435 protein-coding genes, 8 tRNA genes, 2 pseudogenes and 1 riboswitch are annotated in these 447,833 nt (G+C 62.4%); of the genes and pseudogenes, 261 read left to right on the top strand and 184 right to left on the bottom strand.

Annotated elements, in window-relative coordinates; genetic code table 11:
* Window positions 1-225 precede the first annotated feature (225 nt).
* From AC1DYW_RS21240 to AC1DYW_RS21230, 3 genes are all read left to right on the top strand, one after another.
* The gene (locus AC1DYW_RS21240; RefSeq protein WP_477227527.1) at window positions 226-2,133 is read left to right on the top strand and encodes a phospholipase D-like domain-containing protein; all 1,908 of its coding nucleotides are present in this window, start codon (window positions 226-228) and stop codon (window positions 2,131-2,133) included.
* Between the two features lie 183 nt (window positions 2,134-2,316).
* Window positions 2,317-3,498, top strand: a complete 1,182-nt coding sequence (locus tag AC1DYW_RS21235; RefSeq protein ID WP_477227552.1) for an MFS transporter — start codon at window positions 2,317-2,319, stop codon at window positions 3,496-3,498.
* The gene (locus AC1DYW_RS21230) at window positions 3,495-4,658 is read left to right on the top strand and encodes an MFS transporter (RefSeq protein WP_477227526.1); all 1,164 of its coding nucleotides are present in this window, start codon (window positions 3,495-3,497) and stop codon (window positions 4,656-4,658) included. The genes AC1DYW_RS21235 and AC1DYW_RS21230 overlap by 4 nt, the downstream gene beginning before the upstream one ends.
* Here AC1DYW_RS21230 and AC1DYW_RS21225 read toward each other — a convergent pair.
* On the bottom strand, window positions 4,650-5,219 hold the full coding sequence (locus tag AC1DYW_RS21225) for a hypothetical protein (RefSeq protein ID WP_477227525.1): 570 nt from the start codon (window positions 5,217-5,219) through the stop codon (window positions 4,650-4,652). The two genes, AC1DYW_RS21230 and AC1DYW_RS21225, sit on opposite strands and share 9 nt — an antisense overlap.
* Before the next feature lie 149 nt (window positions 5,220-5,368).
* On the opposite strand from AC1DYW_RS21225, the gene AC1DYW_RS21220 reads away from it, so the two are divergent.
* The 4 genes from AC1DYW_RS21220 to AC1DYW_RS21205 all read left to right on the top strand — a co-directional run bounded on the left by AC1DYW_RS21220 (window position 5,369) and on the right by AC1DYW_RS21205 (window position 10,407).
* Window positions 5,369-7,444, top strand: a complete 2,076-nt coding sequence (locus AC1DYW_RS21220; RefSeq protein WP_477227524.1) for a prolyl oligopeptidase family serine peptidase — start codon at window positions 5,369-5,371, stop codon at window positions 7,442-7,444.
* 346 nt (window positions 7,445-7,790) lie between these two features.
* Entirely contained in the window at window positions 7,791-9,170 is a 1,380-nt protein-coding gene (locus AC1DYW_RS21215; RefSeq protein WP_477227523.1) for an aspartate aminotransferase family protein, read from the top strand.
* Between the two features lie 136 nt (window positions 9,171-9,306).
* Window positions 9,307-9,672, top strand: a complete 366-nt coding sequence (locus AC1DYW_RS21210) for a hypothetical protein (protein WP_477227522.1) — start codon at window positions 9,307-9,309, stop codon at window positions 9,670-9,672.
* 90 nt (window positions 9,673-9,762) lie between these two features.
* Window positions 9,763-10,407, top strand: coding sequence for a cytochrome c oxidase assembly factor Coa1 family protein (locus tag AC1DYW_RS21205; RefSeq protein ID WP_477227521.1), 645 nt, complete (start codon window positions 9,763-9,765; stop codon window positions 10,405-10,407).
* A 282-nt stretch (window positions 10,408-10,689) separates the two neighbouring features.
* On the opposite strand, the gene mmsB is transcribed toward AC1DYW_RS21205, so the two are convergent.
* Entirely contained in the window at window positions 10,690-11,574 is an 885-nt protein-coding gene (mmsB, locus tag AC1DYW_RS21200) for a 3-hydroxyisobutyrate dehydrogenase (protein WP_477227520.1), read from the bottom strand.
* Window positions 11,575-11,600: 26 nt separating this feature from the next.
* The gene (locus tag AC1DYW_RS21195) at window positions 11,601-12,767 is read right to left on the bottom strand and encodes an isobutyryl-CoA dehydrogenase (RefSeq protein ID WP_477227519.1); all 1,167 of its coding nucleotides are present in this window, start codon (window positions 12,765-12,767) and stop codon (window positions 11,601-11,603) included.
* Window positions 12,768-13,056: 289 nt separating this feature from the next.
* Between AC1DYW_RS21195 and AC1DYW_RS21190 the strand changes: the two genes are divergently transcribed.
* Together AC1DYW_RS21190 and AC1DYW_RS21185 are read left to right on the top strand one after the other, a co-directional pair.
* Window positions 13,057-13,671 (top strand): dimethylsulfonioproprionate lyase family protein, encoded by a 615-nt coding sequence (locus AC1DYW_RS21190; protein ID WP_457152100.1) that lies wholly within the window; start codon window positions 13,057-13,059, stop codon window positions 13,669-13,671.
* Entirely contained in the window at window positions 13,671-15,146 is a 1,476-nt protein-coding gene (locus tag AC1DYW_RS21185; protein ID WP_477227518.1) for a cobyric acid synthase, read from the top strand. Before AC1DYW_RS21190 ends, AC1DYW_RS21185 begins: the two co-directional genes overlap by 1 nt.
* A 7-nt stretch (window positions 15,147-15,153) precedes the next feature.
* Here the strand turns inward: AC1DYW_RS21185 and AC1DYW_RS21180 are convergent, their stop codons facing one another.
* From AC1DYW_RS21180 to AC1DYW_RS21165, 4 genes are all read right to left on the bottom strand, one after another.
* On the bottom strand, window positions 15,154-15,573 hold the full coding sequence (locus tag AC1DYW_RS21180) for a VOC family protein (RefSeq protein WP_477227517.1): 420 nt from the start codon (window positions 15,571-15,573) through the stop codon (window positions 15,154-15,156).
* A gap of 120 nt (window positions 15,574-15,693) precedes the next feature.
* A complete protein-coding gene (locus AC1DYW_RS21175) occupies window positions 15,694-16,521 on the bottom strand; it encodes a helix-turn-helix domain-containing protein (protein ID WP_477227516.1) in 828 nt (275 codons plus the stop codon).
* 102 nt (window positions 16,522-16,623) lie between these two features.
* Window positions 16,624-16,794, bottom strand: a complete 171-nt coding sequence (locus AC1DYW_RS21170; RefSeq protein ID WP_095088023.1) for a hypothetical protein — start codon at window positions 16,792-16,794, stop codon at window positions 16,624-16,626.
* Between the two features lie 53 nt (window positions 16,795-16,847).
* Window positions 16,848-17,633: a TSUP family transporter gene (locus AC1DYW_RS21165; RefSeq protein ID WP_477227515.1), complete on the bottom strand. Its 786-nt coding sequence runs from the start codon at window positions 17,631-17,633 to the stop codon at window positions 16,848-16,850.
* Between the two features lie 151 nt (window positions 17,634-17,784).
* Between AC1DYW_RS21165 and AC1DYW_RS21160 the strand changes: the two genes are divergently transcribed.
* Both AC1DYW_RS21160 and AC1DYW_RS21155 read left to right on the top strand, forming a co-directional pair.
* Window positions 17,785-18,216, top strand: coding sequence for a TerB family tellurite resistance protein (locus AC1DYW_RS21160; protein WP_095087434.1), 432 nt, complete (start codon window positions 17,785-17,787; stop codon window positions 18,214-18,216).
* A gap of 44 nt (window positions 18,217-18,260) precedes the next feature.
* On the top strand, window positions 18,261-18,746 hold the full coding sequence (locus AC1DYW_RS21155; RefSeq protein WP_095087436.1) for an NUDIX domain-containing protein: 486 nt from the start codon (window positions 18,261-18,263) through the stop codon (window positions 18,744-18,746).
* Between the two features lie 4 nt (window positions 18,747-18,750).
* On the opposite strand, the gene AC1DYW_RS21150 is transcribed toward AC1DYW_RS21155, so the two are convergent.
* The 5 genes from AC1DYW_RS21150 to AC1DYW_RS21130 form a co-directional block, all read right to left on the bottom strand.
* Window positions 18,751-20,373 (bottom strand): ABC transporter ATP-binding protein, encoded by a 1,623-nt coding sequence (locus AC1DYW_RS21150; RefSeq protein WP_477227514.1) that lies wholly within the window; start codon window positions 20,371-20,373, stop codon window positions 18,751-18,753.
* A complete protein-coding gene (locus AC1DYW_RS21145; protein WP_477227513.1) occupies window positions 20,370-21,239 on the bottom strand; it encodes an ABC transporter permease in 870 nt (289 codons plus the stop codon). The genes AC1DYW_RS21150 and AC1DYW_RS21145 overlap by 4 nt, the downstream gene beginning before the upstream one ends.
* Window positions 21,236-22,183, bottom strand: coding sequence for an ABC transporter permease (locus tag AC1DYW_RS21140; RefSeq protein WP_477227512.1), 948 nt, complete (start codon window positions 22,181-22,183; stop codon window positions 21,236-21,238). Before AC1DYW_RS21140 ends, AC1DYW_RS21145 begins: the two co-directional genes overlap by 4 nt.
* 247 nt (window positions 22,184-22,430) lie before the next feature.
* A complete protein-coding gene (locus AC1DYW_RS21135; protein WP_477227511.1) occupies window positions 22,431-23,909 on the bottom strand; it encodes an ABC transporter substrate-binding protein in 1,479 nt (492 codons plus the stop codon).
* 161 nt (window positions 23,910-24,070) lie between these two features.
* A complete protein-coding gene (locus tag AC1DYW_RS21130) occupies window positions 24,071-25,351 on the bottom strand; it encodes an acetylornithine deacetylase/succinyl-diaminopimelate desuccinylase family protein (RefSeq protein ID WP_477227510.1) in 1,281 nt (426 codons plus the stop codon).
* On the opposite strand from AC1DYW_RS21130, the gene AC1DYW_RS21125 reads away from it, so the two are divergent.
* The 4 genes from AC1DYW_RS21125 (at window position 25,350) to AC1DYW_RS21110 (ending at window position 28,952) form a co-directional block, all read left to right on the top strand.
* A complete protein-coding gene (locus AC1DYW_RS21125; RefSeq protein WP_143748794.1) occupies window positions 25,350-25,547 on the top strand; it encodes a hypothetical protein in 198 nt (65 codons plus the stop codon). The two genes, AC1DYW_RS21130 and AC1DYW_RS21125, sit on opposite strands and share 2 nt — an antisense overlap.
* 25 nt (window positions 25,548-25,572) lie before the next feature.
* Window positions 25,573-26,001, top strand: coding sequence for a L,D-transpeptidase (locus AC1DYW_RS21120; RefSeq protein ID WP_477227509.1), 429 nt, complete (start codon window positions 25,573-25,575; stop codon window positions 25,999-26,001).
* 364 nt (window positions 26,002-26,365) lie between these two features.
* Window positions 26,366-27,574: a carboxylate--amine ligase gene (locus AC1DYW_RS21115; RefSeq protein ID WP_477227508.1), complete on the top strand. Its 1,209-nt coding sequence runs from the start codon at window positions 26,366-26,368 to the stop codon at window positions 27,572-27,574.
* A gap of 157 nt (window positions 27,575-27,731) precedes the next feature.
* On the top strand, window positions 27,732-28,952 hold the full coding sequence (locus AC1DYW_RS21110) for an NAD(P)-binding domain-containing protein (protein ID WP_477227507.1): 1,221 nt from the start codon (window positions 27,732-27,734) through the stop codon (window positions 28,950-28,952).
* Here the strand turns inward: AC1DYW_RS21110 and AC1DYW_RS21105 are convergent.
* The 9 genes from AC1DYW_RS21105 to AC1DYW_RS21065 all read right to left on the bottom strand — a co-directional run bounded on the left by AC1DYW_RS21105 (window position 28,931) and on the right by AC1DYW_RS21065 (window position 36,611).
* The gene (locus tag AC1DYW_RS21105; protein ID WP_477227506.1) at window positions 28,931-29,866 is read right to left on the bottom strand and encodes a class I SAM-dependent methyltransferase; all 936 of its coding nucleotides are present in this window, start codon (window positions 29,864-29,866) and stop codon (window positions 28,931-28,933) included. The two genes, AC1DYW_RS21110 and AC1DYW_RS21105, sit on opposite strands and share 22 nt — an antisense overlap.
* A 5-nt stretch (window positions 29,867-29,871) precedes the next feature.
* Window positions 29,872-30,858 (bottom strand): lipid A biosynthesis lauroyl acyltransferase, encoded by a 987-nt coding sequence (locus tag AC1DYW_RS21100; protein WP_477227551.1) that lies wholly within the window; start codon window positions 30,856-30,858, stop codon window positions 29,872-29,874.
* A gap of 12 nt (window positions 30,859-30,870) precedes the next feature.
* Complete coding sequence (locus AC1DYW_RS21095) at window positions 30,871-31,899, bottom strand: zinc-binding dehydrogenase (RefSeq protein ID WP_477227505.1); 1,029 nt, start codon at window positions 31,897-31,899, stop codon at window positions 30,871-30,873.
* A 36-nt stretch (window positions 31,900-31,935) separates the two neighbouring features.
* A complete protein-coding gene (locus AC1DYW_RS21090) occupies window positions 31,936-33,207 on the bottom strand; it encodes a beta-ketoacyl-ACP synthase (RefSeq protein WP_477227504.1) in 1,272 nt (423 codons plus the stop codon).
* A gap of 54 nt (window positions 33,208-33,261) precedes the next feature.
* On the bottom strand, window positions 33,262-34,452 hold the full coding sequence (locus AC1DYW_RS21085; RefSeq protein ID WP_477227503.1) for a beta-ketoacyl-ACP synthase: 1,191 nt from the start codon (window positions 34,450-34,452) through the stop codon (window positions 33,262-33,264).
* Window positions 34,453-34,508: 56 nt separating this feature from the next.
* The gene (locus tag AC1DYW_RS21080) at window positions 34,509-34,790 is read right to left on the bottom strand and encodes an acyl carrier protein (protein WP_010909964.1); all 282 of its coding nucleotides are present in this window, start codon (window positions 34,788-34,790) and stop codon (window positions 34,509-34,511) included.
* Window positions 34,791-34,967: 177 nt separating this feature from the next.
* On the bottom strand, window positions 34,968-36,110 hold the full coding sequence (locus tag AC1DYW_RS21075; protein WP_477227502.1) for a slipin family protein: 1,143 nt from the start codon (window positions 36,108-36,110) through the stop codon (window positions 34,968-34,970).
* Window positions 36,111-36,466: 356 nt separating this feature from the next.
* Window positions 36,467-36,535: transfer RNA gene (locus AC1DYW_RS21070), tRNA-Leu, on the bottom strand.
* A 2-nt stretch (window positions 36,536-36,537) separates the two neighbouring features.
* A tRNA-OTHER gene (locus AC1DYW_RS21065) sits at window positions 36,538-36,611 on the bottom strand.
* A 248-nt stretch (window positions 36,612-36,859) separates the two neighbouring features.
* Here AC1DYW_RS21065 and AC1DYW_RS21060 point away from each other — a divergent pair.
* Window positions 36,860-37,120: a hypothetical protein gene (locus AC1DYW_RS21060; protein ID WP_477227501.1), complete on the top strand. Its 261-nt coding sequence runs from the start codon at window positions 36,860-36,862 to the stop codon at window positions 37,118-37,120.
* Window positions 37,117-37,491 carry a hypothetical protein gene (locus AC1DYW_RS21055; protein WP_477227500.1) on the top strand — a complete coding sequence of 125 codons (375 nt, stop codon included), beginning with the start codon at window positions 37,117-37,119 and terminating at the stop codon, window positions 37,489-37,491. The genes AC1DYW_RS21060 and AC1DYW_RS21055 overlap by 4 nt, the downstream gene beginning before the upstream one ends.
* A gap of 91 nt (window positions 37,492-37,582) precedes the next feature.
* Here AC1DYW_RS21055 and AC1DYW_RS21050 read toward each other — a convergent pair whose 3' ends face one another.
* Together AC1DYW_RS21050 and AC1DYW_RS21045 are read right to left on the bottom strand one after the other, a co-directional pair.
* Window positions 37,583-38,131 carry a histidine phosphatase family protein gene (locus tag AC1DYW_RS21050; RefSeq protein WP_477227499.1) on the bottom strand — a complete coding sequence of 183 codons (549 nt, stop codon included), beginning with the start codon at window positions 38,129-38,131 and terminating at the stop codon, window positions 37,583-37,585.
* Between the two features lie 96 nt (window positions 38,132-38,227).
* On the bottom strand, window positions 38,228-41,248 hold the full coding sequence (locus AC1DYW_RS21045; RefSeq protein ID WP_477227498.1) for a caspase family protein: 3,021 nt from the start codon (window positions 41,246-41,248) through the stop codon (window positions 38,228-38,230).
* A gap of 112 nt (window positions 41,249-41,360) precedes the next feature.
* Between AC1DYW_RS21045 and AC1DYW_RS21040 the strand changes: the two genes are divergently transcribed.
* The 3 genes from AC1DYW_RS21040 to AC1DYW_RS21030 all read left to right on the top strand — a co-directional run bounded on the left by AC1DYW_RS21040 (window position 41,361) and on the right by AC1DYW_RS21030 (window position 45,108).
* Window positions 41,361-42,308 carry an AEC family transporter gene (locus AC1DYW_RS21040; RefSeq protein ID WP_477227497.1) on the top strand — a complete coding sequence of 316 codons (948 nt, stop codon included), beginning with the start codon at window positions 41,361-41,363 and terminating at the stop codon, window positions 42,306-42,308.
* A 227-nt stretch (window positions 42,309-42,535) separates the two neighbouring features.
* Window positions 42,536-43,993 (top strand): NAD-dependent succinate-semialdehyde dehydrogenase, encoded by a 1,458-nt coding sequence (locus AC1DYW_RS21035; RefSeq protein ID WP_095087470.1) that lies wholly within the window; start codon window positions 42,536-42,538, stop codon window positions 43,991-43,993.
* Window positions 43,994-44,091: 98 nt separating this feature from the next.
* Window positions 44,092-45,108 (top strand): aldose epimerase family protein, encoded by a 1,017-nt coding sequence (locus AC1DYW_RS21030; RefSeq protein WP_477227496.1) that lies wholly within the window; start codon window positions 44,092-44,094, stop codon window positions 45,106-45,108.
* Between the two features lie 140 nt (window positions 45,109-45,248).
* On the opposite strand, the gene AC1DYW_RS21025 is transcribed toward AC1DYW_RS21030, so the two are convergent.
* Window positions 45,249-46,169, bottom strand: a complete 921-nt coding sequence (locus AC1DYW_RS21025) for a sugar kinase (protein ID WP_477227495.1) — start codon at window positions 46,167-46,169, stop codon at window positions 45,249-45,251.
* Window positions 46,170-46,320: 151 nt separating this feature from the next.
* Here AC1DYW_RS21025 and AC1DYW_RS21020 point away from each other — a divergent pair, with 151 nt between their 5' ends.
* Both AC1DYW_RS21020 and AC1DYW_RS21015 read left to right on the top strand, forming a co-directional pair.
* Window positions 46,321-46,770, top strand: coding sequence for a FixH family protein (locus tag AC1DYW_RS21020; protein WP_477227550.1), 450 nt, complete (start codon window positions 46,321-46,323; stop codon window positions 46,768-46,770).
* A gap of 7 nt (window positions 46,771-46,777) precedes the next feature.
* Complete coding sequence (locus tag AC1DYW_RS21015; RefSeq protein ID WP_477227494.1) at window positions 46,778-47,977, top strand: cytochrome-c peroxidase; 1,200 nt, start codon at window positions 46,778-46,780, stop codon at window positions 47,975-47,977.
* A gap of 1 nt (window position 47,978) precedes the next feature.
* On the opposite strand, the gene AC1DYW_RS21010 is transcribed toward AC1DYW_RS21015, so the two are convergent.
* Entirely contained in the window at window positions 47,979-48,431 is a 453-nt protein-coding gene (locus AC1DYW_RS21010) for an Lrp/AsnC family transcriptional regulator (protein WP_027029407.1), read from the bottom strand.
* A 162-nt stretch (window positions 48,432-48,593) separates the two neighbouring features.
* Between AC1DYW_RS21010 and putA the strand changes: the two genes are divergently transcribed.
* Complete coding sequence (putA, locus tag AC1DYW_RS21005; protein WP_477227493.1) at window positions 48,594-52,202, top strand: bifunctional proline dehydrogenase/L-glutamate gamma-semialdehyde dehydrogenase PutA; 3,609 nt, start codon at window positions 48,594-48,596, stop codon at window positions 52,200-52,202.
* Between the two features lie 12 nt (window positions 52,203-52,214).
* Here the strand turns inward: putA and AC1DYW_RS21000 are convergent.
* From AC1DYW_RS21000 to AC1DYW_RS20980, 5 genes and pseudogenes are all read right to left on the bottom strand, one after another.
* A pseudogene (locus AC1DYW_RS21000) lies at window positions 52,215-52,585 on the bottom strand (bleomycin resistance protein).
* 1 nt (window position 52,586) lies between these two features.
* Entirely contained in the window at window positions 52,587-52,901 is a 315-nt protein-coding gene (hmuQ, locus tag AC1DYW_RS20995) for a heme-degrading protein HmuQ (protein WP_477227492.1), read from the bottom strand.
* Window positions 52,902-52,947: 46 nt separating this feature from the next.
* Entirely contained in the window at window positions 52,948-53,721 is a 774-nt protein-coding gene (locus AC1DYW_RS20990; RefSeq protein ID WP_477227491.1) for an energy transducer TonB family protein, read from the bottom strand.
* A gap of 319 nt (window positions 53,722-54,040) precedes the next feature.
* Window positions 54,041-54,484, bottom strand: coding sequence for a hypothetical protein (locus AC1DYW_RS20985; protein ID WP_457150910.1), 444 nt, complete (start codon window positions 54,482-54,484; stop codon window positions 54,041-54,043).
* A gap of 5 nt (window positions 54,485-54,489) precedes the next feature.
* Window positions 54,490-56,694, bottom strand: a complete 2,205-nt coding sequence (locus AC1DYW_RS20980; RefSeq protein ID WP_477227490.1) for a TonB-dependent hemoglobin/transferrin/lactoferrin family receptor — start codon at window positions 56,692-56,694, stop codon at window positions 54,490-54,492.
* A gap of 200 nt (window positions 56,695-56,894) precedes the next feature.
* Here AC1DYW_RS20980 and hemP point away from each other — a divergent pair, with 200 nt between their 5' ends.
* From hemP to AC1DYW_RS20955, 5 genes are read left to right on the top strand one after another with little or no spacing between them, the layout of a single operon-like run.
* Complete coding sequence (gene hemP, locus AC1DYW_RS20975; RefSeq protein WP_457155520.1) at window positions 56,895-57,101, top strand: hemin uptake protein HemP; 207 nt, start codon at window positions 56,895-56,897, stop codon at window positions 57,099-57,101.
* Window positions 57,102-57,123: 22 nt separating this feature from the next.
* A complete protein-coding gene (locus AC1DYW_RS20970; RefSeq protein WP_477227489.1) occupies window positions 57,124-58,185 on the top strand; it encodes a hemin-degrading factor in 1,062 nt (353 codons plus the stop codon).
* Window positions 58,186-58,196: 11 nt separating this feature from the next.
* Window positions 58,197-59,105, top strand: coding sequence for a heme/hemin ABC transporter substrate-binding protein (locus AC1DYW_RS20965; RefSeq protein ID WP_457154134.1), 909 nt, complete (start codon window positions 58,197-58,199; stop codon window positions 59,103-59,105).
* An 11-nt stretch (window positions 59,106-59,116) separates the two neighbouring features.
* On the top strand, window positions 59,117-60,220 hold the full coding sequence (locus AC1DYW_RS20960) for a FecCD family ABC transporter permease (protein ID WP_477227488.1): 1,104 nt from the start codon (window positions 59,117-59,119) through the stop codon (window positions 60,218-60,220).
* 22 nt (window positions 60,221-60,242) lie between these two features.
* Window positions 60,243-61,034 (top strand): heme ABC transporter ATP-binding protein, encoded by a 792-nt coding sequence (locus AC1DYW_RS20955; protein WP_477227487.1) that lies wholly within the window; start codon window positions 60,243-60,245, stop codon window positions 61,032-61,034.
* 134 nt (window positions 61,035-61,168) lie between these two features.
* Here the strand turns inward: AC1DYW_RS20955 and rirA are convergent, their stop codons facing one another.
* Window positions 61,169-61,633 carry an iron-responsive transcriptional regulator RirA gene (rirA, locus tag AC1DYW_RS20950; protein ID WP_095087491.1) on the bottom strand — a complete coding sequence of 155 codons (465 nt, stop codon included), beginning with the start codon at window positions 61,631-61,633 and terminating at the stop codon, window positions 61,169-61,171.
* A 276-nt stretch (window positions 61,634-61,909) separates the two neighbouring features.
* Between rirA and AC1DYW_RS20945 the strand changes: the two genes are divergently transcribed.
* The 3 genes from AC1DYW_RS20945 (at window position 61,910) to AC1DYW_RS20935 (ending at window position 64,435) form a co-directional block, all read left to right on the top strand.
* Window positions 61,910-63,205 (top strand): DUF445 domain-containing protein, encoded by a 1,296-nt coding sequence (locus AC1DYW_RS20945; protein ID WP_477227486.1) that lies wholly within the window; start codon window positions 61,910-61,912, stop codon window positions 63,203-63,205.
* Between the two features lie 110 nt (window positions 63,206-63,315).
* A complete protein-coding gene (locus AC1DYW_RS20940; RefSeq protein WP_095087495.1) occupies window positions 63,316-63,744 on the top strand; it encodes a phasin family protein in 429 nt (142 codons plus the stop codon).
* Window positions 63,745-63,937: 193 nt separating this feature from the next.
* Window positions 63,938-64,435, top strand: a complete 498-nt coding sequence (locus tag AC1DYW_RS20935; RefSeq protein WP_095087497.1) for a MaoC family dehydratase — start codon at window positions 63,938-63,940, stop codon at window positions 64,433-64,435.
* Window positions 64,436-64,438: 3 nt separating this feature from the next.
* On the opposite strand, the gene AC1DYW_RS20930 is transcribed toward AC1DYW_RS20935, so the two are convergent.
* Window positions 64,439-65,878 carry an MFS transporter gene (locus AC1DYW_RS20930; protein ID WP_477227485.1) on the bottom strand — a complete coding sequence of 480 codons (1,440 nt, stop codon included), beginning with the start codon at window positions 65,876-65,878 and terminating at the stop codon, window positions 64,439-64,441.
* A gap of 131 nt (window positions 65,879-66,009) precedes the next feature.
* On the opposite strand from AC1DYW_RS20930, the gene AC1DYW_RS20925 reads away from it, so the two are divergent.
* Complete coding sequence (locus AC1DYW_RS20925) at window positions 66,010-66,903, top strand: LysR family transcriptional regulator (protein WP_477227484.1); 894 nt, start codon at window positions 66,010-66,012, stop codon at window positions 66,901-66,903.
* A gap of 7 nt (window positions 66,904-66,910) precedes the next feature.
* On the opposite strand, the gene AC1DYW_RS20920 is transcribed toward AC1DYW_RS20925, so the two are convergent.
* On the bottom strand, window positions 66,911-68,335 hold the full coding sequence (locus tag AC1DYW_RS20920; RefSeq protein ID WP_477227483.1) for an aminotransferase-like domain-containing protein: 1,425 nt from the start codon (window positions 68,333-68,335) through the stop codon (window positions 66,911-66,913).
* 86 nt (window positions 68,336-68,421) lie between these two features.
* On the opposite strand from AC1DYW_RS20920, the gene AC1DYW_RS20915 reads away from it, so the two are divergent.
* Window positions 68,422-69,285 carry a DMT family transporter gene (locus AC1DYW_RS20915; RefSeq protein WP_477227482.1) on the top strand — a complete coding sequence of 288 codons (864 nt, stop codon included), beginning with the start codon at window positions 68,422-68,424 and terminating at the stop codon, window positions 69,283-69,285.
* A 23-nt stretch (window positions 69,286-69,308) separates the two neighbouring features.
* On the opposite strand, the gene AC1DYW_RS20910 is transcribed toward AC1DYW_RS20915, so the two are convergent.
* The 3 genes from AC1DYW_RS20910 to AC1DYW_RS20900 all read right to left on the bottom strand — a co-directional run bounded on the left by AC1DYW_RS20910 (window position 69,309) and on the right by AC1DYW_RS20900 (window position 71,828).
* Entirely contained in the window at window positions 69,309-70,349 is a 1,041-nt protein-coding gene (locus AC1DYW_RS20910) for a zinc-dependent alcohol dehydrogenase family protein (RefSeq protein ID WP_477227481.1), read from the bottom strand.
* 128 nt (window positions 70,350-70,477) lie between these two features.
* Window positions 70,478-71,128, bottom strand: a complete 651-nt coding sequence (maiA, locus tag AC1DYW_RS20905; RefSeq protein WP_477227480.1) for a maleylacetoacetate isomerase — start codon at window positions 71,126-71,128, stop codon at window positions 70,478-70,480.
* A gap of 4 nt (window positions 71,129-71,132) precedes the next feature.
* Window positions 71,133-71,828 carry a fumarylacetoacetate hydrolase family protein gene (locus AC1DYW_RS20900; protein WP_477227479.1) on the bottom strand — a complete coding sequence of 232 codons (696 nt, stop codon included), beginning with the start codon at window positions 71,826-71,828 and terminating at the stop codon, window positions 71,133-71,135.
* 276 nt (window positions 71,829-72,104) lie between these two features.
* On the opposite strand from AC1DYW_RS20900, the gene AC1DYW_RS20895 reads away from it, so the two are divergent.
* Window positions 72,105-72,788: a response regulator gene (locus AC1DYW_RS20895; protein WP_477227478.1), complete on the top strand. Its 684-nt coding sequence runs from the start codon at window positions 72,105-72,107 to the stop codon at window positions 72,786-72,788.
* Window positions 72,789-72,991: 203 nt separating this feature from the next.
* On the opposite strand, the gene AC1DYW_RS20890 is transcribed toward AC1DYW_RS20895, so the two are convergent.
* Complete coding sequence (locus AC1DYW_RS20890; protein WP_477227477.1) at window positions 72,992-74,332, bottom strand: hybrid sensor histidine kinase/response regulator; 1,341 nt, start codon at window positions 74,330-74,332, stop codon at window positions 72,992-72,994.
* Between the two features lies 1 nt (window position 74,333).
* On the bottom strand, window positions 74,334-75,518 hold the full coding sequence (locus AC1DYW_RS20885) for an FIST N-terminal domain-containing protein (protein WP_457154870.1): 1,185 nt from the start codon (window positions 75,516-75,518) through the stop codon (window positions 74,334-74,336).
* A 247-nt stretch (window positions 75,519-75,765) separates the two neighbouring features.
* Here AC1DYW_RS20885 and AC1DYW_RS20880 point away from each other — a divergent pair, with 247 nt between their 5' ends.
* The 4 genes from AC1DYW_RS20880 (at window position 75,766) to AC1DYW_RS20865 (ending at window position 80,853) form a co-directional block, all read left to right on the top strand.
* Entirely contained in the window at window positions 75,766-76,266 is a 501-nt protein-coding gene (locus AC1DYW_RS20880; protein WP_095088065.1) for a (2Fe-2S)-binding protein, read from the top strand.
* A gap of 123 nt (window positions 76,267-76,389) precedes the next feature.
* The gene (locus AC1DYW_RS20875) at window positions 76,390-78,741 is read left to right on the top strand and encodes a xanthine dehydrogenase family protein molybdopterin-binding subunit (RefSeq protein ID WP_477227476.1); all 2,352 of its coding nucleotides are present in this window, start codon (window positions 76,390-76,392) and stop codon (window positions 78,739-78,741) included.
* A gap of 12 nt (window positions 78,742-78,753) precedes the next feature.
* A complete protein-coding gene (locus tag AC1DYW_RS20870; RefSeq protein WP_457153142.1) occupies window positions 78,754-79,551 on the top strand; it encodes an FAD binding domain-containing protein in 798 nt (265 codons plus the stop codon).
* A gap of 279 nt (window positions 79,552-79,830) precedes the next feature.
* A complete protein-coding gene (locus tag AC1DYW_RS20865; RefSeq protein WP_477227475.1) occupies window positions 79,831-80,853 on the top strand; it encodes an acyltransferase family protein in 1,023 nt (340 codons plus the stop codon).
* Between the two features lie 19 nt (window positions 80,854-80,872).
* On the opposite strand, the gene AC1DYW_RS20860 is transcribed toward AC1DYW_RS20865, so the two are convergent.
* From AC1DYW_RS20860 to AC1DYW_RS20850, 3 genes are all read right to left on the bottom strand, one after another.
* Window positions 80,873-81,358 carry an SRPBCC family protein gene (locus tag AC1DYW_RS20860; protein WP_095087526.1) on the bottom strand — a complete coding sequence of 162 codons (486 nt, stop codon included), beginning with the start codon at window positions 81,356-81,358 and terminating at the stop codon, window positions 80,873-80,875.
* Between the two features lie 141 nt (window positions 81,359-81,499).
* Window positions 81,500-81,997 carry a GNAT family N-acetyltransferase gene (locus tag AC1DYW_RS20855; RefSeq protein WP_477227474.1) on the bottom strand — a complete coding sequence of 166 codons (498 nt, stop codon included), beginning with the start codon at window positions 81,995-81,997 and terminating at the stop codon, window positions 81,500-81,502.
* Entirely contained in the window at window positions 81,994-82,752 is a 759-nt protein-coding gene (locus AC1DYW_RS20850; RefSeq protein ID WP_477227473.1) for a copper homeostasis protein CutC, read from the bottom strand. The genes AC1DYW_RS20855 and AC1DYW_RS20850 overlap by 4 nt, the downstream gene beginning before the upstream one ends.
* A 249-nt stretch (window positions 82,753-83,001) precedes the next feature.
* Here AC1DYW_RS20850 and AC1DYW_RS20845 point away from each other — a divergent pair, with 249 nt between their 5' ends.
* Window positions 83,002-83,457 carry a carboxymuconolactone decarboxylase family protein gene (locus AC1DYW_RS20845; protein WP_477227472.1) on the top strand — a complete coding sequence of 152 codons (456 nt, stop codon included), beginning with the start codon at window positions 83,002-83,004 and terminating at the stop codon, window positions 83,455-83,457.
* A gap of 31 nt (window positions 83,458-83,488) precedes the next feature.
* On the opposite strand, the gene AC1DYW_RS20840 is transcribed toward AC1DYW_RS20845, so the two are convergent.
* The gene (locus tag AC1DYW_RS20840; RefSeq protein ID WP_477227471.1) at window positions 83,489-83,920 is read right to left on the bottom strand and encodes a cupin domain-containing protein; all 432 of its coding nucleotides are present in this window, start codon (window positions 83,918-83,920) and stop codon (window positions 83,489-83,491) included.
* A 77-nt stretch (window positions 83,921-83,997) separates the two neighbouring features.
* Window positions 83,998-84,831 (bottom strand): PA3715 family protein, encoded by an 834-nt coding sequence (locus tag AC1DYW_RS20835; protein ID WP_477227470.1) that lies wholly within the window; start codon window positions 84,829-84,831, stop codon window positions 83,998-84,000.
* 276 nt (window positions 84,832-85,107) lie between these two features.
* Here AC1DYW_RS20835 and AC1DYW_RS20830 point away from each other — a divergent pair, with 276 nt between their 5' ends.
* On the top strand, window positions 85,108-85,485 hold the full coding sequence (locus AC1DYW_RS20830) for a hypothetical protein (RefSeq protein WP_477227469.1): 378 nt from the start codon (window positions 85,108-85,110) through the stop codon (window positions 85,483-85,485).
* Between the two features lie 106 nt (window positions 85,486-85,591).
* Here the strand turns inward: AC1DYW_RS20830 and AC1DYW_RS20825 are convergent, their stop codons facing one another.
* From AC1DYW_RS20825 to AC1DYW_RS20800, 6 genes are all read right to left on the bottom strand, one after another.
* On the bottom strand, window positions 85,592-86,341 hold the full coding sequence (locus AC1DYW_RS20825; RefSeq protein ID WP_477227468.1) for a ribonuclease activity regulator RraA: 750 nt from the start codon (window positions 86,339-86,341) through the stop codon (window positions 85,592-85,594).
* Between the two features lie 21 nt (window positions 86,342-86,362).
* A complete protein-coding gene (locus AC1DYW_RS20820) occupies window positions 86,363-87,526 on the bottom strand; it encodes a mandelate racemase/muconate lactonizing enzyme family protein (RefSeq protein WP_477227467.1) in 1,164 nt (387 codons plus the stop codon).
* Between the two features lie 33 nt (window positions 87,527-87,559).
* Window positions 87,560-88,657 carry an ABC transporter ATP-binding protein gene (locus AC1DYW_RS20815; protein WP_477227466.1) on the bottom strand — a complete coding sequence of 366 codons (1,098 nt, stop codon included), beginning with the start codon at window positions 88,655-88,657 and terminating at the stop codon, window positions 87,560-87,562.
* A gap of 10 nt (window positions 88,658-88,667) precedes the next feature.
* Window positions 88,668-89,558, bottom strand: coding sequence for a carbohydrate ABC transporter permease (locus tag AC1DYW_RS20810; protein WP_095087545.1), 891 nt, complete (start codon window positions 89,556-89,558; stop codon window positions 88,668-88,670).
* Window positions 89,555-90,514 (bottom strand): carbohydrate ABC transporter permease, encoded by a 960-nt coding sequence (locus AC1DYW_RS20805; protein WP_477227465.1) that lies wholly within the window; start codon window positions 90,512-90,514, stop codon window positions 89,555-89,557. Before AC1DYW_RS20805 ends, AC1DYW_RS20810 begins: the two co-directional genes overlap by 4 nt.
* An 80-nt stretch (window positions 90,515-90,594) precedes the next feature.
* Window positions 90,595-92,073, bottom strand: a complete 1,479-nt coding sequence (locus tag AC1DYW_RS20800) for an ABC transporter substrate-binding protein (RefSeq protein WP_095087549.1) — start codon at window positions 92,071-92,073, stop codon at window positions 90,595-90,597.
* 214 nt (window positions 92,074-92,287) lie between these two features.
* Here AC1DYW_RS20800 and AC1DYW_RS20795 point away from each other — a divergent pair, with 214 nt between their 5' ends.
* The 4 genes from AC1DYW_RS20795 to AC1DYW_RS20780 all read left to right on the top strand — a co-directional run bounded on the left by AC1DYW_RS20795 (window position 92,288) and on the right by AC1DYW_RS20780 (window position 96,877).
* Entirely contained in the window at window positions 92,288-92,998 is a 711-nt protein-coding gene (locus tag AC1DYW_RS20795; RefSeq protein ID WP_477227464.1) for a GntR family transcriptional regulator, read from the top strand.
* A 54-nt stretch (window positions 92,999-93,052) separates the two neighbouring features.
* A complete protein-coding gene (locus AC1DYW_RS20790) occupies window positions 93,053-94,219 on the top strand; it encodes a mandelate racemase/muconate lactonizing enzyme family protein (protein ID WP_477227463.1) in 1,167 nt (388 codons plus the stop codon).
* A 64-nt stretch (window positions 94,220-94,283) separates the two neighbouring features.
* Window positions 94,284-95,642 carry a mandelate racemase/muconate lactonizing enzyme family protein gene (locus tag AC1DYW_RS20785; RefSeq protein WP_477227462.1) on the top strand — a complete coding sequence of 453 codons (1,359 nt, stop codon included), beginning with the start codon at window positions 94,284-94,286 and terminating at the stop codon, window positions 95,640-95,642.
* A gap of 38 nt (window positions 95,643-95,680) precedes the next feature.
* Entirely contained in the window at window positions 95,681-96,877 is a 1,197-nt protein-coding gene (locus AC1DYW_RS20780; RefSeq protein WP_477227461.1) for a mandelate racemase/muconate lactonizing enzyme family protein, read from the top strand.
* 341 nt (window positions 96,878-97,218) lie between these two features.
* On the opposite strand, the gene AC1DYW_RS20775 is transcribed toward AC1DYW_RS20780, so the two are convergent.
* Window positions 97,219-98,112 (bottom strand): mandelate racemase/muconate lactonizing enzyme family protein, encoded by an 894-nt coding sequence (locus AC1DYW_RS20775; protein WP_477227549.1) that lies wholly within the window; start codon window positions 98,110-98,112, stop codon window positions 97,219-97,221.
* An 83-nt stretch (window positions 98,113-98,195) separates the two neighbouring features.
* Here AC1DYW_RS20775 and AC1DYW_RS20770 point away from each other — a divergent pair, with 83 nt between their 5' ends.
* Window positions 98,196-98,417, top strand: a complete 222-nt coding sequence (locus AC1DYW_RS20770; RefSeq protein WP_477227460.1) for a hypothetical protein — start codon at window positions 98,196-98,198, stop codon at window positions 98,415-98,417.
* A 5-nt stretch (window positions 98,418-98,422) separates the two neighbouring features.
* Window positions 98,423-99,124, top strand: a complete 702-nt coding sequence (locus tag AC1DYW_RS20765; protein WP_477227459.1) for a GntR family transcriptional regulator — start codon at window positions 98,423-98,425, stop codon at window positions 99,122-99,124.
* Between the two features lie 18 nt (window positions 99,125-99,142).
* Here AC1DYW_RS20765 and AC1DYW_RS20760 read toward each other — a convergent pair whose 3' ends face one another.
* A complete protein-coding gene (locus tag AC1DYW_RS20760; RefSeq protein ID WP_477227458.1) occupies window positions 99,143-99,958 on the bottom strand; it encodes a helix-turn-helix domain-containing protein in 816 nt (271 codons plus the stop codon).
* Window positions 99,959-100,070: 112 nt separating this feature from the next.
* Between AC1DYW_RS20760 and AC1DYW_RS20755 the strand changes: the two genes are divergently transcribed.
* Entirely contained in the window at window positions 100,071-100,961 is an 891-nt protein-coding gene (locus AC1DYW_RS20755) for an NAD-dependent epimerase/dehydratase family protein (RefSeq protein WP_477227457.1), read from the top strand.
* Between the two features lie 36 nt (window positions 100,962-100,997).
* On the opposite strand, the gene AC1DYW_RS20750 is transcribed toward AC1DYW_RS20755, so the two are convergent.
* The 3 genes from AC1DYW_RS20750 to AC1DYW_RS20740 are packed head-to-tail and all read right to left on the bottom strand — an operon-like array spanning window position 100,998 to window position 104,554.
* The gene (locus AC1DYW_RS20750) at window positions 100,998-101,813 is read right to left on the bottom strand and encodes an alpha/beta hydrolase (RefSeq protein WP_477227456.1); all 816 of its coding nucleotides are present in this window, start codon (window positions 101,811-101,813) and stop codon (window positions 100,998-101,000) included.
* 9 nt (window positions 101,814-101,822) lie between these two features.
* The gene (locus AC1DYW_RS20745; protein ID WP_477227455.1) at window positions 101,823-103,310 is read right to left on the bottom strand and encodes an NAD-dependent succinate-semialdehyde dehydrogenase; all 1,488 of its coding nucleotides are present in this window, start codon (window positions 103,308-103,310) and stop codon (window positions 101,823-101,825) included.
* Window positions 103,307-104,554, bottom strand: coding sequence for an iron-containing alcohol dehydrogenase (locus tag AC1DYW_RS20740; protein WP_477227454.1), 1,248 nt, complete (start codon window positions 104,552-104,554; stop codon window positions 103,307-103,309). The genes AC1DYW_RS20745 and AC1DYW_RS20740 overlap by 4 nt, the downstream gene beginning before the upstream one ends.
* Before the next feature lie 257 nt (window positions 104,555-104,811).
* Between AC1DYW_RS20740 and AC1DYW_RS20735 the strand changes: the two genes are divergently transcribed.
* From AC1DYW_RS20735 to AC1DYW_RS20715, 5 genes are all read left to right on the top strand, one after another.
* Window positions 104,812-105,510 (top strand): GntR family transcriptional regulator, encoded by a 699-nt coding sequence (locus tag AC1DYW_RS20735; RefSeq protein WP_095087567.1) that lies wholly within the window; start codon window positions 104,812-104,814, stop codon window positions 105,508-105,510.
* A gap of 20 nt (window positions 105,511-105,530) precedes the next feature.
* Complete coding sequence (locus tag AC1DYW_RS20730) at window positions 105,531-107,096, top strand: sugar ABC transporter ATP-binding protein (RefSeq protein ID WP_477227453.1); 1,566 nt, start codon at window positions 105,531-105,533, stop codon at window positions 107,094-107,096.
* On the top strand, window positions 107,093-108,085 hold the full coding sequence (locus AC1DYW_RS20725) for an ABC transporter permease (RefSeq protein ID WP_477227452.1): 993 nt from the start codon (window positions 107,093-107,095) through the stop codon (window positions 108,083-108,085). The genes AC1DYW_RS20730 and AC1DYW_RS20725 overlap by 4 nt, the downstream gene beginning before the upstream one ends.
* A 61-nt stretch (window positions 108,086-108,146) precedes the next feature.
* Window positions 108,147-109,097 carry a substrate-binding domain-containing protein gene (locus tag AC1DYW_RS20720; protein WP_477227451.1) on the top strand — a complete coding sequence of 317 codons (951 nt, stop codon included), beginning with the start codon at window positions 108,147-108,149 and terminating at the stop codon, window positions 109,095-109,097.
* A gap of 72 nt (window positions 109,098-109,169) precedes the next feature.
* Window positions 109,170-109,763, top strand: coding sequence for a DJ-1/PfpI family protein (locus AC1DYW_RS20715; RefSeq protein ID WP_457154763.1), 594 nt, complete (start codon window positions 109,170-109,172; stop codon window positions 109,761-109,763).
* Window positions 109,764-109,826: 63 nt separating this feature from the next.
* Here the strand turns inward: AC1DYW_RS20715 and AC1DYW_RS20710 are convergent, their stop codons facing one another.
* Window positions 109,827-110,723: an NAD-dependent epimerase/dehydratase family protein gene (locus tag AC1DYW_RS20710; protein WP_477227450.1), complete on the bottom strand. Its 897-nt coding sequence runs from the start codon at window positions 110,721-110,723 to the stop codon at window positions 109,827-109,829.
* An 88-nt stretch (window positions 110,724-110,811) separates the two neighbouring features.
* Window positions 110,812-111,969, bottom strand: a complete 1,158-nt coding sequence (locus AC1DYW_RS20705; RefSeq protein ID WP_477227449.1) for a mandelate racemase/muconate lactonizing enzyme family protein — start codon at window positions 111,967-111,969, stop codon at window positions 110,812-110,814.
* Window positions 111,970-112,283: 314 nt separating this feature from the next.
* Between AC1DYW_RS20705 and AC1DYW_RS20700 the strand changes: the two genes are divergently transcribed.
* Window positions 112,284-113,270 (top strand): aldo/keto reductase, encoded by a 987-nt coding sequence (locus AC1DYW_RS20700; protein WP_477227448.1) that lies wholly within the window; start codon window positions 112,284-112,286, stop codon window positions 113,268-113,270.
* A 166-nt stretch (window positions 113,271-113,436) separates the two neighbouring features.
* Here AC1DYW_RS20700 and AC1DYW_RS20695 read toward each other — a convergent pair whose 3' ends face one another.
* Window positions 113,437-114,138, bottom strand: coding sequence for a FadR/GntR family transcriptional regulator (locus AC1DYW_RS20695; protein WP_457155238.1), 702 nt, complete (start codon window positions 114,136-114,138; stop codon window positions 113,437-113,439).
* A gap of 492 nt (window positions 114,139-114,630) precedes the next feature.
* On the opposite strand from AC1DYW_RS20695, the gene AC1DYW_RS20690 reads away from it, so the two are divergent.
* From AC1DYW_RS20690 to AC1DYW_RS20670, 5 genes are all read left to right on the top strand, one after another.
* The gene (locus AC1DYW_RS20690; protein WP_457153698.1) at window positions 114,631-115,911 is read left to right on the top strand and encodes an ABC transporter substrate-binding protein; all 1,281 of its coding nucleotides are present in this window, start codon (window positions 114,631-114,633) and stop codon (window positions 115,909-115,911) included.
* Between the two features lie 2 nt (window positions 115,912-115,913).
* Window positions 115,914-116,837: a carbohydrate ABC transporter permease gene (locus AC1DYW_RS20685; RefSeq protein ID WP_477227447.1), complete on the top strand. Its 924-nt coding sequence runs from the start codon at window positions 115,914-115,916 to the stop codon at window positions 116,835-116,837.
* Window positions 116,837-117,712: a carbohydrate ABC transporter permease gene (locus AC1DYW_RS20680; protein WP_477227446.1), complete on the top strand. Its 876-nt coding sequence runs from the start codon at window positions 116,837-116,839 to the stop codon at window positions 117,710-117,712. The genes AC1DYW_RS20685 and AC1DYW_RS20680 overlap by 1 nt, the downstream gene beginning before the upstream one ends.
* Window positions 117,713-117,834: 122 nt before the next feature.
* Window positions 117,835-118,575 carry an RraA family protein gene (locus AC1DYW_RS20675; protein ID WP_457153699.1) on the top strand — a complete coding sequence of 247 codons (741 nt, stop codon included), beginning with the start codon at window positions 117,835-117,837 and terminating at the stop codon, window positions 118,573-118,575.
* 26 nt (window positions 118,576-118,601) lie between these two features.
* Window positions 118,602-119,657, top strand: a complete 1,056-nt coding sequence (locus tag AC1DYW_RS20670; RefSeq protein ID WP_457153695.1) for an ABC transporter ATP-binding protein — start codon at window positions 118,602-118,604, stop codon at window positions 119,655-119,657.
* Here the strand turns inward: AC1DYW_RS20670 and AC1DYW_RS20665 are convergent.
* Window positions 119,654-120,595: a GntR family transcriptional regulator gene (locus tag AC1DYW_RS20665; RefSeq protein ID WP_477227548.1), complete on the bottom strand. Its 942-nt coding sequence runs from the start codon at window positions 120,593-120,595 to the stop codon at window positions 119,654-119,656. The genes AC1DYW_RS20670 and AC1DYW_RS20665 overlap by 4 nt on opposite strands.
* Window positions 120,596-120,760: 165 nt before the next feature.
* On the opposite strand from AC1DYW_RS20665, the gene AC1DYW_RS20660 reads away from it, so the two are divergent.
* The 4 genes from AC1DYW_RS20660 to AC1DYW_RS20645 all read left to right on the top strand — a co-directional run bounded on the left by AC1DYW_RS20660 (window position 120,761) and on the right by AC1DYW_RS20645 (window position 124,731).
* A complete protein-coding gene (locus tag AC1DYW_RS20660; RefSeq protein ID WP_457154371.1) occupies window positions 120,761-121,813 on the top strand; it encodes an ABC transporter permease in 1,053 nt (350 codons plus the stop codon).
* Entirely contained in the window at window positions 121,810-122,595 is a 786-nt protein-coding gene (locus tag AC1DYW_RS20655; protein WP_477227445.1) for an ATP-binding cassette domain-containing protein, read from the top strand. Before AC1DYW_RS20660 ends, AC1DYW_RS20655 begins: the two co-directional genes overlap by 4 nt.
* A gap of 93 nt (window positions 122,596-122,688) precedes the next feature.
* On the top strand, window positions 122,689-123,603 hold the full coding sequence (locus AC1DYW_RS20650; protein WP_457154369.1) for a sugar ABC transporter substrate-binding protein: 915 nt from the start codon (window positions 122,689-122,691) through the stop codon (window positions 123,601-123,603).
* A 105-nt stretch (window positions 123,604-123,708) separates the two neighbouring features.
* The gene (locus AC1DYW_RS20645; protein ID WP_457154372.1) at window positions 123,709-124,731 is read left to right on the top strand and encodes a zinc-binding alcohol dehydrogenase family protein; all 1,023 of its coding nucleotides are present in this window, start codon (window positions 123,709-123,711) and stop codon (window positions 124,729-124,731) included.
* 102 nt (window positions 124,732-124,833) lie between these two features.
* Here AC1DYW_RS20645 and AC1DYW_RS20640 read toward each other — a convergent pair whose 3' ends face one another.
* From AC1DYW_RS20640 to AC1DYW_RS20630, 3 genes are all read right to left on the bottom strand, one after another.
* Window positions 124,834-125,127 carry a hypothetical protein gene (locus AC1DYW_RS20640; protein WP_477227444.1) on the bottom strand — a complete coding sequence of 98 codons (294 nt, stop codon included), beginning with the start codon at window positions 125,125-125,127 and terminating at the stop codon, window positions 124,834-124,836.
* Between the two features lie 63 nt (window positions 125,128-125,190).
* The gene (locus AC1DYW_RS20635; protein WP_280952820.1) at window positions 125,191-125,325 is read right to left on the bottom strand and encodes a ribbon-helix-helix protein, CopG family; all 135 of its coding nucleotides are present in this window, start codon (window positions 125,323-125,325) and stop codon (window positions 125,191-125,193) included.
* Between the two features lie 205 nt (window positions 125,326-125,530).
* Window positions 125,531-125,605: transfer RNA gene (locus AC1DYW_RS20630), tRNA-Gly, on the bottom strand.
* A 401-nt stretch (window positions 125,606-126,006) separates the two neighbouring features.
* Between AC1DYW_RS20630 and AC1DYW_RS20625 the strand changes: the two genes are divergently transcribed.
* A complete protein-coding gene (locus AC1DYW_RS20625; RefSeq protein ID WP_477227443.1) occupies window positions 126,007-126,129 on the top strand; it encodes a hypothetical protein in 123 nt (40 codons plus the stop codon).
* Window positions 126,130-126,156: 27 nt separating this feature from the next.
* On the opposite strand, the gene AC1DYW_RS20620 is transcribed toward AC1DYW_RS20625, so the two are convergent.
* Window positions 126,157-126,330 (bottom strand): hypothetical protein, encoded by a 174-nt coding sequence (locus AC1DYW_RS20620; protein WP_477227442.1) that lies wholly within the window; start codon window positions 126,328-126,330, stop codon window positions 126,157-126,159.
* A gap of 263 nt (window positions 126,331-126,593) precedes the next feature.
* Between AC1DYW_RS20620 and AC1DYW_RS20615 the strand changes: the two genes are divergently transcribed.
* On the top strand, window positions 126,594-126,818 hold the full coding sequence (locus AC1DYW_RS20615) for a hypothetical protein (RefSeq protein ID WP_457155838.1): 225 nt from the start codon (window positions 126,594-126,596) through the stop codon (window positions 126,816-126,818).
* Between the two features lie 1,871 nt (window positions 126,819-128,689).
* Window positions 128,690-129,139: a hypothetical protein gene (locus AC1DYW_RS20610; RefSeq protein WP_477227441.1), complete on the top strand. Its 450-nt coding sequence runs from the start codon at window positions 128,690-128,692 to the stop codon at window positions 129,137-129,139.
* A gap of 259 nt (window positions 129,140-129,398) precedes the next feature.
* Here the strand turns inward: AC1DYW_RS20610 and AC1DYW_RS20605 are convergent, their stop codons facing one another.
* Complete coding sequence (locus AC1DYW_RS20605) at window positions 129,399-129,623, bottom strand: hypothetical protein (protein WP_457154833.1); 225 nt, start codon at window positions 129,621-129,623, stop codon at window positions 129,399-129,401.
* A 596-nt stretch (window positions 129,624-130,219) separates the two neighbouring features.
* Between AC1DYW_RS20605 and AC1DYW_RS20600 the strand changes: the two genes are divergently transcribed.
* Both AC1DYW_RS20600 and AC1DYW_RS20595 read left to right on the top strand, forming a co-directional pair.
* Window positions 130,220-130,432, top strand: a complete 213-nt coding sequence (locus AC1DYW_RS20600) for a hypothetical protein (protein ID WP_477227440.1) — start codon at window positions 130,220-130,222, stop codon at window positions 130,430-130,432.
* Window positions 130,433-130,464: 32 nt separating this feature from the next.
* Window positions 130,465-130,893, top strand: coding sequence for a hypothetical protein (locus AC1DYW_RS20595; RefSeq protein WP_477227439.1), 429 nt, complete (start codon window positions 130,465-130,467; stop codon window positions 130,891-130,893).
* Between the two features lie 348 nt (window positions 130,894-131,241).
* Here AC1DYW_RS20595 and AC1DYW_RS20590 read toward each other — a convergent pair whose 3' ends face one another.
* From AC1DYW_RS20590 to AC1DYW_RS20580, 3 genes are all read right to left on the bottom strand, one after another.
* On the bottom strand, window positions 131,242-131,502 hold the full coding sequence (locus AC1DYW_RS20590; RefSeq protein WP_457155873.1) for a hypothetical protein: 261 nt from the start codon (window positions 131,500-131,502) through the stop codon (window positions 131,242-131,244).
* Between the two features lie 95 nt (window positions 131,503-131,597).
* Window positions 131,598-133,160 carry a class I adenylate-forming enzyme family protein gene (locus AC1DYW_RS20585; RefSeq protein WP_477227438.1) on the bottom strand — a complete coding sequence of 521 codons (1,563 nt, stop codon included), beginning with the start codon at window positions 133,158-133,160 and terminating at the stop codon, window positions 131,598-131,600.
* A gap of 282 nt (window positions 133,161-133,442) precedes the next feature.
* Window positions 133,443-133,643 (bottom strand): hypothetical protein, encoded by a 201-nt coding sequence (locus tag AC1DYW_RS20580; protein WP_457154886.1) that lies wholly within the window; start codon window positions 133,641-133,643, stop codon window positions 133,443-133,445.
* 50 nt (window positions 133,644-133,693) lie between these two features.
* On the opposite strand from AC1DYW_RS20580, the gene AC1DYW_RS20575 reads away from it, so the two are divergent.
* The gene (locus tag AC1DYW_RS20575) at window positions 133,694-133,885 is read left to right on the top strand and encodes a hypothetical protein (RefSeq protein WP_477227437.1); all 192 of its coding nucleotides are present in this window, start codon (window positions 133,694-133,696) and stop codon (window positions 133,883-133,885) included.
* A gap of 464 nt (window positions 133,886-134,349) precedes the next feature.
* Here AC1DYW_RS20575 and AC1DYW_RS20570 read toward each other — a convergent pair whose 3' ends face one another.
* From AC1DYW_RS20570 to AC1DYW_RS20555, 4 genes are all read right to left on the bottom strand, one after another.
* Window positions 134,350-134,562, bottom strand: coding sequence for a Flp family type IVb pilin (locus tag AC1DYW_RS20570; RefSeq protein ID WP_457154884.1), 213 nt, complete (start codon window positions 134,560-134,562; stop codon window positions 134,350-134,352).
* A 460-nt stretch (window positions 134,563-135,022) separates the two neighbouring features.
* Window positions 135,023-136,531: a TadE/TadG family type IV pilus assembly protein gene (locus tag AC1DYW_RS20565; protein ID WP_477227436.1), complete on the bottom strand. Its 1,509-nt coding sequence runs from the start codon at window positions 136,529-136,531 to the stop codon at window positions 135,023-135,025.
* A 1,053-nt stretch (window positions 136,532-137,584) separates the two neighbouring features.
* Entirely contained in the window at window positions 137,585-138,121 is a 537-nt protein-coding gene (locus AC1DYW_RS20560) for a DnaJ domain-containing protein (RefSeq protein ID WP_477227435.1), read from the bottom strand.
* Window positions 138,122-138,370: 249 nt separating this feature from the next.
* The gene (locus AC1DYW_RS20555; protein WP_477227434.1) at window positions 138,371-139,465 is read right to left on the bottom strand and encodes a hypothetical protein; all 1,095 of its coding nucleotides are present in this window, start codon (window positions 139,463-139,465) and stop codon (window positions 138,371-138,373) included.
* Between the two features lie 625 nt (window positions 139,466-140,090).
* Here AC1DYW_RS20555 and AC1DYW_RS20550 point away from each other — a divergent pair.
* Window positions 140,091-140,321: a hypothetical protein gene (locus AC1DYW_RS20550; protein WP_095087610.1), complete on the top strand. Its 231-nt coding sequence runs from the start codon at window positions 140,091-140,093 to the stop codon at window positions 140,319-140,321.
* A 127-nt stretch (window positions 140,322-140,448) separates the two neighbouring features.
* Window positions 140,449-140,670 carry a hypothetical protein gene (locus tag AC1DYW_RS20545; protein WP_477227433.1) on the top strand — a complete coding sequence of 74 codons (222 nt, stop codon included), beginning with the start codon at window positions 140,449-140,451 and terminating at the stop codon, window positions 140,668-140,670.
* 158 nt (window positions 140,671-140,828) lie between these two features.
* Here the strand turns inward: AC1DYW_RS20545 and AC1DYW_RS20540 are convergent, their stop codons facing one another.
* Window positions 140,829-141,362: a DUF2867 domain-containing protein gene (locus AC1DYW_RS20540; RefSeq protein ID WP_457155318.1), complete on the bottom strand. Its 534-nt coding sequence runs from the start codon at window positions 141,360-141,362 to the stop codon at window positions 140,829-140,831.
* Here AC1DYW_RS20540 and AC1DYW_RS20535 point away from each other — a divergent pair.
* Window positions 141,355-141,906, top strand: coding sequence for a hypothetical protein (locus AC1DYW_RS20535; protein ID WP_477227432.1), 552 nt, complete (start codon window positions 141,355-141,357; stop codon window positions 141,904-141,906). The genes AC1DYW_RS20540 and AC1DYW_RS20535 overlap by 8 nt on opposite strands.
* A gap of 321 nt (window positions 141,907-142,227) precedes the next feature.
* The gene (locus AC1DYW_RS20530) at window positions 142,228-142,392 is read left to right on the top strand and encodes a hypothetical protein (RefSeq protein WP_477227431.1); all 165 of its coding nucleotides are present in this window, start codon (window positions 142,228-142,230) and stop codon (window positions 142,390-142,392) included.
* 126 nt (window positions 142,393-142,518) lie between these two features.
* Here the strand turns inward: AC1DYW_RS20530 and AC1DYW_RS20525 are convergent, their stop codons facing one another.
* Complete coding sequence (locus AC1DYW_RS20525; protein ID WP_457154481.1) at window positions 142,519-142,812, bottom strand: hypothetical protein; 294 nt, start codon at window positions 142,810-142,812, stop codon at window positions 142,519-142,521.
* Between the two features lie 9 nt (window positions 142,813-142,821).
* Between AC1DYW_RS20525 and AC1DYW_RS20520 the strand changes: the two genes are divergently transcribed.
* Both AC1DYW_RS20520 and AC1DYW_RS20515 read left to right on the top strand, forming a co-directional pair.
* Complete coding sequence (locus AC1DYW_RS20520; RefSeq protein ID WP_477227430.1) at window positions 142,822-143,049, top strand: hypothetical protein; 228 nt, start codon at window positions 142,822-142,824, stop codon at window positions 143,047-143,049.
* A 151-nt stretch (window positions 143,050-143,200) separates the two neighbouring features.
* The gene (locus AC1DYW_RS20515; RefSeq protein WP_457154479.1) at window positions 143,201-143,476 is read left to right on the top strand and encodes a hypothetical protein; all 276 of its coding nucleotides are present in this window, start codon (window positions 143,201-143,203) and stop codon (window positions 143,474-143,476) included.
* A 343-nt stretch (window positions 143,477-143,819) separates the two neighbouring features.
* Here AC1DYW_RS20515 and AC1DYW_RS20510 read toward each other — a convergent pair whose 3' ends face one another.
* The 3 genes from AC1DYW_RS20510 to AC1DYW_RS20500 all read right to left on the bottom strand — a co-directional run bounded on the left by AC1DYW_RS20510 (window position 143,820) and on the right by AC1DYW_RS20500 (window position 144,516).
* Window positions 143,820-144,113: a hypothetical protein gene (locus AC1DYW_RS20510; RefSeq protein ID WP_477227429.1), complete on the bottom strand. Its 294-nt coding sequence runs from the start codon at window positions 144,111-144,113 to the stop codon at window positions 143,820-143,822.
* Between the two features lie 62 nt (window positions 144,114-144,175).
* Window positions 144,176-144,337, bottom strand: a complete 162-nt coding sequence (locus AC1DYW_RS20505) for a hypothetical protein (protein ID WP_457154477.1) — start codon at window positions 144,335-144,337, stop codon at window positions 144,176-144,178.
* A gap of 104 nt (window positions 144,338-144,441) precedes the next feature.
* Window positions 144,442-144,516, bottom strand: a tRNA-Asn gene (locus tag AC1DYW_RS20500).
* 224 nt (window positions 144,517-144,740) lie between these two features.
* Here AC1DYW_RS20500 and AC1DYW_RS20495 point away from each other — a divergent pair.
* Window positions 144,741-144,998 (top strand): hypothetical protein, encoded by a 258-nt coding sequence (locus tag AC1DYW_RS20495; RefSeq protein WP_457154476.1) that lies wholly within the window; start codon window positions 144,741-144,743, stop codon window positions 144,996-144,998.
* Window positions 144,999-145,016: 18 nt separating this feature from the next.
* Here the strand turns inward: AC1DYW_RS20495 and AC1DYW_RS20490 are convergent, their stop codons facing one another.
* Window positions 145,017-145,235: a hypothetical protein gene (locus AC1DYW_RS20490; protein ID WP_457154475.1), complete on the bottom strand. Its 219-nt coding sequence runs from the start codon at window positions 145,233-145,235 to the stop codon at window positions 145,017-145,019.
* Between the two features lie 225 nt (window positions 145,236-145,460).
* On the opposite strand from AC1DYW_RS20490, the gene AC1DYW_RS20485 reads away from it, so the two are divergent.
* The 4 genes from AC1DYW_RS20485 (at window position 145,461) to AC1DYW_RS20470 (ending at window position 148,934) form a co-directional block, all read left to right on the top strand.
* Window positions 145,461-145,534, top strand: a tRNA-Cys gene (locus AC1DYW_RS20485).
* A 90-nt stretch (window positions 145,535-145,624) separates the two neighbouring features.
* Complete coding sequence (locus AC1DYW_RS20480; RefSeq protein WP_477227428.1) at window positions 145,625-146,293, top strand: protein-L-isoaspartate O-methyltransferase family protein; 669 nt, start codon at window positions 145,625-145,627, stop codon at window positions 146,291-146,293.
* A gap of 180 nt (window positions 146,294-146,473) precedes the next feature.
* Window positions 146,474-147,865: a TolC family outer membrane protein gene (locus tag AC1DYW_RS20475; protein WP_477227427.1), complete on the top strand. Its 1,392-nt coding sequence runs from the start codon at window positions 146,474-146,476 to the stop codon at window positions 147,863-147,865.
* Between the two features lie 217 nt (window positions 147,866-148,082).
* Complete coding sequence (locus tag AC1DYW_RS20470; RefSeq protein ID WP_477227426.1) at window positions 148,083-148,934, top strand: PopZ family protein; 852 nt, start codon at window positions 148,083-148,085, stop codon at window positions 148,932-148,934.
* A 58-nt stretch (window positions 148,935-148,992) separates the two neighbouring features.
* On the opposite strand, the gene AC1DYW_RS20465 is transcribed toward AC1DYW_RS20470, so the two are convergent.
* On the bottom strand, window positions 148,993-149,625 hold the full coding sequence (locus tag AC1DYW_RS20465; RefSeq protein ID WP_477227425.1) for a bleomycin resistance protein: 633 nt from the start codon (window positions 149,623-149,625) through the stop codon (window positions 148,993-148,995).
* Window positions 149,626-149,827: 202 nt separating this feature from the next.
* On the opposite strand from AC1DYW_RS20465, the gene AC1DYW_RS20460 reads away from it, so the two are divergent.
* From AC1DYW_RS20460 to AC1DYW_RS20440, 5 genes are all read left to right on the top strand, one after another.
* Window positions 149,828-150,109 (top strand): hypothetical protein, encoded by a 282-nt coding sequence (locus AC1DYW_RS20460; protein ID WP_477227424.1) that lies wholly within the window; start codon window positions 149,828-149,830, stop codon window positions 150,107-150,109.
* 117 nt (window positions 150,110-150,226) lie between these two features.
* On the top strand, window positions 150,227-153,010 hold the full coding sequence (locus tag AC1DYW_RS20455) for a valine--tRNA ligase (protein ID WP_477227423.1): 2,784 nt from the start codon (window positions 150,227-150,229) through the stop codon (window positions 153,008-153,010).
* A gap of 358 nt (window positions 153,011-153,368) precedes the next feature.
* Window positions 153,369-154,646 (top strand): OmpP1/FadL family transporter, encoded by a 1,278-nt coding sequence (locus tag AC1DYW_RS20450; protein ID WP_477227422.1) that lies wholly within the window; start codon window positions 153,369-153,371, stop codon window positions 154,644-154,646.
* Between the two features lie 290 nt (window positions 154,647-154,936).
* Window positions 154,937-156,661 carry a dihydroxy-acid dehydratase gene (ilvD, locus tag AC1DYW_RS20445; RefSeq protein WP_477227421.1) on the top strand — a complete coding sequence of 575 codons (1,725 nt, stop codon included), beginning with the start codon at window positions 154,937-154,939 and terminating at the stop codon, window positions 156,659-156,661.
* Window positions 156,648-157,487 carry a tetratricopeptide repeat protein gene (locus tag AC1DYW_RS20440; RefSeq protein ID WP_095087686.1) on the top strand — a complete coding sequence of 280 codons (840 nt, stop codon included), beginning with the start codon at window positions 156,648-156,650 and terminating at the stop codon, window positions 157,485-157,487. The genes ilvD and AC1DYW_RS20440 overlap by 14 nt, the downstream gene beginning before the upstream one ends.
* Window positions 157,488-157,530: 43 nt before the next feature.
* Here AC1DYW_RS20440 and AC1DYW_RS20435 read toward each other — a convergent pair whose 3' ends face one another.
* The 4 genes from AC1DYW_RS20435 to erpA form a co-directional block, all read right to left on the bottom strand.
* Window positions 157,531-157,848, bottom strand: a complete 318-nt coding sequence (locus AC1DYW_RS20435) for a hypothetical protein (protein ID WP_457150636.1) — start codon at window positions 157,846-157,848, stop codon at window positions 157,531-157,533.
* A gap of 88 nt (window positions 157,849-157,936) precedes the next feature.
* Window positions 157,937-158,731, bottom strand: coding sequence for an exodeoxyribonuclease III (gene xth, locus AC1DYW_RS20430; protein WP_457150637.1), 795 nt, complete (start codon window positions 158,729-158,731; stop codon window positions 157,937-157,939).
* Window positions 158,732-158,748: 17 nt separating this feature from the next.
* Window positions 158,749-159,144, bottom strand: coding sequence for a VOC family protein (locus AC1DYW_RS20425; RefSeq protein WP_457150638.1), 396 nt, complete (start codon window positions 159,142-159,144; stop codon window positions 158,749-158,751).
* A 2-nt stretch (window positions 159,145-159,146) separates the two neighbouring features.
* Entirely contained in the window at window positions 159,147-159,494 is a 348-nt protein-coding gene (erpA, locus tag AC1DYW_RS20420) for an iron-sulfur cluster insertion protein ErpA (RefSeq protein WP_457150639.1), read from the bottom strand.
* An 86-nt stretch (window positions 159,495-159,580) separates the two neighbouring features.
* On the opposite strand from erpA, the gene AC1DYW_RS20415 reads away from it, so the two are divergent.
* The 13 genes from AC1DYW_RS20415 to AC1DYW_RS20355 all read left to right on the top strand — a co-directional run bounded on the left by AC1DYW_RS20415 (window position 159,581) and on the right by AC1DYW_RS20355 (window position 175,892).
* Window positions 159,581-160,795, top strand: a complete 1,215-nt coding sequence (locus AC1DYW_RS20415; protein ID WP_477227420.1) for a deoxyguanosinetriphosphate triphosphohydrolase — start codon at window positions 159,581-159,583, stop codon at window positions 160,793-160,795.
* Window positions 160,796-160,858: 63 nt separating this feature from the next.
* Complete coding sequence (argS, locus tag AC1DYW_RS20410; RefSeq protein ID WP_477227419.1) at window positions 160,859-162,616, top strand: arginine--tRNA ligase; 1,758 nt, start codon at window positions 160,859-160,861, stop codon at window positions 162,614-162,616.
* Between the two features lie 103 nt (window positions 162,617-162,719).
* Window positions 162,720-166,121 carry an SPOR domain-containing protein gene (locus AC1DYW_RS20405; RefSeq protein ID WP_477227418.1) on the top strand — a complete coding sequence of 1,134 codons (3,402 nt, stop codon included), beginning with the start codon at window positions 162,720-162,722 and terminating at the stop codon, window positions 166,119-166,121.
* Window positions 166,122-166,254: 133 nt separating this feature from the next.
* Window positions 166,255-167,274: a beta-N-acetylhexosaminidase gene (gene nagZ, locus AC1DYW_RS20400; protein ID WP_184873745.1), complete on the top strand. Its 1,020-nt coding sequence runs from the start codon at window positions 166,255-166,257 to the stop codon at window positions 167,272-167,274.
* Between the two features lie 60 nt (window positions 167,275-167,334).
* Window positions 167,335-168,135 (top strand): segregation and condensation protein A, encoded by an 801-nt coding sequence (locus AC1DYW_RS20395; RefSeq protein ID WP_095088090.1) that lies wholly within the window; start codon window positions 167,335-167,337, stop codon window positions 168,133-168,135.
* Complete coding sequence (gene scpB, locus AC1DYW_RS20390) at window positions 168,132-168,896, top strand: SMC-Scp complex subunit ScpB (RefSeq protein ID WP_477227417.1); 765 nt, start codon at window positions 168,132-168,134, stop codon at window positions 168,894-168,896. Before AC1DYW_RS20395 ends, scpB begins: the two co-directional genes overlap by 4 nt.
* Before the next feature lie 169 nt (window positions 168,897-169,065).
* The gene (locus AC1DYW_RS20385) at window positions 169,066-169,287 is read left to right on the top strand and encodes a twin-arginine translocase TatA/TatE family subunit (RefSeq protein WP_095087696.1); all 222 of its coding nucleotides are present in this window, start codon (window positions 169,066-169,068) and stop codon (window positions 169,285-169,287) included.
* Between the two features lie 30 nt (window positions 169,288-169,317).
* Window positions 169,318-170,136: a Sec-independent protein translocase protein TatB gene (tatB, locus tag AC1DYW_RS20380; RefSeq protein WP_457150644.1), complete on the top strand. Its 819-nt coding sequence runs from the start codon at window positions 169,318-169,320 to the stop codon at window positions 170,134-170,136.
* On the top strand, window positions 170,133-170,984 hold the full coding sequence (tatC, locus tag AC1DYW_RS20375) for a twin-arginine translocase subunit TatC (RefSeq protein WP_184873748.1): 852 nt from the start codon (window positions 170,133-170,135) through the stop codon (window positions 170,982-170,984). The genes tatB and tatC overlap by 4 nt, the downstream gene beginning before the upstream one ends.
* Window positions 170,985-171,324: 340 nt before the next feature.
* Entirely contained in the window at window positions 171,325-172,731 is a 1,407-nt protein-coding gene (serS, locus tag AC1DYW_RS20370) for a serine--tRNA ligase (RefSeq protein ID WP_477227416.1), read from the top strand.
* The gene (gene surE, locus AC1DYW_RS20365; protein ID WP_095087702.1) at window positions 172,731-173,489 is read left to right on the top strand and encodes a 5'/3'-nucleotidase SurE; all 759 of its coding nucleotides are present in this window, start codon (window positions 172,731-172,733) and stop codon (window positions 173,487-173,489) included. The genes serS and surE overlap by 1 nt, the downstream gene beginning before the upstream one ends.
* Entirely contained in the window at window positions 173,486-174,145 is a 660-nt protein-coding gene (locus AC1DYW_RS20360) for a protein-L-isoaspartate(D-aspartate) O-methyltransferase (protein WP_477227415.1), read from the top strand. Before surE ends, AC1DYW_RS20360 begins: the two co-directional genes overlap by 4 nt.
* A 229-nt stretch (window positions 174,146-174,374) precedes the next feature.
* Window positions 174,375-175,892 (top strand): peptidoglycan DD-metalloendopeptidase family protein, encoded by a 1,518-nt coding sequence (locus AC1DYW_RS20355; protein ID WP_477227414.1) that lies wholly within the window; start codon window positions 174,375-174,377, stop codon window positions 175,890-175,892.
* A gap of 118 nt (window positions 175,893-176,010) precedes the next feature.
* Here the strand turns inward: AC1DYW_RS20355 and AC1DYW_RS20350 are convergent, their stop codons facing one another.
* On the bottom strand, window positions 176,011-176,886 hold the full coding sequence (locus AC1DYW_RS20350; protein WP_477227413.1) for an ATP-binding protein: 876 nt from the start codon (window positions 176,884-176,886) through the stop codon (window positions 176,011-176,013).
* Between AC1DYW_RS20350 and AC1DYW_RS20345 the strand changes: the two genes are divergently transcribed.
* The 8 genes from AC1DYW_RS20345 to AC1DYW_RS20310 all read left to right on the top strand — a co-directional run bounded on the left by AC1DYW_RS20345 (window position 176,870) and on the right by AC1DYW_RS20310 (window position 185,092).
* Window positions 176,870-177,019 carry a hypothetical protein gene (locus AC1DYW_RS20345; RefSeq protein ID WP_477227412.1) on the top strand — a complete coding sequence of 50 codons (150 nt, stop codon included), beginning with the start codon at window positions 176,870-176,872 and terminating at the stop codon, window positions 177,017-177,019. The two genes, AC1DYW_RS20350 and AC1DYW_RS20345, sit on opposite strands and share 17 nt — an antisense overlap.
* 150 nt (window positions 177,020-177,169) lie before the next feature.
* Window positions 177,170-177,508 carry a preprotein translocase subunit YajC gene (gene yajC / locus AC1DYW_RS20340; protein ID WP_477227411.1) on the top strand — a complete coding sequence of 113 codons (339 nt, stop codon included), beginning with the start codon at window positions 177,170-177,172 and terminating at the stop codon, window positions 177,506-177,508.
* 51 nt (window positions 177,509-177,559) lie between these two features.
* Window positions 177,560-180,109 (top strand): protein translocase subunit SecDF, encoded by a 2,550-nt coding sequence (secDF, locus tag AC1DYW_RS20335; RefSeq protein ID WP_477227410.1) that lies wholly within the window; start codon window positions 177,560-177,562, stop codon window positions 180,107-180,109.
* Between the two features lie 28 nt (window positions 180,110-180,137).
* Entirely contained in the window at window positions 180,138-180,530 is a 393-nt protein-coding gene (locus tag AC1DYW_RS20330) for an Mth938-like domain-containing protein (protein WP_477227409.1), read from the top strand.
* A gap of 1 nt (window position 180,531) precedes the next feature.
* Complete coding sequence (locus AC1DYW_RS20325; RefSeq protein WP_477227408.1) at window positions 180,532-181,377, top strand: phytoene/squalene synthase family protein; 846 nt, start codon at window positions 180,532-180,534, stop codon at window positions 181,375-181,377.
* Between the two features lie 83 nt (window positions 181,378-181,460).
* Complete coding sequence (locus AC1DYW_RS20320) at window positions 181,461-181,895, top strand: hypothetical protein (protein ID WP_477227407.1); 435 nt, start codon at window positions 181,461-181,463, stop codon at window positions 181,893-181,895.
* Entirely contained in the window at window positions 181,895-182,845 is a 951-nt protein-coding gene (locus tag AC1DYW_RS20315; RefSeq protein ID WP_477227406.1) for a sterol desaturase family protein, read from the top strand. The genes AC1DYW_RS20320 and AC1DYW_RS20315 overlap by 1 nt, the downstream gene beginning before the upstream one ends.
* Window positions 182,846-182,977: 132 nt before the next feature.
* Entirely contained in the window at window positions 182,978-185,092 is a 2,115-nt protein-coding gene (locus AC1DYW_RS20310) for an SGNH/GDSL hydrolase family protein (RefSeq protein WP_477227405.1), read from the top strand.
* Window positions 185,093-185,106: 14 nt separating this feature from the next.
* Here the strand turns inward: AC1DYW_RS20310 and trmFO are convergent, their stop codons facing one another.
* The 3 genes from trmFO to AC1DYW_RS20295 form a co-directional block, all read right to left on the bottom strand.
* Window positions 185,107-186,516: a methylenetetrahydrofolate--tRNA-(uracil(54)-C(5))-methyltransferase (FADH(2)-oxidizing) TrmFO gene (trmFO, locus tag AC1DYW_RS20305; protein ID WP_477227404.1), complete on the bottom strand. Its 1,410-nt coding sequence runs from the start codon at window positions 186,514-186,516 to the stop codon at window positions 185,107-185,109.
* A 391-nt stretch (window positions 186,517-186,907) separates the two neighbouring features.
* Complete coding sequence (locus tag AC1DYW_RS20300; RefSeq protein WP_013895120.1) at window positions 186,908-187,048, bottom strand: DUF1127 domain-containing protein; 141 nt, start codon at window positions 187,046-187,048, stop codon at window positions 186,908-186,910.
* Between the two features lie 49 nt (window positions 187,049-187,097).
* Window positions 187,098-187,238: a DUF1127 domain-containing protein gene (locus AC1DYW_RS20295; protein ID WP_013531315.1), complete on the bottom strand. Its 141-nt coding sequence runs from the start codon at window positions 187,236-187,238 to the stop codon at window positions 187,098-187,100.
* A gap of 238 nt (window positions 187,239-187,476) precedes the next feature.
* Here AC1DYW_RS20295 and AC1DYW_RS20290 point away from each other — a divergent pair, with 238 nt between their 5' ends.
* From AC1DYW_RS20290 to AC1DYW_RS20280, 3 genes are all read left to right on the top strand, one after another.
* Window positions 187,477-188,595, top strand: coding sequence for a DUF2157 domain-containing protein (locus AC1DYW_RS20290; RefSeq protein WP_477227403.1), 1,119 nt, complete (start codon window positions 187,477-187,479; stop codon window positions 188,593-188,595).
* On the top strand, window positions 188,592-189,176 hold the full coding sequence (locus AC1DYW_RS20285; protein WP_477227402.1) for a GDYXXLXY domain-containing protein: 585 nt from the start codon (window positions 188,592-188,594) through the stop codon (window positions 189,174-189,176). Before AC1DYW_RS20290 ends, AC1DYW_RS20285 begins: the two co-directional genes overlap by 4 nt.
* A 67-nt stretch (window positions 189,177-189,243) precedes the next feature.
* Window positions 189,244-190,692 (top strand): aromatic amino acid lyase, encoded by a 1,449-nt coding sequence (locus AC1DYW_RS20280; protein ID WP_477227401.1) that lies wholly within the window; start codon window positions 189,244-189,246, stop codon window positions 190,690-190,692.
* Between the two features lie 57 nt (window positions 190,693-190,749).
* Here the strand turns inward: AC1DYW_RS20280 and AC1DYW_RS20275 are convergent.
* Window positions 190,750-190,834, bottom strand: a tRNA-Leu gene (locus AC1DYW_RS20275).
* Window positions 190,835-191,210: 376 nt separating this feature from the next.
* Between AC1DYW_RS20275 and tig the strand changes: the two genes are divergently transcribed.
* The 6 genes from tig to AC1DYW_RS20245 all read left to right on the top strand — a co-directional run bounded on the left by tig (window position 191,211) and on the right by AC1DYW_RS20245 (window position 196,527).
* On the top strand, window positions 191,211-192,686 hold the full coding sequence (tig, locus tag AC1DYW_RS20270) for a trigger factor (RefSeq protein WP_477227400.1): 1,476 nt from the start codon (window positions 191,211-191,213) through the stop codon (window positions 192,684-192,686).
* Window positions 192,687-192,847: 161 nt separating this feature from the next.
* Window positions 192,848-193,372, top strand: a complete 525-nt coding sequence (locus AC1DYW_RS20265) for a hypothetical protein (RefSeq protein ID WP_477227399.1) — start codon at window positions 192,848-192,850, stop codon at window positions 193,370-193,372.
* Window positions 193,373-193,565: 193 nt separating this feature from the next.
* Window positions 193,566-193,946 carry a c-type cytochrome gene (locus tag AC1DYW_RS20260; RefSeq protein WP_477227398.1) on the top strand — a complete coding sequence of 127 codons (381 nt, stop codon included), beginning with the start codon at window positions 193,566-193,568 and terminating at the stop codon, window positions 193,944-193,946.
* Between the two features lie 33 nt (window positions 193,947-193,979).
* Window positions 193,980-194,915, top strand: a complete 936-nt coding sequence (locus tag AC1DYW_RS20255; RefSeq protein WP_477227397.1) for a heme o synthase — start codon at window positions 193,980-193,982, stop codon at window positions 194,913-194,915.
* 344 nt (window positions 194,916-195,259) lie between these two features.
* A complete protein-coding gene (locus AC1DYW_RS20250) occupies window positions 195,260-195,490 on the top strand; it encodes a GDCCVxC domain-containing (seleno)protein (protein WP_477227396.1) in 231 nt (76 codons plus the stop codon).
* A gap of 224 nt (window positions 195,491-195,714) precedes the next feature.
* Complete coding sequence (locus AC1DYW_RS20245; RefSeq protein WP_095088101.1) at window positions 195,715-196,527, top strand: DUF2189 domain-containing protein; 813 nt, start codon at window positions 195,715-195,717, stop codon at window positions 196,525-196,527.
* A 55-nt stretch (window positions 196,528-196,582) separates the two neighbouring features.
* Here the strand turns inward: AC1DYW_RS20245 and AC1DYW_RS20240 are convergent, their stop codons facing one another.
* From AC1DYW_RS20240 to AC1DYW_RS20210, 7 genes are all read right to left on the bottom strand, one after another.
* Complete coding sequence (locus tag AC1DYW_RS20240; RefSeq protein ID WP_477227395.1) at window positions 196,583-197,056, bottom strand: aminoacyl-tRNA deacylase; 474 nt, start codon at window positions 197,054-197,056, stop codon at window positions 196,583-196,585.
* A 42-nt stretch (window positions 197,057-197,098) separates the two neighbouring features.
* Window positions 197,099-197,500, bottom strand: a complete 402-nt coding sequence (locus AC1DYW_RS20235) for a cytochrome C oxidase subunit IV family protein (protein ID WP_477227394.1) — start codon at window positions 197,498-197,500, stop codon at window positions 197,099-197,101.
* A 9-nt stretch (window positions 197,501-197,509) separates the two neighbouring features.
* Window positions 197,510-198,229 (bottom strand): heme-copper oxidase subunit III family protein, encoded by a 720-nt coding sequence (locus AC1DYW_RS20230; RefSeq protein ID WP_111547360.1) that lies wholly within the window; start codon window positions 198,227-198,229, stop codon window positions 197,510-197,512.
* A gap of 13 nt (window positions 198,230-198,242) precedes the next feature.
* A complete protein-coding gene (locus AC1DYW_RS20225; RefSeq protein WP_477227393.1) occupies window positions 198,243-198,947 on the bottom strand; it encodes a cytochrome c oxidase subunit 3 in 705 nt (234 codons plus the stop codon).
* Window positions 198,944-200,713, bottom strand: a complete 1,770-nt coding sequence (gene ctaD / locus AC1DYW_RS20220; protein ID WP_477227392.1) for a cytochrome c oxidase subunit I — start codon at window positions 200,711-200,713, stop codon at window positions 198,944-198,946. The genes AC1DYW_RS20225 and ctaD overlap by 4 nt, the downstream gene beginning before the upstream one ends.
* A 21-nt stretch (window positions 200,714-200,734) precedes the next feature.
* The gene (locus AC1DYW_RS20215) at window positions 200,735-201,619 is read right to left on the bottom strand and encodes a cytochrome c oxidase subunit II (RefSeq protein WP_477227391.1); all 885 of its coding nucleotides are present in this window, start codon (window positions 201,617-201,619) and stop codon (window positions 200,735-200,737) included.
* Window positions 201,620-201,922: 303 nt separating this feature from the next.
* Window positions 201,923-202,825 carry a LysR family transcriptional regulator gene (locus AC1DYW_RS20210; RefSeq protein ID WP_477227390.1) on the bottom strand — a complete coding sequence of 301 codons (903 nt, stop codon included), beginning with the start codon at window positions 202,823-202,825 and terminating at the stop codon, window positions 201,923-201,925.
* Between the two features lie 190 nt (window positions 202,826-203,015).
* Between AC1DYW_RS20210 and AC1DYW_RS20205 the strand changes: the two genes are divergently transcribed.
* Window positions 203,016-204,302: a serine hydrolase domain-containing protein gene (locus AC1DYW_RS20205; protein ID WP_477227389.1), complete on the top strand. Its 1,287-nt coding sequence runs from the start codon at window positions 203,016-203,018 to the stop codon at window positions 204,300-204,302.
* A gap of 38 nt (window positions 204,303-204,340) precedes the next feature.
* Window positions 204,341-205,201 carry an NmrA family NAD(P)-binding protein gene (locus AC1DYW_RS20200; RefSeq protein WP_477227388.1) on the top strand — a complete coding sequence of 287 codons (861 nt, stop codon included), beginning with the start codon at window positions 204,341-204,343 and terminating at the stop codon, window positions 205,199-205,201.
* An 80-nt stretch (window positions 205,202-205,281) separates the two neighbouring features.
* On the opposite strand, the gene AC1DYW_RS20195 is transcribed toward AC1DYW_RS20200, so the two are convergent.
* The 3 genes from AC1DYW_RS20195 to map all read right to left on the bottom strand — a co-directional run bounded on the left by AC1DYW_RS20195 (window position 205,282) and on the right by map (window position 208,064).
* Window positions 205,282-206,043 (bottom strand): hypothetical protein, encoded by a 762-nt coding sequence (locus AC1DYW_RS20195; RefSeq protein ID WP_477227387.1) that lies wholly within the window; start codon window positions 206,041-206,043, stop codon window positions 205,282-205,284.
* A gap of 378 nt (window positions 206,044-206,421) precedes the next feature.
* Window positions 206,422-207,189, bottom strand: coding sequence for a RadC family protein (radC, locus tag AC1DYW_RS20190; protein ID WP_477227386.1), 768 nt, complete (start codon window positions 207,187-207,189; stop codon window positions 206,422-206,424).
* A 47-nt stretch (window positions 207,190-207,236) separates the two neighbouring features.
* A complete protein-coding gene (map, locus tag AC1DYW_RS20185) occupies window positions 207,237-208,064 on the bottom strand; it encodes a type I methionyl aminopeptidase (protein ID WP_477227547.1) in 828 nt (275 codons plus the stop codon).
* A 244-nt stretch (window positions 208,065-208,308) separates the two neighbouring features.
* Here map and AC1DYW_RS20180 point away from each other — a divergent pair, with 244 nt between their 5' ends.
* From AC1DYW_RS20180 to AC1DYW_RS20140, 9 genes are all read left to right on the top strand, one after another.
* Window positions 208,309-208,686, top strand: coding sequence for a hypothetical protein (locus AC1DYW_RS20180; RefSeq protein ID WP_477227385.1), 378 nt, complete (start codon window positions 208,309-208,311; stop codon window positions 208,684-208,686).
* A gap of 112 nt (window positions 208,687-208,798) precedes the next feature.
* Window positions 208,799-209,038: a hypothetical protein gene (locus AC1DYW_RS20175; protein WP_477227384.1), complete on the top strand. Its 240-nt coding sequence runs from the start codon at window positions 208,799-208,801 to the stop codon at window positions 209,036-209,038.
* A gap of 133 nt (window positions 209,039-209,171) precedes the next feature.
* Window positions 209,172-209,468 (top strand): DUF982 domain-containing protein, encoded by a 297-nt coding sequence (locus AC1DYW_RS20170; protein ID WP_457155586.1) that lies wholly within the window; start codon window positions 209,172-209,174, stop codon window positions 209,466-209,468.
* A gap of 66 nt (window positions 209,469-209,534) precedes the next feature.
* A complete protein-coding gene (locus tag AC1DYW_RS20165) occupies window positions 209,535-209,921 on the top strand; it encodes a DUF6074 family protein (RefSeq protein ID WP_477227383.1) in 387 nt (128 codons plus the stop codon).
* A gap of 225 nt (window positions 209,922-210,146) precedes the next feature.
* Entirely contained in the window at window positions 210,147-211,376 is a 1,230-nt protein-coding gene (locus tag AC1DYW_RS20160) for a pilus assembly protein TadG-related protein (RefSeq protein ID WP_477227382.1), read from the top strand.
* 5 nt (window positions 211,377-211,381) lie between these two features.
* The gene (locus AC1DYW_RS20155) at window positions 211,382-211,822 is read left to right on the top strand and encodes a TadE/TadG family type IV pilus assembly protein (RefSeq protein ID WP_477227381.1); all 441 of its coding nucleotides are present in this window, start codon (window positions 211,382-211,384) and stop codon (window positions 211,820-211,822) included.
* A complete protein-coding gene (locus AC1DYW_RS20150; protein WP_095087747.1) occupies window positions 211,812-212,216 on the top strand; it encodes a TadE/TadG family type IV pilus assembly protein in 405 nt (134 codons plus the stop codon). Before AC1DYW_RS20155 ends, AC1DYW_RS20150 begins: the two co-directional genes overlap by 11 nt.
* Window positions 212,217-212,248: 32 nt before the next feature.
* The gene (locus tag AC1DYW_RS20145; RefSeq protein ID WP_477227380.1) at window positions 212,249-212,407 is read left to right on the top strand and encodes a hypothetical protein; all 159 of its coding nucleotides are present in this window, start codon (window positions 212,249-212,251) and stop codon (window positions 212,405-212,407) included.
* 77 nt (window positions 212,408-212,484) lie between these two features.
* Window positions 212,485-212,769: a hypothetical protein gene (locus tag AC1DYW_RS20140; protein ID WP_477227379.1), complete on the top strand. Its 285-nt coding sequence runs from the start codon at window positions 212,485-212,487 to the stop codon at window positions 212,767-212,769.
* A gap of 136 nt (window positions 212,770-212,905) precedes the next feature.
* Here the strand turns inward: AC1DYW_RS20140 and AC1DYW_RS20135 are convergent, their stop codons facing one another.
* The 4 genes from AC1DYW_RS20135 to phaC all read right to left on the bottom strand — a co-directional run bounded on the left by AC1DYW_RS20135 (window position 212,906) and on the right by phaC (window position 217,233).
* Complete coding sequence (locus tag AC1DYW_RS20135; protein ID WP_477227378.1) at window positions 212,906-213,289, bottom strand: pyridoxamine 5'-phosphate oxidase family protein; 384 nt, start codon at window positions 213,287-213,289, stop codon at window positions 212,906-212,908.
* A gap of 274 nt (window positions 213,290-213,563) precedes the next feature.
* Window positions 213,564-213,638, bottom strand: a tRNA-Glu gene (locus AC1DYW_RS20130).
* Window positions 213,639-213,933: 295 nt separating this feature from the next.
* Entirely contained in the window at window positions 213,934-215,184 is a 1,251-nt protein-coding gene (locus AC1DYW_RS20125; RefSeq protein WP_477227377.1) for a YcbK family protein, read from the bottom strand.
* Window positions 215,185-215,397: 213 nt separating this feature from the next.
* The gene (gene phaC / locus AC1DYW_RS20120) at window positions 215,398-217,233 is read right to left on the bottom strand and encodes a class I poly(R)-hydroxyalkanoic acid synthase (protein WP_095087830.1); all 1,836 of its coding nucleotides are present in this window, start codon (window positions 217,231-217,233) and stop codon (window positions 215,398-215,400) included.
* 98 nt (window positions 217,234-217,331) lie between these two features.
* Here phaC and AC1DYW_RS20115 point away from each other — a divergent pair, with 98 nt between their 5' ends.
* The 8 genes from AC1DYW_RS20115 (at window position 217,332) to recJ (ending at window position 224,525) form a co-directional block, all read left to right on the top strand.
* Entirely contained in the window at window positions 217,332-217,709 is a 378-nt protein-coding gene (locus AC1DYW_RS20115) for a hypothetical protein (protein ID WP_095087832.1), read from the top strand.
* 59 nt (window positions 217,710-217,768) lie between these two features.
* The gene (locus tag AC1DYW_RS20110) at window positions 217,769-218,986 is read left to right on the top strand and encodes an LL-diaminopimelate aminotransferase (protein ID WP_095087834.1); all 1,218 of its coding nucleotides are present in this window, start codon (window positions 217,769-217,771) and stop codon (window positions 218,984-218,986) included.
* Between the two features lie 46 nt (window positions 218,987-219,032).
* A complete protein-coding gene (locus tag AC1DYW_RS20105) occupies window positions 219,033-220,346 on the top strand; it encodes a homoserine dehydrogenase (RefSeq protein WP_477227376.1) in 1,314 nt (437 codons plus the stop codon).
* A 137-nt stretch (window positions 220,347-220,483) separates the two neighbouring features.
* Window positions 220,484-220,840, top strand: a complete 357-nt coding sequence (locus tag AC1DYW_RS20100; protein WP_477227375.1) for a hypothetical protein — start codon at window positions 220,484-220,486, stop codon at window positions 220,838-220,840.
* Window positions 220,841-220,911: 71 nt separating this feature from the next.
* Window positions 220,912-221,079 carry a Thivi_2564 family membrane protein gene (locus tag AC1DYW_RS20095; protein WP_095087838.1) on the top strand — a complete coding sequence of 56 codons (168 nt, stop codon included), beginning with the start codon at window positions 220,912-220,914 and terminating at the stop codon, window positions 221,077-221,079.
* Window positions 221,080-221,282: 203 nt separating this feature from the next.
* The gene (gene glpX, locus AC1DYW_RS20090) at window positions 221,283-222,266 is read left to right on the top strand and encodes a class II fructose-bisphosphatase (RefSeq protein ID WP_095087840.1); all 984 of its coding nucleotides are present in this window, start codon (window positions 221,283-221,285) and stop codon (window positions 222,264-222,266) included.
* A gap of 96 nt (window positions 222,267-222,362) precedes the next feature.
* Window positions 222,363-222,587: a DUF6434 domain-containing protein gene (locus AC1DYW_RS20085; RefSeq protein ID WP_095087842.1), complete on the top strand. Its 225-nt coding sequence runs from the start codon at window positions 222,363-222,365 to the stop codon at window positions 222,585-222,587.
* 153 nt (window positions 222,588-222,740) lie between these two features.
* The gene (gene recJ, locus AC1DYW_RS20080) at window positions 222,741-224,525 is read left to right on the top strand and encodes a single-stranded-DNA-specific exonuclease RecJ (protein ID WP_477227374.1); all 1,785 of its coding nucleotides are present in this window, start codon (window positions 222,741-222,743) and stop codon (window positions 224,523-224,525) included.
* Window positions 224,526-224,639: 114 nt separating this feature from the next.
* On the opposite strand, the gene AC1DYW_RS20075 is transcribed toward recJ, so the two are convergent.
* The 3 genes from AC1DYW_RS20075 to folE all read right to left on the bottom strand — a co-directional run bounded on the left by AC1DYW_RS20075 (window position 224,640) and on the right by folE (window position 226,827).
* The gene (locus AC1DYW_RS20075; RefSeq protein WP_477227373.1) at window positions 224,640-225,614 is read right to left on the bottom strand and encodes a patatin family protein; all 975 of its coding nucleotides are present in this window, start codon (window positions 225,612-225,614) and stop codon (window positions 224,640-224,642) included.
* Window positions 225,615-225,695: 81 nt separating this feature from the next.
* On the bottom strand, window positions 225,696-226,157 hold the full coding sequence (hisI, locus tag AC1DYW_RS20070; protein WP_477227372.1) for a phosphoribosyl-AMP cyclohydrolase: 462 nt from the start codon (window positions 226,155-226,157) through the stop codon (window positions 225,696-225,698).
* Between the two features lie 34 nt (window positions 226,158-226,191).
* Window positions 226,192-226,827, bottom strand: a complete 636-nt coding sequence (gene folE / locus AC1DYW_RS20065) for a GTP cyclohydrolase I FolE (protein WP_477227371.1) — start codon at window positions 226,825-226,827, stop codon at window positions 226,192-226,194.
* Between the two features lie 238 nt (window positions 226,828-227,065).
* Here folE and AC1DYW_RS20060 point away from each other — a divergent pair, with 238 nt between their 5' ends.
* The gene (locus tag AC1DYW_RS20060) at window positions 227,066-227,512 is read left to right on the top strand and encodes an iron-sulfur cluster assembly scaffold protein (protein ID WP_095087848.1); all 447 of its coding nucleotides are present in this window, start codon (window positions 227,066-227,068) and stop codon (window positions 227,510-227,512) included.
* A 6-nt stretch (window positions 227,513-227,518) separates the two neighbouring features.
* Here the strand turns inward: AC1DYW_RS20060 and AC1DYW_RS20055 are convergent, their stop codons facing one another.
* Window positions 227,519-228,415, bottom strand: a complete 897-nt coding sequence (locus AC1DYW_RS20055; protein WP_477227370.1) for a LysR substrate-binding domain-containing protein — start codon at window positions 228,413-228,415, stop codon at window positions 227,519-227,521.
* Between the two features lie 415 nt (window positions 228,416-228,830).
* Here AC1DYW_RS20055 and yidD point away from each other — a divergent pair, with 415 nt between their 5' ends.
* Window positions 228,831-229,199, top strand: a complete 369-nt coding sequence (yidD, locus tag AC1DYW_RS20050; RefSeq protein ID WP_477227369.1) for a membrane protein insertion efficiency factor YidD — start codon at window positions 228,831-228,833, stop codon at window positions 229,197-229,199.
* Between the two features lie 133 nt (window positions 229,200-229,332).
* A pseudogene (locus AC1DYW_RS20045) lies at window positions 229,333-229,554 on the top strand (class D beta-lactamase); the annotation flags it as partial.
* Here the strand turns inward: AC1DYW_RS20045 and AC1DYW_RS20040 are convergent.
* Entirely contained in the window at window positions 229,529-230,377 is an 849-nt protein-coding gene (locus tag AC1DYW_RS20040; protein ID WP_477227368.1) for an SAM-dependent methyltransferase, read from the bottom strand. The pseudogene AC1DYW_RS20045 and the gene AC1DYW_RS20040 sit on opposite strands and share 26 nt — an antisense overlap.
* 249 nt (window positions 230,378-230,626) lie before the next feature.
* On the opposite strand from AC1DYW_RS20040, the gene thrS reads away from it, so the two are divergent.
* Together thrS and AC1DYW_RS20030 are read left to right on the top strand one after the other, a co-directional pair.
* The gene (gene thrS / locus AC1DYW_RS20035) at window positions 230,627-232,603 is read left to right on the top strand and encodes a threonine--tRNA ligase (RefSeq protein WP_477227367.1); all 1,977 of its coding nucleotides are present in this window, start codon (window positions 230,627-230,629) and stop codon (window positions 232,601-232,603) included.
* An 84-nt stretch (window positions 232,604-232,687) separates the two neighbouring features.
* Complete coding sequence (locus tag AC1DYW_RS20030; RefSeq protein WP_095087860.1) at window positions 232,688-233,626, top strand: lysophospholipid acyltransferase family protein; 939 nt, start codon at window positions 232,688-232,690, stop codon at window positions 233,624-233,626.
* 24 nt (window positions 233,627-233,650) lie between these two features.
* Here the strand turns inward: AC1DYW_RS20030 and AC1DYW_RS20025 are convergent, their stop codons facing one another.
* The gene (locus AC1DYW_RS20025) at window positions 233,651-234,616 is read right to left on the bottom strand and encodes a hypothetical protein (RefSeq protein WP_457151898.1); all 966 of its coding nucleotides are present in this window, start codon (window positions 234,614-234,616) and stop codon (window positions 233,651-233,653) included.
* 158 nt (window positions 234,617-234,774) lie between these two features.
* Here AC1DYW_RS20025 and AC1DYW_RS20020 point away from each other — a divergent pair, with 158 nt between their 5' ends.
* Both AC1DYW_RS20020 and AC1DYW_RS20015 read left to right on the top strand, forming a co-directional pair.
* Window positions 234,775-235,359, top strand: coding sequence for a nitroreductase family protein (locus AC1DYW_RS20020; RefSeq protein ID WP_477227366.1), 585 nt, complete (start codon window positions 234,775-234,777; stop codon window positions 235,357-235,359).
* A 1-nt stretch (window position 235,360) separates the two neighbouring features.
* Entirely contained in the window at window positions 235,361-235,969 is a 609-nt protein-coding gene (locus AC1DYW_RS20015) for a flavin reductase family protein (RefSeq protein WP_477227365.1), read from the top strand.
* Here AC1DYW_RS20015 and AC1DYW_RS20010 read toward each other — a convergent pair.
* Together AC1DYW_RS20010 and AC1DYW_RS20005 are read right to left on the bottom strand one after the other, a co-directional pair.
* Window positions 235,966-236,847, bottom strand: coding sequence for an HpcH/HpaI aldolase/citrate lyase family protein (locus AC1DYW_RS20010; protein ID WP_477227364.1), 882 nt, complete (start codon window positions 236,845-236,847; stop codon window positions 235,966-235,968). The two genes, AC1DYW_RS20015 and AC1DYW_RS20010, sit on opposite strands and share 4 nt — an antisense overlap.
* Complete coding sequence (locus AC1DYW_RS20005; RefSeq protein ID WP_477227363.1) at window positions 236,847-237,299, bottom strand: MaoC family dehydratase; 453 nt, start codon at window positions 237,297-237,299, stop codon at window positions 236,847-236,849. The genes AC1DYW_RS20010 and AC1DYW_RS20005 overlap by 1 nt, the downstream gene beginning before the upstream one ends.
* A 152-nt stretch (window positions 237,300-237,451) precedes the next feature.
* Between AC1DYW_RS20005 and AC1DYW_RS20000 the strand changes: the two genes are divergently transcribed.
* Complete coding sequence (locus AC1DYW_RS20000; RefSeq protein ID WP_477227362.1) at window positions 237,452-238,573, top strand: DUF2336 domain-containing protein; 1,122 nt, start codon at window positions 237,452-237,454, stop codon at window positions 238,571-238,573.
* On the opposite strand, the gene AC1DYW_RS19995 is transcribed toward AC1DYW_RS20000, so the two are convergent.
* Window positions 238,570-240,636, bottom strand: coding sequence for an FUSC family protein (locus AC1DYW_RS19995; protein WP_477227361.1), 2,067 nt, complete (start codon window positions 240,634-240,636; stop codon window positions 238,570-238,572). The genes AC1DYW_RS20000 and AC1DYW_RS19995 overlap by 4 nt on opposite strands.
* 44 nt (window positions 240,637-240,680) lie before the next feature.
* Complete coding sequence (parE, locus tag AC1DYW_RS19990; RefSeq protein WP_477227360.1) at window positions 240,681-242,735, bottom strand: DNA topoisomerase IV subunit B; 2,055 nt, start codon at window positions 242,733-242,735, stop codon at window positions 240,681-240,683.
* A gap of 237 nt (window positions 242,736-242,972) precedes the next feature.
* Here parE and cpaB point away from each other — a divergent pair, with 237 nt between their 5' ends.
* The 9 genes from cpaB (at window position 242,973) to AC1DYW_RS19945 (ending at window position 252,379) form a co-directional block, all read left to right on the top strand.
* Window positions 242,973-243,899 (top strand): Flp pilus assembly protein CpaB, encoded by a 927-nt coding sequence (gene cpaB, locus AC1DYW_RS19985; protein WP_245331172.1) that lies wholly within the window; start codon window positions 242,973-242,975, stop codon window positions 243,897-243,899.
* Window positions 243,900-243,931: 32 nt separating this feature from the next.
* A complete protein-coding gene (locus AC1DYW_RS19980) occupies window positions 243,932-245,377 on the top strand; it encodes a type II and III secretion system protein family protein (RefSeq protein ID WP_477227359.1) in 1,446 nt (481 codons plus the stop codon).
* Window positions 245,378-245,381: 4 nt separating this feature from the next.
* Complete coding sequence (locus AC1DYW_RS19975) at window positions 245,382-245,651, top strand: hypothetical protein (RefSeq protein WP_477227358.1); 270 nt, start codon at window positions 245,382-245,384, stop codon at window positions 245,649-245,651.
* A gap of 32 nt (window positions 245,652-245,683) precedes the next feature.
* Window positions 245,684-246,898 carry a CpaE/TadZ family protein gene (locus AC1DYW_RS19970; protein WP_457151890.1) on the top strand — a complete coding sequence of 405 codons (1,215 nt, stop codon included), beginning with the start codon at window positions 245,684-245,686 and terminating at the stop codon, window positions 246,896-246,898.
* Entirely contained in the window at window positions 246,895-248,316 is a 1,422-nt protein-coding gene (locus tag AC1DYW_RS19965) for a CpaF family protein (RefSeq protein WP_477227357.1), read from the top strand. Before AC1DYW_RS19970 ends, AC1DYW_RS19965 begins: the two co-directional genes overlap by 4 nt.
* A gap of 4 nt (window positions 248,317-248,320) precedes the next feature.
* On the top strand, window positions 248,321-249,286 hold the full coding sequence (locus tag AC1DYW_RS19960; protein ID WP_477227356.1) for a type II secretion system F family protein: 966 nt from the start codon (window positions 248,321-248,323) through the stop codon (window positions 249,284-249,286).
* A gap of 1 nt (window position 249,287) precedes the next feature.
* Complete coding sequence (locus AC1DYW_RS19955; protein WP_095087885.1) at window positions 249,288-250,253, top strand: type II secretion system F family protein; 966 nt, start codon at window positions 249,288-249,290, stop codon at window positions 250,251-250,253.
* Window positions 250,254-250,453: 200 nt separating this feature from the next.
* Complete coding sequence (locus tag AC1DYW_RS19950) at window positions 250,454-250,924, top strand: tetratricopeptide repeat protein (protein WP_095087887.1); 471 nt, start codon at window positions 250,454-250,456, stop codon at window positions 250,922-250,924.
* Between the two features lie 279 nt (window positions 250,925-251,203).
* Window positions 251,204-252,379, top strand: coding sequence for a GGDEF domain-containing protein (locus tag AC1DYW_RS19945; RefSeq protein ID WP_477227355.1), 1,176 nt, complete (start codon window positions 251,204-251,206; stop codon window positions 252,377-252,379).
* On the opposite strand, the gene gcvP is transcribed toward AC1DYW_RS19945, so the two are convergent.
* The 3 genes from gcvP to gcvT are packed head-to-tail and all read right to left on the bottom strand — an operon-like array spanning window position 252,380 to window position 256,682.
* Window positions 252,380-255,190, bottom strand: a complete 2,811-nt coding sequence (gcvP, locus tag AC1DYW_RS19940; protein WP_477227354.1) for an aminomethyl-transferring glycine dehydrogenase — start codon at window positions 255,188-255,190, stop codon at window positions 252,380-252,382.
* Window positions 255,191-255,207: 17 nt separating this feature from the next.
* Window positions 255,208-255,576: a glycine cleavage system protein GcvH gene (gcvH, locus tag AC1DYW_RS19935; RefSeq protein ID WP_095088133.1), complete on the bottom strand. Its 369-nt coding sequence runs from the start codon at window positions 255,574-255,576 to the stop codon at window positions 255,208-255,210.
* Between the two features lie 5 nt (window positions 255,577-255,581).
* A complete protein-coding gene (gene gcvT / locus AC1DYW_RS19930) occupies window positions 255,582-256,682 on the bottom strand; it encodes a glycine cleavage system aminomethyltransferase GcvT (RefSeq protein WP_457151448.1) in 1,101 nt (366 codons plus the stop codon).
* A 149-nt stretch (window positions 256,683-256,831) separates the two neighbouring features.
* Window positions 256,832-256,918: riboswitch (glycine riboswitch) on the bottom strand.
* A 221-nt stretch (window positions 256,919-257,139) separates the two neighbouring features.
* On the opposite strand from gcvT, the gene AC1DYW_RS19925 reads away from it, so the two are divergent.
* The gene (locus tag AC1DYW_RS19925) at window positions 257,140-258,141 is read left to right on the top strand and encodes a hypothetical protein (RefSeq protein ID WP_477227353.1); all 1,002 of its coding nucleotides are present in this window, start codon (window positions 257,140-257,142) and stop codon (window positions 258,139-258,141) included.
* A 57-nt stretch (window positions 258,142-258,198) separates the two neighbouring features.
* Here the strand turns inward: AC1DYW_RS19925 and AC1DYW_RS19920 are convergent, their stop codons facing one another.
* The 6 genes from AC1DYW_RS19920 to AC1DYW_RS19895 all read right to left on the bottom strand — a co-directional run bounded on the left by AC1DYW_RS19920 (window position 258,199) and on the right by AC1DYW_RS19895 (window position 262,974).
* The gene (locus AC1DYW_RS19920; protein WP_095087897.1) at window positions 258,199-258,990 is read right to left on the bottom strand and encodes a molybdopterin-binding protein; all 792 of its coding nucleotides are present in this window, start codon (window positions 258,988-258,990) and stop codon (window positions 258,199-258,201) included.
* A gap of 1 nt (window position 258,991) precedes the next feature.
* On the bottom strand, window positions 258,992-259,873 hold the full coding sequence (locus AC1DYW_RS19915; RefSeq protein WP_457151450.1) for a cytochrome b/b6 domain-containing protein: 882 nt from the start codon (window positions 259,871-259,873) through the stop codon (window positions 258,992-258,994).
* A 97-nt stretch (window positions 259,874-259,970) separates the two neighbouring features.
* Entirely contained in the window at window positions 259,971-260,648 is a 678-nt protein-coding gene (locus tag AC1DYW_RS19910; RefSeq protein ID WP_095087901.1) for a DUF1345 domain-containing protein, read from the bottom strand.
* A 26-nt stretch (window positions 260,649-260,674) separates the two neighbouring features.
* Window positions 260,675-261,142, bottom strand: coding sequence for a YaiI/YqxD family protein (locus AC1DYW_RS19905; RefSeq protein ID WP_095087903.1), 468 nt, complete (start codon window positions 261,140-261,142; stop codon window positions 260,675-260,677).
* 67 nt (window positions 261,143-261,209) lie between these two features.
* Window positions 261,210-261,779, bottom strand: a complete 570-nt coding sequence (gene gfa, locus AC1DYW_RS19900) for an S-(hydroxymethyl)glutathione synthase (RefSeq protein WP_457151451.1) — start codon at window positions 261,777-261,779, stop codon at window positions 261,210-261,212.
* Window positions 261,780-261,846: 67 nt separating this feature from the next.
* Window positions 261,847-262,974, bottom strand: a complete 1,128-nt coding sequence (locus AC1DYW_RS19895; protein ID WP_477227352.1) for an S-(hydroxymethyl)glutathione dehydrogenase/class III alcohol dehydrogenase — start codon at window positions 262,972-262,974, stop codon at window positions 261,847-261,849.
* A 196-nt stretch (window positions 262,975-263,170) separates the two neighbouring features.
* Between AC1DYW_RS19895 and AC1DYW_RS19890 the strand changes: the two genes are divergently transcribed.
* From AC1DYW_RS19890 to AC1DYW_RS19880, 3 genes are all read left to right on the top strand, one after another.
* Window positions 263,171-265,183, top strand: coding sequence for an acetyl-CoA carboxylase biotin carboxylase subunit (locus AC1DYW_RS19890; protein ID WP_477227351.1), 2,013 nt, complete (start codon window positions 263,171-263,173; stop codon window positions 265,181-265,183).
* A gap of 172 nt (window positions 265,184-265,355) precedes the next feature.
* Entirely contained in the window at window positions 265,356-268,850 is a 3,495-nt protein-coding gene (gene dnaE, locus AC1DYW_RS19885) for a DNA polymerase III subunit alpha (protein WP_477227546.1), read from the top strand.
* A 52-nt stretch (window positions 268,851-268,902) separates the two neighbouring features.
* Window positions 268,903-269,691 carry a potassium channel family protein gene (locus tag AC1DYW_RS19880; protein ID WP_477227350.1) on the top strand — a complete coding sequence of 263 codons (789 nt, stop codon included), beginning with the start codon at window positions 268,903-268,905 and terminating at the stop codon, window positions 269,689-269,691.
* Between the two features lie 43 nt (window positions 269,692-269,734).
* On the opposite strand, the gene AC1DYW_RS19875 is transcribed toward AC1DYW_RS19880, so the two are convergent.
* On the bottom strand, window positions 269,735-270,193 hold the full coding sequence (locus AC1DYW_RS19875; RefSeq protein WP_457153417.1) for a hypothetical protein: 459 nt from the start codon (window positions 270,191-270,193) through the stop codon (window positions 269,735-269,737).
* Between the two features lie 140 nt (window positions 270,194-270,333).
* The gene (locus AC1DYW_RS19870) at window positions 270,334-271,215 is read right to left on the bottom strand and encodes a DMT family transporter (protein ID WP_095088135.1); all 882 of its coding nucleotides are present in this window, start codon (window positions 271,213-271,215) and stop codon (window positions 270,334-270,336) included.
* Window positions 271,216-271,415: 200 nt separating this feature from the next.
* On the opposite strand from AC1DYW_RS19870, the gene AC1DYW_RS19865 reads away from it, so the two are divergent.
* Window positions 271,416-271,922: a hypothetical protein gene (locus AC1DYW_RS19865; RefSeq protein ID WP_477227349.1), complete on the top strand. Its 507-nt coding sequence runs from the start codon at window positions 271,416-271,418 to the stop codon at window positions 271,920-271,922.
* A 154-nt stretch (window positions 271,923-272,076) separates the two neighbouring features.
* On the opposite strand, the gene AC1DYW_RS19860 is transcribed toward AC1DYW_RS19865, so the two are convergent.
* Window positions 272,077-273,405, bottom strand: a complete 1,329-nt coding sequence (locus AC1DYW_RS19860) for a DNA polymerase IV (RefSeq protein WP_477227348.1) — start codon at window positions 273,403-273,405, stop codon at window positions 272,077-272,079.
* 65 nt (window positions 273,406-273,470) lie between these two features.
* On the opposite strand from AC1DYW_RS19860, the gene AC1DYW_RS19855 reads away from it, so the two are divergent.
* Complete coding sequence (locus tag AC1DYW_RS19855) at window positions 273,471-274,046, top strand: GNAT family N-acetyltransferase (protein ID WP_477227347.1); 576 nt, start codon at window positions 273,471-273,473, stop codon at window positions 274,044-274,046.
* Between the two features lie 201 nt (window positions 274,047-274,247).
* Entirely contained in the window at window positions 274,248-275,774 is a 1,527-nt protein-coding gene (locus tag AC1DYW_RS19850) for a hypothetical protein (RefSeq protein ID WP_477227346.1), read from the top strand.
* A gap of 64 nt (window positions 275,775-275,838) precedes the next feature.
* Here the strand turns inward: AC1DYW_RS19850 and AC1DYW_RS19845 are convergent, their stop codons facing one another.
* Window positions 275,839-276,492 (bottom strand): hypothetical protein, encoded by a 654-nt coding sequence (locus AC1DYW_RS19845; protein ID WP_477227345.1) that lies wholly within the window; start codon window positions 276,490-276,492, stop codon window positions 275,839-275,841.
* The gene (locus AC1DYW_RS19840; protein WP_477227344.1) at window positions 276,489-276,788 is read right to left on the bottom strand and encodes a DUF3572 domain-containing protein; all 300 of its coding nucleotides are present in this window, start codon (window positions 276,786-276,788) and stop codon (window positions 276,489-276,491) included. Before AC1DYW_RS19840 ends, AC1DYW_RS19845 begins: the two co-directional genes overlap by 4 nt.
* 225 nt (window positions 276,789-277,013) lie before the next feature.
* Here AC1DYW_RS19840 and AC1DYW_RS19835 point away from each other — a divergent pair, with 225 nt between their 5' ends.
* The 10 genes from AC1DYW_RS19835 (at window position 277,014) to AC1DYW_RS19790 (ending at window position 287,957) form a co-directional block, all read left to right on the top strand.
* Window positions 277,014-277,385: a response regulator gene (locus AC1DYW_RS19835; protein WP_095088146.1), complete on the top strand. Its 372-nt coding sequence runs from the start codon at window positions 277,014-277,016 to the stop codon at window positions 277,383-277,385.
* A 33-nt stretch (window positions 277,386-277,418) separates the two neighbouring features.
* Window positions 277,419-278,792, top strand: a complete 1,374-nt coding sequence (locus AC1DYW_RS19830) for a PleD family two-component system response regulator (RefSeq protein WP_477227343.1) — start codon at window positions 277,419-277,421, stop codon at window positions 278,790-278,792.
* A 562-nt stretch (window positions 278,793-279,354) separates the two neighbouring features.
* Window positions 279,355-280,833, top strand: coding sequence for an FAD-dependent monooxygenase (locus tag AC1DYW_RS19825; RefSeq protein ID WP_477227545.1), 1,479 nt, complete (start codon window positions 279,355-279,357; stop codon window positions 280,831-280,833).
* A 137-nt stretch (window positions 280,834-280,970) separates the two neighbouring features.
* Window positions 280,971-281,705, top strand: a complete 735-nt coding sequence (locus AC1DYW_RS19820) for a FadR/GntR family transcriptional regulator (RefSeq protein WP_457153576.1) — start codon at window positions 280,971-280,973, stop codon at window positions 281,703-281,705.
* Window positions 281,702-282,889, top strand: a complete 1,188-nt coding sequence (locus AC1DYW_RS19815; protein ID WP_477227342.1) for a PLP-dependent transferase — start codon at window positions 281,702-281,704, stop codon at window positions 282,887-282,889. The genes AC1DYW_RS19820 and AC1DYW_RS19815 overlap by 4 nt, the downstream gene beginning before the upstream one ends.
* Before the next feature lie 29 nt (window positions 282,890-282,918).
* Window positions 282,919-284,196: an ABC transporter substrate-binding protein gene (locus AC1DYW_RS19810; protein WP_477227341.1), complete on the top strand. Its 1,278-nt coding sequence runs from the start codon at window positions 282,919-282,921 to the stop codon at window positions 284,194-284,196.
* Between the two features lie 180 nt (window positions 284,197-284,376).
* Window positions 284,377-285,300, top strand: coding sequence for a carbohydrate ABC transporter permease (locus AC1DYW_RS19805; protein WP_095085143.1), 924 nt, complete (start codon window positions 284,377-284,379; stop codon window positions 285,298-285,300).
* Window positions 285,300-286,148, top strand: coding sequence for a carbohydrate ABC transporter permease (locus tag AC1DYW_RS19800; protein WP_095085142.1), 849 nt, complete (start codon window positions 285,300-285,302; stop codon window positions 286,146-286,148). The genes AC1DYW_RS19805 and AC1DYW_RS19800 overlap by 1 nt, the downstream gene beginning before the upstream one ends.
* Before the next feature lie 4 nt (window positions 286,149-286,152).
* Window positions 286,153-287,220 (top strand): ABC transporter ATP-binding protein, encoded by a 1,068-nt coding sequence (locus tag AC1DYW_RS19795; RefSeq protein WP_477227340.1) that lies wholly within the window; start codon window positions 286,153-286,155, stop codon window positions 287,218-287,220.
* A gap of 53 nt (window positions 287,221-287,273) precedes the next feature.
* On the top strand, window positions 287,274-287,957 hold the full coding sequence (locus AC1DYW_RS19790; RefSeq protein ID WP_457155240.1) for a DJ-1/PfpI family protein: 684 nt from the start codon (window positions 287,274-287,276) through the stop codon (window positions 287,955-287,957).
* A gap of 85 nt (window positions 287,958-288,042) precedes the next feature.
* Here the strand turns inward: AC1DYW_RS19790 and rpmG are convergent, their stop codons facing one another.
* From rpmG to AC1DYW_RS19750, 8 genes are all read right to left on the bottom strand, one after another.
* Window positions 288,043-288,210, bottom strand: a complete 168-nt coding sequence (gene rpmG / locus AC1DYW_RS19785) for a 50S ribosomal protein L33 (RefSeq protein ID WP_006201775.1) — start codon at window positions 288,208-288,210, stop codon at window positions 288,043-288,045.
* Window positions 288,211-288,364: 154 nt separating this feature from the next.
* On the bottom strand, window positions 288,365-288,823 hold the full coding sequence (locus AC1DYW_RS19780; protein ID WP_457152723.1) for a YqfO family protein: 459 nt from the start codon (window positions 288,821-288,823) through the stop codon (window positions 288,365-288,367).
* A 118-nt stretch (window positions 288,824-288,941) separates the two neighbouring features.
* Window positions 288,942-290,120 (bottom strand): MFS transporter, encoded by a 1,179-nt coding sequence (locus AC1DYW_RS19775; RefSeq protein WP_457152722.1) that lies wholly within the window; start codon window positions 290,118-290,120, stop codon window positions 288,942-288,944.
* A 23-nt stretch (window positions 290,121-290,143) separates the two neighbouring features.
* Complete coding sequence (locus AC1DYW_RS19770) at window positions 290,144-290,884, bottom strand: NUDIX hydrolase (RefSeq protein WP_457152721.1); 741 nt, start codon at window positions 290,882-290,884, stop codon at window positions 290,144-290,146.
* 86 nt (window positions 290,885-290,970) lie between these two features.
* Window positions 290,971-291,417, bottom strand: a complete 447-nt coding sequence (locus tag AC1DYW_RS19765) for a DUF983 domain-containing protein (RefSeq protein WP_457152720.1) — start codon at window positions 291,415-291,417, stop codon at window positions 290,971-290,973.
* On the bottom strand, window positions 291,417-293,723 hold the full coding sequence (gene rnr / locus AC1DYW_RS19760) for a ribonuclease R (RefSeq protein ID WP_477227339.1): 2,307 nt from the start codon (window positions 293,721-293,723) through the stop codon (window positions 291,417-291,419). The genes AC1DYW_RS19765 and rnr overlap by 1 nt, the downstream gene beginning before the upstream one ends.
* Before the next feature lie 6 nt (window positions 293,724-293,729).
* The gene (gene topA / locus AC1DYW_RS19755) at window positions 293,730-296,366 is read right to left on the bottom strand and encodes a type I DNA topoisomerase (protein WP_477227338.1); all 2,637 of its coding nucleotides are present in this window, start codon (window positions 296,364-296,366) and stop codon (window positions 293,730-293,732) included.
* Between the two features lie 364 nt (window positions 296,367-296,730).
* A complete protein-coding gene (locus AC1DYW_RS19750) occupies window positions 296,731-297,108 on the bottom strand; it encodes a COG4315 family predicted lipoprotein (protein WP_477227337.1) in 378 nt (125 codons plus the stop codon).
* Window positions 297,109-297,288: 180 nt separating this feature from the next.
* Here AC1DYW_RS19750 and AC1DYW_RS19745 point away from each other — a divergent pair, with 180 nt between their 5' ends.
* Both AC1DYW_RS19745 and glmU read left to right on the top strand, forming a co-directional pair.
* Window positions 297,289-298,035, top strand: a complete 747-nt coding sequence (locus AC1DYW_RS19745) for a cytochrome c biogenesis CcdA family protein (RefSeq protein WP_184873922.1) — start codon at window positions 297,289-297,291, stop codon at window positions 298,033-298,035.
* A gap of 153 nt (window positions 298,036-298,188) precedes the next feature.
* Window positions 298,189-299,565, top strand: a complete 1,377-nt coding sequence (gene glmU / locus AC1DYW_RS19740) for a bifunctional UDP-N-acetylglucosamine diphosphorylase/glucosamine-1-phosphate N-acetyltransferase GlmU (protein ID WP_477227336.1) — start codon at window positions 298,189-298,191, stop codon at window positions 299,563-299,565.
* Here glmU and AC1DYW_RS19735 read toward each other — a convergent pair whose 3' ends face one another.
* Window positions 299,566-299,934, bottom strand: a complete 369-nt coding sequence (locus AC1DYW_RS19735; protein ID WP_477227335.1) for an ADP-ribosylation/crystallin J1 — start codon at window positions 299,932-299,934, stop codon at window positions 299,566-299,568.
* 209 nt (window positions 299,935-300,143) lie between these two features.
* On the opposite strand from AC1DYW_RS19735, the gene glmS reads away from it, so the two are divergent.
* Window positions 300,144-301,967: a glutamine--fructose-6-phosphate transaminase (isomerizing) gene (gene glmS, locus AC1DYW_RS19730; protein ID WP_477227334.1), complete on the top strand. Its 1,824-nt coding sequence runs from the start codon at window positions 300,144-300,146 to the stop codon at window positions 301,965-301,967.
* Window positions 301,968-302,146: 179 nt separating this feature from the next.
* Window positions 302,147-302,899, top strand: a complete 753-nt coding sequence (locus AC1DYW_RS19725; RefSeq protein ID WP_095085130.1) for a DUF502 domain-containing protein — start codon at window positions 302,147-302,149, stop codon at window positions 302,897-302,899.
* Here the strand turns inward: AC1DYW_RS19725 and recG are convergent.
* Entirely contained in the window at window positions 302,851-304,959 is a 2,109-nt protein-coding gene (gene recG, locus AC1DYW_RS19720) for an ATP-dependent DNA helicase RecG (protein ID WP_477227333.1), read from the bottom strand. The genes AC1DYW_RS19725 and recG overlap by 49 nt on opposite strands.
* A gap of 92 nt (window positions 304,960-305,051) precedes the next feature.
* Between recG and AC1DYW_RS19715 the strand changes: the two genes are divergently transcribed.
* From AC1DYW_RS19715 to AC1DYW_RS19705, 3 genes are all read left to right on the top strand, one after another.
* On the top strand, window positions 305,052-305,339 hold the full coding sequence (locus AC1DYW_RS19715) for a succinate dehydrogenase assembly factor 2 (RefSeq protein ID WP_457153368.1): 288 nt from the start codon (window positions 305,052-305,054) through the stop codon (window positions 305,337-305,339).
* A gap of 71 nt (window positions 305,340-305,410) precedes the next feature.
* Complete coding sequence (mfd, locus tag AC1DYW_RS19710) at window positions 305,411-308,902, top strand: transcription-repair coupling factor (protein WP_477227332.1); 3,492 nt, start codon at window positions 305,411-305,413, stop codon at window positions 308,900-308,902.
* Between the two features lie 216 nt (window positions 308,903-309,118).
* Window positions 309,119-310,492, top strand: coding sequence for a class II 3-deoxy-7-phosphoheptulonate synthase (locus AC1DYW_RS19705; RefSeq protein WP_095085126.1), 1,374 nt, complete (start codon window positions 309,119-309,121; stop codon window positions 310,490-310,492).
* A gap of 119 nt (window positions 310,493-310,611) precedes the next feature.
* Here AC1DYW_RS19705 and AC1DYW_RS19700 read toward each other — a convergent pair whose 3' ends face one another.
* Window positions 310,612-311,682 carry a GGDEF domain-containing protein gene (locus tag AC1DYW_RS19700; protein WP_477227331.1) on the bottom strand — a complete coding sequence of 357 codons (1,071 nt, stop codon included), beginning with the start codon at window positions 311,680-311,682 and terminating at the stop codon, window positions 310,612-310,614.
* A 422-nt stretch (window positions 311,683-312,104) separates the two neighbouring features.
* Here AC1DYW_RS19700 and AC1DYW_RS19695 point away from each other — a divergent pair, with 422 nt between their 5' ends.
* The 3 genes from AC1DYW_RS19695 to AC1DYW_RS19685 all read left to right on the top strand — a co-directional run bounded on the left by AC1DYW_RS19695 (window position 312,105) and on the right by AC1DYW_RS19685 (window position 313,521).
* The gene (locus tag AC1DYW_RS19695) at window positions 312,105-312,521 is read left to right on the top strand and encodes a GFA family protein (protein WP_457154423.1); all 417 of its coding nucleotides are present in this window, start codon (window positions 312,105-312,107) and stop codon (window positions 312,519-312,521) included.
* Between the two features lie 81 nt (window positions 312,522-312,602).
* Window positions 312,603-312,962: a diacylglycerol kinase gene (locus AC1DYW_RS19690; protein ID WP_095085124.1), complete on the top strand. Its 360-nt coding sequence runs from the start codon at window positions 312,603-312,605 to the stop codon at window positions 312,960-312,962.
* Window positions 312,963-313,002: 40 nt separating this feature from the next.
* Window positions 313,003-313,521, top strand: coding sequence for a hemerythrin domain-containing protein (locus AC1DYW_RS19685; RefSeq protein WP_477227330.1), 519 nt, complete (start codon window positions 313,003-313,005; stop codon window positions 313,519-313,521).
* 61 nt (window positions 313,522-313,582) lie between these two features.
* Here the strand turns inward: AC1DYW_RS19685 and AC1DYW_RS19680 are convergent, their stop codons facing one another.
* A complete protein-coding gene (locus tag AC1DYW_RS19680; RefSeq protein WP_477227329.1) occupies window positions 313,583-314,170 on the bottom strand; it encodes a DedA family protein in 588 nt (195 codons plus the stop codon).
* Window positions 314,167-314,730, bottom strand: a complete 564-nt coding sequence (locus tag AC1DYW_RS19675; protein ID WP_457154852.1) for a DUF1003 domain-containing protein — start codon at window positions 314,728-314,730, stop codon at window positions 314,167-314,169. The genes AC1DYW_RS19680 and AC1DYW_RS19675 overlap by 4 nt, the downstream gene beginning before the upstream one ends.
* A gap of 193 nt (window positions 314,731-314,923) precedes the next feature.
* Here AC1DYW_RS19675 and AC1DYW_RS19670 point away from each other — a divergent pair, with 193 nt between their 5' ends.
* The 6 genes from AC1DYW_RS19670 (at window position 314,924) to gltX (ending at window position 323,080) form a co-directional block, all read left to right on the top strand.
* Complete coding sequence (locus AC1DYW_RS19670) at window positions 314,924-315,640, top strand: DNA-3-methyladenine glycosylase I (protein WP_477227328.1); 717 nt, start codon at window positions 314,924-314,926, stop codon at window positions 315,638-315,640.
* A 122-nt stretch (window positions 315,641-315,762) separates the two neighbouring features.
* Window positions 315,763-317,439: an NAD+ synthase gene (locus tag AC1DYW_RS19665; protein ID WP_477227327.1), complete on the top strand. Its 1,677-nt coding sequence runs from the start codon at window positions 315,763-315,765 to the stop codon at window positions 317,437-317,439.
* A gap of 52 nt (window positions 317,440-317,491) precedes the next feature.
* A complete protein-coding gene (locus AC1DYW_RS19660; protein WP_477227544.1) occupies window positions 317,492-317,902 on the top strand; it encodes a GNAT family N-acetyltransferase in 411 nt (136 codons plus the stop codon).
* Window positions 317,903-318,293: 391 nt separating this feature from the next.
* Window positions 318,294-320,099 (top strand): ABC transporter ATP-binding protein, encoded by a 1,806-nt coding sequence (locus AC1DYW_RS19655; RefSeq protein ID WP_457153635.1) that lies wholly within the window; start codon window positions 318,294-318,296, stop codon window positions 320,097-320,099.
* Between the two features lie 263 nt (window positions 320,100-320,362).
* Window positions 320,363-321,544 (top strand): hypothetical protein, encoded by a 1,182-nt coding sequence (locus AC1DYW_RS19650; protein ID WP_477227326.1) that lies wholly within the window; start codon window positions 320,363-320,365, stop codon window positions 321,542-321,544.
* Between the two features lie 162 nt (window positions 321,545-321,706).
* Complete coding sequence (gltX, locus tag AC1DYW_RS19645) at window positions 321,707-323,080, top strand: glutamate--tRNA ligase (protein WP_477227325.1); 1,374 nt, start codon at window positions 321,707-321,709, stop codon at window positions 323,078-323,080.
* On the opposite strand, the gene AC1DYW_RS19640 is transcribed toward gltX, so the two are convergent.
* Window positions 322,998-324,203 (bottom strand): DUF2865 domain-containing protein, encoded by a 1,206-nt coding sequence (locus AC1DYW_RS19640; RefSeq protein WP_477227324.1) that lies wholly within the window; start codon window positions 324,201-324,203, stop codon window positions 322,998-323,000. The two genes, gltX and AC1DYW_RS19640, sit on opposite strands and share 83 nt — an antisense overlap.
* A 276-nt stretch (window positions 324,204-324,479) precedes the next feature.
* Here AC1DYW_RS19640 and AC1DYW_RS19635 point away from each other — a divergent pair, with 276 nt between their 5' ends.
* A complete protein-coding gene (locus AC1DYW_RS19635; protein WP_477227323.1) occupies window positions 324,480-325,034 on the top strand; it encodes a DUF1287 domain-containing protein in 555 nt (184 codons plus the stop codon).
* Here the strand turns inward: AC1DYW_RS19635 and AC1DYW_RS19630 are convergent, their stop codons facing one another.
* Both AC1DYW_RS19630 and AC1DYW_RS19625 read right to left on the bottom strand, forming a co-directional pair.
* Window positions 325,035-327,359 (bottom strand): NADP-dependent malic enzyme, encoded by a 2,325-nt coding sequence (locus AC1DYW_RS19630; protein WP_095085105.1) that lies wholly within the window; start codon window positions 327,357-327,359, stop codon window positions 325,035-325,037.
* A 175-nt stretch (window positions 327,360-327,534) separates the two neighbouring features.
* A complete protein-coding gene (locus tag AC1DYW_RS19625; RefSeq protein WP_457151848.1) occupies window positions 327,535-328,314 on the bottom strand; it encodes an SDR family oxidoreductase in 780 nt (259 codons plus the stop codon).
* A gap of 120 nt (window positions 328,315-328,434) precedes the next feature.
* Here AC1DYW_RS19625 and AC1DYW_RS19620 point away from each other — a divergent pair, with 120 nt between their 5' ends.
* Both AC1DYW_RS19620 and AC1DYW_RS19615 read left to right on the top strand, forming a co-directional pair.
* Entirely contained in the window at window positions 328,435-329,250 is an 816-nt protein-coding gene (locus AC1DYW_RS19620) for a UDP-2,3-diacylglucosamine diphosphatase (RefSeq protein WP_477227322.1), read from the top strand.
* Between the two features lie 105 nt (window positions 329,251-329,355).
* The gene (locus AC1DYW_RS19615; protein WP_457151846.1) at window positions 329,356-330,570 is read left to right on the top strand and encodes an MFS transporter; all 1,215 of its coding nucleotides are present in this window, start codon (window positions 329,356-329,358) and stop codon (window positions 330,568-330,570) included.
* Here the strand turns inward: AC1DYW_RS19615 and dgcA are convergent.
* Complete coding sequence (gene dgcA / locus AC1DYW_RS19610; protein WP_457151845.1) at window positions 330,541-331,524, bottom strand: N-acetyl-D-Glu racemase DgcA; 984 nt, start codon at window positions 331,522-331,524, stop codon at window positions 330,541-330,543. The two genes, AC1DYW_RS19615 and dgcA, sit on opposite strands and share 30 nt — an antisense overlap.
* Before the next feature lie 78 nt (window positions 331,525-331,602).
* On the opposite strand from dgcA, the gene AC1DYW_RS19605 reads away from it, so the two are divergent.
* From AC1DYW_RS19605 to AC1DYW_RS19590, 4 genes are all read left to right on the top strand, one after another.
* Window positions 331,603-332,790 carry an MlaE family ABC transporter permease gene (locus AC1DYW_RS19605; RefSeq protein ID WP_457151844.1) on the top strand — a complete coding sequence of 396 codons (1,188 nt, stop codon included), beginning with the start codon at window positions 331,603-331,605 and terminating at the stop codon, window positions 332,788-332,790.
* A gap of 1 nt (window position 332,791) precedes the next feature.
* On the top strand, window positions 332,792-333,613 hold the full coding sequence (locus AC1DYW_RS19600; protein WP_457151843.1) for an ABC transporter ATP-binding protein: 822 nt from the start codon (window positions 332,792-332,794) through the stop codon (window positions 333,611-333,613).
* A gap of 14 nt (window positions 333,614-333,627) precedes the next feature.
* On the top strand, window positions 333,628-335,001 hold the full coding sequence (locus AC1DYW_RS19595; RefSeq protein ID WP_477227321.1) for an MlaD family protein: 1,374 nt from the start codon (window positions 333,628-333,630) through the stop codon (window positions 334,999-335,001).
* 79 nt (window positions 335,002-335,080) lie between these two features.
* Window positions 335,081-335,689: an ABC-type transport auxiliary lipoprotein family protein gene (locus AC1DYW_RS19590; RefSeq protein WP_477227320.1), complete on the top strand. Its 609-nt coding sequence runs from the start codon at window positions 335,081-335,083 to the stop codon at window positions 335,687-335,689.
* Between the two features lie 38 nt (window positions 335,690-335,727).
* On the opposite strand, the gene AC1DYW_RS19585 is transcribed toward AC1DYW_RS19590, so the two are convergent.
* The gene (locus AC1DYW_RS19585) at window positions 335,728-336,183 is read right to left on the bottom strand and encodes a macro domain-containing protein (protein ID WP_477227319.1); all 456 of its coding nucleotides are present in this window, start codon (window positions 336,181-336,183) and stop codon (window positions 335,728-335,730) included.
* 137 nt (window positions 336,184-336,320) lie between these two features.
* Window positions 336,321-342,803, bottom strand: a complete 6,483-nt coding sequence (locus AC1DYW_RS19580; protein ID WP_477227318.1) for a kinesin — start codon at window positions 342,801-342,803, stop codon at window positions 336,321-336,323.
* Window positions 342,804-343,074: 271 nt separating this feature from the next.
* Between AC1DYW_RS19580 and AC1DYW_RS19575 the strand changes: the two genes are divergently transcribed.
* The 3 genes from AC1DYW_RS19575 to AC1DYW_RS19565 all read left to right on the top strand — a co-directional run bounded on the left by AC1DYW_RS19575 (window position 343,075) and on the right by AC1DYW_RS19565 (window position 344,975).
* Window positions 343,075-343,443 (top strand): Hpt domain-containing protein, encoded by a 369-nt coding sequence (locus AC1DYW_RS19575; protein ID WP_457150771.1) that lies wholly within the window; start codon window positions 343,075-343,077, stop codon window positions 343,441-343,443.
* A gap of 99 nt (window positions 343,444-343,542) precedes the next feature.
* Window positions 343,543-343,863: a 2Fe-2S iron-sulfur cluster-binding protein gene (locus AC1DYW_RS19570; protein WP_095085095.1), complete on the top strand. Its 321-nt coding sequence runs from the start codon at window positions 343,543-343,545 to the stop codon at window positions 343,861-343,863.
* Window positions 343,864-343,946: 83 nt separating this feature from the next.
* Window positions 343,947-344,975 (top strand): NAD(P)/FAD-dependent oxidoreductase, encoded by a 1,029-nt coding sequence (locus AC1DYW_RS19565; RefSeq protein WP_184873987.1) that lies wholly within the window; start codon window positions 343,947-343,949, stop codon window positions 344,973-344,975.
* A gap of 33 nt (window positions 344,976-345,008) precedes the next feature.
* On the opposite strand, the gene AC1DYW_RS19560 is transcribed toward AC1DYW_RS19565, so the two are convergent.
* A complete protein-coding gene (locus tag AC1DYW_RS19560; protein ID WP_457150769.1) occupies window positions 345,009-346,487 on the bottom strand; it encodes an MDR family MFS transporter in 1,479 nt (492 codons plus the stop codon).
* Window positions 346,488-346,704: 217 nt separating this feature from the next.
* Complete coding sequence (locus AC1DYW_RS19555; protein ID WP_457150768.1) at window positions 346,705-347,343, bottom strand: DUF922 domain-containing Zn-dependent protease; 639 nt, start codon at window positions 347,341-347,343, stop codon at window positions 346,705-346,707.
* A 119-nt stretch (window positions 347,344-347,462) separates the two neighbouring features.
* On the opposite strand from AC1DYW_RS19555, the gene folP reads away from it, so the two are divergent.
* From folP to folK, 3 genes are read left to right on the top strand one after another with little or no spacing between them, the layout of a single operon-like run.
* Window positions 347,463-348,314: a dihydropteroate synthase gene (folP, locus tag AC1DYW_RS19550; RefSeq protein ID WP_457150774.1), complete on the top strand. Its 852-nt coding sequence runs from the start codon at window positions 347,463-347,465 to the stop codon at window positions 348,312-348,314.
* A 3-nt stretch (window positions 348,315-348,317) separates the two neighbouring features.
* Window positions 348,318-348,677, top strand: a complete 360-nt coding sequence (gene folB / locus AC1DYW_RS19545; RefSeq protein WP_095085091.1) for a dihydroneopterin aldolase — start codon at window positions 348,318-348,320, stop codon at window positions 348,675-348,677.
* Window positions 348,661-349,173 carry a 2-amino-4-hydroxy-6-hydroxymethyldihydropteridine diphosphokinase gene (gene folK / locus AC1DYW_RS19540; protein ID WP_457150767.1) on the top strand — a complete coding sequence of 171 codons (513 nt, stop codon included), beginning with the start codon at window positions 348,661-348,663 and terminating at the stop codon, window positions 349,171-349,173. Before folB ends, folK begins: the two co-directional genes overlap by 17 nt.
* 28 nt (window positions 349,174-349,201) lie before the next feature.
* Here the strand turns inward: folK and AC1DYW_RS19535 are convergent, their stop codons facing one another.
* Window positions 349,202-349,747, bottom strand: coding sequence for a DUF924 family protein (locus AC1DYW_RS19535; RefSeq protein WP_477227317.1), 546 nt, complete (start codon window positions 349,745-349,747; stop codon window positions 349,202-349,204).
* A 14-nt stretch (window positions 349,748-349,761) separates the two neighbouring features.
* Complete coding sequence (locus AC1DYW_RS19530) at window positions 349,762-351,597, bottom strand: monovalent cation:proton antiporter-2 (CPA2) family protein (RefSeq protein ID WP_457150765.1); 1,836 nt, start codon at window positions 351,595-351,597, stop codon at window positions 349,762-349,764.
* Window positions 351,598-351,844: 247 nt separating this feature from the next.
* On the opposite strand from AC1DYW_RS19530, the gene AC1DYW_RS19525 reads away from it, so the two are divergent.
* Complete coding sequence (locus AC1DYW_RS19525) at window positions 351,845-352,111, top strand: hypothetical protein (RefSeq protein WP_095085087.1); 267 nt, start codon at window positions 351,845-351,847, stop codon at window positions 352,109-352,111.
* Between the two features lie 77 nt (window positions 352,112-352,188).
* Here the strand turns inward: AC1DYW_RS19525 and AC1DYW_RS19520 are convergent, their stop codons facing one another.
* From AC1DYW_RS19520 to AC1DYW_RS19505, 4 genes are all read right to left on the bottom strand, one after another.
* Window positions 352,189-352,743 carry a hypothetical protein gene (locus tag AC1DYW_RS19520; RefSeq protein ID WP_457150764.1) on the bottom strand — a complete coding sequence of 185 codons (555 nt, stop codon included), beginning with the start codon at window positions 352,741-352,743 and terminating at the stop codon, window positions 352,189-352,191.
* Window positions 352,744-352,878: 135 nt separating this feature from the next.
* Complete coding sequence (locus AC1DYW_RS19515) at window positions 352,879-353,976, bottom strand: YcjF family protein (RefSeq protein ID WP_457150763.1); 1,098 nt, start codon at window positions 353,974-353,976, stop codon at window positions 352,879-352,881.
* Window positions 353,973-355,451, bottom strand: coding sequence for a YcjX family GTP-binding protein (locus tag AC1DYW_RS19510; RefSeq protein WP_477227316.1), 1,479 nt, complete (start codon window positions 355,449-355,451; stop codon window positions 353,973-353,975). Before AC1DYW_RS19510 ends, AC1DYW_RS19515 begins: the two co-directional genes overlap by 4 nt.
* Before the next feature lie 63 nt (window positions 355,452-355,514).
* A complete protein-coding gene (locus AC1DYW_RS19505) occupies window positions 355,515-356,018 on the bottom strand; it encodes a SixA phosphatase family protein (protein ID WP_095085083.1) in 504 nt (167 codons plus the stop codon).
* A gap of 340 nt (window positions 356,019-356,358) precedes the next feature.
* On the opposite strand from AC1DYW_RS19505, the gene dksA reads away from it, so the two are divergent.
* Window positions 356,359-356,775: an RNA polymerase-binding protein DksA gene (dksA, locus tag AC1DYW_RS19500; RefSeq protein WP_095085082.1), complete on the top strand. Its 417-nt coding sequence runs from the start codon at window positions 356,359-356,361 to the stop codon at window positions 356,773-356,775.
* Between the two features lie 132 nt (window positions 356,776-356,907).
* Here dksA and AC1DYW_RS19495 read toward each other — a convergent pair whose 3' ends face one another.
* Window positions 356,908-357,660 carry a hypothetical protein gene (locus AC1DYW_RS19495; protein ID WP_477227315.1) on the bottom strand — a complete coding sequence of 251 codons (753 nt, stop codon included), beginning with the start codon at window positions 357,658-357,660 and terminating at the stop codon, window positions 356,908-356,910.
* A 222-nt stretch (window positions 357,661-357,882) separates the two neighbouring features.
* Between AC1DYW_RS19495 and cckA the strand changes: the two genes are divergently transcribed.
* Window positions 357,883-360,456 (top strand): cell cycle histidine kinase CckA, encoded by a 2,574-nt coding sequence (cckA, locus tag AC1DYW_RS19490; RefSeq protein WP_457150760.1) that lies wholly within the window; start codon window positions 357,883-357,885, stop codon window positions 360,454-360,456.
* A gap of 88 nt (window positions 360,457-360,544) precedes the next feature.
* The gene (locus AC1DYW_RS19485) at window positions 360,545-361,255 is read left to right on the top strand and encodes a purine-nucleoside phosphorylase (RefSeq protein WP_457150759.1); all 711 of its coding nucleotides are present in this window, start codon (window positions 360,545-360,547) and stop codon (window positions 361,253-361,255) included.
* Here AC1DYW_RS19485 and AC1DYW_RS19480 read toward each other — a convergent pair.
* The gene (locus AC1DYW_RS19480) at window positions 361,252-361,557 is read right to left on the bottom strand and encodes a ribbon-helix-helix domain-containing protein (protein WP_457150773.1); all 306 of its coding nucleotides are present in this window, start codon (window positions 361,555-361,557) and stop codon (window positions 361,252-361,254) included. The two genes, AC1DYW_RS19485 and AC1DYW_RS19480, sit on opposite strands and share 4 nt — an antisense overlap.
* Before the next feature lie 230 nt (window positions 361,558-361,787).
* On the opposite strand from AC1DYW_RS19480, the gene AC1DYW_RS19475 reads away from it, so the two are divergent.
* The 3 genes from AC1DYW_RS19475 to AC1DYW_RS19465 all read left to right on the top strand — a co-directional run bounded on the left by AC1DYW_RS19475 (window position 361,788) and on the right by AC1DYW_RS19465 (window position 364,500).
* On the top strand, window positions 361,788-362,183 hold the full coding sequence (locus AC1DYW_RS19475; protein WP_095085077.1) for a VOC family protein: 396 nt from the start codon (window positions 361,788-361,790) through the stop codon (window positions 362,181-362,183).
* A 169-nt stretch (window positions 362,184-362,352) separates the two neighbouring features.
* Complete coding sequence (locus AC1DYW_RS19470; RefSeq protein WP_095085076.1) at window positions 362,353-362,883, top strand: Twin-arginine translocation pathway signal; 531 nt, start codon at window positions 362,353-362,355, stop codon at window positions 362,881-362,883.
* A gap of 45 nt (window positions 362,884-362,928) precedes the next feature.
* Window positions 362,929-364,500, top strand: coding sequence for a GMC family oxidoreductase (locus AC1DYW_RS19465; protein WP_457150758.1), 1,572 nt, complete (start codon window positions 362,929-362,931; stop codon window positions 364,498-364,500).
* Window positions 364,501-364,609: 109 nt separating this feature from the next.
* Here AC1DYW_RS19465 and AC1DYW_RS19460 read toward each other — a convergent pair whose 3' ends face one another.
* Both AC1DYW_RS19460 and AC1DYW_RS19455 read right to left on the bottom strand, forming a co-directional pair.
* Window positions 364,610-366,520 (bottom strand): PhoX family protein, encoded by a 1,911-nt coding sequence (locus AC1DYW_RS19460; RefSeq protein WP_477227314.1) that lies wholly within the window; start codon window positions 366,518-366,520, stop codon window positions 364,610-364,612.
* A 121-nt stretch (window positions 366,521-366,641) separates the two neighbouring features.
* Complete coding sequence (locus AC1DYW_RS19455) at window positions 366,642-367,049, bottom strand: hypothetical protein (RefSeq protein ID WP_095085151.1); 408 nt, start codon at window positions 367,047-367,049, stop codon at window positions 366,642-366,644.
* Window positions 367,050-367,349: 300 nt separating this feature from the next.
* Between AC1DYW_RS19455 and urtA the strand changes: the two genes are divergently transcribed.
* The 6 genes from urtA to AC1DYW_RS19425 all read left to right on the top strand — a co-directional run bounded on the left by urtA (window position 367,350) and on the right by AC1DYW_RS19425 (window position 373,694).
* Window positions 367,350-368,660, top strand: coding sequence for an urea ABC transporter substrate-binding protein (urtA, locus tag AC1DYW_RS19450; RefSeq protein ID WP_184874024.1), 1,311 nt, complete (start codon window positions 367,350-367,352; stop codon window positions 368,658-368,660).
* Window positions 368,661-368,777: 117 nt separating this feature from the next.
* Complete coding sequence (urtB, locus tag AC1DYW_RS19445) at window positions 368,778-370,394, top strand: urea ABC transporter permease subunit UrtB (protein ID WP_457154076.1); 1,617 nt, start codon at window positions 368,778-368,780, stop codon at window positions 370,392-370,394.
* Window positions 370,391-371,623: an urea ABC transporter permease subunit UrtC gene (gene urtC / locus AC1DYW_RS19440; protein ID WP_457154077.1), complete on the top strand. Its 1,233-nt coding sequence runs from the start codon at window positions 370,391-370,393 to the stop codon at window positions 371,621-371,623. Before urtB ends, urtC begins: the two co-directional genes overlap by 4 nt.
* A 6-nt stretch (window positions 371,624-371,629) precedes the next feature.
* A complete protein-coding gene (gene urtD / locus AC1DYW_RS19435) occupies window positions 371,630-372,376 on the top strand; it encodes an urea ABC transporter ATP-binding protein UrtD (RefSeq protein WP_457154078.1) in 747 nt (248 codons plus the stop codon).
* 69 nt (window positions 372,377-372,445) lie between these two features.
* The gene (gene urtE, locus AC1DYW_RS19430; RefSeq protein WP_095085070.1) at window positions 372,446-373,141 is read left to right on the top strand and encodes an urea ABC transporter ATP-binding subunit UrtE; all 696 of its coding nucleotides are present in this window, start codon (window positions 372,446-372,448) and stop codon (window positions 373,139-373,141) included.
* Between the two features lie 376 nt (window positions 373,142-373,517).
* Window positions 373,518-373,694 (top strand): hypothetical protein, encoded by a 177-nt coding sequence (locus AC1DYW_RS19425; protein WP_111546440.1) that lies wholly within the window; start codon window positions 373,518-373,520, stop codon window positions 373,692-373,694.
* Window positions 373,695-373,772: 78 nt separating this feature from the next.
* Here the strand turns inward: AC1DYW_RS19425 and AC1DYW_RS19420 are convergent, their stop codons facing one another.
* The 9 genes from AC1DYW_RS19420 to AC1DYW_RS19380 form a co-directional block, all read right to left on the bottom strand.
* Window positions 373,773-374,921: a GGDEF domain-containing protein gene (locus AC1DYW_RS19420; RefSeq protein ID WP_477227313.1), complete on the bottom strand. Its 1,149-nt coding sequence runs from the start codon at window positions 374,919-374,921 to the stop codon at window positions 373,773-373,775.
* A gap of 176 nt (window positions 374,922-375,097) precedes the next feature.
* On the bottom strand, window positions 375,098-375,904 hold the full coding sequence (locus tag AC1DYW_RS19415) for a DUF72 domain-containing protein (RefSeq protein WP_477227312.1): 807 nt from the start codon (window positions 375,902-375,904) through the stop codon (window positions 375,098-375,100).
* Between the two features lie 25 nt (window positions 375,905-375,929).
* Window positions 375,930-376,400: a GNAT family N-acetyltransferase gene (locus tag AC1DYW_RS19410; protein WP_477227311.1), complete on the bottom strand. Its 471-nt coding sequence runs from the start codon at window positions 376,398-376,400 to the stop codon at window positions 375,930-375,932.
* 33 nt (window positions 376,401-376,433) lie between these two features.
* Window positions 376,434-379,355, bottom strand: a complete 2,922-nt coding sequence (uvrA, locus tag AC1DYW_RS19405; protein ID WP_477227310.1) for an excinuclease ABC subunit UvrA — start codon at window positions 379,353-379,355, stop codon at window positions 376,434-376,436.
* A gap of 694 nt (window positions 379,356-380,049) precedes the next feature.
* Window positions 380,050-380,352, bottom strand: a complete 303-nt coding sequence (locus tag AC1DYW_RS19400) for a hypothetical protein (RefSeq protein ID WP_477227543.1) — start codon at window positions 380,350-380,352, stop codon at window positions 380,050-380,052.
* Between the two features lie 80 nt (window positions 380,353-380,432).
* Window positions 380,433-381,038: an ATP-dependent Clp protease proteolytic subunit gene (locus AC1DYW_RS19395; RefSeq protein ID WP_095085064.1), complete on the bottom strand. Its 606-nt coding sequence runs from the start codon at window positions 381,036-381,038 to the stop codon at window positions 380,433-380,435.
* Window positions 381,039-381,064: 26 nt separating this feature from the next.
* On the bottom strand, window positions 381,065-381,565 hold the full coding sequence (locus AC1DYW_RS19390; protein ID WP_477227309.1) for an SRPBCC family protein: 501 nt from the start codon (window positions 381,563-381,565) through the stop codon (window positions 381,065-381,067).
* Window positions 381,566-381,579: 14 nt separating this feature from the next.
* Window positions 381,580-381,894 (bottom strand): ArsR/SmtB family transcription factor, encoded by a 315-nt coding sequence (locus AC1DYW_RS19385; RefSeq protein ID WP_095085062.1) that lies wholly within the window; start codon window positions 381,892-381,894, stop codon window positions 381,580-381,582.
* Between the two features lie 45 nt (window positions 381,895-381,939).
* Window positions 381,940-382,359, bottom strand: a complete 420-nt coding sequence (locus AC1DYW_RS19380; RefSeq protein WP_477227308.1) for a cupin domain-containing protein — start codon at window positions 382,357-382,359, stop codon at window positions 381,940-381,942.
* A 181-nt stretch (window positions 382,360-382,540) separates the two neighbouring features.
* Between AC1DYW_RS19380 and AC1DYW_RS19375 the strand changes: the two genes are divergently transcribed.
* The 3 genes from AC1DYW_RS19375 to AC1DYW_RS19365 are packed head-to-tail and all read left to right on the top strand — an operon-like array spanning window position 382,541 to window position 383,974.
* The gene (locus tag AC1DYW_RS19375) at window positions 382,541-383,059 is read left to right on the top strand and encodes a single-stranded DNA-binding protein (protein ID WP_095085060.1); all 519 of its coding nucleotides are present in this window, start codon (window positions 382,541-382,543) and stop codon (window positions 383,057-383,059) included.
* A gap of 27 nt (window positions 383,060-383,086) precedes the next feature.
* Entirely contained in the window at window positions 383,087-383,500 is a 414-nt protein-coding gene (locus AC1DYW_RS19370) for a DUF2306 domain-containing protein (protein ID WP_477227307.1), read from the top strand.
* Between the two features lie 48 nt (window positions 383,501-383,548).
* Entirely contained in the window at window positions 383,549-383,974 is a 426-nt protein-coding gene (locus AC1DYW_RS19365) for an OsmC family protein (protein WP_477227306.1), read from the top strand.
* 26 nt (window positions 383,975-384,000) lie between these two features.
* On the opposite strand, the gene AC1DYW_RS19360 is transcribed toward AC1DYW_RS19365, so the two are convergent.
* The 3 genes from AC1DYW_RS19360 to AC1DYW_RS19350 form a co-directional block, all read right to left on the bottom strand.
* Complete coding sequence (locus tag AC1DYW_RS19360) at window positions 384,001-384,630, bottom strand: MarC family protein (protein ID WP_023736559.1); 630 nt, start codon at window positions 384,628-384,630, stop codon at window positions 384,001-384,003.
* A 164-nt stretch (window positions 384,631-384,794) separates the two neighbouring features.
* A complete protein-coding gene (locus AC1DYW_RS19355; protein WP_457152552.1) occupies window positions 384,795-385,172 on the bottom strand; it encodes a VOC family protein in 378 nt (125 codons plus the stop codon).
* Window positions 385,173-385,204: 32 nt separating this feature from the next.
* Window positions 385,205-385,741, bottom strand: coding sequence for a hypothetical protein (locus AC1DYW_RS19350; protein WP_457152551.1), 537 nt, complete (start codon window positions 385,739-385,741; stop codon window positions 385,205-385,207).
* A gap of 85 nt (window positions 385,742-385,826) precedes the next feature.
* Here AC1DYW_RS19350 and AC1DYW_RS19345 point away from each other — a divergent pair, with 85 nt between their 5' ends.
* The gene (locus tag AC1DYW_RS19345) at window positions 385,827-386,726 is read left to right on the top strand and encodes a helix-turn-helix transcriptional regulator (protein WP_477227305.1); all 900 of its coding nucleotides are present in this window, start codon (window positions 385,827-385,829) and stop codon (window positions 386,724-386,726) included.
* Here the strand turns inward: AC1DYW_RS19345 and AC1DYW_RS19340 are convergent.
* Both AC1DYW_RS19340 and AC1DYW_RS19335 read right to left on the bottom strand, forming a co-directional pair.
* Window positions 386,690-387,310 carry a ParB-like protein gene (locus AC1DYW_RS19340; protein WP_457152549.1) on the bottom strand — a complete coding sequence of 207 codons (621 nt, stop codon included), beginning with the start codon at window positions 387,308-387,310 and terminating at the stop codon, window positions 386,690-386,692. The genes AC1DYW_RS19345 and AC1DYW_RS19340 overlap by 37 nt on opposite strands.
* Complete coding sequence (locus tag AC1DYW_RS19335; RefSeq protein ID WP_477227304.1) at window positions 387,307-389,007, bottom strand: SulP family inorganic anion transporter; 1,701 nt, start codon at window positions 389,005-389,007, stop codon at window positions 387,307-387,309. Before AC1DYW_RS19335 ends, AC1DYW_RS19340 begins: the two co-directional genes overlap by 4 nt.
* Before the next feature lie 210 nt (window positions 389,008-389,217).
* Here AC1DYW_RS19335 and gyrA point away from each other — a divergent pair, with 210 nt between their 5' ends.
* Window positions 389,218-392,016: a DNA gyrase subunit A gene (gene gyrA / locus AC1DYW_RS19330; RefSeq protein WP_095085055.1), complete on the top strand. Its 2,799-nt coding sequence runs from the start codon at window positions 389,218-389,220 to the stop codon at window positions 392,014-392,016.
* Between the two features lie 69 nt (window positions 392,017-392,085).
* Here the strand turns inward: gyrA and AC1DYW_RS19325 are convergent, their stop codons facing one another.
* A complete protein-coding gene (locus tag AC1DYW_RS19325) occupies window positions 392,086-392,238 on the bottom strand; it encodes a hypothetical protein (RefSeq protein WP_095085054.1) in 153 nt (50 codons plus the stop codon).
* A gap of 194 nt (window positions 392,239-392,432) precedes the next feature.
* On the opposite strand from AC1DYW_RS19325, the gene coaD reads away from it, so the two are divergent.
* From coaD to AC1DYW_RS19285, 8 genes are all read left to right on the top strand, one after another.
* Window positions 392,433-392,933: a pantetheine-phosphate adenylyltransferase gene (coaD, locus tag AC1DYW_RS19320; RefSeq protein WP_457152547.1), complete on the top strand. Its 501-nt coding sequence runs from the start codon at window positions 392,433-392,435 to the stop codon at window positions 392,931-392,933.
* A gap of 16 nt (window positions 392,934-392,949) precedes the next feature.
* The gene (locus AC1DYW_RS19315; RefSeq protein ID WP_095085052.1) at window positions 392,950-393,537 is read left to right on the top strand and encodes a peptidylprolyl isomerase; all 588 of its coding nucleotides are present in this window, start codon (window positions 392,950-392,952) and stop codon (window positions 393,535-393,537) included.
* A 40-nt stretch (window positions 393,538-393,577) separates the two neighbouring features.
* Window positions 393,578-394,090 (top strand): peptidylprolyl isomerase, encoded by a 513-nt coding sequence (locus tag AC1DYW_RS19310; RefSeq protein ID WP_095085051.1) that lies wholly within the window; start codon window positions 393,578-393,580, stop codon window positions 394,088-394,090.
* Window positions 394,091-394,102: 12 nt separating this feature from the next.
* On the top strand, window positions 394,103-394,552 hold the full coding sequence (locus AC1DYW_RS19305) for a DMT family transporter (RefSeq protein ID WP_457154553.1): 450 nt from the start codon (window positions 394,103-394,105) through the stop codon (window positions 394,550-394,552).
* Window positions 394,552-395,640: a tRNA preQ1(34) S-adenosylmethionine ribosyltransferase-isomerase QueA gene (gene queA / locus AC1DYW_RS19300; RefSeq protein WP_477227303.1), complete on the top strand. Its 1,089-nt coding sequence runs from the start codon at window positions 394,552-394,554 to the stop codon at window positions 395,638-395,640. Before AC1DYW_RS19305 ends, queA begins: the two co-directional genes overlap by 1 nt.
* The gene (locus tag AC1DYW_RS19295) at window positions 395,630-395,899 is read left to right on the top strand and encodes a hypothetical protein (protein WP_477227302.1); all 270 of its coding nucleotides are present in this window, start codon (window positions 395,630-395,632) and stop codon (window positions 395,897-395,899) included. The genes queA and AC1DYW_RS19295 overlap by 11 nt, the downstream gene beginning before the upstream one ends.
* Window positions 395,892-397,022, top strand: coding sequence for a tRNA guanosine(34) transglycosylase Tgt (tgt, locus tag AC1DYW_RS19290; RefSeq protein WP_477227301.1), 1,131 nt, complete (start codon window positions 395,892-395,894; stop codon window positions 397,020-397,022). The genes AC1DYW_RS19295 and tgt overlap by 8 nt, the downstream gene beginning before the upstream one ends.
* A gap of 65 nt (window positions 397,023-397,087) precedes the next feature.
* Window positions 397,088-397,813: an SDR family NAD(P)-dependent oxidoreductase gene (locus AC1DYW_RS19285; protein ID WP_477227300.1), complete on the top strand. Its 726-nt coding sequence runs from the start codon at window positions 397,088-397,090 to the stop codon at window positions 397,811-397,813.
* A gap of 11 nt (window positions 397,814-397,824) precedes the next feature.
* Here AC1DYW_RS19285 and AC1DYW_RS19280 read toward each other — a convergent pair whose 3' ends face one another.
* Window positions 397,825-398,244: a DUF4864 domain-containing protein gene (locus tag AC1DYW_RS19280; protein ID WP_477227299.1), complete on the bottom strand. Its 420-nt coding sequence runs from the start codon at window positions 398,242-398,244 to the stop codon at window positions 397,825-397,827.
* 241 nt (window positions 398,245-398,485) lie between these two features.
* Here AC1DYW_RS19280 and AC1DYW_RS19275 point away from each other — a divergent pair, with 241 nt between their 5' ends.
* The 15 genes from AC1DYW_RS19275 to glpK all read left to right on the top strand — a co-directional run bounded on the left by AC1DYW_RS19275 (window position 398,486) and on the right by glpK (window position 414,823).
* Window positions 398,486-398,722, top strand: coding sequence for an Lrp/AsnC family transcriptional regulator (locus AC1DYW_RS19275; RefSeq protein ID WP_095085044.1), 237 nt, complete (start codon window positions 398,486-398,488; stop codon window positions 398,720-398,722).
* A gap of 261 nt (window positions 398,723-398,983) precedes the next feature.
* Window positions 398,984-400,396, top strand: a complete 1,413-nt coding sequence (locus AC1DYW_RS19270) for a circularly permuted type 2 ATP-grasp protein (protein ID WP_167392123.1) — start codon at window positions 398,984-398,986, stop codon at window positions 400,394-400,396.
* 21 nt (window positions 400,397-400,417) lie between these two features.
* On the top strand, window positions 400,418-401,359 hold the full coding sequence (locus AC1DYW_RS19265) for an alpha-E domain-containing protein (protein WP_477227298.1): 942 nt from the start codon (window positions 400,418-400,420) through the stop codon (window positions 401,357-401,359).
* Window positions 401,360-401,411: 52 nt separating this feature from the next.
* Complete coding sequence (locus AC1DYW_RS19260) at window positions 401,412-402,206, top strand: transglutaminase family protein (protein ID WP_477227297.1); 795 nt, start codon at window positions 401,412-401,414, stop codon at window positions 402,204-402,206.
* A 156-nt stretch (window positions 402,207-402,362) separates the two neighbouring features.
* Window positions 402,363-403,094, top strand: a complete 732-nt coding sequence (locus AC1DYW_RS19255) for a proteasome-type protease (RefSeq protein WP_477227296.1) — start codon at window positions 402,363-402,365, stop codon at window positions 403,092-403,094.
* 109 nt (window positions 403,095-403,203) lie between these two features.
* Window positions 403,204-404,616 (top strand): pyridoxal phosphate-dependent decarboxylase family protein, encoded by a 1,413-nt coding sequence (locus tag AC1DYW_RS19250; RefSeq protein WP_477227295.1) that lies wholly within the window; start codon window positions 403,204-403,206, stop codon window positions 404,614-404,616.
* 126 nt (window positions 404,617-404,742) lie between these two features.
* Window positions 404,743-405,510 (top strand): DeoR/GlpR family DNA-binding transcription regulator, encoded by a 768-nt coding sequence (locus tag AC1DYW_RS19245; protein WP_095085039.1) that lies wholly within the window; start codon window positions 404,743-404,745, stop codon window positions 405,508-405,510.
* Window positions 405,511-405,636: 126 nt separating this feature from the next.
* Window positions 405,637-407,157, top strand: a complete 1,521-nt coding sequence (gene glpD, locus AC1DYW_RS19240; protein ID WP_477227294.1) for a glycerol-3-phosphate dehydrogenase — start codon at window positions 405,637-405,639, stop codon at window positions 407,155-407,157.
* A 42-nt stretch (window positions 407,158-407,199) separates the two neighbouring features.
* Window positions 407,200-408,279 carry an ABC transporter ATP-binding protein gene (locus tag AC1DYW_RS19235; protein ID WP_095085037.1) on the top strand — a complete coding sequence of 360 codons (1,080 nt, stop codon included), beginning with the start codon at window positions 407,200-407,202 and terminating at the stop codon, window positions 408,277-408,279.
* A gap of 9 nt (window positions 408,280-408,288) precedes the next feature.
* Window positions 408,289-409,356, top strand: coding sequence for an ABC transporter ATP-binding protein (locus AC1DYW_RS19230; protein ID WP_095085036.1), 1,068 nt, complete (start codon window positions 408,289-408,291; stop codon window positions 409,354-409,356).
* Window positions 409,357-410,223, top strand: coding sequence for a carbohydrate ABC transporter permease (locus tag AC1DYW_RS19225; protein WP_477227293.1), 867 nt, complete (start codon window positions 409,357-409,359; stop codon window positions 410,221-410,223).
* Between the two features lies 1 nt (window position 410,224).
* On the top strand, window positions 410,225-411,139 hold the full coding sequence (locus AC1DYW_RS19220) for a carbohydrate ABC transporter permease (RefSeq protein WP_477227292.1): 915 nt from the start codon (window positions 410,225-410,227) through the stop codon (window positions 411,137-411,139).
* A gap of 2 nt (window positions 411,140-411,141) precedes the next feature.
* Entirely contained in the window at window positions 411,142-411,429 is a 288-nt protein-coding gene (locus AC1DYW_RS19215; RefSeq protein ID WP_477227291.1) for a DUF2160 domain-containing protein, read from the top strand.
* A gap of 79 nt (window positions 411,430-411,508) precedes the next feature.
* The gene (locus AC1DYW_RS19210) at window positions 411,509-413,236 is read left to right on the top strand and encodes an ABC transporter substrate-binding protein (RefSeq protein ID WP_477227290.1); all 1,728 of its coding nucleotides are present in this window, start codon (window positions 411,509-411,511) and stop codon (window positions 413,234-413,236) included.
* A 93-nt stretch (window positions 413,237-413,329) separates the two neighbouring features.
* Window positions 413,330-414,823 carry a glycerol kinase GlpK gene (gene glpK, locus AC1DYW_RS19205; RefSeq protein WP_477227289.1) on the top strand — a complete coding sequence of 498 codons (1,494 nt, stop codon included), beginning with the start codon at window positions 413,330-413,332 and terminating at the stop codon, window positions 414,821-414,823.
* A gap of 109 nt (window positions 414,824-414,932) precedes the next feature.
* On the opposite strand, the gene AC1DYW_RS19200 is transcribed toward glpK, so the two are convergent.
* Window positions 414,933-415,436 (bottom strand): BA14K family protein, encoded by a 504-nt coding sequence (locus AC1DYW_RS19200; RefSeq protein WP_477227288.1) that lies wholly within the window; start codon window positions 415,434-415,436, stop codon window positions 414,933-414,935.
* Between the two features lie 301 nt (window positions 415,437-415,737).
* Between AC1DYW_RS19200 and AC1DYW_RS19195 the strand changes: the two genes are divergently transcribed.
* Window positions 415,738-415,813: transfer RNA gene (locus tag AC1DYW_RS19195), tRNA-Lys, on the top strand.
* Window positions 415,814-415,854: 41 nt separating this feature from the next.
* Here AC1DYW_RS19195 and AC1DYW_RS19190 read toward each other — a convergent pair.
* Complete coding sequence (locus tag AC1DYW_RS19190; RefSeq protein WP_477227287.1) at window positions 415,855-416,664, bottom strand: hypothetical protein; 810 nt, start codon at window positions 416,662-416,664, stop codon at window positions 415,855-415,857.
* Window positions 416,665-416,843: 179 nt separating this feature from the next.
* Between AC1DYW_RS19190 and AC1DYW_RS19185 the strand changes: the two genes are divergently transcribed.
* Window positions 416,844-418,349 (top strand): glycosyltransferase, encoded by a 1,506-nt coding sequence (locus AC1DYW_RS19185; RefSeq protein ID WP_477227286.1) that lies wholly within the window; start codon window positions 416,844-416,846, stop codon window positions 418,347-418,349.
* A 2-nt stretch (window positions 418,350-418,351) separates the two neighbouring features.
* Complete coding sequence (locus tag AC1DYW_RS19180; protein ID WP_477227285.1) at window positions 418,352-419,050, top strand: Stf0 family sulfotransferase; 699 nt, start codon at window positions 418,352-418,354, stop codon at window positions 419,048-419,050.
* Window positions 419,051-419,104: 54 nt separating this feature from the next.
* On the opposite strand, the gene dprA is transcribed toward AC1DYW_RS19180, so the two are convergent.
* From dprA to AC1DYW_RS19160, 4 genes are read right to left on the bottom strand one after another with little or no spacing between them, the layout of a single operon-like run.
* Window positions 419,105-420,238: a DNA-processing protein DprA gene (gene dprA / locus AC1DYW_RS19175; RefSeq protein WP_477227284.1), complete on the bottom strand. Its 1,134-nt coding sequence runs from the start codon at window positions 420,236-420,238 to the stop codon at window positions 419,105-419,107.
* Entirely contained in the window at window positions 420,235-420,822 is a 588-nt protein-coding gene (gene plsY, locus AC1DYW_RS19170) for a glycerol-3-phosphate 1-O-acyltransferase PlsY (protein ID WP_477227283.1), read from the bottom strand. The genes dprA and plsY overlap by 4 nt, the downstream gene beginning before the upstream one ends.
* Window positions 420,823-420,880: 58 nt before the next feature.
* Complete coding sequence (locus tag AC1DYW_RS19165) at window positions 420,881-422,167, bottom strand: dihydroorotase (protein ID WP_457150864.1); 1,287 nt, start codon at window positions 422,165-422,167, stop codon at window positions 420,881-420,883.
* Entirely contained in the window at window positions 422,164-423,144 is a 981-nt protein-coding gene (locus tag AC1DYW_RS19160) for an aspartate carbamoyltransferase catalytic subunit (RefSeq protein WP_095091837.1), read from the bottom strand. Before AC1DYW_RS19160 ends, AC1DYW_RS19165 begins: the two co-directional genes overlap by 4 nt.
* Before the next feature lie 178 nt (window positions 423,145-423,322).
* Between AC1DYW_RS19160 and AC1DYW_RS19155 the strand changes: the two genes are divergently transcribed.
* The 3 genes from AC1DYW_RS19155 to AC1DYW_RS19145 all read left to right on the top strand — a co-directional run bounded on the left by AC1DYW_RS19155 (window position 423,323) and on the right by AC1DYW_RS19145 (window position 426,043).
* Window positions 423,323-424,951 (top strand): DNA alkylation response protein, encoded by a 1,629-nt coding sequence (locus AC1DYW_RS19155; protein WP_477227282.1) that lies wholly within the window; start codon window positions 423,323-423,325, stop codon window positions 424,949-424,951.
* Window positions 424,952-425,147: 196 nt separating this feature from the next.
* Complete coding sequence (locus tag AC1DYW_RS19150) at window positions 425,148-425,702, top strand: hypothetical protein (protein WP_477227281.1); 555 nt, start codon at window positions 425,148-425,150, stop codon at window positions 425,700-425,702.
* Window positions 425,702-426,043: a DUF6105 family protein gene (locus AC1DYW_RS19145; protein WP_457150867.1), complete on the top strand. Its 342-nt coding sequence runs from the start codon at window positions 425,702-425,704 to the stop codon at window positions 426,041-426,043. The genes AC1DYW_RS19150 and AC1DYW_RS19145 overlap by 1 nt, the downstream gene beginning before the upstream one ends.
* On the opposite strand, the gene ruvX is transcribed toward AC1DYW_RS19145, so the two are convergent.
* Window positions 425,961-426,467, bottom strand: coding sequence for a Holliday junction resolvase RuvX (ruvX, locus tag AC1DYW_RS19140; protein WP_457150868.1), 507 nt, complete (start codon window positions 426,465-426,467; stop codon window positions 425,961-425,963). The two genes, AC1DYW_RS19145 and ruvX, sit on opposite strands and share 83 nt — an antisense overlap.
* Before the next feature lie 123 nt (window positions 426,468-426,590).
* Between ruvX and AC1DYW_RS19135 the strand changes: the two genes are divergently transcribed.
* The 6 genes from AC1DYW_RS19135 to AC1DYW_RS19110 all read left to right on the top strand — a co-directional run bounded on the left by AC1DYW_RS19135 (window position 426,591) and on the right by AC1DYW_RS19110 (window position 431,007).
* Entirely contained in the window at window positions 426,591-427,298 is a 708-nt protein-coding gene (locus tag AC1DYW_RS19135; protein WP_095091835.1) for a metal-dependent hydrolase, read from the top strand.
* A gap of 24 nt (window positions 427,299-427,322) precedes the next feature.
* Entirely contained in the window at window positions 427,323-427,739 is a 417-nt protein-coding gene (locus tag AC1DYW_RS19130) for a hypothetical protein (protein WP_457150869.1), read from the top strand.
* Between the two features lie 125 nt (window positions 427,740-427,864).
* On the top strand, window positions 427,865-428,152 hold the full coding sequence (gatC, locus tag AC1DYW_RS19125) for an Asp-tRNA(Asn)/Glu-tRNA(Gln) amidotransferase subunit GatC (protein WP_095091833.1): 288 nt from the start codon (window positions 427,865-427,867) through the stop codon (window positions 428,150-428,152).
* 7 nt (window positions 428,153-428,159) lie between these two features.
* Window positions 428,160-428,615 (top strand): GNAT family N-acetyltransferase, encoded by a 456-nt coding sequence (locus AC1DYW_RS19120; protein ID WP_457150870.1) that lies wholly within the window; start codon window positions 428,160-428,162, stop codon window positions 428,613-428,615.
* Complete coding sequence (locus tag AC1DYW_RS19115) at window positions 428,615-430,180, top strand: amidase (protein ID WP_477227280.1); 1,566 nt, start codon at window positions 428,615-428,617, stop codon at window positions 430,178-430,180. The genes AC1DYW_RS19120 and AC1DYW_RS19115 overlap by 1 nt, the downstream gene beginning before the upstream one ends.
* Window positions 430,181-430,209: 29 nt before the next feature.
* The gene (locus AC1DYW_RS19110; protein WP_477227279.1) at window positions 430,210-431,007 is read left to right on the top strand and encodes a YdcF family protein; all 798 of its coding nucleotides are present in this window, start codon (window positions 430,210-430,212) and stop codon (window positions 431,005-431,007) included.
* On the opposite strand, the gene AC1DYW_RS19105 is transcribed toward AC1DYW_RS19110, so the two are convergent.
* Window positions 430,980-431,699 (bottom strand): DUF599 domain-containing protein, encoded by a 720-nt coding sequence (locus AC1DYW_RS19105; RefSeq protein ID WP_477227278.1) that lies wholly within the window; start codon window positions 431,697-431,699, stop codon window positions 430,980-430,982. The two genes, AC1DYW_RS19110 and AC1DYW_RS19105, sit on opposite strands and share 28 nt — an antisense overlap.
* A gap of 179 nt (window positions 431,700-431,878) precedes the next feature.
* Here AC1DYW_RS19105 and AC1DYW_RS19100 point away from each other — a divergent pair, with 179 nt between their 5' ends.
* From AC1DYW_RS19100 to AC1DYW_RS19085, 4 genes are all read left to right on the top strand, one after another.
* Window positions 431,879-433,282 carry an L-serine ammonia-lyase gene (locus AC1DYW_RS19100; protein ID WP_095091828.1) on the top strand — a complete coding sequence of 468 codons (1,404 nt, stop codon included), beginning with the start codon at window positions 431,879-431,881 and terminating at the stop codon, window positions 433,280-433,282.
* A gap of 234 nt (window positions 433,283-433,516) precedes the next feature.
* Window positions 433,517-433,954, top strand: coding sequence for a DUF1489 family protein (locus AC1DYW_RS19095; protein ID WP_477227277.1), 438 nt, complete (start codon window positions 433,517-433,519; stop codon window positions 433,952-433,954).
* Between the two features lie 111 nt (window positions 433,955-434,065).
* Entirely contained in the window at window positions 434,066-434,797 is a 732-nt protein-coding gene (locus AC1DYW_RS19090) for a vWA domain-containing protein (protein WP_477227276.1), read from the top strand.
* On the top strand, window positions 434,797-435,495 hold the full coding sequence (locus AC1DYW_RS19085; RefSeq protein WP_457150876.1) for a DnaJ domain-containing protein: 699 nt from the start codon (window positions 434,797-434,799) through the stop codon (window positions 435,493-435,495). The genes AC1DYW_RS19090 and AC1DYW_RS19085 overlap by 1 nt, the downstream gene beginning before the upstream one ends.
* A 47-nt stretch (window positions 435,496-435,542) precedes the next feature.
* On the opposite strand, the gene AC1DYW_RS19080 is transcribed toward AC1DYW_RS19085, so the two are convergent.
* Window positions 435,543-436,997 (bottom strand): SPOR domain-containing protein, encoded by a 1,455-nt coding sequence (locus tag AC1DYW_RS19080; protein WP_477227275.1) that lies wholly within the window; start codon window positions 436,995-436,997, stop codon window positions 435,543-435,545.
* A 285-nt stretch (window positions 436,998-437,282) separates the two neighbouring features.
* Here AC1DYW_RS19080 and AC1DYW_RS19075 point away from each other — a divergent pair, with 285 nt between their 5' ends.
* The 4 genes from AC1DYW_RS19075 (at window position 437,283) to AC1DYW_RS19060 (ending at window position 441,384) form a co-directional block, all read left to right on the top strand.
* A complete protein-coding gene (locus AC1DYW_RS19075; protein WP_184874143.1) occupies window positions 437,283-437,612 on the top strand; it encodes a phasin family protein in 330 nt (109 codons plus the stop codon).
* A 277-nt stretch (window positions 437,613-437,889) separates the two neighbouring features.
* On the top strand, window positions 437,890-438,219 hold the full coding sequence (gene clpS, locus AC1DYW_RS19070; protein ID WP_010909565.1) for an ATP-dependent Clp protease adapter ClpS: 330 nt from the start codon (window positions 437,890-437,892) through the stop codon (window positions 438,217-438,219).
* 6 nt (window positions 438,220-438,225) lie between these two features.
* Complete coding sequence (gene clpA / locus AC1DYW_RS19065; protein ID WP_095091822.1) at window positions 438,226-440,694, top strand: ATP-dependent Clp protease ATP-binding subunit ClpA; 2,469 nt, start codon at window positions 438,226-438,228, stop codon at window positions 440,692-440,694.
* A 63-nt stretch (window positions 440,695-440,757) separates the two neighbouring features.
* Window positions 440,758-441,384: a chloramphenicol phosphotransferase CPT family protein gene (locus AC1DYW_RS19060; RefSeq protein ID WP_477227274.1), complete on the top strand. Its 627-nt coding sequence runs from the start codon at window positions 440,758-440,760 to the stop codon at window positions 441,382-441,384.
* A 30-nt stretch (window positions 441,385-441,414) separates the two neighbouring features.
* Here the strand turns inward: AC1DYW_RS19060 and AC1DYW_RS19055 are convergent, their stop codons facing one another.
* The 4 genes from AC1DYW_RS19055 to AC1DYW_RS19040 all read right to left on the bottom strand — a co-directional run bounded on the left by AC1DYW_RS19055 (window position 441,415) and on the right by AC1DYW_RS19040 (window position 444,422).
* On the bottom strand, window positions 441,415-441,846 hold the full coding sequence (locus AC1DYW_RS19055) for an HIT family protein (RefSeq protein ID WP_477227273.1): 432 nt from the start codon (window positions 441,844-441,846) through the stop codon (window positions 441,415-441,417).
* Window positions 441,847-441,944: 98 nt separating this feature from the next.
* The gene (locus AC1DYW_RS19050; RefSeq protein WP_477227272.1) at window positions 441,945-443,159 is read right to left on the bottom strand and encodes a GNAT family N-acetyltransferase; all 1,215 of its coding nucleotides are present in this window, start codon (window positions 443,157-443,159) and stop codon (window positions 441,945-441,947) included.
* 55 nt (window positions 443,160-443,214) lie between these two features.
* Window positions 443,215-443,943: a glycerophosphodiester phosphodiesterase gene (locus AC1DYW_RS19045; RefSeq protein ID WP_477227271.1), complete on the bottom strand. Its 729-nt coding sequence runs from the start codon at window positions 443,941-443,943 to the stop codon at window positions 443,215-443,217.
* A 14-nt stretch (window positions 443,944-443,957) separates the two neighbouring features.
* Complete coding sequence (locus AC1DYW_RS19040; protein WP_477227270.1) at window positions 443,958-444,422, bottom strand: RidA family protein; 465 nt, start codon at window positions 444,420-444,422, stop codon at window positions 443,958-443,960.
* A 139-nt stretch (window positions 444,423-444,561) separates the two neighbouring features.
* Here AC1DYW_RS19040 and AC1DYW_RS19035 point away from each other — a divergent pair, with 139 nt between their 5' ends.
* The 4 genes from AC1DYW_RS19035 to AC1DYW_RS19020 all read left to right on the top strand — a co-directional run bounded on the left by AC1DYW_RS19035 (window position 444,562) and on the right by AC1DYW_RS19020 (window position 447,776).
* A complete protein-coding gene (locus AC1DYW_RS19035) occupies window positions 444,562-445,389 on the top strand; it encodes a cell envelope integrity EipB family protein (RefSeq protein ID WP_477227269.1) in 828 nt (275 codons plus the stop codon).
* A gap of 117 nt (window positions 445,390-445,506) precedes the next feature.
* Window positions 445,507-446,805, top strand: coding sequence for a lysophospholipid acyltransferase family protein (locus tag AC1DYW_RS19030; protein ID WP_477227268.1), 1,299 nt, complete (start codon window positions 445,507-445,509; stop codon window positions 446,803-446,805).
* A gap of 84 nt (window positions 446,806-446,889) precedes the next feature.
* The gene (locus tag AC1DYW_RS19025) at window positions 446,890-447,168 is read left to right on the top strand and encodes a DUF4031 domain-containing protein (protein ID WP_095081470.1); all 279 of its coding nucleotides are present in this window, start codon (window positions 446,890-446,892) and stop codon (window positions 447,166-447,168) included.
* Window positions 447,165-447,776 (top strand): LysE family translocator, encoded by a 612-nt coding sequence (locus AC1DYW_RS19020; protein ID WP_457152197.1) that lies wholly within the window; start codon window positions 447,165-447,167, stop codon window positions 447,774-447,776. Before AC1DYW_RS19025 ends, AC1DYW_RS19020 begins: the two co-directional genes overlap by 4 nt.
* Window positions 447,777-447,833: the final 57 nt, after the last annotated feature.

Genomic DNA, 447,833 nt, shown 5'->3' with positions numbered 1-447,833 from the left:
GCGGCATAATGGACCGGCGACCCGCCGGTCGTTGCGGAGGCGGCGACCACTAGGGCGAGGGAAGCGACATGCCGGAACGGCAGTTGCACGGCAAGAATATCGCCCCGATCGCGGCGATGCGCTGGCCTGGGACCAGCGGCCGGATCGACGCTAAGTGAAACGCGTTACACATCCGTCTTTTACTTCTGCTATATTGGCGCGCCGAACGTCTCTGGAGGGAAAGCCATGCCTGACGTCGTCAAAGTGCGCGCCGCGACAAACAACGAAGTCGCGTTCCTTTCCTGGGATATAGACGGCATGATCCCTGGCTGCCTCGGGTTCGAGATCGTGCGCATCTATCCCGACACTGGCGAGGAACGCTGCCTCGCCTCCTGGGTGCCTTTCAAGGGCCAACGCAATCCACGATGGATTCCCCAGGATACCGGCGTCTGGCCGGTGCAGAAGACTTTCTGGCGCGATCTCACCGTGCGGCGGCGGCGCGACAGCATCGACGTCAGGCCAGAGGGTGAAATGATAGCCTACCGGGTGCGGCCGGTCGGCGACATGAAGCCGGGTCTCGACCCGGTGCCGGTGCGACCCGATCAGATCGTCGATGGCAAACCCGCCTATACCGGGCCGGCGCGCCCGCTCGGTTATCTCGGCCAGGGTGCAGTCAGCCCACCGATCTTTCTCGGGCAGATGTTCGGCAAGGCGCGGGTTGCCTTCACCAATGGAGTGCTGTCGACGCAATGGATGTCGCATGCGCTGCAAGAGGCCGGCATCAAGGTCGGGCAGCGCGACAAGATCAGGGCGGTGCTGCAGGATCCGACCAGCAAGATACGCGCCTATCTGCATGGCGATGTGCCTGACGTGCTGACCAGCCTGCTGAAACGGGCCAAGACCGAAGGCGGAACCGTCAGGCTGGCGCTCTACGAGCTTGGCGACGACGAGCTTTGCGACGCGATCGTCGCCGCCAAGGATGTCGTCGAGGTCATTCTTGCCAATTCGGGCAGGGACGACCAGACCAAGGCCTGGGACGCCGGCAACGCGCCGTACAGGAAGCGCTTGCACGACGCGGGCGTCGTGGTGAGCGACCGCCTGTTCAACAACAACCATATCGGCCACAACAAGTTTGCCGTCTACCGCGATGCCCAGGGCAAGCCGCAAGCGGTGATGACCGGCAGCACCAACTGGACGTCGACGGGCATTTGCGGACAGTCCAACAACGCCTTCATCCGCGACGATCCGGCGATGGCCGAGATATTCGACGCCTATTGGCAGCGCATGAAGGCCGATGTGTTCCCGCCGCCAGCCTCGGAAAGCGCTGCCGGCCACGTCGTGCAGACGCAAGGCGTGCCGTTTCGTAGGGAAAACCACCTGCCCAATCCGCTGAACGGCGCCACGGCAACGCTGGACGGCATGACGGTCTGGTTCTCTCCCAACGATCCCGACCGCAACAAGAAGGACATCTCGGTGCGGCCGGTCGATCTCGAGGATGTCTTCGCCCGCATCAAGGCGGCGAAGCGCGCGGTGCTGTTCCTGGTGTTCAATCCGTCGCTGCTCGGCGAAAACTCGATCGTCGACCAGGCGGTCGCGGCAGCCAAGGCCGATCCGAATCTGATAGTGCAAGGCGCGATCAGCGACGAAACCGCGATGCCCAATTATGTCGCGCCGACCAAGGATCCGGTCACCCATAAGTCCAACAAGGACGGCAAGTCGCCCTTCGTCTTTCCGGAGAAGGTCTGGGAGATGCCAAACGTTTCCATCGTGCGGGCGGCAAACCTGACCGGCGCCACGATCGCCCGCGACTTCCAGGCAGAAGTACTGACCGTCGGCCATGCGATCGTGCACGACAAGATCGTCATCATCGACCCGATGGAGGACAACGCCACCGTCATCACCGGTAGCCATAATCTCGGTTACAAGGCTTCCTACGAGAATGACGAGAACATGGTAATCGTGGAGGGCGACAAGACCTTCGCCGCCGCCTATGCGGTGCATATGCTCGACGTGTTCGACCACTACAAGTTCCGCGCCTGGCGCAGGACGATCGGCAAGGGACCTTCCGACGATGACGGGATTTCCATCGACGACAAGTGGCTGAAGCCTTACGCCGACGGCAAGAAGGGGGCTATCGCCCGGTATTTTCCGTAGCCTCCACCAGGTTCAGCACCTGCCTCCATTCGATGAGCGACCGATCGGCTTCAGCCGACAGGACGGGTCCGGTGGCGCAAGCGGATTTCGCCGTCCGGCCCTTCCTTTCCCCAAATCGAACCAGTAGCTAGTCGGGCTTGCCGGCGGGATGGCCTGCACTTTCACATGGATGACAGTGTCAGCATGGTCGCGACCGGCTCGAGCGAAGGCGAAGCGGGAACGCAGTGGGCAGCGCTTGCCGGCGTCACCGCAGCACTTGCCATGTTCGGCGCCGCGCAAGGGCTGAGCTCGCCGCTGTTCACGCTGCTGATGCAGAAGCAGGGAATGTCGCCCGCGCTGATCGGCTTGTCGGCGGCGATGATGCCGCTCGGCCTGATCCTTTCGGCTTCCTTCGTGCCGGCGGCGGTGCGGCTGGTCGGCGCACGCACGCTGGCGGTCGGCTGCTCGCTGATCGGCGCTCTCTGCTTGCTGGGCATCGGCTATCTGCAGGACTGGGTGGCCTGGTACGTCATCCGCTTCATCATCGGCGTGGTCATCAATCCGCTCTACATACTTGGCGAGGTCTGGGCGCTGTCGCTGGCGCCGCCATCGCGGCGGGGCCGGGTCATGGGCGTCTTCAACACGATGCTGGGCGCCGGCTATGCGGCCGGGCCATTCGCACTGACCCTGCTGGGCACGTCGGGCTGGGCCCCCTTCTTGGTCGGTGTCGCCGGCTTCACGCTCTGCGCGGTGATCCTGCACGCCGTCTCTTCGAAGCTCACCGGTTTCGAGGATGACGGCCAACCTGCCAGCGGCCTAGTCGGCTTTGCCAAGGTGGCGCCGGCACTGCTGTTTGCCGTCCTGGTTTCGGCCGCGGTCCAGCAAAGCACCTATGCGCTGCTGCCGGTGTTCGGCGCCAGCTACGGCCTGGCGGAGGCCGTGCTTGCCTCACTGGTGATGGCGCTTTCGCTGGGCAACATCCTGCTGCAGATCCCACTCGGCCTGCTGGCGGAACGTTTTGGCGGTCGTACCATGATCATCGTCTGTGCGCTGGCAACCGCGACTTGCGCGCTTTTGCTGCCGCTGCTGGTCATGACGCCGCTGATCTGGGTCGTGCTGCTGGTGATGGGCGCCGTCGGCTACGGCGTCTACACGATGGCGCTGGTCGAACTGGGCAGCCGCTTCAAGGGCTCGGTCCTGGTCGCCGGCAACGCCGCCTTCGCGCTGATGTGGGGCGTCGGCGGTATTGTCGGCCCGCCGGGTGCCGGGCTGCTCATGCAAGGCATCGGCCCGCTCGGCCTGCCGGTCGTGATCGCCGGTCTCGACGCGTTGCTGGTGATGTTCGCGCTGTATCGCTCGTCCGTGCGCCGGAGCGGCAAGGCATGATCGCGAACGGCTCGAGCGACAGTGAGACGGCGATGCAGTGGGCGGCGATCACCGGCGTGATCGCGACCGTCTCGGTGTTCGCCATCGCGCAAGGCCTGTCCTATCCGCTGCTGAGCTTCATCCTGCAGCGCCAGGGCGTCTCACCGGCGATGATCGGCCTGTCGGCGGCAATGACACCGATCGGTTTCATCGTCTCGTCACCACTGATCCCGGCGCTGGCGCGCCGGTTCGGGGCAGGGCGTACGGCACTCTCCTGCGCGGCGCTTTCGGCGATCGTGCTGGCGCTGATCGGCTGGACGCAGGATGTCTATCTGTGGTTTCCCCTGCGCTTCCTGATCGGCGTCGTCACCAACCCGCTTTACGTGCTGAGCGAGATCTGGGTGATCGCGCTGGCGCCGCCGGCCCGGCGTGGCCGCGTCATGGGCGTCTATTCGACGATCATCTCGGCCGGTTTCGCGGCCGGGCCGCTATGCCTGCTTGCCGTCGGCACGGAGGGCTGGCCGCCCTTCCTCGTCGGCATTTTCGCCTTCGTGCTGTGCGGCATCTGCCTGGCCTCGGTGCTGCCGCGTCTGCCCAAGGTCGACGAGGCCGGGCATCAGGTTTCCGTCCTGGGCTTCGTGCCGTTGGCGTGGCTGCTTTTGTTTGCCGTTATCGTTGCCGCCGGCTTCGAGCAGGGCGCGCTGGCCTTGCTACCCGTCTATGGCACCCATCACGGCATCACTGAGACCCGCATGTCGGCGCTGCTTTCGGTGATGATCGCCGGCAACATCGCCATGCAGGTGCCACTTGGCCTGCTGGCCGAAAGGCTCTCCGCGCGTCTGGTGCGGCTTGCTTGTGTCGCGATCACGGTGCTCGGCTGCCTGCTCCTGCCGTTTCTCATCGAGACGCCACTGATCTGGCCGATGATCTTTGTCTGGGGTGCGGTTTCCTACGGCATCTACACGATGTCGATCATCGAGCTCGGTGAGCGCTTCACCGGCTCGACACTGGTTGCCGGCAACGCCGCCTTCTCCCTGATGTGGGGTGTCGGCGGCATCGCCGTGCCGCCGCTGGCTGGTACAGCGATGGATATTCTGGGTGCAAGAGGCCTGCCGATTATTCTTGGTCTGATGTGTCTGACGCTGGCGGTTGCGAGCATCGTAGGTCGAAGGTCAGCCTGACGCTATTGTGGGATGCCGCAGCTCGTCATCGCCTCGCCATCTCGAAATTGCCCATATGTTACAATGGGCGTGACGTTCCTCAGGGTGCATCCGGCGCAGCATATCCTGAATTTCAACGGCACGATCAAAGTCGGGTATCAGGCCAAACTGAGACAACTCCGAATTCGCAAACACGTCGGGAAATCCACCGCAGTTGGTCAACGCGCTTATGGAACCTTCTTGATCCAACAAATCGTAGCCCAGGAAGATGAAACCGCCCCAATCAATCGAATGCACGTCCGTCGACGGCTTTCGAATTACGCTTAAAATATTCAGTTCGTTCGTATCTGCCAGTTGCGAAAGCAGAAACTCCAGGTCCACAAAGAAATCGAGCATCCAGTCCTCGTTGACAATGTGGGGCCAGTAGCTGTCCTTTGTCTCGCCAAGCGCGACCGGGCCAAGCATTCCATCGAGGGTGACGACTTCGGTCAGTTGGGTGAGGCCCGACCACTCGATGTATTTCGTCCATTCTGTGCCCCTGGACGGATCAAATCTCTCTTTCGCAATGTAGAGAAATTGCATGAGGCTTCCTCGTAGCGACACATGGCCGGATAAGGTTTCGCACTTGATGCGGTATGGCGGGTCGCTTCTTTCGCGCGTTCCAATTGAATTTCGGTAGTGGCATGACGATGTGTGCGACACCGAGCCTTGATGAGTTTACCGGAGACCCTATGACCAAGTCGACCACACAGACCCTGCCAAATTCCACCCCTTCGACCGAAGATCCCTTTCTCTGGCTGGAGGACAGGACAGCCAAGCAGTCGCTCGAGTGGGTGCATGGTCAGAACGAGGTAACGGTCGGTGAATTGCAGGGCGATCCGTCCTATCAGGCGTCGTTCCAGACCGCGCTCGACCTGATGACGGCCGAGGACAATATCGCGGTCGGTGCCGCGATTGCCGGCCATGTCTACAATTTCTGGCAGGACAAGACCAATGTGCTCGGGCTGTGGCGCCGCACGACGGTCGCTTCCTACAAGACCGAGAAGCCCGACTGGGAAACGATCGTCGACTTCGACCAGCTAGCGGCCAAGGACGGAATCAAGTGGGTGTTCAGCGGTGCCAGCCGGCTCTTTCCGGACTTCAACCTCTGCCTTGTCTCGATGTCGCCGGATGGCGGTGACGCCAGCGAGATGCGCGAATTCGACATCGCGACCAAATCCTTTGTCGAGGACGGATTTCGCGCACCCGCTTCCAAGTCGGGCTTCGGCTGGCTGGACAAGGACACCGTCATCGTCTCGGCGGCTTTCGAGGAGGAGGACAAGACGCAATCCGGTTATCCGCGCGTGGTCAAGCTGTGGAAGCGCGGCACCAAACTGGAAGACGCGACACCGATCTTCGAGGGGCGGAAGGAGGATCTCGCGGTTGGCGCTGGCGTCGAGTTCGACGGCGACAGACGTTATCTGATCCTGGCCCAGACACTCGATTTCTTCGCCTCGCATATCTTCCTGCGGTTGGCTTCCGGCGAGAACAAACGTCTGCCGCTGCCTGACGACGTGACCGATACGGCGATCTTCAGGGACCAGCTCGTCTTCGGCGTGCGCAGCCCGTGGACGGCGCCGGATGGCACCTCGTGCAAGCCTGACGGCCTCTATTCGCTGGATCTGGCACACTGGGTAGAAACCGGCACGCTCGGCCCGGTGGAGACCTTGCTGGAGCCGGCGTATCGCGTGTCGATCGCCGGCATTGCCCGCACGCAGGACCGCCTGTTCATCAATCTGATGGACAATGTGCGCGGCAAGGTCGTCGTCTGCGAGCGCAAGGAGGGCGGCTGGTCGCAGAAACCCGTGGCACTGCCCGAGAACGGCAATGTCGGCATCAGCCACGCCGAGCATTTCGGCTCCAGCGTTTCCTTCTCCTTCACCGACTTCCTGACGCCGAGTTCGATCATCTGGTCGGACGACGATGGCGAGACGCTCGCCACCGTGAAGTCGCAGCCGGCCCGCTTCGATGCGGCGCCGCTGATCTCGGAGCAGTTCGAGGCGCGCTCGAAGGACGGCACAATGATCCCGTACTTCGTCGTCCGGCGGCGCGACCACAAGGGTCCGGTGCCGACGCTGCTTTATGGCTATGGTGGTTTCGAAGTCCCGCTTCTGCCAAGTTATGCCGGCGTGCGCGGCAGGCTGTGGCTGGAGAGGGGCAATGCCTATGTCCAAGCCTGCATTCGCGGCGGCGGCGAGTTCGGCCCGGCCTGGCATCAGGCGGCGCTCAAGGGCAACCGCCAGAACGCCTTCGACGATTTCGCCGCGGTCGCGCAGGACGTCGTCAAGCGCGGGATTGCCACGGCGGCTTCGCTCGGCATCCAGGGCGGTTCGAACGGCGGCTTGCTGACCGGCGTTTCCATGACGCAGCATCCCGAGTTTTTCGGTGCCGTCATCATCGAGGTGCCGCTGCTCGACATGCTGCGCTACACCGAATTGCCGCCCGGTGCTTCCTGGATGGCCGAATATGGCGATCCCTCGAAACCGGAAGATGCGAAGTGGCTTTCGGCCTATTCGCCCTACCAGCATGTCGCGGCAGATGCCGCCTATCCTCCGGTGCTGCTGACCACCTCGACCGCTGACGACCGCGTCCATCCCGGTCATGCGCGCAAGATGGCGGCCCGCCTGCAGGAAGCCGGCCACGCCCGAACGCTGTTCTTCGAGGAGACCGAGGGCGGACATGGTGGACGCGGCGACCGCCGGCCGCAGGCGGCGCAGACGGCGATGAAATATGTGTTCCTGCAAAGGGCGCTCAGCGGCAACGCATGAGCCGGAGTCTCGGCGCTGCAAACGCAAAGGGTGGCTCACCTCGACCGCCCTTTGCTCACTCTTTGTTTGATGCAATTTCCTGGGGAAAGCGTTACGCGCTTTTCCCGGGAAAACCGCTTCACTCTTTTCCTGGAATTGCTCTAAGGTGTCGTCCATGGCTCTCGTCAGGACATTGGCTCCCTTATTTGGGGCTCGCGCATTCCGTGTCGCGGTGACACCGTCACCGCGCACGCTGCGCGCCGAGCTTTTGCGGCTGTGCGCCCGCATCGGTTATTCACCACCTGCTTGCCTCTGACGCATTCGCTCCCGGCACGGCCGGATAGAATCCAGAGGAAAGATCAGATCAATGACCTATCAGAATTATTCGCTGAAGCAGCTTCAGCAGATCGACGCCGCGCACCATCTCCACCCGTTCACCGACCATAAGGAATTGCGCGAAGCCGGCTCGCGCATCATCACCCATGCCAACGGGCCGTTCATCTACGATTCCGAGGGGACTGAGATCCTCGACGGCATGGCCGGGCTGTGGTGCGTCAACATCGGCTATGGCCGCGACGAACTGGCCGAGGCCGCCTACGCGCAGATGAAGGAGCTGCCCTACTACAACTCCTTCTTCAAGTGTTCGACGCCGACACCGGTGCTGTTGTCCAAGAAACTGGCGGAGATCGCGCCGAAGCACGTCAACCAGGTGTTCTACGGCTCATCTGGGTCGGAAGCCAACGACACGGCGCTGCGCCTCGTCCGCCACTACTGGGTGCTGGAAGGCAAGCCGGAGAAGAACCGCATCATCTCGCGCAAGATGGCCTATCACGGCTCGACCGTTGCCGGCACATCGCTCGGCGGCATGGATGCCATGCACAAGCAGCTCGGCGGTGCGGTGCCCAACATCGTCCATGTGATGATGCCTTATGCCTATGAACTCGCACTGCCTGGCGAGAGCGATCATGACTTCGGCCTGCGGGCGGCCAAGGCCGTCGAGGATGCGATCCTCGAAGCCGGTGCCGACAAAGTTGCGGCCTTCATCGGCGAGCCGGTGATGGGGGCAGGCGGCGTGAAGATACCGCCGGTCAGCTACTGGCCGGAAGTGCAGCGCATCTGCCGCAAATACGATGTCCTGCTGATGCTGGACGAGGTCATTACCGGCTACGGCCGCACCGGTGAATGGTTCGCATCACAAACGCTCGGCATCGAGCCGGACACCATCACCACGGCCAAGGCACTGACCTCGGGCTACCAGCCGCTGTCGGCATTGCTGGTCGGCGATCGCATCGCCGCGACCCTGGTCGGGAAGGGCGGCGAGTTCAATCACGGCTATACCTATTCCGGTCATCCGGTGGCCTGTGCCGTGGCGCTGAAGAACCTTGAGATCATCGAGCGGGAAGGGCTGGTCGATCGGGTCAGGAACGATACCGGGCCGTATTTCGCCAAGGCGTTGCAGGAGCGCATTGCCGGGCATGATCTGGTCGGCGAGGTGCGCTCGATCGGGCTGATGGGCGCGATCGAAATCGTCAAGGACAAGGCCACCAAGGAGCGGTTCCTGCCGTCGGGAAGTGCGGCGGTGACCGTGCGCGACCATGCGATCGCGCATGGCATGATGCTGCGCGCCACCGGCGATACAATGATCCTGTCACCGCCGCTGATCTGGACCCGTGACACAATCGACATGGCTTGCGAGCGCATCTCAAAGGCGCTGGACCTGGCGCAGGCGGATTTGCGCAAGCGATAGGGATCGGTACCTCGACCGGGCGTTCTCGATGGGAATGCCCGGCTTCGAGAAACATTTCGTTGGGGAACGAATTTCACCCTCAGCGCTTAGTGTGCGGGTCAGCAGCCGACGTGGCTGCGACAAGGGGACTGTTTCCATGAAAAAGACCGGCAAGAGCCGACGGCTGCAAGATGCAGCCAGCATCGGCGGTGACCTGATGCTGGCGCCGATGGTGGCGCTGATGCGGCTGCCGTTGATGGCGCTGGATGCCGGGAGCGGGAAGCCATGGGGCACGGAGACGGCGCGCGCGGTGAACGAGAAGACCGTGGCGATGGCCGAAGGGGCGTTTGCGGCGCAAATGTCCTTCCTGCATTCGGCATCGCGGTTCTGGCCGGAAATCCTTGCCGGCCGCACGCCGTCGTTGTTCAACGGCGTCGCTGCGGAACGGTCGATCAGCGCCGCGCTGAAGCCGGCAAGCCGTACGGTGAAGGCGAATTTTCGCCGGCTTTCCAACAAAGCCTGACAAAGAAAGGCCGCTCGGGAAAAACCGATTCCCGTTTTTCGAGGTCATACGCTAGAACCCATCAAGCACATCTGCCGATGGGGGAACATCATGGCCGGACAGCCGCTCAACCAGCCCGCCGAAATTCCGGCCGAACTTGACCGCTGGAACTGGGGCGCCTTCTTCCTCAACTGGATCTGGGGTATCGGCAACAGCACCTTCATCGCGCTGCTGGCACTGATCCCTGTCGTCAACATCGTCATGATCATCGTACTGGGTGCGCGCGGCAGCCGCTGGGCCTGGCAGAACCGCGCCTGGCGCGACGCGGAACAGTTCCGCAAGACGCAACGCAACTGGGCGATCGCCGGCCTTGTCATCTGGGTGGTCAGCATCGGCGGCTGTGCGGCGATGGTCGGCGGCATTCCTTACGTGCTGAAAGGCAGCGATGCCTATCACATGACCATGGACAAGCTTCGCGCCGACGACCGCGTCAAGGCCGCCCTCGGTGATGACCTGACCGAGAGTTTCTGGGTCGGTGGCCATCTCAATGTCAATGCGAATGGGGCTGGCGATGCCCAGTTCAGCATTCCGGTCCATGGCGCCAAGGGCAAGGGCACCGCCTTCTCGACCGCTGTCCGGACAGCAGGTACGTGGAGCCTGCGCCTGCTGGTCGTCAGGGTCGAGGGAGCCGATGCACCGATCGTGCTGGTCAATGAAGATCATGTCGCGATCCCGAATGCGGCAATCGGTATATAAAACAGGCTGCACTGATGAAACCGGGCGGAAATGCAAAAACCGCGCTCCAACGGGAACGCGGCTTTGCCAGATACGCATGGCGTTTCGCTACGCAAAAACTTGGCGAAACTTACGGGCTCCGGTACGCGAGACCTGATCCGGAGCGCCGGGCGGATGCGATATGTCCGCCTCGCATTCCGTTTTACAGAAACATCGTTACCGGGGGGTTATCGAGAGCTTAAGCAAACCTAAATTTGACCGGTTTCTCTCAAGATAAGCAAAAAACCCAGTTATATTAGGAGCTTATGGATTGGCTCCGCGCAAAAAATTAATGATTCCGGAAAAATCGGCGCCTGCATGCCCCTGGGCGTTGAACAGCGCATAGAGCTGAGCTGCCTCAGCACCAAGCGGGGTCACCGCGCCGGAACCTTGCGCTGCCTCCTGCGCCAGCTTCAGGTCCTTCAGCATCAGAGCGGCGGCAAAGCCCGGCTTGTAGTCGCGGTTGGCGGGCGAGGTCGGCACAGGGCCGGGCACCGGGCAGTAGGTGGTCAGCGACCAGCACTGGCCGGACGATGTCGAGGCGACGTCGAACAGCGCCTGGTGCGAGAGGCCGAGCTTTTCCGCCAGCACGAAGGCTTCGGCGACGCCGATCATCGAAATGCCGAGGATCATGTTGTTGCAGATCTTGGCGGCCTGTCCTGCGCCGTCGCCGCCGCAATGGACGACACGCCCGGCCATCGGCTTCAGGATCGGCTCGGCGGCGGTGAAGGCATTGTCGGAGCCACCGGCCATGAAGGTCAGCGTGCCGGCCGCCGCACCGCCGGTGCCGCCTGAGACCGGTGCGTCGATTGACAGCAGGCCGTGCTTGGTTGCGACGGCATGCGCCTTGCGGGCCGATTCGACATCGATGGTCGAGGAATCAATGAACAGCGCTCCCTTTTTGACCTTGGGAGCAATGTCTTCATAGACCGACAGCACATGCTTGCCGGCCGGCAGCATGGTGATCACCACATCGGCGTCCTTCACCGCGGCCGGTGCATTGGCCATGATGATGACGCCATGCTCGCGGGCGACCGTCAGATTCTCCGGCATCAAGTCGAAGCCATGCACGGCATGCCCGGCCTTGACCAGATTGGCCGCCATTGGATTGCCCATGTTGCCGAGGCCGATGAAGGCGATCGTCGTCATTGTCTGTCTCCCAGGTTCTTCTGGCGTCAGCGGCCGATCAGGGCTCGCGCGATGATGACGCGCATGATCTCGTTGGTGCCTTCGAGGATCTGGTGGACGCGCAGGTCCCGCACCAGCTTCTCGATGCCGTAATCGTGCAGGTAGCCGTAGCCGCCGAGCAGCTGCAGCGCGTCGTTGGCCACGGTGAAGCCGGTGTCGGTGACGAAGCGCTTGGCCATCGCCGACCATTTGCTGGCGTCCGGCGCCTTGCGGTCGAGCTTTGAGGCGGCGGCGTAGAGGAAGATGCGCGCCGCCTGCAGTTCGGTCTCCATATCGGCCAGCCTGAACTGCAGCGCCTGGAACTGGTTGATCCTGGAGCCGAACGCCTTGCGCTCGGCGGCGTAGGACAGCGCCTTGTCGAGCGCCGATTGCGCGCCGCCTAGCGAACAGGCGGCGATGTTCAGCCGGCCGCCGTCGAGCCCGGCCATGGCGATGCCGAAGCCGGCGCCTTCGCCCGACAAAAGGTTTTCCGCCGGCACCTTGCAGTCCTCGAAGATGACCTGGCGGGTCGACTGCATATGCCAGCCCATCTTGTGCTCGTTGGCGCCGAAGGATAGGCCGGGCGCGTCCTTGGGGACGACGATGGTGGAAATGCCTTTCGGCCCATCGGCGCCGGTGCGCACCATGACGGCGTAGATATCGCTGTCGCCGGCGCCCGAAATGAACTGCTTGGTGCCGTTGAGGACATAGTTGCCGCCGCTTTTCACCGCGCGCGTCTTCAGCGCCGCGGCATCCGACCCGGAGCCCGGTTCGGTCAGGCAGTAGCTCGCCAGCCATTCCATCGTAGTGAGCTTCGGCAGGAAGCGCTGGCGTTGCTCCTCATTGCCGAAACGGTCGATCATCGAGGCGACCATGTTGTGGATCGAGATGAAGGACGAAAAGGCCGGATCGGCGTGCGAGAGCGCCTCGAAGATCAGCACAGCGTCGAGCCGGCCGAGCGCGGAGCCGCCGACATCGTCTCGGACATAGATGCCGCCGAGGCCGAGCGGCCCGGTCTCGCGGATCACGTCGGCGGGGAAGTGTTTCCTGCGGTCCCAATCGAGTGCGTTCGGCGCGACGCGGTCGGCGGCGAAGGCCTGCGCCATCTCCTGGATGGCGCGCTGTTCCTCGTTGAGTTCGAACTGGCTGGTGCTCGCATCGACCGCGGCGTCCATGGCGTGCTCCCTATGTGCTGGCCAGCTAAGTTATGTTGATACTCAGGTGATGCCGGCCTGCAAACGTCGGTTTCTTGCACTTCCGGTGCTCACGTACCTTAAGTACGCTCCGCTCCGGTTCTCGAAAACCGCCGTTTTCGGCCAGGACTGACCTGAATCTCAACACATCTTAAGCTCGCTGGCCTGTTGTTTTTGGCTTTGCGCGCGCACCAATCTAGACCAATGATGCCGCCGCGCAACCCGACCTCCTGCGGAGCGGCTGTGCACCAATGCATGTTCGGAGCGAGACGTGGCGACAAAATTCGATGAACTGCTGGAACAGTTCCACGCCTATCTCGCTTCCGTGGACGACGCCCTGGTGCGCGACGCCGTGGCGGGGATCGCCTGGGACATGCCAGCCCGCGCGCTGGAGCCGCATCCGCTTGGCTGCCTGCGCCACCTCGATCGCGCCGCCGAACTGGCGCCGCCCGATGCCAAGCCGCTGGTGCGATTGCTTGCGGAACGTCGGAATGATCTCCGCTGGGGGCAGACCTATAGCAAGGCGGATTTCGGTGAAGCATTCATCGACAATTACGGCTGGCTCGAAGTGTTCGGCACACGCGGCCACTTCGCCAATGACGAGGTCGCCGCCGGCCTGCTCATTCTTGGTCCCGATATCGTCTATCCCGACCATCATCATGTTGCCGAGGAGATCTACATTCCGCTGACCGGCGGCACCGAGTGGCGGATGGGTGAGAGCGGGTTTCGCCGCCGCGCGGCTGGCGAGGTCGTCCACCATGCTTCCAACGTCAACCACGCCATGCGCACCGGCCTGGAGCCATTGCTGGCGCTCTATATCTGGCGCGGCGGGCCACTGGCTGCAAAATCCACGATCACCGGAACCGTGGCGCAGGGCAGGGGCTGATGGCCAAGGCGATCATGCTGCAAGGCACGGGTTCGGATGTAGGCAAGACGGTGCTGGTCGCCGGCCTTTGCCGCGCAGCAAAAAAGCGTGGGCTGAAGGTGCGGCCGTTCAAGCCGCAGAACATGTCGAACAACGCTGCGGTCGCCGACATTCCCGGCGACAACAAGGCCGGCGGCGGCGAGATCGGCCGCGCGCAATGGCTGCAGGCGATCGCTTGCGGTGTGGCGCCGTCGGTCCACATGAACCCGGTGCTGCTCAAGCCGCAGACCGATGTCGGTGCGCAGGTCATCGTGCAGGGCAAGGTGTTTGGCGAAGCGCGGGCGCGCGACTATCAAGCACTGAAGGGCCAACTGATGGACGCCGTGCTGGACTCCTGGAACAAGGTCGGTGAGGGCGCCGACCTGGTCATCGTGGAGGGCGCCGGTTCGCCGGCCGAGATCAACCTGCGCAACCGCGACATTGCCAATATGGGCTTTGCGACGCGGGCCAACGTGCCGGTGGTGCTGGTCGGCGATATCGATCGCGGCGGCGTCATCGCCTCGGTGGCCGGCACACATCTGATCCTGCCGGAAGAGGACCGGCGCATGATCGTCGGCTACCTCATCAACAAGTTTCGCGGCGACGTCTCGCTGTTCGACGATGGCATAAGGTCGATCGAGAAATTTACCGGCTGGCGGTGTTTTGGCGTGGTGCCGTGGCTGAAGGCGGCAGCGCGGCTGCCTTCGGAGGATTCGGTGGTGCTGGAACGGCTGGCGTCCGGCGAGGCGCGCGCGCTGAAGGTGGCCGTGCCGATGCTTGGCCGCATCGCCAATTTCGACGATCTCGATCCGCTCAAGGCCGAGCCGCAGGTCGAGGTGGTGTTCGTGCCGCCCGGCAAGCCGCTGCCGACCGACGCCGGGCTGGTGGTCATTCCCGGCTCCAAGTCGACAATCGGCGATCTCCTGAAATTCCGCGAGAACGGCTGGGACCGGGACCTTCTTGCCCATCGCAAGCGGGGCGGCCATGTCGTCGGCATTTGTGGCGGTTTCCAGATGCTTGGCCGCACTGTGCGCGACCCCGACGGTATCGAAGGCAGCGTCACCGAAGCCGACGGGCTTGGCCTGCTCGACGTCGAAACGGTGATGGAACCGGAGAAGACGGTGCGCAATGTCAGCGCTCGCTCGGTACAATTCGATCTGCCGCTCGAGGGCTACGAGATTCACCTTGGCCACACCACGGGTTCGGACACAATGCGACCGTCGGCGATCATCAATGGTGTCGAAGATGGCGCTGTCTCCGCCGACGGCAAGGTGATCGGCACCTATATGCATGGCCTGTTCGGCGCCGACGGCTTTCGCGGGAAATTCCTCGAAAGCCTAGGCATCAAGGGTGGTGGCATCGATTATCGGGCCGAAGTCGAGCGGGCGCTGGACGAGGTCGCAGCCGAGCTGGAAACCCATCTCGACTGCGACGCGATTTTCGCGCTGGCGCGCTAGACCTTGCCTATGCCTTGTCGCCAGCCTTCGGCCAGTAGGTGCCGAACGACCAGATATTGCCTTCGGGATCGCGGCAGATGAATTCGCGGCTGCCATAGTCGCGGTTGGTCAATTCCTGGATGATCGTGGCACCGGCCTTCCTGGCTTTGGCATAGGCGGCATCGGCATCGTCGACGGCAATGTAGATCGACTTGCCGCCGCCTAGGCCGGGCTCGCCGACCATCTTGCCGTAGTCGTCGTCGCGCACCGTGCCCAGCATGATCATCGACGAGCCGAAAACCAGTTCGGCATGGTGCACGACATCGCCTTCCCCATAGCGGGCACGGACGCCGAAGCCGAAGGCTTCGCACAGCCAGTCGATCATTTTTGCCGCGTTCTTGTAGCGCAGGGCGGGGTAGAGACGCGGCGCTTCCGTGGTGGTGGGCATGGGAACTCCTTCACATGGGTTGGTCGATGAACCTTGATTGTGCATGCCCAAAACCGCTGCGCACTTCTGGGCGACATGCATCACTCTGGTCGAAGGCCGTTCCAGCGTCTTGAAGAAATGTTACCTGGCAAGTGCGGTCGGCGTCTCGCCGGCAAGGTCGCGGAATTCGCGTACCAGATGCGCCTGGTCGGCATAGCCGCAATCGGCGGCGATATCCGCCCAGTCGACGGTCTGCTGCCTTGACAGGCCGAGCGCCCGGTTGAAGCGCACGATGCGCGACAGCGTCTTGGGGCCGATACCGATCGCATCGGAAAAGCCGCTGGCGAGATGCTTGCGGCTCCGGCCCAGCTTTTCGGCAAGCACCGAAATGCGGGTCCGGCCGCCAGAGGTGATGATGCGGTCATAGGCCCAGGCGATTTCGAGCGGGGTTTCGGCGGCATTCTTGAGACGGGCCGCGACGAAGGCTTCGGCGATGTCGAAACGCGCCGCCCAGTCCGGCGCGTTGCCAAGCCGCTCGCGCAGCGCCATGCCTTCGGCGCCAAGCACGTCGTCGAGCACGACCATGCTGTCGGTCAGTTCGCTCATCGGCTGCTTGAAAAACCGGCGTGCGCCGAGCGGCGTGAAGTTGACCTGGACGCAGCAGGCGCCGCCGAAGGATTCGATCACCACCGGTCCGGCAAAAAGGCCGGCGGCGAAACTGGCGAAGCGGTCATTGTCGCCCGGCGTCTTGCCGAGGCCGATGGCGAAGGGCTCGGCAAAGCTGATCACCAGCGGCACGGTCAGCGATGCATATTCGACATTGTGGAAATGGCCTGGCGCCGTTTCGCGATAGCCGCAGATGTCGGTGACGATGCCTTCAAGTGCAGGACTGGGCAGGCGCCGGCGCATCTCGAACCGCCCGGCAATGGAGCGGTCCTGTTCCTTCCGGTGCTGCATCTCGACTGGCATCGGCCATCCTTCCGCCCAGGCAAATCTAGCAGACCCCAGGCCAGAATCAAAAGCGCCCGGCTTTTGGCCGGGCGCTCCAGGTCCCACTTCAAGGGAAACTGGTCAGGCGCCGCGCATCAAGCAGCCGCCGGCAAGCACGATGAAGGCAATAAGAACAATCCACACCGATGCGAGTGGAATGAACGCAAGAACGCCAAGGGCGGCGAGAACACCGATGATGGCGATAACAACTGCAATGATGAAAACAATTTGGGTCGGTGCGCTAAGATTCATGTCTGGCTCCTCGCAACATGATTCGAACAGCGGCATTCTATCAGGGCGGGTGTTCACACACCAATCATGACACGCAGCGGGTTCGCCGGGTCGGCCAAGAGCTTCACGGCCAGCGCAAGGCAGACGACCACCAGCAGCGGCTTGATCAGTCTTGCACCGATGCGCATGGCCAGGCTGGCGCCGGCGCGAGCGCCGAGGAATTGGGCAACGCCCATCATCAAACCGATCTTCCAGTAGACGACGCCGACCGCGGCGAAGACGATGAAGCCGCCGATGTTGGAGGCGAAATTGAGCAGCTTGGTATGCGCGGTCGCCTTGAGCACGCCGTAACCGGCGAGTGCTACGAAGGCCAGCATGTAGAAAGAGCCGGCGCCTGGTCCAAACAGGCCATCATAGAAGCCGATCGCAGGCGCGACAGTCAGCCCGAACAGGAACGGTGACAGCCGCTCGGCACGGTCGACATCACCCATGTTGGGTTTTATGGCGAAATAAAATGCGATGGCTATCAGCAGAAGCGGCAGCGAGGCGCGTAGAATATCGCCCGGCACAATCGTTGCCAGCAAGGCACCGGCAGTGCCGCCGGCAAGCGCCAGCAAGGCTGACGGCAGCTGTCGTCGCAGGTCGACATGGCCATTCGCGGCATAATGGATTGTGGCCGAGCCAGAGCCGAACATGCCCTGCAGCTTGTTGGTTCCAAGCGTTTCGATCGGTGAGAAACCGGCGAGAAGCAGTGCGGGAATGGTGATCAATCCGCCGCCGCCGGCGATCGAGTCGACAAAGCCCGCGGCAAAGCCGGCGAACGCCAGCATGGCGACGGTCTGGGTGGTGAGGTCGATCATCTGAAGTGTGGAAATGTCCGGTGGGCTGAGATATCGGGCGTTCGACCACGACGGCCCTGTTTGCGCAAGGCCGATTCCGCGCTACCTCTATCCAAGCGCGTCGCGCTTGGGTGGAATCATGCGACGCATCTGAATCGGAAAGGGGCTCCTGATGGCATTCGCATTGCTGGACCAGATACGCTCGATCTTCGACGGCGACCCGGGCGTGCGCAAGGTGGCGGACGATCCGGTCCTGTCGGCGGAACTCTTGATGCTGTTCCGCATGATCCTGGCCGACGGGTCGGTCAGCGAGAGCGAGATGGTTGCCTTCCGACGCATCTGCAAGGACGCCTTCGGCATTGCCGAAACCAGCATCGACAGCGTCATCGAATATCTCAACGAGTTCGGCTACGAGACCAACGGCTCGCAGGCCATCGCGCTGTTCCGCGATCTAGACCTCGAGCGGCGCAAGCAACTGGCCCGCCATATGGCCGAGATCGCCAAGGCGGATTCGCAACTGGCCGAGAGCGAGGTGCGGCTGCTCCGGCGCACGCTCGACCTGCTCGACATCAGTCCGGTCGACGTGGTCAAGCCGGAAGGCTGAGGCGCTGCTCGCGCAACGGTTTCGCTAACGCAGGGGGCGTTTGAATGGCCTTTGCCGACAGCTATCTGGGACAATTGCGGGCGCTGATCGGGGATCGTCTGGTGCTCATGCCGGGCGCTCGCATCGTCATCGAACGCGCCGACGGCAGCATCCTGTTGCAGAAACGAACCGATTTTGGCCTGTGGGGCCTGCCTGGCGGCAATGCCGAGGAAGGCGAGGGCCTGGAGACCCTCGTGGTCCGGGAGGTACTCGAGGAAACCGGGTTGATCGTCAGCGATGTCGAGCCGTTCGGGTTCGGCTGTGACCCGCACTATGAAACCTTCCAGTTTCCGAATGGCGATCGCGCCCAGTTTTTCGCGCTGATGTTCTACACGCGCTCCTTTGAAGGCGAGCCGGCCGTTACCGATGACGAGAGCAGTGCCGTCGGCTGGTTCGCGCCCGACGACTTGCCCGAAATGCTGCCCAATATGGCGCGCAGCATCGAGGCCTATCTCCGGTTCAAGACCACCGGAATATTCCAGATGATCTGATGGGCTAACCCTGTTCCTGCATCCGCCGAGCGATTGCCCGCTGCAGGTTCGGGGCAGCAGTGACCAGCGCCTTGGCTGCCTCGGATTGCGGATGATCCAGCACCTCGTTCGTCTTGCCGCGCTCGACGATCTTGCCGTCATGCATGACCAGCACCTCGTCCGTGATGGCGCGGGCGACGGTCAGGTCGTGGGTGATGAAGAGATAGGCGATGCCGAGTTTTTGGTTCAGCTCTGCGAACAAATCGAGGATCTGGGCGCGGATCGAGACGTCGAGCGCCGAGACCGGCTCGTCGGCGACGACCAGCTTGGGGCGGGTGATGATGGCGCGGGCGATCGAAAGGCGCTGGCGCTGGCCGCCGGAAAACTCATGCGGATATTTGTCCATGTCGCGCTGGTGGAGGCCGACTTCATGCAGCGCATGCGCCACCATTTCGTGGCGTTCGGCGCGCGTCGGCTTCTTGTCCAGAACATGCAGGGGTTCGGCGACCAGTTTTTCAACCTTCTGGCGCGGGTCGAAGGAGCCGTAAGGATCCTGGAAGACAACCTGCATGTCACGCCGGGCCGGCTTCAGTTCCGCTTCGCTCTTGCCGGTGATGGACTCGCCGCGAAACCGGATCGTGCCCGAGCTTGGTCGGTCGAGCGCCAGGATCATTCGGGCGAGTGTTGACTTGCCGCAGCCGGAGCGACCAACCAGCGCCACCGATTGGCCCGGCGCCATCGACAGGGATACATCGTCCACGGCACGGATATCAGGCACACGCCTGAACAGCGAGGTGCGCCGGCCGGGATAGTCGCGCGTCACGCCCTCGACCTGGAGCAAGAGTTGGCTCGATCCGACGCCATGCGGCCTCGCCCGCGCCGGCACATGCATCGAGGCCTGCGCCAGTTGGCGCGTGTAGGGGTGGAGCTGTTCGGACAGCGTGCGCGCCGTGTCGCCGGCTTCCATCACCTCGCCGTGGCGCAGGATGGTGATGCGGTCGGCCATCTCGGTCACCACCGCAAGATCGTGCGAGATCAACAGCAGGCCCATGCGGCTCTCCGCGACGAGGTCGCGAAGGAGGTCGAGGATCTGGGCCTGCAGCACAACGTCGAGCGCCGTCGTCGGCTCATCGGCAATCAGCAGCTTCGGTTTCAACGCACAGGCGATGGCGATGACGACGCGCTGGCGCTGGCCGCCGGACAGTTCGTGTGGATAGCGCGAGAGTGGGAATTTTGCCGAGGGCAGGCCGACGCGGTCGAGCATTTTTCGCGCACGCTCCTCGGCCTCGGCGCGGCTTGCCCTGGTGTGCCAGCGTATGCCCTCGGCGACCTGTTCGCCGATCGTCTTGACCGGATTGAGCGCCGTCATCGGCTCCTGGAACACCATGCCGATGTCGTCACCGCGCAGCGCGCACATCTGGTCCTCGGCTGCCGCGAGGATGTCGATGCCGTCGAACGAGACGCGCCCGGTGGCGCGCGCGGCATGAGGCAGAAGCTGCATCACCGCCAGCGCCGTCATCGACTTGCCCGAACCGGATTCACCGACCAGTCCCATGACCTCGCCGGGCGCAACGGAAAGCTCCATGCCTCTGAGGATCGGCGTGTCGCCTATGGTCAGCGACAGGTTCTCGACCTCGAGCAGGCTCATCGCTGCCGCCGCGATTTCGGGTCGAGGATGTCGGCGATGCCATCGCCCAGAAGGTTGAGCCCAAGCACGGTGACGACGATCGCCATGCCGGGAAAGATTGCCATCCACGGCGCCACCACCATGCGGGTCTGCGCGTCGAACAGCATGCGGCCCCAGCTCGGCATCGGCGGTTGGGCGCCCAGGCCCAGATAGGAAAGCCCGGCTTCGGCCAGGATGCCCAACGCGAACTGGATGGTGCCTTGCACCAGAAGCAGCGTGGCGATGTTGGGCAGCACATGTTCGATGCTGATCTGCGTGCTGCTCTTGCCGGCGGCGCGCGCGGCAAGGATGAACTCGCGCGGCCAGATCGCCAGCGCGCCGGCCCTGGCGACACGGGCAAACACCGGAATGTTGAAGATGCCGATGGCGATGATGGCGTTGACGGCGCCCGGTCCGAAGATGGCGGTGATCATGATGGCCGACAGCAAGGCGGGGAAGGCGAAGACGAGATCGTTCAGCCGCATCAGCGCCTCGTCGACGAGGCCGCCGCGCGCCGCGGCAAAGGCGCCGAGCGGCACGCCGACACCCATGCCGATGCCGACCGCGACCAACGCCACGGCAATCGAATTGCGGGCGCCGACCATGACCATCGACAGGATGTCGCGGCCGAAATGGTCGGTGCCGAACCAGTGCGCCAGGGAGGGGGCTTGCGTCTTGTCTGATATCACCAGTTTCGTCACATCATAGGGTGTCCAGACGTAGGAGACGATCGCCATCGTCAGGATCAGCAGGGTGATGACGAAGCCGGCAACGAAAGCGGTGTTCCTGAACGCCTTGGCCAGGATGCTGCCGAACGTCTCCTCGGGGATGTCGATGTGCAGCGTCATTGCCTGCTCCTCAGGCGCGGATCGACGACTGCATAAGAAAGATCGACAAGGAGGTTGACGGCAATGACGGCGGCGACCAGCAACATGACGACGCTTTCGACGACGATCAGGTCGCGCTGGGTGATCGCCTGGAACACCAGCCGGCCGAGGCCGGGCAGATAAAAGACATTCTCGATGATGATGGTGCCGGCAAGCAGGAAAGCGAACTGCAGGCCAAGAATGGTCAGTACCGGGATCATGGCGTTGCGCAGCGCGTGCCGCCACAGCACAGCGCGAAAAGGCAGGCCCTTAGCGCGGGCAGTGCGGATATAGTCCTCGTTCAGCACCTCGATCAGCGCCGAGCGGGTGACGCGCGCCAGGATGGCGGCTTGCGGCAAGGCAAGCGCCACTGCCGGCAGCAGCAGCGATTTCAGCGCCGGCCAGAGGCCGGCGCCCCAGCCGGGAAAGCCGCCGGCCGGGACCAGCCGCAGCCAGACGGCGAAGGCATAGATCAGCATCAGCGCGAACCAGAAATTGGGGACAGCGACGCCAAGCTGAGCGGCGCCCATCGCCACCGTATCGCCGGCCCGTCCGCGCCGGCTGGCCGAAAACAGGCCGACCGGAATGGCGATGATGGTGGAGAGCGCCAGCGCAATCAGCGCCAGCGGCAGGGAGACAGCCAGCCGCTCGCGCACGAGATCGATGACCGGCACCGAATAGGTGTAGGAACGACCGAAATCGAGACTGAGCAGGCCGCCGGCCCAATGCAGGTAGCGCCAAGGCAGCGGCGCGTTGAGCCCCATCTGATTGCGCAACAGCTCAACCTGGTCGGCGCTGGCGTTCATGCCCAGCATCAGCCGCGCCGGATCGCCGGGCAGGATCTCCAGCACGGCGAACACCACGATGGAGGCCAGCACCAGCGTGGCGACGGCGATGGCGAGGCGCTTGAGGAGATAGGCGGTCATGAGGCCGCTGCGTTGCCGATGGCAGACAACAGGTGACGATAGCGTTCTGCGACGCCCCCCTCTGTCCTGCCGGACATCTCCCCCTCAAGGGGGGAGATCGGCAATTTCAGCGCAGGCGCTACAAAGGCTTCATCGATGGATAGCGAAAGCCGTGACAAGGGCGAAATCTCCCCCCTTGAGGGGGAGATGCCCGGCAGGGCAGAGGGGGGCGCGAAGGGGCGCAAGCCGCGCCTTTTGGCCAACGGCCTCACTCGCTCCACTTCACCTTGGTCAGGTCATTGGCCTGGATCGGCGCGTTTTCCCACAGTCCTTGCAGCTTGGCATCCCAGACGCCGACCTTGGGCAGTTCGAACAGGAAGCCGACCACGGCATCATCGGCCAGGATCTTCTGCGCCTGTCCGAGCAGTTCCTTGCGCTTGGCCTCGTCGGAGGTGAGGTTGAGGTCGGCAATCACCTTGTCGAAGGCGGGGTTGTCGTAGTTGAAGTAATAGTCCTTGCGCGAATAGATATCGATGTCGTTGGGCTCGGTGTGCGAGACGATGGTCAGGTCGTAATCCTTCTTGGTGAACACCTGATCCAGCCATTGCGCCCATTCCACAGGGATGATCTCGAGATCGATACCGACGTCGCGAAGTTCCGAGGCGATGATCTCGCCGCCTAGCCGCGCGTAGGAGGGCGGCGGCAACTTCAGCGTCGCCTTGAAGCCGTTCTCCAGTCCCGCTTCCTTCAGCAGTTCCTTGGCCTTGGCGACATCATGCGGATAACGGCCGGTGAGGTCGACATAGTCCTTGTTGGCCGGCGACATGTGCGAGCCGATCGGCTGACCGAGGCCGGCCGAGGCGCCGTCGATGATCGCCTTGCGGTCGAGCGCATAGGAGATCGCTTGTCTCACCTGCAACTTGTCGAAAGGCGGCTTCTTGTTGTTGATCGACAGGAGGGTTTCGCCTTCGGTCGCGCCGATCACCACTTTGAAGCGCGGGTCGTCCTTGACCTGCGCGACGCTGTCGGCATCAAAGAACGGGAAAGCCTGGATGTCGCCAGACAGCAGCGCCGGTACGTAGGCCGCCGCATCCGGCACGATGCGGAACTCGGCCTTGTCGAGAGACACCGGCGTGCCCCAGTAATTGTCCGACTTGACCAGCGTGATCGACGATCCCTTGGCCCAGCTCTGGAATTTGAACGGGCCGGTGCCGATCGGCTTCTCCTTGTTGGTGTCGGCCGATTCAGGCGCCACGATCACCGCGTCGCCCCAGCCCATATTGTAGAGGAAGGACCCTTGCGGGTTCTTCAATGTCACCTTGACCGTTGCCGGGTCGACGACATCGACCTTGTCGATCGCTGCGAACAGACCCTTCTGCGCATTGACCGAATTGTCGGCGCGGGCGCGGTCGAGCGAGAACTTAACATCACTGGCGTCGAAATCGGTGCCGTCGTGGAATTTGACGCCGGTGTGCAGCTTGAAGGTGTAGACCTTGCCGTCATCGGAAATGGTCCAGCTTTCGGCCAGGTCCGGCAGCACCTCGCCATTCGGCCCGATACGGGTCAGGCCCTCGAACACATTGGCGTAGAGAACCTCGTCGATGGCCGCGGCAGCACCGGCGGTCGGATCGAGGTGCGGCGGTTCGAGCGGGATGCCGATGACGAGATCGGTTCGCGCGGCGAATGCCGACGTGCCAGTGGCCAGCGACAGCACCGCTGCGGCCAGGATGGTTTTCCACAATCTCATCGTGCAACTCCCCATGCGTTTTCAGACACGTGCTCAAACCCGGGCGATAGAAGCGTGATTTGGCCACGGAGTAAATTGCGTTTCGTTCTGCCCGGCAGGATGGCTGGGAATGTTTTTGCCGTGACAGCCCTGTCGGCTGGTCGAAGCTTGTTGCGATGCGACTATCCCGTGGCTGTGCCGCGCAGCAGCACGTTGAGCCCGATCGCCATCACCTTGGCCGCTTCCACCATGTCCGATATCCCGACCCATTCGTCCGGCCGGTGGGCGAGGTCTAGAATGCCCGGACCGTAGGCGATGCAATCATAGATATGGCCGATGCGGGCAATGTGCTTCTGGTCGTAGGTGCCGGGCGAGATGACATAGTCCGGTTCGCGGTCGAAGATCGCCATGATGCCTTGCGCCACCGCCTTGACCACTGGCGCGTCGCGCTCCGTCATCAGCGGCAGCACTTCCATCAAGTCGCGGATCTCATAGTCGAATTTTTTCCGCTCGCGCTTCAGCCGGTCGAGAATGCCAGTCACTTCACCTTTGACCGTGTCGAGGTCCTCCTCGAGCAGGAAGCGGCGGTCGATGGTCAGCCGGCAGGAATCGGGCACATTGGGCGAAGGCAGGCCGGGCCGGAAATCCTCGGTCTGGCCACCGTGGATGGAGTTGATGTTCATGGTCGAGCGCTTGGCGCCTTCGGGCACGACCGGCATGCGCGTCGTCTTGCGGTCGAGCGCGGGGAACAGTTCATCCTCGAAGGCCTGCAGGACGGCGCCCATATGGCGCACCGCATTGTCGCCCAGAAACGGCATCGAGCCGTGCGCGATCTCGCCCTTGGTCTCGATCTCCGCCCACCAGACGCCGCGATGACCAAGGCAGATGCGGTCCTTGTTCAGTGGCTCGGGGATGATGACGTGGTCGACCCTGGGTTTCGAGAAGTAGCCGAGCCTGGCCAGATGGGCGACGCCGCCGAAGCCACCGGATTCCTCGTCGACAGTGCCCGATATTTCGATGGCGCCTGGAAAGTCGGGAAACACCTCCATGAAGGCTTCCGCTGCAATGACCGAGGCGGCAAGGCCACCCTTCATGTCGCAGGCACCACGGCCGTAGACCTTGCCGTCGCGGACGACGCCGGCAAAGGGATCGATGCTCCATCCGTCGCCGGCTTCGACAACGTCGATATGCGAATTGAAGTGGACGCAGGCACCGGGCGACCGTCCGTCGAACCGTGCAACGACATTGACACGCGGGTAGCGATCGGTGTCGCCGGGCGTGCCTTCAGCACGGATGAATTCGGTCTCGAAACCACTCTTCTTCAGTCGCGCACCGAGATATTCGGCGCATGGCCGGTAGGCCTCGCCGGGTGGGTTGATGGTCGGAAATCGGATCAGGTCGGCGGTCAGCGCGACGACATCGTCGCGCCGGTCATCGATCGCCTTGAGGAGTCGCTCGTTCATGCGACGAGTTGAGCAGCGATATCAGCGGTTTTGCAAGCCCGACGGTGAACAGACCGGTGCGGCGTGTCGTTGCGGCAACTATCGCGCGAAATCGTTCAAATTCGCTGCTTTGGATTGGCGAATTGGTCAAGGAGTGTGTGCTATCGCATCACTTGCCATTAAAAAGATGAAAAACAACGTGATGGCAGGCAAGTAAGGGGCAATCAAAGGGGTTTGATCGCATGAAAAAGACTGTTCTCATGGCAGCCGTGTTTGTCGCGATGCTGTTCGGTGCCACGGGGCAAGGCTGGGCGGCCAGCCTCGTTGCAAACATAGACGTGTCGTCGCAGACGATGACGGTCAGATACGGATTTTCGGTTTACCGGTGGAGCGTGTCCACCGCGCGATCCGGCTATTTCACGCCGCGCGGCACCTATCGGCCGCAACGCACGGCACGGATGTGGTATTCCCGCAAATACCATATGTCGCCAATGCCTTATTCCGTGTTCTTCCATGGCGGCTATGCCATCCATGGAACCGGAGCCGTCAGGCAACTCGGCAGGCCGGCATCGCATGGCTGCGTGCGGCTGCACACGGCCAACGCCGCGACCTTCTATTCAATGGTGCGGGAAGTGGGTTTCGGCAACACGCGGATCGTCGTGACGAACTAGGGCCGTCGGTCGGGCATCGTCTGCGGCGCAGTCTTGTCTTATGTTAGCCGGTTCAACGTCGGTGGATTGCTGAACCGGTCCAACCGTTTGTTGGCACTTTCTTGTGAATTGCTTTGGCTGTCGACGCCAGTGGCAAGTCGGAACGCATAACAATCCTGGCATGGTCACTGCCGACTGCCGGGGCCTCTTTCTAAAGCGGCGCCAATTTTCATTACCATGTGGAAAGCATTGGTATGAGACGTTCCGCCGGTGGTGGCGGCACCTGGGCGACCAGCTTCTATATGAGATGTCTCTTACTTTTTGCAGGCCGGTCAATCGGTAACCAGGAGTCTCGCCACTGCGCACCGATTGTCGGATTTGACGGATGCTCTCCCAGCCAGAAATGGACGATCGTGTTTCCAGTCGGCCCGCCGGGGTGGTTATTCTTGGTGGGGCGCACGGGACGCTGGCGCTGGCCAGGAGCCTTGGCGCGCAGAAAGTGCCGGTCTGGCTGATAAGCGCCGACACGCCTTTGCCCCGCTTTTCGCGTTACGCTCATCGGCAGATGACGTGGCCCGGCCCGGAGGATGACGGCGCCGTTGCCTTCCTGCTCGACCTGGCTGCGACCCAGGGATTGGGCGGCTTTCTTCTGGTTCCCGGCGGCGACCCTGAAGTTCGCCTGGTGTCGCAAGCCATCGAGCAACTGTCCGATGTATTCGACGTGGTGCTGCCACCATGGCAGCAGCTGAAATGGGTTTGTGAGAAGCCGCTTCTGTATCGCCGTGCCCGCGAACTGGCGCTCGCCATTCCGCTGACCTACGAGTTGACTTCGGTTGAGCAGGCAGGGGCGGCCGCGCTTCGCTTTCCCGTCATCCTGAAGCCGAACATGGGCGGGCGCAGCCGTTTCGCCCGTGCAAAGGCCATTCTCGCCAACGACCAGGCGTCGTTCCTGACAGCCTACAAATGGGCCTCCGAAGAGATCGGTTTCGAGAATGTCGTCGTCCAGGAAATGATACCGGGAGGAGGAGAAAACCAGTTTTCCTACGCAGCGCTTTGGAACCGGGGCGCGCCGGTGGCCGAGTTCACTGCCCGCCGCAGCCGGCAATATCCGGTCGATTTCGGCTATACCAGCACGTTCGTGGAGGTCGTCGACGAGCCGCAACTGATCGACGCCGCGCGCAGGCTTCTTGGATCGATCGGCCACCACGGACTGGTGGAGGTCGAATTCAAGCGCGACCCCCGCGATGGCTCGTTGAAGATACTCGATGTCAATCCGCGACCCTGGACATGGTTTGGGCTTGCCGCTGCCGCGGGCGTCGATCTTGGCGCCATGCTTTGGGCGATCAGATCGGGCCGCGAGGTCGGGGCGGTCTCGGCGCGGCCGAATACATCCTGGATGTACCTGGTTCGGGATATAGTGGCCGTCAGCAAGTTGATTTCAAGTGGCCGGCTGACAAGGCGGGCCTATTTGCGCTCGTTCGGTTCGGTGCGGGCATGGGCAACATTCACGGCAAGCGACCCGATGCCGGGCCTGATCGACATACCCTTGACCATGTGGAGAGTGCTGACGAGGCGAATACTTCGTAGGCGGTGAAACCATTAACCGACAATGCCAGGTCATCTGCCGGACAGGCGGTAGGATGCGCTTCATTTCCGCATTCTTAACCTGGGAATGTTTAGGACGACGGGGTGTCCGACCGGGTTTCAGTCGGGACCAGGCGTCGAGAAAACGGAACCACGAGACCAGTGACATGATCGCTCCCATGCCCAGGACCGATTGCGAGGTGGCTGTGATCGGTGCCGGACCGTTTGGGCTGGCCGTTGCTTCCGCCCTCAAGGCGGCGGGCATTGAAACGCTTGCACTCGGCGGCGCGATGTCTTTCTGGCGCGACCACATGCCAAGAGGCATGAGGCTGCGCTCACCCTGGCACGCGACCTATATCGGCCACACCAAAGGTCCGCTCTCGCTCGATTCCTACGCAGCGGTCCTTGGAATCTCGCCGCGCGAACCGCTGCTCCTCGAAAACTTCGTCGACTATGGACTGTGGATACAAGCCCAAACGGTTCCCGATCTGGATACGCGCATGGTTGGCCGCGTCGAGACGGCGAGGGGAGGGTTTCGCCTCGCCCTTGCTGATGGTGATGCCGTCCATGCGCGGCGTGTCGTCGTTGCCACCGGGCTGATGAACCAGCAGATGATCCCTGCCGTCTTCAATGGAATGCCCGGCGAACTGGTCAGTCATGCCAGCGAACATGCCGGCTACGAGGCCTTCCGCGGCAAACGTGTCGCGGTCATCGGGCGCGGGCAGAGCGCCTGCGAATCCGCGGTACTTCTCAAGCGAAGCGGGGCGGATGTCGAACTTGTCTGCCGTGGCGACATCCATTGGCTCGGATATCGAACGCTGTCGGGAAACAAAAGCTGGAGTTTGCGCGACTTCGCTTCGGAGCGTCTTGCGTCTCCCTCCAGGGTCGGCCCCTTCCCACTGTCCTGGCTGGTCGAAGTTCCAGGCTTCGTGCACCGGTTTCCGGAGGCAGCCAGAGACGGGCTCAACACGCGCAGCCTTGGGGCCGGCGCGTCAGGCTGGCTGAAGCCGGACTTCGATGGAATAAAGGTCAATGCTGGCAGCAGGATTGTCGGTGCTGCCGCCAAGGACCACGCCATCGAACTGCGGTTCGAGAAGGATGCCGCCACCTACGACCACGTCCTGCTGGGAACGGGCTACCGGATCGATATCGCCAGGCTCGGGCTGTTCGCGCCCGATGTGCTTGCCGCGATTTCGCGCCGGGAAGGGGCTCCGGTGCTCTCCGCGGGGTTCGAGTCGAGCATTCCAGGCCTGCATTTCGTCGGTGCGAGCGCCGTCGGCAGTTTTGGCCCGCTGATGCGTTTCACTGCCGGCACGCCATACGCCGCGCGCAACGTTGCCCGTTTCGTCAAGGCCAGAGGCAAGGGCTACGCCGCGGCGCGAAACTGAAAGACCGCGTAGTCTATGGTTCGGATCGCATCGAGGAAGCCGGGCATCGGCGGCGCGGGAAGTTCGATGAAAACGCCGGCCTCGCGGATTGCCGGCCTTGCCCAATCGATGGCGCGATGGCTTGAGCTTCCGTAGACGATGAAGCAGTCACGCTTGTTTCGTTCGAGCGACGACACGAGATTTTTCAGAACGATGTCGAAAACGTCCTTGGAAAAAGGATTGTAGAAATAAACCACCAGCGGCGCATCGGGAAATTCGTAAGCCGCCGCGTCCGCCTCGACGACACTGAGCGCGCGGCATTCCTGCGACGGATTCCTGAAGCGCCTTATGTTGCTCCTGGCGATTTCGACCAGCTCGCGAGCGAACTCCACCCCGATGATCTCTGCAAACGGATAGCGCGACGCCAGCAACAGCGTCCGCGATTTTCCAGAGCCGATGTCGATGAATGTGCGGCCCTGGAGGTCCTGGGGCAGCGACTTCATGATGAAATCAAAGGTTTTCGGCGAGGTGCATACCGCTTCGTTGCCCTTGCTGCGATGCGGGCCGACGACATCGAGCGCAGCGAGCTGGATCGAACCGGCCGTATCGACATCGTGCCGGCGATCCCATTTTCGCGCGAGGCGGTCGGCGACGATATAGCGGACGTTCCGCAGGACAAAGCCAACGCTCGCGCCGATCCCATGCTGACGAACGAGCCTGACCGGCTCCAACAAGCCTCGCTGGCGGATAAAGGACCAGGCCCTGCCAAAACGGCCAAACGAGCGGTCTTCGAGCCTATCCCGGTCGGCGCGACGCGTGTCGAGACTAACCATGCAACGGTCCCAGCCGATGAACATCCCTGGGATATCTGCGCCCCGGCCGTTTAAGATTCCCTGACCAACAAAGCTACGAATGTCAGGACCGGTGGCAATCAACGGGCTTAGGCGCCAGCGACTGGCGCTCCCGCCTGCAGGGGCCGCTTTCTGCGCCGGCCGCCGATCTCCCACCTTTTGTGGAACCACATCCACTGACCAGGGTCTTCGCGCACCCAGCGCTCGACCACGTCGTTGAGAAGCTGGGTGGTGGCACGGACGTCGACGATGCCCTCGGCGGTGCGCGGCAAGGTCAGCTTGTCCTCGATCTCGAGCCGGAAGCGGTTGCCCGGAAGCCTGACGCAGCGCGCCGGATAGACGTCGCAGTCGTAGTGACGGGCAAGGGTTCCCAGGACGCGATTGCTCTGGCAGGGGCGGCCGAAGAACGTCGTCTCCAGGCCGTTGGTGAATTTCTGGTCGACCAAGACACCGATGTTGCCGCCATTCTCCAAGACCCCGGCCAACGCAAACGAGGCGCCGGCCATCGATGGCAGCAGTGATCCCATCGTCGAGCGGCGCGTCGAGAGGATGTAGTCGGCGAGATAGGGATTGTTGGGCGGGCGAAACAGCGCCGTGATGTTCATGCCGAAGGTTGCGGCGGCCACCGGCAGCAATTCGAAATTGCCGAGATGGCCGGTGAAGACGATGTGCGGCTGCTTTTCGGCCGCGATCTCGATGAAGTGTCCTATCCCCTTGACCTCGACGCGTCCCGGACTGGTGGCGGCGGGATCGTAGTCGAACAGGGCGTCGAGAAAGATGTATTCGGCGGCCAGGCGGGCCATGTTGCCCCACATGTCGGAGGCGATGGCCTGGATCTCGGCTTCGCTCTTTTCAGGATAGGCCCTGTGCAGATTGTCGACGGCGACCTGATGGCGCCCGACCCGAGGGCCGACACGGCGTGCGACGCGGTCGGCGAAATTCAGCGCGCTGTCGGCCGGTAGCAGGCGCAGCACCGAGATGATCATCATCGCCGCACGCGCCACCAGCCAGTAGTTCAACTGGCGCAACTGCCTGCCATAGCGAAATTTGAGATCCCGGCGAAACTTCTTGAGCACTGAGGTCAAGCTCTAGTCGACGCGCAGGATGATCTTGCCGAACACGTCGCGGCCTTCCATGCGCTTCAGCGCGGCATCGATATCGTCGAAGCCGACTTCGGTGTCGATGACCGGGGCGACCTGTCCCGCCGCCATTTTCTGCATGGCGTTGGCCATGTTCTCCATGCGGCAGCCGAAGGAGCCGAGCAGTTTCAACTGCTGCTGGAACAGCTGCATCAGGTTGATCTGCGTCGAGACGCCCGAGGTCGAGCCGCAGGTCACCAGGCGACCGCCGCGCTTCAGGCACAGCATCGAGGCGGCAAAAGTGTCGGCGCCGACATGTTCGAAAACGACGTCGACGCCCTTCTTTTTGGTCAGCTTGCGCACGACGCCTTCGAAACGGTCGTCGCGATAGTTGATGACATGGTCGGCGCCGAGCGCCCTGGCCTTGTCGATCTTGTCGTTCGAGCCGACCGTGGTGATGATCGTGCAGCCCATCCGCTTCGCCAGCTGGATGGCCGCCGAACCGATGCCGGAGCCACCTGCATGGACAAGGATGGTCTCGCCTGGCTGCAAGCGGGCATTGTCGAACAGCATGTGCTCGACGGTACCGAAAGTGACGGGCGCCACCGCGGCACCGATATCTGTCACGCCGGGCGGGGCGGGGACCAGAAGGCGCGCCGGCAGGTTGATCTTTTCCTGCGCGAAGCCGTCGAGATGGAAGCCGTGAACCCCCGAAACATGCTCGCAGAGATTGTCGCGGCCTTCGCGGCAGGCACGGCAAAGGCCGCAGGTGCGCGCGCCGTAGATCGAAACCAACTGTCCGGGCAAGAGACTGGAAACGCCGGGACCGACCGCCTCGACCTCGCCGGAGGCTTCCGCGCCGACGACCAACGGTAGCTTGCGCTTGGCGAAGGCCATGCCGCGCCAACCCCAGACGTCGATGTGGTTCAGCGCCACCGCCTTGATGCGCAGCGTGACTTCGCCGAGTGCCGGCGGCGGGGGAGGCGGCAGGTCCACCGTTTCAAGACGGCGGTCCTCGATAAGTTGCAGTGCGCGCATGGAGCCTGTCGGTTCTGTTGAGCGGAAAAAGGTCGCTTAGACCGGTTCCCGCGCCATGACAAGGCAGGTGTTCTGGCCGCCGAAGCCGAAGGAGTTCGACAGAACGGTGCGAACCTCGGCATTGCGCTTCTTGTTCGGCACCACGTCAAGCACGATCGCCGGGTCGGGATTGTCGTAGTTGATGGTCGGCGGAATGACGCTTTCGCGCATCGTCATCAGCGAGAACGCCGCCTCGACCGCGCCAGCCGCTGACAGTGTATGGCCGATCATCGACTTGTTAGAAGAGATAGGCATCGAGCCGATCCGCTCGCCGAACACCGTCGACAGCGACAGATGCTCCATCTTGTCGTTTTCCGGCGTCGAGGTGCCATGGGCGTTGACGTAGTCGATCTCGTCTTCGCCCAGGCCGGCATCGGCAAGGGCGGCACGAACCGCCGCGATTGCCGGCGAACCGTCGGGCTTCGAGCGGGTGCGATGGAAATCGTCGGCTTTTTCGCCGCAGCCGCGCAGGATGCCGAGAACAGTGGCGCCGCGCGCGAGCGCGGCCTCCAGCGATTCCAGCACGAGCGCACCGGAACCCTCGGCCAGCACGAAGCCGTCGCGATCCTTGGAGAAGGGTTTTGAGGCTTTTTCCGGGATGTCGTTGTGGGTCGAAAGCGCCGACAGCAGCGAGAAGCGGATCAGTGCCTCGGCTGTCGCCGAACCGTCGGCGCCGATCGACAGCGCCCGGTCGCATTCGCCGCGGCGGATCGCCTCGACACCGAGCTGGATGGCGGTGGCGCCGGAGGCACAAGCGGTCGACAGCGTGATCGGCAGGCCGCGTGTGCCGAAACGGTCGGCGAGACGGTCGGCGATCGAGCCGAACTGTGTGGTCTCGAAAATGTCTGTTTCCTTCAGCCCGCGCGCGACCCGCAGCAGCCTTTCGGCGCCGGCATCCTGTTTGTCGGAATTGTAGAGCGAGAAGCGTTCGCGCCAGTCGAGTTCTACCGGTGGCGAAGCCAGGAAAAGCGGACCGCCGAAATCACTGGAATTGAGACCGGCTTCGGCCACGGCCTCGTGCGCGGCGGTTTCGGCCAGTTCGTAGGTGAGGGGACTGGCGCCCTTCGAACTCGACGCCAGGAAGTCGACAGTGCCGGAGATGCGGGTGTTGAGATGGTCGACCGGAAAGCGGGTGATCGGGTGGATGCCCGACTTGCCCGAGGTCAGCGCCGCCCAATTGTCGGCCTTGCCGACGCCAAGCGAGGTCACCACGCCGATGCCGGTGACGGCGACGATCGGCCTGCCCATGTGATCGTTCAGATTGGCCATCCGGGAGCCCTCGACCTTTTTGTATCGTTGCAGCATGGATCGCAGGGCACCGCTTCAGGCGGCGTTGACCAGCGCCATGCCCTCGAATTGGTGATAGCCGATCGCCGTTGCAAGGACGGTTGCGGGAACACCTTCGAATGGCGTCTCGGCAGCGGCGTCAAAAACAGGGTAGGCGGCCTTGCGGTCAACGGCGAGTGCGGCCAGCGCCACGGCGAACGGAAACTGCGCTTCCTTCATATGTCCGGTCAGCGTCGAGAAGCCGCGAGAAGCGATCGCCGGATTGGCATCGAGCGCTGCCTTCTCGGCGTCGGTTGCCGCATGAGCGCCCGACGCGCCCGACAGGGCAAGCAGCTTGCCGTTCGGCAGCGCCGCCTGGCTGAGCAGCGCGGCGATCTCGGCGTCGAGTTCTCCGCGCCGCCGCCTGGCGCGGCCGGAGACGACCGGCCCGAGTTCGGCATAGATCTTGCGCCCACGGCTTGTCGCGTGTTCGCGCTGCTCCAGTACCAGGAAGGCGCCACCGGAGCCCGACACCACGCCGCCACCTTCAGAGCCCTGTCTTTGCCAGACCGGCTTCCACGGGCCGCGATGCAGGTAGCCGGCAAGTTCGTAGCCGAGCAGCATGTCGGAATGTTCGGTCTGGAAGGCGCCGCCGACCAGGATGTGGGTCGACTGGCCGGAGCGGATGCGCGCGGCAGCCGTTTCGACGGCGGCGACGCCCGCACCTTCCTCACCCATGAAGGTTCTGGACGAGCCGGTCACCTTGTGGACGATGGAGATGTTGCCGGCGAGCAGATTGGAAAGCTGGGCCAGGAACAGGGTCGGCCGCAGTTCTGTGGTCAGCTTCTCGTTCAGCAGCACGTCGCGGTCGTTGCGGCTTTCGGAAGCGGCGAGAATGGCGGCATCGACCGCTTCGTCACGTTCGCCGCCACCGGCGGCCACAACCATGTCCATGGTCGTGCAGAGTTCGTCATTGCCCTTGATGCCGGCGTCGTCCAACGCCAGGCCGGCGGCATAGGTGCCGAGCCTCTGCCAGGTCTCCATCTGACGCTGGTCGCCGCGCTTGGCGATCTGCAGGTTCCAGTCGATCTCCGGCAGGGGGTGGACGGTGTAGGGCGCGAAACGCGCGGCCTCGAGCACCGGCTGCAGGCCGGGCTGGGCGAGCTTCTGCCAGTGGGCGTCCGGACCCTCTCCCAGCGAGGAGACAAGGCCGATACCAGTGATGACGACGTCGCGGGGGCTGCTCATGGGCGGCTTTGTGGGTCAGGCGGCAGAGCGCGTCAAGATCGCGCGCTCAACTGACGTCAAGCAGTCTTGGCGGCGACCAGCGCGTCGATCTTAGCGCACAGGTTCTTCATGACGAAGTAATCGTCGGTCGAAGCCTTGCCGTCATTGACCTCCTGGGTCCACTTTTCCAGCGGCACCTTGATGCCGAATTCCTTGTCGATAGCGAAGACGATGTCGAGGAAATCGAGGCTGTCGATGCCGAGATCGTCGATCGTGTGGCTCTCGGGCGTGATGGTGTCGATATCGATCTCGCTGGTGTCGGCAATGATCTTGGCGACTTTGTCGAACGTGGTGGACAAGAGGCTTTTCCTTCGGTTGCGGGCGGAATCTGTCCGCATGTGTTTGGGCGCTGTCTAATCGGTTTTTCCCGGCAGGAAAAGGCCTGATACGCGGGGCGCAGATGGGTAGGGCGCTCAAGAAACGCAAGAAGGGCCACCGGTCGACCCGGTGGCCCCTCCCATTGACGTAACGTAAGCTCAGCTGTCGCGGAGCTTGACCAGGTCGTTGAGCAGCCCGCCCGTTCCGTTGTGGACGGTCAGCCGCTCGACCTTGCCGGCGATGGTTTCCAGAGCCTCGAGCTCCTTCAACCGCAGCATCACCGGGTTCTCCGCCATCACCTTGGCCGTGTTGAGCAGCGAACGCGTGGCGTTCGTCTCCTCACGGCGACGGATGATGTTGGCCTCGGCCTGCTTCTCGGCCGAAACCACCTGGTTGAGGATCTCGCGCATCTCGCCCGGCAGGATGACATCCTTCAGGGCGATATCGCTGACCTCCACACCGATCTCCGCCATGTCGACGCGAACCTTGGCCGCCGCTTCCTCGTCGACCGTCACCTTCTTCTCTAGGATCTGGTCGAGCGTCAGCGCGCCAAGCGTCTTGCGGAAGGCGTACTGCAGGGCGCGGTAGAGGGCTTCGGAGAAGTCCTTCACAGCGCTCACCGCCTTGACCGGATCGACGACCCGGTATTCGGCGGCGATGTTGACGCGGATCGTGACGCGGTCCTTAGTCAGCACTTCCTGCCCGGCAACGTCGAGCGACTGGCGCTTGAGGTCGACGACCTTGATCTGCACCATGCGTCCGACGTTCCAGAAAGCATGCACGCCCGCCGACAGCGTCCGCACGAGGACACCGTCGATGAACAGCAGTCCGGCCTGGCCGTCGACGACCGGATGGACGGACATCAGTTCCGCCTTCCGGGCCTGGCCGAGCCGGCGCATGACCGCCGCATCGATGGCCAGATCGGCCAACGTGTCGATCAGCGTCACCTTCCACGGACCGGCATCCGTCCACAGCACGAGCTTGCGATCCGGCGCCAGCACGGCATGCAGGTTGCCGTCACGCTCGATGACGGCGACGTCCGTGCGCCCGGTGCGAACGACGGTGAAGTGACGCGCGGCCACATCCGGGAGCTTGTCGAACAACGCCTTCTCGTATGCCGAAACGAATTCCGGGTTCTTCAGATCGTGCCGCGACACCTCGAGGCTTCCGCGCCGGTTGGCGAGCCAATGTTCGCCCGGCAGCAGGACAGCCTTGATCTCACCCTTGTACAGGGTGAGGGCACGTTCGCTTTCCCTTACGAGGACGCGCTCGCGTCCAAGAACCTTGTCGAGAATGGTCATTGTCTTACTCCTGTCGGGCATGGCCCCATGCGAGGCGTCAAGTCATGCGTCGATCTTCCCTTCGTTTCTCGTTGCGTCATGGTCCGGGCACGAATGATCCGGGGACTGGTGGCATCAATCCGTGGCGGACCTGCGGGAGCGGATCGCGAGGCAGCGAAGCGGGCGCCGGAGGCCTTGGCCTCCCTTGCCGGCGACGCTGCGCCTTGACCATCACCGCGGGCCTGGCCGCGAGCCGATGGCGTCAGACTTTCAGGATGACCCACGCCCTAAGGCTTGGGCCGTCCGTCAGATCTTCAGCATTCCAGTCCCCGGACCGTTTTTCAGATAACACCGCGGCAGGGTGCTGGCTTATCAGGCCAATGGAGAAGGATTCGAACCTTCGACAATCAGAACCTAAATCTGATGCTCTACCAAACTGAGCTATCCGTGGTGCAGACAGCAGGAATCGAACCTGCGACCTCCGGACCCAAATCCGGCGCTCTCCCGCTGAGCTATATCCGCGATCCCAATCCCCAAAGCGGCGCCGTATACAGGGCGGCAAAGCCGCCTGTACGGGCGGAGACGAAAGCTCCAACCGTTGTGCTCACTTCGGTTTTCGTGACCGGGTGCGCGCCTATAGCCCCTGCGACGGGTTGTCGCAAGCGGCATTGTCGTGGTCAATTTGCGGCTTCTTTCAGTGGTGGCATTTCGGCAACACAAACGGCAGTGGCCGGCGAGCGCTTGCGTGTACCAATGTACCATGGTACAAAATGGCTATGGATATAGAGCGCGTGCAGACAGGGGTTCGCCTGGAAAAGCGACTGGTGAAGGTCCTCAAGGCCTTGGCCGAACACCGCGACATGAGCCTCGGCGATCTCATCGAGGGCATCGTGCTGCATGCTTTCGAAGGGCAGACGCCGTTTTCGCCGGCGACGCTCGAAACAATCGGCCAATTGAAGCGCATCTATGGGCTGGAGCTTGGCGCCGCGGACAGCCACCGTCTGACCGAACGGAAGGGCGAAGGCGGATGACGAGCCATCTTGAGCGTTGCCACAGCATCGTCCTTTCCGGTCCGGTCGATCGCGTCTTTCCGCTGTTCTCGCCGATCGGCGAGACCTTGTGGGTGGAGGGCTGGGATCCGGAGTTTCTGCATCCGCAGGACGGCGAAACGCAGCAAGGCATGGTCTTCCGGACCGCCCATGGTGATGAGACGACTCTCTGGGCCTGCGCTGACTGGGATCCTGTCGGGCATCGTGTCCGCTATGTCAGGGTCACGCCGGATTCACGTTTCGGATTTGTCGAGGTGGCCTGCCATCCGGCGGCTGACGGCGGCACCGAGGCATCGATCGCCTACACGTTCACCGCCCTGAACGCGTCAGGCAGGTCGTATCTATCGCGCTGACGGAGGACGCGTTCGCGCGCATGATCCAGGCGTGGCAAGTCCGCATCGATGCGTGGCTGCTCACCGACGCGTCAGTCGGTCATCGCCACGACTAGAACGTGACCCGACCGAGCACGCGCAGCCCATCGCCCTGCGGCTCGACGACCACGGCCTCGCCTTCACGTGGCGAGACGCCGGTCAGCGCCACGATGTCTTCCAGATGGGTGACCATGACCAGATTGTCGGAGCCGGAATAGGCGCGGATTTCCTTCATGATTGCCGCGATCTGCGCCGCCTTCTGCGTCTCATCCCCCTTCAGGAGATCGAGCGGCGCAAACAGCTCCGGCTCGGCCTCGAAGGCGATGCGCGCGGTGTCGAAGCAGCGGCAATAGCGGCTGGACAGCACACGCTCGATGGGTGCCGCCCGCGCCGCAAACAAGGCGCCGATCTTGCTCGCCTGCTGCTTGCCGCGCGCCGACAGGTTGACCTGGGTGGCACAGCTGTCGATGTCGAAATTGGCCGGATCGGTGGTACCGGTGACCATGGCATGGCGAAGCAGCACGACATGGCCGCCGTCGCGTAACAGCGCCCAGCCGGCGTCCGTTGCATGGGCCGCGGCCGGGATGGCGATGAGAAGCAAAGCCAACAAAAATCGAATCATAGGCTATCCTTCTCCGGTTCCCGGCATGGGCTCCGGTGACTCGACATATAGGGACGGTAAAGCCAGCCGAAAGACAAGGCGCGGTCGGGCAGAGCCCTACTTCTTCGCCAGTTGTTTCTTCACCAGATCGATCTTCTGGTCGGTCAACGGGATGGGCAAAGTGTAGCCGGCTTCGGTAAAGCCCTGCTTGGCGTTCTCGAAGAATTCGATCGCCTTTCGATATTCGGCCTTGCCGCCGCCATAGCTGGCGCGGTTCCAGTGGATGTCGCCGAGATTGTTCTGTTCGAAGGCCCACTGCATCGGCTGGCTTTCGCGGGTGAACACCTTCAACGTTACCGTGAAGGCGGCCTCGGCATCGCCGAGATATTTGTCGGTCCGCTGGAGATTGCCGAGGTTGAGAAGGCTCATGCCGATGCCGTTCTGGGCATTGGCCCAGTCGACGGGTGCGACTTCGACGGTCAACACTTCAAGTGCCGCCCGCCGTGCGGCGATGGACTCGAGCAGGGTCTTCGGGTCGGCGTTGCTCATGCTCAGCCAGTGCAGCGTCGAGCCAAGGCCGGCCTGGGCCAGCGCCCATTGCCGCGGGTTCGTCTCGCGCTTGTATTCGCGCAACGCATCGCGGTAGGCGGCGATCGCTTCGCCATAGTGTTCCGGCTTGTCGGTCACGCCTCCAAGCAGCTGCAGCGTGTTGCCGAGATTGTAGTGGCTCATTGCCCAGTCGAGCGGGAATTTCCGTCTGACATAGACCTGTCGGGCGGCGTGGAACGCCGCCGCCGACTGTTCTAGCTTGGCCGCGTCGCGGGTGCGCTGGCCAAGCGTCTGGTAGATCGAACCGAGGTTGTTCTGCGCCGACGCCCAGTCCATCGGAAAACGCTGCCGGGTAAACACCGTCAGCGCATCGTCATAGGCCGCCGCGGCCTCCTCAAGTGCACTGGTGCCCAAGTCGAAGCGGGCGACGCCGCTTAGGGCGTTGCCGAGGTTGAGCCGGCTGGTGGCCCAAGAGACCGGGAAGGTTTCACGGGTTCGCACCTCGAGAGCGGCGCGGAAGGCGTCGGCCGCCGCGTTGATCTTTGCCTTGTCGTTGAGCTGGATGCCAAGCGACACAAGCGTATTGCCGAGATTGTTCTCGACCATCGCCCATTCCACAGGCGCCTTTTCGCGCGTGTATTCCTCAAGCGCCAGCCGGTAGGCCGCCTCCGCTTGCGTCAGATGCTCGCCGGCGGCCTCGCGCTCGGAAAGCGCATAGAGCGCCAGGCCGAGGTTGTTCTGCGAAGCTGCCCAGTCGAGCGGCACCTTGTCGCGCGGGCGCTTCTCGAGTGTGGCACGCATTGCCGCCACCGCTTCATTCATGCGCTTCGGGTCGCTCTCGCGTTCGCCGATCTTCAGGAGCACATTGGCCAGGTTGTTCTGCGCGGCGGCCCAGTTGAGGTCGTCCTTCTCGCGCTCGAACAGGACAAGCGAAGCGCGAAAGATCTGCGCGGCCTCTTCGAGGCGCGCGGTTTCGGTTTCGCGCTCGCCGATGGTCTGCAGCACCACCGCCATGTTGTTGCGGGTGATCGCCCAGTCGCGATTCTGTTCGCCATTGGGGATGAAGTTCAGGATGATGCGATAGGCCTCGATGGAGCGCTGCAGCGCATCCAGATCGCCGGAGGCATAGCCGAAAGCATTCAACGCCTCGGCTTCCTGGTTCTTGTAGTTCCAGCGCAGCTTGTCGTCCCATTTTTCGGCCAGCGAAAACGCCTTGGCGTAGTCGCCGGCAGCGGACTTGTAATCGAAGACCAGCGCCGAGGCATCCGCGCGCCTGGCGTAGATCGCGGCATCGGCAAGGCGCTTCTGCTTGACGAGATCTTCGGCCTCATCGACCGCATCGCCTGCCTGCTCGACCCGGCCGACCGCGTCATCGAGGAATTTGCGCGCCGTCACGATTGCGCCCTGGCCGATGGCCTCGTCGGCGGAAGCAACGAGGCGCTTGATCTCGGGATCGTCGGTGCGCAACGCCGCGCGCTCGGACATCATCTTCTTCAGGCGCTCGGCCTGGGCGTCGAGCACCTTTTGCAGATCCGTCGGATCCTCGGGGATTTTATCCGTGCCGAGCGCCTTCAGCACGCCATAGAGCGCGTCGAGCGGGACGCCTTCCTGCAGCGAGGCCAGTTCCACCTGGGCCCGCTTCGGGTCGGGCAGGTCGGAAATGGTCAACAGCAGCTGCCGCCGCTCGCCGGTGATCAACCCGTCGTCGCCGGTCGGCTCCGGTGGCGCAATGCCGAAATAGAGCAGGCGGCGCAGGCTCTCATTGACCCAGGGGCGCTGCTTGGCTTTGGTGTCGAGGTAGACCTCCTCGGTCACCATGCGCATGACCGAGCCGAACTCGGTGCCTTTCATCGCGGCGAGGTGGCGCAGCAGAGCGGCCGCGTAAGGGCTGTTTTCGCCAACCGCGCCATCGAGTGCCGGGCGACCGGGTTCGGCGGCAAAGCCGACCACGGTGCCCAGGCTCGCGTCTGTCGCCGCCGCGTTGCCGAGGGCCTTGGCACCACGCACCGGTTCCAGGCCGCCGGCGCCAATCGGCGAGGCGGAGGCGGTCGGGGCGCGCCGCACCACTGCGTCCGCCGGAAACGGATTTGTGCGGCATGCATCGAGCAGCACGATGGTCACCGGCACGGTCGTCTTCAAGGCACCCATGACGGCGGAAATCGGCACCAGGGCCGCGTCGGCATCCTTCAGGGACGATATGTCGGCATCGACCGGTACCAGATAGTTCTCGCCGCCGGCCTCGATGCCATGACCGGAATAGTAAATGAAGGCGACATCGGCGCCTTCGGCATCCTCGGTGAATCGCTCCAGGTCGCGCTTCAGCTTGGCGGCGTCGCGGTCGGTGACGTTACGGGCGTCGAAGCCGAGGTCGGTCAGCATCTTGGCCATGTCGCGGGCGTCGTTGGCCGGGTTGGGGAGGGCGGCGATATGTTCGTATTTCGACTGGCCGATGATCAGCGCCACACCCTTCAGGCTTTTCGCTTCGCCGGCCTGCAGAGCAGTTGCGGCAAGGCAAAACAGGGCAGTGGCGAAAGCTGTCAGCCACGCCTGCCGGAAAAGATTACGCTTCGAAGTTTCGACAAAGGCCATTTGTCGTTCGCGCCCGCCCCGATGATCCAAACCCTCTATAACGCTGCCAGCCGACCATGATCAAATTCAGGCGCGATTGCGCCACGACCGTGGCTCGCCTATCACGGGAAAAATGTCTCCGCTCACCGAAACCGTGCTCTTCGTCTTCAGCCTTGTCGCGCTCGGCTATCTCGCCGGGGTCACAGGCTATCTCAGACCGGCGAGCGGCGAGGGGATATCCGATTTCGCGGTCAGCGTGGCGATGCCGCTGCTGTTGTTCCAGACCATGGTGAACGCCGATTTCCACGGCGTCGCGCCATGGTCCCTGTGGGGCGCCTATTTCGCGGCGGTAGCGATCACCTGGGCCGCCGGCCATCTCGTCACCACGCGGATCTTCGGACGGGATGCACGTGCCGGGGTCGTCGGCGGTGTGTCGTCGGCCTACTCCAATGTCGTGCTGCTCGGTGCCCCCTTCATTCTCGGCATATTCGGGCCGAGCGGCTTCGAAGTGCTGTCGCTGCTCGTCTCCGTGCATCTGCCGGTCATGATGATGGCGTCGATCGTCCTGTTCGAGATGTTCGGCCGGACTGGCAGCGAGCCTATGCACCCCTTGCGCATCATCCGCAGTTTCCTGCGGCGGCTGTTCATCAATCCACTGATCATCGGCATTCTTGCGGGACTGGCGTGGCGCCTCAGCGGCGTGCCGCTGCCCGACCTTGCCATGCGACTGGTCGATGCGCTGGCCGATACGGCCGGGCCGGTGGCGCTGTTTGCCATGGGGCTCAGCCTGCGCCGCTTCGGCATTTCGGGGAATGTCCGTCCGGCGCTGGCGCTTTCGGTGCTGAAGCTGTTCCTGATGCCGGCGCTGGTTCTCGCCTTCGTCTGGCTGCTCGGCCTGCCGCCCTTGACGGCGAAGGTGGCGGTCGTGATCGCAGCGCTGCCATCCGGCATCAATTCCTATCTCATCGCCGTGCAGTTCAACACCGGCCAGGCGCTGGCATCGAACCAGATGACCATCGCCACGGCCTGCGCCGCCGTGACGACTGCTTTCTGGCTGACGGTGGTGCTCCACGTTTTCTGACAGGTTATGCTGATATTCAGACAATGCCGGCCTGCGATCTTCATGCCATATGTCGGCCTGCTCTCGCCTCGGGCTGGCCCAACCCCTATATGCCATGTAGCGATTGCTTGCGGGCCTTGCCCTAGGTAAAGAGCAGTGGCTCCGGCGTGCCGGCTTCAGTTCCATGGCGCACGCTCACCGAAGACTTCACAGACCGGCCCGTCAGTGCGCCGAACGGAGGATAGACCATGCTTCAGAAAACCAGCCATTTCATGCGGCAGGCCAATCTCATCAACGGCGAATGGGTGCAGGCCGACAGCGGCCAGACGGTCGACGTCAACAACCCGGCCACCGGTCTCAAGATCGGCACTGTGCCGAAGTCGGGCAAGGCCGAGACCCGCCGTGCGATCGAGGCCGCCGAAGCTGCCTTCAAGTCGTGGCGCAAGACGACCGCGCTCGAGCGCTCGAAGCTGCTGCGCAAGCTGCACGACGCGATGATGGACAATCAGGACGTGTTGGCCGAATTGCTCACCATCGAGCAGGGCAAGTCCCTGTTCGAGTCCAAGGGCGAGATCGGCTCGGCCGCTTCCTACATCCTGTGGTTCGCCGAGGAAGGCCGCCGCACCTATGGCGACGTGGTGCCTTCGCCATGGGCGGACCGCCGCATCCTGGTGACCAAGGAACCGGTCGGCGTCATCGCCGCCATCACGCCGTGGAATTTCCCGTCCTCGATGCTTGCCCGCAAGCTCGGCCCGGCGCTTGCCGCCGGCTGCACCGCGGTCGTAAAGCCAGCCTCGCAGACCCCGTACTCGGGTCTGGCCTGGGGCGCGCTCGCCGAGGAAGTCGGTTTCCCCAAGGGCGTCATCAACATCCTGACCGGTTCGGCCAGCGAGATCGGCGACGAGATCTGCGCCAATCCGCTGGTGTCGAAGATCACCTTCACCGGGTCGACGGAGGTCGGCAAGCTTCTCATCCAGAAGTCCTCGGTCACCGTCAAGAAGGTGTCGATGGAGCTTGGCGGCAACGCGCCGTTCATCGTCTTCGACGACGCCGATCTCGAGCGTGCCGTCGCCGGCGCGATCACCGCCAAATACCGCAATTCAGGCCAGACCTGCGTCTGCACCAACCGCTTCCTGGTTCAGGCCGGCGTCTATGACAAGTTCGTCGAAAAGCTCGCTGCCGCGAGCAACGGGTTGAAGGTCGGTTCCGGCCTCGAGGACGGCGTGCAGCAGGGACCGCTGATCGACGAAAAGGCTGTCGAGAAGGTCGAGGAGCTGATTGCCGACGCGACTGCCAAGGGCGGCAAGATCGTCGCCGGGGGCAAGCGTCATGCGCTCGGCGGTTCGTTCTTCCAGCCGACCGTCATCGCCAATGCGACGCCCAAGATGCGCTTCATGAAGGAAGAAATCTTTGGCCCGGTCGCACCGGTGTTCAAGTTCGAGACCGAAGAGGAAGCCATCGCGCTCGCCAACGACACCGAATTCGGCCTCGCCTGCTATTTCTACACCGGCGATCTCGGCCGCGCCTTCCGCGTCATGGAAGGGCTGAAATACGGCATGGTCGGCGTCAATGAAGGCCTCATCACCACGCCCGAGGCGCCGTTCGGCGGCGTCAAGGAATCCGGCCTCGGCAAGGAAGGCGGACATCAGGGCATCGAGGACTACCTCGACACCAAATATGTCTGCATCGGTGGCCTCGGCCTCTGATAGGCTAGCTCCAAGCGGGCAGGTCTGTGACCTGCCCGCTTGAGTCGAGAAAACCAGCCGAAATTCTCTGAATCAACTGGCGTTTGCGAGCATGGCGAATGAAGGACGGTGAGGTTTTCGGTACGACGCAGGCAGGCGAGCCGGTGCGTCGCTTCGCGATCAGGGGTGGCGGTCTTACCGCCAACATCATCGGGCTCGGCGCAATCATCCAGGATTTGCGCCTCACCGGACACGATGCGCCGCTGGTGCTCGGCTACAACAATTTGGCAGCCTATGAGACCGACACCGCCTTCTTCGGTGCGGTCGTCGGCCGCTACGCCAATCGCATCCGGGACGGCCGCTTCACCATCGCCGGCCAGCGCTACCAGACCGAACGCAACTTCCTCGACAAGCACACGCTGCATGGCGGCTCGCAAGGCTTTTTCCACCGGCCGTGGACGGTTTCGCTGCATGGCAGGGATTTCGTCACGCTGACGCTGCATGATCCCGACGGCACGATGGGCTTTCCCGGCGCGCTCGACGTCACCTGCACCTACCGGCTGAAGATCCCCGGCACGCTCAGCGTAGAACTCACCGCGACCTGCGAGGAGCCGACGCTGTGCAACCTCACCCAGCATTCCTATTTCAACCTGGATGATGGTGGCGCCGGCGACATTCTCGACCACAGGATGATGCTGAATGCCGGCGCCTATCTGCCCGTCGATGGCGACATGATCCCGACCGGCGTGGTCAAGCCGGTCGACGGCACGCCCTTCGATTTCCGCCAGGCGCGGCCGCTGCGCATGGAGACCGAGGGCGAACAGCTGCCCTATGACCAGAATTTCTGCCTCGCCCCGACGCGTGGGCCGCTCAAACAGGCGGCTTGGACGCAAGGGGCGAGTTCCGGTGTCGAGATGGAGGTGTGGACCACGGAGCCCGGCGTCCAGCTCTACACCGGCCAGTACGTGACGCCGCGCAAGGGGTTGGAAGGGCGAGACTACAAGGCCTTCTGCGGGTTCTGCCTGGAGCCGCAGGTCTGGCCGGATGCGCCGAACCGGCCGTATTTCCCGCAGGCGACGCTGTGGCCCGGCGCGATCTACCATCATGTGACGGAATATCGGTTCCGGCTGCCCTAAGGTCTGTTGATATTCAGGTCAGGCCGGCCTGCAAATGGCTAATACCTGTGGTTCCGGTGCTCGCGTACCCAAACGTACGCTCCGCACCGGTTGTCGGAACCCGTCATTTTCGACTCGGCCCGACCTGAATCTCAACGGACCTAGCCGTCGAAAGCGGTTCGTAGAACCTCGAACGGGGCCAAGGCGCCGCGCACCTGCACCACGGCGGCGGCGACACGGTGCGCGCGCAATACGGCATCCACCGGGGCGTGACCGGCGAGGCGTGCAGCCAGATAGGCGCCATTGAAGGAATCGCCCGCGCCGGTTGTGTCGACGGGGGCGGCGACATGGATCGCCGGCACGTCGTGCGATGTTCCGTTGCCGGCAATCAGTGCCAGCGCCTCGCCGTTCTTGACGACAACTTCGCTGACCACTTGCCCAAGCCGGGCGGCGGTCGCTTGCGGCGTTGCATCGCCGAACAGCATCTGCTCATCAGGAAAGGTCGGCAAGGCGATGTCGGTGACGGCAAGCGCTTCGGCAATCGCTGCCTGCGCATCCTCGCGCCGGCGCCAGAGCCGCGGCCGGTAGTTGGGGTCGAAGGCAACAGTCGAGCCTGCCGCCCGCGCCCTGGCCACGGCCGCCAACAGCGCAGCCCGCGGGGCATCGTCCAGAATTGCCAAAGTGATTCCGCTGAAGTAGACAAGCGCCTGATTTTCCAGGTTTTTCGACAATGCAGGCGGATCGGAGGCGAGCTGCCGGGCGGCGGCGTCGCCGCGCCAGTAGGTGAAGGAACGCTCGGCGCCGGTCAAAGTGATCGCATAGAGGCCGGGCCGCGCCCCGGCTATGACCGGGCTGGAACCGATGCCGATGCCGTTTTCAGCGAAGAAAGCGATCTGGCCTTGCGAGAAGGGATCGTCGCCAAACGCCGAGACATAGGTTGCTGGCCGCTCACTGCTCAACGCGTGCAGCGCCCACAGCGTGTTGAACGTGTCGCCGGCAAAACCCATGCGCCAGTTCGGGCCTGTCTGGCCAGAGAGTTCGAGCATGCATTCGCCGATCGAGGCGACGCCGTTTCCCGCCATCTACAATCCTCCAGTGATCCCGGTGCTGTAGCTTTTTGCCACGGGCAGCGCCATGCTTGGCAAGCAGGCTTTTTTCCGCCACAGCGTTTTCCCACAGGCTGGCGGGATGCGATCCGCCCGGCAAAACGTTGTCTGCAGAAGAGGAACCGGTTTGGCATCGTTATGGCGTTATCTTCTGGCGGGTCTTGGTCTGGCTGCCTTGCTGGTCGGCATTCTCGCGGTCGTCTATCTGACGGCGCCGCGATCGGTGCAGCCTGCCGGTCCGGATGTCTCGCGGACGAAGAACACCGACAACGGGCTTTTCGTGGCAAGTTTTTTGCCGGAGCGGGGCGTCGTGCGGCAAGGCGAACTGGAATCCTGGCTGCTGACCCTGAAGACAAAGGCCGGCGCGCCGGTGGAGGGGGCCGCGATCGCGATTTCCGGCGGCATGCCGCAGCACAATCACGGCCTGCCGACCAGCCCGCAAGCGACCGACTATCTCGGCGACGGGCGCTACCGGATCGAAGGTGTGAAATTCACGATGAGTGGCTGGTGGCAACTGCACTTCGCCATCTCAGCCACGGCCGGCTCCGACACGGTGCTGTTCAACGTGGTGCTGTGAGCGACCGATGAGGCACTTTCCGCGTTTTCTGGCGCTGTTGGCGGCCATCGTCCTCGCCGGTTGCGGCAAGCCGGATTTCTCCGACGCCGAGAAGAAGACCGTCGCCTCGCTGGCACTGTCAACGCTGCCGTCGCTGAAGCCCGACACCACCAACCGCTTTGCCGATGTGCCGGCGGCCGCCGCACTCGGCTCGACGCTGTTCTTCGATCAGGGGATGAGCCGCGACGGCACGGTCTCCTGCTCGACCTGCCACAAGATCGACCGCCAGTTCCAGGACGACCTGCCGCAAGCGGTCGGCGTCGGCCACACCAACCGGCGGACCATGCCGCTGGCGGGCGTGGCGCGCGATCCCTGGTTCTTTTGGGATGGCCGCCGCGACAGCCTGTGGGCGCAGGCGCTGACGCCGCTCGAAAATCCGCTGGAGCAGGCGGGAAACCGTACCGCCTACGCGCATTACATGAAGGCGCGATTCGGCGAACGTTATGAGCGCATCTTTGGACCGCTGCCCGATTTTTCCGGCATGCCGTTGAATGCAAGCCCACTCGGAACCGATGCCGAGAAGGCCGCCTGGAACGCGATGAGTGATACGCAGCGCAACGCGATCAACGGCGTCTTTACCAATATAGGCAAGGCGATCGCCGCCTTCGAACGGTCGATCGAGCCGGCGCCGACGCGCTTCGACCGCTTTGCGCTGGATCTCGCCACCGGCGCCGAGGCCAAAGGCGATGCCGCCTTTTCCCAGGAGGAAATCCTCGGGCTGAAACTGTTCATCGGCAAGGCCAATTGCGTGACATGCCACAATGGGCCGCGCTTCACCGACAACAGTTTTCACAACACCGGCGTGCCACCGGTAGCGGATCTGCCGCCCGACCGCGGCCGCATCGATGCGGTACGCCAAGTCGAGGCCGACCCGTTCAACTGCCTGGGCGCCTACCGTGATGGCGACGCCAGTGCCTGCGGCGAGCTGCGCTTCATGGTCAAGGATGGGCCGCAGCTGATCCGGGCCTACAAGACGCCGTCGCTGCGCGGTGCCGCCACGCGTCCACCCTATATGCATGCCGGGCAGTTTTCGTCGCTCGACGAGGTGATCGCGCACTACGCAAAGGCTGCGCCCAGCGTTGAAGGGACATCCGAAATCCATCCGCTGGAACTGTCGGATCGCGAACGTGCGGCGCTGGTGGCCTTCCTGAAGACGCTGGCCGAGTGATCTACCGATCCTTGACCGTCTCCATCGCCACGAAGGTCGAGGTCTGGGCGACATGGGGCAGGGCCGAGATGCGTTCGCCAAGCACGCGGCGATAGGCGGCGATATCCCGGGTGCGGACCTTCAGCAGATAGTCGAAGCTGGACGCCATCATGTGGCATTGCTCGATCTCCGGTACCGCCTGAACGGACCGGTTGAAGGCATCGAGTGCTGCGGATCGGGTGTCGGACAGTTTCACCTGGACGAAGGCGACATGACCTTCGCCCATGCGCTCGCGGTCGATGATCGCCTGGTAGCCCCTGATGTAGCCGTCCTTCTCCAGCCGCTTGACCCGCGCCTGCACCGGCGTCTTCGACAGGCCGACCTTTGCCGCCAGTTCGGACATCGAAAGCCGGCCGTCACTTGCCAGCGCTGACAGGATATTCCGGTCGATGCGGTCCAATTGGTCTTCTGTCATCGAAAACACAGTCCATATGCCAAATCTCGACCGCAATGTTAGATCGAATGACCTAAAATGTCGATTTCTTCGGACCGACTGAAATTCGCACTTGTGCTAGCTTGCGCCATTCGGTCCGGTGACCGCCGGCCCGATCCCCTTTGCTCGATCCACGGGACCGCCATGCCGCTAGATACCATCCGCCAGCAGATCCGCGCCAACTATCTGCCCGACGAAGACGAGGCGGTGCAGCGACTGGCCGAGGCGACGGGGCATTCCGCGAAAGGCCGCAAGGCGATCTCGGCCCGCGCCGCCGATCTGGTGCGGGCGGTGCGCGGCTCGTCGGACCCCCGGCTGATGGAAGTCTTCCTTTCCGCCTACGGCCTTTCCACCAAGGAAGGCGTGGCGCTGATGTGCCTGGCCGAGGCGCTGCTGCGCGTGCCCGACACCGAGACGATGGACGATCTCATCGCCGATAAGATCGCGCCGCACGACTGGTCGGCGCATTCGGGCGGTTCGAGCTCCATCTTCGTCAACGCCTCGACCTGGGCGCTGATGCTGACCGGCCGCGTCCTCGATGAAGGCGAGGGCGGCATCGAAGGCACACTGCGCTCCATGGTGCGCCGGCTGGGCGAGCCGGTCATCCGCAAGGCGGTGGCGGCAGCCATGCGCGAGATGGGTGAGCAGTTCGTGCTCGGCCGCACCATCACCGAGGCCGTCAAGCGCGGCCGGCCGATGACGCAGAAGGGCTATCTCTATTCCTTCGACATGCTGGGCGAAGCCGCACGCACCGAGGCCGACGCGTTGCGTTATCATAAGGCCTATGCAGACGCGATTTCCTCGCTCGATTCCGGTTCCAACGGCCCGGACATCCGCCAGAATCACGGCATCTCGGTCAAGCTCTCGGCGCTGCATCCGCGCTACGAGGTGGCGCAGAAGGACGAGATGCTGCCTGTCATGGCCGAGCGGCTGTTGTCGCTGGCGCTGGCCGCGCGGCATTCGCGCATGGGTCTCAACATCGATGCCGAGGAGGCCGATCGCCTCGATCTGTCGCTCGACGTCATCGACCGGGTGCTGGCCGAGCCGGAGCTTGCCGGCTGGAACGGCTTTGGCGTCGTCGTCCAGGCCTATGGCCCGCGTGCCGCCTTTGCCATCGACTGGCTCTACGCGCTGGCGAAGAAATACGACCGCACCATCATGGTGCGGCTGGTCAAGGGCGCCTATTGGGACACCGAGATCAAGCGGGCGCAGACGCTCGGGCTTACCGGTTATCCCGTCTTCACCCGCAAGGCCAACACCGACGTTTCCTACATGGCTTGTGCCAAAAAGCTGCTGTCGATGACCGACCGCATCTATCCGCAATTCGCCACCCACAACGCCCACACCGTCGCCGCCATTTTGTCGATGGCCGGGGACCGCGATTCCTTCGAGTTCCAGCGTCTGCACGGCATGGGCGAGGCCCTGCATGAGACGGTGCGCAAGGCCGAAGGCACGCGCTGCCGCATTTATGCGCCGGTCGGCGCGCATTCCGATCTGCTTGCCTATCTGGTTCGGCGGCTGCTGGAGAACGGCGCCAATTCCTCCTTCGTGCATCAGCTAACTGACGAGGAGGTCGAGCCCGAGGACATCGCCCGCGATCCGCTCGAAACGGTCGAGAGCCAGGGCCCCGCCGCCAATCCGGCGATTGCCCGCCCTTCCCAGATATTCGGCGCTAGTCGCCGCAATTCGAAGGGTTTTGATATCACCGACACGGTGACGCTGGCGGCGATCGACAAGGCCAAGGCTGCGTTCGCCGGCCCCGATCGCTGGCATGCCAAGCCGATCACGCGGGCCGCCGGTTATGGCAAGCAACGGCCGATCGTCAATCCGGCCAAACCCGCGGAAGTCGTCGGCACGGTCAGCGAAGCCGCCGCCAAGCAGGTGGCGACCGCCGTGCGCATCGCCGTGGAGGCGCAGCCAGCCTGGGCAAAGCGTCCTGTGGCCGAGCGCGCCGCCATCCTCAATCGCGCCGCCGATCTCTATGAGGCCAACGCCGTCGAGTTCTTCGCACTGGCCACCCGGGAAGCCGGCAAATCGCTGGCCGACGGTGTGGCCGAGGTGCGCGAGGCCGTCGACTTCCTGCGCTACTACGCTGCCGAGGCGGCCAACGCCGAACCGGGCACGCAGGCGCGCGGCGCCATCGTCTGCATTTCACCGTGGAATTTCCCGCTCGCCATTTTCACCGGCCAGATCGCGGCGGCACTCGTCACCGGCAATTCGGTGATCGCCAAGCCGGCCGAGCAGACGCCGCTGATCGCCTTCCGTGCCGTCGAAATGCTACGCGAGGCCGGTGTACCGGAAGACGTCATCCAGCTTCTGCCCGGCGACGGGCCCTCGGTCGGCGGCCCGCTGACTGCTGATCCGCGCATCGCCGGTGTCTGCTTCACCGGCTCGACCGAAGTCGCCAAGCTGATCGAAAAGCAACTGGCCGAGACCGCCGCGCCCGACGCCATGCTAATCGCCGAGACCGGCGGCTTGAATGCGATGATCGTCGATTCCACCGCGCTGCCCGAACAAGCGGTGCGCGACATCCTGGCCTCGGCCTTCCAGAGCGCCGGCCAGCGCTGCTCGGCGCTGCGCGTGCTCTATGTGCAGAAGGACGTCGAGAAGAAGATGCTTGAGATGCTGAAAGGCGCCATGGAGGCGCTCAGCATCGGCGATCCCTGGCGGATTTCGACCGATGTCGGCCCGGTCATCGACGACGAGGCGCAGACTTCGATCCGCGATTACTGCACGAAGATGGGCCTGCAGGGCCGGCTGATCGCCAAGCTCGAAGCGCCGAAGGATGGCCGCTTTGTCGCGCCGCATGTCTTCCGGGTCAAAGGCATCGAGGACATGGAGCGCGAGGTGTTCGGGCCAGTGCTGCATGTCGCCACGTTCGACGCCGACGAGATCGACGCGGTCATCGCCGCCATCAACCGCAAGGGCTATGGCCTGACCTTCGGCCTGCACACGCGCATCGAGGGCCGCGTGCAGCATTTCGTCGACGGCATCCACGCCGGCAACATCTACGTCAACCGCAACCAGATTGGCGCCGTCGTCGGTTCGCAACCGTTTGGCGGCGAGGGGCTGTCGGGCACCGGGCCGAAGGCCGGCGGCCCGCACTATCTCCGTCGCTTCCGCAAGGGGCCGGAGGCCGGCACGCACATTGCCGAAGGCCACAAGGTCACGGCGACCGAACTTGCCGACAATCTGCCCGATCCGGCGTTGGGTGGCTGGTCGACGCGGCCCGACCGGATTGCCATCCTGAGGAAGCATCTGCGCGGCAAGGGTGCCGCGGCCATTGGCGCCGCCGCCGGCATCGACTTCGGCCAGGTCGACCTGCCCGGCCCGACCGGCGAGGCCAACACGCTGTCGCTGTCGCCGCGCGGACGAGTTCTGTGCCTCGGTCCCGATCAAGACACGCTGCTTGCCCAGGTGATCCAGGCACTCGCCGCCGGCAATGCGGTGCTGGCCGTTGCACCGGGCGCACCGGCGGCGCTGTCTGCGCTGACCGGCAAGGGCCTGCCGCTGGCCGCCATCGACGGCCGTCCGGATCCGGTCGAAGCGCGCTCGCTGCACGTCGATGTCGTCGCCTTCTCGGGCACTCAGGAGGCCGCGCGCATTGTTCGCAAGGTCATCGCCGACCGCTCAGGGCCGATCGTGCCGCTGGTCAGCGAGGTGCTCAACCCGGCGGCCTATGCGCATGAACGCGCCGTCTGTGTCGACACCACCGCGGCGGGGGGCAATGCCAGCCTGCTGGCCGGCTCCTGAAGGACCGGCTGGTCACACCTCTTCGGGTGCGCAGCCGAACTTCAGCAGATTGCCGTGCGGGTCCCGGATATGGAATTCCTTCATGTTCCACGGCCGCACGGTGAACGGACTGAGTTGCCTGACACCGCGCGCTGAAAATTCGGCATGCAGCGCCGGCACCTCGCCGCCCCTGATATAGCAGGACGAAACTTCGGGGAGTTTGCGGTCGTCGCTCTTCCAGAAATGGATTTCGATGTCGCCCGGCGCACGATCAGATAGTCGTCCATCTCCGGCTCGACGACACCAAAGCCGAGCTCATCGCGGTAGAAATCGCGCGTTGCCTCGATGTCGGGCGAGGGCAGGATCGGAATGCTGCGCGCAGGATCTTGGGCAGGCGTTGCCATCTCAGGCCCCTTCCACGACGGAAAAACCCTCGAATTGCGGATGGCCGAGATAGTGGACTTTCGTGGTGCCGACATTTCTGTGGGCGGCACGGAAATTCTCGGACTTGGTCCAGGCGACGAAATCATCGTGGCTCGCCCACACCGTGTGCGAGGCAAACAGCGTGTAGCCTTCAGTCTCGTTGACCGGGCCACGCAGCAGATGGAACTCCCGGAAACCTTTCAACTGGGCAAGGCTTGAATCGCGGTTCTTCCAGACGGCTTCGAAATCGGCTTCCGAGCCGGTCTGCACCTTGAAGCGGTTCATGGCGATGTACATGGAGGTTCCTTTCATTCGGGTGTTGATGGTTGACGCCGCGACAGTTTCAAAATGGGCCGATTTCGGCCTCGAACGCCAAACTCTTGCTCACGGCCTGTGGTGGAATTGGAGGAAAAGGAGCTGCCTTGCGCACGATGCCGAGCGCGACCTTGTCGAAATTCGGCGATCCAGAGCTTTGCACAATGCGCAGGTCATCAATGCCGCCGCGGCTGCCGATGATGAATGTCACAACGGCATTGTTGCGAGCAGCCAACTGTACCGAACGCGGGACGCCGCGATTGACACGGCTGAGCTTTCGGAAGACGTCGCCGCGGTAATTGTCTTCCGCCGCGCTGCCTGCCTCCTTCTGTTTCTTGCCCTTGCTGGCCGCCTGCGCCAATCGGTCCTGGCCATTCGCCGTGCCACGCTTCTCATCCGCTTGGCTGGTGCTGGGCGGGGCGGCTGCCGGAGTTGGCCTGGCGCTGGGAATCGCTTGCTGCTCCGGGACGACGGCAGGCTCGGCCTGAACGGTCGGCTGTGCAAGGGTTTCAGTCTTTGCAACGATGCTCTTGTCATCGGTGCGCGGGGCTGTCGCCACCAGAATGTCCGGCGTGACGGAAGGCTGTTTGACAGGCGCTGACAAAGGCTCGACCGGCTGTTTGGCGGTTTCTTGAACAGGTTGAGACGGCTCTGTTGGTGTCGTCGGCCTGGCCGCCTTTGAAGGCTCTGATTTGGTCGGCCGTGGATTGGGCACCAGCTTGACATTTACAGCCGCCGGATCCTGGTCCAGTGCGCTGCCGACYACCTTGTCTCCGGACTGATCGCTGCCCTCCGACCGCATGGCATCCTGGGAATCGAATGTCCCCGAGGGCGAAATCAGAAAACCCGCCGCCACCGCCGCATGGAGCAGGCAGGAGACGATGATCGCCGCCGTCCATCTGCGGTTCCAGGCCGATGGCCGCGGCGGCGCAAGCGGCTCGGTTGGCACGATCGCCAGTTCGGCGCCGGGTTCGGGGAGGGGACTGATGTCACGCATGTCGCGGGACGAGACCTGCAGCGACCCGTGCGGACTTGTCAAATCAAGATCGCTTGGTCCAAACGACAAGCCGGCCAGGGGCCGTGCCACCGTGCTTTGCAGGAATGCGGGATGCAGTCCCATCTCAGACGCCGAAGGCGATACCGGTCTTGGTGTCGGTCTTCAGCTTGCGCATGCAGGCGTTCGGATCGACGGCTGTGCCGGCGCATTCCGTCGCGCTGTTGATCAGCACACGGCTGACCTTGGCGCAGTCGGTGCCGGCCAGATCGAAGCGTGTCACCTTGGTCTTGCCCGCAGGCAATTCCTTGAAGTCGAGCACGGTCAGCCGGTCGACGATGCCTGCCTCGTTGAACAGGGCGATCTCGAACGCCGCCTTGGAGAGGTCGGCGCCGAGGTTGTTGCTGACCACGAAGGTCAGGCGGCAGCCCTTGTCGGAGGCTTGCGCGCCGTTGAGTTCGAGGGCCAGCGCGGGAACCGGCGCGGACTGCTCAGGCCATGCCGGAACCATCGCAAGCGACATCGCCAACGTCGAGGTCAGCAGACGAAGGGATGTCCTCAAGCTCGCCATTGCCGTCAGCCTCCAAATCGCATCGTTGCCGCCAGCTTCAGGGTTATGCCCGGTTCGTAGACAGCAACCGTCGTGCTGCCGTTCAACGGGTTGGCGTATTTGACATCGAACAGATTGTCGGCGCGGAAATCGACCTTCAGATTGTCGGTCGCCTGATAGCTGGCGAAGGCGTTGACCAGCGTATAGTTCTTGGCCACTGCATTGCCTTTCGGCTTGCCATTGTACTGCACTTCGCCACCGACGGTCAGCTTGTCCTCGAGGAAGCGCAGGCCGAGTTGAGCCGTGACCTGAGAGGACGGGATGGTGGCAAGGTCTGCCCGGTCGCCTTCATAGGATATGGTGTGACCATTGATGATGGAGGCGGAAAGTCCGGCGTAGCCCCATGCCGCATCGTAAACCCCCTCCATCTCGAAGCCGTCGATCTTGGCCTTGGCAAAATTCTGGTACTGGAAGCAGATCGGGATGCCTGGGCCGAACGGGCAGCCGCTGGTCGGGTCGAACGGCGACAGCGTCACGCCGTCGATATAGTCATCGACATTGTTGTTGAAATAGGCCGCCTTGATGCGAAGCGCGTCGCCGGCCTCCAGGATGTCATTTTGCTTGTAGTTGACGCCGAATTCCGTCGTCTTGCCGGTTTCAGGCCGCAGATTGGGATTGGGCAGGAACGGGAAGGAAACACCGGCCGGATGGTTGCCGCTGATCAGCGTCTCCGTCAGCGAGGGAGAACGGTAGCCTTCCGCATAGGTGCCATAGAATTGCAGGCCGGCAAGGCCAGCGCTTTCGAAGGGCGAGACGCCGACAGTGATGCGCGGCGACACTCTATCGCCGGAAGTCTCGTGGGTATCATCCTTCAAGCTGTAGTTGTCGTAACGCAGGCCGGCGATGACTTCGAGCCACTCCCAGGTGAGCTTGTCCTGGACATAGGCGCCGGAAACGTTGCGCTTGCCGGAAGGCGTGTAGAAGCTGTCACCACCGGCCGTGCCGCCGGTCTCGACGTTGTCGCCCGCCCAGTCACCGCCGTAGGTCAGTTCGTGCGCGACGCCGGCGGTCTCGAACCTGGACGTGTTCCAGATGTCGATGCTGGTCGTGCCGACATTGAAGGTCGAGGTCGAACCTGTCGGCAGCACCACAGGCAGGCCGGTGACCGGATCAAAGCGTTTTAGCGGGACGAGGCTCTTCAGGTCGAGGTTGGTCTTGTTGTAGGAGGTGTTGATGTGGAGATCGAGCCAGCTCTTGTCTTCGTCGGTGATGTTGTAGCGGGCTGTGAAGGTGTTCGACTTCAGGTCCACATCATTCACCGGCGCGCCACCGCTGATCTCGTTCCAGCCATCGCTTGAGCCGACCCAGCCGAGCTTCAGCTCACTGTTGTCGGTCGTTCGGATGGTGGTCTTGAGCAGGCCGCTGAGCACGTCGAAGCCAGTGCCCTTGGCGGTATCGCCATCGCCATCCTTGTAGTCGTTATAGTTGCGGTAGACGATGTTGCCGAGCGCATCCCAGTTCTCGTTGAAGCGATAGGCGCCGGATGCGCTGGTGGTCCAGCCCTTGCCATTGCTCTCATAGCGCCCGGTGACGGAGCCAGCCCATGTCTCGTTCGGCTTGAGGAAATCCTCGGCATCCTTGGTGTCGAAGAAGACCACGCCGCCGATGGCGCCCGAGCCATAGGTGTTGGCGACAGGACCGCGGATCACGTCGACGGAGTTGACGAGCTCAGGATCGATGTAGAAGGTCGACTGCGTGCCGTGGTCGGAACGCTGGAAATTCTGGCGGGCGCCGTCGACGATAACCGCGACGCGACCGAAATCCTGCAGGCCACGGATGTTGATGCTGGTGCTGACACGCCTGGCGTCGGCCTGCGCCGCGACACCGGGCACACCAAGCAGCATCTCGTTCGGCGTCGTCGCCATGCGGCGGTCGAGCTGTTCCTGGTCGATATGGCTGGCCGAAGCCAGCGATTCGATCGCTGTCTCGCCGGTGCGGCTCAGCACCAGGATCTTGTCGAGCAGTGTTACGCCCGCCGGGGCGGGCTTTGCCTCTTCCGCCTTCGGCGATTCCGCCGCTTGCTGGGCGCTGGCTGGTGGCGCCAGCAAAGCGACTGCCGCGACGCTTGCCAGCAAGGCTGCCATTGCTCTTGCCGTGGATCGCCCGCCAAGACCCTCATCAAACGGGCCAGTGTCAAACCGGCCGCGCCATTCCCAATTCATCAACCCCATGCCCCAACTCCAAAGTCCAGGTTCGGTGCTGGCTGGCCTGGGGCTCGCTGGCGTTTTTTGATCGTGTCCGGCGTCTTAAATGTTGACTCATTTACTCCGGTATTGCACTGACTAGTAAACATGATTATTCAAGTCAAGAAATGAATCGGCATTTATGCAGGCCTAGCCAGGCGCCCGGCACAGGAAAGGGATCGATCCAGATGAACACGCACAATCCCAATGACTTTCGCTATCGCGTCCGTCGTTCCGACGACACCTCCACCCGTTTCGACCGGGTTCCGCTGGCGGTGCGAACGCTGTCCAGCAACACCCTGTTCCAGGGCGAGCACGAGATCGGCATCGAGCATCATGGCGCGCTCTACCGGCTGAAGATCACCCGCCAGGGCAAGCTCATTCTCAACAAGTAAGGCAAGGCAGTAGGGACGAAACATGGACCAGCGCGTAAAACCCGCCCCGCATGAAATCCGGCGGGCACGGACAGAGAATCCGAAGACGCGCGAGCGTGATCTGGCTGCCCAGCTCGGCATTTCGGAGGCCGAGCTCATCGCCGCGCATTGCGGCGACGGGGTTGTCCGCATCGAGCCGCGCGTCAACGATCTCCTGACCGGCCTCGAAGCCGTCGGCGAAGTCATGGCCTTGACCCGCAACGAAAGTGCGGTGCACGAGAAGATCGGCGTCTACGACAAGATCGTCACCGGCAACCACAATGCCATGGTGCTCGGCGAAAACATCGATCTGCGCATCTTCCCGAAAGTCTGGGCGCACGGCTTTGCCGTGGAAAAGCGCGATGGCGACGACATTCGCCGCAGCCTGCAGTTCTTCGACGCGGCGGGCGAGGCGGTGCACAAGGTGCATCTGCGGCCTGCCTCCAGTCTCTATGCCTACCAAAAGCTGGTCGCCGCGCTCGAATCGTCGAACCAGGAGCCGACGATCGACATTTCTGGACACGTCCCCGACGACGAGGTCCATGGCGGGGAAACCACCGCCAATCTTGACGATTTGCGCGACCGCTGGAGCCGGCTGACCGACGTGCACCAGTTCTTCGGCATGCTGAAGACGCTGAAGCTCAGCCGCCGGCAGGCGGTGCGTATGGTCGGCCAGGACTATGCCTGGCGGCTCGACAATGACGCCGTCCGCGCCATGTTCCATCATGCCGCCGAGGGCGAGATGCCGATCATGTGCTTTGTCGGCAATCGCGGCTGTATCCAGATCCATTCCGGTTCGGTCAAATCCATCAAGCCGATGGGGCCATGGATCAACGTACTGGACGAGACCTTCCACCTGCACTTGCGAACCGACCACCTCCATGAGGTCTGGGCGGTGCGCAAGCCGACCAAGGACGGTCACGTCACCTCGCTCGAAGTCTATGATGCCGACGGCAAGATGATCATCCAGTTCTTCGGCAAACGCCACGAAGGCGAGAGCGAGCGCGACGACTGGCGATTCCTGGCGGAACACCTGCCGCGCATCCCTAGCCCGACCGCAGCCTGAGGATGATACCTATGGTTTCCTTTTCCAGACTGGCGCCTGTTCTCAGGCTGGCGCTTGGACCGGCAATCGGTCTCTCCCTGGCTTTTGTCGCCTTGCAACCCGGCAACGCCGCCGAGGGTGCGACCGTCTTTGCCGATCGCTCGAAGATAGTTGCCATTGGCGGCTCCATCACCGAGATCGTCTACGCGCTCGGCGAGGAGAAGCATCTGGTGGCTCGCGATTCCACCAGCCGGTATCCGAAGGCCGCACTTGATCTGCCTGATGTCGGCTACATGCGCCAGCTGTCGCCGGAAGGTGTGCTGTCGGTCAACCCGACCGGCATCCTTGCGCTGCACGGCAGCGGTCCCAGGGAAGCCGTCGATGTGCTGAAGAAGGCGAGTGTCCCGTTCATCGAAGTGCCCGAACACTATAGCCACGAAGGCATCCTGGAGAAGATCCGCATCGTCGGCAAGGCACTCGGCGTCGACGCCAAGGCCGAGGTGCTGGCCAGGGAGCTTGATGCCAAGCTCACCGCGGCCGAAAAGCAGACGGCCTCGATCAAGCAGCGCAAGCGCATCCTGTTCGTGCTGTCGATACAGGGCGGCAAGATCCTGGCCGCCGGCAGCGAGACCGCCGCCGATGGCATGGTCAAGCTGGCGGGCGGGGGCAATGCCGTGGAAGGCTTTTCCGGCTACAAGCAAATGTCCGACGAGGCGATCATCACCGCCAGGCCGGACGTGATCCTGATGATGAGCAATGCCGGGCCTCCGGTATCGGACGACGAATTGTTCGCCAATCCGTCCATCGCCTCGACGCCGGCGGGTGCCGCACGCAAGCTGATCCGCATCGACGGCGCCTATCTGCTCGGCTTCGGGCCGCGCACGGCCGATGCTATCCACGATCTCGCCGTCTCGCTTTATGGCGGGCAGGTCACGGATTGAGCGGGCAGATCATGGTCGATCAATCAATGGCCGGCCCGGTGAAGGTGATGGCGGGTGCATCCGAAGGCGACCGCTCGGGTCGCGCCCGCATCGTCATTCTTCTGCTGTGCCTGGGGCTCGTCATCGCCGTGCTTTTGTCGCTGACGTCCGGAGCATCGGACGCATCGGCCGCCAACGTCATCAGCGACTGGCTGTTCGGCACCGTGCCCCGCGACACCGCGTTGAGCGCCCGCGACAGCCTGATCATCTACGACATCCGCGTGCCGCGCATCATCCTCGGCATGCTGGTCGGCGCAGCACTTGCCGTCTCCGGCGCTGTCATGCAGGGGCTGTTCCGCAATCCGCTCGCCGATCCCGGCCTGATCGGCGTTTCGGCCGGGTCCAGCCTCGGCGCGGTTGCCGTCATCGTGCTCGGCGCCACGGTGCTGGCGCCGGTGACGGCCATGCTCGGCACGCTTGCGCTGCCGCTGGCGGCATTTTGCGGGGGGCTCGCCACGACGCTGGTGCTCTACCAGGTTGCCACGCGACGGGGACAAACGTCGGTCGCCACCATGCTGCTCGCCGGCATCGCGCTGGCAGCGCTTGCCATGGCGCTGACCGGCATCCTGATCCTCATTGCCGACGACCGCCAGTTGCGCGACCTGACCTTCTGGCAACTCGGATCGCTCGGTGGCGCGACCTGGGCGAAGATCGCTTCGGTCGGACCGATCATCGTGCTGGCGCTGGCGGCGATGCCGTTCCTGGCGCGCGGTCTCAACGCACTGGCGCTGGGTGAGGCGACTGCCGGCCATCTCGGCATTCCGGTGCAGCGGCTTAAGTACACGGCCATCATCGGCGTCTCGGCGGCGGTCGGCGCATCCGTCGCCGTCAGCGGCGGCATCGGTTTCGTCGGCATCGTCGTCCCGCATCTGCTGCGGCTGCTGATCGGTCCCGACAATCGCTACCTGCTGCCGGCGTCGGCGCTGCTCGGCGCCTCGCTGCTGCTGTTGGCCGACGCCGTCGCGCGCACCATCGTGGCGCCGGCTGAATTGCCGATCGGCATCGTCACCGCGATGGCCGGTGCGCCGTTCTTCCTGTGGATACTGCTGCGCAAGCGCGGCGTCGTTGATTTGTGATTTGGGAACCTGTGAGGCTCGGATGATCGAGGCAAGGGACGTTTCCGTGGCAATCGCCGGCAAGCGCATCGTTGCCGGTGTCGATTTCGCCGCACACCCCGCCGAGGTGACGGCAATCGTCGGCCCCAATGGGTCCGGCAAGACGACCTTCCTCAAGGCGCTGTCCGGCGAACTTGCCTACACCGGACATGTCGTCCTCAACGGCGGCGATCTCTCGGCGATGAAGCCGGTCGAGATCGCCGTCCATCGGGCCGTGCTGCCGCAGGCGACGACGCTGTCGTTTCCGTTCACGGTGCGGGAGGTGGTCAAGCTTGGCCTTGTCGGCGGCCGCTCCGGCGTCTTGCCGGGTGAGGACGCGCGGCTGCCTGAACGGGCGCTGGCGCGCGTCGACCTCGACGGTTTTGCCGGGCGTTTCTACCAGGAGCTTTCGGGCGGCGAGCAGCAGCGTGTCCAGCTTGCGCGCGTGCTGTGCCAGGTCTGGGCGCCGGTGCTCGACGGCAAGCCGCGCTATCTGTTCCTCGATGAGCCGGTTTCCAGCCTCGATATAAAGCACCAGCTGATCATCATGAACATCGCCCGCGACTTCGCCAGAAGGGGTGGCGGCGTGGTCGCCATCCTGCACGACCTCAATCTGACGGCCATGTTTGCCGACCGGATTTTTGTCATGCATCGCGGCAGGCTTGCTGCCACCGGCTCGCCACGGGCCGTGCTGAGCGACGACCTGATCGAAAAAGTGTTCGACTGCCGGCTCAGGGTCGGCGTGCTGCCTGCCGGCGACATGCCATTCGTATTGCCGCAGTCGACGGTCTGTTGATACTCAGGTGAGGCGGCCTGCGAATGGCGGTTTCCTGCGCTTCCGGTACTCACGTACCCGAAAGTACGCTCCGTTCGTTCTCGACTCAGCGTGACCTGAATCTCAACGGACCTACTCAGACTCGGGAGACTTGCTCAGGCGGCAGGTGCGCGGCGCTCAACCAGCATGTCGATACCGAGCAGGTTGCGCACATTCGGCCGCGCCGCCACGAGATCGGCGATCGTGTAGCGCTCCAGAACCGCGAAGAACGCGTTCAGCGCCTCACGCAATGCCGAGTTCAGCGCACAGCTGTCGACCAGCGGGCATTCGGCGGCATCGTTCTCGAAGCATTCGGCCATGGCGAAGCTCTCTTCGGTCACGCGCACGACATCGAACAGGCTGATGGACTCGGCGGCACGGCCAAGTCTGACGCCGCCATTCCTGCCGCGCACGGTTTCGACCAGGCCGTGCTCGACCAGCGGCTGCAGGATCTTGAACAGGAACAGCTCCGACACCGAATAGGCGGCCGCGATCTCGGGGATGCGGCTCAATCGATCATTGTTGGCGGCACAATACATCAGGATGCGCATGGCATAGTTGGTCTGGCGCGTAAGCCGCATTTTGTCCTCACAACGCGCTGGAGCGGTAGAACCACGCCAGATTTCAAAACTTTACTGATGCGGCTCTGACCCCGAAATTTCGGATTCGCCACATTGGCCTGGGCGGAATATGGCCTATACCTTGGAACAATTCCAGACTAGCCGGGCACAATAGATGAACATTCTCGTCAACTTTGTGTGTGCATCCGAGCAAGGTGCGAGCGAAACCGGCTGTAACGGGCATTTCGCCTGATGAAACACTAAATAGGCCCGAGATTGACGAGGAGCAGCTCATCCATGTCACAATCGGTCCAGTCGCTGGCGCCTGTCCGTTTCGATGCCGACGCGGAGGCCAAGCTTTCCGCCTTGCGGTGGACAAAGTTTATCGCGGCGGCGGCGCTGGCGCTTTGCGTGCTGGTGTTTGCGCTCGCCAAATCGTTCGAGCACATCTATCCGTGGCTCGGATTTGTTGCTGCCTTTGCCGAGGCCGCGACCATCGGCGGGCTGGCCGACTGGTACGCGGTGGTGGCGCTGTTCAGGCGGCCGCTGGGATTGCCGATCCCGCACACCGCCATCATCCCCGAGAACCAGAGCCGCATCGCCGACAATCTCGGCCGCTTCATCGAGGTCAATTTCCTGGCGCCCGAACCAGTGCGTGAAAAGCTTGCCGAGGTCGATTTCTCGGCGCTGGTCGCCGACTGGCTCGCCGATGCCGAACGTGCGGCAGGCCTGTCGCGCTTTGTCGTGCGGCTGGTCCCTCAGACGCTCGCCGCCGTCGAGCAATCCGGCCTGCGTGGCTTCGTCACCAGCCGCATGCTCGAGCAGATCGAAAAGGTGCCGCTGGCGCCGCTGGCGGCCGAGCTGTTGTCGGCGCTCACCGACGACCGTCGCCACCAGAAACTGTTCGACGAATTCACCAAGGTGATCGGCCGGTTCCTCAACGACGAGCAGGCGCTGGCGACGATGCGCGAGAAGATCCGCGAGGAGTTGCCGTCGCTGTTCAACCTGTTCCGCGCCGACGCTTACCTGCTGAAGAAGATCGTCGCCTCGGCCGGTTCGCTGCTCGACGAGGTGCGGGCCGATCCCGACCATCCAATGCGCGCCGAATTCGACCGTTTCGCTCAAGCCTTCATCGAAAGGCTCAGGACATCGAAGCAGTATGCCAAGCGCGCCGAGAAGCTGAAACGCGATTTCCTCGCCCGGCCGGAGGTCAAGGGATTGGCCGGCGACATGTGGGCAAGCCTCAGCCAGTTCATCGAGCAGGACGCCAAGGCGCCCGAGTCGATCATCCGTACGCATCTCGCCAATATGTTCGTCGAGGTCGGTCGCCATCTTGCCGGCGATGCACAGATCCGGGCCGACATGAACCAGGGGTTCGTGGTGGCGCTCGCTTCGTTCGTGGAGAGCCAGAAGAGCGGCGTGTCGAAATTCATCGCCGACCAGGTCAAGCGCTGGGACCTGGCGCAGCTGACACGGCTGATCGAGATGAACATCGGCAGGGACCTGCAATACATCCGCTTCAACGGCATGATCATTGGCGGGCTTGCCGGTGTCGTTCTCTATGTCGCCGAGCGGCTGTTCCTCGTCGGCTGACGCCCATTCGGCCCTGGACCGATTCCACTGCGTCCGAATGGACACGCGGCACATCGGTGCTATTCTCCCGTCCGGGAGCCCAATCGGCGGCGACAGGGGAGAAGACCATCATGGCCAAGCAACCGGAATCCGATTCCTTCATGGACATGTTCGGCAAGTTCGGCCGCGACCTGAAAGTGCCCAACGTCGATGTCGAGGCAATTCTTGCGCATCATCGCAAGAACCTCGAAGCGCTGGAAAAATCGGCCCGCGCCAGTGCCGCCGGCGCGACCTCGCTGTTGTCCAGGCAGCGCGAAATGCTGCAGGACACGCTGCGCGAAGTCACCGAGATGGCGCAAAGCTACCGGGCGCCGGGCAATCCGCAGGAACTGATGGCCAAACAGACGGAATTCGCGCGCAAATCCTTCGAGGCTGCGTTGAAGAACGCCGGCGAAGTGGCTGAACTGGTCAAGAAATCCGGCACCGAATCGGTCGACATCCTGCGCACGCGCATCAAGGAGGCGATGGAAGAAATCCGCGCCGGCTACGACAGGAAGTAGCGGTCTCCGGCCAAGGTGGCATTGTTGCCGCCGGCAGCCCGAAAGCCAAAGAAATCCCGATTTACCCTGCCGTTGCGGTGGTCGGCATGGCATGATCGCGGCCGATGTCGGCGGAACGGATTCGCGCAGGGCGAATTGACAGGGGCCGCCAGTTCGTGGTCCGGAGGCGTTGGAAGCTATCGGGAAACCAGGAATGACTGAAATACGGCCCAAGACGCCGCCGACCTACGAGCAATTGAGGACGATGGCCGGGCAGGAGCTTGGCGTGTCTGAGTGGACCACGGTCGACCAGAATCGTATCAACCAGTTCGCCGAATGTACCGGCGACCATCAATGGATCCATGTCGACCCCGTGAGGGCGCGACGGCAAAGCCCGTTCCGCACGACGATCGCGCACGGCTACCTGACGCTGTCGATCATCGGCGCACTGGCGCTCGGCATGGGTATCGTGCCCGAAAACACCCAGGCTGCCTTCAACTACGGCTTCGACAAGGTGCGTTTCCTGGCGCCGGTCAAGGTCGGCGCGCGCATCAGGCTGCGCACCACGCTGCTGTCCATGGAGGACAGAGGCCCTGGCCAGTATCTGATGAAGGCGGCCAATACGGTCGAGATCGAAGGCGAGGAAAAGCCGGCGCTCACCGCTGAAACGCTGGTCATGCTCTACGAGCGCCGCAAACGGGCAGGGGCCTGAGCCTTACGAAACGCTGGGCTGCGCGCGGCCAACGGTGCGGGCCGAGAGCAGCGCAAGGAATAGCGCGACCAGCGCCAGTGCCGTTGCCGTCTGAAAGGTGACCTGCATTCCCCGGGCGGCGGCCAAGGAACTCAGAATGTCTTGTTCCCCAGCCGATGCGACGGCGAAGACGGCGCCCATCAACGATGCGCCGGTGATGAGGCCGAGATTGCGCGACAGATTGAGCAGGCCAGAGACGACACCGCGCTCGCCGGCGCCAACACCGGTCATGATCGCTGCATTGTTGGACGTCTGGAACAGCGCGTAGCCGATGCAGGTGATGGTGATCGGCACGACATAGCTGGCAATGCCGAGTTTCGTCATGGCGAGCGACAGCAGGAAGGTGCCGGTGGCGAGGCTGGCCAAGCCGGCAACCATCATCCTGTGGGCCCCGAAGCGGTCGGTCAGGCGTCCGGCCAGCAGCGCCGACAGGGCCGAGACGAGCGGGCCGGTCGACAGCACGAGGCCGACCATAGCGGCATCTAGCCCGAGCCCGCGCGACAGGTAGAACGGGGCAACCACCAGGGTCGCCATCATCACCGTTGCGACGACGAGGCTCATCGCCAGGCTGGCGCTCAGCTGGAGGTCACGGAAGCCGGCAAGCTTGATCAATGGGTTCTTCACTTTCGCCTGCGCGGCGGCGAACAGAACGACGCCGATGCCGGCAGCTATCAGCAGACCGATGTTGAGTGCGCCGAAATTGCCTCTGCCAAGAGTCATGGCCAGCGCATATGCGGCCAACGTCAGGGCCAGGAGGGCGGTGCCTACGGCGTCGAACTTGCCTCGATCGGTGTGGGCTGCCTTGCCGTTGGCCGGCAAGGCACGATAGGCGAGAGCGAAGGACAGCACGCCCAGCGGCACGTTGACGAGGAATATCGCCCGCCAGCCGAAGCCCGCGATCAGAAGGCCGCCGAGCGAGGGCCCAAGCGTCGTGCCGATCGCGGACATGGCGCCGAGCAGGCCCATGGCGCTGCCGGTTTTGGCCTTGCTCACCGTTTCGGCGACAAAAGCCAGCGTCAGCGCCATCATCAGCGCGGCGCCAAGCCCTTGCACGGTCCGCGCGGCGATCAGCAGCCAGAGTGTCGGCGCCAGGCCGCAGAGTATGGATGCCAGCGTGAACAGCGCGATGCCGCCAAGCAGCAACGGCCGGCGCCCGAACATGTCGGCCAGCCGTCCGGCGCTGACAATCAATGTGGTGATGGCGAGCAGATAGGCCAGAACAACCCACTGCACCGACTGGAACGAAGCGCCGAACGCCTGCATCAGCGACGGCAGGCCGACGCTGGCAATGCTGGTTCCCAGCGACGACAGTAGGGTGGCGAGCGAAAGGCTCGCCAGCGCCCGTCGGGAGGATTGGACCTGGGGCGGCGCCGATACGCGCTCATTTTGCTCTGCGATTGCCAAGGCGATCTCCTTTCCATCGGCTCCAGAACCGGAGCTGTCGGAGATCTAGTCTCTTGGATGATATGGCGGAAGGCGCAGCGTTTGCATGCTATTCGTGCACCAAACGCCATATCATGTGCTATGATCCGCCGATGGCATCGCCCGATCTCAATTTGCTCGTCGCTCTCGACGTTCTGCTGACCGAAGGCAGTGTGGCGCGCGCCGCCAATCGTCTTGGTCTCAGCCCCTCGGCGATGAGCCGGACGCTGGCGCGGCTGCGCGAGGCGACGGGCGATCCGCTGCTGGTTCGCGCCGGCCGTGGCCTGGTTCCGACACCGCGTGCGCAGGAGTTGCGGCAGCAGGCTGGTCGCGTCGTCCAGGATGCGGAAGCATTGCTGCGCCCTGCCAGGCTCCTCGACCTTTCGGACCTCGCCAGGACTTTCACACTGCGCACCAATGAAAGCTTCGTGGAAGAGTTCGCGCCGCGCCTTGTTGCTCGCATCGAAGCGGAGGCGCCATGCGTGCGACTGCGTTTCGCGCCGAAGTCCGACAAGGATGTCGCGCCGCTGCGCGAGGCGGCGGTTGACCTGGAAATCGGCGTCGCCAGTGAAACCGGACCCGAGATGCGTATTCAGGCCCTGTTTCGCGACCGCTTCGTCGGTGCGGTGCGCGCTGGCCATCCCTTGAGCGAGGGCGTCGTGACGCCCGAGCGCTACGCGGCAGGCCGCCACATCAGTGTTTCGCGGCGTGGTCGCGAGAAAGGGCCGATCGATGAAGCCCTTGAGCGGCTCGGACTCCAGCGGACTGTCGTGTGCATGGTTTCCGGCTTTTCGGCCACGCTTGCCCTGGCGCGTGCATCGGACCTGATCGCCAGCGTGCCCGAGCGGCACACGGAAGGCGCGCGCGCCGGCATGCACAGCTTTCCGCTGCCGGTCGCCACCATGGAGGTCACCATCTCCATGCTCTGGCATCCGCGTCTCGATGCCGATCCGGCACAACGCTGGTTGCGCGACTGCGTGCGGGAGGTCTGTGCAGCATCTCGCTGACCGGCAATCAACGCGCCATCGCCGCCTCGACCACCTTGAAAATCCGCTGGTCCGCGCACTGGGCAACGTTGAAGCGCAGGAAGCGGCTGGCTGTCTGGGACAGGCTGAACGCATTTCCGGGCGCCAGCACGATGTTGTCGGCGAGAGCGCGGCGGGCGACTTCGGCCGCATCGACGCCATCCGGCAGGCTGCACCACAGGAACAGCCCGGCCGGCTGGTCGATCCAGGGCGTGATGCCGATTGCCTTCAGGCGGGTGCTCGTCTCGCCCATGGCGCGCGAAAGCCGCGCCCGCAGCAGGTCCATGTGCTTGCGGTAGCTGCCGTCCTTCAGCAGCGTCAGCACCAGTTCGGCCGCAAGCCGCCCGCCGCCGAAGGTGGTGGCGATCTTGAGATCGGTCAGGCGCTCGATCCAGTCGCGGGGCGCTGCGATGAAGCCGCAGCGAACCGACGCCGACAGCGTCTTGGAGAAACTGCCGATCTGGACGACCCGGCTCAGACCATCGAATGCCGCCAGCCTGGGGGCGGGCGCATGTTCGAAATCGGCAAAGATGTCGTCCTCGACGATGGTCAGGTCGGATTGATCGGCGAGCTTGAGCAAGCGGTGGGCGGTGACTGGCGACAGGATCGCGCCGGTCGGGTTGTGGATGGCCGAATTGGTGATGTAGAGGCGAGGCCGGTGCTCGGCCAACGCCTGCGCGAACAGGTCGATGTCCGGCCCGGACGGTGTGTAGGGAACGCTGACAACCTTGGCGCGGTGGGCGCGCAGCAGAGCGTGGAAATTGAAATAGCAGGGATCGTCGACCAGTACCGTGTCACCGGGCTCGATCAGGAACCGGCACAAGAGATCGATGGCCTGCGTGCCCGATTCCGTCAGCATGATCTGTTCGGGAGAGGCTTCTATGCCATGCTCGGCCATGCGCCGCGCCAGCAGGTTTCGCAGGGGCGGCAGGCCGAGCGGCGTGCCGTAGTCGGCGAGCGCGGCATCATCGGCGCGCGCCACGGTGCGCAGCGCGCGGCGCAACCCTGCCTGGGGCATCCACGCGGCCGGCAGCCAGCCGCAGCCGGGTTTCAGACTGTCATCGCCTGCCTCCAGCGACTGGCGCGAGATCCAGAGCGGATCGACCGCGCGGTCGAGCCGGGGACCGATCTCGGCCAGAGACAGCGGCGCCAGCGAGCCGGCGGCATAGAAGCCTGAACCCGGCCGGGAACGGATCGCGCCTTCTGCGGCGAGCCGCTCATAGGCTTCGACCACGGTGGATTTGGAAACCTGCATGGATCTGGCGAAGGCGCGGATCGACGGCAATCGCGCTCCCGGCGTCAGGCTGCGCGCGGCAATCCGCTGGCGAACAGTCGCCATCACGCTCTCGACCAAAGTGACCGTGTCTTCAATCTCAAGCGCTGTTACCGTCATCTGTACTGCCTTGTTGGCCATTACAGTTTTGTGAAATTGTACCCCATTGTCTCTGGCGACACCATAGGCGCAGGCCCGATAGAGGGCGAAACAAAACGGAGCCTGTGATGGACAAGATGGCGAGCGGCTGGGTGAACGGATTCGTCGGCGTGCTGATTTTCAGCGGCTCGCTTCCGGCAACGCGCGTCGCCGTGATGGATTTCGATCCAACCTTCGTGACATCGGCCCGCGCGGCGATTGCCGGACTGCTTGGTCTCGCCCTGCTGCTGGTGTTCCGCCAAAAGCGCCCGGAGCGAGGGGATCTGCTGTCGCTGGTCATCGTCGCGCTCGGCGTGGTGGTGGGTTTTCCCCTGCTGACGGCACTGGCGCTCAAGCACGTCACCTCGGCCCACTCCATCATCTTCGTCGGCCTGCTGCCGCTGGCGACGGCGATTTTCGGCGTGCTGCGCGGCGGTGAACGTCCTCGCCCGGCGTTCTGGCTGTTCTCGTGCGTGGGCAGCGGGCTGGTCGCGGGCTTTGCCCTGATGCAGGGCGTGACAGCCTCGCCGGTCGGCGATGGTCTGATGCTGGCCGCCATCGTCGTCTGCGGCCTGGGTTATGCCGAGGGTGCAGCGCTGTCGCGCAAGCTCGGCGGCTGGCAAGTGATCTGCTGGGCGCTGGTGCTGTCGCTGCCGATCATGCTGGTGCTGACTTTCGCGACGCTGCCGCCATCCTTTGCCAGCGTCGGCTCCAACGCCTGGATCGGGCTCGCCTATGTCTCGCTGTTCAGCATGCTGATCGGCTTCGTGTTCTGGTACCGCGGCCTTGCGCAAGGTGGCATCGCTGCGGTGGGGCAGTTACAGCTTTTGCAGCCGTTCTTTGGCCTGGCACTGGCGGCGACGCTGCTGCATGAGCAGGTCAGTCCGCAAATGGTGGTCGTGACGCTCGGTGTGGTGCTATGCGTGTTCGGCGCGAAGAAATTTGCCAGGTAGTTCCGGGAGGGTGGCTCCTGTCCCTAGAACTTCGTCACCACCCCGATGCCGATGCCCTCGAAGCCGCCCATGGCCATCAAAGCCGCGGGCGCTTCTTCGAGGCTGATCTTCTTGCCGACCAGAAGTTCGGGCTTGAGCTTGCCGTTGCGGATCATCTCCATCATCGCCTGGTAGCGATAGGCCTGCATGCCGTGGCTGCCGAGGATCTCGAGTTCGAAGGCGATCACCTTGTCCATAGGCACCTGCGGGCGGGCGTGCTCGCCCAGCATCAGGCCGACCTGCACATGGCGGCCGCGCCGGCGCAGGTTGGCGATCGAATTGAACGAAGTGGTGGGATGGCCGAGCGCGTCCATCGATATGTGCGCGCCGCCATTGGTGATCTGCTTGACGGCCTTGACCACATTCGGCGTTTTCGACGCGTTGATGGTGGCGACGGCGCCGATCTTCGTGGCGAAATCGAGCTTCTCGTCGGTGAGGTCAATGGCGATGACATTGGCGCCCATCGCGCTGGCGATCATGATCGCCGACAGGCCGACGCCGCCGCAACCATGAACGGCCACCCATTCGCCCGGCGTCACCCGGCCCTGGTCGACGATGGCGCGAAACGAGGTGACGAAGCGGCAGCCGAGGCTGGCGGCGGTGGCGAATTCCATCTCGTCGGGCAAGCGTACGAGATTGGTGTCGGCGTGTTCGATGGCGACATATTCGGCGAACGAGCCCCAGCCGGTGAAGCCGGGCTGCGTCTGATGTTCACAGACCTGGTGGTTGCCCGAGCTGCATTCGAAGCAGTGGCCGCAGCCGACGGCGAACGGCACGGTGACGCGTTCGCCGGCCTTCCAGCGTGTGACATGCTTGCCGGCGGCCACCACGACACCGGCCAGCTCATGGCCCGGTACATGCGGCAGGCGGATGCCGTCGTCATGACCCATCCAGCCATGCCAGTCGCTGCGGCACAGCCCGGTCGCCTCGACCTTGATGACGACGCCATCGGCAGCCGGTTTCGGATCGGGAACGGTCTGGATCGTCGGCGCTTCACCGAATTTCTCGAAGACGACGGCTTTCATTGGCAACTCCCAACCTTCAAACGGCCTGTGGGAAACGATAGCCGATTCCCCGTGCGGTCAAGCGGAAATCGATTCCGCCAGACGGGCTGACCGGGTCGCGCCGGTACCGGCGCTACGCGTCGGCGGCCTTACTCGGCATCGATCTGGTTCTGTGGCGCCGCTTTCTGAAAGGCGGGCAATGCCATGCAGGCGGCGTTGATGCGCGCTATCGTCGGGTAGGGCGTCATGTCGAGGCCGAAGCGGGCATTGCTGGTGACCTGCGCAGCCAGGCAGATGTCGGCCAGGCCCGGCATGTCGCCATGGCAGAATGTTCCTGTCTCGGCCGAGGCAGCCAGGATCTTTTCCAGCGGCTGAAAGCCTTCGTTCACCCAGTGGCGGAACCAGTTGGTGATGTCCTGGTCGCCGGCGCCGAACAAGGTGCGCAGCGAGGTCAGCACGCGCAGATTGTTCACCGGATGGATATCGCAGGCGATCATCTGCGCCAGCATCCGGACCCGCGCCCGGCCAGCCGCGTCCTTCGGCAGCAGCGGTGGTTCGGGACGGGTCTCGTCGAGGAATTCGATGATCGCCAGCGATTGCGTCAAGAGCGTTCCGTCGTCGAGGATCAGCGCCGGCACCAGCCCTTGCGGATTGACCGCGAGATAGGCTGGCTCCAGATGCTCGCCATGGCGCAAATGATGCGGGACATAATCATAGCTCAGCCCCTTCATCTCCAGCGCAATCCTCACCCGATAGGAGGTGGAGGAGCGATAGTAGTTGTGCAGGACGATGTCGCTCATGCGCTCACCTCGGCTGGCCGACGGTGATTTCGATCGTGCCGATGCCGTCGACGCCGCCAGTCATCGTGTCGCCTGGGCCTACCGCGCCGACACCGGCCGGCGTGCCGGTGAAGATCAGGTCGCCGGGTTCCAGTTCCACCGCCTCGCTGCAGATCGATACGATATCGGCGATCGGCCAGATCAGTTCGGCGAGGTCGGCATCCTGCCTGACCTTGCCATTGACGGCGAGCCAGATGCGGCCCTTTTGCGGGTGGCCGGCTTTCGCCGCGGGGACCAGCGGGCCGCAAGGCGCGGAGCGGTCGAACGCCTTCGACCAGTCCCAGGGCCGCGCCGTCTTCTTGGCTTCATCCTGCAGATCGCGGCGGGTGAGGTCGATGCCGACGCCATAACCCCAGACATGATCTAGAGCCCGCTCGCGCGTGATGCGGAAGCCTGGCTTGCCGATCGCAGCGACCAGTTCGATCTCGTGGTGCAGATTGCCGGTCAAGGGCGGGTAGGGGATGGTGGTGCCGGAATCGACCACCGCATCGGCCGGCTTGGTGAAGAAGAAGGGCGGATCGCGCTCGTCATTGCCGAATTCGCGGGCATGCGCCGCGTAGTTGCGGCCGACGCAGAAGATGCGGCGCACCGCAAAGCGCGCGGGCGAGCCGGCAACGGCCACCGATGATGCTGCCGGCGAGGGTAGGACGAAGGCTGTCATGTGGGGTCTCTGCTTGGTTACCGGAACATTCGGCCGATTTGGGCCGCCGGGCAAGGCGAATGGGTCGAGAAAGCGCGGCCGCGCTTTCCGACGGAGATGGCGATGTACTATTTGGCAATAATCTGGCCATGGTCGCGAGGCTATTCTAAAGCGCGTCGCGTTTGAACGGATTTGAGGCGACGCGCTTTAGGTCTTTGTCTCATGCATGTCGTTCACCCAAACCGGGGCCACTTTTGGGCGACATGCATCAATCGCCCCTGAACCGAAATGAACCCCATGACCGCAATCCACGATCGCGCCCGGTTCCTGATCATCGACGACCATCCGCTGTTTCGCGAGGCGCTGCACAGCGCGGTGCAGATGGCCTATCCGGAAGTCGACACGGTGGAGGCGCGCTCGATCACCGAGGCGCTCGATCTTCTGGCCGGCGCCAAGCCGTTCGATTTGGCGCTGCTCGACCTCAGCATGCCCGACGTGCACGGCTTCGAGGGACTGCTGCAACTCCGAACCCGCTATCCGCGCCTGCCGGTGGTCATCGTCTCCGGCTATGAGGAGCCGAAAATCATTTCCGAGGCACTGTCCTATGGGGCGGCCGGCTTCATCCCGAAATCGGCGCGCAAGAGCGACCTCGCCGCCGCCATACGCTCGGTGATGGAAGGTGCGATCTATGTGCCGGAAACCTATGAAGCCCGCACGCCCGACGCCGACAGCGTCGACCGCGCCGACATGGTGCAGCGCCTGTCGACGCTGACGCCGCAACAATTGCGCGTGCTGCAGATGCTGCGCCAGGGCCTGCTCAACAAGCAAATCGCCTATGAGCTGCAGGTCGGCGAAACCACGGTCAAGGCTCATGTGTCCGAAATCCTGCGCAAGCTCAATGTCTACAGCCGCACGCAAGCGGTGATCGAGGTGTCGAAACTGGACAATGCCGAGTTGTTTCGCGATCAGGCGGGGTTTTGAGTTTGTCCACAGCGATGGTCAGGCGAACATGGCAAAAAGTGCACTGTCACCGCGATTCATCCGAATTTGAACCGCTCCTTGGCCGCACTAAATACCAACTTAGTGTCCGTGTCCGACCCTGCATCTCCATTACAAAAAGGCGTGCGACCTTGGAGTAGCGACGCCGGATTTCCTAGATATTCAAGAATCCCATTGATCATTCTCTAAGCCAGCAGATGCGCCAGCAGCGCCCTCAATTGCGCCGGCTTCAGCGGCTTGCGCATCAGTTCGATGCCGCCCGCGCGGGCGGCTTTTGCGACGGCTTCGGAACTGTCGGCGGTGACGATCAGGGCCGGCACGGCGCGGCCGAGATAGTCGCGGACCTCGGCGATGGTGGCGGTGCCGAGATCGCCGCCGTCGAGATGCTGGTCGGCAATGACGATGTCGGGCACCCAGTCTGTATCGCCCAGCATGTCGAGGGCGTCGTCGGTCGAGGTCGCGGCCCGCACCAAGCATTGCCAGCGCTCTAGCAGGAAGGTCATGGCCTGCAGAACCTCGACATCGTTCTCGATCAGCAGCACCTTGGTGCCGAACAGGCCGTAGCCGCGCGGCCGTTCCATGTCGGCGCTGCTGGCGATGGCGTCGGCCGGGGCGCCGATCCCGACCGGAACGTCGATGTGGAATATCGTGCCGCGCCCGACCTTGGATGAAAATGTCACGGGATGGCCGAGCGCGCTGGCCATGCGGCGCACGATGGCAAGCCCGAGCCCGAGACCGCCGCCGTCCAGCTCCGCATTGGCCGACGAGGTGCCGCGATGGAATTCCTCGAACACCGCCTCGCGCTGGTCTTCGGGAATGCCGCAGCCGGTATCGGCGACGTCGATGCGGATGGTATCGCCGCGATGCCTGGTGCCGACCAGCACACCGCCGGAGCGTGTGTAGCCCAGCGCATTGGAGAGAATGTTCTGCAGGATGCGGCGCAACAGCGTGCGGTCGGAGCGGACCACGGCGTTGACCGGCCGGAATTTCAGCGACAGCCCCTTCAGTTCCGCCACCGGCAGGAAATCCGAGCGCAGCGATGAGAACAGCGCCTCCAGGCTGACGTCGCCGGTGTCGGGTTGCACCACGCCGGCGTCGAGCTTGGAGATGTCGAGCAGCGTGCGCAGCAGGTCCTCCATCGTCTCCAGCGAGCGCTCGACCTGCCGCACCAGCTTCCTGCCCTCGTCGCTGGTCTGCACTTCGGCCAGCGCCGAAACCGAGAGGTGGGCCGCGTTCAGCGGCTGCAGCACGTCATGGCTGGCGGCGGCGAGGAAGCGGGTCTTGGACAGGTTCGCCAGTTCGGCGTTTTCCTTGGCGGCGCTGAGGTCGATGTTCGACTGCTCCAGCCGGCGCAAGGTCGAATGCAGCTCCTCGGTGCGCGTGCGCACGCGATTTTCCAGCGAAATCGCGGTCTGGAACAGCGAGAAGGCATTGCCTTGCTGGTCCATCGACCGCTCGACGCGGCTGACCAGTGCGGCGTTGATCTTCTTCAGCTTTTCGAGATCGTTGATGTCCCTGAGCGGCATCTTATTCCGCCGCCTGTCGTTCGCCAAAGGCGATGCCGGTGAAGGTCTGGTTCAAATGCATCGACCGGTACTGTTCGCCATAGGTGCCGAAGCCGATGACATTGTTGACCCGGTAGAGCTCCGAGATGTCGCGAAAAACCTGGCGGTTGCGCGCGTCCAGACGGCGCAGCACGCAGTCGAAGCCGAGGATCATGTCGATGCCGCCAAGCCGCTCCTCGACATCCCTGAGCGCCGCGCGCGTCGATTCGACCATGTCCTTGGGTTGGGCGATCGACAGCACGACCCCGTCGTCTATGGCGCAGAAGAACGACAGCGAGCCATCGGGATGCATCTTCTGGATCGACCGGCAGTAATATTCGCCGCCCACTTTCACCACCACCGGATGCGAGGCAAAACTCAGCGGCGTCAGCGTCTGCGCAACGATGCCGACGGACGCGGCGTATTCCTCCGCCGCGTTGGTGGCATTGAACTCGCGCACGATGCGGTGATCGGGATCGGCCGCCGTCACCACCAGCTTCTCGTCGGTGGGAACGAAATTGTCGGTCTTGAAGACGTGGAAAGGGATTTCGGTGGCGATCAGCACGATGATGGCGCTGTCGGAGGTGACGTTGCCGTTCGAGATGAGGCGCGTCGTCTCGAACTTCAGGTCGTCGCCGGCCGAGCCGCCGAGCAGCGGTATGTCGTCGAGGCCCCAATGGATGGCCGAACTCACCGCTTCCTCGGCATAGGAGAGCCCATCGATGAAGCAGAGCGCGAAGGTGCCTTTGGTGCGGTCGCAACCCAGGCGCGCGCGCAGCGACCGCCGCAAGGCCTCGACCTCGCTGGTGATCCTGTCCATGCCCGACGAGGACAGATCGTCGACCATCACGCTGACGGCGGTGAACGCGGCGGACGGAAGCAGCATGGCGAGCACGTGGCCATCCTCGAGGCCTTGCGGCGTGATCTCGCCGGCGGTCGAGCAGCCCGCGTGATGAAGCGCCGGCGCGTGGCTCATGAGCGCCCGGGAAAGGGTGTCGGCCTCGACCAGGCTCTGGGAAAAAAACAGGAGCGCGAAGCCGGCGTCGATTGCCGCAGCCTCCAACGCGATCGCCTTGGCGAATGCGTCCATGTCGGGCTCATCCGTGGTGAGCGCCGACAGGCCGCATGCATAGCGCGTCCGTGAACTGGCCAGCGGTGTTCTCCGCATTTCCTCCGACGCTGTTTTATGCGCGTCGGGCGCGCGGGCGTCTGATAACATTGTTGCCCTCAAACCCTGTTTTGGCAATGGGCGACCGGGGCCGCGCGTTTGGGCTCAGCCCATGACCGAAAGTACAATGTAACGAGTTTGCGACGTGCTGTTTTTTGTCCATTGTGCAGTGTACGAATAACCATGGCCGAAGCGGCAACACCGCGTCGGCAGCGTGATGACCAAGGTTGATACCCAGGGAGGAAGCATGTCGGACGTTTCGTTGATGGTGAACGGAAAACGGGTCAGTGGCGCTGCCGAGGACCGAACGCTTCTGGTTCACTTCCTGCGCGAAAATCTCGGCCTTACCGGAACGCACGTCGGTTGCGACACGTCGCAATGCGGTGCCTGCGTCGTCCATGTCGACGGCAAGGCGGTCAAATCCTGCTCGATGCTCGCGGTACAGGCCTCCGGGTCGACCGTGGTGACGATCGAGGGCCTGGCCAATGGCGCCGATCTGCATCCGGTGCAGGCCGCCTTCAAGGAACATCACGGGCTGCAGTGCGGCTTCTGCACGCCGGGCATGATCATGACGGCGACCGACATGATCAACCGCCACCCCGAAGGCCTCGACGAAGCGACGGTGCGCACAGAGCTCGAGGGCAACATCTGCCGCTGCACCGGCTACCACAACATCGTGAAGGCGATCCTTGCCGCATCGAAGACGATGTCCAAGGGGTCGAAGGGCAAAGCCAGGCAAGCGGCGTGAGAAGGAAGTGGGTAGCGAATAGGGAGTAGCGAATAGTCAGCAGTCTGACAAAACGCCAACTCACCACAATTCGCCATTCACTACTCACTATTCGCTATTTCAGCATTTCGGGAGGAATTTCTGATGGGCATTGAAGGTGTTGGCGCTCGGGTCGCGCGCAAGGAAGACAAACGATTCATCACCGGCGCCGGCCGCTATGTCGACGACATGGTGGTTCCCGGCATGAAGCACGCAGCCTTCGTGCGCAGCCCGCACGCGCACGCGCAGATCAAGAAGATCGACGTCAAAAAGGCTCAAGCCATGCCCGGCGTCATCGGCGTGCTGACCGGCAAGGAGCTCAAGGCCGACGGCATCGGCAACCTCATCTGCGGCTGGATGATCCACTCCAAGGATGGTTCGCCGATGAAGATGGGGGCGTGGTCGCCGCTTGCTTTCGACCGGGTCCGCTATGTCGGCGATGCCGTCGTCATCGTCGTGGCCGAGACCAAAGGGCAGGCGCGTGATGCCGCCGAGGCGGTCGAGATCACCTACAAGGAACTGAAGGCCGTCGTCGATGCCTCGAAGGCCATGGACAAGGGCGCGCCGCAGATCCACCCCGAGGCCGACAACAACCTGATCTTCGACTGGGACATCGGCAATGCCGACGAGACGGCCGCGGCGTTCAGGAAGGCGGCCCATGTCGTCAAGATGGATATCATCAACAATCGCCTCGTGCCCAACGCCATGGAGCCGCGCGCGGCTCTTGGCCACTACGACAAGGCCGAGGACCACTACACCTGCTGGACGACCTCACAAAACCCGCATGTGGCGCGGCTGGTGATGAGCGCCTTCTACAATGTCGCCCCGGAAAACAAGCTGCGCGTCATAGCGCCCGATGTCGGCGGCGGCTTCGGCTCGAAGATCTACATCTATCCCGAAGAGATCGTCTGCCTGTGGGCGTCGAAGAAGACCGGGGTGCCGGTCAAATGGGTGGCCGACCGCACCGAGAGTTTTCTGACCGACGCACATGGCCGCGACCATCACACTCATGCTGAAATGGCCTTCGACAGCGATCACAAGATCCTCGGCCTGAAGGTCGAGACCAAGGCCAATCTTGGCGCCTACATGTCGCTGTTCTCGTCGGCGACGCCGACATACCTCTACGCTACGCTGTTGTCGGGCCAGTACAACATCCCCGCCATCCACGCCAATGTGAAGGCGATCTACACCAACACCGCACCCGTCGATGCCTATCGCGGGGCAGGGCGGCCGGAAGCAACCTTCGTCATGGAACGCATGATGGAGACGGCCGCGCGCCAGTTCGGCGTCTCACCCGCCGAGTTACGCCGCAAGAACTTCATTACCTCGTTCCCGCACCAGACGCCGGTCATCATGTGCTACGACGCTGGCGACTATGCCGCTTCGCTCGACGCGGCGATGAAGGCGTCGGACTATGCCGGCTTTGCCAAGCGCAAGGCTGCCGCAGCCAAGAAGGGGCTGCTGCGCGGCATCGGCATGAGCTGCTACATCGAGGCCTGCGGCATCGCGCCGTCGGCGGCGGTCGGCAGTCTTGGCGCCGGCGTCGGTCTGTGGGAATCGGCGGAAGTGCGGGTCAATGCAGTCGGCACGATCGAGGTGCTGACCGGCTCGCACAGCCATGGCCAGGGCCATGAGACGACCTTCGCGCAACTGGTCAACGAACGCTTCGGCGTGCCGCTCGATTCGGTCTCGATCGTCCATGGCGACACCGACAAGGTGCAGATGGGCATGGGCACCTATGGCTCGCGCTCGGGTGCTGTCGGCATGTCGGCCATCGTCAAGGCACTCGACAAGGTCGAGGCCAAGGCCAAGAAGATCGCCGCTCATCTGCTCGAGGCTGACGAGGGCGACATCATCATCGAGAACGGCGCGCTGAAGGTCGCAGGCACCGACAAAAACGTGCCATGGTTCCAGATGGCGCTCGCCGCCTACACCGCCCACAATCTGCCGGGCGGCATGGAGCCCGGGCTGAAGGAAACGGCGTTTTATGATCCGTCGAACTTCACCTTCCCGGCGGGCTGCTACATCTGCGAGGTCGAGGTCGATCCGGAAACCGGCATGACCGAGATCATCCAGTTCGTCGCCGCCGATGATTTCGGAAACATCATCAATCCGATGATCGTCGAGGGCCAGGTGCATGGCGGACTGGCGCAAGGCATCGGCCAGGCGCTGCTCGAAGGCGCCCACTACGACAATGGCGGCCAACTGCTGACCGCGAGCTACATGGACTACACCATGCCGCGCGCCGGCGACCTGCCGTCGTTCAAGGTCTCGACCTCGAACACGCCATGCCCGGGAAATCCGCTGGGCATCAAGGGCTGCGGCGAAGCCGGCGCCATCGGCTCGCCGCCGGCGGTGATCAACGCCATCACCGACGCCATCGGCAGCAACGATCTTGCCATGCCGGCATCGCCGTCCACCGTGTGGGCAGCGATCCGCGCGACGACGAAACACTGAGGAGGAACGAGCATGTATTCGGTCAACTATCACCGCGCCGCCTCGGTCGCCGACGCCGCCAAACTGGTCAAGGCGGGCGATGCGAAGCTGCTTTCGGGCGGCATGACGCTGATCCCGGCGATGAAGACACGGCTTGCCGCGCCCTCCGACCTTGTCGACCTGTCGAAGATCAAGGAGTTGCAGGGGGTCAAGGTGTCGGGCAAGACGGTGACCATCGGCGCCGCGACCACGCATTACGACGTTGCCAATGACGAGAAGCTGAAGAAGGCCTGCCCGGCGCTTGCCCATCTGGCGTCGCTGATCGGCGATCCGGCGGTGCGCCACCGGGGGACGATCGGCGGCTCGATCGCCAACAACGATCCGGCGGCCGACTATCCGGCGGCGCTGCTGGCGCTGGGCGCCACCATCGTCACCAACAAGCGCCAGATCGCCGCCGACAAATTCTTCAAGGGCCTGTTCGAGACGTCGCTGAAGGAAGGCGAGATTGTTACCGCCGTCACTTTCACGGCGCCGGCTAAGGCGGCCTATGAAAAATTCCGCAACCCAGCATCGCGCTATGCGATCGTCGGTGTGTTCGTGGCCAAGGGCAAGGATGGCGTCAGCGTCGCCGTCACCGGCGCCGGCGACGACGGCGTTTTCCGTTCGAAGGAGATCGAGGCAGCCCTGGCCAAGAATTTCGCGGCCTCGGCGCTCGAAGGCGTGAAGGTATCGGCGAAGAATTTGATGACCGACATCCACGCCTCGGCCGACTACCGCGCCAATCTGATCGCGGTGATGGCCAAGCGCGCTGTGGCTGCCGCCACCGCCTGACACCATCAGCCGCGCACAAGGAAAGGGGCCCCTGCGGCCCCTTTTTCGCGTGCGGTGACCTGCAACTGTCCGGTTCCGATGGGATCGCCTCAGCGCGCCAACCGTTTGCTTGAAGCAATTCCCGTCCATACTTCGCCAGGAACTGCGTCAGCGACAATCTCGCACTTGCACAAAGCGATATTGCACTGCACTATGCCAGTGACCAAACGCGAGCCGGGTTGTTAGTGTCGATCACGGCCTGCGACCCTTTCAGCATCTTTCAATGCGAAGGGAGCCGGCATGACCGACATCTCCGCGACGCATGTCGTTGCGTCCCGACCCGTCGCCGACAGAGCGGCCAGAACAAGACTGGCCTATCTCGATGGCTGGCGCGGCCTGTCGATTGCCCTGGTGCTGATCGGCCATTTCTTTCCTGTTCCCGGGATCAATCTGGGTGTGCTGGGCGTCGAATTCTTCTTCGTGCTCAGCGGCCGGCTGATGAGCGAGATCCTGTTCATCGAGCGCTACCCGCTGAAGAAATTCTTCAAGCGGCGTTTTTCCCGCATCTATCCGGCACTTCTGGTCTTCGTGGTCGTCGCCATGATTGCGCTCTCCGGCACATTCATTGCCTTCAAATGGAAGGCGGCGCTGACCGCGCTGACATTCACCTACAATTATGCCGGCATTCTCGTCACGCGGGCGGGCGCACTCGACCATATCTGGTCGCTCTGCATCGAGGAGCACGCCTATATCATCCTGGCGCTGATCAGCGTCGTCGTCTTAAGCCGCTCTCGCGTAGTCGTGCTGCTCCTGGCGCTGGCCTTGCTTGCCATGGCCAATGGAGCGGTTTCGTACTGGGTGTTCGGGATGGACTACGAAACCACCTACTGGCGCACCGATGTGCATATCGCCTCGATCCTGCTGTCGGCCTCGATCTGCCTGCTTAAGGCCGATGGCAGGCTGCCGGCGATCTTCAGAGGCAGGCAAGTGGCTCTGGCGGCATCGGTCTTCGCCGTTCTTCTGTTCCTCGATCCAGTGCCGACGCCGATCCACTATCTCTTCGCGGTGCCGCTGCTGGGGCTGGCCGTCAACGCACTCGATTTCAGCCCGCGCTATCTGACCGGATTGCTGTCCTCCTGGCCGATGGCGACGCTGGGGCTGTGGTCGTACTCGCTCTATCTGTGGCAGCAGCCGTTCTACAAATTTGTCTACGAGCAAGGCAGCGCTCCGATCCCGATGCTGGCCGGGGTCTTTGTCTGCGCGCTTTGCAGCTACTACATCGTCGAGCGACCGGCACGCGAATGGCTCAACCGCAACTGGTAATGCCGCAGCGCTGTCGGCCCTAAGCCGACCGGCGCTTCTTGTCCGTCAGATACCGCTTGAGGCCGGCTTCGCCGCGCGGCGTCGTCCAGCGATGGTTCCAGGCGAAGGCCTGCCGCAGCAGCGGTGCCAGGAATTTGAGGATCGGCCGCAGCACCGTGACCTGCCAGGTCAATTGCACATGGGTGCCGGTGCCGGACGGCGACAATTCCGCCCGCCACAGCCCGTCGAAATCGCCAAGGGTTTTCACCACCACCAGCCTGCCGGGTTCGAGTTCGGCGGCCTCGATGATGAAGTTCAGCTCGTAGGGCAGGGCGCCGCGAGCCCGTGCCCTTGCGCGCGAACCGATGGTCGCCTTGCCCTTCCTGTCGAGCGGAACCACCTCCTTGTAGACATCGCCCCACCAGATCGGCAGCAGTTCGGCATCCGAGAGCACCTCCCACACTTCCTGCGGTGTGCCCTCGGGGATGTGCCAGCTTTCGTCGAAGCGAAAGACGTTGCTCGGCATCGCGTTTCCTCCGGTTGGCGGAAACATTCATATTAGCTGCGGCTTCTTTGTGTTGCCAGCGCCAGCGGGATCAGCCGGAGATTCGCCTGAGGTATCAGGCGGTGATCTGCCTGATGTGTCAGGCTAGATTCGCCTGATGTATCAGTCGGAAATCCGTCTGATGTAGTAGCGCACCGCCTTCTTGCCGCCGTGGATGACGGCGTCGCCGGCTTCGGCGAAGCCAAGCGCGGCGTGGAAGGCATCCGAGGCGGGGTTCGGCGGGTCGGTGTTGACCTCGCAGGTGACCAGCGTGTGGCCGGCGCGCTCAACTTGGCCGAACAGATCCTGATAGAGCCGGCGCGCATGGCCGCGGCCACGCGCTTGCGCCGCCACGACGACACGGTCGACATAGACGAAGCGGGGGTAGCGTTCGCGGAACCAGACGAAATTCGGGCTGTCGTAACGGGCGTCCTGGTCGAAGGTCATGATGAAGGCTTCGAGATCGCCGATGCGCCGCGTGTAAAACGCTTCGCCGAGTAGGAAAGACAGCCGTTGGGGCTCCAGCCACGACAGTTCGGCTGCGTGCTCGTTGTTGAGCGCGAGGATCGCCGCTTCGTCTGCGGCGGATACAAGGCTGATCGGGGCAGGGGTCGCGCTCATGCCTTCGCAGCCGCAATGGTGGCCGCCACGAGATCCGTGTCGGTCAAGGTGTTGCGGTACTCGCGGTCGAGGTCGGAGCCGCCCATGCCGACATGCGGGTTGCGGTAATCCATGGCGCTCGGCACATCCTTGAGGGCGGCGAAATGCATTTCTGACAACGCGGTCCTTCTGCGCACTTCGGCGATGTTGCCGAGGTCAAGCCCGCCACAGCCGAGGATGACAATGCGGGCGCCGGCCTGTCGAACCAGATCCGCCAACAGCGACATGCCCTCGACCGCCGTGTCGCGCTGGCCGCTGGTGAGCACGCGGCCAACCTTGCTGCGGATCAGCGCTTCGAGCGCCTCGGCGGGGTCGCGGGTCATGTCGAAGGCACGGTGGCAGGTGACATTCAAGGAGCCGGCGGCTTGCGTCAATTCACTCATGCGCGCCTCGTCGATGGTGCCATTGGCGTTCAGGCAGCCAAACACCACGCCGGGCACGCCGAGCTCGCGCAGCGCCATGACATCGGCGAGCATCGAGGCGTACTCGGATTCGCTGTAGAGAAAATCGCCGCCGCGCGGCCGCACCATGACGTGGAAAGGCACGGTCGCCTGGTCGAGGGCAGCGCGCACCGTGCCGAGGCTCGGCGTGATGCCGCCTTCAATGAGGCTGGCGCACAGTTCCACCCGGTCGGCGCCGGCCGCCTGCGCGGCCAGCAAGCCATCAATGCCTTCGACACAGATTTCGATCAGCGGCAGGCGAGTTTCTTCGGTCAAGGGGCAATCCAATCGATGATGTCGCCGCAAGCCCTAGCATCGGGCCGTTTGGCGCGAAAGCGTGAACAGCGCGTGGCCATTTGGGCCAGACGGCAAACTCCGCGCTTGACAGTCAAATAACCGTTGAGTTATGGAATAATCATAACCGGATGGTTATTTATCTCACTATCCGACCTCAGAAAGCCTGGATGCGCGGCATCCGGGCCCGACGAGACACGTCCTGACGAAACGCTTCAATAGGAGAAGACCATGCAAGCAAGGATCAAGAATCCGGTGGTGCTCATTCCCGGATCTCTGCAGGCGCTGCTGGCGCTGGACAAGTCGACCGAAGCGGCCGAATTGCCCTATGTGACGCGCAAGCTCATCCATCTGCGCGCCAGCCAGATCAACGCCTGCAGCCTCTGCGTCGACCTGCATGCGCGCGAGTTGAAGAAGGCCGGCGAAAAAGACGAGCGCATCTTTGCCCTCGCGGCTTGGCGGGAGACGCCGTACTTCACCGATGCCGAACGCGCAGCCCTGGCGCTGGCAGAGGCCGGCACACGGCTTGCCGACCGGCCCGACGCGGTGCCGGACGATGTCTGGGACGAAGCCGCCCGGCATTACGATGAAAAGGCGCTCGCCGCCCTGGTCATCCAGATCGCGCTGATCAACGCCTTCAACCGGCTCAACGCTACGACACGGCAGGTGGTCGGCGCCTGGGGCTAGCCCTGCAGCAAAGGTGCATCGGCCTTGGCCGCTACTGGCGCAACTCCGTGTTCTTGGCGCCTTCCTCGACCTGGTCGATCACCAGCAGCTTGACCGGACCATCGCCGATGTTGGTGGCCTGGTGCCATTGGCCGATCATCTCGATGATGAAATCTCCGGTCTTGTAGGTGTTGCTGTTGCCGGTCTCGACATTGGTGACCTTCAGCGTCCCGGCATGGACATAGGCGTAGCGCGGGAAGGGGTGTCTATGGACCGGCAAGGTCGCACCCGGCGCGATGTCATAAGTCGACACCAGAACCTGCACGTTCTTCTGCGGCAGCGTGATCGGCTGGCCGGAAGCTGTCGTCGTGCGTGATGCCAGCGGCGTCACGACGACGGGCGTGCCGCTGCTGTCCAGCGCCAGGGCGGGGTGTGCAAATGACGCGACCGCCAGCAGCAATGCCGATGCCAAGATTTTCCGCATGAATCCTCCAAAGCAACACATCTATCGCGCGGCGGGCCCCCGCGTGCAAGCAGGCCTTGTCGACGCGAGCGGCGTTCTCACGGCTCCATTGCCTTGAGCGCCGCAGGAACCGGATAGCGATTGCCGTCGTAGCGCAGCCGGTAGGTCCGCTTTACGGACTTGCCGGGATGAGACTGGCACTCGCTGTCCTTGTCGGGCAAGGGTTCGTCGGTATCCGCCTGCTCGATCGCTGTGATGTCGTGATAGCCGTGGTGGCTCGCCGCGCTCATCGCCAGGCTGACCTGGCTGGAATGAAAGGATCCGGCGCAACTGGCGTCGCCTTCGCCGCCATGGCTGGCCACGGCTAGGCCGCCGAGCACCAAGCGCAAGGCATCGCCGGCGACGGCATAGAGCCGCAGGCCGGTTTCGTTGAATGGATTGGCCTGCGAATGGGTTGCCAGTTCGATGCGCAGGCCAAAGGCGGAGACATCGGGTGCCAACCGATAGCGACCGGTATCGAATTCGACCTTGCGGATGGCGATGGCGTCATCGGTCATCAGGCCGGGCTGGAGCAGGCGCTGGCGCACGCCCAGGCTCTTCCTGTCGACGACCAGAAGCTCGATATCGCCAACATGCCCGTCATCGCTGGATACGGTGCTGTCGATCAGCGGCACTGCGACCAGCAGCAGGTCATCATGGGCAGGCCAGATCTTGCAGACCAGGCCAACTGGGTTTTCGTAGTCCGGGAGCGTCAGGGGGATGCTGATATGGGGTTCGAGGGTCAGCGAGGTGGCGTCGACGCTCCTCTTGGCCTTGGGATAGGCCTGCTGCACCAGGGCGACAACATCCCCGCAATCGCCGGCCGAGGCCCTGGCGGGAGACAGACTGGCCACGGCGAGGCCGAGGAAGAGGGTGCGCAACACTGTTCGCATGGGATTCTCACGTTGCAGGGCCGAGTTCGCCTGGCGATCCGCGTGTACCACGGTTGTTGCGTTTGGACGGGCCCGGATTTTGCAACGTTACCTTCATCAACAAGATCAGTCGCCACTCCGCGCTCGCGGCTCGATGAAGCTTCTTATATTAGCCAGCAACGATATATTAACGGCTGTGGTGCAGCCTTTCCGTGGGGACGGGGAATACCCTCCCCATCGACGTTCCAACGCGCGTCCTTGGAGCAGCGGGACGCTCGACCAATGCTGGGAAAACGCATGAGTGTCGGAACAGCTCTCGAACAATTGCTGCGATTGATCCATCGCAGGGCCATGAAATTGGCCGCGTTGCCGGAGGATGAGAGAGATTTACACTACGATCTCATTCGCCGCACATGTTGCGAAGCCGCCGAGCACGTTGGGCAAAGCCCCGACAAGGCAGCCATCACGGCAAACGATATGGTTGAGTTTGTTCGCGCACTGGTCGGAATCATTGAAGTGGGTCGTGAACCAGACCAAGGGCGAAGCGCCGATCGCCCGCTGCCAGCACGCCATTTTGGCAGCCGGGAGAATGTTACTACGCCTGGCGTCGGCGCTTCATTGGTGTCGCCAATTTGGCGTGACATTCGGCGTACTTCGGGGGCTGGATCTCGCTAGTCCAGGCTGCCAGATCGAAAGCGACGCCTACGGCGAAATTCCACTCCCAGTTGTTGCGTAGACGCCGGCGTTGCCGCCAGAATGTCCGCTGCCCGCAAGGGAAGCGCTAACTTGGGTTCTCCAGGCGGTTGGCTTTTCGCCACGCCTCGTACTCACCGCGGGCATCGTCATGAAGCGGATAATAGCGTTGCAAGGACCCGCCCGCCATGAGCTTCGCTCGCGAGAACTCCTCCCAATCGTGATGCTTCTGCGATTCATCGATCACTTTTGCGGCCATTGCCACGGGAAGCACCACCACCCCGTCGTCGTCGGCGACGATGATGTCGCCGGGGATCACCGTGACACCGCCACAGGCAATCGGAACGTTGACGGCATTGGGATAGATGCTGGTCTGCACATGATAATTTGGCGTCCAGCCGCGCAGCCATAGCGGCAGATCGAGCTTTTCGACATTGGGCCGATCGCGCATGCAGCCATCGATGACGATGCCCGCGCCGCCTCTGCCCTTGAAATACGTTGACATCATATCGCCGAAGACGCCCGAGCTCATGTCGCCACGCGCGTCGACCACAACCACGTCGCCCTCCTGCGCGTGATAGAGCACGTGCCGGTGCAGTTGCGTCTCCGGATCGGCATATTCTCCCTCGTTGAAGAGGTCCGGCCGCTGCGGCAGGAATTGGAGCGTCAGCGCCGGCCCGACGATCGACTTCCCGTGGTTTTGCGGCACGGGACCAACCATGTGCGGATTGCGGAAGCCCATGTGGCCAAGCGTGCCGGCAACCGTCGCGGCGCCGATTTCCCTTAGCGCGTCGATCAGGTCTTTAGGCGGTCGCGTAATGTCGGGGGTATGCGTCATTTTAGACTCCGGTGGATGGAACTACCAGTTGGTAACAGAACCGTCGCGGCGCTTAAGGTGAGGCGCTTCCCAAAAACGAAAGCTCTCCGCCTGGACTGCCTCTTCGTTGACCTCGACGCCGAGCCCCGGCAGGTCGCTGACTGGATAGTCGGGGCCGTCGAGCTGTGGTTGCACAGGGAAGAAGTCGGAATTGTTGAAGCCCAGCTTTCTTTCGGGCGCCCTAGTCTCAAGCCACGCGAAGTTGGGTACCGCGGCGGCGAGATGCATGGTCGCGGCCGTGCACACTGGGCCAAGGGGATTGTGCGGCATCAGGTCCACATAGTGCGCTTCGCTCCAGCCAGCGACTTTCATCGCCTCGGTGAACCCGCCGACATTGCAGATATCGAGCCGGTTGAACTGATGGATGCCGCGCTCGATGTAGGGGAGGAACTGCCACTTGCTGGCAAATTCCTCGCCGATGGCAAAGGGGATGTCGGTCATGGTCCGCAAGGATTCGTAGGCCTCCGGTGTCTCGTCGCGTATCGGCTCCTCGAGGAAATCAAGCACGCCACGGCCAAGCTTGTTGCAGAAGCTCGCCGCCTCGGCCACCGACAGCCGATGGTGATAGTCGATGCCGAGGACGACGTCGTCGCCCAGCGCCTCGCGCGCCTTGTTCAGCATGGTCGCGGTAACGCCGATCGATTCGCGAGGCTCGAAGATGTCCCTGCTGCTTTGCCCCACGGGGAAGAAGCGGATCGCCTGCCACCCCTGTGCGCGCAGTTCGCGGGCTCGTTCGATGGCAACATCGCCCTCGGCCTCGTCTCCGGTCGAGGCGAAGGTGGGGATGCGGTCGCGCTGCTTGCCGCCGAGCAGTTCGTACACCGGCACTCCAAGCGCCTTGCCCTTGATGTCGTGAAGGGCGATGTCGATGGCGGAAATCGCCGCCTGCAGAACGCGTCCGCCTTCGAAGTACTGGCTGCGATAGACTTCCTGCCAGATCCGCCCGATCTGCATGGGATCGCGGCCGATGAGAAACTCGCGATAGTGCTCGACCGCGCCGGCCACGGCCCTCTCGCGACCGCTCAAGCCGCTCTCGCCCCAGCCGAAAATGCCATGATCGGTCTCGACCTTGACGAGCATCTGGTTGCGCGTTCCCACCCACACCGGATAGGGCTTGATCGCAGTGATCTTAAGCTTCGTAGTCATCCAAGCCCACGTCCCACAGGCATCCGCCTGGTCTCAATCGGCCTTGAGGGCCATTTCAGTTTCGCCGTCGAACAGATGCATGCGCTCCTGGTCGAACTCGAGCCAGATCTGCTCGTCGGGCGCGACGGCAATGGTCGGCGGCACGCTGACATTGACTATGGCACCGGACAGGAACGCCTGAACGAAGGTGACGTCTCCGGTCGGCTCCACCGTGTAGGCCTTTGCCGGGACGCTGCCTGGCACTGCACTCCTGTGGAGCTTGATCGTCGAGTGACGTGCGCCGAGCACGACTTTCTTGGTCGCTGCCCCCGCGACTTTGCGGGCGTTGCGCGGCGAGAGCTCAAGGCTCCAGCCCTCTGCGCTGGTCAACACGGCATTGCCGTTCGCTGTCGATGCCTGCAGCGGAATAAGGCTCATCGCCGGGCTGCCGATGAAGCTTGCGACGAACATGTTCATCGGATGGGCAAAGACCTGCGCCGGTGAATCGTATTGCTGCAGGAAGCCGCCGTTCATCACCGCCATCTTGTCGGCCATGGTCACCGCTTCGAGCTGGTCGTGCGTTACATAGATGATCGTCGCCTTGAGGTCCTGGTGGAAGCGCTTGATCTCCGACCGCATCTGCACGCGCAGCTTGGCATCGAGGTTGGAGAGCGGCTCGTCCATGAGGAACACGGCCGGGTCGCGGACGAGGGCACGGCCCAGGGCTACACGCTGCTGCTGCCCGCCGGAAAGTTCGCGCGGCTTGCGCTCGAGCAGGTGCGTCATGTCGAGCACTCGCGCCGCGTCCTTCACCTTCTTGTCGATCTCGTCCCTGGGCAGTTTTCGCATCTGCAGCGGGAACGCCAGGTTCTTATAGACCGATTTCTGCGGATAGAGCGCGTAGTTCTGGAACACCATTGCGATGTCCCGGTCCTTGGGGTCGAGGTCGTTGACCACCCGGTCGCCGATGACGATGTCGCCCGACGTGATCGGGATCAGCCCGGCGACGAGATTGAGCGTGGTTGTCTTGCCGCAGCCTGAAGGACCGACGAGCGCGACGAACTCGCCATCGTTGACCGTCAGCGAAACGTTGTTGACAGCTTTGAAGCCGCCATAGGTCTTGACGAGATCTTTGAGGACCACGTGGGCCATCGGCAACTCCCTAGTGTTTGACCGCGCCTTCTGTAAGGGCGCGTACGAAGTATCGCTGCAGGACGAGGAACAACACGACGACGGGCACGCTCATCATAAAGCTGGCCGCCATCAGGCCCGGAAAGTCCGTCGTGTTCTCCGAGAAGAAGCGCTGGATGCCGACCGGCAAGGTCAGCTGCTCGTTCTTGGAAAGGAAAGTGTAGGCGTAGATGTACTCGTTCCACGCACCGATGAAGGAATAGATCGCGGTGGCGATGATCCCGGGCGTCGAAAGCGGCATCACGATCAGGATGAAGGCCTGGAACCGCGTTGCCCCGTCGATGCGCGCCGCCTGCTCGAGCTGCACCGGGATGTTGTCGTAGAAGCCCTTGAGCAGCCAGATCGCCAGCGGCAGGCCGAAAGTGAGATAGGTGAGGATCAGCGAGCCATGCGTGTTCACCAGCCCGAGCATGCGCATCAGTATAAACAGCGGCACGAGAAAGATCACAGCCGGGAACATGTTGCGCAGCAGCACGGCGAAGAACAGGAAGTTGCGGCCGGGGAAACGGAAGCGCGAAAACGCGTAGGCCGCCGGGACAGCCACGATCACCGAAAGGATTGTCGTGGCAGTCGAGACGAAAAGGCTGTTCCAGAAGAAGCGGAGGAAGTCCTGGCCGACGCTGTTCTGCGGATCGAGCAGCTTCTGGTAGCTGGCTAGGGTAGGCTCGTCTGGCCACCATTGCGGCGGAAATTGCATCGCCGCGAAGCCGGACTTGATCGAAGTGAGCAGCATCCAGATCATCGGCAACGCGGTGTAAAGCAGCATGAACACAAGGAAGATGCGCCCGCCCCACCGCCATCCGTCGACGCGCATACGGCGACGGGTCTGACCCCGAGGGGCTGTCTCGGCAATCGTGCTCATGCGCTCCCCTCTTTGCGTTCGTTGCCGCTTAGCGCACGGACATAGAAGTAGCCCAGCGTCATCAGGATGAGGAACAGGAGCACCGAATAGGCCGATGCCACGCCCCAGAGCTGTCGTCCGAAGGCGAGCTCATAAATATGGGTGATCCAGATATGCGATGCGTTGGACGGCCCGCCGCCGGTCATGATCCAGGGGATGATGAAGGAATTGAAGTTGGCCACTGCGAGCAGCAGGATGGTCACCGTCGAGACGCTGCTCAGATGCGGGAAGGTGACGTGCCAGAAGCGCTGCCACGCACTGGCCCCGTCGACTTTTGCAGCGCTCAGCAGCTGTTCGGGGACGGTCTGCAGGCCAGCCATCATCATGATCATGGCAAACGGAAACTCGCGCCAGATATTGACGACGATCAGGGAGGGCAGCACCGTGCTGACGTTGTCGATGAAATTCGGCGGCCGGTCGGCCAATCCGAGACCGACCAGCACCGCACCGATGACCCCGAAGTCCGAATGGTAGATCCACTTCCAGATGTAGGAGGCGGCGACCGCACTGATAACCCAGGGAATGATCAGGATAGCGCGCAGGACGCCGCGGCCGATAAAGTCGCGGTGGAGCGCCAGCGCGGAGCCAAACCCCAGGACGAAGGAGATGAAAGTCGATGCCAGTGTCCAGATCATAGTGTTCCAGGTGACTTTCCAGAACACCGGACTGGTGAGGATGTTCGTGTAGTTGTCGAAACCGACGTAGATCTTGTCGCGCAGCTGTAGGCCAGGCGGCGTCTTAAAGAATGACAACTCGATTGTGTAATAGATCGGATAGGCGATGACGATGAGCATCACGGCGATCGCCGGGAGCACGTAGGCGTAGTCGGCGCGATGCTCCCATACCCTCCGCAGCACGCCGGACCTGGCGGATTGCAATCTTCGGCGAGCCTCGGCCTTACCGGTCACGATCGTCACTGTGGCGCGCCCTTATTTTCCTTGGAACGAACCGGCTGCACCGTCGGTGCAGGCCGGTCGAATCGTAAGCCAGGTTCAAACTAGAGTTTGCCTTCCACCAGGCTCTTCACCTTTTCGGCCGCGTCGTCCGCTGCCTGGTCGACGGTCATCGCTCCGGTCAGGGCATTCTGCAGCATGTCCGGGACGATGATGTTCATGATCTCGGGAGACTGCGGCAGCGCTGGAAACGGGATGCCGTATGGCAGCATCGACGTCGTGACATCGAGGAACTTGATGCTGTCCAGACGTTCCTTCATCCATTTGGTCTTGAAGCCGTTGAGGTTGCCCGGGTTCGAGCCGGCGTAGGCCATCTTCAGCGACCATTCAGGGCTCGTCCACATGCAGATGATGGCCTTTGCAGCCGGCTCGTCCACCTTGCCGCCCTCGACATATTCGGGCTTCAGGATGTGAATGTTCGAGCCGCCGAATACAACGGCGCGCTTGCCGTCTGGACCAGTCGGAATCAGCCCGTAGCGCATGTTGTCGATGACGGTCTGCGCCTTGTCCTTGTCGGTGCCCGTTGCCTTTTTCTGCAGGTCTAGCATGACGTTGTAGTCGGACGGGTGCGAGACCATCATGCCGAGTTGGCCGGCGAGGAACAGCGGCTGGTTATCGGCCTGCTGGTTGGTGAGTGCCGACACCGGAACCGACTTGTCGCGAACATACATATCGTACGAGGCTTGCAGCGCCGCCTTGCTCTGGGGACTATTGAGTTCGACCTCCTTGTAGGTCGGGTTTGCGGTGGCTTCGTCGAAGACGCCGCCGCCGTAGGCCCACAGTTGCGGCATGAACCGGTACGGCGTGTTGCCGGCATTCTTGCGAGCCACGAGGCCGTAACCGGAAATGCCGAGCTTGTCGTGGATCTGCTTGGAATATTTGACCACGTCGTCCCAGGTCGCCGGAGCCTTGTCCGGATCGAGGCCGGCACGCTTGAAGACGTCGGCGTTCCAGATGAACGCCATCGTCTCGTTGTTGGTTGGAATGCCGTAGGTCACCCCGTCCCAGGTCACCGCCTTCATGGCGCCGGGCCAGAAATCCTCGGTCGAATACCCCACATCCTCGGGCTTGAGCGGCTGCAGATAGCCCTTTGCGGCGAACTCGGTACCACCCAGGATTTGCAGGCGGACCGCCATCGGCGCGGCATTGCCCAGGAGCGCCGTGCGGAATTTGTCAAGAAGGTCGTTGTAGGTGAGGGCCTGTTCCTCGAGCTGAATGTTTGGATAGGTCTTGCGGAAGGTCTCGAAGAATTCCTTGTAGTACTGGCGCAGGAGGTCGGGATCGCCCTCGAACACGCCCTGATACCAGAAAGTCAGTCGCCCCTTGTAGTCGAGCGGGGTGACTTTGCCGCAATCGGCCGCCGTATCAAAATCCTGCGTGCCCGCAATGGAACGCACATATTCCGGCGACCACTTGCTCAAGTCGACCGGCGGCGCACCCAGCGCCGACGCGGACAGCGATACCACTAAAGCAGTGGAGACAGTGCCGCGCAGGACGGCACCGCCGAGTGTAATCCTCGTCATAGGTATCCTCCAGGTTCTCTCCCATGCCGCTTTGCTTCGGGGCAAGCGGTCCATGCTCGTTCGATCGCGGAACGTCTTCCTGTTCTGTGTATCCCTTCGAGCGCTTTGTACGTTTTCAGATCATGGATTGTCTGTCAACGCGATAAATCGTACATTGTTTATGGAAACCGTGCGTGATATCGATCAAAGTGTGTATTGAATTGGGGAGCCGGCCTTGGCCGAAACAAGCGATTTCAAAGCAGAGCCACCCGCGGGGATTGATCCCATCGGGGCCTCCAGCGAGGGCGCCTCGCTTTATGAACTGATCAGGGAAGACATCATCGAGGGGCGGCTCGCCGCCAACGAGCGGCTTGTGGTGACCGATCTCGCCCGGCGCCACGGCACCTCGACCAACCCCGTGCGCGAGGCTCTGCAGCTGTTGCGCGGGGAGGGCTTTGTCACCTTTGTCGCCAACCGCGGGGCGCGTGTCCGGCCCATAGATCAGGATTTTGTCCGCGATATCTACGAGATCGGAGTCCTGATCGAGCCAGCCCTGACGCGATGGTTTGTGAATATGGCGACCGTCGAAGACATTGCCGAACTCGAACGTATCCAAGGCCTGATTGAAGAGAACAACTTTGCCGACACGTTCAGGCACAGTGAACTCGATACCGCCTTTCACACCGTGATGTACCAGCGGCACTATAACCGCCATGCCGCCGAGCTTTGGTGGAAGCATCGCGAGGTGCTGCGGGCCGTGAGCCGGCGATTCAATTTCACGCTCGCACGGCGCGCCGCAATCCTTCGCGAGCATCGCGAACTCATCGCACTCGTGAAGGCGGGAGAGGCGGACAAGGCCGCCGACCTCATTTCCCGCCATGTCGAGGGTTCCGGCCGGCATGTTCTCGAACAGATGCGTGCGCGCAACGCCGCTCGGGCCGGATAGACTCTCCGATCTGGAACATCGTTAGCCTGACAATCAGATAGAGGTAGTTGAGAGATGAAAATCACGAGCGTTCGGCCGTGGCTGATCAAGTCCGATGCTTCATATTGGGGAGAGTACCTGTTCGTCGAAGTGACGACCGATGAGGGGGCGAGCGGCTGGGGAGAGATCACAACCACCACCAGGCTCGCCAACCGCGCTCTCTGCACGATCCTTCGGCAGATCGGCATCGCCGTGACCGGCGAGGATCCCGCGCGGATCGAGCACCTCTGGCACAAGATTTTCCGCAGCTTCACCTATATGGGCAGCCGCGGCGCCGCCGTCGAATGCGTGAGCGCCATCGACATAGCCCTCTGGGACATCCGGGGCAAAGTCCTTGGTAAGCCGATTTACGAACTGCTGGGTGGACCGGTACGCGATGAAATCGCGCTCTACACCCATCCCAACCAGGCCAAATTTACCAGCAAGGAGGCCGTGGTCCGCGAAATTCGAGACATCGTCGAGTCCGGACACACCGGGCTCAAGTTCGACCCTTTCCCCCATCAGGGTCGCACCGCGGACGGCCTGTCGCGCGAACAGCGGGACGGCTACCTGGACGGCAGCATGACCCGCAAGGACGAGCGCGAAGCGGCCGAACTGACGGCGCTGATCCGCGAGACGGCAGGCCCCGATGTCGACATCCTGATCGATGCGCATGGCCGCTTCGACGTTCCCACCGCCATTCGCCTGTGCCGGAGCCTTGAGGAAGCCGGCCAGATCGACTGGTTCGAGGAGCCTTGCCCGCCAGAGAGCCTCAACGCCCTCAAGCAGGTGCGTGAGAAGGTCAGTGCCGCTATCTCGTGGGGCGAGCGCGGCCACACGAAGTGGGATTTCGTGCCGGTGCTCGAGAACAAGCTCGCTGACTACATCATGCCGGACGTTACCTGGACCGGCGGCATTACCGAACTGAAGAAGATTTCCGCCCTGTGCGAAGCCTATTACATCCCGGTCTCGCCGCACGACGCCGCGGGGCCGATCAACGTGGTTGCGGGAGCGCAGGTGATGATGACGGTGCCTAACTTCTACAAACTCGAAACGTCGGAGTGGAACCTGGGCAAATACGATCACCTGATCGACAGACCGCTCGACGTTTCGAACGGCAGTCTCAAGCTGACGTCGAAGCCTGGTCTCGGCGTTGAGATGAACCGCGACTACCTGCAGGCCAACGAAATCGAGCTGGGCTAAGCAACGCTCCATGCCGCCCCGGCGTGCCTTCGACAAACCCTGCCGACCAGAATGAGGATAAGTCATGCCAAAGACAGGTGGAGCCGACGGGGCGCTCAATCGGGTGAACACGAATTCCAGGCCCAGCGACCTGCGCATCACCGACCTGCGCGTCGCCGAAATCGTCGGCGCGCCGTTCACCTCAGCGCTTATCAAGATCTACACCAACCAGGGCATCGTCGGCCTTGGCGAGGTGCGCGACGGCGCCAGCGCGACCTATGCGCTGATGCTGAAAAGTAGGTTGCTTGGCGAGAACCCTTGCGACATCGACCGACTGTTCCGCCGCATCAAGCAATTTGGCGGTCATGGGCGGCAGGGTGGTGGTGTCTCGGCAATCGAGATCGCTCTCTGGGACCTCGCCGGCAAGGCCTATGGCGTGCCGATCTACCAGATGCTTGGAGGACGGTTCCGAGACAAGGTGCGAGTCTATTGCGACACCGACGCGGACAAGCCCAGCGGCACCGAGACCGGAAAGCGGCTCAAGGCGCGGATGGACCTCGGTTTCACCTTCCTCAAGATGGACCTCGGGCTGGCGCAGATCTCCCACATCCCAGGCGCGGTCGTCGCGCCGGCCGGCGTGCTCGACGGTTTCCGCACGCATGCCGGCCGCGGGCGAGCAGGCACGCTGGACGAGCGCCGGGCGCGTAATGCCGCTTACGACGCGCAGAACGTCCCGCATCCCTTCACCGGCCTCCACTTCACCGAAAAGGGCATTGACCTGCTCGATCAATATATCCACGAGGTCCGCGAGGTGATCGGCTACGAGATCCCGCTCGCTATCGATCATGTCGGGCACGTCTCGCTGCAGGACGGCATCCGTCTCGCCCGGCGGATAGAGAAATACGCGCCAGCCTGGCTCGAGGACGTGATCCCCTGGCAGTACACCGAGCAGTATCGGCGGTTGCAGGAGGCAACGTCCGTGCCGATCTGCACGGGTGAGGACATCTACCTCAAGGAAGGCTTCGAGCCGCTGCTCAACTCAGGGATTTCGGTCATCCATCCGGACTTGCTTACCACCGGCGGCATCCTCGAAACCAAGAAGATCGGCGATGCGGCGCAGGACCATGGCGTTGCCATGGCCATTCACATGGCGGAAAGCCCGATCGCGGCAATGGCCGCTGCGCATGTCGCGGTGGCCACGGAAAACTTCATGGCGCTCGAGTATCATAGCGTGGAAGTGGACTGGTGGGACGACATCGTCACCGGCTTGCCCAAGCCGCTGGTCAAGGACGGGTTCATTACAGTGCCCGACAAGCCGGGCCTGGGCATCGACGACGTGGTCGATGAAGTCATCAGCCAACACCTGCAGGACGGTGTCAAAGGCATCTGGCAGCCGACCGACCACTGGGACGACGAATATTCCTGGGACCGGACCTGGAGCTGACCGCCTCACGTTTTGAGGCAGTGTAGGAAAGGGAAAGTATGAAGATCACCGATCTCAGGTGCGCCGTCATCGGCAAGCACCCCATCGTCCGCATCGTCACCGATGAAGGTCTTTATGGCCTTGGCGAGGTTGAGTACACCAAGCCTTATCTCAAGCCCTGGGTGCTGCATTTTCGCGACGCGCTGATCGGCGAGGACCCGACCGACGTAGAGCGCTGCATGCTGAAGATCCGCCAGCGCGGCTCGTTCAAGCCCTATGGCGCCGCTGTCTCTGCAATCGAGCATGCCTTGTGGGACATCGCCGGCAAGGCGGCAGGCGTTCCGGTCTACAAATTGCTCGGCGGCAAGGTCCGCGACAAGGTGCGGGTCTATAACGGCTCCATCCGCAAAAAAAGGACCGGCGACAGGCCCGAGGACTGTGCGGCGGATGTCAAATGGATGATGGAGCAGCCGCAGAACTTCTTCATGGTGAAGCAGGGGATCAGCTTCCACTCCAACATGAAGACGAGCGTACCCGACTTCCATTACGGTGTCCGGCAGCCGCCGACCTATCACGGCGCGATGGACCAGGGGCAGATCAGCGAGCGCGGCATGGCGCATATGATCGACTGCGTCATCGCCATGAAGGAAGTGCTCGGCGACAAGGTTTCGCTCGCGTTGGATTGCGGCCCCGGCTGGTTCCTGCCCGACGCCATCCGCTTCGCGCAGGCGGTGGAAAAATACAATCTGATGTGGCTCGAGGACATGCTGACGGGCGACTATGTGCCGTGGGTCAATCCGCAGGCCTACCGCGAACTCACCACATCCACCTCCACGCCCATCCACACGGGAGAGCAGATCTACCTGCGCCACAACTTCAAGGAACTGATCGAGACGCAGGCAGTACGCGTCATCGGTCCGGACCCCGCCGATATCGGAGGCATCGCCGAGCTCAAATGGGTCGCCGAGCACGCCTATATGCACTCGATCCTGATGGCGCCGCACGGCACCGCGAATGGCCTCCTCGGTCTCGGCGCGCTGATCAACGTTTGCGCCACCTTGCCCGCCAACTACATCGCCTTCGAATACCCGAGCGCCTCCGACCCATGGTGGAACGACATCGTCATCGGCCTGCCCAAGCAGATTGTGAAGGATTCGATGATTGATCTGCTCGAAGCCCCCGGGCTTGGTCTCGACATCGACGCCAAGGCCGCCAAGAAGCATCTGCTGGAAGAGGACGCCGGGTTCTTCGACTGAAGCGAGACCGAGCCTTACGTGGCCGCCATGCCTTCCGAAGCCGCTGACATACTCGTCATAGTCCCTTGATCAGGACATCAACTATCGCTGCCGCACGAGGCTTACCATTTGCGTCGTCAGTACCGTCAATCAATGTGCCATCGAGCCGGGGAAAATCGTCCTGACGCCCGGTGTCCTTTTTGGGCCCAATCTGGTCAGCTGTGGACGCATAGGAATCTACGTCGGTTTTTGTAACGTCCGCCGACCTCCTATCTGAGATATTAATCACATAATATGAAATATCACAACAGCGTTAACGCCATCTACTCGACAGGTCAGGCTATTCGGAACAGGCGTTATGGTTACAGCGCGGTTCGCGCGTCGACAGGCGGCCTGTCGAGTTGATCGTGCGGCAGCACGTCTGGCTGCGCCCATTGCCTGCGGGCCGCTTCGGAGAGGACAAGGCCATGGCCCGGGCGCTCGGGGGCCTGAATCCACCCATCGACGATTGCCATAGGCTCTTCGACAAGGTGGTTCAGATTCTGGAAGGAATATTCGAGCCACTCGACTTCGGGCAGGGCGCAGGCCATGTGCACCCCGATCTCAAGAAACGTATTGCCAAGGGTCACCGGGATGCCGAGTTCAGCCGCCAGCCAGCCGATGCGCATCACGTCGGTCACCTGCCCATGAACATTCAGCATGTCGGTCGCCCCGGCCTGCATCAACAGGCGCTTGCCGGCGGCATCGAGATATTCGCCTGAATTGATCATGGTTTGGGGGGTTGCCCCCTTGAGCATCCGAAGGCCTTCGAAGTCATGGCGCAGAATCGGATCCTCAACCCATAGGAGTTCGTAGCCAAGGTTATGAATTTTATGGAGTTTTACCGATGCTTCCTTTGCGCCCCAAGCCTCGTTTGCATCGATCATGATCGATGCGCCCGGCCGCACCGTCTTTCTCAACAGCTCCAGCCGGGACAGGTCGCGGTCGAAATCGGGGTGCCCCACCTTGATCTTGAACGCGCGGTACCCGAGGGCGTCGGCATGGGCAAAAAACGCTTGGAACTCATCGTCGCCAAGGTGGAAATCGAGACCTGAGGCATAGGCTCTCACGCGCTTGCGGCGGCTTCCCAGCAGGCTGTGCAACGGTAGGCCGGCCTGCTTGGCGCTCAGATCCCACAAGGCAACCTGAAGGGCTTCTTCGAAAGGCAAGCCGAAGAGGCGCCGGTTGCCGCCGCGGGGCCGCTGGACCCGGTGCACGAGCGCCAAAGGCGGCTGTCCGACAAGACCGGACCAGACCTCTTCCTCAAAACGCGGACGATCTCGGCCTGGGCGGGTAAAGGGTGAAACAAGCTCTGCACAAAGCCCAGTCCGGTTTGGCCGTCCTCGCCAACGAGCTCGAGCGCGGCTACATGAACCGCATCGATGCGCACCTGACTGTCACCTATGATACGGTCACGAGCGAATTGATAACGAGTGATGCGGTATTCTGCGATGCGCATATTAAAGTCTCTATATCTGATATGCCAGAATGTTTTTTAGATATTTCAGATTCAGAGAGGTGAAGCAAGTGGCTGAGCGCGAAAGGAAGCCCGACGGAAACGACGGAGCGGCAGCGGGCCAACGCCTTGGCGATCGTGCCTACACGCGAATTCTCGAAACGCTGTTTGACAGAAAGATCCCCGCAGGGGCTTTTCTGTCGCAGGGCGATCTCGTCAAAATGCTCCAGATCCCGGTTGCGCCGCTGCGCGATGCACTCAAGCTGCTCGAGGCGGAGGGGATCGTCATCATCCACTCGCGGTCGGGCATCCAGTTCGTGAAGCCCGGATTCGAATTGACCAGATCGACCTATCAGTTTCGCAGCATTCTGGAACGGGCGGCGACAGGTGTTTACGCGCAAACGGCCGAAGAGGCGGAATTAGCGGAACTGGAACGACGACATCTGGCGACCATCGAAGAGATCGAGCGCACCGGGCTCACCGACCATGTCAGAGCCGACCTCGAGGAACTCGAGACCTTGCTGCATCACTCCATCATTGCCAGCCTGAACAATCCATTGATCGAGAGTTCTTACAAGCGGCTGCACAACTACGTTCGGCTGATCCGGCTGGACAGAAAAGTCACCGTGCCACTCGTGCTGCAATCCCTGCGCGAGCACATGCAGGTCATCCTGGCATGCAAGGCACGTGACCCGGAGGCGGCAGCAGCGGCGATGCAGGCGCATCTGGCGTCGGCCCTGCAGCGGGGCCTGGGGCTTTACTACGGTTACTAGGCTCAGGACCCTGACGCGTCAGGCAACGGAGCGCGACCGCTTGATGCCGCGAGGCGTTTCGCCGATCTCGCGCCGCATCCAATGGGAAAGGTGCGATTGGTGAGCGAAGCCCGTCAGATGCGCCACCTCGCTGATGCTCAAGTCGCTTGCCAACAGCAACAAACGCGCCCTTTCGACCCGGCGACGAAGCACATAGCGATGAACGGTCAGTCCCGTCGCAGCTTTGAACCAGGTTCTCAGGTGTGAATTGCTGACCCCAGCGACCCTGCTCAATGTTTCCAGGGACAGCGGGGTTTGGATTTGGGCTTCGATGAAATCGACTACACGCTTGAGTTGGATCTCGGACAGACGGCTCGCTCGCTCGGTCTCCTTTTCATCAAGACCCAGCAGGCGAACCGCCAGCGCAACGCCGATGCTGTCCGCGAACAGCGATCCGCTAGGTGTGCCTGAGCGGAAATCGTTCTCGAGCGCGCGAGCGAGATGCTCAATCCGTTCGTCACGGAGAAGGTGACGCGTCTCAAGCCGTCGAAGGCTCCCCGAACCCAGTTCCGCTGCGACGTTCTCCATCAAGGCTGGTGAGAGGCTGAGTTCAATGGTGTTGAACCGCGTCTCGGCTTCAAATCCTCCTTCCTCTCCCGCGGGCACGAGATCGATATCGCCGGCGCGCCGTACGAAATACCTCCCAACCTGGCTGCAATAGGAACGCGTCGCGGCGCTTGCGTGGACGAAGACGCGGTGCCGATGGGCTTGGGGCAATTGGAAGCTGCCGGCCTCAACCTGCAATGCCGCGACGGTAACGGCGTTGGCCGCAGACGAAGCAAACTGCGGATGCATGGGCGGCCTCAACGATTGGCGAAACATGCTGAACATTTGGCGAATGCCGCGCGATTTTCAATGCGTTGCCTCGCTAACGTTGACGCTATCGCAATGTTCGAAGGGATTTGACATGAGTACCTATGTTGTTGTGGGCGCCGGTCCGGTGGGGCTCGAAACCGCTCGCCTGCTTGGAGAAGACGGACATGACGTTGTTCTCACAAGCCGCGGTGTCGGCTCCGTTGATCTGAGGCACGTGCGCTCGGTCCAGGCAGATGCCACGGACGCCGACGCGCTTGCGCGGCTTGGCCGGGGCGCGGACGCCATTTTCATGTGTGCCATGGCCGCCTATGACCGTTGGCCAACTGATTTTTTCCCGATCATGGATGGGGTCACGCGCGCGGCCGAGATGGTCAGCGCAAAACTGATCGTTCTGGGAAATCTCTATGGATACGGCGCAAATGCCAAGGGCCAGCTTCGCCCCGATCTGCCGCTTGATCCCACCTCGCGCAAGGGCACCGTTCGAACCATAATGTGGCAGCGAGCCCTTGGCGCCGGTGTTCCCACCATTGAGGTTCGTTCCAGCGATTACCTTGGGTACGGCGCAGTCACCTACTTCTCGATGTTGGCATTGCCTTCTCTGTTGGAGGCGAAACCCGTTACCTTCCTGGGCAATCTTGATGCGGATCATGCCTGGACCTTCACGAAGGACGTGGCCAGAACACTTGTGGCTGCCTCATCCTATGCTGGAGAATGGGGGCGTGCATTTCACGTTCCGTCCCAGCATGCTTCGCCCCGGGTCGTCATGGAGAAGACCTCGGCGATGCTGGGAAAAAAACTTCCCGAAGTCAGCACCTACACGCATGCCCAGATGGACGCGTTGGGGATGCACGAACTCGTGGAAATGAGCTACCTCTTCGAAAGTCCGCTGCTGGTCGATTCCTCCGATTCCGAGGCGATCCTCGGAGTGTCGGCACAGAGTGTTGATGTCATGATCGCCGACACGCTTCGCGAACATATCTAGTTGCATGCCGGGCATGGCCGGCATGGCTGACCGGTTTCAGGCTGCCACGAGGCGGGCCAGCAGTGACGCGGCATCGGTGCCGGCCAAGCCAAGGTCGCGGACGCTGCTCATGTGGTTGGCCGCTGCAAGGGTCGTGCGCGAAACATCCAGTCCTTGTTGCTCCAGGTGGTCCGCATAGATTGCGGCCTGGCCGTGGAAGGGGGGCGTTTCGTCGGCTCCGACCGAGATCTCGACAGCCACTGATGGATCAAAGGTTTCGCTGATCGGCGAGAACAGGCGGACCTCCTCGTCTGTGATCGCAATTTCGCTGGCAAGGAATGAGGTCTGCAATGGTTTCAGGTCATAGAGGCCGCCAAGCAGCAGTGCGGCTCTAATGCCGGATGGCCGGCTATCGTCGTCAAAAAGCATTGTTGCCAGATGCGCTCCGGCTGAATGACCGCTAACGGTCAGCCGGCCGGGATCGCCCCCATAGTCCGCGATGTGGTCGGCTACCCACTGTCTGGCGCGGCGTACCTGGTCCACGATCGCCGCCATTCTAACGGCGGGCATGAGGGCGAAGTCGACAATGACCGCGATCGCACCTGCAGAGGTGACGGTCTCGGCGACATAGGAATAGTCGCGTTTGGAGAACATCCTCCAGTAGCCACCGTGGATGAACATGTGCACCGGCAGGCGCTCGCGTTTGCCTTTCGGGAAGAACAGATCAACGGTTTCAGTTGCATCAGGTCCGTAGGCTACGTCGGCGACCATGGGTATGTTCGCCCTGCTTTGTGTGCTGCGGCGAACAATCTCGGCGACGATGGCGTCGAACTCGGCCACGTGATCGCGAATGCGGAACGGATCTTTTTGCATCGTATCTGCTCAGATGGTCACGGCGATGTACTTCGCCTCCATGAACTCGGCAACGCCGTGCTTCTGCCCACCTTCGCGGCCCAGTCCGCTCTGCTTGACCCCGCCAAAGGGCGCCGCAGGATCCGACATCAGGCCGCGGTTCAGGGCGATCATGCCCGACTCGATCTTCGATGCCACACGCATCCCCCTGCCCAGGTCGCGCGTATAGATGTAGGCGGCGAGGCCGTATTCGGTGTCGTTGGCCTTTGCGATCACTTCCGCCTCGCTGTCGAAGCGCAGAAGCGGAGCCACCGGACCGAATATCTCCTCATGGGCCATGACGGCGTCAGGGGGCACGTCGCGAAGCACTGTCGGCGGGTAGAAGTAGCCCTTGCCTTCGGTGACCGTCCCTCCGCACAGAACCTTGGCGCCACGGGCAACTGCGTCCTGGACGAGCCGATCGATCTTGTCCACGGCCTTCCTGGTGATCATCGGGCCGCACTCGGTTTCCGAGTCTGTGCCAGGGCCTACTTGGAGGGCTGCCATGCGTTTGCGCAATCCATCGGCGAAGGCATCATGGATGCCGGCCTGGACGTAAAGCCGGTTGGCGGCGGTGCAGGCTTCGCCGGCATTGCGCATCTTGGCAACCATCGCACCGTCGAGCGCTGCCTCCAGGTCGGCGTCGTCGAACACAACGAACGGTGCGTTGCCGCCAAGTTCCATCGAACAGGAGATGACGTGTTTTGCGGCTTCGGCCAGGAGCACGCGGCCGATGCCTGTCGAGCCGGTGAATGACAGTTTTCTCACTCTTGGGTCGGCAAGCATGGCGGCCGTCACCGAACCGGGGCTTGAGGTCGTCAGGACGTTGACGACGCCAGGCGGCACGCCTGCTTCCTCATAGATGGCTGCAAGCGCGTAGGCCGTCAGCGGCGTCTCGCTGGCGGGCTTCAAGATCACGGTGCAGCCTGCCGCGAGCGCCGGCGCGATTTTGCGTGTCGCCATGGCGGCGGGGAAATTCCATGGCGTGATAAGCACGCAAATGCCGATGGGCTGATAGTCGACGACGATCCGGTTCGCGCCCGAGGGGGCGAGACCGAACTCGCCGCTGATGCGAACAGCCTCCTCGGCGTTCCAGCGAAAAAATTCCGCCGCGTAGGCAACTTCGCCGCGCGCATCGCGCAGTGCCTTGCCGTTTTCCAGCGAGATCAGCGCAGCCAACGTGTCCGCCCGTTCGGTCATCAGTTCGAAGCAACGCCGCAGGATTTCCGAACGCCTGCGTGGCGGGGTTTCACGCCAACCGGCCGCTGCCTTCGCAGCCGCGTCGACGGCGAGGGCAGCATCGGCGAGCGTGGCGTCGGGAACCGCCGCGATCACCGCCTCGGTCGATGGATCGATCACTTCAATCACACGGCCATCCGACGACGGCTGCCAGCGGCCACCAATGTAGAGACCGTGCGAAAACGTGGCGTAGTCGGACATACTTTCATCCTCGTCGAATATGTCTGCGGAAATGTTCATTGGACCAGCTCCTGTCGCATCGTGGCTGCAGACATATCGCCGTCGTAAGCGGCTCTGATCAGTTGTCGCATCGCGGTGAGGTCGAAGGGGCGGGGATTGTTCTTGATCAGCCGGTCGATGCCGAACGCCTGCTCGGCCGTCCAGTCGATCCTGTCCTCGGGAAGACCAAGTTCAGCCAATGTCGGCGTGATGCCGATGGCACCGAACAGCCGGCTTACCTCGCTTATGGTGGCAAGCGCCAGCGCATCAGGTCCGCTGCTGCTCCGATCGGACAGGCCGAGGGCGGTGCCGACTTCACCAATCTCCGTAGACGCTGCCGCAAGATTGTATGACATCACATAAGGCATCATGGTGGCGACGCCGAGCCCATGCGGCGTGTGAGTGAGAGCGCCGACGGGATACTGCACCGCATGAGCGGCAGCTGTTCCAGCCGTGCCGAATGCGCAGCCTGCGGCCAGCGCCCCCATCATGACGTCGGCGCGTGCATTTTCGTCAGATCCGTCGCGATATGCCTTTTCCAGGCTGCGGCCCAGCAATCTGATGGCCAGAAGTGCGAAATGGTCGGTCAGGGCGCTCTTGCCGACGAAGACATGTCGTTGCGGCAAATTTGGATCAGTGCCGCGCTTGGCCGCTGTGAAGGCTTCGATTGCATGCGTCAGCGCGTCGGCACCGGCGATCGCCGTCAGGGAAGGTGGACATGTGGCCGTGAGATCCGGATCGCAGAGTGCCACCGCGGCAATGAGATGAGGGCTCGAGATGCCGACTTTCAGCGTTCGCTCCGGATCGGATATCACGGCGACGGGGGTCACCTCCGAGCCGGTGCCAGCCGTCGTCGGCACAGCGATCACGGGAAGGGTAGGGCCCGGCACCTTGAACTCCCCATAGTAGTCTTGAAGCCTGCCGCCATGGCTGAGCAAAAGCGCGGCGCATTTTGCCATGTCGAGGCAGCTGCCGCCGCCGATCCCGATGACCATGTCCGGCTTGTAGTCCATCGCCTCCGCAACGCAGGCGGCGACGCTATCGCGGGGCACATCCGGCAGCGTTCGATCGTAGACCAGCGTCTCCACCGCGGCTTCGCGCAGGCCGGCAAGAATCACGGCGAACTCAGCTGTCGTGGCGAAACGCTCATCAGTGCAGACGAACGCACGCCGTCCATACTTGGCGGCAACGGCGGGCAGCACATGGCGCTGGCCTTTGCCGAACAGGATCTCGCGCGGCAGGCGCACGGCTGCGAACAACGTCATGGACAGAATCCTTCGAAGAGAGGTTGAAAACTGAGTGAATTGGGGCAGAGACCGGCCCCGATCTCGAAGTCGTCGTTCAAAGCGCGAGCGCGCCTGCCGGACGCCCCGAAACCGGGGACGATGCCTGGAAGCGCGAGATCTGCTCTCGCGGCGCCTTGAGTTGGTTTCACGGATATCCCCTATAAAATCGTATAGGATATAGTATTGAATTGGCCGGAGCATCATGTTAGTGGGTGCTCCTGTCAAGAGGTAAAACCATGCAGAACCCCGACCTGACGGTTGACAATGAAGCCCGCCTGAGCGGCCGCATTCAGCGTGCCAACAGCCTGGCTGGCGACGTGTACGAGGCGATCTTCGGGCAATTGATGTCACTGCGGATTGCTCCGGGATCGCGCATCACCGTCGATAATCTCGTCAAGGAATTCAACGTCTCGCATACTCCCATTCGCGAAGCGCTTGGCCGGCTGGAAGGCGAGGGGCTGGTGGTCAAGACCCACCTGATCGGCTTTCGGGCCGCACCGCAGATCACCCGCCGCCGCTTTGACGAGCTCTATGAGCTGCGTCTTCTGCTCGAGCCCGCTGCGGCAGCCAAAGCCACCGCAACGCTCGATGATGAGCGTCTAGCCGTGCTGCAGGAGGCCGCAGGCGTCATGGCCCGGCGAGTGGGGAAGGACGAACGCCTGCGCTATTCGAACTTCGCCCGCCAGGATGCGATCTTCCATGACAAGATCGTGGAGTTCGCTCAGAACGAGCTCATTCGCGAGACCCTGAATCACCAGCATACCCACTTCCACATCTTCCGCCTGATGTACCACTCGCGAGTGACCGAAGAGGCGCTCGACGAACACGAGGCAATTCTCGCCGCCTTTTCCGCGGGTGACCCGGACGCCGCCGAAAAAGCGATGCGTGTGCACATCGAGAATTCCCGGGACCGGCTCCTGCCCGCGTTCGAGTAGCCGTTGCGATGTCCCTTGCCATGCGATTTGAGACAGATACCGGCACCTTGCCGGCGCGGCCTGAACGGCAAGCTGAGCCCGTGCTGCGCGCCGAGGGCCTTTCAAGGAAATACGGCCCGGTCACAGTACTCTCGGATGTGACGCTGGATATCTTGCCAGGCGAGATCCATGCGATCATCGGGGAGAACGGCGCGGGCAAGTCGACCTTCATGCGACTGCTGTCCGGCTACATCGAGCCGACCCAAGGCATGTTGTCCATGGCCGGAAATCGGGTGCGATTCACCAAGCCTGATCAGGCTCAGGCAGCCGGCATTGCGCTCGTTCACCAGGAAATCCTGTTGGCCGAAGCACTCACCGTTGCCGACAACCTTTTCCTCGGCCGAGAACTTACGAGGGGCGGCCTTGTCGACGACAAGGGCATGCGTCGTATCGCAGTGGCGAAACTGGCTGAGATCGGCTGCGCGGTGTCGCCAACCGCATTGGTGCGAGACATCTCACTGGCCGACCGCCAGCTCGTCCAGATCGCCCGTGCTTTGCTCGACGAGCATCGCCTCGTCATCTTTGACGAGCCGACAGCGGTGCTGACCGGGGAGGAAGTCGAGCGCCTGCTCGCCATCATCTTTGGCCTCAAGTCGCGCGGCATTGCCGTCCTCTATATCAGTCACCGCCTCGACGAGGTTCAGCGGCTGGCAGACAAGGTGACTGTCTTGCGTGACGGCAAGATGGTGGGCACCTACCCGGGGCATTCATTGAGCCAGTTCGACATGGCGCGGCTCATGGTGGGGCGTGAGCTCGCCGCGCTCTATCCGCAGAAGCGCGCAGTGCGGACGAACCAGCCAATGCTGAGCGTGCGGAACGCAAGGGTGCCCGGCTACGTCCAGGACGTGTCCTTCACCGTTCACAAGGGCGAGATCCTCGGCTTTGCCGGGATGATCGGGGCAGGGCGGACCGAGCTCTTCGAAGGCATCCTGGGTTTGCGGCCGGCGAATGCGGCCATCGAGCTGAACGGTTCCCCAGTGCATATTCGTTCGCAGCGGGAAGCCATGGATGCCGGCATCGGCTACCTGACGGAGGACCGCAAGGGCAAGGGTCTGCTCCTGCAGGAAGAGTTGGCGCCGAACCTCACTCTATCCGCGCTTGCCCGCTTTCATCCCGGTCTCATGGTTCGACGGCGCTCCGAGGCGCAGGCGCTGGCGCAAGCCGTTTCCAGCTACGACATCCGGGTGAAGAGCCTGAATGTCAAAGCCGGACAGCTTTCAGGCGGCAATCAGCAGAAGCTGCTTCTGGCCAAGGTCCTGCTGACCGAACCTTCAGTCGTCGTCATCGATGAGCCGACGCGCGGCATCGATATCGCCAACAAGGCCCAGATCTACGCCTTCATCCAGGAATTGGTCGACCAGGGCAAAGCCTGCGTCGTCATCTCCTCGGAGATGCAGGAGTTGGTCGGCATCTGCGATCGCATCCTGGTGATGCGGGAGGGCAGGATCAGCGGCGAGGTATCGGGTGAGGCGATGACCGAGAGCAACATCGCGCTGCTTGCGACCAGCGAGAGGGGTCACGACGTTGCCCCCGGAGGAAAACCGTGACCGCACTGACAAGTTCCACGCCAGCCCGCACCGAACGACAATACCATGTTTCGTGGGCCGATGCCGGACCCTTCCTCGCGCTCGTCGCGCTGCTGGTCATCGGCTTTCTGGTCAATCCGGATTTCCTCTCGGCGACCAATCTCGGCAACGTCGTCACGCGCAGCGCCTACGTCGCGATCATCGCCGTTGGCGCGACGTTCGTGATTTCCTCCGGCGGCCTCGACCTCTCCGTCGGTTCGATGGTCGCCTTCATCGCGGGCATTACGATCATGTTCATGAACATGATGGCGCCGAGCCTCGGTCTGTGGGCAATCCCCGCGGGTGTGGCGATGGCGGTCGCCGCAGGTCTGCTATGCGGACTGGCCAACGGTCTGATCGTCACCGTCGGGAGGATCGAGCCGTTCATTGCCACGCTCGGCACGATGGGCATTTTTCGGGCACTGATCACCTATATGACGAATGGCGGCACGATCCCTATCGATCGATCGCTGCGGGAGGCCTACAGGCCGGTCTATTTCGGTACCCTCGCCGGCATTCCGGTTCCGATCCTGATTTCGGCCGTTGTGGCATCGATCGGCGCCTTCGTACTCTACAAGACCAAATACGGCCGCAAATGCGCGGCTGTCGGCGCCAATGAGGACGTCGCCCGCTATTCGGGCATCTCGGTCATCAAGACGCGAACCATCGCCTTCGTCATCCAGGGCGTGTGCGTCGCCGTCGCCGCCATCTGTTACGTGCCAAGGCTTGGAGCGGCGACCCCGACCACCGGAGTGCTGTGGGAGCTGCAGGTGATAACCGCCGTGGTCATCGGCGGGACCGCCCTTCGCGGCGGCAAGGGCCACATTTGGGGAACGGTCGCAGGTGCGGTGATCCTCGAGCTCATCGCCAACCTGATGGTGCTGTCCGATTTCGTCTCCGAATACCTGGTCGCCGCGGTGCAGGGCGTCATCATCATTATCGCCATGCTCGTGCAGCGGTTTTCGAAATAACCCGTCCTCGGACCCGACGGGTGCCTTGTGTTGTCTGGTCCATATCTCTGGGAGGTAGTTGATGTTTAGTAGAAAATGGGTCGCGGCCGCGGCTGCTGGCGCGCTGTTGTTGGCCGGCCAGGCGCTTGCAGCCGACAAGAAGGTGGTGGCGGTCTCGATCCCAGCGGCGGATCATGGCTGGACGGCTGGAATCGTCTACCACGCACAGGCTGCCGCCAAGGAAATCAACGCGGCGTTTCCCGATGTCGAGGTGGTCGTCAAGACCTCGCCATCGGCGGCAGAGCAGGTGAGCGCGCTGGAGGATTTGTCCGCCAGCCGCAAGCTCGATGCCCTGGTCATCCTGCCGTACACGTCCGAGGAACTGACGCAGCCGGTCAAGGCCATCAAGGACATGGGGACGTTCATCACCGTCGTCGATCGGGGCCTGACCGATGCCTCGATCCAGGACCTCTACCTCGCCGGCGACAATATCGCGGTGGGCACCAACACAGCGAAGTTCATGATCGACAAGCTGGGTGGCAAGGGTGACCTCGTCGTGCTGCGCGGCATTCCGACCGTCATCGACGACGAGCGCATCAAGGGCTTCGAGGATACGATCAAGGGCACCGGCCTGAAGGTACTCGACATTCAGTATGCCCACTGGAACAGCGACGAAGCCTTCAAGCTCATGCAGGACTACCTGGCCAAGTATCCGCATATCGACGCGGTCTGGGCCAACGATGACGACATGCTGCTCGGCGTGCTGGAGGCCGTGAAGCAGTCGGGCCGGACGGACATCAAGCTGGCGCTCGGCGGCAACGGCATGAAGGATATCGTCAAGAAAGTGATCGACGGCGATGCAATGACGCCGGTCGAGACGCCATACCCGCCGTCGATGATCAAGACGGCAATCTATATGACCGTCGCCAATCTGATTGGCCAGGCGCCGGTCCGCGGCACGGTCAAGCTTGACGCACCGCTGATCACCCAGGCCAACGCCAAGGAATACTACTTCCCCGACTCCCCGTTCTGATCCCGACTTCGACCCCTTAGGGGCAAGACGCGGGTGCGCCTTGCCCATCACAAACACCGAGAGGAAAGAGCCATGCCAGGCAAAAAAATCCTGATGCTGACAGGTGAGTTCACCGAGGAATATGAAATCTTCGTCTACCAGCAGGCGATGGAGGCCGTCGGCCACACTGTTCATGTCGTCTGCCCCGACAAAAACGCCGGCGACTTGATCAAGACCTCGCTGCACGACTTCGAAGGCGACCAGACCTACACGGAAAAACCCGGTCACAACGCACTGATCAACAAGACTTTTTCCGAGGCCGAGAAGCAGCTTGACCAATATCATGCGGTCTACTGCGCCGGCGGGCGCGGACCGGAATACATCCGCACCGACAAGCGCGTGCAGGCGATGGTCCGCCACTTCCACGAGGCGAAGAAGCCGATATTTACGATCTGCCACGGCGTCCAGATCCTGGTTGCCGTGGACGGCGTCGTCCGCGGCAAGAAGGTCGGCGCGCTAGGGGCTTGCGAGCCGGAGGTGACGCTTGCTGGCGGCACCTACATCGATCTCTCTCCGACCGATGCCTATGTGGATGGGACGATGGTTTCGGCCAAAGGTTGGACGGCGCTTGCAGCCTTCATCCGCGAATGCCTGAAGGTGCTGGGAACGGAAATACGCCACACGTGAGCCTGGCCCGACGCATTCCTCAGGGGATGCGTCGGTTCCCTCGATGGGCCACGTCGTGGGCCGTCATGAACCCGCCGGGCGCGTTCGCCAATCATGTTCCTGTCTGAACCCCAGGACCTCGCGCAGCTTTCGATTTGAGATTGGCCCCTCGAACACGCCCATGGAGCGAGTAATCGGCGTGTCGGGCGCGTGCTTCTTGAGAAACTCTGCCGTTGGTGTGTCCGAGACGATGTTGTCGTTGACGGCGTTGAATACCTGGAACCCCAAACCGTCCTTCTCGATGCACAAATGCACGATCTGGCCCAGGTCGCGCGCGTCCATATAGGTCCAGCCGTCGCGCCGCCGCTTTGAGGGTTCGGCCAGGAACTCCGGAAACCGGGCGTAGTCCTGCGGTTCGACAACGCCGCCGATCCTCAGAGCGTAGATATCGCTCCCTGTGCGGGTAGCGAAGGAGCGCGCGATCTTCTCGCCGAGGACTTTTGAAAGGCCATAGCTGTCGGTCGGATCGGTGTCGTAGTCCTCTTCCACCGGAAACGATGTGAAGTCGCGTTCGCCTTCGGCAAAGCACACGCCATAGACCGTTTCGCTGGAAGCTGTGACGATCTTGCGGATGCCGAGTTTGGTGGCGGCCTCGATCACATTGTAGGTCGACTGCACATTGGCGGCGAACATGGCGTTGTCCGGCCGCAGGAATATCCGCGGGATCGCTGCGAAATGGACCACGGCGTCGACCGGGCCGCGGCCCTTTCCGCCGAAATATTCCTTGAAGCCGAAATGCAGCGTCAGCGCATTATAGGTCTCGCCGGCATCCGCAAGGTTGGTGATCACAGTCTCCACCCCAGGCACATCGAGAGGTGTGAGGTCGAGGTTCAGAACCTGATGCCCACGTTCGAGCAGATAGGGTATGACGTGGCGGCCGATCTTGCCGCTGCCACCGGTGAAAACGATCCGCTTGCCCATGGTTTCCTCCCAACGGACCTTATGCGTCGAGCGGCAGAAACTCGGCCAGAAGGCATTTCCGCCCGGTCACACATTATCCGGTCAGCGCCTATTCAAAGATGCCATAACCAGGCACGGCGTATTTGTGCACGCCGTCCATGTTGAGCTCGACACCGATGCCGGGCGTGTCGGGTATGACGATGTGGCCATCCTCGACGATCGACCTGGCGCCATCCGGCAGGCGCACATAGCTATCCCACGCTTCCCGCTCCTCGAGGGCATGCCACTCCAGCACGAGGAAGTTCGGCACGCTCGCGCACACATGGCATGTCGCCATCGTGCCAAGCGGTGTCGACACAAGATGCGGTGCGAATGGCACATAATACATTTCAGCGAGGTTCGCGATCTTGCGGCTTTCGGCAAGGCCGCCGCATTTCGGCACGTCGGGCATGATGATGTCGGCGCCATAATTCTGGAACAGCTCGCGGAAACCCCAGCGCAGGTAGAGATTTTCGCCGACGCAGATTGGCGTCTTGGTTCGCATGCGGACCTGTTTCAGGGCCTCGACGTTCTCAGCCGGAATTGGCTCTTCCAGCCACAAAAGGTTGAACCGCTCCATCTCCGACGCTATGCGGCTGGCGCTGAGTACGTCGTAGCGCGCGTGCAGGTCGATGCAGAGATCGACGTCAGGACCGATCGCGTCGCGCACCGCCGCAACGCGCTCCACCATTGAGCGGAGCTCGGCGCCGTTGATGGTGTGGTTCACCGCATCGAACTTTGCCGGATGGCGCACGTTGTCGATGTCGAATTTCACCGCCGTGAAGCCCTCGGCCACTATGCGGCGGGCGCGCGTTGCGCACCCCTGCGGCGATCCCGCTTCGTCATCACCGTGGCCGCAATCGGCATAAAGCCTTATCCGGTCGCGGAACTTGCCGCCGAACATGCGATAGAGCGGCTGCCCCGCCGCCTTCGCCGCCACGTCCCACAGCGCCATTTCAAGCCCGGTCAGCGCGATGAGAAAGACGCCGGCCTGCGCACCGGAAAAGACATGGTCGCGACGGATCTTGTCCCAGCAATATTCGACGTTGCGGGGATCCTGGCCAATGAGTTCCGACTTCAATTCCGAAATAAGTCCGACGATCGCGGCCGCGCCCGCGTCGGGATTTGCCTCGCCATAGCCGGAGATACCGGCGTCGGTATCGATACGGATCAGGGTCGCCTTGCCGTGATAGGCGACGACCGCCGTCTTGATGTCCACGATCTTCATCGAAGCTCCTCCCGAGGGTGACTCACCCATACCTGTGCACTCACCTTGCGGGTAAGGCCTCAACTTGTCCGATGAGCATATAAGAAGAGAAGATGAAACGTAAACCCCTTTTTCCGACCGTTTTGCCGAATGTGTTTTTGGCTGTTGCGCCGGCGCAGGACGGTTTAACGGCCCGGATGGTGGAAATTTCTATCTCCGATCAAAAATAAGCGGCAGGTCACGATTTACTTGTCAGACGAGCATATAAGTCTATAAATGTCGAGGCAAACTGGGCGACGTGCCAAGACGGGCATGCCGCCGATCAGGAGGAGCAAATGCAACAGCGACAGTTAGGATCGTCGTCGGTCAAGGTATCCAAGATTGGCCTGGGTACCTGGGGTATGTCGGGCGCGTTCTGGGGCGCGGCCAATGACAAGGAATCGATACGGGTGATTCAACGCGCCATGGAACTCGGCATTACCTTGATCGACACGGCCGAAGCCTATGGGCATGGCCATGCCGAGCAGGTTGTCGGCAAGGCGCTCGCCGGCAACCGGGAAAAAGCGGTGATCGCGACCAAGGTTGCCCCGAACCATCTCGAACCCGCGGCGCTCGAGGCGGCGCTCGACGGCTCGCTGAGACGGATGCAGACGGACTATGTGGACATCTATTTCGTCCACTGGCCGAACGCGGACTTCCCGATTGGCCCGACCATGGAAATGATGGAACAGCTGCGGTCATCCGGGCGGATCAAGGCGGTCGGCGTTTCCAATTTCAGCACTGCTGAAATGAACAGCGCACGCCAGTATGGCGTCATCGACGTGCTCCAGCCTCCCTACAACATGCTGTGGCGCGAGGTTGAGGCGGAAACTCTGCCCTATTGCCGCAAGCACAATATCGGCGTCATGCCCTACAGTGGTCTTGCCCAGGGGCTGCTTACCGGCCTGCTCTCGCCGGATACCAAGTTCGTCGAGGGAGACGAGCGGCGCACCACCGTGCTGTTCCAGCCGGGCACCTACGAGCGAGCCGTCGCCGCTGTCGACGCCCTCAAGCCGATTGCGGCCAACTACGGCAAGACGGTGCCACAGCTTGCGATCCAGTGGCTTACCAGCAGGCCAGGCGTGAGTTCGCCGCTGGTCGGCGCACGTACTGTCAGGGAACTTGAGGAAAACATCGAGAGCGTAGGCTGGACGATTTCCGACGCGGACGTCGCCGCCATCGACAAGCATACCACGCCTATCTGGGCGGAAATCAAGGACAAGGGCGATATGTTTGGTTTTCGCGCCCGGCAGCGCCAGGAGCGGGAAGCGAAAAGGGCTTAAAGCGCGCCGCGTTGAAAGAATTCAGGCGATGCGCTTTTGCATGTCGTTGCCCCAAGACCGGGCCCAGTTCTGGGCGACATGCATTGAATCCGGCCGTGTCCTCCCAACACGCCACGGCGCGGCCAGTGCGTTTGCTGGCCGCGCCGCACCAGGGATGGTCAAACGGCTAATCCTTATACGGTAACCCGACGGCGGTGGTTGCCTTCAGGTGCCGGCGCATTGCTTCTTCCGCACGTTTTGCGTCGCGCGCAACGAGTGCCTCATAGATTGCCCTGTGATCTTCCGTCGCGAAGGACAGGGCATGAGGCATCAGATTGCTGACGCGCCGGCTCGCCGCCTGCCACCATCGCGACGAGTACATGAAGCGGTCGAGGATCCTGTTTTGGGTAGACCGGCAAATCTCCATGTGGAAGTCGAGGTCTAGCTTCAGATAGGCATCCGGATTGTCCTCGGTCGCGGACATGGCTGCCAGCAGTATGCCAAGACGCTCAAGGTTTTCCTTCGTCATATGCTTGGCAGCGATGGCGGCAATGGCAGGTTCGATGATAATTCGCGTCGCGTGTGCTTCCGCCAGCAGTTGCCGGATCTGCTCGGGCGGCAGCCAGTCGATGAGCAATGGACTGAGATAGTCCCATTCCTCGGCCGGACGCAGCACCACGCGCCGTCCCTGTGCGATCTCGATCATGTCGAGGGAAGCCAGAATCTTCAACGCTTCGCGCGCCACGGCGCGCGATACCCCGAATTCTTGCAGGATCTGTTGCTCCGACGGTCCTTGGCCCCCGGAAACACCGTCGGTGGCGATGCGACGCGCGAGCACGCCTGCCACCTGCTTGGGCAAAGTTTGAAGCTTGACCTCCATGGCATCCATCATTAACATCCACTTGTCTGATAAGCTTATAGGCAGATGGCTAGATATGCAGTCAACTATCTCATAAAAATGCTCACTAGCCTATAACTCGTGCCGCGGGAAGGGAGGATTGGACGTTGGAGATTTCCAACCCCGGCGTTCGCCACCCGAGATGAGGATCGATATACTGTCGCTGAACGCGGCGGTCATCGTTGCTCAATCGTCCAGCGGGCTCGCAAGGGTCGCCTGGTTTCCGTGAGGAGAAATGTATGCGCGTAGCAAAGCGCGCCGGAACAAACGGAACACCGGAAGACCGACAAGAGAATGACAGAATCTCCGCCAGAAGCCGGCGAGGGCCATAGGCCCACTGCAGGGCAAAGGTGGTGTCTGCACGGGAGTGATCCAGACAGTCTCCTGGCGGGAGGAGCAAGCCGCCGCGGACTTTGACGGGAATGCTGAACGTCGTCGCTCGACCCAAAGGGCCGACCAATCATGATCAAGGAGGAAATTGTGATGTCCGGAAACTTATCGAGACGCAAATTCCTGGTGGCTGGCGCCACGGTGGCGGCAGGATCGCTCGCCGCGCCATGGATCGCCAGGGCGCAGGCCAACGAGATTACGGCGCTGCTGATCACGGGCGGCCCGCTCTATCCCAAATATTGGGAGAAGATTGTCCAGGATTTCACGGCGAAGACCGGCGTCAAGGTCCGCTATGATCTGCTGGAATTCACGCCGCTGACATCGAAGGTCGTCACGTTGAGCGCCGCGCGATCGAGCCAATATGACGTCTACAGCACCCACACGGCGCAGATTGACTCCTACTTCAGCCATTTTGCGCCGCTGAACAGCTATTTCAGCGAGTCCGAATTGGCGGATTTCTATCCCGTCGCGGTCAAATATCTGCGCGATCCCAAAAACGGCAATCTGGCGGCTATTCCGCGCAACATGGATGCGCGCGTTCAATATTACCGCAGCGACATCTACCAGGAGAAAGGCCTGAAGCCGGCCGAGACCTGGGAAGAACTCGTCGACGTCGGCCTGAAACTCACCGGCAATGGCCATTACGGGTTGGTTGTCCCGGGGCAGGGCGATCCGGCCCAGCGTACCTTCAGCGATCTGCTGTGGCAGGCCGGCGGGGATTGGGTCGATCAGGCCAACAAACCTGCCTTCAATTCCGAAGCCGGGATCAAGGCCCTCACATTCTACCGTGACCTCGTCCAGAAACACAAAATCGTCCCCCCGGATGCCGTCGGCTATCAGTGGAACGAAAATTCGACTGAATTCTCGTCTGGAACGGTCTACGCCAATTTTGACTGGCCGGGCGCTTTCGCCACTCTCTCCAATCCGGACACCTCCCGCGTTGTCGGCAAGTGGTCGAGCGCGCCCTATGTACGGGACAAAGCGGCAATTTCCTGCGCCATCTCGCACGCCATGGCCCTCAACGGCCAGTCGGGGCGCAAGGATCCCGCGGTCGAGTTCATCAAGTATACGGTCGGCCCTGAGGCGCAGCGCCTGCAGTTCGACGAGTTCACCAACTTCCCCAGCAGTCAGGCGATCGCCAAGGAGGTGATCGCGGCGGCGAAAGGCCCGCAGGCCGCATGGCTGCAGCAGCTAGAGACGACGATCGCGAACGGCAAGGAATGGCCCAAGCTGCCTGGCTTCTCAAAAGTCTGCACCTTGATGTTCTCGGCCATCGAACAGGCGCTCACCGACCAGGTTTCGCCAAGCGATTCGCTCAATCAGGCGGCCGTGGAAGCGGAAGACGCTATGCGTCGGGCCGGAGCCTACGACTGAGGATGTCGCCCATCCCGCAGGGCCGGGTGTCGGGGCGTCGGCGGCGTTCGCCGCTGCCCTACACCTGGCAGAAGGGGTACCTTCTGGCCGGCCCGGCTTTCGTCGTTATGCTCGCCATCTTCGTCTATCCCCTGGGGTACTCGTTTCTCATGAGTTTCTTCCGGTGGGATCTGAGCGGCTCCGCGCCGTTCATCGGGACAGGAAACTACACGGACGAGCTGTTTGGCCGGCAGTTCAACCAGGCCCTTCGAAACCAGATCATCTTCAGCGTCGTCTCGATTACGGTCGAGGTGGTGGCTGGAATGGCGATCGCGGTGCTGGTCAACGGAGAATTGCGGGGCATGCGGCTCGCCCGCACATTGCTGTTGGTGCCACCGATGATCGCTCCCGCCGTCGTCGGTCTCAATTTTCGGTGGCTTTTCAATACGCAATACGGTCTTGTTGATGCATTGCTGCGCATGTTCAACCTGCCCAGCATTCCCTGGCTCAGTGACCCGACCTGGGCCCTGGTCTCGGTCATTATCGCTGATGTCTGGCAGAACACGCCGCTGATGGTGCTGCTGTTCCTGGCCGGCCTGCAATCCTTGCCCCAGGAGCCGCTCGAAGCCGCGACGGTGGACGGCGCCGGGCCGTGGCAGCGCTTCTGGCACATTGTTCTGCCGTTGATGCGTCCGGTCATCATGATCGCGTTGATGCTGCGTATCATAGACACGTTCCGAACCTTCGACGTCGTCTGGCTGATGACGCAGGGCGGGCCGGGGGGCGCTTCCAACCTGCTTACCGTCTACGCCTACCTGCTGGCATTCCAGGCCGTGGATTTCGGGCACGCGGCGGCGGTTTCCTACATTGCTCTGGGGATGTCCCTGGTCGTGCTCGGCCTGCTCTACGGAGTGCCGTGGCTGATCGCAAAGCGGAGGGCCATCTGATGGACACTGCGGCCGTGAGCACGCATCGCAAGCCAACACGCCGCCGCCGCCGGTTCACAGCCGGCGTTGCCGGACGCTACCTCGCTCTCATCCTGACCATCGCCTTTACCATTTTTCCGTTGGTGTGGCTGTTCCTGACGTCGATCCGCAGCTCGGCCGACATCTTCTCCGTGCCGGTCCACATCATTCCCGTGACCGCGACGTTGACGCAATACGTGTCGGTTTTCCGCGAATATGACACCATGGATTATGTCTGGAACACGGTCATCGTATCGTTCGTGACCGTCATTTTGGTCCATTTGCTGGCCATCCCCTGCGCCTATGCCCTGTCGCGCTTCAGGATGCCGGGCGTCATGCTGATCTTCGGCCTGCTCTTGATCATGCGGATGATCCCGGTCATCGCGCTCGCCATCCCGCTCTTCGCCGTGTTCGCGGCAATCGGCCTCCTGGATTCGGTCTGGGCGCTGATCCTCGCCCATACGGCTGCCAAACTGCCTGTCGCCATCTGGCTTCTGCTGGGCTTCATCCAGGATGTCCCGAGAGAGATCGAGGAAGCTGCCCAGTCAGACGGCGCCGGCACGATGCGCACGCTGGTCCAGATTGTCACGCCGCTGATCGCGCCTGGCATCGGGGCCAGTGCGGTGATCACCTTCCTTTTCACCTGGAACGATTTACTGCTCGCACTGACCCTGACGTCGAGCAAGTCCGCGCAGACCCTGCCGGTCGGGCTCACCAATTTCGTTTCGCAGTTCGGCATCAACTGGGGCGCCATGTCAGCTGCCGGCGTTCTCATGGTCATCCCGACTTTGGTGTTTGTCTGGTTTGCCCAAGGGCTGTTGGTCAAAGGCCTGACCACCGGTGCGGTCCGTGGCTGAGCGGCGGGCAAGGGAGCAATGCGCTCGATGCTTTCGATGACAGTTGGTTAGGCGAGTGAGACCGGCGCGGTGGATAAAAGTGGTGCTGCGCTAAGGGAGGACGACGAGTGGAAGCGGACCAAATACCGGCGATATCAGACATTTCCCGGCCACCGAGGCAATTGGTCGATGCGCTTGCAGCGATCGGTTCGGCGACACTGGCCAGTGAGCTCTATCATAAGATGGGAATTCGTGATCCGCACATCCGGGGCCCGCGGCCGTTGAGGCCCGGCCGCACGGCGGCAGGCCCGGCTCTCACGCTCCAATGCATGCCGAAGCGCGAAGATCTCTATAACGAAACAGAGTATGAGGACCCGGAGCGACAGCTCCACCGTCACGTTCTCTACCCCACGCAGCCGGGCGACATGGTTGTCGTCGATGCGCGCGGCGATCTGGGCAGCGGCATCTTCGGCGAGATGATGCTCACCTATTTCGCAGGTCGCGGCGGGGCCGGGGTGGTCGTCGACGGCTGCATCCGCGATTCTGCCCAGGCCGCGGCCCTGGATATCGGTATCTGGGTGAGGGGGGCGACGCCGAATTTCCACGCCCAGACCAACATTGTCCCCTTCGCCGTCAACGTCCCCATCGCCTGCTCGAATGTGCTCGTCATACCCGGCGACATCATAGTGGCTGACGACGACGGCGTGGTCGTCGTGCCGATCGCACTTGCGCCCAAGCTGGTCGCGCTTGCCGGCGAGCATATCGAGTGGGAAGAATTTACCCGCGCGCGCTTGGCCGAAGGAGGGGATTTGCGGAAATACTACCCGTTGAGCCCGGAGGGCGAGACCGAATACCGCGCATGGCGGCACGCTCAGCGAAAATGAGCAGGGCCTGCACGGGAGGAAAATAGATGTCCGCAATCCAGATAGAGCAGCTCGGCAAGAGCTTCGGCGCCGTGGAAGTTCTTCGCGACGTGAACATTGAAATCGCCAGCGGCGAGTTCGTGGTCCTTGTCGGTCCCTCGGGCTGCGGCAAGTCAACTCTGCTGCGGATGATCGCCGGCCTGGAAGAACAGACGACGGGCGAGATCCGCATAGGCGGGCGCGTCGTCGACGAGATGCCCGCCAAGTCGCGCGACATCGCGATGGTCTTCCAGAGCTACGCGCTCTATCCGCATATGAGCGTGGCCGACAATATGAGCTTCGCCCTTCGACTGGCCAAGGTCCCAAGGGAAGAGATCGTCTCGAGGGTGAAGGCAGCCGCCGAAATCCTCGGCTTGCAGGATCTGCTGCGTCGTATGCCGCGCCAGCTGTCTGGCGGCCAGCGCCAGCGTGTCGCCATGGGCCGCGCGATCGTGCGCGACCCGGCAGCCTTCCTGTTTGACGAGCCGCTCAGCAATCTCGATGCAAAGTTGCGCGTCAAGATGCGTGCCGAGATCAAGAAGCTGCACCAACGGCTCGGGCGCACCAGCATCTACGTCACGCACGACCAGACCGAGGCGATGACGCTTGCCGACCGGATAGTGGTGCTGAACCGAGGCCAGGTTGAGCAGATCGGTACCCCTTCCGAGCTCTACGAGAACCCTGCCAACCTTTTCGTTGCGAGCTTTATCGGCTCACCGGAAATGAACCTGATCAAGGGCCGAATTGACAATGGCGCATTCGCCGCCGAGCAGGGCCTGCGCTTGCCCTTGGCCGATGGCGCTCGGATCAGTGACAGGGAAGGGGTGGTATACGGGATTCGCCCACAGCACATCACGGTCGGCGGCACCCACGCAAAGGCAACGGTTCAGGTGGTGGAACCGACCGGCGAGGCCCAGGAACTTACCTTAAATGCGAATGGCGTCGATCTTATTGCCGAAATCCGGGAACAGCCACTGTTCAAACCTGATCAAGAGGTGAAGTTGGAGATAATGGTGCATAAGGTGCACCTGTTCGACGCCCAGAGCGGCACCAGGATAAACTAGAGCGCTTGTGCGATCGGAACGTCTTGCCAGGCGTTGGTGTCCATCCCATCGAATACAATCAGCGAACGCATCAATGTTTCCCTTGCCGAAGCCAGATGGGCTCGGCAGACCCGCTCAATCCGCTCGGAATCGCGGCTTTCGAGCGCATCGATATAGGCGAGATGCTCCAGGATCGCCGCCTGGTTACGCTGTTTTTCGTCATGCTTGTTCCACTGATAGTGGTAGTGGAAAATGAAGCTGATGATATCGTAGAAATCGTCGATGAAGCGGTTCGGCGAAGCCTCGTTTATGAGCCGGTGGAACCGGTTGTCGAGACTGGAGAAGTCGTGAAAGCGGCTTTCAATCTGCTTCAGCAGTTCGGTATGCGAGCTTTTGAGCACGCCCAGCTTCTCCCACAGCGGAGACGTGTCGGGCTGTCGTGAAAACAGATGCGCCGAGCGTAGCTCGAACATCACCCGGATCTCGAACAGCTCAAGTGCGAAATCTTCCGTAAAGCCCTTGAAAAGCCAGCCCGTATTCGGCCTCTTCTCGAGCAGTCCAAACCGGCTGAAGCGTATCAGGAACTCACGAATTCCGTTGGTCGCCACGCCGAACTGACGCGCAAGCTCCAGTTCGTTGATGCTGGTACCAGGTCTGGTGTCACCCCGCAGCATCCATTCCATGAACTGCTGTTCCACATGCTTGGCCCGCGAGGTGGTTTCGGCGTCGGGATAGTAATCGCTATCCTCGACCGCACGGCCTGCCGTCCTGACACCGCTGCGCTCGGCGATGAGGTCGCGGTGGGCAAGTTCTCCCAAGACCTTTCGGACAGTCGTGCGGCTGACTCCCATTTTCCGTCGAAGCTCATTTTCGGAAGGGAGCTCTCCGGTCAGTTGTCCGTCGCGCAGCATACTGGCGACGCGATTGAAAGCCTTCTTGTAGACAGTGTCGGTTCGCATCGGATCTTCCTCTGAGCAAGACCTTGTCCTTTCTACCATGAACTTTATCCATAAAAAACAACTTGACCAAGTCATGCAGGTTGTTTTTTATCGATAAGAGGGAACTAAAATACAGCATGAGTTTTTGACGGCGCGGCTTGCACAGGCCGCGGCGGGGAGGGAACTTTGCCTGAAACGCGAAACACCGGCACCACTGTCGGCGACGCGGCATTGCCAGCACCCAAGAAGCAAGAAGCCGTCCCCGGCCTCGCGCTTGGCCTGGCCCTGCTGAGCGCCGGTCCGGTCGTCATCCTGGTGTTGCTGATCGTCGTTCTCAGTTTTCTGTCCCCCTATTTCCTGACTGGACGCAACCTTAGCAACATCCTCGCCCAGACCGCCGTCATCTCGGTGGTGGCGATGGGCCAGCATCTGGTCATTCTGACACGAGGGATCGACCTCTCCGTCGGCTCGAACCTGGCACTGGCTTCCGTCGTCGGCGCGCTCAGCTTTCATGCCGGCGCTCCCGCCTTCGTCGTGATCGCGGTGATGGTTGGCTGCGGGGCGGCGGTCGGCACCATCAACGGGCTCTTCTACGTCTTCGGCCGGTTGCCGCATCCTTTCATCATCACGCTGGCGACATTAAGCATCGCCAAGGGGCTGGCGCTCCAGCTGGCCGAAGGGCGCGCCATCCCTGGAATGCCGGATGCCATCGATGCGCTTGGCCGCGAGGCGGTCTGGGGCCTGCCTGGATCGGTTTTTGTGGTTGCGGGCGTTGCCGCGGTGCTTTTCGTCATGGCCAAAACGATGGTCTGGGGGCGCTGGATTTATGCCGTCGGCGGCCGGCCCGACGCTGCCGTGCGCATGGGCATTCCGGTGTCCTGGGTCCTGGTTTCGGTCTATGTGATCTCGGGTCTGTGCGCCGGCATCGGTGCGGTCATCCTTGCCGGCCGCACCGATGCCGGTTCGCCCTTGTTCGGCAATCTGCTGGAACTGGATACGATCGCGGCGGTGATCATAGGCGGTGCCAGTTTTCTCGGCGGCCGCGGACATCTTGGCCATGCCTTGATTGGCGCCATCATGATCGGCGTCATCCGCAACGCGCTCAACCTGCTCAACGTCAACGTCTTCTTCCAGCTCATCGTCATCGGCGTGGTCATCGTCATCGCGGTCGAGGCCGACGTGCTGCGCAACTATCTCGAAGGCCGCGTGCGGGTCATGCAGGCCGGGAGGCAGTCATGAGCGCCGTTGCGGCCAGCGTCGATCCTTCAGCCTCCGCGGATCATCCCGTCCTGGCGGTGCGCGGCGCTACCAAGCGTTTCGGCTCAGTCGTGGCGCTGGACGATGTCAGCATCGAGGTCCGACGCGGCGAGATCCTCGGGCTTCTCGGCGACAACGGCGCTGGCAAGTCGACGTTGACCAAATGCATCAGCGGGGTGCACCAACTCGATGCCGGCGCGATCCTTCTGGACGGTGCGCCAACGCAGATACGCTCCCCTGCGGACGCGCGCTTCGCCGGCATCGAGACCGTCTATCAGGATCTGGCGCTTTTCGACAATCTGACGCCGGGACAGAACTTCTTTGCCGGCCGCGAGTTGGCCGGGCCGCGATGGCTTCCTCGCGGCATGCGATTTCTCCAACAGCGCAGGATGGATGCCGAAACGCGCATTCTGCTCGCCAATCTGAAGGTCACGTTGCCAAGGCTGGACGCCGTCGTCGCCATGATGTCGGGCGGTCAAAGGCAAGCCATCGCCGTGGCCCGGTCGACCGTGTTTGCCCGCAAGGTTGTGATCCTGGACGAACCGACCGCCGCACTTGGCCTGCGTGAATCGCGGCAAGTGTTGAACCTGGTCGCGACGCTGCGTGACCAGGGCAACGCCGTCATCCTGATCACCCACAACATGGAACACGTCACTGAGCTTGCCGACCGCGCCGTGGTGCTTCGCCAGGGCCGCAAGGTCGGCGAACTGGTGCCGACCAAGGACAACAAGCAGGAGCTGGTCTCCATGATCGTTGGGGCCTGACTCGCTCGAAATTTGGGGACTGTTCCGGTCCGCAAATGCCTGAAGCGACTTCCGCCGGAAGACGCCTCAATCCAAGGGAGGAATGGAATGCCAATGAACCGAAAACTGTTCACCGGGCTGGCGATCGCCGTTGCGTTTGCGATGCCGGCTTCGGCCGCCGACAAGATCAAGATCGGCCTGATTACGAAATTCCCGGTGCCGTTCTACTCGACCATGGAGGATGCAGCCAAGAAATACGCCGCCGCCCATCCCGAGATCGAGCTGGTCACCGGCCAGGGCCAGGCGGCGACCGACATCGAAGGGCAGATCGCCCTGATCGAGTCCATGATCACGCAAGGCGTCAAGGGTCTGGCGATCACTCCGGTCGATCCGACCGTTGCGCCGGCGCTCGACAAGGCGGTCGCCGCCGGCATCAAGGTGGTTCTCGTCGACAACAGCATCCCGGACTGGAAAGGCCAGACAGCGCTGGTCTCGACCAACAATCTCAACGGCGGCAAGATCGCCGGAGAGTACCTCAAGACCGTGCTCAAGAGCGGCGACAAGGTCGGCATCCTGCAAGGTGTTCCCGGAGTGCCAGCACTCGACGACCGGGTGACCGGCATGATGGAGGGCCTCGGCGACGTCAAGATCGATGTCGTCGGCAAGGGTGCAACCAATTGCACGCTCGAACTTGGCACGTCGGTGACCGAAGACATCCTGACCGCCAATCCCGATCTCAAGGCGATCTACTCGGCCTGCGGCCCGCCAATCCCGGGCGCCGTCAAATCGATCAGCAATGCGGGCATCGCCAACGACAAGATCATCCTGGTCGGCTTCGACGCCTGCTGCGGTGAGATCGAAGCGATCAAGTCGGGCGCGGAAGATGCCAGCGTTGCGCAATTTCCAGCAAAAATGGGTGAGCTTGGCATAGACACGGTCGTCAAGGCGATCCGCGGGGAAGCCGTCGAGGCCAATGTGGACACCGGCGCCGGTCTCGTGACGCTGCAGAACGTCAAGGACTTCGAGTGATCCACCAGTGGTCCGGTGGATTGCACCGCCGGACCACTTCCTGTTTCCGCACTCCAGGAATTATGCCGTTAGCGAAGGGGTGGAATTACACTTATGGACGCCACCATCAAGATCGTCCGATGCGCCGAGCCCGGCAGGCTGGCGTTCGAGGAACAGGCAGCGCCAGGCGCTCCGCCGGAAGGCTGGGTGCTGGTCAACGTCGCCCACGTCGGCATCTGCGGAACCGATTACCACATCTTCCAGGGCAAGCATCCGTACCTCGCCTACCCACGCGTCATGGGTCATGAGGTTTCGGGAACAATTGGGGCAATCAACGGGCCCGTGGACATGGCGGTCGGGCAACATGTCGTCGTCAACCCCTATCTTGCCTGCGGCAATTGTCCCGCCTGCCGCCAGGGCAAGCCGAACTGCTGCCTCGCGATCGAGGTGCTCGGCGTGCACCGTGACGGTGCCATGAGCGAGCAGATTCTCGTACCGGCGCAGAACCTCATTCCAGCGACCGGTCTGTCATTGGTCGAGGCGGCTACGGTCGAGTTCCTGGCCATCGGTGCGCACGCGGTTCGCAGGTCCATGGCCGGGCCGGGCAGCCGCACCTTGGTTATCGGCGCAGGGCCAATCGGCCTCGGTACCGCGCTTTTTGCCCGCATAGCGCGGCAGTGCGTGACCGTCATGGATGTCGATGCCGAGCGGCTGGCTTTTGCCGTAAGGCAAGGTTTTCTGGTGATCGACGGGTCGAAGGGTTCGATTGTCGAGACGATAGCAGAGCGAACCGCCAGGACAGGTTTCGATGTGGTCTTCGACGCAACGGGAAACAGCCGTTCGATGCGGTCTGCCTTCGCCTATGTTGCCCATGGCGGCGTCATGGTGATGGTCAGCGTCGTGCAGGACGACATAACCTTCTCCGACCCAGAGTTCCACAAGCGGGAAATGATGCTGATCGGCAGTCGCAACGCGACGCGCGCCGACTTTCTGCACGTCATGGCATCGATCCGCGCTGGAAAAATACCAATCGACGAACTCGTCACGCATCGTACGACCCTGCGTGACAGCCCACGCGATATTGCGATCTGGGCACAGCAGAAGTCCGGTCTGATCAAGGCTGTCATCGATGTGGCGGGATCTGGCTGATTTTGCCAAACGCCGTCGTGAGAAAAAGTCTCTCCCGAGCGTGTGAGATATCTGCGAGGAGAGAGGACCAGCCTGACTGGGCAGGACACCCTGGTAAGGGTCCTAGGGGCTCAGGAGGTCGCCATAGACGACGACGTGATGCTCAACGAATTCCGGCTTGTTGATCAGGTACTGATCGTCCTTGGGATAGTAGTGGGCCCGCTCGGGTTGCTCGCCCGCATAGGCCTTTACCGCTTCCATATCGGTCCACCAGCTCAGAGCGCATATCTCCGTAACGCTATCGCTGAGGTCGCGCAGCGTGATCTGGTGACCGAGATTGCCTTTGGTGGCGGCAAGCTCGTCGCCACCGGTCCCTGCCACGTAGCGCGAGTATTCGGCGGCCATCTGCGTGCGCACCGTCCCGCACCATCTGACTTGACCCCGGCTGCTGCGAGGGCACGCGGGAAGTCGTCCAGGGTTTCACTCGGCCTTCAGTACTTGGTATCTGATCGACCAGTCACGAATGATCAGTCGGACGGCCTCAGGTCGCGAAACATCATGCTCGGCAGCAAATTGATCGACGCCCGCGAGCATGTCCGGTTGAAGGCGGACCATGATTGGCACGCCCTTTCCAGTCGGGGCCGGTCCCCGCCGTTTCTTTGATGCCACGGTTTCCTGCTTTGCCATAAAACCGTGATATCAGAATTCTTGCTCTTACGGAAGCACTAGAGCCTGACACTAAATCGAATTGGCGAAGATCCGATGTCGAACACCATTGTTCGCAAGGCACTCGGCCCGCTGCCCCATCAGCGGCGGGTGGTGGTGCACTCGGCAGGGCTCGAACCTGCATCTGCCCGGGAAGGTCCCGCTCTGTCCTAGATTGAGCTACGAGCGCCAATTTTGGCACGCTAGTAGAACGGGCTCATTCGATCAAATTAGCGATTGGGATAGCCGGCACATGCATTGGAAGTAGGTCGAGGTGGGAGGCCGAGCTACCCTCTGTATCGCCCTTTCTCGCACCAATATCGAACAACGACACCGGGTTGCGCCCGAAACAGACTGGCCGCAAGTTGACAATTCTCTCTGTTGTACGCCTCCGCCTCGGTCGCATCGAACGTGGCCACATGGATACGCATTTCGGCGGCAGCGGAGCTTCGGTACAGCGTATAGGTTTTGGAGTCATCAGCCTGGGGCGCGCAGCCAGCCAAGGCCGAAACCACCCCCAGAGCAAGGAACAACCTCATTTTAGCATCATAGGTGTGGCAAGAAGACGATCTAAGGAATGGAAAGGTCACGTTGCGCGGCGAACCTTTCGATCGCCAACGTGAAAGTGACATGATCTACGCCGGCTATGTGGAGGTGCTCGTTGCATCAGGCCCCGACGCACCGAAAGGCAGCGATGCTTTGGCCGGCGAGTGAAACTTACGGGGGGCATCCTCGCACCGTTCAGCGCTTCGCGAGGTCGTCAAATGTGATCCCGGTGCCATAACCGCTTGGTAGATCGGCGGTTGCCTCCCGGAAACTGCGTTCAACGGCAGCCGTGTACCGGCCGTCATTCGCCAGCCTATCCCAAATGACGAAGGCGACAGCCAAGGCGATGACGACGAGCACCATTCGCATCGGAACCTCCCTCAAAGAGTTCCAGCAGGCATAATACAGCCTGTTGCTAATATGCGCCAGCGTGGACGATGGCGAGGCTCGCGTCGGCCTATGTCCAACCTCGCGGTCAGCGACGTCAATCAGCGCTAGCTAATATAGATGAGCCCGCGTCATCCAATCGAGGGATGGCGCGACTTACCCCGCTGCTCCACTTGATGGCAAGGCAAAGGGCGGCAATCCGGTTTTGCTGCCCAAGGGGCCTGCTAGCTCTAGGGGGGCTAAATATGAGCAATACGACTCTGATTGCTATCGCTATCCTCGCGATCAGCATCGGCCATGCCGATGCCAAGGGCCGCAAGGTGGAGCTGCCGGTTTGCACCGCGTCAAACCACCTCTTCGAAGTCCTGGGTGACAAATGTTTTCTCGTCAAAGGTTCGATGATCTATGGCGACATCGCCGGTCTTTCCCAGATAGTCACCTGGGCTGGGGGTGGATCTGGCGGTCTGTGAGGTGCGCCCTTAGGTGCCATCGACGGGGACAGGGTACAAAAAAGGCCTATGCCGCAATGGCCGGTGCGCTCACAACCTAAGCACCCTCGCACCGGCCATTTCTTTTTGCCTCCAGCGCTACAGTCGCGTGAATTCGGCAAGTCCTAAGCGTAGCCGCTGGCCGGTGCGGCCAGCCCGGCGCCCTGTTTTTTACACTGAACAAACCAAAAAGGGCGCCGAGCCTTCACCGGCGGCGCTTTGAGGGAAGCGACGCCGAGAAGTGAGCATAGCGCTCTCGCTAGAGTTGTCGGAATACAACCTTTAGGATGATGGCCGCTGCTGCCCTACATTCTGATCGAAACATACGACAACAGGTAAACGATCGCGATGGTCGCCGTAGCGAGTACGACCCATACGCCCAAGCTGCTCATGCTTCCTCACTTTCCGCCGGCGCACCGTTGGGCAGGATGTTGGGATGGAGGACGCCGGCCCAGGCGGAAAAGGTACTACAAGCACAAGCTAATATAATCGAGATGCATACGCCTATGGTGTGATCGCGGAAGCCTTGGCGTAAGCGCCCCCGTCGGTGTCGCTTTCCTCATCAATCCCGAGCACCTTCCTAAGCCCTTGATGATGGTGCATCGTATCGCCGTCCTGATAGCAGCCTAATCCTCTAAGAACGCCCGCCACTTGCCGCAGGCTCTGAGCAACCGCGACTGGAAACTCTCGCTTAGCTCATTACGATTTGGGTCTTTAGGGCCGGCAAGCCAAGGACTTCAGTCTCAATTGCGTGATTGCTAATGTAATATAGACTTATCACCAGCGGGGGCTTTCTCGCGATGGCCGGTGCTCGCTTACAACCCCTCGTCGTCTGCACCGGCCATTCCTTCGCGAGGCGACTAGCGGCCCAGCGGCCAAGGGCGGGGGGCTGGGGTTTGACCACCGGGCCTAACCGGCGCGGGGTTGGGGCTCGCCGGCTGGCGAATTATACGCCGTTCCCGCTTGGTCGACCATGTCTCACAGTGACTTCTTGTGTGTCGGAGAGCTCCGCCTTACGTGGCGGGCTTTTCCCTGGTTCACTCTGAGCCGGTGCTAAGTACGGTGTACGACGACGTTGTCACCGAGCCGGAACCGTTACCACGCGTGACGCGCACTGTAGCAGGTCGGCTCTTTGCAGGGGCAGGGGTTGCGGTCGAGACCACTGTCCGGATTACGTCCGCTGCGCTGGCGTAGAATAGCTCGCCATTCGGCGAGACGCCCCATCTCGCGATATCATTCTCATCTCTGATCACCTGGCAACGCCCAACCGTTTTTTGACCAGCGTGCGGAACTCTCGATATGTGCTCAGCCAACGCTTCTTCGCATTGGGATGTGGTCGAAAAGATCATGGGCTTTGCGGCCGGCGCTCGGCATAGCATCAAATCGGGGCTGCACGACAACAGCACCATAATGGCAGACGTTACCGTATCCATCGCCCTTCGCCTCCGCCACGCAATATAGCCTCAATGCTGAGACTGCGGAATGGGTTCAAACGATCGAGCCCGCTGTCTTACGGTGGCGGGCCAGGACCAAACTTCACAAAGCAGCTTGCAGAGGCTGAAATCGAGCGCTTTCCGGTGGAGGCGGAACGGCAGCACGGGAGCATCGTCCAGCCGCTTCTATCGCCTGGCAGCGACCATTGCCGGGCGCTCCAGCGCACCACGAAGCGCTATTGAAGACGGTCGAGGACATCACCGGCAAGGATGCGCCGTTCATTCAATGGTTTGGGACCGGACCGGCGCGGTCTCCTATGGCAGGGTAGCACGAGGTTGGGACTTCAGTCTCAGTTGAGCTATCGCTAATATGCCTATAGCTTAGGCAGTGCGGGGACAACCCGAAAACCTAATCCCGCAATGGCCGGTGCGGCTCGCTTACAACCCCAAGCACCCCGCCGGCCATTTCTTTTGCGTCTGGATGGCGCGGACTGCCAAAGCTGGATCGCGCGGGGACATATGCGCAGGTCAGTCAAGATTCTCGTGCCGGTCTTGGCCGTCGTTTCGACTGAGGCCATGGCTCACGAATGGTATACGGGGAAGAAGGACCCCGTCACTGGCTTCGACTGCTGCGCAGGCTCAGAGTGCGCACCGATCCCGGAATCTCAAGTCAGAGAAATGCCGGGCGGCTATATCTATCTCCCCACTGGCGAGTTCATCCCGCTTCGCCGCGTGCAACATAGCCATGATCGGCAGTATCACCGCTGCATCTATCACTCGGAATTTCTCAACCTGGATCAGGGACGTTTCAGGAAGGGCGACACACACTGTTTCTTTGCGCCGCATATCGAGATCGGCGCTGCGTATTAAAGCGGCCCGGCATCCGGCAGCAGCGGGAGGCCAGGCACAGTGCGGGGCCTGACCTGCGCGGGAAAAAGTTCTGGGTCTGCTGTGGATCGCCCGCAACATGGCAGAGCAATTGGCCGGTAATGCTGCGGCTTGCCATCAAAAGGTGATGGCGGAGGCTAAACGCTTATACCGACAGGAAGAGGCAGATACCGCCGCCTGATCATTTCGCGAGCGAAACGATGGCCCGCTCCCCAAGTGGCGGGCTCTTTTGTCGGAAGGCTTATTTCTTGGCCCTTAATCGCTGCACCATCACGGTGGAGACTTGCCCCACCAGGATTCCGATGCCTCCTGCGATGGGCATGTAGATGTGTCTATTCCAGCCTTCTGCCTTGCAGAACTTTACAAGCAAGATAGCCAAGGGAAGACCCACCAGAAGAATGCCAAGAGCCTGCCAACGTCTCTTTTTGAGGCGCTCAATATGCGCGGACGTTTCGTCGCTCGCCACCCTCAACCCCTCCCATGTCGCACGGACCTGCCGATAGTTGCAGGAATGACCCGGCACCGCAATTGGCACCGGGCGGGTGGGGCAGGGAGGGTAGGAAGTCAGGCCGCGGCTGCCTAGCGTAGCCGGGCGTCTTCACTTCTTGGTTGCGTTAGGCCCGCCCAATTTGCTTCCTTGGTGACGCGGGTAGCATCCATCTTTCCCAGCGTCTCCGAGGCAGCCGCAGTGGTCTTGTTGAGAGTGGCCGATGGGCTTCAGTGTGTTTTCGGTCGGTTGCTCATGTAATCCACGGCCACGACCGCGACGAACGCCAAAACGACGATGGCTGTTCCAACTACCCAGATGACAGACATTTCGATCCCCCACGCGCGACTATCCTACGGCCGAGAAGCCATGGTCGCAACGGTGGGTCTTTAGGGCCAGTAAACGAGGGACTTCAGTCTTAATTGCGAGACTTCTGAAACAATATAGATTTATCATCGCGGGGGCCTTTCCCGCTATCGCGATGGCCGGTGCGGCTTCGCTTCCCCAAGCATCCCCTGCGCCGGCCATTCCTTCGCGAGGCACCAGCGGCCCAGCGGGAGGGTGCCATGCGAGATTTGCCCATCGACGTCGATGCAGATGCCGTGATTGCAGTCGGCCGGTATCTTGATGATCACGCGAAGACCACCGCAGTTTCGATATCTGAAGCGCTCCGTGTAATCAGGCGTGGCGTCAACAAATCGCGCGTCGGCGATATGTGGCTGGAGGAACTGATTGTCGAAAGCGCCGCAGCCAGAAAGCTTGCCATCTTGTTGGACAACCACAACTAAGGCGCGATCCGGCTTGCTTTCGTACACAGTGCGTGCGCTACATTTTAGCGGTGCCTGATAAGCCTGTAACAACCTATGTGGTCAGCGTGTTCGAGAAGCTGCACTGGCGCACGGTGCTAACCACCAAGGACAAAGACAAGGCCTTGGCCATGGCGAAGGAGATCGGCGACAAGGCACGGATCGAGGAGATCACGCCGCTGACCGCGACAAAATTAGCCGTGCAAACGATAGATTATGAAGCGCGAAGATCCGCAATGCGTGATCGGGAACTACGCCTGACTAGATGCGTTGCATGGAAATGCCTGCTCTTCCTGCGGGCGAGAGCGGGAGATTTGTATGGATCGGCGATCCTTGTTGACGGCAATGTTTGGCATTGCAGGGGCAGCGGCATTTGCAAGCGCAGTTCGGCCTATCGACGCAGTGGCCGGCGTTCCAGGCGCCAGAAGCGGCATTCTCGATGAACTCGAGGCGCCAGAGGCCGAGACCTTCGACAACGACGGTACCCCGGCAGAAGTGGATCGGGTCCACTACCGCTACCCCCGCCGAGGTTGGAGAAGGGTCTGCCGTAGCTATTGGCGACATGGTCGTTGGCGCGTTCGATGCTACCGCAGGAGTGCTTGGGGTTATTATCCCCGTGGATACTAGAGAGTGGGCTCCGCCCGAATTAGTCCCGGATTGAAAAGCCCGCCACGGGAGCGACCTGTGGTGGGGCTTTCGGAGTGGCTACAGAAGCGCTGAGCGGATTTTCACTAGGGCGGCGCCAGCGAGTATCGAGGCGGTGATCGCGGCGATGTAGATCGGAACCACGCCTACATCTTGGTCTTCAGGCTGGGCGCGCTCGGCTTCATGTTGTCCCGCATCATGTCCACGAAGGCGCAAGCTCCCTTGGTGAACTGCGAATCCACGCCCACGCCGAGATTCATATCTTCCTTTGTCATCGCGAACACCACATCGAGTAGTTGATCGTTCAAGACACCACGGTGCGTTAAGATAAGAAAAAGCGATCGGATAAGAGCTGTGTTAGCAATTAATATTTCTGGCGTTGTGTACTCGCGAGATTTTGAGATCATTTTGCCCCTCCACTTTCCCCAAGGCCAACATCGCGCCAGTCGAGCCCAAACGCAAGCAGGCTCCCCGAAGGGAGTAGCGAGCTCCCCTCTGATGCCTACCCTGTTGATGCTTCCGATTTCAGAAGGCGCTCCGCCAACTTCTTCAACACCACCCGATCAACCTTATCCGTGGCGCTGAGGGGCATCTCATCCAGCAAAAAAACGCTCTCGGGTGCCTTATAGCCAACGCTGGCACGAGCGAAATGGATAAGCTCCTGCGGGGCTGGCTGCACGGCGCCTGGCTTGAAAGTTACGAACGCGTGGACATTTTCGCCATGGACGGTGTCAGGGACCCCGACAACTCCGGCGATTGCCACAGCGGGATGCCGCATAAGGGCTTCCTCGACGTCCTGCGGGCTGATGTTCGAGCCATCGTGTACGATGATCTGTTTTCGCCGCCCGCAGAACCAAAGGTATCCGTCCTCGTCTATCTTCATCACATCGCCGGTGTCCAGCCAGCCATCCCTGATGGTGGCACGCGTTGCATCTGCATCACCCCAATAGCCGACCATGTTGCAAGGTGAATTGATCCAAAGGCGCCCCTGAGCGCCGGGAGGCAGTTCATTGCCGTTATCGTCGCGGATGGATATCTGGTAGCCGACAATCTGACGCCCGATCGAACCCGCTTTGTTGAGCCCGTCAGGAGGGTTGATCGTGGCAACTCCAATTTCAGACATGCCGTACAGCTCATTGACGGACAAGCCGCTGAGCGCAGTAACTTCGAGCGCCAGCTCGAGCGGCACCTTATCGCCGCCGGCACAGAGCAGTCTGAATGACGAAAAGTCTTCGCGCCTGGCATTCTTCGCCCGAACCAACCCGAAGAGGACCGAGGGCAAAGCGATGAGTATGGTTGGGCGATGCTCGCGCAGCATCAACAGGAGCCTGGGTCCATCGAAGCTTGGCGGGACGACGACACGAGCGCCGGCTGCGAGTCCCATGAGAGCGTCCAGGAGCGCTCCGATGTGCGACATGGATCCGCTCAGCAGAACGATGTCGTCTGCCGCAGTTTGGCAGCCCTGTGCGAAGCTGGCAATCATACTGCCCAGACTTTCGAAACTATGGGCTACGCCCTTTGCCGGGCCGGTACTGCCCGAAGTGAAAAAGATAACCGCAGGATCAGTAGGCGCAGGCATAGGCAAATTTTCGGGCGCGATCGGGCTCTCCAAGAGCGTCGCGAAGTTTGAATGGCGATCGTGCTCGGAGCCGTAGTTGATGACCCCAAGTGGCAAGTCCCGCGCGATACTGGAAGCGATGTCTTCCTGACGGTCAACATGGGCCAATAGCGCCCGAGCGCCGCTCGTCTTGAGTCCATGATCAATCTCGGGATGCGTGTATCGGTAGTTCAAGGGTACTGCCACGATCCCCGATTTGAAGCAGCCGAGGTAGTGAATCATCAGCGCAGCGCTATTGGGCATGAGCGACGCAATTCTGTCGCCCGGCTTCAGCCCATAGGCCAGCAAGCCAGCGGAATAGCGTTTGCTGGCGCGTTCGAGTTCTTGCCAACTCAAGCTGCCCTCGGGGCTAACAAGTGCCAGATCATCTGGCTTGCGTCTTAGCCCAACGTCGAGCAGACGTGGTACCCAGATTGGCTCGTCGTGCTTGGCTCGTGACTGAGGCACTTCGTTCCCGCCGCTGGATTGACGGCCGTCGATGGTCCTGACTTGCTGAATTTGGATCGTGCACGGCCTAAGTTGTAGCCATATTATTAGCAGTCGCTCATTTAATATTGAAGGTCTGGTTCACTCGACCTAACCGGAAAACGGATGTGGCCCCCCGGGTGGCCATCAGCAGGCAGGCGGCCATGCCGATCATATCGCGCTGCCGGTAGCGCCAGACGGCGCCAGCGAGCATCGAGGCGGTTATGGCGGCGATGTAGAGGGGAAACGCTCAACCGGGTCGGACTAGGGCAAAGAAGCAACGGCGGCCCACGCCTGAACCACAGTTGCCGCGACGCCGATGCTAGCAATTAAAAGACCGGCAATTGCAAGACCGCGCTCAAAACCTGCGAACCGCGCTCGTTCCATCTCGGTATGTCGAACCCGTACGGTCAGGTTGCCGCATTGCCGTTCGGCTTCGACAACAAGAGAATCGGCGTCGATCACTTCCTGAAGAAACGTGGCAACCTCTCGCTTGAGGGACCTGGGGGAACCGAGTGGCCGTCGGAAGTCATAGAAAAACCACCAGCGCAACGTCTGCCGTTGAGATCGACAGCAGCCCCGGTGCCCCTTTGAATGGCTACTACAAGAGCGGCGTCAGCGAAGCAGCGATAGTGAACGTCTCCAGCTATTCGTCAGGCGGCGGCAACGTCAGTTATGGCCTCGCGAAGATCGAATCGTTGGTCTGAGATAGACACGGCCGTCACGCCGCGGCAAAAAAGCATAGGCTGAAGGTTACGGCTGACTTGAGAACTGCTACGCCCTACGCCATGTCCGATAATCCGCAGGCTTCGGTAAGTTCGGCTGTGAAGTGGTGGCGTCCTCGATGACGATAGATTCCGCTTTTGGCTGGAGCCACAATCGTACCTCGACCATGGTGGTGGTAGCGATTGCACCGGCCACAGCCGCCAGAAGAAACAGTCCCCAAAAACGGTCCTGCAGACTTCTTCGCGGGGCGGTCAGAATATGCTCAAGGTCGTCTAGCAGATTGTCCATACCCCTATTTTACATCGAAAACCTTTAGACACTGCTAATGAACAGCGTTCTCATCGAACGCCAAGGCCAACCTATCTGGCTATCTGGCGATTCGCTCGCACCGACCCAAGTTGGAGTGCGCCGCTCGGGTTCAATCGGACGGCGGCGCGCGTAGTCACTACGGCGTGCAATCGCCGCCAGCACCGCCACCAGCAGTGACGCCCTTGGTGTTGAGGTTAGCGCAGAGACCGGTGAACTGATCACCAACCCACCCGCCGATGGCAAGGATCGCGAGCAGCGACACTGCAGAGATGATACCGACGAGAATGGAATATTCAACCATCGCGGCGCCGGACTCTTCATCGCGGAACTGCTGAATGAACTTACGCATGTTCCTTCCCCCTTGTTGACTTTCAACCCCGGAGCCGACCTAAGCTCAAAGCTCCGTCGAGGGTTATTTAGCTACCGCTGAAGAAGTGCTGGAGTCAAAGGGATTTTAACGCATCATTAACTGGAATGACCTCCGAAAGCGCTTGGATGATCGAGCTAACCAGATGATTTTGCGTGGAATTTTGGCGACTTAACTATAGAAATAGCCCTTTGGTGGAAGATATATCCCGTTATTTGCACAACTTGCGACGACTGTGTTTTTGACGACGTTCAAAAGCGCTGCCTGGTAAGCCACAGCAAGGCGCCAGGTTAGAGCTGGGCTTTAAGGAAGGAACGAAGCGGTAGACCCGACACTCAGCCGGCCAGTGGGTGCCCTATAGCAATGCCGATACCGATGGCGAGGCCACCAGCGAGCTTTGCGGCAAAGTCTAGGGCGAAGGCGCGGATGGAGCCCGTCCCGCCTATCTGTAGAGCTGCGCCTCGTTTCGGAATGCTTTGTCTACAAGGGTGTTATTGGCAAACCCTCCATCGACGTCGACAATCTCTAGGCTGATTGGCTTCTCGCCGGCCGAAGAATCTTCATCGTCCTTGCTGTTATCCTGCTTCTGGATGGGGCTGTTTATGAAGACGCTGGTATAGCCATCAGGCTTGAGCTGGGTATGGCCATTGATCTTGGCCTGGTTGGCGATGCAGTTGACGATCGCCATGTTGAGCAACCGGCGATCGGGATCCAGGGTTGGCGTCGCTCCTTTGAAGCAGGCTGGAACGCCGGTCTCCTTTGTCGGCGCCTTGGACTTGTCCCCGACAAGCCCGTTCGCGATCTCGTATTTATAGACGTCATATCTGGAAGCCGGTACAGCGGCGCCGGTCGGGTTGGTGGTGCTCGGGACGTTGGGGTATGCCGTACCGTGATTGATCAGCCAATAATTGCTGCGATCCCAGGTCGAATTCGTCATCCCTGTGGCGGAATCGAAGCTATTGCCTGGCGGTAGCGCCATTGCCGTCCCGTCTGTGTTTGCCTTGTATTTGTTGCAGTTGGCGGTCTTGTCAACTCCCTTGCGCACATTGGTCGCCGGCCGATATCGCCAGTCCTTGTCATTCTTCTTCAGCGAGGAACTGTAGATGTCGAAGCGGACGTTGAGCCCAGCGTTGACCTGACCCAAAGTGACGCCGGTTTTCGTGGTGAGCTTATCGCGTTGATAGCAAGTGCCTGCGGTGCCCATTGCGAGGGCATCTCGCAGCGAGGTCAAATTGTTGTCGATTAGTCCGAAGTTGCCGGGACCAGGGTTCGAGTCAACCTTGAGGATGCGGTATTCGCGGCTATAGGTGAGGCCGGCGGCGAAGGCTTGCTGGATGGTTTTGCTGGTCGCGGGCGTCGTCGTTTCGAACGGGTTGCACATGAAAATTGGCACGGTTTCGCAGATAGACTGGACGAACCCGGCCACGGCCTGGGGCTGAATATCGATCTTGTCGGCGCTGCCGATGAAGCTTGCAGGGAAGATCGTCTCGAAGGCACCGGCACCATCCGCCAGACCAGAGGCATTCACCGTCACTTCGGCGAATTGTACCGCCTTAGGGTCAGTGCTTGCCCAGTTGACGCCGTTGCCGTCGACGCCATCGGCGGTCAACGGGATGTCATCGCTGGCAGGTATTCCGGTCAGGTAAGTGATTTTCACGTCTGCAAGAGTGAGCGTGTGATTGTCTGCCGTAGAAAACTTGGTGTTGTTGGTGACGAGAGTTGCGGCCGCCAGATTGCCTCTGGTGATCGAATCCGCCCGGCCGTCAAGTTCCGCCGCAATGGCAATGGCCATCGCGTCGATGCCCTTCTGCAGATCGTTTTGGAGCCCGTTGACACGAGCCACATCGATCGCCAATACGGAAAAACCGATCAGAACCGGAAACATAATGGCGACGAAGATCATCGCGATACCGCGTTGATCATTCCAGAATTCGCGCAAAAAATGAAACATCGCAGCGCCCCCAACCCTGCCGCAAATATTTCCCCGTGGGAAGACAATAGACCTCATTTTTCTCCGCGGTCAAGTGACCGTTATTCATCTGGGTTGCCGTATATTTTTGGCATACCCCGCTATATAAATCTTCTCTTCGCATTTTTCTGATACCTAAGTTCATTCCATGCATGGGAGATGTTGATCGATCCTCGTATAGTTTTAGCGGAATTCGATAGGGGGACATCTTTATGCAGATCGAACACGCCTAAAAACTGATCCTGCGGAGTATGTATATATCCTGATTGACTGAAGTAACCGAACTGCCGATGGGTGTTGGTAGAACTTAAGCAGTTGACCCAGACCTTTGCGTCTGTCATGCAAGACTTTAGTCCTGCCCTCTGCCAGCCTCTTCATCTGCTCAAATGCAGGGGGGCGAGCCGCGACCGGGCATCCCAAGGGGCCTCCAGAGGGAGCGGAACCGCGACTGGAAGCCGACATCCGGGACGACTAGAGCCCAATTGATCCGCCTGACTGGCGCGGTCGGCGGCTCGTCGCGCGTTAGCCAATATAGATGAGCCCGCTTCATCCAATCGACGGATGGCGCGACTTACCCGCCGCTCCGAGGAGGTCTCGGCCGTGCTATTCAGGGTATATTACTTCGCCTACCAGCGCGGCTATGAATGCCAAGAGAAGATATGCGTGGCGAGTTCATCGTCACGGCCGACACGATGGTGGCGATGGCGAACGCGACAGGAGCACGGGATGCCTCGCGTCGGCTACTTGGGGAATAGCGCTCGCCGATGAATTGATCAAAATCTCTGCCGAGAACATTGGCCCGCTGCCTCTGGTGGCGGTCTATTTCTTTTGGCCGATAATATCCCCCAGAACGTCAGGGGAGTAATTTCGCACCTGTCGCTGCTTGTTGACGCGAGGCATATCTACAGGCAAGAGGCAGAGCGGGTTTGGTTGCGGTGGCATGCGACCACAGGTGGGCGCCAGGACGCGCGGTGTGGTTCGGGGGTCTAGGACAGCGGCCGGCGGGAAACGCAACTGGCGAGGCTGTGCAGGGTTTCAGCCTGCGAAGTCCAGGAGTCTGGTGGCAGGCTCACGACGAAGTTCGGTATGGGTGCGGTCGATGCCTTCCACGGTGATCGCAAACGTCCCGTTTTCGATCCTTCCTATCCAGCCTTTGGCTTTCAGATACCAAAGATGAAACTCCAGATGTTCACGCGGGCAGTCTGCCATGCGTTCGAGTTCTGTATCGCCAACACCAGCATTGTTCACGTCTTGTCGGCGTTTGACATAGAGGAGCGAGAGCACTTTGGCCTGAATGACGGCATCCCGTTCTATGCCTTTGGTGTTGCTGGCTTCCTCGCTCAACCCGCGGCGAATGTTCAAATGCTCTTTATACTCGATGTCGTACTGCGCGCGCTTGAGCGGATCCTTGAGCGTATTGTGGGCATCTATGATTTCACTAAAGCGGGATTCGTCCCCGGTATCCCGGTTGTCGGGATGGTAGCGCATGGCAAAATAACGAAATATCCGTTCTATCGTTTCCGAGTTGGCGTTCGGACTGATTTCCAAAAGTTCATAGTAATCAACGAACAAAGTGATCCTCCCTCGACATCGAGGCAGAGTGTTACGACGCCTCTTCGTCGCCGGCGAGGACCATGCAATAGTGGTGCCAGACGCATTGACCCATTGCGGGACATCATCTGCGCGCGTCGCTTAAGCCGGTGGCACGCTAACCGCCAGTCTGCGCTCCCAGTGTGCGCGACTGCGAGCTTGTCGAGAGCCGTGGTCGGGCTGGACGCGCAGCGCTTAGGATCGCGATCGGCACGCTGGTGAGGTTCGGGGTCAGTGCCGACTTGAAGGGGGTTGCCTACGAAAGCTGACCAAGGCACGCATGAAGCCTACCACTTTATCCACCAATGGCGGATGAGCTATTCTATCAGCTTTTTCTCGGGCAAGTCGCTCCTGTTCCAAGGCATTTCGTCGAGCCTCTAGCCCATCATCATACAGATTCTGGGCGTAGCGCTTCCTTGAATGCTCTGACGCCGAAAGCGAATTGGCCTCCAGCCATGCTTTGAACAGGTCGGGTCTGATGCGCACGTTGTAGCGGGCAAACCCAGGCTGCTTCGCTATATGCGATACTTCTAAATTTGCGCGCCACTCTTCCCAAGTCGCAGGCATATCGTCGGCGCCAGGAAGCTCCCGGATAAGAGGATAGTCTTTGGGCATATAAACCGGAACTGCCTCTCCCGCGGTAGCCAAAGCGCGCCTCGGATCGAGCTCTTCGCGATTTCTGGCACGAAAATCCGCCAGTGCTGTTTCTGTTTCCTCTTTCGACCTGCCGGCAATGATTTGAAATGGCGGTTCGGGCGCCGTTAGGATAGCGCCGTTGTCAGATATCATTAGAAAGAGCTCGGACTGATCTTCTAGTCGAAACAGAAAGCAATAACCTTCAGGCTCCTTGAGCCCCATACTCGGGTGGGTGAACCTTGCGTGAAAATTAATCGGTTTCGGCTTCGATATTTCTCGAAGCATCTCGGCTCCAACGGTCCCGGCGTACTCTGCGTACCCGATATGCTCCATACTCCGCTCCCACTCGATTGGAATGCATGCATTAGCAGTCTTCAGGAAAGCAAATCTACCTTTTGGTGTGGATATGTCGATGTCTTCGAATGGCGCATGAACCATACCCTCAGACATCTTGACTGCTCGCAACCGACCAATCGCTGTTTCAAGGCAATAGCTCTTCACCTTATTGCCTCGCATGTTGAGCAAAGCTTCAGCTTCCCTAATTTCTGTGATTAATGGTCGTTCCGGCAGTGCATTGCAGAAGCTCTGTAAGAATGGTGTCGGATCGTTAGGATCGCTGATCTTAAAGATCGTGGAAAGCAGCCATTCGTCGTCCCTTTTAATGGCTTCCTTTTTGTTGAATGCGCGCAAGTTCCCCTCCCTTTTCACCAAGGGTCAGCATCGCGCAGCGCGCAGTCGACTGCAAGGCGAGCCTGCCAGCTATCGGGATCAGGAATAGCCTCCGTTGCGGAGGCTCGTTGGCTGATCGTCGTGCAAAGGCTGCAGGCCCAGACCGCCGGCCGGTGTTTTTCACTGTGGTTCCTGACTACGAAGGAATCAATGCGAAGCGCAACCGCGACTGGAAATCTACGTTCGATCGACGCTAGACGGCTGGGCTGGGACTTCAGTCTTAGTCCAGCCAATAGGCTTAATTGCTCGGTTGCTATTGTGCCCATAGTTTAGGCAGCGCGGGGGACGTCCAAACCAAAAACCCGCATTGGCCGGTGTGGTCCGCCACCCCAAAAGAGCCCAACCGCACCGGCCATTTCCCTAACAAGACGCGGCCGGGCGCCGACACCCTCAGACGCCTATGGTTTGATCGCGGAACCTCCGGGCTTACGCGCTCGTTTGCCCTATGCTGGCTTGATCCCCAGCACTCCATAAGACCCTGGCCCGCTGCCGAAAGGTGGCGGGCTCTTTTGCCTGCAAGTTTGGTGGCAGCGTCCCAACCGCCCTGCTATGTTCCCGCCTGGTGGGTTAGTTGGGGGTTCCGATCATGGACACGGAAGAGATGCAGGCGATAGGCGACACCCTCATGCGGATCGTCACGCCAGAAATGACACCGAAGCAATTGGTCAAAGCGGCTCGGAAAGAGCACCCAAAAGCCTCGAAGAAGGATATCGCCAGGGCCGCATTCTTCTCGATCATTGCCCATGCAGACGAGGACCACGGCAAGGCAAAGAACCTACAGGCGTTCGCCATTGCCGAGCGTATTAACGGCAGCTAGAGAGCTAAAAAGAAAGCCCGGTTTGAAGCCGGGCCTTGGGAGGATCGATTGGGAACCCCGAAGGGGGGAGGGATCGATCGAACCCCCTTCAGCGCTTACTAATCTGCATCGCTATTGTGACGCCCGCGTGAAGCAAACCAAGCGCCGTGCTAGACGCCACCGACAGGTAGGCTATATTTTAGCGATGCCTGATAAGCCCGTAACAACCTACGTTGTGAGCGTCTTCGAGAAACCGCATTGGCGCACGGTGCTGACAACCAAGGACAAAGCCAAACCTTTGGCCATGGCGAAGGAGATCGGCGACAAGGTCAGGATCGAAGAGATAACGCCGAAGGTGAAACAGCGGTAGGCTTTGTTGAGTGAAGATGGTGAGAAGTCTAGCCCTTACCACCACCGTCATTGCAACTATAGCTGCCGCTATCGTGCTGACATTTATGGCAGCTAAGAGATTTGAGCTACGGCGCCCAAATCCGATCGAGGCTCATATCGAGAGGAACATCTGAGGCGCTACGCCAGGGGCGCGGACTTCCTCAGTGCGCAGCGTGCCAGGTTGGCCCTGACCACGAGGTGATGAAAAGGCCTGATCGCGTTGAGATAGGTGAAGCCCAAGGCATTGTGGGTATGCACAACGGTTGTTGCGATGAGCAACGTGCCTATTGGAGAATGGCGTCGGAGCAGAGATAGCCGGAAGTCCAGGTGTCGGTCATCCGTTCCGAGCACAATTTCGTCCTTGCCCTCCCAGTGCACCGGGAAGAAGTCCACCCGTTGATGGCTGTCCCGGGACGTCCTGACCGTACCGGAGGTTTTGATGCCAAAGGGCGTAACCATGGCGTCGCGCAGCGCGATCAATGCCTTTTGCCACGCCGGTGGATTGACGAGTGTCCGCGTCGCCAGCTCGCGCATGCTCGACTGTTCCGATGCACTCATGTCAATGCTGTAGCTATCGAGTAAGCTGGCGTTCTCGTACCAGCCCGCAACGACACTTTCCGACGGCGGCGTCGTCCGGCGTACCTGCGGTTGGCGGTCTAAACCCATGCTCATGATCGTGTCACCTATTCAAGGGGCCATCAACTACGGGGGTGAAGACGAGGCTTATTCAAACTCAAACCACGAAGAGGCGCTAGGGTCTACGGCGCTTAGAAATGGCCTGCAACAGATCTTTTCGACCATCGATGACATAGAACGCATGCGTCCTTTGGCGAGGCCAAAGGCAGAGGGCTTTTCATATCGGTTGGTCAAGTCTACACCATCGGTCGGGCGAAAACGCTGGTGGGGCGCCATGAAGCCGATCGCGATTGCAATTCCGTTACTCTTCCTCGTGGTGCAGGCTCAAGCGCAAGAGCGCAGGGATATCGCCGGCCTGAGTTGCGCCGAAGTTCAGGCACTACTGAAGCAGGACGGCACCACCGTCATTCGCTACCGCTCCATATTCAACCTCAGCCTGACGCGCTACGACCTCTATGTCAGCGGGCAGAAGCAATGCGGTCCTGGCGAGGTGGCTACTGGCGCAGGCGTGCCGACGACCGACACAGATTATTGCCCGGTCCATAAATGCATTGCGAGCAATCTCTTCGTGGCAAGGTAGCCGGCCAGGTCGAGAAGCTGAAATATCGACCGGCTCGTGATCGCCGGCCGGTATTTTTCACTGTGATTCCTGATTACGAAGGGATCAATGCGAAGCGCAGCCGCGACTGGAAATCTACGTTCGATCGACGCTAGACGGCTGGGCTGGGACTTCAGTCTTAGTCCAGCCAATAGGCTTAATTGCTCAGTTGCTATTGTGCCCATAGTTTGGGCAGCGCGGGGGACGTCCAAACCAAAAAAGCCCGCAGTGGCCGGTGTGGTTTGATGCCCCCAAGAAGCCCCAACTTCACCGGCCATTACTCTAAGGATGGTGCCGTTTAAGATGACAGATAAGCCGGTGACGACCTACATCGTCAGCGTGTTCGAGAAACCGCACTGGTGCACTGTTCTAACGACCAAGGACAAGGAAAAGGCGTTCGCGCTAGCCAAGGAGATCGGGGACAAGGTTAGGGTTGAGGAGATCACGCCCAAGCCGAAAAAGCGCTAGAGCCTTCAGTGTGGTTTCGGTCGGTTGCTCATGTAATCCATGGCCACGACCGCGACGAACGCCAAAACGACGATGGCTGTTCCACCTGCCCAAATAACAGACATTTTGCCTCTCCCCAGGGCGATCCTACGCCCAGTGAGGTAGCGCCGCAATCACGACAGGCAATGGTGGTAAAATGCGAGAAGCGCGGGAACAAAATTTCGCATCTCTCGTTGAAAATGCCGGCCGGATGCCTGTCCAAAGTCCATGTCCGGCTTGTGTCAAAGGCCCGTTGCCGTGCCCTGGCAGCGGGCCGCTGGCACTGGCAAGGTTGTCAAAAATCGCGTCCATCCGAAGATTCTTGATCGGACCGGTTTCGTAGTGAATCCCCTGTTTGTTCACGGCACAAGCCATGACGATTGCGAGGCCGAGAATGAGCATGGAGGCGACGTGCTGGACGAACCGCACGACGGCTGGGACGATGACGAGTATGAACCTGGCTGGACGGAACATGTCGACCAGCGCAAGGCAGTCATCGTCGATCAGAACACCTGGAACCACCCCGAAAGCGAGCCGCTGCTCGGCTGGTGCGAGAATCACGGCAAAGGCGTCATGCTTTGCGAACCGGCAGACGATCGCGAAGGCGACGATGAGCGGGAGCAGCCCGACTTCTACTGAAACCGAAACCAAGTTTCGAATTGGCCCGCTGCTTCGGTGGCGGGCTCTTTTTACTGGCACTGTTCGCCGTCGTTGCCGACAAAAGGTGATTTGACGTTACGTTAACTGGGCGCAATCATATCGGATTGTACAAGGGTTGAAGGGCGTTTCAATGAAACTCATTGTCTTTGGCGTAGCAATGGTATTGGCCGCCACCGGAGCAGCTGTTGCGAAAGAGAAGAAAAAAGTGGCCACAGCTCATCAGGCTGCAACCTCGTGTTCTACACCTCATATGAAGGCTGGCAGCAAGCCGACCCCGAAACTGGATTGTAAATCGACAGGCACCGTGGTTGCGCGACAGCCAAATGGGGCAAACTTCCTGGATCATTATAATCCGCGCTTAGGGTATGATGACACCAGTCCGTGGTTTCAAACTGGCTATAATTGACTGCGGCTTCGGCTTCCGGGCCTTTCTTTATCCAGCGACGCGGCCAGCCCGCTGCCTTAAGGTGGCGGGCTTTTTATTATTGGCTCCGCCGACTTACTGCGAGTGTTTTGGGTGGTCCCCACATACCGCCTGTAAAACTGTCAGAACCGGCGATCTGCAAGACGTTCACCTCTCTTTGATATTTTTTTCCGAACCAACCTTCATATTCGATCTGAATCGGAAACTCGGCCTGCGCGATCCAAAAGCTTTGACGCAGATCTCTATGGGTTAGACCAAAAGAAAAGGACGTCCGAGCACCGTTGTCGAGGAGACGGATCACCCTGGAAGGCTCGAAACAAGCCAACTAAAGGCCCTTGTTCTCGTCGTTGGCTCCGGCACCAAGCGCCGCCTCAAGCGCTTTCTGATCGCTAATGAAGAGCTTGATGTTCTTTGCCGGGATCGATCCGGAGTTAAGGATTACCAGGTCGTACGCGATAGCCTCGTTGCCGCCGTGGTGCGTCTCAACCATCGCCGTGATGATTGGGCGAAACTGACGTCGCCAGAAATGCAGCGACAGTCCAAGGGCCATCACCGTCGCGAATACGCCGGCGACGTTGAGCCAGTCCACGCTGACCAACCAGTAGATGAGAGATTTCACTGCCCCACCCCCTTTTGTCGCGCGGGCCTGCCGATAGTTGCAGGAAAGGTTTGGCACCGCAATCAGCCGGCGAGGGCGCGACCGACTGCTATCCCGACGCCGATCGCCACGCCGATCGTCACGTTTCCTGCCAAGCGAAACGCCCAGGCCATCGCAGTTGGGCGCCAATTCCATGTCGGCTGGGCTCGCAGCAGGCCAATCAGTTCATCAAAAACATAGTCCATGGACGTTCTCTCCTTCAGCGCCTAGCGAAGTCGAGTTGCGTACCTATACCGTACCTATCGCCAAAAATGGCGATTTTGCAGATTCGGTAAGTGCTTGGAAAAGTTGGCTCCCCGGGCCGGATTCGAACCAGCGACCAACCGGTTAACAGCCGGTTGCTCTACCACTGAGCTACCGGGGAACAGAGGCTCTCATGTGAGTGGCGCAGCCTATAGCAAACCCTTTTCCGCTTTGCAAAGAAGCATTTCGCATTTTTCCGAGGCTTTTTCGCTCAGGCGTTTCTCGCAATCGTTCGCGGATGCCCTCATATTAGCCGTCTTGCTGGGGATATGGAACCGAAAGCGCGGTTGCGGCTTAGATTCAACGGTGCTCCTGAACGGTCAAAAGGGTTAATCTTTCGAGACGATGACAGCACAAGACAACCAGATGCCGGCGCGGAAAATCTCGGTTTTCGGGCGTGAGTTCAAAATGCCGCGCTCGCGCGGGCTCAGAATCACCATGGGCATCGTGCTGACCATCGGCGGCATTCTGGGTTTCCTGCCGATCCTCGGCTTCTGGATGGTGCCGCTTGGATTGCTGGTGCTGTCCTATGAATTCGCCATGGTCCGCCGCCACCGGCGCCGCTTCGTTGTCTGGTGGGAACGGCGCCGCCGGCCGGATTGAGGCCGACAGCGCCCGGTCTCAGCGCCCGGCGTGCTCTTCCAGCGCTTCGCGGATCTGCTTGAGAATCGCAGCCGCCGAGGCGAGCTTTGCCCGGTCACGCGGCAACAGGCTGCTCGCGCTCCCGATGCACAGGCGGTCGATGGCGTAGCGCAAAAGCTCTTCGCACTGCGGCAGCGACAGGCCGGACGCCGCATTCATGTCGTCTGCCTTGCCTTTTGCTGCCGTTGTCCGACGCATGGCATGTCTCCCGCCATGTTCAACGTATGGGCTGCTGAATGAGTTTCTTCCGGCGTCGAGCCATGCTTAACAAGCAGCTAACGTATCGTCGTCAGGCCCGGGCCTGGGATTTGACGGGACGCTGCCCAAACCGGCGAGAGGAAACCGCTCGGAATGCACGGGTGGCCGCTTGACGGCATTTTCGCCGCAACCTATTGGAACCGGGTGGAACGCCGGGAGCAATGAGGCCTCGTGGCGGAGTGGTTACGCAGAGGACTGCAAATCCTTGCACCCCGGTTCGATTCCGGGCGAGGCCTCCAATGCCCGGGCCCCCGCGCACCAGCGCTGGGGCCTGAAGTTCCGATCGTAATGAACCGCGGTTCTGGCGCGGCAAGCGGATTGGTTGGAACATGAGCGCTGATTTCTCCGAGCTTCGCGTCAAGATGGTCGACGGCCAGGTTCGCACCACCGATGTGACCAGCGCGCCTTTGCTCGAAGCGATGCTTGTCGTGCCAAGAGAAATCTTTGTCGGCGCCGAACAGCGCGATCTCGCCTATATCGACGAGGACATCCGCATTGCCGCCGGCGCGGACGGCGCGCGCTATCTCATGGAAGCCTCGCCGCTGGCCAAGCTCATGCAACTGGCCGAGATCAGCCCGGCCGATTCGGCGCTCGATGTCGGCTGCGGCACCGGCTATGCCTCGGCCGTCCTGTCTCGGCTGGCGAAGTCCGTTGTGGCGATCGAAAGCGATGCGGCGCTGGCTGAGACCGCCAGATCGACGCTTTCATCGCTCGGCTGCGGCAATGTGACCGTAGTCCAGGGGGCGTTGCCGCAAGGACATGCGGCCAAGGCGCCCTATGACGTCATCTTCATCGGCGGCAGCGTCGCGGACGTGCCGGCACCGCTGCTCGACCAGCTTGCCGAAGGCGGCCGACTCGTTGCCGTCGAAGGCCAGGGCAATTCCGGCGTGGCCCGGCTTTTTTTTAAAGCGGGGGGGGTTGTAACCGGAAGACGCGCATTTAATGCGGCAATTAAGCCACTACCGGGATTCGAACGTATTCGCGCCTTCGAATTCTGAATGATTTTGCCTTGCAGGATAGGCGTTGTCATGGTCGCTTGTGTTTGAAATCGTTGCTGATCCGCAAAACTGGGGGCACTTTGGGGCTGAGCAGCAGGGAACATTGAACACGCGGCGCCGGCTGCTCAAGAAGGAGAAGCCGGCGTGGCGTGGTTCCCATGGACAACGAATGAGGGATACATGGTCCTGCCTATACGCAAGAGTCTTTTCGCCGCCGTCCTCGTTTCCGCGACCGCGCTTTCTCCATTCTCGGCCTCGGCGGAATCTATCCTCGGCGCGCTGGCAAAGGCCTATCAGTACAATTCTTCGCTGAATTCGGCCCGGGCCGGCGTCCGCGTCACCGACGAGAGCGTTGCCATCGCCAAGTCGGGATGGCGCCCGACCATCAACGGGTCGGCGGACATCGACTACTCAAGCAGCCATCTCAACGGCACGAACTCAAGCGTGCGGCTGACCACCGGCAATTTTGGCGTCCAGATCAATCAGACGCTGTTCGACGGTTTTCAGACCAGGAACAATGTCGCCGCCGCCGAAGCGCAGGTCCGCGCTTCTGTCGAAACGCTGCGTAACACCGAAGAGAACACCCTGTTCAGCGCGGCGCAGGCGTATATGAACGTGATTCGCGACCGCCAGATCGCCGTGTTGACCGAGCAGAACCTGCAATTCCTGACCGAGACGGCGCGCGCGGCGCGTTCGCGTTTTGAGGTTGGTGAAGGCACGCGTACCGACGTCGCGCAGGCCGACGCTTCGCGGGCCGCCGCCGTGGCATCGTTGAGCGCCGCCCGTGCGCAAGCGTTGTCCAGTGCCGCAAGCTATCGCCAGATCGTCGGCGACGAACCGGGCAAGCTCAAAGCCGCTTCCCCGGTGGCAAAACTGTTGCCGTCGAGCCTCGCAGCTGCCGTCGAGGTGGCCGCGAACGAGCACCCGGCCATCCTTGCCACCCAGCATCTGGTCGACGCGGCCGCGTTTTCGGTGAAGTCGGCCGAAGGCGCGCTGCTGCCGCAGCTGACTGCAAGCGCGGGTGTTTCGAGCGATTATCGCAACACTGTACCGGGCGCCTTCGCGTCGCAGGACGGCACCACCAATTCGGCCAACATCGGGGCCACGCTGAGCATCCCGATCTATTCCGGCGGCCGTAAATCGGCGATTGTGCGCCAGGACAAGGAATCGCTCAGCCAGGCGCGCATCGAGGTCGACGTCAGTCGCGACCAGGTGCGCCAGGCCGTCACCGCCGCCTGGACCGAGTACACTGCCGCGCAGCAACAGCTCACGGCCAACAAGCAGGTGATCGAGGCCGCGAAGCTAGCACTGAGCGGCGTCATCGAAGAACGCAATGTCGGCCAGCGCACCACGCTCGATGTCCTCAACGCACAGGCAACGGTCATCACCGCGGAGATCAACCAGGCTGGCTTTGAACATGATGTGGTGGTGGCGAGCTATGCCATCCTGCAGGCGACCGGTCGCCTGTCCGTCGACCGCCTTGGCTTGCAGGTGACGAAGTACAGACCTGAAGAGCACTACAACGCGGTCAAGGACAAATGGTTCGGCCTGCGTACGCCGGACGGCCGCTGAGAGGTTCGGCTCGGACTTTTCGGTCCCTCCTGCCTGAGCCAGCTCTTTGGCTCCACTCCCCGTTGGTTCGGTATCTGGTCTAATCTGTTGAAATCCCACAAGTCCCCAGATTGGGGATTCTCGTGCGGCGATCCGTCGGTTACGCTGGCGTCATGATTCGATCCGGCTTTGCCGGAGCGGAAATCTGCAACGGGTCACTAGGGCGGCGGATGTGACGATGGCGACGGCAAGCAGCGCACAGCGCGAACCTTCCATGGAAGAGATACTGGCTTCCATCAGGAGGATCATCGAGGACAGTGACGGCGGCCGCAAGCAGCCGGGCGACACCGATGAGCTGCGCCAGGATCTGGAGCCGGCGGCGAGCGCCGGTGCAGTTGCCGACGTCGAGGCATTCCGAGCCGACCTGCAGGCCCCAGAGATCAGGAAGCCGGTGACGCTGGCGGAAGTCCAGGCACAATTGCCGGCAGTCGAGCCGGTGATTACGCGGATGGAAACGCCGGTGCGCCCCGAGCCCGTCCCGGCAAAGCCATCGATGACACTTGCAGAAGTCAGCGCCCGGGTCGCCGCCGAGCCGACCCCGCCGGTCATGGCCGACGCGCCGGAAGCGCGTCCTATTGCCGACTCGCTGGCAGTGCGCCCTGTCGCCGACGCCCCCGTAGCCGATTGGCGGCGCGAGATCCCCGCTGTCGGCGAGCAAGCCAAAGCGGTGCCGGACAAAGGCGAGGCCCTTAAGCCGGTTGTCCAGCCGCCGGTGGAGGCTCCGAGGGACGAGCCGACTGCCGAAGCAGCCACCGAGCCGTCTCATCCGGGCGCAAGCGTGGTGCGACCGGCGGTGGCCAGCGATGCGCCGCGTCCGGCCATCGTTTCCGAGCACACGGGCCGGCAGGTTGCCGCCGCCTTTGGTGAGCTCTCCGATGCGTTTGCCAGCCGCAGCAAGAAGACATTCGACGAGATGGCCGAAGAGATGCTGCGGCCGATGCTGCAGGATTGGCTGGACAACAATCTGCCGACACTGGTCGAGCGGCTGGTGCGCGAGGAGATCGAGCGCGTGGCGCGCGGGGCGCAGTAGTCTCAATTGCCATCACCCTCGAAACGCCGCCCGCGAGGCGGCGTTTTTTGTCGATGGGTCAGCCCGCGCTGGTCGCGAAGCAGATGAGGTTGCCGTCGGGATCCCTGACGATGAACGTGCGGGCGCCCCACGGTTCGGTTCGCAATGTCTGGTGGAAGGGAGCCTCGGCTGCCTGAAACTCCAGGAACAGCGCCTTGATGTTGTCGAGTATGATCGTCGCCGCCAGCAGGTCATCGGTCGAATTGGCGGCCAATGGCGGCTTGTCGACATGGCGCAGGTTGAGCCTTGCGCCATCGCGGATGATCTGGGCGTAGAAGGGTGGCTCGCCATAGGTGAAGCGCGTCTCGAAGCCGAGCCTTTGCCGGTAGAAATCACAGGCCGCTACGATGTCGCAGACAAAGAGCTGTGGCTCGGCAAAGGCGAGATGCGGTTTTGCTGCGTCTGGTGCTGCACGATCGGTCACGGTTTGAGGGCCTTCCTTCAGCGCCTGCCAGCTCTCGAAACCTGACTTCCTGGCGACGAGTTCCTGGGCATCGGCAAGCTTGAAGCCGTGATCGAGGATCTGGCTGTCGCTGAGATCGCGAAAACGCGGCAAGAGCCATCCAATCACAGCGGCGACGGGATAGTACCGCTCGCGATGCCATTTGAGATAGAGCTTGGCCTGTTTCTTGTGGTGTTCGAGGGTCGGCATGGGCGCACTGCGGGGTTGAGGTGGCGTAGGCGGGCAATGCCCCTCCGGCCGGAAGCCGATGCGCCCTACAGCAGCGTTGGCAGCGTAGGATGGCTGAGATCAGTCGTCAAGGATCCGCCCTTTCAAAGCCATGTGCAGCTGTTATTCTTGCGCGATGGATAGAAGGCTGACTTACAGTTATCGATTGCGGGCAGAGGTTCCAATGCTCACGGACGAGGAATATCTGAAGATCGTCGACGACCCGATAGTCCTTTACTTGCAGGTTAAGCAGTTCGTTTCCAAGAATGGTCTCCAGAAAGAAATGAAGCATCCGGCTGCCGATCGCTATCGCGAGTGCAGTGGAGTTGCACTCGCCCATACATTTTGGCTCCTGCATGTGCGCCGTTCCGACTACGGCCCTGACTGCCCGGCCTGCGGAAAGCCTTACCGCACGCAAATGGCGAAGTTTTGTGCCGAGTGTGGACACGGCCTTCCGTTGAAATGAACACGGCCACACCTATTTGCCTGTAGTGATCCAAGGCAGCCCCTGCGGTTGACTTGGCCAAAACCTTCCGATTTACACCGGACCAGCAAAACTCCCGACAGCGCGGACCATTTTCCCATGCTTGAAAAGACCTACGACGCAAAAACCGTCGAGCCGAAGATCGCCAAAGTCTGGGAAGAGGCCGACGCGTTCCGCGCCGGCGCCGGGGCCGAGGAGGGGGCGGAAGCCTTCACCATCGTCATCCCGCCGCCGAACGTGACCGGCTCGCTGCATATGGGCCACGCGCTCAACAACACGCTGCAGGACATATTGGTGCGCTTCGAGCGCATGCGCGGCAAGAACGTGCTGTGGCAGCCGGGCATGGACCATGCCGGCATCGCCACGCAGATGGTGGTCGAGCGCCAGCTGATGGAAAAGCAGATCCACCGCCGCGACCTGACGCGCGAGCAGTTCATCGAAAAAGTCTGGGAGTGGAAGGACGAATCGGGCGGGGCGATCTTCAACCAGCTGAAGCGCCTCGGCGCCTCGGCCGACTGGTCGCGCGAACGCTTCACCATGGACGAGGGCCTGTCCAAGGCGGTGCTGGAAGTGTTCGTCACGCTCTACAAGGAAGGGCTGATCTACAAGGACAAGCGCCTTGTGAACTGGGATCCCAAGCTGCTCACCGCGATCTCCGATCTCGAGGTCGAGCAGCACGAGGTCAACGGTAATCTGTGGCACTTCCGCTATCCCATCGAGGGCGAGGTCTTCGATCCGGAAAATCCGAAAACCTTCATCACCGTGGCGACGACGCGCCCCGAGACGATGCTGGGCGACACCGCCGTTGCCGTGCACCCCGACGACGAGCGTTTCCGGCATCTGGTCGGCAAGAACATCGTCCTGCCGATCGTCGGCCGCAAGATCCCGGTGGTGGCTGATGAGTACTCCGATCCGGAGAAAGGTTCTGGTGCGGTCAAGATCACGCCCGCACATGACTTCAACGATTTCGAGGTTGGCAAGCGCCACAAGCTGCCGGCGATCAACATCCTCACCGTCGCGGCGGCGATAAGCCTCAAGGACAATGAGGATTTCCTCGCCGGTCTCGAGGTGACGCCGGAGCGGCAAGCGGTCTGGGATGAACTCAACGGCCTCGACCGCTTCGTCGCGCGCAAGAAGGTCGTCGAGCTGATGGAAGATGGCGGCTTCCTGGAAAAGGTCGAACCGCATCGTCACGCGGTGCCGCATGGCGACCGCGGCGGCGTGCCGATCGAGCCGTTCCTGACCGAGCAGTGGTATGCCAACGCGGCGGAACTGGCCAAGCCGGCGATTGCCTCGGTGCGCGAGGGGCGTACCAACTTCGTGCCGAAGAACTGGGAAAAGACCTATTTCGACTGGATGGAAAACATCCAGCCCTGGTGCATCTCGCGCCAGCTGTGGTGGGGTCACCAGATTCCGGCCTGGTATGGGCCGGACGGGCGCGTCTTCGTCGAGAAGACCGAAGAAGAGGCGCTGAGTGCGGCGATCGAATATTATCTGGCGCTGGAAGGGCCATGGAAGGCCTGGGTCGAAGACAAGCTCGAGAACTTCAAGCCGGGCGAGATCCTGATCCGCGACGAGGACGTGCTCGACACGTGGTTTTCGTCGGCGCTGTGGCCGTTCTCGACGTTGGGCTGGCCGGACGAGACGCCCGAGCTGAAGACCTACTACCAGACCGACGTGCTGGTCACCGGCTTCGACATCATCTTCTTCTGGGTCGCCCGCATGATGATGATGGGCCTGCATTTCATGGACGAGGAGCCGTTCCACACCGTCTACGTCCATGCGCTGGTGCGCGACAAGAACGGGCAGAAGATGTCGAAGTCGAAAGGCAACGTCATCGATCCGCTCGACCTCATCGACGAATACGGCGCCGACGCGTTGCGTTTCACCCTGACGGTGATGGCGGCGCAAGGCCGTGACGTGAAGCTCGATCCGGCGCGCATCGCCGGCTATCGCAATTTCGGCACCAAGCTGTGGAACGCGACGCGCTTTGCCGAGATGAACGAAGTCGCGCGCAACGACGATTTCTGGCTGAACGATGCCAAGCTTGCGGTCAACCGCTGGATCCTCACCGAACTGACACGGGCGGCGCGCGAGATCACGGACGGCATCACCTCATACCGCTTCAACGAGGCGGCTGGGTCGGCCTACCGGTTCGTCTGGAACCTGTTCTGCGACTGGTACCTGGAACTCCTGAAGCCGGTGTTCATGGGCACGGATGAGGCGGCCAAGGCCGAAAGCCGCGCCTGCGTCGCCTTCGTGCTCGACGAGATCTACAAGCTCTTGCATCCGATGATGCCGTTCATGACCGAGGAACTGTGGGCGCAGACCGCTGGCGAAGGCAAGGAACGCGCCTCGCTGCTGTGCCATGCGGCGTGGCCGTCGCCGGACTTCGAGGACGCAGAGGCTGCCGCCGACATCAACTGGCTAGTCGATCTCGTCTCGGGCATCCGCTCGGTGCGCTCGGAGATGAACGTGCCGCCGGCGGCGATCGCGCCGCTGGTCGTGGTCGGCGCCAACGAGGTGACCCGCGAACGGCTTGTTCGCGAAGACTCGGCGATCAAGCGGCTGGCGCGGGTCGGCGACATCTCGCTGGCCGATGTCGCCCCAAAAGGCTCGGCGCAGATCGTGCTCAACGAGGCGACGATCTGCCTGCCGCTTGGCAGCCTGATCGATCTCGCCGCCGAAGCGGCACGGCTGCAGAAGGAACTGGCCAAGGTGACCGAGGAAATCGCGCGCCTGCACAAGAAGCTGTCGAACGAGAGATTCGTCGCCAGCGCGCCGGCCGAGATCGTCGATGCTGAGCGCGAAAAACTCGCTGAGTACCGCGACGCGCAGGACAAGCTTTCGGTGGCGTTGACGAGGGTTCGCGACGCTGGTTGAGGGCAGATTCGTGGCGCCTCGGCGGCTTCGAAATCAGGACCTTCTTGCCTCGAAAATAGGCATTCCGCTGCGTTAATGTTGACGTAAACGGAAAGTTTTGGCCCCATTGTTGCCATAATGTAACAATAGGGCCGTGAATCCCCAAAAACATATATTTTTGAGCCTTTTGGGCGGATTTTTCTCGCGTTTTGAGGGCGGCACACACTCCGGAGGCGGTTTTTTGGCCTAACGGCAGTGGCTTGTTTTGTGTCGAAAATGCGCTTGGCGAACATGTACATGTACGCCCCAGGAATTCGTTATTGCACCGTTAACCTGAATTGGTTCTAGCTTGCCGCACTCGAATTCGGGGAGGACATTCATGACTATTTTGCGACATAAAGCACTGCTGGGGGCGGGGTGCTTTTCGCTGGCTTTGATCGGGACGGCGTTGAACTCGGCGCATGCTGGCGGCCTGGAGCGCGGCGGCTACGACATCGACTTGCTGTTCGATCCGGCGCAGGTCACAGGCGAGCTTTCCGGCACCTATGTGATGCCGCAACGAGACCTGAAGAATGCAACGGATACGGATCCAACTGACGGCAATCTCAATGCGCTGGGCAAATCCAGCACGGCGCGCGATACCGAAAGCTATTGGGTGCCCTACGGCGGCATCAAGATCGGCATGGGACCGGTCGATTGCCTGGGCGACTACTCCCAGCCAATCGGTGCATTCAGCAATCCTGGTGCGAACTGGGCGGGTGCACAAAGCAATGTCGAGACGAAGGTAGAGAGCAAAGCCTTCAGCGCGACCTGTTCTTACAAAATGGACCTCAGCAAAGGTCAGTTTCGCTTCATCGGCGGCGTGTTCCATGAGGACGTTTCGGGTTTCAAGGAACAGTTGGTTGCTCCCATTCCCGCCTTTCTCGGCACAGGCATTGGCCGCCTTGATCTCCAAGGAGATGGATGGGGATGGCGTGCCGGTGTCGCCTATGAGATCCCGGACATCGCCTTGCGCGCCAGCCTGGTCTACAATTCGTCGGTCAAGCTCGACAATTTGAGTGGAACGCTTGATTTGACCCAGGTGCCTGGGCTTATCAATCCCGCAAATCCGCTTCTCGGCAACGTCACCGACGTCTATGGTTCCTCGCAGGTTCCGGACTCTGTTGAACTCAAGCTTCAGTCAGGCATCGCTCCCGGCTGGTTGGCTTTTGGATCCATCAAATGGGTGAATTGGAGCGATCTGCAGAGCATTCCGTTCTGCCCGACCTCGACCCAGGGGCTCATTGCCTGCACGACGACCAGCCCTGTGCGCGCCACCTCGCTTGACTTGCTCTACCGCGATGGTTGGACGGTTTCCGGTGGCATCGGCCATAAATTCAACGATCAGTGGAGTGGGGCGGCGGTTCTCACCTGGGATCGTGGTACGACCACCGGCCTGAGCGCACAGACCGACACCTGGACGGTGAGCGGCGGCGTGGCCTACACGCCGACCCAGAACATCGAAGTTCGTCTCGGTGGCGCGCTGGGCGTGCTTACCAGCGGATCGATCCATTCGGTCGTCGGCAGTGACGGCGTTACCTACGGTACCGAATACACCGCAGACTTTGGCAATGATCTTGTTTCGGCGATCTCCACTTCCTTGAAGGTCAAGTGGTAACCATCTGAAGTGAAAAGAAAAAAGGCCGGGCATTGCCCGGCTTTTTTTGTTTGGGCCGGCGCCGTTTGCGCCCTGGCATCCAAGCTGCGTTGCAGATAAGCCGCAGCGCTTTCGCCTCGTGCGATTGTGACGTTTTGGCAACACTTTCTGAACAACCCCTGCGCTAAGACTCAGGCCAAGGAAATTGCCCATTTCCCGCCATAAACCCGGCGCACCTCGATCTTGTCTCGGGACACGCGCCAAAAGGCTCGGCGATGGGGCAGGCCGCACCGCCCGCGGCAAGGAAGAGTATGGACGCCAAAGTTATTTCCAAGGCCAAGCTCCCGAGCCGCCATGTGACCGTCGGTCCGGCGCGTGCGCCGCACCGTTCCTATCTCTATGCGATGGGATTGTCGGCGGCCGAGATTGCGCAGCCGCTGGTCGGCGTCGCGTCCTGCTGGAACGAGGCAGCGCCCTGCAACATTTCGCTGATGCGCCAGGCGCAAGTGGTCAAGAAGGGCGTCGCGGCCGCCAACGGCACGCCGCGGGAATTCTGCACCATCACCGTCACCGACGGCATCGCCATGGGCCACCAGGGTATGAAGTCGTCGCTGGTGTCGCGCGAGGTCATCGCCGATTCAGTCGAACTCACCATGCGCGGCCACTGCTACGATGCGCTGGTTGGGCTGGCCGGCTGCGACAAGTCGCTGCCCGGCATGATGATGGCCATGGTGCGTCTCAACGTGCCGTCGATCTTCATCTATGGCGGCTCGATCCTGCCCGGCAGCTATCGCGGCCGCCAGATCACCGTGCAGGACGTGTTCGAGGCGGTCGGCCAGCACTCGGTCGGCACGATCAGTGACACCGAGCTGCTCGAAATCGAGCAGGCCGCCTGTCCGTCGGCCGGCTCCTGCGGCGCCCAGTTCACCGCCAACACCATGGCCACCGTTGCCGAGGCGATCGGCCTGGCGCTGCCCTATTCCTGCGGCGCGCCGGCGCCTTACGAGATGCGCGACCGTTTCAATTTCGCCTCGGGCGAAAAGATCATGGAGCTGATCGCCAAGAATATCCGGCCGCGCGACATCGTCACGCTGAAGGCGCTGGAGAATGCGGCGACCGTGGTTTCGGCCACCGGCGGCTCGACCAACGCTGCACTTCACCTGCCGGCGATCGCCCACGAGGCCGGCATCAAGTTCGACCTGTTCGACGTGGCGAAAATCTTCGAGAAGACGCCCTACATCGCCGACCTCAAGCCAGGCGGCAAATATGTCGCCAAGGACATGTTCGAGGCCGGCGGCATTCCGCTCCTGATGAAGACGCTGCTCGACCACGGCTATTTGCATGGCGACTGCATGACGGTGACCGGCCGTACTTTGGCCGAAAATATGGAGCACGTTGCCTGGAATGAACATCAGGATGTGGTCCGCCCGGCCAACACACCCATTACCCAAACCGGCGGTGTCGTGGGGTTGAAGGGAAACCTCGCCCCCGAAGGCGCGATCGTGAAGGTTGCAGGCATGTCGGAGCTGAAGTTCTCCGGCCCGGCGCGCTGCTTCGATTCGGAAGAGGAATGTTTCGAAGCGGTGACGCAGCGAAATTACAGGGAAGGCGAGGTGCTCGTCATCCGTTACGAGGGGCCGCGCGGCGGCCCAGGCATGCGCGAGATGCTGTCGACGACGGCAGCCCTCTACGGCCAGGGCATGGGCGGCAAGGTGGCGCTGATCACCGACGGGCGCTTTTCGGGCGCGACGCGCGGTTTCTGCATCGGCCATGTTGGGCCCGAGGCAGCGGTGGGCGGCCCGATCGGGCTGCTTAGGGATGGTGACGTAATCTCGATCGACGCGGTGAACGGCACGATCGACGTGGCGTTGTCCGATAGCGAACTGGCGGCGAGGGCAAAGACCTGGAAGGCGCGCACGACCGACTATCAATCGGGCGCGATATGGAAATATGCACAGACGGTTGGGTCGGCGCGCGATGGCGCGGTCACCCATCCGGGCGGTGCGAAAGAAACACATTGTTATGCGGACATCTGAGTTGTTGAGGTCGTCTGTCTTTTCGGCACTGGTCGTGTTCGCCACTTTTGGCGCGACCTTTGGCGCCGTGGGCCAGGCCATGGCCTTTGACGACAAGGTGTTCGACGACAAGACCGGCGTGAAGCCGCAATCCAGCCCATGGGCGGTGTTCCAATTCGGCTTTTCCGCCTACAAGAACGGCCACAAGGAACAGGCCGCCGAGGCCTATAAATACGCCGCCGAGAACGGCCAGATCGGCGCCACCTGGAAGCTTGCCCGCATGTATGCCGAGGGCGACGGCGTGGCGCGCGATGACTATGAGGCGTTCAAGTTCTTCTCGGAGATCGTCGACCAGGATGTCGAGCCCGGCTCGCCCGAGGAAAGCTATGTCTCGGACGCGCTGGTGGCGCTTGGCGATTATCTGCGCAAGGGCATTCCCGGCAGCCCGGTCACCGAGAACGAGGTGGCGGCCCAGGAATATTACATGCGCGCCGCCGCCAACTACCGCAATCCGAACGCACAGTTCGAGATGGGTCAGATGTTCCTGAAGGGCGAGGGCGGGGTGAAGGCCAGCGTCAAGCAGGCCGGGCGCTGGTTCCAGCTTGCCGCCGAGAAGGGCCATGCCGGCGCCCAGGCGACGCTCGGCCATTTGTTGTTCCAGAGCGGCAAGATCGTTCGCGGCCTGGCGATGATGACGGCTGCGCTTGAACGCGCTTCGCCGGCCGACCAGCCGTGGATCCGCGGCATGCAGGAAGAGGCATTTGCCACCGCCGGCGAAGCCGACCGCCGCACCGCGATCTCGCTGGCCGATGACATCCTCACCAAGGGCGGCAGCGCGGACCAGTAGTCTCGCGGCCTGCGCTGGCCTTACCAGAGGTGCTCGATTTTGATCAATTCTCGGTCGGTTCCGTCGGCACCATGCTGGGGGCCGGCGTTGAGATCGGCGTCACATGGAGATGCGGCGCCATCGTGTTTTCAGGACAGCTGTCCCCGACCTTGGTCCACGACGTGTTGTTGAGCACCATGTCGCAGCGGGCAAGATGGCTCTGGTCGGCGACCGTCAGGCAGGCGACCTGACCAACCGAATACGATTTTCCATTGGCAAGACATTCGGGGGCGGCGAAAGCCGGCACGACCGCGGCCATGGCAAATGCCAAGCCGATCGGACAAAGAACAATTCGAATGCTCATGGGAACCCCGGCCGCCATGATGATCCCCCATCATGCGCCGGAATGTGACCATATGAGGTCAAATGCCTGCGTGTCCGGCGTCAGGGCCTGCTGGACAGGGTCTCCGTCAGGCCGGCTGCAGCGCGAGGTCGATCGCCACCGGCACGTGGTCGGACGGCTTTTCCCAGGCGCGCACATGCTTTTCGATCGAGGCCGCGGAAAAGCGGTTGGCGGCTTCCGGCGACAGCAGCAGATGGTCGATGCGGATGCCGTTGTTCTTCTGCCAGGCGCCGGCCTGATAGTCCCAGAACGTGTAGGTGTCGGGCCTGTCGGTGACCGCGCGGACCGCCTCGGTGAAACCAAGATTGAGCAACCGTCGGAAAGCCTGCCGCGTCTGCGGCTGGAACAGCGCATCGCCCAGCCAGTTCTCCGGAAACCTGGCGTCGATCGGCTCGGGAATGACGTTGTAGTCGCCGGCCAGAACCAGGGCCTCTTCCAGCCTCAGCCGCTCCTGTGCCCAGCGCTCCAGGCGCTCCATCCAGGATAGTTTGTAGGGGAACTTCTTATCGTCATCGATCGGATTGCCGTTCGGCAGATAGAGCGAGGCGATGCGCAACGCGCCCTTGTCGGTCGAGAAAACGCCTTCGATGAAACGCGCCTGCTCGTCGGCATCGTCGCCGGGCAGACCACGATTGACCTCGTCGAAGCGCAGTTTCGACAGGATGGCGACACCGTTGAAGCCCTTCTGGCCGTGGGTCTCGACATTGTAGCCAAGCGCCTCGATCTCGGCGCGCGGGAACTGGTCGTCGAGCGTCTTGATCTCCTGCAGGCAGACGATGTCGGGCGCGCTCTCGGTCAGCCAGTGGGTCAGGTTGCCGATGCGGGCGCGCACGCCGTTGATGTTCCAGGTGACGATTTTCATGACGGTCTCGATGCTGTTCAGTGGGGTTCTTGCGGCGGATGGCGTTCGACCAGGCCGATCGTATTGCCTGCCGGGTCCTTTAGAAAGGCCATCCATTCGCTTTCCCCTGCCGGACCGAACTGGCCTTCGGTGTCGTTATGGACGAGCGTCGGCGGCGCGGTGAAGGGGACGCCCGCGGCTTTTGCCTCGGCATGGAAATGGTCGAGGCCCGACATGTCGAGATAGACGGTTCCCGCCGGTACGCCGTCGGTGAACAGCAAGCGCACATCGCCGGCCATGATGAAGGCAATGCCCGGCGGATCGAAGCGGGCATGCACGGCCATACCGAGCACTTCGCGCCAGAACGCCAGCGTTACGTCGAGGTCACGTCCGGCCGACAGCGCGATCTGGCGGACCGCACCGATCGCGGACATTTCTATATGGAAAAGCTCGTGCCGCAGCCGCAGGAGGCGACGGCGTTCGGGTTCCGGATCTGGAACGACTGGCCCATCAGGTCGTCGACGAAGTCGATCACCGAGCCGCCCATATAGACCAGCGACAGATCATCGATCAGCACCGTGGCGCCATCCCTTTCGATGGCGACGTCGTCGTCGTTGCGCGTGTCGACCAGGTCGAACTTGTAGGAAAAGCCGGAACAACCACCGCCTTCGACCGAAACGCGCAGCGCCGTCTTGCCAGCTTCGCCAGAGACAATCTTGGCGATCCGCCTGGCGGCGGCCTCGGTCATGTCGACTTTCATGGCAGTCTTGGCATCCGCGCCCATGGGCGTCACCTTGCTTTCGGTTTCACATGATAGGTATGAAGCGCGAGCGGCCAAGTCAACTAGACCAATCAATTGCGGCATCGATCATGACCAACGAGTTGGGCGACATCGGATTCGGCTATCGGCCACGCGCCGCCTATGCCTGCGATCCGGCAAAGTCGCGCGGGCGGCTTTTCGATGAGGTCGAAAGCCCGACCCGCACGCTGTTCCAGCGCGATCGCGACCGCATCATTCATTCGACGGCGTTCCGGCGGCTGAAACACAAGACACAGGTCTTCATCGCGCATGAAGGCGACCACTATCGCACACGTCTGACCCATTCGATCGAAGTGGCGCAGATCGCGCGGGCGCTGGCGCGGGCGCTGCGCGGCGACGAGGATCTCGCCGAAGCCGTCGCGCTGGTGCATGATTTCGGCCACACGCCCTTCGGCCACACCGGCGAGGACGCGCTGAACGAGAAGATGGTTGCCTGGGGCGGGTTCGACCACAATGCGCAATCGCTGCGCATCGTGACGAGGCTGGAGGCGCGCTACGCCGAATTCGACGGGCTCAACTTGACCTGGGAAACGCTGGAAGGCCTGGTCAAGCACAATGGACCGCTGACCGATGGCAATGGCCAGGGCCTGAAAGGGCCGGTGCCGCAGGCGATCCGCGATTATTCGGAGCTGCACGATCTCGAGCTGGACCGGTTTGCCGGCATCGAGGCGCAATGCGCGGCGATCGCCGACGATATCGCCTACAACACGCATGACATCGACGATGGTTTGCGGGCAGGGGTGCTGACGCTGGACATGCTGGAGACGGTCTCGCTGCCAGGAACGATCCTCAAGGGCGTGCGCGCCCGCTATCCGGCGCTCGATGACGTGCGCACCGGCCACGAACTGATGCGGCGCCAGATCACCGCCATGGTCGAAGATGTCATTGTTTCGACCACTGCCAATCTGGACCGGATCAAGCCGCAGAGCGCGGACGCGGTGAGGGCAGCCGGGGAGACGATGGTGACCTTTTCGACCGAAATGGCTGCGTTCGAGAAAGAACTGAAGGCCTTCCTCTACAAGCACCTCTACCGGCACGCGGAGGTGATGCGGGTGCGCGCCGACGCCGAGCAGATCGTCAGGGACCTGTTCGACGTCTATTTCGCCGACCCGCGCGCCATGCCTGACGGCTGGCGAGAGGGGCTCGATCGGGCCGACGATCGCATCAAGGCGCGCAGCGTGGCCGACTTCCTGGCCGGCATGACCGACACCTACGCGCTCAAGGAACATCGGCGTTTGTTTGACCGAACCCCGGATTTGAGCTAGGGCGGGCTCGATTTTGCCGGCCAACGAGCCGGATTCGCCACAAAGCCGCCAGAGCCAGTCCAAATGAACATCTTCGCCGATTTCACCGCGCGAATCATAAAAGCCGTCGAAGCGCTTGATCTTAAAGACAATGATGGCGTTTCGCCGGACCTGTCGCGCATTGCCGTCGAGCCGCCGCGCGACGCCAGCCATGGCGACCTGGCGACCAATGCGGCGATGGTGCTGGCCAAGCCGACCGGCCAGAATCCGCGCGCGCTGGCCGAAAGACTGGCGCAGGCGCTGCGTGGGGACAAGGACGTTGCCGCCGCCGAGGTCGCGGGGCCCGGCTTCGTCAATCTCAGGCTTCGGGACGGTTTCTGGCAGGCGCATCTGACGACGCTGCTTGGCGAAGGCCGCAACTATGGCCGCTCGACGGTTGGTGGTGGCAGGAAAACCAATGTCGAATATGTCTCGGCCAATCCGACGGGCCCGATGCATGTCGGCCATTGCCGGGGCGCGGTGGTTGGCGATGCGCTCGCCAACCTGATGGCCTTCGCCGGCTACGACGTGACCAAGGAATACGTCATCAACGATGCCGGCTCGCAGATCGACGTGCTCGGCCGTTCGGCTATGCTGCGCTATCGCGAGGCGCTCGGCGACGATGTCGGCGAGATTCCGGCAGGACTTTATCCCGGCGATTACCTGGTTCCTGTCGGCGAGGCGCTGGCCAGGGAGTTTGGCCGCTCGTTGCTGGAGATGCCGGATGACGAGGCGCTGGCCATCGTCAAGGACCGCACCATCGATGCGATGATGGCGATGATCCGCGAGGATCTGGCTGTGCTCAACGTGCATCACGACGTGTTCTTCTCCGAACGTACACTGCACGCCGACAACGCCAAGAAGATCCGCTCGGCGATCAGCGACCTGACGTTGAAGGGGCACATCTACAAGGGCAAGCTGCCGCCGCCCAAGGGCGAGAAGCCCGACGATTGGGAGGATCGCGAGCAGACGCTGTTCCGTTCGACCGCCGTCGGCGACGACATGGATCGGGCGCTGGTCAAGTCCGATGGCTCGTTCACCTATTTCGCCGCCGACGTCGCCTATCTCAAGGACAAGATCGACCGCGGCTTCGTCGACCTGATTTATGTGCTCGGCGCCGACCATGGTGGTTATGTCAAGCGGCTGGAGGCCTTGGCGCGCGCGATTGCCGGCGACAGGGTGAAGCTTACCGTGCTGCTTTGCCAATTGGTGAAGCTGTTTCGCGAGGGCGAGCCTGTGCGCATGTCGAAGCGGTCGGGTGATTTCGTGACGCTGCGCGAAGTGGTGGAGGAGGTCGGCCGCGACGCGATCCGCTTCATGATGCTCTACCGCAAGAACGATGCGCCGCTCGATTTCGACTTCGCCAAGGTGACCGAGCAGTCCAAGGACAATCCGGTGTTCTATGTGCAGTACGCCTCGGCGCGCTGCCATTCGGTGTTCCGGCAGGCGAGCGAGCAACTGGGCGAGGCCAATTTCGATCGCAACAGCCTGGCGTCCGCCGTAACTATGCTGACCGACGAGGGCGAGATCGGCCTGATCCGCAAGCTTGCAGAATATCCGCGTTTGATCGAGTCGGCGGCACTTGCGCTGGAGCCCCACAGGCTGGCATTTTACCTTTATGATCTGGCTTCTAGTTTCCACGGACACTGGAACCGTGGCACAGAAAATCCAGACTTACGTTTTGTTAAGGTTAACGACCGACAATTGACGCATGCCAGACTAGGGCTGGTGCAGGCTGTCTCGGACGTTCTGACGTCCGGCCTGACGTTGATCGGAGCCGCCGCGCCCACCGAAATGCGTTAGGTTTGACTAAAAAACCTGTCACCTTTTGCCCACATTGCGCTGGTAAGGGCCAACCCTACGCGACGTCCATGGCGTCCGAATGAGTGCGAGTTCGGGAACAATAATGGCAGACAGAACCCAGCTGAGAGTAGCCGACAACAACGACATCGTTGAAGATGATCCGTTCGCGGAACTGACCAGGATCATGGGATTCGACCCGCGCCAGCCGGTCAAGCCGCAAGCGCCCGTCCAGCCGAAAGCGCCCGTCGCCGGTCAGCCGGCGCAAGAGGACGATTTCGAAATCGATCTCGAGAAGGAACTGATGGGCGAGTTCGGCGCTGACGACAGCGACGCCGCTCCAGTCGCCGAGGCGCATGAGTCGACAGCCGAGGCCAGCGCGATGGCCGACGATCTTGCGATGTCGCTCGACGACGATTTCCATCTGGACATGGCGGATCTCGACGACCACGCACCGGTCGCCAGCCATGCGGATGTCGCCAGCCATGCGGATTTTCACGCTGCCGAAACCGCGCCTGCCATAGAGCCGGCTTTCGATTCTGATCTCGACAATGCCGTCGCCAGTTCCCTCGAAGACGTTTCGCCCTTCGAGGACGACCAGCCGATCGAGGACGAGCTTGCCGCGTCGCTCGATCATGACTTCCGGATTGACGACGAAGCCGACGAAGTCCGGTACGCCGCGGCCATTGCCGACGCGCCTGCTGCAGTCGAGCCTGCTGCTGTTGGGCCGGCCTCCGATCCTGAATTCGACGATGCGATCTCGCTCGAAGACGAGCTGGTGCTCGACAACCGTTGGGCAGTGGAGCAGTCCGATGCGGCTGCTGAACCGGCGGCTTCGGAACCTGTCGAGTACGCCATGCCGGCGCAAGCGCCTGCGCGTGACGCCCAGGCAATATCGAGCGAGGATTTTGCCGGTCATTTCGACGACGCCATGGCTGATGTCGATATGGATTTCGACAGTCGTGATGAGCCGGTCGCCTTCCAGGAGCCGGAAGCGCATGATGTGCTTGCCGATACCGCGGACGCGAAGGGCGAGATTTCCGACCCAGAAGGCTCGCTGGACGATGGGTTCGACCTGAACCTGGACGACTCGTTTGCCGAAACGGACGAAGAGCCGGTCGCCGTGGTTGCCGCCGCTGCGGTCCAGCCGCTGGCGCCAGCCGCCGTTGCGGCCGAGCCGTTGGATTCGCCGATCGCGGACGAACGAAGCCTGGAAGACGAGTTGAATGCACTGCTGGGTGCAATGACCGCGCGCCCGGTGCCGGCGGCCAGGGAGCCCGTCGCGGCTCGGCCGGTCGTCGTCGCCGCTCAACCGCCCGTCGCCGCAGTTGCAGAGACCACTGAGGAGCCGGCCGATCTCGCCGACCTCGAATGGGATATCGACGGACACGCGCCTGAGGAGCAGCACCGCCTTGAAGCTGTCCAGGCCGCAGATTCGGATCTCGACGTTCTACAGCTCGATGACCTGCAGGAGCAGGATCAGCGCTCGCATGTCACCGCGCACGGCGATGTCGATTTCGACGATGATGCGTTCGACGCGGCTTTGGCGAACAGCCTGGATTCGCGCGACGCAGCCGCTTCTCGGCACGATCAGGACGATCCTCATGATTGGCTGGCGGAACGCTCCGAGCCGACGGAGCCGACCCGTTCGTGGAGCCGCGTGACGCCGGTTCCGCAGCAGCCGGCATTTAGCGCTCAGCCGACCGCTTCGATAACACCCTGGGCCGCGGCACCGGCAGTCGCCGCAGTGCCATCCTACCGTTCGAGCGAGCCGGTCGAGACCGTCGCCCCTGCAGCCCCTGTATCCGTGCCGCAACCGCGACAGTCCTCGCACTACGAAGACATGCCCGATGTCGAGACGATCGACGTGCCCGAGCGTGTCGTGGCGTTGGCGGACGATCTCGACATCCCGGAACTGCACTTCGAGGAAGACAAGCCGGCGACGCCTGCCTATGACGATCTCGACGCGGAATTCTCCAGCCTTCTCACCGAGATGAATTCGGTGGAGGTCGCTCCTGCTCCCGCAAGCAGTGCCGCTTATAGCGATGAACCCCACAATGCCGGCTATGAGGAACCCAAGTCGGCCTATGACGGCGCCAAGCCGGGCTATGACGGGGCCAAGCCGGGCTATGACGGGGCCAAGCCGGCCTACCAGCCGGAAGCGCGGACGTATGCCGCGAGGCCGGCCGAAATGCCTGCCCGTGCGACAGCGTCGGCAGGCTATGCGGATGCCGCTGGCTTCGACCTCAACAATCTGCCCGGCAGCCAGCCGGTTTCACAGGCGGACGATTTCACCGTCGACGAACTCGACTACGATCCCGAACTGGATGAGGCTATGGCTGTTCCGGGTCTCGGCGAGCGGGAGGCCGCGAGGCCCTCGCGCCGACGTGGCCTGTTCGTTGCAGCTGTTGTCGGCGCGGTGGCGGTTGCTGGCGGCCTCGGCGCCTTTGCGCTGTCTTTCGGCGGCAAGGGCGGCAGCGATGCACCGGTGATCGTCAAGGCCGACAACGCGCCGATCAAGGTCAAGCCGGAAAATCCGGGCGGCACAGTGGTGCCGAACCAGGATAACAAGGTTTACGACGCGGTGGTCAAGGGGACCAAGCCCGCCGAGCCTGTCCAGGATAAACTGGTCACCAACGTCGAAGAGCCGGTGGATGTGCAGGCCAAGGATCCCGCCCGCGCGATCGATCTTTCCGCCGACCAGAACGCCGCGGCAACTGGAGCGGATGACGGCAACGCCGCGCCGGTCGCCAATGCCGCGCCGGCCGCCAGCGCGGCGCCGGCCGATAACGCGGCGCCGGCACCGAAATCCGAAGATCGCATCGCGCAGGTGCTGCAGGAGGCCGACAAGGGCACCAACGCCGATGTCGTCGCGGTTGCGCCGCGCAAGGTGAGGACCATGGTGGTCAAGTCAGACGGTTCGCTGGTGCCGCGTGATGATCCGGCGCCCGCGGCACCGCAAGTGGCAGCCGCTGAGCCGGCCGACCCGGCGCCGCAGCAAGTTACCCCGTCGTCCCAGGCCGATGCGGACCAAACTGGCACCGTGACGCCCGCCACCGCCCAGGCAGACGACGAGCCGGCCCTCAAGCCGGCAGCGAAACCGGCGGCGGCGCCCAAGGCCGAGGCCAAGGCCCAATCGGCAAACACACCTGCCAAGGTTCCGGTCGCGCCGCAGCGCCCGTCCGACCAGCCGGTTGATGTCGTCGGCGAGGTCAAGCCCGACCAGGTTGCATCCATCGATCCGGGATCAACCGCGACCGGCGGTGGTTCGTGGTCGATGCAGATCGCTTCGCAGCCGACGGTCGAAAGCGCCCAGTCCAGCTACCAGGATCTGCAGCGCCGCTACGGCAGCGTGCTTTCCGGCCGCACCGCCAACATCGTCAAGGCGGAGATTGCCGGCAAGGGCACGTTCTACCGTGTGCGCGTTCCGGCGAAGTCGCGCAACGACGCGATCAACCTGTGCACCAGCTACAAGGCTGCCGGCGGCAATTGCTTCGTCTCGCGCTAGCAACTGAAGTCAACCAATCAAAGCCGGCGCGGTCTCAGACCGCGCCGGCTTTTTCATGTGGATGAGATCTGTCTTCAAGCGCATGCGGCGGGGGACGATTCCCTTTGATCGCGCGAAGCCCTAAACTCCCGTCATGACCGAATCAAAATCCATGATCCTCGGCTGTGCCGGGAAATCGCTTACTCGCGAAGAAATCAATTTCTATCGCAACGAATGCCCGTGGGCCTTCATCCTGTTTGCGCGCAACATCGGCGAGACCGAGCAGATCCGCGATCTGGTCGCCGAGATGCGCGACTGTATCGGGCGTCCGGACGCGCTGGTGTTCATCGACCAGGAAGGCGGCCGGGTGCAACGCCTGCGGCCGCCACTGGCGCCGAATTATCCTGCCGGTGGCGCACTCGGCGCGCTGTGGCGCGACGATCACGATGCCGGCGCCCGCGCGGCCTGGCTGATGGCGCGGCTGCATGCGTTCGACCTGCTGCGCTACGGCATCACGGCGGATTGCCTGCCGGTGCTCGACGTGCCGATCGAAGGCGCCAGCGACGTCATCGGCGCGCGTGCCTATGGCAAGGAGCCGCGACCGGTGATCGAACTCGGCCGTGCTGCCGCAGAAGGGCTGATGTCGGGCGGCGTGCTGCCTGTGATGAAGCATATTCCCGGCCATGGGCGCGCCCTTGCCGACACGCATTTCGAATTGCCGACGGTGAATGCGTCGCTCAGCGATCTGCAACGGCATGATTTCGCCCCGTTCCGGGAGCTCAACCATCTGCCCATGGCGATGACGGCGCATGTCGTCTACAGCGCCATCGACCCGAAGAACCCGGCGACGACATCCGGTAAGGTCATCGACGAGATCATCCGTCGTGAAATCGGCTTCGACGGACTGCTGATGAGCGACGACACCTCGATGAAGGCACTTTCTGGGGATTTCCCGACAAAGGCGGCCTCGATCCTTGCGGCGGGCTGCGATCTGGTCCTTCACTGCAACGGTGTTTTCGAGGAAATGGCCGGCATCGCGTCGCGCACCACGGGGCTTGAGGGCAAGTCACTGGAGCGCGCAAAACGGGCGCTGACCTATATTAGGAAACACGACGCGGCTGAAGAAACCGAGATACGCGCAGAATTCGCCACCTATTTCGATGCGGTGGCCTGACAAAGGAAGCGAGAGAAAGTGGCGGAAACATTGGAAAGCAAGGCCGCGAAGGCCGCACCGATGGACCGTCTGTGGGCCGAGAACGACGATTCCCGCGTCACCGGCGATCCGTCGCTGGTCGTCGACGTGGCCGGCTTCGAAGGTCCTCTCGATCTGCTGCTGCATCTTGCCCGCACCCAGAAGGTCGATCTGGCGCGGATCTCGATCCTGGCGCTGGTCGAGCAATATCTGACCTTTGTCGAGACCGCGAGGGCGCTCAGGCTCGAGCTTGCCGCCGACTATCTGGTGATGGCGGCGTGGCTGGCCTTCCTCAAGTCGAAGCTGCTCATCCCCAAGCAGCCTGGCGACGAGGGCGAAAGCGGCGAGGAACTGGCGGCGGTGCTGCAGTTCCGGCTGAAGCGGCTGGAGGCGATGCGCGACGCCTCGGCGCGTCTGGTCAACCGCAACCGACTCGGCCGCGACGTGTTCGCGCGCGGCATGCCGGAAATGGTCATCGTCGAAAAGCGCAACGCCTATTCGGCCTCGCTCTACGATCTCCTGACCGCCTACGCCCAGCAGCGGCAGAAGCAGGCGATTAACAATGTGACGATCGCCAGGCGCGGTGTCTGGTCGCTCAAGGACGCGCGCGACATCCTGACCCGGCTGGTCGGCGCGGTGCGCGACTGGACGGCGCTGGAGAGTTTTCTGATCGAATACATGACCAGCCCCGAGGAGCGGCGCACGGCGATCGCCAGCTCGTTCGCGGCCACGCTGGAACTGGTGCGCGAGGGCAAGATGGACATGCGGCAGGACGACGTGTTCGCGCCGATCTACCTGCGCGGCCGCGCACAGGCAATCAAGGCAGTCGAGGTGGCATCATGAGCGAGCGCGCCAACGCTTCGGTTATCCCGTTCAAGGTCGATGACGAAACGGAAGGGGAGTTGTTTCCCCAGGAACCAGCCGAGCAGGTCCAGAACCCGGCCGAGCGCCTCTATATGGCGGAAGCCGTGCGCATGGCCGAGGCGATCGTGTTCGCCAGCACTGAACCTGTCAGCGAAAAGCAGCTGGCGGCGCGCCTTCCAGATGGCATCAACATCGCCCTGGCGATGGCCGACCTGCAGCAAATCTATGCGCGGCGCGGCGTCAATCTGGTGCGCGTCGGCGACGCCTGGGCGTTCCGCACCGCCGGTGACCTGGCCTTCCTGATGAGCCGCGACACGGTGCAGCAGCGCAAGCTGTCGCGCGCCGCGCTCGAAGTGCTGGCGATCATCGCCTACCACCAGCCGGTGACGCGCGCCGAGATCGAGGACATCAGGGGTGTCGAAACCTCGAAAGGTACGCTCGACACGCTGCTGGAAACGGAATGGGTGCGCATGCGCGGCCGACGCAAAACGCCGGGACGCCCTGTCACCTATGGCACGACCGAGACCTTCCTCGACCATTTCGCGCTGGAGGAAATCCGCGACCTTCCCGGCATGGAGGAACTGAAAGGGGCAGGGCTGCTTTCGGGCCGCATGCCGTCGAATTTCTCCATTCCACAGCCGCCGGCCGATCCCGATGCGCTGGCCGACGACGAGGATGCGCTGACCGACATCGACCTCGAGGAACTCGGCCTGCTGACGCCGCGCGTCACGGAAGATTGACTGGCAATCGCGGCCAATCTGTCGAGGATGCGCGGATTCGTAGCGGGCCATCACGCCGAAAATGCGTGACATCCGCCACCCTTTCATAAACTCTGTCGCAGTTGTGTTTGAATCCCAACGCGAAAACGCATAGATCATCGCCAGGGAAAACATTCGAGAGAGATTTGCTATGGGTTCATTTTCGATTTGGCACTGGATGATCGTGCTCGTGATCGTGCTGCTGGTGTTCGGCCGCGGCAAGATCCCTGAGCTGATGGGTGACATGGCCAAGGGCATCAAGAGCTTCAAGAAGGGCATGGCGGACGACGACGTTGCCGAAGACAAGCGCACCGTCGAACACCGCGCCGACGAGACCGTTTCGGCCGCGAAGGAAAAAGCCAGCAAGAGCTGAGCCAAAAGGTTCTAGTCGGAACAGAGTGCCATGTTTGAAGTCGGCTGGACCGAAATGCTGGTCATCGCGATCGTCATGATCGTGGTCGTCGGGCCCAAGGATTTGCCCAATATGCTGCGCACCTTCGGCCGCACGACGGCCAAGCTGCGTGCCATGGCGGCCGACTTCCAGAAGCAGTTCAACGAGGCGCTGAAGGAAGCCGAGCTCGACGACGTCAAGAAGTCGGTCGACGAGCTCAGGGGCCTCAGCCCGATGTCCGAGATCAGGAAGCAGCTCAATCCGTTCGAGCAGGCGGCGGCCGATGTGCGCTCCGGCGTCGACGCGGTGATGAAACCCAAGCCGGCAGACGATCCGACAGCGCCAGCCGCTTCGACGCCGCAGGCGGCCGAGCCGTTGAAGAACGGCGCGACGACCATGCCTGGCGTCAGCGGGCCGGAAGCCGCACCAGCAGCGCCGATTTTCCCGGCAATGACCGATGAATCGGTGGTGACGGTGTCAGTGCCAGCCGAACCGGTTGTCGCGGCGAAGGCGTCGGCGGTGAAGAAAGTGGCCAAGGCTGTTCCGGCAAAAGCGCCGGCTAAAGCGCCTGCCAAGGCGTCGGCAAATGGCACGATGGCTTCCGCGCCGGCAAAGGCGGCGACCGCCAAGGCCGCACCTGTGTCCAAGGCGGCGGTAAAGCCTGAAAAGGCTGCGAAGCCCACTGCGGCCAAGACGGTCGCGACCAAGCCGATCGTTACCAAGCAAATCGCTACCAAGACAATCGTTACCAAGACTGGGACGAAAGCTGAACCGAAGCCTGCCGCGGCGAAGAAGCCGGCGGCCAAGAAGACGGCTGGAGCCGCCAAGTGAGCGTTTCGGACAAGGAAAGAGACGAGATCGAGAAATCGTCGGCGCCGCTGATGGAGCATCTGATCGAGCTGCGCCGGCGGCTGATCTGGTCGCTCGGCGGCTTCTTCGTCGCCTTCCTGGTCTGCTTCTTCTTCGCCAAGAGGCTTTTCAACCTTCTGGTCGTCCCGTTCAAATGGGCGACGAAGTGGGCCGGGCTCGATCCGCACAAGGTCGAGCTGATCTACACCGCGCCGCAGGAATTCTTCTTCACCCAGGTCAAGCTCGCCATGTTCGGCGGCATGGTCATCGCCTTTCCGCTGATCGCCACGCAGATCTACAAGTTCATCGCGCCCGGCCTCTACAAGAACGAACGCAACGCCTTCCTGCCGTTCCTGATCGCATCGCCGGTGCTGTTCCTGATGGGCGCATCGCTGGTCTATTTCTTCTTCACGCCGATGGTGATGTGGTTCTTCCTCGCCATGCAGCAGGCCGGCACCGACGATCAGGTGCAGATCTCGCTGCTGCCGAAAGTGTCGGAATATCTCAGCCTGATCATGACGCTGATCTTCTCCTTCGGCCTGGTGTTCCAGCTGCCGGTGGTGACCAGCCTGATGACGCGCGTCGGCATGCTGTCGTCGAAGGCGCTGGCCGAAAAGCGCAAATGGGCGATCGTCATTGCCTTCGTCGTCGCGGCGGTGCTGACGCCGCCCGACCCGATGAGCCAGATCGGCTTGGCCATTCCGACGATCCTGCTCTACGAGGTCTCCATCTGGGCGGCGCGGCTGATCGAGCGCGATCAGGAAAAGCAACGGGTGGCGCGCGAGAAGCAGGACGCGGCGGAAGAGGTGGCCGAAAAGTCCTCTACATAGGCTATGGCGCGGCGCCCGCCGGGGGGCGGCGGGCTTGGCATCGATTGCCTTGTGACGGCAATTATGCTATAGATTTGGGCATGGTGCTGATTTGCGCCAACGACCCGCCGCAAGGCGGGTTTTTTTATTTTTTCCGGCTCTCGCGCCATCCCCGGTAAAGCGCGCTAAAGCGAGATCGAAGCCCTGGCTTGATCACGCCTGATCTTGCATCGATCAACGATGCGGTTTACGCCCTCTGGCTGAAACGCATCGCCATCGTGGCGATGCGTTTCAGTTTTGTTTGAAGCATGTCAACCGCTGCGCACTTTTGGGCGACATGCTACCCAGGAGCGTTCAAACCATGCTTGACATCAAATGGATTCGCGACAACCCGAAGGCCCTTGTCGAGGCGCTGGTGAAGCGCTCGTGGTCGGCCGGCGAGGCGCAGTCCACAGTCGACGGGCTGATCGCCTCGGACGAGGCGCGGCGCGAACACGTCACCGAGCTGCAGACCAAGCAGGAGCGCCGCAATGCCGCCTCGAAGGAGATCGGCAACGCCATGCGCTCGGGCGATGCGGCGCTTGCCGAAAGGCTGAAAGCCGAAGTCGGCGAGATCAAGACCTTCATCCAGAATGGCGAGGCGCGTGAACGCGAGCTCGACAAGACGCTGAACGACGCTCTGGCGGTGTTGCCCAACGTGCCGTTCGACGATGTGCCGGTCGGCAAGGACGAGCACGACAATGTCGTCAAGCATATCGTCGGCAAGCTGCCGACGCGTCCGAATTGGGTGAAGGAGCATTTCGAGATCGGCGAAGCGCTCGGCATGATGGATTTCGAGCGGGCGGCGAGACTGTCTGGCTCACGCTTCACCGTGCTGAAAAGCGGGCTGGCGCGGATGGAGCGCGCGCTCGGCCAGTTCATGCTCGACCTGCACACGACCGAGCATGGCTATACTGAGGTGCAGGTGCCGCTGATGGTGCGTGACGACGCGATGTTCGGCACCGGACAGTTGCCGAAATTTGAGAACGACCTGTTTAAGACCGAGAAATCTCGCCGAAAAGAGGACGTTGGTCAGAAAACACTCGACTTGTTGGAGAGCGCTACGGGCAAAAAGGGTGACGAATTTAATGCGGTGCTTGCCGAGGCGCGCCGTGAGATTGAATTGTACCTCATCCCCACCGCTGAAGTGCCTCTCACCAATCTCGTGCGCGAAGAAATCACCGCGCATGAAAAGCTGCCGCTGCGCTATACCGCACTGACGCCATGCTTCCGGTCGGAAGCAGGCTCGGCCGGGCGCGACACGCGCGGCATGCTGCGCCAGCACCAGTTCTACAAGGTCGAGCTGGTTTCGATCACCGATCAGGAATCGTCGCTCGCCGAGCACGAGCGGATGACGCAATGCGCCGAGGAAGTGCTGAAGCGGCTCGGGCTGCCGTTCCGCACCATGACGCTGTGCACCGGCGACATGGGCTTTGGCGCGCGCAAGACCTATGACATTGAGGTCTGGCTGCCCGGCCAGAATGCCTATCGCGAGATTTCGTCCTGTTCGGTGTGCGGCGATTTCCAGGCGCGCCGCATGGACGCCCGCTACAAGGACAAGGACGGCAAGGGCAACCGCTTCGTCCATACGCTCAACGGCTCGGGCACCGCGGTCGGGCGCGCGCTCATAGCTGTCATCGAAAACTACCAGAATGAGGATGGCAGCGTAACCATTCCTGAAGTGCTGCGGCCTTACATGGGCGGCCGGGAAAAGATCGAATCGAAATAATGCGCATCCTGCTGACCAATGACGACGGCATTCATGCCGAGGGCCTAGCGTCGCTCGAACGGGTTGCGCGCACGCTGTCCGACGATGTCTGGGTGGTGGCGCCGGAGCAGGACCAGTCCGGCTATGCGCACTCGCTGTCGATCTCGGAGCCGCTGCGGTTGCGCAAGATCGGCGAGAAACATTTTGCCGTGCGCGGCACGCCGACCGATTGCGTCATCATGGGCGTCAAGAAGATCCTGCCCGGCGCCCCCGACCTGATCCTGTCCGGCATCAATTCCGGCGCCAACATCGCCGACGACGTCACCTATTCGGGAACCGTCGCCGGCGCCATGGAAGGCGCGCTGCTCGGTATCCGCTCGATCGCGCTCAGCCAGGGCTACAGCTATGTCGGCGAGGATCGCGTCGTCCCTTACGAGACGACCGAAGCGCTGGCGCCTGCACTGCTGCAGAAACTGGTGGCGACGCCGCTGCCGGACGGCGTGCTGCTCAACGTCAATTTTCCGAACTGCCTTCCTGAAGAAGTCGCAGGTACTGTGGTGACCTCGCAGGGCAAGCTCGTGCACAGTCTGTGGGTCGACGAGCGCCGCGACGGGCGCGGGCTGCCTTACTACTGGCTGCGTTTCGGCCGCGAGCCGGTCGAAGGCAAGCGAGGCACCGACCTCCATGCCTTGCGCAACAGGCTGGTGTCGGTGACGCCATTGCAGCTCGACCTCACCGCGCATGAAATCCGTGACCAACTGAGCAAGGCGCTTGCATGAACCAGGGCCTCACAACCGACGACCGCGAAGGTTTTGCTGCCTTTCTGCTGCGTTTGCGCGGCAGGGGGACGGTGCCGAAGGCGCTGATCGCGGCCTTCGAGGCGACACCGCGGCGCGGTTTCCTTGGCGCCCAGTTCCATCCGATCGCCTGGTCGGACCGCATGCTGCCGATCGAATGCGGCGAGGCGATCGAAGGTGCCGACCTGCAGGCGGCGGTGATCTCAGCCCTCGCCATCGAGCAGGGCAACCGCGTGCTCGAGATCGGCACCGGCTCGGGCTACACGGCGGCGGTGATGTCGCGGCTGGCGGCGCGGGTCGTCACCACCGACCGCTACAAGACGCTTGTCGAGCAGGCCAGGCAGCGCTTCGAGGCGCTCGGCATCGGCAATGTCATCGTGCGCCAGGCGGACGGATCCGGCGGTCTGCCGAACGAAGGGCCGTTCGATCGCATCGTCGCCTGGGCAGCCTTCGACAGCCTGCCGCGCTTCCTGCTCGACCAACTGTCGAGCGGCGGCATCGTCATCGCCCCGATCGGACCCGAAGAGGGCGAACAGGTGCTGGCCAAGCTGACCAAGGTCGGCAGCCGGTTCGAACGCGAAGACATCGGCCTCGTGCGCCTGCAGCCGATCCTGCGCAGCGTCGCCGCCGTCATCTAGAGTAATCTTTTATGCGGTGCCGGCCTGCGAATTGTGAGGCCGCAAACCGCTGCATCCGGTTACGGCGAGTCGACTTAGCCAGCCCGGCCTGAGCATAGCTTCGGCACTCTGCAAGCGATCTCAAATATTTTAAGAAAATTCGCATCGGATTCTATGGGGTTAACCGACGAGTAACATTAACGCGCTTTAATCATGCCTAGTTTGTACCGGGTATGTGCGGGTTAGTGCGATGCAACTCAGTGTTTTGAAGACAAACGGACGCAACCTGATGCGTGGTTGTGCCGTACTCATGGTCGCAGGCGCTGCGGCAGGGTGCAGTTCCCAGGCCTCGCGCTTCAACAGCGTCGATGACGTCTTTACCTCGTCGACCAACAATCAGCGCGCCATCATCAACAAGCAGGACGCCGTGCAGGCCTATCCGGGCGATGTCGAGGCCGCTCCGGTCGACGGCAGCCATACGCAGTCGGTCAGCCGCTCCAGTCTCGAACCGGTCTCGACGCGGCCGCTGCCTCCGCCCGTTGCGCAGGCACAGCCGGCTCCGGCACTCGCGCCTGCCGCAAAGCCGGTCCGCACCGCATTGGCCCCGGCGCCGCATGTCGACCGGACCACGACCGGCACCGTCGCTCCGGCGGCATCGCCGTTCAAGGTCGCGCAGCCCGACGCACCGCGCGCCGCCGCGGCCGGCACGCCGCATGCAACCGAGATCGTCGTCAGGGATGGCGAAACGATTTCCGGCCTGGCGCAGCACTACAAGGTGCCGGCCGACGTGATCATGAAGGTCAACGGGTTGAGCCCGACCAAGGGGCTGAAGACCGGCCAGAAGCTGGTCATCCCGGCCTATGCCTACTCCAGCAAATCGGAAGCGAAAGTCGCCGACGCCAAGCCGGCGAAAAACGGCAAGCACGACCTGCCGGCCACCGCGCCGGCCAAGGTCGCCGTCCTGCCGCAGCAGCCCAAGCTTAAGGAGGGCAAGTCCGCCGCTCAGGTCGATACTTCGGCCGCCGCAAGCCAGCCCAAGGAGCCCAAGCCGCAGATGGCCGCGGCCAAAGCGACCGGCGCTGCCGGCACCTACACGGTCCAGTCGGGCGACACGCTTTCTTCGATCGCCAGGAAGACCGGTGTCGGCACCGTTGCGCTCAAGCAGGCCAACGGCATGAAGGACGGCTTGCTCAAGATCGGCCAGACCTTGAAGGTGCCGGCGGGCGGAACCGCGACCGTCGCCAGCGCCAAGCCGGCGAAGATCGATCCGGTGACAACGGCGACCACGCAGCCCGCGGCAAAGACGACGCCGTCGGAAACGCTGGCGTCCTACACGCCGCCGAAGAAAGATTCCAGGGTCATCCAGCAGGCCGAGGACGACGACGCGGTTGCACCGGATGCAACCGGCATCGGCAAGATGCGCTGGCCGGTGCGCGGCCGCGTGATCTCCGGTTTCGGCTCGGGCAAGGACGGTGTCGACATCGCCGTGCCGACGGGAACGCCGGTCAAGGCGGCCGAGAACGGCGTCGTCATCTATGCCGGCGATGGCCTCAAGGAATTCGGCAACACGGTGCTGGTGCGCCACGAGAACGGCCTGGTCACCGTCTACGGCCATGCCAGCTCGATCGAGGTGCAGCGCGGCCAGAAGGTCAAGCGCGGCCAGGAAATCGCGCTGTCGGGCATGAGCGGCACGACGGACTCGCCGAAGCTGCACTTCGAAGTGCGCAAGAACTCCGCCCCGGTCGACCCCTCTGGCTATCTCGAATAGTCGGGCTGTCTCGAATAGAACAAGAAAGCGATTTTGCGGGCCGTCTGACCTCCAGTCCGGCCCGCCGGCTCAGCCCGCCCCGCAAGGAGCGGGCTTTTTCAGTGGCTTTTCTCCGACCCTAATCCTTGAGCGGCTTGCCAAGCCGTCCAGCCAGGTCCTGGGTGAACTGCCAGGCGACACGGCCCGAGCGGCTGCCACGCGTCGTCGCCCATTCCAGCGCCTCGGCGCGCAACGTCTCGGGATCGACGGAAAGATCGTGATGGCGGACGTAGCCGTCGATCATGTCGAGATATTCGTCCTGCGAACATTTGTGGAAGCCGAGCCATAGGCCGAACCGGTCTGAGAGCGAGACCTTCTCCTCGACCGCTTCGGACGGGTTGATGGCGGTCGAGCGCTCGTTGTCGATCATGTCGCGCGGCAAGAGATGACGGCGGTTCGAGGTGGCGTAGAAGATGACGTTGGCCGGGCGGCCCTCGACGCCGCCTTCGAGCGCTGCCTTCAGCGACTTGTAGGAGGTGTCGTCGTGGTCGAAGGAGAGGTCGTCGCAAAACAGGATGAAGCGGAAGGGGGCTGACTTCAGCAGTCCCATCAGCTTCGGCAGCGTGTCGATGTCCTCGCGGTGGATTTCGATCAGCTTCAGCGGCAGGTCGGACTTGGCCCTGGCGTTGATCTCCGCATGCACGGCCTTGACCAGCGACGATTTGCCCATGCCGCGCGCGCCCCACAACAGCACGTTGTTGGCTGCGTAGCCGGCAGCGAAGCGTTCGGTGTTGTCGACAAGGATATCGCGCACGCGGTCGACGCCACGGATCAGGCCGATGTCGACGCGGTTAACCCTCCGCACCGGCTCCAGATAGCCGGGATCGGCCTGCCAGACGAAGCAGTCGGCCCCGCCGATGTCCGTTTCAGGCACCGGCGGCGGGGCGAGGCGGCTAACCGCCTCGATCAGGCTGTCGAGCTTCTTGTTGAGGGCGTCAATGCTGCTGTCGGTCATGTCGGTCTTTTGTTTTTCGCGTTTTGAAGTGGGGAGCGTGCCGATTCCGCCGGGTTCGAAACCGGTTGCAACCTTTTGTTCGAGCGTGATCTTTTCCGAAAACCGGCTCGTGCTGTTCGCGATCATGCTCTAACACGGCTCAACAGGCCGGAAAAGCAGCCGATTTGGCGGGCCACGCAGTTGCATTGGCAACTTTACCGACTATATTCCGGCCAAATTTCAAGGGGCCGCCAAACTCCACAAGGACGGGTGGCGGCTGTTTTCAAAATTCAGGAGTACCTCGATGTTCGTGACACCGGCATACGCCCAAGGCGTTGGGGCTTCTCCCGACATGTTCATCAGCATTTTGCCGTTTGTCCTGATTTTCGTGATCATGTATTTTCTGATCATCCGGCCGCAGCGCACGCAGCTGAAGAAGCGCGGCGAGATGCTGGCCGCGGTTCGTCGCGGCGACACGGTCGTCACTGGCGGCGGCTTCGTCGGCAAGGTGACCAAGGTGATCGACGAAAACGAACTCGAGATCGACCTCGGCGGTGGCACCAAGGTGACCGCGCTGCGTTCGACGATCGCCGATGTGCGCGTCAAGGGCGAGCCTGTGGCGAACCAGAACGCCAAGAAGTAACCGAATTTCAGGCGGAGCGATCCGCGGATACGCTCTGACGGACGACGCCATATGCTTTATTTTTCGCGCTTCAAGATGATCCTGATCTGGGTGGCCGTGGCCATCACAGTGATCCTCGCCGCGCCCAATCTGTTCTCCGCCAGCACTCTGGCCCAACTTCCCAGCTGGGTGCCGAAGCGCCAGATGACGCTCGGCCTCGATCTGCAGGGCGGCTCGCACATCCTGCTGGAGATGAATCAGAACGACCTGATCAAGGACCGGCTGGAGACGACGCGCGACGAAATCCGGACGCTGCTGCGTGACGCCAAGATCGGCTATACCGGGCTTGCCGGCACGGGTCGGACCTTGCAGGTCCGCATCACCGATCCCGCCCAGCTCGATGCCGCCAAGAAAGCGCTGAAGTCGCTGACCGATCCGGTCGCTGCCGGCCTGTTCACTGGCGGCTCCATCCAGGAAATGACGCTCGACGATTCCGAGCCCGGCCTGCTCAAGTTCAACGTCACCGATGCCGGCATCAAATACCGCACGTCGACCGCCTTGACGCAGTCGATCGAAGTGGTCGAGCGCCGCGTCAACGAACTTGGCACGACCGAGCCGATTGTGCAGCGGCAGGGCGACGACCGTATCCTTGTCCAGGTGCCGGGCCTTCAGGACCCGCAAAGGCTGAAGGAAATCCTCGGCCAGACCGCCAAGCTGACCTTCCAGATGGTCGACCAGTCGATGCCGGTGCAGGACGCGCTGAATGGCCGCCCGCCTGCCGGCTCTTCCGTGCTGTATTCGCAGGACGATCCGCCGGTTCCCTACCTGATCGAAAACCGCGTCATCGTTTCGGGCGAAAATCTCGTCGATGCGCAGGCGACATACAATTCGCAGAACAACGAGCCGGTGGTTTCGTTCCGCTTCGATTCGAAAGGTGCGGCGCGCTTCGGCCAGGCCACGGCACAGAATGTCGGCAAGCTGTTTGCCATCATCCTCGACAATCAAGTGATTTCCGCGCCGCAGATCCGCGAGCCGATCCTCGGCGGCACCGGCCAGATTTCGGGCAATTTCACCGCCCAGAGCGCCAACGATCTTGCCGTGCTGCTACGCGCCGGCGCGTTGCCGGCGACGCTGACGGTGATCGAAGAGCGGACCGTCGGACCAGGGCTCGGCCAGGACTCCATCCATGCCGGCAAGGTCGCCGGCATCATCGGCTCGGTCCTCGTCGTGGCCTTCATGTTCGTTGCCTACGGCTTCCTCGGCTTCCTCGCCAACATCGCGTTGGCGGTGCACGTTGCGATGATCGTCGGGCTGTTGTCGCTGCTTGGCGCAACGCTGACCTTGCCGGGTATCGCCGGTATCGTGCTGACCATCGGCATGGCGGTCGATTCCAACGTGCTGATCTACGAACGTATCCGCGAGGAGCGACGAAACGGCCGCTCCGTGATCCAGGCGATCGACACCGGTTTCTCGAAGGCTCTGGCGACAATCGTCGATTCCAACGTCACCTCGCTGATCGCTACGGTGGTGCTGTTCTATCTCGGCACCGGGCCGGTGAAGGGCTTTGCCATCACCTACGCCATCGGCATCCTGACCACTGTCTTCACCGCCTTCACCTTCACCCGCCTGCTGGTCTCGATCTGGCTGCGCCGGGCACGTCCGAAGGAGTTGCCGAGGGCGCCGGTGACCTTCATTCCTCCCGGCACCAAGATCCCCTTCATGGGCATCCGCCGTTGGACGTTCGCACTGTCCAGCTTGCTGTCGGTCCTGTCGGTCGTGCTGTTCATGACCGTCGACATCAATTACGGCATCGATTTCAAGGGCGGTTCGCTGATCGAGGTGAAGGCCAAGAGCGGCAACGCCGATATTGCCGACATCAGAGGCAGGCTCTCGGAACTCAACATCGGCGAAGTGCAGGTGCAGCAGTTCGGCGACCCGAACGACGTGCTGATCCGTGTCGGCACCCAGGATGGCGGCGAGAACGCCGAGCAGACGGTCATCGACAAGGTTCGCGGCGAACTGCAGGACAATTATGATTTCCGCCGCGTCGAAGTGGTTGGACCGACAGTTTCCGGGGAATTGGCCAAGCAAGGTACCATTGCCATGCTGGTCGCGCTGCTCGGCATCCTGATCTACGTCTGGTTCCGCTTCGAATGGCAGTTCGCGGTCGGCGCCATCATCGCGACGGTGCACGATGTGGTCATGACCATCGGCTTCTTCGTCATCACCGGGCTTGAATTCAACCAGTCGTCGCTGGCGGCGATCCTGACCATCATCGGCTATTCGCTGAACGATACGATCGTGGTCTATGACCGCGTTCGCGAGGATCTGCGAAAATACAAGCGCATGCCGCTGCCGCAACTCCTGAACAACGCCATCAACGAGACGCTGTCGAGAACGACGCTGACCTCGGTGACGACGATCCTGGCGCTGCTGGCGCTGGTGCTGTTCGGCGGCGAGGTGATCCGGTCGTTCACCATGGCCATGCTGTTCGGCGTCGTGTTCGGCACCTATTCGTCGATCTTCATCGCGGCACCGCTGCTGATCCTGTTCAAGCTGCGGCCACAGGCTGAAAGCGACGAGCAAAAGCCGGTCGGCGGCAGCAAGGCGGTCGCGACCTGACGCGCGGCCCCGAAGGGGTGACAGAACGGTGACCGGCAAAGGCATCGTCATCCGCGAGGCGCATTTCCCCGGCCGCGCGCCGATCGAGGCCTATGGCAATGGCGGGTTCCGCTTCGCCGATATGTCGCATCGCGGGTCGCTACTCTGCCTGCCATCCGGCATCCATGGCTGGGAGCCGGCGGATCCTCTGGCGCTGACGGCAGCGGATTTCGACAGGCTGCTGGCCGAAGCCGACAAGGTCGAGATCCTGCTGGTCGGCATGGGCAGGGAACTCAGGCCATTGCCGGCAGCATTACGGGCCGCGCTGAAGGCGGCAGGCATTGCGTCCGATCCGATGTCGACCGGTGCCGCGGTGCGGACCTACAATGTGCTGCTGGCGGAAGACCGGGCTGTGGCCGCCGCGCTCATCGCCGTCGATTGACATGTCTCAGAATGCCAAAATCGTCATGGATGCGGTGCGCGCCGCCGACCACGACCGCTATCTCACCGCACTCTACGCGCCGGCCGACAAGCGCGATGCGCTGCTTTCGCTCTACGCCTTCAATGCCGAGATCGCCGGCATTCGCGATCGCATCCACGAAGCACTGCCTGGCGAGGTGCGGCTGCAATGGTGGCGCGATGTCATTGCCGCTGAAGATGACGGCGCAAGCATCGGCCACCCCGTTGCCGACGCACTGAAGGCGACGATTTCCGCTTACCGCCTGCCGAAACCGGCCTTCGACAACATGCTCGAAGCGCGCATTTTCGACCTCTACGACGATCCGATGCCGTCGCGCACCGATCTGGAAGGTTATTGCGGCGAGACGGCAGCCGCACTTATCCAGCTTGCGGCGATGGTGCTCGATCCCGTCGCGGCGCCACGGTTTGCCGAGCTGGCGGGCAGGGCAGGCTGTGCGCAGGCGATGACCGGCCTGCTGCTTTTGCTGCCGCTGCACCGCAAACGCGGGCAATGTTTTGTCCCGGCCGATATCCTGGCCGCGGCTGGATCTTCGCCGGAAGAGTTTGTTGCCGGCGATGGTGGCCCTGGCGCCAAACGCGCGGTGGCAGCGATGATGGCGCTGGCGCGCGACCATCTTTCCGCTTTCGAACAGGGCGCATCGGCTCTGCCGGTGTCGTTGCATCAGGCATTTCTGCCGCTGGCCCTGTCGCGTGCCTATCTCAGGAAAATGGAGAATGGCTCGCCGCTCGATGGCGTGGCGCGACTGTCGGCTTTGCGCCGGCATTGGCTGCTGCTGCGGCGCGCGGGCAAGGGTTGGCCGGCACTTTGACGTAAACGTCAATCATGTTAAGGAGTCTCCCGGCCAAAACTGTTGCCAAAGACGACAGACCGGCCGGAGGAGATACTGCATCCATGAGCTTGCCTTTGCTGGTCGCGATCGTCGCCCTTGGCATTGCGCTGTCGGTCGCCGCCGTACACTTCACCGGCGGCAGCAAGACGGCCACGCTTGCCGGCACGGATCAGGCGATGAGCCGTTTCGCCGAAGATTTTCCCGACGAGGTGGCCGCAACAGTTCGCCTGACAGCGGATGCCGGGACGGCGTTCCTCGATCTCGGGCGAGGGCGCACCGGCATCGTTCACAGCGTTGGCGACTGTTTTTTGACCCGCATCGTCACATCTCGGGACGTCACGGGTTTGACTGCCGGCGACGCAAACACGGTCTCGTTTCGGCTTGCCGACTTCACCTGGAAGGGCGGCCGCTTCCGCTTTGCCAGCGCAACAGATGCGCAAGGCTTGCTGAAGGCGCTTGATCCGCAACATTCCAATTCCGCCGGGGAGGCGGCGTGATGGACAGCTACAACTTTCCGCCGGTCACCCAACTGGCCATCCCGTTCTTCGTTGCCGCCATCCTGATCGAGCTCTGGCTGGTGCGCAGCGGCCGCGCCAAGGGCTCGTTCGAGACGCGCGACACGCTGACCAGCCTGATGATGGGCACCGGCAATGTCGTCGCCGGGCTGCTGCTCGGCGTGGTGTCCTACTGGGCGCTGCTGTGGCTGTGGCAGTTCCGCATCTTCAACCTTGGCCTGTCGGTCTGGGTGTTCCTGACAGCCTTCCTGCTCGATGACCTGCGCTACTATGTCTACCACCGCATCGCGCATAGGGTGCGCTGGGTGTGGGCCGAGCACGTCAACCACCACTCAAGCCAGCACTACAATCTGTCGACGGCGCTGAGACAAAGCTGGACCAGCCTGTTCACCTTCATGTTCGTGCTGCAGGCGCCACTGGTGCTGCTTGGCTTCCATCCGGCGGTGATTGCCTTCACCTTCGGATTCAACCTGGTCTGGCAGTTCTGGATCCACACCGAGACGATCGGCAAGATGTGGGGCTGGTTCGAATTGGTCTTCAACACGCCGTCGCACCACCGCGTCCACCACGCCACCAATCCGCGTTATCTCGACGCCAATTATGCCGGCACGCTGATTATTTGGGACCGTCTGTTCGGCACCTTCGTCGAAGAGCTGGAAGAGGACCAGCCGCGCTACGGCATCGTCAAGAATCTCGGCACCTTCAATCCGCTGAAAGTGGCGTTCCACGAATGGATCGGGATGTTCACAGATGCCTTTGCACCGGGGCTGAGCTTGAGCGATCGGCTGAACTACCTGATCAAGCCGCCGGGCTGGAGCCATGACGGCTCGCGCGAAACCTCGGAGAGCCTGAAAGCCGCCTATGTCAGGCGGAATCCGGGCGAAGCCGGCAAGCCGGGCTTGCCGGAGGCGAGTGCTGCGCCGGCCGAATAGTGAAGTAAACTACGACCTGGTGGCAATTTGACAGCATGATGGCTTGATACTATTTTTGGCGTCCTAGTACTTTTGGGGGTGGTGATCATGCTTCGTCTTGTATCCACTTGCTTTTTTCTGTTAGCCACAACATTGACTTACGCTGCGCCAGCCATCGACTGGCGGGTCAAGCATCCTTTCCGGTATTTCACCGAAACCACCGATTTCGATATGCAGCGGGAAGCCATGGCCGAGGTCATGGCAACCCATGGCGGCGCCTTAACGGCTACGGCGGTTTCTGATCTCGAACGGCTGCTCAACGATCCGCGCTGGCTGCGAGAGTGGTACAAACAGGACGCCACGCTCTATCCGAATCCCAAGGGCGCGGGCCGGCCCGAACGCGGCTGGGCGAACCCTGTCAATCGTCGCCGCTCCACCTGCTGGGACGCCCGAGAACAGTGGCATTCGTCCTGCGCCAGCGACAGTTTCGGAACCGCGCTTCGTACCGACTACGTGCGCCCGCAAGGGCACACCGTTGTCTTCAGCTTGACGGATGCGCCGTCCGGCATCTGCCGGTGGCAAGCCGCGCGGCCGATTTTCATTGCCGGCCGTGGCCGGCTTTCGGCGACGGCGGAACAGCCCTGCGCCGCGCTCTTTGAAGCGCGCATTCCCTTTGAACCAGATATCCCGGAAGCTGCGCGCGGCGTCGATGTGTCTGTGACCCTGCCGAACGGCACGGTGCTTTCGCAACCTGCCATCTGGGTTCGTGACCGGCTCATCGCCGGTATCGGTGACAGTTTTTCGTCGGGCGAAGGCAATCCCGATACACCGGTCGAGATCGATCCGCTGTCAAGACGGAGACTTCTCAACATCTCCTTCGTCTACGACCCCGACACCCAGGCGATCAAATCGGTACCAGCCTATTCGTTGCCGGTCCGCTATCAGAATGCGCCGGCTGGCTGGCTCGACCGCAAATGCCATCGTTCGGCCTATAGCTATCATCTGCGCACCGCCTTGCAGGTCGCTCTTGCCGATCCCAAGCACAGTGCGGTGACGTTTCTCGGCTTTGCCTGCTCGGGAGCCGAAGTGACGGAAGGGCTGCTTTTTCCCTATGCCGGGGTTGAGGCAGTCAACAGTTCCTATTTTTCGTCGGGCGGCAAACTGCGTCGCGACTTGCCGCAGATCGATCGGCTGATGATCGAACTGTGCCGGGACGATCTTCTGCGCACGCATGCAACCCGTACAGTGACTTTCGACGCGCCGCTCACCGACGAGCGAGGCCGCGCATTGCGCAGCGCCAAACTCCTCGACTGCAAGCCGGGGCGGTTCCTGCGGACGATCGACATGCTGATCGTGTCCATCGGTGGAAACGACGTCGGCTTCACACCGCTCATCGTGGAAGCGCTGACCAAGACAAGGCCTCCATACGCAAACGTCAACAGCAGCTTGCGCGCCGACGCCCTCGGCGCGTCAGTCATTCGAACTGTCGCGCGGATCGCCAAGGCGCATGATGTCGCCACGGCGCGAATCCGCGCAAAGGAGTTGCCGGCGCGCTTTGCCGCCTTGCGAAAGGCGCTGGCGCCGCTGCCCATCGCCAGCAATGGTGGAATGCCCAACATTGTGCTGACCGCGTTTCCCAAGATCGAATTCAACCAGGATGGAAGGCTCTGCGGCGAAGCCACACCGCGTGAAAGGCTTGAAGGCTTCAATGTCGGCGGGGTGCTGTCGATCGACGTGCCTACGCTGCGTCCCATCAGCGATTTCGCCAACAATGTGCTTTACCCGGCGACGCGCGAGGCCGCCCACGCGGGAAACTGGCATTTCGTCGATGCCCAGCGTGCCGCGTTCGCCAAGCATGGGATCTGTGCGCAAAAGAGCTTGTCGAGCGGCGTCACGGCCGCCGAGAGCCTGATGTTGCCCTACTACCATGCGGACGGGCCGCGACCGGACAAATGGTCGGAATTCGAGCCATTTTCCGCTTATCGCGATGCCGATTTCAAGGCGTCTCGCGACACGCGTGCCTACGCGCCGCGCGAGCGCTGGTTCCGCACCATCAACGACATCTGCCTTTTCGTGCAGTCCAAGGCGAGCGGCACGCCACCGCCGCCGCAGGATTGGGCGTTGCTCGATCTGGTTGAGGTTTGCCTGGGCGGTCCGTTCCATCCGACCGCGGAAGGCCATGCCCACATCGCGGACGCGGTGTTCGCGGCAGCAACCACGATGCTCAACTTGCCACGGCCAACGGTCGCGGATGTGCGACCGCACTGAAGGGAGGAGCAGGGCTACTCGGCTGCTTCCGCTTGGGATGCCAGCCCCAGCCACTGCCGGCAATCGGCGCGCGCCCGTGCGGTTATCCCCTGCCGCTTGGCGACGGTCTTGTCCTTGCCGCGCAGGCGCTTGCCTTCTGACTTCGGTGCTTCCATCGGCGGGAACAGGCCGAAATTGACGTTCATCGGCTGGAAGGAGCGTTTTCCCGGTTCGTCTTCGGAGACGATGTGGCCGCCGGTGATGTGGTTGAGCAAGGCACCGAAGGCCGTGGTGAGCGGTGGCAGGGACGGTGCCTGGCCGAGCCTTTCGGCGGCGGCGAAGCGTCCGGCGAGCAGGCCGATCGCGGCACTTTCGACATAGCCCTCGCAGCCGGTGATCTGGCCGGCGAAGCGCAGGCCGGGGCGCGACTTCAGCTGCAGCGAAGCGTCGAGCAAGGTCGGCGAGTTGATGTAGGTGTTGCGGTGCAGGCCGCCTAGGCGGGCGAAATCGGCGTTTTCCAGGCCCGGTATGGTGCGAAACACCCGCACCTGCTCGGCATGCTTCAGCTTGGTCTGAAAACCGACCATGTTGTAGAGCGTGCCCAGCGCATTGTCCTGCCGCAACTGGACGACGGCATAGGCCTTGACCGTTGGATTGTGCGCGTTGGTCAGCCCCATCGGCTTCATCGGCCCATAACGCAGCGTCTCGACGCCGCGTTCGGCCATGATCTCGATCGGCAGGCAGCCGTCGAAATAGGGCGTGCCTTCCCATTGCTTAAATTCGGTCTTCTGGCCGTCGACCAGCGCTTGGACGAAGGCAAGGTATTGCTCCTTGTCCATCGGGCAATTGATGTAGTCCTTGCCGGTGCCGCCCGGCCCGACCTTGTCGTAGCGCGACTGGAACCAGCAAATGTCCATGTCGATCGTGTCGAAGTGGACGATCGGCGCGATGGCGTCGAAGAAAGCCAGCGCATCGGCGCCGGTCGCCTCCGCGATCGATTGGGCAAGCGAAGGCGCGGTCAACGGACCGGTGGCGATGATCGCCTGGTCCCAGTCCGCCGGCGGCAAGCCCGGCACTTCCTCGCGCTGGATGGTGATCAGCGGATGGCCTTCGAGCTTTTTCGTCACGGCGTCGGAGAAACCGTCGCGGTCGACGGCAAGCGCACCGCCGGCCGGCACCTGGTTGGCGTCGCCGGCGCTCATGATCAGCGAGCCGGCCAGCCGCATTTCGGCATGCAGCAGGCCGACGGCGTTGTTTTCGGCGTCGTCGGAGCGGAAGGAATTGGAGCAGACCAGCTCGGCCAGGCCATCGGTCTTGTGCGCATCGGTGCCGCGAACGGGCCGCATTTCGTGCAGGATGACGGGCACGCCAGCCTCGGCTGCCTGCCAGGCGGCTTCAGAACCGGCGAGGCCGCCGCCGATGATGTGGATGGGATTTTTGCTCATGAGCGCCGGAATAATCGCTTGGAGCGGTGATTGCAATTGCCGCGCGTGGCGCAGGGCAAGTGGCTGCGGTGCAACCAACCCCTGAAAACAACAACACCCGCCGGGGGAGGAGGTCCGGCGGGTGTCGTTTTTGGGGTCGACCCTCGGGAGGAGGTGAAGGCCGACCGTATTCGTCATCGCCGGGGAGGAGGTCGGCTTTGACGAAATCTCTTTCGCCATTTTTGAAAGGGGCGAAACCTCTGGGGCAAAATTCGTTTTGCCCCGGGGGAACAACGCCCGCCGCGGGAGGAGGTGCGGCGGGCGCCGTTTTGTTGGTCAACCCTCGGGAGGAGGTGAAGGTTGACCGGATCCGTCAGGGTCGGGGAGGAGGTCGACCCTGGCGAAATTCTGGTTAGATCGCCCGGCGGGCTACGATCTTGATTTCGTCGCGGACGATACCAAGATCATGCAGCTGACGGTTCGAAAGGCGACCCAGCTCGGTAACCGTCTCGCGATAGACGCGCCAGTTACGATAGTTGCGGATCAGGTTCATTGTCTTTCTCTTTTCAAAACTTGTTCGGACCATTTGCGGTCCGAAGAAATTAGACCGCCTTGCGAGCGACGTAAGGAATGTCGCTGCGGCTGATGCCGAGGTCGGTCAGTTCACGGTTGCTCAGGCGGCTCAGCTCGGACACGGTGTCCCTGTAGCGGCGCCAGTTGCGGTAGTTGCGGATCAGGTTCATGGTATTTCTCGTTTCGTCTTTCTTTCGGATCATTCCGTCTTTGTGTACGAAGCATAGATAGGCGGGCCTATATCGATTTAAAAGCGCTATGGCTGCATGGCAGCAATGCAAATTGTGCAATGCAGCATTAACGCGCGTTCACGGACCTGACACAAAGAAGCCCGAATCGGAAAATGCCGTTGCGTCAACGGTTTGACCGGGTCGGTTGAAAAAAAGACCAAGCTGGGGGAGAAGCGGCATGGCGGGCTATTCGTCACGAGTGAGGTCGGATATCGCGCGCTGGCGGCAGGCCGGCCTGATCGACGCCGCGACCGCCGATTCCCTGACGCGCGATGTCGAGGCAAACGAGCGCAAATCGCTCAGCTTCGGCTCGATCCTGGCGATGATGGCCGCCTTGCTGTTCGGCGCCGCCATCCTGATTTTCGTCGCCGCCAACTGGGATGCGATCCCAAGGCTGGCGCGGGTCGCGGCACTTTTTGCCATCATCCTTGGCGGCTATGTCGGCGGCGCGCTGTTGAAGACGCGCGACCATGCGGCGATCGGCGAGGCATTGTGGATCGTGGCCGCGGCGGCCTTCGGCGGTTCAATCGCGCTGATCGGCCAGATGTATCATCTCTCCGGCGACATGACGTCGGCCTTGGTCACCTGGGGCGCGGGCACGGCACTGGCGGCGGTCGCGCTTCGTTCGAACCCGCTGACTGTCGCTGCGGTCGGCATCGCCGATGCCTGGCTGTTCCTGAAAGGCTTCGACTATTACAGCCGCAGCGATTTTCCGCATCTCTTCGTGGTCATGGCGATCGTGCTGTTTGCTGTCTCGTTCTGGACCCGCAGCCAGCCGGCGCGGCACCTGATCATCCTGTCGCTGCTGTTCTACCTCGTCCTGTTTGGCATGGACCACGCCACGTTGCAGGTGGCGAACCCCCTGGTCATCGTCTCGGCGCTGCTGTTCGCGGCATCAGTCTTCGCGCCGGAGCCGGTCGACAGCATCGTCCAACTCGGCGGCCGCTTGCCGTTGCACGCGCTGCTCGGCTTCCTCACCGGCCTGGCTATGGTCCAGTTCGAACTGGCTGATGAAAGCACCTACAACAGCGGATTCGCCATCGCTTCGGTGATTGCGTTGGCCGGCATCGTCGCTGCAATCGTGCTGGCGGGGCGGGAAAGCCGCGGGTTGCGCTGGCTTGCCTATGCCGGCTTCGCCTTTGAAATCGCCATCATCTATGTGGTGATGCTGCAATCGATGCTCGATACGGCCGGCTTCTTCCTGGCCGCTGCGGTGCTGCTCGGCATCCTCGCGCTCGTCATCATCCGCATCGAAAAACGCATGAAGGGCCCAGCCGCCAAGGGAGCCACCGCATGATGACCGGAAAGAGGCTGATCATCTCGGCGCTGGTGCTGGCGCTCGTCCAGATCGGATTTTTGAGCTGGATCATCGCCGGCAGGGCGGCGATCCTGCGCAACGGCAAGGAAGTGCTGCTGAAGATCGAACCCGTCGATCCGCGCGATCTTCTGCGCGGCGACTACATTATCCTTGGCTATCCGATTTCGCGCATACCGGTGAAAATGATCGCCAACATCCCGGCCGACAAATTTTCGAGTGACGACACGCCGATCGTCGTCCGCCTGAAGAAGGGTGCCGACGGCTATTGGCAGCCCACCACTGCCTGGTTCGGCAAGGCGCCGACGCCGGCCGCTGCCGACGAGGCCGACATATCAGGCCACGTCGCGGAGGGCTGGGATCTTCGCAGCGAAGGCATGACCATCGCCCCGGATTACGGCATCGAGCGCTTCTATCTGCCGGAAGGCGAGGGGACGGCGATCCAGAACGACATGCGGGTGCGCCCGTTCGGCATCCGCCTCGCTCTCGCGGGCGACGGCACCGCGCAGATCAAGGCGCTGGTGGATGGCGACAAGATACTGTTCGAGGAGCCGCTCTACTAAACCAATGATGTCGATCGGGACGGTCGACGGACTCCCTCGGCGGTCTCCCACCTGGACGGTAAGAAGCATGCCAATCACCCTGTCGACGCGTGAAGACATCAACCTCGACACGGTTTTTCGTGTCGCCTGGAAGAAAGAGACGGTAGAGATCGGCGAGAAGGCGTTGCAGCGCATCGCCGCATGCCGAGCCTCGTTCCTCAGGCTTATCGAATCCGATCCGCCACCGGTCATCTACGGCGTAACCACAGCCATGGGGGAGTTGGCGAGCCGCAAGCTCGAACTTGACGAGCGGGATCGCCATGCGCGCATCAAGGCGTTCGCCGCCGCCACCTCGTTCGGCGATCCCTTGCCCGATCGGGTGGTCCGGGCGATCGCGCTTGCCCGGCTGACCAACTTCATCGAGGGCAACGCAGCCACCACCCCACGCATCGCGCTCGCCGTTGCCGCGATGCTCGACGGTGGCCCGATGCCAACGGTACCGGCCTCCGGCCAGGGCGGCGCCGGCGAGATCCTGGCGCTCTACCCGCTGTTTGCCGAGCTTTCGGCGCGCTTCGACCTCGAGGTCAAGGAGCGGGGCTCGCTGATCAACGGCTCGCCCTGCGCCGCCGCGCTGGTGGCCGACGCGGCGCTCGCGGCTCGCCGCCGCATCCGCATGGCGCACAAGGTGTTCGCACTGTCGATCGAAGCGTTTCGCGCCCCGCTCGAGCACTACGACGCTGCGCTCGATACGCTCTGGGGTGACGACCATGAAGCCGCGGCCCTCCAGGGGTTGCGGGTATTTCTGGTCGGCGCTGGAGACGGGCGGCGCAATTACCAGGCGCCGGTCAGCTATCGGATCGTGCCGCGCGTTCTCGGCCAGGCGCATCGTGCACTATCGTCTGCCGAGCGGGCGGCTACCGTATCGCTGGCCGCGATATCCGACAATCCGGTCTACATCCCGTCCGACGACGCACATCCGCTCGGCCGCTGCATCAGCACCGGCGGCTATCACAACGCCATGGCGACACCGGCGCTGGACGATCTGGCGGCGATATGGGCCGACATCTGCCTGCTCTGTGACCGTCATGCCTCCAAGCTTTTGAACGGCAAGGTGTCGCTGCTGCCCGATCTTCTGATGACCGGGCGGCATTGGGCCGACAGCGATGGCCACGGCAGTGTCGGCTATGTGCCGATGGCGATCACCGGCTATCTCGAGCAGGCCAAGCTCGCCGCGCAACGCACCTTCATTCCGGGAACGGAATCGGCCGGTGCCGGACAGGACGACGTCGCCACCACGGCGTTCTTCGCATGGACCAAGGAGGCGACCGCGGGCCGCTGCGTCGATGCGGCAATGGCGATGCTTGCGATGATGGCCTCGCAGGCGCTGCACGTCACCGAACGCGCCGCGCCGCCGGCGCTGCAGCCATTCGTCGATGACATCAGAGCTATCGTGCCGCCTGTCGGCGACGATCGCGTGCTGGGGCCTGATCTGGCGAACCTGGCCGCGTGGTTCACAGGGAGGGCGTTCGAGGCGTAGGAGGACACTCTTTCATCTAGCGAGCTTCAACTGGCCCGCCACGCAAAGCGCGAAGAGTGGTGCGGATGAAGGGACTCGAACCCCCACGCCTTTCGGCACTGGAACCTAAATCCAGGGCGTCTACCAGTTCCGCCACATCCGCATGGACCGGCAATCCCATGTAGCCATCATTCTGTCAATGTCGGGAACAAGTGTTGGGTCAGGACCAAGGGTTGGGTCAGGGCCAAAAATGTTGGTTGTTCGCCGAAATGCGAAGATGGTTGAAAATTAGCCTCGCCTGTGACAAAAGGCGTGTCGAATGTGACGGGACGCGACGATCCGCTTCTGCAAAATGTGATAAGAAGTAGGAAAAACAAGAACTTATTCACATTTTGGAACGCAGTTTGGGAGAGTTTGAGCCGTATTTTCGGTCAAATCGCCAGGTTCCGTACCAAAAGCCATTCCCGGCAAGATTATACCGGCAGGCTGTGAGCGGCAGAGGCCGTGGCAGTCTCATTGGTGAAAACAAAGGTTTTACGATGCAGGTCACCGAAACACTCAACTCCGGTCTCAAGCGCGAGATCAAGGTCACCGTGCCGGCCGGTGACATGGAAGCCAAGCTGATGGCGCGGCTTTCGGACGCCAGGAACAAGGTCCGCATCAACGGCTTCCGCCCCGGCAAGGTGCCGGTGCAGCACCTGCGCAAGGTCTACGGCAAGTCGTTCATGGCCGAAGTGGTCAACGAAATCCTCAATGATTCGACCCGCACGATCATTACCGGGCGTGGCGAAAAGGCTGCCATGCAGCCCGAAGTGATCATGACCGAGGACGAGAAGGAGGCCGAGAAGATCCTGGCCGGCGGCGCCGACTTCGAGTTCCGCCTCAACTACGAGATCATTCCGGCGATCGAGATCAAGGATTTCTCCGACATCAAGGTGACGCGTCAGGTGTTCGACGTGCCGGAGACCGAGATCGACGAGCAGGTCCAGCGCGTTGCCGAATCGGCACGCAGCTACGAGCCGAAGACCGGCAAGGCCGCCAATGGCGACCGCGTCACCATCGACTATGTCGGCAAGATCGACGGCGAGGCCTTCAATGGCGGTGCCGGCACCGATCAGCCGCTGGTGCTGGGCTCGAAGGAGTTCATCCCGGGCTTCGAGGATCAGCTGGTCGGCGCCAAGGCCGGTGACGAAAAGCAGATCACCGTAACCTTCCCGGAAAACTACCAGGCGGCGCATCTTGCCGGCAAGGAAGCGACCTTCGACGTCACCGTCAAGGAAGTGTCCCAGCCCGGCGAACTGGAAATCAACGACGAGACCGCCAAGAACCTTGGCCTGGAATCACTGGAGCGCCTGCGCGACGTCGTGCGTGGCCAGATCGAAAACCAGTTCGGCGCCATGACGCGCCAGAAGGTCAAGCGCCAGCTGCTCGACCAGCTCGACGCGTCCTATTCGTTCGAGGCGCCGTCGAAGCTCGTCGACGCCGAGTTCAACAACATCTGGGCCCAGGTCAATCGCGACCTGGAAGCGGCCGGCCGCACCTTCGCCGACGAAGAGACGACGGAAGACGAGGCACGCGCCGAATATCTGCGTCTTGCCGAGCGCCGCGTGCGTCTTGGCCTGGTGCTGGCTGAAATCGGCGAGAAGGCCGGCGTCACGGTGTCGGACGAGGAGCTGCAGCGCGGCCTGTTCGAGCAGGTCCGACGCTATCCGGCCAACCAGCAGCAGGAAGTCTTCGAGTTCTACCGCAGCAACCCGGAAGCGTTGAACACGCTGCGGGCGCCGATGTTCGAGGAGAAGGTGGTCGACCATCTGCTCGGCCAGATCTCGGTCACCGATGTCAAGGTCAGCAAGGAAGAGCTGATGGCCGACGACGAGGAGACCGACACCGCCGTCAAGGCGAAGCCGGCGAAGAAGGCCGCCGCCAAGAAGGCTGACGACAAGAAGGCCGACGACGCGGAAGAGCCCAAGAAGAAGGCCGCGCCGAAGAAGAAGGCCGCCAAGGACGCCGAATAAGCCCGGCGCTCCGTAGAACCGACGAAGGCCGCCCTTTGAGGCGGCCTTTTTCGTTGCTAAACTGCAACAGCCGGAACGCTTCGCGGGTGGTGGCCAGTGGTGATACGAAGCTTTGATGATTATCCTCTATCGCAAGCCGCTTGGGTCGTCGGAGACGCGCGTTGAGACTGTTCGTCGAAGTGGGACACGCCTCGGCAATGGCGCTGGTCCTCGTTTCGGTCTGCGGCATCGCCCGCGCCGATGCGGTGCTTGACAATTGGCGGTTCGAAACGGCCGAGGACGGTCTCGTCACGGCGTCGCTCTATGCCACCAACAAGCTGATCACAGGCGGCGGCGCGTTGAGCTACAGCCCGATCCTGACCATTGGTTGCCGGGCAGACAGCGAACCGCGCTGGACCGAATGGCTGCAACTGAACGACACCGTCTCGGCCAGCCGGAAGATCACCGTGTCGGTCACGCTCGACCAGGGCGGCAAGTTCGATGAAAGCTGGTCGGTCGGGCCGCGCGGCCGCAGGCTGATGCGCGACGGCGCCGACGGCATCAAACGGCTCGGCGCCGCAAACCGGCTCCAGCTTTCCTGGCGGTTCGGGTTGCTGTCGGGGCGAGGGGAGGCCGATTTCGACCTCGCGGGGTTCGATGAAGCCGTCAGCCAGGTTGCCGGCAGCTGCAACACGAATGTGCCCTGAGCTGCTGCAGACGACCTAAACCTTTGCGCGCCCGACCTCTTCTACCCGCCGGCCAGAATCCGTGGTACATAGGTGCCGAAATTCCATTTGGGGGAGAATCCGATAATCTGTTCTGCCGTGCAAGGCGCGTTGCTGGTGGCCCCGGTATGCGCAGATTATCTTAGGCACATTTGACGATCAGGGAGGAAAAGTCATGCGTTTGGTCGCGTTTTTCACCGTCGTGTCTGTTGCAACCTTCGTTGCCAATCCATCGCAGGCTCAGGATGCTGCGGCTGGCGAGAAGGTCTTCACCAAATGCAAGGTCTGCCACGTCGCAGACGAGGACAAGAACAAGATCGGTCCCTCGCTGCATGGCGTCATCGGCCGCGTCGCCGGCACGCATCCGGATTTCAAATATTCCGATGCCATGATCGCGGCCGGCAAATCCGGCGTCAAATGGGACGAACCAACACTGACCACCTATCTTCACGATCCCAAGGCCATGGTCAAAGGGACCAAGATGGCGTTTCCCGGCCTCAAGAACGATGCAGACGTGGCCAACGTCATTGCCTATCTGAAAACGTTCTCGAAGTGACCTGGCTCGCCCGCGCGCTTCCATCGGTCTGAGATGTCGACTAGGGAAAACCGCCTCAAGGATACCGGCATCCGTCTCTCGGAAGCGACGGCGGGTGATTTCTTCGCGCTTTTGAAGCCCCGGGTCATGGCGCTTGCCGTATTCACCGCCTTCGTTGGCCTGATGGCGGCGCCTGGCGCGATGAATCCGGTCATCGCCGTGATTGCAATCGGTGCGATCGCGATCGGAGCAGGAGCGGCCGGGGCCCTCAACATGTGGTACGACGCGGACATCGACGCGCTGATGTCGCGCACGTCAAAGCGGCCTGTTCCGTCGGGCCGCGTCACGCCGGGTGAAGCTCTCGGCTTCGGCCTTGTGCTTTCCGCGCTTTCGGTGATGACGCTCGGCGTGCTGGTGGACTGGCTTGCCGCATCGCTGCTGGCCTTCACCATCTTCTTCTACGTCGTCATCTATACGATGTGGCTGAAGCGCTCGACGCCGCAGAACATCGTCATCGGCGGCGCGGCGGGTGCTCTTCCTCCTGTCATTGGCTGGGCGGCCGCAACCGGCGCCGTCAGCGCTGAAAGCGTCATCCTGTTTCTGATCATCTTTCTGTGGACGCCGCCGCATTTCTGGGCGCTCGCGCTGTTCAAGGTCGGCGACTACGCCGCTGCCGGCATCCCGATGATGCCGAACGTGGCCGGTCAGGCCTCGACCAGAAAACAGATGTTCGCCTATTCACTGCTGCTGGCGCCAATCGGCGTGCTGCCCTGGGCGTTCGGATTCGCGAGCGGGTTTTATGGAATTGCCTCGGCCGCATTGGGTGCGGGGTTCATCTGGCACGCCTGGAAGGTTCTGGTGGTTCCCGACAAGGAGATGAAGCCTGCAAAGGCGCTGTTTGCCTTCTCGATTTTTTATCTTTTCGCGATCTTTGCCATACTGCTTGCCGACACCATCGCAATGCGAGCGTTCATGTCAGCCGGAGGTTGACGGCATAACGGAAACCCGCCGGATCGAGATGGCCGAACTGTAATTGCTACATTGAAGACGTTGCAGAGCAGGGCCTGCTCGAACGTCACGACGGTATTGCGCAGAATCCCAGGATCAGCAGGGCGACTATGCCAAGGCCGAGTATGAGAAGCGTCCTTCCGTCCATGACCTTCAACCTTTGCGCGGCCAAAAAGGGCGCGCGGCGCTGTATCAGAATAGCGAAGAAGGCCCAACAGAGCTAGCCAGACCGCTCGAGGGTAGTGGCTCAGTTTGAAATTTGACGCTGCGTTTGTCGCATCAGATCCTGACCTCCACTATGCTTGGTGCAATGCATGGGAGTGGCAATGAAGCTTGAGAGCACCCTTACTTGCCCAGAGTGCGGCCATCAGTCTGTGGAAACGATGCCGGCCGACGCTTGCGTTCACTTCTACGAATGCAAGAACTGCGGCGTACTCTTGAAGCCCTTAGCGGGTGATTGCTGCGTTTTCTGCTCTTATGCCGATCTGCCATGCCCGCCGCTTCAGGGCGATAGCCAAGCCAAGCGCACCAAGAGCCAGAAGCGTCCGCCGATGTGATCTGGCAACGTCGTCCGCGTTATGCGCATTGCCGCCGGCGAGGAGGTCCGACGACATCAAACTGAGACGCTACCCGCCGGAGCTCTTCTGACAAAGGGCGACAAGTCCCTGGCAAGGGAGTATGTTGATTCCGGTGCAGGTCGCGGTTTTGCGTGGCCAGTCTCGCAGAACGACGGCACCGCAAAACCGCGACCTTACCGGACCTGGTCTGGAGGGAAATGGTCATGGCAAGCTTTCATGTGATCGCAGGCGCCAGCGAGACGCTGGAACATACCAAGATTCGAAAAATCGGTGTTTCCGACCTTTTCGACGCGCTCAAACGAGGCGTCGACGATTTCATGGTCAAACCATCGCACATCGTATTTCTCTGCCTGATCTATCCGCTCGTGGGTGTCGTGCTCGCCGCCTGGACTTCGGGCGCCAATGCGTTGCCGTTGCTTTTTCCGCTGGTCTCCGGGTTTGCGCTGATTGGCCCGTTCGCGGCGATCGGCCTCTATGAAATCAGCCGCAGACGGGAGGCCGGTCTCGACACCTCCTGGAGGCACGCTTTCGAGGTCAGGAATTCTCCGGCGCTGCCGGCCATCGCGGCGGTTGGAATCATGCTGTTTGCGATCTTCATCGCCTGGCTTTTGACCGCGCAGATGTTCTACGAATATCTTTTCGGCCCGGCGCCGCCAGAATCGATATCCGGCTTCATCAATGAAATATTTGCCACCGGCCGCGGCTGGACGCTGATCATCCTTGGGCACGTCATCGGCTTCGTCTTCGCCGTGGTGGTGTTGTGCACAACGGTCGTCGCCTTCCCATTGTTGCTCGACCGCGACGTCGGCGCCTACGAAGCCATCCACACTTCGGTGCGTGCGGTGCTGGCGAACCCGATCACCATGGCTGTCTGGGGACTGATCGTCGCCGTTGCCCTGATCATCGGCTCGCTGCCGGTGTTCGCCGGACTGGCCGTCGTATTGCCGATCCTCGGTCACGCCACCTGGCATGTCTACCGCAAGGTCGTGGAGTCGCCCGCCAGACCGGCGAGTTGAGGAAGGTTCTGCCGGACTGCACCGGCGAAGGGCCGGTGCAGTCCGATCGAAACCGTCAGTAAGCCGGGTGACTGAAGCTGGCCTGGTATGCGCCCATGGTCAGGCTGCGGAAATCCTTGCCGCTGACATGCACCAGCGTTCTGTGGTCGCCGCCTTCGAAGTAGATATCGGCGGCATCGCCAAGGCTTTCATCGACAATCACCGGCACATCATAGGCTGCGCCGATCGGCGGGATGGCGCCGGTGTCACAATCGCCGAAGAGCGAAATCACCTCGTCTTCGGAAGCGAGTCCGAGACGCTTGTCCATGACGTCCTGCAACCTGCCAAGTTCGATCCTGTGGGTGCTTGGAACCACGGCCAGCGTATAGCCAAGCTCGTGGTGAACGACCACGGATTTCGCCATGATGCTGCCGGGGACATGCGCGGCAATGGCCGACTGCCGGCTTGTTGACGTGCGATGATGAGCGACGGTGTCGTAGGAAATGCCCTTGCCGTCGATGAAGTCCTTCAGCCTGTTTGCGATCGTCATCTTGGCCTCCTTGCCGGAGTTCGCGACGCACGGGTTTGCGCGTCAGTGCCCGGATCCGAAAAACGCCAGCCTGGTGAAAAGGGTGTAGTCGGCTTCGAAGACCATCATTGTCGTGAACACCAGCACCAGTATCGGCGGCAGGATGATCGCATAGGCCAGCGCCAGCCGCTCCCAGGCCATGTGCATGAAGACGGCGACGATCAGCCCTGCCTTGAGGATCATGAAGATCAAGATCAGCGACCATCTGAGATAGCCTTGCAGGCCGAAATAATCGACCAGGTAGGAGCAGGTGCTGAGGATGAACAGCCAAGCCCAGACCACCAGATAGAGCTTGATAGGATGTTCCTGATGCTCGTCGGCGTGGGCGACGGCCGCCGGCGCCTCATGTGCATGACCAGCATGTAGCGCGTGTTGTCCGAGGCCGTTTGCGGTTGCTTCTGCCATGTCTGCCTCTCACCAAAGATAGAAGAATGCGAAGATGAACACCCAGACCAGGTCGACGAAGTGCCAGTACAGCCCCATGATCTCGACGTTCTCATAGCGGCCCGTGCGGCTGGTGAAGAAACCGCGCCGTCCGGTGTCGAAATCGCCGCGCCAGACCTTTCGCGCCACGATGATCAAGAAGATCACCCCAATCGTCACATGAGTGCCGTGGAAACCGGTGATCATGAAGAAAGACGAACCGAATTGTGCAGCGCCCCAGGGATTGCCCCAGGGCCGCACCCCTTCAGTGATCAGCTTGGTCCATTCGAAGGCCTGCATGCCGACAAAGGTCGCGCCGAGTGCCGCGGTCAGAAGCATGAGGATTGCCGTCTTGCGGCGGTCGCGGCGATAGCCGAAATTGACCGCCATGGCCATCGTTCCGCTGCTTGAGATCAGCACGAAGGTCATGATGGCAATCAGGATCAGCGGGATATCCGAGCCGCCGATGCGAAGCGCAAAGACTTCGCTTGGATTGGGCCACGGCACGCGTGTCGACATACGCGCAGTCATGTAGGAGAGCAGGAAGCAGCCGAAGATGAAGGTGTCGCTGAGCAGGAAGATCCACATCATGGCCTTGCCCCAGGACACGTTCTTGAACGCACGCTGATCCGAGGACCAGTCGGCGGCAATGCCTTGCCAGCCTGAGGGCCGTGGCTCCGTCTTGCCGATATGCGTCAGTGTCTCTGCCATCCGCTTGATCCCTTCAGGTCAGCAACTGTCGGCAAATGTCGATGAACGTAGCGGCCCAGCCGGCCAGCAGGGCAAAGATGGCGAGCCAGACGAAGAGCAGGAAATGCCAGTACATGGCGCACAGTTCGACGCCGAGGCGAAGCCGCTCGGGTCTCGCTCCGTTCCATGCGCCGACAGTTGTTCTGCCCAGGCCCACCAGCCCGCCCAGTATGTGCAGGCCATGCATGCCGGTGATCAGGTAGAAAAAGCTGTTGGCCGGATTCGAGCTCAGCAGATAGCCGTCGTCGGTCATCTGCCGCCATGCCATGAGCTGTCCGATCAGGAAGGCAAGCGCCGTGAGCCCGGCCGTCGCAAGGCCGAGCCTGACCATGTCGATCTGACCGTTGCGTGCCGCCACCACGGCGCATTGCAGCGCGATGCTGCTCAGGACCAGCACGCCCGTGTTCAGCCAGAGCAGGCGCGGCAGCGGCAGAGGCCGCCAGTCCGACAGGCCCATGCGCATGAAGTAGGCGCTGGTGAACAGCGAAAACAGGCAGCCGACGACGGCGAGGAAGACGCCGAGGCCGATCTTGGCGGTGGGCAGCGCCGACCGGTCGAGGCCGACAAAATCGCCGGCCAGACCTTGTTCGAGCCATGGCTTGGTCGTCAGCCTCTGGTGCGAAAGCCACCATCCGGCAAACCCGGCAATGACGAGCAGGAAGACCAGGATGACGCTCATGCCGGCTCCCTCGAGGGGCCGAAGGAGCCCGGCATGTTCTGCGGGATGAAATCCTCCTTGGCGCCCGGTACGCTGTAGTCATAGGGCCAGCGATAGACGATCGGCAGGTCCTTGCCGAAATTGCCGTGCGTCGGCGGTGTATGCGGCGTCTGCCATTCGAGGGTCGTGGCCCGCCACGGATTGCCGCCGGCCTCGCGGCCATGGCGGATGCTCCAGATCAGATTGAACAGGAACACCATTTGGGCAAAGCCGACGATGAAGGCCATGATGCTGATGAACGAGTTCAGGTGGTGGGCCGACTCCGTCATGATGGTCATGTCGGTCAGTTCAGCGTAGCGCCGCGGCACGCCCATCAGGCCGAGGTAGTGCATGGGGAAGAAAATCAGGTAGGCGCCGAGGAAGGTGACCCAGAAATGGAACCGGCCCAACGTCTCGTCGAGCATCCGGCCGGTGACCTTCGGGTACCAATGGTAGATCGCGCCAAAAACCACGAGGATCGGAGCGACACCCATGACCATATGGAAATGGGCGACGACGAACATCGTGTCGGACAGCGGAACATCGACGACGACGTTGCCAAGAAACAACCCGGTCAGCCCGCCGTTTACAAAGGTGACGATGAACGCCAGGGCAAAGAGCATGGGTATGGTGAGATGGATGTCGCCCCTCCATAGGGTCAGCACCCAATTGTAGACCTTGATGGCGGTCGGAACGGCGATGATCAGCGTCGTGGTGGCGAAGAAGAAGCCAAAATAGGGGTCCATGCCGCTGACGTACATGTGGTGCGCCCAGACCACGAAGCTCAGCGCGCCAATGCCGACGATGGCCCAGACCATCATCCGGTAGCCGAAGATGTTCTTGCGAGCATGGGTGCTGATCAGGTCGGATACGATGCCGAACGCCGGCAGCGCCACGATGTAGACCTCGGGATGGCCGAAGAACCAGAACAGGTGCTGGAACAGGATCGGGCTGCCGCCATTGTGCTGCAGTTGCTCGCCCATCTCGGAGATCGCCGGCATGAAGAAGCTGGTGCCGAGGGCGCGGTCGAGCAGCATCATCACGCAGGCGACGAACAGCGCCGGAAAGGCGAGCAGGGCCATGACGGTCGCGGTGAAGATGCCCCAGACGGTCAGCGGCAGGCGCATCATTGTCATGCCGCGCGTACGGCCCTGCAGCACAGTCACCACATAGTTCAGGCCGCCCATCGTGAAGCCGATGATGAACAGGATCAGCGAGGACAGCATCAGGATGATGCCCCAGTCCTGGCCGCCTGGTGTGCCGCTCATGATGGCCTGCGGCGGATAGAGGGTCCAGCCGGCCCCTGTCGGTCCGCCTGGCGCAAAGAAGCTCGACACCAGAACCAGCACGGCGAGCAGGTAGATCCAGTAGCTCAGCATGTTGACATAGGGAAAGACCATGTCACGCGCGCCGACCATCAATGGGATCAGATAGTTGCCAAAGCCGCCGAGGAAGAGGGCGGTGAGCAGGTAGATCACCATGATCATGCCGTGCATGGTGATGAACTGGTAGTAGGCTTCCGGAGTGATGAAGTCGAACGTACCTGGGAAGCCGAGCTGCAGCCGCATCAGCCAGGACAGCACCAGGGCGACCAGGCCTATCCCCGTCGCTGTCGCCGAATACTGGATGGCGATGACCTTGGCGTCCTGCGAGAAGACGTATTTCGTCCACCAACTGTGCGGATGGTAGAGTTCCACCTCCGCGACTTCGGCCGGCGGGATGCCATCTGCAGGCGTGATGTCGACCATAGGAACACCTCCGTGTCCTTTTCAGCGAGACCCGACCGTTTCGAGCTTTGCTGCAATTTTCAAACCTGACGCCGTCGTCTTGCCCGGCGCCTGGTCTGCCGAGCCCGTTTGCTGGGGTGCCGACAACTGGGCGAAAGTCTGCTGCTGGCCAAGCCAGGCCAGATAGTCTTGCTGGGTGTCGACCATGACCACACCATGCATCAAAGGATGGCCTTGGCCGCAAAGTTCGGCGCACAAGACCTGAAAGGTTCCGGTCTTGGTCGGGGTGAACCAGAAATAGGTGACCGAGCCCGGGATCATGTCCATCTTGGCGCGGAATTCCGGCACGTAGAAATCGTGCAGCACATCGATCGAGCGGAGCAGCATCTTGACCGGCTTGCCGACCGGCAAATGCAGATCAGCCGCCTCGACCACGACATCGTCCTGACCATTGGGATCGCTGGCGATCACGCCCAGCGGATTGTCGGCGGTGACGTCACGGGTGTCGGATGTGCCAAGCTTGCCGTCCTTGCCCGGCAGGCGGAAACTCCACTGCCACTGCTGGCCGACGACTTCGACGTCGGTTGCGTCGCTCGGGACGTTGACAAACCGGCTCCAGACGAACAGGCCGGGAACCAGCAACGCCGTGACCCCAACCGCCGTGACGATCGTCAGCCACGATTCGAGCCGTTTGTTCTCCGGTTCGTAGGCAGCCCGGTTTCCGTCCCGATGACGGAAGCGGAAGACGCAATAGGCCATGAACAGAACCACCGCGGAGAAGACGACGCCGGTGATCCAGAAGGTGATGATGATGGTGTTGTCGATATAGCTCCAGTTCGAGGCAATCGGCGTCCACCACCATGGGCTCAGGAGGTGAAACAACACCGAGCCCACGACGACCAAAACGAGTACAAGCGCTACGGCCATGTCCCGTCCTCCCGGCATTCGAGGGCGCGCGAAGCTGTCCCGGCGAATGCCAAGGTCATCATGCTTGATTTGCGATCGAAATTCCAGAGCCGACTATCTTGACGGGAAAAATGCGCCCTTTTTGCCGCCGCGACCTTTCGAAAAGGCCGTTTCCTGGCCCTCATGCTGGATTGGCCTTTCCGCCTGATGGTTGCCGGCAGTTGCAACACCGATTCGCCCCGGATCCGCAGCGCTCGCGTGAATGGCGCTCAAATCCTTTGCAGTGCCGGCAGCCAAAAGCTTCCGCGAAACCGTGCGGATCGACTACGCGCCGACAGCAATCTCCTGGATGAAGTCCAGAAGCGCCCGGACCTTCGCCGGCGGGAGGTGGCGCGAGGGATGATAGGCATAGAGCGGATAGAGTTCCTCCGACCATTCCGGCAGGATCTGAACAAGCTCACCTCGCGACAGTAGAGGCGCCAAGCCGATCGCGAGGCTCTGGAAAATGCCTTGACCGGCCAGGCATGCGGCGATCGCGACCGAAGGGTCATCCATCACCAGACGACTGGAGACCTTGACCTCCTTGACCTCCCCGCCGCGCCGGAACTCCCAGGGAAAGGGCAGGCCGGTCTGGGGATCGCGGAAGAGAAGCGCTTCGTGTTGGACGAGATCATCGGGTGATCGCGGCTCGCCGTGCTTTTCGAGATAGGCCGGAGCGGCGACCGTCAGGATGCGGGTCTCCAGCAGCCTGCGCACGATGAGGGATGACTCATCGGGAGGCCCGAAGCGCACCGCCACGTCGACGCCAGTCATCATCTCCTGGCGATAGTTGCTGGTCAGGAAATCGATCGACAGCAGGGGATAGCGAACCAGAAACGCCTGCAGCTTCGATGCAAGCACCATACGCGCGAACCACGGGTCGACCGAGACGCGCAGCCGGCCGCGCACGACCGCCGCCGCGCCCGCGGCCTCGGCGGCCGCCTCATCCAGGCCAGCCAGAAGCGGCATCACCTGCGTGTGGAAGCGGCGGCCTTCCTCGGTAAGGCTGACCTCGCGTGGATTGCGATCGAAAAGCCGAACACCCACCCGCGCTTCCAGGCGCGCGACGGCCCGGCTCACCGCCGACGGCGTCAGGCCGAGCATCTCCGCGGCGCGGGCGAAATTCCCTGCCTCCGTTACCGCTGCCAGGACACCGACACCGGTCAGAAGCCTTGTATCGAAAACCATTCGATCTTCCTTCGCCCTGCACGTCTCCGCAGGAGCCTAACGCGATGAGCAGTGAATCTGAGTCACTTTAACACTGATCCTTATGCGCGTGAATCACGTCATGGCACGATGTACAAGGGTGACGTCCTGGCAACGCCGGGGCGAACGGCCGAGCAGATCGGATTTCCTTCGATCCGGAAAGGAGTTAGCCATGGACCACCTCACACGCAGGACGATGCTTCAGCGCGGCGGAATGCTGGGAGCCATTCTGGCTCTCGACACGGTCAGCCCCGCTTTGGCCGGAACAACGGCGGCCGGTTCGTCCGTGCGGTTCAAGGCGATTGACGCCGCCTTGCGGGAAGGCGTCTCAAAGAACGACGTGGCCGGCGTCATCGCCGTCGCGGCGACACCGAAAGGCATTGTCTACGAGGGTGCCTTCGGCAAGGCGAACGTCGCAACGGGCGCACCGATGACGCTCGACACGGTGTTCTGGATGCTGTCGATGACCAAGGCCTTCACGGCGGCGGCCTGCATGCAGCTGATCGAGCAGGGCCGCCTGCATCTGGATGACGACGCGGCGAAATATCTGCCTGAACTGGCCGCGCCACAGGTTCTCGACGGTTTCGCCGAGGACGGAACGCCGCGACTGCGGCCGGCCAGGCGTGCGATCAAGGTGCGCCATCTGCTGACGCATACCTCCGGCTACACCTACTCGATCTGGAGCGAGGCTCTGACCCGCTACGAGAAGGTGACGGGCACGCCCGACATCGCGACCTGCAAAAATGCTGCCCTCGCGGCTCCGCTCGAATTCGAGCCTGGCGAGCGGTGGGAATACGGCATCAGCATGGACTGGGTCGGCAAGCTGGTCGAGGCGGTGTCGGATCAGTCGCTCGAGATCTACTTTCGCGAGAATATCTTCGCGCCGCTCGGCATGAAGGATTCTGGCTTTCTGATCGGGGCCGGGCAGAAGCGGCGCGTCGCTACCTTCCACAATCGCCGCGCCGACGGCGGGCTGGAGCCGGCGCCCTTCGAGATGCCGCAGCGGCCAGAGTTCTTCATGGGCGGTGGCGGTGCTTTCTCGACGCCGCGAGACTACATGGCGTTCCTGCAGGCGCTGCTGAACGGAGGCGCGCTGCATGGCGTCCGAATCCTGCGTCAGGAGACGGTCGCCATGATGATGCAGAACCAGATCGGCGAGCTGAACGTCCAGCAGATGCGCTCGGCGCAGCCGTCCTATTCCCGCAGCTTCGACCAGTTCCCGGAACAGCCGCATAAATGGGGCCTGTCTTTCGACATCAACACGCAGCCGGGGCCGAACGGGCGCTCCGCCGGCAGCATCGCCTGGGCAGGCCTGCTCAACTGCTACTTCTGGCTCGACCCGGTGAAGCACATCACCGGCGCGCTATTCACCCAGGTCCTGCCCTTTTTCGACGAGCGGATCGTCGCGCTCTACGGCGAGTTCGAGCGCGGTCTCTACCGCGGGCTCGATCTCGCCTGATCCACTACCCCAGACAAACGAGAGATTGGAAAACGACGATGTATGCCATCACCGGAATCACTGGAAAAGTCGGCGGAGCGCTCGGCCGCGCCCTGCTGGAACAGGGCCGGCCTGTCCGCGCCGTGGTCAGGGACGCCAACAAAGGTGAAGAATGGGCGGCACGCGGCTGCGAGGTCGTACTTGCCGGACTTGAGGACGCCGAGGCGCTGACAGCTGCGTTCACTGGCGCCGAGGGGGTCTTCATCCTGCCCCCATCGGAGTTCGACCCCGAGCCCGGCTACCCCGAGGCTCGCAAGGTCATCGACGCCATCGTCGAAGCGCTGAGGGCCGCGCTGCCGGACAGAGTGCTTTGCCTGTCGACGATTGGAGCCGATGCAGCGCAGGACAATCTCTTGTCGCAGCGCACGATGCTGGAAGAGGCGCTCTCGGCGCTGCCGTTGCCGGTGACCTTCCTGAGACCGGGTTGGTTCCTCGAAAACGCAATGTGGGATGTCGCCTCCGCACGCGACACAGGTGTGATCTCGAGCTTCCTGATGCCTGCCGACAAGCCGTTCGCGATGGTCGCGACGAGCGATGTGGGGCGGATTGCGGCGGACCTGATCCAGGAGCATTGGACGGGCAGGCGCGTGGTCGAACTCGAAGGCCCGCGCCGTGTCTCGCCCAACGACCTGGCGATCGCCTTCACCAAGGCGTTGGGGCGGCCGGTGCGGGTCGAAACGGTGCCCCGGGACACTTGGGAGGGCCTGTTCCTCTCCCAAGGCATGAAAAATCCGGGCCCACGCATGCGCATGCTGGACGGCTTCAACGAGGGCTGGATCGACTTCGCCAATCAAGGCGCAAGTGCTGTCAAGGGACGCATTGGCCCTGAGGAAATTATCGCGACGCTTTGTTCAACGTGAAAGTCGAGACCAGGAAACAGCAACGCCGCCAGGCGAGGCCCGGCGGCGTCTTCCTAGACTGCTGTTTTGGGTCGCGATACCTACGGTGTCCCCGCCTTCTGGAGCGCGTCGGCCATTTGGTCGATCTTGCCGGCAAGGACGCCCTCGGCCCAATCCGTGACATCGGCGTCGACCGGCTTGTTGGCCATGTCCGCCAGCGCCGCGTCGAGCGATGCCTGATCGGTGCCGACCGTTGCAGCGTCAGCCGCCGCCTGGGCCTGGGCGGCCGTCGCGTTGTCGGCGGCGACAACGGCCTGCTGTGCAGTGATCTGATCGTTCAGGTCCTGGATTTGTGCAGGCGTGGCGGACGGGTCCGCCTGCAGCGTGGTCATCTGCGCATTCAGGGCATTCAGCTTATCCTGGGCGTCGTCCGCCGCCGCGGCCGCCTCGTCAGCCGCGATCTGGGCGTTCTTGGCTATAGCGGACTGCGTCACGAAGGCCTGAATGCCGGCGAACTTCTTGCTCTTGGAGTTCATGTAGGCGTTGATGTTGCGCTGCAGCGAGTTCAGCCTGCCAAGCTTGGCATGGATGTTCTTGTCCTTGTGCACGGACTTCGTATTGACCGTGGTGTCGGCCGTTGTGTCCGTTACCGTCTTGGCCGCCCGCCCCGGGGCCGACGCAGACTTGCCATGCGAAGCCCCGCTCTTGCCGTTGCCGCCAGCGTGGCCGTGCCCGTTGCCGTTGCCTCCACCATTGCCGCCAGCATTGCCACCGCCGTTGCCGTGCCCGTTTCCGGCGAGCGCCGGAGACGCCAGAAGCGCCAATGCGGCGAGCGCCGCGAACAGAGTTTTTCGGTTTGTCATGATATCTCCTCCTTGAGGAACCTCCGCCCAACCGCTAGAGCAGCGTCATATGAGGATTCACTAATCGTGCGCAATAAACTTTAGACAAATGCGGTTTCAATGCGCGAGCCCGACAACCAACGACCTCCATAACCATTTGATATTCCAATATAAATCAACGCCATGAGACCGTCTCGGCACTGAAGTCCCATACCGGCCGGACCATGGTCCTAGTCTGCCCACCAGCGGCACGGTAACAGTCTTCGCGTGGTTGTTGGAAAGGCGTTGAAACAAGGGAAGTCGGTGGGTGCGATCCAGTGCGGCGCCACCGATATGTCACGCGCGAATGCCTGGCTTCTCCCGGCAAGCACGACTTCGCCAGCGTATAGCCTCATCGCATTAGATCAGCAGCAGGCCCTTCATGCTGGAATAGCCTTTGCGCCCGATGATGATGTGGTCATGCACGGCGATGCCCAGCCGCTTGGCCGCGTCGACGATCTCCTTCGTCATTTCGATGTCGGCGCGCGACGGCGTCGGATCGCCTGACGGATGGTTGTGCACCAGAATGATCGCGGTCGCCGAGAGGTCGAGCGCGCGCTTGATCACCTCGCGCGGGTAGACAGGGGTGTGGTCGACGGTGCCGACCTGTTGCACCTCGTCGGCGATCAGCGCGTTCTTCTTGTCAAGGAACAGGATGCGGAACTGCTCGCGCTCCTCGAAGGCCATTGCCGAGCGGCAATAGTCGAGAAGCTGCGTCCATGAGGAGAGCACCTCGCGGCCATGGACCTCGCCGCGCGCCATGCGCTGCGCGGTCGCCGCGACGACCTTCAGGTCGAGCGCCACCGCGGGGCCGATGCCTTTGACCTCCTGCAGCAATGCAAGCGATGCGCCAAGCACTTCGGCCAGCGTGCCGAAGCGCGCCAGCAGCGCCTTGGCCATCGGTTTGGTGTCGGCGCGGGGGATCAGGCGAAAGAGCACAAGTTCCAGCAATTCGTAGTCGGGCAGGGCGTCCGGGCCGGCCGTGGCAAAGCGCTCGCGCAGGCGGTCGCGATGGCCGAGATAGCCGAGATAGTGCGGCTTGTCGTTGAGCGCCTTTGCTTTCGCCGCCGGCCGGACCGGCACTTCGGAGAAGAAGCCTCGCTCGTCGTCGTCGCTTCCGGTCCCCACGAGCTGCTCCGCATTTTCCTGGGCCGGAAAGAACCGGCAAAACAAGGCTAGGCCGGCAGGCCGGGGCGGTCGAGCTTGTTGGGCGACAGGGTGAAAATCTCGCAGCCGGTGTCGGTGACGCCGATCGTGTGCTCGTACTGCGCCGACAGCGAGCGGTCGCGTGTCACCGCGGTCCAGCCATCCGACAGCACCTTCACATGCGGCCGACCAAGATTGATCATCGGCTCGACGGTGAAGATCATGCCGGGCCGCATCTCGACGCCTTCATTGGCGCTGCCATAGTGCAGGATGTTGGGCGCGTCATGGAAGAGCTGGCCGACGCCGTGGCCGCAGAAGTCGCGCACCACCGAGCAGCGCTCCGCCTCGGCATAGGTCTGGATGGCGGCGCCGATGGCGCCGGTGCGGGCGCCGGGCCTGATCGCCGCAATGCCGCGCATCAGGCATTCATGGGTGACCTCGAGCAGGCGCTCGGCGGCGCGCTTGATGGTGCCGACCGGGTACATGCGCGAAGAATCGCCGTGCCAGCCGTCGAGGATGTAGGTGACGTCGATGTTGACGATGTCGCCATCCTTGAGCGGCTTGTTGTCGGGAATGCCATGGCAGACGACATGGTTGATCGAGGTGCAGGACGATTTCGTGTAGCCGCGATAGTTGAGCGTTGCCGGCAGCGCGCCGTGGTCCATGCCGAATTCGAAGACGAAGCGGTCGATGGCTTCTGTGGTGACGCCGGGCGCGACCATCGGCACCAGTTCGTCGAGGCAGCGCGCGGTGAGATCGCATGCCTTGCGCATGCCGGCAAAGCCTTCCTCGCCATAGAGGCGGATCTGGCCGGTGTTTCTGAGTGGTGCCGTGGCGGCGTCGAGATAGGTGACCATTTTGTCCGTGTAGCCGGGTGGGCCCTGCAAGAGGCCGACGTGAAAATCTCCCCAGATTTGGCACTTGGAGGCAAAAGGTTCAAGGACGAACTGCTTGATGCAGCCGCGCACCTCGGGATATTCGCCCTGTATCAGGTGATGTCTTGCCGGTTTCGCCCAGCCTGCTTTCCTTTCCGGCCATCGTGCGTTAGGTCGGGTGATGTTTTCGAAACCGGGTCCCTTCACGGCGGCCAGGCGCACCAGATTGCTCCAAGCGCCGCTGACGACAGCCTGCTCATACCTGATGGGCATGGTGCTGTTGGCGATGCTGTGCCTCGGCCGCCCGGATGTGCCAGCCTTCGCGGATGCTGCATCGGGCGGCGCCAGCATCGGCCTGGAACGGTTTGGAGAGGCGGCAGCGCTTCTGCGTGTCACCGGCAAGGCGCAAGCGCTGGAGGTTCGAGCCGGGCGGCCGGCCCTGGCCAAGTTCGCCAGCGGCCATCCCGCTTTGCCGGTTCTCGACGCTGTCTTTCCTTGGCTTGAACGGATTTCGCCAAAAACGGCTGTTTCAGGATACGAAGCGCCCTCGGGGCCTCGGGCAAATGCCCATCAGCCGCGCGCGCCGCCGACCATCGCGGCCTGAGCGGTCCAGGACCGCAGCTTCACCCCAGATCTATCCCTGTTCGCGTCGTGACCGTGCGGCGGCTGTCGGCCGTGCACCGGTCGCGCGGCGCGTCGTTTCCGGAACCATTTCAATGCAACAACGCATCAAGACATTCAAAACTCTGTCGCGCGCCGCCTCGGCTGCCGCGTTTCTCTCCGTCCAGGCGCTCATCTGCATCGGAACCGTCCATTGGGCGGTTGCCGAGACGCTCGGCCTGTCGGAAATGGCGGCACTTGTCCTCGGGGGCCTCTTCGCCGTGCCGACCGTGTTTGTGCTGATCGCCGCCACCCGCATGGCTGTCGACGCTGAGACAGATCCGGCGAACCAGTAAGCCTGGCGCCCTTGGCGCGGTCGCGATCACAAAGGGGTCGCGACCGCAGTGACGACACATTTCTGGGCCAAAGGCGATCGAAGCAACTTTTGACGACGAACGGCGTTGGGACGCCCGTTCGGGAGATAGGGACATGGACAGACTGCAATTCGAGGTTCCGGTGCGCATAGCACCCGCGCCCGGCCTGCCAGTCGAGGAGATCTACAGCGTCGAACAGGCGCTCGATATTCTTCAGGGCTGGCCTGTGCGCCGTCAGGGCCCGATCTATCAGAAGGCGTTCAACGCCTGCTTTGGCGCCACGGTGGACGTGGTCAAGACCGAAGACGCCTGCCGGGCGTTCATGGCGTTTTGTCGTGCAAGCGGACTGATGGCCAAGGACATGATGATGCCGCGCAAGCGTGGCGGCGAGGCGAGAACGCTGCAGGCTTGAGGGCCGTCCACCGTTTTCACCTGCCCCGATTGAAATGCCGACGATCGCGTTTGAACGGACACGGCGATGCCGTGGGCGGATCTGGACGCGTCAATGCCAGCGCCGTTAAGCTTCCGTTTCCACATTCGCGGCTACGCCATTGCTTGTTCAGCAATGGTTGATTCGTTGCGTCAGTTCATGGTTCGGAAGATGTCCCCAGAAAACGTCCGCGCATTCCCGATTGATCGTCAAACAGTGTTGGTGAGGGAAGTCGCCGCCAAACTCGACAACCTGCATGGCGATACCGCCACTTCGTTCTGGAGGGCCAAGGCGTCGGAGTTGCTCGATCTCGTGGTCGGATCCGGCAGAGACAAAATAGCGGCTAGCGATGAAGTGCGCAGATTCTTCCTTGCGGTACAGAGGGAGATGTCGGCCAGAGCGGCCGCCGGGTCGACACCAATTCTTTCCGCTTGAAGTCCGGGGCATCCGGCAAGCAGGGGCACGGGTAACTCGCTGCGCAGTTGCCCTGTTAGCAAATGGTAAACTATCTCCGGGCGCGAGCTTTTTGCTCACCGAGCTGTCCTGTGCGCGTTGATTAGCCAACAAACAGCTTGTTTTGGAAGCCAATAGATCACTGCTCAAAAATGAACCGAACTTTTTAGCCCTTCGTTCATACATGCATGTTTTCTAATCTATTTCATGACCCTCAGTTGCTTTACCCGAATTCGGCTTAGAGCGAACGGCTTTTGCCGGGGTACGAACGCAAACGTCGCCACCATCTTCGCCCTGACCTTGCCGATCGTCGTCGGTGCTGCAGGCTTAGGGGTGGAAACCTCCTACTGGTACTACAACAGCCTGAGGCTGCAGGCGACCGCCGATGCCGCTGCCTATGCCGGCGCGCTCGAACAGATCTCAGGTTCCGACAAGCCGACGATCGTCGCGGCCGCAACCCAGTCGGCCGCATCAAATGGGCTGGGCTCCGGTACGATCGTCGTCAATACGCCGCCAGCATCCGGGCCGAACACGGCGAAGAAGGCGGTCGAGGTCATCGTCGGCCAGAACCTCGACCGGATGTTCACCTCGCTCTTCACGCAGGGCCAGGTTCCCGAACAGGCGAGGGCGGTGGCCCTCATCACCAATGCATCGAAGGCATGCGTGCTCGCGCTCGATCCGTCGGCTTCGCAGGCGGCATTGTTTTCCGGCAACACCAGCGTCAAGCTCATCGGCTGCTCGGTCATGTCCAACTCGATCGCGTCTGACGCCATCAAGCTTCAGGGCTCGGCGGGGCTCCAGGCCGATTGCCTGATAACGGCGGGCGGCGTCTCTCTCAGCAATCCCGTCACGACCGTCTGCGCGGCCCCGATCACCCAGGCATTGCCTGCCGCCGATCCATTTTCCGACCTGCCGGCCCCCGCGGCCTCGAACCCTTGCCAGAACGCCAACAAGTCGACGCTGAAACCCGGCACCTATTGCAGCGGGCTCAGCCTCAGCGGCACCGTGACGCTGCAGCCCGGCGTCTATGTCATCCAGAGTGGCGATTTCAAAGTGAATGCGAACGCCAATGTCTCTGGTGACGGCGTCACCATTTACCTCGCTGGCTCCTCGCGCGTGTCGATGAACGGCAACGCCACCGTTTCTTTGAGTGCCCCGACATCAGGCACTTATTCCGGCGTGCTGATGTATGGTGACAGGACGAGCACAGGCGGACAGAGCACTTTCAACGGCACGGCGGCTTCGCTGCTGACGGGCGCGCTTTATTTCCCCAAGCAGCAGGTGAACTATCTCGGCAACTTCTCCGGCCAGAACGGATGCACACAGGTCGTTGCGGACATGATCCAATGGTCCGGCAACTCAACCATCAGCCAGGATTGCACGAGCCTCGGAATGCGCGACATTCCGGCCACGCAGTCTGTGGCACTGGTCGAGTAGCCGCCATGAAACGCCGACCGATGCCGATGCTGCGCGATGATGCGGGGGTTGCCGCCGTCGAGTTCGCGATGGTCCTGCCCTTCCTGTGTGTGGCACTGCTCGGCATCGCCGATGGTTGGTCCTATATGACGAACTCGATGTCGATGCGCGCCGGCGTGAAGACCGCCGCGAACCTGGTCATGGGAGGATCGACCAATGATACGGCGACCCAGGCCGTTGCCATTTCGAGCTGGGAGAAGCGGCCCTCGGATGGCCAGGTCACGCTAAGCCGGATTTACATGTGCGGGACGACCGTGGTCGACGCTTCGGCCTTGTGCAGTGGGCCGAAGGTGCCATCGGTCTATGTTCAGATCCAGGCATCGGCCACCTGGGTGCCGCCCTTCACCTTCGGCGTTTTTTCCGGCTCCAGCGTCATCGGCCACTCGGAGGTTATCCGTGTCCGCTAGGGCAGGCGCATTCAGACGGGATCGATCGGGTGGCGCCGGGTTGGAATTCGCGCTGATCGCGCCTTTTCTCATCATGCTCCTGTTCGGCATCTTCGCCTTCGGCTGGGCTATGAACTCGGTGTCCAGCGTTCGCTATACGCTGGAGACATCATCACGCTCGCTGCAGCTTCAGAACACGCTGACCCAGGCCGACATCCAATCCATCGCCACACAGAAATTGCAGGCCCTGGGTTTGAAGGATGTGAACGTCACGATCGCCATCGATCCGGCGAGCGGTGGCTTCCGCATGGCGCATCTGACCGCAACCTATGCCTTCGCCATCAACTTCCCCTACTTCAGCGATTTTCCGATCAACTACGCGACCACGGTTACAGTGCCGCTGGTCGGCAGTTAGGCGAGTGGTCTGCCTGGCTATGGGCTTTTGGCGTGACGCAAGACGGGTACGATTCTCAGGGCTATTGCGTCAAGGCGCACGCGATTGATTGGTGTCACAGCGGCGAGCAGCACGATACCGACTTCAACGAGCAGCAGACGACAAACATACGCCTTGCGCAGCAGATCGTTCAAACGCTGCGGGTGATCTGATCAAAATTCCCGATGAGAATAGTGAAGCCCGCTGCCTCTGGTGGCGGGCCTTCCGCATGGTAAGTCTCGCAACAGCCATGGCAGATACCATCATGTCCTCACCAAAGGAGGGAGCTATGGTTTCGGCTATTGCAAGTCAGCATCGGCAGGTACCTGACACTCAACTGAAAGCGACAAAGCCAGAAACAGTCGAAGGATTCGCGCCAGGCAAGAGCGCCGACAGCGTAGGACATCGCGCCAAGGCAATGGTTGCCGAAACAGGCGACACAGATCCTAACGCGCAGGGTGGCGCTGCATCGAGAATCGCCAGAATGGACATCACCGTGTTGACACCGCCGCCCGAAGAAACGCTTGCGGAGTAAAACTAGGCTGGGGGCGGCCCACCATCATGCCGGTTGCCTGCCTCACTGTGGCGGGCTTTCTGACTGGGGCCGGATCATTCCCCAAACCTACAAGTCGCCGCCGGTAAGCTCAAACACGATTGGTTCGCCCCGGAAATCAGAGTAGCGGATCCAGCGGGGCAGAATTGTGAATAGTTTGTGCCCCCTGCTTCAGAAACTCTGCTTCAAGCGGACAGTTCGCTATGTGAACATCCCTTAACCGCTGTTCTTCGTCAGCCTTGGCAGGCCGGGCCCGGCCCTCAATTTGAACGGTGACGTTTTCGTCCCAACCGATCACCATGGCGATCCGGCTGTCTCGTTCGATATTTGCCAGCTTCCGACTTCCAGGAAAACTGTCGAACACGATGTTGAGATCCTCGCCCAACGTCACCTGTATGACGGCTGCCTCTGGAGACCCGTCCGGATTTACAGTGCTGATAGCCCCGAGTTTATGCCTAGCCAGAAAATCGCGAACAAGTTGCCATCGATCGTCCCTGTCCATTTTGACACGTCCTCCGCGCGAATGGCCGCGACCCTATCATCGGCACCCAAGCCATAATAGCTGCGCGCCCGCTGCCTCACGGTGGCCGGCTTTGGCTTTACAGTTTGAGAGCGACCCTGGCCTGCTCTTCACGTCACGTCCATGTCGCCCGGACCTACCGGTAGTCGCAGGAACGTCGGCGGAATCAACCAGGTGCCGTCCACGCAAATTCGCGGAGGTTTATTCGGCGGATATTCGACGGACGAGGGGGGAGCCACTAAGTGCTTGAAAAGTCTGGTACGCCCAAGGGGAATCGAACCCCTGTTACCGCCGTGAAAGGGCGGTGTCCTAACCGCTAGACGATGGGCGCGCTCAGACGAAGCGGCTTATACTGGCGTTGTGCCCAACCGGCAACCCGTCAGGTGCCGCCTTGGACAACTTTTTTCCAGCCTGCCAAAACAGGGATGTTGTCGCGTCCGGCAAGGCGCCGGTGTGCTGCCAATCATGCCGAGTGGCGGCCCTGCCAAAGTGGGCAAGGGTAAGGGAGGGAAGACTTTGGTCTGGGCAGGGCGCATGCCTTGGCGATCGGCGGAGACGCGCCTATCGCTTCGTTATCCACGGGCGGAGCAAGGAGCGAAGCGACGCGGCGCCGCTGCACGGCGCGACTAGCCGTCGTCGCCACCGCTGCGCCTGCGGCAGCGCCAGTTCCAGTCGCGCTCGGGGCCGACGTCGACGTGGACGGATTCGGTGTGGCAGTAGGTGCCGACGCCGCCGCGGCCGGGCATGGTTCTGATGTAGTTCGCCAGCTCCCATTTCGAAACGCCGGGGACCTGGATGTCGGCGGCGGCGCAGTACATGTGCAGCGAATTCTTGGCGCCGTTGGCACGGCGGTTGCGGGCCGGATCGCGATAGCCTGATGTCACCATCATCTTGCGGCCATAGTGGCCTTCGATCGTCTTCAGCACGCGGACCAGCGACGGCTTCAGGCAAGCCACATCGACGCTCTCGTTCTGCTTGAGCAAGCCGTTGGGTGCCAACCGCGCCATGCCGGCGGCGGACGCGACCTGATAGGAGCCGCCGATCGGACCCTCGTCCTCGTTGAGATCGACGTCGCTCTCGTCATCGAGGCCGGATTTGCGCTTGATTTCGAACAGGGCTGTCTGACGCACGCCGGGCAGCGCATCGCTACCCGTGATGTGGCCGCTCTCGCCGCCGGTCGAGGCCAGTTGCAGCGGCTTTGCCGTGGAATCGGCCGAGGCCAGCGTGATGATCGGTTTTGCCGCTGCCGGTGCCGGCTTGGCCTGCGCCGCGGGCAGGTCGCCCGACCTCGTGTTGATGAGCGGGGAAGGCGCGGCCGAGGCGGGCGTGGCGCCAAACATCGAGGCCAGGAAGCCTTTTTTCTTCGGCGCGTCGGCCTGCGGCATCTCGCCTGCCGTCACGTAGACCGCATTGTCCAACACTGGCGCGGCAGCTGGCTTCGGCGCGTTCACGCCGGCATCGGCGGCGGCAATCTGCTGGGCAACCGCGTCGTTCTGCTGCGCCGTCTGCGCCGGCTGCTGCAGGGACTGCGGGGTTTGTCCCGCGATCGTTTCGGTGCCAGCCGGCGCGGTCAGCGGAAAGGCGGCCTGCGGCTTGGCCACCGGCACATAGGCGACTTTTTCAGGGAGGGCCGTATCGCTTGCCGTCATCACGGTCGTCTGCTCGGTCGTGGTCTGCGTCGAATCGACGACGGTGGTCGACTTGCCATTCGAGGCAGCGCTTATGTCCGATGCAGTGGCATTATAGCCGGGCATTCCAACCGACATCGTCGGGTCGCCAGCCGAGGTGCAGGAGGCCAGAAGCAGGGAGCAGAGCGCTGCCACGACGGCGCGGCGTTCTCCCTTTGCGAGGCTCCATCCTGCTGATTTCAAAGTCAAATTCCCCCTCGATGTCCGGTCGGTATATCCTTGGCGCGGCCCTGATATCGGTGCCAAGTGACCGTTGTCTCCGATCCGGAAACGAGACCTGTGTCAAATCCGCAAGCCTGGAAGTATTTTTGCAGCTATCGCCGAATTACGGCCGCGCGGTGGTTGACGACACCATTTCGCCCGCTTTTGCCGGTCCGTCAACTCACCAGACATTACAGTCCGTTACACACGCACCTTCACATAGGTGCCGGGGGCATCGCCCAAGGTTTTCATATGCTTGCCGGGTTTGCGGGCTGGAACGCGGGTGTTGTCCTTGGCCTCTATCCAGCTTTGCCAGTGCGGCCACCACGATCCGGGATGGTCGGTGGCCTTGGCTATCCACTCACCGAAATCGCCCGTCGGCGTCCCTCCGGTCCAGTACTGGTATTTGTTGGATGCCGGCGGATTGACGACCCCGGCGATATGGCCCGATCCCGCCATGACGTATTCGACCTTGCCGCCGAAATATTTCGAGCCGAGGAACACCGAAAGCGCCGGCGCGATGTGATCTTCCTTGGAGGCGAGGTTGTAGATCGGGATGGTGATATCGCCGAGCGAGACCGTGTGGCCCGCCAGTTCCATCATGCCTTGCGAGAGGTTGTTCTCCAGGTAGCAGTTGCGCAGGTAGAACGAATGATTGGCCGCGCCCATGCGGGTGGAATCGGCATTCCAGTAAAGCAGGTCGAAGGGCAGGGGATCCTTGCCGCGCATGTAGTTGTTGACGACATAGGGCCAGATCAGGTCGCCCGAACGCAGCATGTTGAAAGCGGTCGCCATCTTGGTGCCGTCGAGGTAGCCCTTTTCGCTCATCGACTTTTCCACGGCCGCGACCTGCTCTTCGTCGACGAACACTTTCAGGTCGCCGGCATAGGTGAAGTCGACCTGCGTGGTGAAGAACGTGGCCGACTTGATGCGGTCGTCGCCTTCCCGCGCCATCAGCGCCAGTGCCGCCGCCAAAAGCGTGCCGCCGACGCAATAGCCGATCGCGTTGACGTCCCGCTCGCCGGTGGCCTTCTCGACCATGTCGAGGCCGTATTGCAGGCCCTCGCGGATATAGGCTTCCCAGCCCTTGGCGCCGTGGCGCTCGTCCGGATTGATCCAGGAGATGACGAACACGGTGTGGCCTTGTTCGATCGCCCAGCGGATGAAGGATTTCTGCGGGTTGAGATCAAGGATGTAGAACTTGTTGATCCATGGCGGGCAGATCAGCAGTGGCCGCTTGAGCACCGTCTCGGTCGCCGGATCGTACTGGATGATCTCGGCGACATCGCTGCGGCCAACCACTTTGCCGGGGGTGGTGGCGATGTTCCTGCCGATCTCGAAGGGCGAGTAGTCGGCCTGGCGCAGCTTCAGGTCGCCCTTGCCGGCGGCGATGTCCTCGGCCAGCATCTTCATGCCGCGCACCAGATTCTCACCGTTCGAGGCGACGGTTTCGCGAAACAGTTCCGGGTTGGTCAGGATGAAATTCGATGGCGAGATGGCATTGGCCACTTGCTTGACGTAGAAGCCGGCCTTGTGACGGGTGTGCTCGTCCAGACCGTCGGCGTGCTCGACCAGATCGGCCGCCCAGCGCGAGGTGACGAGATAGGCCTGCTTGAGGAAATCGAAGAAGGCGTTGCGGCCCCACTCGGGATCGAGGAAGCGCTTGTCGCCACGTTCTGGCTTCACGGCATCTTCGGTGGCTTCCGCGGCATTGCTGGTGCGCTGAATGGCGTTGGCCCAGACGGTCATGTAGCCGGAGAACAGCCGCGTCTGCGCCTCCAGCGCGCGCTGCGGATCGGACAGCCAGTATTCGCTGAGCTTGGAGAAGGTCTTCACCATGTCGACGACAGGCTCGGCGACGTGATCGCGCACATCGCCTTTTTCGCGCGGCTCAGCCCATGCGGAGGCCGCTTTGCCGGCTTGCTCGATCATGCGCGCCATGTTCAGGGCGAAGCGTTCCGGGTCCTTCACCAGATATTGCTCGACGGTCGAAGGCTCGTCATCTTCCGCTTTGCCCGAATCGGGTGTCTTGGACATGGTTCGCGGGGTTCCTCCCGAAGCGTTTTCTTGACATATTAACATGGGACATCCGACGGGGTCCAATCTCGCTCTACCGCGGCTGCCAAGGAAACAATATGACGATTAACATTGGCGAGACTGTTTTTTTCGGTGCCGGACGTTTTTGCCGCATTGGGGCGGCAATCGTCCTCATTGGGATTGCCGGCTGCTCCAGCACCGGCGGCCCGGCGCCTGTGACGGGGGCGAAGGATACCGGCACCTTTCCGAACCTGAACATCAAGCCGCAGGTGGCGGCGCCGCAGTTCACCGACGCCGAGAAGAACGCCAAGCTCGCGCAATTGAAGGCCGATGAGAGCGCGCAGGCGGCAAAGAACGGCAAGCCCGACGTGGCCGACCAGGCGGCGCTCACGGATCTTGCCAAGAAGCATGGCGACGAAACGCTGAAGCAGATCGAAGGCAAATGCGATCCCGCCCTCGACCCTACCTGCAAATAAGTATATAGCGCGCGCCCAAAGCCCTTAGATATCTGGCCCCTTTGCTGTCTGGAACTGCCATGGAAGAATTTCACAAGGTTCGCCGGCTTCCGCCTTACGTCTTCGAGCAGGTCAACCGGCTCAAGGCGAGCGCCCGTTCGCGCGGCGCCGACATCATCGACCTCGGCATGGGCAATCCCGATCTGCCGACACCCAAGGCCATCGTCGACAAACTGTGCGAGGTCGTGCGCGATCCGCGTACGCATCGTTATTCCTCGTCGCGCGGCATTCCGGGCCTGCGCCGCGCCCAGGCCGCGTACTATGCCAGGCGCTTCGGCGTGAAGCTCAACCCCGACACGCAGGTGGTGGCGACGCTCGGCTCGAAAGAGGGCTTCGCCAACATGGCACAGGCGATCACCGCGCCTGGCGACGTGATCCTGTGCCCCAACCCGACCTATCCGATCCACGCCTTCGGCTTCATCATGTCGGGCGGCGTCATCCGCTCGCTGCAGGTCGAGCCGGACGACGGCTTCATCCCGGCGCTCGAGCGCGGCGTCCGCCACTCGATCCCGAAGCCGCTGGCGCTGATCCTCAACTATCCGTCGAACCCGACGGCACTGGTCGCTTCGCTCGATTTCTACAAGGACGTCGTCGCCTTCGCCAAGAAGAACGACATCATCATCCTGTCCGACCTTGCCTATTCGGAGATCTATTTCGACGGCAATCCGCCGCCCTCGGTGCTGCAGGTGCCGGGCGCGATCGACGTCTGCGTCGAGTTCACCTCGATGTCGAAAACCTTCTCCATGCCCGGTTGGCGCATGGGCTTTGCGGTCGGCAACGAACGGCTGATCTCGGCGCTGACCCGGGTGAAGTCCTATCTCGACTACGGCGCCTTCACGCCGATCCAGGTGGCGGCGGCACACGCGCTCAACGGCGACGGCGCCGACATTGCCGAGGTGCGCGACATCTACCACAAGCGCCGCGACGTGATGGTCGATGCCTTCGGACGCGCCGGCTGGACCATTCCGGCCCCCGCGGCATCGATGTTTGCCTGGGCGCCGATCCCGGAGCCGTTCCGTCATCTCGGCTCGCTCGAATTCTCCAAGCTGCTCATCGAACACGCCGACGTGGCGGTGGCGCCCGGTGTCGGCTTCGGCGAACATGGCGACGATTTCGTGCGCGTGGCGCTGGTCGAGAATGAGCACCGGATCCGGCAGGCGGCGCGCAACATCAAGCGCTTCCTGTCGGCCAGCGCCAAGCAACCCAACAATGTGGTGCCGCTTTCCGCTCACCGGTAAGTTTGCCGCAGACATTTTCGATCTGACTTGAGGGACGTCGCCGGCCATGGCTGAAGCATTGCGTGTTGGAATTGCCGGTCTTGGCACGGTTGGCGCGTCCGTGGCGCGCGTGCTGCGCGACAAGGCGGCGGAACTGACCCGGCAATGCGGGCGCGACATCGTCGTCACCGCGGTTTCGGCGCGTGACCAGAAACGCGATCGCGGCGTCGATGTCAGTTCGGCAAAGTGGTTCGACGATCCGGTCAAGATGGCGCAGACAGCCGATATCGACGTGTTCGTCGAACTGATCGGCGGTGATGAGGGGCCGGCGCGGTCGTCGGTGAAGGCGGCACTCGAAGCCAGCCGTCATGTCGTCACCGCCAACAAGGCGCTGCTGGCCAAGCATGGCGTGGCGCTGGCCGAGATCGCCGAGAAGCGCGGCGTGCTGCTCAACTACGAGGCGGCGGTGGCGGGCGGCATTCCCGTCATCAAGACCATGCGCGAGGCGATGGCCGGCAATTCGGTCAACCGCGTGTTCGGCATCCTCAACGGCACCTGCAACTACATCCTGACCCGCATGGAGGCCGAGGGCATCTCGTTCGACACCTGCCTGAAGGACGCGCAGCGGCTCGGCTATGCCGAGGCCGATCCGACTTTCGACATCGAGGGCCACGACACCGCGCACAAGCTGTCGATCCTGACCAGCCTTGCGTTCGGCACAAAGATCGCTGCCAACGACATCTACATGGAAGGTATTTCCAACATCACCCAGGCCGACATCCGCGCGGCCGGCGATCTCGGCTACCGGATCAAGCTGCTGGGCGTTGCCCAGCGCACCGACAGCGGCATCGAGCAGCGTGTGCACCCGACCATGGTACCGACCGCCTCGGTCATCGCGCAGGTGCACGGCGTCACCAATGCGGTGGCGATCGAGACCGACATATTGGGTGAATTGCTGCTTTCCGGCCCCGGCGCCGGCGGCAACGCCACCGCCTCGGCGGTCATCGGCGACATCGCCGACATCGCCAAGAGCCGGCCCGGCTTCCAGCACGGTCCGGTCTTCGGCCGGCCGGCGAAGGAGCTGAAACCCTACAAGAAGGCGCAGATGCGCAGCCATGCCGGCGGCTATTTCATCCGGCTGACCGTGCATGACCGCATCGGCGTGTTTGCGGCAATCGCCAAGCGCATGGCCGATAACGATATTTCGCTGGAATCGATCGTCCAGCACGCGGTCAACGGTGAGGCGGAGGCACAGAAGACGGTGATCCTCGTCACCCATGAGACGACCGAGGCCGCCGTTCGCAAAGCCGTTGATGGCATCACCAAGGATGGCCATCTGACCGACAAGCCGCAGGTCATCCGCATTGAGCGGGCAGGGTAGCTTCCCTCTTGAGGTCGCCGCGCGGGACAGGAATCCCGCCGGTATTGCGCGTCGGTCTGGTGGCTAGCCGCCACGACCGACCGGAACGAATTCGCGTGGGCGCCGTTTCCTTGGTCAGCAACCAAAGGAACCGCTTCATGGCCGATACCAACAAGTCCGACAGCCCTCACATCGACGACATCCAGAAGACGCTGGAAAAGCAGATCGCCGAACTGCGCAAGGAGATCACCAAGATCAACAAGAGCATTTCAGCGCGGAGCGCGGAAATGCTCGACGACGCCAGCGAGCAGGCTTCGGATTTGTACGATACAGCCGCGGCCCGCGCGTCGCGAACCGCACAGCAGTTGCGCAGCCAGGCGCAGGCGGTGTCGGATGTCGCGCGCGAAAATCCCGGTACGACGACGGCTGTGATCGGCGTGATCGGCCTGCTCGGCTTTCTGGCCGGCCTCGCCATTGGCCAGTCGATGAACGACAACTCGCGCCGCTGGTATTGACCGCGGAGTGATGGAGCCGGCCTTGCCAGCTCATTTCTCTGTTTTCAGCATATCATTGCCAGGAGGGCACCATGGCTTCATCGATGTTGATCAGCATCCTGATCACGTTCCTCGTCATCATCCTCGTTCTCTATCTGGTTCAGCGCCTGCCGCTGGACGCCCGGATGAGACAGATCGCCCAGATCATCGTCATCATCATCGGCATCATTTCACTGCTCAAATACCTTGCGGTTTTCTAGGCCGCAGCGGCTCGATTTTCCACTTTACAAGCCGGCCCGGTTCTTTACGACCGGGCCGGCCTCGTTTCAAGAATGCGGATTAATCGATTGATATTGCTGGCTATTCGATAAAACTCCCGAGAGGTCTTGCCGTTGTCATGCTCGTTTGACAAAAGAGACGCGCCTCCGGCGGGAGGCCGCATATCAACGAGGAAAATTGCCAGATGAACGTGGCCCAGAACATTGTCGCCGGCCTTGACCGGATACTCACCATGGAGCTGGTGCGCGTCACGGAACGCGCCGCCGTCGCGGCCGCCAGGCTGCGCGGGCGTGGCGACGAAAAGGCGGCCGACCAGGTCGCCGTCGATGCCATGCGCCAGGAGCTCAACCGGCTTGCCATCAGGGGCACGGTGGTGATCGGCGAGGGCGAGCGGGACGAGGCGCCGATGCTCTATATCGGCGAGGAAGTCGGCTCGGGCAAAGGCCCGGCGGTCGATATTGCGCTCGATCCGCTCGAAGGCACGACGATCTGCGCCAAGAACCTGCCCAATGCGCTCGCCGTCATCGCGATCGCCGAGAAGGGCAGCCTGCTGTTTGCGCCCGACGTCTACATGGACAAGATCGCCATCGGTCCGGGCTATGCCGACGGCGTCATCGATATCGATGCCTCGCCGGCCGACAACATCGCCAGCCTCGCCCGCGCCAAGGGCGTCGCGGTGTCGGACATCACCGCCTGTATCCTCGACCGGCCACGCCACACCAAGCTGATCGACGCCGTACGGGCCACGGGTGCCGCGATCCGGCTGATCGGCGATGGCGACGTCGCCGGCGTCATCCACACCACCGATCCCGATGAAACCGGCATCGACATCTATCTCGGCACCGGTGGCGCACCGGAGGGCGTGCTGGCAGCGGCGGCGTTGCGCTGCACCGGCGGGCAGATGCAGGGCCGGCTGATCCTCGACACGCCGGAAAAGGTGGCACGCGCCGCGAAGATGGGTATTTCCGATCCGAAGCGGGTCTATCGGACGGAAGACATGGCGCGCGGCGACGTGCTGTTTGCGGCCACCGGTGTCACTGACGGCAACATGCTTGCCGGCGTCAAGTTCGGCCGCAACACCATCACCACCCACACGATCGTGCTGCGCTCGTCGTCGCGGACGGTGCGCGAGATCAAGGCCAGGCACCAGGATCTGGATAAGTTCTAGCTTTCTTCCCGTTGTTGGCTTGGGCGCTTGCGGACCAGCATCGCAGTTGTTAGCCCTGTGGCTGCGTCGGATGACGCTGGCCGCAAGGATTTGAGGATGAAACCGTTCGACTGGCATGCGGATGCGATTTCGCGTGCCACCGCTGTCACGAAGTCCTATCGCAACACACAGAACGTGCGCCGCTTTTTCACCCGCGAATGTGGCGATGCGTTCAGGTTCGACCGGCCGTTCATGGCCTGGCTCAAGGACGGTGTGGACAAGACCATGGGCGATGCGGCCGACGAATGGCTTCGGCGCCAGGCTGAAAAGCGGAAAGCGTAGTTTTCTTGGCATCTCCCGCGACGGCGCATCACCGCGAACCGCTTGGCTTTGCCTGCTTTAGGCTGTTGCCTGTGCATGTCGTTGTCCCAAAACCGCTGCGCACTTTTAGGCGACATGCACTATCCTGCGGCCAACCATGAGTTGGCAAACCGCATGACCGGCGACAAACGCCTCTTCCTCGATGTCAGGCAATCGGCTACCGGGGTTTCCTGGGAGCACCGGCTGACCGAGCGGCAGGACATGGTCGCGCTCGCCATCGCGCAAGGCCACGGCGTGCCCGACATCGTCGCGCGGGTGCTTGCCGGTCGCGGCGTCACCGCCGAGCAGACCGAGCGGTTTCTCGATCCGACGATCCGTGACCTGTTGCCGGATCCGGCGTCGCTGACCGACATGGACAAGGCGGCGGCCCGCATCGCGGCTGCGGTGATGGCCAGGGAAAAGGTGGCGATCTTCGGCGACTACGATGTCGACGGCGCTGCCTCGTCGGCCTTGCTGAAACGGTTCCTGGCGCATTTCTCGGTACCGTCGGAAATCTACATCCCTGACCGTATTTTCGAGGGTTATGGTCCCAATCCGGATGCGATGCGCGAACTGGTTTCGCGTGGCGCGACGCTGATCGTCACTGTCGATTGCGGCACCAACAGCGCCGTTTCCATCGGCGCCGCCAATGCAGCCGGCGCCGATGTCGTCGTGCTCGACCACCATCAGGTCGGCGGTGCCTTGCCGGCGGCAGTTGCCGTCGTCAATCCCAACCGCGATGACGACCTTTCCGGACAGGGCCATCTCTGCGCCGCCGGCGTGGTCTTCCTCGCCCTTGTGCAGACGGCCAAGATCCTGCGCGGGCGGACAGTAGATGCCACGCCGCCGGACCTGCTTTCCCTGCTCGATCTCACCGCACTTGCCACCGTCTGTGACGTGGTGCCGCTGACCGGCGTCAACCGTGCTTTCGTGGTCAAGGGACTGCAGATGGCGCGCCAGCAGAAGAACGAAGGGCTGGCTGCACTTGCACGGGTGTCGCGCATCGGCGAGCCGATTAGCACCTTCCATCTCGCCTATCTGATCGGCCCGCGCATCAATGCCGGCGGGCGCATCGGCGATGCCGCGCTTGGCAGTCGCCTGCTTGCCACCGACGATCCGGTCGAGGCCCGCACCATTGCTGAGACGCTCGACCGGCTAAACCAGGAACGGCAGATGATGGAGCAGGAGATGCTGGCGGCAGCCCGCACCGAGGCCGATGCCGAACTTGCCGGCGGCAACGGCCCGGCCATTGTCGTCACCGCCAGCAACAACTGGCACCCGGGCATTGTTGGCCTGCTCGCTTCACGGCTGAAGGATCATGCGCGCCGGCCTGCCTTCGCCATCGCCTTCAATGCCAGCGGCACAGGTACCGGCTCGGGCCGCTCCGTATCGGGCTTCGACCTCGGCCGGCTGGTGCGCGAGGCGGCCGATGCCGGGCTGATTATCAAAGGCGGCGGCCACGGCATGGCGGCCGGCATCACGGTGGAGCGGGCGAAGCTTGGCGAGCTCAGGGCGTTTTTCGAAGAGCGAGCGGCGGCCGACGTGTTCCGCCTGCAAGGCGAGGAAAGCCTGGCGATCGATGGGGCGCTCGCCGCCGAAGGCGCGACGCTCGGCCTTCTCGACGCGCTGGAGAAAGCCGGCCCATTCGGCGCCGGGCATGCAGCGCCGGTCTTCGTGCTGCCGCGTCACCGGCTTGCTGATGCGCGGCCGGTTGGCACCAACCACATACGCGTCGAGCTGCAGTCGGAAAGCGGCGGCCGTATCCAGGCGATCGCCTTTCGCGCCGTCGATACCGCACTTGGAGAATTCCTGTTCAAGAACCGGGGCAAGACCGTGCATGTCGCCGGCTCGCTGTCGGGCAATTACTGGAACGGCAACCGCACGGTGCAGTTTCGCATCATCGACGCGGCGCGTGCGTAAGGTCACCGTGGGGCGGCCTAGCTAGGATCGAATTTGCTTCCGAAATTCGCCTGGCGCCATTCGTGTTGGTCGGCGCGCGTCAAGAGCCTGTTTCCTTGCCTTGGAAGACATGAATCAGGCGAGAACGGACTGCAGCCGTGTCAGTTCGCCGATCTGCGCCATCGTCGCTTGATAGCCGAGGCTGATCGCCTCGTCGGCGCGGTGGAATTCGGTCAGGCCGATATGGCTGAGCTTCGGCTGCAGCGACATGTCGGGCGGATCGCCGGCGAGCCTGGCGCGCGAGATGCGGTCCTGGATGATGTTGAAGGCCTCGACCATGACGCCGGTGATGCCGAGCCGCGTCTGATGCGACTGGTGGTCGGCATCGACCCGGCCCGGCCGCGGCGCATCCTTTTCGATGACCAGCTCGCCGGCGCTGTGCTTGATGACGGCGGCGCGTCCGAACAGGTCGTAGTGAAGATTGACCGCCACCACGAGCGGCTGCTCATAGGCGCGGCAGACCGAAACCGGCACCGGGTTGACCAGCGCACCGTCGACCAGCACGCGGCCGTTGCAATTCACCGGCTCGAACACGCCGGGCAGCGCATAGGAGGCGCGCATCGCGGTGATCAATGAGCCGCTCGACAGCCAGATTTCGTGGCCGGTGCGAATTTCGGAGGTGACTGCGACGAACGGTTTGGCCAGGTCCTCGAAACGAATGCCAGCCATGTGCTCGCGCAGCCGGGCGTCGAGCTTCATGCCGCCGAACAGACCACTGCCGCGCAGGTTGAGATCGAGCAGGCCAAAAATGCGTCGTTTGGTCAGGCTGCGGGCGAATTCTTCCAGTTCGTCCAGTTTGCCTGAGAGATAGCAGCCGCCGACCAGGGCACCGATCGAGGTGCCGGCGATCATCGACACTTCGATGCCGGCTTCATCGAGCGCGCGCAGCACGCCGATATGCGCCCAGCCTCTTGCGCAGCCGCCGCCCAAAGCGAGCGAAATACCGGTTTTCCTTGGTGGTTTTGTTTCGGACGCGCCGCCGGACGAGGACAGGCCATTGGCCTCCCTGACATCTGGTTTGTTACGCAATGACGCCCACTCGAGCATCATGATCTCCCTTGTCCCACGGCTAATATAAGGGCGGGCCGTATCGAAATGGTGAATCTATGTGACTTGGATCGGGCAGAAGGTTCAAGCTGATGGTTTCCGATACGTGTTTTCCGCATCGAACAGCGGCTTGCTGCCGTCGTCAACAAGCGTCCCCTTGCCGTCGACCAGCCCCACCGTCCGGTAAAAGCATGAACGTCGGCCGGTGTGACAGGTTGCGTCGTGGCCCAACACTTTGACGCGCAGCCACAATGCATCCTGATCGCAATCGGTGCGCATCTCGACGACATGCTGAAAATTGCCTGACGTTTCGCCCTTCTTCCACAGCGCGTTGCGCGAACGCGACCAGTAGTGGGCGATGCCTGTCTCCAGCGTTAGCGCCAGTGCTTGCGCATTCATGTGCGCAACCATCAGCAGCATGCCGTCTTCGGCGTCGGTGACGACCACCGTGACGAGACCGGTTGCGTCGAAGCGCGGTGAAAACACCGAGCCTTCCTCCAACGCTTTCTTGTCCGAGGGAGCTTTCGGAAATTCCAGTGCCGACATCGCCGGTCCTTATCTAGCGATATTGGCTAGGGGTTTACACCCCGCCACCGCGCACCATTGTGACGAAACGAACCTGCTCTTCGGGCGTGTCCTTGAAGACGCCGGTGAAGGTCGAGGTGAGGGTGGTTGAGCCCTGCTTGCGGATGCCGCGCATGGCCATGCACATGTGCTCGGCCTCGATCATGACGGCGACGCCGCGCGGATTGAGCACATCCTGGATGACGCCGGCGATCTGCGCCGTCAGCGCCTCCTGGGTCTGCAGGCGATGGGCAAAGATATCGACCACACGCGCGATCTTGGACAGGCCGACGACCTTGCCGTCCGGCAGGTAGCCGACATGCGCCTTGCCGATGATCGGCACCATGTGGTGTTCGCAATGCGAGTGGAACTGGATATCCTTGACGATGACCAGGTCGTCATAGCCGGCGACCTCTTCGAAGGTGCGACCGAGCTCTTCCGACGGGCACATGTCGTAGCCGCCGAACATTTCGCGGAAGGCCTTGGCCACCCGCTTCGGCGTGTCGACCAGCCCTTCGCGGTCCGGATTGTCGCCGGTCCAGCGCAAAAGCGTGTGCACGGCGGCCTCGACTTCGGCTTCGCTCGGCCGGTCGGTGACCGGCTTTTCCATATAGGCTGACTGGGGCATGAGCTTCTTGATGACGGCATCCATAAAGGCGTCTCCCGTAGTCCCTCTCGGTGGAGGAACGAGTTGAACGGACCACGACCTTTCGGTGTCGGAAACTTGCCCGGTTTCCAGCCCGTAAGTGGCGTGAACTTCCCGGCAAGGACACTGGCTTTCGTTGTCTTGTCGATACCGGACTGCCAGCATTATATAAGGTCATGACGCACGAAAGGAAGACACGACAGCGGCAATCGCTGTTCGCTTGGCGGCGACGGATTGGAAAATAATGATCAACGATGTCTACAATGCGAAAATTCTCGGTTTTGCCGGAAACATCGCCCGCATCGGCCGCCTCGACCATCCTGACGCGACCGCAAAGGCGCATTCCAAGCTGTGCGGCTCGACAGTCACCGTCGACCTCACGATGGAGGACGGCGTCGTCACCGACTTCGCCCACGACGTGAAGGCCTGCGCGCTGGGGCAGGCGTCATCCTCGATCATGGCGCAGCATGTCGTCGGCGCGAGTGCCGAGGAATTGCGTGCGGTGCGCGACACTATGCTGAAGATGCTGAAGGAAAATGGCGCCCCGCCTGACGGCCGCTTTGCGGACCTGAAATATCTCGAACCGGTGCGCGACTACAAGGCGCGGCATGCCTCGACCATGCTGACCTTCGACGCCGTGGTCGACGCGATCGGCCAGATCGAGAAGAAGCGCGCCGAAGAAGCGGCCTAGATTTCGCTATCCCTCGGTCCCGCGGAGCTCTTCGACAAGCCAGTCCGCAAATATCTCCGCCTGTCGGCTGAGGCGCTGGAAATCAGGCGCGACAAGCCAATACGCGCCATAAGGGATTTCCATCTCAAATGGACGAACCAAGAGACCGGCCCGAAGGTCGGCGCCGTTCAGGATGCGGTCGCCCAAAGCGACGCCGTGCCCGAGTTTCGCGGCCTGCATGGCAAGCGCTGCGTCGGTATAAAGTGGTCCTCTCTGCTGGGCGAGATCTGGAAGGCCCAATGCCTGAAACCATGTCGCCCAGCCATCGCGATTGTAGTCATGGAGCAAGGTATAGTGCCGCAGGTCGGCCGGCGATGTCAGAGGGACTCCCGACGAGAGCAACTCCTTTGCCAGGACCGGGGTGACCAAAACGTCGACCAGATGCCGCGCTTGTGTGCGCGGCCAAGACCGGGCATTGGCTCCGTATCGAATCGCGATTTCTGCTTCGTGTCCGCGAAACTCTATGAGCCGAGAGTCCGCGTCGACTGAAATGTCGATCTCCGGGTGGAGCTGCTGAAACGAATTCAGTCGCTGTATAAGAAATTCGCCAGCAAAGGACGGTTCGACGCTGACCCGCAACGGGCTCTGGGCCGGCTTGCTGAGGACCTGTGATAGCTGGCGATCGATGTCGTCAAAGCTGGTGGTTAACTGAGTTAGGAGAGTTTGCCCTGTTTCCGTCAGATCAACCCTGCGATGAAGCCGCTCGAACAACGGCCTGCCGATCAGAACCTCTAGTTCTCTTATCTGCCGGCTGATCGCCGCCTGCGAGACGAAAAGCTCCTCGGCGGCCTTGCTGAAGCTCAGATGCCGGCCCGCCGCCTCGAAGCTCCTCAGTGCCGTCAGCGGCAGGCGTCCGCGCTTCATTCGCATAACCTTAGATTATCCGAAGTGGAAATTATACTCGTTTGAAGGCGAAGGCCAGCGGCGGTCTAATCCGTGTCAAAGGAGACACGGTCATGATCCAGATCCTGAGCATCTTCGGCGATGTCATGCGGATCGTAACGTTTCAATGGCGTGACGACAGACGGCATGCAAAGCGCTGCGAGGAGCCGGTCAGTCCTGATCGGTGGGCGCCTTCGGCCGGCCGGCAGCCGTTTCGCCGTTCCCGACCCTGATGGCATGGCGAGTGGGCAGAAGGGATTGCGTTCTCCAGCCGAAGCCCACATCTATCGCGTGGGAAACACGATTGTATTGAGCATGGTCCCTGGACAAACGGTTTCCGTTTGTCCGAGGAAACCGGTTCCCACTTTCGGGACCATGCTCTGGAGCGGAGACTGCGGTGGGGCACCAGCATGGGCATATTGCCGGAGCGCCAAAGCGCGGTCGCAACTGGCCCGGTCCGTGGCGCAAGACGCCCGGCCGGGTCTTGGGAACGTCGCTCGTGCGCCTGTACCAGCTGACGCTGTCGGGCTTCGTCGGCAATTCCTGCCGGCACCTGCCGACCTGTTCCGAATATGCGCATGAGGCGATCGCCCGCCATGGCCTGTGGGCCGGCGGCTGGATGGGATTTTTCCGGGTGCTGCGCTGTGGGCCCTTCGGGACGCATGGCATCGACCTTGTGCCGGAGGTGCTGGCGGATCGCTACGTCTGGTTCACGCCGTGGCGGTATTGGCGGATCGGCAATAAGCGCGGCCAGGCGCAGGGCTGATGGAGCTGCCAAGGTTTCTGTTTACGATCCGGTAGGGTTAACGCGAAGCTGCACAAACACTGCGCATTTGAGACAAAATCGAGACAAGAGACCTCGCTAAGCCGCTTTCGGACCCCCTTCTGGAGAGCATCAAATGCGTAATATCGACCGTCTTCCCTTCATCTTTGCCGCGATCCTGTTCCTGCTCGCCTGGCTGCTGGGATTTCCGTTGCGCGCGCAATCGGCGCCGCTTGGGGATGTGCAGTGTACGCTGATCCTCGACGCCGCGAGCGGCAAGACGCTTCACCATGATGGTGTGTGCGACCAGAGGTTCAGCCCGGCTTCGACGTTCAGGGGGCCGCTGTCGCCGATCGGCGCGCGCGGATGATGTGGCCGCCGGAGTTGGTTGGCGCTCGCCTTGGTGCCCTGGAAAAACGGGCGGCGATATCGCTGCTTTCGAGATCTTCGATTTCATCGAATCCAAGGTCGAGGAGTGACTTCGTCAGTTCGCCAGGGACGAAAAAGCTGATCCACGGCTCGCCGACAGAAGCGACGCGTGCCGCGTAGAAAGCCAGGGCGGCCTGTCCGGCCGCATCGCGATTCTCATACGGTTCGCTGTAGTCGAACACCACCTCCGAACCCGGGGTGGTGGCGATGTAGGACAGCGTGCTGAAGATCGCGCCTTTCGTCAGGTATGGCACGACCCCCAGCCAAATGAAGAAGCTTGGCTCGGTCGACTTCAAGCCGGCCAATGCCAGTTCCTCGGACAGACGCTGCCGCTCGAAATTGACCGGCACGAATGTGGTGGTGGGCGGTTCGGCAAGACCGGCATCGGCGATGCACCTGCGTTTCCAGGCTTGGGTTGCCGGATGATCGACCTCGAACACCAAGAGATCCGGGTACGGATTGCGCAGCGAAAACGTGTCGAGGCCGGCACCGAGCACGACGAGCTGGCGGATGCCACGACGCACCGCCGCCGCCAGCCAATCCTCGGCAATGCGGGCGCGCGCCACCACGAACAGGCGTATACGCTGGCTGTGGGCATCCTCTTGCGCAAGCTGTTGCTCGACGGGAGCACCTTCACCGAGAATCGCAATCGCGTATGGGTCGCGAAACAGCGCCGCCTCTGGTGAAACCTGATGGAGAGCCCTCAAGCGTGCGACGCGCAGGGCGGTTCGGCTGGGGGATGCGTCTTCCATGTCGGGGATTCCAAGCCATGCCGGCGATGTTCGCAAGCCTTGACGACCGGCCTTCGACATCTCTGGCGACATTTCCTGACGGCCAGGTCAATCAGCGCTCTTTACCTGGCGCGGCGCTGCCTCTAAAACCCGCCCGCCGCCGGACGCATCCGGCTTTACCCCCATGCATGTCGCCCAAAGCGTTGCACACTCTGAACGACTTGCAGTTGACCACCCGCGCTCGTTTGCGGGACTGGATAGGAGAACCCCATGCTGAATTCCGTTTCCCTGACATTTCCTGATGGCTCCGTCCGCGAATACGACGCGGCGATGACCGGTGCCGGGCTTGCCGAATCGATCTCGAAATCGCTGGCCAAGAAGGCGGTCGCCTACAGTATCGACGGCGTCGTGCGCGACCTCAGTGATCCGCTGGGCAAGTCCGGCAAGGTCGAGATCGTCACCCGCGACGATCCGCGCGCACTGGAGCTCATCCGCCATGACACCGCACATGTGCTGGCGGAAGCCGTGCAGGAATTGTGGCCGGGGACGCAGGTGACCATCGGCCCGGTGATCGAGAACGGCTTCTATTATGATTTCGCCCGCAACGAGCCTTTCACGCCCGACGATTTCCCGGTGATCGAGAAGAAGATGCGCGAGATCATTGCGCGCAACAAGCCGTTCACCAAGGAAGTCTGGTCGCGCGACAAGGCGAAAAAAGTGTTTGCCGACAAGGGCGAGCGCTACAAGCTGGAACTGATCGACGCCATTCCCGAGGACCAGGATCTCAAGATCTATGCGCAAGGCGATTGGTTCGACCTCTGCCGTGGGCCGCACATGGCCTCGACGGGGCAGATCGGCAATGCCTTCAAGCTGATGAAGGTGGCCGGCGCCTATTGGCGCGGAGACAGCAACAACCCGATGCTGACGCGCATCTACGGCACGGCCTGGGCCGACCAGGCGCAGCTCGAGGCCTACCAGACGATGCTGGAGGAGGCGGAGAAGCGCGACCACCGGAAACTCGGCCGCGAGATGGACCTGTTCCATTTCCAGGAAGAGGGGCCGGGCGTCGTCTTCTGGCACGCCAAGGGCTGGAAGATGTTCCAGAACCTGGTCAACTACATGCGGCGCCGGCTCGACGAACAGGGCTATCAGGAGGTCAACGCGCCGCAGGTGCTCGACAAGAGCCTGTGGGAGACCTCTGGCCACTGGGGCTGGTACCGCGACGCCATGTTCAAGGTCACGGTTGCCGGTGACGATACCGACGACGACCGCGTCTTCGCACTGAAGCCGATGAACTGTCCGGGCCATGTGCAGATTTTCAAGCATGGGTTGAAGTCTTATCGCGATCTGCCCGTAAAACTTGCGGAATTCGGCAATGTGCATCGCTACGAGCCATCCGGCGCGCTGCATGGGCTGATGCGCGTGCGCGGCTTCACGCAGGACGATGCGCATATCTTCTGCACCGAGGAACAGCTGGCGTCGGAGTGCCTGCGCATCAACGATCTGATCCTGTCGACCTATGCCGATTTCGGTTTCGACGAGATCAGCGTCAAGCTGTCGACGCGGCCCGACAAGCGCGTCGGCACCGACGAGGCGTGGGACCACGCCGAGGCGATCATGGGCAGCGTGCTGGAGACGATCAGGACGCAGTCCGGCAATCGCATCAAGACCTCGATCAACCCGGGCGAGGGCGCCTTCTACGGGCCGAAATTCGAGTATGTGCTTAAGGATGCCATCGGCCGCGAATGGCAGTGCGGCACGACGCAGGTCGACTTCAACCTGCCGGAGCGTTTTGGCGCCTTCTACATCGGCTCGGATTCGGAGAAGAAGCAACCTGTCATGGTGCATCGCGCCATCTGCGGTTCGATGGAGCGGTTTCTCGGCATCCTGATCGAGAACTATTCCGGTCATTTCCCGCTGTGGTTCGCGCCGCTGCAGGTGGTGGTGGCGACGATCACGTCGGACGCCGACCATTATGCGACCGAGGTGGTGGCAAAGCTCAAGGCCGCCGGATTGTTGGCGGAAGCGGATCTGCGCAACGAGAAGATCAACTACAAGGTCCGCGAACACTCGCTGGCCAAGGTTCCGGTGATCCTCGTCTGCGGCAAGCGCGAGGCGGAGGAGCAGACGGTCAACATGCGCCGGTTGGGCTCGCGCGACCAGGAATCGCTCGGCCTTGCCCAGGCGATCGCGCAATTGACCGAAGAAGCGATCACGCCGGACCGCAGGCGCAAGCGCGCTGCCTGATCTGCATGGTCCGGACGACATGGCGGTGGAGCGATCCACCGCCATTTTCATATCCCTGTCACGCCAACCTTGTAACGAGCCCTTATGCTCAAGCTGAAATTGCGCGAACGGTCCTTTCCCGAGCTTTCCTATGCCAATCCGCGCCAGCCGGCGCTGACGCGCTGGTTCATTCATTCGGTCGAAGGCCTGTCGGGCCGCGACCGCTACACCGCGCTTTATGATTTCTGGCGCCGCCAGGTCGTGCCGACCGGCGAGCGCGTTTTCAGCCGCATGCTCGACCTGATCGACGTCCGGGTGCGGACAGCGGATCAATGGCCGCCGGCGCAATTGCCGGATACACCGCTGGTGATCGTCGCCAACCATCCGTTCGGCATCGGCGACGGCATCGCCGTGCTGTCGCTGGCAGAGCAGCTGGGGCGGCCGTTCCGGGTGATGATCCACAAGGATCTGCTCAAGATCCGCGAGATGGAGCCCTATTCGCTGCCGATCGACTTTTCAGAGACCAAGGACGCGCTGAAGAACAACATGGCCGTGCGCCACGAGGCGGTGCGGCTTTTGAAAGAGGGCGTCACCATCGTGGTGTTTCCGGCCGGCGGCGTCGCCACCGCGCCGAAGGGCTTTGGCCGGGCGCGCGACCTGCCGTGGAAGATGTTTCCGGCCCGTCTCGTCCAGGACGCCAAGGCGTCTGTGATTCCCATGCATTTTTCCGGGCAGAACGGCCGGCTGTTCCATCTGGTCAGCGGCCCGATGAACATGGCCGAGAGCGATGGCCGCCTGGCGAAATTTGTCGGCAAGGCGTCGCTGACGCTGCGCACCTCGCTGCTCATCCGCGAATTCGCGCGATTGTCCGGCAAGGCGATCGAGGTGCGCGTCGGTGATGTGCTGAGCTGGAGCGAGCTGGAGCCACTGCGCGACCGCAAGGCATTGCTCGACCGCCTTTATCGCGGCGTGTTCGACCTGGCGCCAATCGTGGCGCGTCGCCGGCTTCCGTTCCTGCCGGCACGGACCAAGCTGGCGGCCTGAAGTCGGCAAGCCCGCGGGGGAAGGTTAATCAGCACCTTCTTCAGGATCAATCGCCGCAGCTTCGGTGGCTAGAACCTCGATTTCCTGGTTCTGTCCGGCAACGACGGTAAAATCCTTCTGGTAGATGCGGTCGCGGTTCTTGGCGATGATGGTGTAGTCGCCCTCGGCGAGCACCATAGAGGCGAAGGCTCCGACGGATTCCTTGATCGGATCGCCGGATTCGTTGAGCAGCGACCAGGACGTGTCGGCGATCGCCTCGCCACCGGTTTCGCGCACCAGCTTCATCGTGATCTCGGCGGCATGATGCTCGACGGTGGCTTCGGTCAGTTTGCCGGCCTCGACGCGGATGTCGGAACGGATGACCGCGTTGACCGCGCCATAGGTCGAGACGACATGGTAGGTGCCGGCGTTGAGCCGCACGACACTGTTGGGTTCGACATCGGGTATGATCAGCGCGCGCTCGCCATTCGGCGCGGCGGTGCCTTCGTAGATCGAGAAGCGCAGGTTCTTCGGTGGAATGCGCACCCCACCGGACAGAACCGCGTCGAGCTTGAGGCCGCCGGCGTCGAGCACGAGGCTTTCGCGCTTGGCGTCCTTGCCGACAACGGTGATGCGTTTGGTGGCGCCGGCCCGGCCATAGGAGGCATGAACCAGGTAACTGCCGGGTTCGAGCTGGAAGACGGCCGTGCCGCCATGCGCGGAGGCGACCATCGGCAATTTGCCGTTGACGGCCTCGGGCTTGAAGACGCGCCAGACGATGCCGCGGGTGATGTCGGCGCCCTTGTCTGTCAACTGGGCGGACAGGGTAATGGCGCCGCCGCTGCCGAGCGCCAGCGACCTCTCGCCTTTCGGCGTCGCGTAGCTCGAAATTCCGGGAAGCTTGAGATTGCTAACGCCATCCGCGGTCTGTGCCATGGCGAGCGAAACCGGCGCCATGAACAGCAAGGCGACCAACCAGACCAGGAAAAGACGCAGTGTCCCCTCAAACATGCCTTGCGTTGAAACCCATGGCGGTGGCAATTTCAAGGCTTAAGAGTCCAACCGATACGACTCTTCCGTCCGGCGCGCCCCGCGCTATTGCCCGAGCCGCCCGAATTCCCGATGGTGCGCTCCAGCTCAAAACAGAATGTTTTAGGAGACTTGCGCCCATGGCGTCGCCGATCATCGACTTCCTGCTGACCCGAAACTCTGCACCGATCCCCGATTTGAAGGAGCCGGCGCCGAGCGATGCGGAGATCGCGACGATGATCACTGCTGCCTCGCGGGTACCCGACCATGGCAGGCTGGAACCCTGGCGCTTCATCCTCTATCGCGGTGACGCCCGCGTCGAGATCGGCAGGCAACTGGCAGCACTTGCCGAGCAGCGGGAGGGGCCGTTGCCGGAAGGCCGCCGCAACCAGGAACTGGCGCGGTTCTCGCGTGCGCCTTTGGTAATCGGCGTGGTGTCGATCCCCAGGGAGAATCCAAAGATCCCGCAATGGGAGATGTTCCTGTCGGGCGGCATGGCGGCGATGAACCTGATGATGTCAGCCAATGCTTTGGGCTATGGTACCAATATGATCAGCAACTGGTATTCGGATGTGCCCGAGGGTAGGGCGCTGCTGGGGCTGGCGCCGCAGGAGCGTGTCATTGGCTTCGTCCATATCGGCTCCTATTCCGGCCCGGCGCCGGAGCGGCCCCGGCCCGATCCGGCGAAGCTCTATGCCGATTATTCGGGGCCGTGGGCGGGCTGAAATGTTCTACGAACCTTCAAAGGGCCACGGGCTGCCGCACGATCCTTCCAAGGCGATCGTGGCGCCGCGTCCGATCGGCTGGATATCGACGCTGAACGGGGCCGGCGAGATCAATCTCGCGCCATACTCGTTCTTCAATGCCGTTTCGACGCGGCCCTTCATCGTCTGGTTTTCCTCCGAAGGTGAAAAGGACAGCGCCACCTTCGCCCAGGAAACCGGCGAGTTTGTCGCCAATCTGGTCAGCCGCGATCTCGCCGAGAAGATGAACCGCACGTCCGTCGACGCGCCGCGCGGCGTCAATGAGTTCGCCTATGCAGAGCTTGCCATGGCGCCGTCACGCCTCGTCGCGCCGCCGCGCGTGGCGGCAGCACCGGCCGCGCTCGAATGCCGGGTGACGGAAGTCTTTCGCCCAAAGGCGCTGGACGGATCGGCGACGAGCGCTGTCGTCGTCGCCGGCGAAGTGGTCGGCGTGTACATCGACGATGCCTTCCTGACGGATGGCCTGTTCGATATCACCAGGGCCGGCAATGTCGCTCGTCTCGGCTACATGGACTATGCCAGCGTCAACGAGGTGTTTCCGATGCGTCGGCCGCGCTGGAACAAGGACTAGGCTGAAATCCCGGCCGCCTTGGCCCGCGCCAGAAGCCTTTCGGCCAGTCGCAGATGCGGGCGGTCGACCATCTTGCCGTCGATGCCGACGACGCCGGGATTTCCCGCAGCCGCGAAAGCCGCGACGATTGCCGCCGATTGTCTCACGACCTCGGCCGAAGGCGTGAAAGCGGCGTTTATGACGGGCACCTGGTCGGGATGGATCGCCATCTTGCCGGTGAAGCCGTCGCGTTCGGCCTCGGCGCATTCCGCTTCGAAGGCCGCCATGTCCCGAAAATTCGGGAAGACGGTGTCGATCGCCGCAACCTCCGCCGCACCCGCGGCAAGGATGGTCATGGTGCGGGCCAGGCGGAACACGTCGGTGTAGCCGCCGCGCTCGTCGCGGGCCGTGCGCGCGCCGATCGCCGCCGACAGATCCTCGGCGCCCCAGGTGAGACCGGCAAGCCGTGCGCTTGTCCCGGCATAGGTGGCCGCCGCCAGCACGCCTGCCGGGGTTTCGGTAATGATCGGAAGGATTTTGATCGCGCCGTCGGCAAGGCCACTTTCGGCCTCGTGAACCCTGAGCTTTGCCGAGAGATGCTGCACATCCAGGCCGCTGTTCGATTTTGGCAGCATGATGCCGTCGGGCCCGGCCGAAACAACAGCAGCCAGATCGTCATCCGTCATGCCGGTCGACAGATCGTTGACGCGCACATAGATCACTGAGCCGGTTTGCGCCCTGCGTTCGGCGATGAAGCGCGCCGCGATTTCGCGCGCCAGCGCTTTGTTGTGCGGCGCCACGGAATCCTCAAGATCGGCGATGACCACGTCGGCGCCGGCGCCAAAACCCTTTTCCAGCTTCCGCTCGGAATCACCGGGGACGAACAGCAGCGAACGCATCAGCCCGCCTTCTTCAGCATCATCGCTTGCCTCGTACATTTGGCGACGAGATCGCCGTTCTGATTGTAGGCCCGATGCTCGAATTCAACGATGCCGCGGTCGGGCTTCGACTTGGATTCGCGCACCGAAATCACCGTCGTTTCGACACGGATGGTATCGCCATGGAAGACCGGGTGCGGAAACAACGTTTCCTTCATGCCGAGATTGGCGACCGTGGTGCCGACGGTGATGTCGTTGACCGAGATGCCGATCATCAGGCCGAGCGTGAACAGCGAGTTGACGAGCGGCTTGCCCCATTCGCTCCTGGCGGCAAAATCGAAGTCGATATGCAGCGGCTGTGGGTTCAGCGTCATCACCGAAAACAGCATGTTGTCGCTCTCGGTGACGGTCTTGCGCAGCGTGTGCTGGAAGACATGGCCGACGACGAACTCTTCCAAATAAAGCCCGGCCATATCCCGCTCCTCTACTGCCTGTGGGGTTGATAGGCGCTGCATTCAGGGCTCGCAAGCCAGTTAATGAACATGGTGAACCGTTCGTAAACCTTTTCTGCCTACCGTCTGCATGGGGCCAGGAGCGTTCTGGCAAGGGGCGTAAGCAGGCGGCAATGGTTGTTTCGCATTTTTTGAGATGGATTTGCACCGCCAGGGTCTCGGAGCGCGCCGCCGCGGCCAATGCGCTGGCTCGGGCCTACGTTAATTCCGACCTGCCTTTCGAGGACCGCTGCGCCGCCGAGGCGGCGCTGACGCTGTTGCTTGACGACGCTTCGTCGAAAGTGCGGCTGGCGATGGCCGAAGCGCTGTCGATGAGCCAGCACGCGCCGTTGCAGATCATCAGCGCGCTGGCCTGCGACCAGCCGGAAGTCGCCGGCGTGGTGCTGGCACGTTCGCCGCTGCTTACCGACGCCGATCTGATCAACCGAGTGGCCAGCAGTCCGAAGGTGACGCAAAAGTTGATCGCCGACCGGCCGTTCGTCTCGATGGCGCTGTCGGCGGCCATCGCCGAGATCGGCGAGGCGGAAGCCTGCGCCGTGTTGCTCGCCAACAGCGGCGCCGACATCGCCTCGCTCAGTTTCCGCCGCATGGCCGAACGCCACGGCCATCTGCCCCTGGTGCGCGAAGCCCTGATATCGGATGCCCGCCTGCCTGCCGACTGCCGGCACATGCTGCTCGTCAAACTCGGCGAGATGCTGAAAACGTCGCCGCTGGTCATGGCCTTGATGGGCGCGGCGCGAGCCGATCGCGTCATGCGCGACGCCTGCGTCAAGGCTTCGGTGACGCTGATCGAAGGCACGCGCCAGGAAGAACATCCGGCGCTGATCGAGCATCTCAGGCTGCGCGGCGATCTCACTGCGAGCTTCCTCATCCGCACCATCACGCATGGCAAGGTCGATTTCTTCGGCTCGGCGCTGGTCGCGCTCAGCCAGCAATCCGAACAAAGGGTGAGGGCGCTGCTGGCCGGCGGGCACGATGTGGCCTTGCAGGCGCTGTTTCGCAGCGCCGGCCTTGCCGCCGTCACGCATGCCATCATCCTGCGCGCACTGAAAATCTGGCGCGAGGTGGCCAACGGCAAGCGTGTCGCCGGCGTTCAGGAGGTCAGCTGGCTGATGCTGAAGGAATTGGGCGGACAGTCAGCGCAAAGCGATCTCGCCACACTGGTCAAGTCGATCCATCTCGATGCGCTGCGTGAGAATGCGCGTGGTCACGCGCTGGCGATCGCCGCGGCCTAGCCTTTATCCCCCGCGAAGAAATCGGGAAAATCTTCCATCGCCGCGGCAATGATGCGCAGCGATGCCGCGATCTGCAGCATCTCGCTGGTGGCGTTGCGCTGCGCGATGCTCGTCGCATATTGCCGGGCGACGGCGATGGTCGACGTTTGCGGATCGCCGGGTGCGTGGAAGAGCAGTTCCCGCGCCAGCCCCCTCAGAAAGTTGGCGATCGAAAGCGCGGTCTCGGATGGGATGGCATGGCCCTGGCTTGCGTCGCGCAGCCGCAGGACTTCCAAGCCGACGGTGACGGCGGCGACGCCGCCGCCCAGAACCGCATCGCCTTTCCTGCCGGCATTCCGCACCAGGGGCATCAACTGGTTGATGCGGTCATAGGCGAGGCTCTCGAAGGCTGAACGCCTCGGCACGCGCTCATGTAGGCAAAGTCGCGCCAGATCTTCGCGCATGGCGCGCACGATGCGGTTGGCCGCAAGCCACGGATCGGCGGGCAGCACGAGGATGAAGACACCGATAGCCAGCAGGATGCCGACCAGGACCGACGCCGAACCTGCGAAGAACGGTGCGGGATCGTAGGCCATCGCCTGGTGCGGACTGAGGAAGGCGAGGAAGTTGATGGCGAAGGCCGTCGCCACGCCGACATGGCGCGGATTGGCCATGGCGAGCGCCGTCGGCACCAGGATCGGCACGACAAGCAGCATGAACCAGCCGAAGCCGGGCAAAGCGGGCAACGCGACCTGACCGACGAGAAAGGCAAAGGGAAGCGCCAGCAGCGTTCCCTTGAAGAAGCCCCAGGACACTTGCACGGGGTCGGGGCGAGCGGCAAACAGGCTCGACACGACGGCAACGAGAATGACCGTGCCTGCGGTTTCCGACCATTTCGTCGTTAGCCAGAAGGCCGTGACCAGCAAGGTGGCAAGAGCAGCGCGCACCGCATTGCGCGATGCGCCGGCGTAGTCACGGTGCACCACCAGCGCGGGTTGCCTGCTGCCCCGGACAGGACGGGTAACAGGCGCGCGCAAGGCGTCGAGGCCGCGCAGCACCTGCTTGAGCGCCTCGGCGAAATCGGCGGCGATGGTGAGGCGGGTGATGGTGCCGACCCTGTCGTCGCCCTGATCGGTCGAGGCATCGGGCATTTGCCGGGCCTTGACCGAGATCGCGTCGAGCCGGGCCACCCAGGGTGCGGTGTCGTCCAGCGCGCCGGGTTTGGCGGCCAGTTCGCTGACAAGGGCCTGCAACTCCGAGCGCACCGGAATGAGCGCTTCGTTCTTCGGGGCGGCGTGCGAATGCAGCGCGCGCGCCGCCGACAGGGCCGAGAGCAGCTGCCCAATAGTGCGCCGGACCGGATGGGCGCGCGGCGCGAAGCTCGCCGTTTCGAGCCTGGCGTAGGCGCGCATCTCGCCAAGCGTCTGGGTGTCGGCGACCAGCTTTCGGTGCATGCCCGACAGGATCGCCGGATCGCCGCCGGAGAATGCGCCGCCGGCATAGGTGGCAAGATCGAGGATGCAGCGTTTCAACCGCGAGATGATGGCGTCGCTGGCCAGTTTCGGCAGGATCAGCCGGCTGGTCAGGCCGGCGCAGACAATGCCGAGCACGATTTCGGCACAGCGCGCGACCGCGAGGTCGACGACGACGTGCGGCTGTCCGAAGGCAGGCAGGCCGATGATCATCGCGGTGTAGCCGGCAAGGGCGGCACCATAGGCTTCGGGATTGCGCAGCAGCGACGAGACGAAGGTGCAAATGCCGATCCAGACGGCAAGCACCGTCACCAGCACCCAGGGGCTGGTGCCGAAGATCGTGGTGATGCCGATCGCCGCTATGCCGCCGGCAAGCGTGCCGAGCAGCCGGTAGAAGCCTTTCGCCAGCACCATGCCAGCGACGGGCTGGGCGACGATGAACACCGTCATCATGGCCCACTGCGGGTGGTCGAGCTCAAGGGCGTAGGCGACCAGAAGCGCGATCAGGCCGGCCGAAACCGTGCGCAGCGAGAAAATCCAGTCCGAACGCGTCGGTTGCGTCAGCCCGGCCAAACTGGTTTCGAAATAGCCTTTCAGCCGCGCCCAGGTCACATGCCGGTCTCCGCAAGTCGAGCCTGTTATGGACCGGCTGGCGGCTAGATATCCAGCACTTCCGTCTCGGCGAATTCGGCGCGTTCCTGGATGAAGCGGAAGCGGGCTTCAGGCTTGGTGCCCATCAGCGCGTCGACCGCGTCCTTGGTCGCGGCCTCGGCGTCGATGACATCGATGCGAAGCAGCGTGCGCTTTTTCGGATCCATGGTGGTTTCCTTGAGCTGCGCGGCCATCATCTCGCCCAGACCCTTGAAGCGCCCAAGTTCGACCTTGCCGCGCCCGGTGAACTCGGTGCGCAGAAGCTCGTCCTTGTGTGCGTCGTCGCGGGCATAGGCGACCTTGCCGCCTTGCCGGATCGAGTATAGCGGCGGCACCGCCAGAAAGAGATGGCCGCCCCGCACCAGCGCCGGCATCTCCTGGTAGAAGAAGGTGATCAGCAGCGAAGCGATGTGGGCGCCGTCGACGTCGGCGTCGGTCATGATGATGACGCGGTCGTAGCGCAAATCCTCGTCGCGGTATTTCGACCGCGTGCCGCAGCCGAGCGCCTGGATCAGGTCTGAAATCTGCTGGTTGCCGGCAAGCTTGTCATTGCCGGCGCTGGCGACGTTGAGGATCTTTCCGCGCAGCGGCAACACGGCCTGGCTGGCACGGTCGCGTGCCTGCTTGGCCGAGCCGCCGGCCGAGTCGCCTTCGACGATGAACAGTTCGGCGCCGGCCGCGGCATTCTGCGTGCAGTCGGCGAGCTTGCCCGGCAGCCGCAATTTGCGCACCGCGCTCTTGCGCGACACCTCTTTTTCCTGTCGCCGGCGCACCCGCTCGTCGGCGCGCGCGATCACCCATTCGAGCAGCTTAGAGGCTTCCTGCGGATTGTCGGCCAGCCAATGGTCGAACGGATCGCGGATCGCGGTCTCGACAATGCGGATTGCCTCGATCGTCGCCAGCCTGTCCTTGGTCTGGCCAACGAATTCGGGCTCGCGGATGAACACCGACAGCATGCCCGCCGCCGAGATCATGACGTCTTCCGAGGTGACAATCGAGGCGCGCTTGTTGCCGACGAGATCGGCATAGGCGCGCAGGCCGCGCGTCAACACGTTGCGGAAGCCGGCCTCGTGGGTGCCGCCTTCGCCGGTCGGGATGGTGTTGCAGTAGGAATTGATGAAGCCGTCGCCGCCGAACCAGGTCACCGCCCATTCGAGCGAGCCATGGCCGCCTTGCCTGTCGCTCTTGCCGGCGAAGATTTCGCGCGTCACCTGGAATTCGTCGCCGAGCGATGCCTTGAGATAATCCTTGAGGCCGCCGGGAAAATGGAACTCGGCCTTGGCCGGCGTCTGGTCCTTTTCCTTGATCAGCGACGGGTCGCAGGTCCAGCGGATTTCGACGCCGCCGAACAGATAGGCTTTCGACCGCGTCATGCGGTAGAGCCGCGCCGGCTCGAACGCAGCGCCCTTGCCGAAAATCTGCTCGTCGGGGTGGAAGCGGATTTTTGTGCCGCGCCGGTTGTGAACCTCGCCCAACTGTTCCAGGCCAGTTACCGGGACGCCGCGCGAAAAGCGCTGGCGATAAAGCTGGCGGCCGCGCGCGACCTCGACCTCAAGATGGTCCGACAGCGCGTTGACCACCGAGACGCCGACGCCATGCAGGCCGCCTGATGTCTCGTAGACCTTCGAGTCGAACTTGCCGCCCGAATGCAGCGTCGTCATGATCACTTCGAGCGCCGGCTTCTTGAATTTCGGATGCGGATCGACCGGAATGCCGCGGCCGTTGTCGGTAACGGCGAGATAGCCGTCGGCAGAGAGCTCGACATCGATGAAGGTGGCATGGCCGGCAACCGCCTCGTCCATCGAATTGTCGATGACCTCGGCGAACAGGTGGTGCATCGCCTTGTCGTCGGTGCCGCCGATATACATGCCTGGCCGGCGCCGCACCGGCTCCAGCCCTTCCAGAACCTCGATGTCGGCGGCGCTATAGCCCTCACTGCCATCCTTGGTCGCGGCGGGACGCCTGGTCGCCTGCACCAGCGGATCCGCCGGGCGCGCCGGTGTGCGGACCGGTTGCGGCTGCTTGTCCAGATTGCCGAAAAGATCGTTGTTGTCGTCCATGCCTGCCATAGAGTCCAATGCTGCGAATCACCTCGCGATACTGGCACGCTTTTCAGCGCCAAGCGACCGAGGTTCCTGTTCCGTTCGGGGAATTGCCCGTCCTAGCCGAGAACCATTCGATAACCAATCCGGCGGAAATAGGTCAAATGCCACCGCGTTGGATTCCTGATTCTTTAACAATGCCGCCTAGCATGAGCCCAACAAAACAAGAAACTGCGGGCATCAGGGGTTTCGGGCGTGAGGGGCAAGGCCATATCGATGATCGGCATCGCCGCCGTTTTTGGCGCGATATCGATCTTTGCCGCGGATTTCTGGGTCAAGAGCCAGGCCAGGGCAGATAGCGAAGCGAAGACGGCGTCGATCCCCGCGCCAGTTGCACCCAAGATCGAGTTCAAGACCATCGTGGTGGCCAATGCTCCGTTGCGCTATGGCATGGAGCTCGACCGCACGAAGCTCAGCGAAATTCCCTGGCCGCAGGATTCCCTGCCGCAGGGTGCCTTCCCGACCATCGATGGATTGCTTGGCGACGGCAATCGCGTGGTGCTGACGCCGATCGAGGTCAACGAGCCGGTGCTGCTCACCAAGCTGTCGGGGCCAAATGGCCGCGCGACGCTCTCGAACATGCTGACGCCCGGAATGCGAGCGGTGACCATCCGAACCGACGAGATTGCCGGTGTCGGCGGCTTCGTCACGCCGGGCGACCGGGTTGACGTCGTGCTGACCCGCGATGCCGGCGAAATCCAGGAGGTGGCCAAGAACGCGCAAGGTGCCGCCGGTTCGACCATCACCTCCGAAATCGTCGTCTCCGACGCCAAGGTGCTGAGCGTCGGGCAGGGCGCCGACGAGCGCCAGACCACGCCGCAGATTGCCAATTCCGTGACCATCGAGGTGACCACCGAAGGCGCGAAGAAAGTGGCACTTGCCCGCACCGTCGGCTCGCTGTCGCTGTCGCTCCGCTCCGCCAGCGAAGGCGATGACGGCAAGAACGGCGTCACCACCATCTCTTCGTTCGGCGGATCGGTCGCCTCCAACGTGCAGGCCGCGGCCAGTTCGTTGTTCAATGCCGTGGCGAAAGAGCCGGAGAAACCGAAATTCAAGACGGTCATCGTGACGCGCGGCACGAAGGCAGAGGAATACCAGGTTCCTTCGCCGGACCAGCAATAGAAACCAGTGGGGACTGGGTGAGGGACGGGACAATGTTCGGGCTGATTGCATATCGGGTCATGGGACGGTTGCGCGTGTTGCGCACCGTGGCTGTGGCGGCTTCACTGGCTGCCGCAGGGATGCTGGCCTTCGGCGCCTCGGCAAGGGCCGACAACGACATCGTCTATGTGTCGACGACCAAGAATGCGTCGATCAAGGTGGCCAAGGGCAAGCCGAAGACGATCATGACCAGCGCCGCCTTCTACCAGATTGTCATCGGCGATCCGGAGATCGCCAACGTCAATCCGCTGACCGACAAATCCTTCTACGTGCTCGGCAACAACCTCGGCACCACCGGCATTGCGCTGTTCGATGAGAAGAAGCAGCTTGTAGGCACCGTCGATATCGAGGTGACGCTCGACACCGACCAACTGGCCAGCACCATCCGCGCCAGCGTGCCGGACGCCAGGATCAAGGTCGGCTCGGCCAATGGCCGTGTCGTGCTGTCGGGCGAGGCCGATGACGCGGTCGCCGCCGAAAAGGCAAACAAGATCGCGACGCGTTTTTCCGGCGCCGAGGAGGTGATCAACTCGGTCAACATCTCGTCGTCGCAGCAAGTCCAGCTCAACGTCCGCTTTGTCGAGATCAACCGCCAGGCGGGTCAGGATCTCGGCGCCAAATACAGCGCAAATTTCGCCTACGGCCTCGGCGGGCGCGACGTCACCATCGATCCGGGTGCCTTGCCGGGGGCCGGGACCGGCGAGATCATCGGCCGTTTGCTGTCGGACGGTGTGTCGATCGATATCGCCATCAAGGCGCTGGAAGAGCGCGGCCTGGCCCGCCGGTTGGCCGAACCGAACCTGATCGCCCGTTCCGGCCAAACGGCAAGCTTTCTCGCCGGCGGCGAATTTCCGATCCCGGTCTCCGAGGACAACGGCAAGATCTCGGTCAGCTACAAGAAATATGGCGTCAGCCTGGATTTCACGCCGACGGTGCTGAAGGACGGGTTGGTCAGCCTGGACATCGCGCCGGAAGTCTCTTCGATCGACGCGTCGGCCTCCTACAATATCGGCAACATATCGGTGCCCGGCTTCATCGTGCGCCGCGCCAGGACGTCGGTCGACCTGAAGAACGGCCAGAGTTTCATGATCGCCGGATTGCTGCAGTCGCAAAACGACATCACCACGTCGCGCATTCCCGGCCTTGGCAAAATGCCGGTGCTTGGGGCGCTGTTTTCGTCGAAATCCTATCAGCGGCGCGAGACCGACCTGGTCATGATCGTGACCCCCTATCTGGTCAAGCCGGTCGATCCGTCGAAGAAACTCATCGTGCCGACCGACGGTACGCAGGCGGCCAGCAACGCCGACTACTTTCTCAACAACACCGACGAAGTGAAGACGTCCGACGCCAATCGCGCGCTGGCGATGGCCGGCGGCACTGTCGCGCAGCCGGCTACCGTTACCACGGTCGGGCATTTCCTCGACCTGCCGAAGGACTGAAACCATGCGTCTGGTCTTGAGATCGAGCATCGCCTTGCTGCTGGCCGGCTTCGCCGCCGGCTGCACCAGCGACGACTATGTGCGCACCGAAGGGGTGACGCCGGCCGCTGGCAATGCGCAAGCCGCCGACACCGTCATGCAGATGGTCGATCCCTGGAAATACGGTGTCCAGAACACAAAACTTCTCGTCCCAGCCCAGCGCGGCGACGCGGTGGCCATCACTCCCGATCAGGCGGCCGGCGCGAAAGCGTCGCAATCCACGACAGGCAACTGATCCAACAGGCGGCGACCGGACAGGCTGACAGAATGGCAAACGGCATCAAGACCAGGAAGATCCTGCTCGTATCGACCGACAGGACCTTTGTGCAGGACACGCGGACCGCATTCGCCGCCTCCGAGGTCATCCAGCTGTCGACAGTGGAAAAGAATGTCGCGGAGCTGCGCGGCGAGATCCAAGAGGCCGATTTCGGCGCCATCATCGTCGACATGGATGCGGCAAGGCTGGAGGAGGTCGAGTCGCTGCAGCGGATCATGCGCCGGCTGGAGGACAAGGTGCCGGTCGTCGTCGTTACCCAGGAGTTCAATGCCGCCGCGGTGCGCATCCTGGTACAGCTCAAGGTCGCGGATTTCCTCGTCAAGCCGATCACCACCGCCGACCTGGTACGCTCCGTGGTGCGGGCTCTGCAAGGGCCCGGTCGCGAGGAAAACACCGAGTCGCAAATCTACACCTTCATGCCGGCCGCGGGCGGCGTCGGCACCACGACGCTGGCACTGCAGACCGCCTTCCAGTTGCATCACTCGGTGACGCGCGGCGCGTCGACTTGCGTGGTCGACCTCAATTTCCAGCAGGGCGCCTGTGCCGAATATCTCGACCTCGAACCGCGTTTCGACATCACCGAGATCGAGAACCAGCCCGAACGCCTCGACCGGCAACTGCTCGACGTGATGCTGTCGAAGCATGCCAGCGGACTTTGCGTGCTGGCGGCGCCGACGCATCCGGCGGAAATGCGCTCGTTCAAGACCGATGTCGTGGTGCGCATGCTGGACCTCGTTTCGGCCTATTTCGACAATGTCGTCATCGACATGCCGCGCACCTGGTTTCCGTGGACGGAAACGGTGCTGCTCGGTTCCAACAAACTCTACATCGTCGCCGAAATGACGGTCCCGTGCCTGCGCCACACACAGCGTCTGATCCAGGCGGTCTACGAGACCGCCGGCAAGGAAGTGAAGCCGAACGTCATCGTCAATCGTTTCGAGCAGAAGATGTTCGACAACGGCATCAAGCAGGCGGACGTCCAGGAAATCCTCGGCGAGCATTTCGTTGGCGGCATTGCCAACAACTACCGGCTGGTGCGCGAGGCGGTCGATCGGGGCGTGCCGCTGCACGAGATCGACCCGAACGCCAATGTCGTCAACGATCTGAAGAAGATCATCCTGCCGGAGGAAGCAGTCCAACCCCGGGCGAAATCGCGCTCGCTGTTTGGCATGGGCCGGGGATTGCTTAAGAGGAAGGCCGGATGACCAGCCGCTTTTCCACCCTGCAGAACCGCGATGCGCGTCCGCAGCGCGCCGCCGAGCCGGTGCCGGTCGCGCATCATGCCGTCGTCATTCCGACGAACCGAAAGGCTTTGACGGCAAAGCCGGAAGCCGCACCGGCAAAGAATGCCAACAAGGTGCTCGATGCGCGCGTGCGTATCCACCGGCTGCTGCTCGAGGAGATCAACCTTGTCGCGCTCGAGCGTTTGCCCAAGGATGAGATGCGCCGGCAAGTATTTGATTTCGTGTCGGAAAAGACCAAGCAAGAGCGGATGGCGATCAACACCGTCGAGCTTGACGCGCTGGTCGACGACATCGTCGACGAGATGGTCGGCCTCGGTCCGCTGGAGCCGTTGCTCAAGGATCCCGACATCAACGACATCCTGATCAACGGCCACCAGAACTGCTTTGTCGAAAAGAAGGGCAAGCTGCAGCCGGTCCATATTCCGTTCAAGGACGAGGCGCATCTGCTGCGCATCGTCAACAAGATCGTTGCCGCGGTCGGCCGCCGCGTCGACGAATCACAGCCGATGGTTGACGCACGCATGCTGGACGGCTCGCGTTTCAATGCGGCCATCCGCCCGGTTGCGGTCGACGGGCCGCTGGTGTCGATCCGCAAATTCTCCAAGAACAAGCTCGGCCTGCACAAGCTGGTCGAATTCGGCGCCATCACGCAGAACATGGCCGAAGTGCTGGCGGCGGCCGTGCATGCCCGCAAGACGACGATCATTTCGGGCGGCACCGGCACCGGCAAGACGACCATGCTCAACGCGCTGTCGGCATTCATCCCGGAAGATGAGCGTTTGATCACCATCGAGGACGCGGCCGAGCTGCAGCTGCAGCAGCCGCATGTGGCGCGCATGGAGACGCGTCCCGCCAACATCGAAGGCCATGGCGAACTGAAGCAGCGCGATCTGGTCAAGAACGCGCTGCGCATGCGCCCCGACCGCGTCATCCTCGGCGAATGCCGCGGCGAGGAGGCCTTCGACATGCTGCAGGCGATGAACACCGGCCACGAAGGATCGATGGCGACCATCCATGCCAACACGCCGCGCGACGCCATTTCGCGCCTCGAGCAGATGCTTGGCATGACCGGCATGCCAATGACGGTGCAGTCCATCCGCAGCCAGATCGCCAGCGCGCTCGACCTTATCGTGCAACTGACGCGCCTGTCCGACGGCAAGCGCAAGGTGACCAGCGTCGCCGAAGTGACCGGTATGGAAGGCGACGTCATCCAGATGCAGGAGATCTTCCGCTTCGTGCGCACCGGCATGGACGCCGACGGCAAGATCCTCGGCCACTATGAGGCGACCGGCATCCGGCCGCGTTTTCTCGAGGATTTGCGCGCCATGGGCATCGAGTTCCCCGGGCGATACTTCGAACCCGGCCGGCCGCAGGAGTAGTCAGGTGTTCGACGGGCTCAGCGCGATCTATGTCGTCTATGCCGCGGCGGCACTTACCGGCATCCTGATCGCCGAGGCCTGCTACCTGCTCTATGCCGGCCGCAGCGACAAGCGCACCGCCATCAACCGGCGCATGAAACTGCAGGAAAACACGATCAGCCAGGAGCAGGTGTTGGTGCAACTGCGCAAGGAGCGCGGCCTTGACGCGGGTACGTCGCTGTTCTCGCCGGAACGGTTCCGCGCCTTGCGAACCCAGTCTGGCATGGTCATGCCGCTGCCGAAATTCCTGATGACCACCTGCGGCGCGGCATTCGCCGCGGCTCTGGCCGCCATGTGGTACGGCTTGCCGCCGCTACTCGGGCTCGTCTTGTTTGTCATGCTTGTGCCGATCCTGCCGGTGATGACGCTGCGCTTCAAACGCGGCCGCCGGCTGAAGCGGTTCGGCACGCAACTGCCGGAGGCACTGGAACTGATCACGCGCGGCCTGAAGGCCGGCCATCCGGTGCCGGTGGCGGTCGCCATGGTGGCGCGCGAGATGCCCGACCCGATCGGCAGTGAATTCGGCGTCATCGCCGACGAGGTGACCTATGGATCGGACCTGGTTTCGGCCTTGAACTCGCTGTTCGACCGGGTCGGCCATGAGGACCTGCCGCTGTTCGTCACCGCCGTCTCGATCCAGAGCAGCTCGGGCGGCAATCTGCGCGAGATCCTCGACGGCCTGGCGTTGACGATCCGCGAGCGTGGCAAGCTGCGCCGCAAGGTGCGGGCCATTTCGACCGAAGGCCGCATGTCGGCCTACATTCTGACGGCGATACCAGCACTGCTGTTTGCCGCCATCATGGCGCTGATGCCAGCCTTCTACCGCAACGTCTGGGGTGAGCCGCTGACCTGGTACCTGATTGGCGGCTCTGTCGCCTGGCTAATGCTGGGCAATCTGATGATGTTCAAGATGTCGAATTTCAGGTTCTGACATGCAAGCCTTCATCGAATTCCTCGCCTCGCTTGCGCCGACCTCGTTGATGCCCGTAGCCATCCTGTTGCTGGCCGTGGGCGCCGTCGCGGTGGCCTGGCCGATGGTGGCGGCGAAGGGCGACCGCAACGACGTCATGCGCCGGCTCAAGGTGGATCACGGTGCGGTGGCCGCGAAGCCCGAGCCGGTGCCGAAGAAGAATACCAGCATTGTGCGCGAGAAGGCGGTGAAGAGGGCGCAGGAATTCTATGCCAAGAGCGATCCGGAAAATGTCGCCCGGCTGCGCATGACGCTCATCCAGGCGGGCTACATGGAGCCGCGCGCCGTCGGCATGTTTTTCCTCGTCCGGTTCATTGCGATGATCGGCACGGCCATCGGTGTCTTTGTGCTCAACCAATGGATGGCCAGTCCAGACGCGACGATGGCCAGCCGGTGGACGTTCGTGATCCTTTCGGGAGCGGCCGGCTACTTCCTGCCTGGGCTGGTGCTGAGCCAGAAGGTGCGGGAAAAGCGGCGCGAATACCGCAACGGCTTTCCCGATTTCATGGACCTGATGATCGTCTGCTCGGATGCCGGCATGAGCATGGAGGCCGGCATCGAGCGCGTTTCCAAGGAACTCGCCAAGACCTATCCCGCGCTCAGCCAGAACCTGCAGCTTGTGTCGCTGGAGCTGAGGGCAGGGCGCAGCCTCGACGATGCGCTGAAGGCGCTTGCCGACCGCCTCAGCCTGGACGAGGTGCGTTCCTTCGCCACGCTTCTACAGCAGTCGAAGGAACTCGGCACCAGCCTGTCGGGCGCGCTGCGCGTCTTTTCCGATGAAATGCGCCACAAGCGCATGTCGCTGGCCGAGGAAAAGGCGCACGCCCTGCCGGCCAAGATGTCGGTGCCGGTAACGGTGTGCATCCTGCCGGTGGTGCTGATGATCGCCATCATCCCGATCATCGTCAAAATGATGACGGAGCGCTAGGAAGCGCGTCCCTCGAACGCCCAGTCCAAGCCGTGTCTTGCACGCGGCCCGGTCAAGATCCTCTGGCCTGCACCGGGTGGTTAATGGCTGGTGTGCCCAAAGCTTAATTTTGAGCGTGTTTCGGCACCGAAGTTTAATCGCCTTTCCTGTAATGTGTTTCCTGAAGAACGACCCGGCAAATCGGGCGATGAGGCAGGGGCATGCGTCACAGTAATTTCACGGCAATGGCTGCGGTGGCGGCCGTCTTAATGATGTCTGGTTGTACGACGAGTGGCGTCGACACCACCAAGACCACGGCCATCCAACCGGTGGCAAAGGACATCGATACTTCCGATCTGGCGCAAGGCAAGGCGCAGTTTCGCGACGCCAATTACGGCCTCGCCGAACAGCACTTCCGCAAGGCCGTCGAGTTGAAGGCCGACAATGCCGAAGCCTGGATGGGGCTCGCCGCTTCCTATGACGAACTTGGCCGCTTCGACTTCGCCGACCGAGCCTACGACCAGCTTCTGAAAGTCGCCGGCCGCAAGCCGCAGATCGTCAACAACATGGGGTATTCGCAACTGTTGCGTGGCAATCGCAAGAAGGCCAAGGCGCTGCTGCTCGAAGCGAGGGCCGGCATGGCCGATCCGACGGTCGTCAACGCCAATCTCGCCCTCTTGAACAAGGGTTGATCTGGTCGTCGCGTCCTGGAGCCGGATGATTTCAGGTCGAATCGACCTGACACCTGAATCCGCGTCTAAATCAAAGGGATAGAGCAAGATGTCGTCCGAAAATCGCTCACACTTTTCGGCATCATGCTCCAGGGTGCTGTTTCGGGACACAGGGCATGGACGCTTTGTAAACCCTATGCGCAGGTTGCGTCGGAAGACCGGCTGAAAACCCGTATCCGAGGGCTGCCGCTGACCTAGAATGCAGTGCAACCGCCGACTCTCGAGAGGCCCTCGCCCAACATGTTGGACTTCAGTTCGCTCCTGCTCGCGGCCGCGCTGTCGGGCACATGCCTCAGCGCTACCATGTTTGCGATCTGGTTCACCGCGCCCAAGGCACGCTTTGTGCTGACTGTGGCGTGCGGCATTCTGGTGCTCGTCGCGCATGTGATCCTGTTCTGGCGATACACCAAGGAGCCCGATCCGGTGCTCTGCCAGATCGTGCTTGCGCTGCTCAGCCTGGGGTTCCTGATCCTCTGCCTGTCGGCCATGCAGTATCTCGGCGTGCCCAGCCACAGACGTGCCGTTGCACCGACGCTCGCCGCCATGACTATTTGCGCGGCCGTGACCTCCATCGGCCTCGACGGTGTCGGCTTCATCATCACCTACGCGACGGTGACAGCGCTGCTCTCGGCGATCGGCGCCATGTTCTGGATCAACGGCAGCCATGATCGCCGGATCCTGCTGGTGGTTTCGTTTCTGAGCGGCACCTGTGCGGTGTCGTTTGCGCTCTGTGGCATGGTTTTGCTGGGCAGGGGGCAGTGGGCGCTCGCGATCGCGCCCGACAATTGGGCCGAAAGGCTGAACTCCGTCGTGGCGGTGGCCTGCATGACAGGGCTCGGCGCCTTGACGCTCTCCCTCCACCATCTGCAAGCACAGATCGAACTGAAGGCCGAGACCATGACCGACCCGCTGACCGGGTTGATGAACCGCCGGGGATTAATGTCGCTCTATGGCGAGCGGAGTTTCGGTCCATTCATGTCCGTCGTCATGTTCGACCTCGACCACTTCAAGCGGACGAACGACGTCTACGGTCACCCGGTCGGCGACCAGGTGCTGTGCCGCTTCGCCGCCGTCATCAAGAAATATGCCCGGACCGGCGTCGACGCCTTTCGCCTGGGCGGCGAGGAATTTGCCGTCGTCATGTCGCGGATGACGGAGGAAAGGGCCTACGACCTCGCCAGCAAGATCGGCGTTGCCTTCGGCACCGAAATCGTTGCCACCCCGCTCGGCCCGTTGCGCAGCACGGTCAGCGGCGGCATCGGCTTTGGCGAGGCCGATGGCCGCAGCCTCGACGAGGTGCTGGCCGAGGCGGACATAGCGCTCTATGCCGCCAAGCGCGCCGGGCGAAATTGCGTCATCAGCCGCAAAGGCATGAGCAAGGCCGAACCGGGCAAGCCGGCCTTGCGCTCAGCGTAGTTACTCGGCCGCACCCAGATAATCCGACAGAGGCGGGCAGGAGCAGACCAGGTTGCGGTCGCCTGCAACATTGTCGATGCGCGACACCGGAGGCCAGTATTTTGCTGCCGTGTCGGCGTCACCGGCGGGATACGCCGCCTCCAGACGCGAATAGGGATGGGTCCACTGGCCGGCCAGCGCCTCGGCGGCGGTGTGCGGTGCGTTGACCAGCGGATTGTCGGCCAAAGGCCAGTCGCCCCTGGCGACTTTCGCTGCCTCTCCGGCGATGGCGATCATCGCCTCGCAGAAGCGGTCGAGTTCCCGCTTGGGCTCGGACTCGGTCGGCTCGACCATCAGTGTGCCGGCGACCGGGAACGACATGGTCGGCGCATGGAAACCATAGTCGATCAGGCGTTTGGCGACATCGTCGACACTGATGCCTGCGCTCTCCTTGAGCACGCGTGTGTCCAGGATGCACTCGTGGGCAATGCGATCGTGCCTGCCCTTGTAGAGGAGCGGGAAGTGCGGTGCGAGCCGCGTCGCCACGTAGTTTGCCGAGACGATCGCCGTCTCGGTCGCCTGCTTCAGGCCGGAAGCGCCCATCATGCGGATGTACATCCAGGTAATCGGCAGGATGGAAGCACTGCCGAAGGGTGCGGCCGACACGGCATGCGCCGAGCCTTCTGTGACATGACCCGGCAGATAGGGTCTTAGGTGCGCCCGTACGCCGATCGGGCCGACACCTGGGCCGCCGCCGCCATGCGGAATGCAGAAGGTCTTGTGCAGGTTCATGTGGCAGACATCGGCGCCGATGTCGCCGGGGCGAGCGAGGCCGACGAGGGCGTTGAGGTTGGCGCCGTCGAAATAGACCTGTCCACCATGCTCATGGATGAGGGCGCAGAGATGGCGCGCGCCTTCCTCATACACGCCATGCGTCGAGGGATAGGTGAACATCAGCGCCGCGAGATTCTTGGAATGCTCATTGGCCTTGGCCCTCATATCGTCCATGTCGATATTGCCATCCTCCAGGCAGCGCACGACGACGACGCTCATGCCGGCCATCGCCGCGCTCGCAGGATTGGTGCCATGTGCGGAAGATGGGATAAGGCAGATGGTGCGATGGCCTTCGCCGCGCGAGCGGTGATAGGCGCGGATGGCAAGCAATCCGGCATACTCGCCCTGGCTGCCGGCATTGGGCTGCAGGCTGACCGCGTCGAAACCGGTGATCTCAGACAGCCAGCCTTCCAGTTCGCCGGCCATGGCGCGGTAGCCGGCCGAATGGCTGGCCGGCGCGAACGGATGCAGGTTGGCGACGCTTGGCCAACTCACCGGCATCATCTCGGCGGCGGCGTTGAGCTTCATGGTGCAGGAGCCCAGCGGGATCATGGTGCGGTCGAGCGCCAGATCCTTGTCGGCCAGCCGGCGCAGGAAGCGCATCATCTCGGTTTCCGACTTGTTCTCGTGGAACACAGGTTGCGTCAGAAACTCCTTGCCGCGCGGCTTTCCCGGCACCGTGCTGTCGGCCGAGGGACCAGCCTTGGCGCCGAACAATGCCGCGATTGCGTCGAGATCGGCGTCGGTCGAGGTCTCGTCGAAGCTGATGCCGATATGGTCGGCATCGACGACGCGCAGCAGCCGGCCGGTCTTTTCGGCCGCAGCGGCTATCTGCGCCGCCTTGCCCTTCGCCTCCACCGTCACCGTATCGAAGCGGCTGGCGCCGATCACCGCCACGCCTGCCGCCTCGAGGCCGCCTGCCAGGCGGTTGGCCAGCGCGTGGATGCGCCCGGCAATCGCCTGCAGCCCGGCGGGGCCGTGCCAGATGGCATAGGCGGTCGCCATGTTGGCGAGCAACGCCTGCGCGGTGCAGATGTTGGAGGTCGCCTTGTCGCGGCGGATATGCTGTTCGCGTGTCTGCAAGGCAAGCCGGTAGCCTGGCCGGCCCTTGCTGTCAGTCGACTGGCCGACCAGGCGGCCGGGCATCAAGCGCGTCAGTCTGTCGGCGACGGCGCAATAGGCGGCGTGCGGGCCACCAAAGCCCATCGGCACGCCAAAACGCTGCATCGGGCCGACGGCGATGTCGGCGCCGAGCTTTGCCGGCGCGTCGGTCAGCGTCAGGCCGAGCGGGTCGGCGATGAACACGACCAGTGCGCCGGTGGCGCGCGCCTTGTCGATCGCTGCCTTGTGGTCGCCATAGACGCCGAACGTGTCTGGCCAGGAGACAAGCAGGGCGGCGGTGTTGTCGTCGATCGCCTCGCCGTCGATCTCGATGCCGAGCGGTTCGGCGCGGGTGCGCACCACGTCCAGCGTCTGCGGATGTGGCGTACCGGCTAGCGCCACCTTGGTGCGCTTGTCGCGGTGATGCCGCAAGGCGATGCCAACCGCTTCGGCGACCGCCGTTGCTTCATCGAGCAGCGAGGCCGACGCCACCGGCAGGCCAGTCAATTCGGCGACCAGCGTTTGAAAATTGAACAGCATTTCGAGCCGGCCCTGGCTGATCTCCGCCTGGTAGGGCGTGTAGGCCGTGTACCAGGCTGGGTTCTCGAACAGGTTGCGCTGGATGACCGGCGGCACATGGACGCCGTGGTAGCCGGCGCCGATGAAGCTCTTCAGCACCGTATTTTTCGCCATGATCGCCGACAGTTCGGCGAGCGCCTCCGCTTCGCTGGCCGGAGCAGGCAAGGCGAGCGGCTGGTCGAGGCGGATCGATCTCGGCACGGCCTGGCTGATCAGCGTCTCGATCGAGGGAACGCCGATGACGGCGAGCATTGCTCTGGTGTCGTTGACGCCCGGGCCGATGTGGCGGGCCATGAAGGGGTAGGGTGCTGCGGTCATGTGTCTAGGTCCTGATGTCAACCGATATGGGCTTTATAGGCGGCCTCATCCATGAGGCCGGCGAGTTGGCTTTCGTCGGCGAGCTTCATCTTCCACAGCCAGCCGGCGCCGGTCGCCGCCGAATTCACCAGCGACGGGTCCGACGACAGCGTCCCGTTGGCCTCGGTGATCTCGCCGTCGACGGGCGCATAGACGTCGGAGGCCGCCTTGACGGATTCGACCACCACGGCCGTATCGCCCTTGGCCAGCTTCTTTCCCGTCTCGGGCAGTTCGACGAAGACGAGATCGCCAAGCTGCTCCTGGGCGTAGTCGGTGATGCCGACGGTGGCGATGCCGCCCTCGACACGGAGCCATTCGTGATCTTCGGTGAAATAGGTTGTTGCCATCGGATTTATCCTTTGCGGTAGCGATGCGGTGTGAAGGGCAGGGAACTGATATCGACTGGGATCTTCGTGCCGCGCACATCGGCGAAAACCCGTGTGCCGGGCTTTGCCAGTGGCGTTGCGACATATCCCATGGCGACCGGATGACCGGCCGAGGGGCCGAAGCCGCCCGATGTGACATGGCCGGCAGGATTGCTGTCGGCATCAAACAGCGCGGCGCCGGCGCGCACCGGCTGGCGCCCGTCGGGCTTCAGCCCGACCCGCTTTTGCGCCGGTCCCCGCTCCACGGCGGCGCGCAGGGCGTCGGCGCCGATGAAAGCGCCGGTAGCGCGGATTTCTTTCGGGATCGCCCACATCAATCCGGCGCTGGCCGGGTCGGTCTCCGGCGTGATGTCCTGGCCGTGCAGGCAGAGCCCGGCCTCCAGCCGCAGGCTGTCGCGCGCGGCAAGGCCGATCCACAGTACGCGTTCATCGCCGAGCAATTTTGCGACGAGGTCGCGCGCATCGGCCTCCGGCAGGCCGATCTCGAAACCGTCCTCGCCGGTATAGCCGGAGCGGCTCATGAACCAGTTCTGCCGCGGTTCGACACCATGCATGAACAGCAGCGAGCCGGTCTCGATGCCGGCGCGGGAAAGGGCGGCCCAGGCTTCAGGGCCCTGGATGGCCAGGAAGACACGGTCGAGCGGCTCGACCTTGACGTCAAAATCCGCGGCAAGCGCACGCAAATGCTTTTCGTCGGCCACGGCGTTACCGGCGTTGGCGACCACCATGAACCTGGTATCGCCCAGCCTGGTGACGATCAGGTCGTCCAGGATGCCGCCTGACTCATTGAGGAAGAAGGACAGTTTGGACTGCGAGATTTCGAGTGCGGCGGCATCCAGGGGACAAGCGCGGTTGAGCAGCGCAACCGCCTCCGGCCCACTGACCTCGAACAGCTTCATATGCGAGATGTCGAAGAGGCCGGCATGCTCGCGGGTGTGAAGATGCTCCTTCATGACGCCGGCCGGATAGGTCAACGGCATCGACCAGCCGGCAAAGGCGCCAAAGCGCGCACCAGCGGCCACATGGATATCTTCGAGGGGAAGGTGTTTGGTGTCGTCGCCCGTCATGTCATCTCCAGAGTCGCACGCAATCGGTCGCGAATGGCGACCAGTCCGTGCCCCTCTGTCTGAAGCCTGAGAGACTCGCGCAACCGGAACTCTGTCAGCGGCGCTTACACCTTCGGCGCGGGGGCAAGCCCCGACTTTCCAGAGTGTCTTTCCCGTCTACGGTTCTTTTGCCTGAGAGATTTCGGGCGATTTCCCCTTCGGCGACAGCTTTCGCTGTTCTCTCCCGCAAACAGGTAGGACTCGCAAGAGCCCTCGACTCGTCATCCATAGCCTGTCGACGACACATTGTCACCTGTCAGCGACGTCTTTGATGCATGTCGTTTTCCCAGGGTGACATGCATTGGCTGACAAGTCTTCGCTAACCACGCCGTTTGCCGGTTTTTCAAGACACTGCTGATATCGTGGCGGCGGTGAGGCTTTTGGGCAGGCGCTTGCCGGCAGCGGACGGGGACGACAAATGGGCGAATTGATCATGAGCGCGCCGGTGGCGGGGCTGGCCTCGAAAAGCCGCATCACCAGGGAAGACGTGGCCATGTTGCGCCATGAAGTGTTCGGCGACGGCGTGGTGACGCGCGGCGAGGCCGAGGCGCTGTTCGCGCTGGACGCCACGGCCAAGGACAAGTGCCAGGAATGGCCTCCGTTCTTTGTCGAGGCCGTCACCGACTACATCGTCCACCAGGAGAAGCCGTCCGGCTACATCTCGCAGGACAATGCCGACTGGCTGATCCGCACGATCTCGCGTGACGGCATGGTCGACAGCCGAACCGAACTCGAGCTGCTGGTCCATGTGCTGGAAGAAGCAAGATCGTCGCCGAGCCAGCTTTGCGTCTATGCGCTGGAGCAGGTCGCCCACGCCGTCATCGACGGCAAGGGGCCGTTGATGCTCGGTGGTGCGTTGGTTCCCGGACTGATCGCCAAGGCGGAGGTCGAGCTTCTGCGCCGGATCCTCCACGCCCATGGCGGCGAAGGCAACATCGCCATCACCCGCGCAGAGGCCGAGGTGCTGTTCAAGATCAACGAGCGCACTGCTCAAGGACAAAACGATCCGCCCTGGAACGATCTGTTCGTCAAGGCGATCGCCAATTTCGTCATGTGCTCGGCCGGCTATGAGGCGCCGACACGCGATGTGGCGCTGCGCCGTGATGCCTTCCTCGAGCACGCCGATCCGGAAATCGGCGGTTTCTTCAGCCGCATGGTCTCCGGTGGCCTCGCCGGCATGATGGAGGCCTATCGCTCCCCCAGCGACATCGAAGCCGAGTGGGAAGCCAAGAACAGGGCGGCCGAGGCCCTGGCCCGCCGCGCCGAGACGATCGATGCCGGCGAAGCCGGCTGGCTGATCGAGCACATCGGGGTAGGCAGGCCTTTGTACGAGAACGAACGTGCGCTGCTGACGCTGATCAAGCACGCGTCACCGGAGATTCACCCGGCGCTTAAGCCGCTGCTCGACAAGGTTGCCTGAACCGGCGGGCAGCGCTCGCTACTCCCCCGGGCCGATCATTATTTTGCGGTGTGCGAATCAGATTCCACCGTACCAGTCGTAGCCATTGTCTTCCCAATAGCCGCCCCTGCCGCCGCCGACATTGGCGAAGCCGTCGACCAGCTCGATCTTGTAGAGATATTTCGGCATCTTGTAGCCGAGCTGACGCTCGACGCGGGCCCGCAGCGGCGCACCGTTCTCGACCGGCAGCGGCTTGCCGTTCAGGCCATAGGCAAGGATCGTCTGCGGGTGGCGGGCATCGATCAGGTCGATAGTGCCGTAATATTTGATGTCGCCCGACAGGCTGCGGTCGATCGTGTCGAGGCAATGGAACATGACGTAGCGCGCCTGCGGCTTGACCACTGCCTGGTCGAGCACCAGCGACAGCGGCGTGCCGGTCCATTTGGCGATGCAGCTCCAGCCTTCGACGCAGTCATGACGGGTAATCTGGGTGCGGCTCGGCATGTTCATCAACTGCTCGCGGCTGAGCGACAGCGGCTTTTCGACAAGGCCCGAAACCTCCAGCCGCCAGTCGGCGAAATTGTTGGCGAGCAAGCCCTTGTAGACGTCGTCATCGGGAGCCGTGACGCCGTTCGGCCGCTGCGGCTGGCGGATGTCGGCCTCGGTGAACTCCGGCGCCAGCGCGTCGCGTCCGGCGAGCAGGCGTTGCGCCCGGTATGTCAGGCCGTTGGCGTTTTCGAGGAAGCTGCGCAGGCCGCTGCCAATGCTCAGCTGGCTGTCGAAGGCGTCGCAGCCCGACAGCATGATGCCGGAGGCGCCAAGGCTGGCGCCCGTCAGGAATTTCCGGCGGCTGATCTCGAACTTCGCCATGTCAAGCACTCCTCTCGGTGGAATTGTCGTCGCGTGCAGGAGGATCGGTGCGGTACCAGCCGGTGATGATCGAGCGCAGTTCGTTGATCGGGCCGGCAGCCAGGATCATCAGGATGTGGACGATGAAGAAAGCGACCAGCAGCACCATGACGGTGAAATGGATGGTGCGCGCCGTCTGCCGGCCACCGAGCAGATCGTTGAGGAACGGCAGCACCGAGTCCATGCTCGGCGACATCGCGAGGCCGGTGATGATCATCAGCGGCAGCAGCACGAACAGCACGCCGCCATAGGCCATCTTCTGCAGCGTGTTGTATTCCCGCGTGTGGTGAAATTTGAGCTTGGCGTGGTCGACGATGTCTTGCGGCAGTCGCTTGAGATCGTTGAGGCGCGGCGCGAGATCGCGGCGCAGATGGCCGTTCACGGTGCTGGCGACCAGCCAGACAATCAAGGTCGTGGTCAGTATCCAGGCAAAGAAGAAATGGATGACGCGAGCGGTGCCCAGATCATAGTAGGACGGGATGGTCGCCCAGGATGGGAAGCCGCGCGCCGTTTCCTGGCCTGCCGGACCCGACCAGCCGAGCACGCCCGTCGTGTCGAAACGATGTCCGAAGACTTCGGTGTAGCCACGTGCACCAGCGTTGGTGTTCTCGGCGCCAATGGCGAAGATGGTGTTGTTGTAGTCGAAGCCCGACTGCTTGCCGATGTAGAGCTGCGGGCGGGCGTTGAAGATCTGCAGGCCGGAAAGCAGCATGAAGAACAGAGAGATGGCCCAGATCCAATGCGTCAGCCGCGTCCAGCGCGACTGGCGATAGATCAGCGTCTCATCCTTCGACGCGGCAGGGTCCGCTCCGGCGGTGGGTTGGCTTCTGGCAACCGATTCCATCTTGTCTCGTCTCCCGGCCTCGCGGCGTGACCTGCACGCTCATTGTCCTCCTGATACGTCGCTAACCAAACCGATGTTTCATCCGATCACGGAATTATTACGGGCTGCCCAGACTGACGGCGAGATTGACGGCTGCGGCGACGATGACCGTGTTGAAGAAAAACGACAGGATCGAATGGACGAGCACGACACAACGCATATGCGTTGTCGAGATGTTGGTGTCGGCAGTCTGCGCGGTCATGCCAATGACAGCCGAGAAGTAGAGGAAATCCCAGCCTTCCGGCCGCTTGTCGCCCGGGAACAGCAGCCCGCCGACAGGGATCTTCTTCTTGGTCTCAGCGTCGACCGCATCGCCGTCCATCCAGTAGACATGGGCATAGTGGAGCGCTGCCATGGCATGCATGGTGAACCAGCCGAGCGGGATCGACAACAGCGCGAAGCCAAGCTCGACAGGATGGCCCCTGTCCTTCTGATTGATCAGCAGGAACAGTGAAACAATGGCAACGACGACCACGACCAGCGTTACAGCGAAGATAACCAGCACCGGCTGGTCGGTGGCGCGCGCGTTCTTGCTGAGGTAGCGACCGGTAAGCCTTGGCATCTGGGCGACGACCAAAATGACATAGACGGCGAAGAACGCATTGGTGCCGATCGAATAAGGGAGTGGCGCGCGCAACAGCAGCGCAGCCGCCAGTGCGACGGCCCCTGTGCCGGCCGCCACGACGAATTGCTTGTGCCGATGCATTGGTGAATTGATCGAGGTGTCGGTGACCATGGCCCAGCTTTCGAAAAGCGCCCGGATCAGTCCGGTGTGGCGGATTTGAGCGCCCGCCGCAAGATGCGGTCAAGTTCACCGAGAAACCGCGAACGGTCCTGCGGCGCGAAGCTGGCATTGTAGCCCTTGCTTTCGCCGGTCTCGCGCAGATGCTGCTTGAGATCGCGCATCGCCACTGCCATGCCGATCGTTTCGGGTGTGAACGGGCGCCCGGTGGGCCCGAGCACATGGGCGCCGAGCGCCACCGCGCGGGCAGCCAGCGGAATGTCCGATGTGATCACGATGTCGTTGGTCCGCGCATTATCGACGATCCAGTCATCGGCGGCGTCGGCGCCCTTGGACACCACGACGTTGCGGATCATCGGATCGCGCGATGGCCGCAGGCCACCATTGGAGACGTAGGTAACGACGACGCCATGGCGCTCGGCGACCTTTTCCACCTCGGCCTTGACTGGGCAGGCATCGGCGTCGACGAGGATGGCGGGTGCAGGCATTTATTGTTCCAAAAGACATGGGGCCGGGCGATTTCGGCCGGCCCCATGGAGATAATCTGATCGGTTGTTACGCCGGCAAGGCCCCGGACTTCTTCGCAGTCCAGGTCGCCATATAATCCATCAGGCCGGGATTGAGGCAGTCATAGGGTTCCAGCCCGATTGACCTCAGCTGCGCGCGGATGCCGTCCATTCGCTTCGGGTCGACACCGGATTCGATGATCGACGAGACGAAGGCAGTGAAGCCCGGCGGCGACCAGCCGTCTTCCTGGAAGCGCTCGGGGTGGATGAACGACAGGCCCTTGAACGGGTGGTCGCGCTCGACCGGCCCGTGCATGTGGACGCCGCAGCCGGTGCAGGCATGGCGTTGGATCAGCGCACTGGGATCGACCACTTTGAGCTTGTCGCCGTTCTCGGTGACGGTCACATCGGCGGTGCCGGCCACGGCAACGACCGAGAACAGCGCGCCCTCCGGCTTCCAGCATTTGGTGCAACCACAAGCATGGTTGTGGGCGATCTGGCCCTTGACCTTCACCTTGACCGGCTTGCTGGTGCAGGCGCAAACCAGCGTGCCGCCGGCAAAGCTTGCACTCTCCTTGGGCAAGCCATTGTCGATTTTCGGATGCAGTTTTTCCGGCATTCTTTTCTCCTCCCAGTTGTGAACCACAAAGGTCGCAGGCCGGTTGGTCGGCGGCTTGTGGTCTTCTTCAGTAAACGACGACGCTTCGGATCGACTTGCCCTCATGCATGAGGTCGAACCCCTTGTTGATGTCCTCGAGCTTCAGCAAGTGGGTGATCATCGGGTCGATCTGGATTTTCTTTTCCATGTACCAGTCGACGATCCTGGGCACGTCGGTGCGGCCGCGCGCGCCGCCGAAGGCGGTGCCCATCCAGGTGCGCCCGGTCACCAGCTGGAACGGCCGCGTCGAGATTTCCTGGCCGGCACCGGCGACGCCGATGACGACCGACTTGCCCCAGCCGCGATGCGAGGCTTCCAGCGCCTGGCGCATCACCTTGGTGCTGCCGGTGCAGTCGAAGGTGTAGTCGGCGCCACCGATCTGGTCGGCGCCGCGCTTGGTCATGTTGACGAGGTGAGGCACGACATCGCCGTCGATCTCCTTCGGATTGACGAAATGCGTCATGCCGAACTTCTCGCCCCAGGCCTTCTTGTCGTTGTTCAAATCAACGCCAATGATCATGTCGGCGCCGGCAAGTTTCAGGCCCTGGATGACGTTGAGGCCGATGCCGCCGAGGCCGAAGACGACGGCAGTCGCGCCTTGCTCGACCTTGGCGGTGTTTATGACCGCACCGATGCCGGTGGTGACGCCGCAGCCGATGTAGCAGATCTTGTCGAAGGGGGCGTCGGGATTGACCTTGGCCACCGCGATCTCGGGCAACACGGTGAAGTTGGAGAAGGTCGAGCAGCCCATATAGTGAAAGATCTTGTCCTTGCCGATCGAGAAGCGCGATGAGCCGTCGGGCATCAGGCCTTGCCCCTGCGTGGCGCGGATGGCGGTGCAGAGGTTGGTCTTGCGCGACAGGCAGGACGGGCACTGGCGGCATTCGGGCGTATAGAGCGGGATGACGTGGTCGCCCTTCTTGACCGAGGTGACGCCCTTGCCGACGTCGACGACGACGCCGGCGCCCTCATGGCCGAGGATGGCCGGAAAAAGCCCTTCGGGATCGGCGCCCGACAGCGTGAACTCGTCGGTGTGGCAGATGCCGGTCGCCTTGATCTCAACCAGCACCTCGCCGTCGCGCGGGCCATCGAGGTCGACCTCCATGATCTCCAGCGGCTTTCCGGCGGCGACAGCGACAGCGGCGCGCGTTTTCATCAGGCAATTCCTCCATAGGCGATTTTTGCCCAAGCTTTCAGGTTTTAATGATGCGATCAACTGGAAGCTGGTTCCAGGCTTGGGCCAGTGCGGAGAATTTTATCCCAAATCGATTGAAAGACCGCGATTGACCCGGCCGGCTTGACCACGCCGACACAGGCCATAAAAGGAACGGCCGACCCGAGGGATATTTCGCATGTTCACCAAGATCCTCATCGCCAACCGCGGCGAGATTGCCTGCCGTGTGATCAGGACGGCGCGCAAGATGGGCATCGCCACCGTCGCGGTCTATTCCGATGCCGATCGTGATGCCGTGCATGTCGAGATGGCCGATGAGGCGGTGCATATCGGGCCTTCGCCGGCCGCGCAGAGCTACCTCGTACCGGAGAAGATCATCGCCGCCTGCAAGGAGACGGGAGCGCAGGCCGTGCATCCTGGTTACGGCTTCCTGTCCGAGCGGGCGGCGTTTTGCGAGGCGCTCGAAGCGGAAGGCATCATCTTCATCGGCCCGAAGCCCAAGGCGATCAAGGCGATGGGCGACAAGATCGAATCGAAGAAATTCGCCAACGCCGCCAAGGTTTCCACCGTGCCCGGCTGGCTCGGTGTCATCGAGAATGCCGACCATGCCGAAAAGATCGCCGGCGAGATCGGATATCCCGTGATGATCAAGGCCTCGGCCGGCGGCGGCGGCAAGGGCATGCGCATCGCCTGGAGCCAGGCGGAAGTGCGCGACGGCTTCGACCGGGCGCGCTCGGAAGCCAAGAGCTCGTTCGGCGACGACCGCGTCTTCATCGAGAAATTCGTCGTCGATCCGCGGCATATCGAAATCCAGGTGCTGGCCGACGCGCATGGCAATGCACTCTATCTCGGCGAGCGCGAATGCTCGATCCAGCGCCGCAACCAGAAGGTCGCCGAAGAGGCGCCATCGTCGTTCCTCGACGCCAAGACACGCAAGGCCATGGGCGAGCAGTCGGTTGCGCTGGCGAGGGCCGTCGACTATCAGAGCGCCGGCACGGTGGAGTTCATCGTCGACAAGGACAAGAACTTCTATTTCCTTGAAATGAATACACGATTGCAAGTCGAGCACCCGGTGACGGAGCTCGTCACCGGCATCGACCTGGTCGAACAGATGATCCGCGTTGCCGCCGGCGAAAAGCTCGCCTTGAAGCAAAGCGATATCCAGCTGAACGGCTGGGCCGTGGAAAGCCGGCTCTATGCCGAGGACCCATACCGCAATTTCCTGCCCTCGATCGGCCGGCTGACGCGCTACCGGCCGCCGGAGGAAGGGCAATTCGGCGATATCGTCATCCGCAACGACACCGGCGTCACCGAAGGCTCCGAGATTTCGATGTTCTATGATCCGATGCTCGCCAAGCTGTGCACCTGGGCACCGACGCGCATCGAGGCCATCGATGCCATGTCGGAAGCGCTCGACAGCTTTGTCGTCGACGGCATCGAGCACAACATTCCGTTCCTCGCCGCCCTGATGCAGCATCCGCGCTGGCGGGAAGGGCTGATATCGACCGGTTTCATCGCGGAGGAATATCCCGACGGCTTTGCGCCAATCGTGCCGAACAACGATGAGAAAGCCGTGCTGGCGTCGATTGCGACCGCGGTGGAACTGCTGCGCCGCGACCGGCTCGACCGGCTCGGCGGGCGCCTGGCGCCGCATTCGGGAGCGCTGAAGCGCGACTGGGTGGTGAAGATTGGTGAAGACTATCTGTCGGCGTCCATCCTCGAAGGCATGATCTCTATTCCGATGGAAATCGATCTGTCGATCGAGGGCGGCAAGGCGCTGACCGTCGCCTCAGACTGGCGTCCGGGCGACCTGATCTGGCGCGGCGCGGTCGGCACGCACAAGATCGTCGCTCAGATCAGGCCGGTTGCCAATGGCTTGCGCATCGCCTGGAAAGGCATGTCGGTGACCGCGCGGACCATGTTGCCACGCATCGCCGAACTGGAAAGGCTGATGCCGGAGAAGGTGGGGCCGGATACGTCGAAACTGCTGCTTTGCCCAATGCCCGGCCTTGTCGTGTCGATTGCCGTTGCCGAAGGCCAGGAGGTCAAGGCCGGCGAGACGCTGGCCGTCGTCGAAGCGATGAAGATGGAAAACGTGCTGCGCGCCGAACGCGATCTTGTCGTTGCGAAACTCAACGCCAAGCCAGGCGACAGCTTGGCCGTCGATGCGGTGATCATGGAATTTGCCTGAGATTGTTTGGAAACCTTAAGGCGAGCCGGGCAGGCAGCTGCAAGCCTGTGGTCAGCGGCGGTTTGTGCTGGACTGGTATCGCCCGGTCCCGGACAATACATCTCCATCGACTCAAGTCCTTCGGGCAGCGCGAAAAACCATGGCAGATGACAGACTTCCCCGTGATCCCCTGATGCGCGAAGCCGCGATAGCGGCTGCGCGGCCGGAGGCGCCTGCGCGGCCGTTCGTCCATCTGCGCGTGCATTCGGCCTATTCGCTGCTGGAAGGCGCCTTGCAGATCGGCAAGGTGGTGGCCCATGCGGTCAAGGACGAGGCCCCGGCGATTGCCGTCACCGACACCAACAATCTGTTCGGCGCGCTCGAATTCGCGCAGAAGGCGGTGAAGGACGGGATCCAGCCGATCATCGGCTGCCAGATCGCGGTCGCCTTTTCCGGCGAGAACAGCGATGGCCAGCGCGACCGCAGGCGGCAAGGTCCGGATATGCGGCCGGTCGTCCTGATCGCGGCGACTGAGGTCGGCTACGCCAATCTGGTGAGGTTGGTCAGCCGCGTCTATCTCGAGACGCCGCCAGGCGAGGCGGTGCACCTGACCACCGACATGATGGAGGGCTATTGCGACGGGCTGATCTGCCTCAGCGGCGGGCCGCGCGGCCCGGTCGGCTTTGCGCTCAAGGAAGATCGCCGCGACCTTGCCGAGGCACGGCTCCTGACCCTCAAGGCGATGTTCGGCGACCGGCTCTATGTCGAGCTGGACCGGGTTTCCGGTTATGATCGCGTGATCGAGAAATCTTCGATCGATCTCGCCTATGCCCATGAATTGCCGCTGGTCGCCACCAACGAGGCCTTCTTCTCCGCGCGCGACGACTATGACGCGCATGACGCGCTGATCGCCATCGCCGAGGGCTCGGTCGTCGCCGCAGACAATCGCCGGCGGCTGTCGCCGGACAATTTCCTGCGCAGCCAGGCAGACATGGCCAGGCTGTTCGCCGACCTGCCGGAGGCGATCGACAACACGGTCGAGATCGCGCTACGCTGTTCCTACTATCCCAAGAACCGCAACCCGATCCTGCCGCGCTTCACGGGCGGCGATGTCGCCGACAATGACGCAGCCGTGCAGGCGGAAGCCGACGAACTGGCCCGCCAGGCGCATGAGGGGCTCGACGCGCGGCTGGCCGCGCACGGGCCGACACCAGGCTACACGGTCGAACAATATCGCGAGCGGTTGAATTTCGAGCTTGGCATCATCACCAAGATGAAGTTCCCCGGCTACTTCCTGATCGTCGCCGACTTCATCAAGTGGGCCAAGGCGCAAGGCATCCCGGTCGGGCCGGGCCGCGGATCGGGAGCCGGGTCGCTGGTCGCCTATTCGACGACCATCACCGACATCGATCCCCTGCGCTTCTCCCTGCTGTTCGAGCGCTTCCTCAACCCCGACCGCGTATCGATGCCCGACTTCGACATCGACTTCTGCCAGGATCGCCGCGAGGAGGTGATCCGCTATGTCCAGCAGAAATACGGTCGCGACCAGGTCGGCCAGATCATCACCTTCGGTACGCTGCAGGCGCGCGCCGTGCTGCGCGACGTCGGCCGCGTGCTGCAGATGCCCTACGGCCAGGTCGACAAGCTTTCCAAGATGGTGCCTCAGAACCCGGCCAATCCGGTCAAGCTAGCCGACGCCATCGCCAACGAGCCGCGCTTTGCCGAAGAGGCCGAGCGGGAGCCGATCGTCCAGACGCTGCTCGACATGGCGCAAAAGCTGGAGGGCCTCTACCGCCACGCCTCGACGCACGCCGCCGGCATCGTCATCGGCGACCGGCCGCTGTCGGAACTGGTGCCGATGTACCGCGATCCGCGCTCGGACATGCCGGTCACCCAGTTCAACATGAAATATGTCGAGCAGGCCGGGCTGGTGAAGTTCGACTTCCTCGGCCTCAAGACGCTGACGGTGCTCGAAACGGCAGTCAAGCTGATCCGCCGGCGCGGCATCGAGATCGACCTGGCCACGATCCCGCTCGACGATCCCGAGACCTATGCCATGCTGTCGCGCGGCGAGGTGGTCGGCGTGTTCCAGGTGGAAAGTGCCGGCATGCGCAAGGCGCTGATCGGCATGCGGCCGGACTGCATCGAGGACATCATCGCCCTGGTCGCGCTGTATCGGCCGGGACCGATGGAGAACATCCCGACCTACAACGCCAGAAAGCATGGCGAGGAGGAGATGGCGTCGATCCATCCCAAGATCGACCACCTGGTGAAGGAGACGCAGGGCGTCATCGTCTACCAGGAACAGGTGATGCAGATCGCGCAGGAGCTTGCCGGCTATTCGCTCGGCGAAGCCGATCTGCTGCGCCGCGCCATGGGCAAGAAGATCCGCGCCGAGATGGACAAGCAGCGCGAGCGCTTCGTCTCGGGCGCGGTCGAACGCGGCGTCGGCAAGCCGCAAGCCGACTTCATTTTCGACCTGCTGGCCAAGTTCGCCGACTATGGTTTCAACAAGTCGCACGCCGCCGCCTACGCGGTGGTTTCGTACCAGACTGCCTATCTCAAGGCGCACTATCCGGTCGAGTTCCTCGCGGCATCGATGACGCTCGACATGGGCAACACCGACAAGCTCGCCGATTTCCGCCAGGACGCGCTGCGCCTTGGCATCGAGGTATTGGCTCCGTCGGTGATATCAAGCTTCCGCGCTTTCGAGGTCGGCGAGAACCGTATCTACTATTCGCTGGCCGCGCTGAAAGGTGTCGGCGACGCGGCGGTCGAGCATATCGTTGCCCAGCGCGGCGAAAAGCCATTCAAGAACCTCGCCGATTTCTGCGAAAGGGTCGATCCCAAGATTGTCGGCAAGCGCGTCTTCGAAAGCCTGATCATGGCCGGCGCGCTCGATTGCTTCGGCCACGACCGTGCTGCGATGATGGCGGGCGTCGAACGCATGATGGGGCTGGCATCGCTGGCGCAGCAGAACGCGGTCTCCGGCCAGCACGATATCTTCGGCGCCTCGCTCGGCGCACAGTCGCAGGCGCTCAATCTGCCGGCGACCGATCCATGGCTTGCGGCCGATCGGTTGCACCGCGAATTCCAGGTGGTCGGCTTCTATCTCTCCGCCCATCCGCTCGACGAGTACAAGGCGGCCTTGCAGAAGATGCGGGTGCAAAACTGGGCCGAGTTTTCGGCGGCCGTCAAGCGCGGGGCGGCCGCCGGACGGCTGGCCGGCACGGTCACCTCCAAGCAGGAGCGCAAGACGCGCACCGGCAACAAGATGGGCGTCGTCGCCTTTTCCGATACGTCCGGCCAGTATGAGGCCGTGCTGTTTTCCGAAGGACTGGCGCAGTATCGCGACCTGCTCGAGCCCGGCCGCTCCGTCGTCATCACCGTTGCGGCCGAAGACAGGCCGGAAGGCGTCAATTTGCGCATCAACTCGGTGCAATCGCTGGAGGACGAGGCAAGCCGCATCCAGAAGGCGTTGCGCATTTTCGTACGCAATGCGGCGCCGATCGGCACGCTGGCCGGCCAGCTTTCAGTGAGGGGCGAAGGCCAGGTCAGCTTCGTGCTGATCAAGGAAGATGGCGAGGGGGAGATCGAGATCGAGCTGCCCAATCGCTACCGGATCTCGCCGCAGATCGCCTCGGCGATGCGCGCCGTGCCCGGCGTGGTCGAAGTGGAACTGGTGTGACCTCCGCTCTTGAGGGCCGGCGGCAGGTGTCGCGAACGCCGCCGCGATCGTCATGAAAGCGGGGGAAGACAGCTCAACAATCGCGCAGCTGCGCGACAGGCTGCGCAGGCTCTATCACGGACGCACCCCGGCGGCTTTCCGCTTCCAGGTGGTGGCTGTCGTCATCGACCTCGCCATCATTGCCTTCTTCATCGCGACCCCGGTTCTTCAGGACAAGCCGTCATTCCTCTGGCTCGACTATGCGGTGGCCGCGCTGGTTGCTGCCGACATGGCCGCCCGCCTACTGGCGTCCAACGACATGTTTCGGCTGATGAAGCAGCCGACATCGTGGGTCGATGGCTTCATCCTCTTGACGCTGCTGATGCCGACGGCGCTCGCCAATCTCGGCTTCCTGCGCATTCTGCGGTTGTGGTCACTGTCGCGCAACGGGTCGTTGTGGCGGCATTTCGAGATGCGCGGACTGCGGCCCTGGCGCGAGGCGAGCCAGGCGGTCATCAACCTACTGACCTTCCTGTTCGTCATCACCGGCTTCGTCTACACGTTCTTCTTCCGCACCGGGACGGGGCTCGAAAACTATATCGATGCCCTTTATTTCACTGTCGCCACAGTGACGACCACAGGCTTCGGCGACATCGTCCTGCCGGGCATGGCCGGCAAGTTGACCGCGATCGCCACCATGATCATCGGCATTTCGCTGTTCGTGAGGTTGGCGCAGGCGCTGTTCCGTCCCAGCAAGGTCTTCTTTCCCTGTCCGCAGTGCGGGCTGCAGCGGCACGAGCCCGACGCCGTCCACTGCAAGGCCTGCGGTCATCTCCTCAACATACCCGACGACGGCAATTGACGGGCTGGAGGACCCATCCCGCTGGAGTAAGGATGCTATCCGCTCAGAACTGCGGGCCACCTATCTGGCTGTAGTTGACGCCGCCGAAGCTGATGCCGGTCAGGCCGGGAGCCGCCATCTTGCGCTTGTGACCATCGCGGCAGTCGAACACGGGCCACTCCGTCTGTTTGCAAGGTATCTCGCGGCACATTCGGCTCAGGCAATCGCCCTCGGTGAGCAAGAACAGGCTGTTGCCCAGACGCCGAACCGTGCTTCCGTCGTCGGAACGCCAAGTCCAGGGAATGCGCAGCGAGGAAACGAAATCGCCGACAAGGCCACCGGTCCCGGAATGCGCGCGCAGGCTTGTTCGATAATGCGCCATGGACGCGGAATAGTCGGCCACGATCGTCGGGCCATAGGAGGAAGCCATAGGGCCACCCGACTCGAGAAGGTGCGTTCCCGCTTCGGCTTCCGCCTTGCCGGTGGCTACCAGTGTCGACATCAGTAAAACAGCGACGATCACAAGAGGCATCGTTGCACCATCTCACGCTTGCTCTCTGTTTCCAGGAGCGTCTCATCCCGCCGCCCCAGCTACAAGGCGGCAACGTCGGATCAGGGCACGAAATTCTCGTAGACTCAATCTCCCCCGGACTGGATCAGGGTCTAGGACGCGGCGATCTTCACCGGTTGTGGCGCTTTTCGCTGCAGATTGAGCAGATTGCCCATCAGAATCAGCAGTGCGCCACCGGCGGTGAAGGCGTCGATCTGCTCCTGATAGAGCAGCCAGCCGATCAGCGCCGATAGCGGCACGCGCAGGAAATCCATCGGCGAAATGACGGTGGCGTCGGCATAGGCAAGCGCACGGGCCATGCAGAAATGCGATGACATGCCAGTGAAGGCGATCAGCAGGATCCAGGGCCACAGCTCCAGCGGCGGGTTGCGCCATTCATAGAGCGCCGGCACGAGGCCGAGTGCCGACTGAATGATCAGCATCCAGAAGATGATGCGCACGACGCTATCCGTGCGCGTCAGCGACTTGACCAGCACCAGCGATATGCCGAAACAGACGGCGGCACCGAGCACGACAAGATGACCGGGATCGACGGCGCCGACGCCGGGGCGGACGATGATCACCACGCCGATCAGCCCCAGCACAATCGCTGCAAGTCTGGGTCGGGAGAGCCTTTCGCCAAGAAAAGTCACCGCCAGGATTGCCGTCCAGATCGGTGTGGTGAATTCGATCGAGATCAACACCGCCAGCGGGATCAGCGTCAGCGCGTAGAGCCAGGCCGCCTGGCCGGTATAATGGATGACGTTGCGGGCGATATGGGCGACGGGGCGCTGCGTGCGCATGGCTGCAAAGCCGCCGCTCATCATCACCAGTGGCAGAAGGATGAAAAAGCCGATCACCGAGCGCAGTTCCAACACCTGGAAGACGTTGAGCTCGGCTGTCGTGGCGCGGCCGGCGACCGACATCGCCAGGAACGAGGCGATCGACAGCGCCATCCAGAATGCGGCCTTGGGGATGGAGGGGGTAGGGACCATGCCCGCTATCTCGCAGGCCGGGGCTTTTGCCGCAATCGCTAGAAGCTGCATTCTTCTGGGCCAGTCGCAATGGCTGGATGTTGCAAATCAGTCATGCTGCGGGCGGAACCTGATAACGGCAAGGGGCGTTGAGTCTCGATATTGCCGTGCCTTGCCTTGCGAGCCGTCCTGCCTTTTCGAAATCGATAGGGAGAGCTTCGATGAGATCATTCGCGCAATTCGCGCTTGCTGGCTGTCTGTTGGCTGCGGCTGGCGCGGCACATGCCGACGAAGGGAAATTTCTTCAGTCGTTCCAGGGCAATTTCGCCGGCAAGGGCATCGTCAAGGTCACCACCGAGGCACCGACGGTGAACGTGTCCTGCACGTTCAAGTCCAACGCCACGTCGACCTCGCTGTCGCTGGACGGCAATTGCCGCGGGCTGGTTATGGTGACGCGCGCCATCAGCGCGGACCTGACATCCAGCGGTGCGAAGTACAGCGGCACCTATGTCGGCTCTCGCACAGGGCCGGCAAAGCTCAACGGCAGCCGCTCGGGCAACGCGATCAATCTCGGCATCCGCTGGGCCAAGGCGGTCAACGGTGATCGAAAGGCCCAGATGAAGGTCGAGAAGCGAGGCGAGAACGGCATGCGGTTGACCGTCACCGACACCGACCCGAAAACCGGCAGGAGCGTGGTGACGAGCAGGATCGATCTGCAGCGCACGTGACGAGCGTGCCGATGTTCAGGTGAGGCCGGCCTTCCAACGGTGATATCCTGCGCTTGCGGCGCTCAGGTGCTTTAAGTACGCACCGCTCCGGTTCCCGGCAGCCACCATTCTCGGCGCGGCCTGATGTGAATCTCAACAAACCCAACAAGCAAGGTCAGTCCTCGAGCGGCTCCGGCGGATGGGCGTCGCGGCCCTTGCCGAATGTATAGCCGGTCTCCACCGCTCTGCGGCCGAACTTGTCGCGCAGGGCATCGATGGCGCTTTCAGCCATGGCGCGTTTGCGCGACTGGACGTCTACCAGGTCGGGCGGGTCGGCCTTGTCATCGTCCGAGAGGTCGCTGACGCCGATACCGAGCAGCCGATATTTCGTGCCGTCGGTTTCTTTGCGCAGGAGTTCCACCCCGGTCTGGAAGATGCGATCGGCGAGCCGGGTCGGGTCGCCGAGCTGGCGGTTGCGCGTGCGCAGCTTGAAATCCTGTGTCTTGAGCTTCAGCACCACGGTGCGCCCAGCGATGCCGGATTTCTTCAGCCGTGCCGAGACCTTTTCCGAAAGCCCCCTCAGCACCGCGACAAGCTCTTCGAGCGAAGCAATGTCGGTGTCGAAGGTGGTTTCGGCCGATACGCTCTTGGCATCCTGGTCGGGATCGACGCGGCGGACGTCCTCTCCGCGCGAAAGGCGGTAGAGCCGGTCGCCCATCGTGCCGTAGCGGCGCATCAGGTCGCCACGATCCATCTGCTGCAGCTGGCCGATGGTGCGGATGCCATCGCGTTCCAGCGTGGCGTTGAACGCCTTGCCGACACCCCAGATCATCGTCACCGGCTGGGCTGCCAGGAAGCCGACCGCCTCGGCCTCGCCGATGACCGAGAATCCGCGCGGCTTGCGGAAATCGGACGCTATCTTGGCGAGGAACTTGCAGTAGGACAGGCCGGCTGAAACGGTGATGCCGATCTCCTTCTCGACCGCAAGCGCGAAGCGCGCCAGCACTACTGCCGGAGGCAGGCCGTGGAGACGTTCGGTGCCGGCGAGGTCGAGAAATGCCTCGTCGATCGAGAGCGGCTCGACCAGCGGTGTCAGCGCCTGCATCATGGCGCGCACCTCGCGGCCGACGTGCACGTATTTTTCCATGTTGGGGCTGATGACGACCGCCTCGGGACAGGCTTCGAGCGCCTTGAACATCGGCATTGCCGAGCGCACGCCCTGGATGCGGGCGATGTAGCAGGCGGTGGAGACGACGCCGCGCTTGCCGCCGCCGATGATCAGCGGTTTGTCCTTGAGTGCTGGATTGTCGCGCTTTTCGATCGCCGCGTAGAAGGCGTCGCAATCGATATGGGCCAGATGCAGCCGGTAAAGCTCCGGATGGCGCGCCAGCCGGGGGCTGCCGCAGCGTTCGCAGCGGCGCGTCAGGCTGCGCTGAAACGTCAGGCAGTCGCGGCAAAAACCGTGATCGGGATTGTTGACAGGGGCCGCCATCGCTGCGAACATAAAGAGAACAGAAGCAATGGTACGACAGTGCAAGGCCTGCGACAAGGCTGGCCTGGGGAGAACGCATGAGCACGACCATAGCGCCGCTGGTGCCCGAACTCTGGGCGGATTTCGAGGACCTCTTCGGCAAGCAGGGCGCCTGTTATGGCTGCTGGTGCACGCATTTCCGGCTGGCGCCGGCGATACGGCGTGAGAGCAGCCGGGAACGCAACAAGGACCACATCAAGGCGCGCATCGAAGCCGGTCCGCCGCCAGGCCTGCTGGCATTCGAAGACGGCAAGGCGGTCGGCTGGATGCAGATCGGGCCACGCGCCGACGTGCCCGAATGGAACAATCAGGGCAGGGGGTCGGCACCAGTCGATGCCGCCGACGCCATGGATCCGGCCGTATGGGCGATCTCGTGCTTCTTCATCCGCACCAAGGCGCGCGGCAGAGGCATCACGCATCGCTTGGTCGAAGGCGGTATCGATTTCGCCCGCAGCAACGGAGCCCGGTTGGTCGAGGCCTGCCCGATAGACCTGTCCCGGGATTCGCGTTCGATCGGCCTGTTCGTCGGCTCGTCGCGGGTGTTCGAGAAGGCCGGTTTCGAGCGGCTCGTAGAGCGCAAGGCCGGCCGGCCGCTGATGCGGCTTGTGCTATAATCAGTTTTGCACCTTGGCGGCGTTGTATCTCACCTTGCGGTTGTGGCGGTAATTTCATACCAGACGAACGAGGCGTTCCTTCCAAGACGCGTTGCACGGAAACGGATTCAGTCGACGCGCTTTGGGCTTTTGTTTTATGCATGTCGTTGTCCCAAACCGCTGTGCGCTTTTGGGCACTATTAGGTCAAACGGAGAATTCGTGTGAACCGTGCCCTGCCATTCGTTTTTCTTCTTGCGTTGAGCGCGCCTGCTTTCGGCCAGACCGTCGACAGTCTGGGTGCGAAGCAATTGTCCGAAGACCTGGCCCGCTATGTCGGCAAACAGGCGCTCGACAAAGGCATTCTGAAGGTGTCGCTGGAAGGCGATGCCTACAAGATCTTGTTTGATTTCAAGGCGCTTGCCGGATCACTGCCCGATCAAAAGCTGCTGAAAGTCGACGTTGCGCCCTATGCCTTGATGGTCAAACCGCGCAGCGACGGATCCTGGGATGTCTCGATGGATTTTTCGCAGAGCGCCTCTTTCGAGTTCAACGGGCCCGAGGGTCTGCAAAGCACGCAGTTTTCGATCAAGGACGGCAAGGGTTCCGGCGTCTACGACCCCAATCTTGCGGCCTTCACCAGCGGCAGCAGCTCGATGGCCGGTATGACGATGGCATCGAAGGATGCCAAACAGCATATGGAAGCGAGCACCGGCGCCGGCACAGCAACGATCACCGCGACCAAGTCCGCGACCGGGGGTGTCGATTTCACAACATCGCAAAAGGTGTCTGATTTCGTCGAAACGATCAATTTCGACGATCCTGAAAGCGGACTGAAATTCCCCGTCAACGTCAAATCGCCGGAGCTGTCGGTCGAGGCCAGCGGCAAGGGAGTGCGGACAAAGCCGCTGCTCGATCTCCTGGCGTTTGCCGTGGCCAATGAAGACGAGACGACGCTGAAGGCAAACCAGGCGCAACTCAAATCGCTTCTGCTCGCCGCCTTGCCGGTTTGGGAGCATGTCGAGGGAACCTATGGCTTCAAGGATTTCACGGTGGAAAGCCCGGTCGGCAATTTCGGCGCGACGCAGCTCAGCACTGCGTTCGGGTCCGACGGCGTCGCCCAGAACGGCAAGATTACCTATGCCATCAAGGCGTCGGGGCTGACCGTGCCGCAACAGCTTCTGCCGAGCTGGAGCGTTGCGCTGTTGCCCACCGATGTCGACCTGAACTTCGGCGGCGCCAATATCGATCTCGACAGCATGGCGAAGAAGGCGATCGAAGCCTTTGATCTCAATCAGAATCCGCCGCTGCCGGCTGATTTGGGCGATCAGCTCAAAGCCGACTTCATGGCCAAGACGCCGAAGGTCGTTATCGGCCACAGCACCGTGAAGAACAAGGATACCGAGATCGCCCTGGAAGGCGAAATGACCTTCCCCGACGAGAAGCCGGAGGCAAGCTTGACAGTCGACGTCACCGGCTTCGACAAGCTCGTCGAGGGCCTGCAGACGGCGGCAAAGTCGGAGCCGGAGGTGGCGCAGTACGTACCCGCCGCTCTCATGGTGAAGGGTTTTGGCAAAACGCTGCCAGATGGACGCATCGAATGGGTCGTCAACGCCAAGGCCGACGGTTCAGTCATGGTCAACGGCGTCATGGTCAAGCCGGCCGATCCGGCCGTGGACGACAGTGTCGATGACAGCGGCGACGACAGTGGGGACGACAGCGGCGGGGCAGGGGCGAAACTGAACCCCTGAGGGCCACGCCTTTAAAGACGCACTTCCGGACGGAAAGCCGTTTCACACTTTTCCTGGAATTGCGTTAGAACCCCAGCGCGTTCGCAATCTTCGGCGCGGCTTCGTGCCAGTCCTGGACGACGATGATGTCGTCCGGCACCGGCGGCAGGAATGCGCGCAGCGAATTGTCGGCCATCAGATGGAACAGGCCGGCATCGGCGACGGATGCCCGCACCGATGCCAGATTGTGCGGCTGATCGTCGACGAAAACCACCGGCCGGCCGGTCTTGCCGCGAAGCCTGGCCACTGCCGGTCCCTTGGCCATTTCAGTGGTCAGGAGCGGGTAGCTCAGCCCGAGTGCATCGAGATGGGCGCGACGCGCGGCGCGGTGCTTGTGCGGCATGGCCGTCAGCAGAATGATCTCGGCGCGATCGCCCAATCCCGTCAGGGCATCCGCGGCACCGTCGGTGATCCTCTGCCAGTCGGCTTGGGCGTCAAAGAAATCGCCCAGAAGTGCTGTGACTTCTGGCTGTTCGATCAGGCGGCCGCTCGCCGTCTCGGCGATGTTGCCGGTCAGCCGGAACGAGGCCAGCGTCAGGCCGAAACCACGCGCCTTGAGGAAATGCGGGAAAGGGCGGATGAATTCGAGCACCACGTCGTCGACATCGAGCACCAGCAGCGGGCGGCTGTCCGCCGCCAGTTCCTCGATCTGGCGCGCTGTTTCGGGATCATCGCTCATATGGAATGCTCATGGTTGTCGTCGCCCAGCGGCAGCGCCCGCAAGGCCTTGCCGACAGCTGCCGGCGGCGTGCCGGTTTCCTGGGCAAAGCGCATCAGCGTCGGCTCGTGGGCGAGAATGAACTGCAGGACGCCAGCCAGGAATCCTGGTTCGCCGGCAGCCTTGCGGATCGAATGCGCCTCGATGCCGGTGATTGCCAGAAAGCGCGGCAACAGCTCCGGATCGGAGGCGACGAAGCCCAGAGCCTTCACTGCAATCGATTCCGCTTCCTCGCGCATTGACGCTGCGTTTGCCATCACTACCTTCGGTGTGTGGAATGAGTCTCTCCCGCAGTAATGGCAAGAGATGCTTGCGGCAAGCCATTAGAGCGGCGCCCGAGGTGGAATCCAGACAGCTTTTTGCGCCACGGATTTCCGTTTCGTCAATGATATTGCCGTAGAGTGACGCAGGGTTTGGTGCGTCTTTCAGATGGACGCATGACGGCTGCCTTCGAGCGGAAGGACGGCCGGGACGGGATATCGATGCCGAAGAAGGTCATGATCGTCGAGGACAATGAGCTCAATATGAAGCTCTTTCGGGACCTCATCGAAGCAAGCGGTTACGAGACCGTGCGCACCCGCAACGGCCTGGAAGCGCTCGATCTGGCGCGCAAGCACCGGCCGGATCTCATCCTGATGGACATCCAGTTGCCTGAAGTGTCGGGGCTGGAGGTGACCAAATGGCTGAAGGAGGATGACGAGTTGCACGTCATCCCGGTCATCGCGGTGACCGCCTTCGCGATGAAAGGCGACGAGGAACGCATCCGCCAGGGTGGCTGCGAAGCCTATATCTCCAAGCCGATCTCGGTGCCGCGTTTCATCGAAACCATCAAATCCTATCTGGGCGATGCGTGATGCGCCCTTCCAGCCAAGCCGGAGCCTTGTGACATGACTGCACGGATCCTCGTCGTCGACGACATCCCTGCCAATGTGCGGCTGCTGGAGGTCCGGCTGCTGGCCGAATATTTCGAGGTGTTGACCGCCACCAACGGGCCGGACGCCATCGAGACCTGCGAGAATGGCAAGGTCGATGTCGTGCTGCTCGACGTGATGATGCCCGACATGGACGGGTTCGAAGTCTGCCGACGGCTGAAGAGCGACCCGGCGACGTCGCACATTCCGGTGGTGATGATCACCGCGCTCGACCAGGTTTCCGACCGCGTGCGCGGGCTCGAAGCTGGCGCCGATGATTTCCTGACCAAACCGGTCAACGACCTGCAACTGATGACGCGCGTCAAGAGCCTGGTCCGGCTGAAGTCGCTGACCGACGAGTTGCGGCTGCGCGCCTCGACGACGCGCAACATTGGTATCGAAGAATTGCTGAGCCGCAATTTCGCCTCCGAGGACACGACGCCGAAAGTGCTTTTGATCGACGAGCGCAAATCCTCGGTCGAGCGCATCCAGAAGATGCTGCGCGATCGTGCCGACCTCGACGTCACCAGCGATCCGCATGCCGGCTTCTTCCAGGCCGCCGAGACGCCCTACGAATGCGTGATGATCTCAACGGCCTTTGCGGATTTCGATCCGCTCCGGCTCTGTTCGCAGTTGCGCTCGCTCGACCGCACCCGTTTCGTTCCGATCATCCTACTGGCGGAGGCGGGCGAGGACGAGCGCATCATTCGTGGCCTGGAGCTCGGCATCAACGACTATCTGATACGGCCGATCGACCAGCAAGAACTGACAGCGCGGCTGCGCACCCAGGTGCGCCGCAAGCGCTACAACGACCAGCTGCGCGCCAGCGTCACCCAAACCATCGAAATGGCGGTGACCGACGGGCTGACCGGACTGCACAACCGCCGCTACCTCGACAGCCATCTGCAGACGCTGTTCGATCGCGCCGTGGCGCGGCGGCGGCCGCTGTCGGTGATGATCACCGACCTCGATCGTTTCAAGTCGATCAACGACGCGCACGGCCATGACGGCGGCGACGATGTGTTGCGGGAATTCGCGCGACGGCTGCGCAAGAATGTCCGGGGCATCGACCTTGCCTGCCGCTTTGGTGGCGAGGAGTTCGTCGTGGTCATGCCGGACACTGACGGCACGGTGGCCGAAAGGGTGGCCGAACGCATTCGCGCCGAAATTGCCCAGGCGCCTTTTGCCATCGGCCCGGACGGCAAGACGACCGAAGTCACCGTCAGTGTCGGCGTGTCGTCGGTGCTGAAGGGGGTGGACACGGTGGCGGCGCTGATGAAACGTGCCGACCTCGCTCTCTACGAAGCCAAGAGCGGCGGCCGCAACCGTGTCGTCGCCAAGGCGGCGTAACCCGCAAAGGCCCGATTTTCCAGTCAAGCCGATAGGGTTACCCGTTTACCTTAATCCAAGCGATTCGCGAGCCTTGGTTAAGAAATGGTTGATTTTCATAAGCTCTTGCGCAAGTGTGCAGGCCAAGACGAAGCCGGCACGAGGGTAGACAGCCGGCTCGATCCCTAGAAATACCCCATGATGCTCAGGTCCGCCGCATCTCCTGGGTCCGTGGGGTCGGCCGGCCGGCGCTGGCGCATAGTGGCCTCCTCGTACCGCTGCCAAACGCCGACCGGCCCCCTTCTCCAAACAGAACATCGGAGCTCCGTGCCAAGGCATGGATGACTCTGCTTTTTGCGTGTGAAAAATCCGGATCCCGTTCTCTTGGGTCAGCGGTGATAGCCATATGGCGCGCACTGTCATTGCGCGAGAGGCTGTGTTCGTGGCCGGCATCTGAAGGGAGGAGTACCCTCTCCAATTCATACATATGGCGCACAAGGGGCTTGCGGCAAGACCCGACTCCTCCCGTAAAACCGTCGGCCTAACCCAAGGGTACGGAACGGAGAGTGCGATAATGGCTGTAATGACCGATCATGCGGTGGTGATCGCCGGAGGCGGCCCGACAGGATTGATGCTGGCAGCTGAACTCGCGCTGGCGGGTGTCGACGTTGCCATTGTCGAGCGGCGTCCCAACCAGGAGCTTGTTGGCTTGCGTGCGGGCGGCCTGCATGCACGCACGATCGAGGTTCTGGATCAGCGTGGGATCGCCGACCGGTTTTTGTCGCAAGGACAACGCTTTCAGGTCGTGGGCTTCCACATGATCCGGCTGGACATCAGCGACTTTCCAACGCGGCACAACTGCCTGCTCGGGCTGCGTCAAAACCACATTGAACGCATATTGGCCGGTTGGGTCGACGAGTTGAAAGTGCCGATCTATAGCGGGCAGGAGGTCACGGCGTTGGCGCAAGACGACAGCGGGGTCATCATCGAGTTGGCCGATGGCCAACGTATGAAGACACATTATCTGGTGGGCTGTGACGGAGGGCGAAGCCTCATCCGAAAAGCAGCCGGCATCGAATTCGCCGGATGGGATCCGACGATGAGCTGGATGATCGCCGAAGTCGAGATGTCTGAGGAGCCGCCATTGGGCTTCCGGAACACGGACTCCGGTATCCACGCTTTGGGCAAAACCGGAGAGGGTGGGACAGTCGGCGTCGTGCTGACAGAACCGCGACTGGAGACTGGTGGAGAACCCACGCTTCGCGATCTCAGCGAGGCGCTGGTTGCCATCTATGGGACCGACTATGGAGTCCACAGTCCGACTTGGCTCTCACGATTTACCGACATGACGCGGCAAGCCGCGACCTATCGTGACAGACGCGTCCTGCTGGCGGGCGATGCCGCGCACATCCATCCCCCGATGGGCGGGCAGGGTCTCAACATCGGCGTGCAGGATGCAGTCAACCTCGGCTGGAAGCTGGCGCTGGTGGTCAAGCGGATCTCACCTGAGAGCCTCCTCGATACCTACCAGGCTGAGCGCCACCCGGTCGCCGCCCGTGTCTTGCAGAACACGATGGCTCAGGTTGCGCTTCGGCGTATGGACGACCGCGGCAAGGCGATGGGCGACATCGTTGCCGAACTGCTCGGGATGGACGAACCGCGCAGACGAATGGCCGGCGAGATGTCCGGTCTGGGCGTTCACTACAATCTCGGCGAGGGCCATCCTCTTCTCGGCCGGCGGATGCCCGACCTCGACCTGCTCACTGCCAACGGCCAGCTAAGAGTCTTTGCCCTGCTGCACCATGCCCGGCCGGTCATGCTGAACTTCGGTCAGCCAGGCGGCTTCGACATCACACCGTGGGGGGAACGGGTCCAGCAGATCGACGCCACATATTCCGGTCCGTGGGAGCTTCCGATGCTTGGTCCCGTTGCCGCTCCGACCGCGGTGTTGATCCGGCCCGACGGCTATGTGGCCTGGGTAGGGGACGGAACCCGTCTTGGGCTTGCCGAGGCGCTGACAGCCTGGTTCGGACCGCCTGCCGTGGCGCCCCAGCCACAATAAAGTAGGCGCCACCTCCCGAAATACCTCCTGAATTCATCGCGTCGCCGCTTGTGGCGGCGCGGACTGCTGACAACCGATTGACAGGAGCTTCTATCCATGCAGAAATTGGTTGGACCATTGGACCACTTGGAGAGAGCGTGGACCAGAACAGCCTGCCACCCATTCAGACGACGGCGCGCGATGACGCCGTGCTGAAGGCGTTGGTTGGGTTTGTTCGCGCCGAAGCCTTGCAGCCCGGCGAGCGACTTCCGACAGAGCGTATTCTGGCCGAACGGCTGAAGGTCAGCCGCAACACGGTGCGTGAGGCGCTGACGCGCTGGGAAGGGCTCGGTCTGGTCGAGCGCCGGCAGGGCAGCGGAACCTACCTCAAGGCGGCCGTTTCACCCGGCATGCTGCATATGCCGCTGACGCTGGCGGGGGGCAACGATTTCACCAGCCTGATGCAGACGCTGGAAATCCGCCGCGCGCTGGAAGCGGAGGCCGCCGCACTCTGTGCCGAGCGTGCAAGCCAGACCGACATTGCCGAGATCGCGCGCAAGCTCGACATCATGGAGCAGGCGTTTCGCACGCGCGACGGCATGTCGTCGGAAGAGGACTGGGAGTTCCACCAGGCGATCTACCGGGTCTCCGGCAATCCGCTGTTCGAGCAGATCATCGCCGCCATGCACGAGTTGTTCCATCGCTTTTGGGAGCATCCGCTCGGCGTGCGCGACTTCGGCCATGCCAGCTTTCCCTATCACCGCACCATCTACGAATGCATCGCCGCGCGTGACCCGCAAGGCGCCCGCGCCGAGGCGCTCAAGCTGATCGCCACCGTCGAGGACGATCTGAAGCGCGGTGCGGCCAAACTCAAACTTTCGAGCCAGACATGAACGAGCAGCCATCCGGTTTCGACCACGATTATCTCGCCGAGGCGGCAACGCTGTTGGCGCATGACGAGCCGTTCCCCGGCGGCGCGGTGGTGCCGCCGATCTATCAGACCTCGCTGTTCACGTTCGCCAACTATGCCGAGATGGCCGACACCTTCGCCGGCAAACGAAAGCAGCCGATCTACTCACGCGGCGACAATCCGACGGTGATGGAGTTCGAGGCGCGTGTGGCCGCGCTCGAGGGTGCTGAGGCCGCGCGCGGCTTTTCCAGCGGCATGGCCGCGATCAGCGCCACCGTGCTTGCCTTTGTTGGCGCAGGCGAGCGCATCGTGGCGGTGCGCAATTGCTACGGCGATGCCTACCGGCTGTTCGAGCGGCTCTTGCCGCGTCTCAACATCAAGGTCGACTACGTCGATGGCTCCGACCCTGACGCGGTCGCCGCGGCACTTCCCGGCGCCAAGCTGCTCTACCTGGAAAGCCCGACCTCGATGATGTTCGAGCTCCAGGACGTCGCGCATCTGACGCGGTTGGCCAAGGAGCAGGGCATCATCACCAGCATCGACAATTCCTGGGCCACGCCGGTGTTCCAGAAGCCGATCACGCACGGCGTCGACCTGGTGCTGCACTCGGCCTCGAAATATCTCGGTGGCCACAGCGACACCGTGGCCGGCGTCGTGGCCGGATCTGCCGCCCATATCAAGCATATCAACGAGCAGACCTACTCCTATCTCGGGGGCAAGCTGTCGCCGTTCGAGGCCTGGCTGCTCCTGCGCGGCTTGCGCACGCTGCCGCTGCGCCTGCCGCACCACATGAAAAGCGGTCTGACCCTCGCCGAGCGGCTGAAGGCGCATGCCAATGTCGAGCGCGTCAACCATCCTGCCTATTCGAACCATCCCGGCAAGGCGACGCTGGCCGGCTATGCCGGGCTGTTCTCCTTCGAGGTGACGGACGATATCGACATCCCCGTCTTCGTCGACGCGCTCAACTATTTCCGCATCGGCGTCAGCTGGGGCGGGCATGAGAGCCTGGTCGTGCCTGCCAAGGCGTCGCTCGAGCAGACGCCGGGCCTGAATTCGATGGCGCGCTTCGGCGTCAGCCCCCGAACCATCCGCTTCAATGTCGGATTGGAGAGTGTCGAAGACCTGTGGGCGGATGTCGCCCAAGCCTTCGAAAAAGCCAGAAAATAACAAGCGGGTTCAAAATGGGAGTCTTGAACATGAAGAAACTGACCGTCATGCTTGCCACCGTTGCGGGGCTGGCGATTTCCGCCGGAAGTGCTGTGGCCGATTCGACCCTCAAGATGGTCGAAGTCATCACCAGCCCGCCGCGCACCGAATTCCTGAAGAAACAGATCGCCGAATTCGAAACCGCCAATCCTGGCGTCAAGGTCGAGCTGATCTCGCTGCCCTGGGGCCAGGCCTTCGAAAAATTCCTGACCATGGTGCAGGCCGGCGATACGCCCGATGTGGTCGAGATGCCGGAACGCTGGATGGGCCTCTATGCCAACAATGCCCAGCTCGAGGATCTCGGCCCCTACATGGCCAAGTGGGACGACGCCAAGACGCTCGGCGAGCGCGCCAAGCAGTTCGGCTCGACCGTCAACAACACGCAGTTCATGATCCCGTACGGCTACTACGTGAACGCGCTGTTCTGGAACAAGAAGCTGTTCAAGGAAGCCGGCCTAGACGGCCCGCCGGCGACGCTCGACGATTTCATCGCCGACTCCAAGAAGATCTCGGCAATACCGGGCAAATATGGCTACTGCCTGCGCGGCGGTCCGGGCGCCTTCAACGGCATGCACATGTTCATGAATATCGCAGCTGGCAAGGGCGGCTATTTCAACGAGGATGGCACCTCGACCATCAACGACGAAGGCTCGGTCAAGGGTCTGCAGATGCTGGCCGACATGTATAAGAACGGCTTGGCGCCGAAGGATGCGGTGAGCTGGGGCTTCAACGAGACGGTCACCGGCTTCTATTCCGGTACCTGCGCCATGCTCAACCAGGATCCGGACGCACTGCTCGGCATCGCCGACAAGATGAGTGCCGACGACTTCGCGGTGGCGCCATTGCCGGTCGGGCCGAGCGGCAAGTCTTATCCGACGCTCGGCTATGCCGGCTGGGCGATGTTCGCCAACTCGCAGCACAAGGATGACGCCTGGAAGCTGATGGCGACGCTGCTGTCGCCCAAGGACAATCTGGAATGGGCCAAGGAGGTTGGCGTCGTCCCGATCCACAACGGGGCCGACCAGGATCCCCATTTCAAGACCGAGCAGTTCAAGGGCTGGTTCACGGAGCTGAGCGACACCTCCAAGTATGAAATGGTGACGCCGCCGACGCATCTGGAGAACCTTGGCAATTTCGTCGACCAGGTGGCGATCAAGAATTTCCAGGAAGTGCTGCTTGGCCAGAAGACGGCCAAGGACGTCGCCGACCAATGGGCTGCCTTCCTGACCAAGGAACAGCAGGACTGGCTGGCGAAGAACAAGAAGTAGTTTTGTTCCCTTCTCCCCGTTCACGGGGAGAAGGTGTCACGAAGTGACGGATTAGGGGCGGCGCCATCGTTTGAAGGTTTGCGCAGCCCCTCATCTGCCTGCCGGCATCTTCTCCCCGTGAAACGGGGAGAAGGACGCTGTCGCCGACGCCGGCATCCACCTTTCACCATAGAGCCCCCAATGACCTATGCCGTGTCCGAAATACGATCCGCCGGCAAGCCGCGTCGCAAGTGGCGATCGCACGCCGCCATCGAGCCCTGGCTCTATCTCTGCCCGGCGATCATCCTTCTGGTCGTGGTGCTTCTGGTGCCGCTGGTCATCGGCATCAGCTACTCCTTCCGCAAATTCTCGGCTTTCAAGTCGGAATATGTCGGGCTCGCACAGTATCGGGCGATGCTGTCGGACCCGGTGCTGGGGCAGGCGCTCGTCAACACGCTGTGGTGGACCGTCGCCAGCCTGTTCTTCCAGTTCTTCCTCGGTCTTGGCCTGGCGCTGCTGCTCGACAAGCCATTCCCGGGCCGCAAGGTGGTGCAGGCCCTGGTGTTCCTGCCCTGGGCGGTGCCGTCCTTCCTGTCAGGCCTGACCTGGGCCTGGCTGTTCAATCCGATCATCGGCCCATTGCCGCACTGGCTGTATGCATTGGGGCTGAAGGCCGAACCGACCAATGTTCTGTCCGATCCCTCGACCGCCATGTGGGGGCCGATCGTCGCCAATATCTGGTTCGGCATTCCATTCTTCGCCATCACGCTTCTGGCGGCGCTGAAATCCATTCCATCGGAATTGCATGAGGCGGCGGCGATCGACGGCGCTTCGCCCTGGCAGCGCTTCACCAAGGTGACGCTGCCGTTCCTGGCGCCGACGATTGCCATCACGGTCATGCTGCGCACCATCTGGATCGCCACCTTCGCCGACCTGATCTTCGTCATGACCGAGGGCGGACCGGCCGGCTCGACCAACACGGTGCCGGTCTACATCTATGTCAGCGCCTTCAAGTCGCTGGACAAGGGCTACGCCTCGGCGGTGGCCGTGCTGCTGCTCGTCCTGCTCATTGCCTATGCGATCGCACTGATAGGCATCCGCCGCTCCCTGGTGAGGCACGTCTGATGATCGCAGGACGCTCAGCCTCGCAGCGCTTCTTCGGCGGCATCGGCCTCTACGCCGCCGTCGCGGCTTACGTGATCTTTGCGCTGTTCCCGATCTACTGGACGCTGAAGATCTCGGTCACGCCGGAGCGGCTTCTCTATTCCGAAGGCATCACCTTCTGGCCCTCGCAGATGACATTGCAGAATTTCGTCACCGTGCTCGAGGCCACCGATTTTCCACGCTATTTCCTCAACAGCGTCATCGTCTCGGTGTCGACGGCGGCACTGGTGACGGTCGTCGCCACGCTCGCCGGCTACGCCATGTCGCGCTTCACGTTTCGCGGCAAGGCAGCACTGGCTCTGATGCTGCTTTTGACCCAGACTTTCCCGCTGGTGATGGTCATTCCGCCGATCTACCGCGTCATGGGGCAGATCGGGCTGATCAACAGCCTGACCGGGCTGATCATCATCTACACCGCCTTCAACACCGCCTTTGCCACCTTCCTGATGCAATCCTTCTTCGACGGCATCCCGAAGGACCTGGAAGAAGCGGCGATGATCGACGGCTGCACACGCGCGCAGGCGATGCGCAAGGTGATCGTGCCGCTGACGCTGCCGGGCATGGGCGCGACGCTCGGCTTCGTCTTCACCGCGGCCTGGAGTGAGCTTCTGTTCGCGCTGATGCTGATTTCCAGCGACGACCAGAAGACCTTCGCGGTCGGCCTGCTCACCTTCATCGGCAAATTTGCCGTCGACTGGGGACAGATGATGGCGGCGTCGATCCTGGCGCTGATCCCGGTCTGCATCTTCTTCGCTTTCCTGCAACGCTATCTCGTCACCGGCCTGACCGCCGGCGCCGTCAAAGGATAGATCGATGGCCTCTGTTACGCTCGATAAGGTCCGCAAGGATTATGGCACTGTCCGTGTCCTGCACGCGGTCGACCTTGAAATCGCCGATGGCGAGTTCGTCGTCCTGGTCGGTCCGTCAGGCTGTGGCAAGTCCACGCTTTTGCGCATGATCGCCGGGTTGGAGGAGGCTTCCGGCGGCGAGATCCGCATCGGCGAGCGGCTGGTCAACGACGTCGCACCGAAGGACCGCGACATCGCCATGGTGTTCCAGTCCTACGCGCTCTACCCGCATATGGATGTATCGAAGAACATGGGTTTCAGCCTGATGCTGCGCAAGGCCGAGAAGCCGGCGATCGACGCGCGGGTGGACGGTGCGGCCAAGCGGCTCGGGCTCGACACTTTCCTGCAGCGCCTGCCGCGGCAGTTGTCCGGCGGCCAGCGCCAGCGCGTCGCCATGGGCCGCGCCATCGTGCGCGATCCCAAGGTGTTTCTGTTCGATGAGCCGCTGTCGAACCTCGACGCCAAGCTGCGCGTCCATATGCGTGCCGAGATCAAGGCGCTGCACCAGCAGTTGAAGACCACTTCGGTCTACGTCACCCACGACCAGATCGAGGCCATGACCATGGCCGACAGGATCGTCGTCATGCATGACGGGCTGATCCAGCAAGTCGGCGCGCCGCTGGATCTCTATGACCGGCCGGCCAACATGTTCGTCGCCGGCTTCATCGGCTCACCTGGTATGAATTTCCTGCCTGCGACCGTTCGCAAGGGCGGTACCTCGGAGGCCGTGCTGGCCGATGGCCAGGCGTTGCGCCTGCCGGATGGCCTGCCGCTGAAGGACGGTGACGTAATCACCGTCGGTCTGCGGCCCGAGCACATCAGGCTGGCCGATGACGGCGAATTGCAGGGCGAGGTGGGGGTGGTGGAGCCGCTCGGGCTTTCGACGCAGTTCTACGTCAAGCTGGCTGGCCAGCAGCTTTGTGTCTTCGCCATGGGCCGCGCCGGCGTGAAGCCCGGCGACGTGGTACGGCTGTCGGCCGACCCGGCGTCGCTGCATCTGTTCGATCCGAAAAGCGGCGATCGCGTTGGCTAAACCGGGGCCTGCTGCTGCATAGTGATTTGCGGAAGCAGGAAGAGGGGGAGGCCATGAAACTCGGAATTCCGGTCTATGACGGCGTGGACTTGCTCGACGTGACCGGGCCTTACGAGATGTTCAAATGGGTCGACCCGGCGAAGGGGCTCGATTGCCAGATCCTCTCCGCCGATGGTGGCCCGGTCACGACCGTGAACGGGTTGCGTTTCGAAGCCCATGCCAGCTTTGCCGAAACGCCAACGCTCGATGTCCTCTGGGTCCCGGGCGGTGCGCCGGAAGCGTTGAGCGCAATCATGTCGAATGCCAATTCGCCTTTTCTCGCCTACCTCCGACAGGTAGCGGCGGATGCGCTCTGGGTTTGCTCCGTATGCGAGGGGGCGCTGTTGCTCGCACGCGCCGGGCTGCTCGAGGGTCACAAAGCCACGACCCATTGGGCGTTCGTCAAATGCCTGCAGAGTTTCCCCAAGATCGAGGTCGATACGACGCATGCCCGCTTCGTCAGATCCGGCAACCGACTGACCGGTGGAGGCATTTCATCAGGCCTCGACGAGGCCTTGAAACTGATCGAGCTGCTGTTCGATGAGGCGACAGCCGAGGCGGTTCAGGTCACCACGCAGTATTTTCCGCGTCCGCCGGTGGCTGGCAAAATTCCAGCCACGCCGGCCTGCCCGGTGAAATGGCGATCCAGGCGGCCGCACCATCACGGCAACTCTGCAGAAATTCCGGGAAGAGCGTAACGCCGCAATGGACTGCCGTCCGATGGTCCTGCAAACGAAAACGCCGCCCATTGGGCGGCGTTTCGGCATTTTTGGAGAAACCAGATTACTTGATCTTGGTTTCCTTGAACTCGACGTGCTTCTTGGCGACCGGGTCGTACTTGCGGAACGACAGCTTGTCGGTCTTGGTGCGGCTGTTCTTGCTGGTCACGTAGAAGAAACCGGTGTCGGCGGTCGACAGAAGCTTGATCTTGATGTTTGCGGCTTTGGCCATGATTTCAGTCCGTTATGTTCGTGGGGTTTTGGCCGCTGGAGCACGGGGAAACACCCGGACGCGGGAAACTTGGCGCGACACATAAAGAACGTGCCTGGAAAGTCAAGCCCGGCGAAGCTTGTACCACCCGCCGGAGCAGGCCAGTAGCCTCAAATCATGCGCTTTCTCTCGCGGGCGCCCCAACCTTCTTCCAGTCTCCGGTGGTGTTCCACCAGCGATTCGGATTGGCGCGGTCGTCCAGCCCCTTGGAGCGGCTGGCCAGGATCGGCTGGATGCGGATCACCGGCTCCTGGTAGGAGTGCGCCTGGAAAATCGCCTCGACGACGCGCGCGGCCAGCACCTGGTCGTCGGGCAGTTCGAACGAAACCTCGACTGTGCCGGGGCGACGCCGCAACTCGGTCTCGGCGCCGGCGGCCGCCCCGTCGAGCGGCCTGTAGCGTTCGATGCCATGTGCCGACTGGTAGGCGTTGCGGTCATATTTGCCCATCGCCAGCGGCGCTATCGCCACCACCGCATCCATGATGCGGTCGACATCGGCGGCCGGCGCCTGAAAGGTCACCAGCAGGAGCAGTGTCATTCGCAACGAAGTGGTTTCAAAGCCGCTGTCGATCATGGGAGGATCCTCAACTTCAGATATTTTGAGGGAGCCTTATAACCGGAGGCTGCTGACACGGTTCTGTCAGCAGCCTGTCGTGTCGCCGCGTGAAATGCAGGCCGGAAGCAGCGTGGCGCTACAGCAGGATCTTGCGGACCAGCCTGACGCTGACCAGGCCGATGTAGGCGGCGAAGAACAGGCCGAGCGACCACCCGAAGCCGGATGGACCGAACGCATCCATGCCGATGCCGATCGCTTGCGGACCGAGCACCATGCCAACGCCGTAGCAGAGCACGAAGGCGGCGTTGGCCGACGCCAGCTCGTGGCCGGAGAGCTGCGAGCCGAGATGGGCAAGGCCGATTGTGTACATGGCTGCAACGACGCCGCCCCAGACGAACAGAAGGGCCGCCATCAGGTGCCAGTTCTGCGCAAAGAAGGGCATGAAGACCGTGCCGGCAAGGCCGACAGTGGCGCAGGCAATCAGCAGATAGCGGCGGTCGCTGACGCGGTCGCTGATCATGCCGATCGGGATCTGCAGCAGCACATTGCCGAGGCCGATCATGGTCAGGAGAAGGGCTGCGTCGGCCTCGGAGTAGCCGATGCGGTTGCCATAGACCGGGAACAACGCAAAGCCGCCGGTTTCGACGGCGCCGAACACCAGCACGGCAGCGGTTGCTGACGGCACCAGCCAGATGTAGCGCAGGAAATTGCTGGTTTCGCCATCAGAAGCGATGGTCGGGCTCTCATTGCGCGCCGCCAGCACCGGAATGGCGGCCAGCGTCACCAATGCGATGATGACGCCGAATGGCCTGAAGCCCGAACTGCCGAGATGGGCAAACAGCCACGGTCCCGCAGCAAAGCCGAGCGACAGGACAGTGGCGTAGATGCCGAGCACAAGGCCACGTCGATGCGGCGGCGCCGAGGTGCTGATCCAGAACTCGGACAGGATGAACAGCACCGTCAGCGCGATGTGCAGCACGATACGAAGCGGAAACCACATCCAGAAATCCGGCGCGAAGTGGAAGCCGACGAAGGCCAGGGCGCCGGTGGCAATCATGGCAATCATCGTCCAGGCCACGCCGAAGCGCATGGCGAGTGGCGTCGCCAGCGGGGCACCGGCGATCGAGGCTAGGCCGGCGACGGCCGTGTTGAGGCCGATCATCGACGCCGAATGGCCGCGCGTTTCGAGAATGACGCTGAGCAGCGGCATACCGAGGCCGATGGCGATGCCGACGACGCTGATCGACGAGATCGCCGCCACCATCGGCAGCCAGTGTACGCGTTCGTCGCCCTGTGGTTGGGTATCGACCGTCATGGGATGTCTGAATACTCGATGTTCTACAGAATTTCGCGGGTGAAGCGGTTGCGGACTAGCCGGTAGAAGGGCACAGGACCGCCCGGACGCAACTGCGGATCATGGGCGAGGCGCTTTTCGAGCTCGTCCAGGATCGTTCGGGTGATGTCGGGTATGTCGGCTTCCCTGGCCTTGGCCAGCGGCAGCCAGACCAGTTCTTCGAGTTCATTGGTCGGGCCGCCACCCGGCAGTTCGACGGCGACGTCATCGCGCCAGGCGCTGAAGAAACGTGTGTCGAAGCGGCGCACCCGGTTGGGTGGCGTGATGGCGCGCGCGACGAAGCGCAGCATGTCGAGAGAGGGTTGCACGCCGTGTTCGGCAAAGCCCTGCCAATCGGGTCTGGCGGTGATGAAAGCACCTTTGCGGCCAATCAGCAGCCCGGCTTCCTCATAGGTCTCGCGAATCGCCGACAAGGCAATGGCGCGGGCCCGCGCAGCACTTGTGCGGCCCGGCCCGGCGAGCAACTTTGCCTCCTGCTCCGGATGCAATACAGCGGCGACCGCGATGCGGCTGTCGGCCGGATCGGTGCGGCCGCCGGGAAACACGAACTTGCCTGGCATGAAGGCGTGGCCGGCATGACGACGGCCCATCAGGACCAGCACCTCGTCGCCCTCGCGGTCGAGCAGGATCAGGGTCGCCGCGTCGCGCGGACGAATTGGCTGGTCGCTATGAGCGATCATGCTCCGCTCGATCCTGTCGACTTCCGCCTTGGTCATACCGTCCATGCGCAGGACCTAGCGGAAACTTCTGGCAAGCGAAAGTGGCCTTTCACGGTCGGTGTGTTGCACCAGCGAGCGCAGCCAACTTTGACCTAGACCCCGGGATGGGGGTCGATCCCGTCATGCTCGCCGCCGAATCCGTGCATATAGAAGGCCCATTGCAGTCCGATGACGGCACCCTTGACCGGCTGTAGCAGCCCCACCGCCAGAATGATGGTCAGCGGTACCCAGATGGCGATGTGTTGCCAGGTGGACAGTGTCGATGTCGCCTCGACAGCCATGAAGGCGCCAAGCACGATGTGGCCGACGATGACGATGACGAGATAGGCTGGAAGGTCGTCGGCGCGGTGGTGGTACAATTCCTCGCCGCAGACGCTGCATTTATCGACGGTCTTGGTGAAGGCGCGAAACAACTTGCCTTCGCCGCAATGCGGGCAGCGGCCGAGCATGCCGCGTTTCATCGCCGTCCACAGCGGGCGGGCGGCCCGACCCGAGTGATGTTCGCCGCCGAAAACCTGGTCTTCCATGGCTGTTGCCATCATCTTCTCCTGCCGCGCGAACCCGGTCGCGATTGCGACGCGCGGGCGCGGCCCTTGGCCTTGTGAAACGACCGCTTGGAACCTGGCAAAGGCTTCGGGTCGGTCAACATCTCGAAGCGCATCGCGCCGGCCATTGGTGCCACCTCGACGAGCCGGACCTCAACGCGATCCGCGAGTTGGTAGCCTTTGCCCGAACGTTCTCCGAACAGGGAGCGGGCGGCTTCGTCGTATATATAGTAATCGCCATTCAAAGTTGACACCGGGATGAAACCATCTGCGCCATACTGCGGCAATTGGACAAATAGTCCCGATTTGGTGACGCCGGAGATGCGGGCGTCGAACCGGTCGTCGATTCGCTCGGCGAGATAGGCGGCGATCAGCCGGTCGACTGTGTCGCGCTCAGCCGCCATTGCGCGCCGTTCCGTGGCTGAGATCAGCACGCCAATGTCTTCGAGCCGTGCCTCCTCGTCCTGCGTCAGCCCGCCCGGACCGAGGCCGAGTGCGGCGATAAGTCCGCGGTGCACGATGAGGTCGGCGTAGCGGCGGATCGGCGAGGTGAAATGCGCGTAGCGCCTGAGGTTGAGGCCGAAATGGCCGATGTTCTTGGGCGAATATTCGGCCTGGCTCTGCGAGCGCAGCACCACCTCGTTGACCAGGCCTTCATTGTCGGCGCCGCGCACGCCCTCCAGAATGCCGTTGAACTGGCTTGGCCGCATCTGCGCGCCGCGCGCCAGAGACAGGCCAAGCGTCTGCAGGAATTCGCGCAGCGATTCCTGCTTGGCCAGCGAAGGCGCGTCATGGACGCGGTAGACCAGCGCCTGCTTCTTCGCCTCCAGCGTCTCTGCCGCGGCGACATTGGCCTGGATCATGAATTCTTCGATCAGCTTGTGTGCATCAAGCCGTTCCGGCACGATGACGCGATCGACGGTGCCATCCGGCTTGAGCAGGATCTTGCGCTCCGGCAAGTCGAGTTCGAGCGGCTGGCGGCCGTCGCGGCCTCGCTTCAGGATCGCATAGGCGTCCCACAGCGGCTTCAGCACGGTGTCGAGGATCGGACCGGTCTTGTCGTCCGGCACGCCGTCGATCGCCGCCTGGGCTTGTTGGTAGGCAAGTTTTGCCGCCGACTTCATCATCACGCGATGGAAGGAGTGCCTCAGCTTGCGGCCGTCGGCCGAAAAAACCATGCGCACCGCCAGCGCTGGGCGGTCCTGACCTTCGCGCAGCGAGCAGAGATCGTTGGAGATGCGCTCGGGCAGCATCGGCACGACGCGATCCGGGAAATAGACCGAATTGCCGCGTTTCAGCGCTTCGCGGTCGAGTGCCGTGCCATAGCGGATGTAGGCGGCGACATCAGCGATCGCCACTGTGGCGACCACGCCGCCAGGGTTCTTCTCGTCGAGATCCGATGTGGCGAAGACGGCGTCGTCATGGTCCTTGGCGTCGGCCGGATCGATGGTGACCAGCGGCAGGTCGCGCCAGTCCTCGCGGTGATCCATCGTTGCGGGCTTGACCGCTTCGGACTCGGCGATGACGTCGGCAGGAAAAATATGCGGAATGTCATGCGCGTGGATGGCGATCATCGAGACCGCCTTTTCGCTGGTCAGCGAACCCAGCACGTTGAGCACCTTGGCTCTAGGCAGCCCATAGCGGGAGGCGCGCGCCGGCTCGACCTCGACGAGGTCGCCGTTCCTGGCGCCGTTCTGGAATTCCTTGTCGACGATCAGTTCGGGCTGGCGCCGCTCGACCGGCTCGATGCGGAAGGTGCCGTCCTGCAAGATGCGAAAGACACCGAGAACCGCATCGCTGCGCTTCTCGAAGATCTTCATCACCCGCCCGGTATAGGCTGGGCCTGTCGCTTCGTTGGTCGGAAAGGTCTTGGCCAGCACGCGGTCGCCGATGCCGGGTGCCGGGCCGTTGCCGCTGCGCGAGATCCGGATGGAGACAACGGGTGGCTCACCAGTGCCGACGGCTTCCGCTGGATGCGCCAGCAAAATGCCGTCGCCGTCACGGCCAAAGATATCGAGCACGGCGACGTGGGGCAGGGAGCCAACGCGGGCGAGTTTTTTGCGCTCCTTGGTCAGGACGCCTTCGTCCTGCAGGTCGCGCAAAATATCCTTCAGCCAGATGCGGTCGTCGCCGCGCAACGCGAACGCCTTGGCGATGTCGCGTTTGCCGGCGCGATCGGGATTTTCGGCGATGTAGCGCAGGATTTCGTCACGCGAGGGCCGATAGTCGTCCTTGACCTTGGCCCTCGTGTCGGCGGTGCGCGGATCGCCGTGGCTTCTACCGGTGATCCTGCGCGCCACGCCGTCCTACCCTTTTTTCTTCGCGGCCGGCTTCTTGGCCGCCGTTTTCTTGGCCGTCGTCTTTCCGGTTGCCGGCGCCTTGGCCGCTGCCGCCTTGCGGAACGGCTTCTTGCCGCCGCCGCCCTTGGCTTCCTTCTCAGCTATCAGCGCCAGCGCCTCCTCAACCGTCACCGATTGCGGATCCTTGCCCTTGGGCAGGGTGGCATTGACCTTGCCAAAATTCACGTAAGGCCCGTATTTGCCGTCACGCACGACGATCTTGCCGCCGCCATCGGGATGGTCGCCAAGCTCCTTCAGGGCGGCGGCCGTGCCGCCATTGCGACCGCCCTTGCCCTTCAGCTGCTTCTCGGCGATCACCGACACGGCGCGATTGAGGCCGATCGAGAACACATCCTCGATGCTGTCGAGATTGGCGTAGGTGCCGTCATGCAGCACGAACGGACCATAGCGGCCGAGCCCGGCCGAGATCATCTTGCCGGATTCCGGATGCTGGCCGACATCGCGCGGCAGCGACAGCAGGGCGAGCGCCTTCTCGTGGTCGATGGTTTCAGTCGTCCAGCCCTTGGGCAGGCTGGATCGCTTGGCCTCCTTGCCGTCGCCGCGCTGCAGATAGGGGCCGAAGCGGCCGCTGCGCAGCGTGATTTCCTCTGACGTATAGGGGTCCTTGCCGATGACCTTGGTGCCGTCCTCGCCATTGCCGTTCTCGCCATTAGGGTTGGCGGCATCGCCGAGCTGGCGGGTGAAGGAGCATTCGGGGTAGTTCGAGCAGCCGACAAAGGCGCCGAATTTGCCAAGCTTCAGTGACAGATTGCCGGTGCCGCATTTCGGGCAGATGCGGGGGTTCGAACCGTCTTCGCGCGTCGGAAATACCAGCGGGGCCAGTTCTTCGTTGAGTGCGTCGAGCACGTCGGTGACGCGCAATTCCTTGATGTCGGAGACGGCGCCTGAAAAATCCTTCCAGAAATCGCGAAGCACGTCCTTCCAGGCGAGCTTGCCGTCGGAGATCTCGTCGAGCTTCTCCTCGAGCGAGGCGGTGAAGTCGTATTCGACATAGCGTTCGAAGAAGCTTTCGAGAAAGGCCGACAGCAACCGGCCCTTGGCCTGCGGCACCAGCCGGCGTTTGTCGATGGTGACGTAGTCGCGGTCCTCGAGCGTCTTCAGGATCGCCGTGTAGGTCGACGGCCTGCCGATACCGAGCTCTTCCAGCTTCTTGATCAGCGAGGCTTCGGAGTAACGCGGCGGCGGCTCGGTGGTGTGCTGGGTGGCGTTGATCGCCTGACGGGCAAGCTGCTCGCCGGCGCGGATTTCCGGCAGGCGGCGATTTTCCTCGTCTTCCGTATCGTCGTCCTTCTGGTCGGTGTAGGCAGCGATGAAGCCGTCGAAGCGAACGACCGAACCGATGGCGCGAAGCTCGGCGGTGCGGGGGCCGTTGACGGCCTCGATCTCGGCCGTGGTGCGTTCGATCTCGGCCGGCTGCATCTGGCTGGCGATGGCGCGCTTCCAGATCAACTCATAAAGCCGCATCTGGTCGGAATCGAGATATTGCCTGACTGAAGCTGGGGTGCGCATGAAGTCCGTCGGGCGGATCGCTTCGTGCGCTTCCTGGGCGTTCTTGGCCTTGGTGGTATAAAGGCGCGGCTTTTCCGGAAGGTATTTGGGCCCGAATTCCTTGGCGATGGCGTCGCGGGCGGCCGAGATCGCCTCCGGCGCCATCTGCACGCCGTCGGTTCGCATATAGGTGATCAGGCCGGTCGTCTCGCCGCCGATTTCCATGCCTTCATAGAGGCGCTGCGCCACCTGCATGGTGCGGCTGGCCGAGAAGCCGAGGCCCGATGAGGCGGCCTGCTGCAGCGTCGAGGTGGTGAAGGGCGGGCCGGGATTGCGCTTGGTCGGCTTGGCTTCGACCGTCACCGCCTTGAAGGTCGCGCCTTCGAGCATCGACTTGATGTCATCTGCCTGCGCCTTGTTCGAAATGTCGAGCTTTTGCAGCTTCTTGCGATCGAAGGCGGTCAGCCGGGCTTCGAAGTTCTCGTTGCGCGGCGTGCCGAGGAGGGCAGCGATTTGCCAGTATTCCTCGCGGATGAAGCGTTCGATCTCGGATTCGCGGTCGCAGACCAGGCGCAATGCGACAGACTGGACGCGGCCGGCGGAACGGGCGCCCGGCAGTTTGCGCCACAGAACCGGCGACAGCGTGAAGCCGACGAGATAGTCGAGAGCCCGGCGCGCCAGATACGCATCGACCAGCGGCGCATCGATCTGGCGCGGATTGGCCATCGCTTCCAGCACCGACGACTTGGTAATGGCGTTGAAAACGACGCGGCTGACCGGCTTGTCCTTCAGCGCACGCTTCTGCTTCAGCACTTCCAGCACGTGCCAGGAAATGGCTTCACCCTCGCGATCAGGGTCGGTCGCGAGGATCAGGCCATCGGCATCCTTGACCGCCTTGGCTATGTCGGCAAGCCGCTTGCCCGAGGCGGTGTCGACCGCCCAGGACATAGCGAAATCCTCGTCCGGACGCACCGAGCCATCCTTGGCCGGCAAATCGCGGACATGGCCGAACGAGGCCAGAACCTTGTAGTTCTTGCCGAGGTATTTGTTGATTGTCTTTGCCTTGGCCGGCGATTCGACGACGACGACGTCCATGAGGTCTCATATCAGCTGTGATGCGGCAGAAGAATTCCGCTGCGCGCGACGAAATCTCGTTCTATTTGCCGCTCACATGGCCGCGCTTTTGCATCTGGTCAAGGGGAAGTGCCCAAATTGCAGGGCTGTCCGCAGCAATACACTCTTAGAGTGTATGGAGAAAATCACAGTATTCCGGGAAAGGGAGATGGCAGTCCGAGTCAGCGGAAACGAGCCGATTCATTTTACTGCCGAGTCGAGGAAAGCCGGCCGGGTATCGCAGGGGTAGACGCTATGAGAGCTTGTTTGGTGCCAGCCGCCGGGTTTGGAGGGATACCCGGCAGCCAGCCGAAGTCCCGCCAGCGGCAGGACCCGGATTGAGAACTCAGTCGGCCTTGACGATGTGCCAGACCTCGCCGACACCGTCGCCGGTCACATCGCCGGCCTTCTTGTCCTTGATGAAGGTATAGACCGGCTTGCCATCATAGGCCCACATCTTGGTGCCGTCGGTGCGGTCGACGACGCTCCATTCGTCATCCGCCTTGGCGCCGGCCTCGGCCTTCAGCGGCGGCCAGTTGGTGGCGCACTTGTCGTAGCAATTGGTCTTGCCCTTCTCATCCTTGTCATAGGTATAAAGCGTCATGCCGTTGGCGTCGGTGTAGATCTTGGTGCCATTGACCTCAGCTTCCTTCCACGCCTCGGCGGCGAAGGATGCGGCGGTGCTCAGCACAAGCGCGGCCAGCCCTACGGTTATGGTTTTCATGGAAATCTCCCTGGCTGATATCTGGAGGCGCGCGGGAAATCGCGGCCTCGCTGTATCAACGCTTGCGAGCCGGCGTTTCTTCCCCGACCTGCACATGCCGCGACGACTTGCCACAAAATGGTGATTGGTGGAGAAGCAAGGTCGAGCCTATATCGGCGCCGGAACGGTCGGAGCTTTGGAATGGCATTGGACATCGGCTATGTCAGCGCGGTCGGGGCGGGAGCGATCTCGTTCCTGTCACCCTGCGTGCTGCCGCTGGTGCCGCCCTATCTCTGCTATATGGCCGGCGTCTCGGTCGACGATTTTCGTGGCAATGCGGGCGTGACGGCTCGTGAGGGCGCGCGCGGCGCGCTGCTCTATGCCTCGATCGCCTTCGTGCTCGGCTTCTCGACCGTGTTCGTCGCGCTCGGCGCCGGCGCCTCGACCATCGGCCACTGGCTGAGGGTCTGGCAGGAGCCGCTGGCGATGGCCGCTGGCGTGCTGATCATCCTGATGGGCCTGAATTTCCTCGGCATCTTGCGCATTCCGCTTTTGTCGCGCGAGGCGCGCTTCCAGTCGCAGGGCAAGCCGGCAAGTGCGATCGCCGCCTATGTCATGGGACTGGCTTTCGCGTTCGGCTGGACGCCCTGCATCGGCCCGGTGCTGGGGCCGATCCTGACGCTGGCCGGCGGCCGCGAGACGGTGGGCGAGGGCGCGCTGCTGCTCGCCGCCTATTCGCTTGGCCTCGGCATCCCGTTCCTCATCGCGGCGCTGTTTTCCGGCGCCTTCATGCGCTTCCTCGGCAAATTCCGCGTCCATCTCGGCCGCGTCGAGAAAGCCATTGGCGCGCTGCTGGTCGTCGCCGGGGTGTTTTTCCTCACTGGCGGCGTACAGACCGTATCCTACTGGCTGCTCGAGAATTTCCCGGTGCTCGGACGACTGGGGTGATCCCCTTGCCTAAGATGCGAAAGGCGCGGAGTGGGCTCGCTGATTAAGAGTTAGCTGCTCTACCATCTCACCGGAATTTAACCGCATTGGTGCAGCAAGGCGCCACTGCTATCCTGTCTTGATTCCCAACCCTTTTCATATGGTTGTTCACCCATGAGCCAGAGATCCTGCCTGTCCGTCATCCTCGCCGCCGGCGAAGGCACGCGCATGAAGAGCACGCTGCCGAAGGTGCTGCACCAGATCGCCGGGCTGCCGATGGTCGCCCATGTGGTGAAGGCGGCCGAGGCCGCCGGTGCTGGGAGCCAGGCGCTGGTGATCGGTCATGGCGCCGACGAGATGCGCAAGGCAGCCGCGAAATTCGCGCCGAAGGCCGAGACCTTCGTGCAGGAAAAGCGCCTGGGCACCGCGCATGCGGTGCTTGCCGCGCGTGAAGCGATATCAAAGGGTTACAACGATATCCTGGTGATGTTCGGCGACACACCGTTGATCGACGCCGACGCGCTCACCGTGGCGCGGCTGAAACTGGCGGAAGGTGCTGCCGTCGTGGTCATCGGTTTCCGCCCGCTCAATCCGACCGGCTATGGCAGGCTGATCGAAAAAGGCGGCAAGCTGATTGCCGTCCGCGAGGAGAAGGACTGCAGCGCGGAGGAAAGGAAGATCGGCTTTTGCAATGCCGGCATGATGGCGGTGGCCGGCAGCCAGGCGCTGACGCTGCTCGATGCGGTCGGCAACAAGAACGCCAAGGGCGAGTACTATCTCACTGACATCGTCGAGATTGCCACCGCGAAAGGCCTCGATGTCGTGGCCACCGAGACCAGCTTCGAAAGCGCGCTCGGCATCAACAACCGCGCCGAACTGGCGCAGGCCGAAGGTATCTGGCAGGCGCGCCGCCGCCACGAGGCGATGCTGTCGGGCGTGACGCTGATCGCGCCGGAGACCGTGTATTTCTCGCATGATACCGAAATCGGCGCCGACACGATCGTCGAGCCCAATGTCTGGTTCGGTCCGGGTGTGAAGATCGCCACCGGCGCCAAGATCCATGCCTTCAGCCATTTCGAGGGTGCCACCATCGCCTCGAATTGCGAAGTTGGGCCATTCGCTCGGCTGCGACCGGGAGCCGATCTCAGGAACAAGGCCAAGGTCGGCAATTTCTGCGAAGTCAAGCAGGCGACCATCGAGGACGGCGCCAAGGTCAATCACCTGACCTATATCGGCGATGCCCGCGTCGGCGCGGGCGCCAACATCGGGGCCGGCGCCATCACCTGCAATTACGACGGCTACTCGAAATTCTTCACCGACATCGGCGAGGGCGCCTTTATCGGATCGAACTCCTCTCTGGTGGCGCCTGTCACCATCGGCAGGCGCGGCTACATCGCGTCGGGCAGCGTCATCACCGAAAGCGTGCCGGACGATGCGCTGGCCTTCGGTCGCGCCCGCCAGAAGACAATCCCCGGCAAAGCCAAGGAATTGCGCGAGCGGTTTGCTTCGGCCGCGGCCGCGAAGAAAAAGGCTGCCGGCGCCGACCACTAGCTAGCCGGTCATGTCCTTGTCGAAGGTGGCGGTTACCTCGATCTTGCCGACGATGGCTTTGTTGAAATCATCGAGGTCCTCGGCGGGTATCCAGTATTCGAGATGCGCCTTGCTGCCGGCGTGCTCGACCCGGTAGCGGTCGAGAAAGCTTTTCAGCACGTCAAACCGCGTCACGAAGCCTGCTCCGCTTGCCGGCACGTTCCAGTCGCGCGCGATCTGCACGGCATAGGCTTCCGACAGGACCGGATAGAAGATCGGCTGTTCGGGCAGGCGCGGCGGAAACGCCCGCATGTCCGAAGCCTCGATGAGTTTCAGCTCGTCAGGTCCGACCGGGCGCCAGAGTGTAATGGTTGATATGGTTTCGTTCATGGTAGGAGCTTAGCCAAACATTTCCCGACCGGGAACCGAATGGCTGAAAAACCGAATGATTGCAGTAACCGGATTGCAAGAGCGGTCTGTCATGGTGCATGCGTACAGAAGCGTTCCGTTACACGGGGCGAAATGCAATGTGACTTTCGCGGCAGGCCGGCCATCCCTAAATAGTGCTGGTTTTCCATGGGGAATTGGGGGCTGTCTGCATGTGCGGTATCGTTGGAATCGTCGGCCACTCGCAGGTTGCGCCGCTCATCGTCGACGCGCTGAAACGGCTCGAATATCGCGGCTATGACTCGGCCGGCGTCGCCACCATCGAACATGGTCAGCTTGCACGCAGGCGCGCCGAAGGCAAGCTGATCAACCTCGAACGTCGGCTCAAGGACGATCCGCTCGATGGCACGATCGGTATCGGCCACACGCGCTGGGCAACGCACGGTGTGCCCAACGAGACCAATGCGCATCCGCATTTTTCCGACGGCGTCGCCATCGTCCACAACGGCATCATCGAGAACTTCGCGGAATTGCGCGACGAGTTGAAGCGTGACGGCTACAGCTTTTCTTCGCAGACCGACACCGAGGTCGTCGCCCATCTGGTGGCGCGCGAACTGGCCAGGGGGCTGAAGCCGGTCGAGGCCGCGCACCAGGCGCTGAAGCGGCTGGAAGGCGCCTTCGCGCTGGCCATCATGTTCAAAGGCGACGAGGACCTGATCGTCGGCGCCCGTAATGGCCCGCCGCTGGCTGTCGGCCATGGCGACGGCGAGATGTTCCTGGGTTCCGACGCCATCGCGCTCGCCCCGTTCACCAATTCGATCACCTATCTCGAAGATGGCGATTGGGCGGTGGTGCGCCGCGACGGCGTCACGATCTTCGACATCGACGGCAACAAGGTCGACCGCAAGCGGCAGCAGTCGCTCTCGACCAGCTTCATGGTCGACAAGGGCAACCGGCGCCATTTCATGGAGAAGGAAATCCATGAACAGCCCGAAGTGATTTCGCACACGCTGGCGAATTATCTCGACTTCGTTGGTGGCGTGTCCAAGCCGCTCGACCTGCCGTTCGATTTTGCCAAGATCGACCGGCTGGCGATTTCGGCCTGCGGCACCGCATATCTCGCCGGCCTGATCGGCAAGTACTGGTTCGAGCGTTACGCGCGGCTCCCGGTCGATATCGATGTCGCCTCCGAATTCCGCTATCGCGAAATGCCGCTGTCCGCGAACGATGCCGCCTTCTTCATCTCGCAATCGGGCGAGACCGCCGACACGCTGGCCTCGCTGCGCTATTGTCGCAAGGCGGGGATGAAGATCGGCGCGCTCGTCAATGTCCGTGAATCGACTATGGCGCGCGAATCCGACGTCGTGCTGCCGACGCTCGCCGGCCCGGAGATCGGCGTTGCCTCGACCAAGGCGTTCACGTGCCAGCTTTCGGTGCTGGCATCGCTTGCCGTGCGCGCCGGCGTGGCGCGCGGCACGATCTCGCGTGAGCAGGAAAAGACCTTTGTGCGCGAGTTGTCGGAGGCGCCGCGTTACGCCAACCAGGTGCTGAAGCTCGACCATCAGATCGAAAAGATCGCGCGCGACCTCGCACACTACAAGAACGTGCTCTATCTCGGCCGCGACACCAATTTTCCGCTGGCCATGGAAGGCGCGCTAAAACTCAAGGAAATCTCCTATATCCACGCCGAGGGCTATGCCGCGGGCGAGCTGAAGCATGGGCCGATCGCGCTGATCGACGAGAACATGCCCGTCATCGTCATCGCGCCGCACGACCGGATTTTCGAGAAGACCGTGTCCAACATGCAGGAAGTGGCGGCGCGCGGCGGCAAGATCATCCTGATCACCGACAGCAAGGGTGCGGCACTTACCAGCGTCAAGACAATGGAGACGATCGTGCTGCCGGACGTGCCGGAAATCATCTCGCCGATCATTTACGCGCTGCCGATCCAGATGCTCGCCTATTTCACCGCCGTATTCATGGGCACCGATGTCGACCAGCCGCGCAATCTGGCGAAATCGGTGACTGTGGAGTAGGCGCAGCCTTCCAAAAACTTCGCAGTCCAAAGCGCCTTCCGGTTCACAGAGCCGCTGTGATGGTATTTGCATCACAGCGGCTCTTTTTCTTTTTTTGCATGATCTTTTTCCGAAAACCGGTTCCCACTTTTCGGGATCATGCTCTAATGTTGCGCTGCAACCCGTGTCCCCGGTGACCCATGTCCGATGCGCCCAAGACCTCTGGCATGACCCGGCTGAGGAACTATTTCCTCACGGGCTTCGTCGTCTGCGCGCCGCTGGCGATTACCGCCTATATCGCCTGGTCGTTCATCGGCTGGGTCGATTCCTGGGTAAAGCCCTATATCCCGGCACGCTATAGCCCCGACAGCTACCTGCCGTTTCCGGTCCCGGGGTTTGGACTGATCGTCGCGCTGATCCTGATCACGCTGATCGGTTTCCTGACGGCCAACATTGTCGGCCGCGCCATCGTCAATTTCGGCGAGCGCCTGCTTGGCCGCATGCCGCTGGTGCGCGGCATCTATGGCTCGCTGAAGCAGATTTTCGAGACCGTGCTGTCGAACAAGGGCGACATGTTCCGCCAGGTCGGGTTGGTCGAATATCCGCGCAAGGGCGTCTGGTCGCTGGTGTTCGTCGCCAGCGAGAAGGAAACCGAGATCAACCAGAAACTCGACCAGGAAGGCGATCCGCTGATCGCCGTGTTCATGCCTTGCACGCCGAACCCGACCACCGGGTTTCTGATGTATGTGCCGAAGTCCGACATCGTGCTGCTCGACATGACGATCGAGGACGGCGCCAAGCTGATCGTCTCCGCCGGGCTGGTGGCGCCCGAAGTCAAGCCGATGGTCGTCGTGAACGGCGAGCCGATCGATGTGCTTGCCAACCCATCGGTTGCCGCCTTGGCTCAGCCGGCGCGCAGGAGCCGGACGGCTTCGTCGCGGCCGAACAAGTAAAGCAACAGGCGCAACGCCTCGCCACGCTCGGATTGCAGCTCCGGGTCACGTGACAGGACCAGCCTGGCGTCGTCACGAGCGGCCTCCAATAGATCGGCATGCGCCTCGATGCGTGCCACCTGGAAACCAGGCGTGCCGGACTGGCGGGTGCCCAGAAGCTCGCCTTCGCCGCGCAGCTTCAGATCTTCTTCGGCGATCAGGAACCCGTCCTCGGTCTCGCGCATCACCGACAGCCGGCGTTTTGCGGTCTCGCCGAGCGGGTCCTTGTAGAGCAGCACGCAGGATGACTTGATGTCACCGCGCCCGACCCGACCGCGCAACTGGTGCAACTGGGCAAGGCCAAAGCGCTCGGCATGTTCGATGACCATGACGGTGGCGTCCGGCACGTCGACGCCGACCTCGATGACCGTGGTGGCGATCAGGATGCGTGTCTCGCCCTGCTTGAAGGCGCGCATCGCTTCGTCCTTGTCGGCACCCTTCATGCGGCCGTGGACGAGGCCGATGCGATCGCCGAAGAGCGGTCTCAGGGACGCAAAACGGTCCTCGGCCGACATCAGCTTGATCTCTTCGGATTCCTCGACCAGCGGACAGATCCAATAGATCTTCTGGCCGCCGGCGACGGCTTCGACCATGCGGCCGACCAACTCGTCGAGCCGCTCGAGCGGCAGCGTGACGGTGCGGATCGGCTGGCGGCCGGCCGGCTTCTCCGTCAGCTTCGACACGTCCATGTCGCCGAAGGCCGTCAGCACCAGCGTGCGCGGGATGGGCGTGGCCGTCATCACCAGCATGTCGGGCGCGTCGCCCTTGGCGGTGATGGCAAGCCGCTGGTGGACGCCGAAGCGATGCTGCTCGTCGATGACCGCGAAGACCAGGTCATGGAAGGTGACCGTCTCCTGGAACAGCGCGTGGGTGCCGACGACGATGTCGATCTCGCCGCTCGCCAGGCCGGCCAGTGTGTCGGTGCGCTCGCGGCCTTTCTCGCGGCCGGTGAGGATAGCGATACGCAAACCGACCTTGGCGGCAAGCGGCGCGATCGTGGCCAGATGCTGGCGCGCCAGGATTTCGGTCGGCGCCATCAGTGCAGCTTGGCCGCCGGCCTCGACCGCACGGGCCATGGCCAGCAGCGCAACGACCGTCTTGCCGGAGCCGACATCGCCCTGCAGGAGCCGCAGCATGCGTTCGGGATCGGCGAGGTCGGCATTGATTTCGGCGAGCGCGAATTCCTGGCTCGCGGTCAGCGAGTAGGGGAGTGCAGCGCGCAGTTTCTCGACGATGCTGCCGTCGCCGACCAGAGGACGGCCGGACAGGCGGCGGATTTTTGCCCGGACCAGTGCCAGCGAAACCTGGCCCGCCAGCAGCTCGTCATAGGCTAGGCGCCGCCACGCGGCACCATCGATGGAGACATCGATCGGGTCGGCCGGATTGTGGATGCGGGCGAGCGCATCGCCAAAGGTGGGAAAGGTGTGCCGGCGCATGAAGGCGCCGTCCTGCCATTCGGCGAAAGTGGGCAAGCGCGCCAGCGCCTGGCCGATCGCCCGGCGCAGCACCTTGCCCGAGAGCCCGGCGGTGAGCGGATAGACCGGCTCGACCAGCGGCAGGTTTTCCGCTTCGCTGGCCAGCGCGATGTGGTCGGGGTGGACCATGGTCGGGCGGCCGTTGAACCATTCCATGCGACCCGAGACCACGACATGCTCGCCCTCGGGCATCGCCTTTTCGAGATAGGAGGCATGGGCATGGAAGAAAGTCAGCGCGATCTCGCCGGTATCGTCATGGGCGTAGACCCGGTAGGGCACCGACCTGTTGCCGCGCGGCGGCGGTTGGTGGCGGTCGATGCGCACCTCAAGCGTGACGATCGAGCCTTCGGCGGCGAGTGCGATGCCCGGGCGGTTGCGGCGGTCGATGACGGTGTGCGGCAACACGAACAGAAGGTCGCCGGCGCGCGCGGCGCGATCACCGAGATCGGCCGTGACGACTTTCTCGATCAGCGCGCCAACCTTCGGTCCGACGCCGGCAAGCGAGGTGATCGGGACGAACAACGGATCGAGGATGGAAGGACGCATGATGTCAGCTTATGTCGCGAGGGCCGCAGCGCAAGGCTGACAGCCCCTTCTATCCACGCTATATGCGCCGCAGCAAGTGAGGATGCGGGACAATGACCGGGACGACGAGATCAAGCGTGGGGCTGGACGCCCGCCGCCGCAAGCTTCTGTTTCGCTCCTGGCATCGCGGCATGCGCGAGATGGACCTGATCCTCGGCACCTTCGCCGACGCCGAGATCGGCGCCTTGACCGGCGAGGAAATCGACCAATATGAGAGGCTCCTCGACATTCCCGACACCGAATTCCTGCCCATGGTCACCGGCGAACGCCCGGTTCCCCGGGACATAGACTGTGCCGTCCTGCAGAAGATCCTGGCTTTCCGCCATTCCATGACATTCTGAACACAAGCAATTCCAGGAAAAGTGCGAAGCGGTTTTCCGCCCGGAGTTGCGACAAACAAGACCGTGATTTCATGAGCCTCATTCCCACCATCGGTCTGCCGAAAGGCCGCGCCGGCCAGTTCATCGTCGATGGCGTCGCCGACGGCTATGAAGCCTTTGCGCTGGTGCAGGCGGCACTGGAGATCGCGCCGGACAAGCCGGTTCTGTTCGTGGCGCGCGACGGCCAGAGGCTGCCGGCGATCATCGAGGCGCTGTCCTTCGCGGCGCCCGGCCTTCCTGTGCTGGAACTGCCGGCTTGGGATTGCCTGCCCTATGACCGGGTCTCGCCCGGCTCGGACGCCGCCGCCAAGCGGCTCGATGCGTTGACCGCCATGATCGCGCTGGCGAAGAAGCCGCACCGCGCCGTCATACTGACCACCGCCAATGCGTTGCTGCAGCGCATCCCGCCGGCCGACCTGGTCGAGGCACAAACCTTCCATGCCAGGCCCGGCAACCAGATCGACATGAATGCGCTGGTGTCGCGGCTGGAGACGTCCGGGTTCGAACGCGTACCGACCGTGCGCGGCATCGGTGAATTCGCCGTGCGCGGCGGCATTCTCGACCTGTTCGCGCCCGGCTGGACCGAGGCGCTCAGGCTCGATTTCTTCGGCGACACGCTGGAATCGATCCGCGTGTTCGACGCCGCCACGCAACGCACCACCGGCCAACGCAAGTCGATGGCGCTACAGGCGATGAGCGAAGTGGCGCTGACGCCGGAAACCATCAGCCGTTTCCGCCGCTCCTATATCGAAGCCTTTGGCGCGCCCCAGCGCGACGACGGGCTCTATGCGGCGGTCAGCGAAGGGCGACGCTTCGCCGGCATTGAGCACTGGCTGCCGTTCTTCTACGAACGGCTGGAGACCGTGTTCGATTATCTGCCGGACACGCCTGTTGTGTTCGACCATCTGGCGCATGAGGCGCTGGCCGAGCGTCACACGCTGATCCTCGACCACTACGAGGCGCGCAAGAAGCAGGCCGACGGCGCATTGAAGGATGCGGTGCCCTACAAGCCGGTGCCGCCGGACCTGCTCTACCTCTCGCCGGAAAACCTGATTGCTTCGCTCGGGCCGCGCGAAGCGATCGATTTTACGCCCTTCGACGCGCCCGATGCCGGCGCCAAGAAAGTGTTCCATGCCGGCTCGCGCCATGGCCGCAGTTTTGCTGGGGAGCGCGCCGACCCCAGCATCAATGTCTTCGATATCGTCGTCAGGCATATCGCCGACGAGCGTGCTGCGCGCCGCCGTATCGTCATTGCCGGCTGGACAGAAGGCTCGCTCGACCGGCTTGGCCAGATCCTCAGCGAGCACCATCTCGGCAATCTCAAGCAGGTCGCCACGCTGGCGGAAGCGGAGCAACTCGAGCCGGGGCAGGCGGCATTGGCCGTGCTGCCGCTGGAATCCGGTTTCGAGACCGAAAGACTGGTCGTCGTCGCCGAACAGGACATTCTCGGCGACCGGCTGATCCGGCGCTCGAAGCGCAAGAAGCGCGCCTCGGACTTCATCGCCGAAGCCTCGGCGCTGTCGGCCGGCGACATCGTCGTCCATGCCGACCACGGCATCGGCCGCTTCATTGGCCTGCGCACCATCGAAGCGGTTGGCGCCCCGCATGACTGCCTGGAAATCCACTATGCCGGCGACGACCGGCTGTTCCTGCCGGTCGAGAACATCGAGCTTCTGTCGCGCTACGGTTCGGATTCGGCCGAGGCGACCTTGGACAAACTCGGCGGCGGCGCCTGGCAGTCGCGCAAGGCGCGGCTGAAGAAACGCCTGCTCGACATGGCCGGGCAACTGATCCGCATCGCCGCCGAACGGCAGATGCGCGCCGCACCGGCATTGGTTCCGGCCGAGGGCCTCTATGGCGAGTTCGCTGCCCGCTTCCCCTATGAGGAGACCGACGACCAGCAGACGGCGATCGACTCGGTTCGGGACGATCTGGGCGCCGGCAAGCCGATGGACCGGCTGATCTGCGGCGATGTCGGTTTCGGCAAGACGGAAGTGGCGCTGCGCGCCGCCTTCATCGCGGCGATGGAAGGATTCCAGGTCGCCGTCGTGGTGCCGACGACGCTGTTGTCGCGCCAGCATTTTAAGACGTTTTCGCAGCGCTTTTCCGGCCTGCCGATTCGCGTCGCCCAGGCGTCGCGGCTGGTCGGCGCCAAGGAGCTGGCCGAGACCAAGAAAGGCATCGCCGAGGGCCAGGTCGACATCGTCATCGGCACCCACGCGCTGCTCGGGTCCGCGATCTCGTTCAAGAACCTTGGCCTGTTGATCATCGACGAGGAGCAGCACTTTGGCGTCAAGCACAAGGAGCGGCTGAAGGACCTGAAGACCGATGTGCATGTGCTGACGCTGTCGGCGACACCGATTCCGCGCACGCTGCAATTGGCGCTGACGGGTGTACGCGAGCTGTCGCTGATCGCCACGCCTCCGGTCGACCGCATGGCGGTGCGCACCTTCATCTCGCCTTTCGATCCGCTGGTCATCCGCGAGACGCTACTTCGGGAGCGCTATCGCGGCGGCCACTCCTTCTATGTCGTTCCGCGTATTAGCGATTTGGCGGAGATCCATGATTTCCTGAGAGAATCCGTTCCGGAGCTGAAGGTGGCGGTGGCCCACGGCCAGATGCCGCCGGGCGAACTCGACGACATCATGAATGCCTTCTACGACGGCCAGTACGATGTGCTGTTGTCGACGACCATCGTCGAATCCGGTCTCGACATCCCGACCGCCAACACGCTGATCATCCATCGCGCCGACATGTTCGGCCTGTCGCAGCTCTATCAGCTGCGCGGCCGCGTCGGCCGCTCGAAGGTGCGCGCCTATGCGCTGTTCACGCTGCCGGCCAACCGCAAGCTGACCGACACGGCCGAGCGCCGGCTGAAGGTGCTGCAGTCGCTCGACACGCTGGGCGCCGGCTTCCAACTGGCCAGCCACGATCTCGATATCAGAGGCGCCGGCAATCTTCTCGGCGAAGAGCAGTCCGGCCACATCAAGGAGGTCGGCTTCGAGCTCTACCAGCAGATGCTGGAGGAGGCCGTCGCCGAGGTGAAGGATTCCGGCGAAGTGCAGGATGGCGGCTGGTCGCCGCAGATCGCAGTCGGTACGGCGGTGATGATCCCGGAAAGCTATGTGCCGGACCTGCAGCTCAGGCTGGCGCTCTACCGCCGCCTCGGCGACCTCGAAAACACCGAGGAGATCGACGCCTTCGGCGCGGAGCTGATCGACCGGTTCGGCCCGCTGCCGGAAGAGGTGAAGCATCTCTTGAAGATCGTCTTCATCAAGGCGCTCTGCCGCAAGGCCAATGTCGAAAAGCTCGACGCCGGGCCGAAGGGTGTCGTCATCCATTTCCGCAAACGCGAATTCTCCAACCCGGTCGGCCTGGTCCAGTTCATTGGCGAGCAGGGTTCGCTGGCCAAGATCCGGCCCGACCACAGCGTCGTGTTCGTGCGCGACTGGCCGACGGCCGAGAAGCGGCTGGCAGGCTCGGCCGTCGTCATGACGCAGTTGGCGCGGCTGGTGGCGGCGTAGCGGGCAGGGATAGGGGCACCGGCTGGGCAGCCGGTGCATTCGCCAGCCGGACAAATCCGGTCTAGAATAGGAAATCGGCTTCGTGTATGGAGCCGCGATCCCCACATGGGGTGGATCGGCGGGCGACGGCGCTCGCTTTGTTGTTTGACGCAATTCCGGACGGAAACCGTTTCACGCTTTTCCTGGAATTGCTCGGAAAGAGCTTTGGGTGCAGCGATGACGAAATGGTCGCCGAATTCGTGGAGAGCGATGCCGATCAAGCAGGTTCCTGCCTATCCGGACCTTGCCGCGCTGAAGAACACGGAAGCCCAGCTCGCCACCTTTCCGCCGCTGGTTTTTGCAGGTGAGGCGCGCAAGCTGAAGAAGCAGTTGGCGGCTGTTGCTGCCGGTGATGCATTCCTTCTCCAGGGCGGCGATTGCGCCGAGAGTTTTGCCGAACATGGCGCGGACAATATCCGCGACTTCTTCCGCGTCTTCCTGCAGATGTCGGTGGTGTTGACCTTCGCCGGCGCGCAGCCGGTGGTCAAGGTCGGCCGGGTTGCCGGCCAGTTCGCCAAGCCGCGCTCGTCCGACAACGAGACCAAGGGCGATGTGACGCTGCCTAGCTATCGCGGCGACATCATCAACGGCATCGAGTTCGACGCCAAGTCGCGCATTCCAGATCCTGCCCGCCAGGAGATGGCATACCGCCAGTCGGCGGCGACGCTCAACCTTCTGCGCGCCTTCGCGCAGGGTGGCTATGCCAGCCTGGAGAACGTGCATAGCTGGATGCTCGGCTTCGTGTCCGACAGCCCGCAAGGCGAGAAGTACGGTGAACTCGCCAACCGCATCACCGAGACGATGGACTTCATGAAGGCCGTCGGCATCACCTCGGAAACCAACTATGCATTGCGCGAGACGGATTTCTACACCAGCCACGAGGCGCTTCTGCTCGGCTATGAGGAGGCGCTGACCCGCGTCGATTCGACCTCCGGCGACTGGTACGCCACGTCGGGTCACATGATCTGGATCGGTGATCGGACGCGCCAGCCCGACCATGCGCATGTCGAATATTGCCGCGGCATCAAGAACCCGCTTGGCCTGAAGTGCGGCCCCTCGCTGACGCCGGATGGGTTGCTGGAACTGATCGACCTGCTCAACCCCGAAAACGAACCCGGCCGGCTGACGCTGATCGCGCGCTTCGGCTCGGACAAGGTCGCCGACCATCTGCCGAAGCTGGTGCGTGCGGTGCAGAAGGAAGGCCGCAGCGTGGTGTGGTCGTCGGACCCGATGCATGGCAACACGATCGAGGCCGCCGGCTACAAGACGCGGCCGTTCGACCGCATCCTGAAGGAGGTGCAAACCTTCTTCGAGGTGCATCGCGCCGAAGGCACGCATCCTGGCGGCATCCACGTCGAAATGACCGGCAAGAACGTCACCGAATGCACCGGTGGCGCCCGCGCCATCACCGCCGATGAATTGCAGGATCGCTACCACACGCATTGCGATCCACGTCTCAACGCCGACCAGGCGATCGAACTGGCCTTCCTGGTCTCTGACCTGTTGAAGAAGAGCCACCCGGTGCAGCACAAGCAGGCCGTTAACGGCTGAGCTTGATTTCGGCCTGAACGTTGACGGAAAAAAGCGCTGGAGAAATCCGGCGCTTTCTTTTTCAGCGTCCGCGTTCCCAGCGCAGGCCGGCGAGTCCGGGTCCGAGGCGGATGGGGCGCTCAGTCCTTCTTGTAGAGCAGCCAGCTCTTGCCGGCGCGGCCGGCCATCGTCGAATGCCTGGTGACGCGGTTGCGGCCGCTGACCTTGGAGCGATACAGCGCCCGGTCGGCCTTGGTGTAGAGATCCTCCGGCCCCTCGGCTTCGGATGCCATGCAAATGCCCATCGAGACGGTGACGGTGCCGTAGTTCGTGCCGGTCTGGCTGCTGGTGAACGGCGTCTGCTCGATCAGGGCGCGGATGCGCTCCGCGATCTCGTAGGTTGCGTCCTCGCTGGCGCCCTCGATGATCAGCGCGAACTCCTCGCCGCCGGTTCGGGCGACGAACATGTCACCGCGGATGCTGGTCTGGAAGATGTCGGCGATGATCTGGATGATCTTGTCGCCGACCGGGTGGCCGTAGCGATCGTTGATGTCCTTGAAGCGATCGATGTCGGCAAGGATCAGGGCGTTGAACAGGATACCCTTGTTGCTGTTGTAGATCCTGGTGATTTCCTTGTCGAATGCGCGGCGATTCCAGATATGGGTCAACGGATCGGTGTCGGCCAGCCGCTTGTATTCCTCGAGCTTCGACTTGACGCTCTCGAGTTCGGCCGTCTTGTCGCTGAGCGTCGAGGCCACCTGCCGGCCGTGGTCGATCGTCGAATTGGTGGCAATCGTCATGGCGTTGGCGATCTTCTGCAAAAGATCCTGGGAGAGAAGGCTGCGGTTGCTCAGTCCGCTCGATGTCTCGTCGAGGATCCTGCCGTATTTCTCGATATGGCTGCGCTCGCTCCTCAACAGCGAAGCGACCTCCTCGAGCTCCCTGGCAATGACTTCCCTGGCATGCTCGACGATGCCGGGGCCATGGTTGTGGGCAAAGAAGGCGCGGCCGATCTGGTCCAGTTCATCCTGTGTCGGCCGGTTGCTCAGCGAAACGACGGCGAGGCTGAGTTCGCGATTGGTGCCGCTCAGTGCCTCGTAGAAAATTTCGTAGTTGCGGGGAAGGCCGAGCACGCCCAACTGGCGCATTGTGGCGACGACAGTGGCCGCGATATCGGTGCTTCGTTCGGTTGGGACAGCTGCCGCCTGCATGTTCTGATCACTCTTCCCCTTGGATCCCGCCGCAGAACTTTGGGGGTTCCATTTGTCGCCAACCGGGGAAGACTACCCGATAACCCAGAACAACTTGCGAACAGACGCGTCCCCACCTGCGACATTCGCTCGCCATGACCATAAATGCGGGAGCGCTAAAGTTTCCTTAATTCGCTGAGGTTCCACGGTTTTTCTATCTCTTGTGTGCTGTGGAGGCTGCAATTTGCGCACCAACAATCCGGGATGAACGCCAGTTTGGTGGGTTTGAATGCGAAATTCGCGCATAACGCGCTGCAAAAAGTGAAACTGGATTCGGCTTCGCCACACCAGCAAATGTCGCATTTGCTTGCGTATGGCTGCCACAAAGCTGGAATCCTGACGACGAAGCCATGCCAGGCACAGGTTCTTCAAGGAGGGGCGAAATGAGTGACAGTCACGGCGGATCGTGTCTGTGCGGAGCGGTTCGCTTCAGAACCCGCGGAGCGCTGCGTGGCGTCGTCTATTGTCATTGTTCGCAATGCAGGAAGCAGAGCGGACATTTCTACGCCGCGACCAATGTTGCAGACGCCGACATTGTGATCGAGGGCGGCGAAAGCATCACCTGGTACGAAGCGTCTTCCTTCGCCAGGCGCGGTTTTTGCAAGGCATGCGGGTCTCTGCTGTTCTGGAAGCCGCGGGACCAGGGCTACGTTTCGGTCATGGCGGGATCGTTCGACGTGCCGACGGGCCTTGAGGGCGAATGCCACATCTTCGTCGGCGACAAGGGCGACTATTATTCGATCGACGACGGGCTGCCGCAGTTTGAAAAGTCGACGCCGTCCATACCGGTCGCTGAATGAATCTTGGACAAATCGCCTTATTCCATTGATCTGGCCAGCCATTGCATTATCCCGTGCCGGTGATTCGCAAAGGGGTTTGGCATGCAGCGGCTGATCGACGCTTTTTTCAATTCAGTGCGGGCGTTTCGCAAGCTGGCCGTCAGCGAGAAGGCTTTCCAGCAGGAGCTGATGCTGCTCGCGCTCGCCTTGCCGCTCGGCTGGTTCGTTTCGATCTCGTGGCGTGGCTATGCCTTGCTGATCGGAGCGGTGCTGCTTCTCATCATGGTCGAAGTGCTGAACACAGGCATCGAGGCGGCCTGCGACGCGTTCAGCCGCGAGTTCAATGTCGATATCCAGCTAGCCAAGGACTGCGGTTCGCTGGCGGTTCTGATTTCGGTGATCATCGTCGCCGGCGTCTGGGGCATCGCCATCATCGAACGCATCACCGGGCTACCGATCTAGCATCCCGGCTCCTACATGACGGTAACTAAAGGAAACCGTCATGTCTGAAGTCACAAACCTTCTGCTTCTGGAGCGCAAAGGGCTACCGGACGATTTGCGCTGGCTGGCCGAGAAATACCCGCGCGAAAACTGGCAGGGCCACGCCAACATCCGCGGCGTCGCCAATATGTGGCTGCAGCGTCACGACATGTTCCGCGAACTCGGCGGCATGCTGACCAACGGCATTGGCGACTACCGCGAAGGCAGGCTGACAGCGCCCGACTTCGCGCGCTGGTTCCCGGTCTTCGCCAAGGCGGAGACGCGGCTGAAGCGCGGCTTCGAGATCCTCGATGCCGACCATCACACCATCCATGAAGGTCTGGAGCGCAATGCCGAGGCCGCCGACGCCTTCATCAAGACGCTTCAGAAGAGCGAAGACAGACAGCGCTTTGCCGCCGACGCCTATGCCGACGAAAACAGCCGGCTGATCGCCATGCTGACCAGGCACCTTGCCGACGAGGAAGACCTGATCATCCCACTGATCCTCGATCGGGGTGATGTCGCGCTTGGTATTGACTGATGCATGTCGCTCAAAGTGCTTGGCGGCTTTGGGGCAACGACATGCATGGAAACCAAAGGTCTCAGCTTTCCCTGGTCCGTTCCTTTTTCGCGACGTGGCGGGCGATCAGCCAGGCAAACACGGCCACCGTCAAACCAATGCCAAGCCCGACCAGCAACCGCTCGTGATGCATCAATGCCTGGCCGACGAAGTGTTCGGCCCCCAAACCAAAGACATAGCCAACCGTACTGAACAGCACCGCCCAGATCACCGATGACATGGCGTTGAGGATAATGAAACGCGGCGCCGCGATGTTGGAAAGGCCGGCCGCGATGCCGCCGACAAGGCGCATGCCGTAGATGTAGCGGTTCGACAGCACGAAGATGTCGGGATGGGTGTTGAGCAGGCGAAAGGCCCGGCGGAAGCCAGGCCGCCTGCGCAATCTGACGACATAGGGATGGTCGGCAAAGCTTCGTCCAAGAATGAAGAAGAAGGTGTCGCCGACGAAGGCGCCAAGGGCGGCCGCCAGGACGGTATGCCAGAGCACGAAGACTTGTTGGTGCGCGAAGAAGCCACCGAGGATGGCCGCACTTTCACCCTCCGCGACACAGCCGAGGAAGACGGCGAGCAGTCCGTATTGTTCGATGAGGTGATGGATCGTTTCGGTCATGAAGACGGCTGCTGCTGCGACAGCCTTTCGTCGATCCGCTTGACGAGGTCGGCCAGCCGCGCCATCTCGTCGCGCATGCCGAGGATCTGGCCGTGGCGGAGTTCGTCCAGCTTTTCATGCAGCGCCATGATCTCGATCTCAGCCTTCAAATTGACCTCGTAATCGTGGGCGGCGTCGATGCGGTCGCGCTCGGTCTGGCGGTTCTGCGCCATCATGATCACCGGTGCCTGCAAGGCGGCGATCATCGACAGCACGAGGTTGAGGAAGATGAACGGGTAGGGATCGAAGGCGTCGCGCGACAGGAGCCAGACATTGCCCGCGGTCCACAGGACTAGGAACGCGATGAAGGTCAGGATGAAGGACCACGAGCCGCCGATGCGGGCAATCGTGTCGGCGAGGCGGTCGCCAAAGGTCTGATGGAAGGCGACGGCCTTGTTGGTGTCCCGCGAGATGGTGGTGCGTTCGAGCGTCGATTGCAGCACGCGGCTTTCGAGCTGGCTGAGGCCGTCCGGCCGTCGCTTGAGCCAGCGGTTCGCCAGGTCGTCGATCGTCTTGTTCATGGCCGTCTCCAGGGTCTTGGCTTGCCTAAAGCGCGTCGCGTTGAAAACGGATTCAAATGACGCGCTTTAGGTCTTTGTTCTCATGCATGTCGTTGTCTCAAAACCGGGGCCACTTTTGAGCGACATGCACTAAGAGGTAGAGGCTGCCGGCCCTCACGGGAAGTGTTACATTGTCGCGAACAGCGAGGGATCGATGGCCGATTTTCAGAAAATTCGCCTGCGTGCGGCAAAACGCAAGGGCGGTGAGGCGGAGCTTTCGTCACTTTTGGGGCCGGCGCCCGACAATGCCGCCGTGGCTGACATCGCCGACGATCGCATTCTGTCTGTTATGGCCGAGCGCGTCTTTGCCGCCGGTTTCGTCTGGCGCGTCATCGAACAGAAATGGCCGGGCTTCGAAGAGGCCTTCCTCCACTTCGAGCCGAAGCGGCTGTTGTTCCAGCCCGATGATTTCTGGCACGATCTGACGGCCGACCAGCGCATCGTGCGCAATCCGCAGAAGATCAAATCGGTGCGCGACAATGCTGCCTTCGTCGAGCGAGTGTCGAAGGAATATGGCGGTTTCGGCAAATTCCTTGCCGACTGGCCTGCGGACGATCAGGTCGGGCTGATGGCCTATCTCGGCAAGCATGGCAGCCGGCTCGGCGGCAACACCGGCCAGTATTTCCTGCGCTGGCTGGGCTGGGATGCCTTCGTCATTTCGGGTGATATGGCGGCGGCACTGCGCGATGCCGGCCTCGACATCGCCGAAAGCCCGACCTCGAAGAAGGATCTCGACAAGATCCAAAACCAGATCAATCAATGGGCGACGGAGACGGGCCTGCCGCGCCGGCATATTTCGCGCATCCTGGCGATGTCGATCGGCGACAACCATTCGCCAGAAGCGCTGCGCGAATATATGGGCGACGACTGATCGCTGGTCGCCCAGCCACGATCTGACATTTGGTCTGGACACGAATGACCTATGTCATTCGGTCTGGATTGGTCCAAACGAACGCCATTGCTCGGGCAAATTTGCCGCGCTAAGTCAGCAGCATGACCAAGAAGCTCGACATCCTGCGCATCGCCGTCGCCCAGCTCAATCCGACTGTTGGCGACATACCAGGCAATCTCGCCAAGGCGCGCGAGGCGAGGGCGGATGCAGCCCGCCAGGGCGCCGATGTCGTGCTCTACACCGAGCTCTTCCTCGCCGGCTATCCGCCGGAGGATCTGGTGCTGAAGCCGGCTTTCCTGAAGGCCTGCGAAAAGGCGGCGCAGGACTTTGCTGCCGATACCGCCGATGGCGGTCCGGGCGTCATCATCGGCACGCCGCTGAAGCGCAAGAGCGGCACGCACAATTCGATCGTCTTCGCCGATGGCGGCAAGATTATCGCCGAGCGCTACAAGCTCGATTTACCGAACTACGGCGAATTCGACGAAAAGCGCGTCTTCCAGGCTGGACCCGAGATCCAGGGGCCGGTCAATTTCCGCGGTGTGCGGATCGGGATTCCGATCTGCGAGGACATCTGGGGCGATGTCGGCATCTGTGAGACGCTGGCCGAAAGCGGGGCTGAGATCCTGCTGGTGCCGAACGGCTCGCCCTACTATCGCGCCAAGATCGATGTCCGCCATCAGGTCGTCATCCGCCAGGTCATCGAATGCGGGCTGCCGATGATCTATGCCAACCAGCTTGGCGGCCAGGACGAGCTGATCTTCGACGGCGCGTCGTTTGCCATCGGTTCCGACAAGACGCTGGCCTTCCAGATGAGCCAGTTCGAGGAAGCGGTCGACGTGACCACCTGGAAACGAACGGATGACGGTTGGATCTGTTCTGAAGGGCCGATGTCGAAGATCCCGGACAGGGAGGAGGCCGACTACCGCGCCTGCATGCTTGGCCTGCGCGACTACGTCAACAAGAACGGTTTCAAGAACGTCGTGCTCGGCCTGTCGGGCGGTATCGATTCGGCGATCTGCGCGGCGTTGGCCGTCGATGCGCTTGGCGAAGAACGCCTGCGCGCGGTGATGATGCCCTATCGCTACACCTCGAAGGACTCGCTGAAAGACGCCGAGGATTGCGCCCGGGCGCTCGGGTGCCGCTATGACATCGTGCCGATCTTCGAGCCGGTCGAGGGCTTTCTGCACACGCTGACACAGCTTTTCGAGGGCACCAAGGAAGGCATTACCGAGGAGAATTTGCAGAGCCGTGCGCGCGGCACCATCCTGATGGCGATCTCCAACAAGTTCGGCTCGATGGTCGTCACCACCGGCAACAAGAGCGAGATGTCGGTCGGCTACGCCACGCTCTACGGCGATATGAACGGCGGCTTCAATCCGATCAAGGACCTCTACAAGATGCAGGTCTACGCGCTGTCGCGCTGGCGCAACAGCCACGTGCCGCCGGGCGCGCTCGGGCCTTCGGGCGAGGTCATTCCGAAGAACATCATCGACAAGGCGCCGTCGGCGGAATTGCGCGAGAACCAGACCGACCAGGATTCGCTGCCGCCCTATCCGGTGCTGGACGATGTCCTCGAATGCCTGGTCGAGAACGAGATGGGGGTCGACGACATCGTCGCACGCGGTCACGACCGGTCGACAGTTACACGCATCGAGCACCTGCTCTACATCGCCGAATACAAGCGCCGGCAGGCGGCACCGGGCGTGAAGATCACCCGGAAGAATTTTGGCCGTGACCGCCGCTATCCCATCACCAACCGTTTCAGGGACCGCAGCTAGATGGCGGTCGTGGACCGAACGCTCGCGCCATCTCGCGGGCAAGGGTGCAGCCGTGCCCGAGTGTGAGATCAGCTTCGAAATATCACGGATCGATTTCCGAACGACATCCGACCTGTTGATGGCCAGCTATTGGGGTGCTGGACGCAACGATGAGTTCCATCGGCGAGCCTTTGCCAATTCGCTTTGTGTGGGCGCCTATCTAGATGGAAAACAAGTCGGTTTCGGCCGGGCGATCACCGACCGCATGGTGTTTGCCTATCTTGCCGACATCATCATCTGGCCGGAGCATCGCGGGGAGGGCATAGGGTCGCGACTGGTCCAGGCACTCATCGACCACCCCGAACTCAGCACGGTTTCGCACTGGAGCCTGTCGACCAGCGACGCACACGGGGTCTATGAGAAACTGGGCTTCAAGGCATCGACGGATGGTCGATACATGCGCCTCGATCGCATTCCGCAATGACGAGCGTGCGACCATGGCGACATCCGCCGTTGTTGCAAAATAACCTCAGTGCTTGGACCAGATAGACTTTCGACATGAGCCGATCTTGGCGATGCATCGGGGCGTCTTTATAAGGACCGTTCCGCGATTCATTTGCGGGAGGTCCGAATGGCTGTATTTCAAATGGTAATGCGAGGCCGCGAAGCCTAGGTCTCATCCGGCGCTCAGCGAGGGTTTGCCCTCGCGCTGATGCCGGATTGAGCGCAGGCTTATGCCGATGCCGGTCGCCGCCCGATTACGGGCGAGACGCCAAATATGCCGCTCCGCATTCTGGGCAATCGCTAGCCCCTTGCGCGGCTTCTTCAATTTTCGACCTTACTGGGATCGGGCTCGTTTGCGCCCGAATGACATCATGGCTCGTTTCAGAATCGATTTGCGCGCGAGCGCCTTTCGCAGCGTTCTTGGTTTCACGCTCACCCATTGGCGGCGTCAGCCGTGGCGGCTTTCGCTCATCATGGGCGGCTTCCTGTTGTCGACGCTGGCCGACGTTTTGACGCCGCTTTATTCAGGCCGGCTGGTCGACGCCGTCGCCAGCAGCGCCGGCGCCGATGCCATTGCCTGGAATGCCGCGATGACCGCGTTCTCGATGCTGATGGCGCTGGCGTTGACCGGCGTCGTGCTGCGCAACCTTGCCTTCATGGCGATCGTCGAGCTGACGCTGAAGATGATGGCCGATATCGCCGCTGACACCTTCCATCGCGTCCAGCGCTTTTCCACCGACTGGCATGCCAACAGCTTTGCCGGCTCGACCGTGCGCAAGGTGACGCGCGGCATGTGGGCGCTCGACCTGCTCAACGACACGATCCTCATCGCGCTGCTGCCGTCCGTCGCCATGCTGATTGGCTCGACGCTGCTGCTCGGCTGGTTTTGGCCGCTGATGGGCGTGGTCGTTGCCGCCGGATCGGTGCTGTTCATCGCGGTGACGGCGATGTTGTCGCTCGGCTATGTCGCACCGGCTGCGCGGCTCGCCAACACCTGGGACACGCGCCTCGGCGGCTCGCTGGCCGACGCGGTGAGCTGCAACGCCGTGGTCAAGGGATTTGGCGCCGAGGAGCGCGAAGAGCGACGCCTCGCCAGGGTCGTCGCCAAATGGCGTGCGCGCACGCGGCGGACCTGGGTACGCGGCACCATCAACGGCACCACGCAAGGGGCGCTGTTGCTGGTCATGAGAGCCGCGGTGATCGGCCTGGCGTTGATGCTGTGGTCGTGGGGGCAAGCGAGCGCCGGTGACGTTGCCTTCATGCTGACGTCGTTCTTCGTGCTGCAGGGATATCTCAGAGATATCGGCACCCATATCCGCAACCTGCAGCGTTCGATCAACGACATGGAGGAGCTGGTCGAGTTCCAGTCCGAACCGCTCGGCATCGAGGACCGGCCCGGCGCCAAGCCGATCCGGATCACGCAGGGGGCTATCCGCTTCGACAACGTCACCTTTCATTACGGCAATCACCGATCGCCCCTTTATCGCGACTTTTCGGTCGATATCGCGCCGGGTGAACGTGTCGGCCTCGTCGGCCATTCGGGTTCGGGCAAGACGACTTTCGTCAAGCTGATCCAGCGGCTCTATGACGTCAATGCGGGAAGAATCCTGGTCGACGGCCAGGACATCGCGCAGTTGGCGCAAGCGTCGCTGCGCGGGCAGATCGCCATCGTCCAGCAGGAGCCGATCCTGTTCCACCGGTCGCTGGCCGAGAACATTGCCTATGCCCGGCCGACGGCGACGCAGGATGAGATCGAGCACGCGGCGCGGCTGGCGAGTGCGCATGACTTCATCGCCAACCTGCCGAAGGGCTACGGCACGCTGGTCGGCGAACGCGGTGTGAAACTGTCGGGCGGCGAGCGTCAGCGCGTGGCAATCGCGCGCGCTTTCCTTGCCGATGCGCGCATCCTGATCCTGGACGAGGCGACATCGAGCCTCGATTCTGAATCGGAGGTCCTGATCCAGCAGGCGATGGAACGGCTGATGGTCGGGCGCACTACGCTGGTCATCGCGCACCGGCTTTCGACGGTGCGGGCGCTGGACAGGCTCCTGGTCTTCGATCGCGGCAAGATCGTCGAGGAAGGCTCGCATGACGAGCTGATCCGGCTGAAGGGCGGCATCTACCGCCGACTGTTCGAGCGTCAGGCGCTCGAACTGACCAAGGGACTGGTCATCTGATCTGAAGTGGCCTCCGGCTCCGGCCGGAGGCCACCTCTCGGGCTCCATCGCGGTTGCAATAGAGCGGGCTTTCGTCAGTCGGTTGGAGTGACGCGAACCATATCCAGGGCGTTCCAGATCCTGAGTTTTGAGACGTCTTGTTTACGTTGTTTCTACTACTGGTTGGTATAAGCCTTCTCTAGGCAACCCAGAGACGGTCTATGCATATCCTGGAATCCGACTAACCTGCCCAGGATTTCGCTCTGCGGCAGATAGGCTTCAAGATGCATCTTGTTTCCGCAAATGCCGGTTCGGAAAAGGTGGCTGCGCCGTCGGTGCTGGAAACTCGGCACGGCTCGGTTCGGCCGCTCGCTGCCGAAGATCTTGAGAGCGTCGCCGCACTCTTCCTGGCGAAGTTTCGCCAGCGGCGGCGTCACCTCCTCGATCGCGCGATCGCGGAGACGGCCGAGTATATGAGAGAGATTTATCTTGATCCTGCCGGCCAGCCCGGTGAGAGCAACGCTCTGGTCCAGATCAACCCGCAAGGACGTCTAGGTGGGTTCCTCGGCGTCCTGAAAGCCCGCTACGAGCTCAACGGAACGGCATTGAATGCGGCAATCATCGGTCCGCTCATGTCCGACCCCGGCACCGATCACGGCTCGGCAGGACCGCAATTGCTGCGTGCCTTGAATCAAGGAAAATTCGATGTGCAGCTGACCGATTCGGCCAACCGGACATCCTTGGCCTTCGCGCGCCCGATGAAGTATCAGCTCCTGCCGGTTCATTGTCTGGGATGGACCTGTGTTTTCCGGCCGGCGGCTATGGCCGCCGCCGCACTGCACCGCAAATGGCCTGGCCTGCCTCGCTTGGCGACCGATCCCTGCGCGAGAGCATTCGATGTTCTCGCTAAAGGAAGGTTCGAGCACCCGGTCCCGCTTTCGTCGTCGCATCGTGTCCACCGTGAGCCGATCGATGCAGCGCAATTTGCCGAGCGGCTGCCGACCCTCCTGTCCGATTACTCGCTTCGGCCGAGTTGGAAGGATGGCGAGCTGACACGGCTGCTCGCGCTGGCGGCCGAGAAGCGGGCCGATGGGCCACTTCATTTCGGCGGGACTTACGACGAAACGGGCAAGATGCTCGGTTGCTACGCCTTCTACGGTCAAGCCGGCGGCATCGCGAACCTGCTGCAAATCCAGGCTTCAGGATCCCACTGGGGCGCGACGCTGGATGGCCTTATCGCGGCCGCGTGGGATATGGGCTGCGCGGGCATCACCGGGCAGACGCAGGGCAGATTCATGCCCCAACTCTTCGGCTACAAGAATGTCTTCTTCCGCTATGCCGGGGGGACGATGGTTCGCTCGCGGATGGCTGAGGTCACGGAAGCGGTCCGCTCCGGCGACATCTTTATCGGTGGGTTGATGGGCGACCGCTGGACCCGCCTCAGTTCCGATGACTTCGGCCGCTGATCGCCTTCGACGACTTGTTCGTCGGCGCAAGCACGCATGTCTATACGCCGCCTGAGGCGCACGCCGCCCCGGTCTTTTCATTGCGCGCGTCCTGTTCTATGTCTGCCGCACCGCGCGGGGGCGCGTCTTGTCAATCACAAAAGCATCCGGTACGCCCCGCTCATGACAGTTACCGTTCGTTTCGCCCCGTCGCCAACCGGCCGCATTCATATCGGCAATGCGCGCACCGCCCTGTTCAACTGGCTGTTTGCCATGAACAACAAGGGCCGCTTTATCCAGCGTTTCGACGACACCGACATTGCCCGCTCGAAGCAGGAATTCTCAGACGCCATCCTCTACGATTTGCATTGGCTGGGCATTTTCCCGGATGCCACCGAATACCAATCGCGGCGTTTCGAGGTCTATGACGCGGCGGTCGAAAGGCTGAAGGCGGCCGGCGTTCTCTACGCCTGCTACGAGACTCCGGAGGAGCTCGACCTCAGGCGCAAGGTGCGCCGCACGCGTGGCCTGCCGCCAGTCTATGGCCGCGAGGCGCTGGCGCTTTCGCCGGAGCAGATCGCCGAATACCAGGCCGATGGGCGCCGCCCGCACTGGCGCTTCCTGTTGCCCAATTTCTCAGGCGATCCACTGCAACCCGAACGTACCGAAATTCACTGGAACGATCTGGTGCGTGGCGAGGAAACCGTCGATCTTGCCTCGCTTTCGGACCCGGTTCTGGTGCGCGAGGACGGCACCTATCTCTATACCCTGCCTTCGGTGGTCGACGACATCGAGATGGGCGTCAGTCATGTCATCCGTGGTGACGACCACGTCACCAACACCGGCGTGCAGATCGCCCTGTTCCAGGCGCTGGCTGCAGAACCGCCGGTGTTCGGCCACCACAACCTCTTGACCACGGCATCGGGCGAGGGGTTGTCGAAACGCTCCGGCGCGCTCTCCATCGAAAGCCTGCGCGCGGACGGCATCGAGCCGATGGCCGTCGCTTCGCTCGCCGTGCTGGTCGGCACCTCGGAGAATGTCGCGGCTGTGCCAACGATGGCCGAACTCGCCGAACGCTTCGATCCGGCGGCGACATCGAAATCCGCGGCCATGTTCGATCCTGACGAGCTCTTCGTGCTCAACCGGGCGCTGTTGCACCATATGCCGTTCTCCGAGGCGCAAGACCGGCTGATCGTGCTCGGCGTCTCGGGTGACCAGGCCGAGCCGTTCTGGCTTGCGGTGCGCGGCAATCTCGACAGGCTGGCCGATGCGACAAGCTGGTGGCGCACCTTGCGCGAGGGCCCGCAGGAGAGGCCGGAATTTTCCGACGACGACCGCGATTTCCTGGGTCAAGCGTTCGACCTGCTGCCGGAGGAACCCTGGAACGGGACGGTCTGGAAAGAGTGGACGGGCAAGATCAGGGAAGCAACCGGCCGCAAGGGCAAGGCGCTGTTCATGCCGCTGAGGCTCGCGCTTACCGGACTGCCTTCGGGGCCGGAGCTTGCAGATTTATTGCCGCTGATGGGTCGGGAAGGAACGTTGGCCCGACGACCCTGACCTTGCGTTGGTCCGGTGGCAAGGCTGACACCGGCGACGTCACCGGCTTGGCGGAAAGTCGCTTGATCGCCTCGCGGTCGAGTCCGCCCTCCACATTGGCCAGGGTTTCCGGATCGGTACCCGGATCGGGCTTGGTAGCCGGAACCGGAATGGACGGTGTCGCGTCCGTTTCGGGCTGGGACTGCTCAGGATTCGGCGGGTTGCCGGCGATGACCTGGAAATTCCGCGCGGCGTTGCAGCCGCAAGCCGGCGGCAGCGGCATGTTGGACTGCTTGTAGAGATAGGCGGTCGGCAATTCGCTGTAGGGCCGGCCGGTGACCGATGACGTCATCTCAGCCGAATCGTCATCCATGCCGCGCGAATAGAAAACCTGCATCTCTGTGCCAGGGCAGCTTGATTCGCAATTCTTCTGGTCGCGCTCGAAATCGCTCGTCGAAGCCGAATTCGACATCGGGAAGAAATAGCCGTCGCAGGTGCGCACGCATGTGGTGTGGAACTCGCCGCCGCCGACGCTCGAAAAATCCGGTACGCCGGGCCGGTTGAGCACCCTGCTGACATCGGGCTCCTCGCCCGGAACGTCAGGCTCATCGAGCGCATCGAGCTGCTGGCTGTTGCCGCCGAAAAGCTGTTCGAACAGGTTTGCGTTGCCGTCTTCGCGGTTCGCCTGCTGCAGCGGAGCGTTCCGCGGTACAAAAGTGTCGTCGCGGCAGCCCTTGGCCTCGAGCGCCGCCAGGATGCGGCCACGGTCGCGGCGCGAGCCGCCGCTGGCGAGCTTGGCGCGCTTGGCCTGCAGGCTATCGAGATTGGCATTCATACGATCGATGGTGGCGTTGAGCCCGGCGCATTCTCTGACATTGCGGCTGAACAGCGAAAAGCCGCAACCGGCGCTGCTGGATTTGCTGCGGGCCCTGGAGATCTGTTCGCGCTGCCTTTCGATTGCCGCGTCGTATTTGCGGATCAATGCCGGGCCACCACCGCCGCCGCGCGAGGCAGCGGCAAGATCGGCTTCCAACTGGCGGCAGACGCGCGAGGCGGCCTGCGGCTCGGTGACCGCGATGGCTGAAAGCACGAGCGCGCCAAGCAGCGCAGCAACATGCGTCAGCTTCAACCTTTCGCCCGTCATGTCCGAAAACCCCGCCTGCTTGCCTGCGCGATGCTACCGGATTCGCGGTTAATCGTTCCCTCAATCTACAACCAAAGATGGTCTTAGCCCAGAGACACGCCGTCGCGGATGTTCGGGTTCAGTCTCTGCCGTGAGATTCCGACGCCGCATGAAAAAGGCGTATTCGCCCAGAAAAAATGCCCGAATCCAGCGCGACCCGGAGGCTTGGCATGACCGCGATTACCCGTCGAACCGCGCTACAACTCGCTCTCTTGTGCCTGGCGCCGCCCCGCTGCCATGGCGCAGGAGGAGCCCGATGCGCCGGACTGGCGCAGTCGATTGGTCGACGCCGCGCGTGAGCAGATCGGTGTCACCATCCTCTATGACCCAACCTATATGCGCTTGACCTATCCGGGTGGCGATGTCGCGCCGGAGCGGGGTGTGTGTACCGATGTCGTGGTTCGCGCCTATCGCCGCGCCTTCGAGCTCGATCTCCAAAGGTTGGTGCATGAGGATATGTTGGCTGATTTCGCGGCCTATCCGAAGATTTGGGGCCTGAAAGCGCCCGACCGCAACATCGACCATCGCCGGGTGCAGAACCTTGCCGTCTTTTTTGGACGGCGTGGTGTTTCCATGCCGGTCAGCCAGGATCCCGTCGACTTTCAACCGGGCGACCTCGTTACTCAGATGCTGCCCGGCAACCTGCCGCATATCGCCATCGTCTCATCAAATCGTTCGACGGAAGTGCCGGAAAGGGCGCTGGTCATCCACAATATCGGCCAAGGTGCCCACGAGGACGACACGTTGTTCGCCTTTAATCAGACCGGGCATTTCCGCTTTGCGCCGGCCTGATCAGCCTAGATTGACGACCGCCTGTGCCTTGTGAGCGGCTTCGACCACGGCAAGCGCTGTCATGTTGACGACGCCGCGCGAGGTGACCGACGGCGTCAATATATGCGCCGGCATGTCGGTGCCGAGCAGGATCGGCCCGACATGCAGCGCGTCCATCATGGTCCTGAGCGCGGACAGCGTGATGTTGGCCGAATCGAGGTTGGGGAACACCAGCAGATTGGCTTCGCCCTTCAGCCTGGAATGAGGATAAACGCGCTGGCGCAGATGCTCGGACAAAGCCGTGTCCGCGTGCATCTCGCCGTCGCACTCCAGTTCGGGCGCGATGCGCGCCAGGATCGCCGCCGCTTGCCGCATCTTGAGCGCGCTCGGCGAATCGCGCGAGCCGAAATCCGAATGCGACAGGAGCGCTGCCTTCGGCTCGATGCCGAAGCGCTGGATTTCTTCCGCCGCCAGCACGGTCATCTCGGCGATTTCCTCGGCGGTCGGGTCGACCGAGACATGCGTGTCGGTCAGGAAGATGATGCCGCGCTGCGAGATCAGCATCGAAAGCGTCGACAGGTCGTGATCCTTGATGCCGAGGCGGGGGCCGATGATCAGGGTGACGTTGCGCAGGTGCCGCTCGAAGCGTCCTTCGAGGCCGCAGACCATGGCATCGGCATCGCCACGCTTCAGCGCCAGTGCGGCGATCACCGTGTTGTCGGTACGCACCATCGTGCGGGCGGCTTCCGTCGTCACGCCGCGCCGGCCGGCGAGCTCGATCAAGAGGTCGACATAGTTGCGATAGCGCGGATCGTCCTCCGGATTGATCAGGCCGAAGTCGACACCGGGCTTGATTCGCAGGCCATAGCGTTTCAGGCGCACTTCGATGACGTGCGGGCGGCCGATCAGGATCGGTTCGGCGATGCCTTCCTCGAGCACCACCTGGGCGGCGCGCAGCACGCGCTCGTCCTCGCCATCGGCATAGATGACGCGCTTGGCGGTCGATGCCTTGGCGGACGAGAACACCGGCTTCATCACCAGTCCGGAGCGGAAGACGAAGCGGTTGAGCTTGTCGATATAGGCTGCGAAATCGGTGATCGGCCTTGTCGCGACGCCAGTGTCGCAGGCTGCCTTGGCGACGGCCGGGGCTATGCGCAGGATCAGGCGCGGATCGAAGGGCGAGGGGATCAGGAAGTCTGGCCCGAAGATTGGCGTCTCACCGGAATAGGCGCGGGCCGCGACATCGGACGGTTCCTCGCGGGCTAGCGCCGCAATCGCCCGGACCGCCGCCATCTTCATCTCCTCGTTGATGGCGCTGGCGCCGCAGTCGAGCGCACCGCGAAAAATGTAGGGAAAACACAGGACGTTGTTGACCTGATTGGGAAAATCCGACCTGCCGGTGCAGATCATCGCATCGGGACGGGCGGCGCGCGCCGCCTCCGGCATGATCTCCGGATTGGGGTTGGCCAGCGCCAGGATCAGCGGTTTCGGCGCCATGTGCTGCAGCAGTTCCGGCTTCAGCACACCTGCGGCCGACAGACCGAGGAAGACGTCGGCGCCGGGGATCACGTCAGCCAGCGTGCGCGCGTCGGTGTCCTTCACATAGGGGTCTTTCCAGCGGTCCATCTCGTCGACGCGGCCCTTGTAGGCGACGCCGAAACGGTCAGTGACCCAGATGTTTTCCACCCGTGCGCCAAGCGAGACCAACAGATTGAGGCAGGCAAGGGCGGCCGCACCTGCGCCCGACGTGACGATCTTGATGTCGGAGATGGTCTTGCCGGCAAATTCCAGCCCGTTGAGTACGGCGGCGGCGACGATGATGGCTGTGCCGTGCTGGTCGTCATGGAAGACCGGAATGCCCATGCGGGCCTTCAGCTGCTCTTCCACTTCGAAGCATTCGGGCGCCTTGATGTCCTCGAGGTTGATGCCGCCGAAGGTCGGTTCCAGCGCCGAGATTGTCTCGACCATGCGCTCAATGCCCGGCGCGTCGATCTCGATGTCGAAGACGTCGATGCCGGCGAATTTCTTGAACAGGACAGCCTTGCCTTCCATCACCGGCTTGGAGGCGAGCGGGCCGATATTGCCGAGGCCGAGCACGGCCGATCCGTTGGAGACGACGCCGACCAGATTGGCGCGCGCCGTATAGTCAGCGGCGGTCGCCGGATCGTCGCGGATTTCCAGGCAAGGGGCGGCGACGCCTGGAGAATAGGCGAGCGCAAGGTCGCGCTGGTTGCCGAGCGGCTTGGTCGCCTGGATTTCCAGCTTTCCCGGCCTTGGGTGCTTGTGGAAGTAGAGGGCGGCTTCGTCGAGGTCCGAACGTGCCGTCTTCTTGGTCTCGCCTTCCATGCGGCCGCTCCCTCGAAATCTCCCTGGAGAGTCCTTTTAGCATGCGGCCAAGGTTTGTCGCGACGCTAAATGACGCGCCGGCAGCTTTACCCGGCAGCGCGTCTAAAACACCATTATATCAGATGTTTACGCCGATTTCGTCGCATATGAGTCTTGCTGCGTACAGGCGCGTCGATCAAAAGGCGCTGACATAGAGGCCGCCGTCGACCGGTATGTTCTGACCGGTCAGATAACCGGCATGGACCGAGCACAGGAAGGCGCAGATCTGGCCGAATTCCTCCGGCGTGCCGAGCCGCTTGGCCGGAACATCGGCGCTGATGCGGGTCTTGCGCGCGGCGGCCGCCGCTGGATCCTCTGGTGTGCCGGCGTCATGCGGGCCACGCAGCCGGTCGGTGTCGAGTTTGCCCGGCAGCATGTTGTTGATGGTCACGTTGCGGTCGATCACCGTTCGCGCCACGCCGGCAAGGAACGAGGTCAGGCCGGCGCGCGCGCCCGACGACAGGTCGAGGCCGGGGATGGGGACGTAGACCGACAGCGAGGTGATGTTGACGATGCGGCCAAAGCCGCGCGCTGCCATGCCGTCGATGACGGCCTGCACCAACTCGACCGGCGTCACCATGTTCTGGGTGACGCCTTCAAGGATCTTCGCCCGATCGAGCTCACGGAAATCACGCAGTGGCGGGCCGCCATTGTTGTTGACGAGGATATCGGGTTCGGGGCACGCGGCGAGCAACGCCTTCTGCACCTCCGGCTTCGAGACGTCGCCGACGACTTCGGTCACCGTCACGCCATAGCGCTCGCGCAGCTCGGCTGCGGTCTTGGCCACCAGCTCCGCATTGCGGCCGTTGACGACGATGTCGCAGCCGGCTTCTGCCAGCGCCATGGCGCAGCCACGCCCAAGCCCCTTGCTGGAAGCGCAGACAATGGCTTTCTTTCCGCGAATGCCGAGATCCATGATGATTTTCTCCTTGTGAGCCGGCGGCAAGCTAGTCCTTCGGCTGGACCAATCGCAACCGTCATACGGTTGTTGCATGAATCGGGGCATAGCCTGCGCGAAAGCAAGGGTGAAATCGCGATGTCAGGCCAAGAGCCCCGCACTTTCCGCAGCATGTTCATTTCCGACGTTCATCTCGGCTCGAAGGCGGCCAAGGCCGAATTCCTGATCGATTTCCTTAGGTATCACGACGCCGACATCATCTATCTGGTCGGCGATATCGTCGATGGCTGGCGGCTGCGACGGAGCTGGCACTGGCCGCAAAGCCACAATGATGTCGTGCAGAAATTGCTGCGCAAGGCGCGCAAGGGCGCCAACATCACCTACATCGCCGGCAATCACGACGAGTTCGCGCGCCAGTTCCAGGGCGTGCATTTCGGCGGCATCGTGGTCGCCGACCGCGCCATCCACGAGACCGCCGACGGCAAGCGGCTGCTCGTCATCCATGGCGACCAGTTCGACACCGTCGTCCACAATGCGCGCTGGCTCGCCTATCTCGGCGATCACGCCTATGACGCGGCCATGCTGGTCAACCGCGTGGTGACGCGACTGCGCCAACTGCTTGGCCTGCCGTACTGGTCGTTCTCGTCCTGGGCCAAGGTCAACGTCAAGAAGGCGGTGAATTTCATCGGCTCGTTCCAGACCATGCTTGCGGAAGAGGCGCGCCGCTCGCATGTCGACGGCATCATCTGCGGCCATATCCATCACGCCGCCATCGAGAGTTTTGGCGATGTCCAATACATCAACACCGGCGACTGGGTGGAAAGCTGCACGGCGGTGGTCGAGCATTTCGATGGCCGGATGGAAATCCTGACCTGGGCGCAGGTGCTGCCCGAGGCGCCGGACGAACCGTTTATCCCGTTGCTCCTCGAAGACCGGGTCGGGCAGGCGGCCTGACGCGGATCAATCGATTAGGCCAACCGGTTTCGCCCGGTTTTCGCCCATGTTAAGGGATCGATACACGTTGCCGTCCGGTCGAGTGCAGCGTTATTGGATCGATTCATGTCGCTGCCGCCGCTTTCGCCTGAACAACTCGTCAAGCCGCGCCATTTTGAACTGCGCATGAGCCTGATCTTCGCGACGCTGTTCGTGCCGCTCGGAACGCATGTGCCCTATTTCCCGCTGTGGCTGCAGGCCGAGGGTTTTCATCCCGAGCAGATCGCCGCCATTCTGGCGGCGCCGATGTTCCTGCGCGTGGTGACGACGCCGTTGCTGACCGCACTTGCCGACAGGGCCAGGGACCGCGCCGATATCTATGTCGCGCTGGTGGCGGCGTCACTGCTGCTATCGGCCGGTTATTTCCTGACCCCGAGCTACGCCATGGTGCTGGCGGTGTCGCTGGCGCTGACCATCGTCTGGACGCCGCATTCGCCGATCGCCGACTCGCTGGCACTTTCGGGTGTGCGGCGGTTTGGCTCGAACTATACGAGCATGCGAAAATGGGGCTCGATCTCCTACTTGTTCGCCAATGTCGCCGGTGGCTTCATCCTGTCGGCAACCGGCTCCGGGGCCGTTCCGGTGATCATCTTCGTTTCACTTGCCGCGGCCCTTGCTGCCGGCTTGCTGGCGCCGCGTCTCGGCCGTCCGCGACGCGCCTCGCCGCTGTCGGCGACCGACATCCAGCACGTGGCGCCAAAGCTTCTCAACCCATATTTCCTGTATTTTTCGATCGGTGTCGGCGTCATCACCGCCAGCCACGCATTCCTGTACGGCTTCGTCTCCATCTACTGGAAATCGATCGGCCTCAGCGATTCGGTTGTCGGCCTTTTGTGGGCATGGGGCGTGGTCGCGGAAGTTTGCATGTTCATGATGTTCACCCGCTATTTCAGCTCGTTCTCCGTCGTCTCGATCATGGTGATGGCGGGTATCGGGGCGATCGTGCGCTGGATCGCCTTTCCGCTTGTGTGGCCGCTCGGCCTCGGCGTTGCCGGATTTTTCGGCGTCCAGACGCTGCATTCGGTCTCAGTGGCGCTGGTGCTGATCGGCCTGCAGAAGATGATCGGCGAAACGGTTTCCGAAGAGCGGACAGGTGCTGCGCAAGGCATCGCCTATTTCTCCAACGGCTTCTTCATGGCGGTGGTGACGCTGGCGTCCGGCCCGCTTTACCACCGCTTCGGCGTCGACGGCTTTTTTGCCATGATCCCGATCGCCTTGATCGGTCTGGTGCTGATCGGACTTGCGGCGCGCTCAGCCCCACAGCGCCGTATCAGGCGGTGACACCAGCGATCCCTGGTAGACAAGGCCGGGCACACGGTCGCGGGCAAGCAGGAGCGGACCGTCGAGGTCGACGAAATCGGCATCCTGGGCGAGCAATACCGCCGGCGCCATCGCCAGCGACGTGCCGACCATGCAGCCGACCATAACGCCGAAACCGAGTTCGCGGGCGCGATCGCGCAGCACCAAAGCCGCTGTCAGCCCGCCCGATTTATCGAGCTTGATGTTGACGGCATCGTAGAGGCCGACCAGCGCTACGAGATTCTCAGCCTCATGCACGCTCTCATCGGCGCAGATCGGTACGGGGTGCGCGATATGGCGCAGGATCTCGTCTTTGCCGGCCGGCAGCGGCTGTTCGATCAGCGCGATGCCTTGCTCGGCGGCAAAGGCGAGGTTCGCGGCGATGTTGTCGTCGGTCCAGCCCTCGTTGGCGTCGAGGATGATGCGGCTGTCGGGCGCGGCTTGCCTGACGGCGCGGATACGGGCGACGTCGTTGTCGCCGCCGATCTTCACCTTGAGCAGCGGCCGCGCCGCATTGGCACGCGCCTGCGCCGCCATCGCCTCCGGTTCACCCAGCGACAGCGTGTAGGCCGTTTCAAGTGACCTTAACGATACAGCGCCAATGGCAGCAGCCACCGGTATCCCGCTGATCTTTGCTTCCAGATCCCACAGGGCGCAGTCGATGGCGTTGCGGGCAGCTCCAGCCGGCATGGCATCAAGCAGGGCGTTCCGGCTGATGCCGGCGGCGATCCGCTCGCGCATGGCTTCGATCGCCTCGCCCACGCCGTCCATGGTCTCGCCATAGCGCTTGTAGGGAACGCATTCGCCGCGACCCGTGTGGCTGTCCACACTGATCGTGCAAGTGATGACCTCGGCTTGGGTCTTGGAACCGCGTGAGATGGTGAAGCTTCCGGCGATGGGGAAACGTTCTGCCTCAACCGAAATGACACGCGCCATATTTTTCTGCTCCGGCTATGCAACAACGGGCGAGTCGGCAAATCGACAGCTTGGTTCCGTCAGGCTAAACAGGACGCCATGTTGACTATCGGCAAGCGCGACGCAAGCGGCACGACCGCGGGGGAGGCTGACCACGAACCGCGCGTGGCGATCGGCGAGGAGGACGGCGTTCTAGGCTGCGTCTTCTCGGGAATCTGGACGACACGGACCGTCGCGCTGATCGACGCCGACATGCGCAAGATCGAGAAGCGAAGTGGTTTCAAGACCTTGGCGCTCGATCTTTCCAACATCGAGAAGATGGATACCGCCGGCGCCTGGCTGATCGACCGGCTGGTCTGTGCCTTCGAGAAGAAGGGCGTCAAGATCAGCATGCAAGGCCAGAGCGAGATTGCCAACATCCTGCTCGATGCGGTGGGCGAGGCCGTCCGGCGCGAACCCGAATCCGGTCCGGCACGGCCACCCACCATCATCATTCGCGCGCTGGAGGCGGTCGGCCGGCGCGTCTACGAGATGCGCGACGACTTCCTCGCCTCGATGAACATCCTCGGCGCCACCATCCGCGGCGCGCAGATGAAGCTCGGCCGTGGCCATGCCGTCAACCCGGCGGCGATCTTCAACCAGATCGACCGCATGGGCGTCGGCGCCATTCCGGTGGTGGTGCTGATGTCGGCGATCGTCGGTGCCATCGTTGCCCAGCAAGGCGCCTATCAGCTCAGCTACTTCGGCGCCGATATCTTCGTCGTCGACCTGGTCGGCGTGCTGATCCTGCGCGAGCTTGGCGTGCTGATGACCGCGATCATGATCGCCGGCCGCTCCGGAAGCGCGATCACCGCCGAGATCGGCTCGATGAAGATGCGCGAGGAAGTCGACGCGCTGAAAGTCATCGGCCTCAACCCGATCGGCGTGCTGGTCTTTCCGCGCCTCGTGGCACTGGTCATCGCCTTGCCGTGCCTCACCATCATTGCCAATTTCGCGGCACTCGGCGGCGGCATCGTCGCGGCTTGGCTGTACTCCGATATCGCACCTGCTGCCTTCATCGACCGGCTGCGCGTCGCCATCGATCTCAGCACCATTTTCGCCGGCCTGATCAAGGCGCCGTTCATGGCCATGATCATCGGCACGATTGCCTCGGTCGAAGGCATGAAGGTCGGCGGCAGCGCCGAATCGCTCGGCCAGCACGTGACCGCCTCGGTGGTTAAGTCGATCTTCGTCGTCATCATCCTCGACGGGCTTTTCGCCATCTTCTACGCAGCGATCGAGTTCTGAGATGGCGCTGCTGAGCAGAAAAAAGCCGGTCGCGATCGCGGACGAAACGGGCGAGGGCGACATCGTGCTTTCCGCGCACAACATCACCGTCTCGTTCGCCGACAAGCTCATACTCGACAAGCTGTCGCTCGATATCCGGCGCGGCGAGATCCTTGGCTTTGTCGGTGCCTCGGGCGCCGGCAAATCCGTTCTGCTGCGCACCATTCTTGGGCTGACGCGCAAACAGTCGGGCACGATCAAGCTGTTCGGCGTCGATGTCGAGAAAGCGAGCGACGTCGAGCGTCTGCGCGTCGACATGCGGCTTGGCGTGCTGTTTCAGCACGGCGCCCTTTTTTCGGCGCTGACAGTGCTGGAAAACGTCCAGGTGCCGATGCGCGAATATCTCGACCTGCCGCGAAAGCTGATGGACGAACTGGCGATGCTAAAGATCGAGCTGGTCGGGCTGCCGCCGGACGCCGCGCAGAAATTTCCGTCCGAACTTTCCGGAGGCATGATCAAGCGGGCGGCGTTGGCACGGGCGCTGGCGCTCGACCCCGACATCGTCTTCCTCGACGAGCCGACATCAGGCCTCGATCCGATCAGCGCGGCGGAGTTCGACGAACTGGTCGTCAAGCTGCGCGATACGATGGATCTGACCGTTTATATGGTGACGCACGATCTCGACACGCTTTTCACCGCTTGCGATCGCGTGGCCGTGCTCGGCAAGAAGAGAGTGCTGGTCGAAGGCACCATTGACGACATGCTGAAGAGCGAGGAGCCGTGGGTAAAGTCCTATTTCCGCGGAAAACGCGCCCGGCAACTTGATCTTGCGGCGCGCGCATAGCCATAAGTGGGACAATGGAAACCAGAGCCAACTACGTTATTGTCGGCATTTTCACGCTGGCCGCGATCCTGGCGGCGTTTGCCTTCGTCTACTGGACGGCGGCGATCGGCGACAAGGGCGAGACCACGTTGCTGCGCGTGCGTATTCCGGGCTCGGCTTCCGGGCTTGGCCGAGGCAGCTTCGTGCTGTTCAACGGCGTCAAGGTCGGTGATGTCAGGCGCGTCTATATCGATGTCGACAATCCGACCGTCGCCATCGCCGACACCGAGATCGATCGCCTGACACCGATCACCAAGTCGACGCAGGCCGATATCGGCCTCGCCGGCCTCACCGGACAGGCCAATATCGAACTCAAGGGCGCTGACCCCAAGGAAGTAAAGCTCCTCGACCAGGCCGAGAAGGAAGGCAAGGTCGCCGAGATCGTCGCCAACCCATCGGCAGTGACCAACCTGCTGCAGACGGCACAGAACATCTTCAGCCGCGCCGACAAGGTGCTTTCGGAGCTTGAAGGCTTCACCAAGGATGTGCGCGGGCCGCTGACGCAAACCGTCAAGAACGCGCAGACCTTCTCCGATGCGCTGGCCAAGAATTCGGACGGCATCGACAAGTTCCTCTCCAGCGTCAGTGCGCTCTCCGACGAGCTGAAAGGCGTTTCTGGCAAGCTCGACGGCACGCTGAAAGCGGCCGAAGGCCTGCTCAATGCCGTCGACAAGGACAAGATCAAGAGCATCGTCGCCAACGTCGATACGGCAACTGCGAATCTCAAGGAAACGTCGACGCAGCTCGACGGCGTCATCAAGAATGTCGACACCGCTGTCGGGTCCGTCAATGATTTCGCCAAGCAGACGCAAGGCACGCTGGCCAAGGTCGATGGTGTGCTCGACGGGATCGATCCGGCGCAAGTGCGCTCCGCACTGGCCAACATCCAGAAAGCCAGCGAAAACGCCAACAAGGCCGCCGCCGACATCGCTGAGGTGACCGACAAGTTCGCCAATCGTGCCGACGACATCGACCAGACGATCAAGGATGCCAAGCAACTGGCACAGCGGCTCAACGATGCCTCGGTGCGTGTCGACGGAATCCTCGCCAAGGTCGACACCTTGCTCGGGTCGGGCCAGGCCGACGGCGTGATGGCCGACGCCAGGGAAACGCTGAAATCGTTCAAGCAGGTTGCCGACACGTTGAATGCCCGCCTGGGCGTCATCACGGACAATCTGGCACGCTTCTCCGGCCAAGGGCTTTCGAATGTCGAGGCGCTGGTGCAGGACAGCCGCCGTTCGATCAGCCGCATCGAGGAGGCCGTAACGGATCTCAGCCGCAATCCGCAGCGCATCCTTTCGGGTGGCGATGGCGAGGTTCGGCAGTTCGATGGCAGGGCGCGGCGTTGACTTCGGCTCCGGCACGCCTCAAGAACATGAGCTGCGAAAGCGGGTTGATCTTACGATCCGGGGACAACGGGGATCGCGCGTGAAGTCTGTGTGGGTGAGAACGGGCGGGTTGACATCGGCTGCGGCACTGCTTGCCCTGACACTAGCGGGTTGCGCGGTGTTGGGCGGCAAGCCTGCGCCGCTCGACACGTTCGAATTGTCGGCGCCTTCGGTCGACGCGCATGGCCACAGCCGCCGACAGATCCTGATCGCGCAGCCGTCGGCACTCAAGGCGTTGGACAGCCAGAACATCGTCATCAAGCCCTCGGATCGCTCGATCCAGTATCTCAAGGGCGCGCAATGGGCCGACCGGCTGCCGCTGATCGTGCAGGCGCGGCTGGCCGAGACGTTCCAGCGCTCAGGCAGCTTTGCCGGCGTCGGCAAGCCGGGTGAGGGCCTGGCTATCGACTACCAGGTGATTGTCGAGGTCCGGTCTTTCGAAGTCCGCGTCGACGGCGGCGAGCACGCCGAGGCCGACCTGTTCGTGCGGATATTGAACGACCGCAATGGCGAGGTGCGTGCCTCCAAGAGCTTCACCGCATCGGCGCCCGTTTCAGGCAGCGGCAATCCTGCCTATGTCAGGGCGCTCGACAGCGCGTTTGGAGATACCGCCAAGCAGATCGTGCGTTGGACGGATTCGGTCATCTGAGCGGGTCAAATGGGGATGATCCGGTCAGCCGAGACGGTTCAGCCGACGTATTCAACAAGGGTGTGATCTTCATCAGCGAGTTCGTCCTCGATGATTGAGGCTATCGTTTCCCAATCACCTCCAGCCAGCCCGGCGCCAATTTTCGGGTAACCAATCCTCTTGCCTGTGAATTTGGCTTTGACGGACTGCATGACTTTCCGGATTGCTTCGTAGTCTGCCTTCACGCCTGTTCCCTGCCAATGGAACTGCGTGTAGCCATTGATGACATGGAACGTGCGGCCCTCTCGCCTGATCTCAGCAACAGACAGGCTTCCCAGTTTGGCTGGGTTGCCCTTCGGTGTTGCGTAATCCGCGGCGTATGCCTCGGGAAATCGCTGCTTTATTGAGAGAGCAATTCCCTTGCCCATTTGGCACTGGCAGTTGCATCCGTGCACGATGGCATCGAACCTTCCGTCGAGTGCAAGCTGAAGCAGATCACCACGAACTGTCTGCATTGCCACGAAATCCCGACCTCAATCCACAGCGCGAGCATCCAACCAAATCGCGAGATTGGCGACATTCCAAACGATCTTTTCAGGATTGGCTTCAAACAGAAAGGGCAGGTCGCCCTTTCTGTTTTGCTGTCCCGCCCTTAATGCAGGCGGCCGCTTGCATGGGCCAGCATGGTGTAGACCTTGCCGGTGTCCGACGTCAGGTAGGTCTGCGCCATGATGTTGTCGCGGTCGTTGCGCGAGACATCCTTGAGCAGCTTCTCGAAATCGTCGCAGTAGCGGTCGACGGCGGTGCGGAACTCGGCCTCCGCCTGATACTTGCGACGGATCTCGTCGAACGTCTGCTGGCCCTTCAGCGTGTAGAGCCGCCGCGTGAACACGTCACGCTCGCCACGCCGGTAGCGGTTCCACAGTTCGATCGAAGCATCGTGGTCGATGGCACGCGCGATGTCGACGGAGAGCGAGTTCAGCGATTCCACGACATGCAGCGGTGAGCGCTGGGCAGGAGCCGCACGCGGTGCTTCCGCGGGCGTTGCCGGCCTGGCGTCCTCTTCGCGCGATGCCCCGGTCAGGAGATCGCGCACCCAGCCGCCCTGTGGTGTACGGGCGCCGGCTTCAACACGCGGGCGCGGTGCCGCCTCGGCCGGACGCTCCAGGTCGAGCGTGCCGCGCAGTGGAGCGCCGCCCAACGGCGCCTGGGGTGTGCGCAGCTCCGGCTGCGGTGCCGGTGGTGCACGCCGTGGTGGCTCGGCAGGGCGTGCGGCCGGCGCTTGCGGTGTCGGGCGAAGATTGCGTTGCTCGGCGGCATCGCCGCCGCCGCGACCGGACTTCGCAACGATCTCCGAAAGCTCTTTCAGGGCGTTGATCTGCTCGGAAACGGCGCGGCGGATGGCCGAGGTCGATTCCTTTGCCTCTTCCGGCATCTCGATGACGCCCTTCTTGAGCTCGGCGCGGGTAAGGTCGAGCTCGCTCTTGATCGAGCCCGCGGTGCGCCGCATCTCTTCGGTCGCATCGGCGAAGCGCTTGGTCGCCGAATCGACGACATCGGTGATGGCGTTGCGGATCTTGTCGGCCGACTCCATGGTCTTGCCCTCGGCGTTCTGCAGCGTCTGGCCGACGAGATTTTCGAACGAGCGCATGATCCTTTCGAGATCTTCCGACTTCTTGACAAGGCCAACGGCGAGATCCTCGAGCGACGACTGCCTTTCGAGCGTGTGCTCGAGGTTGCTCTGGGCCGAGCTCAGCAGGTCCGAGGCGCTGACCAGCAGGCGGCTGTGTTCGTCGAACTTGGTGGCGATCGAAGCGACCTCGCGCAAGGTGGACGACGACAGTTCCGTCAGCCTTGTCGTGTTCGAATCGACCAGCCGTGCCGAGCTGGCGAAGGTTTGCGCGGCCTTCTCGGTGGTGGCGGCGAAGCTTTGCGTGCTGCCGCTCAGACGTTCGTCGACCTGGCCGAGATTGACCGCGGCCTGCTCGATCAACTGACCGAGCTGCGAGCTGGACGTGGTCATGCGGCCAATGAGATCGGCGACGCTGTCGGACAGCGACGAGCGGGCGCCTTCGACCGCCGACAAGGTCTCGGCGGTGCGGTTGGCGAGCGCGTTGACAAGTGCGGCATTCTCGCTACGCAGCTTCTCGGTGGCGCGTTCGGTGACCTCTTCCATACTCTTTTGCAGTTCCGAGCCGCCTTGGGCGAAGCGCTCGACCAGCGGCCGCGCGGTTTCGTCTAGGATCTTCGACATTTCGGCCGAACGCGCCGCGAGCATGGTGTTGAGCTCGCGGGTGTTGGCGCCGATCGTCTTGGCGGCGTCGTTGGTGCTCTGGCCGATATGCTGGCCAACCGCGGTGAAGGTCTCCGCGATAACATTGGCGCGCGAGACGAGTTGCGCCTCGGCATTCGCCACCTGCTCGTTGATCCTTTGGCCCATCGTCTCGGCCGTGTAGGCGAGGCGGTTCTCGACGCCTGAGACCTGCTCTTCAACACGGGCAGCCGCAGCCGCCGCGCTCGATGCGAGCCGCTCGTCGGCGCCGGTAAGCGCCTGTTCGATTTCACGGGCATGCACGGCCATTTCCTGACCGGTCCGCCTTGCACGTTCGGCGACCCTCTGCTCGGTGTCGGTAAAGGCGCCGACGATGGTCTCGGCATGCTCTCCGATCGTCGACGAGCTGCTGGCGATGCGCGACACCAGACGCTGATCGGCTTCGTCGAAGATGCGACCGATTTCCGACGCACGGCTCGACAGCGCTTCCGAACCTTCGGCGATGCGCGCGACCAATTGCTGGTCCGCGGCATCGAAGATACGGCCGAGATCGGATGCACGTGCGGCAAGCGCCTCGGCCGATTCGCCGATGCGCATACCGAGCCGCTGATCGGCGCCTTCGAAGTTGCGCAGGATGTCGCCGGCGCGGGCGGCCAGCGACTGTGCGGTTTCGACAGCGCGCGCGACCAATTTCTGGTCTGCCGCATCGAATGCGCCGGCGATCTCGCTGGCACGGGCAGCCATATGGTCGGCGGTGTCCTGAGCCCGGGCGGTAAGCTGATCGGCGGTTTCCTGGGCGCGGGCGGCGATCTTCCGGTCCGCCACGTCGAAGGTACCGGCGATCTCGCTTGCACGAGCGGCCAGCTGGTCAGCGGTTTCATGGGCGCGGGCCAGCAAGGAGCTGGAGGTGTCATCCGCACGGGCAAGCAAGGCGTTCGACGTATCTTCCGCACGGGTGTGGAGGCGTCGATCGGCTTCCTCGAAGGTGCGGGCGATGTCTTCGGCCCTCGCCAGCAGGGCGGCGGAGGTCTGCTCGGCGCGCTCGGCGATCTTGCGGTCGGCGTCGCTGAACGCGGCACCGGCCTGCTCGTGCAGCGTGCTGGTGACTTCGAGGACCTTTTCGCGCAACGCGCCGGCTACGAAGACCGCACTCTTCTCGAGCACGGCTCGGACGTTGTCGACGCCTGTCGAGAGCGCACGCTCCATGGTGCCGGCGCGCTCCTCGATGACGCCGGTCTGGCGGCTGAACGCCTGCTCGATCTTCTCGACATCGGCAGCGATCGCGGCAGAGATATCGGTGCTCCTGGCGGCGATCTGGTCGATATGGCCCGACAGCGAGCGGTCGACCTCCTGGCGGGTCTCGGCGAGCTTGCCAAGATCGTCTTCCAGCGCGCGAGCCAGCATGTTGCGGCCTTCCGACAGCTTGCCGACATGTCCTGCGATGATGTCGTCGATGTCGCTGCGGCTTGCGGAAAGCTTCTGCAGGTCGGCCTCTAGCGCACGCTTGAGGATATCGCGGCCTTCGGCGAGTTTCTCGACCTGGCCGGCCACCAGTCCGTCGATGCTGGAGCGACTTTCCGCCAGCTTGGCGAGATCGTCTTCGAGCGCCTTCGACAGGGTCGAGCGCTCGCCGACAAGTCTTTCCGAATGGCTGTTCACCAGCCCGCTGACGTTTTGGAGATCAGCCTCGAGTGCCCGGGCGAACTGCGCCCGGTCATCGACCAGTTTCTGCGACTGGTCGGCAACGGTGCTCGTGATCGCATTGAGGTCGGCTTCCAGCGCGCGCCGCAGGATATCGCGGCCTTGCGACAGCTTCTCGACTTGACCGGCAACCAGCCCGTCGATGCTGGAGCGGCTTTCGGCCAGCTTGGCTAGATCGTCTTCGAGCGCCTTGGACAGGGTCGAGCGCTCTCCGACAAGCCGTTCCGCATGGCTGCCTACCAGGCCACTGACGTTTTCGAGATCAGCCTCGAGTGCCTTCGACAGCGTCGAACGATCCTGGGCGAGCCGTTCGGAGTGGCTGTTGACCATGCTGTTGACGCTTTCGAGATCGACCTCGAGCGCACGGGCGAACTGTGCCCGGTCATCGACCAGTTTCTGCGACTGGTCGGCAACGGTGCTCTGGATCGCATTGAGGTCGGCTTCCAGCGCACGCCGCAGAATGTTGCGGCCTTCCGACAACTTCTCGACCTGACCGGCGACCAGCCCGTCGATGCTGGAGCGGCTCTCCGCCAGCTTGGCGAGGTCATCTTCAAGCGCCTTCGACAAGGTCGAACGATCCTGAACGAGCTTGTTCATGTGGTCGGCGATGACGCTGTTCACATTCTGCAGGTCGGCTTCCAGCACCCGCGAAAGCTGCCCGCGATCCTCGGCGAGCCTTTCCGACTGGCTGGCAATGACGCCCTTGATCGTGTTCAGATCGGATTCCAGCGCCCGCTTGAGAATGTCGCGGCCTTCGGCGAGCTTCTCGACCTGGCCGGCAACCAAGCCATCGATGCTCGATCGGCTTTCGGCCAATTTGGCAAGGTCGGCCTCGAGCGTCTGCGACAGCAGGCTGCGATCCTCGACCAGCCGTCCCGCATGGCTGTCGATCAGGCCGCGTATGCTGGACAGATCGTTGTCGAGCGACTGGGAAAGCTGCGTGCGGTCGTCCGCCAGCTTGGCGGAATGGGCTTCGATCAGGCTCTTGATGCCGCTGATGTCGTTTTCCAGTGCCTTGGCGAGCACGGCGCGACCCTCGGCGATCTTCTCGACCTGGCCGGCGACGAGACCGTCGATGCTGGCGCGGCTGTCGGACAATTTGCCGAGATCGGCTTCCAACGCGCGCGACAGGATGCTGCGGCCCTCGGCAAGCTTGCCGACGTGTCCAGCAACCATTTCATCAATGATTGTACGAGCTTGTACCAGTTTCCCGGAGTCTTCGTTCAAGGCGGCGGAGAGCCTGTTGCGGCCTTCTTCCAGCCTTTCAAGATGGCCGCCGAGCGACGCATCGATGGCCGCCCGCGATTCGTTGACCTTGCGCAGATCCTCCTCGAGGGCGCGCGCGATCAGGCTGCGGCCTTCGGCCAGCTTCTGCACCTGGTTGGTCACCGCGGCATCAATGCCGGCGCGGCCTTCGTCGAACTTCGCCAGGTCGGCCTGCATGGCCTCGGCCATGCGATCGCGGCTTTCCGAAAGCTTGCGGCTGTGGTTTTCGACGGCTTCCTCGATTCCTGCGCGGGCGTCGGCAAGCCGCTGAATGTCGCTATCGAACGAACGCGATACGACATGACGCGCGGCTTCCATACGGCCGGCGAAGTCGCTGGCGCGGGCTTCGAGCATGGAGGAGGTCGAGGTGACGATGTCGGCCATATCGGTGCCGATCTGGGTCTTACCCTGATCGATCATCGCCGACAGCGTGTCCTTGCTCTCGGCAAAGGTGTGCGCGATTTCGCGGGCACGCTCGACCAGCGTCTCATTGATCTGGCGGGCGCGGGCCTCAAGCGCCGCGTTGAGCTTCTGCGTTCCGGTGTCCAGCGCCTCGGCGCGGGTCTGGAACTCGCTGATCAGCGCCTGGCCGCGTTCTGCGAGCGTCCGCTCGATGCCGTTGAGGCTGGCCTCGAACTCGGAATTGAGGGTGCGCGCGGCACCGCCGAGCAGAGACACCATGCCGGTGGTGCGATCGTCGAGGAGATCGGTCAACGACCGTGTCAGGCCGTCGGTGGTGTCGGTCAGTTTGGCTATGCGGGTGTCGAGAAGGCTGGCGAAGGCCTCGCCCGAGGTCGACAGCTTGTCGGTGATTGTATCGAGCCGGCCTTCCACCGAATCGAAGATCGACAACGAGCTTTCATTGATGCGGTCGATGAGCGTGTCGCCGGAATTGGTGATCGTCATCGACAGCTTGGTAGACGCATTGAGGATGCTGTCGCGGATGATGTCGGAGGCGGCGCCGATCTCGTCCTTCAGCGTCTCATGCGCGCCGGTGATAGAGGCGCGGACGCGCTCGGCATGGCTGACGACGGCTTCACGTTCACTGCCGAGCCCGTCGACCAGCGAACGGATGCGGGATTCGTTCTCCGAATAGGAGCGCTCGATCTGGTTGACCTCGCTGTGGACCAGCGTTTCCAGTTCGACGGCGCGGGCAAGCGTGCGCTCGATGCCTTCGCCCATGGCGGCGACCTCGCGACGAACGGCCTGGCCGATCATCATGACGCGATCCTGGGCAAGGTTTTCCGGCTCGGTCAGGCGGAAGGCCACTTCGGTCATCGACTGGGCGGCAATGCGCATTTCCTGGGCGCGGCGGATCATCGCCGCGAAGGCCCAGAACAGGATGACGGGCACAATCGCCGCAACCGCCAGACCGATCAGTTCGGGACGGGCAAGAAACTGGTCGAGCGTGCGGATTCTCCAGATGCTCGGTCCGAAGAGGAGGTTGGCCAGACCGCCTGCACCGGCGAACCAGGCGAGCGAGACGAAGGCAACGACCCAGTAAATGGTGTTCGAGGCACGCCTGTTGAGGCTGTGCAAGAGCGTCTTGTAGTCCTTCTGGCGATCGTCGTTGGCCGGCGCGAAACCGGCGGGCTGGGCACCATTGCGTGTTTCGACGGGGCGCAACTCGGCGGGCTTGGGCTGGGGCGCGGGTTTCGCGGCCTCACTTTGCGCGGCATGACTCTGATTGACCGCCGGCGCCGGCTTGTCGTTGCGCCCCTCGCGCGCCAGTTCGTCGGCGGCCTGTGATATCTGCGCTTCCAGATCTTCCATCGAAGCCGCGATGTCGAGGTCGCCGTCGCCGGCATCGCTGCTGAGGTCTAGATCAAGCGCCTTTTCCAGTTCCCTGGCCACATCGTTGTCGAGAGTTCTCGTCGTCGTTGTTTTCTTTGCCATGCCTTCTACCCTGTACTAGCTGCCGCGGGCTTATAATTGTGTTTTTATCGTACCCCGCGCAGGAGGCTGAAAATGGACCCCTCGTATCGTAATGACACAGGGGGGTAAAGAAAACATGCATTCCGCGAGATACGTAAAACTTTAAATATAAGGTTAACGGAAGCGTGATTTCGGCGCCGCTTTCGCAACATTTTTCCAGGCCACTCATTAACTCGTTGTCCACTGGAATCGCCTAGTTTTTCGGGCGATCGAAGAAACGGAGTTCGAGTTCATGCGTGGCGAAAGCGGCATTGCCTTCTCAATGCCCGGGGGCGACGTATCCGGACCTAGGCGGTCACGGCCGGTCGATTTGGCACACCTTGCCCGCCAGACCATGGGCGACCGCAGCCTCGAGCAAGAGGTGCTGGCGCTGTTTGTACAACAGGCCCTGTCGGTGCGCGAGAAAATAGTCGATGCCGACATCAAGGACCGGCTTCTGCTGGCGCATGGGCTGAAGGGGTCGGCACGCGGTGTCGGTGCCTTTGCCATCGCCGATTGCGCCACCGAGATCGAGCACCGGCCGGAAGACAACCAGACGCTCGGGCGGCTTGGAGCGTTGATCGACGAAGTGCGCGATTTCATCGCCGCCATCAGCCGCTGAACCCGGTTTGCGGAAAAACGTCACCGAGCGGCGCTTTCGCGCGCAGTTGACTTGTCAGCCGGAGTGATTATCTCGGCTGAGACTCCCTTCAGGTGACAAATGACAAAGCTGACTTTCATCGCCCATGACGGCACACAATTCGACATGGACGCCGAGAACGGCTCGACGGTCATGGAGAACGCGATCCGCAACGCGGTTCCGGGGATCGAGGCGGAATGCGGCGGCGCCTGCGCCTGCGCGACCTGCCACGTCTATGTCGACGAGGCATGGACGGCGCAAGTCGGCGAGCCGGAAGCGATGGAAGAGGACATGCTGGACTTCGCCTACGACGTTCAGCCGAACTCGCGGCTGTCGTGCCAGATCAAGGTGCGCGACGCGCTTGACGGTCTGGTCGTGCGGGTGCCGGCCCGCCAGGGCTGAGACACTGATTTTTGCCGGCTGCTGCTTGGCAGCGGCGGATTGCTCATGCAGTGTCACTCGGGTTCCGCAGCGAGGCACACCGCATGACCGACATCACCAAGACAGACGTCCTCATTGTCGGGGCAGGGCCGGTCGGCCTGTTTGCCGTGTTCGAACTCGGTCTGTTCGACATGAAGTGCCACCTGATCGACATCCTCGACCGGCCGGGCGGCCAATGCGCGGAACTCTATCCGGAAAAGCCGATCTACGACATTCCAGGCTGGCCTTCGATCTCGGCGCAGGGACTGGTCGACAAACTGCTCGAGCAGATCGCGCCGTTCAAGCCTGACTTCACCTACAACCGCATGGTTTCCAGCCTGGAAAAGCTGGAGGACGGCAGCTTTCGCGTCACCACCGACGAGAATGAGGTGTTCGAGGCCAAGGTCGTGGTGATTGCCGCCGGCGGCGGTTCCTTCCAGCCCAAGCGGCCGCCGATCCCGGGCATCGAACCCTATGAAGGCAAGAGCGTCTTCTACTCGGTACGCAGGATGGAAGATTTTCGCGGCCACGACCTTGTCATTGTCGGCGGCGGCGATTCGGCGCTCGACTGGACGCTCAACCTGCAACCGGTGGCCAAGAGCGTGACGCTGGTGCACCGGCGGCCCGAATTCCGCGCCGCACCCGACAGCGTCAACAAGATGTATGCCATGCAAGAGATGAAGCAGCTGGATTTCCAGGTCGGGCAAGTGACCGGACTGACCGGCGCCGACGGCCAGCTATCATCGGCTGTCATCAAGGGACCGGACGGCGATGTCGAAGTGCCTTGCACGCGCATGTTGCCGTTCTTCGGCCTGACCATGAAGCTCGGGCCGATCGCGGAATGGGGGCTCAATCTTCACGAGAACCTCATTCCGGTCGATACCGAGAAGTTCCAGACATCGGTGCCCGGCATCTTCGCGGTCGGCGACATCAACTGGTATCCCGGCAAGCTGAAGCTGATCCTGTCGGGCTTCCACGAGGTGGCGCTGATGGCGCAGGCGGCCAAGCGCATCATCAGCCCCGGCGAACGCATCGTGTTCCAGTACACGACCTCATCGACCAGCCTGCAGAAGAAGCTCGGCGTCGTCGACTGAGCCGCTGGATCGGCTCGGCTTCGCCGACCGCTTCTATTCCGCCATCACCGGCGCATGGTCGGCCTGGCCGCGAAGTGGCTTTTCCGGCATCAGGCCGAGTGTGATCAGCGCCAGCAGCAGCGTTACCGCGGCTACAAGGAAGATCATCACGAAGGGCACCACTGAAATAACCTGTCCGACGGCAAGCGTGCCTTCACCGGCAAGCGGCAGGCCGTAGCCAAGTGCGACAGCGCCGAGCATGGCGACGCCGAGCGCGCTGCCCAGCGAGCGCAGGAAGGTCAGAACGCCGGTAGCGACGCCAAGGTGCGCGCGATCGACAGCATTCTGAACCGATACGGTGGCGACCGGGAAGGTGGTTCCGCTGCCCAGGCCGATGCAGATCGTAAGGACCTCGACGACCAGCAGCGAGGCGTGCCCGGCAACCAGGGCAAGCAGTCCGAGACATAGGATCGAGAAGAACACGCCGACCATCGCGATCCGCTTGTAGTGGACGAAGCGCGGTATTGTGCGTCCGCTGAACGTGGCGCCGGCCACAGTGCCGAGGAGAAGGCCCAGCATCGCCAGACCCGACTCGCTGACCGAGAGGCCGACAATCGACTGCAGATAGACAGGCAGATAGACCGCCAGACCTATGTTGGCGGCCTGCAAGAGGAACATCGACGATGTGCCGGCGAGAACGATCGGGTTGCTCAGCACTTCAAGCGAGATGAGTGGTTCGGCCGCGCGCAGCAGCCGCAAGGCAAATGCCACCCAGAAAACCACCGAGACGGCGAGCAGCCCAAGAATTTCGCGCGACAGCCATGGATATTCGCTGCCGCCCCAGTTCAGCGCCAACAACAGCAATGCCGTGGCCACGACAAGCAGCAGCGCGCCGAGGGCGTCGATGCGATGCTGCTTTGCGGCAATAGGCAGCTTCTTGAGCGGGTTGTTGATGATCGCCATGGCCAGCAGGCCGAGCGGAATGTTGATCCAGAAAATCAGCGACCAGTGCAGATGTTCGGCGAAAGTGCCGCCGAGCAGTGGCCCGGCGATGCTGGCGACAGCCCAGGTGCCGGAGATCCAGGCAGCGTAGCGCGCCCGTTCGCGTGGCGGAACGAGGTCGCCGATGACAGTCTGCGTCAAGGTGAAGAGGCCGCCACCACCGGCGCCCTGGATGGCCCGCCCGACAACCAGCACGAACATGTTGGGCGCCATGGCGCTGACCAGCGAACCCAGCAGAAAGATCAGGATCGCCGCATAAACGGTGGGCCGGCGGCCATAGACGTCGGAAATCTTGCCGTAGAGCGGTGCCATGGCGGTCGCGGTCAAGAGGTAACCGGTGACGATCCACGGCAGGTATTGCGCATGGCCGAGCGCATGCCCGATGGTCGGCATGGCAGGCGCCACGATGGTCTGATCGAGTGCCGCCAGCAGCATTGACAGGAGCACACCGGCGATGATGGCGTTCTTTTCGGCTTCGCTCAGTGGCACGCCGGCTTCCACCATCGTTGGCTTGTCGACAGCCTGATCCATGATCGTTCATCCGTAAGCTTGCGATTGACCGGCACTGTCCGGCCGTTCCGGTCCCTTTGACCGTTTTGATCGCATTGGCGTTTTGAAGCCCGCGCCTGGCGAGCCCTGCTATATGTCGTTCCGTAATAGGCCGATTTCGACAGGCGCCCGAAAGTTTTTCGAGGCTGGCACTACGCTTCGGTGGATTTGGCTTTCGCCGGCGCCGCTGGTTTCCGAGTCAAGCCGGTGGCAGCTGACCCCTCTCGATGCGTTCGATGCGATAGCGCAGCAGCCTCAGGATGCGGCTTTCGAAATTGACGCTTTCGACACGGTCGAACTGCAGCTGCGCACGGTCATGCCTGGCCAGAACTGCCGCGGTGATTTCGGCGGCCTTGGCCTTGGCAGCGTCGCAATTCCTTTGCGGGTAGGTGGCTTTCAGGTCCTCTTCGAGTTCCCGGCCATGGTTCTTGGCAATTTCGACATGGCGCTCTTCATGGCGTCTGATGTCGGCGGCCAGCGTGTCCCAGAACAGCCTAACATCGGCATCGGCCTTGCGCGGGCGGCGCCATTCGGGAAGGATCACCTTCACCTTGACGGTCACAACCGCGTCGGCGATCCGGCAGGAGTTCGAAGTCTTGGCATAGCTGATGCGGGTGGTGAAGGCCATCTGGGTGGCGCCCGGGTGCCGCGTGCCCGTGCTTTTGACCTCCGGCCCGCGTTTGGAGAGTTGTGCCTCGATGTCGTCGAGGGTGCTGCCGCCAATGGCGAAATAGCTGTACGTCTTGACGAGATTGGCCGCACCAGCCGGGACGGCAGTGGCGGCAAGCAGCAGCGCACAGAGCAGGGATGGTTTCACGCCAAGCATGGATCGGTTCATCAAGTTGCCTCTTCGACCACCTTGCTTTACGGCCGTTGCCAGCGCAACGGAATTGATCCGCAGCGGATCACACATCGTTGATGAGCCTCTTGATTGATGAGCCCATGGTTGCTGAGCAAATGACGGCTAGGCGATGGCAGTTGGCGCATGGACGCCATCTCGACCTTGGCGGCAAAGCCGTGGTCGTCGGCATACTCAACGTCACCCCCGACAGTTTTTCCGACGGCGGACTGTTCGACGCTCCCGAAAAGGCGTTGGCCCAGGCACGGCGCATGATGGGGGAAGGAGCACTGGTCGTCGATGTCGGCGGGGAATCGACCCGCCCGGGCGCCGCCGCGATATCGGCGAGCGACGAACAGGCCCGCATCCTGCCGGTGATCGAAGCGCTGGCGAGCGCCGGCGGGGTGCTGATTTCGGTCGATACCTACCGCGCCGACACCGCCCGGCTCGCGGTGGCCGCCGGCGCACACATCGTCAACGATGTCTGGGGGTTGCAGCGCGAGCCCGACATTGCCCGTGTCGCCGCCGACACCGGCGCCGGGCTTGTCATCATGCATACCGGGCGGGGCCGCGAGAAGCTGCCCGACGTGATTGCCGATCAGTTGGCGTTCCTGCGAAAATCGCTGGAAATCGCCCGCCAGCATGGCATCGCCGACGACCATATCGTGCTCGATCCCGGATTCGGCTTCGCCAAGGAGACGGCGGAGGAAAATCTCGATCTGATGGCGCGCTTCTCCGAGCTCAGTGCACTTGGCTTGCCGCTGATGGCCGGTACCTCGCGCAAGCGCTTCATCGGCACCGTCACCGGCCGCGACGCGGCCGGCAGGGGTGTCGGAACGGCGGCGACCAGCGTCATCCTGCGGCTCAAGGGCGCCGATCTGTTTCGCGTCCATGATGTCGCATTCAACGTGGACGCGCTGGCGCTCGCAGATGCTATGCTGGCGCGTCAAAGCGACCAGGCGAGAAACTGAGCGATGTATGTCATCCGCATGAAGAATTGCGCGTTCTTTGCCCGGCACGGCGTGCTGGACGAGGAGGAAAGGCTCGGCCAGCGCTTCTATGTCGATGCCGCTCTCACCGTCGATCCCGGCCGGGCGCTTGTTGATGATTCCATCGAGGATACGGTCAACTACGGTATCGCTTTCACGGAGATCGAAAAGATCATCACGGGACAGCGCCGCTTTCTGATCGAATCCCTGGCACTCGAGGTCGCCCGTGCACTGACGGCGCGTTTTCCGCAGATCAAAAAAGCCGAGATCACGGTGCGCAAGCCAAACGCTCCGGTCCCCGGTGTGATCGATTACGTCGAGGTGACCGTTGTCTGGCCCGAATAGCACGGTCTATCTCAGCCTTGGCGGCAATCTTGGCGACCCGGCGAAATCGATGGGCGCGGCGCTGCGCATGCTGGATGCCGACGCAGATACGCGCGTCACCGGCGTATCCTCGCTCTATCGCACACCGCCCTGGGGTAAGCTCGATCAGCCGGATTTTCTCAATGCGGCTGCCGAAATTTCCACCGGACTGGTGCCGCGAGCCTTGCTCGACCTCTGTCTGGATGCCGAGCGCAGACTGAAGCGGGTGCGCGAGGAGCGCTGGGGACCGCGGCTGATCGACATCGACATTCTGGTGTTCGGCGACTGCGTCATTCACGAGACCGGACTGGAAGTGCCGCATCCGCGCATGCTGGAACGCGCCTTCGTGCTGGCGCCGCTGGCGGAGATCGCGCCGGGCCTGGTTGTCGGTGGCCGCAGCGTCGCGGACCGGCTGGTCGCGGTCGACACTTCCGGTATCGAGCGATTGCCGTCCGGCCGGGATTGGTGGCTGGTCTGATGCCCGGGCGGGGCGACAGCAGGAGCTTCTAACCGGAGAAGCCGCCGCCATCCATGAACGCCTGCTCCTGGGGTGTGGTCTCGCGGCCAAGCATCCTGTTTCGGTGCGGAAAACGGCCAAAATTCCAGATGATGTCGCGGTGCTCGAGCGCATATTTCAGGTTGAACTCGGCTTTGGCCTTGTGCAGCTCGACCGACACCTCCTGGTCGGCAAGGTTTTCCGAATGCTCGAACGGCAAATACAGGAACACGCGGACTTCAGGTTCCAGTGCCAGATCATGGCCGGCCGCGACGGCCTTTTGAGCAAAATACTTCGCCAACGGATCGGTCGCGCACATATGGCCGGTGCCGCGAAAGCAGTTCCGCGGAAACTGGTCGAGCAGGATCATCAACGCCAGCGAGCCTTCGGCGTGTGCCGACCAGTCGTCGCATTCACGCCGCGCGGCGGCATAGTGGAGATCGAGAAAGCGGTTGCGGAAGTCGGCATCGAAAGCCTCGTTCTTCTCGAACCATGCATCCTCGCCTGCGTCGCGCCAGAATTTGGTGACCGACAGGGCCCTGCTGTCCAATTCCATGCATAATTCCTTGTTCAATCCGCGGGTTCTGATTTGTGCAAAACACCGGCCGTCTCTTCATTGAGTGCCTGGCCGGTACGGCGCGGCTGGGTGAGGGGCGTGGGAATGGGCGTGCCGATATTGCCCCTCAGGAAGCGTTGTCCGGCACGAACACCTTCGGCGAGTTGGGTTTCGAAACGGGCGGTATCACGGCGCCGCACATCCTCGATCACCTCTGCCACGTCTTCTGGATCGACGCCGAGCGATTCCAGCGCCGAGCCGCCGAAAACCAACGCCGATTCGAAGGTTTCGCGCAGCTGGAAGTCGACGCCGGCACGAATGAGCTGCAGCGCCGTGCCGCGGTCGAAAGCCCGGGCGAGCACAGTGAGCAGTGGAAATTCGGCCTTGATCAGCTGGGCGATGCGAACGGCCACATCCGGCTTGTCGACGCAGATCAGCACGGCGCGCGCGCGGCCAGCCCCGGCCGCATGCAGGATGTCCAGCCGCGTGCCATCGCCATAATAGACCTTGAAGCCGAAATCGGCCGCCGCCTGGATCATTTCGACATCGTTGTCGATGATCGAGACGTCGATGCCGCGCAGGAGCAGCGGCTGACTGGCGATCTGGCCGAAGCGGCCGAAGCCGATGATCAGCACGCTGCCGGTCAGGCCATCGGCAATCTCGACCCCGTCGAGCGACTGCTCGTCGCGCGGTGTGAGATACCGCAAGGCGATGATCGCCAGCGGCGTCAGCACCATCGAGATGATGACGATCGCCGTTAGCGTCGCGTTGGCCCGGTTGTCGATGATGCCGACCGCGGCGGCGGCCGAATAAAGGACGAAGGCGAATTCGCCGCCTTGCGCCATGAAGACCGCACGCTCCAACGCTTCGCGATGGCGGGTTTTCAGGACCCGCGCGACGATGTAGATGCCGAGCGCCTTCATCACCATGTAGGCGACGACATAGATGGCAACCAGCCGCCAGTTCGCGACCACCACATGCAGGTCGAGCGACATGCCGACGGCAAGGAAGAACAGGCCGAGCAGGATGCCGCGAAAGGGTTCGATGTCGGCTTCGAGCTGATGCCGGAAGGTCGATTCCGACAGCAGCACGCCGGCCAGGAATGCACCCATCGCCATCGACAGGCCGCTGAGCCGCATGGCGAGCGCCGATCCGAGGACGACCAGAAGGGCGGCAGCCGTCATCACCTCGCGGGCACGGGCATCCGCCAGGATGCGGAAGAACGGATTGAGCAGATAGCGTCCAGCCAGCACCAGTCCGACAATCGCGGCAAGGCCGATGCCTATCTCGGTGAAGCGCTCCGCCAGGCTGGTGTCGGCGCCGCCGGGCGCCAGGAATGCGATCAGGGCCAGCAGCGGCACGATGGCGAGGTCCTCGAGCAGCAGCACCGAGACGATGCGCTGGCCTTTCGGCTCGGCGATTTCGCCGCGTTCCTCCAGAAGCTGCATGACGATCGCCGTCGAGGTCAGCACGAAGCCGGCGCCGGCGACGAAAGATTGCGAGATCGGAAACCCTCCCGCCACGCCAACAGCGGTCAGCAAGACCGCGCAGACGCCGACCTGCAGTGCACCGAGGCCGAAGATCTCGCGGCGCAGGCCCCACAGCCGCGAGGGCTGCATTTCCAGTCCGATGATGAACAGGAACATCACCACGCCGAGCTCAGCGACGTGAAGAATGGCTTCCGATTCGGAAAAGACGCGCAGGCCAAACGGGCCAATCACCACACCAGCGGCCAGATAGCCGAGAATCGAGCCGAGACCCATGCGCTTGAAGATGGGAACGGCGACAACGCCGGCTGCAAGCAGCGCCACCACCTGAACCAGATCGTTGCTCGATGCCTCTACCGCCATGCCGCCATTCCGCTCGTTTGAGGATCGATTCCGATTTCGAAGTCTCTTTGACAAGGGGCGAAGATAGGGGCTTCGGTGGGGATCGAACAGCCCGAATCCGGATCACCGGCGATGTTGCGGGCGCGTTACACAAGTTGACGTTGGGAACGCGTTGCATCTTGCCACAATCGAAGGCTAAGGACGCTCGGCTTCGGCCATTGGAGGGTGAGCGACGATCAAGTCGAGCCCTTTTGAGGAGATGACTGACATGAAGAAGTTTTTGTTTGTTGCCGTCGGCCTGGCGGTGCTGGCCGGTTCGGCGTGCTCGAAGGCGCCCGAGTGCACGGCCGAGATCGCAACCAAGAAAGCGCAGGACATGGCTGCCGCGCTACAGGAAGCGATCACCAAGGACCCATCCAAGGCGGCTGACCTGACGGCCAAGGTGCAGGCCGTGACAACCAAATATCAGGGCACCACGACATTGGCCGACGCCTGCAAGGCGTATGACGAGGTGACGGCCGCGATCAAGGGCTAATCGCAGGATCGAAGCGGTTTGAACGAGGCGGCGACCGTTAGGTCGCCGCCTTTTTGCTTTCAGAGATCTATGATTGTTCAGTTTGGCGCGATGGAGCCGACTTCGATGGCATCGACACGCTTCAGGCTCATGCCGATCACCGGCACCAACTGGTCGTCGACACGCACCGCAATGGTCACCGTCATCGAATTGTCGTCAGGGATGCGGGCCTGCATCACGCCGCGCAGCTGGTTGCGGTTGATGGTGAAGACCACCTTGCGGGCATCGACGACATTGCCGCCGATGATGTCGAGGCCGGAACCGGTAGCGCCGCCCATGAAGCTGCCCTTGTAGCCCTCGCGGCCCTTGCGCTCGATCGTGGCCGTCATTTGCTGGGTGAACATGCCGACCCGGCAACCGCCGTCGAGTGTCATGCCGACCTTGCCGTCCGGCGTCGAGCCGGTGAAGCTGCAGTTGAATTTGGTGCCTTTGTACTTGCCGGCGACGATTTCGCCGGGTCCGATCCATTTGCCTTCGGCCGACTGGAAGAACTGCTTGTCCGGCTCCGCGGCGGAAGCCGCCCCGGCGATGCCGACGAGTGCTGTTATCGCGGTTGCCAGGGGCAAGACGCTGGACAGAATTACACTTTTCATCGACGACACCCGGCAACAAAGAGGCTGTTTGGAACCCGTCTGACCATGAACAAGATTGGTTAATGCTTCGTCACTACGGGACCACTGGAAAGCAGTCCGGTAACAATTCCGAAGGTCCAAAAGCTGCAGCCCGGTTCACTTGCCGGATGGGGTTGTTTCGGCATCTTTCCTGGTTGCAAACGATGTCAGCGCCGAGAGGAAATCGCCCAGTCCCGGACGCTTCGCGGCGCTGAAGGGTAGGGGACGCGTGGTCTCCATCGCCGCGATGCCGATGCGCGCCGTCATCATGCCATTGACGACGCCCTCGCCGAGCTTGGCCGAAAGGCGCGCCGCCAGGCCGTGGCCGACGATCTGCTGGACGAAACTGTCGCCGACGGCGATCGAACCGGTGACCGCCAGATGCGCCAGCACGCTGCGCGCGAGGCGGAAGAAGCCGAGCGTTCCCGGCCGCCCACCATAAAGCTCCGACAGGCGGCGAATGAGGCGTCCGGCCTCGAACACGACATAGGCGACATCGACCAGCGCGCGCGGGCTGACCGCCGTCACCAGCGAGACGCGTTTGGCCGCCTCGAGAATCATCACCTTGGCCCTGGCATCGAGGGGGCCGAGAATTTCGGCTTCGGCCAACCGCACCAGATTGCCGCCATCGATGATTTCGCCGCGCAGTTCGGCCAGCGCGCGGCGGCCGGCCGCGGTCTCGGGCTTGGCCGCGACGAAGGCCGACAGCTCGTCGACCACCGATCGTGCCGCCTTGGGATCGTCGCGTGCAATCGCATCGAGCGCTCGCTTCTGCAGCTTTTCGACCTCGGCGAGGCGGGCGATGGCCAGGAACTCGCGGATCAGGATGACCAGAAGCGCCAGCACGGCAATGGCCGCCATGCCGGCGGCCAGCCAGCCCAGCCATTCGGCACGCGCAAAGAGGTCACGTATGAGCTGATCGGTCCACAGGCCGACAGCCAGCGAAACCAGCACACCAAAGGCGCCGAAGAAGATGCTGCCGAGCAGCGACCGCTTTCTGGGGGCGATCGCCGGCGGCGGTTCGGCGGCAACGATGTCAGGCTCGTCGAAGACATCGACTTCCGCCGGGATGACCATCGCGACATCGGTCTTCATTGCACGGGGCTTCCGCTCGGAGTCAACCTGGACCTGGGCACGGCGTGCCTCAGGCGCCTCTTGTTTCGATTCGGCTTCCGGCTCGATACGGAATGCGGCCGGCTTGCGGGGCGCGGTCATGCCAGATGATCTCCAATCAGGAACTGCAAGGCACGGTCGAGCCGGATATGCGGCAGCGACAGCGTGACACCTTCGGCGGTGCGCTCGAGCTTTGGGGGACGGAAACGGACGAAGCGGATTGCCGGATCCCCGGTATCCTGCTTGTGATCGGGCCCCGAAGCATCGAACACCGCATCAATGTTCTCCGGTAAATCACCGGGAAATATGGCAGTTTCCGTTTTGCCGTCAAAAGTTTCGCCGTTGATCTTCTCCCCGGCGATCGGCGTGCCGATGATGACGGGAAGTGTCTCCCGGCCCTGCTTGACAGTGCCTTCGCGCGTCGCGCGCACCGCCGCCATGGCGACGACATCGACATCGGCGCCGGTGAAATTCGCGCGGGCCACGGCACGGTCGGCAAGCCGCCGCACGATCGCCTGCAAGCGGTCATGGCTTTCGTGGTGCAGATGGTCGGCCTTGGTCGCGGCAACCAGGATGCGGTCGATGCGCCGTGAAAACAGGTCGGTGAGGAAGCTGCCTCGGCCGGGACGGAAACAACTGAGGATCTCGGTCACCGCGCGCTCGAGGTCGGCCATGGCGCCGGGGCCAGCGTTCAGGGCCTGCATGGCATCGATCAGCACGATCTGACGATCGAGGCGCGTGATGTGTTCGCGGAAGAACGGTTTGACGACATGCGTCTTGTAGGCCTCGTAACGCCTGTCCATCATGGCGTGCAGCGACCCTGGGCGTGCGCGCCTGTCGCCCAGCCTAGGCAGGGGCGCGAAGGTCAGTGCGGGCGAGCCTTCGAGATCGCCAGGCATCAGGAAGCGGCCGGGCGGCAAGGTCGAAAGCGCCCGCTCGTCGAGCTTGCACGCCTTCAGATAGGCGGCGAAGCTTTCGGCCAGGCGGCGCGCCGTCATCTCGTCGGCATCGGCGTTCGGGTCGATCTCCGCCGACAACGCCCGCCAGGCCTGCGACAGGTCCTCGCGCACCGGCAAAACGGCCATTTCGAAGGCTTCGCCGGAAAAATCGGCGAAGGATTTGCCAAGCAGCGGCAGGTCGAGCAGCCATTCGCCGGGATAGTCGACGATATCGACCGACAGTTTGCCGGAGGCAAACATGCGGTTCCAGCCGGAGGCTGATTCATATTCGATGGTCAGCCGCAATTCGGAAATGGCGCGCGTCGAATCGGGCCAGGCGCGATCGTTGACCAGTGCGGCGATGTGATCCTCGTACTGGAAGCGCGGCACGGCGTCGTCAGGCTGCTGTTCGAGGAAGGCACGGGCGATGCGCCCGGATTTCTGGGCCTCGAACAGCGGCAGGCGCCCGCCATGCATCAGATTGTGGACAAAGGCCGATATGAACACCGTCTTGCCGGCTCGAGAGAGGCCCGTGACACCCAATCGCAGCGATGGAGAGAAAAGCCCGGTGGCGCGGCCCGACAGCGTGTCGAGGGCAATCCTCGCCTCGTCGGTGAAAGTGGTCAGCGATGATACCAAAATATGATCTCTCGGGCTTCGGTCCGCCCGATATAGGCTGTGGAACCCGGCTTTGAAATGGCGTCAGAGATCGGCCGGCGTCAGGAACGCTTCGAGATGGCCGGCGCCCTGGGCGGCTTTTGCCAGGTCGCCGTCGAAGCGGACGACCGCCAGGCCCGTGGTCGGGAAACCGTGGTTGAGCGTGGCCCGCGCCGTCTCGTCGCCGCTGCCCGAAACCGCCATGGCGAGATCCTCCGTCATCGGATTGTGGCCGATGACCAGCAACGAACCCGATCCGCCATTGTCGCGGATGAGGCGGAGGTAACCGGCGGCGTCTTCGCTGTAGAGCGTGTCGAAGAACAGGACCCGTCCGGTGTCGGTCTGACCGGCCAGGCCTTCCAGCGTCTCCTTGGCGCGTTTGGCGTTGGAGCAGATGGTCAGGTCCGGAACATAGCAGCGGGACCGCATGGCGGCGCCCATCATTTCGGCATCGGCGCGGCCGGATGCGTCGAGCGGGCGGTCGAAATCGCGCATGCCGGGCAGTGCCCAGCCGGCCTTGGCATGTCGCAACAGATAAAGCGTGCCCACCCAACCTCCGCTGACGCCGAATGCCGAACTTCCTGGATTAGCCACGAGAAAGCCGCTGCGCACAATGGCCCGTGTTCTTCAAACACAGCGAATCATCGATGTGCGGTGCCGCAAAGGGCGCTTGTGCTTCGGCGCGAAGATCATGCCGGTCTTCGAAAAGCATGTTGCACGGGATCCAAAGTGTCGAAGCGTAGTTTGGTATCGAAACGACCATTCGCTGCTGCAAAGGCGCCCGCCACCGAACATTAACAATTGCGTGAGACAGCGGCCGATTGCGCTTGTGCAGGCGTCGGACCGCGAATATATAGGCGCCAAAATTGGGGCAGTTTGGGTGAGTCGAATGAACGACATCGTTACCGCCGATTACATACCCTCCGAAGACGAGCCGTTCATGAATGAACGGCAGAAATCCTACTTCCGCCAAAAGCTCGTCACCTGGAAGAATGACATATTGCGCGAAGCGCGCGAAACTCTCGAAATCCTGCAACAGGAAAACGCCAACCACCCCGATCTCGCCGACCGCGCCTCTTCGGAAACCGACCGCGCTATCGAGCTCAGGGCCCGCGACCGCCAGCGAAAGCTCATCGCAAAGATCGATTCGGCCCTGCAGCGCATCGACGAAGGCACCTACGGCTATTGCGAGGAGACCGGCGAGCCGATCGCGTTGAAGCGGCTTGATGCGCGTCCGATCGCAACGTTGTCGATCGAAGCGCAGGAGCGGCATGAGCGCCGCGAAAAGGTCTATCGCGACGACTGACGCATAGCCCATGGGCTGTGCTCATGACGGTTTGCGGCGATGTTGATATAAGAATGGCCGGTTTTCCGGCCATTTTTGTTGGCGCGCCCGCCCGGCCCAATTCCCCGGCCGGCTGCGCAGGTCAGATTCTGATCATCTCTTCTGGCTGGAGAGTTCGCCCAGAAGCTTCGTCATTTCGTCGTCGAGCGACTGCGGCGCCTTCGCCGCCGGTTTGCTCACCGGGCTGCTCGAACGCGGCTGGTCGAGCGACACTTCGAGTTCCTTCATCAGCTTATCGTCGATGCTGTCCTGCGTTGGCGTTGGCGGCGGTGGCGCCTGCCTGACGGCATTGGCGTTCGCGGATCCATAGGCGGGCAGCGGTGTGACATTGGTCGGCTGTGGCTTCGGTAGCGGTGCTGGTGCAGGCACCGGTGCTGGCGCTGCCTGGCGCGGGCGTGCGGGCGCCGCCGCATTCACCGGCTGCGGAGCAGGTGCTTGCCTGGCCGGCGGCAGAGGAGCGGATTGAGGTGCACGCGGTTTCGCCGCTGGGGCCGCGGCGGCCGGCACCGGCTGCAAGCCGCCATCTCCGGTCAGCGCCGGACGGCGTGGCGCCGAAAGCCGGATGTCACGTTCGACGACAACGTCGGTCGGACCGCCGATCAGCAGCAGATGTTCGATATCATCGCGGCGTATCAGCACCAGCCGGCGATGGCTGTCGACGGCGGTGGCGTCCATGACGGCCAGCCGCGTCTTGCGGTTCCTGCCGCCGGCAACGAAGGTTCCGAACGTCAGGTTGCGCACAAGCTTGATGATAACGAGAACGATGACCAGCAGGACAAGCGCTGCAAAAGTCCACAACAGTGCTGCGGCATAACCGGGGCCCGCCACGCTATCCAGCCATTGCATTGGTTTTCCCTGATTGCCCTGAGGAGGTGATGCGACACTAGACCGTTGCGGCGGGCTACCGCAATGCGTTTCCGCTCTTGATGAACAGCTTGAAAACTCCGAAGGCCGGAAGATATCATTTTTATCCGACATTTGCCGCCCAGGCCTTTTCCGGACCAGGAGAATATGATTCAACCGGTCAAGGGCGGGTGTCGGAACACCGGATTCACGAGCAGGGGGCACATGGCCAAGGAAGCGCGCGGCGATTTCTATCCGGTACCGATCGTCGACCAGAATACGCGACCGGGCGCGGTTACCCGGCTCATCATTTTCATCGTCGTTCTGACCGGGGCCGCTATTGTCTTCGGCCTTTTCCGCGAGCGCCTCGGCGACCCTTTCCTGCTCGGTATGCTCGGTGTGCTGGCGATGATCGGCGTCGGCTTCCTGTTCGCCACGGCGATCGGCTTCGTGCAGATCACGCCACGCTCGACCGGTGACGAACTCTCGAAGGCATTCGTTGATTCTATGTCGCAGGGCCTTCTCGTCACCGACACCAAGGGCCGCGTCGTCTACGCCAATCGGGCCTATGCCGACATGACCGGAGCGACGTCGGCGGCCGACCTGAAGACGGTCGAGGGGTTGCTCTCGGATGTCCCCGAAGCCTCGGTGACGATCTATCGGCTGGCGTCCGGCCTGCGCGACGGACAGTCGGGCGACGGCGAGTTTCGTCTCGCGCAGTCCATTCGGCCGGGCGCCGAGCCCGGCGCCCGCTGGTATCGGGCGCGTGCCCGCGCCTTCAGAGTTCCGGGCCAGCGGCTGCCGATGCTGGCCTGGCAGCTTGCCGACATCTCGCAAGAGCGGGCCGAGCAGGAGCGTTTCTTCCTCGACCTGCAGAAGGCGATCGATCACCTCGACCATGCGCCAGCCGGCTTCTTTTCAGCCGACCAGGACGGCCGTGTCACCTACATCAACGCCACGCTTGCCGAATGGCTGGGCATCGACCTTACCAGTTTCACGCCCGGCTCCGTCACCCTGCCGGAGATCGTGGCCGGAGACGGCATGGCGCTGGTCCGCTCGGTCAAGGCCGACCCCGGAACGACACGCAACGCGGTCATCGATCTCGACCTGACGACGATGACGGGCGAGGCGCTGCCGGTGCGCTTCATGCACCGCGTTTCGGCCAGCCGCGAAGGCCTCAACGGGCCGACGCGCACGATCGTGCTGAACCGCACGCAGGGCGAGGACGCCTCGGCCGACCTGCGTGCTTCGGAAGTGCGCTTCACCCGCTTCTTCAACTCGACACCGATGGCGATCGCCGGCGTCGACCACAGCGGGCGCATCCTGCGCACCAATGCGCCGTTCCTGTCGCTGTTTTCGTCCGTCGTCGACCGGGACGCGGTCGATCGCCGCGTGCGGCTCGACACGGTGATCCATGAGCGCGACCGGCCGGCCTTCGCCGCGGCTTTCGAAAAGGCGCAGCAGCGGCAGGCCGACATCGAGCCGATCGATACCTTGCTGCCCGGCAACGACGACCGGCACATCCGTTTCTACGTCAACGCGGTCGCCGACGGCACCGGCGGCGAGGGGGCTGAGGAGTCGGCGATCGTCTACGCCGTCGAGACGACGGAGCAGAAGGCGCTTGAAGGGCAGATGGCGCAAAGCCAGAAGATGCAGGCGGTCGGCCAGCTTGCCGGCGGTATCGCGCACGACTTCAACAATGTGCTGACCGCCATCATCATGGCGTCCGACCTTTTGTTGACCAACCACCGTCCGTCGGACCCGTCCTTCCCCGACATCATGAACATCAAGCAGAATGCCAACCGGGCGGCCTCGCTGGTGCGGCAATTGCTTGCCTTCTCGCGCAAGCAGACGCTGCGGCCGGAAGTGCTCAACCTGACCGACGTGCTGGCCGATCTCAGGATGCTGCTGGCCCGCCTTGTCGGCAACGACATCAAGCTGAAGGTCGACCATGGCCGCGACCTGTGGCCGGTCAAGGTGGATATCGGGCAGTTCGAACAGGTGGTGGTCAACCTTGCGGTCAACGCGCGCGACGCCATGCCGGCCGGCGGCGATCTCACCGTGCGCACGCGCAATGTGACCGCCGAGGAATGCAAGGCCTTCTCCTACCGTGAACTCACCCCGGCCGACTATGTCGTGGTCGAGGTCGAGGATACCGGCAGCGGCATCGCGCCCGACGTGCTGAAGAAGATTTTCGAGCCCTTCTTCACCACCAAGGAGGTCGGCAAGGGCACCGGGCTTGGCCTGTCGATGGTCTACGGCATCATCAAGCAGACCGGCGGCTTCATCTTCTGCGATTCCGAGGTCGGCAAGGGCTCGACTTTCCGCATTTTCCTGCCGCGTCATATAGCGGAAGCGAAAAAAGCAGGCCAGCCCGACGATCTGCCGGCGGCACCGGTGAAGGTTGCCGATGCGGCCAAGGATCTGTCCGGCTCGGCCACGGTGCTGCTCGTCGAGGACGAGGACGCCGTGCGCATGGGCGGGATGCGGGCGCTGGTGTCACGCGGCTATACCGTGCACGAGGCCTCCTCGGGCGTCGAGGCGCTGGAAGTGTTCGAGGCGCTGGGCGGCAAGGTCGACATCGTCGTTTCGGACGTGGTGATGCCTGAAATGGATGGGCCGACGTTGCTCGGTGAACTGCGCAAGCGCCAGCCGGACATCAAATTCGTCTTCGTGTCCGGCTATGCCGAGGATGCATTCGCCAGAAACCTGCCGGCGGACGCGCATTTCGGCTTCCTGCCAAAGCCGTTTTCGCTCAAGCAACTGGCGACGATCGTCAAGGATGTGCTGGAGAATTAGAATCTCCTGATGTTCTTTTCCTTGCAAGACGCCGTGACAACGCCATGATTGAGGGCTGAAACGGCAGGCGGGCTTGGGGGAGCAGCGGTTGACGCCACACAACGAAGCAGACAAGGGTGCCTACGCCGACACGGTGTTGTTGCCGGGTGACCCGCAGCGCGCCGAATGGATGGCGCAAACTTTTCTGGAAGCGCCGCGCTGCATCAATCGCCGACGCGGCGCCCTTGGCTTTACCGGACTGTTTCGCGGCAGACCCATCAGCATTCAAGCGACCGGCATCGGCGTCTCGTCGTTTCTGATCTATGTGCATGAATTACTTGACTATTATGGCGCTCGGACGTTGATCCGCACGGGCACCTGCGGCAGCCTGACGGCCAAGGCCAAGCTGCGCAGCCTGGTCATCTCGCAATCGGCACAGGCGGAAAGCGCTCAAAGCGGCCAGGTTTTCGGCCTCTACAAGGCTGTCGCCGGTCCGGATCCAGCACTTCTCAGCTGCGCGCTGACCAAGGCAGCCGAACTTGGCATCGACCATTGTGCCGGCCTGACGGTTTGCAGCGACATCTTCTATCATCCTGAAGGACGCGGCCGCTTTGCCGATGCGCAGGCAGCCGGTGCTCTGGCCGTGGATATGGAAACCAGCGCGCTTTATCGCATCGCGGCCCATTTCGGGGCTCGGGCACTGTCGATGTGCACGGTGGTCGACAACATCGAGACCGATGAACTGACCGACTACTCCGAGCGCCAGGAGCTGTTCAGCGATATGAGCCGGCTGGCTCTTGCTGTCGCGGTCGACAGCTAGGCAGCTTGCCGCTTCGGCATCGCCTGTTCATCCATGCCTGGCCGATGGCCGCGCAAATAGAGCGCGCAGGTGGTGCGCAGCATGGAGGCAAAGTTTGGAATGGCGCCGTTGATCTCGATGGCTTCGTCGTAAAGCTTGGAGATGAATTTCGGCGTCGTCAGGCCTTGGTTTTCGGCGATTTCATCGAGCAACGCCCAGAAGGTCGCCTCAAGCTGGATGCTGGTGGAGTGGCCGTCAATGCGAATCGACCGATTGATCTGGCGATAGCCTTCGGGGTCCTGGCCCGCAAATACCCTGCACATCCGACAAACCTCCCATGCTTGTTGGTCTTGGGCGGGCAGGCGTACGGTCTGATACTGCTCGACCTGTCCCCGTGCGCATTCTCTGGCAAAATTGCCGGAACGGCAATCGGACTTTCGTCCCTGTCCCCTAAAGCGCGTCGCCAGTTCACGGTTTTGGGCGTGGTAACCGGCTGCCACCACCTTTTCCCCGCTCTGCCCATAATTGGCTCCACACAAGGGCGGAGACTGATTTGGCCAAAGCAATTCATTCCATGATCCGGGTTCTCGACGAGGCCCGATCCGTCGATTTCTACAGGAATGCCTTCGGGCTCGATGTTGCCGACAGGCTGGACTTCGAGACGTTCACGCTCATTTACCTCAGCAACGCCGAAACCGGGTTCGAGCTCGAACTGACAGTGAACAAGGGTAGGGTCGAGCCCTACGTGCTCGGCGATGGTTACGGCCACCTCGCGGTCTCGATCGCCGACCTCGACAGCGAACATGATCGCCTCGGCGCGCTCGGCCTCAACCCGAAGAAGATCGTCGAGTTCAACCATGACGGTTCGCCGATCGCCCGCTTCTTTTTCATCGAGGATCCGGACGGCTACAAGATCGAGGTTCTGCAACGAGGAGGCCGCTTCCAATAGGAGACAATGCGGCCGCACCGGCGCGTGCGGCGCCAGCAACGGCGCGCTCAAGCATTTCGCCCAAAAGTGCGCAGCGGTTTTGGGACAACGAGATGCACAAACAAGGTCTTGAAGCACGTCGATTGTGGCGCGCTTCAAGGGGCGCAAATAGCAAGCAGGGAGGAATATTATGGTCACGATCTATGACGGGAAGCCTGGACTTTCACGTCGTGAGCTTCTCAAACGCGGTGGCATTGGTGCGCTGCTCGTCATTTCCGGCAGCGCGGTCATCAGCCCCGAACATGCCTGGGGGCTCGAGACATCCGCGCTCAAGCCCGAAACCATGGCGACGCTGATCCAGATGGCGCGCGACATCTATCCGCATGATCAGGTTCCCGACAAATATTACGCCATCGCCGTGAAAGGCCATGACGAGCAGGCCGGCAAGGACGCCGCCTACAAGACGATGATCGAAGACGGTATCGCCGACCTTGACAAGAAGTCTGGGGACGGAGGCTACCGGGGCCTTGGCTGGGAGGAGCAGCGCGTCGCGGTGCTGAAGCAGATCGAGGCGACGCCGTTCTTCCAGGCCATCCGTGGCGGCCTCGTCGTCAGCCTCTACAACCAGAAAGAGGTCTGGCCGATCTTCGGCTACGAGGGCGAGTCCTTTTCCAAGGGCGGCTACATCGCGCGCGGTTTCAACGACATCGAGTGGCTCTGAGCCCCGTCGTTTTGAACCCGCAAACAGAAATCATGGGAGGAAACCATGGCAACAGCATTTGACCTGAACAACGACGGCGTGGTCGTCATCATCGGCTCGGGCGCCGGCGGCGGTACGCTCGGGAACGAACTTGCCCAGAAGGGTGTCGACGTCGTCATCCTGGAGGCCGGCGCGCGCCACGAATATGAGGAGTTTGTCAACGACGAGTGGGATTCGTTCACCCAGCTCGCCTGGAAGGACAAGCGCACCACCTCCGGTGACTGGCGTGTGGCCAAGGATTTTCCGAACCTGCCGGCCTGGATCGTCAAGTCGGTCGGGGGTTCGACGACCCACTGGGCCGGAGCGTCGCTGCGTTTCCAGGAGCATGAGTTCAAGACGCTGTCGACGTATGGCAAAGTGGAAGGTGCCACCCTGCTCGACTGGCCGATCACGTTGGCCGAGATGGAGCCCTACTATGCCAAGGCCGAAGCCAAGATGGGCGTCACCGGGACCAATGACTGGCCGAGATTGCCGGGCAACAACAATTTCAAGGTGTTGAAGGCTGGCGCCGACAAGCTTGGCTATAAGGAATGCCACACCGGCAACATGGCCATCAACTCGGTCGAGCGCGACGACCGCTTGTCCTGCCAGCAAACCGGATTTTGCTTCCAGGGCTGCAAATGGGGCGCCAAATGGTCGACGCTCTACACCGAGATCCCCAAGGGCGAGGCAACAGGCCATCTCGAGGTCAGGCCGAACGCCATGGCGATCAAGATCAACCATGACGCCTCGGGCAAGGTGACCGGCGTGGTCTACGCCGACAAGGATGGCAAGCTGCAAGAGCAGAAAGCCCGTATCGTCGCAGTCGCCGGCAACTCAATCGAAAGCCCGCGGCTGCTGCTCAATTCGTCGTCGGGCAAATTCCCCGACGGCCTTGCCAACTCATCGGGGCAGGTGGGCAAGAACTACATGCGCCACACCACGGGCTCGGTCTATGCCATCTTCGACAAACCGGTGCACATGTATCGCGGCACCACCATGGCCGGCATCATCCGCGACGAGGCGCGCCATGATCCGTCACGCGGCTTCGTCGGCGGCTACGAGTTCGAGACGCTGTCGCTCGGCCTGCCGTTCATGGCGGCCTTCCTCGATCCAGGGGCCTGGGGCCGCTCGTTCACCACGGCGCTCGACCACTACGACCACATGGCCGGGCTGTGGATCGTCGGCGAGGACATGCCACGCGCGGAGAACCGCATCACGCTGCATGCCGACATGAAGGACGAGCACGGCATGCCGATCGCCGACGTGCATTTCGACGATCACCCGAACGATACCGCGATGCGCAACCATGCCTACAAGCAGGCCTCGGCGCTTTATGCCGCGGTCGGCGCCACGCGCACCTTCCCGACGCCGCCCTATCCGTCGACCCACAATCTCGGCACCAACCGGATGAGCGAGAAGGCGGCAGACGGCGTCGTCAACAAGCATGGCCAGACGCACGACATCAAGAACCTGTTCGTGTCGGACGGCAGCCAGTTCACGACGGGTGCCGCCGAAAACCCGACCTTGACGATCGTGTCGCTGGCGATCCGCCAGGCCGATTACATCGCCGCGCAGATGTCGGCCAAGACGATCTGAGCCGGCAAGACATCGCCCCGTAACCGGGGCGGTGCCAATTTCAGTGTCCTCCCGGGCCGCAAGGCGGAACGCGCAACGCGCGTTCCGCCTTTTTGTGTGACCAGACTGATTAGGCGCCGACCGGCTGCCCGTCCTTGCGGCGGATGGCGACCACGGACGGGCGGGGCAACTGGCCGTCCTTGAAGTCGGGCCACAGTGTCTGCACTTTGTCGAGCGTCTCGGCGTCCTCGGCCGGGTGCTGGACCGACAGGAACAAGGTCGTGCCGTCGGGGGTAAAGCAAGGGCCGGTCGCTTCGGCGCCATGCGGGCAAGTGAACAGCAGCTTCGGCAGGCCACGCGCCGGGCCTTCGGTGTCGACGCCGTAGACGCCGTCCGGCAGGTCGAAATCATTGGCACCGTCGGTCGCCACCCAGAGCCGGCCGGCCGGATCGAAGGTGATGTTGTCGGGGCAGACGAACCAGCCATTGTCCGATGTTTCCGGATGGAAGGTGGCGCCGACCGCGGCGTCCTTCGGGTTGCCGCACAGCACGAACAGATCCCAGGCATATTTGTCGGCGGTATGGTCGGCGTCCACGCCGCGGCCGCCTGGCGGGATCAGTTCGACGATGTGGCCCCAGAGGTTTTCCGGACGCGTGTTGGCCGGATTGACCTTCGACTGGTCGCGCTTCTTGTTCTTGGTCATCACCGCATAGACGCGGCCGGTCACAGGACTGGTCTCAATGTCCTCGGGGCGGTCCATCGGCGTGGCACCCAGCGCGTCCGCCGCCAGCCGTGTTTTCAGCAGCACTTCGGCCTGATCGGCAAAGCCGTTTTCAGCCGTAAGCTTGCCTTGGCCGTGAACCAGCGGCAGCCAGGTCATGGAGCCGTCGGCGTCGTAGCGCGCGACCGAAAGCACGCCATCGTCCAGCAGGTCGTTGCCGGAGGCCGGTTTGGCCGGATCGTAAGCCTTGTTCGAGACGAAGCGGTACATGTATTCGAAATAATCGTCGTCGCCCATGTAGACGACGACGCGGCCGTCCTTGTTGAGGACGACGGTGGACGCCTCATGCGACATGCGGCCAAGTGCCGTGCGCTTCACCGGCTTGGACTGGGGATCATAGGGATCGATCTCGACCACCCAGTCGAAACGGTTGGCCTCGTTCGGTTCGTTGTCGAGATTGAAGCGGTCGTGGAAGCGGCCACGGCCATAGATGTCGGAACCGTCGAAGCCATAACGATCGAGGATTTCCGCGCTCGGCGCCTTCTTCGGATCGCCGCCGAACAGGTCGGAAACACCTTCCTCGCAGGTCAGCACGGTGCCCCACGGAGTGAAGCCGCCGCTGCAATTGTAACTGGTGCCGAGCACCTTCTTGCCGGTAGCATCGGCCGAGGTCTGCATCAAGGCATGGCCGGCAACCGGACCGGAAACGGTCATTTCGGTGTTGGCGGTGATGCGGCGGTTGAGCGGGCTGTCCTCGACCAACGACCACTTACCATCCTTCAACAGCACTTCGACGATCGAGTGCCCCATGGCGGCCATGCCGAGATCGACCTGTTCCTTGCTCATCGTCTTGCCGGCGTCATCCTCGGTCATGCCGGGAAACATGACATTGGGCGAGATGTATTCGTTGTTGACGCAGAGCAGGCCGTGGTCGGAATTGACCGTGCCTTTTGGCAGCGGCAGGAAGGCGATGTAGTCACAGTTGTAACCAAAGCGCTTCTCTTGCTCGTCGGCAGCGACCTTGTTGCCGTCGAAATCCGGCAGACCCGCGACGAGCGGGTCGCCCCAGCGTGCCACGATCGTGGTCTCATAGCCTTCGGCGGCGGCGTGGGTCTTGTCGTAGACGCGCTTCAACTCGGGAAAGCCAAGTGTGGAAAGCGCCGCGGCATGTGTTTCTCCGGCAAACAACGAACCGACGAAGCTGCCGCCGGCAATCAAAGCACCAGATGCGAGGCTGCCTTTCAGGAGAGTACGGCGCGAGACGCGCTCGGCTATGACGTCGCGAATGACAGGGGAGGATGAAGACGGTGAATTGGCCATTGTGTCTGCCTCTCAAGGTGGATGGTGACGGCGCACCGCTGCCTATCCAGTTTCGGCAACATCCAGATGACATGAGAGAGAGGCAGGCCCGCCGAGGCGGCGGCCATTGCCAGGGAATAACTTACTGGCCGCTTCCTTTGGTGCAGGTCGAGGCGGTGAAGGCGCCGTCGGGCTGTCTCATGATGATGTCGAAGGAGGGCGCACTTTGACCGTCGAGCGTGGCCTGGGTCAGCGACAGCGAGTTGCCGCCAGCCGTATATCCGCCGAGCGGTCCCAGCCAGGAGATCACACCGTTTGCATCCATCTGGTAATTGTAGCCCTGCTGGGCGGTCCCGAAGGTGACTGGGCCGCTGTAGACGTTGCCCTTGATGGTGATGTCACCGAGGTCGAGGAACATGCCAAGCAGGTACACTTCGCAGTGGTAGATGCCGTCGGGCATCTTACCGTCGCTGAAGTCGGCTCGGGCAGTGCCGGTCGCTGCCGCCAGAAGCAATATGCCGATAAAAATGCGTGAAATGCCGGATGCCATGACGTCGCTCGTTTGATGGGGCGAGCTTGCCCTATTTCTGCGCCGAGCCGCAACATCCGCCGGCGAAGGCCAAAAACTAGGCACATTGCCAATTTGGGCGAAAATTAGGCAGGCGCCTTGTGCGCTGCGCAAATTTCTCTCAATCAATTTTTAACCGGTCTTCTTTGTTTTCATAAAGCTAATATACCAAGCGCCTGATAATGTTTAACTATCACCCATTATTCGGCATCTCCTGAGCGATTGGCACGGGGGTTGCATTGCATTGTTGCGGTGCAATCAACCAGCTTGGGAGTGTTAGGCATGAGGGGTAATTTCTCGACAATAACAAAAATGTTTTCGGCGAGCGTCGTTGCCGCCGGCCTGTTGATGTCCGCGCCTGCCAGGGCGGCCGACGACACGATCAAGGTCGGCATTCTCCATTCACTGTCCGGGACCATGGCGATCTCTGAGACGACGCTCAAGGACGCCATGCTGATGCTCATCGATGAGCAGAACGCCAAAGGTGGCCTGCTTGGCAAGAAGCTCGAAGCTGTGGTCGTCGATCCGGCCTCCAACTGGCCGCTGTTCGCCGAAAAGGCGCGCGAGCTGATCTCCAAGGACAAGGTCGCCGCGGTGTTCGGCTGCTGGACCTCGGTGTCGCGCAAATCAGTGCTGCCGGTGTTCAGCGAGCTCGACAACATCCTGTTCTATCCCGTCCAGTATGAGGGCGAGGAAAGCGAGCGCAACGTGTTCTACACGGGTGCGGCGCCGAACCAGCAGGCCATTCCGGCCGTCGACTATTTGATGAGCGAGGATGGCGGTTCGGTGAAGCGCTGGGTGCTTGAAGGCACCGACTACGTTTATCCGCGCACAACCAACAAGATCCTCGAGGCCTATCTGAAGGCCAAGGGCGTCGCGGCGGAAGACATCATGGTCAACTACACGCCGTTCGGCTTCTCCGACTGGCAGACCGAAGTTTCAGCAATCAAGAAGTTTGGTTCGGCCGGCAAGAAGACCGCCGTCGTCTCGACCGTCAACGGCGACGCCAATGTGCCGTTCTACAAGGAACTCGGCAACCAAGGCATCAAGGCCGAGGATATTCCGGTCATGGCCTTCTCGGTCGGCGAAGAAGAGCTTGCCGGTCTCGACACGGCGCCGTTGGTTGGCCATCTCGCCGCTTGGAATTACTTTGAAAGCGTCGATACGCCTGAGAACAAGAAGTTCATCGCCGACTGGCACAAGTTCATCAAGAACGACAAGCGCACCACCAACGACCCGATGGAAGCCCACTATATCGGCTTCAACATGTGGGTGAAGGCGGTCGAGAAGGCCGGCACCACCGATCCGGACAAGGTCATCGACGCCATGATCGGCGTTTCCGTGCCCAACCTGACCGGCGGCTATTCGACCATGATGCCGAACCACCACATCACCAAGCCGGTGCTGATCGGTGAAATCCAGGCCGACGGCCAGTTCGAGACGGTTTCGCGTACGCCGGGCCTGGTGATGGGCGATGAATGGTCCGACTACCTGCCTGACTCCAAGGACCTAATCTCCGATTGGCGCGCGCCTCTGTCCTGCGGCAACTTCAATGTCGCCACCGGCAAGTGCGGCGGCAAGGGCACAAACTGATCCTCCCGGGCTGACCAGGTCAGGACCGCAGGTCCATGACCTCAGACCGCCAGCGTCCGGACGGTTTCCTCCGCCGTCCGGACGCCCAATTCAACATTCAAGGGTCGCCTGAAGCCGATGAACCTGTTGCGCGCGATTGGCCTGACGCTTTTGTTCCTGCTGGCGACGCTGTCGTCGTCGGGTGCTGGCGAAGCCGATCTGCGTGGAATCATCGCCAAATTCGCGACGGCCAAGGGCTTTTCCGAGACAGGCACCGTCGTCCACGACCTGGCGGCCACAGGTGATCCGGCTGTCGAACGACCGCTTGCGGCACTTGCCGACGGTAACCTCTATATCCGCAAGGCGGATTCGCTGGTCTTCGTCGGCAAGGAAGCCGGCGACAGCGTTGAGCTGTTCGATCCGCTGAGCGGCGAGAAGTCGGCGGATGCCGCCAAGGACGACATCACCAAGATCAAGGTCAACAACACACTGCGCCGCGTCATCCGCGATGCGCTGGGCACGCTGACGCTCGGCGCCAAGGATCCGGCCGTGCGCATCGCCGCTGCCGACACCATGTTCAAGACACCCGATGCCGCAAACATTGGGCCGCTGGACACCGCGATCGCCAGCGAGACGGTGGCCAGCGTCAAGGCCCTGCTCGAACAGGCCCGTGCCGCATCTGTCCTGGTTTCTGACCGGCCGGATGCCGACAAGCTCGCCGCCATCGCGCTGATCGGCGCACGGGGCGACCGCGATGCGGTTTCGCTGCTCACCTCGGTCGAGGCGACCGCCTCGGGTGCGGTCAAGGAGGCGGCGACGGCCGCAATCGCCGACATCAATTCGACGCTGGCCTTCTGGGATGCCGGCCAGAACATCTGGTACGGGATTTCCCTGGGCTCGGTGCTGCTGCTGGCGGCAATCGGGCTTGCCATCACCTTCGGCGTCATGGGCGTCATCAACATGGCGCATGGCGAGATGGTCATGCTCGGCGCCTACACGACCTTTGTCGTCCAGCAGGTGATCCGCACATCCTTTCCCGGCCTGTTCGACTGGTCGCTGGTCATCGCGCTGCCGCTCGCCTTCCTCGTCGCGGCGCTTGTCGGCCTGGCCATAGAGCGTGGCGTTATCCGCTTTCTCTACGGGCGGCCGCTGGAGACATTGCTGGCGACATGGGGCGTGTCGCTGATCCTGCAGCAAGCCGTGCGCAGCATCTTCGGGCCGACCAACCAGGAAGTCGGCAATCCCTCCTGGATGTCGGGCTCGTTCAATGTCGGCCAGCTCGCGATCACCTGGAACCGCCTCTGGATCCTGGTCTTCGCGCTCTCCGTCTTTGCCGTGCTGCTCTATGTGATGAAGCGCACTCCCTGGGGGCTGCAGATGCGCGCCGTCACCGCCAACCGGCGCATGGCCGCCTCGATGGGCATCAGGACGCCATGGGTCGATGCGCTGACCTTCGCGCTGGGTTCCGGCATTGCCGGCATCGCCGGTGTTGCGCTTAGCCAGATCGACAATGTCTCGCCCAATCTCGGCCGCGGCTACATCATCGACAGCTTCATGGTCGTCGTCTTCGGCGGTGTCGGTAATCTATGGGGCACGCTGGTCGGCGCCTTCTCGCTCGGCATCGTCAACAAGTTCCTCGAGCCCTATGCCGGCGCCGTGCTCGGCAAGATCGTCGTGCTGGTGCTGATCATCCTGTTCATCCAGAAGCGCCCGCGCGGCCTGTTCGCGCTCAAGGGCAGGGCGGTGGAAGCATGATCACCGGACGCTTCTTCGCCGCGGGTGCGGACCGCCGCATCGCCATCACGATTCTCATCCTGCTGGCGGTGGCGATCATCGTGCCGCTGCTCAACCTGGCTGTGTCGCCGACCAGCGCCTTCTACGTGCCGTCCTACATCGTGGCGCTGACCGGCAAATATCTCTGCTATGCGCTGCTCGCCTTGGCGCTCGACCTTGTCTGGGGCTATTGCGGCATCCTTTCGCTCGGCCACGGCGCCTTCTTCGCGCTCGGCGGCTATGCGATGGGCATGTATCTGATGCGCCAGATCGGCGCGCGGGGCGTCTATGGCAATCCCATCCTGCCGGACTTCATGGTGTTCCTGAACTACAAGGAACTGCCCTGGTTCTGGACTGGTTTCGACCATTTCTGGTTCGCCGGCCTCATGGTGCTTGCGGTGCCCGGCCTGCTCGCTTTCGTCTTCGGCTGGTTCGCCTTCCGCAGCCGTGTCACAGGCGTCTACCTCTCCATCATCACCCAGGCGATGACCTATGCGCTGCTGCTCGCGTTCTTCCGCAACGATATGGGTTTCGGCGGCAACAACGGCCTGACCGATTTCAAGGATATTCTCGGCTTCAACGTGCAGGCCGACGAGACGCGTTCGGCACTGTTCGCCGCCAGCGCGGTGACGCTGGCGTTCGCCGTCTTCGTCACCTGGGCGATCGTCGGTTCCAAATACGGCAAGCTCCTGATGGCCGTGCGCGACGCCGAGAGCCGCACCCGCTTCCTCGGCTGGCGGGCGGAGAATGTGAAGCTGTTCGCCTTCACCGTCTCGGCGGTCATGGCCGGCATTGCCGGCGCGCTCTATGTGCCGCAAGTCGGCATCATCAATCCCGGCGAGTTCGAACCGTCCAATTCGATCGAGGTGGTGATCTGGGCGGCCGTCGGCGGGCGCGGCACCATTGTCGGGCCGATCATCGGCGCGCTGCTGGTCAATGCCGGCAAATCCTGGTTCACCGGCGTGTTGCCGGAATTCTGGCTGTTTGCGCTCGGCGGCCTGTTTGTCGCAGTCACGCTTTTGCTGCCCAAAGGCATCGTCGGCATGTGGGATTCCTGGCGCGGCAACGCCAAAGCGCTGCGGGCGGCCTCGCTGGCCGAGGAGGCCGGCATCGACCCCGTCGTCCCGCCGCCGCAGAAGATCGTTCGCAGCGCGGCGACAAGGCCTGGCGACTGGTCCTCATCCAGCCCCGAACCACAGCCGGCGGAGTGAGCGATCATGAGCAAGTCGCACACGATCCTCTATCTCGACGGCGTCTCGGTTTCCTTCGACGGCTTCCGCGCCATCAACAATTTGTCGCTGGTGCTCGACAAGGGCGAGATGCGCGCCATCATCGGCCCCAACGGGGCCGGCAAGACGACGATGATGGACATTGTCACCGGCAAGACGCGGCCCGACGAGGGAGAGGTTTTCTTCGACGGCCAGATCGACCTGACCAGGCATGATGAAGCCGAGATCGCCATGATGGGCATCGGCCGCAAGTTCCAGAAGCCGACGGTCTTCGAAAGCCACACGATCGAAGAAAATCTGATGTTGGCGTTGAAGGGGCCGCGCTCGATCTTCCCGGCGCTGTTCCATCGACGCTCGGCCGCCGAAGCGCGGCAGATCGACGACATTCTCGGCATTATCCGACTTGGTGACAAACGCGATCAATTGGCTGCAAATTTGAGCCATGGACAAAAGCAGTGGCTGGAGATCGGCATGCTGCTCGCGCAGGACCCGAAGCTGCTGCTGGTCGACGAGCCAGTCGCCGGCATGACCGATGCAGAGACCGAGGAAACCGCGCGACTGCTCAAGGAGATCGCGCGCGACCATTCGGTCATCGTCGTCGAGCACGACATGCATTTCGTGCGCGAGTTGGGCGTCAAGGTCACCTGCCTGCACGAAGGCTCGGTGCTGTCCGAGGGCACGCTCGATTTCGTGTCTGCCGACGAGCGCGTCGTCGAAGTCTATTTGGGGAGATGAGCATGGTCTGGCGGGTACAATTCCATCGCTTCGATCTGTCCTTCCTGCGGTTCTGGAGAAGGCGCTGACATGCTCGAAGTTTCCGATGCCACGCTGCACTACGGCGCCGCCCAGGCGCTGCGTGGCGTGTCGCTGAAGGCCGGCGCCGGCAAGATCACCTGCGTGCTCGGCCGCAACGGCGTCGGCAAGACCAGTTTGATGAGATCGATCGTCGGCCACCATCGGCTGACGAGCGGAAGCGTTGCCTTCGAGGGGAAGGCGCTCGACCGGAGCGCGGCGTATGACCGCGCCCGGTCGGGCATCGCATTCGTACCGCAGGGCAGGGAGATCTTTCCGCTGCTCACGGTGCGGGAAAACCTGGAATCGGGCTTTGCGCCGCTGAAGCGTGGCGACCGCAACGTGCCCGCCCATGTCTTCGAGTTGTTCCCGGTGCTGAAGCAGATGCTGGGTCGCCGTGGCGGCGACCTTTCCGGTGGCCAGCAGCAGCAGTTGGCCATCGGCAGGGCGCTGGTGATGCGGCCGAAGCTGCTGGTGCTCGACGAACCGACGGAAGGCATCCAGCCGTCGATCATCAAGGATATCGGCCGCGCCATCCGCTATCTGCGCGACCAGGCGGGCATCGCCGTGCTTTTGGTCGAACAATATCTCGATTTCTGCCGCGAGCTTGCCGACGAGGTCAACATCATGGACCGCGGCCTGATCGTCCACACCGGCCCGGCGGAAGATCTCGACAGGGCGGATGTCCGCAAATTCCTGACCGTCTAAGCGCGTCGCATCCAGACGGATTCAAACGACGCGCTTTAGATCTGTGGTTTTGTCCATGTCGTTGTCCCAAAACCGCTGCGCACTTTTAGGGGACATGCACTAGAATCGGCAATGGACTTCAGGTGACGGTCCGAAGTCTTTCGCAAGTCCAATATTTCTTCGATCCAGTCATCCGTGTCTCTGGCGCGGCGGCGGCTGCGTGCTAGTCTTTTCTTGGCTTTTGTGAGTCGGCCGTTTCCGTATCAGTCTGGTGTTATCGCAGATCGAGGGGCGCGGCGATGGCCGGGCAAGTTCCACGCAAGCATGCATTCCTAGCTTCCCTCCTGCGATCTGATTGTCGTTCAACGCGTTTGGGCACACAGGCTAAGGGACTGCCATGGAACGTTACGTCGAGGACTATCAGAAGCGGCGGCTAACCGAACGCGTCGATATCATCACCGCGATCAACATATTGAGGTCCCAGGGGTACGATCGCGATGAACTGATCGAGGAAATCACCAAGGTCTTCTATGTCGATCTCGATGCTTTCAACGAAATCGTCATGGCGGCATAGGGCTGCCTTCACTCACGATCGTCTTGCCGAAACAGGCAAGGCTGTCCCGACGATACGGTCGACATATCAGGATTGCAGTTAACCCACGCGCCGGAGTGGCGAGGCGGTGACGCGGTTGCGGCCGCCGCGCTTGGCAGCGTAGAGCGCCTTGTCGGCGGCGCTGAGCACCTTGTCGAAGCTGAGGCCCTCCTTTGTGCCGAAAGCAAATCCGGCACTGACCGTGCATGTCAGCGAACCCGTCTCGGTTTCGATGCGGCATGCGGCGAAGGCGGACCGTATGGCCTCGGCCGTGGCCTCCGCCGTTTCGGGCAAGGTCCGCTTCAGCACCAGAGCGAATTCCTCGCCGCCCATGCGCGCGGCGACGTCGGTCGGGCGAAGATTGCCGGCGAGTTCCCTGGCGAACACCCTCAGCACCTCGTCGCCAGCGGCGTGGCCGAATTCGTCGTTGATGGACTTGAAGCCGTCGAGGTCGAACACAACCACAGCGGTGAAGGCTCCGACCGGGGCACTGCCATGCAGGTCGAACAGCGCGCGCCGGTTGAGTAGGCCCGTCAGCGGGTCGGTCAGGGCGTTGTGGCGGTGATGCCTGGCCAAGCGCCCTTGATTGAGCGCCAGCGACAGGGCGCCAATGCCGGTCATGCTGGCGATGACGATGATGAGGCTCAACTCCTCGGCCCAATTGCTTGGTGCATGCCCAAGGATCAGCTTTCCGTCCCAGGCGAGAACCATGGCGCAGAGGGCGAAGGACGTGGCCGTGGCCGAATAGAGCGCCGTGATGCCGATTGTCAGGGCAGGCGCTTCGTTGCGACCCTTCCAGTATTCGAGCGCCGTTGCGAACAGAAGCAAGGCAGCAAACATGTTCTCCAGCATGAAGCCGAGACCGTCATAGCCGAGAGCCATGGCAGGCAGCACGACGGCCAGCGAAATGCTGCCAACCACCGTTCGCGGGATCGGCGAGCCGCCGGTTCGGAACTGGTAGGCCGCGCCCAGCATGGCTGAAAAACCAAGCAGGAGCAGGGCAACGGTCGCGATGCCGAGCAGGCGCCCGGGCATGTCGATATAGGCGTCATAGGCAAAAATGTCGGCGACTACCAACAGCAGGCTGACCGCCCATGTCAGCAGGAATTTCTCCGAGCGAGCAGTCAACCACATGCCAAACAGTGTCAGGCTCAGGCAGGTGGCGGAAAAACCAACAGCCAGCAGAAGTGAAGTGTAGTCGAGCGACATGCCCTCGTTCCTTGCCGGCGGCGATCCCAGCTCTGCGGCTTGGCCAGCCTGGATTCATGCAGCAAGGAGGTATCGATAAGGTTACGAATGTGCCGAAATTGCCTCGATTGGACGCCTTCCTGCCCCAAAAACGCATAGGAGAGGCGCTTGGCGTGAAAGTCCTTATGCCGATGTCCTTAGTCGGCCACCCGCTTCAACAGCGCCATGGCGCCGAACGGCGCCCGCACCTTGCCCTCGGTGATGAAGTAGACGAACACGTCGCGCGGTTTGACGGGTGCTTCGGTCGAGAGATCGGTGCGCGGCAGGTCGGCCGGCACATTGCCTTCGGCCCAGGTCCTGGCGCGCGCGGCCCATTCATCCAGGCCTGCCGGCGTGTAGCAATCGGGATTGTCGTCGCTGCCGGTCTGCAGCCGGGCATAGATGAAATCGCCGGTGACGTCGGCGATGGCCGGATATTTAGCGTGGTCGGCATAGACGATCGCCGCCTTGTATTTGCGCACCAGCGCCGCGAATTCCGGCACCATGAAACTGTCGTTGCGCACCTCGACCGCGTGGCGCAGCGCAACGCCGTCCTGCTTTTCCGGGAGCAGCTTGAGGAAGGCTTCAAAATCGTCCGGGTCGAACTTTTTCGTCGGCGCGAACTGCCACAGGATCGGTCCGAGCTTTTCACCGAGCGCCGCTACGCCCGAACCGAGGAAACGCATCATCGATTCACCGGCCTCGCCGAGCACACGCCTGTTGGTGACGAAGCGGTTGCCCTTGAGAGAATAGACGAAACCGTCTGGCGCTTCGCTCGCCCATTTGACGAAGGTCGGTTCCTTGAAACTGGAATAATAGGTGCCGTTGACCTCGATGCTCGACACCTGCCGGCTGGCATATTGCAGTTGCTTGGCCTTGGAGAGCTTTTCGGGATAAAAGGACGTATCCCAGGGTTCGAACGACCAGCCGCCCATGCCGGAGCGGATTGTTCCCGATTTGCTCATTGCCATCCTCCCGAATTCAGAAAAATCAGGCCGTCGTGATCTTGTCGACCGGCTTCGCCATGTCGACGAGCACCCATCCTGGCCGGTATGGATTGGGCCGGCGACCCGTTTCGTGGAAACCATAGGCCAGATAGAGCGCGATGTTCCGCTCCATTTTGGCGTTGGTGTAGAGCCGCACCTCGGGCAGGCCCCACGCCAGCGTCTGGTCGTCCGCGTGTTTGAGCAGGGCAATGCCAAAGCCCTTGCCCTGAAATCCTGGCGCGACGGCGACTGAGAAGATCATCGCGTGGTCGTCATGACGCTCCAAAGTGAGCAGACCGGCAAGTTCGACGTCACGCTCCAGAAGCCAGACCTCGCCACGCGCGATACGCGGTGCATAATCCTCAGTGACGGGGATCGGTGGCGCGCCGAACAGCGCGGAATAGGGCGCGTAGGCGGCTTCCGTCAGCGAGACGACAGTTTCGAGATCACCGGGAAGCGCTCTTCGGATTGTCATTCAAATGCTCTCCAAGCGCCGACTGGTTCGCCATCACTCCGCCGCTTCGCGCTTGCCTCCGGGGCGCCGCTCCAGCAGCTCCTTGAGGAACTGGCCGGTGTAGCTGCGCTTTTCGCGCACGATCGCTTCCGGCGTGCCGGACGCCACCAGTTCGCCGCCGCCGTCGCCGCCTTCGGGGCCGAGGTCGAGCACCCAGTCGGCGGTTTTTATCACCTCGAGATTGTGCTCGATGACCACCACCGTGTTGCCCTGGTCGACCAGTTCGTGCAGCACTTCCAGCAGCTTGGCGACATCGTGGAAATGCAGACCGGTGGTCGGCTCGTCCAGGATGTAGAGTGTCTTGCCGGTTGCCTTGCGCGACAGTTCCTTGGCGAGCTTGATGCGCTGCGCCTCGCCGCCGGACAGCGTCGTCGCCTGCTGGCCGATATGGATGTAGCCGAGGCCGACCTGCTTCAGCGTGTCGAGCTTGTCGCGCACGCCTGGCACGGCGGCGAAGAAATCGACGCCTTCCTCGACCGTCATGTCGAGCACGTCGGCGATCGACTTGCCCTTGAACAGAACGTCGAGCGTCTCGCGGTTGTAGCGCTTGCCGTGGCAGACGTCGCAGGTGACGTAGACGTCGGGCAAAAAGTGCATCTCGATCTTGATGACGCCGTCGCCCTGGCAAGCCTCGCAGCGGCCGCCCTTGACGTTGAAGGAGAAGCGGCCGGGCTGGTAGCCGCGCGCCTTGGCTTCCGGCAGGCCCGCGAACCAGTCGCGGATCGGAGTGAAGGCGCCGGTGTAGGTGGCGGGGTTGGAACGCGGGGTGCGCCCAATCGGCGACTGGTCGATGTCGATGACCTTGTCGAGGAATTCGAGGCCCTCGATGCGGTCGTGGTCGGCCGGATGCTCGCGCGAGCCCATGATGCGGCGCGACGCCGCCTTGAACAGCGTTTCGATCAGGAAGGTCGACTTGCCGCCGCCCGACACTCCGGTGACGGCGGTGAAGGTGCCGAGCGGGATTTCGGCGGTGACGTTCTTCAGATTGTTGCCGCGCGCGCCGACGATCTTCAGCCGCCGGTTCTTCTTCGCCTCGCGCCGCACGCCGGGAGTCGCCACTTCAAGCGCGCCCGACAGATATTTGCCGGTGATCGAATTCGGGTTGGCCATCACCTGCTGCGGCGTGCCCTGGGCGATGATCTCGCCGCCATGGATGCCGGCGGCAGGGCCCATGTCGACGACATAGTCAGCATGCAGGATGGCGTCCTCGTCATGCTCGACGACAATCACCGTGTTACCGATGTCGCGCAGGTGCTTCAGCGTGTCGAGCAGGCGTGCGTTGTCGCGCTGGTGCAGGCCGATCGACGGCTCGTCCAGAACATAGAGCACGCCGGTGAGACCGGAACCAATCTGCGAAGCCAGGCGAATGCGCTGGCTCTCGCCACCCGACAACGTGCCGGAATTGCGCGACAGCGTCAGGTAGTCGAGCCCGACATCGTTGAGGAAGCGCAGCCGCTCGCGGATCTCCTTCAAGACGCGCACGGCGATCTCGTTCTGCTTGTCGTTGAGCGAAGCTGGCAGGTCGGTGAACCACTTGTCGGCGTTGCGGATCGACTGTTCGGTGACTTCGCCGATATGCTTGCCGGCGATCTTCACGGCCAGTGACTCGGGCTTGAGCCGATAGCCCTTGCAGACCGGGCAAGGCGTCGCCGACATGAACCGCTCGATTTCCTCGCGCATCCAGGCGGATTCGGTTTCTTTCCAGCGGCGCTCCAGATTGGGGATGACGCCTTCAAAGGTCTTGGTGGTCTTGTAGGAGCGCAGGCCGTCATCATACTGGAAGGTGATTTCGCGCTCGCCGGTGCCACGCAGGATGGCCTCCTGGGCTTCCGCGCTCAAATCCCTGAACTTGTCGCCGAGCTTGAAATTGTAGGCCTTGCCCAGCGCTTCAAGCGTCTGCGCGTAATAGGGCGAGGTCGATTTCGCCCACGGGCTGACCGCACCGTCGCGCAGCGAAACGTTCTCGTCGGGCACGACGAGGTTGGGGTCGATGGCGCGCTGGCTGCCGAGACCGTCGCAGGTCGGGCAGGCGCCAAACGGATTGTTGAAGGAGAAAAGACGTGGCTCGATTTCCGGAATGGTGAAGCCGGAGACCGGGCAGGCGAACTTTTCCGAGAACAGGATGCGCTCATGCGTTTCGTTCTTGGACTTGTTGACCGAATCCTCGCCGGTCTGGCTGGCGTCGAGCGGCTTGTCGGCGAATTCGGCGACCGCCAGCCCATCGGCGAGCCTCAGTGCCGTCTCGATGGAATCGGCTAGCCGGGTGGCGAGATCCCCACGCACGACGATGCGGTCGACGACGACGTCGAGGTCATGCTTGTACTTCTTGTCCAGCGCCGGCACGTCGGCGATTTCATAGAAGACGCCGTCGACCTTGACGCGCTGAAAGCCCTTCTTCTGCAGTTCCAGCAATTCCTTGCGGTACTCGCCTTTGCGGCCGCGCACCATCGGCGCCAGAATGAACAGGCGGGTGCCTTCCTCGACCGCCAGCACACGGTCGACCATCTGTGACACTGTCTGGCTTTCGATCGGCAGGCCGGTGGCCGGCGAATAGGGGACGCCGACGCGCGCGAAGAGAAGCCGCATGTAGTCGTAGATTTCGGTGACGGTGCCGACGGTCGAACGCGGGTTCTTCGAGGTCGTCTTCTGCTCGATCGAGATGGCCGGAGACAGGCCGTCGATCTGGTCGACGTCCGGCTTCTGCATCATTTCGAGGAATTGCCGCGCATAGGCCGACAGGCTCTCGACATAGCGGCGCTGGCCTTCGGCATAGATGGTGTCGAAGGCAAGCGACGATTTGCCGGACCCGGACAGGCCGGTCATGACGATAAGGCTGTCACGCGGCAGGTCGAGATCGACATTCTTCAAATTGTGTTCGCGCGCCCCGCGAATGGAAAGATATTTATGGTCGGCCATGGCCGGTCGCCGCCTCAGAAGCTGGAATTTCCTGGAATGGCGGGTTTTCCCGGCCATCCCCTATGTAGGTAATTTTGCCGCCACGTCGAGAGACGCCACAATTCCCGACAAAAGCGTTTAACCGTCTTTCTCGTGAACGGGCAAGCGGAAAGAACAAAGGCCGAACACGCTCCTGACAAAGCTGTGCAAAACTGACTTGTACGTAACCTCCCGGTGATCACGTTTTTCGGTAACCGGCTATTGATGGTTGACGTCCCCGACTCAGGGGAGCAGTGTCCAGAAGTCAACTGAAGCCGGCCGTCTTTCGATGGCCTCGCCGCCAGAGGCGGCCTGCGAGACGCCGCAGGCATCTGCGATTTGTGCTTCGGGACGACACGTCGCAACGGACAAGGGAGTGGAGCCATGACGCCACCGGATCGTCCCCTAGGGTTCCAGTTGTCACTGGAGCCGTGGCAGGCATAAGTGCCAGGGTTTAGCGTTTGCGCCACCCGACAAACCGTGACCTGCCATATCCCACAAAAATCAGAGACTGCTAGTCGGATCGTCGGCTGAACGCCGCGAAGCATCCGAAATCAAACGCCGGCAGTACACTCCCGGCAAAAATTGGATTTGAGATCCAAAAAAGGCCCCGTCCGTTTGCGCAAAGCACGGCGGGGCCGTTTTCATGCGCGACGCGCGATACCGGTACGCAATATCAGTGGCGCGGCAGCCCCGTGGCGCCAGCGCCGACGTCAACAGTGATGCTGCCTGAAATCCTGACATCCGTGTTGCCGATCTTGAACTGGCCGTTCCCATTGCTGGGGGATGCGTCGTCGGGTTCGGGCTGTGGAGCCGGCTTGGCGATGCGATAGTCGCTGGTCACGCCGGGCAGGGCGCCTTTGGGCGCCGCTGGCGAGCTGTCGTCGGCAAGGGCGGTGCCGCTCATGGAGCCGGCAAGAGCGACCACGACAATAGCGATGACGCGATGCAACGTTCTGGACGGATGAGTGTCGGTCATCGCCCAGTTATAGTGACGTGTCGACGAGGCGACCAGACCGGCGTCGTCAAATCTTCGACAGCCGGCGACGCGCTTCAGCCTCACGCGGCCTGTTTGCGCGTATCGAAAACATGGTCGACAAGACCCCAGGCCTGAGCCTCGCGGGCCGTCATGAAGTGGTCGCGGTCCAGCGTGCGCTCGACCTCCTCATAGGTGCGGCCGCAATGCTGCGCATAGAGTTCGGCCATATGCCGCTTTGTCTGGCCGATGCGCTCGGCATGGCGCTGGATGTCGGAGGCCTGACCCTGGAATCCACCCAGCGGCTGATGCAGCAGGATGGTGGCGTTCGGTAGCGAGATGCGACGCCCGGCCGTGCCTGCCATCAACAGGAACGAGGCCATCGACGCGGCAAAGCCCATGCACACCGTCGACACCGGGCAGCTGATGTATTGCATGGTGTCGTAGATGGCGAAGCCGCTGGTCACCACGCCGCCAGGCGAGTTGATGTAGAGCGATATCTCCTTGTCGGGATTGTCCGATTCCAGCGACAGCAGCTGCGCGCAGACCAAGGCCGAAATGTCGTCGTTGATTTCACCGTTGATGAAGATGATGCGCTCGCGCAGCAGGCGCGAGAAAATGTCGAAGGCGCGTTCGCCGCGGCTCGATTGCTCGATCACCATCGGAACCAGATTGGCAAGGCCGCTCATTGTTTCGTCTCCGTCCGTTTCGTTGTTCAGGCCGCGCGCAGCAACAGCAAAGGCATGTTCGCGGCGACCGGCCGTCTTGAATTGCGCGACCCCAGCGAAAGCCTGCAGCCGGCGCCGGCCATGGCAACGGCGGGCATTGCCGTTCGGGCAAAACCGTCATGGACAATGCGCAGATGCGTGCCGCCGGAAACGGTGCGGGCGAGTATGAAGGTGACAATGCTGTCGAGCGGGCTGTCGAGCCGAGCCTGCCGCCCGGCATCGCCTGGCTGCGGCCGCTCGCGCCAGGAATAGCGCAGCAACCGCTCGGGCTCGGCGTCGATGATCTCGCATTCGATCGCCGCGTCCGGCCCGGCGAAGGCAAAACGGCTGCCGGTCTCAGGGCTGATGTCGTTCGGCATCATCCAGGCAGCGAGCAACTCCGGCACGGTCAGTGCGCGCCACACCTTTTCCGGCGGCTCCGGCAGGTCGCACTCAAACTCGATCGCGTCGGGCCCAGTGTTGGTGTCCGCGTGGCTTTGGTCTGTCATTGATCCCATGCTCTTCATTGATCCATGTCCTTCAAAACCGCCTTCAGCCTTTCGATGCGCTCCGGCCAGAAGGTCCGGTAGCGTTCGATCCAGGAGAGCAAGGGGGCAAGCCCTTGCGGATCTGCGCGGTAATAGGCGTTACGGCCCGCTCGTCGCTCGACCACCAGGCCGGCGCCGCGCAACACCGCCAGATGCTGGGAGACGGCGGGTTGCGACACCGTCATGCCGCTGCGCAATTCCGAGACGCTCATTTCGCCAGCAGCAAGCTGCTCAAAGACGGCGCGGCGCGTCGGGTCGGCAAGAGCGCGGAAAATCTCTGCTTCGATCATGATGAAAGCATAAGTCGATACTTATTGATTTGGCAAGCGCTGTTTTTACGAGTTTGCCGGAAGCCAGCGCATCACCAGCCCGGCAGGTCCATCAAACGTCGCCTCGAAGATTGGGGACGCAAGCACGGCGTGGATGTGAAGCGTACCGGTGCCGACGTTCTTGAACCCGTGTTTCTTGTTCGCGGGAACAACGAGAGACTGGCCCGAGGTCAGGACGTTGTGCTCATCGTCGATCCACATCTCGGCCCTGCCGGCGATAACGGTCAGCACTTCCTCGACGGGATGCCAATGCGTTGGGGCGCCGACCGTGGGCTCGACCCATTGCTCGAATATGCAAAGTTGCGATGCACCGTTGCTGGCCGACACATGCATACGCGTTCCCACACCTGCTCGCCATTGCTCGCGCGGCTGGTCCTCATGTCTGACGGAGTTCATTTGATTGCCCCGACCCATTCCCGATTTCATGGAAATTTCGGACCGGAACACTACATCTTGCTGACAAACATTGACAGAACGCCACCGGCATCATAGAACGAAAAGGGAACAAAAACCTTGTGGGAAAAGCCAGCCATAGCAGGCGGTGATGGTCTGCAGCCTGTAAGGTGCTGCGACAAAAATTTGTTTCGGATGAGCGCGGAGAAATATCATGGCGGGTAGCGTCAACAAGGTCATTTTGGTCGGCAACCTCGGTGCAGATCCGGAAATCCGTCGCCTGAACTCGGGCGAGCCGGTCGTCAACATCCGCATTGCGACGTCGGAAAGCTGGCGCGACAAGAATTCCGGCGAGCGCAAGGAAAAGACCGAGTGGCACAACGTCGTCATCTTCAACGATCAGCTTGCCAAGGTGGCCGAGCAGTATCTGAAGAAGGGCATGAAGGTCTATGTCGAGGGCCAGTTGCAGACGCGCAAATGGCAGGACCAGACCGGCAACGACAAGTACACGACGGAAGTCGTGCTGCAGAAATTCCGCGGCGAGCTACAGATGCTCGACGCACGCGGTCAGGGTGAGGGCGGTCAGGTCGGCGGCTATGCCGGTGGCGGCAGCAGCCGTGGTTCCGATTTCGGCCAGTCCAGCCCGAGCGAAAGCTTCAATCGTGGCGGCGGCGCCAAGAGCGGCGGTGGCGGCGGTTCGTCGCGCGAACTGGACGACGAAATCCCGTTCTGAGGACAATCAGCCACCGGAGAGGCGGCAATGTCGCTGCAACCGCTGCTTGCCGCCCCTTCTCCGGTTCCCTGGCATGCCTTAGCGGCTTTCGCCGCACTGGCGATAGGGGCCACGCAGCTGGCGCTGCCGAAGGGAACGCGGCGCCATCGCATCGCGGGCTATGTCTGGGCCGCGCTGATGCTGGTCATCGCCGTCTCGAGTTTCTGGATTCATCAGATCCGCCTCGTCGGCCCTTTCAGTCCCATCCATCTCCTGTCGATCCTGGTGCTGGTCACCGTACCGCTGGCGGTGTGGCACGCGCACAATCATCGCGTCGCCAAGCATCGCAAGTCGATGATTGCGCTGTATGTCTTTGCGCTGGTCGGGGCCGGCATCTTCACGCTGTTGCCGGGTAGGGTCATGCACGATGTCGTCTTTGGCGTCGCGCAGGCCGGACCATGATCCTATTTAATCCTTGAGGCAGATGACCCCAAGTGGAAGGAATATCAGGTGAAAGCACGTGTAAAGTGGGTGGAGGAGCGCACCTTCGTCGGCGAATCCGGCAGCGGCCACAAGGTGGTGCTGGGAACCGCGCTCGGACCGGAAGGCAAGACGCCAGGACCTAGCCCGATGGAACTGGTGCTGATCGGCACCGGCGGCTGTTCGGCCTATGATGTCGTGCATATCCTCGAAAAGGGGCGCGAGGTGATCGAGGATTGCGTGGTCGAGCTCGACGCCGACCGGGCCGAAACCGAGCCCAGGGTGTTCACCCGCATCCACATGCATTTCGTCGTCAAGGGCCGGTCGCTCTCCAGCGACAAGGTTAAACGGGCGATCGATCTTTCGATCGAAAAATACTGCTCAGCCTCCGCGATGCTGGCCAAGACCGCCACGATCACCCACGATTTCGAAGTCATCGATACAACGGCGAAGTAGGGCCGGCTTCGGCGGCTCGTCGCGAGCTATCCCGCCATCAGCGCCTTGATGCCGTCGGCGACGAACTGCACGGCAAGTGCGGCCAGGATGACGCCGAGCAGCCGGGTCAGGATCGAACGCCCGGTCTGGCCGAGGATGCGGTCGATACGTTCCGACAGCACGAACACCAAATAGGTGATGGCAAGGCAGACGAAGATGATGCCGACCAGCGCAGCCTGCGCGGCGAAGCCCTGGAATGAACTGGACAAAAGCACCGTCGCCGAAATGGCGCCGGGGCCGGCGATCAGCGGGATCGCCAGCGGGAAGGCGGCGATGTTGTGGATCATGTCCTTGGTGATGGCGACGTCGCCGATCTTCTCCTTGCGGTCCTGCCGTCGCTCGAACACCATTTCGAAAGCGATGAAGAACAACAGGAAGCCACCGGCGACGCGGAAGGCCGGCAGCGTGATGCCGAAGACCGACAGGATCGAGGCGCCGGCAACCGCAAACAGCGCCATCACCAGAAAACCGATGATCGAGGCGCGGACGGAAACCTGCTGGCGCTCCTCGCGGTTCATGCCGCGTGTCACGGCGAGGAACAGCGGCGCCAGGCCAGGCGGATCGATGGTCACGAGAATGGTGACGAAGGCGTTGAACAGGCTGTCGAAGCTCGGCATCTCTGACCCCTCCCGCCGGGCCGTGCCCGCACCATGACATTGGTAGAGCAAAGCCCGGTCGGTGGGAACCGTCAGAGGGACGAAACCGAAACTTCGACACGCCTTCGTCGTGACGCGGCTACGGACGGAAAGCCCGTTGCACGCTTTTCCTGGAATTGTTTGCTTCAGCCGGCAGCGCCGCAATAGGCCTCGATACGATAGCCGTCCGGATCGACGACGAAGGCGGCATAGTAGTTTTCGCCATAGTCGGCGCGCAGGCCCGGTGCGCCATTGTCGCTGCCGCCTTCGCACAAGCCGCCGGCATGGAAGGCGTCGACGCTGCTCCGCGTCGGTGCCGCGAAGCAGAAATGCAGGCCGGATTTTGCGTCTGGTGGCACCGGCCGCGCGGCCTCGTTGACCCATAGCACGACGCCTTGCGCGCCATAACCCAACGAGCCCGGCGACTGGCTGAGACAGTTATAGCCGAGCGGCTTCAGAGCAGCATCGTAGAAGCGCTTGGAAGCAGCGGCGTCGCGAACGCCGATCGAGATATGATCGAACATATTTTTCTCCATTGTTACAATGGCTTGTAGCGTCAGGTTGTTGCTGTTCGGCGCGCCAGGAATTCGACTTCCAGCCGCCAGGTCGCGCCATTGTCGTGGGAGCGCTCGCCAAGCCAGCGGAAGGAATTCTCAGTGATGCGCGAAAAGCTCCAGCGCACCGAGGAGCCGGCGCCATCGGCGCCCACTTGCACGATCGTGTCGCCTTCGGCATTGCCGAGCTGCCGGCTGTAATACTGGTTGCGCGGGTCGCTCCAGAAGATGTGCCAGGCGTCGGCGGCGGGGTCGTAGACGCGCAATGTCGTGCCATAGAACGTCCATTTGCCGAGCGAAGGCGAGGGGCCGGCGTCCCGCGCGGGCAGAATCCACACGTCCTGGATTGCGCGGCCTTCCAGCACCCAGCCGAAATGCACTTCGCCACTCCCGGTCAGCACCGTGCCGTCCTCGAGATGGCGGGAGGCGTCAAAAGTCCAGGCGCCGACGAAACGGCCATAGAGGTTCAGTTTTTCAGCAAGTCCGTCGATTGGTCCGGCACTGTGCAAGGCTTCGGCAAAGGAGGATTGGTCGTACATGGTTCCGGTCTCTTCTTGTCAGGAGACCGGGAGGAGTAGGCTGCGATGGGGTTCTGGGCTTGGGAAAAATTGCTATATTTCGGTCATGACAGCGACCACGCGTACTCTCGCATCCGGGGCCGGCTGGTACGTGGCGGATGTGATCTGCACGGCCAGCGCCGGTGAGCGGCCGTTCGAGGAAGCCCATCGGGATTTCTGCGTCGCCGCTGTCACCGGCGGCACGTTCCGCTATCGCGCGCAACAAGGCACGGCGATGCTGGCGCCCGGCGCGCTCCTGCTCGGTAATCCCGGCACATGCTACGAATGCGGGCATGAACATGGCAGTGGCGACCGTTGCCTCTCGTTCCATTTCGGGCCGGCCTACATGGAGCGGATCGTGGCTGGCGTGCCGGGCGCGAAAAAGCTGACCTTCGAGGCCCCACGCCTGCCGCCGTTGCCGGCCCTGGCATCCTTGCTCGCCGAAGCGGAAACCGCTCGCGAGATGGCCGACGTCGACGCCTTCGAGGAACTCGGGCTGCGCATTGCGGGTGCCGCGGTGGCAGCAGTCTCCAGCCCCGCGTATGTCAGGCGCACGCCAAGCCGACGCGATCAGAAACGGGTTGCCGAAGCGGTGCGGCGGATCGAACTCGATGCCGACAGGCCGGTCTCGCTTTCAGCGCTTGCCGACGAGACCGCGACCAGCCCCTATCATTTCCTGCGCATCTTCCGGCAGGTCGCGGGCATGACGCCCTACCAGTTCCTGCTCAAGACCCGGCTGCACCGCGCGGCGGTGCGGCTGCGGCTGTCCGACGATGCGGTCTCGGTGATCGCCTTCGACGCAGGCTTCAACGATTTGTCGACGTTCAATCGCCGGTTTCGGCGCGTCATGGGCGAGACGCCGGGCCAGTATCGCGCCCGCCGCGCGAGCGGCGCTGTGGAAGCTTTGTCCGTCGCTGCGGCCTTGCGGCGTCAGTCGGACGTCGGGCCGCACCAACCCGGCAGGTAGTCGGCGTCCTTGGCCTTGGCCAGGTTCAGGGCCTCCTTCATCGCCTTGTCGAAATTCTTCGCCACCGCATCCCGGTCGATGCGCCTGCGCAAAAAGTCCGCCCACAGGAATTCGCTGAACGGAGTAGTGTCCTTGGCGAAACCACCTTGCCGGCGCAGTTCACCGGCCATGCTCCTGTAGGGGTCGTCGACGAGTTCGGCCATGGTCTTGGGAATGGCGTCGTAGCCCCGGCGCCTGCCGTTCTCATCGAACGGATGCATCCAGCCGCGATTGTCGAGCACGAAGAAGAAGGCGTCCTTGTCTAGGTCCGACAGGTCGCTGATCACCGTGACCAGAACATCCCCGATGCCTTCCTCGAGCAGGGCGCGGGCGAGATGGTGGTGATCGGTGACATAGTTGCGCTTCTTCGGCCCCAGCACGACGGGGACCATATGGGTGCCGAGAAAAGTGCCAGTCCTCTTGGGGCTTTGCGAGCGGATCATCTGGCGCTTCAAGGCGACTTCCCGCATGCCGACGGTGATCTGCGTCGGCCGTAAATCTCTGACTGCGACGGGGGTCAACAAGGGTTCCCGTGTGGTCGTCATTTGGCTTTGTCCTGTTGTTGCGGCTGCTGGTCCGGAGCGAGCGTCCTGATGGCGGCATCGACACTGTGAAAAATCCGCTGCGGGCCGATCAGGTCGGCGATGCCAAATCGTGCCAGCGCCGCCTGGGCGCGCAGCGATTCCATCCGCGCGATGGCAAAGATCGCGCCCGCCTTGCGGCAATGGGTGATGGTGTCGATCAGGGCTTGCGCGGCCGTGTAGTCGATCTCCACGATGTTGCTGGCCTCCAGCACGACCAGCTTCACGCTCTCACGCCTGGCATCGACAAGATCGACAAAGCCGCGCTTGAAGCCGTCGGCATTGACGAAGGACAGCGGCGCCTGGAATGCCGCGACGAGCACGCCGGGAAGCTGTTCGCCTGCAACTGGTTCGCTGGGCGGCCACCACACCGAAGTCCCCGGCACCTGTTCCAGTTCGATCAGCTGTGTGCGCGTTGCGGTCCAGATTCCATGCAGGAGCGACAGGCCGATGCCGATCGCAACGCCGGTCTCGATGGGCAGCACGACGATGGCTGCCATCGTGATGAGGATCAATGCGAATTCGACCGGCGCCTGCCGGTAGACATTGGCGAACACCTTCCAGCGCAGAATGTGCTGGGCGACGAAAAGCAGAACACCGGCAAGGGCGGCCTGTGGAACATCGGCGAGCAGGCCGCCACCGAAAGCACCCAGCGCCAGCACGATGGCCGCGGCAATGAGGCCCACGACCTGTGAGCGGCCACCCGACTGGGAGACGATTGCCGTGCGCGGCGGGCTGGCATTGACCGCAAAGGCGCCGAACAGGCCCGATGCGATGCTGCCGGCACCGACGCCGACGAAATCGCGATTGACGTCAGGAGCGTCACCCTGTTGCGGCGCGAAGGAACGGGAGGTGGCCGCTGTCTGCACCATGACGACGATGGCGATCAGCAATGCCAGCGGGACCAGCGCCTGCACATCGCCAAGGCTGGCAAGCGGCAGGCCGGCCCGTGGCAGGCCATTGGGCAAGGCGCCGAGCACCTCGACGCCGCGATCCTCGAGGCCGAAGACGGCAACCGCAGAGGTGGCGAGCACCATGCCGATCAATGCGCCGGGGATGCGGGCGCTGATGCGTTCGGCGCAGAATACGGTTCCGAACACGCCGAGGCCGAGGCCGAGGCTCCAGGGATTGGTGAGGTGCAGGCTGCCGGCGATCTCACCGATGCGTCGCAAGGTTTGACCGTTCTGGGCGGGCAGGCCGAGCAGTCCGGGCAATTGCGAAACGATGATATGGACGGCGATGCCGGCCAGAAAACCCGTCGTGACCGGCACCGACAGGAGGTCGGCGACCCAACCAAGGCGAAAGACACCGCTCAGAATCACGATCAGCCCGACCATCAGCGCCAGCATGGAAGCCAGCGCCAGATAGTGCGGCGACCCGGCTGCGGCGAGCACGGCGAGACTGCCGGCAAAGAGAGGCGTGATGGTCGAATCCGCACCGGCCGACAGGTGCCGGTTGGCACCGAACAGGGCGAACGCCACCGAACCGGCAACAAAGGCGAAGAAGCCGACCTCGGGAGCAAAGCCGCCGAGGCGGGCGGTCGCCATCTGTTCGGGAATGGCGATCGCGGCCAGTGTGAGGCCCGCGACCAGATCGCCGTTCAGATCCCTCGGCGTCCAACCACTCAGGGCTCGCAACGGCAGCCAAGAGGTCCAATTCATCGCGCTCGTGGCTTTCGCTGGGGGAAAACGGTCCATCGCAGGCTTTTGCCTTGGTGGCGGCGAAACCGCCTTGGCCATATCGTCGCAATCAGTGGTATCCTTTTGAAATTACCACTAAAATTGACACTGGAAAAGTGTCGCAGATATTGGAGTTTCGGGCTTGCTTCCTATATAAGCAGCGAGTGATTCCTGATTAGATTGTGATCCGATTTGACCGACCAAAAGACACCGCGCGGCGCCGACGGCGGCCCCACCGGCATCGAGCCGATCTCCATCGTCGAGGAGATGCAGCGCTCCTATCTCGATTACGCAATGAGCGTGATCGTCAGCCGTGCGCTGCCGGACGTGCGCGACGGCCTGAAGCCGGTGCATCGCCGCATTCTCTTCGCCTCGCATGAGAGCGGTTACCACTGGAACCGCAAATATGTGAAGTCGGCGCGCCCGGTCGCCGACGTGATGGGTAAATACCATCCGCATGGCGACGCCTCGATCTACGACGCTTTGGTGCGTATGGCGCAGGACTGGTCGCTGCGCGTGCCGCTTATCGACGGACAGGGCAATTTCGGCTCCATCGACGGCGATCCGCCGGCGGCGATGCGCTATACCGAATCGCGGCTGACCAAGGTCGCGCATGAGCTGCTGGAGGATATCGACAAGGACACCGTCGATTTCCAGGACACCTATGATGCGTCCGGCAGCGAGCCCAAGGTTCTGCCGGCACGGTTCCCCAATCTGCTGGTCAACGGCTCCGGCGGCATTGCCGTCGGCATGGCGACCAACATCCCGCCGCACAATCTCAGCGAAGTCTGCAACGGCGCCATCGCCATCATCGACAATCCGGCGATCGACCTGCCGGCACTGATGGAGATCATCCCGGGGCCGGATTTCCCGACCGGCGGCATCGTGCTTGGCCGTTCCGGCATCTACAGCGCCTATTCAACCGGCCGCGGCTCCATCGTCATGCGCGGCAAAGTCAACATCGAGGCGCGCGGCAACGACCGCGAGTCGATCATCATCACCGAGGTTCCCTACCAGGTGAACAAGTCGTCGATGATCGAGAAGATGGCCGAACTGGTGCGCGACAAGCGCATCGAGGGCATTTCCGACATCCGCGACGAGAGCGACCGCCAGGGCTACCGCGTCGTCATCGAACTGAAGCGCGACGCCGTCGCCGACGTCATCCTTAACCAGCTTTACCGCTTCACGCCGCTGCAGACATCCTTCGGCGCCAACATGGTGGCGCTCAACGGCGGCAAGCCGGAACTGCTGACGTTGACCGACATGCTGAGGGCGTTCGTCGCCTTCCGCGAGGAAGTGATCACCCGGCGCACGAAATTCCTGCTGCGCAAGGCGCGCGACCGCGCCCATGTCCTGGTCGGTCTCGCTATCGCCGTCGCCAACATCGACGAAGTGATCAAGCTCATCCGCACCGCGCCGGATCCGCAGACGGCGCGTGAGCAGTTGATGGAGCGGCGCTGGCCGTCCGGCGATGTCGAATCGCTGATCCTGTTGATCGACGATCCGCGCCATCGCATCAACGAGGACGGCACCTACAATCTGTCCGAGGAGCAGGCGCGCGCCATACTCGAACTGCGCCTGCAGCGCCTGACCGCGCTCGGCCGCGACGAGATCGCCGACGAGTTGAACACGATCGGCGCCGAAATCATTGATTACCTGGACATTTTGTCTTCCCGCGCGCGGGTCCAGCAGATCGTCAAGGATGAGCTTGCCGCCGTGCGCGACGAGTTTGGCACGCCACGCCGCACCGAGCTCACCGATGGTGGCGCGGACATGGAAGACGAGGACCTGATCCAGCGCGAGGACATGGTCGTGACGGTGAGCCATTCTGGCTACATCAAGCGCGTGCCGCTGTCGCTCTACCGGGCGCAGCGCCGCGGCGGCAAGGGCCGCTCCGGCATGTCGACCAAGGAAGAGGATTTCGTCACCCGGCTGTTCGTTGCCAACACGCACACGCCGGTGCTGTTCTTCTCCTCGCGCGGCATCGTCTACAAGGAGAAGGTCTGGCGGCTGCCGATCGGCAACCCGCAATCGCGCGGCAAGGCGCTGATCAACATGCTGCCGCTGGAGCAGGGCGAGCGCATCACCACCATCATGCCGCTGCCCGAGGACGAGACAAGCTGGGGCGAGCTCGATGTGATGTTCGCCACCACGCGTGGCACCGTTCGACGCAACAAACTTTCCGACTTCGTCCAGGTCAACCGCAACGGCAAGATTGCCATGAAGCTGGAGGAGGAGGGCGACGAGATTCTAGGCGTCGAGACCTGCACCGACAATGACGATGTGCTGCTCACCGCCAGCTCCGGCCAGTGCATACGCTTTTCGGTCGGCGACGTGCGCGTGTTCCAGAGCCGCAATTCGGTCGGCGTGCGCGGCATAACCATGGCCGAGACCGACCGCATCATCTCGATGTCGGTGATCGAGAATGTCGATGCGCCGCCGGCAGAGCGCGCCGCCTATCTCAAGCGGGCGGCGGCCGAACGGCGGCTTGCCGCCGGCATCGCGGCCGGCGAAGAGGAAGAGATCGCGCTGACCAACGAAGAGGTCGGCGAGGAGACGGAGCTTTCCGACGAGCGCTACGAATTCCTCAAGCAGCACGAGCAGTACGTGCTGACGGTAACCGAATATGGCTACGGCAAGCGCTCGTCGTCCTATGATTTCCGGCTGACCGGACGCGGCGGCAAGGGCATTCGTGCCACCGACGTTTCGAAGGTAGCCGAGATCGGCAGGCTGGTGGCGACCTTCCCGGTCGGCAATGACGACCAGATCATGCTGGTGTCGGACGGCGGTACCGTCATTCGGGTGCCGGTGAACGGCATCCGTTTCGCCAGCCGCGCCACCAAGGGCGTGACCATCTTCAACACTGCTGAAGGTGAAAAGGTGGTTTCGGTCGAGCGGATATCCGAACCGCAGGCGGACGAGGAAATCGAAGAAAGCGCCGGCTCTGAGATTGATCCAACGGCGGACGCCGGCCCGGACAGCGCTGAATAAGTCCAGCGCCAGGTTTTGACATAGCAACGCCGGCCCATTGGCCGGCGTGGTGGCACGTTCAGGCGAAACTTAGTAGTGGCGATATGGCTTGCGGGGCCCAAAACCTTCGAAGCGCTTGGTATTGGCCTTGATGCGGATGCGCTGAGCCTCCTGATGCAAGCCGAAAACGGTGGCGATCAGCATGGCGACGGTCATTGCGGTGGCGAGCATGTAGATCAGCATGTGTGTGTTCTCCTGCGCCTAACAACGGATAGATGGGATTTTGGTTTCATCTTATTAAGGTGCAACCTAGTGAACGCTGCGTGAAGGCTTCGTGATCGGCGTGTTCATCTGTCGTTCACGTGGCGGAAAAGGTTCACGACCGGCTCGCCAATCGGATTTGCCTTTGCGAGAGAGGCTCGTTAGAAGCACCAGCCATGACTGAACGCATCGCCCTCTATGCCGGCTCCTTCGACCCGTTGACCAACGGCCATCTCGATGTGCTGAAAGCGTCGCTGGCGGTGGCCGACGTCGTCTATGCGGCCATCGGTATCCACCCGGGCAAGCAGCCGCTGTTTTCCTTCGAGGAACGGGTGGCGCTGATCGAGAGTGCGACGAAGGCTTTATTTGGCCGCGACGGTGCGCGCATCAAGGTTGTCGCCTTCGACGGGCTGGTCATCGACGCGGCCAGGAAGCAGGGCGCCTCGATCATGATCCGAGGCCTGCGCGACGGCACCGACCTCGACTACGAGATGCAGATGGCCGGCATGAACGAGACCATGGCGCCTGAACTGCAGACGGTTTTTCTGCCCGCCAGCCCGTCCGTGCGCACCATTACCGCCACACTTGTCCGCCAGATTGCCTCGATGGGAGGCGACATCCGCCCCTTCGTGCCGGCGGCGGTTGCCGGTGCGCTCACCGCCAAATTCGCGAAATAAGATCCCGGAGATAGATATGCAGCTGAAAAAGCTTGCCTCGTTCCTCATTGTGCTTGCCGGTCTTGTGACCTCGTCTGTCTCGGCCTTCGCCGCCGACCCGGAAAACACCATGATCATCACTCTGAAGGACGGCGACGTCACCATCGCGCTTCGGCCCGATCTGGCACCCAAGAACGTCGCGCAGATCAAGAAGCTGGTGCGCCAGGGCGCCTATGACAACGTCGCCTTCCACCGCGTCATCGACGGCTTCATGGCGCAGACCGGCGACGTCAAGTTCGGTAACATGAAGAAGGGTTTTAGCGCCGAGGCCGTCGGCACCGGCGGTTCCGATCAACCCGACCTGCCGGCCGAATTCTCGCAGACCGAACACTACAAGCGCGGCGTGGTTGGCATGGCCCGCTCGCAGGACCCCAACTCCGCCAATTCGCAGTTCTTCATCATGTTCGCGCCGGCGCCGCCCCTCGATGGCCAATACACCATCGTCGGCACCGTCGTCAGCGGCATGGAACTGGTGGACCACATCAAGAAGGGCGACGAAGCGGACAATGGCACGGTCACCGACCCTGACCGGATGCTCAAGGTGCGCATCGCCGCAGACAAGTAAAGTTGTCGAATAACTCTGTTTTCTGAAAAGGATATCTGACATGGCCGAGATCAAGGACCGCGAAAACGCGCTCATCATGGAGACGACCAAGGGCAACGTCGTCATCGAACTTTTCCCCGACCTGGCGCCCGGCCATGTCGCCCGTATCAAGGAACTGGCACGCGAAGGCGCCTATGACGGCGTGGTCTTCCACCGCGTCATCGACGGCTTCATGGCGCAGACCGGCGACGTCAAGTTCGGCAATTCCAGCAAGCCCTCCTTTGCTCCGTCGCGTGCCGGCATGGGCGGCTCCGACAAGCCCGACCTCAAGGCTGAATTCTCCAATGCCAACCATGGGCGCGGCACCTGTTCGATGGCCCGTTCGCAAAACCCGAACTCGGCCAATTCGCAGTTCTTCATCTGCTTCGACGATGCCGCCTTCCTCAACCGCCAGTACACGGTCTGGGGCCAGGTCATCGAAGGCATGGACAATGTCGACAAGATCAAGCGCGGCGAGCCGGTGCCGGATCCCGACAAGATCGTGTCGCTGAAGGTCGCGGCCGACGTCAAGTAAGGCAAAACGTCAATGATGGGCGTCGTCTGGTCGCTTCTCGGCATCCTGTCCGGCGCCTTCATTGCCATTCAGGCGCCGATCAATTCGCAGTTGGCGCGCGGGCTGGGGCTCCCGGTCGCGGCGGCTGCGTTTTCGTTCCTGTCGGGCGCGGTGGTGCTCGGCATCATTTCCGTCGCGGTGGTGAAGCTGCAAGGCATCACGCTCGACTGGAAGGCGCCGGCACCGTGGCTGTTCATCGCCGGCGGCATGCTTGGCGGCTTCTATGTGACGCTGTCGACGATCCTGACGCCGCGCATCGGCGCCGCCGCCCTGATGGCCTTTCTGGTGGCAGGACAGTTGCTGGCCGGCATGCTTATCGACCGCGTTGGCTTCCTCGGCGTCGCGGTGCGTGAAATCTCGCTCGGCCGCGTCGCCGGCGCGGTGCTGCTGCTGGCCGGAGCGCTGCTCGTCCGGCTCTACTGATGCGCGTCGATCTGTTTGACTTCGACCTACCGGAGGAGCGTATCGCGCTTCGCCCGGCAGAGCCGCGCGACAGCGCCAAAATGCTGGTGATCAAGCCCGGTGAAGGGCTCGAAGACCGGGCGGTTGGCGACCTGCCGTCCCTGCTCAGGGCTAACGACGTTCTGGTCTTCAACGACACCAAGGTCATTCCGGCGCAACTGAAGGGCATCCGACGACGCGGCGAGGCACAGGCTCAGGTCGAAGCCACGCTGCATATGCGCATGGCGCCAGACCGCTGGCTGGCCTTCATGCGGCCGGGCAAGCGCATTGCCGCCGGTGACCGTATCCATTTCGGCCATGATGGCAATTCCTGTTTCCTCGGCCAGCTCGACGCCACCGTGATCGAGAAAGGCGAGGGCGGCGAGGCGCTGCTTGGCTTCGACCTGTCGGGGCCCTTCCTGGACGAAGCGCTGCATGCGGTCGGCCATATTCCGCTGCCGCCTTATATCGCCTCGAAGCGCGACGACGACGAACGCGACCGGGCCGACTACCAGACCATCTATGCCCGGGAAGAAGGCGCCGTTGCCGCACCCACGGCAGGCTTGCATTTCACGCCGGAGCTTTTTGCGACACTCGACGCCAAGGGGGTCGAGCGCCGCTTCGTTACCTTGCATGTCGGCGCCGGCACGTTCCTGCCGGTGAAGGCGGATGACACCGCCGACCACAAGATGCACGCCGAGATCGGCTCGGTCAGCGAGGCGACCGCCGACGCGCTCAACGCGGCCAGGGCGAGGGGCGGCCGCATCGTCGCTGTCGGCACGACCTCGCTGCGCCTGCTGGAAAGCGCGGCGCGCGAGGACGGTACCCTGGTTGCATGGTCCGGTCCGACCGACATTTTCATCACGCCCGGCTACAGCTTTCGCACCGCCGACATGTTGATGACCAATTTCCATCTGCCGCGCTCGACCCTGTTCATGCTGGTCTCGGCCTTCAGTGGTCTCGATAGGATGCGTGCGGCCTATGCGCATGCCATCGAGAACCGTTACAGATTCTACTCCTATGGAGATGCGAGCCTGCTTTATCGAGCGGAGATGAGCGATGGACAATGATCTCGAGAGCCTGGAACGCGAAGCGCTGATCGCGGAAGTGAAAAAATTGCGCTCTGGCATTCGCCAGCATCGCGACGCCACCGGCCATGATTTGTGCTGGCATCACCCAGACCTGTGGGACCTGCTGCCGGAGAAGACCGAGCCGGCGATCGCCGTGCCGCCCTGGGCAAAATTCATGCGTGGCTGCATCCAATACCGCCAGTCGCTCGACAAGCAGGCACCTGGCGCCCCGGTTCATGACAAGGAATTCAATGGCTAAGCCGTTCAGCTTCAAAGTCTTCGCGACGGACGGCAAGGGGCGGCGCGGTGTGATCGACATGCCGCGCGGCGAAATCCGCACGCCTGCCTTCATGCCGGTCGGCACCGGCGGCACGGTCAAGACCATGTATATGGACCAGGTGCGCGGCGTTGGCGCCGACATCATCCTGGGCAACACCTACCATCTGATGCTGCGGCCCGGCGCCGAGCGCGTGGCGCGTCTGGGGGGCTTGCACGAATTCGCCCGCTGGCCGCATCCGATCCTGACCGACAGTGGCGGCTTCCAGGTGATGTCGCTGTCCAAGCTGAGGAAGCTCACCGAAAAAGGCGTCACCTTTCGCTCGCATATCGACGGCGCCGCCTATGAGATGTCGCCGGAGCGCTCGATCGAGATCCAGGGTTTGCTCGATTCCGATATCCAGATGCAGCTCGACGAGTGCACGGCGCTGCCGGCCGAGTTGAAGGAGATCGAGCGCGCCATGGAGCTGTCGCTGCGCTGGGCAGAGCGCTGCAAGACGGCGTTCGGCGACCAGCCCGGCAAGGCGATGTTCGGCATCGTGCAAGGCGGTGACAACGCGGCACTCAGGGTGCGGTCGGCGCAGGCGCTAAGCGCGATGGAGTTGAAGGGTTATGCGGTCGGCGGTCTGGCCGTCGGCGAGCCGCAAGCGGTGATGCTCGAGATGCTCGAGATCACCTGTCCGGAACTGCCTGAAAACAAGCCGCGCTATCTGATGGGCGTCGGCACCCCTGACGATATCCTGAAATCGGTGGCGCGCGGCATCGACATGTTCGATTGCGTGATGCCGACGCGAGCCGGCCGGCACGGTCTTGCCTACACCAGGCGCGGCAAGGTCAATCTGCGCAACGCCCGCCATGCCGACGATCCGCGTCCCCTCGACGAGGAAAGCGACTGCCCGGCGGCGAGGGACTACTCACGCGCCTATCTGCACCATCTGGTGCGCTCGCAGGAAGCGCTTGGTGCGATGCTGCTCACCTGGAACAATCTCTCGTATTATCAAAAGCTGATGCAGGACATCCGTGCGGCAATCGAGGCACATGCCTTCGAAGCACGCGCGGCGGAAATTTCGGAAGGTTGGGCTCGAGGCGATATCCCAGCCATTTAGGCGTGCGCTTCCAGCGATTGACGGATCGGCTGCCCAAGAGCAGATTTGCAAGCGAGGGATTGGCTATGGCCGTGACATACGACTTTGCCGGCAGGACGGCGATCGTAACCGGGGGCTCCAGGGGCATCGGCAGAGCCGTGGCCACACAATTGTCAGGGTCTGGCGCCGACGTCTGGGTCTGGGACGCCGATCCGGTGCCGGCTGACGGCATCCGTAGCCAGACGGTCGACGCCACCAAGGCTGGCGACATAAGGGAAGCCTTGGCTGACATTGTTGCCGGAGCGGGCCGGGTCGACATCCTCGTCAACAACGCTGGCTATCTCGGTCCCTACCTTGGCTTTGAGGCCTTCGAGCCGGTTGAATGGCAGCGAATCATCGGTGTCAATCTCCTCGGAACGTTCGAGGTCACGCATCAGGTCCTGCCGATCATGCGCAAGGCCGTCAACGGCCGCATCGTCAACATGGGATCGCTTGCAGGCAAGGAGGGCTTGCCGAACCTTGCCGCCTATTCGGCGGCAAGCGCAGGCATTATCGCTTTCACCAAGGCATTGTCGCGGGAGGTTTGCGACACCGGCATTCGGGTGAATTGCGTAGCGCCCGGTCCGATCGATACCGACCTTATCAGGCGCCTTGGCAATGAAGTTGTCAGCGACATGATCGGCGCCAGCCCGCTGAAACGGCTCGGCTCCGCCGACGAAGTCGCTGCGTTGGTGCTCTGGCTGTGTTCCGATTCGAGCAGCTTCAACACTGGTGCTGTATTCGATATGTCGGGCGGCAGGGCACGCTACTGATATCGGTTGTCTCAGGTGCTTAGCGAATTCGACGCGCGCAGGCTGCAGCCGGTGATCTGGAACGTGCCGTCGGGCTGTTGCTGCAGCGTGTAGACAGCCTCATAATCCTTGCCGTCGGGGCCGACGATCAGCACCTGCTGGACGATCGATGTCGGGCTCGTTTCCTCGACCTTGCCAAAAGAATAGGTCTGTGGGTTGCGCACCGGCGCATAGCCGTTGGTCACCATGTTCATGAAGGTGTCGACGGTCGGGAAGATCTGCTTCACGTTGGGTGCGGCGAAGCTATAGGCGGTGGCGCCGTCATTGGCGATGAAGGCTTTCAACTGGCCGTCGATGGCGGCTTGCGCCGCCTTGACCTCGGCATCGCCGGCAAGCGCAGACGACGCCAGGACGAGTGGAACGAACGCGAATGCGAAAAACATACGGCGCATGGCCTGTCTCCGTTGCCCCTTGCTAAAGCTGCCTCTCCCCAAAACTGTTCCAAGGGGCATCTTAACATACGCACGACGGCGCTTCACGGTTTCATCGGTGGCGAACATTCGTGTCGCCCCGCGCGCGCTGCGGGAAGTCTTAGCCCAGGCCCGAGCCGGCTGAGCATTCATCCGGCGCTTGAAAGCCCGCCTCCAGTCTGTCAGAAGGGCCGCTTGGACTTGGACGTTTAGGGACGAAGCCATGAGGGCGTTTTTCGTGCAGATCAAATGCGAGCTTGGCAAATCCTATGAGGTTGCCAGCGCGCTTGCCGATGCCGAGATCGCCTCGGAAATCTACTCGACTGCCGGCAATTACGATCTGCTCGCCAAATTCTACGTCGACGACGAGGAAGATGTCGGCCATTTCGTCAACGAGAAGGTGCAGATTCTCCCCGGTATCAAGGACACATTCACCGTCGTCACGTTCCGCGCCTTCTAGAGCCCGTTCCATCCCCGATAGAATCGGGATGGGGTGTTTGAGCGTGACCTTCTCCTAAGCTGGATTCGACTTTTTGGAACCATGCTTCAGCTTCTAAACGCGCCTGCCCGGCCACGAGGCAAAGCCTGACCAAGGGCATATTTCAGCTGCCTTAATTTTGGGCAGCCGCCACATACTGGTCGTCCAACTCCCTCAAATCACCGATTGCGCTTGATTTTCTCCGGCGACGCCAGTGAAATGGTGTCACAGGGGAGTATGCGATTGGCAGCGTTCGATGAAATGCTTCCGGAAGTCTCCGGATTGAGAAGACCGTATTCGGCTTATGATCGCTGGCTGAAGGAGCAGGATCCGGCCAGGCTTACCGAGAAGATGCAGGACGCCGAACGCGTCTTCCGCAAGACCGGCATCACCTTCGCCGTCTATGGCGAGCAGGAAGCTTCCGAGCGGCTGATCCCGTTCGACATCGTTCCCCGCATCATCTCGGGCAATGAATGGCGGCGCCTGACGCAAGGCATCGAACAGCGCGTGCAGGCGCTGAATGCCTTCCTCGACGATATCTACCATCGCCAGGAGATCCTGCGGGCAGGGCGCGTTCCCAGGGAATTGATCGCCAAGAACGAAGCGTTCTTGCCGGAAATGATCGGGGTCAGGCCACCTGCCGGCGTCTACACCCACATCATCGGGGTCGATATTGTCCGCATCAGCGAGGACGAATTCTACGTGCTGGAGGACAATGCGCGCACGCCGTCGGGTGTCTCCTACATGCTGGAGAACCGCGAGACGATGATGCAGCTGTTCCCCGAGCTGTTCCAGAAGATCAAGGTGCGGCCGGTGGAAAACTATCCGCAGCTCCTGCGGCAGTCGCTGGCGGCGGTGCGGCCGCAGAGCACCAAGGGCACGCCGACGATCGCCGTGCTGACGCCCGGCAGCTTCAACTCCGCCTATTTCGAACACGCCTTCCTTGCCGACCAGATGGGCGTGCAGCTTGTCGAAGGTCAGGATCTGCGCGTTGTCGACGGCCATGTCGCGATGCGCACCACCGAAGGCTACAAGCAGATCGATGTGCTTTACCGCCGCGTCGACGATTCTTTCCTCGATCCGCTGACCTTCCGGCCGGACTCGGCACTTGGCATACCCGGCATCATGGACGTCTACCGTGCCGGAAACATCACCATTGCCAATGCGCCGGGAACCGGCATTGCCGACGACAAGGCGATCTACTCCTACATGCCCGAGATCGTCGAATTCTACACCGGCCGCAAGGCGATACTCGGCAACATTCCGACCTGGCGCTGCTCGGAGCCGGACAGCCTGAAATACGTGCTCGAGCACATCGACGAACTGGTGATCAAGGAGGTCCACGGTTCCGGCGGCTACGGCATGCTGGTCGGGCCGGCGGCGACCAAGAAGGAGTGCGAGGATTTTTCCAAGAAACTCGCGGCAAAACCGTCGAACTACATCGCCCAGCCGACGCTGGCGCTGTCGACTTGCCCGATCCTGACTGACAAGGGCCTGGCGCCGCGCCACGTCGATCTCAGACCCTATGTGCTGGTTTCCGACCGCATCCAGATCGTACCCGGAGGGCTGACGCGCGTCGCGCTGAAGGAAGGGTCGCTGGTCGTCAATTCCTCGCAAGGCGGCGGCACCAAGGATACGTGGGTGCTGGATGATTGATTTTCACTTGAAGGGTTTTTGATGCTTTTAGGCCGCACCGCCAACGGGCTCTATTGGATGAACCGCTATATCGAGCGGGCCGAAAACATGGCGCGCCTTGTCGATGCCGGGCTGCGCATGGCGCTGACCCGGACCCAGAGCGCCTCGGAGGAATGGAATTCGGTGCTGCTCAGCGCCGGCTCCGACGTCGCCTTCACGCAGAAATACCAGGATTATACCGCCGCCAATGTCGCCGACTTCCTGTTGCGCGACACGTCGAACCCGTCGAGCACGATGGCGGCGATCGAGACGGCCCGCAACAATGCCCGCATGGTGCGCACCGCGCTGACGCGCGAGACGTGGGAAAGCATCAACGAAGCCTGGATGTCGCTGAAGCGGATGCTAGCAAGGCCGATCGACGAACGCGACCTGCCGAGCGTGCTCGATGCGATCAAGCGCGAGACGGCGCTGATCCGCGGCTCGTTCTACGGCACCATGCTGCGTAACGAGATCTTCGATTTCTCGCAGCTCGGCACCTATGTCGAGCGCGCCGACAACACGGCGCGCATCCTCGACGTGAAATACTACGTGCTGTTGCCGTCGATTTCCTGGGTTGGCTCGACACTCGACAACTACCAGTGGGAATCGATCCTGCGCTCGGTGTCGGCGCACCGCTCCTACCGCTGGGTCTATGACGCAGACTACAAGCCGACCAACATTGCCGACTATCTGATCCTCAATGTCCGCATGCCGCGTTCGCTGACCTTCTGCTACCGCTTCCTCGCCGAACATCTGAAATTCCTCGGCGACGACTACGGCGAGCGTCATGCCTGCCATGCGACGGCCGACAAGACGCAGGCCATGCTGAGAGCCGGGTCGATCAAGGACATATTCGACACCGGCCTGCATGAATTCCTGGCCAATTTCATTCGCGACAACACCAGGCTCGGCGACGAGATCGCGCAGGACTACCGGTTCAATTGAGCATGATCGCGAAAAGTGGGACAAGAGCATGCTCACAAGCGGGACATAGTGCATGCGGCTGAAGATCACCCACAGGACCGAATACCGCTACGATGCACCGGTGCACTATCTGCTGCAGCGGCTGCGACTGCTTCCTGTCAGCGGATCGACGCAGACCGTTTTGTCCTGGGCACTGGCCATCGAGGGTGCGCGCGAGGAGGTTCGCTTTGTCGACCATTTCGGCAACGACACCAGGCTGTTGAGCGTCGAGGGCGAGCGCGACTTTATCACCGTGGAAGCGGCCGGCGAAGTGGTGACGCGCGACACTGCGGGCGTCTCCGGACCACACCAGGGTTTTACGCCGCTCTGGCTGTACAGCCATGAAACGCCCTTGACTGCTATCGGCAGCGGTGTTCGCGAGCTCGCCGCATCCGTCGGTAAGGGCACCGACATCGAAAGGCTGCACCGGCTGATGGCTGTCATCGGCGATCGCGTCGCCTACACGCCCGGCACCACCAATGCGGCGACGCCGGCAGAAGAAGCCTTGGCGCTGAAGACCGGTGTCTGCCAGGATCACACCCATATCTTTGCCGCTGCGGCGCGCGCCATGGGCTTTCCTGCCCGCTATATCAGCGGGTATCTGATGCTGGATGCCGCCGTCGAGCAGGCCGCAAGCCATGCTTGGGCCGAAGCGCATGTTGCGGGTCTGGGCTGGGTCGCCTTCGATGCCGCAAACGGCATCTCTCCAGACGAGCGCTATGTAAAAGTGGCAACCGGTCGCGACTATCGCGACGCCACGCCGGTGTCGGGAATTCGGCTGGGACAGGCGGAAGAACAGCTTGCGGTCACCGTCACGGTGGAGCAGTAATCCGCCAGGATTGCTGCCGGAGCAATTCCAGGAAAAGCGTGAAACGGTTTTCCCGGGAAAAGCGCATAGCGCTTTCCCTTGGGAATTGCGTCGAAACAAGGAGATAGAGCGGTTCTGCGTTTCCGTGAAACGATGAATCGCTCTAGAAGAGATTCCATGACCTATTGCGTCGGCCTGAAGATTGATCGCGGGCTCGTGTTCATGTCGGACACGCGCACCAATGCCGGCATGGATTCGATTTCCACCTTCCGCAAGATGCATGTCTGGGAGCAGCCGGGCGAGCGCGTCATCGTGCTGATGTCAGCCGGCAATCTGGCGACGACCCAGGCAGTGGTCAGCCTGCTCGACGAACGCACCAAGGCAATCGCCGATCGTCACGCCACGCTTTTGGAGACGCCGTCGATGTATCAGACGGTGCGGCTGGTCGGCGATACGGTGAAGGAGGTCATCGCCAGCTCGTCACCCGCGGGCGAGAAGGCGGATTCCTACTTCAATGCCTCGTTCATCCTCGGCGGCCAGATCAAGGGCAGCGAACCGCGCCTGTTCATGATCTATCCCGAAGGCAATTTCATCGAATCGACCGACGACACGCCGTTCTTTCAGATCGGCGAGACCAAATATGGCAAGCCGATCATTATCCGCGCCTACGAAAAGACGATGAGCCTTGCGGAGACGGTGAAGCTGCTTCTGGTGTCGTTCGATTCGACACTTAAGTCGAACCTGTCGGTCGGCTTGCCGCTCGACCTGCTTTTCCTGGAGAAAGACATTTTCAAGGTTGGGCTGAAGAAACGGATCGGCCAGGACGACCAGTATTACCGCACGATCTCGGATGGCTGGTCGAATGCGCTGAAGACAGCTTTTGCCAGCCTGCCCGATTTCCCGGGGTAGGCGCGCGGCGCCAGATGGCCGTTGCATATATTTCACATGTTAAATAATATCAAATCCTGAAGTGCCAGCCGTGACGGGCGGCGGCGAGGAATCCTGTCGGGAGGACACGATGAACAACGATGATTTCCGGCAATGGTCGCGGCGCGCCGCCGACTGGGGCGCCGACTACCGCAACACGTTGCGCGACCGACCGGTGCGACCGCTGGTCGAGCCGGGCGATATTTTCAGGAGCATAGAGGCTTCGCCGCCCGAAGACGCCGAACCGATGGACAGGATTTTCGCCGACTTCGAAGAGAAGATCCTGCCGGGGATGACGCATTGGCAGCATCCGCGCTTCTTCGCCTATTTCCCGGCCAATGCGGCGCCGGTCTCGGTGGTGGCGGAATATCTGGTCTCGGCGATGGCCGCGCAGTGCATGCTGTGGCAGACCTCTCCGGCGGCGACCGAGCTCGAAACGCGCACCGTCGACTGGATGCGCCAGGCGCTTGGCCTGCCGGAAGGTTTCTCAGGCGTGATCCAGGATTCGGCCTCCTCGGCAACACTGGCCGCGGTGCTGACCATGCGCGAGCGCGCGCTCGACTGGCAAGGCAACAAAAAGGGACTGGCGGGGCAGGCGCGCTTGCGCATCTATTCCTCCGACCAGGTGCACACCTCGATCGACCGGGCGATCTGGGTGTCTGGTATCGGCGAGGACAATCTCGTGCGCATTCCCGTCGGTGGCCGCTTTCGCGCCATGGACACGGCAGCGCTTGAGGCGGCAATCATTGCCGACCGGGAAGCCGGCATGCTGCCGGCGGGCATTATCGCCTGCGTCGGCGGCACCAGCACGGGTGGGACCGACGATATCGCTGCGGTTGCGGAGGTGGCGCGGCGGCATGGCCTTTATCTTCATGTCGATGCGGCCTGGGCCGGTTCGGCAATGATCTGCCCGGAATACCGGCATTTCTGGAGCGGTGTCGAAGCGGCCGATTCCGTTGTCTTCAATCCCCACAAATGGCTCGGTGCGCAGTTCGATTGTTCGATCCAGTTCCTGCGCGATCCCGAAAGCCATGTGCGGACGCTGGCCATCAAGCCGGATTACCTGAAGACCCATGGCCATGACGGCATCATCAATTATTCCGAGTGGTCGGTGCCGCTCGGCCGGCGGTTCCGCGCACTGAAATTGTGGTTCCTGCTGCGCGCGCATGGGCTGGAAAGCCTGCGAACGATGATCCGCAACCATGTCGCCTGGAGCGAAGGCCTTGCCGCGCGGCTGGCAAAGGAGCCGGATTTCGAGATCGTCAGCGAACCGATGCTGTCGCTGTTTTCGTTCCGGCACAAGGCTGCGACTGACGCCGACGCGGACGAGCACAATCTGCGGCTGGTCAATGCGATCAACGATGATGGCCGCATCTACCTGACGCAGACGAGAGTCGATGGACGAGTGGCGATCCGGTTCCAGGTCGGACAGTTCGAGGCGACTGCCGGCGATGTCGATGCCGCCTTCGTCGTCATCGCCGAAATCGCGCGCGGCATGGGCTGAATCTGCCTTGATGAGGTTGCGTACAGCTTTGGCTTTGCGATCAGGTAAATTCTATTAGCCGGCTTATACCTTTTCATTGCTTTCGTTTTCGACTATAGACAAGAAAAACGAAAACGGGAGGTTGCCATGTATCTGTCGCCGCGCCATGCCGAAATCATCCAGATGGCCAAGGATCATGGTCGCGTGCTGGTCGACGATCTGGCCACCCACTTCAATGTGACGCCGCAGACCATACGCAAGGATCTCAACGACCTGTGCGATCAGCGGCTGCTTTCGCGCATCCATGGTGGTGCGTTGTTCCCGTCCGGCATCGAGAACATGGAGTATGAGGCCAGGCGCAAGATCGCCGCCGACGAGAAGGAAGCGATCGGCCGCGCTGCGGCCAGGCTGATCCCCGACAATGCCTCGCTGTTCATCAACATCGGCACCACGACGGAGTCGGTCAGCAAGGCGTTGCTCGATCACAACGGGCTTATGGTGATCACCAATAACATCAATGTTGCCAACAGGATGCGCATATATCCTTCGATCGAGGTGGTGATCGCCGGTGGGGTTGTGCGCGGTTCCGATGGCGGCGTGGTCGGCGAAGCCGCGGTCGATTTCATCCGGCAGTTCAAGGTTGACTATGCCGTGATTGGGGCTTCGGCCATCGACCATGACGGGGCCTTGCTCGACTTCGATTTCCGCGAGGTCAAGGTGGCGCAGGCGATCATCGCCAATGCGCGTCATGTCATCCTGGTTTCCGACCAGACCAAATTCGAGCGCACCGCGCCGGTCCGCATCGGACATCTGTCGCAAGTCAACACCTTCATCACCGACCGTTGCGACATTCCGTCAGTGCGCAAGATTTGCCAGGAGGCCGAGGTTCAACTGATCGAGACGTCGCTCGGCTAAGCGGCATCGGCATATCATCACGCGCCCGTGATATTTCGTTTGACATTCGTTCTTATTTCGAAATAATCCCGATACGGTTTCGTAAAAACCTAAAAATGCTGCAATGCGAAATCGCGGGAGGGCTTTTTGGACGCAATCCGGGACATCTTCGTCATCGGTGGCGGCATCAATGGTTGCGGCATTGCCCGCGATGCCGTCGGGCGTGGCTTTTCCGTGTTTCTCGCCGAGATGAGCGACCTCGCCAGCGGGACCTCCTCAGGATCGACCAAGTTGATCCATGGCGGCCTGCGCTACCTCGAATTCTATGAATTCCGCCTGGTGCGCGAGGCGCTGATGGAGCGCGAGGTTCTGTGGAAGAACGCGCCGCATATCATCTGGCCGATGCGCTTCGTGCTGCCCTATGCCAAGGGCTTGCGTCCGGCCTGGTTGATAAGGCTCGGCCTCTTTCTCTACGATCACATTGGCGGGCGCAAATTGCTGCCGGCGACCAGGACGCTGGACATGACCAGGGATCCGGCCGGCAAACCTCTGAAGCCGCTGTTCAAAAGGGCCTTCGAATATTCGGATGGTTGGGTCAATGATGCGCGGCTGGTGGCGCTGAACGCACGTGATGCCGCCGATCGCGGCGCAACCATCCGCACCCGTACGAAAGTGGTCGAAGCACGCCGCGAAAACGGGTTGTGGACGATCAAGATCGAGAACCTGCAAACCGGCGAGACCGAGGAGATCAAGGCTAGGCTGCTGGTCAACGCTGCCGGACCCTGGGTCGATCACGTGCTGTCCGGCGTGGTCGGCCTCAACGATGTGCACAATGTCCGCCTCGTGCAGGGCAGCCACATCGTCATCGCCAAGAAATTCGACGATCCGCGCGCCTATTTCTTCCAGAACAAGGATGGCCGCATCATCTTCGCCATTCCCTACGAGGAAGAGTTCACCTTGATCGGCACCACCGACCAGGACTATCCCGGCGACCCGCATGACGTGAAAATCAGCGACACCGAGATCGACTACCTCTGTGCAGCGGCAAGCGAATATTTCGCGCAACCGGTCAAGCGGCAGGACATCGTCTGGACCTATTCGGCCGTCCGTCCGCTCTACGATGACGGCGCTTCGAAGGCGCAGGAAGCGACGCGCGACTATGTGATCAAGGCCGATGGTGGCGAGGGCGCTGCGCCGGTCGTCAATGCGTTCGGCGGCAAGATCACCACCTATCGCCGGTTGTCGGAATCGATGCTGGAAAAGATTGAGGGCTTCCTCGGCAAGCGCGGCAAGCCATGGACGGGAAACGCGCCACTGCCGGGCGGAGATTTCCCGGCCACCGGCTTCGACGCGCAAGTGGCGAAGCTGAAGTCGGCCTATCCGTTCCTCGACGCACGCCTGGCCCGCAGGCTGACCCGGCTTTACGGGACGCGGGCGCAGGTTCTGCTGGGCCTGGCCAAATCGAATGCCGATCTCGGCCGCAATTTCGGTGCCGATCTCTACGAGGCCGAGATACGCTACCTCGTTGAGAACGAATGGGCGGTCACCGCCGAGGATGTGCTATGGCGCAGGACCAAGCGCGGCCTGCACCTTAGCCGCGAGCAGGTGGCATCGCTCGATGAATTCATGCGCGGCATAAGCCGGCGGCATGTCGCGGCTGCCGAATGAAGAGGGGTTTAAGCTGATGCGGAAAGCCTGGGAGGAGGCGTCATGCTGGAACTGAGAAACGTCACCAAGACGGTCGGTGCGGCCGAGCATATCCGCGACGTGTCGCTGACGCTTCAGCATGGCTCGCTCAACGTCCTGCTTGGGCCCACGCTTTCGGGCAAGACCAGCCTGATGCGGCTGATGGCGGGTCTCGATGTGCCGACCTCCGGCTCGGTCTGGTTCGACGGCCAGAACGTCACCGGCGTGCCGGTGCAAAAGCGCAAGATTGCCATGGTCTACCAGCAGTTCATCAACTATCCGGCGATGACCGTCTATGAGAACATTGCCTCGCCGCTGCGGGTGGCCGGGACCGAGCAAGCCAAGATCGACAAGGAAGTGCGCAATGCCGCGGCCCTGCTCAAGCTGACGCCCTATCTCGACCGCACGCCGCTCAGCCTGTCGGGCGGGCAGCAGCAGCGCACCGCGCTGGCGCGCGCCATCGTCAAGAATGCCAGCCTGGTGCTGCTCGATGAGCCGCTTGCCAATCTCGACTACAAATTGCGCGAGGAATTGCGCGCTGAACTGCCGAAGATCTTCGCCGCCGCCGGCACCATCTTCGTCTATGCCACGACCGAGCCGCATGAAGCGCTGCTGCTCGGCGGCAATACGGCGACCCTTTCCGAAGGACGCATCACCCAGTTCGGCCCGACCATCGAGGTGTTCCGCAAGCCGGCCGATCTGGTGACGGCAAGGACCTTCGCCGATCCGCCGCTCAACACCATCGTGCTCGCCAAGAAGGGCCCGGATTTCCTGCTCGACGGCGGCGTGAAACTGCCGGTGCCGGCCGAGCTCTCGGGCATTGCCGACGCCAACTATACGATCGGCTTCCAGCCGCATCATCTGTCGCTCGAACGGCCCAATGCCTTGGCCGTGCCGGTGCGTGCAAAGGTCACGATCACTGAAATCACCGGGTCGGAGAGCTTCATCCATCTCGATTTCGCCGATGTGCGTTGGGTGATGCTGACCCACGGCATCCGCCATTTCGAGCCCGACGAGGTGGTCGAGGTGTTCATCGATCCGCGCCACATCATGGTTTTCGACGAGCACGGCCGCGCGGTCAGCGCGCCGAAGCTGGCGGCATAGGAGAGCGATATGGCGCGCATCGACGTCAATCATGTCAGGCATTCCTATCTGCCGAACCCGCGGACGGATGCCGATTTCGCACTGCGCGAAGTGCATCACACGTTTGAGGATGGCGGCGCCTATGCGCTGCTCGGTCCTTCCGGTTGCGGCAAGACCACGCTGCTCAACATCATTTCAGGCCTGCTTCATCCCTCGCATGGCCAGTTGCTGTTCAACGGCAAGGACGTGACCAACCTGTCGACACAGGAGCGCAACATCGCGCAGGTGTTCCAGTTTCCGGTCATCTACGACACCATGACGGTCTACGACAATCTGGCCTTCCCGCTGCGCAATCGCGGCGTGCCGGAAGCCGATGTCGACCGCAAGGTGCGCGAGACGCTGGAGATGATCGATCTGGCGTCCTGGGCAAAGAAGAAGGCGAGGGGCCTGACCGCCGACCAGAAGCAGAAGATTTCGCTTGGCCGTGGACTGGTGCGCTCCGACGTCAACGCCATCCTGTTCGACGAGCCGCTGACCGTCATCGACCCGCACATGAAATGGGTGCTGCGCTCACAGCTGAAGCAGCTGCACCGCCGCTTCGGCTACACCATGGTCTACGTCACCCACGACCAGACCGAGGCGCTGACTTTCGCCGATCAGGTTGTGGTGATGTATGACGGCGGCATCGTGCAGATCGGCACGCCGGCGGAACTGTTCGAGCGGCCGCGCCACACTTTTGTCGGTTATTTTATCGGCTCGCCCGGCATGAACGTTATGCCGGTGGCAATCGACGGCAAGACGGCAACGCTCGGCTCGCAGCGGATCGAACTGCCGGGCGCGCCGAAGGCAGGCAGCGGCGCCATCGAGCTTGGCATCCGTCCCGAATATGTGCGGCTCGGCCGCGACGGCATGGCCGTCTCGATCAGCAAGGTCGAGGATGTCGGACGCCACAAGGTGGTTCGCGCCAAGCTGGAAGGCCGCGACATCGCGGCGGTCATCGGCGAGGACGAGAGCGTACCCGCCGAACCGAAAGTCCGGTTCGATCCGGCCGGCATCAACATCTATGCCGATTCCTGGCGCGTCGAGATGGGGGCATAGATGGAAAAGACCTGGAACAACAAGGCCTGGTTCCTGGTGCTGCCGGTGCTGGTGCTGGTGGCGTTCTCGGCCGTCATTCCGCTGATGACAGTCGTCAACTATTCGGTGCAGGACACGTTCGGCAACAATGTCTTCTTCTGGGCCGGCACCGAATGGTTCGAGGAATTGCTGTCCTCCAGCCGCTTCTGGGAAGCGATGGTCCGCAATCTGATCTTCTCCTTCATCATTCTGACCATCCAAGTGCCGCTCGGCATCTTCATCGCGCTCAACATGCCGAAAAAGGGCTGGGGCGTGCCGGTCTGCCTGGTGCTGATGGCGCTGCCGCTGCTGATCCCGTGGAACGTCGTCGGCACCATCTGGCAGGTCTTCGGCCGCAACGACATCGGCCTGCTCGGCTACTACGTCAACGCGCTCGGCATCGACTACAACTACGTCCAGGATCCGTTCGACGCCTGGGTCACCATCATCATCATGGATGTCTGGCACTGGACGAGCCTGGTCGTGCTGCTCTGCTATGCCGGCCTGGTCTCGATTCCCGATGCCTTCTACCAGGCGGCCAAGATCGACGGCGCTTCGCGCTGGGCGGTGTTCCGCTACATCCAGCTGCCCAAGATGCAGCGTGTGCTTTTGATCGCCGTGCTGCTGCGGTTCATGGACAGTTTCATGATCTACACCGAGCCTTTTGTCGTCACCGGCGGCGGTCCCGGCAATTCGACGACGTTCCTGTCGATCGACCTCGTCAAGACCGCGCTCGGCCAGTTCGACCTTGGTCCGGCTGCCGCCATGTCGCTCGTCTACTTCCTTATCATCCTGTTGTTGTCGTGGGTGTTCTACACCGTGATGACCAATTACGACGCGGAGCGCTGAGATGAGCGGCGCCAATGAAAGAGCGAACAGAGTGAGCGAGACGACAGCTTCGGGAGAACTGGCCAGCACGCTGTCGCAGGATGAGGTCGCCCGGCTGATGCGGCGTCGCGGCGAGGAATCGCGCTGGTGGTGGATCGTGCCGACGATCTACATCATCGTTCTCCTGCTGCCGATCTACTGGCTCATCAACATGAGCTTCAAGACCAATGCCGAGATCGTCTCCTCGCTGACGCTCTATCCGCACGCCCCGACGATTGCCAATTACGTCACCATCTTCACCGATGCATCCTGGTATTCGGGCTACATCAATTCGATCACCTATGTGGTGATGAACATGGTGATTTCGGTGACCGCGGCCTTGCCGGCGGCCTACGCGTTCTCGCGCTATCGATTCCTCGGCGACAAGCATCTGTTCTTCTGGCTTTTGACCAACCGCATGGCGCCGCCGGCGGTGTTCGCGCTGCCGTTCTTCCAGCTCTACTCGGCCTTCGGCCTGATCGACACCCATATCGCGGTGGCGCTTGCACACTGCCTGTTCAACGTGCCTTTGGCGGTGTGGATCCTCGAAGGCTTCATGTCGGGCGTGCCGAAGGAAATCGACGAGACCGCCTATATCGACGGCTATTCGTTCCCGCGTTTCTTCATCAAGATCTTCATGCCGCTGATCGCCAGCGGCATCGGTGTGGCCTGCTTCTTCTGCTTCATGTTCTCATGGGTGGAACTGCTGATCGCCCGCACGCTGACGACCACCGATGCCAAGCCGATCGCAGCCACCATGACCCGCACGGTTTCGGCCGCCGGCATGGATTGGGGTCTGCTCGCCGCAGCTGGCGTGCTGACGTTGATCCCCGGTGCGCTCGTCATCTGGTTTGTGCGCAACTATATCGCCAAGGGCTTCGCCCTGGGGAGGGTATGACAATGAACTTCGACCTCTCCTGGATGGCGTGGACGTGGCCGACGGCGGCCTTCTTCGCAACCATTCTGCTGCTGCTGTGTGGCATGGCGGTGTGGGAATACGTCTCGCCGGGTGGCAATCCGCGCGTCGGCATCCTGCGCTTCGAGACGACGCGCGGCGACCGTCTTTTCCTATCGCTGCTCGGCAGCGCCTTTATCCATCTCGCTTGGCTGGGTCTTGTCGGACCCAGTCTCTGGTGGGCTCTCGCTCTCTCCGTGGTCTACGCCATCGGCGTGTTCCGCTACGTATAGAGGGGGAAACTGTTGGAGCGACCGCGTGCCGGCGGCCGCTCCAGATCGCACTTGAAACCTGAAACAGTGGAGGAAACTTATGCGACGGCAATTTTTAACATCAACGACTGCCCTTGTCCTATTGCTCGGCGTGGGCAACGCCTACGCCGGGATGGACGAGGCAAAAGCCTTTCTGGACAAGGAGATAGGCCCGCTCTCGACGCTTTCGCGCGCCGACCAGGAAGCCGAAATGCAGTGGTTTATTGACGCAGCCAAGCCGTTCGCCGGCATGGACATCAAGGTCGTCTCCGAAACCATCGCCACGCACCAGTATGAATCGCAGGTGCTGGCGCCGGCCTTTACCGCCATCACCGGCATCAAGATCACGCACGACGTCATCCAGGAAGGCGACGTCGTCGAGAAGATCCAGACCCAGATGCAGACTGGTCAGAACCTCTATGACGGCTGGGTCAACGATTCCGATCTGATCGGCACCCACTGGCGCTACCAGCAGGTGCGCAACCTGACCGACTGGATGGCGGGCGACGGCAAGGATGTCACCAACCCGAACCTCGACCTGAAGGACTTCATCGGCACCTCGTTCACGACGGCGCCCGACAAGAAGCTCTACCAGCTTCCCGACCAGCAGTTCGCCAACCTCTACTGGTTCCGTTACGACTGGTTCAACGACGAGAAGAACAAGGCCGACTTCAAGGCCAAGTACGGCTACGACCTCGGCGTGCCGGTCAACTGGTCGGCCTATGAGGACATCGCCGAATTCTTCACCGGCCGTGAGATCGACGGCAAGAAGGTCTATGGTCACATGGACTACGGCAAGAAGGACCCGTCGCTCGGCTGGCGGTTCACCGACGCCTGGCTGTCGATGGCCGGCAACGGCGACAAGGGCATTCCGAACGGTCTGCCGGTCGACGAATGGGGCATCAAGGTCGACGAGAATTCGCGGCCCGTGGGCTCCTGCACGGCACGCGGCGGCGACACCAACGGCCCGGCCGCCGTCTACTCGATCCAGAAATACCTCGACTGGCTGAAGGCCTACGCCCCGGCGGAAGCCCAGGGCATGACCTTCTCAGAATCGGGACCGGTGCCGGCGCAGGGCGCGGTTGCCCAGCAGATCTTCTGGTACACCGCCTTCACCGCGTCGATGGTTGACGCCAGCGCCAAGGCGGTGCTGAACGACGACGGCACGCCGAAATGGCGCATGGCACCGTCGCCGCACGGCGTATACTGGAAGGACGGCATGAAGCTCGGCTATCAGGACGTCGGTTCCTGGACGCTGATGAAGTCGACGCCGACCGACCGCGCCAAGGCCGCGTGGCTCTACGCGCAGTTCGTTACCTCGAAGACCGTGGACGTGAAGAAGAGCCATGTCGGCCTGACCTTCATCCGCGAGAGCACGATCCACGACAAGAGCTTCACCGAGCGTGCGCCGAAACTCGGCGGCTTGATCGAGTTCTATCGCTCGCCGGCCCGCGTCCAGTGGTCGCCGACCGGCACCAACGTGCCTGACTATCCGAAGCTGGCACAGCTCTGGTGGCAGGCGATCGGCGATGCGTCGTCGGGTGCCAAGACCGCGCAGGAAGCGATGGACTCGCTGTGCGGCGAGCAGGAAAAGGTCATGAGCCGCATCGAGAAGTCGGGCGTCCAGGGCGATATCGGCCCGAAGATGGCCGAAGAGCACGATCTCGCCTATTGGAACGCCGACGCGGTCAAGAAAGGCAATCTCGCGCCTCAGCTCAAGATCGAGAACGAGAAGGAAAAGCCGATCACCATCAACTACGACGAACTGGTGAAGAGCTGGCAGAAGTAGGACTGTCCTATGCGGGCGTTCGCGCCCGTGTGACATTGGGGGAGGCGGCATGTTGCCGTCTCCCCTGTTTGTATCAAGGCGGAGGACATCTGAATGAGCGGTTTTGTGCTGGCAATCGACCAGGGAACGACATCGACCCGGGCAATCCTGTTCGATAGTCAGATGAAGGTCGTCGGCAGCGGGCAGAAGGAATTTGCCCAGCATTATCCCGCGTCCGGCTGGGTAGAGCACGATCCGGAGGAAATCTGGGCGAGCGTCGTGACGACGGTAAAGGCTGCGCTGAAGAAAGCCGGCCTCGCTGCCTCGGATGTCGCGGCCATCGGCATCACCAATCAGCGCGAGACCGTCGTCATCTGGGACAGGGCGACCGGCAAGCCGATCCACAATGCCATCGTCTGGCAGGACCGGCGCACCGCGCCGCTCTGCCAGAAGCTCAAGAAGCAGGGACTTGAGAAGAAATTCACCAGGAAGACCGGTCTGCTGCTCGATCCCTATTTCTCCGGCACCAAGATCGCCTGGATGCTCGACAAGGTGAAAGGTGCGAGAAAACGCGCCGAGAAGGGCGAATTGCTGGCCGGCACCATCGACAGCTTCCTGATCTGGCGGCTGACCGGCGGCAAGGTTCATGCCACGGACGCTACCAACGCCTCGCGCACGCTGGTTTACAACATCGAGAAAAACGCCTGGGACGACGAGCTGCTGTCGGTTCTCAACATCCCGGCAAAGATGCTTCCCGAGGTAAAAGACTGTGCCGATGACTATGGAATCACGGAGAAAAATCTCTTCGGTGCCGAGATAAGAATCCTCGGCGTTGCCGGCGACCAGCATGCCGCGACCATCGGCCAGGCCTGCTTCGAGCCGGGCATGATGAAGTCGACCTATGGCACCGGCTGTTTTGCGCTGCTCAACACCGGCAGCGATCTGGTGCGTTCGAAGAACCGGCTGCTGACCACCATTGCCTACCGGCTGAATGGCAAGACGACCTACGCGCTGGAAGGCTCGATCTTCATCGCCGGGGCTGCCGTGCAATGGCTGCGCGATGGCATCAAGGTGATCGGCAAGGCCGAGCACAGCGGCAAGCTGGCGGCCGAGGCCGATCCGACCCAAAACGTCTATCTGGTGCCAGCCTTTGTCGGGCTCGGCGCACCGCATTGGGATGCCGAGGCTCGCGGCGCCATTTTTGGGCTGACGCGCAATTCCGGTCCGGCGGAGTTTGCACGCGCTGCCCTGGAATCCGTCGCCTACCAGACGCGCGACCTGCTCGATGCCATGCACAAGGACTGGAAGGGCGCGTCGGTCGAGACCGTGCTTCGCGTCGACGGCGGCATGGTGGCGTCGGACTGGACCATGCAGCGCCTGGCCGACATCCTCGATGCGCCGGTCGACCGCCCGACCATTCTGGAGACGACAGCACTCGGTGCAGCATGGCTGGCCGGCTCGAGGGCCGGCGTCTGGCCGGATGCCAGGAAGTTTGCGAAAAGCTGGGCACTCGAACGGCGCTTCCAGCCGGACATGGACACGCCGACGCGCTCCACCAAGCTGGCCGGTTGGCGCGATGCTGTGCGCAGGACACTGAGTGTGCCATAGGCAATCAGCTGGCTAGCTGATGCTACTTCGATACGGCGAATGAAAAAGGCCCGCGCCATGGCACGGACCTTTCAACGTGACACTGTCAGTTACTGGGACTCACCCGCGATCAATAGGGCGAACGGCATTCCTGGCGAGGACCGTAGTTCGGCTGGAACGTGTTGTCCGAAGCGCGGTAGCTGCGATAGCGATCATAGCACCACTGCACATGCGAATTACCTTCATAGACACGGTTGTTTTCGTTATTAATGATGGCACCCGTGATCAAGGCGCCGGTGGCGAAGGCAGCCAGCGGGAACCAGTTGTCGCCGTGGCGACGATAGCCGCGATGGTAATCGCGGTAGCCGCGATGACCATTCCAATAGACGCCGCCATCGTTGTTTCGGGCAAAGTTGCGACGGTTGCCGAAATCGCGGCTGCTGAAGTTGCGGTTGAAATGTCGGTTATGACGCCACTGCGAAGGGCCGTAGCGTGACTCTCCGACATTCAGAATATTCGACGACGAGTCCGATGCCTGTGGCACGAACATCTGAGCCGCATTAGCCGGCATGGCAGCCGCGGCAAACGAAACTGACAAAGTGGTCGCCAGTATACCCGATACGATCTTGTTCACTGTTCTTCTCCTTCGAAAGGGTGATTGACGTCCCTTGTGCTGGGAGAACGGGCGAGCCCGGCAATAGTTCCGCGTTAAAATATCAAGTTGCTGATTTATAATGTTTCTCTGGCTTGACGATGGCCTGGAGCCCATTCGTTCGGGTGCTCCGGACGGCCCTTGATACTCTACTCGAAGCGCCAGGCAGACAACATCGCAGTGCCGGGAAAGCTTGGCTTGCCCATGCGCTTTTCCGGTTGACCGGTCGAGGCACTCTCCCTATGTTCCGCGCAATTTCGAGGGCAGCGTTTCGAGCCCGCGGGAGCGCGTAGCTCAGCCGGTAGAGCAACTGACTTTTAATCAGTAGGTCATGGGTTCGAATCCCATCGCGCTCACCATTGTTTTCAGATCAGCGCTGATAGTGGTCGAGGTCCAGCGCCTAGGCGCCGGAAGGCAGAAGCTCGACTTCCCGCGACGCGTTCTCCCGGGCGCTTTCCGACATCAGTTGCTGCGCAACCGGCTGCACATTTTCCTTATAGGTGATGCACCTGTCGTAGATCTTCTTGGCCACGCGGTCTTTGCCAATGCGCTCCCATTCCGGCGTCCAGGGCGCATCCCAGTCAAACTGCTGCGCTATGAGAAGTTCTCGGTCAAAGCATTGCGGATCCCGTTCCAAAATCTGGCGGGCTTCATCGGCCAATGGCGTATAGGCCTGGACCGCAGCCATCTTTCTGGCGCGAGCAGCCGAATCCAGTTGGATTTCCACTTCGACAGTCCCCGGCACGTTGGGAACCGCGGCGGAGCAAAGCTGCTTGCGCCCCGGCTTCGGGCCTTGCAGACGCCTGTTGAGGGCATTGCCGAATGCAAAGGCCAGATCATGCATCGGATTGTAGCCATCGACCGCGTCCGAGACGACTTGCACCTCATGCATGTGAGACAGATCGGCGCTGATTCTCGTCAGCACATCGGCAAAGACGGCACTATCCCTGGCCAACAGCGCTTTATACCAGGTGGCGTCGGGAATATCGCCGAACACCGCGCCTGCGGTCGCGCCGGCAGCTTCCACCAAGTCGCGTGAATATTGGGTTCGGGAAGAATGGCGTCCGCCTGAACCGTCCGTCAAAAGGTAGATTCGCGGTTTCTTGAGCTCAAGCCAGTTATGGATCCTGAGCTCATGCCCCGGATGGGCAAGGATCAGCACATGTTGCAACTTTTCAGGCAAAAAACGGCTCCAATCCAGGGTCGGCATGCATCCGCCTTTCAGACCGCATCAAAGGCGACCAGGCATCAAAGGGTTTCCCACATGAGTTGGCCCCGGCCGTCTTTGTGCAACTTGTTTGGCCGATGCCTTCAAACTAAGAACGCTGCCTAGCATCTGTTATCCTCGCCGCCAATGCGGAGGTTGTGAAACAGCTAAGGAGGCGACATTTGCGGGTTCTCATCACCAATCTGTTCGTGTCGTACAACAGCGGTACCGAAGCCGTTGTTGAATTGCTGGCCGACGGGCTTCGCCGCGGCGGTCATCAAACCATGTTGCTGGCTCCAACGCTTGGCGAGATGGCCGATCGAATGCGCCTGCGCGGACACCATGTGGTGGACCGAATTGCCGAGATCGTCGAAAAGCCCGACATAATTCACGCACAGCATTTGACGCCTTGCCTGACCGCGCTGGCGCGTTTTCCCGATGTACCAGCGGTGTTTTCCTGCCACAGCGCTTTCTTCGAGGTCGAAGCCCCGATGCTTCATCCGCAGATACGCCGCTGGATCGCGGTCGACGAAGCGTGCAAGGCCAAATGCCTGTCGCGCGGTGTGCCGGCGGACAGATTGGACCTCATCTACAATGCTATTGACCTTGAACGCTTCAAACAGCGTCCGCCCCTGCCATCGAAGCCTTTGAAGGGGCTTCTGCTGACCAAGAATTTCGAGCATCAGCAAGCGGTGCGCGAAGCCTGCGCCAGGAGCAATATGCAACTGGATGAGTTGGGTCCCGCCACGGGCCAGTTTTCACATCAACTCGAAAAGGATCTGCTGCAATACGATATCGTGTTCGCAACCGCCCGGATGGCCATTGAAGCCGCAGCAGTGGGATGCTCGGTCGTGGTCTGCGACGCGCGTGGTTTCGCCGGTTTGCTCGACACGGCAAATATGGAGGCATGGCGGCGAATGAACCTCGGAGTCGGCCTTCTGACCAGGCCGACCACTGTCGAAAACCTGATGGAGGCGTTGTCAAAATTCGACGCTGACGACGCCGCGGAGGTCTGTGCATACTTTCGAAAGGTGGCGGGTGCCGAGCATTTCATCAACGAGCATCTTCGCACCTACAGTCAGGCCATTGAGACGAATGTCCAAACGACGGACGATGAGCGATCGCTCGCCACCGCATCCTGGATCGAGGAGATAGGCGTTTCGCGCGAACGCCGCAGATGGTTCAGTGTGGCCAACGAAATTGGCGGTGCCTGGCGTGATTCCTCAGAACAGGCGACGCTTCTCGATCTGCTCAGGTCGAACACGAAGACCTTGGAGAGTGGTGCCGCAGCACTGACGGACCTTGGCGAACGGGTCAAATCCTTTGGCTCCGATGCGCTCCTCAACGTGGCCCATGATAGCCAGGCCCGACTATACCGGCTTGAAGGGCAGCTTTCCGGCCTTTCAAGCGCTGTCGTTGATAGCGCTGCTTCGCTCCACAACGTGGCCCATGATAGCCAAGCCAGATTGCATCGCCTTGAAGGGCAGCTATCCAGCCTTTCAAGCTCTGTCGCTGATGGTTCTGCTTCCCTCAACAGCGCGACCCAGGACAGTCGGGCTGCATTGCATCGAATTGACGGAGAGCTGTCGCGCCTTTCAAATTTCGTCAATGAGAGCAAACGGCTCTACAACGACATGATTCCGCTTTTTATAAGAAAAATGTTTCGTCGGGCTCGGGGGCGAGGTTGAAGGTGTCTGGAGGCGTTCGTGGCTATTCAATTTGCACATCGCCAAGGTCCGGCAGCAATTACCTGTGCCAGCATCTCAGCAGCACCGGAATGCTCGGGCATCCGCTCGAGTATTTCAATTGGAGGGGACGCCGCTTTTTCGACGATCCAAATTTTCCCGAAGATGTAGCCGGGCAGGTCGAAAAAATTCTCACGATGGGCGCAACCTCCAATCGTATCTATGGTCTAAAAATTTTTGCCCACCAGCATGATTGGATTTCAAGCGAAATAGGCTGGTTCGACGCGCTTCCTGATCTTCGGTTCATCTTTCTATCAAGGCGGGACCTCCTCGGTCAGGCAATTTCCTGGGTGAGGGCCCTCCAAACCGGTCAATACCGCTCCACTCAACCGGTGAGCCAGGAAACGGTTTTCGATGCCGAGCTGATCCAGAGGCAACTCGATGCGCTGGTTCGGGAGAGGGCGCGTTGGGAGATGTTCTTTGCCCGGACCGGGATTGATCCTCTCAGGCTTGAATACGAGTCGATAGTCGCGGATCCCTTGAATGCCATCCGTCAAGTCGCGGACATGATGAGTGTGACGCTCCAACACAGCCCGGATTCGACGACCATCGTGATCCAGCAACAGCGAGACTCAATCAGCTTCGATTGGGCAGATCGTTTCAGGCGTGAGCGGGGCAATCCAAATACGCTGGACTTTGTATAGGGCTACCTGCATGCGGTGACGAACGTCGAACGGGTCGGGGATCGACGCTGCCCTTCAGTGACCTTCGAACACCAGCGAAACATGTCCGCCGGCGTGCCGCTCGAGCCGGCCAGCGAGGTCGAGTTCCAGGAGCACCATGAAGACCTGGGCCGGATGCAGGCCGGTGTGGCGGATGATCTCGTCGACCGACACCGGCGTCGGGCCAAGCGCCTCGATGACGCGGGCGCGGTCGCTTTCGCCCGGCGGCGGCGTGACCGAGAAGTCGGGCGGGTCTTGAAACGGTGGCACATCCGGCGCGCGCAAACCGGTCAGTGGCACGATCGCCCTGGAAATGTCCGAGGCCTCGGTGACCAGGGTGGCACCGTCCTTGAGCAGGCCGTTGGTGCCGGCGGCGCGCGGATCGAGCGGCGAGCCCGGCACGGCGAAGACCAGCCGGCCCATTTCGCCGGCAAGCCTGGCGCTGATCAGTGATCCAGAGCGCTGCGCTGCCTCGACCACAACCAGCCCGAGGGCCGCGCCCGCGACAAGGCGGTTGCGGCGCGGAAAATCCTGGGCGCGTGGCTGCCAGCCGAACGGCATTTCCGAAATGACGGCGCCGCGCTCGGCAATCTCCTCGCACAGGCCGGCGTTTTCGGGCGGATAGGGCAGGTCGAGCCCTCCGGCAAGCACACCGATCGTGCCGGTCGACAGGCTGCCCTGATGTGCCGCCGTGTCGATGCCGCGGGCCAGTCCCGAGACGATGCCGTAGCCGTCGCGGCCGAGCTCGGCAGCCAGCATGCGCGCCATCTTGATGCCGGCCAGCGATGCGTTTCGGGCACCGACGATGGCGACCCCCGGCAGCCGGAAGACGGCGGCATTTCCCTTGACGGCCAACAGTGGCGGCGGATGGTCCATGTTGCGCAACAGCGGTGGATAGTCGGGCTCTCCGATGCCGACAAAGCGCGCACCGGCCTTTCGGGCTGTGTCCAATTCGGCCTCGGCTTCGGCGATCGACGGGATGCGGGCGATGCGGTTGGCGCCTCCCGAAATCATCAATTCCGGAAGGATTTCCAGCGCCACCTCGGCAGAACCGAAGCGGTTGATCAGGTCGCGAAAGGAGGCCGGACCGACATTCTGGGTGCGGATCAGCCGCAGCCAACTCACCCGCTGCCGGTCGCTGAGGCGCGGCCCGGCGGCGGGTTCGCTCACGTCTTGGCTCCGATCTTGCCCTCGGTGCCGGCAAGCAGGCGCGAAATGTTTTCCCTGTGTTTGATGAAGACGATGATGCTCATCACCACGAACAAGGCGGCAATCTGCGGCGTGCTCAGGCAATAGAGGGCGACCGGCACGACGATGGCCGCCGTCAGCGCTGCCAGTGAGGAGTATCGGAACAGGAAGGCCATCACCAGCCAGACGATGGCGAAGATCAGCGCCACCTGCCAGGCAAGCCCAATGAGCACGCCGAGATAGGTCGCGACGCCCTTGCCGCCCCTGAAGCCCAGCCATGCCGGGAAGAGATGACCGAGAAAGGCGCCGAGACCGGCCCAAATCGCCAATTCAGGGGCGAAATGGCCTGTTATCAACACGGCGGCGGTGCCCTTCAGCGCGTCGAGCAGCAGCGTCGCGGCGGCAAGCCCCTTGTTGCCGGTGCGCAGCACATTGGTGGCGCCGATGTTGCCCGAGCCTATCTTGCGCACATCGCCAAGGCCGGCCGCGCGGGTGAGCAGCAGTCCGAAGGGAATCGAGCCCAGGAGATAGCCGAACACCAGCGCCGGGATGAGGCTGTAAGTCATTGTTTCCCCCGCATTTCCCCCAGAATGGCCGGATCAGGCGCGGTGCGCGGTGGCCGGCTCAGATTGAGAACACTGTGCGGCCCGCCACCAGCGTTTGCAAGACCTTGCCCTGCAACCGCGCGCCTTCGAAACAGGTGTTTTTCGAACGCGAGCGAATGCCGCTCTCGGCGACGATCCAGGGTTCGTCCAGATCGACCAGCGCAAGATCGGCAATCGCCCCCGGCTTCAGCGTGCCGCCAGGCAGGCCGAACAATCTCGCCGGCGCAGTCGATAGCGTCTCGATCAGCCTGAGCAGTGGCACATCGCCATTGTGGTAGAGCCGCAATGCCGCTCCCAGCAGGGTTTCGAGCCCGATGGCGCCGGCCGCCGCATCGGCAAAGGGCAGGCGCTTGGTGTCGACATCCTGCGGATCGTGCGAGGAGACGATGATGTCGATGGTGCCGTCCCTGACCGCTTCGATCATGGCCAGCCGGTCTTCCTCGGCGCGCAACGGCGGGGTCAGGCGGAAGAAGGTGCGGTATTCGCCGACATCGTTTTCATTGAGCGACAGATTGTGGATCGCCACGCCCGATGTCACGGTCGCGCCATCGACTTTCGCCCGCGTCACGGCGTTTGCTGCCATCGCGGTCGAGATCTTCGCCGCATGGTACGAACCGCGCGTCAGCCGTGCCAGCGCAAGGTCGCGCTCGAGAGGGATGGATTCGGCTTCACGCGGAATGCCGGAAAGGCCGAGCCAGCTGGCGTATAGGCCCTCGTTCATGACGCCGGACGAACCGAGGTCCGCGTCCTGCGTTTCATGCACGATGGTGGCGCCGAAGTCGCGCGCATAGGTCAGCGCGCGGCGCATAACCAGGGCGCTCGATATGGTGTGGCGGCCGTCGGTGAAGGCGACGGCGCCGGCTTCGCGTAAGAGGCCGAACTCGGTCATCTCGCGGCCGTCGAGGCCCTTGGTGATCGCCGCCGCCGGAAAGACGTTGACGCTTGCGGTGTCCTTGGCGGTGCGCAGCACGAACTCTACCAGCGCCACATTGTCGATCACCGGATCGGTGTCGGGCATCATGACGACGGAGGTGACGCCGCCGGCCGCCGCAGCGACACTGGCCGAAGCGATGGTTTCGCGATGCTCGCCGCCCGGCTCGCCGATGAAGACGCGGCCGTCGATCAGGCCTGGAATGATCGCCTTGCCGGCGCAGTCGATAACGGTCGCACCCCCGGGCGTGCCCTGGTTCAGCGCTGCCTTGCCGGCGGCGACGATCTTGCGGCCATCGAGGATGACGGAGCCGACTTCGTCGACACCGCGCGATGGGTCGACAATGCGAGCGCGCTCAAAGACCGTTATGCTCATGCGCCACGGCCCTCTTGATTGCGGCCCTCTTGATTGCGACGCGGGTCGAGCAGCGCTTCCATCACCGCCATGCGCACGGCAACGCCCATCTCGACCTGTTCCTGGATGACGCTTTGCGGGCCGTCGGCGATTTCTGAGGCGATCTCGACGCCGCGGTTCATCGGGCCGGGATGCATCACCAGCGCGTCGTCCTTGGCGGCCTTCAGCTTTTCGGCATCGAGGCCGAAATAGCGGAAATATTCGCGCACCGAAGGCACGAAGGCACCTTCCATGCGCTCGCGCTGCAGGCGCAGCATCATCACCACGTCGGCGCCCTTGAGGCCTTCGGCCATCGAGCGGGTGACGATGACGCCCATTTTCTCAATGCCACTGGGCAACAGGGTCGACGGTGCAACGACCCGCACCTGCGCGCCGAGCGCGTTGAGCAGCATGATGTTGGAGCGAGCCACGCGCGAGTGCAGGATGTCGCCGCAGATCGCCACGATCAGCTTCGACAGCGGACCCTTGGCGCGGCGGATGGTCAGCGCATCGAGCAGAGCCTGTGTCGGGTGTTCATGCGCGCCGTCGCCGGCATTGACCACCGAGCAGCCGACCTTCTGCGCCAGAAGGGCGGCAGCGCCCGCTGACTGGTGGCGGATGATCAAGATATCGGGCCGCATGGCATTCAGCGTCATCGCCGTGTCGATGAGCGTTTCGCCCTTCTTCACCGATGAACTCGCCACCGACATGTTCATGACATCGGCGCCGAGCCGCTTTCCGGCGAGCTCGAACGACGATTGCGTGCGCGTCGAAGCTTCATAGAAGAGGTTGATCTGGGTGCGGCCGCGCAGCGTCGAAGTTTTCTTCTCGGACTGCCGTGAAATCGCGACAGCGCGGTCCGCCCGGTCGAGCAGAAGCTCGATGTCGGCGGGGGAAAGATCGCGGATGCCCAGAAGATGGCGGTGAGGGTAGAGTGGCAGGGACGAAGCGTCGGTCATCTCAAGGCGTTGCTATAGGGTGGAGATTTTGCGGCTGCAAGCGGCAGCTTTGGATTGGAGCTGTTCTCCCCGGTATTTTCATCGTGCGCCTTGTATGGCTTGGGCTATATCTAGCCGATGGCCTCGGATTCGTGGTTTTCTGACGATAGGGACCTTTCTCCCGATAAAAGGATTGGGCGTGACCGACGACGTGACGAACCAGCCGCCGCCGCTGACGGGCGGCAACGCCTGGCGGGGCGATCCGTTGCTGATCCAGCTTGCGGAGCGCTTTTCCGATCCGGTGCGCAAGGACCTCGACGGGCTCGGCCGTTTCGTGCTGACGCAGGAGGCGCAGGAGTTAGCCCGTCTCGCCAATGCCGAGACGCCGAAGCTCAGGACGCATGACCGCCAGGGGCGGCGCATCGATGTGGTCGAGTTCCATCCCGCCTATCATGCCCTGATGCGCCGCTCGGTGGCCAATGGGCTGCATTCCTCGGTTTGGGAAAACGGCGACGCCGAGATTGGCCGCCGCCACCAGGTCCGCGCTGCCCGTTTCTATCTGACAGCGGAGCTCGAGACCGGGCATCTGTGCCCGATCACCATGACCAATGCTTCCCTGGCGGCGTTGATGGCCAGCCCAAAACTGTTTCGCGAATGGGCGCCGCGGGTGACGACGCGCAAATACGACCAGGGCCAGAAGCCACCGGTCGAAAAGACCGGGCTGACGCTCGGCATGGGCATGACCGAGAAGCAGGGCGGCACGGATGTGCGCGCCAATGTGACAAGGGCGGAACGCGTCGGTAGCGGGTTCTATCGCCTGACGGGGCACAAATGGTTCATTTCGGCGCCGATGTCGGATGCGTTCCTGGTGCTCGCACAGGCGCCGGAGGGGCTGTCTTGCTTCCTCGTGCCGCGCGTTCTCGGCGACGGCTCGGGCAACGGTTTCCGTTTCCAGCGGCTGAAGGACAAGCTCGGCAACCGCTCGAACGCCTCTTCCGAGGTGGAATTCGTCAACGCCATCGGCGAGATGGTCGGCGAACCGGGTGCGGGCGTGAAGACGATCATGGACATGGTGACCTTGACCCGGCTCGACTGTGCGGTCGCATCTTCGGCGATCATGCGTGCAGGTCTTGCCGAAGCCGTTCATCATGCCCGCCATCGACAGGTGTTCGGCGCCAATCTGATCGAGCAGCCGCTGATGCAGCGGGTGCTGGCCGACATGGCGCTCGATGTCGCCGCCGCCACCGCGCTGTCGTTCCGGCTGGCGCGGTCCTTCGACGAGGCGGCGAGCGATCGCGGCGAAGCCGCATTCGCCCGCGCCATGACGCCGGTCGTCAAATACTGGGTGTGCAAGATCGCGCCGCCTTTGCTCTACGAGGCGATGGAGTGCCTCGGCGGCAACGGCTATGTCGAGGAGGCGCCGCTCGCCCGCTACTATCGCGAGGCCCCGGTCAATGCGATCTGGGAAGGGTCCGGCAATGTCATGGCGCTCGACGTGCTGCGCGTGCTCGGGCGCGCGCCCGGCCTGTTCGAGGATGTGCTGGCCGGTATCGACCGTGACCTCGGCGCCGGCGGGCGTGGCACGATCGGCGTGCTGAAGGCGGCGATGCAGGTTGCCGCGACCGACGACGGCTCGGCCCGGCTGCTTACCGAACAGCTGGCGCTATCGGCGGCGGCGGCGGAATTGCGTCGGCTGGGGGCAGGGCGAATCGCCGACGCGTTCGTCGAGACGCGGCTCGCCGGCCAGTGGCGCAACACTTATGGCATGCTCGATTCGCGTCATGACGCGCGCATGATCATCGACACGCTCTATCCGCCTGTGAATTGAGTTTTCAAGATCGCAAAAAAGTGGCGCCATCGATCATTTTGAGGCGTCGGCGAGCCCCCACACGCGCGTCACTAATCGCCGTTAACCTTAACAAATGGTTTCCGTTGCGGTGACGAGCGGCAAAGCCCACTGTCGCGGCGAGAGCAAGGAATGGTTCAAATTGGCCAAATCCCTGCTTTGCGAAGCAGGAATGGCGATGCGACATGTACTGACCTCTTTTCTGGCCTTGCACTGGGCGATCGTTTTCGCCCTGCTTGCGTTCATATGCATCGACGGAAACCGTGGTGTTGCTGCAGCGCTGGGTGTGTTGGGTGCCACCATCGAGGGCACTCGCTTCATCGACCTCGACAACGCCATAGTCGTGGCCCCGCTCGCCACCGCCTTGCTGGTCGTCGCTGTGCTGTTCTTCTGGGCCTTTGTCGAAACCCTGATCAATGACGCGACCAGCCAGGGTGTCGACAGCGTCGCCCGCATCGCTTTCATCTCCGCGTCCGGCGTGTTGTCGCTGATCGTCGTCGGCGGCGCCGCGCAAGGCATCAGCGGGCTGTTCATGGTTGTGGCGGTGCAGCTGGCGGCACTTCTGGCATCCTATGTCGCCATGCTTGCCGAGCGACGGTCCGTTGCGGCGGTTGCTCAGGGCGATGGCGAGATCCGCGTCGCCGCGCACGCCATGGCCGAGGCCGCGGCCCACAATTCGCTGCTTTCGCTCATATCGGGCCGGACAGGCCCGAATCTCAGGGGAGGCCGCTGATGCGTTACATCTTCGCATTGTGGGCAGCCCCGATGGCGCTGTTCTGGGGCTGGTTCTACCTGTCGCTCAACGACATGAACTTCGGTTATGTCATGCTGAGCCGGCGGCTGCACGACTTCGTCTTCCAGCTCTATGGCCAGATGCTCGGTATCGATCCGGCGACCATCCCCGGCATGGTGGCAAAGGCCTGTGTCTTCGACGGGTTTCTGCTGATGGCGCTGTGGGCGTTTCGCCGCCGCCGCGAGATCGCCGGCTGGATCAAGCGGCGCTGGGCGGGTCCGGTTCCGTTCGAGCGGATGCGTGGAGCGACTGAAGCCGGTCCAAAACTCCCTGCAGAATAAACGCGGCTGCCGCCGAATCGATCTTGCCGGCGCGTTTGCGGCGCGAGAAATCCATTTCGATCAGCGTCCTTTCGGCCGCTACCGTCGATAGCCTTTCGTCCCAGAGCACGAAAGGCAGGTCGCTCACCTGCGCCATGTTGCGGACGAAGGCGCGCGATTTCTGTGCGCGTGGCCCTTCCGAACCGTCCATGTTGATCGGCAGTCCGATCACCACCGCGCCGGCATTCTCCTTCTGCAGCAGGGCTAGCAGCACGACAGCGTCGAGCGAGAATTTCCTTCGCATGATGACTGGGCGCGGATGGGCAAAGGAGAACCTCTGGTCCGAGACGGCGACGCCGATCGTCTTGTCGCCGAGGTCAAGCCCTGCCAGCGTCTTGCCGCCGGCAAGCCGCGCCGGCAATTCCTCGATCGTGATAATGCCCAATGGCCGTCCTTCGCCCTTCACCGCCATGTGTTCTCTCAGACACACAACGGACACAGTAACCCTTTGATCTCAGGGCTATCGGCGTTCTATCCTTTGGCAAGGCAAAAATCGAGGAAAGCATTCATGAAATTGACCTGGTACGGCCACTCGGCGTTTCGCATCGAAACCGCTGACGCCAAGATCCTCATCGACCCCTATCTGATCGGCAATCCGTCCTGGACGGGCGGCTGGGAAGGGCCGGCCGAGGGCATCACGCATGTGCTGCTGACGCACGGTCACAGCGACCACATCAGCGGCGCGCTGGAAGTGCTGGGCAAAAGCGGCGCCCAGTTGGTCGCCAATTTCGAAATCTGCATGTACCTGGTGGGCAAGGGCGCCAGCGACAAGAAGATCAACCCGGGCAACATCGGCGGCACCGTCGATTGCGGCGGTTTCACCACCACCTTTGTCCAGGCGCTGCACTCCTCATCGTTCCCGGGCGATGGCGGCCAGAACACCTATCTCGGCAATCCGGGCGGCCTCGTCCTGCATTTCCCGGAAGACCGGACGCTCTATCACATGGGCGACACCGACATCTTTTCCGACATGGCGCTGATCAACGAGTTGCATGAACCGAAGATCGGCATCGTGCCGATCGGCGACCGCTTCACCATGGGCGGTGCGGTGGCCGCGCTCGCCTGCCGCCGCTTCTTCAAATTCGAAACCGTGGTTCCCTGTCACTTCGGCACGTTTCCGATGATCGATCCGACCGCCGATAAGTTCGAGGCGGGCCTGGAAGGATCCGGCGTGAAGGTGGCATTGCCGAAGATCGGTGAGACGATTACGATTTAGACGCAGCCAAAGCGGAATGAAACCATGGCCTTGAGGCAGTCTCTTTGCGTGTCCATGTTGGTCGCGGCGTCACCCGCGCTCGCCGCCGACGATTTCATCGAAGGCGTCTACCTCCAATCCGAGGAGCTTTGCACACAGGCCAGGAAGGCTACGCTGCAGACGCTGATCGACGCTGGCAACATCGTGCTTTCGGCGCATGGCCTGCAAGGTGTCGAATACAATTGCGAGTTCGTACAGATCAGCAAGGCGACAGCCTCGCCAAGCTGGGCGGTGACGGCCATCTGCCAGGAACCGGGTTATGTGTTTCCCGACGTCCTTTCAGTGACCCAGATGAGCTCGACGCAGATCGATCTCGTCTCGGTCCGGCCGGCCGATGACGAAAGCGAGGCGAACGGCAACAGCGGCAGCTACTATCTGTGCGAGGGCGTTGCCCTGCCATAGACAGGATCTAAACGGTAGACCGATGACAGAAGAGCTGGGCCGACGCCTGGTGCTCTCGCACGATGCATGTTGCGCCGCGCGCGCGGCGCCGCTATAGCCCGAACTGGTTTTCCCCGAGGCAAAACATGTCCGTTGACGTCAAGACAGTGAAGCGCGTCGCGCGTCTCGCCCGCATTGCGGTGAGCGAAGAAGATGCCGAACGCATGACTGGCGAGCTGAACGCCATCCTCGGCTTCGTCGAGCAGTTGAACGAGGTCGACGTTTCCGGGGTCGAGCCAATGACCTCGGTGACGCCTATGGACATGAAGAAGCGCCAAGACGTCGTCACCGACGGCAACAAGGCCGCCGATATCGTAGCCAACGCACCGGCGACCGAAGAGAATTTCTTCCTCGTGCCGAAGGTCGTGGAGTAGCGCGCCGATGGCTATCGAGATCGCCGTTGAAACGCCGCTGCAGGAGGACGTGCGCGGTCTGGTCAACGAGCTCAACCAAACGCTGCTCGAACTGACGCCGCCGGAGCACTGCTACCACCTGACGGTTGAGCAGATGGCCGGTGAGGATACGACCGTTTTCATCGCCCGCGACAACGGCCTGGCCATCGGTTGCGGCGCGCTGAAGCGTCATGACGGCGCCATCGGCGAGGTCAAGCGCATGTACACGCGGCCCTCGCATCGCGGACGCAAGATCGGCGCAGGGATCGTCGAGCGGGTCGAGGCGCTGGCGCGCAAGGAGGGGCTGAAACGCCTGGTGCTGGAGACGGGCGATCGTCATCCAGCCGCGTGGACCGTCTACGAACGCGCCGGGTTTTCGCGCTGCGGCCCGGTGCTGGATTATCCCGATTCCGAGTGGTCGGTGTTTTACGAAAAGAGCCTTTGATGAGCGACCTGACCCAGCTGACGATTTCACAGGCCCGCACCAAGTTGCGCGGCAAGGAAATCACCGCGACCGAAATCACCGAGGCCTATCTTGCGGCCATCGATCGCGCCAATCCGGTGCTCAATGCCTATGTGGCGGTGACCGGCGACAAAGCGCGCGACATGGCGAAGGCGTCCGACGCCAAACTGGCGAAGGGCGAGGGCGGTGCGTTGGAAGGCATCCCGCTCGGCATCAAGGACCTGTTCGGCACCGAAGGCGTCCATACCCAGGCCTGCAGCCATGTGCTCGACGGGTTCAAGCCGCGCTACGAATCGACCGTTACCACCAATCTATGGACCGACGGCGCGGTCATGCTGGGCAAGCTCAACATGGACGAGTTCGCCATGGGATCGTCCAACGAGACCTCCTACTACGGCCCGGTCATCAACCCGTGGCGGCGCTCGCGCCTCGACACGGTGGTGATGCCGACCACGCATCAGGGCGACGGCGGCTTCGTATCGGCTGGCGGCACCAGGACCGAGCGCAGCCTGGACAATGCGCAGCTGGTGCCAGGTGGTTCTTCCGGCGGTTCGGCAACCGCGGTCTCGGCCTTCCTGTGCGCCGGCGCGACGGCGACGGATACGGGCGGCTCGATTCGCCAGCCGGCGGCCTTCACCGGGACTGTCGGCATCAAGCCGACCTATGGCCGCTGCTCGCGCTGGGGCATCGTCGCCTTTGCGTCGTCGCTCGACCAGGCCGGACCGATCGCCCGCGATGTGCGCGATGCCGCGATCCTGCTGAAGTCGATGGCCTCTGTCGACCCGAAGGACACGACCTCGGTCGACCGGCCGGTGCCGGACTATGAGGCGGCGATCGGCAAGCCGATCAAGGGCATGAAGGTCGGCATCCCCAAGGAGTACCGCGTCGACGGCATGCCCGACGAGATCGAGGCGCTGTGGCAGAAGGGCATTGCCTGGCTGAAGGACGCTGGCGCCGAGATCGTCGACATTTCCCTACCGCACACCAAATACGCGCTGCCGGCCTATTATATCGTTGCGCCAGCCGAGGCGTCATCCAACCTCGCGCGCTACGACGGCGTCCGCTACGGGCTGCGCGTGCCGGGCAAGGACATCGTCGATATGTATGAGAAGACCCGCGCCGCCGGTTTCGGCCGCGAGGTCAAGCGCCGCATCATGATCGGCACCTATGTGCTGTCGGCGGGCTATTACGACGCCTACTATCTGCAGGCGCAGAAGGTGCGCAATCTGATCAAGCGCGACTTCGAGAATGTCTTCGCCGCCGGCGTCGATGTCATCCTGACCCCGGCTACACCATCCGCCGCCTTCGGCATCGCCGATGAGGACATGGCGGCCGATCCGGTCAAGATGTATCTGAACGACATCTTCACCGTCACCGTGAACATGGCCGGCCTGCCGGGCATCGCCGTGCCGGCGGGTCTGGACGCCAAGGGCCTGCCGCTTGGCCTGCAACTGATCGGCCGGCCGTTCGATGAGGAAACCCTGTTCCAGACCGCCGCCGTCATCGAGCAGGCGGCCGGCACATTCCAGCCGGAGAAGTGGTGGTAAGGATGTCGCTCGTCCAACGGGGTTGAGCGATGTTCTTCTATCTTTCCAAAGTCTTCTGGTTCTTCATCCAGCCTCTCAACCTGACGATCTTCCTTCTGCTGGCGGGATTGGTTGCCGCAATGATCGGCCGCCGGCGGCTTGCCGTCACCGGCAGCGTGCTGGCGTTTCTGATCCTTGGGCTGTCGGCCTGGACGTCGCTTGGTGCGATGATGCTCAACCCGCTGGAGGAGCGTTTCGCGCGCCCGCCACTGCCGGAAAAGGTCGACGGCATCGTCGTGCTCGGCGGCGGCTTCGAAGGTGCCATCAACCTGGTGCGCGGCGGCTATGAATTGAACAGCGGCGGCGACCGGATGGTCGAGACCGCGATTCTCGCCCGGCGCTTTCCAACCGCGAGGGTGGTCGTCTCCGGCGGCACTGGCGAACTGTTCCTCGAAGGCGAGGGCGACGCAGCCACGGCACCCCGATTGCTCACTGCACTTGGTGTGACGGCCGATCGCCTGATCCTCGAGAACAAGTCCCGCAACACCTATGAGAATGCCGTCTTCACCAAGGAGCTGGTAACACCGAAGCCCGGCGAGAGCTGGCTGCTGGTGACCTCGGCCTTCCATATGCCGCGCGCCAAGGCGCTGTTCGACAAGGCCGGTTTTGCAACCATTCCCTGGCCGGTCGACTACCGCACCACGGGGCGGGAAGGCATCAGCCTGTTCCGCGACAATCCGGCCGATTCGCTGCAGGTCACCACAATGGCCATCCGTGAATGGATCGGGCTCTTCGCCTACTGGATATCGGGCCGGATCGATCAGCCTTTTCCCGCCCCCGGCGGCTGACCGATCACCGCGTGTCTGGCCGCTGAGAAGAACTGGCGCCGCACCAGCACGGCCAGGAGCAACAGCGTCGACAAAACGAACACCGTGGGATCGACGAACCAGCCGAGATAGCCGATCGAGAAGAACACGCCGCGCAGGCCGGAATTGAAATGCTTTCCGGCCAGCATGTTCATTTGCGTAGCACGCCAGACCGCTGTTTCGGTGACCGGGTTGCGTGACGCTTCACCATGCAGGATCGGCACGGCGCCGATCAGGATCGTGCAATAGTTGAACAGCCGGTACGCCCAGCCGAATTTGAAGAACGAAAACGCCAGGATCAGGACCAGTCCGAACACCTTTATCTGAAAGGCCGCGCGCGACGGGGCGTCGCCCAGGGGCAGGTCGCTCAGCACCTCAAGTACCCGATCGGATGCGCCGAGCAAGGCAAAGCAACCGCCGATCGCGATCAATGAGCTGGAGGCGAAGAAGGCGGTTCCCTGTTGCAACCCGCTCATGATGGCGGTGTCGACGATGCGGATCTCACGTTCGGCCATGGTGCGCATCCAGGCTTGTCGCTGCGTGTTCATCGCCGTTGTCAGCGACACGCGGCTGACCAGCTTGCCGTCGGAGGCAAGCGTGTGCAGCAGCCACGCGACGAGGAAGAAAGTCAGCGCCGCGAGATCGGCTGTCGAAAGATCGAGGGAATCGCCCATAGTCCGAATTTATCACATTCAGTGCGATCGCTTCGATGCCCGCCAGAGAGCGATCGAACCAATGTCGCTGCCGGAGCAAACAAGGTCGGCAGGCGATGCGCCGCGATTTCCAAAAGAGCGGAAACATCCTGGGAATTCCTATATGTAGTCCTTGACGTGACTCCAGGAGACAGCGCCGCGTGTTCCTTTCGGTTTTCGACCTGTTCAAGATCGGCATAGGCCCCTCGAGTTCGCACACGATGGGTCCTATGACCGCCGCGGCGCGGTTTCTCGACGAGGTCGCGGGAACTGATTGGCCGCGTCCGGCGGGCGTCAAGGTCGACCGTCTCGCCGCCAGCCTGCATGGCTCGCTCGCCTACACAGGCATCGGCCACGGCAGTGATCGCGCGGTCGTGCTCGGCCTTGCCGGGTTGACGCCGCAGACAGTCGATCCCGATCAGGCTGATGGCATTGCCAGCCGCATCACCGCGGAAAAGCGCATTTCGCCGCCCGGCCATCCGTCCTATCGTTTCGACCCGGCCACCGATCTGGTGCTGGACCGCAAGACGCCGCTCACCGGCCACGCCAACGGGATGGCGTTCTATGCTTATGATGCGGGCGACCGCCTGCTGCTCAAACGCATCTACTATTCGATCGGCGGCGGCTTCGTGGTTTCGGAAGAAGAGCTGCAGCGGATGAAGGCCAAAGGGTCGGTGACGACCGAAGGCAAGAAGGTGCCGTATCCCTTCAAGAATGCGGTCGAGATGCTGGCGATGGCCGGCAAAAGCGGCCTTTCCATCGCCGACATGAAGCGGATCAACGAAGAGACGCAGATGTCGCGCGAAAAGCTCGACGCCGGCCTCGACGGCATCTGGAGCGCCATGAAGGGCTGCATCGACCGTGGCCTTTCGCAGGACGGCATCATGCCGGGCGGACTGAAGGTGCGCCGGCGCGCGCGGATGCTGCATGACAAGCTGCAGGAGCAGTGGCAGCAGAACAGACCCAATCCCTTGCTCGCCAATGACTGGCTGTCGATTTACGCCATGGCGGTAAACGAGGAGAATGCCGCCGGCGGCCGCGTCGTCACCGCGCCGACCAATGGTGCGGCCGGCACCCTGCCGGCGGTGCTGCGCTACTGGCTGCATTTCCATCCCGAGGCCGATCAGCCGAGCATCCGCGACTTCCTGCTGACGGCTGCCGCCGTTGGCGGCATCATCAAGACCAATGCCTCGATCTCCGGCGCAGAGGTCGGCTGCCAGGGCGAGGTCGGGTCGGCATCCGCGATGGCCGCGGCTGGCTTGTGCGCCGTCATGGGCGGCACGCCAGAACAGGTCGAAAATGCCGCCGAGATCGCGCTCGAACATCATCTCGGCATGACCTGCGATCCGGTCGGCGGGTTGGTCCAGGTGCCTTGCATCGAGCGCAATGCGCTGGGCGCGGTCAAGGCGGTGACGGCTGCGTCACTGGCGATCAAGGGCGACGGCATCCATTTCGTGCCGCTCGACGCGGCGATCGAAACGATGCGCCAGACCGGCCTCGACATGAACGAGAAGTACAAGGAAACCAGCCTTGGCGGGCTCGCCGTCAATGTCGTGGAGTGCTGAGAGGCCGTCTGGAAACCCACTCCGGCGGCCATCTGGCGGCGTTCTCTGCGCTTCCAGTGCTCACGGACCCAAATGTCCGCTGCGCTCCGGTTCTCGAAAACGCCACCATATGACTAGCCAGAGCGAATTTCGAAACGGCCTCTGGGCACCACAGGCTTGGTCTCTGGGTGCTGGCACTGTGGAGAAGTCGATCAGGCCGTTGACGCATCCGCGCGCCGGACTAAACCTTAGGCGATGTTTCTCAATCTCTTAAAACTCTGTGTCGGCTGCGACAGCGTCGAGGATCTCGAAGAGTGGATCGCCTTTCGCCTCGACGAGCGGCGGCGCGCCGGTGAGCCGGTCGAGCAGTATCACACGACGCGAATGGTGCCGACGCGCGGCGCCGAGATCACCGACGGCGGTTCGCTCTACTGGGTGATCAAGGGCAATGTGCAGTGCCGGCAGTTGATCACCGAGATCCGGCCGTTCACCGACAGCGAAGGCATCGGCCGCTGTCATCTCATTCTCGATCCGCAAGTCGTGCGCACCGACTGGCAGCCGCGCCGGGCCTTCCAGGGCTGGCGCTATCTGAAACCGTCGGACGCGCCGGCCGATCTCGGCAAGGGCAAGGTCGGGCTGATCGAGATGCCGCCGAAGCTCAGGCGCGAGCTTGCCGATCTCGGCCTGCTGTAAGCCATCGCACTCTCAAGGGGTTGTCTGCTTCAATTGCGGCTGGTTTGCTGGCCCTCAAACTTGCGTCGCACTGGACTTGCAAGCGGCGCGACAACGCCACATCTTGTTTTCATGAGCGACAAAAAGCAGCCTGTGCCCACAAGGGCCAATCCTGCGCCGGTCAAACCTCAATCCAACGCCGGCGAGATCGAAGCGTTTCTTCGGCAGGCAAGGACGCTGGCTGCGTCGGCGATGGGGTCAGGCAGGCTGATCCTTTCGCTCGACGCGACGATGAGCCGCCAGCCGACCTGGGATCTGGCTTGTGAGCTGCAGGGCCAGATGTTCGATGCCGTCGGCAAGGCCGGAACCCTCAGCGTCCAACTGGTCTATTTTCGCGGCCTGGGCGAGTGCCGTTCGTCCGCTTTCGTGGCCGACACCAATGCCTTGAAGCAACTGATGACGCGAATCGAATGCCGCAGCGGCAACACCCAGATCGGCAAGGTGCTGGCGCATGCGCTGAAACAGACGGCCACGGCCAAGGTCAATGCGCTGGTCTATATCGGCGATGCGATGGAGGAGAACATCGACGATCTGGCTGGAAAGGCCGGCAGCCTCGGCCTGCATGGCGTTCCTGTCTTCGTCTTCCAGGAAGGTCATGATTCCGGCGCAGAAAAGGCGTTTAAGGAAATCGCGCGGTTGTCCAAAGGGGCGTGGTTCCGATTTGATCGGCGGGCTGCCGCGACCCTGGCAGGACTGCTTTCGGCGGTTGCGGTGTTTGCAACCGGTGGGTTGAAGGCGCTGGAAGCCAGGGGCAGGCCGGAAGACCGGCTTATGATTGAGCATCTACGGGGCGGCGGGAACTGATGGGCGCAATCATCGCATTGGTGGCACTGCTTTTGGTGCTTCTCGGCGTGGCCACGATCTTCCTTCGCGCCGACCCGGCAAAATTGGCCAGCGGCATGAAGACACTTGGGCCGGTCCTCCTAGGGCTGGTCGGCATCGCTATGGTTGCGGTCGGGCGCGAAGGCATCGGCGGCATAATTCTATCGGCGGCAATCGCCTGGTATGGATCCATGCGGATGAAGCAACCGACGGCAAAGCTCGCGCCGGGCAAGCGTTCGACGGTGCGCACCGCGGCACTCGAAATGGAGCTTGATCACGATACCGGTGGCCTCGAAGGACTGGTCCTGGCTGGCCGCCACGAGGGCAAGATGCTTGGCGCGATGGGGCTGGCAGAGCTGCAGCATCTCTACCGCGAACTCTCCGGCGATCCGGAGAGCCGGCAACTGCTAGAGACGTATCTTGACGGCAGATTTCCCGTCTGGCGCAAAAACGCTGAGACGAACGGTGGCGAAGGGCTGGGTGTTGCGCCAGGTTCGGGCGCCATGACTAAGGAGGAGGCCTACAAGGTCCTTGGTCTTGAAGCGGGGGCCGCCGCGGCGGATGTCCGCAAGGCGCACCGCCGCCTGATGCAGCGCCTGCACCCCGATATCGGCGGCACGTCTTTCCTGGCGGCGCGGATCAATGAAGCCAAGGACGTCTTGCTCTCCAATCACAATTAGTTCTCCTTCGACGCAGAATTTTTCCGGGAGATTGTTTCCACACCGTCCTACTGCTGGACGGCGTAGCACTCGATGTTCTTCTTCTTCAAAGCGGTGCAGGCCTTCCAGGCGGCGGCCTTGGAACCAAAGCCGCCGAAGCGGGCGCGGTAATAGGTGACGCCGTCCTTGTCGAAGGCGACTGTGAAGCCGGAAGCGTCGGCCAGCGCCTTGGGTGCCTGCTTGGTGGTCTTGTCGAGGAAGGCTTGGGCTTCGGACTGCTTGGGCGACGAGGCAACCTGGATGGCCCAGCCCGATGGCACCGACGCGGTGTTGACCGGGTCGACAGTCGGCGTCGGCGCCGGTGTTGGTTCAGCATAGGCCGCCACGACCTGGGCCGTGGCCACCTGCGGCGCCGACATGATGACAGTCTTGACCTTTTTCGCCTTGACGACAGGGGCAGCGTCTTCGGCAGCCTCTTCGCTCGGCTCGCTCTGCGCGGTGCTATCCTCCGCTACAGTGGCGTCTTCGGCAACGGTCGCATCGTCCTTGGTCGCGTCATCTTGCGCCACCACCGGCTTGTCGTCCGGCGTTGGCGCGTCGTGCTTGGGCAGCAGGACCTTGGCAAGGGCAGTGATCGGGTTGCTGCCGCTGGCTTTGGCGACCAGATCGCCGCCACCACGGGTCGATGCGCGCGGCATATAGGTGTTGATCAACGCAGCCATCTGGTTGTCGCGGCTGCCGCCCGACGTGCCACCCATGACGACGCCGACGATACGGCGATTGCCGTCGGAAACCGACGAGACGAGGTTGAAGCCGGAGGCGCGGGTGTAGCCGGTCTTGATGCCGTCGACGCCCTTGATGCGCCCAAGCAGGCGGTTGTGACCATTGATGCGCTGGCGCCCATAGAGAAAGGAGCGCTGCGAGAAATAGCCGTAATACTGGGGGAAATGCTCCCGCAGCGCGATGCCGAGCGTCGCCATGTCGCGCGCGGTGGTGAATTGGCCGGGATTGGGCAGGCCGTTGGCGTTGCGAAACACGGTGCCGTTCATGCCCAGCGCACGCGCCTTGGCGGTCATCATGCGGGCGAAATTGGTTTCATTGCCACCAAGCATTTCGCCGAGCGCGGTCGCCGAGTCGTTCGCCGATTTGGTGACCATCGACAGGATCGCGGTCTCGACCGTGACCGAGCCGCCCGGCTTCACGCCAAGCTTCGTCGGCGGCTCGGCGGCGGCGTTGGCCGAAAACACGACTTGCGAGTTCCTGCTGATCTTGCCCTTCGCCAGCGCCTCGAAGGTCAGATAGAGCGTCATCATCTTGGTGAGCGAGGCCGGATAGCGCCTGCCATCGGCATCCGCCGAATAAAGCACCTTGCCGGTCTTGGCGTCGATGACGATTGCCGCGGACCTCGCCGCCAGCGACGAGGCAACGTCGCCGCAGACGACTGTCATCGCCAGGGCGAAGATCATCATCGTTTTGAGAGGGGAGGTGGATTTGGAAACGATGCCCAACAACGCCTGACGCACTTGTATTTCCCTTGGATTCTTTGTTGCGCTGGAGGCGGCAAAGGGTCCTGCCTCACTTCCAGCCAAAGCTACCGGGGCAGCGTTACCAATCCGTTTATGGTAACCGCCGCGTTCACCATTTTCTTCGGGTTTGAAGCTCTCTTTATTCGATTTTTAGCCATTGACTGCGCAGGCGGTGTCTGGACGCCGGCGAAATGTTGACTTTTGTGCGGCGCACAATATATTAGCGTGCATTGCACAAGAGCGCCCCGAAGAAGGACGCTTCAACCCAAGGGAATGCGTGAAATGACCCAGACCTATGAGGACTTCAGCAAATACGGCAAAGAGTTTGCCGATACCGGATTGAAGAGCTTCGCTTCGCTCTCCAAGGGCGCGCAGGCGATCGCCACCGAAGCTGGCGAATACACCAAGAAGAGCTTCGAAGCAGGCAGCGCCGCCGTCGAGAAGATGTTTTCGGCCAAGTCGCTGGAAAAGGCGATCGAGATCCAGTCCGATTATGCCAAGCAATCGTATGAGGCGTTCGTAGCCGAGGCCACCAAGATTGGCGACCTCTATGCCGAACTCGCCAAGGAAGCCTACAAGCCGTTCGAATCGATCGTTGCCAAGGCAAAGTAATTTCGCCTGACGTGAGCAAGATCCGGCCCTTTGGGTGCGGGACAAAACCCGGTCGCGGAAGCGTGGCCGGGTTTTTTCATGTCAATTTCCGCTGCAAGGCCTCGCGCCCCTTCACGATTGCGAAAATCGGCCAAGTTTGGTCACCTAGCCATATTGTCAGCTAAACAGAAGGGCTTAAAATCGTCCATCGAACACCTACATGTCGAACTCGCATGGGGATTCGAAGAGGCAGGAATACGTGACGATCGATTTGACTGCCACGAGACGCGTGGCGCGGATGCAAAACGGCGGCGGCGACGGCAATGAGGCCGGCCGCGGGACGGCCGTTATCACGCGCACCAAAACCAAGACCAAGAAGCCCAGCCTTTACCGGGTCCTCATCCTCAACGACGACTACACGCCCATGGAGTTCGTGGTTCACGTGCTGGAGCGTTTTTTCCAGAAGGACCGCGAAGCCGCCACACGCATCATGCTTCATGTTCACAATCATGGAGTGGGCGAGTGCGGGGTCTATACATTCGAGGTGGCCGAGACCAAAGTGTCTCAGGTCATGGATTTCGCCCGACAGAATCAGCATCCGCTGCAATGCGTGATGGAGAAGAAGTGAGGTAACATGCCGGCTTTCTCCCAAGGCCTGGAAAAGGCGCTTCACCAGGCGCTGACGCTCGCCAATGAGCGGCACCATGAATATGCAACCCTTGAACATTTGCTGCTCGCGCTCATCGACGACACCGAGGCGGCCGCCGTCATGCGCGCCTGCAATGTCGATCTCGACGAGCTGAAGCACACGGTTCTCACCTATATCGACACCGAGCTCGACAATCTTGTCACCGGCTACGACGAGGATTCCAAGCCGACCGCCGGTTTCCAGCGCGTCATCCAGCGCGCGGTCATCCACGTGCAGTCGTCCGGCCGCGAGGAAGTGTCGGGCGCCAACGTGCTCGTCGCCATCTTCGCCGAGCGCGAGAGCCATGCCGCTTATTTCCTGCAGGAACAGCAGATGACCCGCTACGACGCGGTCAACTACATCTCGCACGGCATCGCCAAGCGTCCGGGTGCGTCGGAAACGCGTTCGCCGCGCGGCGCCGATGACGAGCAGGGCGGCCAGAACGGCGCCGAGCCGCAAGAGGAAGGCGGCAAGAAGAAGCAGCAGCAGGACGCGCTGACCGCTTATTGCGTCAACCTCAACAACAAGGCCAAGGCCGGCAAGATCGATCCGCTGATCGGCCGCGAGTCCGAGATCAACCGCACCATCCAGGTGCTGTGCCGCCGCTCCAAGAACAATCCGCTCTATGTCGGTGATCCCGGCGTCGGCAAGACGGCGATCGCCGAAGGCCTCGCCAAGCGCATCGTCGAGGGCGACGTTCCCGAAGTGCTGCACAATGCCACGATCTTCGCGCTCGACATGGGCACGCTGCTCGCCGGCACGCGCTATCGCGGCGATTTCGAGGAGCGGCTGAAGCAGGTCGTCAAGGAACTCGAGGACTATCCCGGCGCGGTCCTGTTCATCGACGAGATCCACACGGTGATCGGGGCAGGGGCCACATCAGGCGGCGCCATGGACGCGTCAAACCTGTTGAAGCCGGCCTTGTCGTCGGGTGCGATCCGTTGCATCGGCTCGACGACCTACAAGGAATTCCGCCAGTTCTTCGAGAAGGACCGTGCCCTGGTGCGGCGCTTCCAGAAGATCGACGTCAACGAGCCGACCATCGAGGACGCCATCGAGATCATGAAGGGCCTCAAGCCCTACTATGAGGAGTTCCACAAGGTGAAGTTCACCAACGAGGCGATCAAGGCCTCGGTGGAGCTGTCGGCGCGCTACATCAACGACCGCAAGCTGCCGGACAAGGCGATCGACGTGATCGACGAGACCGGCGCCTCGCAGATGCTGGTGCCGGAAGCCAAGCGCAAGAAGACGATCGGCATCAAGGAGATCGAAGCGACGATCGCCACCATGGCCCGCATCCCGCCGAAGACGGTTTCGGCCGACGACGAGAAGGTGCTGCAGGGTCTCGATATCGAGCTGAAGCGCGTCGTCTATGGCCAGGATACCGCGATCACCGCGCTGACCTCGGCGATCAAGCTGGCGCGTGCCGGCCTGCGCGAACCGGAGAAGCCGATCGGCTCCTACCTGTTCTCCGGCCCGACCGGCGTCGGTAAGACCGAAGTCGCCAAGCAATTGGCTGCATCGCTCGGTGTCGAGCTGATCCGCTTCGACATGTCGGAATATATGGAACGCCACACCGTATCGCGGCTGATCGGCGCGCCTCCCGGCTATGTCGGCTTCGACCAGGGCGGTCTGCTGACAGACGGCGTCGACCAGCATCCGCACTGCGTGCTGTTGCTGGACGAAGTCGAGAAGGCGCATCCGGACCTGTTCAACATCCTGTTGCAGGTGATGGACCACGGCAAGCTGACGGACCATAACGGCAAGCAGATCGACTTCCGCAATGTGATCCTGATCATGACCACCAATGCGGGCGCGTCGGATGCACAGCGTGCGGCGATCGGCTTCGGTTCGACCAAGCGCGAAGGCGACGACGTCGAGGCGATCAACCGGCTGTTCACGCCCGAATTCCGCAACCGTCTCGATGCGATCATCCCGTTCGGCTCGCTGCCGGTGCCGGTCATCCATCAGGTGGTGCAGAAGTTCGTCATGCAGCTCGAGGCCCAGCTTTCCGAGCGCGGCGTCACCTTCGACCTGTCGCCCGATGCCATCGCCTGGCTCGCCGACAAGGGTTATGATGAGCGCATGGGCGCGCGGCCGCTCGGCCGTGTCATCCAGGAGCACATCAAGAAGCCGTTGGCTGACGAGGTGCTGTTCGGCAAGCTCAAGAAGGGCGGCACGGTGCGCGTCACTGTCGAGAAGAAGGAAACCGGCGAGACCGGCCTGAAGCTCGAATCGCTCGCCGACGAGGCGCCGGTGAAGCCGAAGAAGGAAGAGCCGGAAGAAACGCCGAAGCCCACAAAGGCCGTCGCGAAAAAGCCCGCGGCCAAGAAGCTGGTGGCGCCGAAGCCCGAAGCCAAGGGCAAGGACGGCGGCAAGCGCAGCCTCGTGCCGCAATTGCCCAGAAAGAACTGACCCTGACAAAAGTCGAGAAAGCCCCGGAGACGGGGCTTTTTTCATTGGAGCAATGAGGGACGCATGGCCGGGCAGATCGTCATCCTGAACGGTGCGCCGCGATCGGGAAAATCAAGTATCGTCCAGGCCATCCAGGAGAATCTTGATGGTGTCTGGATCAATCTCGGTGTCGACGTTTACGAACAGGCCACGCCACCACGCTATCGGCCTGGAATAGGCTTGCGGCCGGGCGGCGAGCGTCCGGACCTTGAAGGCCTCGTGGCCGATTTCTACGCCGCGCTCTACGAATCGATCGCCGCCCATAGCCGGCTGGGGCTGAACGTCGTGGCGGATGTCGGCCACCACGATGCCTATTCAAAACCCCTGGATTGCCTTACCGATTGCGCGCGCCGTGTCGCCGGCCTGCCGGTGCTGTTAGTCGGCGTCCGCTGTCCGATTGCAATCATCATGCAAAGGCGTTCCGCCAGTGCGCCGGACAAGGGATACGTGACCGGCTCGCCCGGCGATCCCGTGCCGATACCCGTGCGTCTGTGGCAGAAGGAGGTGCACCGGCCAGGCGTGTACGACCTGGACGTCGACACCTCCCTGCTGAGCCCCACGCAATGTGCCGATGCGATCCGCCGGCGGCTGGAGCAAGGGATCGTTCGGCCGAGCGCGATCGAGCAACTGGCTCAAACCACCGCCAGGTAAAATTGCTTCGTCGCAAGGCGCCGTGCGGCGTCAGCTTCGCAGCGCCGCTCGTATCTTTTCGGCGCTCTCGGCCAGCACTTCCGGCTTCTCCATCCCGCCCGTGTGCGGCTTCAGGGGAATGCCGTCAAAGCGTGGGATGACATGCACATGCAGATGATAGACGGTCTGGCCCGAGGCTGGTTCGTTGAACTGCATGACGGTGACGCCGTCGGCGCCAAACCCTTGTTTGACGGCCCGCGCCACTTTCTGGACGACCGTGAAAAGCGGTCCGAACGTTGACGGATCGGCGTCGAGCAGGTTGCGCGACGGCGCCTTCGGCACCACCAGCGTATGGCCCGGCCCCTGCGGCATCACATCCATGAAGGCGACGACCGCTTCGTCCTCGTAGACGCGGTGCGAGGGAATTTCACCGCGCAGGATCTTTGCGAAGATGTTGTCGGTGTCATAGGCGGCCTCAGCCATGGCGAACGCTCCGGATTGTGCCTTTCGTGTAGCGAAGCCGTCGAAAGTCGGCAAGACGATCGGGTAAAGTCGCCCCGCCGATCGGGGCAGACCGGTCGCTACTCCTCGAGATTCCTGCGGAATGGGGTGTGCTCTTCCAGATATTCGCTCATCCGCTCCACCTCATGCCGTTCGCGCCTGAGATAGTCGGCAACGGCGTTGCGCAGGCCGGGGTGCGCTATGTAGTGCGCGGAATGCATGGTCACCGGGCGGTAGCCGCGCGCCAGCTTGTGCTCTCCTTGAGCGCCGGCCTCGACAACCCTGAGCTTGCGCTCGATGGCGAAGTCGATCGCCTGATGGTAGCAGACCTCGAAATGCAGGAAGGGATGGTCCTCGATGCAGCCCCAGTTGCGGCCGTAGAGTGCGTCGGAGCCGATGAAATTGATGGCGCCGGCAATGTAGCGCCCGTTGCGCTTGGCCATTACCAGCAGGATGTCGTCGGCCATGCGTTCGCCGATCAGCGAGAAAAACTGGCGGCTGAGATAGGGCCGGCCCCATTTGCGGCTGCCGGTGTCCATGTAGAAGGCGAAGAAGTCGTCCCAGGCCTTTTCGGTGAGATCCTTGCCGGTCAGCCATTCGATCGAGATGCCGTTGGCCAGCGCCTCGCGCCTCTCCTTTTTCATCGCCTTGCGCTTGCGCGAGGCAAGGGTGGCGAGGAAGTCGTCATAGGTTGAAAAGCCTTCGTTGAAGAAATGGAACTGCTGGTCGGTGCGATGCAGGAACCCTGCCGCTTCCAGCACCTCGACGTCGCTTTCCTGGGCGAAGGTCACATGCGCTGAAGAGACGCCAAGTTTTTGCGTGACCGCCTTCAGGCCCGCTGCCAGTCCCGCTTTGACGGCGCCGACATCCTCGCCCTTGGTGACCAGCAGACGAGGGCCGGTGACCGGTGTGAACGGCACCGCGCATTGCAGTTTTGGATAGTAGCGGCCGCCGGCGCGTTCGAAGGCATCCGACCAGCCATGATCGAACACATATTCGCCCTGGCTGTGCGATTTGAGATAGCACGGGACCGCCCCGAGCAGCTTGCCCTGCGCGGTCTCCAATCGCAAATGATGACCTTGCCATCCTGTGCGCCGCACGGCGCAGCCTGAGTCTTCAAGTGCACTCAGAAAAGCGAATGAAACGAGCGGGTTGTAGCCGTTTTCTGCGTTGCCTCGCGTGGTTCCGACGAGGCTGTTCCACTCGTCCGGGGTGAAAGCGCCGATGCCAGCGGCGATGCGGATCAAATAGTCCGCATTCGCCATCTGGTCATCGCCATCGTCGCCTTGATCCATGGGGCTTATTTAAGCTCCGTCCGGCCGGGTACAAGTCACGTTTCAGACACCGACTTCAGGCTACTTTGACCAGGTCGGGTTCGAACCCCTCGAACGTCATCTGGTCGGCATATCTATAGGTCAGGTCGACCGCCGGCTGGTCATGCACCGTCCAGGTGATGACCGGCATCTTCAGCTTCTCGCGGACGAAACTGACGAACCGGTTGGGCAGGTCGCCGGCGGCATAGGAGGTGAAGTCGATCTCATGCGCCAGCATGGCGAAATGCGCCTCGATCAGCTTGACGTCCTTGCCGTAGGCGGTCAGTCCGGCCGGAATGCCCGGCGCGTGTTTCGGAAAATCGCGGATCAGCCAGTGGTCGAACGACATGATCGCCGACTTGCCCTTGTAGCGCTTGAGCATCTTGCCGACGATCGCCACGAGACCCTCGTCGCGGCCCGGGGTGCCTTTCAGCTCAACGACCATCGGCACCCGGCCATCGACCAGGTCGAGCGCTTCCTGCAGCGTCGGTACATGATCCGACGTGCCGCCGACCTTGAGCGCCGTGAGCTCCGCCGCGGTACGCTGCCAGACGAACCCGTCCTGACCGGTCAGCCTCTGCAGATCGTCGTCATGAATGATGACGGGAACGCCGTCCAGCGACAGGTGCACGTCGCATTCGATGGCGTAGCCGCGCTCGGCCGCCGCGGCGAAGGCGGAAAGCGTGTTTTCCCAGCGCGTCTTGTTCATGTCGTGGAACCCGCGATGGGCGACAGGCCGGGCGGTCAGCCAGGATAGGTCGGTCATGGTCGTCTCCTGGCTCACTCGACTTCGAAGATCGCTTCGATTTCGACTGCGGCATTAAGTGGCAGCGAGGTGGTGCCGACAGCGGAGCGGGCATGCTTGCCGCGCTCGCCAAGTGCCGCAACCAGGAAATCGGAGCCACCGTTGGCAACCAGATGCTGTTCGACAAAATCCGGCGTCGAGGCGACGAAGACCGTGATCTTCACCAGGCGGCGGATTTTCTCGAGGTCGCCGAGTGCGGCCTTGGCCTGCGCCAGGATGTTGATCGCGCAGTATTTTGCCGCGTCCTTGCCGGCCGCGGTTTCGACGTCACGGCCGAGCAGGCCGCTCGCCTGCAGCTTGCCGTCCTTGAGCGGCAACTGCCCGGCGGTGAACAAGAGGTTGCCGGTCCTGCAATAGGGCACATAGTTGGCGGCGGGCGCGGCGGCGACAGGAAGCGTCACGCCCAGATCGCTTAGCCGCTTTTCGATTGTTTCACTCATGGTATTTCCCTATTGCTTGGGTGACGCCGCGCTGGCCGGGCCGAAATTGCTATTTTTGCCTCGCTTCCGCCACGACTTTTTTTAAGCTGGACCATCTTTCCCTGCGGCCTGCCATCAGCCGCGACGATCGGAGTACCTCATGCGCGCAACGCGCCTCGCATTCAATGCCGTCCTGTTGTCGGCGGTGTTCTCGGTAGGCCCTGCTTTCGCCGTGCCGGCGCTGCAAGCCCACCGCGCTGTTTACGATCTCACCCTCAACAAGGCATCCGATCAATCCGGCATCACGGGCATTTCCGGCCGCATGGTCTACGAGTTCAACGGCTCGGCCTGTGAAGGCTATACGGTGAAATTCCGTTTCGTCACCCAGATCGTCACCAACGAGAACACGAAGCTGACCGACCAGCAGACGACCACTTTCGAGGACGCCGAAGGCAAGACCTTTTCATTCGTGACGAAGTCCTTCGTCGACCAGAACCTCGACAAGGAGGTCAAGGGCATCGCCACGAAAGAGACCAAGGGGTTGAAGGTCGATATCGACAAGCCCGAAAAGAACAGCCTCGAACTGGCTATGACCCAATTCCCGACCCAGCATCTGGTCGAACTGATTGGCAAAGCCGAAAAGGGCGAGAATTTTTACGAAACGAACCTTTTCGACGGTTCCGAAGACGCCAACAAGGTGATGACCACCACGGTCGTCGTCGGCAAGAAAACCGATGCCGACAAGGCCGACCCGGAGGCCCCGGCATTGGCGAAGCTCGCCACCGACAAATACTGGCCGGTCGACATCGCCTATTTCGACGACACCGACAAGACAGGCGAAGAGGTCCCGGAATACCGGATCAGCTTCAAGCTGCACGAGAATGGCATCACCCGCGACCTCGTCATGGACTATGGCGACTTCTCGATGACCGGCAAGCTGGTCAATCTTTCGCTGTTCGACCAGGCGAAAACCTGCCCGACCAAATAGTGCTTCAGCTGGCCAGTTGATTCACGACGACACGGCGTTGTCGTGGCAAACGACTTGAACGCGCCGTAATTGCTCCCCAACTTCCTCCAGCGTCGAGACGCAAAAGGGGGGAGCAGCTTGAGCAGGATCGATGTCTTCGTGGCGCCGAGGCCAAATCCGGCGCTGATCAGGGCCATGACATCAGTCAACCGGATCGTCATGCTGCGGGGGATACCGGGTTTTCGCGATATCTTGCCGTTCAACCGCCTGGCCGGGCTTCGTGGCGTCGCCAATGTCCGCCATATCGACTTTCCGCATGCCGACCTCGAGCGGCTGAAGGCCAGTTGCGGGGCGGGGAAGGCGACCTTCGTCACGCCCAATCATCCAGAGTTCTTCACCGACTGGATGATCGACAAGGAGATCGTGTCGCAGGTCAGCCCGCTTGCCGCTTCCTGGGCAACGAATGGCGTCGTCAACGGGCTTGGCCGGCTGATGCAGAAATTCTGGCTGGCCAACAACCTGATCGCCCAGATTCCCGGCAACAGCGGGGCAGCCAAGGAACACTCCGTCGCCTGGGCATTGAAAGGCCATGGCGTGCTGCTGCATCCAGAAGGCGGCGTCGGCTGGCATGCCAACATCGTGGCGCCGTTGCTGCCGGGCGCCGTCGAGATGGGGCTTGAGGCGCTCAAGCGAGGTCGGGCCACGGATCCAGATTTCAAGGTCTGGATCGCGCCGGTCGTCTGGAAACTGGTCTTCACCAGGAATGTCGAAGCGGCGCTGGCGAAGGAATGCACCTTTGTCGAGAAAAACCTGAAAATAGAACGCCAAGCGACCGACACGCTGCCACAGCGCATCCACCATATCTATTCGACGCTGCTGGCCCGCGACGAAGCCGGGTGGAGCCTGTCATCCGAAGAGGGCGCGAGCTATGCCGGGCGCCAGAAGGCTTTGGTCGCCGAACTCAGCCGTCGGCTTGGCCAGGCCATTTCTCCAGACACCGCCGTCCCCGAAACCACCGAGCTTCTGAGGCTGGCGCGTCGTTCGCAGCGCGAAAACACCGGCGATGCGGACGAGCAAAAGAAGGTCCGCGCGCTCGCCGACACGATTCAGAGGCTGCAACGCGTCGGGTCGTGGGCCTCGGCCAATCCGCGCATCACGCAGGAGGAGATCGCCGAGCACCTGAAGCGGATCCGCAACGACTATTGCCGGAGCGGATTGCGCGACACGATGAACCGGCTCATTCCGCAGCCGGCCGGACCGCGCTGCGCCTACATCCGGGTACCCGATCCACTTGGCTTGCATGAGCATGCCGGCTCGGTCGACGATGCGGTTGCCGAGTTGCACCGTCGCATGCAGGCCACAGTCGCCAGCACGGTGGCTGAGCTTACGGCCGGTGGCAGCTTCATTTTCTATCCGAATCCATTCTATCGTCACTGACATTCACACGGGCCATGTGGCCGATCGTCATTCGCTTGCGAAAAATGGCGGATTGCGAAGAATGAAAGGCAGACAGCAAGCTTCATGGCAGTCTATGTCGACGCGGCGATCTGGAACTGGGCTGGCCATCGCTGGTGCCATCTGATGGCTGACGACACCGACGAGTTGCATCGCTTCGCCGCGCAACTCGGCCTCAAGCGCTCATCCTATCAGGGGCCGCCCAAGACTTCGGCGCCGCACTATGACATAACCGGCTTCGAGCGCGACCGTGCGGTGCGGCTCGGCGCTTTCGAATGCAGCCGCGAGGAGATCGTCGCGATCTTCCGGCGGGTGCGGGTGCCCAATGGAAAGGCTCGGCGATGACACCAACGGCATTTCTGGCTTATTGCGCCGCGATCACGCTTGCAGCCGCAACACCGGGACCGGCGATGTTCGCGGTCATAACCAATGGTGTGTCGCGCGGGTTTCTTCGTGCGTTCGTGGCCGGGGTCGGCGTCGCCGCCGGCGATGCCGTGCTGGTCACCCTGGCGTTGCTCGGACTGGTGGCGTTGGCCCAGACTTTCGAATGGGTTTTTCTCCTGCTGAAATACGCGGGCGCTACCTATCTGGTTTTCCTCGGCATCAGGATGTGGCGAGCCGCCGCCACGCAATCGGATGAACCACAGGCGTCGCAGGCGCGATTGTCACGGTCGTTCTTCCTCGGCGCATCCATTGCGCTGGGCAATCCGAAGGCGATCCTGTTCCATGCTTCGATCATGCCGCTGATCCTGAACCTCAACACCATGACCCTTGCCGACGGACTGCTGGTGGTCGCGGTCGTCATCAGCGTCAACATCCTCACCATGGGTATCTATGCTGCACTTGCCGGGCGGGCTGCGGGCTGGTTCAGGACGCCGAGACGCATGCGGCTGATGAACAGGTTTGCCGGCAGCGCGATGATCGGCACAGGAGCGCTGATTGCCGCACGCTGAGCGGTGAAACGCCACACGGCTTGCGTTTGTCGCGCATCCCCTCTATATGCGCGCTCA

Source organism: Mesorhizobium sp. P2_D5 (assembly GCF_056404355.1).
The sequence above is the reverse complement of the archived record's forward strand: the minus strand, read 5'-3'. Positions and strand labels throughout refer to the sequence as shown.

What these genes read in the sequence shown, in the direction of transcription:
- AC1DYW_RS19600 (WP_457151843.1), top strand. Translation starts at nt 332,792, where the DNA reads ATGGCGCTGCTGAGCAGAAAAAAGCCGGTCGCGATCGCGGACGAAACG.
- AC1DYW_RS21215 (WP_477227523.1), top strand. Translation starts at nt 7,791, where the DNA reads ATGACCTATCAGAATTATTCGCTGAAGCAGCTTCAGCAGATCGACGCC.
- AC1DYW_RS21225 (WP_477227525.1), bottom strand. Translation starts at nt 5,219, where the DNA reads ATGCAATTTCTCTACATTGCGAAAGAGAGATTTGATCCGTCCAGGGGC.
- AC1DYW_RS20010 (WP_477227364.1), bottom strand. Translation starts at nt 236,847, where the DNA reads ATGCGTTCGCTGCTGTTCGTCCCCGGTGATTCCGAGCGGAAGCTGGAA.
- urtE (WP_095085070.1), top strand. Translation starts at nt 372,446, where the DNA reads ATGCTCGAAGTTTCCGATGCCACGCTGCACTACGGCGCCGCCCAGGCG.
- AC1DYW_RS19815 (WP_477227342.1), top strand. Translation starts at nt 281,702, where the DNA reads ATGAACGAGCAGCCATCCGGTTTCGACCACGATTATCTCGCCGAGGCG.
- AC1DYW_RS20840 (WP_477227471.1), bottom strand. Translation starts at nt 83,920, where the DNA reads ATGCGGAAAATCTTGGCATCGGCATTGCTGCTGGCGGTCGCGTCATTT.
- AC1DYW_RS21050 (WP_477227499.1), bottom strand. Translation starts at nt 38,131, where the DNA reads ATGATTCGATTTTTGTTGGCTTTGCTTCTCATCGCCATCCCGGCCGCG.
- AC1DYW_RS20250 (WP_477227396.1), top strand. Translation starts at nt 195,260, where the DNA reads ATGAAGCTTGAGAGCACCCTTACTTGCCCAGAGTGCGGCCATCAGTCT.
- AC1DYW_RS19655 (WP_457153635.1), top strand. Translation starts at nt 318,294, where the DNA reads ATGGCTCGTTTCAGAATCGATTTGCGCGCGAGCGCCTTTCGCAGCGTT.
- AC1DYW_RS20020 (WP_477227366.1), top strand. Translation starts at nt 234,775, where the DNA reads ATGGCGTCGCCGATCATCGACTTCCTGCTGACCCGAAACTCTGCACCG.
- AC1DYW_RS21180 (WP_477227517.1), bottom strand. Translation starts at nt 15,573, where the DNA reads ATGCCCACCACCACGGAAGCGCCGCGTCTCTACCCCGCCCTGCGCTAC.
- AC1DYW_RS19530 (WP_457150765.1), bottom strand. Translation starts at nt 351,597, where the DNA reads ATGGCGGTAGAGGCATCGAGCAACGATCTGGTTCAGGTGGTGGCGCTG.
- AC1DYW_RS20820 (WP_477227467.1), bottom strand. Translation starts at nt 87,526, where the DNA reads ATGACTACGAAGCTTAAGATCACTGCGATCAAGCCCTATCCGGTGTGG.
- cckA (WP_457150760.1), top strand. Translation starts at nt 357,883, where the DNA reads ATGGCCAAGGAAGCGCGCGGCGATTTCTATCCGGTACCGATCGTCGAC.
- AC1DYW_RS19420 (WP_477227313.1), bottom strand. Translation starts at nt 374,921, where the DNA reads ATGTCGCTCGACTACACTTCACTTCTGCTGGCTGTTGGTTTTTCCGCC.
- AC1DYW_RS21165 (WP_477227515.1), bottom strand. Translation starts at nt 17,633, where the DNA reads ATGATCGACCTCACCACCCAGACCGTCGCCATGCTGGCGTTCGCCGGC.
- AC1DYW_RS19855 (WP_477227347.1), top strand. Translation starts at nt 273,471, where the DNA reads ATGAGCACGACCATAGCGCCGCTGGTGCCCGAACTCTGGGCGGATTTC.
- AC1DYW_RS19830 (WP_477227343.1), top strand. Translation starts at nt 277,419, where the DNA reads ATGACTGCACGGATCCTCGTCGTCGACGACATCCCTGCCAATGTGCGG.
- AC1DYW_RS19745 (WP_184873922.1), top strand. Translation starts at nt 297,289, where the DNA reads ATGGCATTGGACATCGGCTATGTCAGCGCGGTCGGGGCGGGAGCGATC.
- AC1DYW_RS21120 (WP_477227509.1), top strand. Translation starts at nt 25,573, where the DNA reads ATGAAAAAGACTGTTCTCATGGCAGCCGTGTTTGTCGCGATGCTGTTC.
- AC1DYW_RS19915 (WP_457151450.1), bottom strand. Translation starts at nt 259,873, where the DNA reads ATGGAATCGGTTGCCAGAAGCCAACCCACCGCCGGAGCGGACCCTGCC.
- AC1DYW_RS20755 (WP_477227457.1), top strand. Translation starts at nt 100,071, where the DNA reads ATGAGTACCTATGTTGTTGTGGGCGCCGGTCCGGTGGGGCTCGAAACC.
- AC1DYW_RS21095 (WP_477227505.1), bottom strand. Translation starts at nt 31,899, where the DNA reads ATGCGCGCACTGCAACTTATCGAGGACCGCCGTCTTGAAACGGTGGAC.
- gfa (WP_457151451.1), bottom strand. Translation starts at nt 261,779, where the DNA reads ATGCCGGAAAAACTGCATCCGAAAATCGACAATGGCTTGCCCAAGGAG.
- AC1DYW_RS20900 (WP_477227479.1), bottom strand. Translation starts at nt 71,828, where the DNA reads ATGACAGCCTTCGTCCTACCCTCGCCGGCAGCATCATCGGTGGCCGTT.
- AC1DYW_RS19765 (WP_457152720.1), bottom strand. Translation starts at nt 291,417, where the DNA reads ATGGCAACAGCCATGGAAGACCAGGTTTTCGGCGGCGAACATCACTCG.
- AC1DYW_RS21025 (WP_477227495.1), bottom strand. Translation starts at nt 46,169, where the DNA reads ATGGCGGGAAACGGCGTCGCCTCGATCGGCGAATGCATGCTCGAACTC.
- AC1DYW_RS19795 (WP_477227340.1), top strand. Translation starts at nt 286,153, where the DNA reads ATGGCCTCTGTTACGCTCGATAAGGTCCGCAAGGATTATGGCACTGTC.
- AC1DYW_RS20515 (WP_457154479.1), top strand. Translation starts at nt 143,201, where the DNA reads ATGAAACTCATTGTCTTTGGCGTAGCAATGGTATTGGCCGCCACCGGA.
- AC1DYW_RS20800 (WP_095087549.1), bottom strand. Translation starts at nt 92,073, where the DNA reads ATGACGAGGATTACACTCGGCGGTGCCGTCCTGCGCGGCACTGTCTCC.
- AC1DYW_RS20165 (WP_477227383.1), top strand. Translation starts at nt 209,535, where the DNA reads ATGCCGTGGGCGGATCTGGACGCGTCAATGCCAGCGCCGTTAAGCTTC.
- AC1DYW_RS19625 (WP_457151848.1), bottom strand. Translation starts at nt 328,314, where the DNA reads ATGGATCTCGGCATTCGCGGAAAGAAAGCCATTGTCTGCGCTTCCAGC.
- AC1DYW_RS20455 (WP_477227423.1), top strand. Translation starts at nt 150,227, where the DNA reads ATGCTTGAAAAGACCTACGACGCAAAAACCGTCGAGCCGAAGATCGCC.
- AC1DYW_RS19255 (WP_477227296.1), top strand. Translation starts at nt 402,363, where the DNA reads ATGACCTATTGCGTCGGCCTGAAGATTGATCGCGGGCTCGTGTTCATG.
- AC1DYW_RS20895 (WP_477227478.1), top strand. Translation starts at nt 72,105, where the DNA reads ATGACCGCAATCCACGATCGCGCCCGGTTCCTGATCATCGACGACCAT.
- AC1DYW_RS19415 (WP_477227312.1), bottom strand. Translation starts at nt 375,904, where the DNA reads ATGAGCAAATCGGGAACAATCCGCTCCGGCATGGGCGGCTGGTCGTTC.
- AC1DYW_RS19465 (WP_457150758.1), top strand. Translation starts at nt 362,929, where the DNA reads ATGGCAACAGCATTTGACCTGAACAACGACGGCGTGGTCGTCATCATC.
- AC1DYW_RS19525 (WP_095085087.1), top strand. Translation starts at nt 351,845, where the DNA reads ATGAAGAAGTTTTTGTTTGTTGCCGTCGGCCTGGCGGTGCTGGCCGGT.
- AC1DYW_RS19980 (WP_477227359.1), top strand. Translation starts at nt 243,932, where the DNA reads ATGTTCGGGCTGATTGCATATCGGGTCATGGGACGGTTGCGCGTGTTG.
- AC1DYW_RS19160 (WP_095091837.1), bottom strand. Translation starts at nt 423,144, where the DNA reads ATGACCGACGCTTCGTCCCTGCCACTCTACCCTCACCGCCATCTTCTG.
- AC1DYW_RS20890 (WP_477227477.1), bottom strand. Translation starts at nt 74,332, where the DNA reads ATGCCGCTCAGGGACATCAACGATCTCGAAAAGCTGAAGAAGATCAAC.
- AC1DYW_RS21125 (WP_143748794.1), top strand. Translation starts at nt 25,350, where the DNA reads ATGCGACGAGTTGAGCAGCGATATCAGCGGTTTTGCAAGCCCGACGGT.
- AC1DYW_RS20685 (WP_477227447.1), top strand. Translation starts at nt 115,914, where the DNA reads ATGTCGCCCATCCCGCAGGGCCGGGTGTCGGGGCGTCGGCGGCGTTCG.
- AC1DYW_RS20620 (WP_477227442.1), bottom strand. Translation starts at nt 126,330, where the DNA reads ATGCGAATGGTGCTCGTCGTCATCGCCTTGGCTGTCGCCTTCGTCATT.
- AC1DYW_RS19115 (WP_477227280.1), top strand. Translation starts at nt 428,615, where the DNA reads ATGAGCGACCTGACCCAGCTGACGATTTCACAGGCCCGCACCAAGTTG.
- plsY (WP_477227283.1), bottom strand. Translation starts at nt 420,822, where the DNA reads ATGACTTACAGCCTCATCCCGGCGCTGGTGTTCGGCTATCTCCTGGGC.
- parE (WP_477227360.1), bottom strand. Translation starts at nt 242,735, where the DNA reads ATGGACGACAACAACGATCTTTTCGGCAATCTGGACAAGCAGCCGCAA.
- AC1DYW_RS19905 (WP_095087903.1), bottom strand. Translation starts at nt 261,142, where the DNA reads ATGCCTGCACCCGCCATCCTCGTCGACGCCGATGCCTGCCCAGTCAAG.
- ilvD (WP_477227421.1), top strand. Translation starts at nt 154,937, where the DNA reads ATGGACGCCAAAGTTATTTCCAAGGCCAAGCTCCCGAGCCGCCATGTG.
- AC1DYW_RS19920 (WP_095087897.1), bottom strand. Translation starts at nt 258,990, where the DNA reads ATGGCGAAGTTCGAGATCAGCCGCCGGAAATTCCTGACGGGCGCCAGC.
- AC1DYW_RS19095 (WP_477227277.1), top strand. Translation starts at nt 433,517, where the DNA reads ATGTTTCTCAATCTCTTAAAACTCTGTGTCGGCTGCGACAGCGTCGAG.
- AC1DYW_RS19090 (WP_477227276.1), top strand. Translation starts at nt 434,066, where the DNA reads ATGAGCGACAAAAAGCAGCCTGTGCCCACAAGGGCCAATCCTGCGCCG.
- gcvT (WP_457151448.1), bottom strand. Translation starts at nt 256,682, where the DNA reads ATGACGGGCGACGACACCAAACACCTTCCCCTCGAAGATATCCATGTG.
- secDF (WP_477227410.1), top strand. Translation starts at nt 177,560, where the DNA reads ATGCTTTATTTTTCGCGCTTCAAGATGATCCTGATCTGGGTGGCCGTG.
- AC1DYW_RS19390 (WP_477227309.1), bottom strand. Translation starts at nt 381,565, where the DNA reads ATGACAGACCAAAGCCACGCGGACACCAACACTGGGCCCGACGCGATC.
- AC1DYW_RS21175 (WP_477227516.1), bottom strand. Translation starts at nt 16,521, where the DNA reads ATGCCAGTCGAGATGCAGCACCGGAAGGAACAGGACCGCTCCATTGCC.
- AC1DYW_RS20025 (WP_457151898.1), bottom strand. Translation starts at nt 234,616, where the DNA reads ATGTTTGAGGGGACACTGCGTCTTTTCCTGGTCTGGTTGGTCGCCTTG.
- AC1DYW_RS19370 (WP_477227307.1), top strand. Translation starts at nt 383,087, where the DNA reads ATGTCGCTGCAACCGCTGCTTGCCGCCCCTTCTCCGGTTCCCTGGCAT.
- AC1DYW_RS19620 (WP_477227322.1), top strand. Translation starts at nt 328,435, where the DNA reads ATGTCAGGCCAAGAGCCCCGCACTTTCCGCAGCATGTTCATTTCCGAC.
- AC1DYW_RS19045 (WP_477227271.1), bottom strand. Translation starts at nt 443,943, where the DNA reads ATGACCGACCTATCCTGGCTGACCGCCCGGCCTGTCGCCCATCGCGGG.
- AC1DYW_RS20110 (WP_095087834.1), top strand. Translation starts at nt 217,769, where the DNA reads ATGGAAGAATTTCACAAGGTTCGCCGGCTTCCGCCTTACGTCTTCGAG.
- AC1DYW_RS19120 (WP_457150870.1), top strand. Translation starts at nt 428,160, where the DNA reads ATGGCTATCGAGATCGCCGTTGAAACGCCGCTGCAGGAGGACGTGCGC.
- AC1DYW_RS19360 (WP_023736559.1), bottom strand. Translation starts at nt 384,630, where the DNA reads ATGCCGAGCTTCGACAGCCTGTTCAACGCCTTCGTCACCATTCTCGTG.
- AC1DYW_RS21045 (WP_477227498.1), bottom strand. Translation starts at nt 41,248, where the DNA reads ATGGCCTTTGTCGAAACTTCGAAGCGTAATCTTTTCCGGCAGGCGTGG.
- AC1DYW_RS19575 (WP_457150771.1), top strand. Translation starts at nt 343,075, where the DNA reads ATGCGTGGCGAAAGCGGCATTGCCTTCTCAATGCCCGGGGGCGACGTA.
- AC1DYW_RS19775 (WP_457152722.1), bottom strand. Translation starts at nt 290,120, where the DNA reads ATGACGGTCGATACCCAACCACAGGGCGACGAACGCGTACACTGGCTG.
- AC1DYW_RS20690 (WP_457153698.1), top strand. Translation starts at nt 114,631, where the DNA reads ATGTCCGGAAACTTATCGAGACGCAAATTCCTGGTGGCTGGCGCCACG.
- AC1DYW_RS20240 (WP_477227395.1), bottom strand. Translation starts at nt 197,056, where the DNA reads ATGACGATCGCAAACAGGCTGAAGGACTTCATCGACGGCAAGGGCATT.
- urtC (WP_457154077.1), top strand. Translation starts at nt 370,391, where the DNA reads ATGATCACCGGACGCTTCTTCGCCGCGGGTGCGGACCGCCGCATCGCC.
- AC1DYW_RS21055 (WP_477227500.1), top strand. Translation starts at nt 37,117, where the DNA reads ATGACGAGCCATCTTGAGCGTTGCCACAGCATCGTCCTTTCCGGTCCG.
- tatB (WP_457150644.1), top strand. Translation starts at nt 169,318, where the DNA reads ATGTTTGAAGTCGGCTGGACCGAAATGCTGGTCATCGCGATCGTCATG.
- AC1DYW_RS21130 (WP_477227510.1), bottom strand. Translation starts at nt 25,351, where the DNA reads ATGAACGAGCGACTCCTCAAGGCGATCGATGACCGGCGCGACGATGTC.
- AC1DYW_RS20280 (WP_477227401.1), top strand. Translation starts at nt 189,244, where the DNA reads ATGCCAATCACCCTGTCGACGCGTGAAGACATCAACCTCGACACGGTT.
- AC1DYW_RS20475 (WP_477227427.1), top strand. Translation starts at nt 146,474, where the DNA reads ATGGTCCTGCCTATACGCAAGAGTCTTTTCGCCGCCGTCCTCGTTTCC.
- AC1DYW_RS19190 (WP_477227287.1), bottom strand. Translation starts at nt 416,664, where the DNA reads ATGCCGACCCTGGATTGGAGCCGTTTTTTGCCTGAAAAGTTGCAACAT.
- AC1DYW_RS19565 (WP_184873987.1), top strand. Translation starts at nt 343,947, where the DNA reads ATGACCGACATCACCAAGACAGACGTCCTCATTGTCGGGGCAGGGCCG.
- AC1DYW_RS20590 (WP_457155873.1), bottom strand. Translation starts at nt 131,502, where the DNA reads ATGATCTCAAAATCTCGCGAGTACACAACGCCAGAAATATTAATTGCT.
- AC1DYW_RS19605 (WP_457151844.1), top strand. Translation starts at nt 331,603, where the DNA reads ATGTTGACTATCGGCAAGCGCGACGCAAGCGGCACGACCGCGGGGGAG.
- AC1DYW_RS19780 (WP_457152723.1), bottom strand. Translation starts at nt 288,823, where the DNA reads ATGATCGACAGCGGCTTTGAAACCACTTCGTTGCGAATGACACTGCTC.
- AC1DYW_RS19260 (WP_477227297.1), top strand. Translation starts at nt 401,412, where the DNA reads ATGCGGCTGAAGATCACCCACAGGACCGAATACCGCTACGATGCACCG.
- AC1DYW_RS20735 (WP_095087567.1), top strand. Translation starts at nt 104,812, where the DNA reads ATGCAGAACCCCGACCTGACGGTTGACAATGAAGCCCGCCTGAGCGGC.
- AC1DYW_RS19580 (WP_477227318.1), bottom strand. Translation starts at nt 342,803, where the DNA reads ATGGCAAAGAAAACAACGACGACGAGAACTCTCGACAACGATGTGGCC.
- AC1DYW_RS20855 (WP_477227474.1), bottom strand. Translation starts at nt 81,997, where the DNA reads ATGAGCGCGACCCCTGCCCCGATCAGCCTTGTATCCGCCGCAGACGAA.
- gatC (WP_095091833.1), top strand. Translation starts at nt 427,865, where the DNA reads ATGTCCGTTGACGTCAAGACAGTGAAGCGCGTCGCGCGTCTCGCCCGC.
- AC1DYW_RS20865 (WP_477227475.1), top strand. Translation starts at nt 79,831, where the DNA reads ATGACCGACATCTCCGCGACGCATGTCGTTGCGTCCCGACCCGTCGCC.
- AC1DYW_RS21015 (WP_477227494.1), top strand. Translation starts at nt 46,778, where the DNA reads ATGAGGCACTTTCCGCGTTTTCTGGCGCTGTTGGCGGCCATCGTCCTC.
- AC1DYW_RS19325 (WP_095085054.1), bottom strand. Translation starts at nt 392,238, where the DNA reads ATGCTGATCTACATGCTCGCCACCGCAATGACCGTCGCCATGCTGATC.
- AC1DYW_RS21240 (WP_477227527.1), top strand. Translation starts at nt 226, where the DNA reads ATGCCTGACGTCGTCAAAGTGCGCGCCGCGACAAACAACGAAGTCGCG.
- AC1DYW_RS20355 (WP_477227414.1), top strand. Translation starts at nt 174,375, where the DNA reads ATGCAACTCAGTGTTTTGAAGACAAACGGACGCAACCTGATGCGTGGT.
- AC1DYW_RS20460 (WP_477227424.1), top strand. Translation starts at nt 149,828, where the DNA reads ATGCTCACGGACGAGGAATATCTGAAGATCGTCGACGACCCGATAGTC.
- AC1DYW_RS20705 (WP_477227449.1), bottom strand. Translation starts at nt 111,969, where the DNA reads ATGAAGATCGTGGACATCAAGACGGCGGTCGTCGCCTATCACGGCAAG.
- AC1DYW_RS20060 (WP_095087848.1), top strand. Translation starts at nt 227,066, where the DNA reads ATGATCAACGATGTCTACAATGCGAAAATTCTCGGTTTTGCCGGAAAC.
- folE (WP_477227371.1), bottom strand. Translation starts at nt 226,827, where the DNA reads ATGGATGCCGTCATCAAGAAGCTCATGCCCCAGTCAGCCTATATGGAA.
- AC1DYW_RS20740 (WP_477227454.1), bottom strand. Translation starts at nt 104,554, where the DNA reads ATGACGTTGTTCGCAGCCGTGCGCCTGCCGCGCGAGATCCTGTTCGGC.
- AC1DYW_RS19910 (WP_095087901.1), bottom strand. Translation starts at nt 260,648, where the DNA reads ATGGTCACCGACACCTCGATCAATTCACCAATGCATCGGCACAAGCAA.
- glpK (WP_477227289.1), top strand. Translation starts at nt 413,330, where the DNA reads ATGAGCGGTTTTGTGCTGGCAATCGACCAGGGAACGACATCGACCCGG.
- AC1DYW_RS20360 (WP_477227415.1), top strand. Translation starts at nt 173,486, where the DNA reads ATGAACCAGGGCCTCACAACCGACGACCGCGAAGGTTTTGCTGCCTTT.
- AC1DYW_RS20225 (WP_477227393.1), bottom strand. Translation starts at nt 198,947, where the DNA reads ATGAGCGTCATCCTGGTCTTCCTGCTCGTCATTGCCGGGTTTGCCGGA.
- AC1DYW_RS20230 (WP_111547360.1), bottom strand. Translation starts at nt 198,229, where the DNA reads ATGGCAGAGACACTGACGCATATCGGCAAGACGGAGCCACGGCCCTCA.
- AC1DYW_RS19375 (WP_095085060.1), top strand. Translation starts at nt 382,541, where the DNA reads ATGGCGGGTAGCGTCAACAAGGTCATTTTGGTCGGCAACCTCGGTGCA.
- AC1DYW_RS20700 (WP_477227448.1), top strand. Translation starts at nt 112,284, where the DNA reads ATGCAACAGCGACAGTTAGGATCGTCGTCGGTCAAGGTATCCAAGATT.
- AC1DYW_RS19825 (WP_477227545.1), top strand. Translation starts at nt 279,355, where the DNA reads ATGACCGATCATGCGGTGGTGATCGCCGGAGGCGGCCCGACAGGATTG.
- tgt (WP_477227301.1), top strand. Translation starts at nt 395,892, where the DNA reads ATGGCTAAGCCGTTCAGCTTCAAAGTCTTCGCGACGGACGGCAAGGGG.
- AC1DYW_RS19665 (WP_477227327.1), top strand. Translation starts at nt 315,763, where the DNA reads ATGACCAAGAAGCTCGACATCCTGCGCATCGCCGTCGCCCAGCTCAAT.
- AC1DYW_RS20810 (WP_095087545.1), bottom strand. Translation starts at nt 89,558, where the DNA reads ATGAGCACGATTGCCGAGACAGCCCCTCGGGGTCAGACCCGTCGCCGT.
- AC1DYW_RS20880 (WP_095088065.1), top strand. Translation starts at nt 75,766, where the DNA reads ATGTCGGACGTTTCGTTGATGGTGAACGGAAAACGGGTCAGTGGCGCT.
- AC1DYW_RS20075 (WP_477227373.1), bottom strand. Translation starts at nt 225,614, where the DNA reads ATGATGCTCGAGTGGGCGTCATTGCGTAACAAACCAGATGTCAGGGAG.
- AC1DYW_RS19035 (WP_477227269.1), top strand. Translation starts at nt 444,562, where the DNA reads ATGCGCGCAACGCGCCTCGCATTCAATGCCGTCCTGTTGTCGGCGGTG.
- AC1DYW_RS19350 (WP_457152551.1), bottom strand. Translation starts at nt 385,741, where the DNA reads ATGTACGACCAATCCTCCTTTGCCGAAGCCTTGCACAGTGCCGGACCA.
- AC1DYW_RS20200 (WP_477227388.1), top strand. Translation starts at nt 204,341, where the DNA reads ATGTATGCCATCACCGGAATCACTGGAAAAGTCGGCGGAGCGCTCGGC.
- AC1DYW_RS20540 (WP_457155318.1), bottom strand. Translation starts at nt 141,362, where the DNA reads ATGAGCATGGGTTTAGACCGCCAACCGCAGGTACGCCGGACGACGCCG.
- AC1DYW_RS20385 (WP_095087696.1), top strand. Translation starts at nt 169,066, where the DNA reads ATGGGTTCATTTTCGATTTGGCACTGGATGATCGTGCTCGTGATCGTG.
- AC1DYW_RS20215 (WP_477227391.1), bottom strand. Translation starts at nt 201,619, where the DNA reads ATGGCCGTAGCGCTTGTACTCGTTTTGGTCGTCGTGGGCTCGGTGTTG.
- AC1DYW_RS19455 (WP_095085151.1), bottom strand. Translation starts at nt 367,049, where the DNA reads ATGGCATCCGGCATTTCACGCATTTTTATCGGCATATTGCTTCTGGCG.
- AC1DYW_RS19845 (WP_477227345.1), bottom strand. Translation starts at nt 276,492, where the DNA reads ATGAGCGATGATCCCGAAACAGCGCGCCAGATCGAGGAACTGGCGGCG.
- AC1DYW_RS20750 (WP_477227456.1), bottom strand. Translation starts at nt 101,813, where the DNA reads ATGCAAAAAGATCCGTTCCGCATTCGCGATCACGTGGCCGAGTTCGAC.
- AC1DYW_RS20175 (WP_477227384.1), top strand. Translation starts at nt 208,799, where the DNA reads ATGCAACAACGCATCAAGACATTCAAAACTCTGTCGCGCGCCGCCTCG.
- AC1DYW_RS19345 (WP_477227305.1), top strand. Translation starts at nt 385,827, where the DNA reads ATGACAGCGACCACGCGTACTCTCGCATCCGGGGCCGGCTGGTACGTG.
- AC1DYW_RS20970 (WP_477227489.1), top strand. Translation starts at nt 57,124, where the DNA reads ATGGACCAGCGCGTAAAACCCGCCCCGCATGAAATCCGGCGGGCACGG.
- urtB (WP_457154076.1), top strand. Translation starts at nt 368,778, where the DNA reads ATGAACCTGTTGCGCGCGATTGGCCTGACGCTTTTGTTCCTGCTGGCG.
- AC1DYW_RS19275 (WP_095085044.1), top strand. Translation starts at nt 398,486, where the DNA reads ATGAGGGCGTTTTTCGTGCAGATCAAATGCGAGCTTGGCAAATCCTAT.
- AC1DYW_RS19410 (WP_477227311.1), bottom strand. Translation starts at nt 376,400, where the DNA reads ATGACAATCCGAAGAGCGCTTCCCGGTGATCTCGAAACTGTCGTCTCG.
- AC1DYW_RS19805 (WP_095085143.1), top strand. Translation starts at nt 284,377, where the DNA reads ATGACCTATGCCGTGTCCGAAATACGATCCGCCGGCAAGCCGCGTCGC.
- AC1DYW_RS20440 (WP_095087686.1), top strand. Translation starts at nt 156,648, where the DNA reads ATGCGGACATCTGAGTTGTTGAGGTCGTCTGTCTTTTCGGCACTGGTC.
- AC1DYW_RS21085 (WP_477227503.1), bottom strand. Translation starts at nt 34,452, where the DNA reads ATGAGCAGCCCCCGCGACGTCGTCATCACTGGTATCGGCCTTGTCTCC.
- AC1DYW_RS20920 (WP_477227483.1), bottom strand. Translation starts at nt 68,335, where the DNA reads ATGGCCAACAAGGCAGTACAGATGACGGTAACAGCGCTTGAGATTGAA.
- AC1DYW_RS19570 (WP_095085095.1), top strand. Translation starts at nt 343,543, where the DNA reads ATGACAAAGCTGACTTTCATCGCCCATGACGGCACACAATTCGACATG.
- AC1DYW_RS20315 (WP_477227406.1), top strand. Translation starts at nt 181,895, where the DNA reads ATGGACAGCTACAACTTTCCGCCGGTCACCCAACTGGCCATCCCGTTC.
- AC1DYW_RS20695 (WP_457155238.1), bottom strand. Translation starts at nt 114,138, where the DNA reads ATGGATGCCATGGAGGTCAAGCTTCAAACTTTGCCCAAGCAGGTGGCA.
- AC1DYW_RS20245 (WP_095088101.1), top strand. Translation starts at nt 195,715, where the DNA reads ATGGCAAGCTTTCATGTGATCGCAGGCGCCAGCGAGACGCTGGAACAT.
- AC1DYW_RS20530 (WP_477227431.1), top strand. Translation starts at nt 142,228, where the DNA reads ATGACAGATAAGCCGGTGACGACCTACATCGTCAGCGTGTTCGAGAAA.
- AC1DYW_RS20835 (WP_477227470.1), bottom strand. Translation starts at nt 84,831, where the DNA reads ATGCGAACAGTGTTGCGCACCCTCTTCCTCGGCCTCGCCGTGGCCAGT.
- gcvH (WP_095088133.1), bottom strand. Translation starts at nt 255,576, where the DNA reads ATGGCAACAACCTATTTCACCGAAGATCACGAATGGCTCCGTGTCGAG.
- argS (WP_477227419.1), top strand. Translation starts at nt 160,859, where the DNA reads ATGAACATCTTCGCCGATTTCACCGCGCGAATCATAAAAGCCGTCGAA.
- AC1DYW_RS19295 (WP_477227302.1), top strand. Translation starts at nt 395,630, where the DNA reads ATGGACAATGATCTCGAGAGCCTGGAACGCGAAGCGCTGATCGCGGAA.
- AC1DYW_RS20210 (WP_477227390.1), bottom strand. Translation starts at nt 202,825, where the DNA reads ATGGTTTTCGATACAAGGCTTCTGACCGGTGTCGGTGTCCTGGCAGCG.
- AC1DYW_RS20505 (WP_457154477.1), bottom strand. Translation starts at nt 144,337, where the DNA reads ATGGACTATGTTTTTGATGAACTGATTGGCCTGCTGCGAGCCCAGCCG.
- AC1DYW_RS19630 (WP_095085105.1), bottom strand. Translation starts at nt 327,359, where the DNA reads ATGGAAGGCGAGACCAAGAAGACGGCACGTTCGGACCTCGACGAAGCC.
- AC1DYW_RS19305 (WP_457154553.1), top strand. Translation starts at nt 394,103, where the DNA reads ATGATGGGCGTCGTCTGGTCGCTTCTCGGCATCCTGTCCGGCGCCTTC.
- yajC (WP_477227411.1), top strand. Translation starts at nt 177,170, where the DNA reads ATGTTCGTGACACCGGCATACGCCCAAGGCGTTGGGGCTTCTCCCGAC.
- AC1DYW_RS21010 (WP_027029407.1), bottom strand. Translation starts at nt 48,431, where the DNA reads ATGACAGAAGACCAATTGGACCGCATCGACCGGAATATCCTGTCAGCG.
- AC1DYW_RS20910 (WP_477227481.1), bottom strand. Translation starts at nt 70,349, where the DNA reads ATGAAAGCCGTCGTCTTCGAGAAATTCGGTGAAGCGCCGACGATCCAG.
- phaC (WP_095087830.1), bottom strand. Translation starts at nt 217,233, where the DNA reads ATGTCCAAGACACCCGATTCGGGCAAAGCGGAAGATGACGAGCCTTCG.
- AC1DYW_RS20470 (WP_477227426.1), top strand. Translation starts at nt 148,083, where the DNA reads ATGGCGACGGCAAGCAGCGCACAGCGCGAACCTTCCATGGAAGAGATA.
- AC1DYW_RS19945 (WP_477227355.1), top strand. Translation starts at nt 251,204, where the DNA reads ATGTTGGACTTCAGTTCGCTCCTGCTCGCGGCCGCGCTGTCGGGCACA.
- AC1DYW_RS20745 (WP_477227455.1), bottom strand. Translation starts at nt 103,310, where the DNA reads ATGAACATTTCCGCAGACATATTCGACGAGGATGAAAGTATGTCCGAC.
- AC1DYW_RS19705 (WP_095085126.1), top strand. Translation starts at nt 309,119, where the DNA reads ATGACGAAATGGTCGCCGAATTCGTGGAGAGCGATGCCGATCAAGCAG.
- AC1DYW_RS20015 (WP_477227365.1), top strand. Translation starts at nt 235,361, where the DNA reads ATGTTCTACGAACCTTCAAAGGGCCACGGGCTGCCGCACGATCCTTCC.
- urtD (WP_457154078.1), top strand. Translation starts at nt 371,630, where the DNA reads ATGAGCAAGTCGCACACGATCCTCTATCTCGACGGCGTCTCGGTTTCC.
- AC1DYW_RS19955 (WP_095087885.1), top strand. Translation starts at nt 249,288, where the DNA reads ATGCAAGCCTTCATCGAATTCCTCGCCTCGCTTGCGCCGACCTCGTTG.
- AC1DYW_RS19025 (WP_095081470.1), top strand. Translation starts at nt 446,890, where the DNA reads ATGGCAGTCTATGTCGACGCGGCGATCTGGAACTGGGCTGGCCATCGC.
- AC1DYW_RS20785 (WP_477227462.1), top strand. Translation starts at nt 94,284, where the DNA reads ATGCCAAAGACAGGTGGAGCCGACGGGGCGCTCAATCGGGTGAACACG.
- AC1DYW_RS19810 (WP_477227341.1), top strand. Translation starts at nt 282,919, where the DNA reads ATGAAGAAACTGACCGTCATGCTTGCCACCGTTGCGGGGCTGGCGATT.
- AC1DYW_RS19715 (WP_457153368.1), top strand. Translation starts at nt 305,052, where the DNA reads ATGACCGGGACGACGAGATCAAGCGTGGGGCTGGACGCCCGCCGCCGC.
- AC1DYW_RS21230 (WP_477227526.1), top strand. Translation starts at nt 3,495, where the DNA reads ATGATCGCGAACGGCTCGAGCGACAGTGAGACGGCGATGCAGTGGGCG.
- AC1DYW_RS19135 (WP_095091835.1), top strand. Translation starts at nt 426,591, where the DNA reads ATGAAATTGACCTGGTACGGCCACTCGGCGTTTCGCATCGAAACCGCT.
- AC1DYW_RS19895 (WP_477227352.1), bottom strand. Translation starts at nt 262,974, where the DNA reads ATGAAAACGCGCGCCGCTGTCGCTGTCGCCGCCGGAAAGCCGCTGGAG.
- AC1DYW_RS19770 (WP_457152721.1), bottom strand. Translation starts at nt 290,884, where the DNA reads ATGGACGGTATGACCAAGGCGGAAGTCGACAGGATCGAGCGGAGCATG.
- AC1DYW_RS19615 (WP_457151846.1), top strand. Translation starts at nt 329,356, where the DNA reads ATGTCGCTGCCGCCGCTTTCGCCTGAACAACTCGTCAAGCCGCGCCAT.
- glpX (WP_095087840.1), top strand. Translation starts at nt 221,283, where the DNA reads ATGAACGTGGCCCAGAACATTGTCGCCGGCCTTGACCGGATACTCACC.
- AC1DYW_RS19385 (WP_095085062.1), bottom strand. Translation starts at nt 381,894, where the DNA reads ATGATCGAAGCAGAGATTTTCCGCGCTCTTGCCGACCCGACGCGCCGC.
- AC1DYW_RS20945 (WP_477227486.1), top strand. Translation starts at nt 61,910, where the DNA reads ATGTCACAATCGGTCCAGTCGCTGGCGCCTGTCCGTTTCGATGCCGAC.
- AC1DYW_RS19535 (WP_477227317.1), bottom strand. Translation starts at nt 349,747, where the DNA reads ATGGAATTGGACAGCAGGGCCCTGTCGGTCACCAAATTCTGGCGCGAC.
- AC1DYW_RS21030 (WP_477227496.1), top strand. Translation starts at nt 44,092, where the DNA reads ATGAAGGACGGTGAGGTTTTCGGTACGACGCAGGCAGGCGAGCCGGTG.
- erpA (WP_457150639.1), bottom strand. Translation starts at nt 159,494, where the DNA reads ATGGGCGCGGATGCCAAGACTGCCATGAAAGTCGACATGACCGAGGCC.
- AC1DYW_RS20495 (WP_457154476.1), top strand. Translation starts at nt 144,741, where the DNA reads ATGACAGCACAAGACAACCAGATGCCGGCGCGGAAAATCTCGGTTTTC.
- AC1DYW_RS19335 (WP_477227304.1), bottom strand. Translation starts at nt 389,007, where the DNA reads ATGAATTGGACCTCTTGGCTGCCGTTGCGAGCCCTGAGTGGTTGGACG.
- AC1DYW_RS19225 (WP_477227293.1), top strand. Translation starts at nt 409,357, where the DNA reads ATGGAAAAGACCTGGAACAACAAGGCCTGGTTCCTGGTGCTGCCGGTG.
- AC1DYW_RS19695 (WP_457154423.1), top strand. Translation starts at nt 312,105, where the DNA reads ATGAGTGACAGTCACGGCGGATCGTGTCTGTGCGGAGCGGTTCGCTTC.
- recG (WP_477227333.1), bottom strand. Translation starts at nt 304,959, where the DNA reads ATGCGTCCTTCCATCCTCGATCCGTTGTTCGTCCCGATCACCTCGCTT.
- AC1DYW_RS20030 (WP_095087860.1), top strand. Translation starts at nt 232,688, where the DNA reads ATGCTCAAGCTGAAATTGCGCGAACGGTCCTTTCCCGAGCTTTCCTAT.
- AC1DYW_RS19735 (WP_477227335.1), bottom strand. Translation starts at nt 299,934, where the DNA reads ATGAACGAAACCATATCAACCATTACACTCTGGCGCCCGGTCGGACCT.
- AC1DYW_RS20655 (WP_477227445.1), top strand. Translation starts at nt 121,810, where the DNA reads ATGAGCGCCGTTGCGGCCAGCGTCGATCCTTCAGCCTCCGCGGATCAT.
- AC1DYW_RS20815 (WP_477227466.1), bottom strand. Translation starts at nt 88,657, where the DNA reads ATGGCCCACGTGGTCCTCAAAGATCTCGTCAAGACCTATGGCGGCTTC.
- maiA (WP_477227480.1), bottom strand. Translation starts at nt 71,128, where the DNA reads ATGAGCGACATCGTCCTGCACAACTACTATCGCTCCTCCACCTCCTAT.
- AC1DYW_RS19480 (WP_457150773.1), bottom strand. Translation starts at nt 361,557, where the DNA reads ATGTGCAGGGTATTTGCGGGCCAGGACCCCGAAGGCTATCGCCAGATC.
- coaD (WP_457152547.1), top strand. Translation starts at nt 392,433, where the DNA reads ATGACTGAACGCATCGCCCTCTATGCCGGCTCCTTCGACCCGTTGACC.
- AC1DYW_RS19675 (WP_457154852.1), bottom strand. Translation starts at nt 314,730, where the DNA reads ATGAACAAGACGATCGACGACCTGGCGAACCGCTGGCTCAAGCGACGG.
- AC1DYW_RS20715 (WP_457154763.1), top strand. Translation starts at nt 109,170, where the DNA reads ATGCCAGGCAAAAAAATCCTGATGCTGACAGGTGAGTTCACCGAGGAA.
- AC1DYW_RS20450 (WP_477227422.1), top strand. Translation starts at nt 153,369, where the DNA reads ATGACTATTTTGCGACATAAAGCACTGCTGGGGGCGGGGTGCTTTTCG.
- AC1DYW_RS20870 (WP_457153142.1), top strand. Translation starts at nt 78,754, where the DNA reads ATGTATTCGGTCAACTATCACCGCGCCGCCTCGGTCGCCGACGCCGCC.
- AC1DYW_RS20405 (WP_477227418.1), top strand. Translation starts at nt 162,720, where the DNA reads ATGGCAGACAGAACCCAGCTGAGAGTAGCCGACAACAACGACATCGTT.
- AC1DYW_RS20140 (WP_477227379.1), top strand. Translation starts at nt 212,485, where the DNA reads ATGGCAGATACCATCATGTCCTCACCAAAGGAGGGAGCTATGGTTTCG.
- AC1DYW_RS21040 (WP_477227497.1), top strand. Translation starts at nt 41,361, where the DNA reads ATGTCTCCGCTCACCGAAACCGTGCTCTTCGTCTTCAGCCTTGTCGCG.
- AC1DYW_RS20205 (WP_477227389.1), top strand. Translation starts at nt 203,016, where the DNA reads ATGGACCACCTCACACGCAGGACGATGCTTCAGCGCGGCGGAATGCTG.
- AC1DYW_RS20710 (WP_477227450.1), bottom strand. Translation starts at nt 110,723, where the DNA reads ATGGGCAAGCGGATCGTTTTCACCGGTGGCAGCGGCAAGATCGGCCGC.
- rpmG (WP_006201775.1), bottom strand. Translation starts at nt 288,210, where the DNA reads ATGGCCAAAGCCGCAAACATCAAGATCAAGCTTCTGTCGACCGCCGAC.
- AC1DYW_RS19690 (WP_095085124.1), top strand. Translation starts at nt 312,603, where the DNA reads ATGCAGCGGCTGATCGACGCTTTTTTCAATTCAGTGCGGGCGTTTCGC.
- AC1DYW_RS20635 (WP_280952820.1), bottom strand. Translation starts at nt 125,325, where the DNA reads ATGGTCCGCCTTCAACCGGACATGCTCGCGGGCGTCGATCAATTTGCT.
- AC1DYW_RS20680 (WP_477227446.1), top strand. Translation starts at nt 116,837, where the DNA reads ATGGACACTGCGGCCGTGAGCACGCATCGCAAGCCAACACGCCGCCGC.
- AC1DYW_RS21160 (WP_095087434.1), top strand. Translation starts at nt 17,785, where the DNA reads ATGGCATTCGCATTGCTGGACCAGATACGCTCGATCTTCGACGGCGAC.
- AC1DYW_RS21155 (WP_095087436.1), top strand. Translation starts at nt 18,261, where the DNA reads ATGGCCTTTGCCGACAGCTATCTGGGACAATTGCGGGCGCTGATCGGG.
- AC1DYW_RS20395 (WP_095088090.1), top strand. Translation starts at nt 167,335, where the DNA reads ATGGACCGTCTGTGGGCCGAGAACGACGATTCCCGCGTCACCGGCGAT.
- AC1DYW_RS20000 (WP_477227362.1), top strand. Translation starts at nt 237,452, where the DNA reads ATGGTTGTTTCGCATTTTTTGAGATGGATTTGCACCGCCAGGGTCTCG.
- dksA (WP_095085082.1), top strand. Translation starts at nt 356,359, where the DNA reads ATGAACGACATCGTTACCGCCGATTACATACCCTCCGAAGACGAGCCG.
- AC1DYW_RS20790 (WP_477227463.1), top strand. Translation starts at nt 93,053, where the DNA reads ATGAAAATCACGAGCGTTCGGCCGTGGCTGATCAAGTCCGATGCTTCA.
- AC1DYW_RS19700 (WP_477227331.1), bottom strand. Translation starts at nt 311,682, where the DNA reads ATGCAGGCGGCAGCTGTCCCAACCGAACGAAGCACCGATATCGCGGCC.
- AC1DYW_RS19085 (WP_457150876.1), top strand. Translation starts at nt 434,797, where the DNA reads ATGGGCGCAATCATCGCATTGGTGGCACTGCTTTTGGTGCTTCTCGGC.
- AC1DYW_RS19055 (WP_477227273.1), bottom strand. Translation starts at nt 441,846, where the DNA reads ATGGCTGAGGCCGCCTATGACACCGACAACATCTTCGCAAAGATCCTG.
- AC1DYW_RS20135 (WP_477227378.1), bottom strand. Translation starts at nt 213,289, where the DNA reads ATGGACAGGGACGATCGATGGCAACTTGTTCGCGATTTTCTGGCTAGG.
- AC1DYW_RS20425 (WP_457150638.1), bottom strand. Translation starts at nt 159,144, where the DNA reads ATGTCCGCGATCGGTGCGGTCCGCCAGATCGCGCTGTCGGCCGGACGT.
- AC1DYW_RS19050 (WP_477227272.1), bottom strand. Translation starts at nt 443,159, where the DNA reads ATGGATCAAGGCGACGATGGCGATGACCAGATGGCGAATGCGGACTAT.
- AC1DYW_RS20155 (WP_477227381.1), top strand. Translation starts at nt 211,382, where the DNA reads ATGAAACGCCGACCGATGCCGATGCTGCGCGATGATGCGGGGGTTGCC.
- AC1DYW_RS20780 (WP_477227461.1), top strand. Translation starts at nt 95,681, where the DNA reads ATGAAGATCACCGATCTCAGGTGCGCCGTCATCGGCAAGCACCCCATC.
- AC1DYW_RS19075 (WP_184874143.1), top strand. Translation starts at nt 437,283, where the DNA reads ATGACCCAGACCTATGAGGACTTCAGCAAATACGGCAAAGAGTTTGCC.
- AC1DYW_RS20490 (WP_457154475.1), bottom strand. Translation starts at nt 145,235, where the DNA reads ATGCGTCGGACAACGGCAGCAAAAGGCAAGGCAGACGACATGAATGCG.
- AC1DYW_RS19150 (WP_477227281.1), top strand. Translation starts at nt 425,148, where the DNA reads ATGCGACATGTACTGACCTCTTTTCTGGCCTTGCACTGGGCGATCGTT.
- AC1DYW_RS19840 (WP_477227344.1), bottom strand. Translation starts at nt 276,788, where the DNA reads ATGGCAAACGCAGCGTCAATGCGCGAGGAAGCGGAATCGATTGCAGTG.
- AC1DYW_RS19130 (WP_457150869.1), top strand. Translation starts at nt 427,323, where the DNA reads ATGGCCTTGAGGCAGTCTCTTTGCGTGTCCATGTTGGTCGCGGCGTCA.
- AC1DYW_RS19520 (WP_457150764.1), bottom strand. Translation starts at nt 352,743, where the DNA reads ATGAAAAGTGTAATTCTGTCCAGCGTCTTGCCCCTGGCAACCGCGATA.
- AC1DYW_RS20480 (WP_477227428.1), top strand. Translation starts at nt 145,625, where the DNA reads ATGAGCGCTGATTTCTCCGAGCTTCGCGTCAAGATGGTCGACGGCCAG.
- AC1DYW_RS19890 (WP_477227351.1), top strand. Translation starts at nt 263,171, where the DNA reads ATGTTCACCAAGATCCTCATCGCCAACCGCGGCGAGATTGCCTGCCGT.
- AC1DYW_RS20235 (WP_477227394.1), bottom strand. Translation starts at nt 197,500, where the DNA reads ATGGCAGAAGCAACCGCAAACGGCCTCGGACAACACGCGCTACATGCT.
- AC1DYW_RS21145 (WP_477227513.1), bottom strand. Translation starts at nt 21,239, where the DNA reads ATGACGCTGCACATCGACATCCCCGAGGAGACGTTCGGCAGCATCCTG.
- AC1DYW_RS20345 (WP_477227412.1), top strand. Translation starts at nt 176,870, where the DNA reads ATGCTGCTGTCGGTCATGTCGGTCTTTTGTTTTTCGCGTTTTGAAGTG.
- AC1DYW_RS20615 (WP_457155838.1), top strand. Translation starts at nt 126,594, where the DNA reads ATGAGCAATACGACTCTGATTGCTATCGCTATCCTCGCGATCAGCATC.
- mfd (WP_477227332.1), top strand. Translation starts at nt 305,411, where the DNA reads ATGAGCCTCATTCCCACCATCGGTCTGCCGAAAGGCCGCGCCGGCCAG.
- glmS (WP_477227334.1), top strand. Translation starts at nt 300,144, where the DNA reads ATGTGCGGTATCGTTGGAATCGTCGGCCACTCGCAGGTTGCGCCGCTC.
- AC1DYW_RS19165 (WP_457150864.1), bottom strand. Translation starts at nt 422,167, where the DNA reads ATGAGCATAACGGTCTTTGAGCGCGCTCGCATTGTCGACCCATCGCGC.
- AC1DYW_RS21220 (WP_477227524.1), top strand. Translation starts at nt 5,369, where the DNA reads ATGACCAAGTCGACCACACAGACCCTGCCAAATTCCACCCCTTCGACC.
- AC1DYW_RS19965 (WP_477227357.1), top strand. Translation starts at nt 246,895, where the DNA reads ATGACCAGCCGCTTTTCCACCCTGCAGAACCGCGATGCGCGTCCGCAG.
- AC1DYW_RS19380 (WP_477227308.1), bottom strand. Translation starts at nt 382,359, where the DNA reads ATGAAATCGGGAATGGGTCGGGGCAATCAAATGAACTCCGTCAGACAT.
- AC1DYW_RS21135 (WP_477227511.1), bottom strand. Translation starts at nt 23,909, where the DNA reads ATGAGATTGTGGAAAACCATCCTGGCCGCAGCGGTGCTGTCGCTGGCC.
- thrS (WP_477227367.1), top strand. Translation starts at nt 230,627, where the DNA reads ATGCTGAATTCCGTTTCCCTGACATTTCCTGATGGCTCCGTCCGCGAA.
- queA (WP_477227303.1), top strand. Translation starts at nt 394,552, where the DNA reads ATGCGCGTCGATCTGTTTGACTTCGACCTACCGGAGGAGCGTATCGCG.
- map (WP_477227547.1), bottom strand. Translation starts at nt 208,064, where the DNA reads ATGGTCACCTATCTCGACGCCGCCACGGCACCACTCAGAAACACCGGC.
- AC1DYW_RS20610 (WP_477227441.1), top strand. Translation starts at nt 128,690, where the DNA reads ATGGCCGGTGCGGCTCGCTTACAACCCCAAGCACCCCGCCGGCCATTT.
- AC1DYW_RS20300 (WP_013895120.1), bottom strand. Translation starts at nt 187,048, where the DNA reads ATGAACCTGATCCGCAACTATCGTAACTGGCGCGTCTATCGCGAGACG.
- hmuQ (WP_477227492.1), bottom strand. Translation starts at nt 52,901, where the DNA reads ATGTACATCGCCATGAACCGCTTCAAGGTGCAGACCGGCTCGGAAGCC.
- AC1DYW_RS19060 (WP_477227274.1), top strand. Translation starts at nt 440,758, where the DNA reads ATGGCCGGGCAGATCGTCATCCTGAACGGTGCGCCGCGATCGGGAAAA.
- AC1DYW_RS19280 (WP_477227299.1), bottom strand. Translation starts at nt 398,244, where the DNA reads ATGCGCCGTATGTTTTTCGCATTCGCGTTCGTTCCACTCGTCCTGGCG.
- dnaE (WP_477227546.1), top strand. Translation starts at nt 265,356, where the DNA reads ATGCGCGAAGCCGCGATAGCGGCTGCGCGGCCGGAGGCGCCTGCGCGG.
- AC1DYW_RS19870 (WP_095088135.1), bottom strand. Translation starts at nt 271,215, where the DNA reads ATGGTCCCTACCCCCTCCATCCCCAAGGCCGCATTCTGGATGGCGCTG.
- AC1DYW_RS19865 (WP_477227349.1), top strand. Translation starts at nt 271,416, where the DNA reads ATGAGATCATTCGCGCAATTCGCGCTTGCTGGCTGTCTGTTGGCTGCG.
- AC1DYW_RS20085 (WP_095087842.1), top strand. Translation starts at nt 222,363, where the DNA reads ATGAAACCGTTCGACTGGCATGCGGATGCGATTTCGCGTGCCACCGCT.
- AC1DYW_RS20100 (WP_477227375.1), top strand. Translation starts at nt 220,484, where the DNA reads ATGGCCGATACCAACAAGTCCGACAGCCCTCACATCGACGACATCCAG.
- AC1DYW_RS20730 (WP_477227453.1), top strand. Translation starts at nt 105,531, where the DNA reads ATGCGATTTGAGACAGATACCGGCACCTTGCCGGCGCGGCCTGAACGG.
- AC1DYW_RS19230 (WP_095085036.1), top strand. Translation starts at nt 408,289, where the DNA reads ATGGCGCGCATCGACGTCAATCATGTCAGGCATTCCTATCTGCCGAAC.
- ctaD (WP_477227392.1), bottom strand. Translation starts at nt 200,713, where the DNA reads ATGGTCGACATCACGCCTGCAGATGGCATCCCGCCGGCCGAAGTCGCG.
- AC1DYW_RS20720 (WP_477227451.1), top strand. Translation starts at nt 108,147, where the DNA reads ATGTTTAGTAGAAAATGGGTCGCGGCCGCGGCTGCTGGCGCGCTGTTG.
- AC1DYW_RS20350 (WP_477227413.1), bottom strand. Translation starts at nt 176,886, where the DNA reads ATGACCGACAGCAGCATTGACGCCCTCAACAAGAAGCTCGACAGCCTG.
- AC1DYW_RS20875 (WP_477227476.1), top strand. Translation starts at nt 76,390, where the DNA reads ATGGGCATTGAAGGTGTTGGCGCTCGGGTCGCGCGCAAGGAAGACAAA.
- hemP (WP_457155520.1), top strand. Translation starts at nt 56,895, where the DNA reads ATGAACACGCACAATCCCAATGACTTTCGCTATCGCGTCCGTCGTTCC.
- AC1DYW_RS19340 (WP_457152549.1), bottom strand. Translation starts at nt 387,310, where the DNA reads ATGACGACCACACGGGAACCCTTGTTGACCCCCGTCGCAGTCAGAGAT.
- AC1DYW_RS19970 (WP_457151890.1), top strand. Translation starts at nt 245,684, where the DNA reads ATGGCAAACGGCATCAAGACCAGGAAGATCCTGCTCGTATCGACCGAC.
- AC1DYW_RS19310 (WP_095085051.1), top strand. Translation starts at nt 393,578, where the DNA reads ATGGCCGAGATCAAGGACCGCGAAAACGCGCTCATCATGGAGACGACC.
- putA (WP_477227493.1), top strand. Translation starts at nt 48,594, where the DNA reads ATGCCGCTAGATACCATCCGCCAGCAGATCCGCGCCAACTATCTGCCC.
- AC1DYW_RS21115 (WP_477227508.1), top strand. Translation starts at nt 26,366, where the DNA reads ATGCTCTCCCAGCCAGAAATGGACGATCGTGTTTCCAGTCGGCCCGCC.
- AC1DYW_RS20005 (WP_477227363.1), bottom strand. Translation starts at nt 237,299, where the DNA reads ATGGCCGGGCTTTATTTGGAAGAGTTCGTCGTCGGCCATGTCTTCCAG.
- AC1DYW_RS19220 (WP_477227292.1), top strand. Translation starts at nt 410,225, where the DNA reads ATGAGCGGCGCCAATGAAAGAGCGAACAGAGTGAGCGAGACGACAGCT.
- AC1DYW_RS20040 (WP_477227368.1), bottom strand. Translation starts at nt 230,377, where the DNA reads ATGGAAGACGCATCCCCCAGCCGAACCGCCCTGCGCGTCGCACGCTTG.
- mmsB (WP_477227520.1), bottom strand. Translation starts at nt 11,574, where the DNA reads ATGACGACGATCGCCTTCATCGGCCTCGGCAACATGGGCAATCCAATG.
- AC1DYW_RS21210 (WP_477227522.1), top strand. Translation starts at nt 9,307, where the DNA reads ATGAAAAAGACCGGCAAGAGCCGACGGCTGCAAGATGCAGCCAGCATC.
- AC1DYW_RS20565 (WP_477227436.1), bottom strand. Translation starts at nt 136,531, where the DNA reads ATGTTTCATTTTTTGCGCGAATTCTGGAATGATCAACGCGGTATCGCG.
- AC1DYW_RS21170 (WP_095088023.1), bottom strand. Translation starts at nt 16,794, where the DNA reads ATGAATCTTAGCGCACCGACCCAAATTGTTTTCATCATTGCAGTTGTT.
- AC1DYW_RS21205 (WP_477227521.1), top strand. Translation starts at nt 9,763, where the DNA reads ATGGCCGGACAGCCGCTCAACCAGCCCGCCGAAATTCCGGCCGAACTT.
- AC1DYW_RS20960 (WP_477227488.1), top strand. Translation starts at nt 59,117, where the DNA reads ATGGTCGATCAATCAATGGCCGGCCCGGTGAAGGTGATGGCGGGTGCA.
- AC1DYW_RS19790 (WP_457155240.1), top strand. Translation starts at nt 287,274, where the DNA reads ATGAAACTCGGAATTCCGGTCTATGACGGCGTGGACTTGCTCGACGTG.
- gltX (WP_477227325.1), top strand. Translation starts at nt 321,707, where the DNA reads ATGACAGTTACCGTTCGTTTCGCCCCGTCGCCAACCGGCCGCATTCAT.
- AC1DYW_RS20925 (WP_477227484.1), top strand. Translation starts at nt 66,010, where the DNA reads ATGGCATCGCCCGATCTCAATTTGCTCGTCGCTCTCGACGTTCTGCTG.
- AC1DYW_RS20535 (WP_477227432.1), top strand. Translation starts at nt 141,355, where the DNA reads ATGCTCATGATCGTGTCACCTATTCAAGGGGCCATCAACTACGGGGGT.
- tig (WP_477227400.1), top strand. Translation starts at nt 191,211, where the DNA reads ATGCAGGTCACCGAAACACTCAACTCCGGTCTCAAGCGCGAGATCAAG.
- AC1DYW_RS20320 (WP_477227407.1), top strand. Translation starts at nt 181,461, where the DNA reads ATGAGCTTGCCTTTGCTGGTCGCGATCGTCGCCCTTGGCATTGCGCTG.
- AC1DYW_RS19425 (WP_111546440.1), top strand. Translation starts at nt 373,518, where the DNA reads ATGGAACGTTACGTCGAGGACTATCAGAAGCGGCGGCTAACCGAACGC.
- AC1DYW_RS20465 (WP_477227425.1), bottom strand. Translation starts at nt 149,625, where the DNA reads ATGCCGACCCTCGAACACCACAAGAAACAGGCCAAGCTCTATCTCAAA.
- AC1DYW_RS20260 (WP_477227398.1), top strand. Translation starts at nt 193,566, where the DNA reads ATGCGTTTGGTCGCGTTTTTCACCGTCGTGTCTGTTGCAACCTTCGTT.
- AC1DYW_RS20105 (WP_477227376.1), top strand. Translation starts at nt 219,033, where the DNA reads ATGGCTGAAGCATTGCGTGTTGGAATTGCCGGTCTTGGCACGGTTGGC.
- AC1DYW_RS19670 (WP_477227328.1), top strand. Translation starts at nt 314,924, where the DNA reads ATGGCCGATTTTCAGAAAATTCGCCTGCGTGCGGCAAAACGCAAGGGC.
- AC1DYW_RS19725 (WP_095085130.1), top strand. Translation starts at nt 302,147, where the DNA reads ATGTCCGATGCGCCCAAGACCTCTGGCATGACCCGGCTGAGGAACTAT.
- AC1DYW_RS20985 (WP_457150910.1), bottom strand. Translation starts at nt 54,484, where the DNA reads ATGGCGAGCTTGAGGACATCCCTTCGTCTGCTGACCTCGACGTTGGCG.
- AC1DYW_RS19110 (WP_477227279.1), top strand. Translation starts at nt 430,210, where the DNA reads ATGTTCTTCTATCTTTCCAAAGTCTTCTGGTTCTTCATCCAGCCTCTC.
- serS (WP_477227416.1), top strand. Translation starts at nt 171,325, where the DNA reads ATGCTTGACATCAAATGGATTCGCGACAACCCGAAGGCCCTTGTCGAG.
- AC1DYW_RS20915 (WP_477227482.1), top strand. Translation starts at nt 68,422, where the DNA reads ATGGACAAGATGGCGAGCGGCTGGGTGAACGGATTCGTCGGCGTGCTG.
- AC1DYW_RS20665 (WP_477227548.1), bottom strand. Translation starts at nt 120,595, where the DNA reads ATGCGAACCGACACTGTCTACAAGAAGGCTTTCAATCGCGTCGCCAGT.
- AC1DYW_RS20170 (WP_457155586.1), top strand. Translation starts at nt 209,172, where the DNA reads ATGGACAGACTGCAATTCGAGGTTCCGGTGCGCATAGCACCCGCGCCC.
- urtA (WP_184874024.1), top strand. Translation starts at nt 367,350, where the DNA reads ATGAGGGGTAATTTCTCGACAATAACAAAAATGTTTTCGGCGAGCGTC.
- AC1DYW_RS19680 (WP_477227329.1), bottom strand. Translation starts at nt 314,170, where the DNA reads ATGACCGAAACGATCCATCACCTCATCGAACAATACGGACTGCTCGCC.
- AC1DYW_RS21235 (WP_477227552.1), top strand. Translation starts at nt 2,317, where the DNA reads ATGGTCGCGACCGGCTCGAGCGAAGGCGAAGCGGGAACGCAGTGGGCA.
- AC1DYW_RS19105 (WP_477227278.1), bottom strand. Translation starts at nt 431,699, where the DNA reads ATGGGCGATTCCCTCGATCTTTCGACAGCCGATCTCGCGGCGCTGACT.
- AC1DYW_RS19835 (WP_095088146.1), top strand. Translation starts at nt 277,014, where the DNA reads ATGCCGAAGAAGGTCATGATCGTCGAGGACAATGAGCTCAATATGAAG.
- AC1DYW_RS19860 (WP_477227348.1), bottom strand. Translation starts at nt 273,405, where the DNA reads ATGTTCGCAGCGATGGCGGCCCCTGTCAACAATCCCGATCACGGTTTT.
- AC1DYW_RS19265 (WP_477227298.1), top strand. Translation starts at nt 400,418, where the DNA reads ATGCTTTTAGGCCGCACCGCCAACGGGCTCTATTGGATGAACCGCTAT.
- AC1DYW_RS20290 (WP_477227403.1), top strand. Translation starts at nt 187,477, where the DNA reads ATGGCGGGCTATTCGTCACGAGTGAGGTCGGATATCGCGCGCTGGCGG.
- AC1DYW_RS21140 (WP_477227512.1), bottom strand. Translation starts at nt 22,183, where the DNA reads ATGACCGCCTATCTCCTCAAGCGCCTCGCCATCGCCGTCGCCACGCTG.
- AC1DYW_RS20760 (WP_477227458.1), bottom strand. Translation starts at nt 99,958, where the DNA reads ATGCATCCGCAGTTTGCTTCGTCTGCGGCCAACGCCGTTACCGTCGCG.
- AC1DYW_RS20295 (WP_013531315.1), bottom strand. Translation starts at nt 187,238, where the DNA reads ATGAACCTGATCCGCAACTACCGCAACTGGCGCCGCTACAGGGACACC.
- AC1DYW_RS19460 (WP_477227314.1), bottom strand. Translation starts at nt 366,520, where the DNA reads ATGGCCAATTCACCGTCTTCATCCTCCCCTGTCATTCGCGACGTCATA.
- AC1DYW_RS19210 (WP_477227290.1), top strand. Translation starts at nt 411,509, where the DNA reads ATGCGACGGCAATTTTTAACATCAACGACTGCCCTTGTCCTATTGCTC.
- AC1DYW_RS20670 (WP_457153695.1), top strand. Translation starts at nt 118,602, where the DNA reads ATGTCCGCAATCCAGATAGAGCAGCTCGGCAAGAGCTTCGGCGCCGTG.
- AC1DYW_RS20435 (WP_457150636.1), bottom strand. Translation starts at nt 157,848, where the DNA reads ATGGCGGCCGGGGTTCCCATGAGCATTCGAATTGTTCTTTGTCCGATC.
- AC1DYW_RS19470 (WP_095085076.1), top strand. Translation starts at nt 362,353, where the DNA reads ATGGTCACGATCTATGACGGGAAGCCTGGACTTTCACGTCGTGAGCTT.
- xth (WP_457150637.1), bottom strand. Translation starts at nt 158,731, where the DNA reads ATGAAAATCGTCACCTGGAACATCAACGGCGTGCGCGCCCGCATCGGC.
- rirA (WP_095087491.1), bottom strand. Translation starts at nt 61,633, where the DNA reads ATGCGGCTTACGCGCCAGACCAACTATGCCATGCGCATCCTGATGTAT.
- AC1DYW_RS19650 (WP_477227326.1), top strand. Translation starts at nt 320,363, where the DNA reads ATGCATCTTGTTTCCGCAAATGCCGGTTCGGAAAAGGTGGCTGCGCCG.
- AC1DYW_RS19685 (WP_477227330.1), top strand. Translation starts at nt 313,003, where the DNA reads ATGTCTGAAGTCACAAACCTTCTGCTTCTGGAGCGCAAAGGGCTACCG.
- AC1DYW_RS19145 (WP_457150867.1), top strand. Translation starts at nt 425,702, where the DNA reads ATGCGTTACATCTTCGCATTGTGGGCAGCCCCGATGGCGCTGTTCTGG.
- AC1DYW_RS20255 (WP_477227397.1), top strand. Translation starts at nt 193,980, where the DNA reads ATGTCGACTAGGGAAAACCGCCTCAAGGATACCGGCATCCGTCTCTCG.
- AC1DYW_RS20845 (WP_477227472.1), top strand. Translation starts at nt 83,002, where the DNA reads ATGCAAGCAAGGATCAAGAATCCGGTGGTGCTCATTCCCGGATCTCTG.
- AC1DYW_RS19640 (WP_477227324.1), bottom strand. Translation starts at nt 324,203, where the DNA reads ATGACGGGCGAAAGGTTGAAGCTGACGCATGTTGCTGCGCTGCTTGGC.
- topA (WP_477227338.1), bottom strand. Translation starts at nt 296,366, where the DNA reads ATGGACGTCGTCGTCGTCGAATCGCCGGCCAAGGCAAAGACAATCAAC.
- AC1DYW_RS19215 (WP_477227291.1), top strand. Translation starts at nt 411,142, where the DNA reads ATGAACTTCGACCTCTCCTGGATGGCGTGGACGTGGCCGACGGCGGCC.
- folB (WP_095085091.1), top strand. Translation starts at nt 348,318, where the DNA reads ATGTATGTCATCCGCATGAAGAATTGCGCGTTCTTTGCCCGGCACGGC.
- AC1DYW_RS20935 (WP_095087497.1), top strand. Translation starts at nt 63,938, where the DNA reads ATGACTGAAATACGGCCCAAGACGCCGCCGACCTACGAGCAATTGAGG.
- gcvP (WP_477227354.1), bottom strand. Translation starts at nt 255,190, where the DNA reads ATGACCGCAGCACCCTACCCCTTCATGGCCCGCCACATCGGCCCGGGC.
- AC1DYW_RS21060 (WP_477227501.1), top strand. Translation starts at nt 36,860, where the DNA reads ATGGCTATGGATATAGAGCGCGTGCAGACAGGGGTTCGCCTGGAAAAG.
- AC1DYW_RS20830 (WP_477227469.1), top strand. Translation starts at nt 85,108, where the DNA reads ATGAGTGTCGGAACAGCTCTCGAACAATTGCTGCGATTGATCCATCGC.
- AC1DYW_RS19925 (WP_477227353.1), top strand. Translation starts at nt 257,140, where the DNA reads ATGGGCGAATTGATCATGAGCGCGCCGGTGGCGGGGCTGGCCTCGAAA.
- AC1DYW_RS19400 (WP_477227543.1), bottom strand. Translation starts at nt 380,352, where the DNA reads ATGACCGACACTCATCCGTCCAGAACGTTGCATCGCGTCATCGCTATT.
- AC1DYW_RS20965 (WP_457154134.1), top strand. Translation starts at nt 58,197, where the DNA reads ATGGTTTCCTTTTCCAGACTGGCGCCTGTTCTCAGGCTGGCGCTTGGA.
- AC1DYW_RS20325 (WP_477227408.1), top strand. Translation starts at nt 180,532, where the DNA reads ATGTCTCAGAATGCCAAAATCGTCATGGATGCGGTGCGCGCCGCCGAC.
- AC1DYW_RS20195 (WP_477227387.1), bottom strand. Translation starts at nt 206,043, where the DNA reads ATGACAAACCGAAAAACTCTGTTCGCGGCGCTCGCCGCATTGGCGCTT.
- AC1DYW_RS21195 (WP_477227519.1), bottom strand. Translation starts at nt 12,767, where the DNA reads ATGGACGCCGCGGTCGATGCGAGCACCAGCCAGTTCGAACTCAACGAG.
- glmU (WP_477227336.1), top strand. Translation starts at nt 298,189, where the DNA reads ATGAGCCAGAGATCCTGCCTGTCCGTCATCCTCGCCGCCGGCGAAGGC.
- AC1DYW_RS19250 (WP_477227295.1), top strand. Translation starts at nt 403,204, where the DNA reads ATGAACAACGATGATTTCCGGCAATGGTCGCGGCGCGCCGCCGACTGG.
- AC1DYW_RS19285 (WP_477227300.1), top strand. Translation starts at nt 397,088, where the DNA reads ATGGCCGTGACATACGACTTTGCCGGCAGGACGGCGATCGTAACCGGG.
- AC1DYW_RS19560 (WP_457150769.1), bottom strand. Translation starts at nt 346,487, where the DNA reads ATGGATCAGGCTGTCGACAAGCCAACGATGGTGGAAGCCGGCGTGCCA.
- recJ (WP_477227374.1), top strand. Translation starts at nt 222,741, where the DNA reads ATGACCGGCGACAAACGCCTCTTCCTCGATGTCAGGCAATCGGCTACC.
- AC1DYW_RS20115 (WP_095087832.1), top strand. Translation starts at nt 217,332, where the DNA reads ATGACGATTAACATTGGCGAGACTGTTTTTTTCGGTGCCGGACGTTTT.
- AC1DYW_RS20055 (WP_477227370.1), bottom strand. Translation starts at nt 228,415, where the DNA reads ATGAAGCGCGGACGCCTGCCGCTGACGGCACTGAGGAGCTTCGAGGCG.
- AC1DYW_RS20860 (WP_095087526.1), bottom strand. Translation starts at nt 81,358, where the DNA reads ATGCCGAGCAACGTCTTTCGCTTCGACGAAAGCTGGCACATCCCCGAG.
- AC1DYW_RS20095 (WP_095087838.1), top strand. Translation starts at nt 220,912, where the DNA reads ATGGCTTCATCGATGTTGATCAGCATCCTGATCACGTTCCTCGTCATC.
- AC1DYW_RS20980 (WP_477227490.1), bottom strand. Translation starts at nt 56,694, where the DNA reads ATGGGGTTGATGAATTGGGAATGGCGCGGCCGGTTTGACACTGGCCCG.
- AC1DYW_RS21185 (WP_477227518.1), top strand. Translation starts at nt 13,671, where the DNA reads ATGGCCAAGGCGATCATGCTGCAAGGCACGGGTTCGGATGTAGGCAAG.
- AC1DYW_RS19315 (WP_095085052.1), top strand. Translation starts at nt 392,950, where the DNA reads ATGCAGCTGAAAAAGCTTGCCTCGTTCCTCATTGTGCTTGCCGGTCTT.
- uvrA (WP_477227310.1), bottom strand. Translation starts at nt 379,355, where the DNA reads ATGGCCGACCATAAATATCTTTCCATTCGCGGGGCGCGCGAACACAAT.
- surE (WP_095087702.1), top strand. Translation starts at nt 172,731, where the DNA reads ATGCGCATCCTGCTGACCAATGACGACGGCATTCATGCCGAGGGCCTA.
- AC1DYW_RS19555 (WP_457150768.1), bottom strand. Translation starts at nt 347,343, where the DNA reads ATGAACCGATCCATGCTTGGCGTGAAACCATCCCTGCTCTGTGCGCTG.
- AC1DYW_RS20160 (WP_477227382.1), top strand. Translation starts at nt 210,147, where the DNA reads ATGACCCTCAGTTGCTTTACCCGAATTCGGCTTAGAGCGAACGGCTTT.
- AC1DYW_RS20955 (WP_477227487.1), top strand. Translation starts at nt 60,243, where the DNA reads ATGATCGAGGCAAGGGACGTTTCCGTGGCAATCGCCGGCAAGCGCATC.
- folP (WP_457150774.1), top strand. Translation starts at nt 347,463, where the DNA reads ATGACGGCTAGGCGATGGCAGTTGGCGCATGGACGCCATCTCGACCTT.
- AC1DYW_RS19585 (WP_477227319.1), bottom strand. Translation starts at nt 336,183, where the DNA reads ATGCAGACAGTTCGTGGTGATCTGCTTCAGCTTGCACTCGACGGAAGG.
- AC1DYW_RS19355 (WP_457152552.1), bottom strand. Translation starts at nt 385,172, where the DNA reads ATGTTCGATCATATCTCGATCGGCGTTCGCGACGCCGCTGCTTCCAAG.
- AC1DYW_RS20650 (WP_457154369.1), top strand. Translation starts at nt 122,689, where the DNA reads ATGAACCGAAAACTGTTCACCGGGCTGGCGATCGCCGTTGCGTTTGCG.
- AC1DYW_RS20550 (WP_095087610.1), top strand. Translation starts at nt 140,091, where the DNA reads ATGGACACGGAAGAGATGCAGGCGATAGGCGACACCCTCATGCGGATC.
- AC1DYW_RS19950 (WP_095087887.1), top strand. Translation starts at nt 250,454, where the DNA reads ATGCGTCACAGTAATTTCACGGCAATGGCTGCGGTGGCGGCCGTCTTA.
- AC1DYW_RS20940 (WP_095087495.1), top strand. Translation starts at nt 63,316, where the DNA reads ATGGCCAAGCAACCGGAATCCGATTCCTTCATGGACATGTTCGGCAAG.
- AC1DYW_RS19395 (WP_095085064.1), bottom strand. Translation starts at nt 381,038, where the DNA reads ATGAGCGGCCTTGCCAATCTGGTTCCGATGGTGATCGAGCAATCGAGC.
- AC1DYW_RS19975 (WP_477227358.1), top strand. Translation starts at nt 245,382, where the DNA reads ATGCGTCTGGTCTTGAGATCGAGCATCGCCTTGCTGCTGGCCGGCTTC.
- AC1DYW_RS19880 (WP_477227350.1), top strand. Translation starts at nt 268,903, where the DNA reads ATGAAAGCGGGGGAAGACAGCTCAACAATCGCGCAGCTGCGCGACAGG.
- AC1DYW_RS21150 (WP_477227514.1), bottom strand. Translation starts at nt 20,373, where the DNA reads ATGAGCCTGCTCGAGGTCGAGAACCTGTCGCTGACCATAGGCGACACG.
- AC1DYW_RS21035 (WP_095087470.1), top strand. Translation starts at nt 42,536, where the DNA reads ATGCTTCAGAAAACCAGCCATTTCATGCGGCAGGCCAATCTCATCAAC.
- AC1DYW_RS19635 (WP_477227323.1), top strand. Translation starts at nt 324,480, where the DNA reads ATGGCGCAGGAGGAGCCCGATGCGCCGGACTGGCGCAGTCGATTGGTC.
- AC1DYW_RS19245 (WP_095085039.1), top strand. Translation starts at nt 404,743, where the DNA reads ATGTATCTGTCGCCGCGCCATGCCGAAATCATCCAGATGGCCAAGGAT.
- scpB (WP_477227417.1), top strand. Translation starts at nt 168,132, where the DNA reads ATGAGCGAGCGCGCCAACGCTTCGGTTATCCCGTTCAAGGTCGATGAC.
- AC1DYW_RS20570 (WP_457154884.1), bottom strand. Translation starts at nt 134,562, where the DNA reads ATGCGTAAGTTCATTCAGCAGTTCCGCGATGAAGAGTCCGGCGCCGCG.
- AC1DYW_RS20285 (WP_477227402.1), top strand. Translation starts at nt 188,592, where the DNA reads ATGATGACCGGAAAGAGGCTGATCATCTCGGCGCTGGTGCTGGCGCTC.
- AC1DYW_RS19235 (WP_095085037.1), top strand. Translation starts at nt 407,200, where the DNA reads ATGCTGGAACTGAGAAACGTCACCAAGACGGTCGGTGCGGCCGAGCAT.
- AC1DYW_RS20525 (WP_457154481.1), bottom strand. Translation starts at nt 142,812, where the DNA reads ATGCTCATTCTCGGCCTCGCAATCGTCATGGCTTGTGCCGTGAACAAA.
- dgcA (WP_457151845.1), bottom strand. Translation starts at nt 331,524, where the DNA reads ATGGCGCGTGTCATTTCGGTTGAGGCAGAACGTTTCCCCATCGCCGGA.
- AC1DYW_RS21110 (WP_477227507.1), top strand. Translation starts at nt 27,732, where the DNA reads ATGATCGCTCCCATGCCCAGGACCGATTGCGAGGTGGCTGTGATCGGT.
- AC1DYW_RS19020 (WP_457152197.1), top strand. Translation starts at nt 447,165, where the DNA reads ATGACACCAACGGCATTTCTGGCTTATTGCGCCGCGATCACGCTTGCA.
- AC1DYW_RS21090 (WP_477227504.1), bottom strand. Translation starts at nt 33,207, where the DNA reads ATGGCCAATCTGAACGATCACATGGGCAGGCCGATCGTCGCCGTCACC.
- clpA (WP_095091822.1), top strand. Translation starts at nt 438,226, where the DNA reads ATGCCGGCTTTCTCCCAAGGCCTGGAAAAGGCGCTTCACCAGGCGCTG.
- AC1DYW_RS21075 (WP_477227502.1), bottom strand. Translation starts at nt 36,110, where the DNA reads ATGACCATTCTCGACAAGGTTCTTGGACGCGAGCGCGTCCTCGTAAGG.
- trmFO (WP_477227404.1), bottom strand. Translation starts at nt 186,516, where the DNA reads ATGAGCAAAAATCCCATCCACATCATCGGCGGCGGCCTCGCCGGTTCT.
- AC1DYW_RS19750 (WP_477227337.1), bottom strand. Translation starts at nt 297,108, where the DNA reads ATGAAAACCATAACCGTAGGGCTGGCCGCGCTTGTGCTGAGCACCGCC.
- AC1DYW_RS20415 (WP_477227420.1), top strand. Translation starts at nt 159,581, where the DNA reads ATGACCAACGAGTTGGGCGACATCGGATTCGGCTATCGGCCACGCGCC.
- clpS (WP_010909565.1), top strand. Translation starts at nt 437,890, where the DNA reads ATGCAAAACGGCGGCGGCGACGGCAATGAGGCCGGCCGCGGGACGGCC.
- AC1DYW_RS19595 (WP_477227321.1), top strand. Translation starts at nt 333,628, where the DNA reads ATGGAAACCAGAGCCAACTACGTTATTGTCGGCATTTTCACGCTGGCC.
- AC1DYW_RS19800 (WP_095085142.1), top strand. Translation starts at nt 285,300, where the DNA reads ATGATCGCAGGACGCTCAGCCTCGCAGCGCTTCTTCGGCGGCATCGGC.
- hisI (WP_477227372.1), bottom strand. Translation starts at nt 226,157, where the DNA reads ATGTCGGCACTGGAATTTCCGAAAGCTCCCTCGGACAAGAAAGCGTTG.
- nagZ (WP_184873745.1), top strand. Translation starts at nt 166,255, where the DNA reads ATGACCGAATCAAAATCCATGATCCTCGGCTGTGCCGGGAAATCGCTT.
- AC1DYW_RS20885 (WP_457154870.1), bottom strand. Translation starts at nt 75,518, where the DNA reads ATGCGGAGAACACCGCTGGCCAGTTCACGGACGCGCTATGCATGCGGC.
- AC1DYW_RS19495 (WP_477227315.1), bottom strand. Translation starts at nt 357,660, where the DNA reads ATGCAATGGCTGGATAGCGTGGCGGGCCCCGGTTATGCCGCAGCACTG.
- AC1DYW_RS19040 (WP_477227270.1), bottom strand. Translation starts at nt 444,422, where the DNA reads ATGAGTGAAACAATCGAAAAGCGGCTAAGCGATCTGGGCGTGACGCTT.
- AC1DYW_RS19515 (WP_457150763.1), bottom strand. Translation starts at nt 353,976, where the DNA reads ATGACCGCGCCCCGCAAGCCGGCCGCATTCCGTATCGAGCCGGAAGCC.
- AC1DYW_RS20825 (WP_477227468.1), bottom strand. Translation starts at nt 86,341, where the DNA reads ATGACGCATACCCCCGACATTACGCGACCGCCTAAAGACCTGATCGAC.